441 protein-coding genes, 5 tRNA genes, 5 pseudogenes and 2 riboswitches (1 of these 453 only partly in view) are annotated in these 453,550 nt (G+C 72.2%); of the genes and pseudogenes, 182 read left to right on the forward strand and 269 right to left on the reverse strand.

Going from position 1 to position 453,550, the window contains the following annotated elements; genetic code table 11:
• Positions 1-2,456: the 5' portion of an AfsR/SARP family transcriptional regulator gene (locus tag SM450_RS04655; RefSeq protein WP_474618423.1), read on the reverse strand. The gene continues 439 nt to the left of window position 1, outside the view; only the first 2,456 of its 2,895 coding nucleotides appear in the window; it begins with the start codon at positions 2,454-2,456; the stop codon falls past the left edge of the window.
• A gap of 295 nt (positions 2,457-2,751) precedes the next feature.
• Between SM450_RS04655 and SM450_RS04660 the strand changes: the two genes are divergently transcribed.
• Positions 2,752-3,897 (forward strand): hypothetical protein, encoded by a 1,146-nt coding sequence (locus SM450_RS04660; protein ID WP_474618424.1) that lies wholly within the window; start codon positions 2,752-2,754, stop codon positions 3,895-3,897.
• A gap of 325 nt (positions 3,898-4,222) precedes the next feature.
• Here SM450_RS04660 and SM450_RS04665 read toward each other — a convergent pair whose 3' ends face one another.
• Entirely contained in the window at positions 4,223-6,187 is a 1,965-nt protein-coding gene (locus SM450_RS04665) for a tetratricopeptide repeat protein (protein ID WP_474618425.1), read from the reverse strand.
• A gap of 246 nt (positions 6,188-6,433) precedes the next feature.
• A complete protein-coding gene (locus SM450_RS04670) occupies positions 6,434-6,814 on the reverse strand; it encodes a hypothetical protein (RefSeq protein WP_474618426.1) in 381 nt (126 codons plus the stop codon).
• Between the two features lie 228 nt (positions 6,815-7,042).
• On the opposite strand from SM450_RS04670, the gene SM450_RS04675 reads away from it, so the two are divergent.
• Complete coding sequence (locus SM450_RS04675; protein WP_474618427.1) at positions 7,043-7,207, forward strand: hypothetical protein; 165 nt, start codon at positions 7,043-7,045, stop codon at positions 7,205-7,207.
• 109 nt (positions 7,208-7,316) lie between these two features.
• Here SM450_RS04675 and SM450_RS04680 read toward each other — a convergent pair whose 3' ends face one another.
• The 3 genes from SM450_RS04680 to SM450_RS04690 form a co-directional block, all read right to left on the reverse strand.
• Positions 7,317-7,751 (reverse strand): NUDIX hydrolase, encoded by a 435-nt coding sequence (locus tag SM450_RS04680; RefSeq protein WP_474618428.1) that lies wholly within the window; start codon positions 7,749-7,751, stop codon positions 7,317-7,319.
• 149 nt (positions 7,752-7,900) lie between these two features.
• Positions 7,901-9,142 (reverse strand): hypothetical protein, encoded by a 1,242-nt coding sequence (locus tag SM450_RS04685; RefSeq protein ID WP_474618429.1) that lies wholly within the window; start codon positions 9,140-9,142, stop codon positions 7,901-7,903.
• Complete coding sequence (locus SM450_RS04690; protein ID WP_474618430.1) at positions 9,129-9,662, reverse strand: SigE family RNA polymerase sigma factor; 534 nt, start codon at positions 9,660-9,662, stop codon at positions 9,129-9,131. Before SM450_RS04690 ends, SM450_RS04685 begins: the two co-directional genes overlap by 14 nt.
• Before the next feature lie 498 nt (positions 9,663-10,160).
• On the opposite strand from SM450_RS04690, the gene SM450_RS04695 reads away from it, so the two are divergent.
• Genes SM450_RS04695 through SM450_RS04710 form a run of 4 tightly spaced genes read left to right on the forward strand, consistent with a single transcriptional unit; the run spans position 10,161 to position 13,825 of the window.
• A complete protein-coding gene (locus SM450_RS04695; protein WP_474618431.1) occupies positions 10,161-12,476 on the forward strand; it encodes a sensor histidine kinase in 2,316 nt (771 codons plus the stop codon).
• Positions 12,473-12,904 carry a roadblock/LC7 domain-containing protein gene (locus SM450_RS04700; RefSeq protein ID WP_474618432.1) on the forward strand — a complete coding sequence of 144 codons (432 nt, stop codon included), beginning with the start codon at positions 12,473-12,475 and terminating at the stop codon, positions 12,902-12,904. The genes SM450_RS04695 and SM450_RS04700 overlap by 4 nt, the downstream gene beginning before the upstream one ends.
• Positions 12,897-13,256 (forward strand): DUF742 domain-containing protein, encoded by a 360-nt coding sequence (locus tag SM450_RS04705; protein WP_474618433.1) that lies wholly within the window; start codon positions 12,897-12,899, stop codon positions 13,254-13,256. The genes SM450_RS04700 and SM450_RS04705 overlap by 8 nt, the downstream gene beginning before the upstream one ends.
• A gap of 14 nt (positions 13,257-13,270) precedes the next feature.
• Complete coding sequence (locus SM450_RS04710) at positions 13,271-13,825, forward strand: GTP-binding protein (protein ID WP_474618434.1); 555 nt, start codon at positions 13,271-13,273, stop codon at positions 13,823-13,825.
• A 13-nt stretch (positions 13,826-13,838) separates the two neighbouring features.
• On the opposite strand, the gene SM450_RS04715 is transcribed toward SM450_RS04710, so the two are convergent.
• The 8 genes from SM450_RS04715 to SM450_RS04750 all read right to left on the reverse strand — a co-directional run bounded on the left by SM450_RS04715 (position 13,839) and on the right by SM450_RS04750 (position 21,783).
• Positions 13,839-15,221: an FAD-dependent oxidoreductase gene (locus SM450_RS04715; protein ID WP_474618435.1), complete on the reverse strand. Its 1,383-nt coding sequence runs from the start codon at positions 15,219-15,221 to the stop codon at positions 13,839-13,841.
• 87 nt (positions 15,222-15,308) lie between these two features.
• Positions 15,309-15,899, reverse strand: coding sequence for a hypothetical protein (locus SM450_RS04720; protein ID WP_474618436.1), 591 nt, complete (start codon positions 15,897-15,899; stop codon positions 15,309-15,311).
• Positions 15,896-17,233: a hypothetical protein gene (locus SM450_RS04725; RefSeq protein WP_474618437.1), complete on the reverse strand. Its 1,338-nt coding sequence runs from the start codon at positions 17,231-17,233 to the stop codon at positions 15,896-15,898. The genes SM450_RS04720 and SM450_RS04725 overlap by 4 nt, the downstream gene beginning before the upstream one ends.
• Entirely contained in the window at positions 17,230-18,030 is an 801-nt protein-coding gene (locus tag SM450_RS04730; RefSeq protein WP_474619012.1) for an ABC transporter ATP-binding protein, read from the reverse strand. Before SM450_RS04730 ends, SM450_RS04725 begins: the two co-directional genes overlap by 4 nt.
• Before the next feature lie 37 nt (positions 18,031-18,067).
• On the reverse strand, positions 18,068-18,871 hold the full coding sequence (locus SM450_RS04735; RefSeq protein ID WP_474618438.1) for a hypothetical protein: 804 nt from the start codon (positions 18,869-18,871) through the stop codon (positions 18,068-18,070).
• A complete protein-coding gene (locus tag SM450_RS04740) occupies positions 18,868-19,425 on the reverse strand; it encodes an RNA polymerase sigma factor (RefSeq protein ID WP_474619013.1) in 558 nt (185 codons plus the stop codon). The genes SM450_RS04735 and SM450_RS04740 overlap by 4 nt, the downstream gene beginning before the upstream one ends.
• A gap of 67 nt (positions 19,426-19,492) precedes the next feature.
• Complete coding sequence (locus tag SM450_RS04745; RefSeq protein ID WP_474618439.1) at positions 19,493-20,008, reverse strand: hypothetical protein; 516 nt, start codon at positions 20,006-20,008, stop codon at positions 19,493-19,495.
• Positions 20,005-21,783, reverse strand: a complete 1,779-nt coding sequence (locus SM450_RS04750) for a RyR domain-containing protein (RefSeq protein WP_474618440.1) — start codon at positions 21,781-21,783, stop codon at positions 20,005-20,007. The genes SM450_RS04745 and SM450_RS04750 overlap by 4 nt, the downstream gene beginning before the upstream one ends.
• Before the next feature lie 304 nt (positions 21,784-22,087).
• Between SM450_RS04750 and SM450_RS04755 the strand changes: the two genes are divergently transcribed.
• Positions 22,088-24,211: an AAA family ATPase gene (locus SM450_RS04755; RefSeq protein ID WP_474618441.1), complete on the forward strand. Its 2,124-nt coding sequence runs from the start codon at positions 22,088-22,090 to the stop codon at positions 24,209-24,211.
• 13 nt (positions 24,212-24,224) lie between these two features.
• On the opposite strand, the gene SM450_RS04760 is transcribed toward SM450_RS04755, so the two are convergent.
• From SM450_RS04760 to fxsA, 4 genes are read right to left on the reverse strand one after another with little or no spacing between them, the layout of a single operon-like run.
• On the reverse strand, positions 24,225-25,394 hold the full coding sequence (locus SM450_RS04760; RefSeq protein WP_474618442.1) for a hypothetical protein: 1,170 nt from the start codon (positions 25,392-25,394) through the stop codon (positions 24,225-24,227).
• A gap of 44 nt (positions 25,395-25,438) precedes the next feature.
• Complete coding sequence (locus SM450_RS04765) at positions 25,439-26,458, reverse strand: hypothetical protein (protein WP_474618443.1); 1,020 nt, start codon at positions 26,456-26,458, stop codon at positions 25,439-25,441.
• An 11-nt stretch (positions 26,459-26,469) separates the two neighbouring features.
• On the reverse strand, positions 26,470-30,297 hold the full coding sequence (gene fxsT / locus SM450_RS04770) for an FxSxx-COOH system tetratricopeptide repeat protein (RefSeq protein WP_474618444.1): 3,828 nt from the start codon (positions 30,295-30,297) through the stop codon (positions 26,470-26,472).
• Positions 30,284-30,466: an FxSxx-COOH cyclophane-containing RiPP peptide gene (gene fxsA / locus SM450_RS04775; RefSeq protein WP_474618445.1), complete on the reverse strand. Its 183-nt coding sequence runs from the start codon at positions 30,464-30,466 to the stop codon at positions 30,284-30,286. Before fxsA ends, fxsT begins: the two co-directional genes overlap by 14 nt.
• Before the next feature lie 255 nt (positions 30,467-30,721).
• Here fxsA and SM450_RS04780 point away from each other — a divergent pair, with 255 nt between their 5' ends.
• The 5 genes from SM450_RS04780 (at position 30,722) to SM450_RS04800 (ending at position 37,613) form a co-directional block, all read left to right on the forward strand.
• Complete coding sequence (locus tag SM450_RS04780) at positions 30,722-31,891, forward strand: FxsB family cyclophane-forming radical SAM/SPASM peptide maturase (RefSeq protein WP_474618446.1); 1,170 nt, start codon at positions 30,722-30,724, stop codon at positions 31,889-31,891.
• Positions 31,888-33,192: an HEXXH motif domain-containing protein gene (locus SM450_RS04785; protein WP_474618447.1), complete on the forward strand. Its 1,305-nt coding sequence runs from the start codon at positions 31,888-31,890 to the stop codon at positions 33,190-33,192. Before SM450_RS04780 ends, SM450_RS04785 begins: the two co-directional genes overlap by 4 nt.
• A gap of 34 nt (positions 33,193-33,226) precedes the next feature.
• The gene (locus SM450_RS04790) at positions 33,227-34,009 is read left to right on the forward strand and encodes a hypothetical protein (protein ID WP_474618448.1); all 783 of its coding nucleotides are present in this window, start codon (positions 33,227-33,229) and stop codon (positions 34,007-34,009) included.
• Positions 34,010-34,425: 416 nt separating this feature from the next.
• Entirely contained in the window at positions 34,426-35,544 is a 1,119-nt protein-coding gene (locus tag SM450_RS04795; protein WP_474618449.1) for a cellulose binding domain-containing protein, read from the forward strand.
• A gap of 20 nt (positions 35,545-35,564) precedes the next feature.
• Positions 35,565-37,613 carry a family 43 glycosylhydrolase gene (locus SM450_RS04800; RefSeq protein ID WP_474618450.1) on the forward strand — a complete coding sequence of 683 codons (2,049 nt, stop codon included), beginning with the start codon at positions 35,565-35,567 and terminating at the stop codon, positions 37,611-37,613.
• Between the two features lie 51 nt (positions 37,614-37,664).
• Here SM450_RS04800 and SM450_RS04805 read toward each other — a convergent pair whose 3' ends face one another.
• Positions 37,665-39,263, reverse strand: coding sequence for an alpha/beta hydrolase-fold protein (locus tag SM450_RS04805; protein ID WP_474618451.1), 1,599 nt, complete (start codon positions 39,261-39,263; stop codon positions 37,665-37,667).
• Positions 39,264-39,466: 203 nt separating this feature from the next.
• On the reverse strand, positions 39,467-39,613 hold the full coding sequence (locus tag SM450_RS04810) for a hypothetical protein (RefSeq protein WP_281585211.1): 147 nt from the start codon (positions 39,611-39,613) through the stop codon (positions 39,467-39,469).
• A 114-nt stretch (positions 39,614-39,727) separates the two neighbouring features.
• Here SM450_RS04810 and SM450_RS04815 point away from each other — a divergent pair, with 114 nt between their 5' ends.
• Positions 39,728-40,501: a L,D-transpeptidase family protein gene (locus SM450_RS04815; RefSeq protein ID WP_474618452.1), complete on the forward strand. Its 774-nt coding sequence runs from the start codon at positions 39,728-39,730 to the stop codon at positions 40,499-40,501.
• A gap of 76 nt (positions 40,502-40,577) precedes the next feature.
• On the opposite strand, the gene SM450_RS04820 is transcribed toward SM450_RS04815, so the two are convergent.
• The gene (locus SM450_RS04820) at positions 40,578-41,972 is read right to left on the reverse strand and encodes a glycoside hydrolase family 6 protein (RefSeq protein ID WP_474618453.1); all 1,395 of its coding nucleotides are present in this window, start codon (positions 41,970-41,972) and stop codon (positions 40,578-40,580) included.
• Between the two features lie 143 nt (positions 41,973-42,115).
• Here SM450_RS04820 and SM450_RS04825 point away from each other — a divergent pair, with 143 nt between their 5' ends.
• Positions 42,116-43,702 (forward strand): DUF4139 domain-containing protein, encoded by a 1,587-nt coding sequence (locus SM450_RS04825; RefSeq protein ID WP_474618454.1) that lies wholly within the window; start codon positions 42,116-42,118, stop codon positions 43,700-43,702.
• Positions 43,703-43,765: 63 nt separating this feature from the next.
• Here the strand turns inward: SM450_RS04825 and SM450_RS04830 are convergent, their stop codons facing one another.
• The 10 genes from SM450_RS04830 to SM450_RS04875 form a co-directional block, all read right to left on the reverse strand.
• Positions 43,766-44,035, reverse strand: a complete 270-nt coding sequence (locus SM450_RS04830) for a GlsB/YeaQ/YmgE family stress response membrane protein (protein ID WP_474618455.1) — start codon at positions 44,033-44,035, stop codon at positions 43,766-43,768.
• A gap of 119 nt (positions 44,036-44,154) precedes the next feature.
• Positions 44,155-45,105, reverse strand: coding sequence for an ion transporter (locus SM450_RS04835; RefSeq protein WP_474618456.1), 951 nt, complete (start codon positions 45,103-45,105; stop codon positions 44,155-44,157).
• A gap of 47 nt (positions 45,106-45,152) precedes the next feature.
• The gene (locus SM450_RS04840; RefSeq protein WP_474618457.1) at positions 45,153-46,271 is read right to left on the reverse strand and encodes a magnesium and cobalt transport protein CorA; all 1,119 of its coding nucleotides are present in this window, start codon (positions 46,269-46,271) and stop codon (positions 45,153-45,155) included.
• 57 nt (positions 46,272-46,328) lie between these two features.
• Complete coding sequence (locus SM450_RS04845) at positions 46,329-47,009, reverse strand: response regulator (protein WP_474618458.1); 681 nt, start codon at positions 47,007-47,009, stop codon at positions 46,329-46,331.
• Positions 47,006-49,552 (reverse strand): sensor histidine kinase, encoded by a 2,547-nt coding sequence (locus SM450_RS04850; protein WP_474618459.1) that lies wholly within the window; start codon positions 49,550-49,552, stop codon positions 47,006-47,008. The genes SM450_RS04845 and SM450_RS04850 overlap by 4 nt, the downstream gene beginning before the upstream one ends.
• A gap of 84 nt (positions 49,553-49,636) precedes the next feature.
• Positions 49,637-50,518, reverse strand: coding sequence for a potassium-transporting ATPase subunit C (locus SM450_RS04855; protein WP_474618460.1), 882 nt, complete (start codon positions 50,516-50,518; stop codon positions 49,637-49,639).
• Positions 50,518-52,692, reverse strand: a complete 2,175-nt coding sequence (gene kdpB, locus SM450_RS04860) for a potassium-transporting ATPase subunit KdpB (RefSeq protein WP_474618461.1) — start codon at positions 52,690-52,692, stop codon at positions 50,518-50,520. The genes SM450_RS04855 and kdpB overlap by 1 nt, the downstream gene beginning before the upstream one ends.
• Before the next feature lie 20 nt (positions 52,693-52,712).
• Positions 52,713-54,368 carry a potassium-transporting ATPase subunit KdpA gene (kdpA, locus tag SM450_RS04865; RefSeq protein ID WP_474618462.1) on the reverse strand — a complete coding sequence of 552 codons (1,656 nt, stop codon included), beginning with the start codon at positions 54,366-54,368 and terminating at the stop codon, positions 52,713-52,715.
• Positions 54,368-54,457 (reverse strand): K(+)-transporting ATPase subunit F, encoded by a 90-nt coding sequence (gene kdpF / locus SM450_RS04870; RefSeq protein ID WP_474618463.1) that lies wholly within the window; start codon positions 54,455-54,457, stop codon positions 54,368-54,370. The genes kdpA and kdpF overlap by 1 nt, the downstream gene beginning before the upstream one ends.
• A 387-nt stretch (positions 54,458-54,844) precedes the next feature.
• Positions 54,845-55,063, reverse strand: coding sequence for a hypothetical protein (locus SM450_RS04875; protein ID WP_281585223.1), 219 nt, complete (start codon positions 55,061-55,063; stop codon positions 54,845-54,847).
• A 188-nt stretch (positions 55,064-55,251) separates the two neighbouring features.
• On the opposite strand from SM450_RS04875, the gene SM450_RS04880 reads away from it, so the two are divergent.
• Both SM450_RS04880 and SM450_RS04885 read left to right on the forward strand, forming a co-directional pair.
• Positions 55,252-55,998 (forward strand): SAM-dependent methyltransferase, encoded by a 747-nt coding sequence (locus SM450_RS04880; protein ID WP_474618464.1) that lies wholly within the window; start codon positions 55,252-55,254, stop codon positions 55,996-55,998.
• Between the two features lie 80 nt (positions 55,999-56,078).
• Positions 56,079-56,504, forward strand: coding sequence for an ATP-binding protein (locus SM450_RS04885; protein ID WP_474618465.1), 426 nt, complete (start codon positions 56,079-56,081; stop codon positions 56,502-56,504).
• A 3-nt stretch (positions 56,505-56,507) separates the two neighbouring features.
• Here SM450_RS04885 and SM450_RS04890 read toward each other — a convergent pair whose 3' ends face one another.
• Both SM450_RS04890 and SM450_RS04895 read right to left on the reverse strand, forming a co-directional pair.
• Positions 56,508-57,485: an aldo/keto reductase gene (locus SM450_RS04890; RefSeq protein WP_474619014.1), complete on the reverse strand. Its 978-nt coding sequence runs from the start codon at positions 57,483-57,485 to the stop codon at positions 56,508-56,510.
• A gap of 45 nt (positions 57,486-57,530) precedes the next feature.
• Entirely contained in the window at positions 57,531-58,310 is a 780-nt protein-coding gene (locus tag SM450_RS04895; RefSeq protein WP_474618466.1) for a DUF3152 domain-containing protein, read from the reverse strand.
• A gap of 219 nt (positions 58,311-58,529) precedes the next feature.
• Between SM450_RS04895 and SM450_RS04900 the strand changes: the two genes are divergently transcribed.
• The 3 genes from SM450_RS04900 to SM450_RS04910 all read left to right on the forward strand — a co-directional run bounded on the left by SM450_RS04900 (position 58,530) and on the right by SM450_RS04910 (position 61,555).
• Positions 58,530-59,720 carry a DUF2786 domain-containing protein gene (locus SM450_RS04900; RefSeq protein ID WP_474618467.1) on the forward strand — a complete coding sequence of 397 codons (1,191 nt, stop codon included), beginning with the start codon at positions 58,530-58,532 and terminating at the stop codon, positions 59,718-59,720.
• A 225-nt stretch (positions 59,721-59,945) separates the two neighbouring features.
• The gene (locus SM450_RS04905) at positions 59,946-60,314 is read left to right on the forward strand and encodes a YciI family protein (RefSeq protein WP_474618468.1); all 369 of its coding nucleotides are present in this window, start codon (positions 59,946-59,948) and stop codon (positions 60,312-60,314) included.
• On the forward strand, positions 60,311-61,555 hold the full coding sequence (locus SM450_RS04910) for an RNA polymerase sigma factor (RefSeq protein WP_474618469.1): 1,245 nt from the start codon (positions 60,311-60,313) through the stop codon (positions 61,553-61,555). Before SM450_RS04905 ends, SM450_RS04910 begins: the two co-directional genes overlap by 4 nt.
• Before the next feature lie 89 nt (positions 61,556-61,644).
• Here the strand turns inward: SM450_RS04910 and SM450_RS04915 are convergent, their stop codons facing one another.
• The 9 genes from SM450_RS04915 to SM450_RS04955 form a co-directional block, all read right to left on the reverse strand.
• Complete coding sequence (locus SM450_RS04915; RefSeq protein ID WP_474618470.1) at positions 61,645-62,088, reverse strand: hypothetical protein; 444 nt, start codon at positions 62,086-62,088, stop codon at positions 61,645-61,647.
• A gap of 15 nt (positions 62,089-62,103) precedes the next feature.
• The gene (locus SM450_RS04920) at positions 62,104-62,613 is read right to left on the reverse strand and encodes an EndoU domain-containing protein (RefSeq protein ID WP_474618471.1); all 510 of its coding nucleotides are present in this window, start codon (positions 62,611-62,613) and stop codon (positions 62,104-62,106) included.
• A 6-nt stretch (positions 62,614-62,619) separates the two neighbouring features.
• On the reverse strand, positions 62,620-63,114 hold the full coding sequence (locus SM450_RS04925; protein ID WP_474618472.1) for a WXG100-like domain-containing protein: 495 nt from the start codon (positions 63,112-63,114) through the stop codon (positions 62,620-62,622).
• Positions 63,115-63,116: 2 nt separating this feature from the next.
• Entirely contained in the window at positions 63,117-63,440 is a 324-nt protein-coding gene (locus SM450_RS04930) for a hypothetical protein (protein ID WP_474618473.1), read from the reverse strand.
• Complete coding sequence (locus SM450_RS04935; RefSeq protein ID WP_474618474.1) at positions 63,440-63,865, reverse strand: YbaB/EbfC family nucleoid-associated protein; 426 nt, start codon at positions 63,863-63,865, stop codon at positions 63,440-63,442. The genes SM450_RS04930 and SM450_RS04935 overlap by 1 nt, the downstream gene beginning before the upstream one ends.
• Before the next feature lie 147 nt (positions 63,866-64,012).
• Complete coding sequence (locus SM450_RS04940; RefSeq protein WP_474618475.1) at positions 64,013-64,186, reverse strand: CsbD family protein; 174 nt, start codon at positions 64,184-64,186, stop codon at positions 64,013-64,015.
• A gap of 69 nt (positions 64,187-64,255) precedes the next feature.
• Entirely contained in the window at positions 64,256-66,505 is a 2,250-nt protein-coding gene (locus SM450_RS04945) for a heavy metal translocating P-type ATPase (protein ID WP_474618476.1), read from the reverse strand.
• A complete protein-coding gene (locus SM450_RS04950; RefSeq protein WP_474618477.1) occupies positions 66,502-67,398 on the reverse strand; it encodes a hypothetical protein in 897 nt (298 codons plus the stop codon). Before SM450_RS04950 ends, SM450_RS04945 begins: the two co-directional genes overlap by 4 nt.
• Positions 67,399-67,433: 35 nt before the next feature.
• On the reverse strand, positions 67,434-67,640 hold the full coding sequence (locus SM450_RS04955) for a heavy-metal-associated domain-containing protein (protein ID WP_474618478.1): 207 nt from the start codon (positions 67,638-67,640) through the stop codon (positions 67,434-67,436).
• 79 nt (positions 67,641-67,719) lie between these two features.
• Here SM450_RS04955 and SM450_RS04960 point away from each other — a divergent pair, with 79 nt between their 5' ends.
• From SM450_RS04960 to SM450_RS04970, 3 genes are all read left to right on the forward strand, one after another.
• Entirely contained in the window at positions 67,720-68,019 is a 300-nt protein-coding gene (locus SM450_RS04960) for a metal-sensitive transcriptional regulator (RefSeq protein ID WP_281585239.1), read from the forward strand.
• Positions 68,020-68,026: 7 nt separating this feature from the next.
• Positions 68,027-69,325, forward strand: a complete 1,299-nt coding sequence (locus SM450_RS04965) for a YibE/F family protein (protein WP_474618479.1) — start codon at positions 68,027-68,029, stop codon at positions 69,323-69,325.
• A gap of 154 nt (positions 69,326-69,479) precedes the next feature.
• Positions 69,480-69,610: riboswitch (cyclic di-AMP (ydaO/yuaA leader) on the forward strand.
• Positions 69,611-69,614: 4 nt separating this feature from the next.
• Positions 69,615-70,640: a coiled-coil domain-containing protein gene (locus SM450_RS04970; RefSeq protein ID WP_474618480.1), complete on the forward strand. Its 1,026-nt coding sequence runs from the start codon at positions 69,615-69,617 to the stop codon at positions 70,638-70,640.
• Between the two features lie 59 nt (positions 70,641-70,699).
• On the opposite strand, the gene SM450_RS04975 is transcribed toward SM450_RS04970, so the two are convergent.
• Positions 70,700-71,344 carry a carbonic anhydrase gene (locus SM450_RS04975; protein WP_474618481.1) on the reverse strand — a complete coding sequence of 215 codons (645 nt, stop codon included), beginning with the start codon at positions 71,342-71,344 and terminating at the stop codon, positions 70,700-70,702.
• Between the two features lie 167 nt (positions 71,345-71,511).
• On the opposite strand from SM450_RS04975, the gene SM450_RS04980 reads away from it, so the two are divergent.
• Both SM450_RS04980 and mycP (SM450_RS04985) read left to right on the forward strand, forming a co-directional pair.
• A complete protein-coding gene (locus SM450_RS04980) occupies positions 71,512-71,853 on the forward strand; it encodes a helix-turn-helix transcriptional regulator (RefSeq protein WP_474618482.1) in 342 nt (113 codons plus the stop codon).
• Positions 71,854-71,912: 59 nt separating this feature from the next.
• Positions 71,913-73,139 carry a type VII secretion-associated serine protease mycosin gene (gene mycP, locus SM450_RS04985; protein ID WP_474618483.1) on the forward strand — a complete coding sequence of 409 codons (1,227 nt, stop codon included), beginning with the start codon at positions 71,913-71,915 and terminating at the stop codon, positions 73,137-73,139.
• Positions 73,140-73,275: 136 nt separating this feature from the next.
• On the opposite strand, the gene SM450_RS04990 is transcribed toward mycP (SM450_RS04985), so the two are convergent.
• The 3 genes from SM450_RS04990 to eccCa all read right to left on the reverse strand — a co-directional run bounded on the left by SM450_RS04990 (position 73,276) and on the right by eccCa (position 78,074).
• A complete protein-coding gene (locus SM450_RS04990) occupies positions 73,276-73,557 on the reverse strand; it encodes a WXG100 family type VII secretion target (protein ID WP_091062555.1) in 282 nt (93 codons plus the stop codon).
• 28 nt (positions 73,558-73,585) lie between these two features.
• A complete protein-coding gene (locus SM450_RS04995) occupies positions 73,586-73,894 on the reverse strand; it encodes a WXG100 family type VII secretion target (RefSeq protein ID WP_474618484.1) in 309 nt (102 codons plus the stop codon).
• Between the two features lie 214 nt (positions 73,895-74,108).
• Complete coding sequence (gene eccCa / locus SM450_RS05000) at positions 74,109-78,074, reverse strand: type VII secretion protein EccCa (protein WP_474618485.1); 3,966 nt, start codon at positions 78,072-78,074, stop codon at positions 74,109-74,111.
• A 157-nt stretch (positions 78,075-78,231) separates the two neighbouring features.
• Here eccCa and eccD point away from each other — a divergent pair, with 157 nt between their 5' ends.
• Positions 78,232-79,629 (forward strand): type VII secretion integral membrane protein EccD, encoded by a 1,398-nt coding sequence (eccD, locus tag SM450_RS05005; protein ID WP_474618486.1) that lies wholly within the window; start codon positions 78,232-78,234, stop codon positions 79,627-79,629.
• Here eccD and SM450_RS05010 read toward each other — a convergent pair.
• Positions 79,613-80,788, reverse strand: coding sequence for a type VII secretion protein EccE (locus SM450_RS05010; RefSeq protein WP_474618487.1), 1,176 nt, complete (start codon positions 80,786-80,788; stop codon positions 79,613-79,615). The two genes, eccD and SM450_RS05010, sit on opposite strands and share 17 nt — an antisense overlap.
• 161 nt (positions 80,789-80,949) lie before the next feature.
• Between SM450_RS05010 and eccB the strand changes: the two genes are divergently transcribed.
• From eccB to SM450_RS05045, 7 genes are all read left to right on the forward strand, one after another.
• Positions 80,950-82,419, forward strand: coding sequence for a type VII secretion protein EccB (gene eccB / locus SM450_RS05015; protein ID WP_474618488.1), 1,470 nt, complete (start codon positions 80,950-80,952; stop codon positions 82,417-82,419).
• 114 nt (positions 82,420-82,533) lie between these two features.
• Positions 82,534-82,905, forward strand: a complete 372-nt coding sequence (locus SM450_RS05020) for a hypothetical protein (RefSeq protein WP_474618489.1) — start codon at positions 82,534-82,536, stop codon at positions 82,903-82,905.
• A complete protein-coding gene (locus SM450_RS05025) occupies positions 82,898-84,178 on the forward strand; it encodes a WXG100 family type VII secretion target (protein WP_474618490.1) in 1,281 nt (426 codons plus the stop codon). The genes SM450_RS05020 and SM450_RS05025 overlap by 8 nt, the downstream gene beginning before the upstream one ends.
• Before the next feature lie 154 nt (positions 84,179-84,332).
• Positions 84,333-84,716 (forward strand): hypothetical protein, encoded by a 384-nt coding sequence (locus SM450_RS05030; protein WP_474618491.1) that lies wholly within the window; start codon positions 84,333-84,335, stop codon positions 84,714-84,716.
• A gap of 141 nt (positions 84,717-84,857) precedes the next feature.
• Complete coding sequence (locus SM450_RS05035; protein WP_474618492.1) at positions 84,858-85,682, forward strand: hypothetical protein; 825 nt, start codon at positions 84,858-84,860, stop codon at positions 85,680-85,682.
• Positions 85,683-85,722: 40 nt separating this feature from the next.
• Positions 85,723-86,067, forward strand: coding sequence for a YkvA family protein (locus SM450_RS05040; RefSeq protein WP_474618493.1), 345 nt, complete (start codon positions 85,723-85,725; stop codon positions 86,065-86,067).
• A 43-nt stretch (positions 86,068-86,110) separates the two neighbouring features.
• Positions 86,111-86,524 (forward strand): pyridoxamine 5'-phosphate oxidase family protein, encoded by a 414-nt coding sequence (locus tag SM450_RS05045; RefSeq protein WP_474618494.1) that lies wholly within the window; start codon positions 86,111-86,113, stop codon positions 86,522-86,524.
• Positions 86,525-86,594: 70 nt separating this feature from the next.
• Here SM450_RS05045 and SM450_RS05050 read toward each other — a convergent pair whose 3' ends face one another.
• Positions 86,595-86,777, reverse strand: coding sequence for an antitoxin (locus SM450_RS05050; RefSeq protein ID WP_474618495.1), 183 nt, complete (start codon positions 86,775-86,777; stop codon positions 86,595-86,597).
• A gap of 141 nt (positions 86,778-86,918) precedes the next feature.
• On the opposite strand from SM450_RS05050, the gene SM450_RS05055 reads away from it, so the two are divergent.
• A complete protein-coding gene (locus SM450_RS05055; RefSeq protein ID WP_474618496.1) occupies positions 86,919-88,082 on the forward strand; it encodes an AI-2E family transporter in 1,164 nt (387 codons plus the stop codon).
• Positions 88,083-88,092: 10 nt separating this feature from the next.
• On the opposite strand, the gene SM450_RS05060 is transcribed toward SM450_RS05055, so the two are convergent.
• Positions 88,093-88,746: a dienelactone hydrolase family protein gene (locus SM450_RS05060; protein ID WP_474618497.1), complete on the reverse strand. Its 654-nt coding sequence runs from the start codon at positions 88,744-88,746 to the stop codon at positions 88,093-88,095.
• A 275-nt stretch (positions 88,747-89,021) separates the two neighbouring features.
• Between SM450_RS05060 and SM450_RS05065 the strand changes: the two genes are divergently transcribed.
• From SM450_RS05065 to SM450_RS05075, 3 genes are read left to right on the forward strand one after another with little or no spacing between them, the layout of a single operon-like run.
• Entirely contained in the window at positions 89,022-89,414 is a 393-nt protein-coding gene (locus tag SM450_RS05065) for a MerR family transcriptional regulator (RefSeq protein WP_474619015.1), read from the forward strand.
• Positions 89,384-89,731: a thioredoxin gene (gene trxA / locus SM450_RS05070; protein WP_474618498.1), complete on the forward strand. Its 348-nt coding sequence runs from the start codon at positions 89,384-89,386 to the stop codon at positions 89,729-89,731. The genes SM450_RS05065 and trxA overlap by 31 nt, the downstream gene beginning before the upstream one ends.
• Before the next feature lie 58 nt (positions 89,732-89,789).
• Positions 89,790-89,972, forward strand: a complete 183-nt coding sequence (locus SM450_RS05075; protein ID WP_474618499.1) for a hypothetical protein — start codon at positions 89,790-89,792, stop codon at positions 89,970-89,972.
• 57 nt (positions 89,973-90,029) lie between these two features.
• On the opposite strand, the gene SM450_RS05080 is transcribed toward SM450_RS05075, so the two are convergent.
• From SM450_RS05080 to SM450_RS05115, 8 genes are all read right to left on the reverse strand, one after another.
• Positions 90,030-92,402, reverse strand: coding sequence for a glycoside hydrolase family 65 protein (locus SM450_RS05080; protein WP_474618500.1), 2,373 nt, complete (start codon positions 92,400-92,402; stop codon positions 90,030-90,032).
• Entirely contained in the window at positions 92,399-93,151 is a 753-nt protein-coding gene (locus SM450_RS05085) for a beta-phosphoglucomutase family hydrolase (protein ID WP_474618501.1), read from the reverse strand. Before SM450_RS05085 ends, SM450_RS05080 begins: the two co-directional genes overlap by 4 nt.
• A gap of 48 nt (positions 93,152-93,199) precedes the next feature.
• Positions 93,200-93,667 (reverse strand): DUF4442 domain-containing protein, encoded by a 468-nt coding sequence (locus SM450_RS05090; protein ID WP_474618502.1) that lies wholly within the window; start codon positions 93,665-93,667, stop codon positions 93,200-93,202.
• 123 nt (positions 93,668-93,790) lie between these two features.
• Entirely contained in the window at positions 93,791-95,950 is a 2,160-nt protein-coding gene (locus SM450_RS05095) for a P-loop ATPase, Sll1717 family (RefSeq protein WP_474618503.1), read from the reverse strand.
• Positions 95,951-96,184: 234 nt separating this feature from the next.
• Positions 96,185-96,745 (reverse strand): RipA family octameric membrane protein, encoded by a 561-nt coding sequence (locus SM450_RS05100; protein ID WP_474618504.1) that lies wholly within the window; start codon positions 96,743-96,745, stop codon positions 96,185-96,187.
• A gap of 371 nt (positions 96,746-97,116) precedes the next feature.
• Positions 97,117-97,479 (reverse strand): PIN domain-containing protein, encoded by a 363-nt coding sequence (locus SM450_RS05105; protein WP_474619016.1) that lies wholly within the window; start codon positions 97,477-97,479, stop codon positions 97,117-97,119.
• A 13-nt stretch (positions 97,480-97,492) separates the two neighbouring features.
• Complete coding sequence (locus SM450_RS05110; protein ID WP_474618505.1) at positions 97,493-97,741, reverse strand: type II toxin-antitoxin system Phd/YefM family antitoxin; 249 nt, start codon at positions 97,739-97,741, stop codon at positions 97,493-97,495.
• Positions 97,742-98,012: 271 nt separating this feature from the next.
• Positions 98,013-98,702 carry a TetR/AcrR family transcriptional regulator gene (locus SM450_RS05115; protein WP_474618506.1) on the reverse strand — a complete coding sequence of 230 codons (690 nt, stop codon included), beginning with the start codon at positions 98,700-98,702 and terminating at the stop codon, positions 98,013-98,015.
• Between the two features lie 102 nt (positions 98,703-98,804).
• Here SM450_RS05115 and SM450_RS05120 point away from each other — a divergent pair, with 102 nt between their 5' ends.
• Positions 98,805-99,920, forward strand: coding sequence for an FAD-dependent oxidoreductase (locus tag SM450_RS05120; protein WP_474618507.1), 1,116 nt, complete (start codon positions 98,805-98,807; stop codon positions 99,918-99,920).
• Between the two features lie 153 nt (positions 99,921-100,073).
• Here SM450_RS05120 and SM450_RS05125 read toward each other — a convergent pair whose 3' ends face one another.
• Positions 100,074-100,262 (reverse strand): DUF397 domain-containing protein, encoded by a 189-nt coding sequence (locus SM450_RS05125; RefSeq protein WP_474618508.1) that lies wholly within the window; start codon positions 100,260-100,262, stop codon positions 100,074-100,076.
• A complete protein-coding gene (locus SM450_RS05130) occupies positions 100,253-101,053 on the reverse strand; it encodes a helix-turn-helix domain-containing protein (RefSeq protein WP_474618509.1) in 801 nt (266 codons plus the stop codon). The genes SM450_RS05125 and SM450_RS05130 overlap by 10 nt, the downstream gene beginning before the upstream one ends.
• Before the next feature lie 147 nt (positions 101,054-101,200).
• Here SM450_RS05130 and SM450_RS05135 point away from each other — a divergent pair, with 147 nt between their 5' ends.
• Positions 101,201-101,548, forward strand: a complete 348-nt coding sequence (locus SM450_RS05135; RefSeq protein WP_474618510.1) for a hypothetical protein — start codon at positions 101,201-101,203, stop codon at positions 101,546-101,548.
• Positions 101,549-101,595: 47 nt separating this feature from the next.
• Here SM450_RS05135 and SM450_RS05140 read toward each other — a convergent pair whose 3' ends face one another.
• The 6 genes from SM450_RS05140 to SM450_RS05165 form a co-directional block, all read right to left on the reverse strand.
• Complete coding sequence (locus tag SM450_RS05140) at positions 101,596-102,912, reverse strand: ABC transporter ATP-binding protein (protein ID WP_474618511.1); 1,317 nt, start codon at positions 102,910-102,912, stop codon at positions 101,596-101,598.
• A gap of 156 nt (positions 102,913-103,068) precedes the next feature.
• On the reverse strand, positions 103,069-105,240 hold the full coding sequence (locus tag SM450_RS05145) for a bifunctional glycosyltransferase/CDP-glycerol:glycerophosphate glycerophosphotransferase (protein WP_474618512.1): 2,172 nt from the start codon (positions 105,238-105,240) through the stop codon (positions 103,069-103,071).
• A gap of 16 nt (positions 105,241-105,256) precedes the next feature.
• The gene (locus tag SM450_RS05150) at positions 105,257-107,194 is read right to left on the reverse strand and encodes a DUF5941 domain-containing protein (RefSeq protein ID WP_474618513.1); all 1,938 of its coding nucleotides are present in this window, start codon (positions 107,192-107,194) and stop codon (positions 105,257-105,259) included.
• Positions 107,191-107,934 (reverse strand): ABC transporter ATP-binding protein, encoded by a 744-nt coding sequence (locus SM450_RS05155; RefSeq protein ID WP_474618514.1) that lies wholly within the window; start codon positions 107,932-107,934, stop codon positions 107,191-107,193. Before SM450_RS05155 ends, SM450_RS05150 begins: the two co-directional genes overlap by 4 nt.
• Positions 107,935-108,762, reverse strand: coding sequence for an ABC transporter permease (locus SM450_RS05160; protein WP_474618515.1), 828 nt, complete (start codon positions 108,760-108,762; stop codon positions 107,935-107,937). It lies immediately after the preceding gene.
• Between the two features lie 64 nt (positions 108,763-108,826).
• Positions 108,827-110,197 carry an L-serine ammonia-lyase gene (locus SM450_RS05165; RefSeq protein WP_474618516.1) on the reverse strand — a complete coding sequence of 457 codons (1,371 nt, stop codon included), beginning with the start codon at positions 110,195-110,197 and terminating at the stop codon, positions 108,827-108,829.
• 697 nt (positions 110,198-110,894) lie between these two features.
• Between SM450_RS05165 and SM450_RS05170 the strand changes: the two genes are divergently transcribed.
• Complete coding sequence (locus SM450_RS05170) at positions 110,895-111,098, forward strand: PspC domain-containing protein (RefSeq protein ID WP_474618517.1); 204 nt, start codon at positions 110,895-110,897, stop codon at positions 111,096-111,098.
• Between the two features lie 62 nt (positions 111,099-111,160).
• Here the strand turns inward: SM450_RS05170 and SM450_RS05175 are convergent, their stop codons facing one another.
• The 7 genes from SM450_RS05175 to pdxH all read right to left on the reverse strand — a co-directional run bounded on the left by SM450_RS05175 (position 111,161) and on the right by pdxH (position 117,019).
• Positions 111,161-111,928: a DUF4230 domain-containing protein gene (locus SM450_RS05175; protein ID WP_474618518.1), complete on the reverse strand. Its 768-nt coding sequence runs from the start codon at positions 111,926-111,928 to the stop codon at positions 111,161-111,163.
• A 100-nt stretch (positions 111,929-112,028) separates the two neighbouring features.
• Entirely contained in the window at positions 112,029-113,189 is a 1,161-nt protein-coding gene (locus SM450_RS05180; protein ID WP_474618519.1) for an acyl-CoA dehydrogenase family protein, read from the reverse strand.
• A gap of 4 nt (positions 113,190-113,193) precedes the next feature.
• Entirely contained in the window at positions 113,194-113,499 is a 306-nt protein-coding gene (locus SM450_RS05185; protein ID WP_358042387.1) for a type II toxin-antitoxin system VapB family antitoxin, read from the reverse strand.
• 54 nt (positions 113,500-113,553) lie between these two features.
• The gene (locus tag SM450_RS05190) at positions 113,554-114,156 is read right to left on the reverse strand and encodes a nitroreductase family protein (RefSeq protein ID WP_474618520.1); all 603 of its coding nucleotides are present in this window, start codon (positions 114,154-114,156) and stop codon (positions 113,554-113,556) included.
• A 2-nt stretch (positions 114,157-114,158) separates the two neighbouring features.
• Entirely contained in the window at positions 114,159-115,085 is a 927-nt protein-coding gene (locus SM450_RS05195; protein WP_474618521.1) for an aldose 1-epimerase family protein, read from the reverse strand.
• 15 nt (positions 115,086-115,100) lie between these two features.
• Positions 115,101-116,393, reverse strand: a complete 1,293-nt coding sequence (locus SM450_RS05200; RefSeq protein WP_474618522.1) for an MFS transporter — start codon at positions 116,391-116,393, stop codon at positions 115,101-115,103.
• Positions 116,390-117,019: a pyridoxamine 5'-phosphate oxidase gene (gene pdxH, locus SM450_RS05205; RefSeq protein ID WP_474619017.1), complete on the reverse strand. Its 630-nt coding sequence runs from the start codon at positions 117,017-117,019 to the stop codon at positions 116,390-116,392. Before pdxH ends, SM450_RS05200 begins: the two co-directional genes overlap by 4 nt.
• A 272-nt stretch (positions 117,020-117,291) precedes the next feature.
• Between pdxH and SM450_RS05210 the strand changes: the two genes are divergently transcribed.
• The 4 genes from SM450_RS05210 (at position 117,292) to SM450_RS05225 (ending at position 122,114) form a co-directional block, all read left to right on the forward strand.
• Positions 117,292-118,398, forward strand: a complete 1,107-nt coding sequence (locus SM450_RS05210) for a citrate synthase 2 (RefSeq protein ID WP_281585281.1) — start codon at positions 117,292-117,294, stop codon at positions 118,396-118,398.
• A 259-nt stretch (positions 118,399-118,657) separates the two neighbouring features.
• Positions 118,658-119,785, forward strand: a complete 1,128-nt coding sequence (gene serC, locus SM450_RS05215; protein ID WP_474618523.1) for a phosphoserine transaminase — start codon at positions 118,658-118,660, stop codon at positions 119,783-119,785.
• A gap of 190 nt (positions 119,786-119,975) precedes the next feature.
• A complete protein-coding gene (gene sepH / locus SM450_RS05220) occupies positions 119,976-121,061 on the forward strand; it encodes a septation protein SepH (RefSeq protein ID WP_474618524.1) in 1,086 nt (361 codons plus the stop codon).
• Between the two features lie 66 nt (positions 121,062-121,127).
• Complete coding sequence (locus SM450_RS05225) at positions 121,128-122,114, forward strand: aldo/keto reductase (RefSeq protein WP_474618525.1); 987 nt, start codon at positions 121,128-121,130, stop codon at positions 122,112-122,114.
• Between the two features lie 106 nt (positions 122,115-122,220).
• Here SM450_RS05225 and thpR read toward each other — a convergent pair whose 3' ends face one another.
• From thpR to SM450_RS05250, 5 genes are all read right to left on the reverse strand, one after another.
• A complete protein-coding gene (gene thpR, locus SM450_RS05230) occupies positions 122,221-122,799 on the reverse strand; it encodes an RNA 2',3'-cyclic phosphodiesterase (protein WP_474618526.1) in 579 nt (192 codons plus the stop codon).
• A 4-nt stretch (positions 122,800-122,803) separates the two neighbouring features.
• The gene (locus SM450_RS05235; RefSeq protein ID WP_474618527.1) at positions 122,804-123,313 is read right to left on the reverse strand and encodes a hypothetical protein; all 510 of its coding nucleotides are present in this window, start codon (positions 123,311-123,313) and stop codon (positions 122,804-122,806) included.
• A 49-nt stretch (positions 123,314-123,362) separates the two neighbouring features.
• Positions 123,363-124,649 (reverse strand): MFS transporter, encoded by a 1,287-nt coding sequence (locus tag SM450_RS05240; protein ID WP_474618528.1) that lies wholly within the window; start codon positions 124,647-124,649, stop codon positions 123,363-123,365.
• 69 nt (positions 124,650-124,718) lie between these two features.
• The gene (locus SM450_RS05245; RefSeq protein ID WP_474618529.1) at positions 124,719-125,168 is read right to left on the reverse strand and encodes a MarR family winged helix-turn-helix transcriptional regulator; all 450 of its coding nucleotides are present in this window, start codon (positions 125,166-125,168) and stop codon (positions 124,719-124,721) included.
• Positions 125,169-125,228: 60 nt separating this feature from the next.
• Entirely contained in the window at positions 125,229-126,710 is a 1,482-nt protein-coding gene (locus tag SM450_RS05250; protein WP_474618530.1) for an NCS2 family permease, read from the reverse strand.
• A gap of 137 nt (positions 126,711-126,847) precedes the next feature.
• On the opposite strand from SM450_RS05250, the gene SM450_RS05255 reads away from it, so the two are divergent.
• The gene (locus SM450_RS05255) at positions 126,848-127,063 is read left to right on the forward strand and encodes a DUF2530 domain-containing protein (protein ID WP_474619018.1); all 216 of its coding nucleotides are present in this window, start codon (positions 126,848-126,850) and stop codon (positions 127,061-127,063) included.
• Positions 127,064-127,067: 4 nt separating this feature from the next.
• Here the strand turns inward: SM450_RS05255 and SM450_RS05260 are convergent, their stop codons facing one another.
• On the reverse strand, positions 127,068-127,913 hold the full coding sequence (locus tag SM450_RS05260) for a DUF3027 domain-containing protein (protein WP_474618531.1): 846 nt from the start codon (positions 127,911-127,913) through the stop codon (positions 127,068-127,070).
• 65 nt (positions 127,914-127,978) lie between these two features.
• On the opposite strand from SM450_RS05260, the gene SM450_RS05265 reads away from it, so the two are divergent.
• Both SM450_RS05265 and SM450_RS05270 read left to right on the forward strand, forming a co-directional pair.
• The gene (locus tag SM450_RS05265) at positions 127,979-129,640 is read left to right on the forward strand and encodes an MFS transporter (RefSeq protein ID WP_474618532.1); all 1,662 of its coding nucleotides are present in this window, start codon (positions 127,979-127,981) and stop codon (positions 129,638-129,640) included.
• A complete protein-coding gene (locus tag SM450_RS05270) occupies positions 129,637-130,287 on the forward strand; it encodes a futalosine hydrolase (RefSeq protein ID WP_474618533.1) in 651 nt (216 codons plus the stop codon). Before SM450_RS05265 ends, SM450_RS05270 begins: the two co-directional genes overlap by 4 nt.
• On the opposite strand, the gene SM450_RS05275 is transcribed toward SM450_RS05270, so the two are convergent.
• The gene (locus tag SM450_RS05275) at positions 130,259-131,152 is read right to left on the reverse strand and encodes a GNAT family N-acetyltransferase (RefSeq protein WP_474618534.1); all 894 of its coding nucleotides are present in this window, start codon (positions 131,150-131,152) and stop codon (positions 130,259-130,261) included. The genes SM450_RS05270 and SM450_RS05275 overlap by 29 nt on opposite strands.
• A gap of 288 nt (positions 131,153-131,440) precedes the next feature.
• Here SM450_RS05275 and SM450_RS05280 point away from each other — a divergent pair, with 288 nt between their 5' ends.
• On the forward strand, positions 131,441-132,271 hold the full coding sequence (locus SM450_RS05280) for a 1,4-dihydroxy-6-naphthoate synthase (RefSeq protein ID WP_474618535.1): 831 nt from the start codon (positions 131,441-131,443) through the stop codon (positions 132,269-132,271).
• Here SM450_RS05280 and SM450_RS05285 read toward each other — a convergent pair.
• Both SM450_RS05285 and SM450_RS05290 read right to left on the reverse strand, forming a co-directional pair.
• Positions 132,232-132,618 (reverse strand): cold-shock protein, encoded by a 387-nt coding sequence (locus tag SM450_RS05285; RefSeq protein WP_073826071.1) that lies wholly within the window; start codon positions 132,616-132,618, stop codon positions 132,232-132,234. The two genes, SM450_RS05280 and SM450_RS05285, sit on opposite strands and share 40 nt — an antisense overlap.
• Positions 132,619-132,646: 28 nt before the next feature.
• Entirely contained in the window at positions 132,647-133,270 is a 624-nt protein-coding gene (locus tag SM450_RS05290) for an HAD family hydrolase (RefSeq protein WP_474618536.1), read from the reverse strand.
• A 37-nt stretch (positions 133,271-133,307) separates the two neighbouring features.
• Between SM450_RS05290 and SM450_RS05295 the strand changes: the two genes are divergently transcribed.
• On the forward strand, positions 133,308-135,770 hold the full coding sequence (locus SM450_RS05295) for a helicase-associated domain-containing protein (protein WP_474618537.1): 2,463 nt from the start codon (positions 133,308-133,310) through the stop codon (positions 135,768-135,770).
• A gap of 2 nt (positions 135,771-135,772) precedes the next feature.
• Here the strand turns inward: SM450_RS05295 and SM450_RS05300 are convergent, their stop codons facing one another.
• Together SM450_RS05300 and SM450_RS05305 are read right to left on the reverse strand one after the other, a co-directional pair.
• Positions 135,773-136,009: a hypothetical protein gene (locus tag SM450_RS05300; protein ID WP_474618538.1), complete on the reverse strand. Its 237-nt coding sequence runs from the start codon at positions 136,007-136,009 to the stop codon at positions 135,773-135,775.
• A 52-nt stretch (positions 136,010-136,061) separates the two neighbouring features.
• Positions 136,062-136,937: a L,D-transpeptidase family protein gene (locus SM450_RS05305; RefSeq protein WP_474618539.1), complete on the reverse strand. Its 876-nt coding sequence runs from the start codon at positions 136,935-136,937 to the stop codon at positions 136,062-136,064.
• 172 nt (positions 136,938-137,109) lie between these two features.
• Between SM450_RS05305 and SM450_RS05310 the strand changes: the two genes are divergently transcribed.
• Together SM450_RS05310 and SM450_RS05315 are read left to right on the forward strand one after the other, a co-directional pair.
• Positions 137,110-138,789, forward strand: coding sequence for a DNA repair helicase XPB (locus SM450_RS05310; protein ID WP_474618540.1), 1,680 nt, complete (start codon positions 137,110-137,112; stop codon positions 138,787-138,789).
• A gap of 77 nt (positions 138,790-138,866) precedes the next feature.
• Positions 138,867-139,160: a hypothetical protein gene (locus SM450_RS05315; RefSeq protein ID WP_474618541.1), complete on the forward strand. Its 294-nt coding sequence runs from the start codon at positions 138,867-138,869 to the stop codon at positions 139,158-139,160.
• Positions 139,161-139,322: 162 nt separating this feature from the next.
• Here SM450_RS05315 and SM450_RS05320 read toward each other — a convergent pair whose 3' ends face one another.
• The 8 genes from SM450_RS05320 to SM450_RS05355 form a co-directional block, all read right to left on the reverse strand.
• Positions 139,323-140,042, reverse strand: a complete 720-nt coding sequence (locus SM450_RS05320) for a PaeR7I family type II restriction endonuclease (RefSeq protein ID WP_474618542.1) — start codon at positions 140,040-140,042, stop codon at positions 139,323-139,325.
• Positions 140,008-141,738, reverse strand: a complete 1,731-nt coding sequence (locus tag SM450_RS05325) for an Eco57I restriction-modification methylase domain-containing protein (protein WP_474618543.1) — start codon at positions 141,736-141,738, stop codon at positions 140,008-140,010. The genes SM450_RS05320 and SM450_RS05325 overlap by 35 nt, the downstream gene beginning before the upstream one ends.
• An 83-nt stretch (positions 141,739-141,821) precedes the next feature.
• Positions 141,822-142,022, reverse strand: a complete 201-nt coding sequence (locus SM450_RS05330; RefSeq protein ID WP_474619019.1) for a GntR family transcriptional regulator — start codon at positions 142,020-142,022, stop codon at positions 141,822-141,824.
• Between the two features lie 112 nt (positions 142,023-142,134).
• Complete coding sequence (locus SM450_RS05335; RefSeq protein WP_474618544.1) at positions 142,135-142,788, reverse strand: hypothetical protein; 654 nt, start codon at positions 142,786-142,788, stop codon at positions 142,135-142,137.
• Positions 142,785-143,189 (reverse strand): YbaB/EbfC family nucleoid-associated protein, encoded by a 405-nt coding sequence (locus SM450_RS05340; RefSeq protein WP_474618545.1) that lies wholly within the window; start codon positions 143,187-143,189, stop codon positions 142,785-142,787. Before SM450_RS05340 ends, SM450_RS05335 begins: the two co-directional genes overlap by 4 nt.
• 20 nt (positions 143,190-143,209) lie before the next feature.
• Positions 143,210-144,262 (reverse strand): hypothetical protein, encoded by a 1,053-nt coding sequence (locus tag SM450_RS05345; protein ID WP_474618546.1) that lies wholly within the window; start codon positions 144,260-144,262, stop codon positions 143,210-143,212.
• A gap of 91 nt (positions 144,263-144,353) precedes the next feature.
• A complete protein-coding gene (locus tag SM450_RS05350; protein ID WP_474618547.1) occupies positions 144,354-145,091 on the reverse strand; it encodes a TIGR03089 family protein in 738 nt (245 codons plus the stop codon).
• A 27-nt stretch (positions 145,092-145,118) separates the two neighbouring features.
• Positions 145,119-145,697, reverse strand: a complete 579-nt coding sequence (locus tag SM450_RS05355; RefSeq protein WP_474618548.1) for a TetR/AcrR family transcriptional regulator — start codon at positions 145,695-145,697, stop codon at positions 145,119-145,121.
• 88 nt (positions 145,698-145,785) lie between these two features.
• Here SM450_RS05355 and SM450_RS05360 point away from each other — a divergent pair, with 88 nt between their 5' ends.
• A complete protein-coding gene (locus SM450_RS05360; RefSeq protein ID WP_474618549.1) occupies positions 145,786-146,160 on the forward strand; it encodes a DUF4267 domain-containing protein in 375 nt (124 codons plus the stop codon).
• A 99-nt stretch (positions 146,161-146,259) separates the two neighbouring features.
• Positions 146,260-147,300: a hypothetical protein gene (locus SM450_RS05365; protein ID WP_474618550.1), complete on the forward strand. Its 1,041-nt coding sequence runs from the start codon at positions 146,260-146,262 to the stop codon at positions 147,298-147,300.
• Here SM450_RS05365 and ligD (SM450_RS05370) read toward each other — a convergent pair.
• Together ligD (SM450_RS05370) and ligD (SM450_RS05375) are read right to left on the reverse strand one after the other, a co-directional pair.
• Positions 147,227-148,141: a non-homologous end-joining DNA ligase gene (gene ligD / locus SM450_RS05370; protein ID WP_474618551.1), complete on the reverse strand. Its 915-nt coding sequence runs from the start codon at positions 148,139-148,141 to the stop codon at positions 147,227-147,229. The genes SM450_RS05365 and ligD (SM450_RS05370) overlap by 74 nt on opposite strands.
• Positions 148,131-149,069: a non-homologous end-joining DNA ligase gene (gene ligD, locus SM450_RS05375; protein ID WP_474618552.1), complete on the reverse strand. Its 939-nt coding sequence runs from the start codon at positions 149,067-149,069 to the stop codon at positions 148,131-148,133. The genes ligD (SM450_RS05370) and ligD (SM450_RS05375) overlap by 11 nt, the downstream gene beginning before the upstream one ends.
• Before the next feature lie 87 nt (positions 149,070-149,156).
• Here ligD (SM450_RS05375) and ku point away from each other — a divergent pair, with 87 nt between their 5' ends.
• On the forward strand, positions 149,157-150,134 hold the full coding sequence (gene ku / locus SM450_RS05380) for a non-homologous end joining protein Ku (RefSeq protein WP_474618553.1): 978 nt from the start codon (positions 149,157-149,159) through the stop codon (positions 150,132-150,134).
• 55 nt (positions 150,135-150,189) lie between these two features.
• Here ku and SM450_RS05385 read toward each other — a convergent pair whose 3' ends face one another.
• The gene (locus SM450_RS05385; protein ID WP_474618554.1) at positions 150,190-150,582 is read right to left on the reverse strand and encodes a PPOX class F420-dependent oxidoreductase; all 393 of its coding nucleotides are present in this window, start codon (positions 150,580-150,582) and stop codon (positions 150,190-150,192) included.
• Positions 150,583-150,818: 236 nt separating this feature from the next.
• Here SM450_RS05385 and SM450_RS05390 point away from each other — a divergent pair, with 236 nt between their 5' ends.
• The 4 genes from SM450_RS05390 (at position 150,819) to SM450_RS05405 (ending at position 154,249) form a co-directional block, all read left to right on the forward strand.
• The gene (locus SM450_RS05390; protein ID WP_474618555.1) at positions 150,819-151,487 is read left to right on the forward strand and encodes an FKBP-type peptidyl-prolyl cis-trans isomerase; all 669 of its coding nucleotides are present in this window, start codon (positions 150,819-150,821) and stop codon (positions 151,485-151,487) included.
• Positions 151,488-151,625: 138 nt separating this feature from the next.
• On the forward strand, positions 151,626-152,474 hold the full coding sequence (locus tag SM450_RS05395) for an SCO6745 family protein (RefSeq protein WP_474619020.1): 849 nt from the start codon (positions 151,626-151,628) through the stop codon (positions 152,472-152,474).
• 32 nt (positions 152,475-152,506) lie between these two features.
• Entirely contained in the window at positions 152,507-153,163 is a 657-nt protein-coding gene (locus SM450_RS05400) for an HAD family hydrolase (protein ID WP_474619021.1), read from the forward strand.
• A 72-nt stretch (positions 153,164-153,235) separates the two neighbouring features.
• Positions 153,236-154,249 carry an NADPH:quinone reductase gene (locus SM450_RS05405; protein WP_474618556.1) on the forward strand — a complete coding sequence of 338 codons (1,014 nt, stop codon included), beginning with the start codon at positions 153,236-153,238 and terminating at the stop codon, positions 154,247-154,249.
• Between the two features lie 189 nt (positions 154,250-154,438).
• On the opposite strand, the gene SM450_RS05410 is transcribed toward SM450_RS05405, so the two are convergent.
• Positions 154,439-156,088 carry a fatty acid--CoA ligase gene (locus tag SM450_RS05410; protein ID WP_474618557.1) on the reverse strand — a complete coding sequence of 550 codons (1,650 nt, stop codon included), beginning with the start codon at positions 156,086-156,088 and terminating at the stop codon, positions 154,439-154,441.
• Between the two features lie 85 nt (positions 156,089-156,173).
• Here SM450_RS05410 and SM450_RS05415 point away from each other — a divergent pair, with 85 nt between their 5' ends.
• Positions 156,174-156,665, forward strand: a complete 492-nt coding sequence (locus tag SM450_RS05415) for an NUDIX domain-containing protein (protein ID WP_474618558.1) — start codon at positions 156,174-156,176, stop codon at positions 156,663-156,665.
• Positions 156,666-156,672: 7 nt separating this feature from the next.
• Here SM450_RS05415 and SM450_RS05420 read toward each other — a convergent pair whose 3' ends face one another.
• Both SM450_RS05420 and SM450_RS05425 read right to left on the reverse strand, forming a co-directional pair.
• Positions 156,673-158,346 carry an MDR family MFS transporter gene (locus SM450_RS05420; RefSeq protein ID WP_474618559.1) on the reverse strand — a complete coding sequence of 558 codons (1,674 nt, stop codon included), beginning with the start codon at positions 158,344-158,346 and terminating at the stop codon, positions 156,673-156,675.
• A gap of 55 nt (positions 158,347-158,401) precedes the next feature.
• Complete coding sequence (locus SM450_RS05425) at positions 158,402-158,959, reverse strand: type 1 glutamine amidotransferase domain-containing protein (RefSeq protein WP_474618560.1); 558 nt, start codon at positions 158,957-158,959, stop codon at positions 158,402-158,404.
• Positions 158,960-159,098: 139 nt separating this feature from the next.
• On the opposite strand from SM450_RS05425, the gene rfaE2 reads away from it, so the two are divergent.
• Both rfaE2 and SM450_RS05435 read left to right on the forward strand, forming a co-directional pair.
• Positions 159,099-160,892, forward strand: a complete 1,794-nt coding sequence (rfaE2, locus tag SM450_RS05430) for a D-glycero-beta-D-manno-heptose 1-phosphate adenylyltransferase (protein WP_474618561.1) — start codon at positions 159,099-159,101, stop codon at positions 160,890-160,892.
• A complete protein-coding gene (locus SM450_RS05435; RefSeq protein WP_474618562.1) occupies positions 160,889-161,761 on the forward strand; it encodes a glycosyltransferase family 2 protein in 873 nt (290 codons plus the stop codon). The genes rfaE2 and SM450_RS05435 overlap by 4 nt, the downstream gene beginning before the upstream one ends.
• Here the strand turns inward: SM450_RS05435 and SM450_RS05440 are convergent.
• The 3 genes from SM450_RS05440 to SM450_RS05450 are packed head-to-tail and all read right to left on the reverse strand — an operon-like array spanning position 161,736 to position 163,936.
• Positions 161,736-162,899 carry a glycosyltransferase family 9 protein gene (locus SM450_RS05440; RefSeq protein ID WP_474618563.1) on the reverse strand — a complete coding sequence of 388 codons (1,164 nt, stop codon included), beginning with the start codon at positions 162,897-162,899 and terminating at the stop codon, positions 161,736-161,738. The two genes, SM450_RS05435 and SM450_RS05440, sit on opposite strands and share 26 nt — an antisense overlap.
• A gap of 6 nt (positions 162,900-162,905) precedes the next feature.
• Complete coding sequence (locus SM450_RS05445; protein ID WP_474618564.1) at positions 162,906-163,433, reverse strand: Hsp20/alpha crystallin family protein; 528 nt, start codon at positions 163,431-163,433, stop codon at positions 162,906-162,908.
• Entirely contained in the window at positions 163,430-163,936 is a 507-nt protein-coding gene (locus tag SM450_RS05450; protein ID WP_474618565.1) for a DUF2231 domain-containing protein, read from the reverse strand. The genes SM450_RS05445 and SM450_RS05450 overlap by 4 nt, the downstream gene beginning before the upstream one ends.
• A 166-nt stretch (positions 163,937-164,102) precedes the next feature.
• On the opposite strand from SM450_RS05450, the gene SM450_RS05455 reads away from it, so the two are divergent.
• Together SM450_RS05455 and SM450_RS05460 are read left to right on the forward strand one after the other, a co-directional pair.
• Positions 164,103-164,723 carry a pyridoxamine 5'-phosphate oxidase family protein gene (locus SM450_RS05455; protein WP_474618566.1) on the forward strand — a complete coding sequence of 207 codons (621 nt, stop codon included), beginning with the start codon at positions 164,103-164,105 and terminating at the stop codon, positions 164,721-164,723.
• A gap of 71 nt (positions 164,724-164,794) precedes the next feature.
• Positions 164,795-165,241: pseudogene (locus tag SM450_RS05460) on the forward strand (SRPBCC family protein); the annotation flags it as partial.
• 295 nt (positions 165,242-165,536) lie between these two features.
• On the opposite strand, the gene SM450_RS05465 reads toward SM450_RS05460, so the two are convergent.
• The gene (locus tag SM450_RS05465) at positions 165,537-166,190 is read right to left on the reverse strand and encodes a winged helix-turn-helix transcriptional regulator (protein WP_474618567.1); all 654 of its coding nucleotides are present in this window, start codon (positions 166,188-166,190) and stop codon (positions 165,537-165,539) included.
• Positions 166,191-166,237: 47 nt separating this feature from the next.
• Here SM450_RS05465 and SM450_RS05470 point away from each other — a divergent pair, with 47 nt between their 5' ends.
• Positions 166,238-166,621 (forward strand): VOC family protein, encoded by a 384-nt coding sequence (locus SM450_RS05470; protein ID WP_474618568.1) that lies wholly within the window; start codon positions 166,238-166,240, stop codon positions 166,619-166,621.
• A gap of 63 nt (positions 166,622-166,684) precedes the next feature.
• Here the strand turns inward: SM450_RS05470 and SM450_RS05475 are convergent, their stop codons facing one another.
• Entirely contained in the window at positions 166,685-167,035 is a 351-nt protein-coding gene (locus tag SM450_RS05475) for a winged helix-turn-helix transcriptional regulator (protein WP_474619022.1), read from the reverse strand.
• Positions 167,036-167,101: 66 nt separating this feature from the next.
• Between SM450_RS05475 and SM450_RS05480 the strand changes: the two genes are divergently transcribed.
• The 3 genes from SM450_RS05480 to SM450_RS05490 are packed head-to-tail and all read left to right on the forward strand — an operon-like array spanning position 167,102 to position 169,151.
• Positions 167,102-167,536: a YybH family protein gene (locus tag SM450_RS05480; RefSeq protein ID WP_474618569.1), complete on the forward strand. Its 435-nt coding sequence runs from the start codon at positions 167,102-167,104 to the stop codon at positions 167,534-167,536.
• A gap of 21 nt (positions 167,537-167,557) precedes the next feature.
• Positions 167,558-168,247 carry a TetR/AcrR family transcriptional regulator gene (locus SM450_RS05485; protein ID WP_474618570.1) on the forward strand — a complete coding sequence of 230 codons (690 nt, stop codon included), beginning with the start codon at positions 167,558-167,560 and terminating at the stop codon, positions 168,245-168,247.
• A gap of 10 nt (positions 168,248-168,257) precedes the next feature.
• The gene (locus SM450_RS05490) at positions 168,258-169,151 is read left to right on the forward strand and encodes a haloalkane dehalogenase (protein WP_474618571.1); all 894 of its coding nucleotides are present in this window, start codon (positions 168,258-168,260) and stop codon (positions 169,149-169,151) included.
• A gap of 74 nt (positions 169,152-169,225) precedes the next feature.
• Here SM450_RS05490 and SM450_RS05495 read toward each other — a convergent pair whose 3' ends face one another.
• From SM450_RS05495 to SM450_RS05505, 3 genes and pseudogenes are all read right to left on the reverse strand, one after another.
• Positions 169,226-169,723 carry a hypothetical protein gene (locus SM450_RS05495; protein WP_474618572.1) on the reverse strand — a complete coding sequence of 166 codons (498 nt, stop codon included), beginning with the start codon at positions 169,721-169,723 and terminating at the stop codon, positions 169,226-169,228.
• A pseudogene (locus tag SM450_RS05500) lies at positions 169,723-169,905 on the reverse strand (sigma factor-like helix-turn-helix DNA-binding protein); the annotation flags it as partial. The gene SM450_RS05495 and the pseudogene SM450_RS05500, both read right to left, overlap by 1 nt.
• Before the next feature lie 160 nt (positions 169,906-170,065).
• Positions 170,066-171,493 (reverse strand): DHA2 family efflux MFS transporter permease subunit, encoded by a 1,428-nt coding sequence (locus SM450_RS05505; protein ID WP_474618573.1) that lies wholly within the window; start codon positions 171,491-171,493, stop codon positions 170,066-170,068.
• A 152-nt stretch (positions 171,494-171,645) separates the two neighbouring features.
• On the opposite strand from SM450_RS05505, the gene SM450_RS05510 reads away from it, so the two are divergent.
• From SM450_RS05510 to SM450_RS05530, 5 genes are all read left to right on the forward strand, one after another.
• Positions 171,646-172,293 (forward strand): TetR/AcrR family transcriptional regulator C-terminal domain-containing protein, encoded by a 648-nt coding sequence (locus SM450_RS05510; protein WP_474618574.1) that lies wholly within the window; start codon positions 171,646-171,648, stop codon positions 172,291-172,293.
• Between the two features lie 113 nt (positions 172,294-172,406).
• Complete coding sequence (locus SM450_RS05515) at positions 172,407-172,619, forward strand: hypothetical protein (protein ID WP_474618575.1); 213 nt, start codon at positions 172,407-172,409, stop codon at positions 172,617-172,619.
• 476 nt (positions 172,620-173,095) lie between these two features.
• Positions 173,096-173,815 (forward strand): Crp/Fnr family transcriptional regulator, encoded by a 720-nt coding sequence (locus SM450_RS05520; protein ID WP_474618576.1) that lies wholly within the window; start codon positions 173,096-173,098, stop codon positions 173,813-173,815.
• Positions 173,816-173,904: 89 nt separating this feature from the next.
• Entirely contained in the window at positions 173,905-174,153 is a 249-nt protein-coding gene (locus SM450_RS05525) for a hypothetical protein (RefSeq protein ID WP_474618577.1), read from the forward strand.
• Complete coding sequence (locus SM450_RS05530) at positions 174,153-174,833, forward strand: adenylate/guanylate cyclase domain-containing protein (RefSeq protein WP_474618578.1); 681 nt, start codon at positions 174,153-174,155, stop codon at positions 174,831-174,833. The genes SM450_RS05525 and SM450_RS05530 overlap by 1 nt, the downstream gene beginning before the upstream one ends.
• Before the next feature lie 859 nt (positions 174,834-175,692).
• On the opposite strand, the gene SM450_RS05535 is transcribed toward SM450_RS05530, so the two are convergent.
• Positions 175,693-175,766: transfer RNA gene (locus tag SM450_RS05535), tRNA-Thr, on the reverse strand.
• A 12-nt stretch (positions 175,767-175,778) separates the two neighbouring features.
• Between SM450_RS05535 and SM450_RS05540 the strand changes: the two genes are divergently transcribed.
• A complete protein-coding gene (locus tag SM450_RS05540) occupies positions 175,779-177,638 on the forward strand; it encodes a metallophosphoesterase family protein (protein WP_474618579.1) in 1,860 nt (619 codons plus the stop codon).
• A 134-nt stretch (positions 177,639-177,772) separates the two neighbouring features.
• Here the strand turns inward: SM450_RS05540 and SM450_RS05545 are convergent, their stop codons facing one another.
• The 6 genes from SM450_RS05545 to tmk all read right to left on the reverse strand — a co-directional run bounded on the left by SM450_RS05545 (position 177,773) and on the right by tmk (position 183,859).
• Positions 177,773-178,618: a PSP1 domain-containing protein gene (locus SM450_RS05545; protein ID WP_474618580.1), complete on the reverse strand. Its 846-nt coding sequence runs from the start codon at positions 178,616-178,618 to the stop codon at positions 177,773-177,775.
• Between the two features lie 261 nt (positions 178,619-178,879).
• The gene (locus SM450_RS05550) at positions 178,880-179,548 is read right to left on the reverse strand and encodes a hypothetical protein (protein WP_474618581.1); all 669 of its coding nucleotides are present in this window, start codon (positions 179,546-179,548) and stop codon (positions 178,880-178,882) included.
• The gene (locus SM450_RS05555) at positions 179,548-179,853 is read right to left on the reverse strand and encodes a hypothetical protein (protein WP_474618582.1); all 306 of its coding nucleotides are present in this window, start codon (positions 179,851-179,853) and stop codon (positions 179,548-179,550) included. Before SM450_RS05555 ends, SM450_RS05550 begins: the two co-directional genes overlap by 1 nt.
• A 1-nt stretch (position 179,854) precedes the next feature.
• Positions 179,855-180,184 carry a YbaB/EbfC family nucleoid-associated protein gene (locus tag SM450_RS05560; protein WP_474618583.1) on the reverse strand — a complete coding sequence of 110 codons (330 nt, stop codon included), beginning with the start codon at positions 180,182-180,184 and terminating at the stop codon, positions 179,855-179,857.
• A gap of 151 nt (positions 180,185-180,335) precedes the next feature.
• The gene (locus tag SM450_RS05565) at positions 180,336-181,634 is read right to left on the reverse strand and encodes a DNA polymerase III subunit delta' (RefSeq protein WP_474618584.1); all 1,299 of its coding nucleotides are present in this window, start codon (positions 181,632-181,634) and stop codon (positions 180,336-180,338) included.
• The gene (gene tmk, locus SM450_RS05570; protein ID WP_474618585.1) at positions 181,631-183,859 is read right to left on the reverse strand and encodes a dTMP kinase; all 2,229 of its coding nucleotides are present in this window, start codon (positions 183,857-183,859) and stop codon (positions 181,631-181,633) included. The genes SM450_RS05565 and tmk overlap by 4 nt, the downstream gene beginning before the upstream one ends.
• Before the next feature lie 146 nt (positions 183,860-184,005).
• Here tmk and SM450_RS05575 point away from each other — a divergent pair, with 146 nt between their 5' ends.
• Positions 184,006-185,214 carry an amino acid deaminase/aldolase gene (locus SM450_RS05575; protein WP_474618586.1) on the forward strand — a complete coding sequence of 403 codons (1,209 nt, stop codon included), beginning with the start codon at positions 184,006-184,008 and terminating at the stop codon, positions 185,212-185,214.
• Between the two features lie 53 nt (positions 185,215-185,267).
• Here SM450_RS05575 and SM450_RS05580 read toward each other — a convergent pair whose 3' ends face one another.
• The gene (locus SM450_RS05580) at positions 185,268-185,843 is read right to left on the reverse strand and encodes a TetR/AcrR family transcriptional regulator (protein WP_474619023.1); all 576 of its coding nucleotides are present in this window, start codon (positions 185,841-185,843) and stop codon (positions 185,268-185,270) included.
• 227 nt (positions 185,844-186,070) lie between these two features.
• Here SM450_RS05580 and SM450_RS05585 point away from each other — a divergent pair, with 227 nt between their 5' ends.
• Positions 186,071-187,378, forward strand: a complete 1,308-nt coding sequence (locus SM450_RS05585; protein ID WP_474618587.1) for a D-arabinono-1,4-lactone oxidase — start codon at positions 186,071-186,073, stop codon at positions 187,376-187,378.
• A 60-nt stretch (positions 187,379-187,438) separates the two neighbouring features.
• On the opposite strand, the gene SM450_RS05590 is transcribed toward SM450_RS05585, so the two are convergent.
• The 7 genes from SM450_RS05590 to SM450_RS05620 all read right to left on the reverse strand — a co-directional run bounded on the left by SM450_RS05590 (position 187,439) and on the right by SM450_RS05620 (position 196,274).
• Complete coding sequence (locus SM450_RS05590) at positions 187,439-188,023, reverse strand: endonuclease domain-containing protein (protein WP_474618588.1); 585 nt, start codon at positions 188,021-188,023, stop codon at positions 187,439-187,441.
• 473 nt (positions 188,024-188,496) lie between these two features.
• Positions 188,497-191,310: a type I DNA topoisomerase gene (gene topA, locus SM450_RS05595; RefSeq protein WP_474618589.1), complete on the reverse strand. Its 2,814-nt coding sequence runs from the start codon at positions 191,308-191,310 to the stop codon at positions 188,497-188,499.
• A 297-nt stretch (positions 191,311-191,607) separates the two neighbouring features.
• Positions 191,608-192,216, reverse strand: a complete 609-nt coding sequence (locus tag SM450_RS05600; RefSeq protein ID WP_474618590.1) for a hypothetical protein — start codon at positions 192,214-192,216, stop codon at positions 191,608-191,610.
• A complete protein-coding gene (locus SM450_RS05605; RefSeq protein ID WP_474618591.1) occupies positions 192,207-192,746 on the reverse strand; it encodes a hypothetical protein in 540 nt (179 codons plus the stop codon). Before SM450_RS05605 ends, SM450_RS05600 begins: the two co-directional genes overlap by 10 nt.
• Before the next feature lie 96 nt (positions 192,747-192,842).
• The gene (locus SM450_RS05610; protein ID WP_474618592.1) at positions 192,843-195,194 is read right to left on the reverse strand and encodes a sodium-translocating pyrophosphatase; all 2,352 of its coding nucleotides are present in this window, start codon (positions 195,192-195,194) and stop codon (positions 192,843-192,845) included.
• Between the two features lie 292 nt (positions 195,195-195,486).
• Positions 195,487-195,924, reverse strand: coding sequence for an ATP-binding protein (locus tag SM450_RS05615; RefSeq protein ID WP_282286213.1), 438 nt, complete (start codon positions 195,922-195,924; stop codon positions 195,487-195,489).
• Entirely contained in the window at positions 195,924-196,274 is a 351-nt protein-coding gene (locus SM450_RS05620) for an STAS domain-containing protein (protein ID WP_474618593.1), read from the reverse strand. The genes SM450_RS05615 and SM450_RS05620 overlap by 1 nt, the downstream gene beginning before the upstream one ends.
• Before the next feature lie 92 nt (positions 196,275-196,366).
• On the opposite strand from SM450_RS05620, the gene SM450_RS05625 reads away from it, so the two are divergent.
• The 3 genes from SM450_RS05625 to SM450_RS05635 all read left to right on the forward strand — a co-directional run bounded on the left by SM450_RS05625 (position 196,367) and on the right by SM450_RS05635 (position 200,054).
• Positions 196,367-198,877 carry a DEAD/DEAH box helicase gene (locus SM450_RS05625; RefSeq protein ID WP_474619024.1) on the forward strand — a complete coding sequence of 837 codons (2,511 nt, stop codon included), beginning with the start codon at positions 196,367-196,369 and terminating at the stop codon, positions 198,875-198,877.
• 197 nt (positions 198,878-199,074) lie between these two features.
• On the forward strand, positions 199,075-199,281 hold the full coding sequence (locus tag SM450_RS05630) for a hypothetical protein (RefSeq protein ID WP_474618594.1): 207 nt from the start codon (positions 199,075-199,077) through the stop codon (positions 199,279-199,281).
• Positions 199,282-199,475: 194 nt separating this feature from the next.
• Entirely contained in the window at positions 199,476-200,054 is a 579-nt protein-coding gene (locus SM450_RS05635) for an LURP-one-related family protein (protein ID WP_474618595.1), read from the forward strand.
• Positions 200,055-200,250: 196 nt separating this feature from the next.
• Here SM450_RS05635 and SM450_RS05640 read toward each other — a convergent pair whose 3' ends face one another.
• From SM450_RS05640 to ssd, 7 genes are all read right to left on the reverse strand, one after another.
• Positions 200,251-200,622: an Rv3654c family TadE-like protein gene (locus SM450_RS05640; protein ID WP_474618596.1), complete on the reverse strand. Its 372-nt coding sequence runs from the start codon at positions 200,620-200,622 to the stop codon at positions 200,251-200,253.
• Entirely contained in the window at positions 200,619-200,978 is a 360-nt protein-coding gene (locus SM450_RS05645; RefSeq protein WP_474619025.1) for a TadE family type IV pilus minor pilin, read from the reverse strand. The genes SM450_RS05640 and SM450_RS05645 overlap by 4 nt, the downstream gene beginning before the upstream one ends.
• Positions 200,979-201,058: 80 nt before the next feature.
• Positions 201,059-201,226 (reverse strand): DUF4244 domain-containing protein, encoded by a 168-nt coding sequence (locus tag SM450_RS05650; RefSeq protein ID WP_474618597.1) that lies wholly within the window; start codon positions 201,224-201,226, stop codon positions 201,059-201,061.
• 23 nt (positions 201,227-201,249) lie between these two features.
• Positions 201,250-201,978 (reverse strand): type II secretion system F family protein, encoded by a 729-nt coding sequence (locus SM450_RS05655; protein ID WP_474618598.1) that lies wholly within the window; start codon positions 201,976-201,978, stop codon positions 201,250-201,252.
• Positions 201,978-202,760: a type II secretion system F family protein gene (locus SM450_RS05660; protein WP_474618599.1), complete on the reverse strand. Its 783-nt coding sequence runs from the start codon at positions 202,758-202,760 to the stop codon at positions 201,978-201,980. The genes SM450_RS05655 and SM450_RS05660 overlap by 1 nt, the downstream gene beginning before the upstream one ends.
• Entirely contained in the window at positions 202,757-203,968 is a 1,212-nt protein-coding gene (locus SM450_RS05665; RefSeq protein WP_474618600.1) for a TadA family conjugal transfer-associated ATPase, read from the reverse strand. The genes SM450_RS05660 and SM450_RS05665 overlap by 4 nt, the downstream gene beginning before the upstream one ends.
• Entirely contained in the window at positions 203,965-205,068 is a 1,104-nt protein-coding gene (gene ssd, locus SM450_RS05670) for a septum site-determining protein Ssd (protein WP_474618601.1), read from the reverse strand. The genes SM450_RS05665 and ssd overlap by 4 nt, the downstream gene beginning before the upstream one ends.
• Before the next feature lie 336 nt (positions 205,069-205,404).
• Between ssd and SM450_RS05675 the strand changes: the two genes are divergently transcribed.
• From SM450_RS05675 to SM450_RS05685, 3 genes are all read left to right on the forward strand, one after another.
• Positions 205,405-206,091, forward strand: a complete 687-nt coding sequence (locus SM450_RS05675; protein ID WP_474618602.1) for a VHL beta domain-containing protein — start codon at positions 205,405-205,407, stop codon at positions 206,089-206,091.
• Between the two features lie 124 nt (positions 206,092-206,215).
• Positions 206,216-207,103 (forward strand): hypothetical protein, encoded by an 888-nt coding sequence (locus SM450_RS05680; protein WP_474618603.1) that lies wholly within the window; start codon positions 206,216-206,218, stop codon positions 207,101-207,103.
• Positions 207,104-207,473: 370 nt separating this feature from the next.
• Positions 207,474-208,280: an HAD family hydrolase gene (locus SM450_RS05685; RefSeq protein WP_474618604.1), complete on the forward strand. Its 807-nt coding sequence runs from the start codon at positions 207,474-207,476 to the stop codon at positions 208,278-208,280.
• A 35-nt stretch (positions 208,281-208,315) separates the two neighbouring features.
• Here SM450_RS05685 and SM450_RS05690 read toward each other — a convergent pair whose 3' ends face one another.
• On the reverse strand, positions 208,316-209,062 hold the full coding sequence (locus SM450_RS05690; protein WP_474618605.1) for a Fic family protein: 747 nt from the start codon (positions 209,060-209,062) through the stop codon (positions 208,316-208,318).
• 196 nt (positions 209,063-209,258) lie between these two features.
• On the opposite strand from SM450_RS05690, the gene acs reads away from it, so the two are divergent.
• The 5 genes from acs to SM450_RS05715 all read left to right on the forward strand — a co-directional run bounded on the left by acs (position 209,259) and on the right by SM450_RS05715 (position 218,619).
• Positions 209,259-211,247 carry an acetate--CoA ligase gene (gene acs / locus SM450_RS05695; RefSeq protein WP_474618606.1) on the forward strand — a complete coding sequence of 663 codons (1,989 nt, stop codon included), beginning with the start codon at positions 209,259-209,261 and terminating at the stop codon, positions 211,245-211,247.
• Between the two features lie 208 nt (positions 211,248-211,455).
• Complete coding sequence (locus SM450_RS05700) at positions 211,456-214,248, forward strand: immune inhibitor A domain-containing protein (RefSeq protein WP_474618607.1); 2,793 nt, start codon at positions 211,456-211,458, stop codon at positions 214,246-214,248.
• A 347-nt stretch (positions 214,249-214,595) separates the two neighbouring features.
• Entirely contained in the window at positions 214,596-216,998 is a 2,403-nt protein-coding gene (locus SM450_RS05705) for an immune inhibitor A domain-containing protein (RefSeq protein WP_474619026.1), read from the forward strand.
• Positions 216,999-217,105: 107 nt separating this feature from the next.
• The gene (locus tag SM450_RS05710) at positions 217,106-217,600 is read left to right on the forward strand and encodes a hypothetical protein (RefSeq protein ID WP_474618608.1); all 495 of its coding nucleotides are present in this window, start codon (positions 217,106-217,108) and stop codon (positions 217,598-217,600) included.
• An 86-nt stretch (positions 217,601-217,686) separates the two neighbouring features.
• Positions 217,687-218,619 carry an alpha/beta fold hydrolase gene (locus SM450_RS05715; RefSeq protein ID WP_474618609.1) on the forward strand — a complete coding sequence of 311 codons (933 nt, stop codon included), beginning with the start codon at positions 217,687-217,689 and terminating at the stop codon, positions 218,617-218,619.
• A gap of 1 nt (position 218,620) precedes the next feature.
• Here SM450_RS05715 and SM450_RS05720 read toward each other — a convergent pair whose 3' ends face one another.
• Together SM450_RS05720 and SM450_RS05725 are read right to left on the reverse strand one after the other, a co-directional pair.
• Positions 218,621-218,986 carry a hypothetical protein gene (locus SM450_RS05720; RefSeq protein WP_474618610.1) on the reverse strand — a complete coding sequence of 122 codons (366 nt, stop codon included), beginning with the start codon at positions 218,984-218,986 and terminating at the stop codon, positions 218,621-218,623.
• A complete protein-coding gene (locus tag SM450_RS05725) occupies positions 218,983-222,201 on the reverse strand; it encodes an SseB family protein (RefSeq protein WP_474618611.1) in 3,219 nt (1,072 codons plus the stop codon). Before SM450_RS05725 ends, SM450_RS05720 begins: the two co-directional genes overlap by 4 nt.
• Positions 222,202-222,353: 152 nt before the next feature.
• Between SM450_RS05725 and mycP (SM450_RS05730) the strand changes: the two genes are divergently transcribed.
• Positions 222,354-223,559, forward strand: a complete 1,206-nt coding sequence (mycP, locus tag SM450_RS05730; protein ID WP_474618612.1) for a type VII secretion-associated serine protease mycosin — start codon at positions 222,354-222,356, stop codon at positions 223,557-223,559.
• A gap of 53 nt (positions 223,560-223,612) precedes the next feature.
• On the opposite strand, the gene SM450_RS05735 is transcribed toward mycP (SM450_RS05730), so the two are convergent.
• A complete protein-coding gene (locus SM450_RS05735; RefSeq protein WP_474618613.1) occupies positions 223,613-223,906 on the reverse strand; it encodes a WXG100 family type VII secretion target in 294 nt (97 codons plus the stop codon).
• 21 nt (positions 223,907-223,927) lie between these two features.
• Positions 223,928-224,245 carry a WXG100 family type VII secretion target gene (locus SM450_RS05740; RefSeq protein ID WP_474619027.1) on the reverse strand — a complete coding sequence of 106 codons (318 nt, stop codon included), beginning with the start codon at positions 224,243-224,245 and terminating at the stop codon, positions 223,928-223,930.
• Between the two features lie 243 nt (positions 224,246-224,488).
• Between SM450_RS05740 and eccE the strand changes: the two genes are divergently transcribed.
• From eccE to rarD, 4 genes are all read left to right on the forward strand, one after another.
• A complete protein-coding gene (eccE, locus tag SM450_RS05745) occupies positions 224,489-226,294 on the forward strand; it encodes a type VII secretion protein EccE (protein WP_474618614.1) in 1,806 nt (601 codons plus the stop codon).
• Positions 226,295-226,340: 46 nt separating this feature from the next.
• Positions 226,341-226,727, forward strand: a complete 387-nt coding sequence (locus SM450_RS05750; protein ID WP_474618615.1) for a phage holin family protein — start codon at positions 226,341-226,343, stop codon at positions 226,725-226,727.
• Positions 226,728-226,845: 118 nt separating this feature from the next.
• On the forward strand, positions 226,846-227,277 hold the full coding sequence (locus SM450_RS05755) for a GNAT family N-acetyltransferase (protein WP_474618616.1): 432 nt from the start codon (positions 226,846-226,848) through the stop codon (positions 227,275-227,277).
• A 51-nt stretch (positions 227,278-227,328) separates the two neighbouring features.
• Positions 227,329-228,279, forward strand: coding sequence for an EamA family transporter RarD (rarD, locus tag SM450_RS05760; protein ID WP_474618617.1), 951 nt, complete (start codon positions 227,329-227,331; stop codon positions 228,277-228,279).
• Here rarD and SM450_RS05765 read toward each other — a convergent pair.
• Together SM450_RS05765 and SM450_RS05770 are read right to left on the reverse strand one after the other, a co-directional pair.
• Positions 228,264-228,953 (reverse strand): anti-sigma factor family protein, encoded by a 690-nt coding sequence (locus tag SM450_RS05765; protein ID WP_474618618.1) that lies wholly within the window; start codon positions 228,951-228,953, stop codon positions 228,264-228,266. The genes rarD and SM450_RS05765 overlap by 16 nt on opposite strands.
• On the reverse strand, positions 228,950-229,465 hold the full coding sequence (locus tag SM450_RS05770) for a sigma-70 family RNA polymerase sigma factor (protein ID WP_091583649.1): 516 nt from the start codon (positions 229,463-229,465) through the stop codon (positions 228,950-228,952). The genes SM450_RS05765 and SM450_RS05770 overlap by 4 nt, the downstream gene beginning before the upstream one ends.
• 242 nt (positions 229,466-229,707) lie before the next feature.
• On the opposite strand from SM450_RS05770, the gene SM450_RS05775 reads away from it, so the two are divergent.
• Entirely contained in the window at positions 229,708-231,831 is a 2,124-nt protein-coding gene (locus tag SM450_RS05775; RefSeq protein WP_474618619.1) for a PhoX family protein, read from the forward strand.
• Positions 231,832-231,885: 54 nt separating this feature from the next.
• On the opposite strand, the gene SM450_RS05780 is transcribed toward SM450_RS05775, so the two are convergent.
• Positions 231,886-232,668: an IclR family transcriptional regulator gene (locus tag SM450_RS05780; protein ID WP_474618620.1), complete on the reverse strand. Its 783-nt coding sequence runs from the start codon at positions 232,666-232,668 to the stop codon at positions 231,886-231,888.
• A 153-nt stretch (positions 232,669-232,821) separates the two neighbouring features.
• Between SM450_RS05780 and SM450_RS05785 the strand changes: the two genes are divergently transcribed.
• Positions 232,822-234,051, forward strand: a complete 1,230-nt coding sequence (locus tag SM450_RS05785; RefSeq protein ID WP_474618621.1) for an MFS transporter — start codon at positions 232,822-232,824, stop codon at positions 234,049-234,051.
• An 82-nt stretch (positions 234,052-234,133) separates the two neighbouring features.
• Here SM450_RS05785 and SM450_RS05790 read toward each other — a convergent pair whose 3' ends face one another.
• From SM450_RS05790 to SM450_RS05905, 24 genes are all read right to left on the reverse strand, one after another.
• Positions 234,134-235,174 (reverse strand): polyprenyl synthetase family protein, encoded by a 1,041-nt coding sequence (locus tag SM450_RS05790; RefSeq protein WP_474618622.1) that lies wholly within the window; start codon positions 235,172-235,174, stop codon positions 234,134-234,136.
• Positions 235,175-235,264: 90 nt separating this feature from the next.
• Positions 235,265-236,818 (reverse strand): NADH-quinone oxidoreductase subunit NuoN, encoded by a 1,554-nt coding sequence (nuoN, locus tag SM450_RS05795; protein WP_474618623.1) that lies wholly within the window; start codon positions 236,816-236,818, stop codon positions 235,265-235,267.
• Complete coding sequence (locus tag SM450_RS05800) at positions 236,815-238,347, reverse strand: NADH-quinone oxidoreductase subunit M (protein WP_474618624.1); 1,533 nt, start codon at positions 238,345-238,347, stop codon at positions 236,815-236,817. Before SM450_RS05800 ends, nuoN begins: the two co-directional genes overlap by 4 nt.
• A 64-nt stretch (positions 238,348-238,411) precedes the next feature.
• Positions 238,412-240,337 (reverse strand): NADH-quinone oxidoreductase subunit L, encoded by a 1,926-nt coding sequence (gene nuoL / locus SM450_RS05805; protein WP_474618625.1) that lies wholly within the window; start codon positions 240,335-240,337, stop codon positions 238,412-238,414.
• A gap of 10 nt (positions 240,338-240,347) precedes the next feature.
• Positions 240,348-240,647 (reverse strand): NADH-quinone oxidoreductase subunit NuoK, encoded by a 300-nt coding sequence (gene nuoK / locus SM450_RS05810; protein WP_089154544.1) that lies wholly within the window; start codon positions 240,645-240,647, stop codon positions 240,348-240,350.
• Entirely contained in the window at positions 240,644-241,414 is a 771-nt protein-coding gene (locus SM450_RS05815) for an NADH-quinone oxidoreductase subunit J (protein ID WP_474618626.1), read from the reverse strand. Before SM450_RS05815 ends, nuoK begins: the two co-directional genes overlap by 4 nt.
• Positions 241,411-242,049: an NADH-quinone oxidoreductase subunit NuoI gene (gene nuoI, locus SM450_RS05820; RefSeq protein WP_474618627.1), complete on the reverse strand. Its 639-nt coding sequence runs from the start codon at positions 242,047-242,049 to the stop codon at positions 241,411-241,413. The genes SM450_RS05815 and nuoI overlap by 4 nt, the downstream gene beginning before the upstream one ends.
• A gap of 1 nt (position 242,050) precedes the next feature.
• Positions 242,051-243,406, reverse strand: coding sequence for an NADH-quinone oxidoreductase subunit NuoH (gene nuoH / locus SM450_RS05825; protein ID WP_474618628.1), 1,356 nt, complete (start codon positions 243,404-243,406; stop codon positions 242,051-242,053).
• Entirely contained in the window at positions 243,403-245,886 is a 2,484-nt protein-coding gene (locus tag SM450_RS05830; protein WP_474618629.1) for an NADH-quinone oxidoreductase subunit G, read from the reverse strand. Before SM450_RS05830 ends, nuoH begins: the two co-directional genes overlap by 4 nt.
• Positions 245,886-247,202, reverse strand: coding sequence for an NADH-quinone oxidoreductase subunit NuoF (nuoF, locus tag SM450_RS05835; RefSeq protein ID WP_474618630.1), 1,317 nt, complete (start codon positions 247,200-247,202; stop codon positions 245,886-245,888). Before nuoF ends, SM450_RS05830 begins: the two co-directional genes overlap by 1 nt.
• The gene (gene nuoE, locus SM450_RS05840; protein ID WP_474618631.1) at positions 247,199-248,293 is read right to left on the reverse strand and encodes an NADH-quinone oxidoreductase subunit NuoE; all 1,095 of its coding nucleotides are present in this window, start codon (positions 248,291-248,293) and stop codon (positions 247,199-247,201) included. The genes nuoF and nuoE overlap by 4 nt, the downstream gene beginning before the upstream one ends.
• Complete coding sequence (locus tag SM450_RS05845; RefSeq protein ID WP_474618632.1) at positions 248,290-249,615, reverse strand: NADH-quinone oxidoreductase subunit D; 1,326 nt, start codon at positions 249,613-249,615, stop codon at positions 248,290-248,292. The genes nuoE and SM450_RS05845 overlap by 4 nt, the downstream gene beginning before the upstream one ends.
• A complete protein-coding gene (locus tag SM450_RS05850; RefSeq protein ID WP_474618633.1) occupies positions 249,612-250,349 on the reverse strand; it encodes an NADH-quinone oxidoreductase subunit C in 738 nt (245 codons plus the stop codon). The genes SM450_RS05845 and SM450_RS05850 overlap by 4 nt, the downstream gene beginning before the upstream one ends.
• On the reverse strand, positions 250,346-251,023 hold the full coding sequence (locus SM450_RS05855) for a NuoB/complex I 20 kDa subunit family protein (protein ID WP_091062855.1): 678 nt from the start codon (positions 251,021-251,023) through the stop codon (positions 250,346-250,348). The genes SM450_RS05850 and SM450_RS05855 overlap by 4 nt, the downstream gene beginning before the upstream one ends.
• 11 nt (positions 251,024-251,034) lie before the next feature.
• Positions 251,035-251,400: an NADH-quinone oxidoreductase subunit A gene (locus SM450_RS05860; protein ID WP_089154551.1), complete on the reverse strand. Its 366-nt coding sequence runs from the start codon at positions 251,398-251,400 to the stop codon at positions 251,035-251,037.
• Between the two features lie 131 nt (positions 251,401-251,531).
• Positions 251,532-252,806 (reverse strand): geranylgeranyl reductase family protein, encoded by a 1,275-nt coding sequence (locus SM450_RS05865; protein ID WP_474618634.1) that lies wholly within the window; start codon positions 252,804-252,806, stop codon positions 251,532-251,534.
• Between the two features lie 134 nt (positions 252,807-252,940).
• Positions 252,941-253,159 (reverse strand): hypothetical protein, encoded by a 219-nt coding sequence (locus SM450_RS05870; protein ID WP_474618635.1) that lies wholly within the window; start codon positions 253,157-253,159, stop codon positions 252,941-252,943.
• Positions 253,160-253,232: 73 nt separating this feature from the next.
• On the reverse strand, positions 253,233-253,946 hold the full coding sequence (locus tag SM450_RS05875; protein WP_474618636.1) for a demethylmenaquinone methyltransferase: 714 nt from the start codon (positions 253,944-253,946) through the stop codon (positions 253,233-253,235).
• A gap of 84 nt (positions 253,947-254,030) precedes the next feature.
• Positions 254,031-255,296 carry a cell wall anchor protein gene (locus SM450_RS05880; protein ID WP_474618637.1) on the reverse strand — a complete coding sequence of 422 codons (1,266 nt, stop codon included), beginning with the start codon at positions 255,294-255,296 and terminating at the stop codon, positions 254,031-254,033.
• 202 nt (positions 255,297-255,498) lie between these two features.
• A complete protein-coding gene (locus SM450_RS05885; protein WP_474618638.1) occupies positions 255,499-256,671 on the reverse strand; it encodes a hypothetical protein in 1,173 nt (390 codons plus the stop codon).
• Between the two features lie 268 nt (positions 256,672-256,939).
• Positions 256,940-258,130, reverse strand: coding sequence for a cyclic dehypoxanthinyl futalosine synthase (gene mqnC, locus SM450_RS05890; RefSeq protein WP_474618639.1), 1,191 nt, complete (start codon positions 258,128-258,130; stop codon positions 256,940-256,942).
• Positions 258,131-258,270: 140 nt separating this feature from the next.
• The gene (locus SM450_RS05895; RefSeq protein ID WP_474618640.1) at positions 258,271-260,079 is read right to left on the reverse strand and encodes an FG-GAP-like repeat-containing protein; all 1,809 of its coding nucleotides are present in this window, start codon (positions 260,077-260,079) and stop codon (positions 258,271-258,273) included.
• 648 nt (positions 260,080-260,727) lie between these two features.
• On the reverse strand, positions 260,728-260,922 hold the full coding sequence (locus SM450_RS05900) for a DUF397 domain-containing protein (protein WP_474618641.1): 195 nt from the start codon (positions 260,920-260,922) through the stop codon (positions 260,728-260,730).
• A 7-nt stretch (positions 260,923-260,929) separates the two neighbouring features.
• A complete protein-coding gene (locus SM450_RS05905; RefSeq protein ID WP_474618642.1) occupies positions 260,930-261,778 on the reverse strand; it encodes a helix-turn-helix domain-containing protein in 849 nt (282 codons plus the stop codon).
• A 141-nt stretch (positions 261,779-261,919) separates the two neighbouring features.
• Between SM450_RS05905 and SM450_RS05910 the strand changes: the two genes are divergently transcribed.
• Positions 261,920-262,321, forward strand: coding sequence for a hypothetical protein (locus tag SM450_RS05910; protein ID WP_474618643.1), 402 nt, complete (start codon positions 261,920-261,922; stop codon positions 262,319-262,321).
• On the opposite strand, the gene paaE is transcribed toward SM450_RS05910, so the two are convergent.
• From paaE to paaA, 5 genes are read right to left on the reverse strand one after another with little or no spacing between them, the layout of a single operon-like run.
• Positions 262,309-263,433 carry a 1,2-phenylacetyl-CoA epoxidase subunit PaaE gene (gene paaE, locus SM450_RS05915; RefSeq protein ID WP_474618644.1) on the reverse strand — a complete coding sequence of 375 codons (1,125 nt, stop codon included), beginning with the start codon at positions 263,431-263,433 and terminating at the stop codon, positions 262,309-262,311. The two genes, SM450_RS05910 and paaE, sit on opposite strands and share 13 nt — an antisense overlap.
• Entirely contained in the window at positions 263,430-263,906 is a 477-nt protein-coding gene (gene paaD, locus SM450_RS05920) for a 1,2-phenylacetyl-CoA epoxidase subunit PaaD (RefSeq protein WP_474618645.1), read from the reverse strand. The genes paaE and paaD overlap by 4 nt, the downstream gene beginning before the upstream one ends.
• Positions 263,903-264,625 (reverse strand): 1,2-phenylacetyl-CoA epoxidase subunit PaaC, encoded by a 723-nt coding sequence (gene paaC / locus SM450_RS05925; RefSeq protein WP_474618646.1) that lies wholly within the window; start codon positions 264,623-264,625, stop codon positions 263,903-263,905. Before paaC ends, paaD begins: the two co-directional genes overlap by 4 nt.
• Positions 264,622-264,966 carry a 1,2-phenylacetyl-CoA epoxidase subunit PaaB gene (gene paaB, locus SM450_RS05930; protein WP_474618647.1) on the reverse strand — a complete coding sequence of 115 codons (345 nt, stop codon included), beginning with the start codon at positions 264,964-264,966 and terminating at the stop codon, positions 264,622-264,624. The genes paaC and paaB overlap by 4 nt, the downstream gene beginning before the upstream one ends.
• On the reverse strand, positions 264,963-266,030 hold the full coding sequence (gene paaA / locus SM450_RS05935; RefSeq protein WP_474618648.1) for a 1,2-phenylacetyl-CoA epoxidase subunit PaaA: 1,068 nt from the start codon (positions 266,028-266,030) through the stop codon (positions 264,963-264,965). Before paaA ends, paaB begins: the two co-directional genes overlap by 4 nt.
• Positions 266,031-266,402: 372 nt before the next feature.
• Between paaA and SM450_RS05940 the strand changes: the two genes are divergently transcribed.
• Both SM450_RS05940 and SM450_RS05945 read left to right on the forward strand, forming a co-directional pair.
• Positions 266,403-267,395, forward strand: a complete 993-nt coding sequence (locus SM450_RS05940; RefSeq protein WP_474618649.1) for a hypothetical protein — start codon at positions 266,403-266,405, stop codon at positions 267,393-267,395.
• Entirely contained in the window at positions 267,395-268,330 is a 936-nt protein-coding gene (locus SM450_RS05945) for a hypothetical protein (protein ID WP_474618650.1), read from the forward strand. The genes SM450_RS05940 and SM450_RS05945 overlap by 1 nt, the downstream gene beginning before the upstream one ends.
• A 7-nt stretch (positions 268,331-268,337) precedes the next feature.
• Here the strand turns inward: SM450_RS05945 and SM450_RS05950 are convergent, their stop codons facing one another.
• The 5 genes from SM450_RS05950 to SM450_RS05970 all read right to left on the reverse strand — a co-directional run bounded on the left by SM450_RS05950 (position 268,338) and on the right by SM450_RS05970 (position 271,928).
• On the reverse strand, positions 268,338-269,189 hold the full coding sequence (locus SM450_RS05950; RefSeq protein ID WP_474618651.1) for a menaquinone biosynthetic enzyme MqnA/MqnD family protein: 852 nt from the start codon (positions 269,187-269,189) through the stop codon (positions 268,338-268,340).
• 121 nt (positions 269,190-269,310) lie between these two features.
• Positions 269,311-270,558 carry an MFS transporter gene (locus tag SM450_RS05955; protein ID WP_474618652.1) on the reverse strand — a complete coding sequence of 416 codons (1,248 nt, stop codon included), beginning with the start codon at positions 270,556-270,558 and terminating at the stop codon, positions 269,311-269,313.
• 43 nt (positions 270,559-270,601) lie between these two features.
• Positions 270,602-271,183, reverse strand: coding sequence for an ArsR/SmtB family transcription factor (locus SM450_RS05960; RefSeq protein ID WP_474618653.1), 582 nt, complete (start codon positions 271,181-271,183; stop codon positions 270,602-270,604).
• A 56-nt stretch (positions 271,184-271,239) separates the two neighbouring features.
• Positions 271,240-271,560 carry a helix-turn-helix domain-containing protein gene (locus tag SM450_RS05965; protein ID WP_474618654.1) on the reverse strand — a complete coding sequence of 107 codons (321 nt, stop codon included), beginning with the start codon at positions 271,558-271,560 and terminating at the stop codon, positions 271,240-271,242.
• On the reverse strand, positions 271,557-271,928 hold the full coding sequence (locus tag SM450_RS05970; protein WP_474618655.1) for a type II toxin-antitoxin system RelE/ParE family toxin: 372 nt from the start codon (positions 271,926-271,928) through the stop codon (positions 271,557-271,559). Before SM450_RS05970 ends, SM450_RS05965 begins: the two co-directional genes overlap by 4 nt.
• A gap of 217 nt (positions 271,929-272,145) precedes the next feature.
• On the opposite strand from SM450_RS05970, the gene SM450_RS05975 reads away from it, so the two are divergent.
• Positions 272,146-274,191, forward strand: a complete 2,046-nt coding sequence (locus tag SM450_RS05975) for a HelD family protein (protein ID WP_474618656.1) — start codon at positions 272,146-272,148, stop codon at positions 274,189-274,191.
• A gap of 49 nt (positions 274,192-274,240) precedes the next feature.
• On the opposite strand, the gene SM450_RS05980 is transcribed toward SM450_RS05975, so the two are convergent.
• Genes SM450_RS05980 through SM450_RS05995 form a run of 4 tightly spaced genes read right to left on the reverse strand, consistent with a single transcriptional unit; the run spans position 274,241 to position 276,464 of the window.
• The gene (locus tag SM450_RS05980; RefSeq protein ID WP_474618657.1) at positions 274,241-274,840 is read right to left on the reverse strand and encodes a hypothetical protein; all 600 of its coding nucleotides are present in this window, start codon (positions 274,838-274,840) and stop codon (positions 274,241-274,243) included.
• A gap of 4 nt (positions 274,841-274,844) precedes the next feature.
• A complete protein-coding gene (locus SM450_RS05985) occupies positions 274,845-275,198 on the reverse strand; it encodes a YbaB/EbfC family nucleoid-associated protein (RefSeq protein WP_474618658.1) in 354 nt (117 codons plus the stop codon).
• 9 nt (positions 275,199-275,207) lie between these two features.
• Entirely contained in the window at positions 275,208-276,134 is a 927-nt protein-coding gene (locus tag SM450_RS05990; RefSeq protein WP_474618659.1) for a WXG100 family type VII secretion target, read from the reverse strand.
• 9 nt (positions 276,135-276,143) lie between these two features.
• Positions 276,144-276,464 carry a type VII secretion target gene (locus SM450_RS05995; protein ID WP_474618660.1) on the reverse strand — a complete coding sequence of 107 codons (321 nt, stop codon included), beginning with the start codon at positions 276,462-276,464 and terminating at the stop codon, positions 276,144-276,146.
• A 311-nt stretch (positions 276,465-276,775) separates the two neighbouring features.
• On the opposite strand from SM450_RS05995, the gene SM450_RS06000 reads away from it, so the two are divergent.
• On the forward strand, positions 276,776-277,534 hold the full coding sequence (locus tag SM450_RS06000; protein WP_474618661.1) for a VOC family protein: 759 nt from the start codon (positions 276,776-276,778) through the stop codon (positions 277,532-277,534).
• Between the two features lie 85 nt (positions 277,535-277,619).
• Here SM450_RS06000 and SM450_RS06005 read toward each other — a convergent pair whose 3' ends face one another.
• From SM450_RS06005 to SM450_RS06020, 4 genes and pseudogenes are all read right to left on the reverse strand, one after another.
• Entirely contained in the window at positions 277,620-278,423 is an 804-nt protein-coding gene (locus SM450_RS06005) for an ABC transporter ATP-binding protein (protein ID WP_474618662.1), read from the reverse strand.
• Positions 278,420-279,571 (reverse strand): FecCD family ABC transporter permease, encoded by a 1,152-nt coding sequence (locus tag SM450_RS06010; protein WP_474618663.1) that lies wholly within the window; start codon positions 279,569-279,571, stop codon positions 278,420-278,422. Before SM450_RS06010 ends, SM450_RS06005 begins: the two co-directional genes overlap by 4 nt.
• A gap of 2 nt (positions 279,572-279,573) precedes the next feature.
• Complete coding sequence (locus SM450_RS06015) at positions 279,574-280,506, reverse strand: ABC transporter substrate-binding protein (protein ID WP_474618664.1); 933 nt, start codon at positions 280,504-280,506, stop codon at positions 279,574-279,576.
• A gap of 105 nt (positions 280,507-280,611) precedes the next feature.
• Positions 280,612-280,708: riboswitch (cobalamin riboswitch) on the reverse strand.
• 124 nt (positions 280,709-280,832) lie between these two features.
• A pseudogene (locus SM450_RS06020) lies at positions 280,833-282,146 on the reverse strand (M14 family metallopeptidase); the annotation flags it as partial.
• 204 nt (positions 282,147-282,350) lie between these two features.
• Between SM450_RS06020 and SM450_RS06025 the strand changes: the two are divergent.
• Positions 282,351-283,673 (forward strand): C39 family peptidase, encoded by a 1,323-nt coding sequence (locus SM450_RS06025; protein ID WP_474618665.1) that lies wholly within the window; start codon positions 282,351-282,353, stop codon positions 283,671-283,673.
• Between the two features lie 61 nt (positions 283,674-283,734).
• Here the strand turns inward: SM450_RS06025 and SM450_RS06030 are convergent, their stop codons facing one another.
• Genes SM450_RS06030 through mqnE form a run of 3 tightly spaced genes read right to left on the reverse strand, consistent with a single transcriptional unit; the run spans position 283,735 to position 285,639 of the window.
• Positions 283,735-284,007 (reverse strand): DUF4229 domain-containing protein, encoded by a 273-nt coding sequence (locus SM450_RS06030; protein ID WP_474618666.1) that lies wholly within the window; start codon positions 284,005-284,007, stop codon positions 283,735-283,737.
• 26 nt (positions 284,008-284,033) lie between these two features.
• Positions 284,034-284,462, reverse strand: coding sequence for a hypothetical protein (locus SM450_RS06035; protein ID WP_474618667.1), 429 nt, complete (start codon positions 284,460-284,462; stop codon positions 284,034-284,036).
• 7 nt (positions 284,463-284,469) lie between these two features.
• Positions 284,470-285,639: an aminofutalosine synthase MqnE gene (mqnE, locus tag SM450_RS06040; protein WP_474618668.1), complete on the reverse strand. Its 1,170-nt coding sequence runs from the start codon at positions 285,637-285,639 to the stop codon at positions 284,470-284,472.
• Positions 285,640-285,870: 231 nt separating this feature from the next.
• On the opposite strand from mqnE, the gene SM450_RS06045 reads away from it, so the two are divergent.
• The 4 genes from SM450_RS06045 to SM450_RS06060 all read left to right on the forward strand — a co-directional run bounded on the left by SM450_RS06045 (position 285,871) and on the right by SM450_RS06060 (position 291,878).
• Positions 285,871-287,511, forward strand: coding sequence for a C40 family peptidase (locus SM450_RS06045; RefSeq protein WP_474618669.1), 1,641 nt, complete (start codon positions 285,871-285,873; stop codon positions 287,509-287,511).
• A 110-nt stretch (positions 287,512-287,621) separates the two neighbouring features.
• Positions 287,622-289,109, forward strand: a complete 1,488-nt coding sequence (locus tag SM450_RS06050) for a hypothetical protein (RefSeq protein WP_474618670.1) — start codon at positions 287,622-287,624, stop codon at positions 289,107-289,109.
• Between the two features lie 193 nt (positions 289,110-289,302).
• Positions 289,303-291,147, forward strand: coding sequence for a DEAD/DEAH box helicase (locus SM450_RS06055; protein WP_474618671.1), 1,845 nt, complete (start codon positions 289,303-289,305; stop codon positions 291,145-291,147).
• A 110-nt stretch (positions 291,148-291,257) separates the two neighbouring features.
• Positions 291,258-291,878, forward strand: coding sequence for a putative glycolipid-binding domain-containing protein (locus SM450_RS06060; protein WP_474618672.1), 621 nt, complete (start codon positions 291,258-291,260; stop codon positions 291,876-291,878).
• 4 nt (positions 291,879-291,882) lie between these two features.
• On the opposite strand, the gene cds1 is transcribed toward SM450_RS06060, so the two are convergent.
• Genes cds1 through SM450_RS06075 form a run of 3 tightly spaced genes read right to left on the reverse strand, consistent with a single transcriptional unit; the run spans position 291,883 to position 294,332 of the window.
• A complete protein-coding gene (gene cds1, locus SM450_RS06065; protein ID WP_474618673.1) occupies positions 291,883-292,974 on the reverse strand; it encodes an L-cysteine desulfhydrase Cds1 in 1,092 nt (363 codons plus the stop codon).
• A 10-nt stretch (positions 292,975-292,984) separates the two neighbouring features.
• Positions 292,985-293,827, reverse strand: a complete 843-nt coding sequence (locus tag SM450_RS06070; RefSeq protein WP_474618674.1) for an SDR family oxidoreductase — start codon at positions 293,825-293,827, stop codon at positions 292,985-292,987.
• A gap of 46 nt (positions 293,828-293,873) precedes the next feature.
• Positions 293,874-294,332 (reverse strand): Lrp/AsnC family transcriptional regulator, encoded by a 459-nt coding sequence (locus SM450_RS06075; protein ID WP_281585480.1) that lies wholly within the window; start codon positions 294,330-294,332, stop codon positions 293,874-293,876.
• A 215-nt stretch (positions 294,333-294,547) separates the two neighbouring features.
• Here SM450_RS06075 and SM450_RS06080 point away from each other — a divergent pair, with 215 nt between their 5' ends.
• Positions 294,548-294,814, forward strand: a complete 267-nt coding sequence (locus tag SM450_RS06080; protein ID WP_091603534.1) for a BldC family transcriptional regulator — start codon at positions 294,548-294,550, stop codon at positions 294,812-294,814.
• Positions 294,815-294,863: 49 nt separating this feature from the next.
• On the opposite strand, the gene SM450_RS06085 is transcribed toward SM450_RS06080, so the two are convergent.
• Positions 294,864-295,508 carry a UbiX family flavin prenyltransferase gene (locus SM450_RS06085; RefSeq protein WP_474618675.1) on the reverse strand — a complete coding sequence of 215 codons (645 nt, stop codon included), beginning with the start codon at positions 295,506-295,508 and terminating at the stop codon, positions 294,864-294,866.
• A gap of 101 nt (positions 295,509-295,609) precedes the next feature.
• Here SM450_RS06085 and SM450_RS06090 point away from each other — a divergent pair, with 101 nt between their 5' ends.
• A complete protein-coding gene (locus SM450_RS06090) occupies positions 295,610-296,575 on the forward strand; it encodes a terpene synthase family protein (RefSeq protein WP_474618676.1) in 966 nt (321 codons plus the stop codon).
• A 46-nt stretch (positions 296,576-296,621) separates the two neighbouring features.
• Here SM450_RS06090 and mqnP read toward each other — a convergent pair whose 3' ends face one another.
• Both mqnP and SM450_RS06100 read right to left on the reverse strand, forming a co-directional pair.
• Positions 296,622-297,524, reverse strand: a complete 903-nt coding sequence (gene mqnP, locus SM450_RS06095) for a menaquinone biosynthesis prenyltransferase MqnP (protein ID WP_474618677.1) — start codon at positions 297,522-297,524, stop codon at positions 296,622-296,624.
• On the reverse strand, positions 297,521-298,978 hold the full coding sequence (locus SM450_RS06100; RefSeq protein WP_474618678.1) for a menaquinone biosynthesis decarboxylase: 1,458 nt from the start codon (positions 298,976-298,978) through the stop codon (positions 297,521-297,523). Before SM450_RS06100 ends, mqnP begins: the two co-directional genes overlap by 4 nt.
• Positions 298,979-299,103: 125 nt before the next feature.
• Between SM450_RS06100 and SM450_RS06105 the strand changes: the two genes are divergently transcribed.
• Positions 299,104-299,976 (forward strand): alpha/beta fold hydrolase, encoded by an 873-nt coding sequence (locus SM450_RS06105; protein WP_474618679.1) that lies wholly within the window; start codon positions 299,104-299,106, stop codon positions 299,974-299,976.
• Positions 299,977-299,990: 14 nt separating this feature from the next.
• Here the strand turns inward: SM450_RS06105 and SM450_RS06110 are convergent, their stop codons facing one another.
• Together SM450_RS06110 and SM450_RS06115 are read right to left on the reverse strand one after the other, a co-directional pair.
• Positions 299,991-300,182, reverse strand: a complete 192-nt coding sequence (locus tag SM450_RS06110; RefSeq protein ID WP_474618680.1) for a DUF397 domain-containing protein — start codon at positions 300,180-300,182, stop codon at positions 299,991-299,993.
• Positions 300,170-300,961: a helix-turn-helix domain-containing protein gene (locus SM450_RS06115; RefSeq protein ID WP_474618681.1), complete on the reverse strand. Its 792-nt coding sequence runs from the start codon at positions 300,959-300,961 to the stop codon at positions 300,170-300,172. The genes SM450_RS06110 and SM450_RS06115 overlap by 13 nt, the downstream gene beginning before the upstream one ends.
• 234 nt (positions 300,962-301,195) lie before the next feature.
• Between SM450_RS06115 and SM450_RS06120 the strand changes: the two genes are divergently transcribed.
• Positions 301,196-301,444: a hypothetical protein gene (locus tag SM450_RS06120; protein ID WP_474618682.1), complete on the forward strand. Its 249-nt coding sequence runs from the start codon at positions 301,196-301,198 to the stop codon at positions 301,442-301,444.
• A 59-nt stretch (positions 301,445-301,503) separates the two neighbouring features.
• Here the strand turns inward: SM450_RS06120 and SM450_RS06125 are convergent, their stop codons facing one another.
• Positions 301,504-302,064 carry a carboxymuconolactone decarboxylase family protein gene (locus tag SM450_RS06125; RefSeq protein ID WP_474618683.1) on the reverse strand — a complete coding sequence of 187 codons (561 nt, stop codon included), beginning with the start codon at positions 302,062-302,064 and terminating at the stop codon, positions 301,504-301,506.
• A gap of 63 nt (positions 302,065-302,127) precedes the next feature.
• Here SM450_RS06125 and SM450_RS06130 point away from each other — a divergent pair, with 63 nt between their 5' ends.
• Positions 302,128-302,598, forward strand: coding sequence for a MarR family winged helix-turn-helix transcriptional regulator (locus SM450_RS06130; protein WP_474618684.1), 471 nt, complete (start codon positions 302,128-302,130; stop codon positions 302,596-302,598).
• A 49-nt stretch (positions 302,599-302,647) separates the two neighbouring features.
• Here SM450_RS06130 and SM450_RS06135 read toward each other — a convergent pair whose 3' ends face one another.
• Together SM450_RS06135 and SM450_RS06140 are read right to left on the reverse strand one after the other, a co-directional pair.
• Entirely contained in the window at positions 302,648-303,847 is a 1,200-nt protein-coding gene (locus SM450_RS06135) for a pectate lyase (RefSeq protein ID WP_474618685.1), read from the reverse strand.
• Between the two features lie 87 nt (positions 303,848-303,934).
• Complete coding sequence (locus SM450_RS06140) at positions 303,935-305,410, reverse strand: AAA family ATPase (RefSeq protein WP_474618686.1); 1,476 nt, start codon at positions 305,408-305,410, stop codon at positions 303,935-303,937.
• A 77-nt stretch (positions 305,411-305,487) separates the two neighbouring features.
• Between SM450_RS06140 and SM450_RS06145 the strand changes: the two genes are divergently transcribed.
• Positions 305,488-305,682 carry a hypothetical protein gene (locus SM450_RS06145; protein WP_474618687.1) on the forward strand — a complete coding sequence of 65 codons (195 nt, stop codon included), beginning with the start codon at positions 305,488-305,490 and terminating at the stop codon, positions 305,680-305,682.
• On the opposite strand, the gene ccsB is transcribed toward SM450_RS06145, so the two are convergent.
• Genes ccsB through hemL form a run of 6 tightly spaced genes read right to left on the reverse strand, consistent with a single transcriptional unit; the run spans position 305,675 to position 311,707 of the window.
• Positions 305,675-306,649, reverse strand: coding sequence for a c-type cytochrome biogenesis protein CcsB (gene ccsB / locus SM450_RS06150; protein ID WP_474618688.1), 975 nt, complete (start codon positions 306,647-306,649; stop codon positions 305,675-305,677). The genes SM450_RS06145 and ccsB overlap by 8 nt on opposite strands.
• Positions 306,649-308,265, reverse strand: coding sequence for a cytochrome c biogenesis protein ResB (resB, locus tag SM450_RS06155; RefSeq protein WP_474618689.1), 1,617 nt, complete (start codon positions 308,263-308,265; stop codon positions 306,649-306,651). Before resB ends, ccsB begins: the two co-directional genes overlap by 1 nt.
• The gene (locus SM450_RS06160; protein WP_474618690.1) at positions 308,265-309,143 is read right to left on the reverse strand and encodes a cytochrome c biogenesis CcdA family protein; all 879 of its coding nucleotides are present in this window, start codon (positions 309,141-309,143) and stop codon (positions 308,265-308,267) included. Before SM450_RS06160 ends, resB begins: the two co-directional genes overlap by 1 nt.
• The gene (locus SM450_RS06165; protein ID WP_474618691.1) at positions 309,143-309,718 is read right to left on the reverse strand and encodes a TlpA family protein disulfide reductase; all 576 of its coding nucleotides are present in this window, start codon (positions 309,716-309,718) and stop codon (positions 309,143-309,145) included. Before SM450_RS06165 ends, SM450_RS06160 begins: the two co-directional genes overlap by 1 nt.
• On the reverse strand, positions 309,718-310,365 hold the full coding sequence (locus SM450_RS06170) for a histidine phosphatase family protein (RefSeq protein WP_474618692.1): 648 nt from the start codon (positions 310,363-310,365) through the stop codon (positions 309,718-309,720). The genes SM450_RS06165 and SM450_RS06170 overlap by 1 nt, the downstream gene beginning before the upstream one ends.
• A 4-nt stretch (positions 310,366-310,369) precedes the next feature.
• A complete protein-coding gene (hemL, locus tag SM450_RS06175) occupies positions 310,370-311,707 on the reverse strand; it encodes a glutamate-1-semialdehyde 2,1-aminomutase (protein ID WP_474618693.1) in 1,338 nt (445 codons plus the stop codon).
• A 210-nt stretch (positions 311,708-311,917) separates the two neighbouring features.
• On the opposite strand from hemL, the gene SM450_RS06180 reads away from it, so the two are divergent.
• A complete protein-coding gene (locus SM450_RS06180) occupies positions 311,918-312,250 on the forward strand; it encodes an STAS domain-containing protein (RefSeq protein ID WP_474618694.1) in 333 nt (110 codons plus the stop codon).
• A 112-nt stretch (positions 312,251-312,362) separates the two neighbouring features.
• Here the strand turns inward: SM450_RS06180 and SM450_RS06185 are convergent, their stop codons facing one another.
• Complete coding sequence (locus tag SM450_RS06185) at positions 312,363-313,955, reverse strand: ABC transporter permease (RefSeq protein WP_474618695.1); 1,593 nt, start codon at positions 313,953-313,955, stop codon at positions 312,363-312,365.
• Complete coding sequence (locus tag SM450_RS06190; protein ID WP_474618696.1) at positions 313,952-314,854, reverse strand: ABC transporter ATP-binding protein; 903 nt, start codon at positions 314,852-314,854, stop codon at positions 313,952-313,954. The genes SM450_RS06185 and SM450_RS06190 overlap by 4 nt, the downstream gene beginning before the upstream one ends.
• Before the next feature lie 53 nt (positions 314,855-314,907).
• Here SM450_RS06190 and SM450_RS06195 point away from each other — a divergent pair, with 53 nt between their 5' ends.
• Positions 314,908-315,429, forward strand: coding sequence for a GbsR/MarR family transcriptional regulator (locus SM450_RS06195; RefSeq protein ID WP_474618697.1), 522 nt, complete (start codon positions 314,908-314,910; stop codon positions 315,427-315,429).
• Positions 315,430-315,433: 4 nt separating this feature from the next.
• On the opposite strand, the gene SM450_RS06200 is transcribed toward SM450_RS06195, so the two are convergent.
• The gene (locus SM450_RS06200; RefSeq protein ID WP_474618698.1) at positions 315,434-315,991 is read right to left on the reverse strand and encodes a response regulator; all 558 of its coding nucleotides are present in this window, start codon (positions 315,989-315,991) and stop codon (positions 315,434-315,436) included.
• Positions 315,988-320,352 carry a HAMP domain-containing protein gene (locus SM450_RS06205; protein ID WP_474618699.1) on the reverse strand — a complete coding sequence of 1,455 codons (4,365 nt, stop codon included), beginning with the start codon at positions 320,350-320,352 and terminating at the stop codon, positions 315,988-315,990. The genes SM450_RS06200 and SM450_RS06205 overlap by 4 nt, the downstream gene beginning before the upstream one ends.
• 165 nt (positions 320,353-320,517) lie before the next feature.
• On the opposite strand from SM450_RS06205, the gene SM450_RS06210 reads away from it, so the two are divergent.
• On the forward strand, positions 320,518-322,593 hold the full coding sequence (locus tag SM450_RS06210; protein ID WP_474618700.1) for a SpoIIE family protein phosphatase: 2,076 nt from the start codon (positions 320,518-320,520) through the stop codon (positions 322,591-322,593).
• Positions 322,594-322,812: 219 nt separating this feature from the next.
• Here the strand turns inward: SM450_RS06210 and SM450_RS06215 are convergent, their stop codons facing one another.
• Both SM450_RS06215 and SM450_RS06220 read right to left on the reverse strand, forming a co-directional pair.
• Positions 322,813-324,366: an FAD-binding oxidoreductase gene (locus tag SM450_RS06215; protein WP_474618701.1), complete on the reverse strand. Its 1,554-nt coding sequence runs from the start codon at positions 324,364-324,366 to the stop codon at positions 322,813-322,815.
• An 82-nt stretch (positions 324,367-324,448) separates the two neighbouring features.
• Positions 324,449-325,084, reverse strand: a complete 636-nt coding sequence (locus tag SM450_RS06220) for a TetR/AcrR family transcriptional regulator (protein ID WP_474618702.1) — start codon at positions 325,082-325,084, stop codon at positions 324,449-324,451.
• Positions 325,085-325,178: 94 nt separating this feature from the next.
• On the opposite strand from SM450_RS06220, the gene SM450_RS06225 reads away from it, so the two are divergent.
• The 3 genes from SM450_RS06225 (at position 325,179) to SM450_RS06235 (ending at position 329,046) form a co-directional block, all read left to right on the forward strand.
• Positions 325,179-326,663 (forward strand): amidase, encoded by a 1,485-nt coding sequence (locus tag SM450_RS06225; RefSeq protein WP_474618703.1) that lies wholly within the window; start codon positions 325,179-325,181, stop codon positions 326,661-326,663.
• A gap of 9 nt (positions 326,664-326,672) precedes the next feature.
• On the forward strand, positions 326,673-328,766 hold the full coding sequence (locus tag SM450_RS06230; RefSeq protein ID WP_474618704.1) for a S9 family peptidase: 2,094 nt from the start codon (positions 326,673-326,675) through the stop codon (positions 328,764-328,766).
• A gap of 136 nt (positions 328,767-328,902) precedes the next feature.
• A complete protein-coding gene (locus SM450_RS06235) occupies positions 328,903-329,046 on the forward strand; it encodes a hypothetical protein (RefSeq protein ID WP_474618705.1) in 144 nt (47 codons plus the stop codon).
• Between the two features lie 33 nt (positions 329,047-329,079).
• Here SM450_RS06235 and SM450_RS06240 read toward each other — a convergent pair whose 3' ends face one another.
• Positions 329,080-329,646 (reverse strand): TIGR03086 family metal-binding protein, encoded by a 567-nt coding sequence (locus SM450_RS06240; RefSeq protein ID WP_474618706.1) that lies wholly within the window; start codon positions 329,644-329,646, stop codon positions 329,080-329,082.
• A 31-nt stretch (positions 329,647-329,677) separates the two neighbouring features.
• Between SM450_RS06240 and SM450_RS06245 the strand changes: the two genes are divergently transcribed.
• Positions 329,678-330,568: a DUF6597 domain-containing transcriptional factor gene (locus SM450_RS06245; RefSeq protein WP_474618707.1), complete on the forward strand. Its 891-nt coding sequence runs from the start codon at positions 329,678-329,680 to the stop codon at positions 330,566-330,568.
• 116 nt (positions 330,569-330,684) lie between these two features.
• Here the strand turns inward: SM450_RS06245 and SM450_RS06250 are convergent, their stop codons facing one another.
• The 6 genes from SM450_RS06250 to SM450_RS06275 form a co-directional block, all read right to left on the reverse strand.
• On the reverse strand, positions 330,685-332,223 hold the full coding sequence (locus SM450_RS06250) for a SpoIIE family protein phosphatase (RefSeq protein ID WP_474618708.1): 1,539 nt from the start codon (positions 332,221-332,223) through the stop codon (positions 330,685-330,687).
• 2 nt (positions 332,224-332,225) lie between these two features.
• The gene (locus tag SM450_RS06255; RefSeq protein ID WP_474619028.1) at positions 332,226-333,575 is read right to left on the reverse strand and encodes a sensor histidine kinase; all 1,350 of its coding nucleotides are present in this window, start codon (positions 333,573-333,575) and stop codon (positions 332,226-332,228) included.
• 110 nt (positions 333,576-333,685) lie between these two features.
• Positions 333,686-334,699 carry a SpoIIE family protein phosphatase gene (locus tag SM450_RS06260; RefSeq protein ID WP_474619029.1) on the reverse strand — a complete coding sequence of 338 codons (1,014 nt, stop codon included), beginning with the start codon at positions 334,697-334,699 and terminating at the stop codon, positions 333,686-333,688.
• Positions 334,696-335,115 (reverse strand): ATP-binding protein, encoded by a 420-nt coding sequence (locus SM450_RS06265; RefSeq protein WP_281585523.1) that lies wholly within the window; start codon positions 335,113-335,115, stop codon positions 334,696-334,698. Before SM450_RS06265 ends, SM450_RS06260 begins: the two co-directional genes overlap by 4 nt.
• Entirely contained in the window at positions 335,112-335,522 is a 411-nt protein-coding gene (locus tag SM450_RS06270; protein ID WP_474618709.1) for an STAS domain-containing protein, read from the reverse strand. The genes SM450_RS06265 and SM450_RS06270 overlap by 4 nt, the downstream gene beginning before the upstream one ends.
• Entirely contained in the window at positions 335,522-336,382 is an 861-nt protein-coding gene (locus tag SM450_RS06275; RefSeq protein WP_474618710.1) for an STAS domain-containing protein, read from the reverse strand. Before SM450_RS06275 ends, SM450_RS06270 begins: the two co-directional genes overlap by 1 nt.
• Before the next feature lie 159 nt (positions 336,383-336,541).
• Here SM450_RS06275 and SM450_RS06280 point away from each other — a divergent pair, with 159 nt between their 5' ends.
• Entirely contained in the window at positions 336,542-336,898 is a 357-nt protein-coding gene (locus SM450_RS06280) for an STAS domain-containing protein (RefSeq protein WP_474618711.1), read from the forward strand.
• 10 nt (positions 336,899-336,908) lie between these two features.
• On the opposite strand, the gene SM450_RS06285 is transcribed toward SM450_RS06280, so the two are convergent.
• Positions 336,909-338,213, reverse strand: a complete 1,305-nt coding sequence (locus SM450_RS06285) for an MFS transporter (protein WP_474618712.1) — start codon at positions 338,211-338,213, stop codon at positions 336,909-336,911.
• A 49-nt stretch (positions 338,214-338,262) separates the two neighbouring features.
• Here SM450_RS06285 and SM450_RS06290 point away from each other — a divergent pair, with 49 nt between their 5' ends.
• From SM450_RS06290 to SM450_RS06305, 4 genes are all read left to right on the forward strand, one after another.
• A complete protein-coding gene (locus SM450_RS06290) occupies positions 338,263-338,946 on the forward strand; it encodes a FadR/GntR family transcriptional regulator (protein ID WP_474618713.1) in 684 nt (227 codons plus the stop codon).
• Between the two features lie 39 nt (positions 338,947-338,985).
• On the forward strand, positions 338,986-339,456 hold the full coding sequence (mscL, locus tag SM450_RS06295) for a large conductance mechanosensitive channel protein MscL (protein ID WP_474618714.1): 471 nt from the start codon (positions 338,986-338,988) through the stop codon (positions 339,454-339,456).
• 78 nt (positions 339,457-339,534) lie between these two features.
• Complete coding sequence (locus tag SM450_RS06300) at positions 339,535-339,783, forward strand: hypothetical protein (RefSeq protein WP_474618715.1); 249 nt, start codon at positions 339,535-339,537, stop codon at positions 339,781-339,783.
• Between the two features lie 47 nt (positions 339,784-339,830).
• Positions 339,831-340,196, forward strand: coding sequence for a hypothetical protein (locus SM450_RS06305; RefSeq protein WP_474618716.1), 366 nt, complete (start codon positions 339,831-339,833; stop codon positions 340,194-340,196).
• Positions 340,197-340,479: 283 nt separating this feature from the next.
• Here the strand turns inward: SM450_RS06305 and SM450_RS06310 are convergent, their stop codons facing one another.
• On the reverse strand, positions 340,480-341,727 hold the full coding sequence (locus SM450_RS06310) for a benzoate/H(+) symporter BenE family transporter (protein WP_474618717.1): 1,248 nt from the start codon (positions 341,725-341,727) through the stop codon (positions 340,480-340,482).
• Between the two features lie 55 nt (positions 341,728-341,782).
• Between SM450_RS06310 and SM450_RS06315 the strand changes: the two genes are divergently transcribed.
• From SM450_RS06315 to SM450_RS06335, 5 genes are all read left to right on the forward strand, one after another.
• Positions 341,783-342,310: a helix-turn-helix domain-containing protein gene (locus SM450_RS06315; RefSeq protein WP_474618718.1), complete on the forward strand. Its 528-nt coding sequence runs from the start codon at positions 341,783-341,785 to the stop codon at positions 342,308-342,310.
• A 92-nt stretch (positions 342,311-342,402) separates the two neighbouring features.
• Entirely contained in the window at positions 342,403-343,122 is a 720-nt protein-coding gene (locus tag SM450_RS06320; RefSeq protein ID WP_474618719.1) for a PP2C family protein-serine/threonine phosphatase, read from the forward strand.
• 52 nt (positions 343,123-343,174) lie between these two features.
• Entirely contained in the window at positions 343,175-344,374 is a 1,200-nt protein-coding gene (locus SM450_RS06325; protein ID WP_474618720.1) for a GNAT family N-acetyltransferase, read from the forward strand.
• 39 nt (positions 344,375-344,413) lie between these two features.
• Positions 344,414-345,163 carry a ZIP family metal transporter gene (locus SM450_RS06330; RefSeq protein ID WP_474618721.1) on the forward strand — a complete coding sequence of 250 codons (750 nt, stop codon included), beginning with the start codon at positions 344,414-344,416 and terminating at the stop codon, positions 345,161-345,163.
• Between the two features lie 87 nt (positions 345,164-345,250).
• Entirely contained in the window at positions 345,251-346,423 is a 1,173-nt protein-coding gene (locus SM450_RS06335) for a hypothetical protein (RefSeq protein WP_474619030.1), read from the forward strand.
• A 185-nt stretch (positions 346,424-346,608) separates the two neighbouring features.
• On the opposite strand, the gene SM450_RS06340 is transcribed toward SM450_RS06335, so the two are convergent.
• Genes SM450_RS06340 through SM450_RS06365 form a run of 6 tightly spaced genes read right to left on the reverse strand, consistent with a single transcriptional unit; the run spans position 346,609 to position 353,880 of the window.
• The gene (locus SM450_RS06340) at positions 346,609-348,624 is read right to left on the reverse strand and encodes a hypothetical protein (protein ID WP_474618722.1); all 2,016 of its coding nucleotides are present in this window, start codon (positions 348,622-348,624) and stop codon (positions 346,609-346,611) included.
• A gap of 18 nt (positions 348,625-348,642) precedes the next feature.
• The gene (locus SM450_RS06345; protein ID WP_474618723.1) at positions 348,643-349,716 is read right to left on the reverse strand and encodes a glycoside hydrolase family 130 protein; all 1,074 of its coding nucleotides are present in this window, start codon (positions 349,714-349,716) and stop codon (positions 348,643-348,645) included.
• A gap of 1 nt (position 349,717) precedes the next feature.
• Entirely contained in the window at positions 349,718-350,563 is an 846-nt protein-coding gene (locus tag SM450_RS06350; protein WP_474618724.1) for a carbohydrate ABC transporter permease, read from the reverse strand.
• Position 350,564: 1 nt separating this feature from the next.
• On the reverse strand, positions 350,565-351,518 hold the full coding sequence (locus SM450_RS06355) for a carbohydrate ABC transporter permease (protein WP_474618725.1): 954 nt from the start codon (positions 351,516-351,518) through the stop codon (positions 350,565-350,567).
• A complete protein-coding gene (locus tag SM450_RS06360; protein ID WP_474618726.1) occupies positions 351,518-352,807 on the reverse strand; it encodes an ABC transporter substrate-binding protein in 1,290 nt (429 codons plus the stop codon). Before SM450_RS06360 ends, SM450_RS06355 begins: the two co-directional genes overlap by 1 nt.
• Entirely contained in the window at positions 352,804-353,880 is a 1,077-nt protein-coding gene (locus SM450_RS06365) for a LacI family DNA-binding transcriptional regulator (RefSeq protein WP_474618727.1), read from the reverse strand. The genes SM450_RS06360 and SM450_RS06365 overlap by 4 nt, the downstream gene beginning before the upstream one ends.
• 243 nt (positions 353,881-354,123) lie before the next feature.
• Between SM450_RS06365 and SM450_RS06370 the strand changes: the two genes are divergently transcribed.
• The 3 genes from SM450_RS06370 to SM450_RS06380 are packed head-to-tail and all read left to right on the forward strand — an operon-like array spanning position 354,124 to position 356,764.
• A complete protein-coding gene (locus tag SM450_RS06370; protein ID WP_474618728.1) occupies positions 354,124-354,960 on the forward strand; it encodes a lysostaphin resistance A-like protein in 837 nt (278 codons plus the stop codon).
• Positions 354,957-356,108 carry a sensor histidine kinase gene (locus tag SM450_RS06375; RefSeq protein WP_474618729.1) on the forward strand — a complete coding sequence of 384 codons (1,152 nt, stop codon included), beginning with the start codon at positions 354,957-354,959 and terminating at the stop codon, positions 356,106-356,108. The genes SM450_RS06370 and SM450_RS06375 overlap by 4 nt, the downstream gene beginning before the upstream one ends.
• The gene (locus SM450_RS06380) at positions 356,105-356,764 is read left to right on the forward strand and encodes a response regulator (RefSeq protein ID WP_474618730.1); all 660 of its coding nucleotides are present in this window, start codon (positions 356,105-356,107) and stop codon (positions 356,762-356,764) included. The genes SM450_RS06375 and SM450_RS06380 overlap by 4 nt, the downstream gene beginning before the upstream one ends.
• 130 nt (positions 356,765-356,894) lie before the next feature.
• On the opposite strand, the gene SM450_RS06385 is transcribed toward SM450_RS06380, so the two are convergent.
• The 4 genes from SM450_RS06385 to SM450_RS06400 all read right to left on the reverse strand — a co-directional run bounded on the left by SM450_RS06385 (position 356,895) and on the right by SM450_RS06400 (position 358,894).
• On the reverse strand, positions 356,895-357,209 hold the full coding sequence (locus SM450_RS06385) for a helix-turn-helix domain-containing protein (protein ID WP_474618731.1): 315 nt from the start codon (positions 357,207-357,209) through the stop codon (positions 356,895-356,897).
• On the reverse strand, positions 357,209-357,601 hold the full coding sequence (locus SM450_RS06390) for a type II toxin-antitoxin system RelE/ParE family toxin (protein WP_474618732.1): 393 nt from the start codon (positions 357,599-357,601) through the stop codon (positions 357,209-357,211). Before SM450_RS06390 ends, SM450_RS06385 begins: the two co-directional genes overlap by 1 nt.
• A 169-nt stretch (positions 357,602-357,770) precedes the next feature.
• Positions 357,771-358,295, reverse strand: coding sequence for an N-acetyltransferase family protein (locus tag SM450_RS06395; RefSeq protein ID WP_474618733.1), 525 nt, complete (start codon positions 358,293-358,295; stop codon positions 357,771-357,773).
• Between the two features lie 320 nt (positions 358,296-358,615).
• A complete protein-coding gene (locus tag SM450_RS06400) occupies positions 358,616-358,894 on the reverse strand; it encodes a GntR family transcriptional regulator (RefSeq protein WP_474618734.1) in 279 nt (92 codons plus the stop codon).
• Positions 358,895-359,092: 198 nt separating this feature from the next.
• Here SM450_RS06400 and SM450_RS06405 point away from each other — a divergent pair.
• Positions 359,093-359,365, forward strand: a pseudogene (locus SM450_RS06405) (hypothetical protein); the annotation flags it as partial.
• Positions 359,366-360,010: 645 nt separating this feature from the next.
• Here SM450_RS06405 and SM450_RS06410 read toward each other — a convergent pair.
• A tRNA-Lys gene (locus SM450_RS06410) sits at positions 360,011-360,086 on the reverse strand.
• Between the two features lie 188 nt (positions 360,087-360,274).
• On the opposite strand from SM450_RS06410, the gene SM450_RS06415 reads away from it, so the two are divergent.
• A complete protein-coding gene (locus SM450_RS06415) occupies positions 360,275-361,267 on the forward strand; it encodes a hypothetical protein (protein WP_474618735.1) in 993 nt (330 codons plus the stop codon).
• A gap of 149 nt (positions 361,268-361,416) precedes the next feature.
• Here SM450_RS06415 and SM450_RS06420 read toward each other — a convergent pair whose 3' ends face one another.
• Positions 361,417-362,901, reverse strand: coding sequence for an endo-1,4-beta-xylanase (locus SM450_RS06420; RefSeq protein WP_474618736.1), 1,485 nt, complete (start codon positions 362,899-362,901; stop codon positions 361,417-361,419).
• Between the two features lie 203 nt (positions 362,902-363,104).
• Positions 363,105-363,527, reverse strand: a complete 423-nt coding sequence (locus SM450_RS06425) for a winged helix-turn-helix transcriptional regulator (protein WP_474618737.1) — start codon at positions 363,525-363,527, stop codon at positions 363,105-363,107.
• Between the two features lie 116 nt (positions 363,528-363,643).
• Between SM450_RS06425 and SM450_RS06430 the strand changes: the two genes are divergently transcribed.
• Entirely contained in the window at positions 363,644-364,561 is a 918-nt protein-coding gene (locus SM450_RS06430) for an NADP-dependent oxidoreductase (RefSeq protein ID WP_474618738.1), read from the forward strand.
• 43 nt (positions 364,562-364,604) lie between these two features.
• Here SM450_RS06430 and SM450_RS06435 read toward each other — a convergent pair whose 3' ends face one another.
• The 7 genes from SM450_RS06435 to SM450_RS06465 form a co-directional block, all read right to left on the reverse strand.
• Positions 364,605-366,506, reverse strand: coding sequence for an EAL domain-containing protein (locus SM450_RS06435; protein ID WP_474618739.1), 1,902 nt, complete (start codon positions 366,504-366,506; stop codon positions 364,605-364,607).
• Positions 366,493-367,116, reverse strand: a complete 624-nt coding sequence (locus SM450_RS06440) for an RNA polymerase sigma factor (RefSeq protein WP_474618740.1) — start codon at positions 367,114-367,116, stop codon at positions 366,493-366,495. Before SM450_RS06440 ends, SM450_RS06435 begins: the two co-directional genes overlap by 14 nt.
• Positions 367,113-367,406 (reverse strand): hypothetical protein, encoded by a 294-nt coding sequence (locus SM450_RS06445; protein ID WP_474618741.1) that lies wholly within the window; start codon positions 367,404-367,406, stop codon positions 367,113-367,115. The genes SM450_RS06440 and SM450_RS06445 overlap by 4 nt, the downstream gene beginning before the upstream one ends.
• 188 nt (positions 367,407-367,594) lie before the next feature.
• Positions 367,595-370,786 (reverse strand): helicase HerA domain-containing protein, encoded by a 3,192-nt coding sequence (locus SM450_RS06450; RefSeq protein ID WP_474618742.1) that lies wholly within the window; start codon positions 370,784-370,786, stop codon positions 367,595-367,597.
• Positions 370,783-371,436, reverse strand: a complete 654-nt coding sequence (locus SM450_RS06455; protein ID WP_474618743.1) for a hypothetical protein — start codon at positions 371,434-371,436, stop codon at positions 370,783-370,785. Before SM450_RS06455 ends, SM450_RS06450 begins: the two co-directional genes overlap by 4 nt.
• A complete protein-coding gene (locus SM450_RS06460; protein ID WP_474618744.1) occupies positions 371,423-372,463 on the reverse strand; it encodes an endonuclease domain-containing protein in 1,041 nt (346 codons plus the stop codon). Before SM450_RS06460 ends, SM450_RS06455 begins: the two co-directional genes overlap by 14 nt.
• Before the next feature lie 116 nt (positions 372,464-372,579).
• On the reverse strand, positions 372,580-372,774 hold the full coding sequence (locus SM450_RS06465; protein WP_474618745.1) for a helix-turn-helix transcriptional regulator: 195 nt from the start codon (positions 372,772-372,774) through the stop codon (positions 372,580-372,582).
• Positions 372,775-372,873: 99 nt separating this feature from the next.
• On the opposite strand from SM450_RS06465, the gene SM450_RS06470 reads away from it, so the two are divergent.
• The gene (locus tag SM450_RS06470) at positions 372,874-373,284 is read left to right on the forward strand and encodes a hypothetical protein (RefSeq protein ID WP_474618746.1); all 411 of its coding nucleotides are present in this window, start codon (positions 372,874-372,876) and stop codon (positions 373,282-373,284) included.
• 75 nt (positions 373,285-373,359) lie between these two features.
• Here the strand turns inward: SM450_RS06470 and SM450_RS06475 are convergent, their stop codons facing one another.
• The gene (locus tag SM450_RS06475) at positions 373,360-373,821 is read right to left on the reverse strand and encodes a MarR family winged helix-turn-helix transcriptional regulator (RefSeq protein ID WP_474618747.1); all 462 of its coding nucleotides are present in this window, start codon (positions 373,819-373,821) and stop codon (positions 373,360-373,362) included.
• 91 nt (positions 373,822-373,912) lie between these two features.
• Here SM450_RS06475 and SM450_RS06480 point away from each other — a divergent pair.
• Positions 373,913-375,018: pseudogene (locus SM450_RS06480) on the forward strand (epoxide hydrolase family protein).
• Positions 375,019-375,064: 46 nt separating this feature from the next.
• Here the strand turns inward: SM450_RS06480 and SM450_RS06485 are convergent.
• Positions 375,065-375,550, reverse strand: a complete 486-nt coding sequence (locus SM450_RS06485) for a carboxymuconolactone decarboxylase family protein (RefSeq protein ID WP_474619031.1) — start codon at positions 375,548-375,550, stop codon at positions 375,065-375,067.
• Between the two features lie 232 nt (positions 375,551-375,782).
• On the opposite strand from SM450_RS06485, the gene SM450_RS06490 reads away from it, so the two are divergent.
• Positions 375,783-377,258: a discoidin domain-containing protein gene (locus tag SM450_RS06490; RefSeq protein WP_474618748.1), complete on the forward strand. Its 1,476-nt coding sequence runs from the start codon at positions 375,783-375,785 to the stop codon at positions 377,256-377,258.
• 84 nt (positions 377,259-377,342) lie between these two features.
• Here SM450_RS06490 and SM450_RS06495 read toward each other — a convergent pair whose 3' ends face one another.
• The gene (locus tag SM450_RS06495; protein ID WP_474618749.1) at positions 377,343-378,869 is read right to left on the reverse strand and encodes an amidohydrolase family protein; all 1,527 of its coding nucleotides are present in this window, start codon (positions 378,867-378,869) and stop codon (positions 377,343-377,345) included.
• A 189-nt stretch (positions 378,870-379,058) separates the two neighbouring features.
• Here SM450_RS06495 and SM450_RS06500 point away from each other — a divergent pair, with 189 nt between their 5' ends.
• Both SM450_RS06500 and SM450_RS06505 read left to right on the forward strand, forming a co-directional pair.
• Positions 379,059-379,955, forward strand: a complete 897-nt coding sequence (locus SM450_RS06500) for an RNA polymerase sigma-70 factor (protein WP_474618750.1) — start codon at positions 379,059-379,061, stop codon at positions 379,953-379,955.
• A complete protein-coding gene (locus SM450_RS06505; protein WP_474618751.1) occupies positions 379,955-380,248 on the forward strand; it encodes a hypothetical protein in 294 nt (97 codons plus the stop codon). Before SM450_RS06500 ends, SM450_RS06505 begins: the two co-directional genes overlap by 1 nt.
• Positions 380,249-380,251: 3 nt before the next feature.
• Here SM450_RS06505 and SM450_RS06510 read toward each other — a convergent pair whose 3' ends face one another.
• Both SM450_RS06510 and SM450_RS06515 read right to left on the reverse strand, forming a co-directional pair.
• Entirely contained in the window at positions 380,252-381,490 is a 1,239-nt protein-coding gene (locus tag SM450_RS06510) for an MFS transporter (RefSeq protein WP_474619032.1), read from the reverse strand.
• A gap of 129 nt (positions 381,491-381,619) precedes the next feature.
• Positions 381,620-382,396 carry an SAM-dependent methyltransferase gene (locus tag SM450_RS06515; protein WP_474618752.1) on the reverse strand — a complete coding sequence of 259 codons (777 nt, stop codon included), beginning with the start codon at positions 382,394-382,396 and terminating at the stop codon, positions 381,620-381,622.
• Positions 382,397-382,456: 60 nt separating this feature from the next.
• Here SM450_RS06515 and SM450_RS06520 point away from each other — a divergent pair, with 60 nt between their 5' ends.
• Positions 382,457-382,933: a hypothetical protein gene (locus SM450_RS06520; RefSeq protein ID WP_474618753.1), complete on the forward strand. Its 477-nt coding sequence runs from the start codon at positions 382,457-382,459 to the stop codon at positions 382,931-382,933.
• A gap of 53 nt (positions 382,934-382,986) precedes the next feature.
• Here the strand turns inward: SM450_RS06520 and SM450_RS06525 are convergent, their stop codons facing one another.
• Positions 382,987-383,700 (reverse strand): prepilin peptidase, encoded by a 714-nt coding sequence (locus SM450_RS06525; RefSeq protein ID WP_474619033.1) that lies wholly within the window; start codon positions 383,698-383,700, stop codon positions 382,987-382,989.
• A gap of 627 nt (positions 383,701-384,327) precedes the next feature.
• On the opposite strand from SM450_RS06525, the gene SM450_RS06530 reads away from it, so the two are divergent.
• From SM450_RS06530 to SM450_RS06585, 12 genes are all read left to right on the forward strand, one after another.
• The gene (locus SM450_RS06530; RefSeq protein ID WP_474618754.1) at positions 384,328-384,894 is read left to right on the forward strand and encodes a hypothetical protein; all 567 of its coding nucleotides are present in this window, start codon (positions 384,328-384,330) and stop codon (positions 384,892-384,894) included.
• The gene (locus SM450_RS06535) at positions 384,888-385,829 is read left to right on the forward strand and encodes a hypothetical protein (RefSeq protein ID WP_474618755.1); all 942 of its coding nucleotides are present in this window, start codon (positions 384,888-384,890) and stop codon (positions 385,827-385,829) included. Before SM450_RS06530 ends, SM450_RS06535 begins: the two co-directional genes overlap by 7 nt.
• Positions 385,826-386,488 (forward strand): SAF domain-containing protein, encoded by a 663-nt coding sequence (locus SM450_RS06540; RefSeq protein WP_474618756.1) that lies wholly within the window; start codon positions 385,826-385,828, stop codon positions 386,486-386,488. Before SM450_RS06535 ends, SM450_RS06540 begins: the two co-directional genes overlap by 4 nt.
• Positions 386,488-387,321, forward strand: a complete 834-nt coding sequence (locus SM450_RS06545) for a CpaE/TadZ family protein (RefSeq protein WP_474618757.1) — start codon at positions 386,488-386,490, stop codon at positions 387,319-387,321. Before SM450_RS06540 ends, SM450_RS06545 begins: the two co-directional genes overlap by 1 nt.
• Entirely contained in the window at positions 387,311-388,855 is a 1,545-nt protein-coding gene (locus SM450_RS06550) for a CpaF family protein (protein WP_474618758.1), read from the forward strand. Before SM450_RS06545 ends, SM450_RS06550 begins: the two co-directional genes overlap by 11 nt.
• Positions 388,852-389,754, forward strand: a complete 903-nt coding sequence (locus tag SM450_RS06555; RefSeq protein ID WP_474618759.1) for a type II secretion system F family protein — start codon at positions 388,852-388,854, stop codon at positions 389,752-389,754. Before SM450_RS06550 ends, SM450_RS06555 begins: the two co-directional genes overlap by 4 nt.
• Positions 389,754-390,614: a type II secretion system F family protein gene (locus SM450_RS06560; RefSeq protein WP_474619034.1), complete on the forward strand. Its 861-nt coding sequence runs from the start codon at positions 389,754-389,756 to the stop codon at positions 390,612-390,614. Before SM450_RS06555 ends, SM450_RS06560 begins: the two co-directional genes overlap by 1 nt.
• A gap of 27 nt (positions 390,615-390,641) precedes the next feature.
• Positions 390,642-390,857, forward strand: a complete 216-nt coding sequence (locus SM450_RS06565) for a hypothetical protein (protein ID WP_474618760.1) — start codon at positions 390,642-390,644, stop codon at positions 390,855-390,857.
• Between the two features lie 74 nt (positions 390,858-390,931).
• The gene (locus SM450_RS06570; protein WP_474619035.1) at positions 390,932-391,339 is read left to right on the forward strand and encodes a TadE family protein; all 408 of its coding nucleotides are present in this window, start codon (positions 390,932-390,934) and stop codon (positions 391,337-391,339) included.
• Positions 391,327-391,806 carry a TadE/TadG family type IV pilus assembly protein gene (locus SM450_RS06575; protein WP_474619036.1) on the forward strand — a complete coding sequence of 160 codons (480 nt, stop codon included), beginning with the start codon at positions 391,327-391,329 and terminating at the stop codon, positions 391,804-391,806. The genes SM450_RS06570 and SM450_RS06575 overlap by 13 nt, the downstream gene beginning before the upstream one ends.
• Positions 391,803-392,228 carry a hypothetical protein gene (locus tag SM450_RS06580; protein WP_474618761.1) on the forward strand — a complete coding sequence of 142 codons (426 nt, stop codon included), beginning with the start codon at positions 391,803-391,805 and terminating at the stop codon, positions 392,226-392,228. The genes SM450_RS06575 and SM450_RS06580 overlap by 4 nt, the downstream gene beginning before the upstream one ends.
• 14 nt (positions 392,229-392,242) lie before the next feature.
• On the forward strand, positions 392,243-393,271 hold the full coding sequence (locus tag SM450_RS06585; protein ID WP_474618762.1) for a LysM peptidoglycan-binding domain-containing protein: 1,029 nt from the start codon (positions 392,243-392,245) through the stop codon (positions 393,269-393,271).
• A 12-nt stretch (positions 393,272-393,283) separates the two neighbouring features.
• Here SM450_RS06585 and SM450_RS06590 read toward each other — a convergent pair whose 3' ends face one another.
• On the reverse strand, positions 393,284-394,135 hold the full coding sequence (locus tag SM450_RS06590; protein ID WP_474618763.1) for a Rieske (2Fe-2S) protein: 852 nt from the start codon (positions 394,133-394,135) through the stop codon (positions 393,284-393,286).
• On the opposite strand from SM450_RS06590, the gene SM450_RS06595 reads away from it, so the two are divergent.
• Both SM450_RS06595 and SM450_RS06600 read left to right on the forward strand, forming a co-directional pair.
• On the forward strand, positions 394,053-394,529 hold the full coding sequence (locus SM450_RS06595) for a PIN domain-containing protein (RefSeq protein WP_474618764.1): 477 nt from the start codon (positions 394,053-394,055) through the stop codon (positions 394,527-394,529). The genes SM450_RS06590 and SM450_RS06595 overlap by 83 nt on opposite strands.
• Positions 394,530-394,569: 40 nt before the next feature.
• On the forward strand, positions 394,570-395,334 hold the full coding sequence (locus tag SM450_RS06600) for a crotonase/enoyl-CoA hydratase family protein (RefSeq protein WP_474618765.1): 765 nt from the start codon (positions 394,570-394,572) through the stop codon (positions 395,332-395,334).
• Positions 395,335-395,338: 4 nt separating this feature from the next.
• Here the strand turns inward: SM450_RS06600 and SM450_RS06605 are convergent, their stop codons facing one another.
• On the reverse strand, positions 395,339-396,823 hold the full coding sequence (locus tag SM450_RS06605; protein ID WP_474618766.1) for a dihydrolipoyl dehydrogenase family protein: 1,485 nt from the start codon (positions 396,821-396,823) through the stop codon (positions 395,339-395,341).
• A 66-nt stretch (positions 396,824-396,889) separates the two neighbouring features.
• Between SM450_RS06605 and SM450_RS06610 the strand changes: the two genes are divergently transcribed.
• Positions 396,890-397,039 carry a hypothetical protein gene (locus SM450_RS06610; protein WP_474618767.1) on the forward strand — a complete coding sequence of 50 codons (150 nt, stop codon included), beginning with the start codon at positions 396,890-396,892 and terminating at the stop codon, positions 397,037-397,039.
• Between the two features lie 10 nt (positions 397,040-397,049).
• Here the strand turns inward: SM450_RS06610 and SM450_RS06615 are convergent, their stop codons facing one another.
• Positions 397,050-398,372 (reverse strand): cryptochrome/photolyase family protein, encoded by a 1,323-nt coding sequence (locus SM450_RS06615; protein WP_474618768.1) that lies wholly within the window; start codon positions 398,370-398,372, stop codon positions 397,050-397,052.
• Positions 398,369-399,295, reverse strand: coding sequence for a phytoene/squalene synthase family protein (locus SM450_RS06620; protein ID WP_474618769.1), 927 nt, complete (start codon positions 399,293-399,295; stop codon positions 398,369-398,371). Before SM450_RS06620 ends, SM450_RS06615 begins: the two co-directional genes overlap by 4 nt.
• Before the next feature lie 65 nt (positions 399,296-399,360).
• Between SM450_RS06620 and SM450_RS06625 the strand changes: the two genes are divergently transcribed.
• The 9 genes from SM450_RS06625 to SM450_RS06665 all read left to right on the forward strand — a co-directional run bounded on the left by SM450_RS06625 (position 399,361) and on the right by SM450_RS06665 (position 405,504).
• The gene (locus SM450_RS06625; protein WP_474618770.1) at positions 399,361-400,515 is read left to right on the forward strand and encodes a polyprenyl synthetase family protein; all 1,155 of its coding nucleotides are present in this window, start codon (positions 399,361-399,363) and stop codon (positions 400,513-400,515) included.
• A gap of 29 nt (positions 400,516-400,544) precedes the next feature.
• Positions 400,545-402,026 (forward strand): phytoene desaturase family protein, encoded by a 1,482-nt coding sequence (crtI, locus tag SM450_RS06630; RefSeq protein ID WP_474618771.1) that lies wholly within the window; start codon positions 400,545-400,547, stop codon positions 402,024-402,026.
• Positions 402,023-402,670: an isopentenyl-diphosphate Delta-isomerase gene (gene idi, locus SM450_RS06635; RefSeq protein WP_474618772.1), complete on the forward strand. Its 648-nt coding sequence runs from the start codon at positions 402,023-402,025 to the stop codon at positions 402,668-402,670. The genes crtI and idi overlap by 4 nt, the downstream gene beginning before the upstream one ends.
• Positions 402,660-403,607, forward strand: a complete 948-nt coding sequence (locus SM450_RS06640; RefSeq protein ID WP_474618773.1) for a MerR family transcriptional regulator — start codon at positions 402,660-402,662, stop codon at positions 403,605-403,607. The genes idi and SM450_RS06640 overlap by 11 nt, the downstream gene beginning before the upstream one ends.
• A gap of 75 nt (positions 403,608-403,682) precedes the next feature.
• A complete protein-coding gene (locus SM450_RS06645) occupies positions 403,683-404,474 on the forward strand; it encodes a polysaccharide deacetylase family protein (protein ID WP_474618774.1) in 792 nt (263 codons plus the stop codon).
• Between the two features lie 155 nt (positions 404,475-404,629).
• Positions 404,630-404,702, forward strand: a tRNA-Glu gene (locus SM450_RS06650).
• Between the two features lie 33 nt (positions 404,703-404,735).
• Positions 404,736-404,809: transfer RNA gene (locus SM450_RS06655), tRNA-Asp, on the forward strand.
• Between the two features lie 74 nt (positions 404,810-404,883).
• A tRNA-Phe gene (locus tag SM450_RS06660) sits at positions 404,884-404,957 on the forward strand.
• A 109-nt stretch (positions 404,958-405,066) separates the two neighbouring features.
• Complete coding sequence (locus SM450_RS06665) at positions 405,067-405,504, forward strand: VOC family protein (protein ID WP_474618775.1); 438 nt, start codon at positions 405,067-405,069, stop codon at positions 405,502-405,504.
• Between the two features lie 26 nt (positions 405,505-405,530).
• Here the strand turns inward: SM450_RS06665 and SM450_RS06670 are convergent, their stop codons facing one another.
• Entirely contained in the window at positions 405,531-405,737 is a 207-nt protein-coding gene (locus SM450_RS06670; RefSeq protein ID WP_474618776.1) for a hypothetical protein, read from the reverse strand.
• 219 nt (positions 405,738-405,956) lie between these two features.
• On the opposite strand from SM450_RS06670, the gene SM450_RS06675 reads away from it, so the two are divergent.
• Complete coding sequence (locus SM450_RS06675) at positions 405,957-406,472, forward strand: SRPBCC family protein (RefSeq protein WP_474618777.1); 516 nt, start codon at positions 405,957-405,959, stop codon at positions 406,470-406,472.
• A 5-nt stretch (positions 406,473-406,477) separates the two neighbouring features.
• Here SM450_RS06675 and SM450_RS06680 read toward each other — a convergent pair whose 3' ends face one another.
• Together SM450_RS06680 and SM450_RS06685 are read right to left on the reverse strand one after the other, a co-directional pair.
• A complete protein-coding gene (locus SM450_RS06680) occupies positions 406,478-407,182 on the reverse strand; it encodes a DUF2786 domain-containing protein (RefSeq protein WP_474618778.1) in 705 nt (234 codons plus the stop codon).
• Positions 407,183-407,215: 33 nt separating this feature from the next.
• Positions 407,216-407,605, reverse strand: coding sequence for a hypothetical protein (locus SM450_RS06685; protein WP_474618779.1), 390 nt, complete (start codon positions 407,603-407,605; stop codon positions 407,216-407,218).
• A gap of 167 nt (positions 407,606-407,772) precedes the next feature.
• Here SM450_RS06685 and SM450_RS06690 point away from each other — a divergent pair, with 167 nt between their 5' ends.
• Positions 407,773-409,110 (forward strand): ABC transporter substrate-binding protein, encoded by a 1,338-nt coding sequence (locus tag SM450_RS06690; RefSeq protein ID WP_474618780.1) that lies wholly within the window; start codon positions 407,773-407,775, stop codon positions 409,108-409,110.
• A gap of 64 nt (positions 409,111-409,174) precedes the next feature.
• Here the strand turns inward: SM450_RS06690 and SM450_RS06695 are convergent, their stop codons facing one another.
• Entirely contained in the window at positions 409,175-409,918 is a 744-nt protein-coding gene (locus SM450_RS06695) for an enoyl-CoA hydratase/isomerase family protein (RefSeq protein ID WP_474618781.1), read from the reverse strand.
• Positions 409,915-410,772: a 3-hydroxyacyl-CoA dehydrogenase family protein gene (locus SM450_RS06700; RefSeq protein WP_474618782.1), complete on the reverse strand. Its 858-nt coding sequence runs from the start codon at positions 410,770-410,772 to the stop codon at positions 409,915-409,917. The genes SM450_RS06695 and SM450_RS06700 overlap by 4 nt, the downstream gene beginning before the upstream one ends.
• Positions 410,773-410,934: 162 nt before the next feature.
• Between SM450_RS06700 and SM450_RS06705 the strand changes: the two genes are divergently transcribed.
• Complete coding sequence (locus SM450_RS06705; protein WP_474618783.1) at positions 410,935-411,222, forward strand: hypothetical protein; 288 nt, start codon at positions 410,935-410,937, stop codon at positions 411,220-411,222.
• A 51-nt stretch (positions 411,223-411,273) separates the two neighbouring features.
• Here SM450_RS06705 and SM450_RS06710 read toward each other — a convergent pair whose 3' ends face one another.
• Entirely contained in the window at positions 411,274-412,053 is a 780-nt protein-coding gene (locus SM450_RS06710) for a class I SAM-dependent methyltransferase (protein ID WP_474618784.1), read from the reverse strand.
• 53 nt (positions 412,054-412,106) lie between these two features.
• Here SM450_RS06710 and SM450_RS06715 point away from each other — a divergent pair, with 53 nt between their 5' ends.
• Positions 412,107-412,514 carry a PPOX class F420-dependent oxidoreductase gene (locus tag SM450_RS06715; RefSeq protein ID WP_474618785.1) on the forward strand — a complete coding sequence of 136 codons (408 nt, stop codon included), beginning with the start codon at positions 412,107-412,109 and terminating at the stop codon, positions 412,512-412,514.
• 61 nt (positions 412,515-412,575) lie between these two features.
• Here the strand turns inward: SM450_RS06715 and SM450_RS06720 are convergent, their stop codons facing one another.
• Both SM450_RS06720 and SM450_RS06725 read right to left on the reverse strand, forming a co-directional pair.
• Positions 412,576-412,785 carry a BldC family transcriptional regulator gene (locus SM450_RS06720; protein WP_007073996.1) on the reverse strand — a complete coding sequence of 70 codons (210 nt, stop codon included), beginning with the start codon at positions 412,783-412,785 and terminating at the stop codon, positions 412,576-412,578.
• Positions 412,786-413,041: 256 nt separating this feature from the next.
• Positions 413,042-413,881, reverse strand: coding sequence for a DUF8083 family protein (locus SM450_RS06725; protein ID WP_474619037.1), 840 nt, complete (start codon positions 413,879-413,881; stop codon positions 413,042-413,044).
• 175 nt (positions 413,882-414,056) lie between these two features.
• On the opposite strand from SM450_RS06725, the gene SM450_RS06730 reads away from it, so the two are divergent.
• Positions 414,057-415,139 (forward strand): Glu/Leu/Phe/Val family dehydrogenase, encoded by a 1,083-nt coding sequence (locus SM450_RS06730; RefSeq protein WP_474618786.1) that lies wholly within the window; start codon positions 414,057-414,059, stop codon positions 415,137-415,139.
• A 302-nt stretch (positions 415,140-415,441) separates the two neighbouring features.
• A complete protein-coding gene (locus tag SM450_RS06735) occupies positions 415,442-415,654 on the forward strand; it encodes a DUF3073 domain-containing protein (protein ID WP_091062223.1) in 213 nt (70 codons plus the stop codon).
• 148 nt (positions 415,655-415,802) lie between these two features.
• Here the strand turns inward: SM450_RS06735 and amcA are convergent, their stop codons facing one another.
• From amcA to SM450_RS06760, 5 genes are all read right to left on the reverse strand, one after another.
• A complete protein-coding gene (amcA, locus tag SM450_RS06740) occupies positions 415,803-416,015 on the reverse strand; it encodes a multiple cyclophane-containing RiPP AmcA (protein ID WP_474618787.1) in 213 nt (70 codons plus the stop codon).
• Positions 415,996-417,087: a cyclophane-forming radical SAM peptide maturase AmcB gene (amcB, locus tag SM450_RS06745; protein WP_474619038.1), complete on the reverse strand. Its 1,092-nt coding sequence runs from the start codon at positions 417,085-417,087 to the stop codon at positions 415,996-415,998. Before amcB ends, amcA begins: the two co-directional genes overlap by 20 nt.
• 130 nt (positions 417,088-417,217) lie before the next feature.
• Positions 417,218-418,372 carry a phosphoribosylformylglycinamidine cyclo-ligase gene (gene purM / locus SM450_RS06750; protein WP_474618788.1) on the reverse strand — a complete coding sequence of 385 codons (1,155 nt, stop codon included), beginning with the start codon at positions 418,370-418,372 and terminating at the stop codon, positions 417,218-417,220.
• Between the two features lie 55 nt (positions 418,373-418,427).
• Positions 418,428-419,945, reverse strand: a complete 1,518-nt coding sequence (purF, locus tag SM450_RS06755) for an amidophosphoribosyltransferase (RefSeq protein ID WP_474618789.1) — start codon at positions 419,943-419,945, stop codon at positions 418,428-418,430.
• Between the two features lie 168 nt (positions 419,946-420,113).
• Entirely contained in the window at positions 420,114-420,467 is a 354-nt protein-coding gene (locus tag SM450_RS06760; RefSeq protein ID WP_474618790.1) for a sterol carrier family protein, read from the reverse strand.
• Positions 420,468-420,627: 160 nt separating this feature from the next.
• On the opposite strand from SM450_RS06760, the gene SM450_RS06765 reads away from it, so the two are divergent.
• Entirely contained in the window at positions 420,628-423,009 is a 2,382-nt protein-coding gene (locus SM450_RS06765; protein WP_474619039.1) for a carboxypeptidase regulatory-like domain-containing protein, read from the forward strand.
• 52 nt (positions 423,010-423,061) lie between these two features.
• Here SM450_RS06765 and SM450_RS06770 read toward each other — a convergent pair whose 3' ends face one another.
• From SM450_RS06770 to purS, 6 genes are all read right to left on the reverse strand, one after another.
• Positions 423,062-423,616, reverse strand: coding sequence for an N-acetyltransferase family protein (locus tag SM450_RS06770; protein ID WP_474618791.1), 555 nt, complete (start codon positions 423,614-423,616; stop codon positions 423,062-423,064).
• The gene (locus SM450_RS06775) at positions 423,616-425,133 is read right to left on the reverse strand and encodes a helix-turn-helix domain-containing protein (protein WP_474618792.1); all 1,518 of its coding nucleotides are present in this window, start codon (positions 425,131-425,133) and stop codon (positions 423,616-423,618) included. Before SM450_RS06775 ends, SM450_RS06770 begins: the two co-directional genes overlap by 1 nt.
• A gap of 267 nt (positions 425,134-425,400) precedes the next feature.
• Positions 425,401-426,150: a 2-phosphosulfolactate phosphatase gene (locus SM450_RS06780; protein ID WP_474618793.1), complete on the reverse strand. Its 750-nt coding sequence runs from the start codon at positions 426,148-426,150 to the stop codon at positions 425,401-425,403.
• Positions 426,151-426,160: 10 nt separating this feature from the next.
• Positions 426,161-428,908: a phosphoribosylformylglycinamidine synthase subunit PurL gene (gene purL / locus SM450_RS06785; RefSeq protein WP_474618794.1), complete on the reverse strand. Its 2,748-nt coding sequence runs from the start codon at positions 428,906-428,908 to the stop codon at positions 426,161-426,163.
• A 64-nt stretch (positions 428,909-428,972) separates the two neighbouring features.
• The gene (gene purQ, locus SM450_RS06790; protein ID WP_474618795.1) at positions 428,973-429,656 is read right to left on the reverse strand and encodes a phosphoribosylformylglycinamidine synthase subunit PurQ; all 684 of its coding nucleotides are present in this window, start codon (positions 429,654-429,656) and stop codon (positions 428,973-428,975) included.
• On the reverse strand, positions 429,653-429,916 hold the full coding sequence (gene purS / locus SM450_RS06795; protein ID WP_474618796.1) for a phosphoribosylformylglycinamidine synthase subunit PurS: 264 nt from the start codon (positions 429,914-429,916) through the stop codon (positions 429,653-429,655). The genes purQ and purS overlap by 4 nt, the downstream gene beginning before the upstream one ends.
• 465 nt (positions 429,917-430,381) lie before the next feature.
• On the opposite strand from purS, the gene SM450_RS06800 reads away from it, so the two are divergent.
• Together SM450_RS06800 and SM450_RS06805 are read left to right on the forward strand one after the other, a co-directional pair.
• Positions 430,382-431,065, forward strand: a complete 684-nt coding sequence (locus tag SM450_RS06800; protein ID WP_474618797.1) for a S1 family peptidase — start codon at positions 430,382-430,384, stop codon at positions 431,063-431,065.
• 130 nt (positions 431,066-431,195) lie between these two features.
• Positions 431,196-431,654: a YbjQ family protein gene (locus tag SM450_RS06805; protein ID WP_474618798.1), complete on the forward strand. Its 459-nt coding sequence runs from the start codon at positions 431,196-431,198 to the stop codon at positions 431,652-431,654.
• A 95-nt stretch (positions 431,655-431,749) separates the two neighbouring features.
• On the opposite strand, the gene purB is transcribed toward SM450_RS06805, so the two are convergent.
• The 4 genes from purB to SM450_RS06825 form a co-directional block, all read right to left on the reverse strand.
• Entirely contained in the window at positions 431,750-433,174 is a 1,425-nt protein-coding gene (gene purB, locus SM450_RS06810; protein WP_474618799.1) for an adenylosuccinate lyase, read from the reverse strand.
• A gap of 87 nt (positions 433,175-433,261) precedes the next feature.
• Positions 433,262-434,017 carry a hypothetical protein gene (locus SM450_RS06815; protein WP_474618800.1) on the reverse strand — a complete coding sequence of 252 codons (756 nt, stop codon included), beginning with the start codon at positions 434,015-434,017 and terminating at the stop codon, positions 433,262-433,264.
• Positions 434,014-434,529: a SigE family RNA polymerase sigma factor gene (locus tag SM450_RS06820; protein ID WP_474618801.1), complete on the reverse strand. Its 516-nt coding sequence runs from the start codon at positions 434,527-434,529 to the stop codon at positions 434,014-434,016. The genes SM450_RS06815 and SM450_RS06820 overlap by 4 nt, the downstream gene beginning before the upstream one ends.
• Before the next feature lie 116 nt (positions 434,530-434,645).
• Positions 434,646-435,938: an acetyl-CoA C-acetyltransferase gene (locus SM450_RS06825; protein ID WP_474618802.1), complete on the reverse strand. Its 1,293-nt coding sequence runs from the start codon at positions 435,936-435,938 to the stop codon at positions 434,646-434,648.
• A gap of 55 nt (positions 435,939-435,993) precedes the next feature.
• Here SM450_RS06825 and SM450_RS06830 point away from each other — a divergent pair, with 55 nt between their 5' ends.
• The 7 genes from SM450_RS06830 to SM450_RS06860 all read left to right on the forward strand — a co-directional run bounded on the left by SM450_RS06830 (position 435,994) and on the right by SM450_RS06860 (position 442,901).
• Positions 435,994-437,349: a 3-oxoacyl-ACP reductase gene (locus SM450_RS06830; RefSeq protein ID WP_474618803.1), complete on the forward strand. Its 1,356-nt coding sequence runs from the start codon at positions 435,994-435,996 to the stop codon at positions 437,347-437,349.
• On the forward strand, positions 437,349-438,458 hold the full coding sequence (locus SM450_RS06835; RefSeq protein ID WP_474618804.1) for a MaoC/PaaZ C-terminal domain-containing protein: 1,110 nt from the start codon (positions 437,349-437,351) through the stop codon (positions 438,456-438,458). The genes SM450_RS06830 and SM450_RS06835 overlap by 1 nt, the downstream gene beginning before the upstream one ends.
• A gap of 79 nt (positions 438,459-438,537) precedes the next feature.
• On the forward strand, positions 438,538-439,272 hold the full coding sequence (locus tag SM450_RS06840) for an NUDIX hydrolase (RefSeq protein WP_474619040.1): 735 nt from the start codon (positions 438,538-438,540) through the stop codon (positions 439,270-439,272).
• Positions 439,273-439,373: 101 nt separating this feature from the next.
• Entirely contained in the window at positions 439,374-440,024 is a 651-nt protein-coding gene (locus SM450_RS06845; protein WP_474618805.1) for a BUD32 family EKC/KEOPS complex subunit, read from the forward strand.
• A 10-nt stretch (positions 440,025-440,034) separates the two neighbouring features.
• Complete coding sequence (locus SM450_RS06850; RefSeq protein WP_474618806.1) at positions 440,035-440,994, forward strand: hypothetical protein; 960 nt, start codon at positions 440,035-440,037, stop codon at positions 440,992-440,994.
• A complete protein-coding gene (locus SM450_RS06855; RefSeq protein WP_474618807.1) occupies positions 440,991-442,253 on the forward strand; it encodes an adenylosuccinate synthetase in 1,263 nt (420 codons plus the stop codon). The genes SM450_RS06850 and SM450_RS06855 overlap by 4 nt, the downstream gene beginning before the upstream one ends.
• 24 nt (positions 442,254-442,277) lie before the next feature.
• The gene (locus SM450_RS06860; RefSeq protein ID WP_474618808.1) at positions 442,278-442,901 is read left to right on the forward strand and encodes a DedA family protein; all 624 of its coding nucleotides are present in this window, start codon (positions 442,278-442,280) and stop codon (positions 442,899-442,901) included.
• Positions 442,902-442,946: 45 nt separating this feature from the next.
• On the opposite strand, the gene SM450_RS06865 is transcribed toward SM450_RS06860, so the two are convergent.
• Positions 442,947-443,585, reverse strand: a complete 639-nt coding sequence (locus SM450_RS06865) for a TetR/AcrR family transcriptional regulator (protein ID WP_474618809.1) — start codon at positions 443,583-443,585, stop codon at positions 442,947-442,949.
• A 67-nt stretch (positions 443,586-443,652) separates the two neighbouring features.
• On the opposite strand from SM450_RS06865, the gene SM450_RS06870 reads away from it, so the two are divergent.
• From SM450_RS06870 to SM450_RS06885, 4 genes are all read left to right on the forward strand, one after another.
• The gene (locus SM450_RS06870; RefSeq protein ID WP_474618810.1) at positions 443,653-444,105 is read left to right on the forward strand and encodes an SCP2 sterol-binding domain-containing protein; all 453 of its coding nucleotides are present in this window, start codon (positions 443,653-443,655) and stop codon (positions 444,103-444,105) included.
• Between the two features lie 2 nt (positions 444,106-444,107).
• Positions 444,108-445,322: an acyl-CoA dehydrogenase family protein gene (locus SM450_RS06875; protein WP_474618811.1), complete on the forward strand. Its 1,215-nt coding sequence runs from the start codon at positions 444,108-444,110 to the stop codon at positions 445,320-445,322.
• Between the two features lie 133 nt (positions 445,323-445,455).
• On the forward strand, positions 445,456-447,021 hold the full coding sequence (locus SM450_RS06880) for an AMP-binding protein (protein WP_474618812.1): 1,566 nt from the start codon (positions 445,456-445,458) through the stop codon (positions 447,019-447,021).
• A gap of 70 nt (positions 447,022-447,091) precedes the next feature.
• Positions 447,092-448,594, forward strand: a complete 1,503-nt coding sequence (locus SM450_RS06885) for a N,N-dimethylformamidase beta subunit family domain-containing protein (protein ID WP_474618813.1) — start codon at positions 447,092-447,094, stop codon at positions 448,592-448,594.
• A 33-nt stretch (positions 448,595-448,627) separates the two neighbouring features.
• On the opposite strand, the gene purD is transcribed toward SM450_RS06885, so the two are convergent.
• From purD to SM450_RS06900, 3 genes are all read right to left on the reverse strand, one after another.
• A complete protein-coding gene (purD, locus tag SM450_RS06890) occupies positions 448,628-449,875 on the reverse strand; it encodes a phosphoribosylamine--glycine ligase (protein ID WP_282290607.1) in 1,248 nt (415 codons plus the stop codon).
• Positions 449,876-449,957: 82 nt separating this feature from the next.
• Entirely contained in the window at positions 449,958-450,896 is a 939-nt protein-coding gene (locus SM450_RS06895) for a type IV toxin-antitoxin system AbiEi family antitoxin domain-containing protein (RefSeq protein ID WP_474618814.1), read from the reverse strand.
• A gap of 199 nt (positions 450,897-451,095) precedes the next feature.
• The gene (locus tag SM450_RS06900; RefSeq protein WP_474618815.1) at positions 451,096-452,385 is read right to left on the reverse strand and encodes an adenylosuccinate synthase; all 1,290 of its coding nucleotides are present in this window, start codon (positions 452,383-452,385) and stop codon (positions 451,096-451,098) included.
• 122 nt (positions 452,386-452,507) lie between these two features.
• Between SM450_RS06900 and SM450_RS06905 the strand changes: the two genes are divergently transcribed.
• Positions 452,508-453,515 (forward strand): diacylglycerol kinase family protein, encoded by a 1,008-nt coding sequence (locus tag SM450_RS06905; RefSeq protein WP_474618816.1) that lies wholly within the window; start codon positions 452,508-452,510, stop codon positions 453,513-453,515.
• Positions 453,516-453,550 lie beyond the last annotated feature (35 nt).

Consider the following 453,550-nt stretch of genomic DNA (forward strand, 5'->3'; position numbering starts at 1 on the left):
ATGGCGAGTGCCTGCTGGTAGAGGAGACGGGCCTGGTCGTACCGTCCGAGCTGGCGGTGGGCGTCACCGAGGTGGTAGAGCGTGTACGCCTCACCTGTCGCGTCCCCGGCCGCGCGACAGTCGGTCAGGACCTCCTCGAAGGTCTCGATCGCGGTGGTGGTCGCCCCGGTCCGCAGGTGCACGGAGGCGAGATTGTGCCGGCAGACCGTCTGCAACTCGGCGAAGCCGTTCTCCTCGGCGAGACGCAGAGCCTCGGCGAACAGGCTGCCGGCGCGGTGGTAGTCGTGGGCGGTGAAATAGGTCGCCCCGAGGTTCGCCAGGGTGCCCACCCGGCCCGGGTGGTGGCCGTCGGCAGTCGCGGCGTCGAGGGCGATGTGCAACATCTCCCGCATGTCCTCCTGGCTCCCGGAGCGGTCGAAGACCTCGTGGACCGTGTCGACGGTCTGCCAAACGTGCCTGTGGAAACCCTCCGCCGCCGCGCTGCGGACCAGGGTCAGCACGTTTGTCCGTTCCGTCTCGCACCAGCGCAGGGCGGCGCCGTCCGAGGTGAAGGTCATCGGTGTCACCGCGCCCGGTTCGGGCAGGTCGGGCACGGGTGTGCGGTCCGGCTCCAGGGCGGTGACGGCGTTGACCGCGGTGAGCAGATACCAGTCCAACAGCCGGCGCAGTGCCGCGCGTCGCTGCTCGGCGGGCTCCTCCGCCCGGGCCCGGTCGGCGGCGTACCGGCGCAGCAGGTCATGCATCCGATACCGGCGGACGGTGTCGTGGCTGACCAGGTGGGCGCGGGCGAGTCGGTCGAGGACCCGTTCGGCGACGGCGACGTCCACCGCCAGCATCGCCGCCGCGGCCTCGGCTCCGATGGTGCCGCCCGGAAAGAGACCGAGGCTCAGGAAGAGCCGGGCCGGCATCGGCGCGAGCGCGTTTACCGACCAGGCGAAGACGGTCCGGAGGGTCATCTCGTCGGTGTCGTCGCCCTCGATGTCGAGCAGCCGGCCGGCGAGTTCGTCGGCCAGGTCGCCGAGCCGCGCCTGGGGCCGGGAGACCACGTGCTCACCGATGACCCGCAACGCGAGCGGCAGCCCGCCCGACAGCCAGGCCAGCGTCTCCAGTGCCGCGGGCTCGGCGTCGGTGCGTCCGGATCCGATGATGCGGCCGAGCATGTGATGTCGTTCGGGGTGCGACAGCGGTGCGACGGTGAGGCTGCGGATGCCGTGCCGAACACTCAACCCGCGGAGCCGATTGCGGCTGATCACCACCGTGAGGCTGGTGTCGGAGCGGGGCAGGAGCTGCTGTGCCTGGTCGGAGTCGACGACGTTGTCAAGCACGACGAGCATCCTCCGCCCGTCCATCAGACGGTGGTACAGCTCGACGCGCCGATGGGCGTCGGCGGGCACCCGATCCGCCGGCACACCGAGGGCGACGAGGAAGCGGTGCAGCGCTTCCTGTGCGCCGACGGGGAGCACCGGGCCGTGTGCCTCCGCGTTGAGGTAGAGCTGCCCGTCGGGGAACCACCCCTGCCGGCGATGCCCCCAGTGCCCGGCGAGGGTGGTCTTGCCCACCCCGGGCATCCCGGTCAACACCACCACCTTCGAGGTGCCCTCGCCGGCGGCGAGGGCGTCCAGTTCGTCAAGTAGCCCGCTGTGCCCGGTGTAGTCGGGTACGTCGTTCGGCAACTGCCGGGGCACCGGCACCGCCGCGTCCTCGGCGGCGAGGTGGTTCCGGGCGGACGCGGTGGGCGGGAGATCCGCGATGTCGAGCACCGGATCGGTCCGCATCGCACGGCGGTAGCGGCGGCGATAGGCAGCGAGGAAGTCCCGCGCGTCGTAGGTGCGACCGGCCGCGTGCAGTGCGGTGATCCACAATCTCGCCAAGCCCTCGTCGAGTGGGTTATCGATCAGCAACGGTTCCAGCCGGGCCAGCACCCGGTTGTGCTGGCCGGTAGTCAACTCGCTTTCCGCCAGCATTTTCGCCGCGCCGAATTGCCTTTCGCGCATATCCCGCCGAAGGTGTTCGCACCGCGCCCCGCGCAGGTCCGCGAGCGGATCGCCCCGCCACATCTCGTCCGCTCTGGTGAGCAGGGCGACGCACCTGTCGTGCTGATCCCGGTCGACCGCCTGCCGCGCCTCGGCGGTCAACCGCAGGAAGCGGTGGTAATCGACCAGATCAGGATCGACGGCCAGCCGGTAGGCGCCGGTACCGGGCACCCGCACCAGGGCATCCTGCAGGTCGACCGCCCTCAGGGCGGCCCGCAGACGACTGGCAAGTGTGTAGAGCAGCGGGCGGCGAGCATCGACAGCCGAGTCCTGCCACAGAAATTCCACGATCGTCTCGACCCGTACCGGATTGTCGGCGTGATAGAGAAGGACGGCGAGTAGGCCGCGCTGCTTTGCCGTACCCAGCGGGATCGACCGCCCCTCGACCGTAAGCTTCGTGGGACCCAGAATCGCGAACTCCATCAGCTCCGCCCCCCATTCTTGATCGACACGTGCCTATTTTATTCTCGTTCCAGCGGTCAAGCGCTTCAAACCTTTCTCCACGGAATCAAAAATCAGACATCCCACTTCCCAGCCCTCTGCAAGCCCGCTGCAAGGCAACCGGCAAGCTGATCCGCAACCGGCCCCTCGACGCTGAATCCCGCCGACATTCAATGCTGGAGGGACATCAATGACGTCACCGGAATGGTCATCCACCCCCGTTGGCATCGACGCCCACCACTGGGCAAGCCGGTCAGGCTGCCGGACGGTGCTCGTCGTGGCGCACACCATCGCGAGCTGCCGGCGGCTCCTGGACGTGATCGAGTACGTCGAGAGCGACCCGAGGGTGCAACTGGTCTTCACGGTGGCGCCGGATGTCTTCAACCACCAGGTGAAGCGGTTCCTCGACCGGCTGGGCGCGCTCGTCCTCCCCTGGCACCAGGCCGTCCGGGAACGGTTCGACCTGGGTCTCGCCGCCGCCCACGGCGGACTCCACCAGGTGCACGCGCCCCTGCTCCTGATGGCACACGGGGCAGGGCACGGCAAACGGGTGCGCCCCGGGCCGTACGGCGGACCGGTGCTCGCGGACCCGCCGGTGTACGGCCTCGACGCGCAGCGACTGACCCATGGCGGGCGGGTTCTCCCGACGGCCCTCGCCCTCTCCCACGATCACGAGTTGGAGGTGCTGCGCCGGCAGTGTCCGGAGGCGGTCGAGGCCGCCGTGGTGGTCGGCGACCCCTGCGCCGATCGGCTCGTCGCCAGCCTCCCCCGGCGGCGGGACTACCGGCGGGGCCTGGGGTTGGGCGAGCGGCAGGAACTCGTCGTGGTCTCCTCCACCTGGGGCCGGGACGGCGTCTTCGGACGGTGGCCCGACCTGCTGCCGCAGTTGATGACGCAGCTTCCGGCGGGCCGGTACCGGATCGCCGCGCTGCTGCACCCGGCGGTCTGGGACGCGCACGGACACCGCCAGATCCGCGCCTGGCTGCGGGACTGCCTTGACGTCGGACTGCTGCTGCCCGACCCGACCGAGGACTGGTGCGGCCCGGTGGTCGCCGCCGACCACGTCATCGGTGACCACGGCTCCGTCACCGCGTACGCCGCCGCCATCGGACGCCCGACCCTGCTGCTACCCGCGCTGCGGTCGGTGCCCGCCGCCGGCACGCCCCAGCACCTGCTGGCCGCGAACGCCAACCGCCTGGATCCACGCCTACCGCTCCCGCCCCAGCTCTCCCACCCCACCGGAGTCGACAGACAGGCGGTGATGGCCGCGCTGACCAGCCGTCCAGGGGAGGCCGGCGTGTTGTTGCGACGCACCATGTACCGCCTGCTCCGGCTGACCGAGCCCGGCCGGCACCGGCAGTCGGGCCCCGTGCCGGTGCCCGGCCTCAGCCGTCGGGAGGTCCGGCATGACCTCGCCGGCTGAGCCCGTCGTCGTCGCGCTGTCGGCCTGCGGACAGGCACCGCGCCCGGTCCGATTGGCCGACGTCGTCGTGACCATCGTCAACGACGGCGACCCGGCCGAAATCGGCGCGGGCCTGCTGACGGCGTATCCCGGGCTGGCCCTCGCAGTCGTCGGCACCCCGGCGGAGGAGGTCGCCGTCGGGGTACGCGGCGGCCCGCCACTTCGCCTCGGCCGGTTGGCCGCACCCGGTCGGCTGACGATCGGGCTGCTCACCGTTGCGGCTCGACTGCTCCACGGTCGGTGGGTCACCGGCACCCTGTACCGCCGGCGCGCCAACGGGGACGTGCTATCGCTCGTCCGCGTCGCCGCCCAGCTCGTCCAGCCGACGGAGCACGTCGGGCAGCCGGGGCGCGGCGAGTGCGGCGAAGACGGCGGCGGCCTCCCGATAGTGCCGTCGTGCGGTCTCGTCGTCGCCGCGCCGGCGGGCGATGCGGCCGAGCAGGAACAGCGCCTCTGCCCGTTCGCTGTCGGCTCCGAGTTCGGCCATCCGGCGTACCGCCTCGGTTGCCGACTCCTCGGCGGCGTCCAGGTCGTCGGTGCCGAGGTGGGCATCGGCCAGGCCGATCAGCACCCGGGCGGCGTTGTAGGGGTCGACCTCGGACAGCTCGGCGAAGATCTGCCCGGCCTCCACCAACAGCGGTAGCGCCTCGGCCGGCCGGCCGGTCCGGGTCCGGAGCATGCCCAGGTTGAGACAGGACAGGCCCACACTCCGGACGTTCGGCAGGGTCCGCCTGCCGGCGAGGACCCGGGTGTACGCCTCCGCCGCCAGTTCCTCCCGGCCGGTATCGGCATAGAGGGTGGCCAACCCCTCCTCGGCGTCGATGACGCCCTGGGCGTCGCCCACCTGCCGATACCTGTCGACCGCCGCCCGACCATGTCGCTCGGCCGCCTCGTGGGCGCCGAGGCGGCTGTGCGCCCGACCCAGCCGTTTGAGCATGACCGCCTCGGCCCACACGTTGCCCCAGGCCTGGGCGGCCCGCACACCACGCTCGTCGATCTCCAGCCGGTCCTGGTAGCCCTTGAAGTAGAGGAGCAGTGGCCAGGCCACGTCGCTGAGGTGCCAGGCCAGCTCGTGCAGGCCCAGGTCGAAGGCGACCCGGCCGGCCTCCAGCAGGTTGCTCCGCTCCCGATCCAACCAGCCGAGGGCCGCAGCCCGGTCGGAGAACTCGGGTGGCCCGTCCAACGCCTGTTGGCAGGCGTACGGCAGCCGCCGTCGGTAGGGGGTCACCACGAGGTCCGCCCGACCGGCGGCGGCGAGGTAGAACTCCAGCATCGTGCGCACCGCCGCCTGTCGGGCGTCGGGCGGGTCTTCCTGCTCCGACATCTCACGCGCGTACAGCCGGAGCAGGTCGTGGTAGCGGAAGCGATCCTCGGCCACCTCCTCCAGCAGGTTCGCGTCCAGCAGCTCCCCCACCAGGATGCCCGCCCGGGCCGCGCCGGCCCCACCCGCTCCGGCCACCGCCGCGATCAGCTCCATCCCGAACTCCGGCCCCGGGTGCAGGGCCAGCCTCCGGTACAGCGTCGACGCCTCCGGCGCCAGGGCCTGGTACGAGAACTGGAACGTCGTCCTGATCGACAAACCGTCCACCACCGAGAGCCGGGTCAGCCGCTGCGCCTCGTCGGCCAGCTCGGCGACCATCCGACGAACCGTCAACTTGGGACGTGAGGCCAGCCGCGCCGCCGCCACGACGAGCGCGATGGGCAGACCGCCGCAGATTCGCGCCAACTCCTCGGCCGGCGCGGACTCGCGGAGAATCCGCTCCCGGCTGACGGCCCGCCCCAACAACTCCACCGCTTCCGGAGCCGGCAACGGACCCACCTCGACCAGGCGTGCGCCGTCGGGCAGCAACCCGGTCAGTCGCCGGCGGCTGGTCACCACGACCACCGCCGACGCCGACGCCGGTAGCAGCGTTCTGACCTGAGCTGCCGAGTACGCGTCGTCGAGGACCACAAGCAGGGAACTGTTCGCGGTCACCGTGCGGTAGAGGGTGACCTGTTCGGCCAGGTGCGGGGGAATCCGGTCCGGGGCCACCCCCAGGGCGCGGAGGAAGGCGGCGAGCGCCACGCCCGGGTCCAGGGGCTCGGCGCCGCTGAACCCCCGCAGGTCCGCATAGAGCTGCCCGTCCGCGAAACGGTCCATCCTGCCGTGCGCCCACTGCCTCGCCAGAGCCGACTTTCCCACGCCGCCCGGCCCGAACAGAACGGCGACGAGGTTTCCCCGCTCGGCGAGATACCCGTCCAGCGCGGACATCTCGCTCGTTCTGTTGGTGAAGTTCGGCGACGGCGCCGGTAGCTGCCGGGGGATCGGGGAACGGTCGACGCGAGCGCCACCGAAATGCACACCGCCGTGGATGACACCGGCCTGGACGCTCAATCCGGACACGTTCCCGGACTGCTCGTTCGACGTGCCGGACGGCACCGTTCGCTCGGTTCCGCAGGAATCCGTTCCCAATCGCCGCGCCCCAACCCGCCCGCCGCAACTCCGACCCGGTCGGACCTAGAAGATGATGTCCCCCTGCACGTCGCGCGCCTGCACGACGTTGCCTGCCGTCCCGCTGAAGTGGTTGACCACCTGGCCCTGAACGGTGACGACGCCCGCCCCGGCCAGCCTGCGCCATTCGTTGTCGAGAGCAGCGGTGAAGGCGGGGTCCTGCGCCATCACGTCTGCCAGAGCCGAGGCGAGCGCGGCATGCCGCCAACGCTCCTGCGGATGTGCGACCGCGGCGTCGAGCACCGCCGACTCCCGCGTCCCCGCCCCGAATCGGCCGCGGACCAGACTGAACAGCGAACCGATCGCGCTCCGGGCACCGACACCGAGCGCCTCCGCGCCCTTGGTCGCCAGTGCGGTCGCGACAGCAAGGACGATCTGATCCTCCATGCACGGCCTCCCACGGACCACGAATCACATAGACGCTTCGCATTGCCGTTACCGACGAGCCTAACGCCAGAAGGCACCCGGCAAGGGTCTTCCGCAATCGATACAGATCGCCAGAGTCAAGGCTCCGCCTCGCATGTCATTTAAAGACATCCTTAATGGTACATAAAGGATTCGTCCCAGGATGCGAAATTTCCTCGCGCGCAAGATCGGCCGTGGGTACCGTGCCTCATGCTCATGATCAGCTGGCTTCAGGGCGCCGTCGACATCGCCCCCTTGTTGCCCGTCCACCTCTTGGAACCGCTCGCCGGTTCCGCGCTTACGATGATCGATTCCTGCGTCACGGGTTGGGGTGACGCCGCGATGTGGACCCAGTGGGTGAAGTGGGTGGCCTGACGATCACCTAACGCACGGCTCGTCCACCGGTAACGCGCGCGCCGCCGGCCCCTGGTCGGCGGCGCGCTCTGTTGCCCACCGCCGCGTACGCCGCCACCGCGATTCCCGGTCAGTCGAACAACCGGCCCACCAGGGCGCCCTGGCCGGACTGCAGGACGTGCGCGGCCCGCAGCGGTATCCAGAAGCACTCGAACCGGGTGGGCTCCTGCTCGCCGTCGTGGTCCTCCCGGCTCGCCCACCGCTCGGGCGCCGGCCCGTGCAGCGCCAGCTCGAAGACGTGCCGGCGCTGGATCTCGAAGCGGTGCGGGCTGATGTCGTACTCGACCTCACCCAGCTTGCGCACGACGGTGAGGTCGGTCAGTCCGGTCTCTTCGCGGGCCTCGCGCAGCGCCGCGTCGGCCGGCTCCTCACCAGGGCGGACGCTGCCGCCGGGGACCTGGATGCCCACCTCCTCGAAGCTGACGTCGGTGTGCCGGAAGACGAGCAGCCGGCCTTCCCGCACCACGTAGCAGAGCACCTTCGTGGTCGTCACCTTCTCGGGCACGCCGCCACCTCCTGTCGATCCCGGTGCGGCTGATCGCGGCCCGGACACCCGAGTCGACCACAGGCGGGCGGTGCCGGCACCTGTCGAGGCGCCGGCACCGCCCGCGCCGTCTTCGCTCCGCTGGTGCGGGTGCCAGCCTCCGCTGCCCGCTACGGCCGCAGGGCGTCCGCGGCGGCGGTCCAGGTCGACTCGTCCCCGACGTCGGCGACCGTGATCCCCTTGGCGATCTTCTCCAGCTCGGTCCGCAGCAGCTTGTTGCCGAGGCCCGCGGCACTGACCTGGAGGACGACCTTGCCGTCGGCGCTCCAGATGTTGCAGAAGCCGCCGATCCCGGCGCCGCCGTCCCGGAGTCGGTGGTCGGACGCGGGGTAGCACTTCGTCACGCCCGGCTCGGGTGACTGGTTGGCGCTGGCGCTCGGCGTGACGAAGATGTGGAAGCCGTCCCTGATGGTGTCGTCGTCCTCGTCGTACGGCGCGGTCAGGCCCGAGGCGGGCAGGGCCGGCCTGGTGTACGTCGCGCCGCCGTAGTCACCGGCGCGGGCCGCGGCGATGCCGCTGAGGCCGGGCATGGCGTGCGTGCCGGTCTGGAGCGGCGCGTAGCCGTCCGGCACGTAACTCACCGTGAACGGCACCAGGGCCGGCGTCGGCGTGCCGGGCCGCAGACCGCCGACCAGACCGCCCAGGTCGTCGAAGCTCGGCGTGGCGTCGTCGCCGGAGACCGAGGTGACCGCCGCCCAGGCGTTTGGCGCGTACTCCCAGGCGAACAGCTTGTTGCCCGGGTCCAGCGGGTTGCTCGGGTCGAGGCCGACCGGCAGCGTCGCCCGCACGGCCTTGTGCCCGGCCACGGTGATCTTCCGACCGCCTCTGATCCCGTCCGGGTCGAAAACGCCAGGTCGGTAGACGGTCAGGTACGCCCACAGGGACGGCTTCCCGCCGGTGTCCTTCTTCGTCCGCCCGAAGACGTCGCCCCGTGCCTCGGCCTTGTCCGCCGTGACCGGCTTGTCGTTCGAGGTGTGGTTGTCGGAGTAGACGGAGGCGATCTGGTAACCGGTGGACGCCACCATCGGGTTCTGCACGTGCAGCGTGCCGGCGTCGTACCCGCGGAAGGTGAAGACGAACGGCGCGGCGTCGGGCCAGCCGGCGTCGGTGGCCTTGAGCGTCGCCGCGCCGGCCGGGGCCGGCGTGGCCGAGGTGTTCCGCTCGCCGACCAGGGACGGCAGCATGAACGCGCCGGTGACCGCAACCGCGACGAGGCCGGCCGCCCCGGCCGAGGCGAACCCGGCCCGGCGACACCGTTCGGCCCGCCGCCCGGCCGCGATGATGTCGTCAGCGGTACGGGTCATCGGCGGCTCGTCGTCCGTCACGGCGTCCACGAGATCACGCAACTGCATTTGTCCACTCCTCCATCGGCTTCCCGGTGAGATTGACGTGTTCGCCGCCGAGCGACTCGCGCAGCTTCGCCAGGCCACGGGAGACCTGACTCTTGGCCGTGCCCACCGTGCAGTCCAGGACGCGGGCGGTGTCCTCCAGGCTCAGATCCAGGTAGTGCCGGAGCACCACCGCGGCCCGTTGCCGGGCCGGCACGGCGTCGAGCGCCGCCCGTAGGCGCATCCGCTCGTCGGTCGTACCGGTCGCGTCCCGGAGCGCGACGTCGGGCATGGCGTCGCCGGCCGACCGCTCACGCCGCCAGGGGCGGCGGGTCTCGTCGACCGCGGCCCGGTAGACCATGGTTTTGGCGTACAGATCGGGCCGTTCCAGCTTTCGCCAGCGGGGATAGAGCTTGACCAGCGCGTTGGCCACGGCGTCCTCCGCCGTGTGCCAGTCCCCGCAGGTCATGTACGCCAGCTTCCGCAGCGACGCCATCTGTGACGTCACGAACTCGCGGAACGCTTGCTCGTCTTCGGCTCTCACGTCGACTGCCTCCTCGTGACGGAGATAGAACGGAGGAGGCCCGCCGGGAAGTTGCACGGCGTGGGAGGTAATCCGCTGAGGTTGTCCGCCGGCGGGCCCGGGTGCTCTCGGGTCAGCGCCAGTGCCCCACGTTGTTCTACGGTGGTTGACCGGGCCGGGGCGAGCGTGGCGAAAAGGTCAGCGGCCGGCAGTTCCGCTGTGACGCGGACCGCCGTTCACGGGTCATCCGGATCGCCCGAGTCACGCTAGCATCCATTGTGGACGGCCCGGGGCTGGGAAGAGCTGCCCGGTCTCGGCGCCAATCGTGGCGACTCACCCCGCCAGATTCATCGAATCCTCTGATTGGAATGAGAATTGCCGCCCTCATCGGCTGACCATGCCGTCGAACTGCCTCAATCGGCACCGGGAAACCCGTCCGGGGCACCGACGCAGCGCCCCGGACGCCCGACCTCCATCAGACGCCACATCATCCGCCTCGTCCTGGTTCCCAGTGTCGTCGTGGTCGTCCTGTGGCTCGTGGCGTCCAGCTACCTCGTCGTCCAGGGCGCCTACACCCGGCTGGTCGCCGACTCGGTGCGGAGCGTCTCGATCCCGGCGGTCTCAGCCCTGACCTCGATCATGCAGGAGCGGCGGCTCAGCGTCTCCTACCTGGCTCAGCGATCGGATGGCCTGCGGGGCCTCGCCGCCCAACGGGAAGTCACCGACAAGGAGTTGACGGCGCTGCGCGCCGTAGCGAGCGGGGCGCTCGGCAACGCCCCTGACTCCATCGTCTCGCGCTGGCAGACGCTGACGGAGCATCTGGACCGGCTGCCGGCCGTCCGCGGCACGGTCGACTCCCGGTCCATCGACGGCGAGAGCGCCTTCGGCTTCTACAACGACCTGCTCGACGCCGCGACCACCCTTTTCGACACGCAGGCCCGGGTGGTGCCCGACGTGACGGCGAGCCAGGGTGGCATCACCGCGACGATGGTGTTCCAGGCGAGTGACGAGATGTCGAGAGCGGCTTCGGTGATCGATGGCGCGTTCGGCACCCGCGCCCTCGGGCAGCAGCGCTACCTCGACTTCGTGAGCCTCGTGGGGTCCTATCACGCCAGCCTGGAAATGGTCACACCGCACCTGCTTCCCCGCGCGGCCGAACAACTCAGGGTCCTGACGACGAGCGAGTCGTGGCGCGAGCTGGTGAACGCCGAGCAGACGATCATCACGGGCGGCGTCTGGAGTGCGGGCGTCCCCCGTAGTCTTTCCGCCACGAAGTCGCAGTGGGACGCGCTTACCCGCCAGATCTCGGACCAACTGACCGACGCCACCGTGGCACAGGCGGATGAGACGTCGGCCCGGGCCGTACGGTCCAGCAACGACAAGCTGCTCGTCGCGTCCCTCGCGAGCCTGCTGGCGCTCTCGATCTCGGTGGCCGCCATCTGCTGGGCATGGCGGCAGTCACGCGAGATGCCGGTCCGCCTGACCAAGCTGGGTGAGGACGCCGCGGCCATGGTGGACCAGCGGCTTCCCGAGATCCTGGAACGGCTACGCCAGCATGAGGAGGTGGATCCGCAGAAGGAACTGTCGTTCGGCGGAGACTACGGAAACGACGAGATCGGCCGGTTGGCGGCCGTCATCAATCGGTCCCTGGGCGCCGCGGGCGCCGCCGCGGTCAATGAGGCGAAGACCCGTACCGCAGGTCTCGCGATGCTGATGGGCATCGCACGCCGACCTCAGCGCCCGCTGCAACGGGGCCTGAAAGTCATCGAGACCGCGCAGGACCGGGTCGGCGACGAGAAGCTCCTGAGTGAGCTGTTCGACATCAGCCACCAGATGACCCAGGCCCGACGGTTCCTGGAGAATCTCCTGATCCTCACCGGTGGGCAGATCGGCCGACGCTTCCAGAACCCGGTGCCGGTGCGGCGGGTGCTGCTTGCGGCGTCCGCCGAAGCGCAGCAGTACCAGCGGATCGCCCTTCGGTCCGCGCCGGACGTGGCAATCGTCGGCTCCGCGGTCGCCGGCACCATCCACCTGCTGGCGGAACTGCTGGACAATGCGTTGGCGTTCAGCTCGCCCACCAACCCGGTGCAGGTCACGGCAAACCGCGTCAGCCGGGGCGTCGTCGTGGAGATCGAGGACTCCGGGGTCGGCATGCGGCCGGAGGCGTTGGAGCAGGTCAACCACCTCCTCAAGACCGCCCCCGCACCCGACGTGACGACGCTCAAGGACGGCGCCCAGATCGGTCTGCACGTGGTCACCGAGTTGGCCAAGCGGTACGGCATCCAGGTGACCCTCCGCGAGTCGGCGTACGGCGGGTTGCTGGCGGTGGTGCTTCTGCCCCAGCGGCTGATCGTCGAGGAGAACGCCACCGCCGAGCAGCCCCTCGCGACCGTCGGGGCCTCGCGGGCGAACGCCGGGACGTGGGACGGGTTCCCGCCCGCCCCGGCGCCCCGGACCTCCCCGGCCATAGCGTCGCCGCACGCTTCGGCTCAGGCGATTCTCGCCGAGACCGAGGAGCTTCCACGGCCCGCCGCTCGGGAGGGCAGACCCGACCCCTCCCGACAACGACAGCCTTCCGGTCCCCGGGGAGCTGCCGGCGGTCCGGCCGCCGCCCGGCCGCCACTGCCGCGCAGGGCTCCGCAGCAACACCTCGCCGCCGGGCTGCGAGAGTCCCCGACCGCCCCCACACCGCCGGACTCGCCACGGGCTCTCCGGTCGCCCGAGGACGCACGGGACCGGTTCACGCGATACCAACAGGCCTGGGCCGCCGGGCAGCAGTCCGAAGACCAGGCGTCGTCAGATGGCACGCCAGCAGATCACTGGAGGGAACCGTGAGCAACTCGACCGAGCAGCGCGACCTGAGCTGGATGTTGAACGACCTGGTGAAGGTCACCGATGTCCTGCACGTCCTGGTGCTGTCGACCGACGGGTTGACCATCCAGCGGTCGAACGACCTGCCACGCGACCAGGCGGAGATCCTGGCCGCCGGCGCCTCGTCGTTGCACAGCGTCGCCGCCGGCATGGGACGGCACCTCCACAGCGGTACGGTCCAACAGGTCATCACGGAATATGGTGACCACACCCTGTTCGTCGCGTCCGCAGGCGCGAACGCCCGCCTGGCCGTGGTCTGCGACCAGCGTGTCGACATGGGCACCGTCGCCTACGAGATGAGCCGCCTGGTGAAGCGGATCGGCGACTATCTCGGCACCGACACGCGAATCCCGGCTACAGCGACCGGGCCGCTGGGTGCGGGCGATGGCTGACGGACGTGCGGACGATGGCCTGGGGGAGGAAGGGCTCGTCCCGCTGTACGTTCTGGTGGGCGGTCGGACCAGGCCACGTAACAGCAGCCTGGATCTGGCAACCCAGGTCATCGCCTTGCCGGCCGACCCCTCGCGCCTGGATCCGGAATACCGGCAGATCATCGACCGGTGCGAGAACTGGATGTCCATAGCCGAGATCGGCGCCTACCTGAATCGGCCACTCACCATCGTCAAGGTGGTTGTCGACGTGCTGGTGGAGGAGCGGTTCCTCCGGATCGGGTCTCCCGCGCAACAGCCGGTCGCCGATCGCCAACTGCTCGAGACAGTGCTTGCCGGCCTGCGCCGGCTCTAATCGAAGGATTCATCGTGAATCGCACATCGGTCAAGCTGGTGGTGGCGGGCGGGTTCGGCACCGGCAAGACCACCTTCGTCGGGTCGGTCAGCGAGATCGCGCCGCTGACCACGGAGGAAGTCCTCACCCAGGCGAGCATCGGCGTCGATGACGTCACAGGCGTCGACCACAAGAGTCAGACGACTGTCGCCCTGGACTTCGGACGCATCACCATCACGCCCGACGTCGTCCTCTACCTGTTCGGCACTCCCGGGCAGGACCGGTTCTGGTTCATGTGGGACGAACTGGCGGAGGGCGCCATCGGCGCCCTGGTGCTTGTGGACACCAGGAGGTTGGACCAGAGCTTCGCCGCCATCGACTACTTCGAACGGCGGGGCATTCCCTTCGTCGCCGCCGTCAATCGATTCTTCGGCGAATGCCTCTACACCGAGGAAGAGATCCGCTCCGCGTTGGAACTGCAGCCGGTCGTCCCGATCGTGTGGTGCGACGCGCGGGATCGCCACTCCACCAAGCAGGCGCTGATCCGGCTGGTCCAGCACGCCCTGTCCGCGCTGCCGGCCGGTGTCTGAGCGCGGCGGCGGATCACCGAGGGGCGCCCCCGGGCGCCCCTCGGTGCCGGAGCGGCGGTTGCGGCGCCGCCGGCACCGCACGACGAGCGCCGCGGATGACCCGGATGAGATGTCCGGGCGAGACGATGGTGGTCGCCGGCGCCGACATGTGCGCCACCTTCAGGAAGTCCGTGGCCAACCCCGCGTCGACGGTCGCGGCCAGCCGATAGCGGTCCAGGTAGCGGGCCAGCACCCGATCCGCCACGGTGCGGCGGCCCTCGATCTCGGGGAATCGCAGGTCGCCGCCGACCGCCAGGGTCCACGCCCCGTCGATGACGCGGGCGGCCCGCCGGTAGAACCGGTCTGGTAGCTTCTCCGCTCCCGCCACGGTCAGGTCGCGGAGGATCAACGCTTCCATCGCCGCGACGCTCATGCCCTGGCCGTACGTCGGGTTGAAGCTGCACAGCGCGTCACCGAACACGACGAAGCCGCCGACGTGCTGCCGTTGCCGCTCGAAGTGCCGGCGCACGCTTGACGGGTATCTCATTCTGACCGGCGCGTCGAGCGGCTCCGCCCGACGCAGAAGCTCGGCGAGGGCGGGCGACGGCAACGAGTCGGCGAACTCCAGGAAACCCGCCTCGTCGGACGGCGGGGCGTCGCCGGACATGCCGAAGAGCGCGACCGCCCACCTGTCACCCTCGACCCGCACCGCCGCACCACCCCGGGGGATGCCGGGCATCGGCACGATCAGCAGACCCTGCCGGCCACCGAGGTGGCCGGCCCGCCAACGGTAGGTGCGGGAGGCGTAGACGACGTCGACGTCGACACGTGAGCTGTCGGGTTCGGCGACCCCGAGGTCACGCAGCCACGGCAGCGCCCGCGAGCCTCGCCCCCCGGCGTCGACCACGAGGTCGGCGGCCAGCTCCGGGCTGTCGCCGCTCGTGGTCCGCACCCCGGTCACCGCCGTGCCGCCCCGCCCGCCGCGCAATCCCGTCACCTCGACACCCGATCGGATGGTGACGTTCGGGAGCCGTTCCACGCGCCGGCGGACAGTGTGCTCCACCACCGGCCGGCTCACCCCGAGCATGGTGAGGCCGGAAGGAGCCGCCACGACAGCCCGGCCGTCGAGCACATATGTGCTGTCCAACTGGGGGTCGAGCCGCAGAGCGCCCGCCGCGACCAGTTCGTCGTGGATGCCGTCGAAGAGTTCGGCCAGGATCTCGGCACCCCTGGCGAGTAGCACGTGGAGCTGACGGCTCTGCGGAACACCCCGACGTGGGACCGGCTGTGCCGGCAGGTTGTCCCGCTCGATCACGGTCACCTGCCCGTACGCCTCGCTCAGAGCCCGTGCGGCAAGCAACCCCGCCACGCTCGCACCGATCACGACGACATGTCTGCTGTTGTTCCGTCCGTCCACTTTAGAGATCGTGGCACACCACGTCTGCGCCGACGGTCCGTAACTGTGTGATCGGCGTCATGCCGGAGACGTGATGGCGGCCCCCGGCTACTCGGCCGGGTCCCTGCGTGCCGGGCCGGCGATCGAGTAGGCGACAAGCCCACCGACGGCGAGCACCACGGCCGTCAGCGTGGCGACCCGGCTGTCGGGTGGCTGGCCCTGCCACGTCGCGGTCGCTCCCCAGGTGCCGCCCTGCGGGTAGACGGCCGCGATGGTGGTCCAGGCAAGCGGCAGGATCCACGATCGGGCGGCGCCGAGCGCCGTCGCACCGAGCGCGGTCAGCCCGAGCAGGCCGGCGGCGTCCCGGACCACAAGCGTCGCCGGCCCGAACCGGGCGCCGGTGTGCAGCGTGGCGAGCAGGGGCAGAAGGACGACGAGCAGGCCGGCGAGCAGGTGCGCCGCGCGCCGCCAGGGCCAGCGCATCGAGGCGGTCCGGTCCAGGTTCTCGTCGGGTCCGGCGAGGGTGGGCGCGAGCGCCGCGACCATCAGCAGGACGGACATGACGACCACCATCGGTGCGGCGTCCCGCTCCTTGGCGAAGGCCAGCCGGAGCGTCCAGACCGTGACCGCGCCGCCGAGGGCCGTGGCCAGGGCCACGGGTACGCGTCGCGACCGCAGGTAGAGGAGCGTCCCGCTCACCCGGCACTCCGGGACAGCATTCCGCTTGGGTCCTGGCAGGCCCGCAGCGCGTCCCGGACCGCCGTGACCCGCGCCAGCGCCTCGCCGTCGGGCAGTTCACGCAACCCCTGCCACAGGGCGACCGCCTCGGGGTTGATCCCGGGATCCTCCTCGATCATCCCGGGCACCAGTCCGACGTCGGACCGCGGCTCGCGCCCCAGGAGCCAGGAGGCCGCCGCGCGTTCGACCACGTCGTCGCGGTTGCGGCACTGCCCGTCGTACCCGACTCCCAGCCCCCTGACCACCTCGTTGACCACGGCGGCCGGGTGGGCGAGCCCGCCACGCGCGTCGATCCGGATCTCGATCGTGACGACGTCGGTCCGGGGCGCGGGCCAGGCGTCGTCGTAGCCGATCGCGCGGGTGTCCTCGTGCACCGCGGTCGGCGCGTCCGGCAGTTTCGCAAGCGCCGCCAGGCCCTCCCGGGCCAGCGGGGTCAGGGGGTCGAGCACGTTGGCGTGGACCCGGCTGACGCAGACCGTCGGGGTGTCCTCGGTGCAGACAAGCTCCCGGGCGACCGGGTCGACGGGCCAGTTGAGCACGTCCGGATCGCGGGGTACGACCGCGGTCGCCGCGAGGAGCCCGAGCGCCACCGGCACCACCGCCGCCGCCCGGGCACGCCAGCCGCCGGCGACGAACAGCAGCAGGCCGGTGACGGCGAGCCCGGTCAACCAGATCGCGAGCGCGCCGCTGACCCGGTTGTCGATCGTCTGGTAGTCGTGGAACCGGCCCGAGCCGTGGACCGGGGAGATCGCCGCGGCCAGCCGATCCGGGGGCCCGACGGCGCTGAAGAAGACGAGCAGCACACCTGCCACCCCAAGCGCCGGGGCGGTCACCAGGGCGGGCAGCATCCGCCCGATCCCCAGCCCGAGCCACACCGCGGCGACCAGGGACAGCGCACCGACGCCGGTGGCGACGGCGAACGTCAGCAGGGGCCGGTACGAGGCGGTGGTGACGATCCCGACGATGCCCGCCGCGGTCACCAGCAGGTAGGCGAGCGCGAGGGTGAGGGCCATCGCGCCGAGAACCGGCAGCATCCGCGCGGCGCGGGGCCGGGCGGTGGTCGCGAACAGTTCGCCGACCTTCGCCCGGTGCTCCCGGCGGCCCTGCCAGGCCCCCGCGGCGAGGGCCAGCGGCCACATCAGGAGCAGGTATTCCCGGATGGTCAGGGTCAGCGACATCCAGCCACCCGACCACCGGCCGGTCGCCGTGTAGAGCGCGCCGACCCCGATCACCACCGTGATCAGCGCCGCGCCGAGCGCGGCGGAGCGGCGCAGTTCGAGTCTCAGGATGCTCATCGGGTGGCCTCCGCGCGGTGCCGGCGCAGGAGCGCGGAGTAGCCCCGCTCGGCCGGGCTGTCGCCGGCGTGACCCTGGTCGCCCTGCGCGCTCAGCGCCTCGGGCGTGCCCTGCCACACCAGGCGACCCTCGTGGACCAGGACGACGTCGGTGCACGCCGCTGCCACGTCCTCGACCAGGTGGGTGGAGACCAGCACGCAACTGTCGGTGCCGAGGTCACGCAGCAGCTCGCGGAATTCGAGGCGCTGTTCCGGGTCGAGGCCGACGGTCGGCTCGTCGAGCAGCAGGAGCCGGGGATCGTTGACGATGGCCTGGGCGATGCCGGCCCGGCGCAGCATGCCACCGGAGAGCGTCTTCAGCCGGGCGTCGGCCTTGGCGGTCAGCCCGACCCGGTCGATGGCCCGCTGCACCGCCGCCGGGACACCGGCCTTCGGCATCTCCTTCAGCCAGGCCATGTAGCCGACGAACTCGCGCACCGTGAACCGCGGGTAGTAGCCGAAGTGCTGCGGCAGGTAGCCCAGGTTGCGGCGGACCGCTCGCAGGTCGGCGCGGCCGTCGACTGGCTGCCCGAGCAGCGTCAACCGCCCGCCGGCCGGGGTCAGGACGGTGGCCAGGGCGCGCATCAGCGTGGTCTTTCCGGCGCCGTTCGGGCCGAGCAGGCCGTGCACGCCTGTGGTCAGGGCCAGATCGAGACCGTTGACGGCCAGATGTCGTCCGGCCCGGACCCGTAGCTCCTCCGCGTGGATCGCCCAGGGATGGGTGGTGGCGGTCGTCTCGACCGCGCTCACGGCGCGCATCGTCATGATCTCCTTCAGGGATCGCGATCTCGGGTGGTCAGTCGTGGTGGGCGAGGCGCCGGAATCCGTTGACCCGGAGGAGAGCCATGACGGTCAGCAGTGCCGTGGCAAGCGCCCAGACGCGCACGCTCTCCGCCGCCAGCACCACAGGCATCCGGGCGGCGGCCAGGCTGGGTGCGATCACCACGGCCGTCCAGGTCGCCATCAGGCCGATCGCGGCCCGGCGTACCCCGACGAGCGTGCCCAGCAGCAGCGCGGCGGCGGCGAACGCCAGGCCGGGCAGCAACATCAGGGCCAACGACACGCCGGCGCCGGCGCCGGCCAGGGCGAGCGCGGGAACGACGATGGCCAACACCGCAGCCGTACGCCGCAGCAGCATCGTCAGGCCGGCGGTGGGAGTGGCGGCGATCAGTTCCCAGGCCGGGTCGGCCCGACGATTCCATGCGACCACCACACCCGGCAGCGGAGCCAGCGGCGCGATCAGCAGCACCAGCGAGGGCAGCCCGGTCCAGAGCACGCCGAGCAGCGCGGCGCAGGCCAGTGCCGCGGCGGTCACGGCCAGCCACGGCAGGAGCGTGCCGACGAACCAGCGGTGCCGCAGCACCGGCCCAGACCAGCCGCGCGCGGCCGGAGCAGGCGCCGTCGCGATCTCCCGGTCCAGGACCGTCGCCACCCGCTCGATCAGGGCCCGGCTCTCCACGGTGGTGCTGCCGGCGAGCCGGGCCCGGCAGTCGGCGCAGTCCTCCAGGTGCACCTCGATCGCCCAGAGGCCCGGCTCGTCAAGGCCGGGATCGCCGGCGGCGTAGCGGTCGATCTGGGTCAGGCTGGGATGGGTGTTCATGACAGCGCCTCCCGTAGGGCGATCCGGGCTCGGCGTACGCGGGACTTGACGGTGTTCTCCGGCACGCCCAGCAGCACCGACGCCTCGCGCGGCGAGAGGCCGTCGAGGACCGTGGCCCGCAGGGCGGCCCGGACCTCGGGCGGCAGCACGAGCAGCGCCTGCTCCAGCTCCTGGCCGATCCGGGCCGCCATCACCTCGTCCTCCGCGGCCGGCGACGTGCTCGGCATGAGCGGCACCGGTGGCACCTGCGCCAGGCGCGCCCGACGGCGGAACGCGTCGACAAGGCGGTGGGCGGCGATGGTCCACAGCCAGCCCACCGCGCTGCCCTGTGCCCCGCCGCTGCCCCTGACCTGGGCGCCGGCGAAGCTGCCCGCCGCCCGCCATACCGCGAGGTAGGTGTCCTGCAACACCTCGGCGACCACATCGGGGTCGGTGCACCGGCGACGCAGGCGCACTTCCAGCCAGGGCGCGGTACGCCGGTAGAGCTCGTCGAACGCCCGTCGATCTCCACGGGCCACGCGACGGACGAGTTCACCCTCGTCGGCCGCCTCCATGCCGGTTCTCACACCGGGTAAGACGACGGGACCGTCGCGCCGGGGTCCCGCTCCGGTGTGACGACCGTCACTCCGGCTGACCCGCCCGGCGGCGCGCGCCGGGCGGCCACACCACGGTGACCGGGATACCGAGTTGCCGGGCCCAGCCGACGGTCCGGTCGGTAGACGCCCCGTGGCAGCCGGTCTCGCCGTCCCAGACCGCCACCAACCGCTGCACCCGGCGCAGCAGGTCCCGGTTGGCGGCGGCGTACGCCGAGGTGTCCGAGCGGACGTGGCCGGTGTGGAACACGTGCTCCGCGCGCGCCAGCAGGTCGTCGAAGTCGGCGCGCTTCTCCGGCGGGATCGTCGCGTCCCGGTAGTCGAGGGCGGGCAGGACCACGTCATAGGTGCCGCCGCCGGCGAGCACGGCCCAGGTGAAGAGCTGGTCGGCGCCGGGCGCCAGGCAGGTGACGCCGTGCACCGGCCGGGCGCTGATCCGGCGCAACTCGACCCGAAGCGCGTCGGCGACGAGCCGCTCGGTGGCGGCGGTCAGGTTGATGTGCCCGGTGACGCCGACCCGCACCGGTGGGCGGCCGGAGGTCACCGGCCGGGGCCCCGGGACTGGGTGGGCACGGTGGCGGTCAGCCGGATCAGCTCGAACCCGCTGTCGGAGAGCACGTCGGGCAGGGCCCGGATCTCCTGGCGGTTCTTCTCCTGCACGTCGGGGGTCAACTCGTCCCAGGGCCGCAGCGCGGGGTGCCGCCGTCGGGTGTCGTCACGGGGCTCACCGTACGCCCAGCCCTCACCCGCGCGTTCCCGGCACCAGCGCTCGTGTTCGAGCCGGGCCAGGACGTCGATCCGGTCCTCGATGGCCTGCTCGGCGGACGCGTCACCGGCGCCACCGCGCCGGGGCGCCACGACGCAGCCGAGGTTCAGCAGCTTGGCGGCGATGTCCTGGACGTGGGCGCGGTTGGCCCGCCGCAGGGACTCCGGCAGCCGGGCCCAGTCCACCATCGCGGCGGCCGGACCGGGCCGGGCTCCCGGGCCACGATGGGCCCGCAGATAGCGGTCGTGGATCTGCCGGGCCAGCCGTTCGGTGAGGTCCTCGGCGATCAGCCGGGCGTCGCAGGCGCGGGTCAGCACGGGATAGAGGCGGAGTTTGCCGTGCACCTCGTCGAGCAGGTCGTGCCGCGAGTCGCCGTGGAACGCGGCGGCGAGCGCCGCCTGGCGGTAGACGGGCACGAACACCTCGCCGCGCGCCGCCTGCCAGAGGGCGGGGGTGTCCAGGACGAACTGGAGCCCGACCCGCTCGTCCGGCGTACAGATGTAGATGCGGTCGTAGCCGTCGTCCAGGCGGCCCGACCCGGCCAGGCCGTCCAGGTCCAGGTCGTGCGCGACGACGTCGCAGGCGGCGCTCAGGAACGGGTAACGGGAGGCGGCGAGGGCGAGTTCGACGCCGGCGTCGGGGGCGACGAGGTCGACCCGCAGCGGCGCCGTGGCGCCACCGCGCGTACGCCAGTGTCGGGCGGTCTCCACAAGCAGGGCCCGGCGGAAGGCGCCGCCGCCGGCGATGAGGACCCGGGTCGGCCGGTCCGGCGCGGCGGGCAGGGGGTGATGGCGGTGCAGGGCGCGGGCGGCGACGTCGTCGACGTGGAAGTAGTCAAGCCGCAGCCGGCTGGACCCGGCCGCGCCGAGGCGCCTGGCCTGGAGGGACAGGCACATCTCCGGGTCGCGGACCTGGACGTAGACCCGGGGCGGCTGCCGGCGGTCCTGGATCAGCCGGCTGGCCGTGTTCGCGACGGCGTGGTTGCGGTCGTCGTCGTCGGTGCAGGCGTAGATGGTGTTCGCGCGGGGCAGGCCGGCGCCGCGGAGCACCTCGGGGCTGGTGGGGTCGCCGACCACCCCGAGATATCGGCGCTGCCGGTATTCCAGCGGCCCGAAGGGAACGGAGCGCACCACGACCACCCGTTCGCCGTCGGCGAAGAGCCGGTCGGCGAGCATCCGGGCGAACTGGGAGTCGCCGCAGACGAGGACGTGCTCGCGGGCCCGCCGGGCGCGGATGCGACGGATCTCGGCGGCCAGGAGCAGGCGGCCGGCCTCGGCGACGGCGAGCAGGGTGAACAGCGGGGCGACGAAGCGGGCGACCTGGAGTTGCCACGGGTAGGGGCCGGACTCCTGGAAGGGCTCCGCGCCGAGGACGAACAGTTGCAGGTCGTAGTAGATCACGTCGGTCAGGTCGTGTGCGGTTTCCGGCCGGTCCAGCAGCAGCCGTTCGAAGCCGAGGTAGCCGAGCACGAAGGCGACGACGCCGACGACCGCGAACACCGCTCGCAGCCACCAGCCGGTGGGGCGGGAGGAGCCCGCACCGGGCTCGGTCATGGAACGGCTCGCGGACCGGGCGGGCGGTGGCAGCGGACGAGGATCACGGTTCGGCGTCGCGGCCACCTGGTTGCCACCATGGGCCTTATCGTATTGGACGAAGTCGATCAGGCAGGGGTCCACCGCACCTGCCCGAACGGCTCTTTTCGCAGGTGAACCCGAACCGACGGGCGGCGAGGGTCCGCTGCGGTGGCTACGGACGGCTACCATTCGAAGACGGGCCGGAGGTGGCACACGCGCGGAGCCGGCCTCCGGTTACGGGATTATCTGGCGCCCAGACCGGAGCTACCGGAGGATCAGGAAGATGGACGCACACGCAAGTCCGCCTGCGGCTGGTGCGGTCAATCCGTTCTCCCCCACGGCCGTCGCCCGGGTCAGCGAGGACGGCGTGGCGGGCCCCACGGTGGTCACAGCGGCCATCCGGGACGCGGTCGGGCACCTGGAGAACTACCTCCGGACGGGTGCGAGCGCGACCATCGCCGTGCTCGGTGACTACGGCACCGGCAAGACGCATCTGGCGGTCGAACTGCTGGCCCGCACCCGGGCGGCCGGTGAGCCCGTCGGCGGTGCGATCTATCTCGACGCCCCGGCCGACACGTTCCGTGCGGTGAGCCGACAGTTCCTGGGCCGGCTGTCCCGGGAGGCCGTCCGCGACCTCGTCGCGCAGCGGCAGGCCGCCGACGGGGACGGGCCGGCGGCCGGTGCGCTCGCCGAGCGGTTACGCGCGGAGTTGGCCGACGTCACCGCGGATCCCTCGTTCGGCATCGTGCTGGCGATGCTGCTGGAGCCGGCCACCGAGGCGGCGGCGTGGGACTGGTTGACCGGCTACCCGCCGGGGCCGGCCCTGGTGGCGGCCGGGGTCACGACACGCACCGACGTGGAGGCCGCCGCGGTCGAGACGATGGCGGTGCTCGCGGTGCTGCACGCGCGGCGGCGAAGACGCTTCGTCCTGGTCCTCGACGAGTTGCACAACCTCCTGGCGGGTCGGCCCGGCGACGAGGCGATGGCCCGGTTGGCGGCGCTGATCGGCGCCTTCGCGTCGTCCGGGGCGTTGCTCGTGCTCTCCGGGCTGCCCGACCTGCTGCATCTGCTCACCCCCGAGGTGCGGCAACGGATCGGGCCGATCGTGCGGATGTCGGCGCTCAGCGTCGCCGATGTCGAGGAGTTCATCCGGCAGAGTCAGGCACGCACGTCCGGGCAGGCCCGCCTGGCGCCGTTCACCCCGGAGACCGTGGACTACCTGACGAACCTGGCCGACGGGGTGCCGCGTCGGGTGATCCGTCTCTGCTACGACCTCTACCAGCGGGCGGCGCAGGCGGGCACGCCTGTCACCCACGTCATGGTCCGCGAGGCGGTACGGGTCCAGTTCGACCTGGCCAGCCGGCAGGACGTGGCCGCCACCGTGCGACGGGTGCTGACCCAGGACGGCTGGTCATACCAGCGGGACCATCTGCTCGGATCGGTGCGGGACCTGCCTGTCGACTTCTGGATCCCACTCGACGAGCAGGACGCCGGGTGCGGGGTGCTGCTGTCCGAGTCGATCCTCAAGGCCGAGGAGGTCGACGAGCTGCACCGGCGGGTGGTGGCCATCCGAGCCACGGTGCCCGACAGCGAGGCGATCCTGGTCGTGGTCGGGCACCTGCCCGCCGAGCTGGCGGCGGAGCTCGCCGCGACGTTCAGCGTGGAGCCGATCGTCTACGACCCGCAGACGTTCGCCGAGGATCTCTCCGGCAGCGTCAAGGCGTCGATGCGCCGGTTGGAACAGGTGGTCGGCGCGGACGCGATGACGTCGGTGCGGCAGCGGGTCGAGCGCATCCACCGGCAGCAGAGCAACACCCAGCGCTCCATCGAGCAGCTTTCATACCAGTTGGACGAGCTGCGGGGCGAGTTGGGCGGGCCACGGGCGGTCGTGGGCGGGGTCGCACCGGGTCCGGCGGCGGCGCCGGGCGCGCCGGAGCTGCCCGGCCGGGTGGCCCAGGTGTTCGTGGAGGCGGTGGGGGCGCTGGACCAGCTCACCGGCGTCGACCGGCAGCTCAGCGACGCCTTCGCCCTGCGGCGCGGCGCGACCGCCGACGAGGGCGGGGCGTCGCTCCGGGCCCGGCTGCGGTCCCGGGACGTGCAGCGGGCGTTGGGCACGTCGATGATGCTGCGCCGGCTGGTCGAGGCGTTCCGCGACGGGGTCGCGCAGTGGTACGACAGTCACCGACGAGATCCGCAGGCGACCGATCCGGAGCGGTTGGACCGGCTCTGCGAGACCTACGACGGGCTCGCCGAGTTCCTGCCGTTGTTCCAGCTCGACGTGCTCGGCGACCTGGGCGAGGCGGACGGCGCGGCGGAGCCGCCGGACCGGTCGCCCCGATGGTCGGAGGCGCGGTCGCTGTTCGACGGGTTGAGCGGGCGGGTCCGGCACCTGATGGTGGCGCGCTGACGGCCCGCTTCCGTCACCGTTCCGGTTCGAGCGAGCCGGCGGCCGGGTCCTCCCGCATCCGGGGCAGCGTGACCGGGTCGGCGGGCGCCGGCTCCTCGGTGTCGGCGGCGGGCCGGGCGCGGTCGAGCATCACGGTGGCGAGGGCGTGCACCACGTTGATCACGACGATGGCGGTGGCGACGACGCCCACCGTGCCCGGGAAGTTGCGTTCCAGCACGAGGGCGAGGATCACCGCGGTCAGCCCGTTCTGCTGCCCCCAGGCCAGATACCGCCGGTCGGCGGTCGGCAGGTTGCGGGACAGCGGCAGCGACACGAGCAGGTGCGCGGCCACCGCGGCGAGGCCGAGCACCACCCCTTCGACCAGGTGGACCCCCCGCACGAGCAGCATGCCGAGCAGGAAGGTGGCGACGAGGTAGGCGGCCTGGGTGGACCGGCCGACGACGGGGCCCAGGCGCGGCCGGAAGAAGAGCCCGGCCAGCGCGAGGCCGAGCATGAGGAACTGCCCGGCGGCGACGAGCACGAGCACGATCAGCAGGCCGACCGCGGTCCACCGCAGCACGGCATGTCGGCGCGCGCTCACCGGCGCGTCCGGGCGGAGGCCGGCGGCCAGCAGGAGACGCCACAGGAGCCAGGCGACGGCGACGAACGCCAGATTGAGGACGAGACCGAGGACGAGGTCGAGCGGATCGTTGCCGAGCATGCCCGGTGCGGTGGCGGCGACATCGCCGCGCAACTCCAGCGCGACCGCGGAGACATAGATCGTGAGCAGCACCGTCACCGGGTCGTCGAAGGACGCCCAGACGGACAGGATGGCACGGGCGCGGGGGGACGTCCGGTCCGGGCGGCTCATGGCGGCGACCGCCAGCGGGTCGATCTGCGCGACGGCCACGCCGAGCACCAGCACCGCCGGATCGCGGAAGGCCAGGTACATCACGGCGGCGATGAGGGCCGCCTTGAGAACCACCCCGACGGTGACGGCGAGCAACACTGTGGACAGGTGCGCGCGCACGTCGGCGAGGCTGAGGTCGCGGGTGCTGCCGATCAGCCCGACACCCAGCAGGATCGCCGCGAGCATCAGGTAGGTCGGCGACTCTTCCAGCCCGCGGACGTGTCCGGCCCAGGCCAGCAGCAGGCCGGACAATCCGGCGGCCACCACGGCCGCCGATCGCGCCAGAGGTCTCACAGCCACCCTCCGGGCGGGTACGACGCCGAGTGGTCCATCGGAGCCTATCGGCCAGCCGGCCCGGCGGCGGGCTCGACGAGCCGGCGCCCCACCGTCCACAACGCGTGATCGGCCTGGCTGACCATGTCCTGGTCGAGGGTGACACCGAACAGGTAGTCGCCCGGGGTGAGGCGGCTGTAGTAGACGGCGCCCATCTCCACGTCGAGCACCAGGCGCGCGACGTCACCGTCGACGGCCCGGCGCAGGTCCCGGCTGATCTGCAACACCAGGAGGGACAGGTCGGCCGCGAGCCGCTGGTAGCGGCTGCGCCGGTCGGCCACGGTGACGCCCCGGTTGAAGAACGGTGCCAGCTCGGGGTGCGCCAGGATGTCGGCGGCGGCCACCTGCTCCCCGGCCCGGTGCTGGCTGAGGTAGTGCAGCCCGGCCGGCCGCAGGGCCGCGGCGAGCACACCGTCGGGGTCGGCGGAACCGGTCGCGCGGGGTTGGACTTGGCCGTCGGCGGCCTGCTGGCCCGGGCCTGTCGTGTCGGTGAGCCAGCCGCCGGGATTCTGGGAGCGTTGCCGCATCAGCCGACGCAGGTCGGTGGCGAGCCCGGACGCGGCGCGGTCGATCGCCTCGAACTGCGCCGGGTCGACAGGCGTGACGCCGGTGACGGCCGGGGCGACCGGCGCGGCGCCGAAGCCGACCACGTGTTCGCTGCCGACCACCGAGTTGCAGAAGACGAGGCCGGTGGCGGTCTGCGCGACAAGCCGGATCAGCGCCCCGGTCTGCAACTCCCACAGCCGCCGATTGAGTTCGGTCGCCCGGTATACCAGTTGCGCGCCGACCCGACGGTGGTTGTCGCGGCGCTCGGCCAGGTCGTCGCCGTCCTGCGGCGGGGCCGACCCGTGCGCCAGCCGGTCCAGGGCGAAGTCGAGGACGCCTGAGGTGTAGTGCGCGACGTGGTAGATGCCGGAGTCGGCGAGCAGCACCTCCCGACACAGGTCCCGCTTCTTGCGAAACCCGGGGACGTCCTGCTCGGCGGACTCCTCGTGCAGGGCGACGCGTGGCTCCGGAACGGTCACCTGGTCACTCCTCAGCTCTCCGGCACGTCGATGTCGGTGTCGGTCAGGGCGGACGGAGTGACGTCGCCGTCGCCGTCGCGCAGGCCGCGGATGGTGGCGGCGTTGGCGGCGGCGTCCAGGCTGCACGGGTGGCTGCGCCCGAGATAGTGCACGCTGTTCAGGTGTGCCTCGTCCTGGATGCGCACGGCCTCGTCCAGGTCGCCCCGCGCCGCCAGGTGGCCGGCCTGGGCGTTGATCGCCGTCAGGGTCCACGGGTGTACGTCACCGAGCCGCGTCCGCAGGGTGCGCAGGCCCCGCTCCCCGTCCCGGACCGCCTGGTCGTACTCGCCGGCGCCGCGCAGGAACAGCCCGACGTCGACCGAGCAGGCCGCGATGAAGGGGTGCCCGGGCTCCAGTTGCCGCTCGTAGCCGCGCAGGCAGCGGATGCCGTTCTCGACGGCGATGCCGAGGTCGCCGGCCCGGTAGTAGTCCACGGCCATGCTCAACAGGCTCGCCCGGGTCAGCGGGTGATCCTCGCCGAGGTGGCTGCGGTAGCCGCGGTAGGTCTCGGAGCTGCGGTTCTTGGCGGCGACGGTGGAGCCCAGGCGTCGTTCGGTGACGGCGAGGGTGCGGTTGACCCGCAGTTCCTCAAGCGGGCTGGCGGCCGGCAACTGGTGGATCCGCTCAAGCGCCTCGCGCAGGGTGGCAAGCGACAGGTCGTAGGCGCCGACCTCGCGCTCAAGCGTGCCCACCACGCAGGCCGCCCGCCAAACCCGGGAGTCCTCGGGCCCCAACAGGGCCATCCGGCGGTCGCGTTCCATGCGGGCCAGCCGCAGCGCCTCGCGGGCGTCGCCGGTGAGCAGGAAGGACAGGGCGAGGTTGTTGACCGCCATCCGGGTGTTCGGATGGTCGTCGCCGACGACCTTGTGGAACCCGGCGAAGGTGGCCTGGTCCTCGACGAGGGCGTCCTCGAAGCGGCCGAGCCCACGCAGGTCCCCGCCTCGGCCGCGACCGGCGATGAGCGTGCGGTAGTGCCGGAGCCCGTAGCGGCGGCGCTGCTCGCTGAGCACCTGCTCGTCGAGGCGCAGGGCGTCGGCGTACTGGCCGAGGGCACGGTGCAGGTTGGCGGTCTGCACGAGCAGGCGCATGGTCAGCTGGTCGGGCTGACCGTTGGCGGTCCATCGCTCACACAACGGCCGGGCCAGATGCAGGGCCGACTGCCAGATGTCGCTGTCGCTCGTCAGGTAGAGGTAGCGGATCTGCTTGACGACCCAGTGGCGGACCAACCGGTGGTCGGCCTCCAACGCGCCGGCGGGGACGAGGTGCCGTTGCAACTCCTCGAAGACGTCGAGGTAGCGGCGGTCGTCGGCCTCCGGGTCGGTCGGCGCGTACCCGGCGAGGCCGTGCAGCACCTGACGGTGGCGTTCCTGCCGGAGCGGGTCGGGGATGGCCTCGCGGAGCAGCACCTGGATGGCGCGGTGCATACGCAGCGCGGCGCCGCGTCCCCAGTCGACGTCGTAGAGGCCGAAGCGGGCGCCGACGGTCAGCACCAGGTCGATCTCGCCGGCGGTGAGCAGCAGCTCCTCGGCGTCGACGTCCGCGGCGGCGGCGAGCTGGGTCAGCATCGACGTCGAGCGCAGCAGCGGCAGCCCGATGCCCTCGGGTGAGAGGAACGCGGCGAGTTCGGCCAATCGCACCGCCAGCGGCCCGAACTCGATGTCGTCGAGCGTGCGCAGCGTGATGTCCAGGACCCGGGCCACAGTGGAGGTGTGCGAACCGGGGATCCGTTCGTCGTCCTCCTGGGCGCTGTGCCGGCGCAGCTCGTCGAGCAGCTCGGTCACGCTGCGGCTCACCGACTCCAGGTTGGGCAGGCCCTCGTTCTCGAAGGCGCGGGTGCGTTCCCGGATCCAGGCGGTGGCCAGTCGCAGGGCCAGCGGCAGGTGTTCAAGCGCGGCGGCGATGGTCCGCGCGTCGTCGGTGCTGATGCCGAGCACCCGACGGAGCATCGCGATGCTCTCGTCGCCGCTGAAGGCGGCGACCTCAAGCGGCGAGGGCAGGTCCGGTGAGCCGTCGTCCCGGGAGGTGATGAGCACGTGGCCGGTGCCGTCGCGGGGGCGCAGCCGCTGCACCACCTCGGCGTTGTCGGCGTTGTCGTAGATCAACAACCAGCGGGCGATGCCGCCGCGGGTGGACAGCGCGGTGAGCGCCGCCTCCGCCGCCCCGGTGCCGTCCACGGCGTTGATCTCGTCGGCCAGCTCGCCGAGGCTGGTCTGGACCGTGTCGCGGTCCTGCGCCGGGATCCACCAGACCACGTCGTAGTCGTAGGCGAACCGGTGGGCGAACTCGCGGGCCAACTCGCTCTTGCCGACGCCGGCGCCGCCGGTGAGCGTCACCGGGCTGCCGTCCGCGCCCAGCCGGTCGCGCAGCCGTTCCAGGTATTCCCCGCGGCCGACGAACGACGGGTTGCGGGGCGGCAGGTTGTGCCGCGGCCGGCGGTCCGGCTCGGCCGGGTAGCGCGGCGCGGTGCGCAGGTCGGCGGCGGGCGCGGCGGGGGCGATCAGGCCGAGCCGGCTCAGCAGCAGCGACTGCGCCCGGACCGGCTCGGCGTCACGCAGGTCGACGACCCGCAGTGGGTCGATCTTCTGGTCGGTCTCGTGGCCGGTGACCAGGACGGCGAGCATCTCGGCGTCGTCGGCCTGCGCGGGCAGGACGGACAGCGCGGTGCCGACCGCCCGCAGCACGTTCGGGGAGACGACGGCGAGCACTGTGGCGTCGCCCGGGTAGGCGGGCGCGGTGCCGGACCGCAGGGCGCGGGGGTGGACGGTGACGCTGGCCCGGCGTAGCTGCCCGCAGATCCAGTCCACCCAGGGCCGGTCGGCCGGGTCGTAGAGCACGACGATGTCGTCGGCGCTCTCCGCCCGTTCCAACAGGACACCCCGGCGGTAGCGGCGCCGGATCCGCTCCGGCACGGCCGCCGCCCGCGTCACCGTGCCCCCGCTGATCCACGCCGTCATCCGTTCGTAGGCCGACAGCAGGCTGCCGTCGGCGTCGGGCGGATCGGCAAGCACGGCAAGCACGTCGTCATAGGTGTCGTAGCCCTGCTCCGGCACCTCGACGATCTCCACCGAGCCGTCGGGCGACTCCGCGTCGGACTCGTCGAGCAGGCCGGCGAAGGCGCGGCGGGCGGTGTCGCGGGCCTCGCCGTACCACGGGTGGGTGACGTCACGCAGGGTCGGCGCGGCGAGGATCCGGATGCCGCCGGCGGCCTGCCGTCGCAGCTCCGCGGCGAGTTCGGCGGCCTGGTGCATGGCCTGCCGCCGGGGCGGCATGCTTACCACCGCGATGTCGCTGAGCACCGCGGCGTGGGTGATGCCGGGCAGGGTGAGGTCCACCGGGGTGTCGATGAGGACGTAGTCGTAGTCGGTCTGTCGCAGCAGTTGCCGGAGCCGCATCGGGTCGCCGTCGGGCCGGGTCACGGCGTCCGCGCCGACGCCTACCATCGCGAACCCGAAACTCGACCCGGGCATCGCGTAGCGGTAGAGGGTGCCCTGGTGCGGCGCGGCGGGGGCGATGAGCGCGGTGGCGCGGTGCGACGGCCCGTCCGGGTGCGGGCTGATCAGCGTCGCCAACTCGGGGCCGAGGGCGGCGACGGCCGACGCGGCGTCCACCTGGAACGAGCGCAGGTAGTCGTAGACCCGCGGGGTCCGGGCACACCAGTCCACCGCCAGGACACGCTTGCCGTTGCCGGCGAGGATCCAGGCGATGTTGGCGACCGCGCTGCTGCGCCCGGTGCCGCTCGCGGGCGAGACGAAGGACACGATGGTCCCGGCGGCGCCGGAGGTGTCGTCAGTCCTGGTCATCGAGTGCGCTTTCGAAACCCGCGTACTGGTCGCCCGGGTCCGCGCTGCGGCGTTCGAGGCGATGCAGCGCGGCCACGAGCACCGCACTGGGCACCGCGTCGAGCGCGGTCAGATCCACATCGGTGAGATCGATGAGATCGGAACGCAACATTTCCTCCTCCGCGTCCATCCCCCGATCACCGCCTGTCTTCGCATGTGGCTCCGGGTGGTGTCACCACGGATTCGGATATCGACCGGTGGTCAGATCCGCTGCGTGGGTTCATGATAACGGTGCGCTGCATCCATGGTGGCCTGCTTCCTCGGCGCAAGGGCAACCGGCGCGCCGAAACGGCTCCCACACGCGCCAAGCAAACGTCATACGTCGATGTATGCTCGATGTTCCCCGCAGCGGCCGAACGGCCCTCACCTCACGGCGGAGCGGCTGATGCCCGGACCCGATCACGGCCCACGGGCGCCGGCCGTCCCGTTCCGGCAGTTCGTGCTCAAGCTGCACAGCCGCTGCGACCTCGCCTGCGACCACTGCTACGTCTACACCAAGGCCGACCAGGGTTGGCGGTCCCAGCCCCGGACCATGCCGCCGGAGGTGCTGCACCGGACCGCCACGCGCATCGGCGAGCACGCCCGCGCCCACCGGCTCCGTCGGGTCGACGTCGTCCTGCACGGCGGGGAACCTCTGCTGGCCGGCCCCGCGCGCCTGCGCGCGGCGGTGACGACCCTCCGGCAGGCCGCCGCGCCCGTCCCGGTCCGCGTGACGGTGCAGACCAACGCGGTACGCCTGGACGAGACGTTCCTGCGCCTGTTCGACCGGCTCGACGTGCGGGTCAGCGTCAGCCTCGACGGCGACCGGGCCGGACACGACAGGCACCGGCGCGGCCCGGACGGCCGGGGCAGCCACACCCGCGTCGAGGCGGCCCTGCGTCGGCTGACCGCCGACTTTCCGCACCTGTTCAACGGTCTGCTCTGCACCGTCGACCTGAGCAACGACCCGGCCACCACCTACCACGCGCTGCTTGCGCACCGGCCGCCGGCGGTCGACTTCCTGCTGCCGCACGGCACCTGGGCCGCTCCCCCGCCCGGCCGCACCCCCGACCCCCGCCACGCCCCGTACGCGCGCTGGCTGGCCACCGTCTTCGACGAGTGGTACCACACGCCCGGGCAGCGCACCCGGGTCCGCCTCTTCGACGAGATCATCCAACTGCTGCTCGGTGGGACGTCCCGGCTCAGCGGGGTCGGCACCGGCCCGCTCGCCGTGGCGGTGGTGCAGAGCGACGGCGCGATCGAGCTGGACGACACGCTCGCCGCCGCGTACCCCGGCGCGGCCGGCACCGGGTTGCACGTGACCCGGCACTCCTTCGACACCGCGCTGCGGCTGCCGGCGATCCGGGCCCAGCAGTCCGGCGCCGCCGGGCTGTGCGCGACCTGCCGGGCCTGCGACAGGCACCGGGTGTGCGGCGGCGGGCTGCGCACCCACAGGTACCGGGCCGGCACCGGCTTCGACAACCCGTCGGTCTACTGCACCGACCTGTACGCCCTGATCGGACACATCCACCGGACGGTGCACCGGGACGTGACCGCGTTACGGGCGGCGTCGTGACCCTCGCCCACCACCTGCTGCCCGGAGGCGTCCTCGACGAACTCGCCGCCGGCCGGGGCGGGCCCGACGCCGTCACGCGGTTGCGCTCCGCGCAGCACAGCAAGACCCTGCTGCTGGTCCGGACGCTGACACTGCTGCTCGGCGAGGCGGCACACCCGGACCTGCCGGCGGTCGAGGCGGCGTACCAGGTGCTGGCCGGGTCCGGTCCACGGGCCCGCGCGGCGGCGCTGGGCCATCCGCCGGTCGCCGCCTGGGCGTTCGGCACCGCCTCGCTGCTGCGCCGCGGGCGGAGCGCCCCGTACCCCGGGCTTTTGGCGGCCGTGGCCGTGGTCGCGGCCGTACGCTCCGGCATGGACGCCGACCTCGACGTGCCGCTGCCGCCCGGCGTGCCGGGCCGGCTCGACCTGCCCGGGCTCGGCACCCTCGTCGTTCCCGCCGGTGCGACCCGCGCCTCGGTGCGGTGCGTCGGGGGACGGCTGCGGGTGCGCTGCGCGGGCGAGCGGGTCGAGGTCGACGACGTGCGGGTGGCCGGGGCCGGCTGGACCCCGGTGCCACGGATGGGGTTCCGCCGCCAGGGCCTGCCGCTGTCGCTCGTGGTGGACACTCCCGGTTGGCAGCACGTCCCCGGGATACGCCTCGACGAACCCCGGACCGACCACAGGTGGCGGCACCGCCTCGACGGAGCGTGGCGGCTCCTGGTCGACGGCCACCGGCCGGTCGCCGAGGAGGTGTCCGCCGCCATGCGGGTGCTGATACCCATCCGCGCGCCCCGGGCCGGCACCCGCAGCGGCACCTTCCACCACGCGTTCGGGTCGGTGGCGATGTCGCACCCGCTTGACGCGCGGACCGCGGCGGTCACCCTGGCGCACGAGATCCAGCACCTGAAACTGGCCGCGCTCGCCGACATGTTCGCGCTGCTCGAACCCGGCCCGGCCGAGCTGTTCTACGCGCCGTGGCGCTCCGACCCCCGCCCCCTTGAGGGACTGCTGCACGGCGCGTACGCCCACCTCGGGGTGGCCCGGTTCTGGCGCCGCCAGGCGGACGCCGCCCGCACCCGGGCGCAGCGGCACCACGCCCAGGTCGAGAGCATCAGGTGGAGCCGGGCGGTGGCCGACACCCTGCCGGCCCTGCGCGCACGGCACCGGCTCACCCCGGTCGGCCGGCGACTTGTCGACGGGATGGCCCGGGTGCTCGACGGATGGGCCGGTGAGCCGGTCGCCCCCGACGCGGCGGCCGAGGCCGGACGCCTGCTGGCGGCGCACCGCGCCCGCTGGGACCACCAGCACGCGCCGACCGGCTGACATCCGCCTTCCCGACCTCCACTACGCTGACTCCATGGGGGAGGGTAACGGTAACGCCACGCGCCGTGAGTGTTTCGTCATCGCGCCGATCGGTCCCGACGGTTCGGAGATCCGCCGGCGCAGTGACCAGATCCTCAACTACCTGATCCGACCGGTGGTTGAGGCACGGGGCTTCGTCGCCGTGCGCGGCGACGAGATCGAGCGGGCCGGGCTGATCACCTCGCAGGTGCTGGACCGGATCATTCAGAACGAGTTGGTCATCGCCGACCTCACCGACCAGAATGCCAACGTCTTCTACGAGTTGGCGGTGCGGCACGCGTTACGCCGACCGTTCGTGCAGTTGATGGCGAAGGACCAGCAGTTGCCCTTCGACGTGCAGGGCATGCGGACCATCCTGGTCGACCACACCGACCTCGACAGCGTGGAGTCCGCCAAGCAGCAGCTCGGCCGGGCGATCGACGCGATGAGCAGTGAGACCGACATCGTCACGCCGATGTCCGTCGCGCTCACCCTGCAGGACCTGCGCGGCTCGTCCAGCCCACGGGAGGCCGGGCTGTCCCAGATCATCGAGACGCTGCCGCAGATGATGGACATCCTCCAGGATGTGCACCGCCACCTGGGCATGGGTGGCGCGACCGGCGGCGGGTCGGACGACGAGGACCACAGGCGGCTGCGGAGCCTGTTGGAGTCGTTGGCGGCGCGCGGCGGGGTGACGGAGGACGATCTGTCCGGGCTGCTGGGTGGCGGCAGCAGCAAGTTCGAGCGGTGGGTGGAGGCCCTGATCCAGCGGGCCGGGCGGAACCACCACGCCGGCTGAGCACACCGCGGATGCGGCGCGGGCCCGGGTGACCCATCGACGTTCACCCATTGAAGATGTTAACGATAACATGTAATCTTTCCGGCGACGGAGCGAAGGGCACGCTCCAGATCGGATCGCCGAGCCGCGAGGGCAACCGGGACCAGCGACTTCCCGTGCCGTCCCGCCGGTGACCGTCCGGGCCAACCGCCGGCGCCACGCGCCGCAGCGGACGCCGGGCGTCGAGCCGCTGCGCACCCCCACCAGCACGTTCCCGCGCCCGGCCATCGCCCACGCCCCCACCCGCCTCGCCGGCAGTCGCGCAGAGCGCGCCCGCCGGCCGTCCCGTCCCAGAGGGAGCACCCCTTGCCAGAGACCAGACCTCCATCTCCCCGCCGGGCGGGGATCGCCGCCGGGCACCGGCAGAAGGGCTGACCATGCGTACACGGAGGAGATTCTTCGTCGCGGCGGCCCTCGCGGTCGCGACGGCCGCGATCGGCGCGGCGACGATCACCGGGCCGGCGGGCGCCGAGTCCAACGGCGGGGTACGCGTCATGCCGCTCGGTGACTCGATCACCGAGGGCACCCAGGTGCCGGGTGGTTACCGGATCGGCCTGTGGCAGCGGCTGAACAGCGCCGGCTACCGGGTCGACCTCGTCGGCTCGCAGTACAACGGGCCGGGGAACCTGGGCGACCACGACCACGAGGGGCACCCCGGCTGGCGGATCGACCAGATCGACGCCAACATCGTCGGCTGGCTGCGCACCACCACGCCACGGACGGTGCTGTTGCACATCGGCACCAACGACATCCTGCAGAACTACAACGTGTCGGGTGCGCCGAACCGGTTGTCGAGCCTGATCGACAAGATCACCGCGACGGCGCCCGATGCCGAGGTCTTCGTCGCGCAGCTCATCCCGCTGTCCAACTCGGGCCAGGAATCGGCGGTCCGCACCTTCAACGCCGCGATCCCCGGCATCGTGCAGGGCAAGGTGAACGCCGGGAAGCACGTCCACCTGGTCGACATGCACTCCGCGCTCAGCACGGGTGACCTGATCGACGGCATCCACCCGACCGCCAACGGCTACGACAAGATGGCCGCCGTCTGGTACAACGCGCTGCGCGCGGTGCCCGGCAGCATCGGCAACGTGGGCGGGTCGACCACGCCCCCGCCGACCACCCCGCCGCCGACGACCCCGCCCCCCACGACCCCACCCCCGACGACTCCGCCGCCGTCCACGCCGCCGCCGGGTGGCGGGGCCTGCACCGCCACGTACGCCCTGGCCGGGCAGTGGCAGGGCGGCTTCCAGGCCACGGTGACAGTCACCGCCGGCGGCGCGGCCATCTCCGGCTGGACCGTCACCTGGACCTGGGCCAACGGTCAGACCATCAGCCAGTCCTGGAACGCCACGGTCAGCAGCAGCGGCGCCGCCGTCACCGCCCGCAACGTGAGCTACAACGGCGCGTTGGGAGCCGGGGCCAGCACCCAGTTCGGCTTCCTCGGCTCCGTCAACGGCACCAACACCACCCCCACTCTGCGCTGCGCCGCAGCCTGACCACGCATCGGAGGAGAACTGTGCACCGCATCAGACGACTCTGGCTGGCCGGCCTGCTGGCCGCCCTGCTGACGACCACCGGAGCCGCGTTCGTCGCCTCGTCCGCCCAGGCCGCGAGCGGCTGCCGGGTGAACTACACGATCAGCAGTTCGTGGTCGGGTGGCTTCGGCGCCAACGTGGACATCACCAACCTGGGTGATCCGGTAAACGGCTGGCGGCTGACCTGGACCTGGGGCGCCGGACAGACCATCCAGCAACTGTGGAACGGCAGCTACACCCAGTCCGGGGCGAACGTCACCGTCACCAACGCCGCCTACAACGGCGCGATCGGCACGAACGCCAGCGTGTCGTTCGGCTTCAACGGCGGCTGGACCGGAAGCAACCCGGTGCCCACCAACTTCGCCCTCAACGGCGTCGCCTGCGGTGACGCCCCGCCGACGACCTCGCCGTCGCCGACCACCTCGCCGACCACCTCGCCGTCGCCCACGACGTCACCGTCGCCGACGGCCTCACCGACGCCCCCGCCGACGACCACCCCACCGCCCACCGACGGGCCGTGGCCGCCGTCGTCGACCTACACCAACCCGATCGTGTGGCAGGACTTCGCCGACGGCGACATCATCCGGGTCGGCGACGTCTACTACTACACGGCCTCCACCATGCACTACTCGCCAGGTGCGCCGATCCTGCGCTCGTACGACCTGGTGCACTGGGAGTACGCCGGGCACGCGGTGCCGAACCTCGACTTCGACTCGAACAACTACAACCTGACCGGGAGCCGGGCCTACATCAAGGGCATCTGGGCCTCGGCGTTCAACTATCGCAAGAGCAACAGCACCTACTACTGGCTCGGCTGCGTGGAGTTCAACCGGACGTACGTCTACACCGCGTCGGCCGTGGACGGCACCTGGCAGAAGAAGGCCCGGATCAACAACTGCTACTACGACGCCGGGCTGCTGATCGACGACAACGACACGATGTACGTGGCGTACGGCAACACCACCCTGAGCGTGGCCCAGTTGTCGGCGGACGGCACCAGCCAGGTCCGCGCCCAGCAGGTGTTCAGCACGCCGTCGAGCGTCGGCACGCTTGAGGGCTCCCGGTTCTACAAGCGGGGCAACTACTACTACATCTGGGTGACCCGGCCGGCCAACGGCCAGTACGTGCTGCGCTCGACCAGCCCGTGGGGGCCGTACGAGATGAAGCAGGTGCTGCTCAACATGCCGACCCCGGTCTCCGGCGCCGGCATCCCGCACCAGGGCGGCCTGGTGCAGACCCAGAACGGCGCCTGGTACTACATGGCGTTCGTCGACGCGTACCCCGGTGGCCGGATCCCGGTGATGGCGCCGATCAACTGGAGTTCGGACGGCTGGCCGAGCGTCCAGACCGTGAACGGCGGTTGGGGCGCCAGCTACCCGTTCCCGAACGTGCCGCGACCGCCACGCCAGGTCAAGTCGATGATCGGCCCGGACACCTTCCCCGGCCCGACGCTCGACCCGCGCTGGGAGTGGAACCACAACCCGGACACCACGAAGTACTCGCTCAACAACGGGCTGCGGTTGCAGACCGCCACGGTCACGAACGACCTGTACGCCGCGCGCAACACGTTGACCCACCGGATCCAGGGACCGACGTCGACCGCGACGATCCAACTGGACTACTCGACCATGCGCGACGGTGACCGGTCCGGCCTGGCGATGCTGAGACATCTGTCGGCCTGGGTCGGTGTCCGCCGCGACAACGGGCAGACCCGGGTCTCGATGGTCGACGGGCTCTCCATGGACAGCAACTGGAACACCACGAGCACCGGCACCGAACGAGCGAGCGCGGCGGTGTCCGGCGGCCGGATCTGGCTACGTGTCAACGCGGACGTCAGACCCGGCTCCGGCCGGCAGGCGAGGTTCTCCTACAGCACCGACGGAGTCAACTTCACCTCGCTCGGGCCGGCGTACACGCTCAACAACGACTGGCCGTTCTTCATGGGCTACCGGTACGGCATCTTCAACTACGCCACCTCGTCGCTCGGCGGTTCGGTCACCGTCAACCGTTTCGACCTCAGCACTCCGTGATCCGACGCGGTGGGCCGGCGACCCTCGGTCACCGGCCCACCGCGCCACCGGTCAGTGCCCTCGACCCGGTCGCGTCAGGGTGACCCGGACCGAGGCGGACTTGGTCGGGTCGACCACAGACGTCGCCACGACGGTGAGCGACCGCGCCTTCTCCGCAGCGGCGACGGAGAGCCGGCCGTCCGCGGAGACCGTGGTCCGCGCCGAGGTCGCTCCCCGGACCGACCAGGTCACCGCCGGGCTGACCCCGGGGTTGGTGGTCACCTTGGCGGTGAACTTCCGGTTGCCGCCCTTCTTCAGGTGGGTGGTCGCGGGCGTCACCGACACCGAGTCGACGCCCGACCACAGGTGGTCCCGGGCGAAGATGGTGAAGAGCTGGCTCGCGGTCATCCCGTCGTGCGCGCCGGGCACCTGGGTCGTCGCGGCGGAGTAGCCGCGGGCCCGGAAGTTGTCGGCGATGGCGTTCTGCGCGTTGAGGTTGCCCTCGAAGACGCCGTTGCCGAGGAACACGAAGAGGTCGTCGTCACCGACCGCCGCCGCGACGTTGTCGTAGTCCTGGGCGCTCAGGGCCGGGTTGCCGGAGAAGTGGCCGTAGAACGCGAACGTGGTCGGGTAGCCCCGGATGACGTGGGCGCCGGTCATGCCGCCGTAGGAGAAACCGGCGTAGGCGCGTCCCTCGCGCTCGGTCGAGACGTTGTACTTCTTCTCGATCAGCGGAAGGATCGTCTGGACCAGGTTGTTTGCGGCGTTGGTCTGGTTGTAGGAGGCGAAGCCGAGGCTGGTGCCGGTGAAGTGGTTGCCCATGGTGACCACCACCGTGGGCTCGATCTCGCCCTTTGCCGTCATGTTGTCCAGGATGTTCGGGACGTTCGCCGGGACCATGAAGTCGGTCTCGTCGCCGAAGATGCCGTGGGCGAGGTACGCGACCTTGTACGGCTGCTTGCGCTTGGCGTCGTAGCCGGCCGGCAGGTAGACGCCGAGGTAGTGACCGCTGTCCCCGAGGATCGTGGTGTAGGGGATGTACCGGACGGTGCCCCGCTTCGAGCGGTCCGCGATCGGCAGCTCGTACTCCGCCCGCTGCTTCAGCACCGGGTCGTTCTGCTTCTTGGCGTACGGCACGTACACGGCGTCGAGGACGTCGTTGTTGCGGACCCGGAACGAGGCGTCGCCCGGGGGGCGGGGCTTGGTGGAGGCCGGGTCCCAGATCCGCTTGTTCTCCCAGCCCTGGGTCGGGTCCCAGACCCGGTACCAGTAGCTGATCCCGCCTGCGTGCAGCGGGAGCGAGACCGACCAGTTTCCCTTGGCGTCCCGGGTCATGTCTCGGAGGAATTCGGTGCCCCCGGCGTGGTAGCGCCCCGGCTTCCATTCCTCCGGCTGGTACCGCGTGGTGCCGGTGTTCAGGTCGAGCAGTGTCAGGTCGCCGGCCAGGCGTACCTGGGTGGCGTTGGGGTTGCGGTAGACGAACGTGACGGTGTATCCGGTCGGTGACTTGTGGTCCGGCTTGACGGTCGCGCCCTGCGCGACCGCGGGCCGGTGCTTGCCGGCGAGGGCGGCCGGCGTGGAGACGGTGACGCCGGCGCCTGCGCCGAGTGCCATGAGCGCGAGCAACGAGACCCCGCGGCTGAGCCGGCGTCCTCCGTTTGCCTTCCTCATCTGAGCGTGCTCCTGTCTTTCTTCTGGTCCGCTCAGGACCCCGACGGGTCGTGTTCGGACACCGACGGCCGGGCGGTGGCTGACCCGGTTTGTGCGCGACAGGGCCCCCTCCCGGACCCTTGAAATGCCTAGCTAAATCGCTTTAGCAGGGGCAGTCTCACCGGGCGGGCCGCCCGGTGTCAAGGGTCCGCACGTCCCCGCGCCTAACCGGTGATCACCGGCCAGGCATAGGCCAGCAGGGCGCACGCCGCTCCCAGTAGGGCGAGCGACACGCCCCGGGTACGGACGGGCAACGCGGCGAGCGCGAGCAGGATGACCGCGACAAGATAGAGAAACGCTTGCACCGACATGGCTGTCTCCTCGGGATCGACTGATGGGCGATGTGCCCTCTACCCCCGCCGGCCCGGCCGGGAAACCCGCGCGCGGGACGCCGGAACGGCGCACCGGGTGGGAGGATCTGCCGCATGCGACGCAGATCCCTCATCCTCGGCGCGGCGGCCGGCATCGCCGCGCCCGTCGTCGCCTCCGGCGCGACGCCGGCAACGGCGGCCGTTCCCGACGCCACCACCGACCCGCCCCGCCCACGGCCGCGCACCTGGACGCCGAGCAACAGGGCCAGCGGCCTGACCACCCTGCCGGCCACCACACGGCAGGTCGTCGTGGTGACCGCGGCCAGTTGGAACACCAGCTACGCCACGCTTGAGACGTTCGCGAAGACCGACGGCCGCTGGACCCCGGTCTCGGCGGCGCTGTCCGCGCGGATCGGCTCCCAGTTCTTCAGCGACAACCACGTCGAGGGCGTCCCGACCACGCCCACGGGGGTCTACTCGTTCGGCCCGACGATGTACGGCATCGCCGCGGATCCGGGCGTGAAACACGCCTACCACCAGGTCGTCACCAACGACTGGTGGAACGAGAACCCGGCATCGTCGGCCTACAACACGTTCCAGCACACGGCCACCAACCCCGGCGGCTACAGCGAGGCGCTGTGGAAGGAGAAGCCGGCCTACACACACTTCGCGGTGATCACCTACAACATGGCGCCGAACGTGTCGAAGCCGGTGCCGAACGCGGGCAGCGGGATCTTCCTGCATGAGTTCAGCACGACGCCCTCCGGTCCCACCGCCGGCTGCGTCAGCCTGCCGCACGCCGACCTGGTCGGCGTGCTCCGGTGGCTCGACCCGGCGGCCCAGCCGCGCATCGTGATGTGCCCGCTGGACAGCCTCGGCCGCTACTGACCGGCCCGCACCTGACACGTGCCGCGGCCCGGCGCGGAGCGTCACGCTCCACGCCGGGCCGCGGCCTCGGGCGGGGTCAGCTGGCCGTGCAGCTGGCCGTCCCACCAGGGCCGCTGCCGTTGCCCTGGAAGCCGAAGTTCGTCGTCTGTCCGGCGCCGACGTGTCCGTTGTAGCCCACATTGGTGAACTTGACGGTCCCACTGGTGCCGCTGGCCTGCGCGCTCCAGACGCCGGTGATCGTGGCGCCGCTGGGCAGCGTGATGGTCACGGTCCAGCCGTTGATGTCCGCGGAGCCGGCGGTGACGTTCACGCTCGCGGTGAAGCCACCGGGCCACTGGTTGACCGAGAACGACGCGGAGCAGCCGTTACCGGTCGGCGGCGGCGTGGTGGGGGGAGCCGTGGTCGGCGGGGCCGTGGTCGGCGGCGCGGTGGTCGGCGGGGCCGTGGTCGGCGGGGCGGTCGTCGGCGGGGCCGTGGTCGGCGGGTTGGGCGCGCCGTTCGCCAGGCTGTAGGCCAGGTCCGGCTGGAACGAACCGGCCGTGTAGCGGCAGCCGTCCGCCTCGCCCGGCGGCTTCACCCAGAGGTACGCGTCGATGTTGCCGTCGCCGGTGTTCACCGTCGGGTACTGCCCGATGCGCCTGTCGGTGTTGTCGTCGGCGCACCAGTCCCCGCTGGCGCCCCCGTTGCGACTGGTGTCGATGACCTGACGCTTGCCCGAGATGCCCATGCCGTTGAGGGCGGAGATGACCCCGCGGCCGAAGTTCGCCTCACTTGAGGTGGGGTTGAAGTTCGACACGTTCGTGAAGAAGCCGTCGGCGTACTGCACGCCCGCGTTCCGGAGCCGGTTGGCCGTCTCGTTGGCGCTGTTCCACGTGGAGTGGCCACCGTCGAGGTACACCTTGGCGTTGGGGTTGCCCGACTTGATGGTCCGGGTGGCCGTCGAGATCGCCTGGTTGCGCGCGTTCAGCTCGGCGCTGCTCAGGCAGGTCAGCAGGGCGAGCGAGTCGGTCTCCAGGATGATGATCGCGGCCTGGTTGCCCAGACCTCGGGCGAAGTTGGACACCCACGTCTGGTACTGGTTGAGGTCCGGCGCCCCACCGGCGCTCGCTCCGCCGCAGTCCCGGTTGGTGATCTCGTAGACCGACAGCACCGGGATCTGCTGCGCCGCGTTGGCGGCGCCGATGAACCCGGAGACCTCGGACTGGATGGTCGACGGGTTGAAGTTGGCGAACCAGCGGGCCTGCGGCTGGCTCGCGATCTTGTCCCGGATGACTGCGGCACGCGAGTCGCCGGAGTTGGCGGCGGCCCAGCGGACGACCGCCGACGTCGGGTCGCGGTAGAGCGACCCGGACAGCGTGCCGGCGGACGCGCCGCCGACGGTGAGCCCGATGGCGGCGGCGGTGGCGCCCGCGACAGCCGCCATGCCGATGGCCGCCGATCTACGTCGGCGCAGCGGAGAGAGGATAGCCACGACGTGTTTCCTCCTGATCACATCGATGTATCTAAGTTCATGGGAGCGTTCCCATGGACGGTAGCGGAGCCGGACAGCGCTGCCAAGATGTGAAGCGCTTCGATAACGTTCGACGTGAGCACGGGTCGACTACCCTCGCCGCCGTGGACACCACCGAGATCGACGCGCCAGTCGTCAGCGTGACCGTCTATCCGGACCGGGCGCGCGTCACCCGCCGCGGCAGCCTCCGGCTCCCCGCCGGCGACCATCGGGTACGCGTCGCGCCGCTCCCGTCGGGCCTGCGGCGGGACTCGATCCGGGTCGGCGGACGGGGCGCGGCCACCGTGCTCGGCGTGGACGTGACCGCCCGGCGGCAGGCCCGCAGCACCGACGCGCAGGTGGTCGGCCTGGAGCAGCGGCGTCGCGAACTCGCCGACGAGCTGGCCGAGGTCGAGGACGCGGACGGGATCGAGGAGCAGCGCGGCGCGTTCCTCACCCGGTTGGCCGAGCGCGCCGGCGGCACGTACGCCCGGGCGCTCGCCGCCGGCGACGCGGCGCCGGCCGACGTCGCAGCCTTCACCGACTCGGTGGCCGCGCAGCTCACCGACGCCCGGTCCCGCCGGCGCGGGCTGACCCGGCGGCGTAACGAGCTGGCCGAGGAACTGGCCGCGGTCGATCGCGACCTCGACGCCGCGCGCGGCAAGCGGGAGCCGGACCGGCTGGCCGCCGACGTGACAGTCACGGTGGCGGACGACGACGCCGAGGTCGAGCTGGAACTGACCTACCTGGTGGACGGCGCCCGGTGGCAGCCCTCCTACGACCTGCGGCTTGTCGACGACACCATGACCGTCACCTGGTTCGCGCTCGTCAGCCAGGGCACCGGGGAGGACTGGCCGGAGTGCGAACTCCAGCTCTCCACCGCCCGGCCGGCGGCGACGGCAGGCGTACCCGAATTGTCGCCCTGGTATCTCGACCGGTTCCGGCCGGCGGCCCCGCGGGCCGCGGCGGCGGACCTGCCGATCGGGATGTCGCCACCCGCGGCGCCCGGCGCGGCGCCGGCCGGCGGCGGTTTCGCCAGGTCCGCGGCCCCCCGGGCACAGGTGCGGGAGAGCGTCGCCGAGGTGGAGCAGGGGGTCGGCGCGGCCACCTACCGACCGGCCCGGCCGGTGGCGGTGCCGGCCGACGGCAGCGCGCACCGGGCCACCATCGCGGTGCTGGAGCTGCCGGCCCGGCTGGACCACGTGACAGTGCCGGTCCGCGCCGCCGAGGCGCACCTGCGGGCGACGGTACGCAACACGTCGGCGCACACGCTGCTCCCCGGCCCGGCGGCGGTGTTCCACGGCGCCGACTTCGTCGCGGCCACCCGACTGCCGACGTGGGCGCCGGGCGAGGAGACCGATCTGGCCCTCGGCGTGGACGACCGGCTGCGGGTGGAGCGGAAACTGCACCGGCGCACCGAGACGAAGGCCACGCTCTCCTCGACCCGGCGGCGGGAGGTGGAGCACCGGATCACCGTCGCCAACCACACGCCCCGGGCCGCGACGGTCGAGGTACGCGACCAACTGCCGGTGTCCCGCGACGAGGCGGTGGTGGTGCGGGAGACGACGCTCGCGCCGCCGCCGGCGGAGCGTACCGAGCTGGGGGAACTGACCTGGCGGCTGTCGCTCGCGCCGGGCGACACCAGCGAGATCACCCTAGGCTTCCGGGTGGAGCTGCCCAAGGGGGTGGAGCTCACCGGTTGGCGCGAGTAGGGCGTTAGGAGGGGGCCCCTGTTAACGCATTCTGCATAACAGGGGCCCCCTCCTAACCAAGCGTCAGTGGCGACGACGTCCGTACGCGCCGGCGGCGAAGTACACGCCGACCGCGGCGAAGATGACCTGTAGCGCCAGCTCGATCCAGTCGATGCCGGCGGTGTCGTCGACGCCGAACAGGCCGGCGACGAGGGTGCCCAGGAGCGCGGCGACCACACCGATGACAAGCGTGAGCCAGATCGGGATGTCCTGCTTGCCCGGCACCACCAGACGACCGAGCGCGCCGATGATGAGACCGATGATGATCGCGATGAAGAAGCCGGTAACTTCCACGGGAGCCGTCCTGTTCTTCCGAGAGTTTGACGTTCCGTTCGATGCCCCGCTCGGCCCACGGCTCAAACGCGAGAAGGCTTTCTTCACGCAACTGTCATGGCCGGACCGGGCCGCACCGGTCAGCGGTCCGCGGGCTGCCGTCGCCGTGGCGCGCCGGGCGTGTCCTCCCGGTCGATCCGCAGCTCCCGCTCCAGCTCGGCGATCACCGTACGCAGGTCGTCCAGGCGTTGGCTGATCGCGATCCGGTCCAGCTCGTCCGGCACCCCGTCGCCGTCCGAGTCGTAGTCCGACGCCAGCCCCTCGGTCATCTCCAGCCGGCGCGCCTCCTCCATCGAGTTGACGATGACGGCGATGAGGATGTTCAGCAGCAGGTTGACCGCGATCATCACGAAGCTGACGTAGTAGAGCAGCGTCCACGACGAGACTTCGAGGCCCTGTTCGAGCAGGTCGGGCAGCGTTTCCAGGGACAGCAGCACGAACAGCGTGACAAGCGAGCGCCCGATGTCGCCGTACTGCTCCGGATAGCGGTCGCCGAAGATGAGCCAGCCGACCATCCCGTAGACGTAGAGGGTCACCCCGGCGAGCGCGAGGAAGGCCGCCACGCCGGGCAGGCTGCGCCACAGCGCCGTGACGATGGTGCGCAGGCCGGGCGAGAAGCGGACCAGCCGCAGCACCCGGGCCACCCGGACGAACCGCAGCACGGCCGGGTCGCCGTGCAGCCCCGGCACGAAGATCGCCACGGTCACCAGCAGGTCGAACACGTTCCAGCCGTGCCGGAAGAAGTCCTGCGGCCGGCGGCCGTACGCGAGCACCCGGATGGTGATCTCCACGACGAAGACCACCCGGAACATCAGCTCGGTCCAGCGCAGCGCCGTCGCGGTGGTCCCCGAGTGCGGGTACGTCTCGATGCCCAGCACCGCGCCGTTGGCCATGATCAGCACCACGATCGCGATCTCGAACGGCCGGGACGCGACAATCCGGGCACACCGGGTCACCACCGTCCCGGATTCCGCGCCGCCCGGACGGCGCGCCCCCCGTTGGGCCGGCACCTCACCTCGCCGGTCAACCATCCCGACACCCTATGGGGCGGCCCCGGGCCGGGACCGGGCGACCGCGCTCACAGCCAGCCGCGACGCTTGAACAGCAGATAGAGCGCGCCGCAGACGGCGAGCATCAGGGCGACCGCGAACAGGTAGCCGTACCGCCAGCCCAACTCCGGCATGTGGGTGAAGTTCATCCCGTAGACGGTGCCGATCAGGGTGGGCGCGAACAGGATCGCCGCCCAGGCGGAAACGCGCTTCACCTCCTCGTTCTGCTCGAAACTGGCGGCGGTCAGGCTGCGCATCTCCTCGTTCTGCGCCTGCGACACAAGCGTCGCGTTGACGGTGAGGATGCTCTGCAACAGGTGCCGGAACCCGTCCACCCGCTCCACCACCTGGGTGAGGTGGTCGGCCACGTCCCGAAGCCGGCGGCGCAGTTCCTCGTCCGTGCCGTAGCGGTCGAATCCGTCGGTGAGCGCCTCGACGACCTTCAGCAGCGGCCTCGCCGCGCGCTGGAACTGGATCACCTCGCGGCTCAACTGGTAGATGCGGCGGCTCGCGTTCGGGTCGCCGCCGAACACCTCGGTCTCGACCTCGTCGATGTCGTTCTCCAGCCCGGCCACCACCGGCGCGTAGCCGTCGACCACGCGGTCGAGCACCGCGTACAGGACCGCCTCGGGGCCGAGCCCGAGGACACCCGGGTCGGCCTCCAGCCGCCGCCGTACGGCGGCCAGGTCGGGCGCGCCGCCGTGCCGGACCGTGATCACGAACCCGGGTCCGAGGAAGAGGTGCAGCTCGGCGAACTCGACCGCCTCCCGCGCGTCGAGGTAGCGGGCGGCGCGCAGCACCACGAACAGGGTGTCGTCGTAGCGCTCCAGCTTCGGCCGCTGGTGGGCGTTGATCGCGTCCTCGACCGCCAGCTCGGGCAGCCGGAACTCGGCGGCGAGCGAGACGATCTGCTCCCGGCTCGGCCCGCGCAGGCCGATCCAGGCCATCGCGTCGTCGAGCTGCTGGAGACAGCGGTACGTGTCGGCGAGGCTGCCCGGCGAGGCGCGCCGTACGCCGTCGACGTAGACGCCGCTGTCGACAAGCCCGGCGGCCCGCTCCGGCTCCGCCGCGCCGGCGTCGACGGCGTGCTCGTCCAGACGCCTGCCGAACCCCTCCGGCGGCGGTGCCGCGAACCGGTCGTCCGCCATGCCCCTCCCCGCTGCTCGGCCGGCTCGCCGAGTCCCCCACGGCGGCCGGCGCAAACGTCAGGGCCGGTAGCGGTAACCCATGCCGGGCTCGGTGATCAGGTGCCGGGGCCGGGCCGGGTCGTCCTCCAGCTTGCGCCGCAACTGGGCCATGTACTGCCGCAGGTAGTTGGTTTCCTGGTCGTAGCCCGGGCCCCACACGTCGTGCAGCAGTTGCCGCTGGCTGACCAGCTTGCCGGGGTTGCGCAGCAGCTTCTCCAGCACGGCCCACTGGGTCGGGGTCAGCCTGACCTCCGCACCGTCGTCCCGGGTGACGGTCCGGTCGGTCAGGTCGACGGTGTGGCTGCCGACCCGCAGCGCGGGCACGCCGGGCGTGGCCGGGCCCAGCCGGCGGGTCACCGCGCGGATCCGGGCGAGCAACTCGTCCACCCCGAACGGCTTGGTCACGTAGTCGTCGGCGCCCGCGTCCAACGCGGCGACCTTGTCCTCGCTGCCGGCCCGGCCGGAGAGCACGATGATCGGCACGGCGGTCCAGCCGCGCAGCCCACGGATGACCTCGGTGCCGTCCAGGTCGGGCAGGCCGAGGTCGAGCACCACCAGGTCCGGCGGGTGGCCGGCGGCGGCCCTCAGCGCGGCGGCGCCGCTGTCGGCGACGTCGACGTCGTAGCCGCGGACCCGCAGGTTGATCCGCAGGGCGCGCAGGATCTGCGGCTCGTCGTCGACGACCAGGATGCGGGTCATTCCGGCGGCCCTCCCGACCCGGCGGCGGACGGCAGCCGCAGCACCATCGTGAGACCGCCGCCGGGCGTGGTCTCCGGGGTGATGCTGCCACCCATCGCCTCGACCAGACCCCGCGACAGCGCCAGCCCGAGCCCCACCCCGGTCTGGTTGTCCCGATCGCCGAGGCGCTGGAACGGCAGGAACACGTGCTCCCACTTGTCCTCCGGAATGCCCGGCCCGGTGTCGATCACCCGCAGCTCCACCCGGCCGGCGTGCGCGCTGCCGATGATCGTCGGCGGCCGGCCGGGCGGGCTGTGTCGCAGCGCGTTGGCGACGATGTTGACAAGCACCCGTTCCAGCAGGCCGGGGTCGGCCCGCGCCGCCGGCAGGTCCGGCGGGATGTCCGTGGTCACCTCGGCCGCCGCGGCGCCCAGCTCGTCCAGGGCCCGGGGTACGACGTCCTCCAGCCCGATCGCGGTCGCGGTGACGCCGAGCGCGCCGGCCTGCAACCGGCTCATGTCCAACAGGTTAGCCACCAGTCGGCCCAGCCGGTCCAGCGACTCGTCGGCGGTGGCCAGCAACTCCTCCCGGTCGTCCGCGTCGAACTCGACGTCGGGGCTGCGCAGGCTGCTCACCGCGGCCTTGGCCGAGGCGAGCGGCGTACGCAGGTCGTGGCTGACGGCGGCGAGCAGCGCGGTGCGCATCCGGTCGGCGGCGGCTAGCGGGCGGGCGGTGGCGGCCTCCTCGGCCAGCCGCTCCTGACGCAGCGCGACCGCGGCCTGGGCGGCGAACGCCTCGACCACCCGGCGGTCGGCGGCCTCCAGCCGCCGGCCGGCGAGCACCACGCTGAGCCGGTCGTCGACAGGCACCACGGTCTCCCCGGCGCTCGGACTGGCAGGTGGTCGCTCACCGACGCTCGCCACCACCCGCCAGGCGGCCTCGTCGGCGGATCGGGCCGGCCGGCCCTCGGCCCCGGCGCTCAGCTCCAGCACACTCACCGCGCGCACCCCGAACGTCTCCCGGAGCCGGTCCAGCAGCGCGGGCAGGGGGCGCGCCCCGCGCAGCACGCTGCCCGCGACGGTGGCCAGGGTCTGCGCGTCGGCGGACGCCCGGGCCGCCTCCCGGGTACGCCGGGCCGCCACGTCGACCACCCCGCTCACCGCGACCGCGACGCCGACGAACACGCCGAGCGCGAGGAGGTTGTCGGCCTCGGCGATGGTGAGCGTGTGGAACGGCGGGGTGAAGAACCAGTTGAGCAGCAGCGAACCGCCGAGCGCGGCGACCAGCGCCGGCCACAGCCCGCCGACGAGCGCCACCCCGACCACGCCGGCCAGGAAGAGCAGGATGTCGTTGGTCAGGGTGAGGTCGGGCAGCGTCCGCAGCAGCAGCGTGAGCAGCGGCATGCCGAGCACGGCGAGCGCGTACCCGAGCAGCCGGCGGCGGCGGGACAGCGCGGCCGGCGCCGCCCCGCCGCGACGGCCCCGCCCCGCCTCCCGGTGGGTGACCAGGTGCACGTCGATCGGGCCGGAGAGCGCGGTGGTGGTCACCCCGACGCCGCGGGCGAACACCTGGGCGAACCGCCCCCGCCGGCTGGCGCCGAGCACGAGTTGGGTGGCGTTGACGCCCCGCGCGAAGTCGAGCAGCGCCGCCGGGATGTCGGTGCCGAGCACCTCGTGGTACGTGCCACCGAGGCTCTCCACGAGCACCCGCTGCCGGGCCAGTTGGGCCGGGTCCGCGCCGGCCAGCCCGTCGCTGCGGGCCACGTGCACGGCGAGCAGGTCGGCACCCCTGCCGCGGGCGGCGACCCGGGCCGCCCGGCGGATCAGCGTCCCACCCTCGGGGCCGCCGGTGAGCGCGACGACCACCCGTTCCCGCGCCTCCCAGGTGTCGGAGATGCCGTGCTGTGCCCGGTATGCGTCGAGCTGCTCGTCGACCTTGTCGGCCAGCCAGAGCAGCGCCAGCTCGCGTAGCGCGGTGAGGTTGCCGACCCGGAAGTAGTTGCCGAGCGCCGCGTCGATCCGGTCGGGCCGGTAGATGTTGCCGTGGGCCATCCGGCGGCGCAGCGCCTCCGGCGTCATGTCCACCAGCTCGACCTGCTCGGCGGCGCGGACCACCTGGTCCGGCACGGTCTCCCGCTGGGTGACGCCGGTGATCTGCGCGACGACGTCGTTGAGCGACTCCAGGTGCTGCACGTTGACCGTGGACAGCACGCTGATCCCGGCGTCGAGCAGCTCCTGGACGTCCTGCCAGCGCCTGTCGTGCCGGGCGCCGGGGACGTTGGTGTGGGCCAGTTCGTCGACCACCACCACCTCGGGTCGGCGGGCCAGCACCGCGTCGAGGTCCATCTCGGTCAACTCGACGCACCGGTAGATCATCGTCCGGCGCGGCACCACCTCCAGGTCGCCGATCATCTCGGCGGTGTGCCGGCGCCCGTGCGTCTCGACCAGGCCGACCACCACGTCGGTGCCGCGCTCGGCCCGACGCCGCGCTTCTTCGAGCATGGCGTACGTCTTGCCCACACCGGGCGCCGCACCCAGGTAGATCCGCAGTTCCCCCTTACCCACCACCCCATCCTCCCCGAGTGAAAGGAAGGGGCCCCGCTTAACGCATTCGGTAGAGGCGGGGCCCCTTTTTAACACCTGCCGCCCTCAGCGCGGCGGGAACTCCCGGTCCAGTGCGAGGTTGAGGTCCAGCACGTTCACGGCGGGCCCGCCCAGGAAGCCGAGCGACCGGCCGGCGGTGTGCTCCCGGACCAGCCGGCGGATCACCCCGGGGTCCGCCCCACGCTCCCGCGCCACCCGGGCCACCTGGATCTCCGCGTACGCCGGGGAGATGTGCGGGTCGAGGCCGCTGCCGCCGGCGGTGACCGCGTCGGCCGGCACGGCCGGCTCCGCCGGCGCGTCCCCCCGGACCGGGGTGATCAGCCCGCCCTCGGCGACGTAGTCGTGGCCGGGCCGGGCCACCTCGACCGGCACGCCCTGCCACGTCGCGACGAACGGCGTCGCCGGCGCGACCTGGTTGACGCTCACCACCCGGGTGACCGTGCCGGTCAGGCCGCCGGCGCGGAACACGGCAAGCACCGCGCCCACCCCGTCCGGCGTGCAGTACGGGCGGCGCCCGTCCACGCCGTCCAGTTGGCCGACCGCCCGGCTGCGCGCGCAGACCTGGGTGAGCAGGCTCGGCGACGAGGTGCCCCGGTCGCCGGTGACGGTGTCCACCACGCTCTCCGGGCCGAGGTTGCCGGCGGCGGTGGCGGTCGGGTCGTAGCCGTCGCCGGCGGCGGACGGCCGGGACTGGAAGTAGCGCGGGACGGGGTTCCCGTCCGCGTCGGTGAACGACTGGCCGATCAGCGAGCTGCCGACGGTCCGGCCACCGACGGTGACGAGCGAACCGTCCGCCCGGCCGTCCAGGCCGGGGATCCGGCCGACCGCGACCAGAGCGAGCGGGTACGCGAACCCGAGCAGCACGGTGAGGACGAGCAGGGCGCGCAGGGCGGCGAGGTGTTGGGCGAGCCAACTGGGCAGACGCATCACGAGATCCCCGGGATGAACTGGACGAGCAGGTCGATGAGTTTGATGCCGACGAACGGCACCACGATGCCGCCGAGCCCGTACCGCAACAGGTTGCGGCCGAGCAGCTTGGAGGCGCTGGCCGGGCGGTAGCGCACGCCCCGCAGGGCCAGCGGGATGAGCGCGACGATGACTATCGCGTTGAAGACGACCGCGGACAGGATCGCCGACTCGGGGCTGGCCAGCCGCATCACGTTGAGCCGGTCCAGGGACGGGTAGATGCCGGCGAACATGGCCGGGATGATCGCGAAGTACTTCGCGATGTCGTTGGCGATGCTGAACGTCGTCAACGCGCCCCGCGTGATCAGCAACTGTTTGCCGATCTCCACGATCTCGATCAGCTTGGTCGGGTCCGAGTCGAGGTCGACCATGTTGCCGGCCTCCTTCGCGGCCGACGTGCCGGTGTTCATGGCCACCCCGACGTCCGCCTGGGCCAGCGCGGGTGCGTCGTTGGTGCCGTCGCCGGTCATCGCGACCAGCCGTCCACCCTCCTGCTCCTTGCGGATCAGGGCGAGCTTGTCCTCCGGTGTGGCCTCGGCGAGGAAGTCGTCCACGCCGGCCTCGTCGGCGATGGCCCTCGCGGTACGCGGGTTGTCCCCGGTGATCATCACGGTCCGGATGCCCATCCGGCGCATCTCGTCGAAGCGCTCCCGCATGCCGGCCTTGACCACGTCCTTGAGGTGGATGACGCCGAGCGCCCGGGCCGGTTCGCCGGCGACGTGCTCGGCGACCACGAGCGGGGTGCCGCCGGTACCGCTTATCGCGTCGACGAGCGCACCGATCTGGTCGGTCGGGTGGCCGCCGTGTTCGCGTACCCATGTCGTCACCGCGGCGGCGGCGCCCTTGCGGATCTGCCGGACGCCGTCGTCGGCGGTCAGGTCGACGCCGCTCATCCGGGTCTGCGCGGTGAACGGCACGAAGGTGGCGTGCGGGATGAGGCCGGGCTCGCGCTCGCGCAGCCCGAATCCGTTCTTGGCCAGCACCACCACCGAACGTCCCTCGGGTGTCTCGTCGGCCAGGCTGGAGAGCTGGGCCGCGTCCGCGACCGTGGCCGCGTCCACGCCGTCCACCGGCAGGAACTCGGCGGCCTGCCGATTGCCCAGGGTGATCGTGCCGGTCTTGTCCAGCAGCAGCGTGTTGACGTCGCCGGCCGCCTCAACCGCCCGGCCGCTCATGGCCAGCACGTTGCGCTGGACGAGGCGGTCCATGCCGGCGATGCCGATCGCGGAGAGCAGCGCGCCGATCGTGGTCGGAATGAGGCAGACCAGCAGCGAGACCAACACGACGCCGGTGACGCCGGAGTCGGTGATCGCCTGCGTGTCCGGCGCCGCGGCCTGCCAACCCTTGGCGAAGATCGCCATCGGCTGGAGCGTGACGACCGCGAGCAGGAAGATGACCGTCAGCGCGGCCAGCAGGATGTTCAACGCGATCTCGTTCGGCGTCTTCTGCCGGTCGGCGCCCTCGACCAGGGCGATCATCCGGTCGATGAAGCTCTCCCCCGGCTTCTGCGTGATCCGGACGACGATCCGGTCGGAGAGCACCCGGGTGCCGCCGGTGACCGCGCTGCGGTCGCCGCCGGACTCCCGGATCACCGGGGCGGACTCGCCGGTGATCGCCGACTCGTCGACGCTTGCGATGCCCTCGACCACGTCGCCGTCACCCGGGATGATCTGCCCGGCCTCGACCAGGACGATGTCGCCCTGCTTGAGCTGCGGCGCGGGCACCGCCTCGTCCCGGTACGCGTTGGCCGCCGCGCCCGGCGTCCAGCCGAGCAGCCGGGTGGCGATGGTGTCCTGCTTGGCCCGGCGCAGCGTGTCGGCCTGGGCCTTGCCCCGTCCCTCGGCGACCGCCTCGGCCAGGTTGGCGAAGAGCACGGTCAGCCACAGCCAGATCGTGATGGCCCAGGCGAACACCGACGGGTCGACGATCGCGAGGACGGTGGTGAACAGCGCGCCGATCTCGACGATCAGCATCACCGGGTTGCGCCACAGGGTGCGCGGATCCAGCTTGCGCAGCGCGTCCGGCAGGGACGCGAGCAGCTGGCGCGGGTCGAGCAGTCCGCCGCCGACCCGGTCGCCCTGGCGGGCCGGTGTGCCGAGGGTCGGCGCGTCGGCGGTGTCGAGAGGTGCCGTCATGTCCTTGTCTCTCATGGTGGTCACAGCCCTTCGGCCAGCGGGCCGAGCGCGAGCGCGGGCAGGAAGGTGAGCGCGACGAGGATCACCGTGACGCCGACGACCATGCCGACGAAGAGTGGCCGGTGGGTGGGCAGGGTGCCCTCGGACGCGGGCGTGGGCTGCTGGCGGGCCAGCGAGCCGGCAAGCGCGAGCACGAAGATGATCGGCAGGAACCTGCCGAGCAGCATGCACAGCCCCAGCGCGGTGTTCCACCAGGGCGTGTTCACGGTGATGCCGGCAAACGCCGAGCCGTTGTTGTTGCTCGCCGAGGTGAACGCGTAGAGCACCTCGGAGAGCCCGTGCGGGCCGGTGTTGAGCGCGGTCGAGGCGTTGCCGGTGGCGAACGCGGCGGCGGTGCCGGTGAGCACAAGCGCCGGTGTGATCAGGAAGTACATCGAGGCGAACTTGATCTCGCGCGACCCGATCTTCTTGCCCAGGTACTCAGGCGTGCGGCCGACCATCAGGCCGGCGACGAACACCGTGATCACCGCGAGGACCAGCAGCCCGTACAGGCCGGCGCCGACGCCGCCGGGGGCGACCTCGCCGAGCATCATGTTGCCGAGCGTCATCATCCCGCCCAACGCGGTGTACGAGTCGTGGAACGAGTTGACCGCGCCGGTGGAGGTGAGCGTGGTGGCCGCCGCGAAGGTGGCCGAGTTCGACACGTCGAACCGCACCTCCTTGCCCTCCATCGCCGCGCCGACCGCCTGCGGCACCGTGCCGTCACCGGTCAGCTCGAAGACGTTGGTCAGGGTGATGCTGGCGAGCGCGAGGATCGCCATCACGGCGACGATCGCGTGGCCCTGCCGCTTTTGCCCGACCATCCGGCCGAAGACCCGGGGCAGGCTGAACGGGATCACCAGGAGCAGGAAGATCTCCAGCCAGTTCGTCCACGCGGTGGGGTTCTCGAACGGGTGGGCGCTGTTGGCGTTGTAGAAGCCGCCGCCGTTCGTGCCGAGTTCCTTGATCACCTCCTGGCCGGCCACCGGCCCACCGGTGATCGTCTGACCCCCGCCGGTGAGCGTGGTCACGTCGGTGCCGCCGGACAGGTTCTGCACCACCCCGCCGAGCATCAGCACGACCGCGCCGACCACCGCGATCGGCAGCAGGATCCGCAGCGTGACGCGGATCAGGTCGACCCAGAAGTTGCCCAGCTCGCCGGTGCGGCTCCGGGCGAAACCCCGGACCAGCGCCACCGCGACGGCGATGCCGACCGCGGCGGAGACGAAGTTCTGCACCGCGAGGCCGGCCATCTGCACCAGGTGGCCCATGGTCGACTCACCCGGGTACCACTGCCAGTTGGTGTTGGTCACGAACGACACCGCCGTGTTCCAGGCGCCGTGCGGCACCACCGGGTCGAACCCCAGCGAGAGCCACAGGTGGTTCTGCAGGCGCTGGAACGCGTAGAGGAAGAGGATCGAGACGGCCGAGAAGGCGAGCACCGCGCGGACGTACACGCCCCAGGTCTGCTCGGCGGCCGGGTCGACCCCGACCAGTCGGTAGACGCCCCGTTCGACACGTGCCGACCGGGTGCCGGTGACCACCCGGTACATGTGGTCGCCGAACGGACGGTGCACGGCGACAAGCGCCACCACCAGCGACAGCACGAAGAGCACCCCGGCTGTGGTCGTGCTCATCAGAAACGCTCCGGGAACAGCAGGGCGGCGACCAGGAACACGCCCAGTCCGATCGCCAGCACCAGGCCGACGCTGTTGACGGCGTTCACAGCCTCTCCACGCCCCGCACCACGAGGGCGAGAGCCACGAACAGCCCCACCGTCAGCAACACGAACAGCACGTCAGACACGGCTGACCACTCCTTGCGAGTTGTCCGCGCGACCGCCTCCCGGCCGCCGGGCAATCACAACGCCGGGTCGGGCCGATGGACAGGGGTCATGACGCGACCATCACGCCGGAGGGCGCTTTCTTGACGCGCTTTTCACGCCGGAGCGTTGATCAAGCATGCCGAAGGCATCATCGCGGGCAAACGCGGATCCTCGGCCGAGGAGGTGTTCGCCATCCCGGGCCGGGTGTCGCGGGGCTCCAACCTCAAGCTGCGGGAGGTCGGCGAACCGCGCGGTGGACGGCGGCCGGAGCCGGCCGCCGTACCCGGTTCAGCGTGGCATCTCCCGCCAGCCGGTGCCGCTCGACCGCCAGGCCCCGGCGAGGATGCTCGCCGAACCACGGCTCGGGCACTGCTGGATCTTCGACCGACCGGCGGCGCCGCCGATCTGGGCCTGGACCTGCCAGCGCTGCCCGTCGGTGCAGATGTAGACGTCGCGACGCCCGCGCGGGATGCTGACGCCGTTCCACCAGTGTTCCTCGACGACCATTCCGTGACCGTACCGCAGGTGACCCGGTCCGGCCCAGACCTGGAAATCCCGTCGACCGTCGCCGGTGCGCGAGTTAGCGTACCGGCGACCGTCACTCCGAGACCGTGAAGAGGGTGTTTTGGTGCCCGTGCCGACCGCGCCGAACCGGATCGACCTGCCCACGACCCTCTTCCATCGGAGCGACCACATTGGATCTGCCACGTAACTTCACCATCCGCGAGGGCGACCTCCGCGTCCTGAACCCGTTCGACGAGGCCAAGCTGGCCACGCTGGGCCGGGCGATCAAGCTCGCACCCGGCGCCGAACTGCTGGACCTGTGCAGCGGCAAGGGCGAGCTGCTCTGCACCTGGGCCCGGGACCACGGGATCACCGGCACCGGGGTCGACATCAGCACCGTGTTCACCGCCGCCGCCCGGGACCGCGCCGTCGAGCTGGGCGTCGCCGACCGGGTCCGGCTCGTGCACGGTGACGCCGCCGCGTACGTTTCGGAGCGTCCGGTCGACGTGGCCGCATGCGTCGGCGCGACCTGGATCGGCGGCGGCGTCCCCGGCACCCTGGAGCTGCTCGACCGCGCGCTGCGGCCCGGCGGCATGGTGCTTGTCGGCGAGCCGTACTGGCGGCAGGACCCGCCGGACGCCGAGGCCGTGACCGCCTCGCACGCCAGGTCCCGGGACGACTTCCACGACCTGCCCGGCCTGGTCCGGCTCTTCGGCGAGTGCGGCTGGGACCTGGTCGAGATGGTCCTCGCCGACCAGGACAGCTGGGACCGGTACGCCGCCGCGCACTGGCTGAACCTGCGCCGCTGGCTGGATGCCAACCCGGACGACGAGCTGGCTCCGGAGCTGCGGCGGGAGCTGACCGAGGACCCGCTCAGCCACGTCCGTTTCCGGCGTGAGTATCTGGGTTGGGGAGTGTTCGCGCTGCTGCGTCGCTGATGCGGCGCCCGGCCGGCCGGTCGCATCCGGTGGTCGGCCGGCCGGGCTTAGCGGATGGCTACGCAGGGTAAAGGAAGATCATGGGACAGTTGCGCACGTCGCCGCCGCCGCCACAGGCCACTCAACTGGAGCGGTGGGTGCTCGACACCCCCGAGGAGCTTCGCGACGTGCGGGCGTCGCTGCGTGACGCGCTGAACCGGCACGGGCTGGTGCAGGGCGAGGATCTGGACGAGGTGCCGCACATGGTCCTGCTCGTCGCCACCGAGCTGTCCAGCAACGCGCTCCGGCACGGACGACCGCCCACCATCGTCACGCTGCTGGCCACCGACGACCGCTTCCTGCTCGACGTGGCCGACCACGACGTCAGCTCGGTGCCGGAGCTGTCCGACATCAGCCCGACGAACTCGGGCGGGCGCGGGCTGTTCCTGGCCCAGTCGATCTCGCTCGACGTCGGCTGGTACGCCACCGACACCACCAAGCACATCTGGGCCGCGTTCTCGCGGTAGGGCTCAGAAACCGGACACCGGGTGCGGAACGTAAGGCGCCTCCAACTCCGCCACCTCGGCGTCGGTGAGCGCCAGCTCCAGCCCGGCCACCGCGTCGGTCAGGTGGTGCGGTTTCGTCGCGCCCACGATCGGCGCGGTGACCGCCGGGTTGTGCGCCACCCAGGCCAGCGCCACCTGGGCGCGCGGCACACCACGCTGCTCGGCCACCCGGCCCACCGCGTCGACCACCGCCCGGTCGTGCTCCTCGGTGCGCGCGTAGAGGTTGCGGCCGAACTCGTCGGTCTCCGTCCGCGCGGTCCGCTCCCCCGCGTCGCGGGTCAGCAGGCCGCGGGCCAGCGGGCTCCACGGGATCACCGCGACGCCCTCGTCGCGGCAGAGCGGCAGCATCTCCCGCTCCTCCTCGCGGTAGAGCAGGTTGTAGTGGTTCTGCATGGAGACGAAGCGGGTCCAGCCGTGCCGCTCGGCGGCCCAGAGCGCCTTGGCGAACTGCCACGCGTACATCGACGAGGCGCCCAGGTAGCGGACCTTGCCGGCCCGCACCAGGTCGTGCAGCGCCTCAAGCGTCTCCTCGATCGGGGTGATCGGGTCGAGGCGGTGGATCTGGTAGAGGTCGACGTAGTCGGTGCCGAGCCGGCGCAGGCTCGCGTCGATCTCGCTCATGATGTGCTTGCGGGACAGCCCGCCGCGGTTCGGCCCCGGCCCCATCCGGCCGTGCACCTTGGTCGCGATCACCACGTCGTCGCGGTCGGCGAAGTCCTTCAGCGCCCGGCCGACGATCTCCTCGCTGGTGCCGTCGGAGTAGACGTTGGCGGTGTCGAAGAAGTTCACCCCCAACTCCAGCGCCTGCTTGATGAAGGGTCGAGCGTCGTCCTCCGGCAGTGACCAGGGGTGGGTGCCCCGACCCGGCTCGCCGTAACTCATGCAACCCAGGCAGAGCCTGGACACCTCCAGGCCGGTGGAACCGAACGTCACGTAATCCATGCCGTCCATCTCACCACCGGCCGGCGACGCGCGCAGTCCCGCGGGTCAGTGGTCCCCGGCCGGGATCGGGTCGTCGTACTGGCCGGACGGCCCGGCCAGCGGTTCGCCGCCCACGAGCGGCCACGCGTTCGCCGCGCAGCCGTGCAGGCCGAGCGTCTGCTGCACCATCACCGGGGCCGGGCCGCCGGCCCGGGGGCAGCGCTCGTGGCCCCGGCCCAGCCGGTGCCCCACCTCGTGGTTGAGCAGATACTGCCGGTAGAGGTCGAGGTCGGGCACGTGCGGCACCCCGTACACCCAGCGGGCCACGTTGATCACCACTCGGTCGCCGTTGCGGCAGGAGGTGTAGCGGTCGGTCCGGTCGCCGCAGAGATCGCCGCGGGTGACAGGCGTGGTGAGCAGCACGGTGAAGTCGGCCGGCCCGTCCCGGCCCACCCGTTGCAGCCGCCACCGGCCGTCGCCGGTCCAGCCGCGCGGGTCGGCGAGCGTCGCCGCGACCTCGCGGGCGAAGCGTTCGGTGTCCACGTTACGGATGCCGTCCTCGACCGCGACCCGGTAGCGCAGCAGCTCACCGGAGCGCCCGGCCACCGCGCCGACCGTGTCGGCGGTGCGGAAGCCGCCGCCACCCCGAAGCGGATAACTGATGCCCGGCGGCACCCGGCCGGCCGCCGGAACCGGCGGCGGGGCGGTCCTCGTCGGCCGGGCGGTCGCCGCCGACGGACGCGCGTCGGGCGCCGTCGCCGGCACCGTTCGCTCCACCCCGACCGAGGCCAGCAGCTCCGGGTGCCGCCGCACGGCGTACCACCCGCCGGCCGTGAGGCCGGTCACGACGACGACCGCAGCCAGGGCGCGGACGCCGGCCCGCGACCTCCGTCGCCGCCGGTGCACACCCCGGTCCTGCCCGCCCACGTCGCTCTCCGTCCGTCGCACCGCCCGCGCTCCGGAGGAGAGTACGGAAGACAGGGCCGGACGGTTGAACGGGTGAGCCGGGTACCGTCGGTGTCGGGGTGGACGACCGGCCGCCTGTCGGATCCCAGGGAGCCACCCGTGTCATCAGCCGAGCCGCTGCTCGCCGACGCCCTCGCGGCGGCGCGCGGCATCGACGTACGCGCCGCCGAGCGTACCCTCGACGCTCTGGTGGTGACCGACGGCGCGGCGGTGGACGCGGCCCTGCTCACCCGGCTGTCCCGGGCCGTGGGCCGGCTCTGGCCGCGCGGCTGGCAACCGCTCGACCTGGACCGGCTCGCCACCCGCCGGCTCACCCCGCGCGGCGCCCGGCTGCTGCGCGACGCGCTGGCCGCCCAGCGACGCGGGCTGCCCGCCCCGGTCCCGACCTGGTTCGACGAGCAGCTCGCCGAGCTGGGCGCGCGCTGGGACGCCGACGCGGGCTGGCTGGACCGCCGGGCCGGCGGCGACCGGATCACCGCGCTGCGGGACGCGGTCGACGCGCTCGTCCTGGTCGAGGGCCTGCCCCCGATCGCGCTGCTCCGGCCGCCGCCGGACGCGGCGGCCGTCCCGCTCGCCGCCGCGCCGGCCACCGGCTCCCGGATGCTCGACCGGGTACGCGCGCTGCTGGCCAAGGCCGAGTCGAGCGGCTACCCGGCCGAGGCGGAGGCGTTCACCGCCAAGGCGCAGGAGCTGATGGCCCGGCACAGCATCGACGCGGCGCTGCTCGACGCCACGGCCGAGCGGCCGGACCAACCGGGTGGGATGCGTCTCGGCACCGACGCCCCGTACGCGGCGGCGAAGGCGCTGCTGATCCAGGAGGTGGCGGCGGCGAACCGGTGCGAGTCGGTCTGGTCCGACGACCTGGGCTTCGCCACCGTGCTCGGCTTCCCGGCCGACCTGGCCGCGGTCGAGTTGCTGCACACGTCGCTACTGGTGCAGGCCACCGCCGCGATGCTGCGCGGGCGGAGCGGACGCGGCAAGGGCAGCGGGCGGCGCACCAAGGGCTACGACGAGTCGTTCCTGAACGCGTTCGCGCTGCGGATCGGGGAGCGGTTGCGGGCCGCAAGCGTCGCCGCGGCCGAGGAGCGGGACGACGAACGGTTGCTGCCGGTGCTCGCGGCCCGCTCGGACGCCGTCCGGAGCCGCGCCGACCAGCTCTTTCCCGGCACCACCCGGCACCGGCTCCAGGTGCGCGACAGCGAGGGGTGGTCCTCCGGCGCCACCGCCGCCGACCGCGCCTCATTAGACGCCAACCGCCCCGCCCCCCGCCCCGTGCACGGCCCTCGCTGACCTCCCGCCGGCGTCCCGGCGTTGATCAGTTGCGGCGTTGATCATGAAGTTAGCGACGGCAAAGCAGACAACACGAGCCGCCAACCTCATGATCGACGACAATCCAGGCGAGACCTTGGCGAGCGGCAGCGTTATCCCTAGGACACACCCTGTCGGATCGGGCCGGTCGGCTCCGACCCGTCTGCGAGGCACCACCGACGGTGGCCCGAACCCGAGGAGTGGACCATGAAGTACATGCTGCTGATCTGGAACCGGCCCGGCTTCGTCGAGGAGCTGTCCGAGGCGGAGCGCAACGCGATCTTCGGCGAGGTCGACGAGATCATGAAGGAGCTGACCGAGTCCGGCGAGCTGGTCGGCGGGGAGGCGCTGGCCCACCCCTCGCAGACCCGCACGGTACGGGCCACGGCCGGCGGCACGGAGATCACCGACGGGCCGTTCGTGGAGAGCAAGGAGCAGTTCGCCGGCTATCTGACGGTCGACTGCGAGACCCCCGAGCGGGCCGCCGAGATCGCCGCGAGCTGGCCGGACGTACGGCGCGGCTTCGGCGTGCTTGAGGTGCGCGCGGTGATGGAGCAGGCCGGGACGGAGATGTGACCTCCCGGGCGGTCGAGGACCTGCTGCGGACGCTCGCACCGCAGGTCCTCGGCGTGCTCGTACGCCGGCACGGCCAGTTCTACGCCTGCGAGGACGCCGTCCAAGAGGCGCTGCTCGCCGCCGCCACCCAGTGGCCGGCGCAGGGCGTGCCGGACCATCCCCGCGCCTGGCTGGTCACCGTGGCCACCCGCCGGCTCACCGACGAGTGGCGCAGCGAGCACGCCCGCCGGCAACGCGAGGTCGCGGTGGTCGTCCGTCAGCCGGCGTACGCGACGGTCGCCCCGCCGGCCGACGAGGAACCGCCGAGCGGGGACGACACGCTGAAGCTGCTCTTCCTCTGCTGCCATCCGGCGCTGCCGGCGGGCGCCCAGGTGGCGCTCACCCTGCGGGCGGTGGGCGGGTTGAGCACCGCCGAGATCGCCCGGGCGTACCTGGTGCCGGAGGCCACCATGAGCCAGCGGATCCGCCGGGCCAAGCAGCGGATCGAGGCGGCCGGGGCGCGCTTCACGCTGCCCTCGACGGCCGACCGGGACGAGCGGCTGGGCGCGGTGCTGCGGGTGCTCTATCTGATCTTCAACGAGGGCTACACCGCGTCGAGCGGGGACGAGTTGCACCGGGCCGAGCTGACCGGGGAGGCGATCCGGCTGGCCCGGGAACTGCGCCGGTCGCTGCCGGACCACGGCGAGGTGGCCGGGCTGTTGGCGCTGATGCTGCTCACCGACGCGCACCGGGCGGCGCGCACCGGCCCGGACGGGGAACTGGTGCCGCTGGCGGAGCAGGACCGGACCCGCTGGGACCGGGTCGCCGTGGCGGAGGGGATCGCGCTTGTGACGGAGGCGCTGACCTGGTCGGCGCCCGGCCCGTACCAGGTGCAGGCGGCCATCGCCGCAGTGCACGCGGAGGCACCCACCGCCGCGACGACGGACTGGCCGCAGATCGTCGCGCTCTACCGGGTGCTGGCCCGGCTCGCGCCCAACCCGATGGTCACGCTCAACCAGGCCGTCGCGGTGGCCATGGTGGACGGCCCCCGGGCCGGCCTGGCCCTGCTCGCGCCGCTGGACGCCGACGACCGGACCGCCGGCCACCACCGGCTGGCCGCCGTCCGCGCGCACCTGCTCGAACTCGCCGGCGACCGGGCGGACGCCCGGGCCGCGTACCTGGCCGCCGCCCGCGCCACCACCAGCCTGCCCGAGCGGCGTTACCTGGAGGTACGCGCCGCGCGACTGACCACCGACCACTGAATCGCGCAAGATCCACACCACCTCGGCGAGGTGGCGCTTTCATCGCGCCGGGATGCCGCCACCTCGCCGACCTGGTGCCGGCCAGGCTGTCAGAACAGCCGCCCCCGATACGGGTGCGGGCGGCCCCACCGCTCCTCCCACTGCACCAACTCCGCCTGCCAACGAGGCAGGTCGGGCCGGTACTCCCGGATCAGGTCGGGATTTTCCGGTCGGCTCACCAGGAACCGCCAATATGCCTCAACCGCCTCCCGCGCCTCGTCCAACGAGTAGCGGCCGTGCTCACCCTCGACCCACTCGTTGTCGAACTCAAGGCCGGCGGCGGTGAAAGTGACCTGGTATTTGTCGCTGTCCCACTCGTCCTCGATCGGCCGGCCGTGCGCCACGTCGTCGATCATTGCGAGCGCGTCCAGGCAGGCCGAGTGGTAGACGGAGATATCGGTGATCAGCCACGCGCCGAGTGCCCGGTAACGCTGATCGGTCACGTCGAACAGCGGCAGCCCGAACTCATCGACGGAGAAGCTGATGAACGTCAACGGAAGCCCTTCAGATCAGGGGATGACGACCGGCCATCCGTGGGTGAACCCACCCGAACCATTGTAGAAACCCTCGATGACAAGACCCTTGTGAGTGCCGCGCCAGGTGTTGGTCCCGGGCACCGGCCTCGCGTTCTGGAAAGCGCCGCTGATCGCGTTGTCCACCTGAGCCGGAGTCCAGTCGTCCGGAAAGAAGGAGCTTTCCCCGCCGTTACCCTTCTTCGGCTTCCAGGCCCCGTGCGGTGGGTTCATGGTCGGGTCGAAAAACTCGGGCTTGGCCGTGTAGGCCCCGGTCTTCGGGTCCTTGACCATGGTGCCCGGCTGTAGCCGCCGGCCGGGGAAGTCCTGGCCGCCGGGCCGGTAGTGGTAGCCCGACCCCTTGGGCATGCCAGGTTTGACGTGCCCGCCGAACACGTGCTCGGTGAAGTGCGGGTTCATCCGGCCGGGCCGGTTCCGGGTCCTGGTGCGCTTGAGAAAACGCAGCGCGGCTCGCATCAGCCTGCCGCCGGCCTTGCCCCCGCTCATGTCAGCTCACCCGTCGACGAGTTTCCAGAGGACTTCCTGGACGAGGTTGCCGACGATCGTGCGGGTCAACTGCTGGAAGACCGGGATCTCCAGCAACGAGGCGCCGAACGTGACCGCCGCGGTGGCGATGGCCTGGGCGATCTCGATGGCCAGGATGACCAGTTGCACGATGACGGCGACCTTGAGGGCGAGCACGATCGCCGCGCAGATGATCAGGCCGGTGCCGGTGAGCACCGCGGCCGTCACCCCGTCGCGGAGACTGTCGGCGGGGCTGTCCTCCCGGTTCCACCAGGTCTGGAACGCGGTGATGTCCTGGCCGGTGTGCTGCGTCCAGACCGCCGCCGCCCCGGTGTTCGCCTCGGCGACCACGCCGGAGAGCGTGCCGGAGAACCGGATCCAGGCGTTGCCCATCTCGAAGAGCTTGACCTCGTCCGCCTCCGGCCAGGTGTAGCCCAGGATGCCGAGCAGCGACCGCAGCTCGCCGGGCAGCTCCAAGCCCATGGTCAGCCTCCCAGTGACCGGCGCAGACCGTCGAAGCCCTGGGTGATCCTGGCTTCGATCTCGGCGTAGCGCGCGGCCATGTCACCGAGGTCGACGCCGGCTGCGGAGATCTCGTCGAGCGCGGTGTCGAAGCATTCGAAGGCGAACGCGGAGACCTCGTCGTGGGCGGCCCCGATCAGGGAGCCGATGTCGTCGGAGCCCCAGGGGCGGCCGAACCCGGCCAGCTCGGCCCGGAATGCGGTGAGCGCCTGGCCGAACCGGGTCGCCGCACCGCCAAGCGCCAGCCCGGAGGCGCCGAGTGCGTCCGGGTCGACCTCGACCGGCATCAGCGACCGTCCCGCTGGGAGAGCCGATCCTGCGCTTCGACGAGCGCGTCGGTGAACGCGTTGAACTGGCGGCCGGCGTCCTCCTGGATCCGGCGCAGTTGCTCGCCGAGCGATCCCAGGTCGACCTGGCCGGGCACGGCGGCGGTGGCCTGTTCCTGGAGGTCGGTGAGCGCGGCGTTGACCGCCGTCTCGATCTCCTCGGCAAGGGTTTCGCTCGGCATGCGCATGACTCGTGGATCGAGGGTCACGGCGGTGAGCCGGCCGGGCAGGCCGGCGGTGACCCGGATCAGACCGTCGGCGGCCTCTCCGACGCCTTCCGGCGGCGCGGGTGGCTCACCGGCGTCTGCGGCGTTGTGCCGCTGCAACGCGGCCATGGTCTCGGACAGCACCCGGCCGAGGCCGGACGGGTCGGCGGGTTGGGCCATCGCACAGCTCCTGGCGGAATCGAGGTCGCTTCGCATCCTATGCAGCGAACGCGAGCCGCGGTGGCCCCGGGTGAGCGACTGTGGACAGTCCCGGACAGCACGCCGGGCCGGCCCGAAGGCCGGCCCGGTGGTGGTGTGAGGCGTACGTCAGCTCTTGAAGGCGTCCTTGATCTTCTCGCCGGCCTGCTTGAGCTTGGCGCCGGCCTGGTCGCTGCGGCCCTCGGCCTCGAGGCGCTCGTTGTCGGTCGCCCGGCCGACGCCCTCCTTGACCTTGCCCGCGGTGTCCTGGGAAGCGTTGTCGATCTTGTCGTCGAGACCCATGGGAACCTCCAACTCAGCAGTTGCGTGACGACAACTGATTACCCCGACGGCCGCCGGCCCAATCCAACGTCACCCGATCGGGCGGAACCGCCGCAGCCGCAGGCTGTTCGCCACCACGAAGACCGACGAGAAGGCCATCGCCGCACCCGCCAGCATCGGGTTGAGCAGCCCGGCGGCGGCCAGCGGCAGCGCCGCCACGTTGTAGGCGAACGCCCAGAACAGGTTGCCCTTGATGATCGCCAGCGTGCGGCGGGAGAGCCGGATGGCGTCCGCCGCGGCCCGCAGGTCACCCCGAACCAGGGTGAGGTCGGCGGCCTCGATCGCCACGTCGGTGCCGGTGCCCATGGCCAGCCCGAGGTCGGCCCGGGCCAGCGCGGCGGCGTCGTTGACCCCGTCGCCGACCATGGCCACCACCCGGCCCTCGCCCTGGAGCCGCTCGACCACCGCCACCTTGTCGGCGGGCAGCACCTCCGCGATCACCTCGTCGATGCCCAACTCGGCGGCCACGGTGGCGGCCACGGTGGCGTTGTCGCCGGTGAGCAGCACCGGGGTGAGCCCCAGGCCGCGCAGCCGGTCAACCGCCGCCCGGCTGGTCGGCTTCACCGCGTCGGCCACCGCGAGCACCCCGCGGGCCCGCCCGTCCCAGCCGGCCAGGACCGCCGTGCGGCCGGCGGCCTCCGCGCCGGTCGCGGCCCGCGACACCTCCTCGGGTACGTCGAGACCGCGCTCCCGCAGCAGCCGGGGCCGCCCGACCACCACGCTCCGCCCGTCGACCGTGCCGGTCACCCCGAGCCCTTCGACGGTGGCGAAGTCGACCGCCACCGGCGCCCCGGCCCGCGCCGCCGCCTCGGCTACCGCCCGGGCGATCGGGTGCTCAGAGGCCGCCTCCAGCGCGCCGGCCAGCCGGAGCAGCTCGTCGGCGTCCTCGCCGGTCGCGGGCAGCACCTCGGCCAGCGCCATCCGGCCGGTGGTGACCGTGCCGGTCTTGTCCAGCACCACGGTGTCGACCCGTCGGGTGGACTCCAGCACCTCCGGTCCCTTGATCAGCACGCCGAGCTGCGCGCCGCGCCCGGTGCCGACAAGCAGCGCGGTCGGGGTGGCCAGGCCGAGCGCGCACGGGCAGGCGATGATGAGGACGGCCACGGCGGCGGTGAACGCGGCGGTCGGCCCGGCACCGGTGCCGAGCCACCAGCCGAGCGTGCCGGCGGCCAGGGCGATCACGATCGGCACGAAGACGCCGGAGATCCGGTCGGCGAGCCGCTGCACCGCGGCCTTGCCGGTCTGGGCCTGTTCCACCAGCCGCGCCATCTGGGCGAGCTGGGTGTCCCCGCCGATCCGGATGGCCCGGACGACAAGCCGGCCGCCCGCGTTGATCGTGGCGCCGACCACCGTGTCGCCGGGACCCACCTCGACCGGCACCGACTCGCCGGTGAGCATGCTGGCGTCGACCGCCGAGGTGCCCTCCTCGACCACGCCGTCGGTGGCGATCTTCTCTCCGGGGCGCACCACGAACCGGTCGCCGACCACGAGCTGGTCGACCGGGAGCCGGACCTCCTGCCCGCCGCGCCGCACCGCCACGTCCTTGGCGCCCAGTTCGAGCAGGGCCCGCAGGGCGGAGCCGGCGGTGCGCTTGGCGCGGGCCTCGAAGTATCGGCCGGCCAGGATGAAGACGGTCACCCCGGCGGCGGCCTCCAGATAGATGTTGCCGGCGCCGTCGCCCCGGGTGATGTCGAACCGGAACGGGTGGGTCATCCCGGGCATGCCGGCGTCGCCGAGGAAGAGCGCCCACAGCGACCAGCCGAACGCGGCGAGCGTGCCGAGCGAGACCAGGGTGTCCATGGTCGCCGCGCCGTGTCGCAGGTTGACGAGCGCGGCCCGGTGGAACGGCAGCCCACCCCAGACCACCACCGGCGCGGCGAGCGTGAGCGAGGCCCACTGCCAGTAGTCGAACTGCCAGGCCGGGACCATGGCCAGCACGATCACCGGCAGGGTCAGCGCCGCGGAGACCCACAACCGGGTACGCGGGCCGCGCAGCTCGTCCGCCGGCTCACCGGTCACGGTCTCCCGGGCCTGCGCGGGCGGCGGCACCACTGCCGTGTAGCCGGTCTTCTCCACGGTGGCGATCAGGTCGGCCGGGGCGACCTCGTCGGCGTACCTGACGGTGGCCTTCTCGGTGGCGTAGTTCACCGTCGCCTCGACGCCGTCCATCCGGTTGAGCTTCTTCTCGATCCGGGCGGCGCAGGACGCGCAGGTCATGCCGCCGATCGCGAGTTCGATCAGGTGCGGCGCGGTGGGTAGCGCCTTTCCCGTGGTGGTCATCGCGGCACCTCCCCGGTGGGGTCGCCGGCCACGACTGTGAATTCGGCGGTGTGCACCGCGTCGCCGTGCCGGAAGTCCAGATAGAGACGGTACGCCCCGGTCGAGGGCACCTCGGCCGCGAACGTGACCGCCGGCCCGGCCGGCGTCCGCCCGTCGCCTGGCGCGCCCTCCGGATGCACGTGCAGGTAGGCCAGGTCGCCCTGGCGCAGCGCCACCAGGTGCCCGTACGCCCCGAGGTAGGGCTGGAGGTCGGTGACCGGCCGGCCGTCGTGGCTGACCGAGAGCGTGAGCCGGCTGGTGTGGCCCGGCTCGGGCGTGCCGGTGAGCGTCACCGTGTAGCCGTCGACAGTGGTGCTTGTGGCCGGCGGCGGCAGCGGCCGGGCGGCCAGCGGGCCGGGGACGGTGACGTCGACGCCGAGGGTCAGCGGCTCCCCGCCGGCGGGGGTGAAGTCGGCGTACGCCCGCCACACGCCGGGACCGGCGAGCGGCGAGGCGACCCGCCAGGTGCCGTCGTCGGTCAGCTCCGGGTGCACGTGCCGGAAGCCGGACAGGTCGCGGCGGGCGACGATCAGGTGCATGCGCTTGTCGTGGGCCACCTCGTAGCGGGTGACCGGCTTCCCGTCCGGACCGGTGATCCGGAACGCGAACTGGCCGGTGGGGCCGGTGGTCGGCTGGAGCGTGTAGCCGCGTTCGGAGACGAGCAGCCCGCCGGGCAGGTGCGCGGCGTCGCCGCCCCCGTGGGTGTCCCCGCCGTGTCCGTCGGTGTCGGTGGGGTCGTGCCTGGTCTCGGCGGCCGGGGTGACGGGACCGGTCAGGTGACCGATGCCGTACGCCCCGCCGAACACCGCCGCCAGGCCGAGCGCGAAGCCGCTCAGCTTCGTCGCCGTGTTCATCGGTGCCTCCTCGGTTGCGCGGGTCCGTGGACCCGTCACGCCCCGGCGAGGTCGTAGCCGGCCTCGTCCACGGCGGCGCGTACGGCGTCCGCGTCAAGCGGGCTCCGACTGGTGACGGTGACCCGGCCGGTGGCCAGGTCGACCTGGACGTCGGTGACGCCCGGCAGCGCGGTCAGCTCGGTGCTCACCGCGTTGACGCAGTGGCCGCAGGTCATGCCGTTCACCTGGTAGGTGGTCTCCATCTCGCCCTCCGATCCGATACCCCCCAGGGGTACAAGTCGAACGTTAGCATACCCCCGAGGGGTACGCTATCCTCGGCGCATGACCACGCCGCCCACCCCGACCCGGGGCTACACCGCCAGCAAGGACCAGCTCCTCGCCCGGCTCCGTCGCGTCGAGGGCCAGGTCCGGGGCGTCGAGAAGATGGTCGAGGACGACCGTTACTGCATCGACGTGCTGACCCAGATCTCGGCCGTCCAGGCCGCGCTGGACAAGGTCGCCCTGGGCCTGCTCGACGGCCACGCCCGGCACTGCATGCACGAGGGCGCCGCCGAGGGCCGGGCCGACGAGATGGCGACCGAGATGATGGCCGCCGTGGGCCGCCTCATGAAGCGCGGCTGACCAGCCCGTGGGTGCCGGCCACAGCCGTACCGCCCCGGCGCCGCCGCGCGTACGCCGCCTTCTCGTCGCGACCGTGGCGCCGCTGTTCGTGCTCACCGTGATCGCGGCGCTGGCGCTGTGGCCCCGGCACGGGCCGGAACCGACGGCGGGCGCGAACCTGCCGCGCCACCATGGCACGGTGACCCGGGTGGTGACCGAGCCCTGCCCACCGACCCCGGAGGAGCCGGCGGGCGCCGCCGGGCGGTGTGGCACCGTGACCGTCGCCGCGGAGCAGGGCCCGGACGCCGGCCGGCAGGTCGAGACGCCGGTCCCCGACGGGCCGGGCGCGCCCCGGGTCGAGGTCGGCGACGAGGTGATCCTGGTCGAACTGACCGACCCGGCCGATCCGGCGGCGAAGAGCTACCACATCGCCGAGCACCAGCGCGGCACGCCGCTGATCTGGCTGGTGGCGCTCTTCGCCGCCGCGATCGTGGCGTTCGGCAGGTGGCGCGGGCTGGCCGCGCTGGGCGGCCTGGTGGCCAGCTTCGCCATCCTGCTCGGCTTCGTGCTGCCCGGGATCGGCGCCGGCCGGTCCCCGCTGCCGGTGGCGATCGTCGGCGCCGCCCTGATCATGTTCGTGGTGCTCTACCTGACCCACGGGTTCAGCGCGCAGACGTCGGTGGCCGTGCTCGGCACGCTCGGCAGCCTGGTGGTCACCGGAGTGCTCGGCACGCTCGCCACGGCCGCCACCCACCTGACCGGCTTCGGCAGCGAGGACGCCACCACGCTGTCGATGTTCCAGGGCGACGTCGACCTGCACGGACTGCTGCTGGCCGGCATCATCATCGGCTCACTCGGCGTGCTCGACGACGTCACGGTCACCCAGGCGGCCACCGTCACCGAGTTGGCCCACGCCAACCCGGGGCTGTCCCGGCGGGCGCTCTACCGGGCGGCCACCCGGGTCGGCCGGGCGCACATCGCGTCCACGGTCAACACCATCGTGCTGGCGTACGCGGGCGCCTCACTGCCGCTGCTGCTCCTGCTGGTCGCCGACTCCCGCCCGGTGAGCGAAATCCTCACAAGCGAGTTCCTGGCCCAGGAGATCGTCCGCAGCGCGGTGGCCACCATCGGCCTGATCGCCGCCGTACCACTGACCACCGCGCTCGCCGCGGTCGTCACCACCGCCGGGCGGCGCGGGCCGGACGACGGCCCGGCGCCGCCCGCCTCGCGGTCGCCGCGGGAGCGGGACGAGACGCTTGAGGCGCTCGGCGGGGCGCCCGCCGACAGGTGGCCCGGCGACCCGAGGAGTACGCAGGCCGCATGGTGAAACTCCGCAGCGTGACGGCCGGAATCAAACGCGATGCTGGTCACGCTGGGCAATGTCGAATTCTCGCTATTGGTCGGCTTCCGGACGTAGATCCCCGGTCGGGATGTCGGGTAACCTCGCTGCCGGTCACCGCCGAAGGCACTCACCGGTGCCTGCGGTGCCGCCGCCCAATCGCCTCCGGGCGAGCCGGGGAACCAGGTACATGGGGTGAATCCGCGCGAGCGGTAGGGGCCACTTCCGTCCCGAACCCGTCAGCTAACCCGGTCGGCGGCCGACGGAAGGGAACACTGTGACGGCACCCCTGCGCCGCTGGCTCACACCCGTGGTGGCCGTGCTCGCCTCATTCGCCGTGCTGGCCGGGCCGACCCCGGCGACAGCCGCCCCGCACGCCGCCGCCCCCAACCCCTCGGGGCACGCGGAGGACGACGACCCGCCGCTCATCACCGAGGCGATCGACTCCGCCAACCGGGCCTACCTCCAGGCCAAGACGAAGCTGGCGACCTCGCAGAACCGCCAGAAGCGGCTGGCCGCCGAGGTGAGCGCGGCGGAGGCCGAGCTGGAGGCGCTCAGCCCGCAGGTCAACCAGATCGCGGCGCAGTCCTATCGGACCGGTCGGATGGGCGCGATGGCGATGCTGCTGGAGAGCGACTCGCCCGACTCGTTCGTCAGGCGGGCCAGCGCCCTGGACGAACTCAACCTCTTCAACGCGCAGCGGCTCACCGCCATCAACTCCGCCAAGAACCGCGCCGAGCAGGCCAAGCTGGCCATCGACGCCGAGGTGCGCGAGCAGGAGAAGCAGACGAACGCGATGGCCCGGGAGCGGACCGAGGCGCAGAAGGCGCTGAAGCTCGTCGGCGGGCTGGGCTTCACCGGTGGCCTGGTCTCGGCCACCTCGCCGGTCGCCAAGGTCGGCCCCGGCCGCACCGCCGACGGCGGGTGGAAGTCGGAGTCGTGCAGCCAGAACGACCCGACCACCTCCGGCTGCGTCACGCCGCGCACGCTGCACGCCTACAAGGAGGTCAAGCGGGCCGGCTTCAACCGTTTCGTGGGCTGCTACCGCCCCGGCGGGCCGTGGGAGCACCCCAAGGGCAAGGCCTGCGACTGGTCGCTGCAGAAGAGCGGCTTCGCGCCCTGGCACAACAACGACACCCGCAGGTACGGCAACGAGGTGGCCGCGTTCCTCATCCGCAACGCGGACCGGCTGGGCATCTACTACGTGATCTGGAACCGGCAGATCTGGTTCCCGGCGACCGGCTGGAGCTCCTACAGCGGGCCGTCCAACCACACCGACCACGTGCACATGTCGATGCTCTGACGCCGCGCGCGCGAGAAGGGGCCGCCCGCGGGCGGCCCCTTCGTCACGTCCGGGTCCGATCAGCCGGTGAGCGCCCGGTCCGGCTGCGCGGGCAGCGGGGCCGGGGACTGTGCCACCGTCCGCACCTCGCCGCCGCTGAGCCGGTAGGACATGCCGACCACCGCGCACGCCCCGCCGGCCACCCGCCCGGCGAGGACCGTCGATCGGGCCAGCAGGGTCTCCACGGTCTGCGCGATGTGGACGTCGATGATGCCGTCGAGGTCCTCGACCTCCTGCCGGGCGGCCCGGAGCAGGCTGGGTGAGACGGCGTCCACCACCGCGCCCAGGTGCCCGGCCGGGGCGGAGCCGGTGCGGACCGCCTCCCGGGCCGCCTGGACCGCGCCGCACGAGTCGTGACCGAGCACCACCACGAGCGGGGTGCCGAGCACGGTGACCGCGTACTCCACGCTGCCGAGCACCTCGGGGCCGGCGGTGTGCCCGGCGGTGCGCACCACGAAGAGGTCGCCGAGACCGCGGTCGAAGATGATCTCGGCGGCGAGCCGGGAGTCGGAGCAGCCGACGATCACCGCGAACGGATGCTGGCCGTCGGCGACCGCGGCCCGGCGACCGGCGTCCTGGTTCGGGTGCTGCGGCACGCCTGTGACGAACCGGTGGTTACCGGCCCGCAGCTCGGCGATCGCCTCGTCAGGAGTGGTCAGGCTCATGCTGCTCACCTCGTGCTCGCGCGGAACGACCAGGCCGGCCGCGGTGTCGGCCCCGCGACCCACAGTCACACGCGGCCCGAAGGCACGTCAAGATTTCGTGATACGCGTTTCATACGTCTCCGTTCCGGCACGCACCACGGTCGGAGCGCCGGCCGGGAAGCCATACGATGACCACCATGGCGACCACACCAGGCGAGGACGGGAGCCGCCGGAACTGGACCTTCCTCACCAACCACGGGCACGTGCTGCTTGTCATCGCGCGCAAACCCACCGCGCGACTGCGGGACGTGGCCGCCGAGGTGGGCGTCACCGAGCGGGCGGCCCAGGCCATCGTCGCCGACCTGGAGGCCGGCGGCTACCTCCGCCGCACCCGGGTGGGCCGGCGCAACGAATACACGGTCAACCCGAATGGCCGCTTCCGGCACCCGGCCGAGGCCGACCAGCAGGTGGGTGCGCTGCTCGACCTCTTCGCCGCCGAGCCGGTCGCGGACGCCACCACCGAGCGGTGACCGCCGCCCGGCCGATGCCGGTGCCCGCGCGTGCCCGGCCCCGACGGTAATCTCACCGCGTGCGCGACAGCTTGCGGCCCGCCTGCCCACCCACCCGGCGCCGGACAACGTCAGTCCTCTCCGGAGCGGTGGTGGCGGCGCTGCTCGGCGGCGCGCTGGCGGCGCCCACGCCCGCCGTGGCCGCCCCGAAGTGCGGGCCCACCGGCGGTCCGGCCCCCAGCGAGGCGCCGTGGGCGCTGAGCCGCCTCGATCCGGCGGCGGCCTGGCGGGTCGGCAAGGGGCAGGGCGTCACGGTCGCGGTCATCGACTCCGGCGTCTCGCCGAGCCACCCGTTGCTGCGCGGCCGGGTGCTGCCCGGCGAGGACTTCAACCAGTTGGTCCACCTGCGCGGGCAGTGCGACCTGGTCGGCCACGGCACCATGGTCGCCGGCATCATCGCCGGTCGCGAGGGCAGCGGATCGCCATACACGGGCATCGCGCCGGAGGCCCGGATCCTGCCGCTGCGGGTCCTGGCGGAGAACAAGGAGAACTTCGACCCCGACGTGCCGGGTGAGATCGGGCGGGCGATCAACTGGGCGGTCGACCACGACGCCGACGTGATCAACCTGTCCCTGGTCACGCTCGACGACCCGGCACTGAAGTCGGCCGTCGACGCGGCCCTCCGCAAGGGCGTGGTGATAGTGGCCTCCGCCGGCAACCGGCAGGAGAACCGGGAGGACCGGCCGGCCTACCCGGCGGCGTACCCGGGCGTCATCGCCGTCGCCGGGATCGACGAGCAGGGCGGCCACGTCGGCAGCTCGGTAAGCGCGGACTACGTGGACATCGCCGGTCCCGGCCTGAACATCGTCGGCCCCGCCCCGCAGGGGTCCGGCTACCGGGCCGAACCGCAGGGCGGGACGAGCTTCGCCACCGCGTACGTCTCCGGGGCCGCCGCGCTTGTGCGCGCCGCGCACCCGGACATCAGCCCGGAGGAGGTGGCCTACCGGCTCACCCGCACCGCCGACAACCCGCCCGACGGGCACAACGCCCAGGTCGGCTACGGGATGGTCAACCCCTACCGGGCGGTGACGAGCCTGCTGGGCACCCGGAACGACGCGCCGCTGGGCGCGATGCCGCCACCCGCGCCGCACGCCGACCCGCTGGCCTGGCAACGCACCGTGGCGATCTGGGTCGCGGTCGTCGGCGCGCTGCTCGCCGGTGTCCTGCTGACGCTGAGGCCGATCCTGGTACGCGGCCGGCGGCGCGGCTGGCGTCCCGGCCGGCGCGACCTCCCGCGGGACGCCTGACCGGGTGGTCTCCCCGGCGCCGTCCGCCGGCCCGCGCTCCCGGAAGCACAGCGGCTCCGCCCGCCGGCCCGCGCCGGAAGCGTGGCGGCTCCGCCCAGCACGAGCCGGAGCGGAGCCGCGACGGACCGGTCGAGGGTCAGTTGCCCCAGACCTTGGAGTTGCTCATCTCCGTGGTCATGTAGTTCTCGCGGGCGATGCCCACCGCGCCGCCGATCTCGTTGAGGACCTTGTTGATGTCCCGCACGGCGGCGTCCCACTGGGCCTGGTGCTGCTGGTAGGCGACCCGGTCCTGGCCCTCCCACTCCAGCTTGGTCAGCATGGCCCGCAGCGTGTCCAGCTTCTCGTCGATGGTCCGCGAGATGGCCTGCATCTGCTGGTTGCTGCTCTCGAGAACGGCGTAGTCAACCTTGATGCTCATCGATTCCTCCTCTGCCTGTCTTCGCGGATCACGGGTTGAGCGCAGCGTGGAACTTGTCAAGCATCTGCTGCTGCTCTTCGTCGTTGACCTGGTGGGTCGTGCCGGACTTGTCAAGCAGGTCCGCGATGTTGTCCATCGCCGTGAGCAGCTTGGTCGTGTCCTCGTTCCAGCGGTTCATCAGGCTCTGGAAGCCCGTGGACGCCTGGCCCTTCCAGGCCATGGCCAGGTCGTCGACCACGTTCCACAGCTTCTTGAGCTCACCGTCGACATCGCTGCGCGTGGACCGCACGTCACTCGCGGCGGTGTGCAGAGAGGCTGCACTGACCTCGAACGCCATGCTTCACACCCTTCCGTCATCTTGTGGCGGCGGTTCCGCCGCGCCCTCCCCCGCGGCAAGGCGAACACACCCCACCGACGGACACTTCATCCGAACCGTAGCGGACGACGCCCAACCCGCGCAGCCCTGCCGTCCCATCGTCGAAAACCGACAGGCCAGGACCGACAAGGCGATCCGGTGCGGACCGTACGAGTTGGACGGTCCGCGCCGAAGGTCAGGCCGGTTCCGTCCAGGCGGTCTGGATCAGTTGCTGGCCGTCGCGGCGACGCACCAGGGTGCCCCGGCCCGGCGGCTGCGGACTGGGCCGCAGGTTGCCGAAGACCGCGCCCTCCTCCCGGCTGCCGGACATCAGCAGGCCCGGCGAGTCCAGCTCACGCAGGCGTTGCAGCACCGGCTCGTAGAGCGCCCGGGCCACCCCGCCCACCCGACGGGTGATGATCAGGTGCAGGCCGATGTCCCGCGCCTGCGGCAGCAGCTCGTGCAACGCGCTGAGCGGATTGTTGCCGCCGGAGGCGACCAGGTCGTAGTCGTCCACCAGGATATAGAGTTCCGGCCCCTTCCACCAGCTCCGGTCGCGGAGCTGCGCGGTGGTCACGTCCGGGCCCGGCAGCCGGTTCTGCAAAGCGCTGCGGATCGAGCCGAGGCCCTGGCTGAACACCTGGTTCGACGGCGCGTAGTCGAGCAGGTGGTCGCCCTCGACCGCACCCAGCAGCCCACGCCGGTAGTCGGCGATGACAAGTCGCGCCTGCGCCGGGGTGTACCGCTCGGCGATGCCCCGGGCGATCAGTCGCAGCAGGTTGGTCTTGCCGCACTCGGCGTCGCCGAAGACGGTCAGGTGCGGCTCGCCCGCCAGGTCCAGGTGGACCGGCGCCAACGCCGCCTCGTTCACGCCGATCGGGATGCCCGGGGCGGCCCGGTCCACCACCGTGGCCAGTTCGCCGACCGTGAGCCGGCGCGGCAGCAGCCGGACCTTCGGCGCCGGCGCACCCGGCCAGTTCGCCGCCACGTGCCCGGCCAGCGCGACAGACGCCTCGGTCAGGTCCTCGATGTCCCGCTTGCCGTCGATCCGCGAGACCGCGGTCAGGAAGTGCAGCTTGTCGCGGGTCAGGCCGCGGCCGGGCGCGCCCACCGGCACGTTCTGCGCGGCCCGCCTGTCGATCTCCGACTCGGACGGGTCGCCGAGCCGCAGCTCCAGCTTGGTGCCGAGCAGGTCCCGCATGTTGATCCGGATCTCCGCCCAGCGCACCGCCGTGATCACCACGTGCACGCCGAAACCCAGGCCCCGGTTGGCCAGGTTGGTGATGGTCTGTTCCAGCTCCTCGTACTCCTGACGCAGCGTGTTCCACCCGTCCACCACCAGGAAGACGTCACCGAACGGGTCGTCGGCGAACTCCCCGGCGGCCCGCCGCCGCCGGTAGCTGGCCACCGAGTCGATGCCGTGCTGGGTGAACCGGGTCTCCCGCTCGTCGATCACGGCGACCACCTCAGCCACGGTCCGCCGGACCGCCTCGACGTCCCGCCGGCCGGCGACCCCGGAGGTGTGCGGCAGCCCGCCCAGGCTGCGCAACGCGCCGCCGCCGAAGTCGAGGCAGAAGAACTGCACCTCGCGCGGCGTGTGGGTGAGCGCCAGCGCGGCAAGCATCGACCGCAGCATCGTGCTCTTGCCGCTCAGCGACGCACCCACGATCACCACGTTGCCGCCCGCGCCGGCGAGGTCGACCATCATCGGGTCCCGGCGCTGCTCGTACGGTCGGTCCACGATGCCCACCGGCACCGCCAGCCGGCCCCGGCCCGGCCAGTCGCCAGTGGTCAGGCCGAACGTCGGGTGCACGCCGAGCGCCGGCAGCAGCTCGGCCAGCCCGGACGGCTCGGCCAGCGGCGGCAGCCACACCTGGTGCGCCGGCCGGCCCCGGCCCTTGAGCCGCTCGATGAGCACGTCGAGCGTGGCCACCGCCTTGCCCTCGCCGCCCTGCTCCGGCTCCGGCGCGCTCTCCGCCGCGGCCGGCAACGCCGGCACCGGCACGTAGTCGACGCCGTACGGGACGATCCGGCGCTGCACCTGCGCCCGGGTGGAACGCTGCACCTGCCCCGGCGCCCGGTAGGGGCCGGAGACGTAGGCGGCGCGGAACCGCAGCATGGTGGCCGTGTCGGACTTCAGGTAGCCGTGGCCCGGCGCGCTCGGCAGCTCGTACGCGTCCGGCACGCCGAGCACGATCCGGCTCTCCACCGCCGAGAAGGTCCGCAGGCCGATCCGGTAGGACAGGTGGGTGTCCAGGCCCCGCAGCTTGCCCTCCTCCAGGCGCTGCGAGGCGAGAAGCAGGTGCACGCCGAGCGACCGGCCGAGCCGGCCGATCATCACGAACAGGTCGATGAAGTCCGGCTTGGCGGCCAGCAGCTCGGAGAACTCGTCGCAGATGATGAGCAGGCTCGGCATCGGCTCCAGCGGCTCGCCGGCGGCCCGCGCCTTCTCGTAGTCGTAGCGGGAGACGTAGTTGCCGGCCGCCCGCAGCACCTCCTGCCGGCGGTTCATCTCCCCCGCCAGCGCGTCGCGCATGCGGTCGACGAGCGGCAGCTCGTCCGACAGGTTGGTGATCACCGCACTGGTGTGCGGCAACGCGTCGAGCGAGGCGAAGGTGGCACCACCCTTGAAGTCGACCAGGACGAAGTTGAGTTCCTCCGAGGAGTGCGTCACGGCCAGCGCCCCGACCACCGTACGGAGCAGTTCGCTCTTGCCCGAGCCGGTCGCGCCGATGACCAGGCCGTGCGGCCCCATGCCCTCGTGCGCGGACTCCTTGAAGTCCAGCTCGACCACGTTGCCGTCCGGCCCCAGGCCGAGCGGGATGCGCAACCGGTCCCGGTGGCTGCGCGGACGCCAGGTCTGCCGGGTGTCCACGGTGGCCGCGTCACCGACGCCGAGCAGGTCGGGCAGCTCCATGCTGCGGGCCAGCGGCTCGTCGGTGCTGGCGCCCTGCTGCTGGGAGAGCCGGAACGGCGCGACCTGCCGGGCCAACCCCTCCGCCGCGGTCAGGGTCAGCCCGTCCGGCCGGCCGAGCCGGGACGTGGTGGCGCCGCGGACCAGGTCGAGCCCGGCGCCGTCGCCGGTGTCCAGGCAGAGCAGCCAGCGCCCGGCGTCACGCGGCACCGCGCCGGACAGGTCGAACACGGTCGTGCCGAGCAGGCCCGGCCCGGTCAGCGCGCAGGTCGCCGAGACCTCACCGCCGTCGAGCACCACCACCACGTGACAGGCGGTGGTGAGCGGCTTCGCCTCGGGCGTGAACCGGGGCCGGCCGCCCAGTTCGTTGGCGAGCGCCGACTCCGCCTCGCCGAGACTGGCGTAGACCATCCGGCGCGCGCCCGCCGCGTCCGTCCGCCCCGGGTGCTGGGCGTGCGGCAGCCACTTGATCCAGTCCCAGGCCGGCTGCCGGTCCGGCGCGGCCACCACGACCACGAGCAGGTCTTCCGGGGCGTGGAAGGTGACCAGTTGCCCCAGCGCGGCCCGGGTCAGGTCGAGCACCGGCTCCCGGTCGCCGCGCAGCGCGATCCGGCTGAACGCGCGCAGCGACAGCGCGGTGGGCAGGTCGGGCACGCTTGAGTGGGCCCGGACGAAGCGGCGCAGCGCGATGGCGCTCATCGGCTCCAGGTCCTCCACCGGCTTGGTCTCCGGCGGCACGATCTCCACCGCCAGCCGCTGCGGGCCCAGCGCGATCCGCACCTCGCCGAAGTCGTCCTCGGTGACCCGCCGCTCCCACAGCCGGCGCGAGGCGGCGATCGACCAGAGCGCGTCCGGCTCCGGGTGCCGCCAGGTCATCGCGGCGCGCTGCTGCTCGGCCGCGCGCCGGGTGCGCTTGCGCATCTGCGCCAGGTAGCGCATGTAGTCCCGCCGCTGGGCGTTCAGCTCGGCCTTGTCGTTGCCGCCGTTGCCGAGCGTGCCGAGCGCCATGCCCAACATGGACACGCCGAACAACCCGCCGGCCACGTACGTCATCATGCCGCCGCCCCGGCCGGCGTAGAGGAAGGCCATCGCGCCGACGCCGCAGAGCATCGGCAGGATCATCAGCACCTGGCCCATGCCCTTGGCCTGCGGCTCCGGCAACTCGGGTGGGGACTCCAGCAGCACCTCGCCGCGCGGCAGCGCCGGCCCCGGTTGACGCGGAAGTCGGCGGAACACCACCGTACTCACGGCTCTCCCCTCCCCAGAAGGTCTGCCACCGCCGGTGCGCGCGTCGGGTGGGCAACCTGTGCGACCGCCATCGTAGGTAATCTCCCGGGGGCGTCGTGGACCCGTGGGTGCGGCGTCGATGGCCGGGTGGATCGTAGGCGAGCACGAGGAGGCCACTGTGGCGACGAAGACGGCGACCGGCGGGCTGAGCCGGATCACCATCGTGGCGCCGCGTACCAGGATGGATCTGGCGTTGCCGTCCGACGTGCCGCTTGCCGACCTGCTGCCAACGCTGCTGCGCTACGCCGGCGAGGATCTCGCCGACGAGGGCGTGCGGCACGGCGGCTGGAGCCTGTCCCGGCTCGGCGGGCAGCCGCTCGACGGCGGGCGCACCGCCGCCCAGCTCGGCGTCCGCGACGGCGAGGTGCTCTACTTCAACCCCCGCGCCGCCACCGCCCCCGAGATCGTCTTCGACGACGTGGTGGACGCGGTCGCGACCTCCACCACCCAGCGCGCCGGGGCCTGGCAGGTGGGCACCACCCGGGCGTACGCGGTGCTCCTCGCCTCCTCGGCGCTTGCCGGCGGCGCGGTCGCGGCGCTGTTCACCGGTCCGCCGCAGCTACCCGGCGCGGTGGCCGCCCTGGTGGTCGCGGTCGCGCTGCTCGTCGGCGCCGCGGTGCTGTCCCGGGCGGCCGGCGACAGCCGCACCGGGGCGGTGCTGGCCCTGGTCGGGGTCGGCTACGCGGGGGTCGGCGGCCTGCTGGTGCTCGCCGGTGACCGCCCGCTCGGCGACCTGGCCAGCCCGCACGTGCTGCTCGCCGGCACCGCCGTGGTGCTCTTCGGCGCGGTCGCCGCGCTCGCGGTCGGGGACCGGTTGCCGCTCTTCCTCGGGGCCGTCGGCGTGGGCGCGGCGGTCGGCTTCGGCGCGGTGCTCAGCCTGGCCTTCGACATCGACGCGGCATCCGCGGCGGCGGTGGTGGCGGCCGTGGCGTTCGGCGCGTTGCCGGCGCTGCCGATGCTCGCCTACCGGCTGGCCCGGCTGCCGGTGCCGTCGATCCCGACCGGTCCGGAGGACCTGAAGACCGACACCGAGTCGGTGGACGGGCCGGCGGTGCTGCGCAACAGCGAACGGGCCGACGCCTTCCTCACCGGCCTGCTGTGGACCGTCTCCCTGCTGGTGCTCGGCGGTGAGGTGGTGCTCGCCGCCGACGGCCGGCTCCCGGCGGTCCTGCTCTGCCTGGTGCTGGCCCTGCTGTCGCTGCTGCGGGCCCGCCCGTTCCTCGGCCGGGGCCAGCGCACCCCGGTGCTGCTCGCCGGCACCCTCGGCCTGGGGCTGGTCGCCGCGGCGGTGTTCGGCGCCGGTTCGCTGCCGGTCCGGCTCGGGCTGATCCTGGGCGGCCTGGCCGTGGTGGCGGTGATCAGCCTGGTCTACGGGCTCACCGTGGCCGGCAAGCGGATCTCCCCGGTCTGGGGTCGCACCCTGGACATCGTCGAGATCCTGCTGATCGTCGCCCTGGTGCCGCTTGCCGTCTGGGTCTGCGGCATGTACGGCTGGATCGTCAACCTTCGACCGTGACGGTGCCCATCGCGGTGCCCACCGGCGCGGTGGCGTAGACGCCCGGGCCGTGCTGGCCGTCCAACGGGCGGGCCGGCACACCGGCGCGCCGGGCCATCTCCCGGACGACCTTCACCAGGGCGTCGGCGTGCCCGTCCATCGCCGCCACCCGCAGCAGCGGAGGCACCCGCCGGCCGCCGGGGAGCACCACGGCCGCGACCGTGTGCGAGGGGGCGGAGGTGGAGGTGACCGCGTCGACGAGCGCGCCGAGCGAGCCGTTGTGGCGCACCCGCAGCGCCAGGCAGCGCTGGGTCCAGCCGCCGCCGCGGACGCTGGTCCAGGTCTCGACCGGGGACTCCGGCGCGAGGTCGAGCCCGGCCCCGGAGACCACCGCGGCGTGCAGCTCGTCCCGGCCGAGCACGCGGTGGCCGAGGCCGGCGGCGTGGAGCGCCTTGCCCAGCCGGCCGACCCCGGCGGCCACCGTCCGGTGCACGCCGCGCAGGCCACCGCCGCGGGTCACCGTCTCGGTGCGGGCGTCGCCCACCGACAGGCGCAGCGCCACCCACACGGTGCGGTGTGCCGCGGGTGGCGCGCCGGGCGCCGGATACCAGACCAGGGTGTGCGAGACGACCTGGGTCTGGGTGACCGGCCCGGCGAAGTCGGCGAGCACCGCGAGCGCCCGGTCCACGACGGCCGCCTCGATCGATCCGGCGGGTGCGCCGGGCCGGCCGGTGAGCGCCACCGCGGCGAACCAGCCGCGGTCGTCCTGGCCGATGCCGAGCCGGGTGCCACGCTCGGTCAGCTCCACCACGGTCAGCTCGGGCGCGAGCGCGGCCAGCCTCGGGTCGCCGCCGGGCAGCGCGCCCCGGGCCCGGTCCCGGCGGCGACGCAGCCGGCGGCGGAGCATCAGGTCCTCGTACCACCAGCGCCCGCCGCGCCTGGCGAAGGCCGCCACCACGGCCAGCAGCGCCAGCGCCGCGACGGTGGCGAGCAGCCAGGCCGGGCCGGCGGTGGCGGACCAGACGGCGAGCGCGGCGCACTCCGCCACCACAAGCTGGCCCACGACGACCGGGCCGAGCCGCCCCCGCCGGCGCCTGTCCACCGGCGTGACCGGTTGGTCCGCCGCCGGCCCGGCCGGGGCGGTGGCCGTACGACCGGGTGGCGCCTGGAGCTGCGTCATCGGTGAGCGTCCCTTCTGGACATGCCGGGCATCGGCCGGCGGGGGTGTGCCGTCGGCGGCGGACGGGGTCCGGCGCACCCCCGACGGCCCCTTATCGTAGGGAAGCCCGCGGCGCTGTTCGGACCTGATCGTCGCGGACCCACCCCTGCCGGAGGTTAGTCATGCGGACCCGCCGCGATCAGGTGCAGGCGTACCGCTTCGTCACCCGCCGCATCGTCTCCGCGCTGCTCTCCGGTGATCCGGAGACCAACGACCTGCCGATGCGCCGGCTCGGCATGGCGGTGTTCGGCAGCGTCATCGCCGCGGCCGTGGTGCTCGGCGGTGTGGGCGCGTACGGGCAGCTCACAAGCAACTCCGCGCCGCTCGCGGCGAACACCGTGGTGATCGAGCGGGAGACCGGCGCGACCTACTGGTTCGGCGACGACCAGGTGCTGCACCCGACACTCAACTACGCCTCGGCGCGGCTTGTCGTCAACGACGCCTCGGCGGAGGTGCGCACCGTGTCGCAGGCGTCGATCCGGGACCGGCCGCGCGGCCGGATGGTCGGCATCGTGGGCGCGCCCGACGACCTGCCGGATCGCAGGTCGCTTGTCGGGCTGCCCTGGTCGGTCTGCGACGTGCCGGACCCGAACGACCCGCAGCGCTCGACCACCCGGTTGGTGATCGACCGGCCGCTGCCCGGCGGCACCCCGCTCACCGACCGGGCGGTGCTGGTCCGCACGAGCGACGCCCGCTACCTGCTGACCGGCGGCTCCCGGCTGCGTGTGGCCGGTGACGAGCAGGCGCTCGTCGCGTTGCGGATGGCCGGCGCGACGAACCTCACCGTCGGCCAGCAGTTGCTCAACGCGGTGCCGGTGGGCCCGGTGCTGCGCAAGCCCACGATCGACTCCGACGGCGGCCCGAGCGGGCTGACCGTGGCCGACCGGCCGGCCCGGATCGGCCAGGTCTACCAGGCCGCCGGCCAGTTCTACGTGCTCACCCGGCAGGGCCTGGCCGCGGTCGGCGAGGTCACCGCGCGGCTGCTGCTCGGCGGCGGTGGCGCGGTCACCGACATCACGCCGGACGAGGCCGGCCGGCTCCTCAGCGACCAGCGGCTGGAGCCCGAGGGGTTGCCGGCCCGGATGCCCACGCTGCACGACGTCCGGGCCGGGCGGACCGTGCTCTGCGCCACCTACCGGTCCGGCGCGGCCGGCCAGCCGCCGGCCACCACGCTCGAGGTGTTCGACTCCCCGCCGGCGGAGCTGACCGCGTCGACCGCGGTGCCGTCGCGGCAGGGCGACCGGGACCCGGTGCGCACCGCCGAGAGCGTGCTGCTACCCGGCGGCAAGGGCGTGCTGGTGCAGGCCACGGCCGGGGAGAGCGGCAAGCCGGCGGCCGGCGCGACGGTCTATCTGATCACCGCGCAGGGGATCCGCTACCCGCTCGGCACCGACGACGGCGACGCGAGGAGCGCGCTCGGCTACGGCGACGTACCTCCGGTGGCGGTGCCCGCCTCGTTGCTGGCGCTGGTGCCGACCGGGCCGACCCTGGCCCGCACGGACGCCCTGGCGTACTTCGACGCGGCGGCGGCGCCGCAGGGCACCGCGACGCCCTCGCCCGGGGGCGGGGCCGGCCAGGTCCAGGGCGGTTGACCGACCGGCGGTACGTCCGAAGTGGAGGTGGGCGGTCACGGGTCGCCCGCGATGGCCCGGTTCGACTAACCTGAGCATGGCCGACGGGCCATCGACGACAACGGGGATTGAGCCATGACCGGGCGCACGACAGTGGACGTACTGTCCTTGGAGGACTTCCACCTGCGGCTTGAGCGACGTCTGCACGAGGCGGAGTCGGTGTTGCGCAAGCTCAACACCGAGATGCAGTGCCGCCCGCCGGCGCTCGGCACGTTCACCGACGCGACGGACAACTCCCGTCGCTACGCGGAGACCCACCAGAGCTACGTCAACCACGTGGACCGCCTGCGCCGGGCGGTCCTGGCCGCCCGCGAGGCGACGCACTCGATCATGACGAACTACAAGACCGCCGAGGCCCGTAACGCCGCCGCCGCGGCCGACATCGCCGCCGCCCTCTCCGGGCTGGACGACGCGATGAAGCAGCCGGAGGAGGATCGACGTGTCTGAATACACCAGGCGCTACGAGCACGTCAGCCACGAGGAGCTTTACCAGGGCGTCCACTCCGGCGACCCGAAGCAGATCGAGGGGCTGAGCGCCCAGTGGACCTCCCTCAAGGGCACGCTCGACGACCTCGCCCGTGACCTGGGCGCCGACCTGGACGCGCTGACGAAGACCTGGACCGGTGACGCCGCCCGCGAGTTCCAGCGCCGGCTGACCATGGTGACCGGTTACTCGGGCAACCTGGCCGAGGGCATGACGGGCATCCGGCAGGCGCTGGACATGATGGCAAGCGACCTGCGCACGGCCCAGACCACATCGGAGAGCCCGGAGAAGACCGACGACAACGACAAGCTGCTCTCCGGCGCCGGCAAGGGTTTCCTGCTCGGCGGCGCCCCGGGCGCGCTGATCGGCGGCATCATCGGCCACCAGCAGGACGAGGCCGAGCAGGAGAAGGCGCACCAGCGGATGGTGCAGGTCGTGGCGAAGCTGGCCGAGGGCTACGACTTCTCCGCGTACGGCCGGATCGTCGTGCCGGAGCCACCCCCCACCGAGTTGCCCGGCCACCACGACCCGAACGACCCGACGCTGCACAACGGCCCGTCGGTGAAGACGCCGGCGTCGGGCCCGAGCCTGGGCAGCTTCGGTCCCGGGGCGAACGGCAGCGCGACCACGTCGGGCGTGCACCACACGGCCCCGACCAGCGGCACGCCGGGCGACGGCGCTGCGGGCGGCGGCAACCCGGGCAGCCACACCGGCGCGGGCGCACCGGGTTCGGTCACGACCGGCGGCACGGTCGACCCGACCGGCACCTCGCTTGCCGGCGCCGGCCCGCTCACCGGCGTCACCGGCGGCCCGACGGTCGGCGGCAACCCGGGCTTCGGTCCCGGCGGCGGCAACGCCCCGACCGTGACGACAGGCGGGGGCGGCGGGCTCCTCGGCGGCCCCGGCGTGCTGAGCACCGGCTCGCTCGCCGGCACCGGCCCGACCGCGGCGTCCGCCGGCCGGCTCGGCGGCACCCCCGGCGTGGACAGCCGTTCGGCGGCGGGGACCGGGCGGCTCACCTCCGGCCGCGGCCTGACCGTCGAGTCGGAGAGCAGGTCGACCGGCCGCACCAACGCCACCGGGCGGCCCGCGATGGCCGGTCGCAACGGGGTGCTTGGCGCGCGTGGCGGTCACGACGATGACGAGTCCGACGGCCGGCTGACCTGGCTCACCGAGGACGAAATGGTCTGGGGCGACGGCAAGGCCGCCCCGCCGCCGGTGCTCGGCGGCAACTGACCTCGGCACGACACGACGGCGCGGCGCCCACCCGGGCGTCGCGCCGTTCGTCGTCGCGAGATGCGCGACAGCTCACACCGAGCCGTGGGGTGGCTCACGTAACCGGCAAGATCGTCGAGCTGCGCGATCGGCCGTTGACCGATAGGTTGAGACGGTGCTGCCCGTAGCGTTCGCCTCATCCACCTGGATGGCGATGCTGCGTCGGATCGCCCGCACGGCCGTGACCACCCTGGCATTGGTCGCCGGCCTCCAGGGCGTCGCCGCCACGCCCGCCGACGCCGGCGACACGACGGCACGTCCCGCCGCCATCACCGTGACCGACGCCCGTTCGGCGTCGACCGTCGGCGGTGGGGCCACGGTGATTGCCGAAGCAGCGCCCGCAGCCGCCCCGTGGGCGGTCACCCACCCGACCACCGGCCCGGCCGTCGCCGACCCGACCGATGACGCGGTCGCCGCGCCGGTCGCCGTCGTCGAGGTCCCGGTCGCCGCCGACCCGGGCCGGGCGACAATCGCCCGCCGCGGGCCTCCGCGCGCCTGACGGGCCACCTTTCCGGTACGCCCCGGCGCGGCCCCACCCGGCCGCCCGCCCCGCGCAACCCGTCGCGCCCCGCCGCGCACACCGCCCGACGCCCGGGCCCCAGTCGTTGTTCGACATTCGTTCCACCATGAGGTGCCGTAGATGCAGACCGTCTTCTCCACCGTCCTGCCGGACGTTCCCGCCGCCGCCGTGATCTGGCTGGCCCTGCTCGCCCTGGCGGCGGTCGTGGTCGCCGCGCTCGTCGTCCGCCCGACCCGGTTCCGCTCGGTGTTCGGCGAACGGATCAGCGAGGCCGCCCGGCCGAGCAGCATCGACCTGGCCGAGCAGACCCGCGAGCAGGCCCGGGAAAGCCGCCGGTACGCGGACGAGGTCGCCGTGGCCGCGTCCCGCGCGACGGTCACCGCCGAGCGCAGCCGCACCGAATGGCTGTCCGCGCAGGACGAGGCCGAGGCGGCCTGGCTGGCCTACCAGGCGGCGGAGGAGGACGTCCGCCGGCTGGCCGCCGCCGCGGCGCTGCCGCTGCCCCGGACCGCCCGGACCCCGGCCGAGTACGCGGACCGGGAGCGCTGGCTGCACCGGGCGGCGCTTGACGCCCAGTGGCGCAAGGAGATCAGCGTGCAGCAGCTCAGCGACATCCTCGGCGGGCGCGGCTGGGACCCGAGCCGGCACCCGGTGGAGCAGGAACTGCTGCTGCGCCGGCTGGTGCGGGACAACCTCCAGGCCCGGCAGCACGCCGCGGTGCAGCGGGAGCAGGCCGCGTGGCGTGCCGCCGAGACGGCCGCGGCCTCGGCCCGGAGCCTGCGCGAGGAGGCGTTCGCGGCGCTGCACCCAGCGGTCGAGCCGCAGGCGGCGCTCTCCATCGTGGGCTTCACCGGCCCGGAGAGCACCCGGGAACTGCCCACTGGGGAGATCACCCGCGAGCTGGCTCCGGTGGCCCGGGGTCGGGCCGCCGTGGCGGCGTACTGATCGTCGGGCGGTGCTGGCCCGGCTCGGTTAGCGTGGTGCCGTGTCCCGTGAAGCCTGGTTTCTCGTCGCGCTCGGTGTCGTTGTCGCGGCGGCGACGCTTGTCGGGGCGGTGCTGCTCGCGATCCGGGTGGTCCGCACCCGCCGCATGTTGGGTGCGCTCGGCGCCGGCGGCAAGGTCGCGTTCTACGGCGCGCTGATCTACACAATCCTGCCGGTGGACCTGCTGCCCGACCCGATCTATCTGGACGACATGGGCGTGCTTGCCGGCGCGTTGTTCTACCTGGGCCGGCTGGCCGCCAAGCACCGGGCGGCGCAGCGCGTCACCCGGGACGCCCCGGCGCCGACCCTGCCCGCCGCCCCGCCGGGTGGCGTGCCGCGTCGGTGACCGGTCATCAGCTCGACAGCCACGCGGCGAGTGAGGAGACGGCATGTCCGGCGATCACCGGTTGGACCCGCACGACGGGCGGGTCGCCCGCTTCTTCGCCGACCGCCACCTGGCCACGCTCACCACGTTGCGCGCGGACGGCACCCCGCACGTCGTACCGGTGGGGGTGACCTTCGACCCGGACGCCGGGCTGGCGCGGGTGATCACCTCGGGCGGTTCGGCGAAGGCCCGGCACGTGGCCGCCGCCGGGCCGGCGGGCACGCCGGTCGCCGTGTGCCACGTCGACGGCCGTTGGTGGCTGACCGTGGAGGGCCGGGCGGTGGTGCGCCGCGACCCGGAGGCGGTGGCCGAGGCCGAGCGGCGGTACGCCGAGCGTTACCGCACCCCGCGTCCGAATCCGGAGCGGGTGGTCCTGGAGATCACCGTGAGCCGGCTGCTCGGCAGCCTGCCCGGCTGAGAGGTTCCGCGCCGGACACGACGGGTCCCGGGCAACCCCGTTTCGGGGCGGCCCGGGACCCGTCGAAGGGTCAGCGGCCGGTGTCGCCCTGGCCGGTGTGCTGCTGCGCCATGTCGACGCCCTTGTCGATCTGCTTGTCGTACTTGCCGCCGGTGCGCTGGTCCGCCGCGTCGCCGGCCTTGTCGAGGCCCTTGTCGACCTGCTCGTCATGCTTGTCGGCGAAGTCCTTCGCCTTGTCCATGAAGTCGCTCATCTCAAGATCTCCCTTCGGTACGGTGAAGGCCTTCCCTGGGGCCGGGTAGGCAAACACCGGGCGGGCGCCGGGCGGGCGATGACGCACCGGGTGTCGGATTCTCCCGCGTCGGGTATCAACGGCCTCGATCGAGGAGGCGACGTGGACGACGACGCTGGCACGCCCGAACCGGCACGCCCCGAACCGGCACGCCCCGAACCGGCACGAGCGGAGCCGGCCCAGCCGGCAGCCGCGCCGGCCGGGCCGAGGCAGACCTGGGCGGGGCTGCCCTGGCCGGTCCGGACGGCGGTCACCTGGAGCGCGTGCCTGCTCGTGGTGGCGGCCGGGCTGTGGCTGCTGAGCAAGGTCGCGGTGCTGCTGGCGCCGCTGGCCGTGGCGCTTGCCGGCACGCTCTTCCTGACCGCTCTGCTCGACCCGGTGCTGGTGCGGCTGCGCCGGCTCCGGGTGCCGGCCGCGCTCGCCGCGCTGCTCACCGTCCTGTTGCTGCTCGGCGTCCTGGTCGGGGCCGGTGTCCTGGTCTGGAACCTCACCGCGACTCAGTTCGGTGAGCTGAGCCAGCAGCTCGACGAGGGCCTGCAACGGAGCCGCGAGTTCGTCACCTCCACCCTGCCGGTCACCGACCAGCAGCTCGACCGGCTCGTCGAGCAGATCCGTGAGGGCCTGAGCGGCAGCGCCCCCGACCCGGTGGCAGGTGCGCGCAAGGCCGCCGAGGTGGCCGGCGCGATCCTGCTCGGTCTGGTGCTGCTCTTCTTCCTGCTCAAGGACGGCCGGTCGATGTGGCACTGGGTGCTGCGGCGGCTGACCGGGCCACGGCGGGAGGTGACCGCCGCGGCGGGGCGGGCCGGCTGGCGGACGCTCGGCGCGTACAGCCGGGGCACGATGATCATCGCGGCGATCGACGCCATCGGCATCGGCCTGGCCCTGGTCGTGTTGCGCGTCCCGCTGGCCCTGCCGCTGGCCCTGATCACGTTCCTCGGCGGGTTCGTGCCGATCATCGGCGCCACCGTCGCCGGCGCGGTCGCGGTGCTCGTCGCGCTGGCTGCCAACGGCCCCACCACCGCCCTGCTCACGCTGGCCGCGGTGATCGCCGTCCAGCAGATCGAGGGCAATCTGCTGGAGCCGCTGGTGATGCGCCGGCAGGTCCAGTTGCACCCGGCGGTCATCCTGGTCGTGGTCACCGCCGGCACGCTCGTCGCCGGGGTCGCCGGCGCGTTCGTCTCGGTGCCGATCGCCGCGGTGCTCTGGCGGGTGCTGGACACCGTGCAGCAACACCGGGCCGCCTCCCCCGTGGAGGCGGCCGGCTGATCCGCCCCGCTCAGGCCGGATGGGGTTGCCGCAGGTGGGTGACGAACCAGGTGCCGGCCTGGTCGGCCACCTGCTCCAACGTGCCGGGCTCCTCGAAGAGGTGGGTCGCGCCGGGCACGACGCGCAGCTCGGCCACCTCGCCCAGCTCGTCCCGCGCCTGCTCGTTGAGCACGATCACCTCTTCGTCCAGCCCGCCGACGAGCAGCAGCGTCGGTGCCCGTACCGCCGTCAGTGAGCTGCCGGCCAGGTCCGGCCGTCCGCCCCGGGAGACCACCGCGCCCACCCGGTCCGGCCGGGCCGCTGCGGCGACCAGGGCGGCGGCTGCGCCGGTGCTCGCGCCGAAGAGCCCGATCGGCAGGCGGCCCAGCTCCGGGTCGGCACCCATCCAGTCGACGATGCCGGCCAGCCGCTCGGCGAGCATCCCGATGTCGAAGCGCAGGTGGGCGGTCACCTCGTCCTGCGCCTCCTCGTCGATCGTCAGCAGGTCGACGAGCACCGTGCCCAGCCCGCGCGCGTTGAGGGCCTGCCCCACCGCCACGTTGCGCGGGCTGTGCCGCGAACTGCCGCTCCCGTGGGCGAACAACACGACTCCGCCGGCTCCCGAGGGAACGGAGACGTCCCCGACGAGCCCGCCCTCCACCACCGGCACCGAAATCTCCCGCACACCCTCACCCCCCGCTCCACCTCCCCCTTACCCCCCTCCCCGGCGATCATGAAGTTAGCGGGGCAGAGAGCGCTCCCCCATGCCGCCAACTTCATGATCGCCGGGGCCAGGCCGGGGCCAGGCCGGGGCCAGGCCGGGGCCAGGCCGGGGCCAGGCCGGGGCCAGGCCGGGGCCAGGCCGGGGCCAGGCCGGGGCAGGCGGGCCGGCGCGGGTTGCGTTGACGTCGGCGGCAAGGTTTAGCGTCTGCCGTGGGACAGATGGGGCGGGAGGCGCTGATGCGGATCGGGGAGCTGGCGGAGCGGGCCGGTACGAGCACCCGGACACTGCGCTACTACGAGACCCACGGGCTGGTCCGGCCACGCCGGTCCGCGAACGGTTACCGGATCTACGACGACGCGGAGCTGCGCGTCGTGCACGAGATCCGCTCCCTGCTGGCGATCGGCTTCGGGCTGGACGACATCCGCCCGTTCGTCGCCTGTCTCCGCGCCGGGCACGACTCCGGCGACGTCTGCCCCGACTCGGTGGCGGTGCTGCGGCGCAAGCTCGCCGAGGTGGACGACTACCTCGACCGGCTCGGCACGGTCCGCCGCCGGTTGCACGACCAGCTCGCCCGCGCGATCACCTATCGGGAGGAAACATGCCTCAGGACACGCAGACCGGCGGACTGACCGCGGTCACCGACGCTACGTTCGCGGAAACCGTGCTGGCCGCCGACCGCCCGGTCGTGATCGACTTCTGGGCCGAATGGTGCCCGCCGTGCCGGGTGGTGTCGAAGCACCTGGCCGAGCTGGCCGAGGAGTTCGGCGACGCGCTGCGGTTCGTCGCGCTGAACATCGACGAGAATCCCACCACCGCCCGGGCCTACCAGGTGATGTCCGCGCCGACCATGCTCGTCTTCCGCGACGGCCAGGTGGTCGGCTCGACAGTCGGTTCCCGGCCGAAGAACCACCTGCGGCAGAGCTTCGCCCGCCACCTGGACGGTTGAGCCACCGCCGGGTGGGAACGCGCGGGGTGACCACGGAACCCGACCGATCGCGAGGCTCATGATGGCGAAACAGGACAGGTCCCGGGAGCGGGAACCCAGCGACCAGAAGCGCCGCGAACAGGAGCTGGAAGGCTCGCCGGAGTGGGCCGACCGCGCCGCGTCGGCGCGTACCCCCGACGATCCGCGGGCCGTGGCGCCGCGGGACGCCGGCGGGCGTCCGTCGAACGGACGCCAGTTCTGAGATACGCACACCGAGCGGCCCCGTCGACGCGGGGCCGCTCGGTCCGGCGGGAACCGGTCAGCCGGCGTGTTCCGGCAGGTGCATCAGCGGCGCGCGGCCCGGGGGCTGCTCCGGCTGCGGCCCCGACTCGTGTTTCTGCGGCACCGGCACGGTGACCGGTTGGGCGCTCGTGACCCGCAACGGCTCGCCGTGGTGCAGCAGTTCCAGCACCGTGTCCGGCCCGCCGTTGCGCAGCGAGTATGTCGTCTGGTGCGGCCGGACGTCGACGCGCAGCCGCATCGACCGCCACTGCAACGAGAACTCCAGGCGGCTGAGCCGGCTGGAGAGCCGGGGTGCGAAGGAAAGCGTCCCGTCGTGGTCGCGCAACCCGCCGAAGCCGGCGACGAGCGCGATCCAGGAGCCGGCCAGCGAGGCCATGTGCACCCCGTCGCGGGTGTTCTCGTTCAGGTCGTGCAGGTCCATCAGCGCGGCCTCGCGCAGATAGCGGTGGGCCAGCTCGGGGAAGCCCACCTCGGCGGCGAGGACCGCCTGGGTGCAGGCGCTCAGCGACGAGTCGCGTACGGTGCGGCGCTCGTAGTAGGTGAAGTTGCGCAGCTTCTCGGCGGCGCTGAACGCGTCGCCCCGCCAGTGCATGGCCAGCACCAGGTCGGCCTGCTTGACCACCTGCTTGCGATACAGGTCGAAGTACGGGTAGTGCAGCAGCAGCGGGTACTTCTCCGGCGGCGTGTGCTCGAAGTCCCACTCCTGCAACCGGGTGAAGCCCTCCACCTGCTCGTGCACGTCAATCTCGGAGTCGTACGGGACGTGCATGTCCTGTGCGGCGTCCCGCCAGGCGGCGGCCTCCTCCTCGGTGACGCCGAGGTCGAGGGCCTGGTCCCGGTAGCGCATCGCGCAGTCGGCGGCGGTGAGCAGGTTCCGCTGGGCCATCAGGTTGGTGTAGACGTTGTCGTTCTTGACCGCGGTGTACTCGTCCGGGCCGGTCACCCCGTCGATGTGGAACCGGCCGGCGCGGTCGTGGTGACCGAGCGAGCGCCACAGCCGGGCCGTCTCGACAAGCAGTTCCAGCCCGATGTCCCGCTCCAGCGCCTCGTCGCCGGTGACGAGCACGTAGCGGCGCAGCGCGTCGGCGATGTCGGCGGCGATGTGGAACGCGGCGGTCCCGGCCGGCCAGTACGCCGACGACTCCGGGCCCTCGATGGTGCGCCACGGGAACGCGGCGCCCTGGAGGTTCAACGTGCGGGCCCGTTCCTGCGCCTGGGCCATGGTGTCGTAGCGCCACTGCAACGCGTCCTTCACCGCGCTCGGCTGCGTGTACGTCAGCACCGGCAGCACGAACATCTCGGTGTCCCAGAACGCGTGGCCGTCGTACCCGGGGCCGGTGAGGCCCTTGGCCGAGATGGGCCGCCGTTCCGCGCGGGCGCCGGCCTGGAGCACGTGGAAGAGGCCGAACCGGACCGCCTGCTGGACCTCCGGGTCGCCCTCGACGCGCACGTCGGCGGCGTCCCAGAACTCGTCGAGGTATTCCCGCTGCGCGCGGCGAAGCCCGTCCCAGCCGTCGAGCCGGGCGGAGGACAGGGCCGCGCCGACCTGGTCGCGAAGCGCCGGCAGGGACCGCCGGCTGGACCAGCCGTACGTCAGGTACTTGACCACCCGCAGTTTCTCGCCGGGTTTGAGCACGCAGCCGATTGTGGTGCGGACCCAGTCCTCGTACCCCTCGGTTTCGATTGTGGTGTGTTCCGGGCCGTGCACGTCGTGGCTCATGCCGGCGCTGACCCGCAGGCCGCTGACCTTGGTGCGGTGGATGAGCAGGCCGCCGTCGTCGGTGGTCAGCTCCTCCTCCGCCTGCAACGGTGACTCAAGCACGGCGGCCACGCGCGGGTCGCGGCTCTGCGGCGGCAGCGACTCGTTGGCCACCAGCTCGGACTGGAGGATCAGCCGCAGCGGCCCGTCGACCGCCTCCACCTCATAGTTGATCATCGCGACCGAGCGGTGGGTGAACGACACCAGCCGGGTGCTGCGGACCTTGACCTCGCGGCCGGCCGGGGAACGCCAGTGCAGCTCCCGCTGGAGCGTGCCGGCGCGCATGTCGAGGACCCGCTCGTGGGCGAGCAGCTCGCCGTAGCGGACATCGAGGGGCTCGTCGTCGACGAGCAGCCGGATGAGCTTGCCGTTCGTGACGTTGACGATGGTCTGCCCGGACTCGGGGAAGCCGAAGCCGGCCTCCGCGTACGGCAGCGGACGCAGCTCGAAGAACGAGTTCAGGTAGGTGCCGGGCAGGCCGTGCGGCTCACCCTCGTCGAGGTTGCCGCGCAGCCCGATGTGCCCGTTGGAGAGCGCGAAGACCGACTCGGACTGGGCCAGCACGTCCATGTCGAGCCGCACCTCGCGGATGTGCCAGGGCTCGACCGGGTAGGACCGTTCCCGGATCACGCGGCCGGCTCCGTGGCCAGCAGGTCGGCGAGGTCGGTGACAACCACGTCGGCGCCGTGCGCGCGCAGCTCGTCGGCCTGGCCGACCCGGTCGACGCCGATCACGTACCCGAAGCCGCCCGCCTTCCCGGCGGCCACGCCGGCGAGCGCGTCCTCGAAGACGGCGGCCTGCGCCGGCTCGACGCCGAGCATCCGCGCGCCTTCGACGAACGTGTCCGGGTGCGGCTTGCCCTGAAGCTTTTGTTGGCGGGCGACAACCCCGTCGACGCGGGCTTCGAGCCAGCGGTCCAACCCTGCGGCGTGCACCACGGCCTCGCAGTTGGCGCTCGCCGAGACGACCGCGCGGCGCAGCCCGGCCCGGGTCGCGGCCTCCAGGTAGCGCACCGAGCCGTCGTAGACCTCGACGCCGTCGTGTTCGATCCGTTGGAGCAGGACGACGTTCTTGCGGTTGCCGACGCCGTTGACGGTGTCCGCGTCCGGCGGGTCGTCGGGGGTGCCCTCCGGCAGCGTGATGCCGCGCGATTCCAGGAATGAGCGCACCCCGTCGGCGCGCGGTCTGCCGTCCACATACCGGTTGTAGTCCGGTCCGGGGTCGAACGGGCGGAACGGCTCGCCGGTCTCGTCCGACCGGCGCCGCAGGAACGCGTCGAACGTCTCCGCCCAGGCGGCGTTGTGCACCTTGGCGGTCTGCGTCAGCACACCGTCCAGATCGAAGAGACACGCGGTCACGTGCGCGGGTAGGCCCAGCATTGTTTGAATCTATCCAGGCGGCTCACCGGGCAAACACGATTCGGGGCGTCAGCGGCGCGGGCGTAGCGTCCACGTCACGGTAAGTGACGTGGTGACGGTGCCGTCCTCGGTGCCGATCTCCACTTCGACCGGGAACTCGGGCCGCCGCCCGGCGTCCAGCTCGGCCAGCACGTCGGCCGGCGGACGCCCGAGCCGAGCCGTGGCCAGCACCGGGCCCATCGCCACCTTGCGGTAGCCGATGGTCGCGTTCACGGCCAGGGGTGCGGCCCGGTCGAGCACCTGCCCGAAGGCGGCCATCACCACCGCGCCGGACGCGGTCTCACCGAGCGTGAACGTGGCGCCGGCGTGGGGGCCGCCCACGTGGTTGTGGTGCGCCGGGTCGTCGGGGAGCCGGACCACGGCCCGGACTCCGCCGTCGGCCTCGGGCGCGACCTCGACGATCTCGATTCCGAGGGTACGGGCGAACGGCACGGCTTCGAGGAGGGCCGCCGCCACCTGCCGCGAGTCGATGGACATGCCCGAACGCTACTCGCCAGTAACCATGCCGACAAGATGACCCACCTCCCAGATCCGGAACCGCCACCATTGAGCCACTTACTGCCGGGATACCGCGCTTAAACGGTCCGCAATACGAATTGATCATTCCTCAATCTCAAGGTACGCGCGATAGGCCGGATGAATCTGGTAGCGCTGGGGTTTGCGGTAGGCTTTGGTGAGCTTCCTTGAAAGCACATTAGCTTTACGCATTTCGCCTTCCGTTCCGCCGAAGTCGAAATACTTCTCACTCGTTTCAATTCCTAGAAACCCCAGTCGCCTCAACGTGGCGACTAGATATTCTATACTGCCGATATCTTTTACTTCCTTCAGAATTCGATTCAACCGCGCTTCGGTGACTATTGACTTTTCCCCAGCAAATTCGTAAAGCACCTGCTCTAAATCGATTTTGGCAGCAACGCCTTCGACTAGGAGCGCCAGGAAGGCAAAAGTGCTGTACTCCGCCTCAGCCTCAAGGATGTCTCTCTCTTCGACTTGTTCATGCTTCGCGTTACTGGCCCGAAGAAGCGCGGCATTTGCAAAGAAGACAAGGTCGCGTGGTCGGGGCTGGACGCGCGACAGCAGATACTCTCTGGTCGGCATGTTCTTGACGCGCGGAACGAAGGCATGCTCCCACAAGTCCTCTGCGGTGACGTTCGGCTTTGAGGCCATGAAGCGGTCTTCTAGCACACGCGCCAGAAGGTCCGTGTCACGCCACTCGATTTCAGCGGTGCTGATCTTATCGGGTTCCCGGGCGTGCTCGCGCACATACGCAAAGATGTCGCTCCGGAGGAAGACGGTGAGCGTGACGTTCAGCGCAGACTTTTTCGGGCTGTCCCTCTTGAACTCGTCTACTATTCTTCCGACAACAGTGAGGAGACCCAGTAGCAGACGCGAAAGGAGTTCCAGATCGGCGCCCCGCTGCCAGGCCTTATCAAGATTGTCGACCAAGACAGCGATACGGTTGCGATCACTTAGCGCTGCGCCTAGAAGGCCGCGAAGATTCCTCAGAGTGTTACTATAAAGTGCCGTATTGACTTTCTGGCGAGCAGATTCGACCTGACTCTCATCGATTCCTTCGTTCAGTACAAGTTCGAGCGATCTTACCAGCATGTCGAGGCGGACAGAGAAACTCGCATCAACGCCCCGATGCTGCTCTTCCATGTGGGTCCGCAACTGGTCCATGGCTGAGCCACTAGAAATCCCGGCGGGTCGCTTTTCAGCTTCGTCAACCGCCCGCGCCGCAACCTCGGTGTAGATTAGGTACTTCCACAATCCCTCGATAAGATAGTCACCCAAGTGACGAGAGCTAATGCGCCGCAGAACATCGAGAAGAGCTTCGAGCTCATAACTCGCGGGCTTTATCGCGCAGACCAAGTTTCTCGCATCCGATTTTAACAACTCAGCCGCTTGAAGCATGTTTGCGGTTTTCCCAGTCCCCTTCTTCCCTGTGAAGATAGTGGCGGCCGAGTCAACTACATCCCGAAAGTCTCTAGTCTCTACGAAGTACTGCTCCAAACCATCCTGGTCGCTCTCAGCGACATGGTTCCCGAAGCGAAGGGCAGACAATTCTACGCTGATATGCCTCCGCACCCTGCTGGCACCCATGGGGGTAGACGAGCGTAATGCCTCCATCCATACAATGGCCTGCTTCTCAAGGTCTACTGCGTTGCGGTAGTGGAGTGCCAGGTCGCGATAATCAATGGCGGGCCTTGCCGTATCCTCCATGACAATGACCACGTCTCGGCCAAGACCTCGAGCCATTCCTGCTAATAGGGAGGCCCTAGCATTTGACGTTTCCGAAAGAAACGCTCTTTCAGGCGTCATGTGGAATATCGCGCTTGCCGAGGTATATATCTGCTCCGCGAACCACGCCAACGGCGAGCCGCCGTACTCATCCATGTCGACCGTCGTGACCTCGAATCGATCATACGAGTCGAGAACTCTGGAAAGACGCTGGCTTGCATCGTCTTCCTTAAAGCTCGGCATGTAGAAGATTCTGCATGCATCAACCGGAGGGAGGGCTACTCCCCCTGTCAAGTCATCCCACAGAGGAGGCGTGTCCAGGTCGGTAAGATCAGAAATCTTGGTGACTAGATCTAAGACGTTTCGATAAGGCGTTATACCCGTGGTGGTCAGAAGGGCAAGGTCTCGGAGATTCTTGTTGGCACGTGCGTCCTGCGAGTCGAGAAGAATGCCGACGCGTTTGCGCTTGCCGATTGCCAGCCCTAGTTCAAAAAGTACATTGTCGCTAAGCGTGGACAACTCAAAGAGACCTAGAGTGCATTGGTTTATCGCACCCTCTACTTCGTTAATAATGAGTCGACCATCGACAACTAAATCTTCCCAGCTTACGGCGCGTATGGTAGCGGAACCATCGCTAAGTGCAGCAGCCGTTGTACGCATCGTTTCACTTAGAATCGCTGGACGAGCACTGTAGCCGAAAAAGAGCTCTTCCATAACATCTCCGGTGGTCGAATGTGATCGATGAACTCGCATTTAAGCCACTGCGACTGCCGTAGCAAATAGGGCGATATAGGCGCAGCCGAAGATGATAGGCACCCATTGCTCCAATCGAGTGAGCGGCCAATATATCGACATGTCCCTACCAGAGCCAACCGCTTTCCACTCTGCCGACCAGTAGGGCGAGGCTGGCAACCGCTCCTCCATCGCCCCTATTACACGGTACTTTGCAGAAGTTAACTGTCTGTAAGATCGAAGCACCCAGAACCATGCAACACATTGAAGAATAAGCACCAAAAGGGGAATGATTAGTGCGATCACTTCCCCTTCCTTAATCTTCGACATAAAAGCCGTGGCGACGACGACAATGCTTGTATTGGATGTCAAGAAGAATGTGTTGTGGAGTCCGCGACGTGCCGTAACCCTGTCGGCCATCTCGCAATACACCTTGTATTGTTCTAGAATCGCGGCCTGATACTTTTCTCCTGAGCCCCTATAGGCGGATTCGTCGAGGGGTGTCCAAAGCCCTTCCCGGATCTCTGCGAATGATGCTTGGCGGCGGCTAAATACCGCTCCGGCGCGCCTCGCCATGGTCATCAGGGCATGATGGCTGCCGCGGGGATCCTTCTCTACAGTTGGGTAAACATCTAGTCACTCTGCGCCGCGGGGTTGACTTCCCGTTCCGCATATGCCGAAGGGTTGCACGCTGCTGAGCCCGTCCAACATCTGCCCAAGGAATCCCCATCTGCGCCAAGAACGCGAACTCCGGCTGCGGCAGCTCGGACCGCTACTCGGGTTTCCCGACTCGACGGTGCACGCGATCCTGAACCAGCACCCTCCCGCACCGTCTGACCTGGCTCGACCGGCCTACCGGCCAGGTAGCTCGCCGCTCAGCACACGAAAGGCCTCTACGGCCCTTGCTGGATGCCGTCAGGGCAGGCTGCGAGGTCAGATGGCGCGGATCGTGATCAGTCTTCGAGCCCGGCGAGGTCGTCGGCGTTGCGGGTGTAAACGGCGGCATCGTGGGCGTGTGCGGTTGCGGCGATGAGCAGGTCCATCACCCTGGCGCGTGGCTGGCGGCCGTTCTCGACGACACGGGCGGCCAGGCGCGCATAGCTGTCGGCGATGGCTTCGTCAATGGGAAGCGGATCAAATCGACGCTGGATGGCGCTCAGCCGCGCCAACCGGAGCGCCCTCGCTTCGGCGTTCTTCGCGACCAGGACACCGAACTGGAGTTCGGCGATGCTGGCGACGCTGATGGCCAGTTCGCCGGGAATCGGGGTCACATCGGTGGCGATGAGGATGCTGGTGTCGAGGATGCCCCGGCTCACCGCTGGGCCCGGTTCACCGCTGTGACCACGGATCGGCGACGGCGCCGTCGAGCAGGTCCCGATCATCTGCCCACCCTGGATCCGTGGGTTGATCGAATATGCCGGCAAGGTCGTCCCACTCGCGCCAGGCTCGGGGACTGACGGGACCGAGCACGGCCGCGGGCCGCCCGGCTACGGTGATCGTCACACGTTCGCCAGCCTGCGCCCGGCGCACCAGGTCGCTGGCGTTCTGACGCATCTCCCGCAGCCCAATCTCATGCACGTGTCCCAGGGTAGCACTTGTGCTACAAACGTCTCCTAGGTTGCCCGCCCTCGCGGAGACCGATCGCCGGGCCACGCCCCGGATGTCTCATTGTCTCTTAATAAAAGACAATGATCTCCGCTGCACGTACAAATGTCTCTTATTAAGAGACAACAGGACATCAAGCGCGGAACCTATGAGCCAGCGGTGCTGACCCACAGATTCTCCTCTACGTACACCTTCCCACTCCGCGGCGGACCCTCGATGACCATCGACTTTGGGGCGAACGGGCTCATGACTCGGCGACGCCGTTCAGGATGGTGCTCAGGTTGTGGAGGAAGGTCTCCTCGGCGTCGAGGTGGGCGCCGTCGACGACGAGCCGGGCCATGGTGGGATAGCGGCCGGTGTCGAGCATGCGCCTCAGGTAGGGGCCGAGCGCGGACTGCCACGCGGACACGTCGGTGCCGGTGGCCCGCGCGGTGCGGCGCTCGGTGATCTCCCGGCGGAGCGCGCCGACGAGGAACGCGCCGAGGGCGCCCGAGGCCCGCTGAAGATCGCCGGTGTCGCGTACGCCGGGGGCCTGGCTGAGCGCGGCGGCGGTGGCCTCGCCGACGGCGAGCGCGTGTGGCCCCAGGTGTGGTCGCGCGCCGAGCAGGTCGACGAGCCATTCATGGTCGAGGGCGGCCTCGCGGGTCGCCCGGGCGATGGCCACCACCGTGTCGCGCCAGCCTTCGGCCTCGGGTAGCCGGCCGGACTCGGCGAGACCGGCGGCTTCGGCGATCCCGGCGGCCTTCGCGATCCGGGCGTAGACCGAGTCGACCATCAGGTCGAGCAGCTCGGACCGGTTGACCACGTAGTCGTAGAGCCGCATCGGGCCGACGCCCAACTCCTTGGCGAGCTTGCGTAGCGACAGCCCGTCGAGACCGTGCGCGTCGGCGAGTTGCATCGCCGTGGTGGCGATCTTCGCGCGGCTCAGCGCCACCGGTGCCGCTCGGGGCTGGGGCTCGGGCCTTTCCCAGACCGACAGAGGTACGTTACCGTACGGCGTATCCATGAAATACATCGTACGGCAAGGGAGATGACGATGCGAATCGCAATCGCCGGCGGCGGCATGGGCGGCTTGACGCTGGCCCGCATCCTGCACCGGCAGGGCATCGCCTCGGTGGTGTATGAACGGGAGCCGCACCGTGCCTCGCGGACGCAGGGCGGATCGCTCGACCTGCACCCGGAGTCCGGGCAGCACGCCCTGGCCGCGGCCGGTCTCGAAGCCCGCTTCCGGTCCGAGGCACGCCCGCAGGGCGAGGAGCACCGCATCCTCGACCCGGACGGCCGCGTCCTCCTGCACCACGAGCCACAGCCCGGCTCGTTCGACGGGCGTCCCGAGATCGACCGGACCGTGTTGCGTGACCTGCTGCTCGACTCGCTCCCCGAGGACACGGTGGTGTGGGGCCGCCGGCTCGTCGCGGCGGCGCCCCGGCCCGGCGGGGGGTTCGAGCTGACGTTCGACGGTGGCCACCGCGCCGGCTGTGACGTCCTCGTCGGCGCGGACGGCGCACGCTCGGTCGTCCGGCCGCTGCTGACCGACACCACCCTGTCCGCCGTCTCCGCCCATGTGGAACTCAACATCAGCGACATCGACAGGCGCCACCCGACGCTCGCCGAGATGATCGGGCCCGGCAACTTCTGGTGCATCGGCGTGCGCCAGGTCCTGTGCGCGCAGCGCCTCGGCGACGGCAGCGTCCGGGTCGGGATCTCCCTGCCGGCGGACGACCGCGACCTCGACGCCTACCGCGACAAGCGGGCCCTGCTGGACCTGTTCGACGGCTGGAATCCCCGCCTCACCGCCCTCATCGAAGCCGGCGACGGCGCCCCGATCCCGCGCCGGATCGAGGCGATGCCCGTCGGTGCGCGCTGGGACCATCGACCGGGCATCACCCTGATCGGCGACGCCGCGCACCTCATGCCGCCGGTCGGCGAGGGCGCCAACCAGGCGATGCTCGACGCCGCCGAGCTGGCCGCGGCGTTCGCCGCCGATCCCGCGTCGGCCATCCAGGTGTACGAGGAAGCGATGTTCGCCAGGATCCAGCCGATCGCGGAGATGTGCAGGCGGGTCCAGGCGATGATGCTGTCCGCCACCGCAGCCGCCGACATCGTCCGCTTCTTTTCGCGACGGGAGACCGAGCCGGCCGCCAGCGTTTGAGCATCATCGGCGGTGGCCGCACCACCTCGGCGAGGTGGCGGTAACCCGGCCGAGGCGTTTCGCCAGCTCGGCGAAGTGGCGGTGTCCCCGGCCGAGGCATACCGCCACTTCGCCGAACTGGAGTCGATCACGCCGCAGGCGCGGCGTCGGGGGTCAGGCGCGCCTGGTGTACGCGACGAACGCCGCCCAACTCGCCGGTGTGAACGTCAGCGCCGGCCCCCGCCGGTCCTTGCTGTCGCGGACCCCGACCACGCCGGGCAGGTTGTCCGCCACCTCCACGCAGTTGCCGGAGTTTCCGCTGCTGCGGGTGCTCTTACGCCAGGTCGCGCCGGTCAGCTCCATCGTTTCGCCGCCTCCGAGATCGCCGCCAGGGTCGCCCCGTGCGGCATCGCCTCCGCGCGGACCGACTCCCAGGTCTGCCGCAGCGATTTTACGTCCGTCGCACGCTCCACGATGGAGCCGTGCAACTGGTTGTCGAGGTAGCCCACGTCGTCGCCGTCCGCCGGGGTGGCGAGCACGAACGCGCCGTTGAGCCGGGGGTAGGACCCGACCGTCTCGGGCACCACGTGCAGGTGCACCCGCGGCCGGCGACCCATCTCGACCAGGTGCGCCAACTGCTCGCGCATCACCTTCGGTCCGCCCACCGGGCGGGCCAGCACCGAGTGGTCGAGCACGGCCACGAACTGCGGCGGCGCGGGCTTCTCCAGCACCGCCTGCCGAGCCATCCGTGCGGCCACCTGTTGTTCCAGCGCCTCCCCGACAAGCGGGCTCGCGCCCTCGTGCAACGCGCGGGCGTACTCCTCGGTCTGCAACAGGCCGGGGATCACCAGCGGTTGGAAGCTGCGGAGCGCAGTCGCCTCCTGCTCGATGCCCACCCACTCGCGGAACCACGGAAGCAGCGACTCCCGCACCAGCGCGGCCCGGATGCGGACCAGCAGGCCGCCGCCGTGCAGCACCTCGTCGCAGCGCTCGGTGAACTCGGCGCGCGGCGCGCGGCGGCACTGCTCCACGGCCGCCACAAGCGACGGCGAATAGCTCACCCGCTCGGCCAGCGCCTCCTGGGTCAGCTCGGCATCGGTGCGGAGCCGGCGCAGCTCACCGGCGAAGAGTTCCCACAACGACGCACGGCTCATCTGCACACCTCTGCACACGAAAGGACTGTCGGTCGGACAGCCGGTGATGTGGGGGTGGAACGCCTTCCGACCCTAGCGAGGCGGTGACGAGACTGTCACGCAGCGAAGCCGGATTCGTCCGGAACCCGCGAACGCGAGGAGCGCCACGTGATCAGTCACCAGCTCGGACAGCCGCCGGAAGGGCCGGCGGGGGACCGCCCTCGCGCGTACCCCGGGCACGCCACGCCGCACACGCCGCTGCGCCCGATGTGGTGCTGCCGGGCGTGCGGCCAGCCGTGGCCGTGCGCGACCGCCCGCCTGCTGCTCCGGAGCGAGTACGAGGACAACCAGATCGGCCTGTCGATCTATCTGTGCGGGCTGCTCTACGAGGCGACGCGCGACCTCTACCGACTCAACCCGGCGGACGCGCCCTCCCCCACCGACATGTTCGCCCGCTTCGTCGCCTGGGGCCCGCACCGCCGCCCGATCATCGCGCCGCCGCCCGACGGGTGTTAAGCGGGGCCCCCGCCTATACCAAATGCGTTAAGCGGGGCCCCCGCCTTTCACCTCCAGCCGATGTCGATGCGGTCGCCTCGCTCGTCGAAGAAGTGCAGCGCGTCCATCCGCACCTGCACCGCCAGCGGGTGCCCGGACGACACCTGCGGGTAGGGCGCGAGCCGCACCGCCAGCTCCGCCGGGCGGCGGTGGTGCCGGCCCGGGTCGGGCAGCACGCTCGTGCGGTTGCCGCCGCCCCCGCCGCTCGGGGCGGGCTCCGGCGGGGCGGGCTCCGCCGCCCGTCCGGTGAGCCGCTGCATCACCTGGCCGAACCGGCGCAGACTGCGCACCCCGGGCGCGCTCCGCTCGACCGGGGTGCCCATCTCGTCGACGACGATCGCGGTGGCGCCGATGTCGAGGAAGGCAAGCGACTCGTGGCCGTGGTGCTCCAGGTAGCGGATCCGGCCGTGCAGCACGTCGCCTGCGGTGTCGGGAGCCACCGGCGTCAGCGCCTCGGCGCGCAGGCCGACCACGATCCGCTCGCCGTGGTAGTGCGCCACGGCGCGGCTGCGGATGTCGTCCCAGGGCAGGTAGAGCGACTGCTCACCGAGATTCAGCGCGATGTACCGGTCGAGGTGGACATAGACCGACGCCTCCAGCAGGTTCATCCGGGGGCTGCCGAGGAACGCGGCGACGTAGAGCGTCGCCGGCCGCCCGTACACCTGGGTGGGGGTGCCCACGTCCTGGAGCACGCCCTTGCGCATGATGGCGACCCGGTCGGCCATGGTGAGCGCCTCGGCCTGGTCGTGGGTGACGTAGATGGTGGTGACGCCCAGCTCACGGGTGAGCCCGGAGATCTCCGCGCGCAGCTCGGCGCGCAGGCCGCTGTCGAGGTTGGACAGCGGCTCGTCCATCAGGAAGAGGCCGGGCCGGCGCACGATCGCGCGCCCCATGGCCACCCGCTGCCGCTGGCCGCCGGAGAGCTGGCTCGGCTTGCGCGCGAGCACGTCGCCGATGCCGAGAGCGCCTGCCACGTCCTGGATCCGCTCGCCGCGCGGTCCGGGCTCGACGCCGCTCAGGCGCAGCGGAAAGCCGATGTTGTCGCCGACGGTCATGTGCGGATAGAGCGCGAAGTCCTGGAAGACCATGGCGATCTTCCGGTCCCGCGGTGGTAGATCGTTTGCGAGTTCGCCGTCGAGCAGGACCGCGCCCGAGGTCGGATCCTCCAGCCCGGCCACCATCCGCAGCACGGTGGACTTGCCGCAGCCCGAGGGGCCGAGCAGGACCATGAACTCACCATCGTTGACGTCCAGATTTATGGTGTCGACCGCGATCGTGCCGTCCTGGAACACCTTCGTGACATCTTTGAGCGCGACGGTGCTCACCGTCACCTCCCCAGTCGCTCGCCCGAACCCGGGAATGACTGTGGCCAGGATCATGGTGTTCGCACATCGGGTAAACGTGCCATGTTCGGCTCGTGACAGTCCTATTACGGGGTAATCGTCGGGCTCCATCGTTAAGTGACCTGCGAGTAACCACTTTCAGACCGGTTCGTCAAGAAACACCCGGCGTACCACCCGCTCGGCGGCCCGCCCGTCGTCGAGCGCGCAGAACCGGGCCCGGAACGCCGCCCGGGCCCGCTCGGCCGTCCCGCCGCGCACCGCGCCGGAACGGAAGAGGTCAAGCAGCCCGGGGAAATCCGTGGCGACCGCGCCCGGCGGCTCGGCCAGCAGGTCGAAGTAGACGCCCCGGGCCACCCGGTACGCGTCCCAGTCCGGGGCGTAGACCACGATCGGCCGGTCCAGCACCGCGTAGTCGAACATCGCCGAGGAATAGTCTGTGACAAGCACGTCCGCCGCCAGATAGAGGTCCTCGACCCGATCGTGGGCGCTGACGTCGAGCACCCCGCCCGCCGCCGGCCCGCGCGGCCGTCGCTCCCGGTCGTGGAAGTAGTGGCTGCGCATCAACAGCCGCCCGGTCGGCCCGAGCACGTCGCGCATGAGGTCCGGGTCGAACGGTGGACGCCAGCCGGGCAGGTGCTCCCGGTGGGTGGGCGCGTAGAGCACCACGTACTCCTCCTCCCCGAGGCCGAGCGCGGCACGGACCTGGCGGCACTCCCCGGCGGTGGCGCGGGCCAGCCGGTCGTTGCGCGGATAGCCGACCTCAAGCGTGGTGTAGTCGGCCGGGTACGCCCGCTCCCACATCTGGGTGGAGAAGCTGTTCGAGGTGACGCTGTAGTCCCAGCGGTCCACCCGGCGCAGCAGGCCGGCGAAGTTCATGCCCATCGCGCCCACCGGGTAGCGCTGCTGGTCCAGGCCCATCACCTTCACCGGCGTGCCGTGGTGCGTCTGCACGTGCACCGAGCCGGGGCGCTTGCGGACGAAGTCCGGGAAGTTGACGTTGTTCACCAGCCAGCGGGCCCGCGCCAGCACCCGGTAACACTCCCGGGTGCCGGCGACGACGTACTCCACGCCCGCCGGCAGCGTGGCCACCCGGTCCCGCCGGACGATCCAGACGCCGCGCACCTGCGGGGCGAGCCGGCGTGCCGCCTCGTAGACGGCGGCCGGGTTGCACGAGTAACCCCGGTACCAGTACGCCGCGTACACCGCGAGTGTCGGGTCGATCGGCCGGTGCGTCTCGGCCCGGTAGTACTCACGCAAGGCGCTGTTCCGCGCCCGCCGCGCCACAGGCGTCAACCGCCGCCGGACCCGGCCGGCCGTCCGCCGGGCGGTCTCCCCGGTCTGGTGCGCCCCGCGCAACGCGCTGAACGTCCGCCACCGGCCGGCCGCCACCAGCCGGTGCTTCAGCCCTTCCACCCCGGGTGGCACCCGATAGCCCTCCGGCGGCCGGAACTGGAGGTAGTCGGCGTGCATCTGGGCGAAGAACGGCGCCCGCAGCTCGGGCGCGATCCGCGCGCCGTTGCCGAGCACGGTCAGGTAGTGCCAGATCATCCGCTCGAAGATCGCCGGCCGCAGCCCGTCCATCCCCCAGGTGTCGATGAGCGCGAACACCCGGTGCCACTGGGCGAAGACCTCGAAGTGCCGGTCACCCCGGGTGCGGGTGATCGCGCCGGTGCGCCGCTGCCGGTAGTTGAGACAGAGCCGGTCCAGCACCCCGATCCGGTCGGCGGCCATCAGCGCCGGGTAGCTGAACGACACGTCCTCGTACCAGCCCGGGGCGAAGCGGAGCCCGCGCTCGACCAGGAACTCCCGGCGGACCAGCCGGTTCCAGGCGGTGTGCAGCAGCCGCAGCGTCTCCGGCCGCTCCGGCAGCGCGAACGTCGCCGCGCCGGGCGGGGTGGGGAACACGTCCCGCATGGCGCTGCGGGTGCCGACGTTGTTCCAGTGCGCCCGGACATGGTCCACGATCAGCACGTCCGGGCGGGTGTCGAGGAGCCGGTCGGCGACGTGCGGCAGGCAGCCGGGCACCAGCCAGTCGTCCCCGTCGACGAACCACATGTAGTCGCCGGAGGCCCGGTCCAGCCCGACGTTACGGGCCGGACCGAGCCCGACGTTCTCGGCGAGCCGGACCGGGTGGACCCGGGGGTCGCGGTCCGCGTACTCGGCCAGGATTTCGCCGCTGTCGTCGGGTGAGGCGTCGTCCACCCCGATGACCTCGACGTCGCCGAACGGCTGCCCGAGGATCGAGTCCAGGCATTCCCGCAGGTAGCCCTGCACCTTGTAGGCCGGCACGACGAAGCTGATCAAGGTCATGCCGGCCCACCCTCCGTCAGCCCGGCGAGCGCGCACCCCCACGGGCGCGGGTCGGCAGGACCACCCAGGCGAGGACCACGCTCGCGACGAAAACCACGAAAAGGTACGCGCCGAGTGTAGCCAGAGCGATACTCGCAATTCCGGCGATCGACGCGATTGCCAGCACCACCGAACGCCCCTCCCACCCGAGCGTGGCACCGTGCAGCGGCGGGGCCGCCTGCCGCTTCTCCAGCCGGGCGGTCAGGTCGTAGTGGTGCAGCGTGAGCACAAGCACGTACCCGAAGATCAACCAGGCCGGCGCCCGCCCGACCACACCGACCGCGATGGCGAACAGATACTCGGCGGCCCGCAACGCGGCCGGCACCAGCCAGTCAAGCGCGCCGTCGTGCCGCGCCCGCGCGCCGAGCGCCGCGACCAGCAGCAGCACCAGGACGACGGCCACCGGCCAGGCCGGCGGCGTGCCGTCCCGCCGGGTCGCCCACAGCGCCCAGACCAGCAACGCCGCCGAGGCCAGCGCGCCAAGCACCGCCGACACCAGCGGCCGGCGTGCCACCGGCAGCACCCGGGCCAACGGGCCGTCGTCACGGTGCAGACCCGCGTCGACCGTGGTCAACACCGGCACCCGCATCCACCGCGCCCGCAAGGTTCGCAACCCCCCGGTGTACGCGAACGCCAGCGCGCCCCAGACCAGCACCGCGCAGAGCGCCACGAGCGGCCCGAACAGCGCGGCGGCCAACGCGATCAACGCCCACCGCTCACCGATCGGGAACACCACGGTCCGCTTCAGCCAGTACGACACCGAGCCGGTGTCCGCCTGCACCCGGGTCGACGCGGCGTTCAACTTCCCGCCGATGCCGCCCACGTCCCCGCCGACCACCTTCGGCCGGCGGGCCGCCTCGTCGTGCAACGCGCCGTACCAGGTGTCGGTCATGTGCCGCACCGTCTGCAACGTCATCGCGGCAATCGCCAACGCCCAGCCGTAGCGGAACCCGGCGTGCGTGGCCCCGAAGCCGAGCCCGGCGTAGACCACGTACTCCTTGAACCGGTCGGCCATCGTGTCCAGCCAGCCGCCCCAGGCACTGAAGTGCCGGGTGTAGCGGGCCAACTGCCCGTCCACGCAGTCCAGCACGAAACCCAGGTAGAGCAGGACCGCGCCGGCCACAAGCGCGGGCCGGCCACCAACGCCGAACAGCACCGCCGCCGCCACCGCGAACGCCACCGAGACCATCGTGACCCCGGTCGGCCCGATCCCGATCCGGGCCGCCGCCTTCGTGACGTACGGCGACCAGGTGCTGACGAAGAACGTGGTGAAGAAGTCGTCCCGCTCCTTCACCGACAGCCTCAACTCGGTCCGGTCCTCGTCGACCGCCGCCACCGCCGCCTCGGCGGCCACCCGTTCGGCCGCGTCGCCGACCCGGTGCGCCACGAGCAGGCGTACCCGGTGGGCGAAGATCAGCGAGCCCCGGGCCGCCAGTTCGGTCACGAGCCGGTCCACCGCGGCGAGCGGCCCACCGGTCACGGTCGCCGCGCGGGCGGCGTCGGCGAGCGCCGGCAGGTCGGCCGCGCCGACCCGCAGCGCGCCACCGAACACGCCCGTCGCGTCCGCGTCGCCGACCGCGACCACCTGGCCGCGCTCCTCACGCACCGTCGCCCGGCCGGCGGCCGGCGGATCGGTGAGCACGAGCGCCACCGTCGGCCCGACCGGGCTGGTCGCGAGATGCCTGAGTACGGCCGTGTGCGCCACCAGGTCGACGCCGCTGACCAGCACCGGGCCGGTCGCGCCGGCCACCAGGTCGGCCAGCTCGGACAGGTCGGCGGCCACCCGCACGTCGTCCGCGCCGGCCCGCCGCCACTGCGCGACCAGCGGGTTTTCGCCTACGGTGGCTCCGCCCGACGCCGGCACAGTTGCTCCGCTCGCCGCCGGCCCGGCGGCGAGCACGATCGCGAGCGTCACCGCTGCGCCGCGTCGGCGTAGGCCCGCAGCGCCTCGTCGATCGTCCCGTCGACGGTCAACCGTCCGGCGTCGAGGTAGAGCCCCCGGCTACAGAACCGGGTGAGGTCCTTGTCGTTGTGTGACACCAGCACCAGCGTGCGCCCTTCCGCGAGAAGTCGCTCGATGGTCGCATAACACTTGGCGCGGAACTCCGCGTCCCCGACCGCGGTCACCTCGTCGACCAACAGCACCGGATGCGGCAGGTGCGTGATCACCGCGAAGCCCAGCCGCACCTTCATCCCCGACGAGTAGTGCCGCACCGACGTGTCGATGGCGCGTTCCACCTGCTCACCGGCGAACGAGACGATCTCGTCGAAGTGCCGGCGCAGGTACGCCGGGGAGAGCCCGTGCAGCCCACCCACCAGGTAGAGGTTCTCCCGGCCGGTCAGGTCGCCGGAAAAACCGGCGGACAGCTCCAGCAGCGGCGCCACCCGGCCGTGCACCCGGACCGCGCCCTCGTCCGGGATCAGCACGCCGGCGATCAACCGCAGCAGCGTGCTCTTGCCGGTGCCGTTGCGCCCCACCACGCCCACCGTCTCACCCGGCTCGATCCGGAACGACAGGTCCCGCAACGGCCAGAACCGGCCGGCGTCCGGGTCGCGGGCCCCTCGGTGGATCAGCAGTTCCCGCAGCCGGAGCTGGCGGCGGCGGTTGCGGACGAACCGGATGCCGAGCCCGTCCGCCTCGATGATCGGCGCCACTCAGAGTTCCTTCAGCACGGCCGGTTCCAGGCGGCGGAACGCCCACCAGCCGAGCACGAACACCAGCACGCTTCCCGCCACGGTGACGGTGAGCAGCCGGGCGTCCGGGAACTCGTCCGGATACCAGACCGCGTGGTGTAGCTGGAAGATCCCGACCAGCGGGTTCAGCTCGTACCCGAGCTTGAGCCAGCCCGGCATGCCGGAGTCACGGACCAGGTTGAACGGGTAGATGATCGGAGTGGCGTAGAACAGCAGCCGGATGACCAGCCGCATGGTCCGCTCGATGTCGCGCATCAGCACGTTGCCCGCCGACAGCAGCAGGGCCAGGCCGACAAGCAGCACGAACTGCACGGTCACCGCCAGCGGCAGGGCGAGCAGGCTCCAACCCGGGTGGATCTTCCCCTGGGCCGCGTAGAGCGCCGCGATGGCGAGCAGGATCGGCAGGCCGGCAAGGTACTCGGCGAAGCGGCCGGCGACCCGACCGATCGGGAAGATCGGCCGGGGCAGGTTCATCGTGGTGATCAGCCGGGCCTGCCCGGTGAGCGCGTTCGCCGCCTCGGTCAACGCCGAGCTGGCCCACATCCAGGCGAAGATCCCGGTGATCAGGAACAGCGGGTACGAGCCGGCCGCCTCACCCAGGTGCCGCCGGGTCGCCCCGGAATAGAGCACACCGAAGACGAACCAGTAGATCAGGCCCATGCCTAGCGGTTCGATGAGCGACCAGAGGTAGCCCAGCACCGACTGCTGGTACTTCACCGCGAGATCCCGCCGGACCAGGATGCGCAGCGAGGTGCGGGCGGACCAGAGCGCCGCGACGCCTGACGTCACCGCACCATCGTCGCCCTTTTCCTGCTGGCGGGGCGGCCGTCAGCGGCTGGTCACCCCAACGGGGTCAGCACTCGATCACGTTCACCGCGAGCCCGCCCCGCGCCGTCTCCTTGTACTTGACCTTCATGTCCGCGCCGGTCTCCCGCATCGTCTTGATGACCTTGTCCAGCGACACGTGGTGCACCCCGTCGCCGCGCAACGCCAGCCGCGCCGCGGTGATCGCCTTGATGCTCGCCACCGCGTTCCGCTCGATGCACGGGATCTGCACCAGCCCGCCCACCGGGTCGCAGGTGAGCCCCAGGTTGTGCTCCATGCCGATCTCGGCGGCGTTCTCCACCTGCTCCGGCGTGCCGCCCATCGCCTCGGCCAGCCCGGCCGCCGCCATCGAGCACGCCGAACCGACCTCGCCCTGACAGCCGACCTCGGCCCCGGAGATCGACGCGTTCTCCTTGAACAGCACGCCGATCGCGCCGGCGGCCAGCAGGAACCGGACCACTCCGTCCTCGGAGGCCCCCGGTACGAACCGGGCGTAGTAGTGCAACACGGCCGGGATGATCCCGGCGGCGCCGTTCGTCGGCGCGGTGACCACCCGCCCGCCGGCCGCGTTCTCCTCGTTGACCGCGAGCGCGAACAACGTCACCCAGTCCATCGCGCGCAACGGGTCGCCCGCGCCGGTCTCCGCCTCCAGGCCGCGCCGCAACTCGGCGGCGCGGCGGCGGACCTTCAACCCCCCAGGGAGTACGCCGTCGCGGGTGCAGCCGTTCTCCACGCACTCCCGCATCACCCGCCAGATGTCCAGCAGCCCGGCGCGCACGTCCGCCTCGCCGCGCCAGGACAACTCGTTGGCGAGCATCACCTCGCTGATCGACAGGCCCGTCTCCGAGGTGACGTCGAGGAGTTCCGCCCCGGTCAGGAACGGATGCCGCACCCGCGTGCTGTCCGGCCTGATCCGGTCCGCCCCGGCCGCCGCCTCGTCCACCACGAACCCGCCGCCGACCGAGTAGTAGCTGCGCGCCCGCACCTCGTTCCCGTCCGCGTCGAAGGCCGCGAACGTCATCCCGTTCGGGTGGTACGGCAACGAGCGCCGGCGGTGCAGCACCAGATCCCGGTCCGGGTCGAAGTCGATCTCCTGACTGCCCAGCAGGCTGAGCCGCCGCTCGGCCCGGATCCGCGCCACCCGCGGCCCGACCCCGTCGGTGTCGACCGTCTCCGGCGACTCACCCTCCAGCCCGAGCAGCACCGCCCGGTCACTGCCGTGGCCGTGGCCGGTAGCGCCGAGCGACCCGAACAGCTCCGCCTGCACCCGGGCGACGTCGGCGAGCTGCCCGTCGGCCTTCAGGCCACCCACGAACGTACGGGCGGCCCGCATCGGCCCGACGGTGTGCGAGCTGGACGGCCCGATACCGACACTGAAGAGATCGAAAACACTGATCATGGCTGCACTTTCCTCGCCGTCGTCCCCGTTGTGCGGTTCCGAACCGGTGCGTGTGCCGCGCCCCCGCTTTGTCCGAGGTTCACGGCCAGCGCCCAGGGTGGGGGTGCCCGACCGGCGAGCCTACCCGCCCACCCAGCACCCCGCCCCCACCCCGCCCCACGCACCCGCCCCACGGCCCACGGCCCACGGCCCACGGCCCACGAGATCTTGGTAAGAAACGGCCCCCATAGGGGCATTTTTCTTCCAAGATCTACGAGGATCTCATCATTCGGAAGATCATTACCGGAATATGGGAGTCGTTGCGAGGGTCAGCCCTGAGAGAGGCTGCTCGACCCCACCCAGGGGCATTTGACATCGAGACCTGCGGCGCGAATGCACCCATGCTGTTCCACTCGCGGCCTGGATGAAGCGCGAGTGGAACAGCATGGGTGTGTGCGGCACGGCGGGACGCGGGGACGCGGGGACGCGGCTGCGGAAAATGCGCCGCTCGCGCTGCTGCACGTCTTGCCAGCTACGGACGACTGGCGAAGGTGCGGGACCCACCGCCGATGTCGGTGGGGGCGTCGGGAGGGGGGTGCCGGGGTAAGCACCTACGGGTGCCCGGGTCGCCGATCCTCCTCGGGGCCGAGGGCGTGGCGCGCACCCCTTTCTACCGTGGAATCAGCGCGGCGGATCGCCGCAGAAGTGGGAGACGACGATGAGTCGCAAACTGGTCCGGCCCCGCGAGGGGCGCATGATCGCCGGTGTCTGCGCCGGCCTGGGACAGCGGTTCGGCATGTCGACCGGCATGGTCCGGCTGCTGTTCCTGCTGTCGCTGCTGCTGCCCGGCACCCAGGTGATCATCTACCTGATCCTGTGGGTGCTGATGCCGAACGAGGACCGCTACCTCGCCACCCGCTGACCCGACACGCACCCGCCCCGGCCGAACAGGCCGGGGCGGGGCGGGGCAGATCGAAATCGAGATCAGGGTGCCGTGTAGGTGATGGTCACCTTCTCGTACCCGAGGGAGCGCAGCAGCCCCTCAAGCATCTTGCGGGTGTTCTCCTCGGCCCGGGCGGCGATGCCGCTGTCCCGGGCGGCCGAGGTGATCCGGTCCTCGGCCAGCTTGTAGACCTGCTGCTGCCGGTTGGGGTCGCCGCCCACCAGATCGTTGAGCCGGTTGATCAGACCGCGCTGCTCCTCGAAGACGTAGCTCTTGTCCATGTCCAGGTCGGTCTCGCCGAGCTGCGGCGCGGGCAGCTTGATCTCGACGGACTTGCCGTCCTCGGAGACCACCACGGCCCCGTCGCCGATCTTGGCGAAGTCGACGTATGCCTCGACGCGGCCCGCCCCGACGAAGAGCGTGCGCTCGTTGAGCAGGAAGTCGGGCACGTTGCGCCGGTCCTTCTGCACGTCGACCACCACCTGGAAGTTGCCTTCGGCGGCGACGTAGCGGCTCAGGTCACGGATCGACTTGAGCAGCGGCGGCTGGCTGCGGTCGGTCTGCTCCTTGGCGAACGGGTTGCGGAAGTCGGGCAGCAAATTCGTCGCCTGCACGCCGAGCAGCACCACCACCGCCAGCGCGGCCACGCCGAGCACCCAGAGCAGGCCGCGCGCGGGGCCGCCGACCGGTGGCGGCGGGGCGCCCGGTTCCGGGGCGGCCGGCGGCTCCGACCGGTCGTGCAGGGACTCGCTGGTGGGATATTCCGGGAACTCCCGGGTGGGCTGGTTGATGTCACCGTCGCGGGCCATCGCCCCTCACCGTCCTCGTCCGACACATCGACTGACAATGACGGTACGGGCACCGTGCGACACTCGCGCGCTGAGTGCCACGATCGGGGAGAGACGCAGGTCAGGAGAAGGCGGAAAGCCCGGTCAGCCGCTGCCCGATGACGAGCTGGTGGATTTCCGAGGTGCCCTCGTAGGTGAGCACGCTCTCCAGGTTGTTGGCGTGCCGCATCACCGGGTAGTCCCCCGAGACGCCGTTCGCGCCGAGGATGGTGCGGCACTGCCGGGCGATGTCGAGCGCCTCCCGCACGTTGTTCAGCTTGCCCACGCTCACCTGCTCGGGCCGCAGCGTCCCGGCGTCGGCGCGCCGGCCCAGGTGCAGCGCCAGCAGCAGCCCCTTGTTCCACTCCACCGCCATGTCGGCGAGCTTGGCCTGGGTGAGCTGGAAGCCCGCGAGCGGCCGACCGAACTGGGTGCGGGTGGTGGCGTACTCCAGGGCGGTTTCCAGGCAGTCGCGGGCCGCGCCGAGCGCGCCCCAGACGATGCCGTGCCGGGCTTCGGTCAGGCAGCTCAGCGGCGCCTTCAGCCCGACCGCCTCGGGCAGTTGCGCGTCCGCCGGCAGCCGCACGTCGTCGAGCGTGATCTCGCCGGTGAGGGACGCGCGCAGCGACATCTTCCGACGAATTTCTCGCGCGCCCACCCCGGGGGTTGCCATGGGTACGAGAAAACCGCGCACGCCGGAGTCGGTGCGGGCCCAGATCACGGCGACGTCGGCGATCGGCGCGTTGGTGATCCACATCTTGCCGCCGGTGAGGATCCAGTCGTCGCCGTCGCGGCGCGCCCGGGTGGCCATCGAGGCCGGGTCGGAGCCGTGGTCCGGCTCGGTCAGCCCGAAGCAGCCGATCGCGTCGCCGGTCGCCATGGCCGGCAGCCAGCGCTGCTTCTGCTCCTCGCTGCCGAAGCGCCAGATCGCGTACATGGCGAGCGAGCCCTGCACCGAGACCAGCGAGCGGACACCGGAGTCGCCGGCCTCCAGCTCCAGGCAGGCCAGCCCGTACGCGACGGCGGACGCGCCGGCGCAGCCGTACCCGGTGAGGTGCATGCCGAGCAGGCCGAGCTTGCCGAACTCGCGGGCCAGCTCGCGGGCCGGCACGTCGCCGTCCTCATACCAGCCGGCGACGTGCGGGCGTACCCGGTCGGTCACGAGCTGGCGCACGACGGCGCGGATCTGCCGCTCCTCCTCGCTCAGCGACGCGTCGACGTCGAGCAGGTCGAGAGCGGTCACGCCGTCACTCGCCCTGCTCGCCGAGCACGAGCACCCGGGCGTGGATCTGGTTGCGCTGCTGCAACGCCGCGCGCAACGCCCGGTGCAGGCCGTCCTCCAGGTAGAGGCCGCCGTTCCACTGCACCACGTGCGGGAAGAGGTCGCCGTAGAAGGTGGAGTCCTCCGCGAGCAGCTTGTCCAGCGCCAGTTCCCGCTTGGTGGTGATGAGCTGGTCCAGCCGCAGCGGACGCGGTGGGATCTCGGCCCACTGCTTCAGCGTGAAGTTGTGCTCCGGGTAGGGACGACCGTCCCGGACCGCCCTGAAGATCACGGCGCGCTCTCCTCCCCCAGGCCCGGCTGACGATGTGGATGCCAGCCTAGCCGCTCAGCTCCACCGCCCCCGCCGCACCACATCATCCACCGGACGCCGCCCCCGGCGAAGCGACGGTGACCGATGGTCGACAGCCCGGTAACCGATGGTGATGGCACCGATCGGGTGCAGTTCCGGCGGTACCCCGAACGCGGCCCGGTACGCCTCGATCCGCTGCGGCGGGATGCCGAAAAAGCAGGCGCCGAGCCCCTCGTCCACGGCGGTCAGCAGCATCAGCAGCGCGGCGAAACCGGTGTCCACGTACCAGTAGGGCACCGGCCAGCGCTCCTGCGCCCGGTCCGACCAGCCCTTGTCCGGCTCGGCGTACCTGTCGAGGTAGGCGTCGCGGTTGGCGTGCGGCACCACGACCAGCGGCGCCCGGCGCATCCCGGCCAGCCAGCGTTCCCGACCGCCGCCGTCCGGGGTGGTCGCCGCCCAGAACCGTTCCCGGTCCGCCGGCTCCTCAAGCACCAGGAAGCCCCAGCCCTGGGCGAACCCGGCCGACGGGGCCCGGACCGCGTGCGCCAGCAGACGATCCACCGTCTCCGGCGGCACCGGCCGGTCGGGGTCGTAGTTGCGTACCATCCGGCGACGCCGGACGACCTCGGCGAACTCCACGCTCAGACCGCCGGCCGGACGCCCCAGGCACCGCGCCACGTCTGCCCCGGGTCGAGCGTGATCAGGTCCTTGCCGGACCGGAACGCGTCCGGCGGGCACGTCATCGGCTCCACCGCGACCGAGCGGCGGTGCCGCTCACCGCCGAGCGTGTCCCCGGTGAACACCTGCCACCAGCCGAACTCGCGGTCCGCCCAGATCCGCAGCCCGGTCGTGCCGTCGGGCGCGCCGAGCGTCACCGCCGAGCCGCCGTCGGCGTCCCGCCGCACGTCACCGAAGGCCAGGTCGAGCACCAGGCCGCCGATCGGACGGGGCGTGGTGAAGTCGTATTCCGTCCCGGCCACCTCGGTCGCCGCCACCGGCAGCAGCCGGCTGTCCACAAGCACCCGCCGGCGCCCCGGCACGCTCAGCAGCAGGTCGTCCACGGCGACCTTGGGCAGGTGGAAGTAGGGGTGCACGGAGAAGCCGAACGGCGCCGCCTCGGCGGCCAGGTTCGTCACCTCGTGCGCGGCGCGCAGGCCGTCCGGGCCGACACTCCACCGGCTGCGCAGCCGCAGCGCCCACGGGTAGCCGGGGGTGGGTGGCAGGTCGTAGCCGATCGTCACGCTGTCCGGCGACTGCTCGATCAGCTCCCACCGGGCCCAGGCGACCAGGCCATGCAGGGCGTTGTGCCGGTCCGGCTCGGTCAGGTCGAGCTGGAACGAGCGGTCCCCGAACGTGTACGCGCCGTCCCGGATGCGGTTCGGCCAGGGCGCCAGCACGTGCCCGGCCGAGCCGGGGCTGAGCTCGTCCTCGGCGTACCCGTCGAGGTAGTCCACCCCGTCGTGGCGGTAGGCCCGCAGCCCGCCGCCGACCGCCACCACGACGGCCTCGTGGCCGTCGGCGGAAATGGTCCACTGTGCTCCGGACGGTGCCTGCGCGTCGATCCCCATTCGGCGACCCTACCGTCAGCGACGTTCCTCGGCGGGGGTGGTGGCCCGATAGCGCAGCAGCGCCGGGAACGCCACCACCAGCAGCGTCGCCAGCACGGCCGCGGCGATCCCACCACCGACCATGGCGAAGCCGGTGCCGAATCCGGCAGCCGTCGCGCCGGCCCGCAGGTCACCCAGGCGCGGGCCGCCGGCCACCACCACCGTGTTCACGCCCTGGAGCCGACCGCGCATCCGGTCCGGCGCGTAGACAAGCAGCATCGACTGCCGCAGGGTCGCGCTCACCAGGTCGGCGGCGCCGGCCACGCCGAGCAGCAGCACCGCCAGCCAGAGCCGGCCGGCCAGCCCGGCGAACGCGATCGCCACGCCCCAGCCGACCACCGCCACGGTGAGCGCCAGCCCCTGCCGGCGGACCCGGCCGATCCAGCCGGACGTGAGACCGCCGAGCATCGCGCCGATGGCGATGGAGCTGTAGAGCCAGCCGACCGCCGCGCCGCCGCCGAAGCGGTCCTGCGCCAGCTCCGGGAAGAGCGCCCGCGGCATGGCCAGGATCATCGCGATCAGGTCGATGGCGAAGGAGAGCAGCAGCACCGGCGTGGTGGCCAGGTAGCGGAAGCCGTCGACGATGCTGCCCAGCCCGGCCCGGCGGACGCCGCCGCCCGGCTCCGGCTCGGGCGGCATCGCCGGCAGCCGCAGCGTGGCCCAGAGCGAGACGGTGAACAGCAGCGCGTCCGACCCGTACGCGATGGGCAGCGCCGCGTCGACGCGCCAGGCGGCGAAGATCAGCCCGGCGGCCAGCGGGCCGAAGACGGCCGCGGCGGTGAACGTGGTGTAGTTCAGCGTCATGGCCGCCGGGACCAGTTCGGCCGGCACCAGCCGGGGCAGGATCGCGCTGCGGGCCGGCGAGGTGATCGCGAACGCCACCGCCTGCACGCCCACGAGCAGCAGAAGCAGCACCGGGCTGCGCGCCCCGGCCAGGGACTGCACAAGCAGCCCGAGCGTCGCGGCCCAGAGCAGGGTGCCGGCGGCGAGCAGCACCCGCCGCCGGTCCCGGGCGTCCGCGACCGCGCCGCCCCAGAGCCCGAAGACAAGCAGCGGTACGAAACCGGCGACGCCGAGCAGCCCGACCCAGAACGAGCCGCCGGTGAGGTCGAACATCTCCACCGGCACCGCGACCGCGGTGAACTGGAAGCCGAACATCGCCACCGTGCTGCCGAGCCACACCCGCCGGTATGCCGGCACGCCCAGCGGACGCAGGTCGATCGCCCAGCGACGCGGTCCACGCGGCCGGGTTTTGGTGATCTCCGTCATGGTGCGAGCCGCTCGACGACCCAGACCTCGTCTGCGGTACGCCGGAACCGCAGCCGGTCGTGCAGCCGGCCGGCCCGCCCCTGCCAGAACTCCACCGTCTCCGGGCGGACCCGGAAGCCACCCCAGTGCGGCGGCGCGGGCACCGGCTCGACGGCGGCGAACCGCTGCGTCGCCGCCTGGTACCCGGCGTCGAGCGCGGCCCGGTCCGGCACCACCGCGGACTGGGTGCTGGCCCACGCGCCGAGCTGCGAGCCGCGCGGCCGGCTGGCGAAGTAGGTCTCGGTCTCGGCCCGGTCCACCCGCTCCACCCGACCGGTGACGGTCACCTGCCGCTGCATCGGGAACCACGGGAAGACCAGGCTGGCCCAGGGGTTCGCGGTCAGCTCGGCGCCCTTGCGCGAGTGGTGGTTGGTGAAGAAGACGAAGCCCTCCGGGTCGTACCCCTTGAGCAGCACGGTGCGACCGCTGGGCCGGCCGCGGTCGTCGGCGGTACCGAGCACCATCGCGTTCGGCTCGGGCAACGGGTGCGCCACCGCGTCGGCGAACCAGCGGGCGAACTGGGTGGTCCAGTCCGAGGCCAGGTCCGCCTTGGTCAGGCCCAGGTCGGCGGCGTACTCGTTACGCATGCCGGCCGGGGTGGATGTGTCGCCTGTCACTCTCGCCGTCCCTCTCCCGGGCAAACCGGCGTCCCCCGACGCTGGCCAGGCCCCGACGAACAGTCTTCCCCCACCCGAACGGGTGTCCACCGGCGGGGATGTCGCGTGACGCACAGTGGCTGTGGGTCGCGGACCTGGTTACCCACCGGGCAAGATGTCACGAACCACATCCCTGAGGGTCGCCTGAGCTGCGGGGCTGGATCAGCCCGCCGGGCGCACCGCACCGGAAGCCTGGAGACGACATGTCCGATTTCAAACCGGGCCTGGAGGGCGTCGTAGCCTTCGAGACCCAGATCGCCGAACCCGACCGCGCGGGCGGATCGCTGCGCTACCGGGGCGTGGACATCGAGGATCTGATCGGCCAGGTCTCCTTCGGCAACGTCTGGGCGCTGCTGGTGGACGGCCGCTTCGGGCCGGGCCTGCCGCCGGCCGAGCCGTTCCCGGTGCCGGTGCACTCCGGCGACATCCGCGTCGACGTGCAGTCCGCGGTCGCCATGCTGGCCCCGTACTGGGGGCTCAGCCAACTCCTCGACATCTCCGACGTCCAGGCCCGCGAGGACCTGGCCCGGGTGTCGGTCACCGCGCTCTCCTTCGTCGCCCAGTCGGCGCGCGGGCTGGGCCTGCCGGCGGTGCCGCAGAAGGAGATCGACAAGGCGGAGACCATCGTCGAGCGGTTCATGAAGCGCTGGCGTGGCGAGCCCGACCCGAGGCACGTCAAGGCCGTCGACGCCTACTTCATCTCGGCCGCCGAGCACGGCCTGAACGCCTCCACCTTCACCGCCCGGATCGTCGCCTCCACCGGCGCAGACGCCGCGGCCTGCATCTCCTCCGGCATCGGCGCCCTCTCCGGCCCGCTGCACGGCGGCGCGCCGTCCCGGGTGCTCAGCATGCTTGAGGCGGTCGAGCGCGGCGGCGACGCCGAGGGCTACGTCAAGGGCGTGCTCGACCGCGGCGAGCGGCTGATGGGCTTCGGGCACCGGGTCTACCGGGCCGAGGACCCGCGCGCCCGCGTGCTCCGGCGCACCGCCAAGGAGCTGGGCGCGCCGCGCTTCGAGGTCGCCGAGGCGCTGGAGAAGGCCGCCCTGGCCGAGCTTCAGGCCCGCCGCCCGGACCGCGTCCTCGCCACGAACGTCGAGTTCTGGTCGGCCGTGGTGCTCGACTTCGCCGAGGTCCCGGCGCACATGTTCACCTCGATGTTCACCTGCGCCCGGATGGGCGGCTGGTCCGCGCACATTCTGGAGCAGAAGAAGCTCCAGCGGCTGGTCCGTCCGTCCGCCACCTACGTCGGCCCGGGCACCCGCAAGCCGCAGCAGGTCGAGGGCTGGGACGCCATCCCGCACAACGTCTGAGAGGTAAGGAGGGGGCCCCGCTTAACGCATTCTGCATAGGCGGGGCCCCTTCTTAACACCCGCTTTGTGTCGTACGCCTCAGGGCTGGGGGTGGGACGAGCGGCCGGTCACGGCCGGTCGGGTGCGAGGATGAAGGCCGGCAGCGCTGCCGGCCGGGTTCGGATCCCGGCCGTCCCGTGCGCCCGGCGCACGAGCCGGTCGGCGCTCCGCGCCCGCAGGAAGGCCCCGCCCTCGCCCATGCGGAAGGATCGAGACAACCGTGGCTGACGCACCGACCATCCGGATTCCCGACGACCTCAGGCCCGCCGACGGACGTTTCGGCTGCGGGCCGTCCAAGGTCCGCCCGGCGGCGGTCTCCGCGCTCGCCGACGTCGCCACCAGCTACCTGGGCACGTCGCACCGGCAGAAGACGGTCCGCGACCAGGTCGCCCGGCTGCGCCGCGGCCTGGCCGAGTTCTTCTCCCTGCCCGAGGGCTACGAGGTGATCATCGGCAACGGCGGCACCACCGCGTTCTGGGAGGTCGCCACGTTCGGCCTGGTCCGCGACCGGGCCCAGTTCGCCAGCTTCGGCGAGTTCGGCGCGAAGTTCGCCAAGTCGGTCTCCGACGCGCCGTTCCTGGGCGAGCCGACCGTCCGCAAGTCCGAGGCGGGCAGCGCCCCCACGCTTACCGCCGAGGCCGGCGTGGACGTCTACGCCACCCCGCACAACGAGACCTCCACCGGCGTGGCGGTGCCGATCGGCCGGGTGCCGGGCGCGGACGAGGGCTCGCTGCTGCTCGTCGACGCCACCTCCGGCGCCGGCGGCCTGGACGTCGACGTCGCCGAGACCGACGTCTACTACTTCGCCCCGCAGAAGTGCTTCGGCTCCGACGGCGGTCTCTGGCTGGCGCTGATGTCGCCGGCCGCGCTCGACCGGGCCACCGCGATCAAGTCCTCGGGCCGCTACATCCCGGCCTTCCTCGACCTGGTCACCGCGATCGACAACTCGCGGCTGGAGCAGACGTACAACACCCCGGCTCTGGCCACCATCTTCCTGGCCGCCGAGCAGACCGACTGGATGAACGGTCAGGGTGGGCTGGCCTGGGCGGCCAAGCGCACCGCCGAGAGCGCCGGCATCGTGTACGGCTGGGCCGAGCGCTCGGCGTTCGCCACCCCGTTCGTGTCGGACCCGGCGCTGCGCTCCAACGTGGTCGCCACCGTCGACTTCGCCGACGGGGTGGACGCGACCGCGATCGCCAAGGTGCTGCGCGCCAACGGCATCGTCGACACCGAGCCGTACCGCAAGCTCGGCCGCAACCAGCTACGGGTCGCGCTCTTCCCGGCGGTCGAGCCGGCCGATGTCGAGGCGCTCACCGCGTCCATCGACTACGTGGTGGAGCGACTCTGATCACCTCGTGACGCTGGGTGGTCGTCGGGGCTCCGGCGGCCACCCACCGTGATCATCGCCGCAGCTCAGTCGCGACATGCCGGGGTGTCGTTATCGCCACCGCTGGGAAGATGAGCGTACGGTGGTGCGAGGACGCCCGGGTGGCCGGCTCGTGGCGTGACGGCCATCGAAGCGGGACGGAGGCAAGCCCATGCGCCCAGTACGCTTCGTCGCCCTCTCCGAGGACGGCCAGGCCCTGGTGCTCACCGACGAGGTGGGCCGCCTGCTGGCCCTGCCCATCGACGAGCGCGTCGCCACGGCCCTGCATTCCGAGCCGGGCGGCGCCCCGCTCGCCGTGGTGCCCGCGTCCACCGACCCCACGCCGACCCTGTCCCCGCGGGACATCCAGGCCCGGATCCGCTCCGGCGAGTCCGCGGAAGACGTCGCCCGCATCGCCGGCGTCCCCGTCGACCGGGTGCTGCGCTACGCCGGCCCGGTGCTCCAGGAGCGGGCCATGCTCGCCCAGCACGCCCGCCGCACCCGGCTCAAGGGCGCCGAGAAGCCGACCCCGCTGGCCGAGGTGGTGAACGGCCGGCTGGCCCAGCACGGCATCGACACCGAGAAGATCTCGTGGGACGCCTACCGCCGCGACGACGGCACCTGGCGGATCATCGCCACCTGGCCGTCCGGCAAGGCCACCGCGCAGGCGGTGTGGGATCTCGACAAGTCCCGGCAGAACGTGGTCGCGCACGACGACATGGCGCAATACCTGTGCGCCGAGCGTCCCACGCCGATCCTCGGCCAGGAGCCGGCGCCGGAGCGGGGCGGCCACGCGCTGCCCGGCCCGTCGCGTGGCGAGCCGAGCCGGGGCGGGCACGGCCTGCCGTCCGGCGTCGAGCAGGCCCGACCGGGGCGGGACCCGATCCGCGCCGGCCGGGACGCGCTGCTCGCCTCGCTCGACCGGCCGCTCGGCGGCTCGTCCGGCCGTGGCCTCGACAGCCGCTCCCCGGCCGCGCTCGCCGGCTCCGACGCGCCCCGGCAAAGGGCGGTCGCCGGGGGCGCTGCCGCGCTGCTCGGCGGCGGTCAGGGCTCCGCGTTCGACGACGACTCGGACGCGCCGAAGGAGATCCCGGCCGTACCCTCGTTGGCCGTGCTGCGGCCCCGGCGCACCGGCGCCGCGCCGGCGTCCGGCTCGGGCAGCGACGCCGGCGAGGCCGGCGGCAAGCCGCGTAAGCGGCTGCCGAGCTGGGACGACGTCCTCTTCGGCAGCGGCCCGGCGGCCCGCGAATCCTCCTGATCCACAGGTCCACCCTGGGACGCTCGAAGTGAGGCACTCGAAGTGCCCGCGTGCCAGGGTGGACCCATGGAGTACACGAACCTGGGACGCACCGGCCTGTCGGTGAGCCGGCTCTGCCTCGGCACCATGAACTTCGGCCCGCAGACGGACGAGCCGGACAGCTTCGCCATCATGGACCGGGCGCTGGAACACGGGATCAACTTCTTCGACACGGCGAACGTCTACGGCTGGAAGCTCGGCGAAGGCATCACCGAGCAGATCGTCGGACGCTGGTTCGCCCAGGGCGACGGGCGGCGCGACAAGGTCGTGCTTGCCACGAAGGTCTACGGCAAGATGGGCGAGTGGCCCAACGACCAGGGCCTGAGCGCCCGGCACATCATCCGGGCCTGCGAGGACTCGCTGCGCCGGCTCCAGACCGACACCATCGACCTCTACCAGATGCACCACGTCTCCCGGACCACGCCGTGGGAGGAGATCTGGCAGGCGATGGAGACGCTCGTGGCGCAGGGCAAGGTGCTCTACGTCGGCTCGTCCAACTTCGCCGGCTGGCACATCGCGCAGGCGCAGGCCGCGGCCGGCAAGCGCAACTTCCTCGGCCTCGTCTCCGAGCAGTCCATCTACAACCTGCTCACCCGGCACGTCGAGTTGGAGGTCATCCCGGCCGCGCAGCACTACGGGCTGGGCATCATCCCCTGGTCGCCGCTGCACGGCGGGCTGCTCTCCGGGATCATCCGGAAGATGGCCGACGGCAGCGCCGCCCGTGGCACCACCGGCCGCTCGGCCGACGCGCTGGCCGAGCACCGGAACACCATCGAGGCGTACGAGAAGCTCTGCGCGGACCTCGGCCACGACCCGGCGGACGTGGCGCTGGCCTGGCTGCTCTCCCGGCCGGGCGTGACCGCCCCGATCGTCGGCCCGCGCACCATGGACCAGCTCGACCGCAACCTCGGCGCGCTCGACGTCCACCTGGACGAGCCGACGCTGACCCGCCTCGACGAGTTGTTCCCGCCGATCGGCAACGGCGGCCCCGCCCCCGAAGCCTGGGCCTGGTAGGTGCAAGGAGGGGGCCCCGCTTAACGCATTCGGTATAGGCGGGGGCCCCTATTAACCGCTGCCGGCGGCAGGCGCGCGGCGGCGGTGGGCGGTGGGCGCGCAGCGGTCAGAGGGGCCACGCGGCGAGGCGGGTGTAGCGGGGGCGGGAGCCGAGCCGGCTGCGAACCAGGACCAGTTCGGCAGCCGGCCACGGCGGGCCGGCGTACCCGTGCAGCGCCTCCCGGTCGGCCAGGACATCGGCGGGGTCCACCCGATCGCCGGGGCGGGCGATGGTCAGGTGCGCACGGAACGGCTTGTCGTCGTGCGGCAGCTCGGCCCGGCGCAGCCCGTCGCGGACCAGCCCGGCGAGCGCCTCCAGCGCGTCGGTGTCGCCGCGCAGGTCCACCCAGAGCACGGTGGAGCGGCCCTGCCCGAAGCTGCCCCCACCGCCGAGGCGCAGCCGCAGCGCGCTACCCCGATCGTCCCGAAAAGCCGCCACGGCCAGCCCGAGCGTGCTCTCGACGTCGACCAGCCGGTCGTCCGGCACCTCGCCGAGGAAGGCGAGCGTGACGTGGAGGTGGGCCGGGTCGGCGAGCCGGGCGTCGACGCCGCTCGCGGAGGCGAGGCCGACCCGCAGCCCGGCGACCCTCCCGATCAGGTCGTCGACGGCGGCCGGGGGTGGACAGATCGCCGCGAAGAGCCGCACCCGGTCAGCGGTGCCGCTGGTGGTGCGCCGCGCGGGCGGCCGGCAGGGTCAACCCGGCGGCGTGCAGCAGCCCTTCGACGCGTACCCGTTCGATCTCCCGGTCGACGCCGTCCAGCTCGGTGAGGTACTCGGCGATGCCCAGGGCGTGGCAGGCGGCGCGCAACCGCTCGTCGTACGCCTCGATGACCGCGCCGTGCCACACCACCGACCGGTCGGCGGCGGCGAGCCGGTGCCCGCCCAGCCGGCGCAGGTCGGTCGCGAGCTGTTCCAGGGAGCGGCGGCCCTCCCGCTCGAACTCGGTGAGGTCGATGTCGCGGGTCAGCGCCTCGGCCCCGACGGCCCGGTCGAGCCGGTCGATGGTGCGGCGCTCGCGTCGGCGCTCGCGCCACTCGGCCCAGCCGCAGGCGACCCGGTCGATGATCTCGTCGGCGCAGAAGATCAGCGCGAAGAGGGCAGGCAGGCAGCACACGGCGAGGATCGCCAGTGCCAGCAGCAGCCCCTGCCCCAATCCCACACATCGACGCTACGGCCTGCCGGACGCACCCGCCACCCGATTGCCGAAACTACTCCGCTCCTGGAGAAACCACGTAGAAGCGGGGCATCGGGAGCACCCGCAGCCGCAGCCGGGCGCCGGAGCGGCGCAGTTGCCAGGTGAGCGCCAGCAGTGCGGCGGCCAGTGAGATCAGGCCACCGATCCAGATGCTCGCCCCGGCGCCGAACCGCTCGGCCGTCCACCCGATGATCGGCGCGCCGACCGGGTTGGTGCCCAGGAACACCAGCACCCACAGCGCCATCACCCGGCCCCGGAAGGAGGCGTCGACGCCGAGTTGCACCCGCTGGTTGGCGGCCTGGGCGAAGAAGACCATGAAGAACCCGGTGGGCATCAGAAGCGCCACCACCATCCAGTACGCCGGGGCGAGCCCGACGAGCGTGCCGAAGCTGGCGCAGCCGATCGCGGCGCCGAGCACCAACCAGACCGAGGGGCGGCTGCGCCGGCCGGTGCCGGCGAGCGCGCCGACAAGCGCGCCTACCGCAAGCGCGGTGCTGAACAGGCCGAACGAGGCGGCGCCGGTGTGGAACACGGTCTTGGCCAGCGCGGCGAGGGTGAGCTGGAAGTTGAACAGACTCATCCCGATCACCGACATGACGACCATGGGCAGCAGGAGGTCGGGGCGACGGGAGACGTACCGCAGGCCGTCGATCACCCGGGCCCGGTCCCGTTCACCGGCCGGCGGCAGGTCCTTGCGGTGCAGTTCCGCGGGTCGCATCCGGATCACGTTGACGAGCGGGGCGATCGAGCTGAGCGCGGTGAACATGAAGACCGGGCCGACGTCGAAGGCGGCGATGGCCAGGCCGGCGACGGCGGGGCCGACGATCCGGGCGGAGTTGAACACGGCGGCGTTGAGCGAGAGCGCGTTCGGCAGCAGCGGCACTCCGACCAGTTCGGAGACGAACGACTGCCGTACCGGGGTCTCCACCGCGTTGCCGACGCCGAGCAGGGCGGCGAACGCGAAGACGTGCCAGAGCTGCACCAGGCCGGTGACGACGAGCAGGCTCATGCCGAGTGCCAGCACGGTCCAGAACGCGTTGGCGGCGAAGAGCAGCATCCGCTTGTCGTACCGGTCGGCGAGGCGGCCGGAGAGCAGGGTGAGCAGGAGTACGGGGGTGAACTGCAACGCGGTGACCACGCCGAGCGCGGTCGCGGAGTTGTCGCTGAGCTCGAGGACGAGCCAGTCCTGGGCGATGAACATCATCCAGACGCCGATCAGTTTGATCAGCTGTCCGGTGGCGAAGAGTCGATAGTTGCGGACTCGTAGGGACTGGAACATCGTGCTCAGCTTGGCCCGCACTCTTGGTGCGCCTCCTCGCGTCGGGTATGCCTCATCCAGAGCGGACGAAGCGAACCGCGCGACGCGGTGTCAGGCGCGTGCGATCCCCTGGAGGATGTCGGCGGCCCGCCGTAGCGTGTCGCGTTCCTCCTCGGTGAGCGCGGCCAGCCGGCCGGCCAGCCACTCGTTGCGGGCGCGCTCGAACTGGTCGAGCACGGCCCGTCCCCCCTCGGTCGCCGCCAGGATGACCTGCCGTCCGTCGGTCGGGTGGGGGGTGCGCTGCACGAGGCCGCGCTCCTCCAACTTCGCGACGATCTTCGTCATCGTGGGCGGCTGCACCCGTTCGACGTCGGCCAGTTCCCGTGGCGTGAGGGCGCCCGCCAGATTGAGGCTGGTGAGCGCCGACAGCTGGGTGACCGTGAGGTCGCCGACCGGCCGGGCCTGCCGGACCCGCCGGTTGAGTCGGGTTATCGCATCTCGCAGCTGGGGGGCCAGCTGCGCCGGTGGCACGCGTTTCGCCGTCACCGTCCGCTCCGTCACACTCGTTAGCTTAACTAATGAGCCTGGCTAACGACGTGCGTTATGACCAGGCTCACCAGCTCACAGCAACACGGATTCGATCGGCCCGCGCAGGAAGTAGAGGACGAAGAGCGCGGCCACCCCGTACAGCAGGGGGTGGACCTCCCGGGCCTTGCCCTTCGCCAGCTTCACCAGCACGTAGCTGATGATGCCGGCCCCGATTCCGTTCGAGATCGAGTAGGTGAACGGCATCAGCACGATGGTGAGGAACGCCGGGATCGCGATCTCGTAGTCCGTCCAGTCGATGGTCCGGACCGCCGTCATCATCAGGAAACCGACCACCACAAGCGCGGTCGACGCGGCCTCGAACGGCACGATCGCCGACAGCGGCGCGAGGAACATGGCCAGCAGGAACAGGACGCCGGTGACCAGGTTGGCCACCCCGGTCCGGGCACCCTCACCGACACCTGCCGCGCTCTCGATGTACGAGGTGTTGCTCGACACCGACGCCGCGCCACCCGCGGCGGCGGCGATCGAGTCGACCAGCAGGATCTCCTTGGCCCGCGGCGGGGTGCCCTGCTCGTCGAGCATGTCCCCCTCCTGGCCGATCGCGACCATCGTGCCCATGGTGTCGAAGAAGTCCGTGATCAGCAGCGTGAAGACGAACATCAGCGGGACCAGCCAGCCCACCCGGGTCCACGAGTCGAGCACGTTGAAGTTGCCGAGCAACGACAGGTCCGGCAGGTCCACCACCTGCTTCGGCAGCTCGGGCACGTTGAGCGCCCAGCCCTTCGGGTTCGCCTTGCCGTCGACGAAGGACGGGCCGATGTTGCCGATCGCCTCCACCACGATGGCCAGCGCTGTGGAGGAGAGGATGCCGATCAGGATCGCGCCACGGACCCGGCGTACCACGAGCACCACCGTGACCAGCAGGCCCACCACGAACACAAGCATCGGCCAACTGACGATCTTGCCGTTGATGCCCAGCCCGACCGGCACGGTGCTGTTCGCCGCGTCCGGCACCCGCCTGACGAATCCGGCGTCGACCAGGCCGATGATGGTCAGGAACAGACCGATGCCGACGCCGATCGCGGTCTTGAGCTGCGTCGGCACCGAGCGGAACACCGCGGTACGCAGCCCGGTGAGCACCAGGATGCCGATCAACACGCCCTCGATGACCACCAGACCCATCGCGTCCGCCCAGGTCATCTGCGGCGCGATCTCGAACGCGACGAGCGCGTTCACGCCCAGCCCGGCGGCCAACGCGATCGGGAACCGGGCCACCACGCCCATCAGGATGGTCATCAGGCCGGCCACGAGCGCGGTCGCCGCGGCCAGCGCCGGGATGGCAAGCGTGCGGCCGTCGGCGTCCTCCGCGCCGCCGAGGATCAGCGGATTCAACACCACGATGTACGCCATCGTGAAGAACGTGGCGAAACCACCGCGGATCTCCCGCCCCGTCGTCGACCGGCGGGCGGAGATCTCGAAGTAACGGTCGAAGGCGTTACGGGGGCGCGCGGGATCGGGCGGCGTGCCGTGGTCCGCCGGCGGGTCAATCGCCATCGGGGGTCCTCATCCTGTCGATCAAGCGGTCTCGTCGCGCGCATCGTGCCAGATCACCCGGCCGACAGGGAAGGACGATCACGTACGCTGGGCCGGTGCCCGAGGAGCAGCCGCGGCCGGAGCCGCTCGACCCGCCGATGGTGCCGTTCGCCGTTGCCGGGCTGATCGCCTGGGCGGTGGCCGGCCTGGTGTTGCTGATCTTCTTCCGCGGCTGGCTCACCGCACACGGGCATCAGAACTGGCTCTGGACCTGCCTCGCCGGTTTTCTGTGGGGCTTTCCCGGCCTGGCCACGATGATGCGGCACGACGCGAACAGGCGTCGCCGACTGGCGGCTGCCGAGCGTCAGCGCTGACCGGTCAGGGCTGCCCGTACGGCTCCGCCGACTCGGCCGCCTCCGCCGAGCTCAGGCCCGGGACCTGGCTGACCGGCATCGCCTCGACCTCGCTGTCGTCGTAGACGGTGGGCAGCTCGTCGACGGGCGTCTCGGGCACCCCGACAAGCGTCTCCGAGTGCGCGCCGCAGCCGTGGTCGGCGCTTACCACCCGGCCGTCGTCGGGAGCGAAGAAGTTGCCGCACGCCCCGAACGCCTGCCGCAGCGAGCCGGCCAGCGGCAGGTAGAAGCCGCAGGTGCCGCAGCGGGCGGCGGCCGGCGCGGCGGTGGAGATGGCGGCGTCCGGCCCGTGGTCGCCGTCGTACCAGCGCTGGGCGGTGTCGGCGCGCCCTTCCCGGGACAGCACCCGGGCCCGGCCGAGGCCCAGCTCCCAGGAGGTCTCCTCCACCGCCGGGTCGTCGGAGAGCAGGTAACCGGGGGCGAGCCGCTCGTCGTCGGCCGAGGTGGTGAGCAGGTCGCCCGGGCCCAGGTCGCCCGGCTGGAGCCGCTCCTGCCAGGGCAGCCAGCCCGGGGCGAGCAGCGCGTCGGGGCCGGGCAGCAGCACCGTCTCGCAGATCGTGACGTGCTTGCTGCGCGCCACCCGGGTCACCGTGACCGCCCAGCGCCAGCCGCGGTAGCCGGCCATCCGGCATTCGAAGTAGTGGGTGACGACCCGGTCGCCTTCGGCGACAGCCTGGAGGTGATCGCCGACGTCGGTCGGCTCGACCTCGGTGATGGCGTCGCGGGCCACCTCGACGGCGGCGGCGCAGACCTGGTCGAGCCGGGGAGCGCGGGCGGAGACGGGCCTGGTCACTCTTCCATTGTTCCCCATGCCCGTCGGCGGGTTCTCTCCGGGTGATGCGGCGCGCGGGGAGCGGATGGGCGAGGATGGGACACATGGCGCAGTCCACCCGCTCCGGCCGCTCCTTTCTCGGGCGGACCGTCGGCACCGGCATCCGCGCCACCCGGCTGCTGCTGCGGGGCTCGCTGCACGGCGGGCGGTGGATGACCCGCCGGGCCGGCACCGCCCGGGCCCGCAGCGCCGGCAACGAGGTGGGCATGGTCCGCCTGTTCGACCTGCACGCGGTCTCCTGCGCCGGGGACACGCTCATTGCCATCGGCCTGGCCGGGACGATCTTCTTCGACGTGCCGCTTGGCGAGGCCCGCAACAAGGTCGCGCTCTACCTGCTGGTGACCATGGTCCCGTTCGCCATGCTCGCCCCGGTGGTCGGCCCGCTGCTCGACCACTTCCGCCACGGTCGCCGGTACGCCCTGGCCACCACCATGCTCGGCCGGGCCTTCCTGGCCTGGCTGATCTCCGACTACATGGGCGGCCTCGGGCTCTATCCGGCGGCGTTCGGGGTGCTTGCCCTCTCCCGCGCCTACGGGGTGGCCCGGTCGGCGGCGGTGCCCCGGCTGCTCCCCGACGGGCTGGGACTGTCCCAGGTCGGGGCGCGGGCCAGCGTCTACGGCACGGTGGCCGGCGCGCTTGTCGCCCCGATCGGCTTGGCCGCGTTCTGGTTCGGGCCGCAGTGGCCGCTCCGGGTCGCTTCGGTGATCTTCCTGATCGGCATGGTGATCTCGCTCCGGTTGCCGCCGAAGGCCGACTCGGAGCCGCCGGAGCGGATGCCGCGCCCGCTGCGGGCGATGCGCCGCCGCGACGGCGAGCGCCCGCTGGGGCGGGGTCGCCCCGCCGGCCGCCTGGTGATCGCCACGCTGATCGGCGCCGCGGCGCTGCGCGGGCTCTACGGCTTCCTGCTGCTCTTCCTCGCGTTCGCCATCAAGGCCGGCGACCTGACCACCGACTTCTTCGGCCGCGAGCTGAGCGCCCAGGCCGCGCTGGGCCTGGTCGGTGGGGCGCTGGCGGTGGGCACCTTCCTGGCCACCGCGCTCGGCACCCGCCTGCGCATCCACCGGCCGACCGCGATCCAGTCCAGCGGCACGATCGTCGTTGCCGGTGTCGCGCTGCTCGCCGCGATCAAGTTCTCGCTGCCCATGGTGGCCCTGCTCTGCCTGGTGGCCGCGCTGATGAGTGGGATCGCCAAGCTGGCGGTGGACGCGTCGATCCAGGAGCGGATCCCGGAGCGGCTGCGGGCCAGTTCCTTCGCGCACTCGGAGACCGCGCTGATGCTCGCCTTCGTGGCCGGTGGCGGGCTCGGGCTGGTGCCGTTCACCGGCCTGATGGGGGTGGCGGTGGCCGCCGGCGTGGCCGCGCTGGTGGCCGTACGCGGCGTGCTCGTCGCCGGTCGGCTGCGCGGCGAGCACCTGGCCGGCCGGCCCCTGGGCGACGACGAGCTGACCAGCGGCCGGCCCTTGGGCGACGACGAGCTGCCGGCCGAGCCGACCGGCACCGCGCTTCACGAGCCCGCCGTCACCTCGTTCGACGACCCGGCGCCCACCTCGCCGGCGCCGCAGCGGGCCGACGCGGCGGTGCCGGCGCCGGACGACGACGGCCTGGCGCCGCCCGGCTTCCACATCTACCGCCCCTCCTCGTCGGTCGGCGGACCGGGCACGACCGAGGACGAGACCCGGCGCGATCCCCGGGGGCCGGTGGCGTGACCGGCCTGCTGGTGGTCACGGCGGTGCCCGCCGAGGCCGAGGCGGTCCGCGCCGGCCTCACCGACCCGAGCGTGACGGTGCGGCCGGTCGGCGTCGGCCCGGCGGTCGCCGGCGCCGCCACGGCCCGCCTGCTGGCGCTGGCCGAGGCGGCCGGCCGGCCGTACCGGGCGGTGGTCAGCGCCGGCATCGCCGGCGGCTTCGTCGGCCGGGTCGGGGTCGGCGCCACCGTGCTCGCCGACCGCAGCGTCGTCGCCGACCTCGGCGCCGAGTCGCCGAGCGGTTTCCTCCCGGTCGAGGAGCTGGGCATGGCCCCCGAGCTGCTGGGCGTCGGCCGCACTGTGCCCGCCGCCCCGGCCCTGCTGGACGCCCTGCGCGCCGCCCTCCCCACGGCCACCGTCGGCACGGTGCTGACGGTCAGCACGGTGACCGGCACCGCCGCGACCGCCGAGGCCCTCGCCGGCCGCCACCCGGACGCCGTGGCCGAGGCCATGGAGGGGTACGGCGTGGCCGTCGCCGCCGCCCTGGCCGACGTCCCCTTCGCCGAGCTGCGCACGGTCTCGAACCCGATCGGCCCGCGCGATCGCGACGCCTGGCGCATGCGCGAGGCGTTCGCCGCGCTCACCACCGCCGCGTCGGTTCTACGCTGAACGGCAGGTCGAACCGCATCTCCGCCGCTCTCATCGATTCGACCCGGAACCCGCAGACCCACAGGAAGCGCGTTGCACCGCCCGCGGCGAACCCGTGCGCCGACCGCACACCGCACCGGGCCATCTCGGCGGTCAGCGCACTCACCAATCGTCGGCCGATGCCGAGTCGCCGGTATGCCGGCACGACCAGGATCCCGTCCAACACGACCTGATCCCGCTCGGGCACTGGGTACCCGAACAGCAGCTCGTCGCTGCGCTCGTGCGCGCGCAGTTCGCCCACCAGCTCGCCGTCGGGCAACTCGGCGACGAACCGCCAGGACGTCGTCGGCAACTCCGGGGCGAGGTGCCGACGGACCCGGAAGCCGTGACGCACCTCCTCGCGGATCCGGTCGCGATCACGCAGCTCCCGGTCGAGGCGGTACGTCACCGCCGGCAGGGCGGACCAGTATCCGGCGGACAGGCTCGGCCAGTGCGCCCACCAGGCCCCCGGCCAGTCCTTCGGCTCGCGCACCTCCCGGGCGTCCAGGTGAGCCGGGCAGTGCCGCCCCGCCGCGTCCCGCAGTTCCTCCTGGGGCACCGCCGGCAGCCCTCCGCCGGGTGCCGCTGCCCCCACGACCGGCGGTCGCTCGCCTGGATGCTGGCCGTCGGTCGTCGGTGGCGAGACGGTGAGCCGCCCACCCGTGCCCGCCACCAGGCGCTCCACCGTGCGGAAGCTCGGACCGGCCGCCCGCCCGGACTCGATGCGCGCCAGCGTGGCCTGCGGCACCCCCGACCTCACCGACAACTCACGCTGGCTGAGATCGGCCGCCCGGCGTAGCGCCCGCAGCGTCGCCCCGAGGTCGATGGCCTGCTCGACGTAGCTCACCACGCCATGCTCGACCCTCGCCAGGCACACTCTCCACCCCGCTCGTCCACCTGTGGACAACCCTGTGGAAAAACCGCTTCGCTGGGGATGGGGAGATCACTCGCCACAGCCTAGAAACTTGATGACGTCAATGACTCAGCCCGCCGCCGATCCACCAGGCCGATCCACCCACGTCATCAAGTTTCTAGGCGGCCCCACAGCAACCTCCGCCCGAGAGCCGACGCGTGCCGGGCGGCACCGGGAGACGGGGGTGGCGGGTGGTGGAGCGGGCGGAGTTACGGTGGGGGCGTGACGCTCTCCCTGGCGATCTCCCCCTGCCCCAACGACACGTTCGTCTTCGACGCCCTGGTGCACGGGCGGGTGCCCGGCGCGCCGCCGGTCGAGGTGACCTACGCGGACGTGGACGTCACCAACACGGCCGCCGAGCGGGGCGCGTTCGACCTGGTGAAGGTCAGCTACGCGGCGCTGCCCTGGCTGCTCGACGACTACCACCTGCTGCCCTGCGGGGGCGCGCTGGGCCGGGGCTGCGGTCCGCTGGTGCTGACCCGGGGTGACCGGGCCGACCTGTCCGGCGCGACCGTGGCGGTGCCCGGCGAGCGGACCACGGCGTACCTGCTGTTCCGGCTCTGGGCTGCCGGGCAGGCGCCGAAGCGGTTCGAGGTGGTGCCGTTCCACGAGATCATGCCGGGCGTGGCCGCCGGCCGGTACGACGCCGGGCTGGTGATCCACGAGGCCCGCTTCACCTACCCGCGGCACGGGCTGACCGCCCTGGTCGACCTGGGCGAGTGGTGGGAGGGTGACACCGGGCTGCCGATTCCGCTCGGCGCGATCCTGGCCCGCCGCGGCGCGGTCGACCCGGCCGAGGCCGCCGCCTGGGTCCGGGAGTCGGTGCGGCAGGCCTGGGCCGACCCGGAGGCCAGCCGCGGGTATGTCCTGGCGCACGCGCAGGAGATGGAGCCCGACGTGGTGGACCGGCACATCGGCCTCTACGTCAACGAGTTCACCGCCGACCTGGGTGAGGCCGGCTTCGCCGCCGTGGAGGCGCTGCTGGGCCGGGCCGCCGACGCCGGGCTCGTCCCTCAGACCTCCAGCTCGCGCGCCACCGCGTGGACCAGCTGAGCGATCTTCTGCGCGGCCTTGCGATCGGGGAAGCGACCCCGGCGCAGGTCCGGCTGGACCTTCGCCTCCAGCACCTTGATCATGTCTTCGACCAGGCCGTGCAACTCCTCCGCCGGCCGGCGGCGCAACTCCGCCACCGACGGCGGCGCCTCCAGCAGCTTCACCCCCATGGCCTGGGCGCCCCGCCGGCTGTCCACCACGCTGAAATCGACCCGCTGGCCACCCTTCAGGTCGGCGACACCCGCCGGTAGCGCGCCCTTCGGCAGGAACACGTCGCCACCCTCGTCACTTGTGACGAACCCGTATCCCTTGGCCGCGTCGTACCACTTCACTCGACCCGTCGGCACCTGTCGAACCCCGCTCCACTCGAACCGTCTACCCCTCCAAGGCTAGCCCGATGATCCGGTCCACCGCCTTCGGGAATTCCACAAGATCATCCAGCACCGAGTACGCGCCGGCCGCGGTCAACTCGTCCACCGAGCAGGGGCCGGTCGCCACTCCCACGCCCGGGATGCCTGCCGCCCGCGCCGCGGCCATGTCGGCCACGTGGTCGCCCACGTAGAGCGTCGCACCGTGCTCCCGCAGCGCGGTCGCCTTCTGCTCGGCGAACAGGTCCCCGGCCAACTCGTCGACAGGCAGCCCGAGGTGGTCCAGGTGCAGCTTCGCCAGCCGCCCGATCTTGGAGGTCACCACCATCACCCGACCGCCGCGCTCGTGCACCGCGCGCACCGCGGCCTCCGCGCCCGGCATCGGCACCGTCGGCGTGATCGCGTACGCGGGATAGAGCTCCCGGTAGAGCGTCACCGCCTCCTCGATCCGCTCCGGCGGGAACCAGTGAGCCAGTTCGGTACGCAGCGGCGGGCCCAGCCGGGACACGGCCAGTTCCGCGTCCACCGGCACGCCCGTACGCTCGGTCAACGCCCGGTACGCGGCGGCGATGCCGGGGCGGGAGTCGACCAGGGTCATGTCAAGGTCGAAGCCGACCATCAGCGGAGACATGCCGAGAACCTACCCAGCGGGCTAGCGTGGTACGACGATGACCACCTCACTCGCCGACCACCTGCGGGCCCTCCCCGACGAGTCCCTGGCCGCCCTGCTCCAACTGCGGCCCGACCTCGTCGTGCCGGTGCCGGCCGATGTGTCCGCCCTCGCCCTGCGCGCCCAGTCCCGGGTCTCCGTGGCCCGGGCGCTCGACGGGCTGGACCAGTTCACCCTCCAGATCCTCGACGCCGCCCGGCTCACCCAGGGCACCGAGGGCAGCACCTCCACCGACCAGATCCTGGCCACGGCCACCGCCGGGCCGCACCCGCCCGCCCCGACCGCGGTCCGCGCCGCGGTGGACCGGCTGCGGGCGCGGTTCCTGCTCTACGGCCCCGAACACGACCTGCACGTGGTCGGGGGCGTCGACGAGGTCTCCCCGTACCCGGCGGGACTGGGCCGGCCGGCGGCGGAGCTGGACCCACGCGCGGCGGCCCTGTGCGCGGACCCGGCGAAGCTGCGGCGGACGCTGCTCGCCGCGCCGCCCTCGGCCCGGGCGGTCCTGGACCGGCTCGCCGCCGGCCCGCCGGTCGGCACCGTGGCGCCCGGCGCGCTCGACGCGCCCGCCACAGGCGTCGAGGACGTGCTCCCGCCCGACCTGGTCAACGGCGGCGCACCCACCGGCTCACCGATCCGCTGGCTGGTCGAGCACCGGCTGCTGGTGCGGATGTCCGGCGGCCCCAACGGCACCGTCGAGCTGCCCCGCGAGGTGGGGCTGGTGCTGCGCCGCGACGCCGGTCCCCTCGGCCCGCTGCGCACCAGCCCGCCGGAGGTCTCCGGCCCACCCCGGGAGATCAAGGCCGTCGACTCGGCCGGCGCCGGGCAGACCATGGAGGTGGTCCGGCACACCGAGGCGCTGCTGGAGGCGCTTGTCGCCGAACCGGCCCCGGTGCTGCGGTCCGGCGGCGTCGGGGTACGCGACCTGCGCCGGCTCGCCCGTGGCCTCGGACTTGACGAGCCGACCACCGCGTTGATCTTCGAGGTGGCGTACGCGGCGGGCCTGACCGGCGAGCTGGAGCTGACCGGTTCGGCCACCACCCGGTACGGCGGTGACCAGCAGATCCTGCCCACCGGGGGATACGAGGTGTGGCGCGCGGCCTCGCTCGCCCAGCGCTGGGAGCAGCTCGCTCGGGCGTGGCTGGCGATGACCCGCCAGGTGGGCCTGGTCGGCCAGCGGGACGACCGGGACCGCCCGATCTCGGTGCTCTCGCCGGAGGCGGAACGCGCCGCCGCGCCGGCCGCCCGCCGCGCCGTGCTCGCCGTGCTGGCCGACCTGCCGCAGGGCACCGCGCCGACCCCGGACGAGGTGCTGGACCTGCTCGACTGGCGGGCGCCGCGCCGGGCCCGGGGGCGGGAGACGGTCCACCGTGAGGTGCTGGCCGAGGCGGCTCGGCTCGGGGTGACCGGGCTCGGCGCGCTCACCACGTACGGGCGGCTGCTGCTGGCCGAGCTGACCGACGCCGACGAGCGCGGCGACGACCCGCTGGGGCTGCGCTCCGACGCCGAGTCGGGTGACCCGTCGACTGCGGTACGCGCGCTTGACGGGCTGCTGCCCGCCCCGGTCGACCACGTGCTCGTGCAGGCCGACCTCAGCGTGGTGGTGCCCGGCCCACCCGACCCGGCGCTCGCCGCCGAACTGGACGTGGTCGCCGAGCACGAGTCGGCGGGCGGGGCGAGCGTGCACCGGGTCACCACGGCGAGCATCCGGCGGGCCCTGGACGCCGGCTACACCGCCGACGACCTGCATACGCTGTTCCGCCGCCGGTCGCGTACGCCGGTCCCGCAGGGGCTGACCTACCTGGTCGACGACGTGGCCCGGAAACACGGCGGGCTGCGGGTCGGCTCCGCCGGTGGGTACGTGCGCAGCGACGACGAGGCGCTGCTCACGGAGGTGCAGGCGGACCGCCGACTGGAGTCGCTGGCGTTCCGCCGGCTCGCCCCGACGGTGCTTGTCACCCCGTACCAGGTCAACCGGATGCTGCTGGCGTTGCGCGACGCCGGGTACGCGCCGGTGCCCGAGGACGCAAGCGGGGCGACGGTGCTGGCCCGGCCGAAGACCCGGCGGGCGCCGGCCCGCACCCCGCTCACCGGCCGCGCGGTGGACCCGCTGGCCACCCCGAAGCTGCCGATGCCCCGCCTGCTCGGCGTGGTGGAGCAGATCCGCCGGGGCGACATGGCGGCCCGGGTGGCGCGGCGGGCGCCGGCGGTGGTCCGTGGCGCGGCGACCACCGGCCCGGCACCGGCGCACGGGCACGGCGAGGCGCTCGCCGTGCTCCAGCAGGCGGTACGGGACAAGGCGCTGGTCTGGGTGGGTTACGTCGACGCACACGGGGCGACCGCGTCGCGGCTGGTGCGGCCGGTGTCGATCGGCGCCGGCTATCTGCGCGCCGAGGACGACCGCACCGAGATGCTGCACACGTTCGCGCTGCACCGGATCACCGCCGCCGTGCTGGAGGAGTGACCCTATTCGCCGTTGCGCCGCAGCGTGCCGATCACCGAGATGGCCAGCAGCAGCGCGAACGCCGCGCCGGCCGACTCGCCGACCGAGTCGACGAAGCCCTGCCGCTGCACGAGCAGCCCGAACAGGAACCAGCCGAACACGCCCACGGCGGCCGTCGCGTAACCGACCATCACCGCCGTGGAGACCTGGTGCGGCGGCGTCCGCTCGTCCTCGGGAAGCACGTCCTGATCGACGGTCATGGCCAGTCCCTCCCCGCCCCGTGGTGGACCCGGCCTCCAGGTTACCGGCGGATCAGGTGCCGGGGCGTCGGCCGATCACCACCACGCGGGTGCCGATCGAACCCAACTCCCAGAGGCGTACCGCGTCGCGGTGCAGCAGGTTGACGCAGCCGTGCGAGCCGATCGCGCCGTTGTGCAGGTAGGTGGTGGTCTCGTGGAAGCCGATCCCGCCGTTGAACCGCTGCCAGTACGGCAGCCACACCTCGTACGGGTTGGACCACTCGCGCAGGTTCCGCCCGCCCACCGAGTAGGTGCCGGCCGGCGTGGCGTACCCGGACATGCCGGTGCGGGTGACGGTCGGGCCCAGCACGACCTTGCCGCCGCGCATCGCCCACACGGTCTGCTGGGTCAGGTCGACGCAGAAGGTGAGCCGGGAGCCGGCCCGGCAGCGCGACACGTCGGTGGCGGCCAGTCGCTTCGCCACGTCGTACGTGGTGGGGCCGGCGCGCCCGGAGGCGGGGCTGATGCCGTACCGGCTCTGGAACTTCTTGATCGCGGCGCAGTCGGCGGCGGACTGCGCACCGTCCACGCTCAGCGTCCCGAAGCCGCCCAGCCGACTCAGGTAGCTCTCCACGGCCCGCTGGTGCTCCCCCTGCGGGCACCCGGCGGGCCGGCTCGGCGTGGCCTTCGGCTTCGTGGTCGCGGTCGCCTTCGGTGACCGGGTGGGGTTCGGCGTGGCCGTCCGGCTCGGCTGCGCCGACGGGGACGTCGCCGACCGCTCGGGCGTGGGCGGCGCGCTCGCCCCCGATGCTCCCTCCGTCAGCCCGACCGGCGCGGGGGTGGTGCCCCCGGCGCCCTCCGCCTGCGGATCGAGCGCGCACGCGCCGACGCCGACCAGCACGACAACTGTCAGACCGACGACCCGGGCGAGAAACCGGACACGCTGCATGGGCCCTCCCTGGACAGTTGTCCCGCTTGCTAGACGTGTGGGGTGAGTATGACGTTGCCTGTCCAGCGAGACTTTTTTCCGACCCCGCCGGGCGTGCAACACTTGATGGTCCGCCTTCGGCAGGTCAGCGTCGTGCGGGCATGGATACCGGGCGATGCGAGGAGAACGCGGCGTGAGCGGTGGACCACTGATCGTGCAGTCGGACAAGACGCTGCTGCTGGAGATCGACCACCCGGACGCGCAGTCCTGCCGGATGGCCATCGCGCCCTTCGCGGAGCTGGAGCGCTCCCCCGAGCACGTGCACACCTACCGGCTCACCCCGTTGGGCCTGTGGAACGCGCGGGCCGCCGGCCATGACGCGGAGGGCGTGGTCGACACCCTGATCAAGTATTCGCGCTATCCGGTGCCGCACGGGCTGCTCGTCGACGTGGCCGAGACGATGGACCGGTACGGCCGGCTCCAGCTCGCCAACGACCCGGCGCACGGGCTGGTGCTGCGCGCCCTGGACCGGGTGGTGCTGATCGAGGTGGCGAAGAGCAAGAAGCTCGCCGGCATGCTCGGCGCGAAGCTCGACGACGACACCATCGCGGTGCACCCGTCCGAGCGGGGCCGGCTCAAGCAGGCGCTGCTGAAGCTGGGCTGGCCGGCGGAGGACCTGGCCGGATACGTCGACGGCGAGGCGCACCCGATCGAGCTGGCCGAGTCCGGCAAGGACGGGGGCAAGGCGTGGACGCTGCGCTCCTACCAACGGGAGGCGGTGGAGGCGTTCTGGGCCGGCGGCTCCGGCGTGGTGGTGCTGCCCTGCGGCGCCGGCAAGACGCTCGTCGGCGCGGCGGCGATGGCCGAGGCGAAGGCGACCACGCTGATCCTGGTGACGAACACGGTGGCCGGCCGGCAGTGGAAGCGTGAGCTGATCGCCCGCACGTCGCTGACCGAGGAGGAGATCGGCGAGTACTCGGGCGAGCGCAAGGAGATCCGCCCGGTCACCATCGCCACGTACCAGGTGCTCACCGCGCGGCGCGGCGGCGCGTTCACCCACCTGGACCTGTTCGGCGCCCGCGACTGGGGCCTGGTCGTCTACGACGAGGTGCACCTGCTGCCCGCGCCGATCTTCCGCTTCACCGCGGACCTCCAGGCCCGCCGCCGGCTCGGCCTCACCGCGACGCTTGTACGCGAGGACGGCCGGGAGGGCGACGTGTTCAGCCTGATCGGCCCGAAGCGGTACGACGCGCCGTGGAAGGACATCGAGCAGCAGGGCTGGATCGCGCCGGCGGAGTGCACCGAGGTACGGGTGACGCTCACCGACGCGGAGCGGCTGGCGTACGCGACGGCGGAGGCGGAGGAGCGCTACCGGATGGCGGCGAGCGCCCGCACCAAGCTGCCCGTGGTGCGGGCCCTGGTGGAGCGGCACCCTTCCGAGCAGGTGCTCGTCATCGGCGGTTTCCTCGACCAGTTGCACCAGCTCGGCGAATATCTGGACGCGCCGATCGTGCAGGGTTCCACCACGAACAAGGAACGCGAGCGGCTGTTCGACGCCTTCCGGGCCGGTTCGTTGCGAACCTTGGTGATCTCGAAGGTCGGCAATTTTTCCATCGACCTGCCGGAGGCGGCGGTGGCGATCCAGGTGTCCGGCACGTTCGGGTCGCGGCAGGAGGAGGCGCAGCGGCTGGGTCGGGTGCTCCGCCCGAAGGCCGACGGCCGGCAGGCGCACTTCTACACCGTGGTCTCCCGCGACACCATCGACACCGAGTACGCCGCGCACCGGCAGCGCTTCCTCGCCGAGCAGGGGTACGCGTACAGCATCGTGGACGCCGACGACGTGCTCGGCCCGCCGCTGCCCTCGGTCGAGTAGTCCTGCTTCCGGTTTTCCGGTGTCGATCCACAGTGGCAGAATCGGCAACCGTCATTGGAACACCAGAAGGGACCCGAGTGAACCGCCGAGTTCTCTCCGCACTGACGGTCGCCACCGTCGGCCTCGCCGGCGCGGGCGTGGCACCCACTTCGGCCTCGGCGAGCGACGCGCCCGGCTTCGTCTGCAACCTCACGCAGAACACCTGGCTGCGGGCAGCGCCGCACGGCATGGTGCTGCGCACCCTGACCGCCGGGCGCGGGTTCCGCGCACACGGGGGCTGGGCCGAGAACAACGACTCCTGGGTGTACGGCCACGGCGCCGAGGACCCGTCGCTGGACGGCTGGGTGCCGCAGGGCAACACCACCTGCTGAACCGGCGCAGCGGAGGGGACGGTCGCGGTGCGAGGCGACCGCCCCTCCGACTGTGTCAGCCGGTTCCGCCGGCGCGGAACGCCAGCCAGGCGTCGCTCATCCGGTCGGCTTGGCCCGGGGTGAACATGTTCATGCAGAAGTCCTGCGTGTAGTCCATGAAGTTCAGTTCCGCTTGGGCTGGAGGACGCCGAACTCCTCGGTGCGAGCCATGATGGCACCAACGAAGGCGGAGAAACCGATCTCCGAATCGGGCTGGCGAATGGGGGCATCGACCTCGCGGGAGGAGGTGACGAGGCAGGCGGCGTCATAGAGACCGGCGGTGCGCAGCCGCTTGCACAAAATGACGTAGCGATCGACATACGAGGTCTTGGTGAAGGCCGGGTCGATCGGGAAGGTGCTACTCCGGGGCCTGCCTGGGCGGATGGAGGTTGGTGCCTCCTCCACGAGCAACACATATCCGAGCCATGGTCGTAGCTGGCCGAGCAGACCGTGGTCGTAGGCGCGCCGCAGGTCGACTGCGCTGCCGATCGCCTCTTCGTTCCGGTTGTTGAAGTTGTTGCCGAATGACGGGCCGACGTGGGATTTCAGCTCGATGGCGGCGACCAGTTCGCCCTCGTGAAGCACCACCAGATCCCACTTCTTGGTGGGCCTGAAGTAGCCGGGTAGCTCGACCCTGGACCTGGAGCGCACGGCCTCGGGCGGAAAGCCGGCGTCACGGAACAACTGGGCGAGCAATTCCGTCAGCGCGTCGAGGTGGGCACCGCCGGTGACCGCACCGCGCCCTCCGGTATCGGTCTTGCCGCCCAGCAGCTTCTTCGCGGCTTGCGATTCCCGGACCGCCCAGGAGCTACGAACCGCCTCTTCCCACGAGTGCTGATCCATCGACCAGATCCCCCATCGCCTCGATCCCGTACACGCGAAGCGCAACCTTCGTCGCCGCTCGCGGGTTCCGTGCATCAAATGCGGCGGCAAGCGCAGCACGGTCGGTGGCCGAGATGGCCTCGGGCCTGGGTACGCGGATCCGACGCAGATACTGAGCCTGGAATCGAAGGGTGCCGCCACGCATCCTAACGGCGTAAGCCTCCACAAAGGCCTGTGCCACACCCGACAACAACAAGCCGCCCAGCACTCGCAGATCCCAAGCGTCTGAAACGATGTAGTAAAGGTTGTGGTGCGGATAGAAGCCACCCTCTTCCAGCACCGGGTGGATCGCGGTCTTCATGTCTGGAAAAAGCAGCTTCGGGCGATCGATCAGGCAGTGATCCACCTTGTCGATGGTCCGGTACCAGTGCGCCGGTCGTTTGACCGCCACGTGCCGGCCTCTAAGGGCCGCCGCGTGTCGCTGGTAGTAGGCACGCAGGCGCGGCAGCGAAGCTAGGTCGACGAGCGCGCCTTCCGCATCCCAGGGGTTGACCAGATAATGGCCCGACCAGGAGAAGGTACCCGAAGTGGTGTCCCTGACCATAGACAGTGGCAGCAGTCGCCGTGGTTCGACATCGGCGTGCGCCGTAACGAAGACCCGGTCGGCACCCGTCGCTACACCAATGCCGACCCGGGTTCCGGTGTCCTTGTCCTCCAGCGGCGGGAAACGGCCGTTCAGCGTCTCGATCAGCGCTAGCCTCGAGGGCGAGCCAGCCGGCCAGGACTCGCCACCGGTGAACCAGTGGGGTAATCGGGTCACCTCGAAGCTGCCGCTGGTCGCCGCCTTTGGCTCTTCGGCATGGATCAACTCCACCAGTTCCGGTGCGTCTTGCGGCCCGAAGCCTCGCCGAGTATCCGCGACAACGGCGGCATCCTGCTCGCCCCGGCGGATGATCGTGACGGCCGGATACGCCGACACCTGCTCCTCGAACGCGTCGACGTCATGCATGGCGACGGTGATGTCGACGCTGTAGCCAGCGGCGACGAACTCCCGCAACTGACGTCCGTACTGGTTACGCATCCACCGGTCCGCGCAGATGAACGCGAGGACTCCTCCTCTTCGGAGGCAGCGCAGCCCGCGTTCGTAGAAACCAACGTAGAGATCGGACCGGCCCGTCATGGTGACGCACGCGGCACGGTAGGCCCGCATACGGTCGGCGGGTACGTCCTCGAGGCGAACGTACGGCGGGTTGCCGACGACGAAGTCTGCATCCTTCGGAAGATTTGGATCGAGCAGAAAATCGCCCTGCCGAATCCACGCCGTCGCCACTTCGCGCGCTTCAGGAAGCGGCCAACCCTCGTCGACCAACACATTCCGCACGAGGCTCCTGCTGGCCGCCACACTCGGAGCAAGCAGGTCGAAGGCATGCAGCGCGGACTTGGCGTCGAGGAGCGGACGGTCATGCTTGCGACACGAGGCGCTGACGCGGGCAGCCATCGCCGCCAAGAAGGCGCCACTGCCGCACGCCGGCTCGACCGCCGCCATCGCGGCAAGATCCCGGTCGGCGGTGTAACCCGCAAGGTCGAGAATTAACTCGACGACCCAGCGGCGGGTGAACACCTCGCCGTGCTCGACCGACTTGGCCGGGATGGCGGTCAGCGGCAGCACTGCCTCGCCTGCCATAAGCTGCCGCGTCTCTGCTGCTACCGCCTTCACTCAATGAGCATAGGGCAGTGCGATCCCCGCAGCTCAGCCCAGCACGCCGCTGAAAAGAGTGCCGCAGCGGGACGCTTCAGCCGTCACCGCCGCTCGGACTCGGCGACGAAGACGCCTCGGCCGGGGCGGCCCACCAGCACGCCCTGCTCCCGCAACCTCGCCACTGCGCGGCTGATCGTCGACTGCGTCACGTCGTAGTCGTCCGCGAGCTTCCGTCCGGAAAGAAGCTGAGAACCCGGCGGATAGGTGCCGAACAGCTCCGGCCCGAGCGTGGCCGCCGCCATCGTCACGCCGTCCGGCGCGGCCACCTCGGGCGGCGCCGCGCCCCTCGTTATCGCCGGCCGCGCCGCTGGCGCCGCGGGAGCGTTAAGAGGGGCCCCTCCTATACCGGAGGCGTTAAGCGGGGGCCCCGCCTTGCACTGGGAGTGCGGCGAGCAGGGCGCGCAGGGCGCGTTCGCGGCGGAGGCGGCCGGCGTAGATGCCGACCTGCCAGGCGGCGGGACTGCCCACCCGGTCATGCCAGTGTCGGGCCAGCTTGCCGGTGTCCTCGCCGGCGAGCAGTGCCGCCGCCGCCTCGGGTGGCAGGTCGAGGACGAGGATCGGGCTGCCGGGGCGGTCGCGTTCCACCCGCACCCCGATGAGCGCGCCGGTCGGCAGTCGCAGATCCCACCAGGACGGATCGGCCGGGTCGGCGGCGGCGAGTTCGTCGGCCCACACGCCGCGCAGCCGGCCCCGGACCTCCCCGTCGACGACCGAGAGCATCGGATGTCCGGCGCCGTAGGCGTACCAGGTGGTGGCGGCGACGGTCAGGACCGGGTACGGCAGCGCGATCGCCGCCGCCACGACGAACGCGAGGACGTACGGCCACGCCGAGCCGCGCGGGCCCAGCGGCGCGGCGACGACGAGGAGCACGAACGCGACAGCGGCGAAGACGAGGAGCGCCAGCAGGGTCGCCGGGCGCATCCGGTAGCCGGCGTTGACCGGGCGCAGCGCGCCGAGCAGCCGCAGCAGGGGGCGGCGCAGGCGCAGTTCCGCGGACGCGGGGCTCATGACCGACCGAGGTCGCCGCGGAGCTGGTCGAACTTCTCCCGCTGCGCGTCGACGAGCCGCTGGTACTGCGCCACCTGTTCGCGGGCTCGGCGGACGGCGTCGCCGCCGTAGACGTCGGCGCTGCCGGTCATCTGCGCCACCACCTCGGCCAGCTTCGCGGCGGCCGAGTCGGCGGCCCGGCCGGTGGCGGCGAGGATCGCCTCGCGCAGCTCGTACGTCTGCATCCGTCGGGTCTCCGCGCCCAGTTCGATGTCGACGAGGCGGCCACCGGCGGCGCACGTCGCGCGCACCAGCCCCGCGTCGTCGCTGCCCTCGCCGGTGAGGTCCGACATGGTGGCGGCGAACCGGTTGGCCTGCTCCGCCATGCCCTCGATGCGGCGCCGGGCGTCCGGGTCGATCACGGCGTCTCCTCTCCCACCGCTCAGGCGAAGTTCTCGCCGACGCGGAACTCGGTCAGGTCCGGCGTGCCGGCCGCGCCGTCGTCCGGCAGCGTCATCAGCTTGAGGAAGTCCTTGGCGAGGCCGTTGATCAGCGCCAGGGCCAGCCCACCGAGCGCGCTCACCGCCGCCACCATGGTGGTGACCGAGCCGGCCACGACCGCCCCGGTCGCCTCGATGACCGGTTCGAGGACGACGGCGGCGCCGGGCACCAGCTCGGCGGCGCGCATGGCGATCAGCCAGGTCAGGAACGGCACGGTCATCGCGCCCAGGGCGATCCACAGGCCGCCGAGGGCGATCTCCAGGGAGTGCAGCGCCTCGCCGAGGACCCGGATGTACGCGCCGAGTTCGTCCAGGTGGGCCTTGAGCTTGGTGGCCATGATGACGAAGCTGTCCTTGCCCTCGCCCTTCCAGGTGCCGGTGGCCGCCGAGCAGATCTTGTCGAAGTTGGCGTTCAACGCCTTCTGGAGCTGGTCGCCGTGGCGCATCAGGTCGGCGCCGGCCTGGGCGATGCCTACCGGATTGGCCACGAAGAGCGCCGCGCCGGCCAGGCCGATGATGAACGTGGGGCAGAGCGCGGCGCAGGCCGCCATGCCGCCCATGATGCCGCCGATCTCGGCCAGCGTGATCGAGGCGCCGATGGTGGCGGCGGCGCCGAGCGTGGTCGGGTCGGTGACGAGTTGCGCCACACCCGTCCGGCCGTACGCGTCGCCGAAGCCGCCGGTGGGCGCGGGCGTGGCACCGAACCCGCCGACGTGCAGGTTCTCCGCGCGCTCGTACTGGTCGGCGACGACGCCGAGTTTCGCGCCGATCTGCCGGCACACGTCGGCCGCACCCCGCACGTCGCCGACCAGGAACTCGACGCGCTGGATGTAGAGCGCCTCGACCGGCGACAGGGCGATGCCGAACCCGGGTGGGTCGATGACGCTGTCCCGGGCGATCTCCTGCGCCTGCTGCGCGTAGTCCTCGGCGACGGTGCTGCCAAGCGTCCGCCCGTGGATACGGACGTCGTCCGGGTCCACGGTGAAATCGGCCATGCTGCCCTCCCGGTGCGCTCCCGGGCATCGTAGGCGAATCGGTGTGCCCCGGGTGGCCCCGATCAGCTCGGGTAGCGGCGGGCGGGCCGGCTCAGAGGACGCGGGTGGCCCGGTCGGCGGCGAGGTGGGCGTCCAGCCGGGCGCGGTCGAGGTTGGCGCGGACGATGACCGAGGCGCCGGCGGCGAGCGGGGCCAGCAGCCACTTCAGGGGCTGCTCGTGTTCGGCCGGGTCGACAAGCAGCCGGTCGCCGGCGCGCAGGTCGAGCTGGGTGGCGACCTCCGCGGCCAGCCGCCGCCACGCGCCGAAGCTGGTGCCGTCCGGGGTCGCCGGGCCGGCCGGGTCCACGGCGGTGTAGTCAGGCGGGTCGGCGGGGTGGCGCAGCACCTCGACCGACCAGTCCAGCCAGCCCGGCGGCACCTCGTCGAGCGGGCCCGGACCGGTGCCGACCAGGTAGCGGTGGGTCCCGTCCGGCACGTCCTCCAGCCAGTCGTCGTGGCGTTCCGGGGTCACGAACACCGCGTCGTACGGCCGGTCCGCGCCCGGCTCCAGCACCGGCAGCCCGGCCAGTGCCCGGGGCCGGAAGGAGACCGTCAGCCCGACCGACCAGGCTCCGAGCAGCACCGCCGCGGTGCGCCAGTGTGGCGGCAACAGCACTGCCGTCCGGTCGCCGGGGCGCAGCCCGCAGCCGTCGCGGAGCAACCCGGCACTGCGCGCGGCCCACGCCCCGAGTTGCCCCGCGTCGAGGTCGGTGCGCTCGCCTGTCACGTCGTCGCGGTAGCTGAACAGCGGCTCGCCGGTCGGCGCGGCGGTGGGTACGGGTGCGGCCATCGGGTGCCCTCCTCCCTGGCGGTCAGCTCACCCTAGCCGGGCGAACCGGTCGACCAGGAGGGCCAACCTCCGCTCGTGTTCGGCCCGCCGCAGCCGGCCGCCGCGCATCAGCGTGACCTGACCGTGCAGTCCGCTCCAGAACGTCTCGGTGAACGTCTCCAGGTCGTCGTCACCGGCGAACGGGCGCAGCGTCTCGGCCAGTTCGGCGAAGGCGCGGGCCAGCTCGACCGGCGTGTCCTGGCTGGCGAAGGAGAGTGCGACGGGGAGGGTGAAGATCGCGTCGTAGAGCGCGGGCCGGCGTTCGGCGAACCCGGCGTACGCCGTGGCGATGCCGGCCACCGCCTGCCGCGGGTCGGTCGCGGCGGCCCGGGCGGCGGCGAGTTCGGCGGCCAGATCGGCGCAGCCCTCCAGGGCGACCGCCGCCATGATGGCGTCCTTGCCCTTGAAGTGGCTGTAGAGGACGGGCTGGCTGTACTCGATCTCGGCGGCGAGCCGGCGGGTGGTGACCGCGTCCCAGCCCTCCGACTCGGCCAGTTCACGGGCCGTGGCGATGATCGCCCGCTCGCGTTCCGCCCGCTCCCGCTCCCGGCGCGTCTGAATCGACATGACCCGAATCCTAGCACCGCTAGTCAGACTGCCAATGCTCTGCTAGCGTCGCCTTCACATCTAGCAGCGCTAGCATTTGGAGTCGACCATGCTCAGCCCCCTCGCCTACGGGCTCGCCATCGTCCTCAGCCTCTTCATCGCCTTCATCGGCGTCCGCTTCCTGGTGGCGCCGCGAGCCTCCGCCGCCGGCTACGGCGTCCCGGCGGCACCGAGCGGAGGAGATCCCGCCTACCTGACGATCAAGGGCGTACGCGACCTCACCTACGGGCTGGTCGGCCTCGCCCTGATCGCCTTCACCAGCGCCGACGCGGTCGCCTGGTTCATGCTCGTCGTCGCACTGGCCCCGCTTGGCGACACCGTCATCGTGCTCCGGCACGGCGGCACCCGGGCCGCCGCCTTCGGCATCCACTTCGCCACCGCCGTGGTCGTGCTCCTCGACGCCGCCCTGCTGTTCGCCCTCTAGACCCGCCACCGCCCGGGTCCGCGACCGTCGACTTTGGTCGCGTACCCGGGCGGCCGATGGCCGTATCGGCGAGCCGGGCGGCTACGGCACGGTTCGGGCATGACGACCGAACCCCTGCGCCGCCGACTCCTCCCGGCGGTCGCGTTGCTGCTGCTCGCGCCCTGGACCGCGGAGTGCGTCTGGGGCGGCTTCACCCTCGCCGGCATGCCGTTCGTGGTGCTCGTGCTCGCCCCGATGTACGGCGGGGCCGCGCTGCTGATCCGGGAGACCGCCCGGCGCCTCGGGCTGGGCTGGCCGGGGATCGTCCTGCTCGCCGCCGCCTTCGGCGTGGTCCAGGCCGGCCTGGTCGACCAGTCCCTGTTCAACCCGGACTACCTCGACGACACCCAGTTCGCCGACACCCGCGCCGCCGCCGAGGCGACGCTGGTGCCCGGTCTCGGGTTCAGCGCCCGGCAGGCGGTCGACTACGTGGGCAACCACGTGGCGCTGACCATCTGCGCGGCGATCGCGCTCGTCGAGTCGTACCTCGGGGCGGGCCGCCGGTCGCGGCCCTGGCTGGGCCGTCCGGGGCTGGGCGTGACCGCGCTGCTCTGGCTCGGCGGCAGCCTGCTGGTCTTCGCCGACGACGGTGGCCGCAAGGGCTTCCTGGCCTCTCCGCTCCAGCTCGCGGTCGCGGCCGGCGTGGCACTGGCCCTGGTCGCCGCCGCCCTGCTGCGCCGCCGTGGCCGCGTCGACACCGGTGCCGCGACCGCGCCATGGCCGGTCTCGGCGGGGTTGCTGGTGGCGGTCACCTACGTGGGGGCGAGCATCGTGCCGGGCTGGCCGGGGATCGGGCTCGCACTCGCGCTCGCCGCGGTCACCACGGTCCTGCTCACCCGCTGGTCCCGCCGGGCCGGCTGGGGACAGTCCCACGTGCTCGCGGCCGGTTCGGCAAGCATGCTCGCCGCGGCCGTCTCCGCGTACGAGGTGCCGACCTACTCCCCGTCGAGCCCGGCGGCGGACCTGGCGGGAGACGTCGCGATCAGCGTGATCGTGGTGCTCCTGGTGGGCGGCGCGTGGTGGCGGGTCAGCGGGCGGGCAGCTCGGGACCGCCGTCGAGCAGCGGGGCCAGCAGGTCACCCTGCTCCGCCACCCGCGTGAGCACCTCGGCGGCGGTGTAGGGGCGGGTCGACGGCCGCTTCCCGGCCGCGCCCGCCTCGACCTCGTCCCAGGTCAACGGCGTGGACGCGGCCGGCACCGGCTGGGCGCGCAACGAGTACGGCGCCACAGTCGTCTTCGCCGCGTTGTTCTGGCTCCAGTCGATGAAGACCTTGCCGGGGCGCAGGTTCTTCGCCATCTTCGACACGATCAGCCTCGGGTGCGCCTGCTCCAGCTCCCGCGCGATCCCCCGGGCGTAGCCGGAGACGACCTCCGCGTCCTGCGTGCCGGCGATCGGGCAGCAGAGCTGCATGCCCTTCTTCCCGGACGTCTTCGGGTACGCCGCCACGCCGTCAAGAGCCAGCCGGTCGCGCATCAGCAACGCCACCTGGCAGCACTGCCGCAGCGCGGCCGGGGCGCCCGGATCCAGGTCGACCACCATCACGTCCGGGTGCGCGCCGATCTTCCACTGCGGCGTGTGCAGCTCCAACGCGGCCAGGTTCGCCAACCAGACCAGGGTGGGCAGGTCGTCGCAGACCACGTAGTCGATGGTTTCCCGCCCCTTGCTCGACCCGGGGGCGGGCAGGTTCTCCGTGCGTACCCAACCGGGGGTCGCGGCGGGTGCGTTCTTCTCGAAGAACGAGCCGCCGTCAACGCCGTTGGGGAAGCGGATCCGGGTGAGCGCGCGGTCGCGCAGGTGCGGCAGCAGCACCGGGGCGATCCGGGTGTAGTAGTCGACCACCTCGCCCTTGGTGAAGCCGGCCTTCGGGAAGAGCACCTTGTCCAGGTTCGACAGCTCCAGCGCGCGCCCCTCGACGTCGACCTTGAACCGGTCAGACGGCATCGTCGACCTCCTCGGGCGGCTTGTCCGGGCGCAGCCGCAGGATCCGCGGGAAGCGCAGCCGGCCGTCCGGGGTGCGCTGGCCGTACTTGACCTCCACCACGACCCGGGGTGATACCCAGATCGCGCCCCGGGCATCCTCGCGCGGCACCCCGGCGGCGAACGGCGAGCCGGTGGCGCGCAGCGGCTCCAGCTCGCGCAGCAGCTCCCGCTCGATCGCCGCGCCGATCCCGCCGCCGACCCGCCCCCGGTAGACCAGCCGCCCGTCCGGCCCGGGCACGCCGACGAGCAGCCCGCCGATCCGGCGTGCGCCGGGCCGCCAGCCGCCGACCACGAAGTCGCCGGTGACCTCCAGCTTGACCTTCACCCAGTCGGTCGAGCGCACCCCGGGCCGGTAGACCGAGTCGGCCCGCTTGGCCATCACCCCCTCCAGCCCGTGCTCGCCCGCTGCCGCGTAGGTGGCCGGGCCGTCCGTGAAGACCGGCGGCACCGCCCACCGGGCGGCGCCGAGCCCGAGCGACTCAAGCGCCGCCCGCCGCTCCCGCCAGGGCCGGGAGGTCAGGTCGACGCCGTCGAGCCGCAACAGGTCGAAGATCATGTACGTGACGGGTGCGGTCGCCGCCAGCCGCGCGGCCTTGGCCGGGTTACGCACGTGCATCCGCTCGGCCAGCGCGGTGAACGACGGCTGCCCGTCGGTGAAGAGCACCACCTCGCCGTCGAGCAGCGCGTCGTCGACCTGCTCGGCCAGGTTGAGCAGTTCCGGGTACGCGGTGGTGATCTCGACCCCGGACCGGGCGTAGAAGTGCCGGTCGCCGTGGGAGATGTCGGCGAGCGCGCGGATCCCGTCCCACTTGAACTCGTACGCCCACGCGGCACCGGCCGGGAGCTGCCCGGTCGTCGCGAGCATCGGCTTCAACGGCGCGCCGGGCACCTCCTGACTGTAGTTGCACGCCGAAGGGCGTGCGCCTCGTTCGATCGTTTGCGATTCTGGTCTTCAGCCGGGGAGAGGAGCGCGGGGATGCGGGCGATCTGGAAGGGAGCGGTGTCGTTCGGCCTGGTGTCGATCGGGGTGAAGGTCTACTCGGCCACCGAGGAGAAGGACATCCGGTTCCATCAGGTGCACCGCGAGGACGGCGGCCGTATCCGTTACAAGCGCACCTGCTCGGTCTGCGGCGAGGAGGTCACCTACGACGACATCGCCAAGGGGTACGACATCGGCGGCGGCGAGATGGTCATCCTGACCGACTCCGACTTCGCCGACCTGCCGTTGAGCACCTCACACGCGATCGACGTGCTGGAGTTCGTGCCGGCCGAGCAGGTCGACCCGATCCTCTACAACAAGGCCTACTTCCTGGAGCCGGAAGGCACCGCCACCAAGCCGTACGTGCTGCTGCGCGACGCGCTCACCGACTCGGAGCGGGTCGCGATCGTCAAGGTGGCGCTGCGCCAGCGGGAGCAGTTGGCCACGCTGCGGGTCCGCGAGGGCGTGCTGCTGCTCAACACCATGCTCTGGCCGGACGAGATCCGCCAGCCCGACTTCGGCTTCCTCGACGAGGACCTGAAGGTGCGCCCGCCGGAGCTGGCGATGGCCAGCTCGTTGATCGACTCGATGGCCGGCGAGTTCGAGCCGGACGCCTTCACCGACGACTACCGGGCCGCGTTGCAGGAGGTCATCGACGCGAAGGTCGAGGGCCGCGAGGTGGTGCAGCCGGCGGAGGAAGAGGCCGCGCCGGCCGCCGCGGTGGACCTGATGGCCGCGCTGAAGGCGTCGGTCGAGCGGGCCCGGGCGGCCCGGGGCGAGGCGCCGTCCGGCGGCGGCGCCGAGCCGACCCCGATCTCGTCGGCCCGCTCGGCGAAGAAGACCGCCGCGAAGAAGTCCGAGCCGGCGAAGAAGACGGCGGCGAAGAAAACCCCGGCCAAGAAGACCGCCGAGAAGAAGACCCCGGCCAGAAAGACCGCAGCGAAGAAGGCCCCCGCGAAGAAGAAAACCGCCTGAGGTGCAAGGAAGGGGCCCCGCTTAACGCTTCCGGTATAGGAGGGGCCCCCTCTTATCACCCGCGGCCGAGTTTCTCGGTCGGCGTGACGCGGACGATGACGCGTTCCTCGCCGGCGCGGCGCCACGGATAGGTGTCCTGGCCGAGATACTTCTTCGCCATCCGGTCGATGTGCTCGTCCGCGCCCTCGGTGACGAACTCGGCGGTGCCCTTGACCCAGAGGGTGCGGAAATCGTCCGCCTTGTCCACCACCGACACCGCGACCACCGGGTTGCGGGCCATGTTCAGGTATTTCTGCCGGCCCTTGGCCGTGTTGAACACGATGTGCTCGCCGTCGGTGTCGACCCAGACCGGAGTGACGTGCGGGGTGCCGTCGGACTCGATCGTGGCCACGTGCGCGAGCTGCGGCTCGCCGAGCAGGACCAGGTCTTCTTCGGTGAGGATCGCCATGGTCGAGACCGTACCTCGATCAGTTGTCGACCGTCCCGGAACCAGGATGGGTAGTGGCGCGGACGGCCGGGTCGCGAGGTTCGTTACCGATTTCACGCTCGCGCCCGCCGCGGGTTGAGCTGTTAAGAAGGGGCCCCGCCTATACCAAATGCGTTAAGAAGGGCCCCCGCCTTTACTCGCCGTGGGGGTGTGGGCGGGTACCGTGTGCGCGCACCCACCCACTGCAGGGAGTCGACGTGAGCGAGCGTGTGGAGAACCGGTCGGAGGAGCAGGCCGCCCCGGCCACCAAGGCAGGGCGGCGGCTGGCCGCCCAACTGGCCGAGAAGAAGGCCGCCGAGGCGCGACGGCGACGGCAGTCGATGCTTGGTGCCGCCGCCGGTGTGCTCGCCGTGGTGGCCCTGGTCGGCGGCCTGGTCTGGTTGAACAGCGGGGACGACGACAAGCCGGCCACCGCTTCCTCGGCGAGCCCCAGCGCTCCCGCCGATCAGGTCGAGCCCACCGCGCCGCCCGCACCGCAACTGCCCGCCGACATCGACCCGGCGCTGAAGACCAAGCCGACCGTCAAGGCCGGCTCGGGCGAGCTGAAGAAGCTGACCGTCACCACCCTGGTCAAGGGCAAGGGCGCGCCGGTGAAGTCCGGGCAGACGATCACCACGAACTACGTGGGCGTCTTCTACAAGGACGGCAAGCAGTTCGACGCGTCCTGGGACAACGGCCAGCCAGCCACCTTCCCGATCGGCGTCGGTCAGGTCATCAAGGGCTGGGACCAGGGCCTGGTCGGCGTGCCGGTGGGCAGCCGGGTGCAGTTGGACCTCCCGGCCGATCTGGCGTACGGCGACAAGGCCGAGGGCGGCCGTCCGGCCGGACCGCTGCGCTTCGTCGTCGACGTACTGGCTGCGCAGTAGATCACTCCAGGCTTCCGCCCGGTCACCCAGCGGCAGTAGGTTCATGGTCACCGTGGGCGCTCCACCGCCCGCGGTGACCTGTTCACCCACGCGGAGGTGCACGTGGCGGCGCTGGACGACAACGGAACGGCCCGGCAGATGTGGACGCTTTTCGAGCCGGTCCACGCGGTGACCTACTTCCACCCACGGGCCCGGGCCGCGTTCGAGGCGGTGGGGCTGCGCGGCTACTGGCGTGGCTACTTCGCCGGCCGGGCCGCGCCGCTCGGGCCGGTCGACGCGCCGACGGTGACTGCCGCGTTCTTCAGCTTCGCGCCGCCGATGGTGGCCCGGGCGCTGCCGTCGGTGTGGCGGCTGGCCTCGCCGGAGGAGGCGCTGCGGGCCCGACTCACCGGGGCGGTGCAGGCGCTCGCCGAGTTCACCTACGAGCTGCCCGAGGCGCACCTGGCCGAGGCCGCCGGCCTGTTGGAGGAGGCGGCCGACCGGGTGGACACCGCCGGGCGGGTCCTCGGCGCCGTCAACGCCGCCCTGCCGCGCGGCGAATACCCGCTGGCCCGGCTCTGGCAGGCCGCCGCCACGCTGCGCGAGCACCGGGGCGACGGGCACGTCGCGGCGCTCGTCGGCACCGGCCTGGACCCGGCCGAGGTGGTGGCCTGGCGGTGCCGGGTCGACCAGTCGCGCGAGTTCCACCAGCCGGCCCGGGGCTGGACCGACGAGGAGTGGTCCGCCGCCGAGGAACGGCTTGTCGACAAGGGGTGGCTGACCGACGACCGGAGCCCGACCGCGCACGCCACCACCACGTTCCGGGCCGTCGAGGAGGCCACCGACCGGGCCGCCTCGGGGCCGTGGCGGGGGCTGGGCGCGGAGCGTACCGGGCGGCTGCGGGAGCTGCTCGAACCGATCGCGACCCGCTGCCGCACCATCATCCCGCCGCTGGCCCCGATCGGCCTGCCGGCGCAGCGGTCCACCGGGGCCACGCTGCCGGGGTGAGCCGGGCCGCCGGCTGGGGCAGGATGGGCGGCATGGTGGACGCGGTGCTCTTCGACCTGGACGGCGTGATCGTGGACTCGGAACCGGTCTGGGAGGAGGTCCGGCGGGCCTACGTGGCCGCCCACGGTGGCACCTGGCAGCCCGACACGCAGCGCCGGTTGATGGGCATGAGCACCGGCGAGTGGGCCGACTACCTGAGCGGCGAACTGGGCGTCGACAGGTCGGCCGAGCAGGTCGCCGTCGAGGTGGTGGCCGAGATGACCCGGCGGTACGCGGAGCGCGTACCGCTGATCGACGGGGCCGACGCGGTGGTGCGCCGCGTGGCCGCGCGGTGGCCGCTGGGCCTGGCCAGTTCCTCGCCGACGCGGCTGATCGCGGCGGCGCTTGACGCGACGGGCCTGGCCGGCTCGTTCGGCGCGACGCTGTCGACGGAGGAGACCGCCCGGGGCAAGCCGGCGCCGGACGTCTGGTTGGCGGTGGCGGCGCGGCTGGGCGTCGACCCGGCGCGGTGCGTGGCGGTGGAGGACTCGTCGAACGGGGTGCGCTCGGCGGCGGCTGCCGGGTGCCGGGTGGTGGCGGTGCCGCACCTGTCGTACCCGCTGGATCCGGACGCCGAGGCTCTTACCGCCGTGTCGCTTCCCTCGATCGACGCCCTCACCCCCGAGTTGGTCGAGGGGTTGGGGTGTTAAGCGGGGCCCCTTTCTCTACCGGAGGCGTTAAGCGGGGGCCCCTCCTTAGGATGGGGGTAGGAGGGGACTGCGATGAAGGCGATCGTGTACGAGCGCAGCGGTGACGCTTCGGTGCTCCAGCTCGTGGAGCGGCCGGTGCCGGAGCCCGGCCCCGGCGAGGTGCTGGTGCGGATGGCCGTCTCCGGGGTGAACCCGACCGACTGGAAGGCCCGCCAGGCGTGGCCGCTGCCGGCCGGCTGGCAGATCCCGCACCAGGACGGCGCCGGGGTGGTCGAGGCGGTCGGCGAGGGTGTCGACCAGATCATGATCGGCGAACGGGTCTGGATCTGGGAGGCGGCCTGGCAGCGCCCCTGGGGCACGGCCGCCGAATACACGGTGGTCCCGGTCCGGCACGCGGTGTCGCTGGGCTCGGCCCCGTTCGACCTGGGCGCGGCGCTCGGCATCCCGTTCATGACCGCGCACCGCTGCCTGACCGCCGGCGAGTTCATGCCGGACAAGCTGCACGCCGGCGCGTTGAGCGACCACGTGGTGCTGGTGCAGGGCGGGGCGGGCGCGGTCGGCAACGCGGCGATCCAGCTCGCCCGCTGGGCCGACGCCTGCGTGATCACCACGGTGAGCACCCCGGAGAAGGCGCAACTCGCCGCCGCGGCCGGGGCCGACTTCGTGATCAACTACCGCGAGCAGGACGTGGTCGAGGAGGTCCGCAAGGTCGCGCCGGACGGGGTGCACACGATCGTCGAGGTGTCCGCCGCCCGCAACGCCGCCGCCGACGTGCGGATCCTGCGCGCCGGTGGCGCGGTGTGCGTCTACGCCGACGACGGCGGCGACGAGGTGACGCTGCCGATCCGGCCGCTCATGGGTCCGAACGCGCGCTGGCAGTTCGTGCTCGTCTACACCGCGCCGAAGGTGGCGAAGGCGCAGGCGGTGACCGACATCGCGGCGGCGGTGGAGCAGGGTGCGATCCGGGTCGGCGAGGAGGCCGGCCTGCCGTTGCACAGTCACCCGTTGGCGGAGACCGCGGCGGCGCAGCAGGCGGTGCGGGACGGCGCGGTGGGCAAGGTGCTTGTCACCACCGCCGACGAGTAGGAGCGCGAATCCGATTTTCCCGACATCGGGACAGAGGCGAACAAGTTTCGCAAGAATGGACGGAGCGGGGCCACCCCGTAACGGACGGGCGGCCCCGGCGCGGTGCGAACGCCGGGGCCGCCCTCTGGGAGGAATGTCCGTTCGGAAAACATGTTCCTACCCGTGTTGGCGACGGTACGCCGGAAAGTGTTACGGCGCGGTCAGTTCCCGCACCTCAAGCCCGCCGTCGGCGTACCGGGAGCGCACCACCTTCTTGTCGAACTTGCCGACGCTCGTCTTCGGCACCGCGTCGATGAACGCCCAGCGCTCCGGGAGCTGCCACCGCGCCACCGACCCGGCCAGGAAGTCCCGCAGCTCCTCCGCGGTCACCGAGGCGCCCTCCCGGACCACCACCGTGGCCAGCGGGCGCTCGTCCCACCGCTCGTCCGGTACGCCCACCACACACGCCTCAAGCACCGCCGGGTGCGCCATCAGCGCGTTCTCCAGCTCGACCGAGGAAATCCACTCCCCGCCCGACTTGATCACATCCTTGGCGCGGTCGGTGAGCGTGATGTACCCGTCCGGCGAGAGCGTGCCCACGTCACCGGTACGCAGCCAGCCGTCCCGGAACTTCTCCGGGTCCGGCGCCTCGTCCCCGACGTACCTGGCGGTCACCCACGGCCCGCGGACCTCCAGCTCGCCCACGGACGTCCCGTCGGCGGGCAGCGGCTCACCCAGCGGGCCGACGATCCGCGCGGCCACGCCCGCCGGGACGCGTCCCTGGGTGTAGCGGTAGCGCCAGGCGTCGTCGCCGGTGGCGCCGGCCGGGGCGCGGGACACCGAGCCGAGCGGCGACATCTCGGTCATTCCCCAGGCGTGGATGACCTCGATCCCGTGCCGGTCGTGGAACGCGTGCATAAGCGCCGGCGGGCAGGCCGAGCCGCCGACGATCACCTCGGTCAGCGAGGAGGTGTCCACGTCGTGGCCGTCCAGGTAGGCAAGCAGGTCGGTCCAGATGGTCGGCACCGCGCCGGCCAGGGTGGGTCGCTCGGCGGCGATCATCGCGGCGATCGGCTCGGCCTGGAGGAACCGGTCCGGCATGATCAGCGACGCGCCGGAGAGGAACGCCGCGTAGGGCAGGCCCCACGACATGGCGTGGAACATCGGCACGATGGCCAACTCCCGGTCCTTCGGGCCGAGGCCGAAGCCCTCCGGCATGCAGACCTGGAGCGAGTGCAGATAGATCGAGCGGTGCGAGTAGGCGACGCCCTTGGGGTGGCCTGTGGTCCCGGACGTGTAGCAGAGCGCCGCCGCGTCCCGTTCGTCCACCTCCGGCCAGTCGAAGTGGTCCGGCCGGTCGGCCAGCAGCGCGTCCCAGTGGTGCACGGTGATCCGGTCGCCGGCCGCCGCCACAAGCGGGGCCGGGTCGCCGCCGCCGACCACCACCACGTGCCGCACCGTGGCCAGCTCGCCGATCACGCGGGCGAGCAGCGGGATGAGCGTGCTGTCGACGAGCACCACCCGGTCCTGCGCGTGGTTGGCGATGTAGGCGACCTGGTCGGGGAAGAGCCGGAGGTTGAGGGTGTGCAGCACCGCGCCCATGCTCGGCACGGCGAAGTAGGCCACCAGGTGCTCGTTGTTGTTCCACATGAAGGTGGCGACCCGCTCGTCGCCTGTCACGCCGCACTCCTCGCGCAGCGCGTGGGCCAGCCGGGCGGCGGCGCGACCCACCTCCGCGTACGTCATCCGGCGGGGTTCGGCGCCGGTCCAGGTCACCACCTCCGCCGTGCCGTGCACGGTGGCGCCGTGTTCGAGGATCCGGGAGACCTGGAGTGGGGCGTCCATCATCGTGCTACGCATGGGTGACAACGTAGTGTCGCCGTTCACACGAACGGAACCCCCCGGAACGGCCGAGCCGGCCGGATTTGATGCGTAGATTGTCCGGGTGAGCATCTCGTGGGCGGACTCGTACGTCGGACAGCTCCGCGCCCTGGCCGGCGACCGGACCCTGATGTTCGTCGGCGCCCGCGCCGTGGTGCGCGACAACGCCGCCCGGGTGCTGCTGATCCGGCGCTCCGACAACGGCCAGTGGGCGTTGCCGGCCGGCGCGATGGAACTGGGCGAGTCGATCGCCGACTGCGCGGTTCGGGAGGTCCGCGAGGAGACCGGCCTACGCGCGCTGCGGGTGAGCGCGTTCGCGCTCTACACCGGCCCGGACCGCACCCACACCAACATGTACGGGCACACCTACCAGGTGTTCACCGCCGCGTTCCGGGTCGACGAGTGGGACGGCACGCTGTCCCGGTTCACCGACGAGACCACCGACGCCGGCTTCTTCCACCTGGCCGAGTTCCCCACCCCGCTCTCGTCGAGCGTGTCCGAGACGCTCGCCGACCTGGACGTCTTCGAGCAGACCAACCGCCTGATCCTGAAGTAGGCGAGGCTCAGAGCATCGTCTGCGACTTCGCCTCCATCTCGGCGGCGGCCTCGTCCTTCGACTCCTTGGGGAGCGGCTTCCCGCCCGGGGCGGCGGCCTGCCCGCCGAGCGGGTCGGCGCCGCCGATGGCGCCCCGCGGGCCGGCGCCCCGCAACTGGTGGTTCGGCATGGCCAGGGTGACGAGCACCGCCAGCACGGCGACCAGCCCGGTGGTCAGGAAGACCACGTGCAGCGCGTCGACGAACGACGCCTGGATCGCGGCGCGTACCGGGGCGGGCAGGGCGAGGATGGTCGCCGGGTCGTTGATCGAGATGTTCTCGGCGCCGCCGGCCGCCACCGCCGCCCGCTGCTGCGGCGGGAGCTGGGCGACTGCGCCGGGCAGCCGGTCGCCGAGCGCGGCGGAGAGCCGCGTCGACAGCACCGCGCCCAGGATCGCCACCCCGAACGACCCGCCGAGCGACCGGAAGAACGTGGCCGAGGAGGTGCCCGCGCCGAGGTCGCGGACGTCCACCGCGTTCTGCACGGCCAGGATGAGGGACTGCATGCACAGGCCCAGCCCGACGCCGATCACCACCATGTAGCCGAACGCCGCCCAGAGCGACGTGGTCACCTGAAGTTGCCGGAACAGCAGCATGCCTGCCACAAGCACGGCGGAGCCGGCCACCGGGAACCACTTGTACCTGCCGATCCGGCTCATCGCCCGGCCGGTGAGGATCGACGTGACGATGATGCCGGCCATCATCGGCAACATCAGCAGGCCGCTGCGGGTCGGCGAGGCGCCCTTGACGATCTGGAGGTAGAGCGGGATGAAGATGATCGACCCGAACATCACCAGGCCGAGCACGAAACCGGCGGAATTCGCGAGCGCGAACGTCCGGCTGCGGAACAGCCGCAGCGGCAGGATCGGCTCCCGGGTCCGGGCCTCCTGGAGCAGGAACGCCACGCCCAGCACCGCGCCGGCCACGAACAGCCCGACGATCACCCCCGAACCCCAGGCGTACGAGTTGCCGCCCCAGCTCAACGCCAGCAGCAGGCAGCTCACGCCGGCGACAAGCAGCGCCGCGCCGATCCAGTCGACCGTGTGCTCGCGGCGCTGGAACGGCACCAGCCGCATGACGTGCCAGCAGACCACGATGGCGAGGATCGCCAGCGGCACGTTGAGGTAGAAGATCCACCGCCAGTTGGTCTCCGCGAAGTAGCCACCGACGAGCGGGCCGGCCACCGACGACAGGCCGAACACGGCACCGAACAGGCCCTGGTAGCGGCCCCGCTCCCGGGGTGGCACCACGTCCGAGATGATGACGAACGCGAGCGTCATCAGGCCGCCCGCGCCGAGACCCTGCACACCCCGGGTGACGATGAGCTGGGTCATGTCCCGGGACAGCCCGGCCAGCAGCGAGCCGAGCAGGAACGCGCCGATGGAGAACAGGAACACCGGCCGGCGACCGTACAGGTCGGCCATCTTGCCGTAGAGCGGCGTCGAGGCGGTCGACGCCAGCAGGTACGCCGTGACGACCCAGGAGTAGTGGTCGATCCCGCCCAGCTCGCCGACGATGGTGGGCAGCGCGGTGCCGACGATGGTCTGGTCGAGCGCCGCCAGCAGCATGCCGGTCATCAGACCGAACATCAGCAGGCGGATCTGGCGGGCGGGCAACGAGGGGCGAGCGGCCTGGGCGGTCATCCCGCTTCCTATCCCACCGGGGGCGGATCATGCCCCCGGTGGGCGGACGAGTTTTCTAGCCGGCGGCGTGCCGGCCCTCGGCGAACTCCTCGACGATCTTGGCGCAGAACGCCGGCAGGTCGTCCGGCTTGCGGCTGCTGACCAGCCCGTTGTCGGTGACGACCTCCTGGTCCACCCAGTTCGCGCCGGCGTTCGTGAGGTCGGTGCGCAGGCTCGGCCAGGAGGTGATCGTGCGGCCACGCACCACGTCCGCCTCGACGAGCGTCCACGGGCCGTGGCAGATCACCCCGACCGGCTTGCCGGCGTCGAAGAACGACTTCACGAACCGGACCGCCTCCGGGTCGGTCCGCAGGAAGTCCGGGTTCGCCACACCGCCGGGCAACACCAGAGCGTCGTACGCCCCGGCGTCCGCTTCGGAGGTGGTCACGTCGACCTGGTACTGCTTGCCGTGGTCCAGGTGGTTGAACGCCTGGATCGAGCCGGACTCGATGGAGACCAGCTCCACCTGGGCACCGGCGTTCTCCACCGCCTCGCGCGGCTTGGTGTACTCGACCTCCTCGACGCCGTCGGCGGCCAGGAAGGCGATGCGCTTGCCCTGAAGTGTCGCTGCCATGCTGCTTCTCCTCTCCGGGGTGTGTCTGCACGGTTCCCCCGGCCGATGCCCCGAAACCGGGCACATCGGGTGGCCCGCGTCGCACCGGACCGCCGGGCGCCCAGGTTTGGCCGGTCGGTCCACGGGGACCCGGAGGGGCATGGCAGGAGCAGCGGCGGAAGAGCGCCGGCTGGCCACCGTCGTGGCGAGCTGGCAGGAACGTCCCGTGCTTGTCATCGGCGACGCCATGCTCGACGAGTGGCGGTTCGCCGAGTCGGAGCGACTCTGCCGGGAGGCGCCCGCGCCGGTCCTCACCCTGCGCCGCCGGATCTCCGCCGCCGGCGGCGCCGCGAACACCGCGGTCAACGTGGCCGCGCTCGGCGGTCGGGCCGCGCTCGTCGCCCCGGTCGGCGCCGACGTCGCCGGGGACGAGCTGCACGACTGCCTGGACCGGGCGAGTGTCTGGGACCGTACGGTGAGCCAGCCCGGCCGGCCCACCCCGGTCAAGCGACGGATGCTCGCCGGCAACCAGATCCTGCTCCGGGAGGACTCCGGCGGCCCGGAGGACACGCTCGACGAGGACGCGGTGACCCGCCTGCTGACCGCGTTGCACTGCGCCACCGAGGAGTTGCGCGCGGTGGCCGCCGGGCAGCCGCTCACGCTCGTGGTCTGCGACTACGGCCTGGGCGGGCTGCCCTCTACGGTCCGCGCCTGGCTGGTCGCCAACCGCGACAGGTACGGCACGGTGGCGCTCGACGCGCACGACCTGGCCGACTGGCGGGGGCTCAACCCGACCGTGGTGACCCCCAGTTTCGCCGAGGCGACCCGGCTACTGGCCCGCGCCGCGGCCGGTTTCGCCCACGCCGAGCGGAGCGCGGTCCCCACCGGCGGTGACCTGCACCTGGACCATGCGACGGAGGACGACGGCCCGTCCGAGCTTGTGGTCGGCGCGGCGCCCGGCGGAGCGGGCGAACGGGTGACGGCCTCCCCGTCCGGGCCGACCGGCGAACCGACGCGCGGCGAGGAGCGGGTGGCGCTGACCGGGAACGGGCTCAGTGTCACAGGCACCGGGGTGACCGTGAACGCGGCGGCCGGCGAGGGCGTGGACCGGGCCGTGCTTGCCGAGTCGCGCCTGTCCGAGCTGCGCGCCCACACCGGCGCGGAGGTGGTGGCGGTGACCCTGGACACCGAGGGCGCGGTGGTCGGCGGCGCCGACGGCTCACCCCGCCGCAGCCACAGCACCCCGGTCCCGGCCAGCCACGCCGTCGGCGCCGGGGACGCGTACCTGGCGGCCATGACGCTGGCGCTCGCCGCCGAGGCGGGCCTGCCGACCGCCGCGCAACTCGCCCAGCTCGCCGCCACCATCACGGTCGCCGACACCGGCACCTGCGTGTGCCGGCGGGAGGATCTGCTCGCCGCGCTCGGCACCGCCGGCGAGGAGGCCGGGCACCCGGCGCTCGTCGACGCCGAGGAGTTGGCCGCGATCGTCGCCGAGCACCGCGCGGCGGGCCGGTCGGTCGTGTTCACAAACGGCTGCTTCGACGTGCTGCACCCGGGGCACGTCCGCTACCTGACCCAGGCCCGCGCGCTCGGCGACCTGCTGATCGTGGCGGTCAACTCGGACGGCAGCGTTCGCCGGCTCAAGGGCCCGGACCGGCCGGTCAACCCGGTCGAGGACCGCACCGCCCTGCTGGCGGCGCTCGCCTGCGTCGACCACGTGGTGATCTTCGAGGAGGACTCGCCGGCCCGGCTGATCGAGGCGGTCCGCCCCGACGTCTACGTCAAGGGCGGCGACTACCCGCCGGAGATGGTGCCGGAGGCGCCGCTCGTGCGCCGCCTCGGCGGGCAGGTACGCACGCTCGGGTACGTGCCGGACCGCTCCACCTCGGCGATCATCGACCGGATCCGCGCCCAGGCGCACAACCCCGTGGTGGGCGAGAGCAGGCCGGCGTGACCCGACCGCTCGACCCGGGCACGCCCGAGCAGTTCCGCCGACCCCGGCGCGTCGACGTGCTGATCCCCACCCGCAACCGGCCCGCCGAGCTGGCGGTCACCCTCGCCGGGCTGGCCGCCCAGGAGGGCGTACCCGGTTTCGGGGTGGTGGTGAGCGACCAGTCCGACGGCGAGCCCGCGTACGCCCACCCGGCGGCGGCCACCATGGTCCGCGCCCTGCGCCACCTGGGGCACCAGGTGTTGCTGACCCGGCGGCTGCCCCGGCGCGGGCTGGCCGAGCACCGGTCCTACCTGCTGGCCCAGTCGGCGGCCGACGCGGTGCTCTGCCTCGACGACGACGTGTGGCTGGAACCGGGCAGCCTGTCCCGGCTGGTCACCGCGCTGGCCGAGCTGGGGTGCGGGTTCGTCGGCAACGCGGTGCACGGGCTGTCCTACGTCGACGACGTGCGCCCGGACACCCACCGGCACTACGAGGAGTGGCCGGGCCCACCGGAGCCCGAACGGATCCGCCCGGGCACGCCGGAGTGGCAGCGGGCGTCGATCCACCCGGCGGCGAACCTGCTGCACGTCACCGAGAAGCTTGACCTGCCGGCGGGCGCCTGGCGGGCGTACAAGGTGTCCTGGATCGGCGGCTGCGTGCTCTACGACCGGGCCAAGCTGGTCGACGCCGGCGGCTTCGACTTCTGGGACCGACTGCCCGAGCGGCACCAGGGCGAGGACGTCGCCGCGCAGCTCGCGGTGCTGGAGCGCCACGGCGGCGCCGGCGTGCTGCCCAGCGGCGCCTACCACCTGGAGTCGCCGACCACCGTCACCGAGCGGGACGTGGAGGCGTGGGAGGTCGTGCTCAACGAGCCGGCAGCGGAGGTGTGAGCAGGTCACGGGCCGCCTCGATCACCTCGACGGCCGGCACGTCAGCGACGAACGAGACCCGGTGCGGGCAGTTCCCGTCGCCCGGGCGGTGCGGATAGATCCCGGGCGTGCAGTCGACGCCGCAGACCGGGCAGCGGGTGGTCCAGGCGGCGATCGGGCGGTGCCGGCCCCGCAGCGGCGACGCCCCGTTGATCAGGTTGCCGATCCAGAAGATCCCGACCGTCGGTGCACCCACGGCGGCGGCCAGGTGCAGCGGCCCGGTGTCGTTGGAGACCACCAGCGCGCAGTCCGCGTAGGCGGCGGCGAGCGCGCCGAGCCCCAGCGTGCCGACCTGCGGACGCACCGGCACGCCGGCCGCCGCGACCACCGCGTCGACCGTCTCCCGCTCGGCCGGTGTGCCTGTGACAAGCACCTCGTACCCGTCCCCGGCAAGCGCCCGGGCGACCTCGGCGAAGCTCTCCGGCGGCCAGCGCCGCCGGGTGTCGGTGGCGCCCGGGTGCAGCGCCACCCGGGGTCGGGTCGGCGTGCCGAGCACCGCGGACGCCTCGGCCCGGTCGGCGGCGCTCACCGCCAGCACCGGGGTGATCGTGGTGGCCGGCGCCCCGACCAGGGCCGCCACCTCCAGGTAGCGGATCACCTCGTGCTGGTAGTAGACGTAACGCAGCCAGCGGTCGAGCGGCGGCGCGTCGTCGGCCCGCAGGCCGGCGGTGACCCGGGCGCCCAGCCGCGCCACGAACGGGTTGGAGTTGGCGCCGCCGCCGTGCACCTGCAATGCCAGATCGAACCGTTCGGCGCGGGCCGCGGCCAGGAAGTCCGCCGGCTCGACCGGCGACTCGTCCGGCCCGGGCTCCCGGATGCCCAACGCCGGCGGCACCACGAGCACCCGGTCCACCGGGCCGGGCCGGTCGCGCCAGAACGCCGCGTGCCACGGCGCGCCGAGCAGCACGATCTCCGCCGACGGGTACGCGGCCCGCACCGCGTCAAGCGCGGGGAGCAGGAAGATGAAGTCGCCGAGCGCGTTGGCCCGCAGCACGGCGATCCGTCCGACGTCCGGTACGCGCTCGCCGGTCGGACCGAGCGCGGACGACGGCTCCGGGTCGCGACGCGGCGAGTTGGAATCGTCGAGCGGGGTGGTCACCCGGACCTACTGCCGGTCGGTCTCGTCGAACGTGGTGTCCGGGTGGTGCAGCTCCCGGTCGGCGGCCGGGTCGGCCGCGGTCGGCGTACGGTCGGCGGCGGCGCGCGGGCCGGTGCGGCCGACGGTGATGGTGCGCGTGGCGGGCCGGACCGCCCGGGGCAGTCGCACCCGTAGCAGGCCGTGGTCCATGACCGCGTCGATCCGCTCCGGGTCGACGCGCGCCGGCAGGTCCACCCGGTATTCGAAGCCGCGGGTGGTGAACCCGCCCGGGATGCCCTGGTCGGCGTTGACCTCGGCCTCCGACCGGGCCCGTACGCACAGCTCCCGGTCGTCAAGCTCGACGGCCACCTCCTCCGGCGCCACGCCGGGCAGCCGGACCACCACCTCCCAGCCGTCGGCCACCTCGGTCATCTCCACGTCCGGGGTGCCGGACCGGCCGCTGACCAGCCGGCTCAGCTCGGCGCGCAGCGACTGCAACTCGCCCATCGGGTCCCAGCCCTGCTGGCGGTCCCACCAGCCCTTCGGGTCGGTCATCGCACGTCTCCGATCCGCTGGGCCGCCGGGGCGGGGCGCAGCGAGCTGGGGGCGTCGAGGTCGTGCTCCGGGTCGACGCCGACGCCCAGCCGGTCCACCAGCTCACCGCCGAGCCAGGCGCTGAGCCCGAGGATCGCCACGGCGACCACCTCGATGGCGATCAGGGCGCCTCCGGCCGCGCGTGAGTCGGCGTTGAGCCGGACCACCCAGACCGCGGCGAAGAGCAGGATCACCGCCACGTTGGCGCCGGCGTGGGTGAGCCCGACCCGCTTGGCGCGGGTGCCGGCCGGCAGAGCTAGCAGGTCGAAGGCGCCGGCCGCGGCGGCCAGCAGGCCGCCGATCAGGCCGACCGTGAGGTTCCAGTACGCGACCTCACCGAGGAAATCCGGCCCGCCCACGGTGTCGATCAGGTCGAAGATCACCGCGGTGACCAGCAGGCCCAGTGGGAACATCACGAGCATCGGGTGCACGGGATGGCCGAGTACCTTCAGTCGGCTCTCCATCTCGGTCTCCATCCGTCGACTCCGGACGCGCGGCGCGTTCCGGTCCCTGCCTGCCGGCGTCCGGGGGCAGACCCGGCGGCCGACACGCTCCTACACTCACGATGGCGGATCCCGACCCGCCCCGGGCCGGAACCGTCGTCGAGGTCAACGGACGGGGGAGGAAGACGTGACGAGGCAGGAGATCACCAACGCGGAGGAACTACGCGATCTGCTTGGCGCACCGATGCCGCGGGCGGTCGCGAAGGAGCGCCGCATACTGCACCAACGAGACCGGGAGTGGCTTGCCGCTTCGCCGTTCTGCCTGGTCGCCACCGCCGGGGCGGACGGCAGTTGCGACGTCTCCCCGAAGGGTGACCCGCCCGGCTTCGCGCTTGTGCTCGACGACACCACCGTGGCCATCCCGGAACGCCCCGGCAACCGGCGCGCCGACGGCTACCGCAACATCCTGGAGAACCCGCACGTGGGCCTGCTCTTCCTGATCCCCGGGCGCACCGACACGCTGCGGATCAACGGCCGGGCCCGGCTGCTCCGCGACGCGCCCTGGTTCGCCGACATGGAGGTCAAGGGCCACCGGCCGGTGCTCGCCGTCGAGGTGGCCGTCGAGCAGATCTTCTACCACTGCGCGAAGGCGTTCCTCCGCTCCGAGCTGTGGGCGCCGGAGACCTGGCAGCCGGACGTGCTGCCGTCCCGCCCCCGGCTCATCAAGGAGGTGGAGGCGCCGGCGGAGAGCCTGGCCGACCTGGAACGGCACTACGGCCCGGACTACGCGAAGAAGCTCTACGTCTGACCGGGGCCGGTTAGGCCGGAGCCACCTGGGTACCGATTCCGGTGCAGACGACGGGACGACAAGGAGTGGTCATGACCAGGAAGGTCGAGAAGTCCATCGACGTCGACGTGCCGGTCACCACCGCGTACAACCAGTGGACGCAGTTCGAGGACTTCCCCCGGTTCATGGGCGGCGTGCGGGAGGTGCGCCAGCTCGACGACAAACGGATGCACTGGGTGGCCGAGATCGCCGGTGTGCAACGCGAGTGGGACGCCACAATCGTCGAGCAGGTGCCGGACCGGACGGTGGCGTGGGCGGCGACCGGTGGCACGCCGAACGCCGGCATGGTCCGGTTCGCGCCGATCGACGCCGGCCGCACCCAGGTCCAGCTCCTGCTGGAGTACGAGCCGGAGGGCCTGGTCGAGCAGGCCGGCGACCGGTTGCACCTGGTGGACCGGCAGGCCGAGTCCGACCTGGAACGGTTCAAGGACTTCATCGAGAGCCGGCAGGTGGAGTCGGGCGGCTGGCGCGGGACCATCGCCCCAGGCGGCATCCCCGGCCCGTCCGACGGCGCCGACCCGGCGGCCCGGCACCGGGCGGACACCGACGAGGAGCCGCCACCGCCGGAGACCGAACCCGAGTACGCTCCGGAGCGGCCGGCGGGCATCCTTCCGCCGCAGTAGACCTTTCCCTGCACTGCCGGAGTGGGGCCCGGTGGACCGGCCGACGTGGCCGTTCCACCGCACGTCGATCGCGCGCCCGGCGACCGCCCACGGCACGATAGCCGACGCCGCCCTGGCCCGGCGGACCTTGTCCGCGGGGTGCGCGGCGGTCCTACGGGCGCGCGGCTGTCTCAGGATCGGCGGCGGTGAGGAGTCGGCGTAGCCCGGCCTCGTCGCCGCTGACGGTGGCCCTTCCGGCGGCGAGCGCGGTCGGGAGCGAACCGGAGCCGTCGAGCAGAGCGTTCAACGTGGCGGGATCGGTGCGCAGGCAGGCGTCCGCGTGCGCCGGCTCGCCCGGCTCGACGTGGATCCGGCTCGCGTGAAGGCGGACCGTCCACACGTGGTCGTCAAGCTCGAAGCGGTAGGTGGCCGGCGGCACGTCGGGGCGCCGGGAACCGCGCAGGAACAGGAGCACCGAGGCCGCGCTGAGCTGGACCGGAGCCGGTGGCGGCGGGAAGCGCAGGCCCCAGCCGCCGAGCGCGAGCAGGATCGGTTCCAACTCGCGCCCGGAGTCGGTCAGCTCGTACACCGTCGAGGCCGCCGGGGCCGGGAGCCGACGCCTGCGGATCACCTCGCGGTTCTCCAGCTCGCGCAGCCGGTCGGTGAGCATGTTCGAGCTGGCCCCGGGCAGCGCCCGGTGGAGGTCGGAGAAGCGCTGCGGCCCGAGGAGCAGCTCGCGGACGACGAGGAGCGCCCAGCGCTCGCCGACGACGTCGAGGGCGCGGGCGATGCCACAGGCGTCGCCGTAGGTGCGGCTTGTCGGCATGCTAAAACACTACCACTTGGTTGTTAATAACAAGTACGCTCATGGTCATGAGTCATCCAGTGGTGCACTTCGAAATCATCGGGACCGACCCGCAGCGGCTACGCGGTTACTACGGCACCCTGTTCGGGTGGGAATTCGACGTCGGCGGCCCGGTCGCGGAGCCGGTCTCCCGACCCGGTGAGTACGGGTTCACCGAGCCCGCCGGCAGCGGACAGCCCGGCATTCCGGGCGGCATCGGCGGTGGGACCGGCCACCGACCACACGTCGTCTTCTACGTCGGCGTCCCCGATGTGGAGGCCGCGCTCCGGCGCGCCGAGCAGTTGGGCGGCAGCCGCGCCATGGGCCCCGAACGGGCACCCGGGCGGGACCTGGTGGTCGCCCACTTCACCGACCCCGAGGGCAACCTCGTCGGCCTCGCCGGACCGGCATAGCCTGCGGCGCGCCCCCGCTCGTGACCCGCCGCCCTCGCCTCCCGCCGACGCGCGCGGCGGACGTCACCGCCCGTCCGCCCGCTCGCGCAGGAGCGCGTCCCCGGTGCGGTAAAGCTCGACGAGCAGTGGGCGCAACTCCGCGCCGGCCCGGGTGAGGCGGTAGCAGGTGGTCGGCGGGAAGGTGCGCGACCGGTCACGCTCGACCAGGCCCTGTCCGGTCAGCGCCGCCAGCCGCTCGCTGAGCACCTTGGCGCTCAGGTCGGGAAGCGCCGCCCGAAGACAGCCGAAGGATCGGGGGCCGTGCATCAACTCCCGCAGCACCAGGGTGGCCCACCGGCCGCTCACCGCGGCCAGGGCGACCTCGACGGGGCAACCGGGCTCCGGCTGCCGGGCGGCGCCGCGCCGGTCCGGCACCAGGTCACGATCCCAGCCGCCGCTCACCGTTTGGTTACCTGCGCGAACGCCGCCTTGACTGTCGGCATGTCTCACGATTTCCGCACCCACCCCACAAGTATCCCGCTCAGCGACAGCGCCGCCCAGCACCCGTCGGTGTTCGCCCACGCCTTCAACTCGGGGAGCGCCGCAGCGGTCGAGCAGGTCTACGAGCCCGGAGGCCTGCTCGTCACCGTTCCGGGCCAGCCCGTCACCGGCGCGGCCCGGATCGCGGCCAACCAGCGCTTCCTCGACCTCGGGCTCCCCATCGAGGTCCGACCCCGACACGTCTACGTGGCCGACGACATCGCCCTGCTCATCGTGGACTGGACCATTGACGGCACCGATCCCGGCGGCCGACCCGTACACATCGAAGGCACCGCCACCGACGTCGCCCGCCGCGGCCCCGACGGCCGCTGGCGGTACATCATCGACAACCCGTTCGGCACCGCCGAGCCGGAGGTTCCGCACGGTCAGGGGTAGAAAGTCCAGGTTCGGGGGTCCGTGGCCGGCCGGGTTCCGCACCGCGCCGGCATCTTGTGCGCCTCCGGCCTTGACATCGCCAATACGGTCGTACATATTGGTGGCGTGGCAAGACCATCAAACAAAGAACACCTGCTCCACGCGGGGCTCGAAGTCGTACGTCGACGGGGCCTGAACGCGGCAGGCGTACGCGACATCACCACTGCGGCAGGCGTGCCGCAGGGGTCGTTCACGAACCACTTCTCGTCAAAGGAGGCGTTTGCCCTCGAGATCCTCGACCGATACTTCGACGACGTGCGCAGCGTCATGGCACAGACGCTGCACGACAAGAGCCAACCGCCGCTGGAACGTCTCCGGGCCTACTTCACCGCGATCAGCGAACGGATGCGGTCCCGACAGTGGCACCACGGATGCCTCATCGGCAACCTGAGCATCGATTCCTCCGAAGAAAGCGAAGCCCTGCGCAACCGGCTCGCCGAAATCTACGACACCTGGCGCCAACCGTTCGCCGCATGCCTCGACGACGCCGCCAGGTCGGGCCACATCCGGCTCGACGTACCGGCGCTCGAGATGGCCGACTTCCTCATCACCTCCTGGCAGGGGGCCCTGCTGCGGATGAAGGTGACCCGAAACTCCGAACCACTCGACCGCTTCCTGACCATCGTCGACACCGCTGTCCTGCGACCCACCTCGTCCGGACCACGACCCTGAGGGCACCACCATGACTATCACCGAGACTCACCCGGTCACCGCGATCCCCGCCACCGATCCGCACCCGCGCAAGCGCGTGGAACTGCTCGGCACCCACCTGAGTTACATCGACATGGGCACCGGCGACCCGATCGTCTTCCTGCACGGCAACCCCACCTCGTCGTACCTCTGGCGCAACGTCATTCCCTCCGTCGCCGACCTCGGCCGCTGCCTCGCACCCGACCTGGTCGGTATGGGCGACTCCGGCCCCGCGGTCGACGGAAGCTACCGCTTCCTCGACCACGTCCGTCACCTCGACGCCTGGTTCGACGCGATGGACCTCGGTGACGCGATCACTCTCGTCCTGCACGACTGGGGATCGGCCCTCGGATTCCACTGGGCCGCACGGCACAGCAGCCGGATCAAGGCGATCGCCTACATGGAAGCCATCGTCCAACCTCGCCGCTGGTCCGACTTCCCCGCCGGCCGGGACACCCTGTTCCGGGCGATGCGCTCCCCCCAGGGCGAACAACTCGTCCTCGACGAGAACTTCTTCGTCGAGACGGTGCTGCCCAAGAGCGTGCTGCGACCGCTGACCGGCGAGGAGATGGACCGTTACCGCGCACCGTTCACCACCCGTGAGTCCCGGGTGCCGACGCTGGAGTTCCCTCGGGAGTTGCCGATCGACGGTCAACCCGCTGACGTCGCCCGGATCGTCGACGACTACGGCGTGTGGCTGGCCGGCAGCGGCGTGCCGAAACTGCTCGTGGCCGCCGAACCGGGTGCCCTGCTTGTCGGCCGGGCGCTGGAGTTCGCGCGTACCTTCCCGAACCAGCGAGAGGTCACGGTAGCCGGCAGTCACTACCTACAGGAGGATTCGCCGTACCAGATCGGCGCCGCACTGCGTGCCTTCCTGATCGACTGAACCAGACAAGACGCCCCCTGACCAGCGCTCCTGCTGGCCAGGGGGCGTCACTCCTGGAGCCGCCTGATCGAATGTCAGGGGGTGCAGAACGGCGCCGGCCGGGTGAGGCCGAGTTCCTTGCAGTCCCATTCGGTGCCCTGCTCGTAGTACCGCCAGCCCGTATCGGTCGTGTGATGGAACAGGTAGCGGACGTTGCCGCCGGCCGGGCGCCTCACGTCGGCTGCCGCCCAGGTCTCCGCGCACTGCACACCGGTGGACGCGAAGGACCAGTCCTGCGGCAGTTCGACCAGGTCCCCGAGGGTCTCGATCGACGGACAGCCGGGTTTCCCGGCTCCGGCGCCGCTGGGCGCGGCTGCGGGTGCAGCCGACCGGTCGGGCCAGTGGCCGGCGGCGAAGGAGACCGTGCCGCCGATGGCGAACACCACCGCCGCCGCAGCGGCGCCTGTGACGAGATTCGCCCGCCGCTGCGACTGCCGCGACCTGCGCAGGGACCGCTCGTACAGGTCGGCGCTGCCGCCGTGCTCGCTCAGATCGGACATGGCCTGACGGAGCGGCCCGAGGTCGTCGGTCATCAGGCCTCCTCCATCACGGCCGAGAGCAGCTCGGGCGCAATCTGCCGCATGCGGGCCAGCGCCTTGCTGGTCTGACTCTTGATCGTGCCGACGGAGCACTGCAACAGATTCGCGGCCTCGACCTCGCTGCGGTCCTCGAAGAAGCGGAGCACAAGCACCGCGCGCTGCCGCTGGGTGAGTTGACCGCCCGCAGGTTGCCGCCGGCCAGAGTTTTTCTCGAAGTCGGGGTTGAGCCATCCCCGCTTTGATAGGCACACCAATCCGCACGTCGGTGAGTACCCGGTGCGACCGGGCACGTCCGCACGGCGTCGGGACGTGCACCGTGCTGTCGTCGGTGCTGCCCTACCGGGCCGCCATAGGGTCTGCGCTGTCGGCCGGCCCCGCGAGGTTCCCGGTGTCGGCCGGGCGGCCGGGCAGCAGGCTGCTGCCCGCCAGGATCACCAGGACGCAGGTAACGATCCACCAGTACGCGAACCGGAACCCGCGCATCGGATCGGCGTCACCGGCGACGTCGACGATGAGCGCGACCACGGCGATGCCGATCGACGCACCGAGCTGGTTGAGCATGTACAGCACCGAACTACCCTGCGGCACCTGGTGGCTGGGCAGCGTCCGGTACAGGGAGCCCATGGTGGGCGCGCCCACGGCCCCGAGCCCCACGCCGATGACCAACGCGCACAGTGCCGACCACGCCCCGCTGGTCCCGGCGTCGACCCGGGTGAGCGCCAACGCGCCGAGAGTCGCTGTCGCGGCGCCGGTGAGGGCGGGACCCCGGGCCCCGACCGTGTCGCTGAGCCGACCGGCGACCGGCATGGCCAGGACGGAGCCCAACCCCAGCGGGGCGACGAGAAGACCGGCGGCCAGGGCGCCGTCGCCCTGCCCGTGCACCTGCTGGTAGTAGAGGGGCAGCACGAACAGGATCGAGTAGGTGGCGACCCCTACCAGACCCTGCACCGTAACGCTGACAGAGAAGCTCCGGCTGACGAACAGCCGCAGGTCGATCAGGGGTGGCACCCGTCGGGGACGCAGGGCGTGCGTGGCGTAGGCGGCCAGTGCGGCCACGCCGATCGCCAGGGGAACCGCCACCCGCCAAGCGGTCAGCGCACCCGCGGTGCCGACCTGGGACAGGGCAAGCACGACCGCGCCCACCCCGGGGCCGGCCAGGACGAGGCCCAGCACGTCCAGGCGGCTCCGGGGGTTGAGCGTTTCCGGCGTGTCGGTCGGCACGACCCGCAGCGCCAGCGCGAACGCCACGAGGCCGATGGGAATGTTGACCAGGAACATCCATCGCCAGGTGGCGGTGTCGAGAACAACACCGCCGATCACCGGGCCCAGCACCGGCCCCAGTGGCAGGACCGCACCCATCAGTCCCATCACCCTCCCCGCGCGGTGCGGTCCCGCCGCGCGGGCCAGCAGGGTCAGCACCAGGGGGTCGAGGATGCCGGCCCCCACGCCCTGGACGACACGGAACGCGATCAGGCTCGCCACGCTCCAGGCAAGGCCGGAAGCCAGCGATCCGACCATGAACAGCAGAAGGCCGAAGAGCCAGAGCCGTCTCGCGCCAAACCGGTCCACCGCCCAGGTCGTGATCGGGATGGTGGCGGTCAGGGCGAGCAGGTAACCGGTGGACGCCCAGCCGATGGCGCTGACCGAGGCATCGAAGTTGCTGGTGAGGGTATCCACGGCGACGACGACCATGGTGCCGTCGAGGATGCCCATGATCCCGCCCAGCAGCACGACGCTGACCAGCCTGATCAGCGCTGGATCCAATCTGTTGTCCGCCCCGGTCACAACACTCCCCCGCTCATCTGGATGAACTAGCGGGTTCAAATTACCGGTCTGACGGGATAACTTTCAACAAGAACCGTTCAATAAACTAAACCAGCCGGTTTAATTTGCTGGACGTAGGCTAGGGTGTCCTGATGGTGGACGTTGCGGAGCGTGAGGAGCAACGGCGCCGGGGCCACCGGGGGCGCATCGACAAGCGGCAGGCGATCCTCGACGCCGCGTTCGTCGTGTTCGCGCGCAAGGGCTATGCGCAGGCCTGCGTCAACGAGATCGCCGCCGAGGCCGGCGTCGCCAAGCCCACCGTCTACAACCACCTCAACGACAAGGTGAACCTCTTCCGTCACGCGATCGAGGCAGCCTCGGGCACCCTCATCGCGGAGAACCTGGCCATCATCGGCCGGCTCGCCGACCCCGGCGACGACCTCCGGTCCGCCCTGCTCACGGTAGGCGGCGAACTGGCCCGAGTCGCCTGCGACGAGCGGGCCCGAGCGCTGCGGCGGCTGCTCTACGCCGAAGCCACCCGTTTCCCCGAACTTCTCGACGCCGTCCCCGAGCGCGGGCCGGACAGGCTCACCGAGGCGTTGGCCGACCGCTTCGCCCGCCTTGCGCTGGGCGGCCGATTGCGGATCTCCGATCCGGCCCTGGCTGCCGAGCAGTTCCTCGCGCTGATCACCGGGCCCCTGGAGAGCCGGTCGCGCTACGGCGACCGCAGCGTCTCCGCGCAGGAACAGCAGGCCGTCACCGTCGCCGCCGTGGATACGTTCCTGCTGGCCTTCGGGTAGGCCACGCGCATCGACAGCACCACCGTCAGACGTGGCCAGGCCCGAATCTGACGCCGGAACGATCTTCCACACTGACGGTGCGGGCGACGCGACGCGCACGTACCATGTCGCTCATGATCGTGGCGCAACTGCAGGAGTGGTTGTCGCAGCAGAATCCCCACTCACCCGTCTCCATCATGGGCATCGCCGATTGCGGCGCGTCGGTGCAGGAGTGGGACATCAACCTCGGCACAGGGCAAGGGCCAAGCGCCGACATCGATGAAGTCGTCATCTCGTGGGTCCATACACCAGAGGCCGAAGCGCGCTACGAGACGCAGAAGCACTAAGCCGTACAGCCATGGACTGCGGCGTCCCGTCGCGTGCCCGATGGGGCGGACCCGAGGGGAAACGGCTGTCAGGTGCGCCGGACCTACGCATTACGAGTCGGTCCCGCAGGGCTGGTCCAGCGTTCGGTCCTCGTGCTCTACTCCCGGTCCGTGATCGTCCGCTAACGCTCGCTGGCTTGGCTGCTCGATTGGCTGCTTCAGCGGCCTGAGCCTTTACTCGACACCTGCACTTCTGTGCTGTGCGGCCACCCGGCCGAGCCGGAGCGCCAACCCCCGCCGGGGGATACGGAGCCAAGCTATCGAATGCCGCCAGCCGGTGGCGACTGACGTCATGGAAGCAGGTGTCGGCCATCATCGCTCGGCATTCAGGGTTACCCCGCATCAACATTCGAGCGGCCTTCTTGCTGCTTCCCGCTGGGACCTTGCAGCTAGGCTTGCCTCGACGTTGACCAGCAGATCTGAGCGGAGGGCTGAGCATGGAAGCCGGTAGTGCCGCCAGCGCTGACGCAGAGTTGCGTCCATGGCGTGCAGGGAGCTTCCTTCAGTCGCTCAGCCCGGCGTCCCGGGAGCGGCTCATCAAGGCTGGCGTCCCGAGAGCTTTTCGAGCTGGTCAGACCCTAGTACGGCATGGTGATCCATCCGACCACGTGTTCGTGATAACTAGTGGCGTAGTGAAGATCGAGGCCGTCACCCCAGACGGTCATGACGTAACTCTCGCTTGGCGCGGCCCCGGCGACGTTGTGGGCGAACTGTCCGCCATAACGGGGGAAGGGCGTTCCGCTACGGTAGAGGCGGTTCTCGACGTAAGGGTCTGCCTTATCCGAAATGAAGACTTTACGCAGCTACTCCTAGCCGATCCGCCGGTAGCGCTGGCGTTGACCAAGATGATCGCCCAGCGACTCACCTCCGCCAATCAGCGAAGACTCAGCTTCGCATCACAGTCCGTGACTGCGCGCCTCGCGGGCATCTTGGAGGTACTCGCCGACAGCTTTGGCCATCGCGAGGCCGGCGGCGCTGTGATCGACATTCCGATAACCCAGTCAGACCTGGCCTCAATGATTGGAGCCGCTGAGGTCACTGTCCAGAAATCCTTGCGGACCCTTCGGAGCGAAGGTGTCATCCGGGCCGGATACCGCAAGATTCTCATCACGGACCGTAGCGAGCTCAAGCGACTCGCACACCCCGAGGACGTCTAAACCCTTACAGATATGCCTTCGGAACACGTCCTGGTATGGTTTCTCCATCACGGGACCCGCCGTTGCTGTCGTCTTGAGGGGCGCGCACCATGAACTTGACCTTGGCCGTTGTTGGGGCCGTACTCGTGGCCATCACCATCCTGGGGGGAGGACTTCGCATCGGTGGCGTACAGATCGCCAACATCTCTCGGCCCCGCATCCTCCTACTTGCCGGCTTCGGCGTGGTCACCATGGCGCTAGGGCTCTACTTGGAGCTGTCCTCCGTACGGGCCATGGCCCCCGAACCTGCCAACAGCGGCGTTCATGTTCCGAGCGCCGCCCCGACCAGCGCCAAGTGATGCACCGGAAGATGATTTTGCCTAACAAGATGCGGCCTCCCGCAAACACGTCGAGAAAAGCTCTACCCACTCCCGCCGAGATGTGGTCATCTGACGTATCGGTCACCTTCTCTGCTACAAGCCTGTTCTTTGACATGCGGCGGTCAACCGACCTTCTTGTTCATGTCGGCGAAGTTGGCCTGGCGCGAATACTGCAAGTATTCATCCATCACGCAGTGCGGGCCGCCGAACGGGAAGGCGGCTCCATCCAGCACTTCAACGGCGACGGCGCCCTAGTTCTCTACACAGGAGAATACGCCACTGACTCCGCCCTGAGAACAGCGATTGACATAATGGACAGCGCACGCAATCGCGTAATGCAGCAAATTCCGGAATTTGCCGAAAAGGCTCGTGTCTTTCTCGGCAAGGATGGCCTCGACATCACGACAGGAATAGATCACAGCCCAATATTCGCAGTAGCGGTAGGGAGCGAGAAGAACCCGTTTACATCTTGGACTGGCATCGGAGTTCATACCGCGGCAAAACTCTCTCGACTTGCACCACCGGACAGCATTGCCATAACTGAGCAGGCAGTCAGCCAGTTAAGAGAAATCGCAGCTCCTGCCGGATTCCTGACCAGTTACACAATAGGTGGCACGGAGCGCATGGTGCACGTAACCGATCCCCGTACTCTTAGTTAGGAATCTGGGAGGGTACTGCCAGCTTGGGAAACGGATTGATCGACGTTTCAGGCCTGGTGCTAGCTGGCTGGCGAGCGGAGGGCGACGGCGACAAACTGTGGGACGAACTGCGGTTGACCGATGTTGCCCCTTTGCGTCGGGCACGGATCGGGCACGAGGCAGGTGGGCCGGTGGAAAGGCTAGCTCTGTCGAGCCCAGACGCTTTCCGCTAGGGCTGCGTGTAGGTCCTCTCCGCTGGGGACGCCAGGTACTTCTTCTCTTCGAGGATGCGCCTAGCCAGGCCGCTTTGTTGTCTGAAGGAACTTCAGGATGGAAGCCTTCGAGCTCTCCGACAGGCACCAGGAAAATGCCAAGGCTAAGCAGGTAGAAATCGATGCGGTCGAACGCTCCGATGGCTTGACCCCGCGACCAACTTCTGCCGACTTTCTTAAACGCCTTCCAACCTGTTGTCGGGCGAGGCCAGCTTTCGAATAGTGGCCAGGTCGCCCGAAGTTAGAAACTGATCTCGCCATGTAAGAGGTCGATATCGACAGCACATGCCACTGGAACCCTCGCTGAGTGCAGTGCGCCGACGCGACCGGCGTGCGATCCCCTACGCCGCGCGGGCTCGTGGAAGCGCGGCCCGGCCTGCTGCCGGCCCACCCCTCACCGGTCAACGCCCCTGTCGTTCTGCGGCGGTCCCTTGGGCTTCGCGCTTCCGCGCCAGCCGCAGGGCGTCTCGCGTGGCCGGAGTCGGAGCGCCAGCGGAGCGACGGACACGCGCCCACTGCTTCTTCGCATGGCTGCTCGGCCCTGCGATGGCAAGCAAAAGGCCCAGGTCATGATCGGCGATCAAGCCGGTGACCTGGGCCCTTCTGTGAGCCGCCTGACGGAATCGAACCGTCGACCTACGCATTACGAGTGCGTCGCTCTAGCCGACTGAGCTAAGGCGGCAACGATCGTAGAGTGTACGGCACGCCCGGCCGACAGCCGAACGGGATCCCCCACGTCCGGAACCGGACACCACGGCACGAGCAGCCCCACGCGGGAGAGACTTCCCGGCCGGTGCGGACTACCCTGCGGCGGGTGAACGACGATCACGTACCGCCGCCTCAGCAGCCGGATCCCGAAGCGCACCCGGGCGAGCGGGCCAGCCGTCGACCCCACCGCATCGACCCGCTGGAGCTGGGCTTCACCCCGCGCCGGCCGGTGCCCTGGCTCGCGCCGTTGCTGCTGATCACCACCGGCCTGCGGACGCTGCTGGCCATGCTGTTCGGGGCGTACCTGGACAAGCGCGAATTACAGAACGCCTTCGGTGACGACACGTTCCGGCAGGTCGGGCCGGACGGCGGGCTCTGGCTGGACTACGTGGCCGACCTGGGTGACGGCTTCGACGCCACATACTCGGTGGCGTACCTGCTCGCCCAGCCGGAGCTGACCGTGGACGGCCACCGGCTGCCCCGGGCGCAGACGCTTGTGATGGGCGGCGACCAGGTGTACCCGTCGGCCGGCTACGAGGCGTACGAGGACCGGTGCAAGGGGCCGTACCAGGCGGCGCTGCCGGTCGCACCGCCGGAGCGGCCGACGCTCTTCGCGGTGCCCGGCAACCACGACTGGTACGACGGGCTCACCGCGTTCCTGCGGCTGTTCGTGAGGTCCCGGGACCGGCACTTCGCCGGCTGGGGCACCGGCCAGTCCCGCTCGTACTTCGCGGTCGAACTGCCGGCCGGCTGGTGGTTGCTGGGCCTCGACGACCAGTCCGGGTCATACCTGGACGATCCGCAGCTCACCTACTTCGACGAGGTCGCCCGCAAGCTCACCCCACAGTCCAGGGTGATCCTGGCGGTGCCGGCTCCGACATGGGTCAAGGCCGCCGACCATCCCAACGCGTACGACTCGATCGACTACTTCATCCGTACCATCGTCGCGCCCACCGGGGCCCAGGTCCGGGTGCTGGTCTCCGGCGACCTGCACCACTACGCCCGGTACGCCGGCCCGGAGCGGCAGCTCATCACCTGCGGTGGCGGTGGCGCCTACCTCTACCCCACCCACCGGTTGCCGGAGCGGCTGGAGGTGCCGCCGCGGGACACGTTGACCCGGCGGGCCAGCCGCACCCGCGAGTACGAGCTGACCGCCCGCTACCCGGACGAGGCCCGTTCCCGCCGGTACGGCTGGGGCATCTTCGGCCGGCTGCCGTACCGCAATCCGGGCTTCGCCACGTTGCTCGGCACCCTGCACACGCTGCTGATGCTGGCCATGGCCGGGGTGGCGGCGCAGCGGGCCGACTCGACCGCGCAGCGGCTGTTCAGCGTCCCGTTGGTGGCGATGCTTGTGGTGACCATGCTGGGCGCGGTGTTCTTCGCCAAGCCGCCGAGCGCGGGCGGCAAGCGGCACGCCCGGCACTGGATCCTCGGGGTGGCGCACGGGGCGGCCCATGTGGCGTTGGCCGCCGGCGGGACCTGGCTCTGGCTGCACCTGCCGTTCTACGACTGGCCGTGGCCGTTGCCGGCGGTCGCGGCGGTGGTGCTCTACGGCCCGGCCAGCGGGCTTGTCGGCAGTCAGCTCGTGGCGCTCTATCTGCTGGTGGCGGGCGCGTTCGGGGTGAACCTGAACGAGCTCTTCGCCGGCCAGGGCATCGAGGACTCGAAGGTGTTCCTCCGGTTCCGCTTCGATCCCGACGGCACCCTGACGATCTATCCCATCGCCTTGGACAAGGTCTCCCACGCCTGGCAGCTCAACCCGGACGACTCCCCCACGGCCCCCTGGCTGACCCCGAAGACCCCCTTGACCCCCCGCCTGGCCGAACCCCCCATCACCCTCCACTGAAGCCCCCGCCCCCACCCTCGCTCACGCCCCGCCCCCGCTCTGGCTGATCATGAAGTTGGCGGCACCGAAAGAGATCAAATTCGCCGTCAACTTCATGATCACGCGGGGAGGGCGGGGTGGGGGTGGGGGTGGGATCAGGGGGTGGGGTTGTAGTGCTTGTCGTGGGACTGGCGGGGGGCGCAGACCGAGGCGCGGCTGCACTGGCAGCGGGAGCCGTCGGCGTCCAGGCGGACCGTCACCGCGTCGCGCGGGACGCTGTGGCCGACCACCTTCCCCTCGCCCTGGGGGGTCTCGACCCGGGTGCCGACCGCCGGGGCGGACTCCTGGAATTTCTGATACAGGGGATGTTCGTATTTCAGGCAACACATCAGTCGTCCGCACGCGCCGGAGATGCGCAGCGGGTTGAGCGGCAGGTCCTGGTCCTTCGCCATCCGGATCGTCACCGGCTCGAAGTCGGTGAGGAACGTGGCGCAGCACAGGTCACGCCCGCAGGAGCCGATGCCGCCCTGCACCCGTGCCGAGTCGCGGGCGGAGAGCTGCCGCAGCTCGACCCGGCAGTGCAGGGTCGCGCCCAGGTCGCGGACCAGCGAACGGAAGTCCACCCGGTGCGGCGCGGTGAAATAGATCGTGGTGCGGTCGCTGCCGGTCTCCGGCGTGCCGAGGAAATGGTCGACGGCGACCACCTTCATCGGCAGGCCGTGCTCGCGGATCAGCCGTTTGGCGGCCACCTTCGCGTCCGCCTTGCGCCGGCGCAGCGCCTCGTCGCGGCGCAGGTCGTCGTCGTCGGCGGGCCCGGCCAGCTTCGGGAAACCCGCGGTGTCCTCGTCCACCCACTGCGCGGCCCAGACGCACTCGGCCACCTCGGGGCCGTCGTCGGTCGGCACCAGCACCCGGTCGCCGACCTGCGGACGCAGCTCACCCGGGTCGAGGTAGTAGAGACGCCCGTACCGGTTGAAGCTGACCGCGCAGAGCATGCCCATGCGCCCTACCCTACGCGGCTCCGCTCGGCCGGACGGCTCGCCGGTCGCCGTCCGGTCACACCGTGCAGCGATCCATCCCGGTCTAACCGACCGAGCGGCCCCCATGCCTCGCCCGGACGGTTGAAACCTGGGCCGGTCCCGGGACAAACGCCGGCCGACCGCGTTGAGTGAAGGCATACCTGCGGGGGGTGCAGGGGAAGACCACGGCGTCGCATGCCGGTGCCCGGCCACGGCCGGGTCGGCGTGCGACGCCGTGAGTCGTCAGTAGCCGATCCGGGTGGTGCCGCCGTAGCGCGGCGGGGTGACGGCGCGGTCCCGCCAGGTCGTCTCGGCGAGGCTCGGCCCCCACTGACGCAGCAACGTCTCGGCCCCGTCGTAGGCCACTCCGAGCACACCAAGCACCCGGGTGGCGATCTCGGCCGCCGCCGACGCGCCGGCCGGGCCGGCCTCGACCCCCGGCCGGGCGGCGGCGTGCACGGTGACCGCCTCGGCCGAGCCGAGCACCTCGGCGAGTGCCCGCGCCAGCGCGGCCCGGCTGCTCTCCACCCAGGCGGCGAGCGCGTCCGCGTAGCCGGCGGTCGACTCCAGCCGCCCGACCAGGCTCTCCGGCCCCTCGTCGAGGTGGCGGAGCAGGGCGGTGCGCGCCTCGTCGTAGGCCGCGGCGGCCGACCCGGACCAGGCGACCGGGTCGGCGAGGACGGCGCAGGTGTCGTCGTACCCCCGGACGATCCGGCGCACGGCGTGGCCGGCGCCGGTAAGCGGCGCGGGGTGCAGTTCGAGGAATTCGCGCACCGCCACACCGGGAAGCACCTGCATCCGGCGCAGCAGCGGCCAGAGCCGGTGCCCCTCCGGCACGCCGGCGGCGAGCAGCGTGTCGACCCGGGTGAGCAGGTCGAGACCCGGCTCGGCGAGGCGCTCAAGCGCGTCCATCAGGCCTCCCGGGCCAGCCGGCCCGCGACCGCGTCGTCGGCCGCCGCGTAGCGCTCGGCGGCGCTGCGCAACGCCGCCGCGGCGGCGGCCAGCCGGTTGGCGGCGGCCTGCGCCTCGCGTGCCCGGTCGGCGGTGGCGGCGGTCCACTGCCGGTGCAGCGCGCGCCCCACCTCGCCTGGCCGGCCGGCGGCGTGGGCGCCGAACGCGGGGTGCGGCGGGTCGGCGGCGGTCACGGTGCGGGCCAGCGTGGCGAGGGTCGCACCGGCGTCGTCGAGGCGGGCGGCGAGCGCACGCAGCGATTCCATGTCAGGCTCCCGCCAGCGGCCGGTAGGCCGCGAAGGTCTCGTTGTGCAGTTTCTCCCGGGCCCACTGCGCCGCGTCGGCGGCGGCCGTCACCGCGGCCTGCACCGAGCCGGCCACGTCCCGCGGGCTGCGCTGGTGCAGGGGACCGAGGAAGCGCACGTCGGTGATCCGCCCGCCGGCCGTGACCACCACCTCGACCAGCCCGTCGGGTGAGCGGACGGTGACCTCCACGGTGGCGACCGCCTGGTCGAACTCGGCTTGCAGGGCCTCGATGCGGCGGTAGCGCCGCACCGCCTCCTCGATCCAGGCCTCGTCGATCTCCCCCCGCGCCATCGGCGGACTCCTCCCGGCCGTTCGGCGCCGCCGGCCCCACCTCCGACGTCACCTCACTGAGCGTGCCGCCCTCGTCACCACGGCATCACCGGACCGTACCGCACGTCAATTGCGCGTGTCGATGCCCTGTGGACAGCGCGGAACGAGCGCCTCAACCCCGCCAGAGGGAGAGCATCATCGCCTCGACCGCGATCCGCGGTTTGACGTTCGCCTCGATCGCCGCCCGGCACTCCAGCACGGCCTCCAGGCGGCGCAGCGAGCCCTCCGCGTCCCACTTCTGCGCGCCGGCCCCGGCAAGCGTCGCGGTGTCGGTGTGCACAGGCGCGACAGGCGCCCGCAGCGCCATGGTGAGCGCGTCCCGGTAGAAGCCGGCCAGGTCGACAAGCGCCCGGTCGAGCGCGTCCCGCTGGGCCCGGGTGGCCCGCGACTTCTGCCGTTTCTCCAGTTCCTTGAGCTGGCCGGCGGCACCCCGCATGGCGCCGGCCGCGCCCCGGCCGGTGCCGCCCGCGCCGAGCGCGGTCTGCAACGCCGACCGCTCCGCCTCGTCGACCTCCACGACCGAGGCGGCGGCCTCCGCCTCGGCGGCCTCGATCAGCGCCGAGGCCGCGTCGAACGCCGCGCCCACGCCGGTGAGCCGGCGCGGCACGGCGAGCACGGCGTCCCGCCGCTGCCGGGCCTCCGGGTCGCGGGCCAGCCGCCGGGCCCGGCCGACGTGCCCCTGCGCCGCCGCGGCGGCCCACTGCGCCGTGTCCGGGGCGATGCCGTCCCGGCGGACCAGCACCTCGGCCACCGCGCCGGCCGGCGGCTGGCGCAGCGGTACGACCCGGCAACGCGACCGGATGGTCACCGACACGTCGTCCGGGTGGGTGGACGGGGCGCAGAGCAGGAAGACGGTACGCGGCGGCGGCTCCTCGACGGCCTTGAGCAGCGCGTTGCCGGCGGCCTCGGTGAGCCGGTCGGCATCCTCGATGATGACGATCTGCCAGCGTCCGCCGGAGGGCGTGCTCGCCGCCCGCAGCACGAGCGTGCGCATCTCGCCGACGCCGATGGAGAGCCCGTCGGGCACCACGAGCCGCACGTCGGCGTGGGTGCCGGCGAGCGTGGTGTGGCAGCCGGGGCAGTGACCGCAGCCGGTGCCGTGCACGCACTGGAGCGCGGCGGCGAAGGCGCGGGCGGCCACCGACCGGCCGGAGCCGGGCGGGCCGGTGAAGATCCACGCGTGGGTCATTCCGGCACCGGGATCGGCGTCGGTCGCGGCACCGTCGGGCTCGCCGGGGTCGTCGAACTGCTCGGCGAGCGCGTCGAGGTCGTCGTACCCACCGGCTGGAACGCCCACGCGGGCCGCCACGGGCGTGCCCGCCCGCAGCAGCGCGGCGGCGGAGGCGGCGGCCCGCCGCAGCGTGACCACCGCCTCGTCCTGCCCGACCAGGTCGCCGAAGACGTCAGTCATCGTCGGCGTTGCTCCATCGTCACCAGCTCCGATTCGGATAACTCGGGCTGGACCGAGGTGTCCGGGCCCTGCGCCGGGCGCGGGTGCACGATCCCGGCCGGGTCGACGAGGAACTCGTCCACCCGGCGGGCGACCGCGTCGGCGATCTCCTCCACCGGGCGGGACGCGTCGAGCACCAGGTAGCGCTTCGGGTCACCGGAGGCCAGATCGAGGAAGGCGTACCGGACCCGCTCGTGGAACGCCATCGACTCGGCCTCCAGCCGGTCGGCGTCCTCGCTGCGGGCACTCACCCGACTCAGCCCGGTGTGCGGGTCGACGTCGAGCAGGACCACCAGGTCGGGCTTGAGCCCACCGGTGGCCCAGGAGGAGAGCCAGGAAACCTCGTCGACCGGCAGCGTCCGGCCGGCGCCCTGGTAGGCCAGGGACGAGTCGACGTACCTGTCGCTGATCACCACCGCGCCGCGGGTCAGCGCCGGGCGCACCACTGTCGCCACGTGGTGGGCCCGGTCGGCGGCGTAGAGCAACGCCTCGGCGCGCGGCGACGGCGCGTCGTCGGCGGCGGCGGGGTCAAGCACCAGCGAGCGGATCCGCGCACCGACGCCGGTGGCGCCCGGCTCGCGGGTGACCACCACCTCCCGGCCCCCGCCGCGCAGCCGCTCGGCGAGCGCGGCGAGCTGGGTGGACTTGCCGGCGCCCTCGCCGCCCTCGAAGACCACGAACAGGCCGGAGGAGACGAACGGCTCGGCTGGCATCAGCGGGCGACCCCGGATCGAGCCCCAGAGGTCGGCCAGGACCGGCACGCCCTTCTTGTCGTCCATCTGGCCAAACGCGCTGATCCCGGCGAAGATACCGGCCGCGCCGGCGGCGAGCAGCAGCAGCCGGGTCGAGGAGATGGAGATGCCCAGGTCGGCGATGTAGAGCTGGCGGGAGCCGCCGACACCGACCAGGAGACTGCTCAGCGCGATGGCCAGGATCAGCACCAGTCGGGTGCCGATCTGCACCACCGCGAAGACCCGGCCGCGCACCTCGTCTGCCACCTCGCCGCCGAGCAGCGTGGTGCCGGCCAGGAACGCCATGCCAGCGCCGGCGCCGACCAGGATCGCGCCGAGGATGGCCATGGACAGGTGGATGGCGAACGCCAGCACCAGCACGGAGGCGCTTGCGAGCACGATGCTCATGCCGAACCAGCGGCGCCGGGACAGATCCCGTACGAGGATCGGGCCGAGCCCGATGCCGAGCGCCAGGCCGACGAAGATCGCGCCGAAGAGCAGCGAGAACGCGGCGTCGCCGGCGCCGAGCGAGTTGGCGAAGAACTTGGCCGTGCCGACCACGATGCCGCCACCGGCGAACGCGCCGAAGATGCCGAGCACCAGGCCGCGCACCAGCGGCGTCTGCCCGATGAACTTCCAGCCGTCGGCGAACTGGCGGAACATGCTCTGCTCGGTGCGTTCCCCCTCGCCGCGCTGGGCCTCGCTGATCTCCCTGATCCCGAACGCCACCACGAGCGCGGTGGCCAACCGGGAGAAGGAGTTGAACCAGAGCGCGAGCTGGGCCGGCTCGGCCCAGCCGGGCAGGTCGCCGCCGACCGCGCCGCGTACGCCCCGGTCCAGCACGGCCAGGGCGATGGCGGCGGCCACCGGGGTCAGGCCGTACGTGGTGATCAGGGTGAGCTGATTGGCCGTCTCCAACCGGGTACGCGGGATCAGGTTGGGGACCGCCGCCTCCTTGGCCGGGATCCACATCAACGTGATCGACTCGATCAGGAAGGTGGCGATGAGCGCCCAGCCGACCACCAGGCCGCCCCCGGCGCCGGTGAGCGCGTAGAGCGGGATGGAGGCGAAGAGCACGAAGCGCAGCAGGTCACAGATGACCATCGTCCACCGGCGGTCGAACCGGTCGGCGAAGACGCCCGCCACCGGGCCGAGCACCAGCGCCGGCAGGAGCCGGATCGCGGTCACGCCGCCGAAGGCCGCGCCCTGGGCGGTGCTGCCGGACACCTGCGAGGCGGCGAAGAGCGCGGTGGCGAGCAGGCCGAGCCAGTCGCCGAACGAGGCCGCGCTGAGCACGATCCACAGCCTGCGGAACGGCCGGATGCGCAGCACCGAGCGGATCGCGGCGAGGCCGGACCGGTCGGCCTGTGTGCCGGGCGACGACACGCCGGACGACTCGCCGTTCTTCTGGCTTTCGATGGCCGTACCTCCACGTGCCGGCCCAGGTCTGGGCATCCCCGGTGGAACACTCTAGCCGCGCGGAGGGGGTCTCCTCCGGTGACATCGCCTGATCGTCGAGCCTAGGCCGCCGGGACCACCACCCGCAGCCGGACAGACGCGAGGGTATTTCGCATTGCCGTCCCGACAGTTAGCGTTCAGACGTGGCCATCGACCGTGCCGAACTTCGCGATCGTCTCGACCGGGCGACCGCCCACCTCGACCCGCCGTACGCGGTGGTCGACCTCTCCGCGTTCGACGCGAACGCCGACGCGCTGGCCGGGCGGGCCGGCGGCAAGCCGCTGCGGGTGGCGAGCAAGTCCGTGCGGGTCCGCGAACTGCTCACCCGCGTGCTCAAGCGACCCGGCTGGCACGGCGTGATGGCTTTCACCCTGCCCGAGGCGCTCTGGCTGGCCCGCGGCGGCGTCGCCGACGACGTGCTGGTCGCCTATCCGACCGCGCACCGGGGGGCGCTCGCCGAGCTGGCCGCCGACCCGGCGCTCGCCGACGCGGTCACCCTGATGATCGACGACGCCGGGCAGCTCGACCTGATCGACCGGGTGAGCCCGCCCGGGGGCCGGCCCGCGCTGCGGGTCTGCCTCGACCTGGACGCCTCCTGGCGGCCCCTGCGCGGTCGGGTGCACGTCGGAGTGCGCCGCTCGCCCGTGCACAGCGCGCGGGCCGCGGGCGCGCTCGCCGCCGCCGTCGCCGGCCGGCCGGGCTTCCGGCTGGTCGGCCTGATGTCGTACGAGGCACAGATCGCCGGCCTCGGTGACGCCCCGCCCGGGCAGGCGGTGCTCGGCGGCGCGATCCGGGTCGCCCAGCGCCGGTCGTACCGGGAACTGCTGGCTCGCCGGTCCGCCGCGGTCGCCGCCGTCCGCGAGCACGGCGACCTGGAGTTCGTCAACGGCGGCGGCACCGGCAGCGTGGCCGCCACCAGCGCCGACCCCGCGGTCACCGAGGTCACCGCCGGCTCCGGGCTCTACGGGCCCACGCTGTTCGACGCGTACCGCGCCTGGCGGCCGACCCCGGCGACGTTCTACGCCTGCGCGGTGGTCCGCCGGCCGGCGCCCGGGCTGGCCACCGTGCTCGGCGGCGGCTGGATCGCCTCCGGCCCGGCGGCGGAGAGCCGGCTGCCCCGGCCGTGGCTGCCGGCCGGGCTGACGCTCCTCGGCGCGGAGGGCGCGGGCGAGGTGCAGACCCCGCTCGCCGGCGACGCCGCGGACGGGCTGCGGGTCGGCGACCGGGTGTGGTTCCGTCACGCCAAGGCGGGCGAGGTGTGCGAGCACGTCAACGAGGTGCACCTGGTCGAGGGCGACACCGTGGTCGGGACCGTCCCCACCTACCGGGGTGAGGGCCGGGCGTTTCTCTGACGTGACAACGGCGGGCCCGGGCGCACGCTCCGAACCCGCCGTTCGCGTGTCGCTCAGCCCTGGTGGACGGCCTCGGTCGGTGCGTCGACCTGCCGGTGCAGGTATTCCCGGATGAGCGCCTTCGCCTCGACAAGCACCCGCTCGTCACCGTCGGCACGGCGGCGGAACGCCAGCTTGATCAGGGCGTCCGCGGCCTCCACCGCGACCTCCAGGTGGAACCGCAGGTCGGGCACGCCGGCCAGGCCGAAACGCTCGGTGAGCACGCGGGCGAGTTGCTCCGCGATGACCCCGTTGTTGTCCCGCGCGTCGTCAAGCAGGTGCAGGTCGACCACGTCACCGAAGTGCAGGGTACGGAAACCGGGGACGGTGCGGTGCATCGAGATGTACTCGTCGATCGCCGCGTCGACCCCGTCCCACCAGTGGGTCAGGTCGTCCGAGGCGAACCGTTCGTCGAGCCGCTGGAGGTAGGACTCCATGGTGCGCAGGGTCAGCGCCTGCACGATCGCCCGCTTGTCCGGGAAGAACTGATAGACCGACCCGATCGCCACCTCGGCGCGCTCGGCGAGCAGGGTGGTGGTCAAGCCCTCGTACCCCACCTCGTCGACGAGCTCGGCGCAGGCGTCCAGCATCCGCTGGACCCGCGCCACACTTCGACCCTGCACCGGTACCCGACGCAGCGGCCCGGTCGTGGCGGCTGGTGTGGACACTCGGCGCCACCCCCCTTCGACGGATGAACATATCTGCACGTCACGAGTCTGTGACTACCGGTACAACGAGCCGGGCTCGATTGCGGTATTTACCAGGCACAACGTTCCTGATATGAATTCAGTTCATATTCATGTCGAGGAGTGTCGCCATGGCCGGTCCCCCCGCCGCCTGGTCCAACTGGGCCGGTAACCAACACAGCACGGCGCTTCTCACCGTGCGCCCGCGTACCGTCTCCGAGGTCGCCGAGGCGGTCCGGCAGGCGGGCGCCGCCGGCCGGACGATCCGGGCGGTCGGCAGCGGCCACTCCTTCACCGCCACCGCCGTCGCGGACGGACACCGGCTCGACCTCGCCGACCTGGCCACCGACGTCACCGTCGACGTGGCGCGTCGCCTGGTCACCGTACCGGCCGGGATGACCCTGCACACGCTCAACGAGCTGCTCGCCCGGCACGGGCTGGCGATGCCCAACCTCGGCGACATCGACGCGCAGACCATCGCCGGGGCGCTCTCCACAGGCACCCACGGCACCGGCGCGAAACTCGGCTGCCTCTCCACCTTCGTCGCCGGGCTGACCCTCGTCACCGGCACCGGCGAGGTGCTGCGCTGCTCCGCCGACGAGCACCCCGACGTGTTCGACGCCGCGAGGGTCGGGCTCGGCGCGGTGGGCGTGCTCGTCGAGGTCACCCTGCGCTGCGTGGACGCCTTCGTGCTCCGCGCGCACGAACGCCCGGCCGCGCTCGCCGAGGTGCTCGACGACCTGCCCGGGTTGTGGGGGGCGCACGACCACGCCGAGTTCTACTGGTTCCCCTACACCGACCGGGTGCAGGTCAAGACCAACGACCGGGTGCCCGCCGACGACCGGCCGCTGCCCGGCTGGCGCGGTTGGCTCGACGACGACTTCCTCGCCAACACCGTCTTCGCCGGGGCCTGCCGCCTCGGCCGCGCGGTGCCCGCCCTCGCGCCCGGGATCAGCGCCGTCTCCGCCCGGGCGCTCACCGAACGCACCTACACGGGCCGCTCCGACCGGGTCTTCTGCACCCCGCGCCGGGTCCGCTTCGTGGAGATGGAGTACGGGCTGCCACGCGACGCGCTGCCCACCGCGCTGGCGGAGCTACGCCGCATCGTGGACCGGCTGCCGTTCAAGGTGCTCTTCCCGGTCGAGGTGCGATTCGCCGCCGCCGACGACATCTGGCTCTCCCACTCCTACGGGCGGGACTCCGCCTACATCGCGGTCCACCAGTACGTGGGGATGCCGTACGAGCCGTACTTCCGCGCGTTCGAGCAGGTGGCGACCGAGCTGGGCGGCCGGCCGCACTGGGGCAAGCTGCACTGGCGAGACGCGGAGTCGCTGGCCACCGCCTACCCGAAGTTCGCCGATTTCCAGTCCCTCCGCACCCGCGTGGACCCGAAGAACCTCTTCGGAAACCCCTATCTGCACCAGGTCCTAGGAAGTTGAGAGATCTTGGAAAACGATGGCCCCACCGGGGGCCATTTGCTTCCAAGATCTCGGCCTTCGTCATCCTCGCCAGCCGGCGGCCCGGAGAGCGGCACGGATCTGGGCGATGACCGCCTCCGGTTCCGTGCGAAGGGCCCAGGAGGGGAACCGGAGGATGCGGTCGCCCTCGACCCAGAGGTCGTTCTGCCGGCGCATGTCCGCCCACGCGTGCGCCGGGTCGAGATGCTGTCCGCCGTCCACCTCGACATGCACCCGCCACTCCTCGAAGTAGGCGTCGAGATAGCGCCGCCGCCCGGCGGAGTCACGCCGGAGCATCTGGCGGGTCGGATCGGGCAGGCCGGCACCGCGCACCAGACGGAGCAGATCAAGCTCGCCCAAGGAGTGCGCACCGCCGGCCGCATCGGTGGCGGTGGACAGGATCAGCCGCCGTCGGCGGACCCGCGGCATCCGGCCGAGCACCTCATGCAGGTCGTCACCGCCCACCAGCCGCTGCTGGAACGCCGCCGCCACGATGGCCCGAGCCTGCCCGTCGGAAGGTGCCCACTGGGCCGCGTCGACCACCGACCGCGCAGCCGCCGTGCGGGGCGGCTGCCCGACCGGCACCACATCCTCGTCGAGCAGGTGGGTCGTCCGGTGCGCTCGCACCCCGGCCGGCAGCGGAGCCCGACGGCAGGTGGCCGGCAGGAGCAGGTGGACGACGCGATCCGGGAACCCGCGTAGGCCACCCGCCTGGGCGGCTGTGATCCCGCTGAGCAAACGCGGTCGGCCCGGCTGCCAGCACCGCGATCCAGCGGAGCTGAGCGGGACCGACCGGACCGTTGTGTGCGACGAGAACGGCGCGGTGGGCCTGGCGCCAACGACCGGTGGCAACCCGCTGCCGGATCGTCTTACGGGTGAGGTGCGCCAGCGCCTGGCCGAGGCTCAGCACGTCGTCCTGCCGGAACAGCAGCCAGGTCAACTCGTCCGCGTCGTCCGACGGAAGCGCCCGCCGCATACCCGCCCACGAATCCCCCACCCGCCCAACCCTGCCCGCCCGGGTGCAGGCCGCGCCGTCCCTGTGGACAACCGCGAGATCTTGGAAGCTACCGGCCCCCCTGAGGGCCATTTGCTTCCAAGATTCACTCCTTCGGGGTTGAGGTCGCCTTCTTGGGAGCGGCCTTCTTCGCCGTCGCCTTTGTGGTCTTGGCGGCCGTGGTCTTCTTTGCGGCTGTGGTCTTCTTCGCGGGGGCGGCCTTCTTGGTGGCCTTCTTCTTCGGGGCCGGGCCCTTCGCGCGCTTCTCGGCGAGCATCTCGGACGCCTCCGCCAGCGTCAACTCCTCCGGCGTCTGCCCGCGCCGCAGCGACGCGTTGAACTCCCCGTCCGTCACGTACGGACCGAAGCGCCCATCCTTGATCACCAGCGGCTTCTCTGTCTGCGGGTCGGCGCCCATCTCCCGCAACGGCGGCGCGGCGGCCCGGCGCTGGCGGGTCTTCGGTGCGGCCAGCAGCGCCAGCGCCTCGTCAAGCGTGACGGTGAACATCTTGTCTTCCGAGTCCAGCGAGCGGAACTCGTCACCGCGCTTGACGTACGGGCCGTAGCGGCCGTTGTTGGCGAAGACCTCGCCGCCGTCCGGGGCCACGCCCACCAGCCGGGGCAGGCTGAGCAGCCGCAACGCCTGCTCCAGGGTGAGGCTGTCCGGTGACTGCGAGCGCAGCAGCGACGACTTCCGCTCGCCGCTTGCCACGTACGGGCCGAAGCGGCCGGACTTGAGCAGGATCGGCTCGCCTGTCGACGGGTCGTCGCCGAGCTTGCGCTCGCCGCCGCCACCGAGGAACAGCTCGTGCACCTTCTCCGGGGTCAGCTCGTCGGGCGCCAGGCCCTCGGGGATCGGCGCCCGGTCCCCCTGCGAGCCGCCTTCCTCACCCTCGCCGGAACCGGAACCGGAACCCGAGCCAGCCGGCGTCGGCTGCTGCTCGCCGGGCAGCGCCCGTTGCAGGTAGGGCCCGTACCGGCCGACCCGGACGACGACCTCGCGCCCCTCGTCGTCGGTGTGCAGCGGGATCGAGTTGACGCTGCGCGCGTCGATCTCGCTGAGGTTCTCGGTGACAAGCTTCTTCAGCCCGCCGGCGTGCGCGATGGCCTGGTCGCCGGTGCCGTTGGCGCTGCCGAAGTAGAAGGAGGTGAGGAAGTCGACCGCGGCGTGGTCACCGCCGGCGATCTCGTCCAGCTCGTTCTCCATGCTTGCGGTGAAGTCGTAGTCGATCAGGCGCGGGTAGTGCCGTTCCATCAGCCCGATCACGGCGAACGCCAGGAACGTCGGGATCATCGCCTGGCCGCGCTTGTTGACGTACCCGCGGTCCTGGATGGTCTGCATGATCGAGGCGTACGTGGACGGGCGGCCGATGCCCAACTCCTCAAGCGCCTTGACAAGCGACGCCTCGGTGTAGCGCGACGGCGGCTGGGTGTGGTGGCCCTGCGCGGCCAGCTCGTCGGCGGTCAGCGGCTGGTCCTTGACGAGCGTGGGCAGCCGCCGCTCGGCGTCCTCCGCCTCGGCGTTCTCGTCGTCGCTCGACTCGACGTACGCGCGCAGGAAGCCCGGATCGGTGATGGTCTTGCCGGTGGCGCCGAAGTCGGCTTCCTCCTGCGCGGAGGAGACCGCCCGGATGCGCACCGACACGCTGGAGCCGACCGCGTCGGTCATCTGCGAGGCGATGGTGCGCCGCCAGATCAGCTCGTAGAGCTTGTACTCGTCGCCGGACAGCTCCCGGACCACGTCGCCGGGGGTGCGGAAGTTGTCGCCGGCCGGGCGGATCGCCTCGTGCGCCTCCTGTGCGTTCTTCACCTTGCCGGTGTACCGGCGCGGCTCCGGCGGCACGCTGCGCTCACCGTACAGATCGACGATCTGCCGGCGGGCCGCCGCGATGGCGGTCTCCGACAGGTTCACCGAGTCGGTACGCATGTAGGTGATGTAGCCGTTCTCGTAGAGCCGCTGCGCGGTGCGCATCGTCTGCTGGGACGACAGGCGCAGTTTGCGGGCCGCCTCCTGCTGGAGCGTGGAGGTGATGAACGGCGCGTACGGGCGGCGGCGGTAGGGCTTCTCCTCGACCCGGGTGACCGTGAACGGCCGGTCCGCCAGGCGGGCCGCGAGCCCTCGGGCCCCGCCCTCGTCGAGGTGCACGACGCCCGCACCGGCGCGAACCCGACCCGTGGTCGGCTCGAAGTCCTTGCCGGTGGCGATCCGGTCGCCGTTCAGCGCGACGAGCGTGGCGTTGAACGTGCGCGGGCCCTCGCCCGGCTTCGCCACCGCCAGGGTGGCCAGGATGTCCCAGTATTCGGCGGTGCGGAACGCCATCCGCTGGCGTTCCCGCTCGACCACGATCCGGGTCGCCACGGACTGCACCCGGCCCGCCGAGAGCTTCGGCATGACCTTCTTCCACAGCACCGGGGAGACCTCGTAGCCGTAGAGCCGGTCCAGGATGCGGCGGGCCTCCTGGGCGTCGACGAGGTCGCGGTCGATCTCCCGGGGGTTGGCGACCGCGGCCTGGATGGCCGGCTTGGTGATCTCGTGGAAGACCATCCGCTTGACCGGCACCTTGGGCTTGAGCGTCTCCACCAGGTGCCAGGCGATGGCCTCGCCCTCGCGGTCCTCATCCGTGGCCAGGAAGATCTCGTCGACCTCCTTGGCCAGCTTCACCAGCTTGCTGATCTGCTGACGGCGGTCGGCGGAGACCACATAGAGCGCCTGGAAGCCGTTGTCGACGTCGACGCCGAGCCGCGCCCACGGCTCGCCCTTGTACTTCGCCGGCACGTCGGCGGCGTTGCGGGGCAGATCCCGGACGTGGCCGAAGCTGGCCTCCACGACGTACCCCGGGCCGAGGTAGCCCGAGATCGTCTTGGCCTTCGCCGGTGACTCGACGATGACCAGACGGGTGGTTCCAGCGTTGCTCGGCACGTCTCTCCCCGACCTCACTCCTACGCCATGCCCGCTTCGGGCCGTGCTGCACCGTCCGGACCGCCGGTGGCCCGGACGTCCAACGTAACGCGCCGCCCGCGTTCCGGGTTTCGTGGGCGGCAGACCGGCCGCCTTCCGGGCGACAGTCGGCCTAACCCTGCCGGACGGCGCCACCGTACACCGTGGGTAGGGCACCAGGCGGGTCACTGTGACGATCACGCGCCCCCGGCGGCTGTGACGCCCGTCGTTTTCCTGCGCAAACCACGCCCGGCCGGTCCGCGATCGGACAGTTGGCGGTCAACCGTGCGGACCCGGCCAGGTCGCGGCCGGCGCGGCCGGGGGCCGCTCCCCGACCAGCTCCGCGAGCCGGGTCATCCGCCGCCCACCGATCCGGTACGCGGGCCCGCCGTCCTCGGGCTCCACGAACGCGGCCGGCAGCCCCACCGCGGCCAGCGCGGCGCGCACCGCCGGCCAGCACTGCTCGTCGGCCGGGCCGAGCCGAAGCCGGAACCCGGCCGGCTCGGCGGCCCCGGCGGCGGCGACCCAGAGCCGCAGCCGCCGCCCGTCGAGGTGGAACCGGGCCGGTGGCCGCTTCGCCGTGCCACGCAGCCAGGCCCGGGCGAGCGGGGCCAGCGTGGTCGCGTACGCGGTGCGTACCCGGTGCCGGCCGTCCTCGGTCGGCTCCCAGCTCGCCGGCACGCCCCGGGCGGCCAGCTCGGCCACCAGCACGTGCACCCGCCAGGCGGCGTCCACCATCACGGAGAGCCGGGCCGTGCCGCCCATCCGCACCATCTCCCCCGGCCCGGCGAGCAGGCCGGCGAGGTCCGCCAGCGAGGGATCGGCCGCCTCGGTGGAGAACAGCGAGGGCTGGCGGGCCGGGTTCGGTGTGGGAGGGGTCAGCGACACTCCGGGACCTCGTCGAAGGCCTCTTTGAGTTCGGGTGAGTTGAGCTTGCTGGTGTCCAGCGCGCTCGCGTCGTACTCCTTGTTCAGCGTGTCCACGGCGGCGCGCACGCCGTCGTAGAACGGGCCGGCCTGGGCGGTGTCGAGCCCGTCGATGGTGGTCCGGGCCCGCCCGTAGGCGTCGCGCATCTTGCCGAGCGAACCCTGGAACCCGGCGGACACGTCGGTGCCGCGCTCGACCTCGGGCACGCCCGCCTCCTCGACCTTGCGCCGGGCCGTCTCGCTTGCCTGCTCGGCGCCGGAGAAGAGCCGCACCAGGTTCTCCTTGGCCTGCGCCGGGGTGGTCTGCGCGGTCATCTGCTGCTGGGTGCTGCTGGTCAGCTTGGAGATCTCCGCGCGCCACGGCGTGAGCGCCTGGCAGACCGAGGCGGCCCAGGCCCGCGGGCTGGGGCCGCCGCACCCGGCGACGACGAGGACCAGCGTGGCCAGGACCACCGTGAGCTTTCCGGCGGTTGCCGCCCGGCACGTACGCATGCGTTGCAGCGTACGACCTCCGGGTGGAACCGCCACCGGTTAGGTTTCGTGCGGTTCCCGGCCGGCCCGTGGGCCGGCCGGGAACTGTCACGTCGATCAGGCGCCGACCGTCTCCGGGTGCTGGTCCGGGGTGCCCGCGCCGGTGTCGTCCGAGTCGGACATGGCCACGCCCTTGCGCTTGCTGAACACCACCGCCGCCGCGATGATCAGCGCGGCCACCACGGCAATCGTGATCCGCAGCGGGTTGTTCCGGTCGTCGCCCACGCTCCAGGCCACCACGGCCGGCGCGATCAGCAGCGAGACCAGGTTCATCACCTTGATCAGCGGGTTGATCGCCGGGCCGGCGGTGTCCTTGAACGGGTCGCCGACGGTGTCGCCGATGACCGTCGCGGCGTGCGCGTCGGAGCCCTTGCCGCCGTACGCGCCGTCCTCGACAAGCTTCTTGCCGTTGTCCCAGGCGCCGCCGGAGTTGGCCAGGAAGACCGCCATCAGCGTGCCCGCGCCGATCGCGCCGGCCAGGTAGGAGGCGAGCGCGCCCGGCCCGAGGCCGAAGCCGACCGCGATCGGGGCCAGGATGGCCAGCAGGCCGGGGGTCATCAGCTCGCGCTGCGCGTCCCGGGTGCAGATGTCCACGACCTTGCCGTACTCGGGCCGCTGGGTGCCGTCCATGATGCCTGGCAGCTCGCGGAACTGCCGGCGTACCTCCATCACCACGGCCCCGGCGGAGCGGGAGACCGCGTTGATGGCCAGGCCGGAGAAGAGGAAGACCACCGCCGCGCCGATGATCAGGCCGACCAGGTTGCGCGGGTTGGCCACGTTGAGCGCGTTGAGGATCTCGGTGCCGACGTCGCCCACGCCCGCGTCCTCGTACGAGGACCGCAGCGTGTCGGTGTACGAGCCGAACAGCGCGGTCGCGGCCAGCACTGCGGTGGCGATCGCGATGCCCTTGGTGATCGCCTTGGTGGTGTTGCCTACCGCGTCCAGCTCGGTGAGCGTCCGCGCGCCGTGCTCGTCGATGTCGCCGGACATCTCGGCCACGCCCTGCGCGTTGTCGGAGATCGGGCCGAACGTGTCCATCGCGACGATGACGCCGACGGTGGTGAGCAGGCCGGTGCCGGCCAGCGCGACTGCGAACAGCGACAGCGTGATCGAGCTGCCGCCGAGCAGGAACGCGCCGAACACACCGGCGCCGATCAGCAGCGCCGAGTAGACCGCCGACTCCAGGCCGATGCTGATGCCGGCCAGGATGACGGTGGCGGCGCCGGTCTGCGAGCTCTTGCCGATGTCCTGCACCGGGCGCCTGTTGGTCTCGGTGAAGTAGCCGGTGAGCGCCTGGATCGCGGCGGCCAGCACGATGCCGATCACGACCGCGCCGATGGCCACCAGCCGCGGGTTGCGGTCGACGTCGGTCAGCCCACCCTCCAGCTCGCCGAAGGTCGCCGGCAGGTAGGCGAAGGCGGCGATCGCCACAAGCACCGCGGAGATCACCGCGGAGAGGTAGAAGGCCCGGTTGATCGCGGTCAGGCCGTTGCGGTCGCTTGTCCGCAGCCGGGTGATGAAGACGCCGACGATCGCGACAAGCACACCGATGGTGGAGATGATCAGCGGGAAGACCAGGCCGTCCTCGCCGAACGCGGCCCGGCCCAGGATCAGCGCCGCGACGAGCGTGACCGCGTACGACTCGAAGAGGTCGGCGGCCATGCCGGCGCAGTCGCCGACGTTGTCGCCCACGTTGTCGGCGATGGTGGCGGCGTTACGCGGGTCGTCCTCCGGGATGCCCTGCTCGACCTTGCCGACCAGGTCGGCGCCGACGTCGGCGGCCTTGGTGAAGATGCCGCCGCCGACCCGCATGAACATGGCGAGCAGCGCGGCGCCGAAGCCGAAGCCCTCAAGCACGGTCGGCGCGTCACCCCGGAACAGGATGACGACGAGCGCCGCGCCGAACAGGCCGAGGCCGACGGTGAGGAAGCCGACCACGCCGCCGGTCCGGAAGGCGATCTTCATGGCGGCCTCGCGCCCGCCTTCACGCTCCCGGGCGGCGGCGGCGACCCGCAGGTTGGCGCGGGTGGCCAGCCACATGCCGGCGCCGCCGATGAACGCGCTGAACAGCGCGCCCACGACGAAGAACGCCGAGCGGCCGATCTTCACAAGCGTCTGGTTGCCGTCGGTGTCGTGCACCGGCAGCAGGAACAGCAGCACGACGGCGATCACCACGAAGATCGCCAGGGTGCGGAACTGCCGCAGCAGGTACGCCGAGGCGCCCTCCTGCACCGCCCCGGAGATCTCCTGCATGTTTGTGGTTCCCGTACCGGCTGCCAGTACCGCCTTGGTCAAGGCGGCGGCGAAGACGAGCGCCACCAGCGCGATGACCGCGGCGATGACGACGTACGTCACGTTGGCTCCGGTAAGGGACAGTGCGCCGCCGTCGGCGGCCAAGGTCCCGGACATCTGTGTCCTCCTGTACCGAACACTCGCGTCGGCTCGTGGAGACGCACGGCCGACGCCTGGATGCGAACTCGCCAGCGTGCGCCATCCACCCGTTCCCGCTGGCTGCGGGGAGCGATCACTTGCTGACAACCCGGGTACTGTAGCCCTCTGGCGTGGTGAGGGTCACATCGAGGGGGCACCCGCCGCCGATGATCTTCATAACTGTGTTAGACGAGGAAATCTGATATATGGGCCGGTCAACACGACGAGGCCGCGCCCCCCGAGCGGGGAACGCGGCCTGCGGAAAGAACGGTCAGAGGCGGCCGGCCGGCCAGGCCATCCGGACCTCGGTGCCGACGCCCTCCTCGACCGGGCGGACCTGAAGATCCTCCACGAAACCGGCGAGCAGGGCGAAACCCACGCCTGTGGTGAGCGCGTCCTCGCTCAGCGACTCCTTGGCCAACTCGTCCGGGCCGAGCGCGGCCAGCCCCAGACCCGCCTCGATCGGCGCCCGGTCCACCACCCGCACCGTGTACGGCCCGCCGTCGGACATCTCCACGTACACCGGCTCCGCCAGCCCGTACTGCCGGTGCAGCGCGACCGCCCGGGTGCACGCCTCACCGATGGCCAGGCGCACCTCGTCGAGCAGGTCCTCGCGTACCCCGGCCCGGCGGGCCACCGCGACACCGACCAGACGGGCGGTGCGCACATGGACCGGCGCCGGAGAGAAGGAAAGCTTGACGGTGGCCATCACGCGCCGGTGGAGTCGGCGGCGATAGCCGCGTCGACCGTCGGGTGCAGCGGGAAGACCTGATCCAGGGCGGTGATCCGGAAAATCTTGAGCAGTGGCTCCTTGTCGCAGACCAGGCCGAACGATCCGCCGGCCGCGCGGAGCCGCTTCAGCGCGCCGACAAGCACACCGAGCCCGGTCGAATCGAGGAAGTCCACCCGGCCCAGGTCCACCACCACGTGGCGGGCCCCGCCGTCAATCAGCTCGATGAGCCGTTCCCGCAGGCGGGGGGCGGTGTAGACATCCACCTCACCGCCGACCTCAAGCACCGTGTGCTCTCCCACGGCGCTGGTCGCCAGCGACAGCTCCATCGACTCCTCCTCGGTAAACTCTCCTGGGCATCTAACCATCCCCCCGTGCGACCACTTCGGGTCACCGGCCCGGCCCTCCCCATACCCCCACCCTGCGGTTCCCAAATACGAACACCAGTGCGAGAGTGCAGGACGTGACCGACGACAGGCCCGGCCCCAGGCGCACGCCGGCCGAGCTGCTACGCCGGCTGCGGCTGCGCCACGCCACCGACCCGGTCACCCACGTCGAGCGGGTGCCGGCCCGCGCGGGCGAACCCGCGGCGTGGCCCGGCTGGGCGCCGGCGGACCTGCGGGCGGCGTTCGCGCGACGCGGCGTGGTCGCGCCGTGGCGGCACCAGACCGAGGCCGCCGAGCTGGCGTACGCGGGACAGCACGTCGTGGTGGCCACCGGCACCGCGTCCGGCAAGTCACTGGCATACCAACTCCCGGCACTGAGCACCCTGCTCACCGACCCGCGCGCCACAGTGCTCTACCTGGCCCCGACCAAGGCGCTCGCCGCCGACCAGCTCCGCGCCGTCGCCGGCCTGGAACTGGACGGGGTACGCCCCGCCACGTACGACGGGGACACGCCACGCGCCGAACGGGAGTGGATCCGCCGGCACGCCCACTTCGTGCTCACCAACCCGGACATGCTGCACCACGGCATCCTCCCCGGGCACGCGCACTGGTCCGGCTTCCTGCGCCGGCTCGCGTACGTGGTGGTCGACGAGTGCCACACCTACCGGGGCGTGTTCGGCTCACACGTCGCCCACGTGCTGCGACGGTTGCGCCGGCAGTGCGCACGCTTCGGTCGTACCCCCGTGTTTCTGCTGGCCTCGGCCACGTCGGGCGACCCGGCGACGGCGGCCGGGCGGCTCACCGGCCTGCCCGTCACCGCCGTCACCGAGGACACCTCCCCGCGCGGCGGCGTGACGTTCGCGCTCTGGGAGCCGCCGCTGCTGCCCCCCTCTTCGGAGGGCGAGGTCGCCGACCTCGTGCCGGTCCGGCGCTCCGCGCTGCGGGAGACCGCCGACCTGCTCACCGACAGTGTCGTCGAGGGGGTACGCACGCTCGCGTTCGTCAGGTCCCGCCGGGGCGCCGAGGTGGTCGCCGCGAACGCCAGGCGGGCGCTCGACGAGGCGGTGCCCGGGCTGGGCGGCCGGGTGGCCGCCTACCGGGCCGGCTACCTGCGCGAGGAACGCCGCGACCTGGAACGGGCGCTGCTGCGCGGCGACCTGCTCGGGCTCGCCTCCACCAACGCGCTCGAACTCGGCGTCGACCTGGTCGGGCTGGACGCGGTGCTGATCTGCGGCTGGCCCGGCACCCGCGCCTCGCTGTGGCAGCAGGCCGGACGGGCCGGGCGCGGCGGGGACGAGGCCCTGGCGGTGCTTGTGGCCCGCGACGACCCGCTCGACACCTACCTCGTGCACCACCCGGAGGCGCTGTTCGGGCGTCCCGTCGAGGCCACCGTGCTCGACCCGGCCAACCCCTACGTCCTCGCGCCGCAACTCGCCTGCGCCGCGCACGAGGCCCCGCTCACCCCGGCCGACCTGGACCTCTTCGGCGAAGGCACGAAGGAAGCGGTGGACTCCCTCGTCGAGGCGGGTGCGCTGCGACAGCGGCCCACCGGCTGGTACTGGCGGCACCGGGAACGCCCCGAGGTCGACCTGCGCGGCGAAGGCGGCGCCCCGGTCTGCGTGGTGGAGGAGTCCACCGGGCGGCTGCTCGGCACCGTCGACGGCGGCTCCGCCCACTTCCTGCTCCACACCGGCGCGGTCTACCTGCACCAGGGCGTCTCCTACCTGGTCGACGCGCTCGACCTGGCCGACGGGTGCGCGCTCGTGCACGCCGAGGAACCGGACTGGTCCACCCACGCCCGCGACGTCACCTCGCTCTCCGTGGTCTCCGTCCGCTCGTACACCGACGCCGGCCCGGTCGGGCTCTTCCTCGGCGAGGTGGACGTGACCAGCCAGGTCGTGTCGTACCAGCGGCGGCGCATCGCCACCGGCGAGGTGATCGACACCCGTCCGCTGGACCTGCCGGCGCGGGAACTACGCACCGTCGCCGTCTGGTTCACGCTCTCCCCGGAGTCGCTGGCCCGCGCAGGCGTCGACGCCGCGGACGTCCCCGGGGCGCTGCACGCCGCCGAACACGCCGCGATCGGCCTGCTGCCGCTGATCGCGACCTGCGACAGGTGGGACATCGGCGGACTGTCCACCGCCCTGCACCCCGACACCGAGGCGCCGACCGTCTTCGTCTACGACGGTCACCCCGGCGGGGCGGGCTTTGCCGAGCGGGCGTACGGGACGGCCAGCGCCTGGCTGCGCGCCACCCGGGACGCGATCGTCGAGTGCGGGTGCGAGACCGGGTGCCCGTCCTGCGTCCAGTCCCCGAAGTGCGGAAACGGCAACAACCCGCTGGCCAAGCCGGAAGCGGTGCAGGTCCTCGACGTGGTGCTGGCCAACCTCGCCGGCGTTGTGCCCGACGCCCCGGAGGTCGGCGGGACGCCTGACGGCCCCGGCGAGGGCGGTGGGGTTGCGGCGGGTTCGGGGCGCGGCGGGGTGCTGCCGCGGCAGGACGACCGGACGGCGCGACGGTCGGCGGCCGGCGGCCCGACGGACTGACCGACCGGACCCCGCCACCGCGCCGAGCTGGCGTGCCTTGAGCGCTGGTCGAGGCTCGATCGATGGGCGTCGGCGTCTGGTGGGTGGGACGAGTGCATGAGGTCGGCGGCATCGGGGCATTGATGCATGGGAGCGCTTCCATGCATCATTCCGGTAGCGCAGACGCGACCCGAGACCCGTCCGCCGGAGGTGCCGCCGTGGCCGACACGATCGCCGAGACCGTCGAGCTGCTCTATGCCATCGACCAGGAGAACCTCACCGCGGACCAGCAGATCGCACTGGGCACCGCGCTGGCGAACCTGGCCCAGGCGGAGCGGCTGGAGCAGATCAACGAACGCCTGCGCGGCATCCACCAGGTGCTCAACACCTGGGCGATGAAGGCCACTGTCGACGGCGGACGCTGACCGGCGCACCGTCGCCCGCCCGAGCCACCGGACCGGATCTCGCTCGGGCCGCCGGTTTGCCTGCCCGGCCACCGGCGATGGGCTACCGGGCTTCCTGCGGGTGGGGCGACGTCGGAGCTGCACGGAAGCGCTGTGCGGGCGCGCGACGGTGGCGCCGCTGTGCAAGACTCCGGCGACCCCTCGAAGGAGATCAGATGTCGCTCGACAACCTACAGGCTCAGCACCGGTTCATCGTCCGGCAACGGATTCGGATGATGGTCAACCAGTACGAGGTGCACGCCGTGGCACCGGACGGCTCCGAGGGTGGGCTGCTCGCGTTCGCGCAGCAGAAGCGGCTCGCCTTCAAGGAGCAGGTCACGATCTACACCGATGACACCAAGCAGTACCCCCTCCTCGGCTTCAAGGCCCGCCAGCGGCTCGACCTCGGCGCCACCTACGACGTGACCGACCACGCGGGCAACCCGATCGGCCTGTTCCGCAAGGACTTCGCCCAGTCGCTGCTGCGTTCGACCTGGCACGTCGAGCAGCCCGGCCTGCCGCCGGCGGTCGGGCAGGAGCGCAGCATGCCGGTGGCGCTGCTGCGGCGCTTCGTCGACTCGCTCTCCTGGTTGCCGTACCACTTCGACTTCGTGGCCGGCGGCCAGCCGGTGTTCACCGTCGACAAGAAGTGGGGACTGCGCGACCGGTACGTCGTCGACATCCAGCACCCGCACATCGACCGTCGGTTGGTCATCGCCATGGCGGTGGGCCTGGACGCCCTCCAGTCCCGCTGACCGCAAGGCCGGCCGGCCACGCGACGACCTGACTGCGGTCCGTACTCGCCGCACCCGGTCCGCACACTGCTGCGAGCCGCCCGGTGGGTGACGTCATCACGCGTGACCGATGGGTTTGGGTGCGGTTGTGGTCACTGGGGCGACAACAACCGCACCCAAAGCCGGCCGGTGGGCGACCGCCTGCGACACGCTGACCTCAGGGGTCGCTGATGCGGGCCGGGCCGGCGCGCGATGTCGCGGTGGCGACGCGGGCCAGCCCCGGCAACGGCGCGACCCGCACCTGCGCCGTGACGATCAGGTCGAGGCCGTCGACCCGGCAACCGGTCAGTCGACCGCCATTTGCCGACACCAGCGCGGCGGCGGACTGGCATGCGGCATCGGCCCCGTCGAGCACCCGGCCCGCGCCGGCCAGCGCGCCGAAGTCGGCCGCGACCCGGGCCTGATGGCGCGCGCGCCGGGCGGCCCCGACCCCGGCGCCGAACAGCCCGACCAGCACGAACACCAGGCCGATCGCGAGCAGGCACACCGTCGCGCCACCCCGCTCGGCCGCCGACCTGCCCGGCGTCACGGCACCGGGCCGGGAGCGCCGGGTTCCACGGCGGCCACCGCTACGCCCGACACGGTCGACCGGGGCAGCCGCGCACCGACCGTCCGGAGCGGCGCCCGGACGGTCGCGGTCACCCGGTCGCCGGCCACGGTCACCGTCACCTCCGCGCCCGCCGGGGCGTACCGGGCGCCGGCAGCCGGGCCGGGCTCGCCCCGGGCGGCGGCGAGTGCCGCCTCCCGCGCCGCGTCGACGCAGCCCGCCCGCGTGGTCACCGCGTCGACGGCGGTGAGCCCGGCGACGAGGAGGAGCATCAACGCCGGCAGGCCGGCCGCCATCTCGGCCGTGAAGCTTCCCCGCTCCCACGGGCGCCGCCGCACGACGCCGTGCGGGTGGACCGCGCCGCCGGCTCCCGGGGCCGGGTAGAGGCGGATCCACCGGCCGGCCCACCGGCGCCCGGTCACTTCAGGGCCCGGTCGATGACAGCGGTCAACGCGGCCTGCACGTTCCCGGACGTGAGCACCTTCAGCAGAATCCCGGCGAAGGCGACCGCCGCGAGGGTGCCCACCGCGTACTCCGCCGTGTTCATGCCGGCGTCGCCGCGGAGGCGGGCGAGGAGCTTGCGCATGTCGTACGTCCCTTCTCGATGGTTCACAGGACGTCGCCGAGAACGGCGACGATCACCGGCACCAGACCGGCGAGAATGAAAGCGGGCAGGAAGCACAGCCCGAGCGGCAGCACGATGAGCACGCCCGCGCGTCGGGCGGTGGCCTCGGCCGCCGTCGAGCGTTCGGCCCGCAGGTCGTCGGCGAGCCGGGTGAGCGCGCCCGCCAACGCGGCTCCGCTGTTCGACGAGCGGACCGCGGCGGTGACCAGGCTCCCCGCCCCGGGCACGGGTCGGAGGTGCTCCCATGCCTCGATCGCCGTACCGCCGAGGCCCAGCGTGCGGCCCACCCGGCCGAGCCGATCCGCGAGGGGCCCGCCGAGCGCCTCCGCGACCGCGAGCGCCGAGCGGTCGACAGGCGCGCCGGCCCGGAGCGCCGCGGCCAGCAGGTCCGCGGCGAGCGGCAGGTCGGCGGTCTCGCGCAACCGCCGGTCGCGCACGGTACGGGGCTCGATCCGGCGGAGCAGCCGGTCGGCGGCCACGCCGGCAAGCGGCCCGGCGACCAGGCCGGCCCACCCACCGACGACCACAGTCACGGCCACTCCGGCCAGGCCCGCGCCCAACCGGACCCGGTCCGGCCACCAGATGGGACGGCCACGCCGAGGGGTGGACGCGAGCCGGCGCAGCCGCCGGACCGGGCGGACGACCGGGCCGGCGACGGCGAGGAGCGACGCTGCGGCGCCGAGACAGGCGGCGGCCATCGCCTGGCGGGACATCAGGCCGCCCGCCCCGGCCCCGCACCGAGCCGCTCCGCCCAGAGCAACCCGGCGAGCTGCAGGACGACGGCCGACAGGGCGCTACCGCCGCCGACCGGCGTGTGCAGGAGCACCGCCACCGGGTCGACCCCGATGGCGTAGCCGAGGCCGATCCCACCGAGCGGCAGGGCGGCGAGCAGCCAGGCGGTCGCCCGGGCGCCGGCGGCCTGGGCAGCGGCAGCGGCGAGACCCCGATCGGCCGCACGTGCGTCGGCCTCGATCCGTTCGAGCAGTTCGGCCAGGGGCGCCCCGGTCCGGTCGGCCAGCCGCATCGCGGCCCTGGCCAGCCGGGCGATCCGGCCGGTGCCGGCATCGAACACCCCGTCGACGGGTAGGCCGGCCCGCAGGTCGGCGGCGGCGGCGCCGAGCCGGTCGAGGTCGCGGCGGTGAGCCAGGTCAGCCGCCCGACGGGTACGCCGACGCAGCGCGGCACGGGCCGCGAGCGTCCCGTAGGCGGCCAGCGCCAGCGCGGCCACCGGACCACCGAGGAGTCCCCCGGCCCCACCGCCGAGCAGCGCGGCCGTCGGCAGGGCACGCCACGCGGGCAGCGTCGGGCGTGCGTCGCCCCGGCCACCCGTGGAAGCTTGACCACCACGCTCGCGCCACCGGCCGAGCCGAGCGCCGAGGTCGCGCCCCGGGTCGAGGACCGAGCGGCGTCGGGCGTGGCCGGCGCGTACCGGCCAGGCGACCGCCACCGCGGCGCCGGTCAGGAGCACGACGACAAGCCAGTGTTGACCGGTCACGACGGGCCCGCCGAGCCCGGCCAAACCACGCGGAGGATCGGCGGCACGGGCACCCCACGCTCGCGCAGCAGGTTGCCGAGGGGCCGGGCGGCCAGGCCGAGACCACGGCCGCGTATCCAGGCCGGAACGACTGTCACCAGCCGGTCGGTCCCGTCCGGCAGGAGCAGGCCGATCGAGTCGAGCACCCGTCCCTCGCCGGTCCGGCGGACCTGGAGGACGACCTGCAACGCGGCGGCGACCTGGGCGTGCAGCGCGACCCGTGGCAGCCCGCCCAGCATGCCCAGCGCCTCCAGCCGGGCGGGCACGTCCGTCGGCGCGTTGGCGTGCAGCGTCCCCGCCCCGCCGTCGTGGCCGGTGTTGAGCGCGGCCAGCAGGTCGACCACCTCGGCGCCCCGGCACTCGCCCACCACCAGCCGGTCCGGTCGCATCCGCAGCGCCTGCCGGACCAGGTCGCCGAGCCCGACCACGCCGACGCCCTCGACGTTCGCGGTACGCGCCTGCAACCCGATCACGTGGGGGTGCACCGGGCGCAACTCCGCGGCATCCTCCACAAGCACGATCCGCTCGGTGCCGGGCACCAGGCCGAGCAACGTGTTGAGCAGCGTCGTCTTGCCCGACCCGGTCCCGCCGGTGACCAGGTACGCCAGCCGGGCGGTCACCACCGCGTCGAGCAGCGGGGCGATCGGTCGGGGCACGGTGCCGTGATCGACAAGCTCGTCCAGGGTGAACGGCCGCTGCCGGAAGGTACGCAGTGACAGGTAGGGGCCGTCGGTCGCCACCGGCGGCAGCACGGCGTGCAGCCGGGTGCCGTCGGGCAGTCGCGCGTCGGCGTAGGGCGAGGCGTCGTCCAGCCGGCGACCGGCGGCGGCGGTCAGCCGCTGCGCCAGCCGGCGTACGTCGTCGACCGTGCCGAACGGCACGGCCACCTGGTGCAGCCCCCGCCCCCGGTCGACCCAGACCCGGACGCCGTTCACGAGCACGTCGGTGACCTCCGGGTCGGCCAGTAGGGGCGCGAGCGGACCGGCGCCGACGAGGTCGTCGTGCACCCGGTCGGCGATCCGCAGCAGGGTGGTGTCGCCGAGCACGCCGGCGGCCGGCTCGGCGCGTACCGCGGAGACGACCGCGGCGGAGGTGACCGGGGTGGCGTCGGCGGCGAACCGGTGCCGGACCCGGACGGCCAGCTCCCCCGGGCTCGCCGGCCCGCTCACGCCGCACCCGCCGCGGACCGGCCGGTCAGCTCGTCCACGAGCCGCTGGCACAGCACGGCGAGCGGGCCCTTGCCGGTGGCGCCCGGCGCCTCGCCGCGTTCCAGCCCCCGACACAGGCCGGGCTCGGGACGGAGCGTGCCGGCGAGCGGAAGGCCGAGCGCGCGGGACACCTCGGCGGCCCGGAGCCGGCCGGGAGCCGGACCGCGCACGATCACCGACAGGTCTTCGCAGTGCGGGGCCACCACGGCGGCCACCCGGGCCGCGGCGGCGGTGGCCCGCAACTCCGCGGGCACCACGAGGAACGCCCGGTCGGCGGCCTGGAGAGCGATCACGGCCGCGTCGTCGAGGTGGCGGGGCAGGTCGAGCACGACCAGGTCGCGACCTCGCCGGCCGGCGTCGACCGTGGCGGCCATCGCCTCGGCCGGCAGGTGCCGCAGGTCGCCCCGGTCCCACGAGAGCACGACCAGGTCACCCCGGCTGGGCAGGGCGCGGACAAGCGACGGCGGGTCGACGCGACCGTCGGCCCCGGCCAGCTCCGGCCAGCGCAGCCCGTCGAGCTGCTCCCAGCCGAGCACCAGGTCGAGGCCGCCGCCGAGCGGGTCGGCGTCGACGAGCAGCGTACGCAGGCGGGCTCGGGCCGCGCTGACGGCGAGCCCGCCGGCGAGCACGCTGGCCCCGGCGCCGCCGCGCCCGCCGAGCACCGCCACGATCCGCCCCGGACCCGCGTCGACCGGACCGGCCGCGCACTCGCCGAAGCGGTCGATCAGCCAGGGTTCCGCCGCGGGCAGGGTGGCCACGTGCTCGGCGCCGATCAGGTCGGCCAGCTCCGTACCCGGATCAAGCTGGCCGGAGCGTCCGACCAGGACCGTGCGGGGACGGCGGGGGAGGCGCGCCCGCAGGCAGGCCGCCGCCTGGTCGGCGCCGACAAGCACAAGCGGCGCCGGCCCCCAGCGGGCGCGGGCGGCGGCCGGGTCGGCAGCCAGCTCGACCTCGACGCCGCCGGCCGCGGCGAGGCGCAACAGCTCGTCGAGCAGGTCGCCGTCGGACGTGACGAGCAGGGGCAGTCGAGGGTACGGCGGGAGCGGGGTGCGGGGCGGCATGCGGCCTCCAACGGTCGGACTCGGACGTGCCGCGATGGAGCCTGCCCATTTCGCCGGCCGCAGGGGGAGCCGCCGGCGCTCGCCTGTGGACAACGGAGGGGTTGTGGACAGACCTCGGCGATCGAACCGATCTGCTATGCGGCCGAGCGGCCGGGAAAGGCGGCAACCACGCGGCCCTGACGACCGTCCGGAGCGGCTGACCAGGCGGTTGACCCGTCGGGGCCCACCGGTTCGAATCGGTTGGACCGCCAGCCATTGACGAAGGGGATCATTCATCCCGCATAATCGGATCCTCTTGCCGCGAAACGGACGGCACCGGCTCGTGAAATCGAGGCCATGACCGAGTCATCAGGCACCGGAACGCCGCCCGTCCGACGTCATACCCGCACCGGTTCGCCTGACGACCAGGTCCTGCTGCGCGACCCGTCACCGGCCACGCTCGCCTCGGTGGCGCTCGGGATCGTGATCGTGGTGCTGGTCGGCACGCTCAGCTTCTTCGCCATGCCCCGCCGCCCCGACCTGCCGCCGCCGGTCGGCAGCGAGGCGATCCTGGCCTCCCCGGCATACGCCTCGCCGACCGCGGAGGTGTCGGACGAGTCGTACTCCCCGGCGCCCGTGTCGCTCTCCGCCCGCGCCACGCCGCGTACCCGTCCGCCCGCGCCGCCGCGTCGCACCACGCCGGCCGCCCGGCCCAGCCCGGAGCCGACGGCCAGCAGGACGAAGCGGCCCGCGCCCCGGACCGACGAACTCAGCCCGCTTCCGGCGTCCTGGGAGTGGCGGTTGCGGTCCGGCGGCGGCGGGCCGTCGACCTTCATCGACTTCGTCAACGCCCGGACCAGGCCGGTGGTCGTCTACTGGTTGGACTACCATGGCCGCCGCCAGCGGTACGCGGTGCTCCAGGCGGGCCAGTCCCATCGGCAGCAGACGTACGTGGGCCACCCGTGGGTGGTGACCGACGAGCGCGGCCGGGCGCTTGTCTGCTTCCGGCCCGAACCGCGCACCATGCGCGCGGTGATCCGCTGACAACCGTCCTTTATGGACGGCTCTGTCAGCACGGCCGAATAGTGTCAGACCTCTGTGCGGTAATTGACCGACGGCGATCTTCGGGCGCGGAAGCGCCCAGCCGTCTCAGCAGAGAGGAGCGGGGATGCACAAGTCCTGGCGGAGGGCGGCCCTGGCGGCCGGCCTGACGCTCACGGGGGCGCTCGGCGGGCTGGTCGCCGCCGCGCCGGCACAGGCGCAACCGGTGGCGTCCGGATCGGTCACCTTCGGCGGCGACCCGGGCGACTACATCACCGGCGGCCGGTCGTACGCCTACTCGGTCGCCGACGGCGACCAGCTCACCACCGCAGCGTCGGCCGACACGAGCCACGTGTCGGTAGGCGTCAACGGCTACCAGGGCGACTGGTGGTCCTTGGACTTCGACGCCCCGGGCAGCACGCCGCTGGCCCCGGGCACCTACCAGAACGCGACGCGCTACCCGTTCAACGGCGCCGGTCCGGGCCTCAGCCTGGACGGGAACGGGCGCGGCTGCAACGAGCTGACCGGCACGTTCACGGTGCTCAACGCCGTCTTCGGGCCGAACGGCTACGTCCAGACGTTCGACGCCACCTTCGAGCAGCACTGCGAGGGCGGCACCGCGGCGGCCCGCGGTGAGGTGCACATCGCCAACCCGCCGCCGCCCGCGCCGCTGGACCTGGCGCTCGCCGTGGCCACCGACGGCACGGCCAGCTCGGTGAGCGGCAAGGCGGTCGTGCACGGCACCGTGACCTGCAACCAGCCGACCTCCGTGTCGCTCAACGGCACGGTCACGGAGATCGTCAAGAAGACCATCGTCCGGGGCGACTTCAGCACCCGGGTGAACTGCGTTCCGGGTACGCCGGCGGCCTGGACCGCCACCGCCGTACCGATCGGCACCGTGCCGTTCGTCAAGGGCAAGGTCGAGGTCGACACCAGGGCCCAGGGGTACGACAGCGAGTACGACAAGTACGTCGAGGTCAACGACACCACGATCGTCAAGCTGGTCAAGTCCTGACCCGCTGATGGGAGCGGCCGGCCCGGCGACGGGTCGGCCGCTCCGCCGTGTCGGGTGCCGGAAAGGGACGACCCCCGTCGGGGGGAGACGGGGGTCGTCGTGTGGTTCGGCTCCGGGGGGGTCGAGCCGAACCGACTCAGCGGTCACGGGGGGTGCAACCGCCGAGGGTCTGAGCAGCGACCGAAGGCGAACTCCCGTCGCGAGGACAAGCATGCCGCAGCCGACCCTTATACGTCGAGTGTTGTTCACTCCACGCAAAGCTAATTTCTCGCACTGCGATGTGACCGCCGTCACTCCGGCGGGTGCACTGCGGCTTCCGGACCCCGGGGTGGGCGGCCGTTGGCGGTCCGTCCGGCTAGACTTTCGCGCCGTGGGCCGTGGTGCCGCTTTCTTCGATCTCGACAAGACCGTCATCGCCAAGTCGAGCGCCCTGGCGTTCGGTCGGCCGTTCTACCGGGACGGGCTGATCACCCGGCGTGACGTGGTCAAGTCGGCGTACGCGCAGCTGATGTTCCGGCTGGGCGGCACCGACGAGCAGACCATGGCCCGCACCCGGGACTATCTGGCCGCGCTCTGCAAGGGCTGGCCGGTGGAACAGGTCCGCCAGATCGTCGCGGAAACGCTCCACGAGCTGATCAACCCTTATGTGTACGCCGAGGCAGCCGCCCTGATCGAGGAGCACCAGGCCGCCGGGCGGGACGTGGTGCTGGTTTCCGCGTCGGGCGACGAGATGGTCCGGCCGATCGGCGAGCTGCTCGGGGTGACCGACGTGATCGCGACCCGGATGTCTGTCGTCGACGGGCGGTACAGCGGCGAGGTCGAGTTCTACGCGGCCGGGCCGAGCAAGGTCGACGGCGTGGGCGAGCTGGCCCGGGAGCGTGGCTACGACCTGGCCGACTCGTACGCGTACTCCGATTCCTACAGTGATCGGCCGCTGCTGGAGTGCGTGGGGCACCCGAGTGTGGTCAACCCGGATCGGGCGCTGCGCAAGCTGGCGGTGGAGAACGGCTGGCCGGTGTTGGAGTTCCGGCATCCGATTCCGCTGGGGCGCCGGCTGCGCGAGCGGCCGGCGGTGCCGGTCGCGGCGGCGGCGCTCGGCGTGGGCGTCGGGGTCGCCATCGGCATCGCCTGGTACGGGCGGCACCGGCGCACCCGGGCCGCCGCACCCACCGCCTGACGGCCGGGCGGCCAACGGCCAGGGGACGGCTGGGCTCAGGACGCGGCGAGGATCTCGTCGCCGATGAGCGTGATCTGCTCCGCGCCGACCTCCACCGCGCTCATGTAGTGCCGTAGCCAGGAGCGCAGGCCGTCCGGGGTGCCGGTGGCGAAGGCGCCGGCCGCGCCGACGTACTCCGGTTCCCGCTCCTGGTGCCCGACGTCCACGGCGACCAACCCGCGGGGGTCGAGCCCGGTGGAGATCAGCACCAGCCGCGCGGCGGCCCGGGCCACCACGCCGGAGGGGCCGGGGAACGGGCGCAGGTTCAGCAGTTCGCCGTGCACCACGGCGGCCAGCACCAGCGGTGGCACCTTCGTGCCGCCGGCCACCAGGCCGGACAGGCTGTCGAGGCGGGCCGCCACCACCGGGTCGGTCACCGGCCGGCCCAGTTCCTCCTCGGTGACCACGTCGCGGGCGGCGAGCACGTGCAGCCGGGCGAGCACCTGTCGGGGCGCCTTCGGCCAGAGGTCGCTCAGCCCGGGCAGCGCGCCGGCCACCCGCAGCGCGCCCTGGAGCACCGGGTCGGTGACCGTGCCGGCGCGTACCTCCTCGCGGTCGTGGTTCCGGCCTTCGAGCGTGGCGCTGGCCACGGCCGAGCGGAGGCTGACCTCGGCGGCGAGCTGGCCGCCGTGGCGGCGCAGCGCCCGGTGCCGGTGGGCCTGGTCGACCAGGTCGCGGGCCCGCTCGGCGGCGGGCGCGACGTCGGCGAGGGCGAGCAGCGGCGCGAGCGGATCGGCGGTCACCCTGACACGGTACGGGGTGTTAAGCGGGGCCCCTTCCTCTACCGGATGCGTTAAGCGGGGCCCCCTCCTTACACCTCAGCGCGGTGGGGGCGCCGCTGGGCGCGGCGGGGCGGCGGCGCGGTCGCGGGTGGGGTGCGGCGCGGCTAACCTTCCCCGGAGTAGGGAGACGCAGGTCACGCGACGAAGGAGTCACCGTATGAGCGAGGCATTGGCCAACTTGCTGAACGAGACGCGCCAGTTCCCGCCACCGGCCGAACTCGCCGCCAACGCCAACGTGACCGCGGCGGCGTACGACGAGGCGGCCGGTGACCGGCTCGCCTTCTGGGAGCGCCAGGCCGGCCGGCTGGCCTGGGCCCAGCCGTGGGAGCAGGTGCTCGACTGGTCGAACGCGCCGTTCGCGAAGTGGTTCACCGGCGGCCGGCTCAACGTGGCGTACAACTGCCTGGACCGGCATGTGGAGGCGGGCCACGGGGACAAGGTGGCGATCCACTGGGAGGGCGAGCCGGGTGACACCCGCACGGTCACCTACGCGGACCTGCACCGGCTCACCTGCCAGGCGGCGAACGCGCTGACCGAGTTGGGCGTGACGGCGGGCGACCGGGTGGCGATCTACCTGCCGATGATCCCGGAGGCGGCGGTGGCGATGCTCGCCTGCGCCCGGATCGGCGCCACCCACAGCGTGGTGTTCGGCGGCTTCTCCGCGGACGCGTTGACCAACCGGATCCAGGACGCCAGCGCCAAGGTGGTGATCACCGCGGACGGCGGATTCCGGCGGGGTAAGCCGTCCGCGCTCAAGCCGACCGTGGACGAGGCGGTGGCGAACTGCCCGTCGGTGGAGCACGTGCTCGTGGTCCGCCGCACCGGCGAGGAGGTCGGCTGGTCGGCGAAGGACCACTGGTGGCACGAGGCGGTGGAGGCGGCGTCGCCGGAGCACGAGGCGCAGCCGTTCGACGCCGAGCACCCGCTGTTCATCCTCTACACCAGCGGCACCACCGCCCGCCCGAAGGGCATCCTGCACACCACCGGCGGCTACCTGACCCAGGCGTCGTACACCACGCACGCGGTCTTCGACCTGAAGCCGGAGACGGACGTCTACTGGTGCACGGCCGACATCGGCTGGGTGACCGGGCACTCCTACATCGTCTACGGCCCGCTGTCGAACGGCGCCACCCAGGTCATGTACGAGGGCACCCCGGACACGCCGCACAAGGGCCGGTTCTGGGAGATCGTCGACAAGTACCAGGTGAGCATCCTCTACACCGCGCCGACGCTGATCCGCACCATGATGAAGTGGGGCGAGGACGTCCCGGCCGGGTACGACCTGTCGTCGCTGCGCCTGCTCGGCAGCGTCGGGGAGCCGATCAACCCGGAGGCGTGGATCTGGTACCGGCAGTACGTGGGCCGTGGTGAGCTGCCGGTCGTGGACACGTGGTGGCAGACCGAGACCGGGGCGATGATGATCTCGCCGTTGCCGGGTGTGACCGAGGCGAAGCCCGGTTCGGCGATGGCTCCGCTGCCGGGCATCGTCGCCGACGTGGTCGACGACCAGGGCCAGTCGGTGCCGAACGGCGGCGGTGGCTACCTGGTGCTCACCGAGCCGTGGCCGTCGATGCTCCGCACCATCTGGGGCGACGACAACCGGTTCCTGGAGACGTACTGGTCGCGGTTCGGCGCGGGCGCCAACACCGGCGACAAGTGGGTCTACTTCGCCGGCGACGGCGCCAAGAAGGACGACGACGGGCACATCTGGCTGCTCGGCCGGGTCGACGACGTGATGCTGGTGTCCGGGCACAACATCTCCACCACGGAGGTGGAGTCGGCGCTTGTCAGCCACCCGGCGGTGGCCGAGGCGGCGGTGGTCGGCGCGACCGACCCGACGACCGGGCAGGCGATCGTGGCGTTCGCCATCCCGCGTGGCAGCGCGGAGATCTCCGGGGACGCGGGCGAGCAGCTCATCGCGGAGCTGCGCAACCACGTGGCGAAGACGCTCGGCCCGATCGCCAAGCCGCGGCAGATCATGCTGGTGCCGGAGCTGCCGAAGACCCGCTCCGGCAAGATCATGCGCCGGTTGCTGCGGGACGTGGCGGAGAACCGGTCGCTCGGCGACGTGACCACGTTGCAGGACTCCTCGGTGATGGAGTTGATCTCCTCGGGGATGAGTGGCGGCAAGTCCGACGAGGACTGACCGCATCGGAACGGAGGGGGCGGGTCGCGCGGCGGCCCGCCCCCTTCGGCGTACGCGGGGATCATGCCGGTCGATCGGCGGAGGAGGCACTAACCAGACACCCCTGTCGATGGCGCGCCCGGTCGGCTACGTTCAGCCGGAACCGGCGGATTTCGACAAGCGTCACTGAGACGGCCGGCCCTTCACCATTCCCTACGAACGGAGTGGCATGCTCCCCGTTTCGCAGTCCAGGGCGCGCCGACGCCTACTCGTCGCGCTGCCCGCCATCGCCCTCGCCGCCTCGTCACTGACCGTGACAGGCAGCGCGTCGGCCCAACCGTCCCGGCCCGCGTCGGCCACGATCGGGGCGGACGAGTACTACATCAACTATGCCGAGCCCGAGGTGCAGCCGGACACCGGCGGCAAGGAGACCAAGGGTAAGGACGGGGTCTTCTCGTCACCTGCGGACGAGGCGCGCGCCTACGACCGCAAGTACGCCGCGGGCAACCCGATCGCGGCCCGGGAACTGGCCAAGCTGGAGGCGAAGTCCATCCGGACCGGCCAGAGCCCCCGCAAGATCAAGAAGGCCAAGAGCACCCAGACGGCCAAGCTGCTGACGCTGCTCGTCGAGTTCAACGACAACGCCAACGACGACTTCACGAACGTGATGGTCCCGAAGACGGTGTTCGAGGACCGCACCTGCGTGCCCGGCACGGTGCAGAACGGGCCACGGCACAACACCATCCCCAACCCGGCCAAGCTGCCGCACAAGGACAACAACTCGATGTGGGTGCCGGACTTCTCGCCGGCCCACTACGACAAGATGCTCTACACCAAGAAGGGCATCACCGAGCGGGTCCGCAAGGACCTCAAGGGGCCGGACGGCAAGCCGGGCGTCAGCCTGGCCGGGCGGACCATGCACAACATGTACCTGGAGATGTCCAAGGGCGCGTACACCGTGGACGGGCAGGCCAGCCCGTGGATCACGGTGCCGCACTCGGAGGGCTGGTACGCGGCGTCGCGCTGCTTCCAGGACGAGACCGGCGCCTGGGTCGCCGGGCGTGAGCAGTCGATGAACGGCCACCCGGACAACCCGCAGGGCGCGGGCCGGCTCGCCACCGACGCGATCGACGCGCTTGCCGCCGCCGACCCGAACTTCCCGTGGGCCGACTACGACGTCGAGGACCAGAGCGACCGCGACGGCGACGGCAACGTCAACGAGCCGGACGGCGTGATCGACCACCTGGTGCTTGTGCACGCCAACCAGGGCAAGTCCCGCGGCGGCGGCGACGTCGGCGTCTACTCGGTCTGGGCGCACTCCTCCACGGTGGCCGGTGGCTACACCATCCCCGGCACGAACCTGAAGGTGTCGAACTACATCGTGCAGCCGGAGGACGCCGGCGTCGGCGTCTTCGCCCACGAGTTCGGGCACGACCTCGGCCTGCCCGACCTCTACGACACCTCGGGCAACGCCGACTCCGACGTGGACTTCTGGGACCTGATGGCGTCCGGCTCGCACTCCGGCGAGATCTTCCAGGCGCTCCCCACCCACATGGGCATCTGGGACAAGTGGGTGCTCGGCTGGGCCGAGCCGAAGACCTTCGGGCCGGGCGACCGGGCCAAGCTGGTCAAGCTCGGGCAGACCTCACGTACGCCGGTCGGCACCGAGGACGGCATCAAGATCGACCTGCCGGACAAGGTGATCGCGCTGGCCGAGCCGCACAGCGGCGGGAACATGTGGTACTCCGGCGCCGACCAGAACTGGGCGGACGTCAAGCTGAGCCGCACGGTCCAGGTCCCGAACGCCACCGACGCGAAGTTCTGGATGTGGAACGACTACGTCATCGAGGAGGACTGGGACTACGGCTTCGTCGAGGTCTCCACCGACGGCGGCGCCACCTGGACCGAGCGCAAGGTCTACGACGAGTCCGGCGCGCTGGTGTCGACCGACGACGGCTACAACGACCCGAACGGGCGGATGGTCGACTTCGGCAACAAGAAGTACGGCCTGACCGGCAGCACCGACGGCTGGCGGCACGACTACGTCGACCTGTCGCCGTACGCCGGGCAGACCGTGCAGGTGCGGCTGCGGTACGCCACCGACGAGGCGTTCGTGGAGCGCGGCTGGTTCGCCGACGACTTCTCGGTCACCGGCGGCGGCGCCACCACGTGGAGCGACGACGTCGAGGGCGGCACGGCCGGCTGGACGCAGACCGGTGGCACGTTCACCGACACCAGCGGCGCGGGTTGGCACGTCGACTCGGGCACCCAGGTCAAGTCGCACTACTACCTGGCCGAGTGGCGTAACTTCGACGGCTTCGACAAGGGCCTGAAGTACGCCTACGACACGGTCTACTCGCACGAGGCGTGGAAGGTCGACCGGATCGCGTACAACGCGCCAGGCATGCTTGTGTGGTACCGGGACACCCAGCTCGGCGACGTCAACCACGTCACCGGGCAGATGACCGCGCTACCAAGCTACGGCGCCAAGGGCGGGCTGCTGATCGTCGACTCGCACAACGACCCGCTGCGCCGCAAGGGCACCGCGGCGGAGAAGGACCCGTCGGTGCTCGACAACCTGCCCAGCCGCCCGCAGTCGTCGAACGCCGCCTTCGGGCTGAAGTCGACGTACCCGTTCAAGGAGTGCCTGGAGGCGGCCGACGAGCCGTACAGCGAGTACTGCACGAAGTTCAAGGCCCAGGCTCCGGTGAAGGGCTTCACCGACAGCAAGGGTTGGTACCCGGGCATCGAGATCCGCGACGGCTCGCCGTACGCGCGGGACAACGACGCCTCGGTGGTGGTCCCGTCGAAGGGTAACCAGCAATACACCACCCGGGTGGTGAACCCGGACGGCACCCCGGCGACCGACTACTACGGCACCGAGCTGGGTGGCGGCGCGATCGTGCTGGGCACCGGCAACCCGCGGGACGCGGGTGTCGCGTACGGCACCTCGATCGTGATCAAGTGGGCCGCCCGGGACAACGCGTACGCCACGGTGTACGTGGTCCCGCCGAGGAGCTGATCGACCGCGCGAAACCGGAACCGGAATGACCGGAAAATGGGCTGAAGGGACCGGATGAGGTAAGGGTCGGGAGCCGCCGCGCTCCCGACCCTTACGCATATCCATCGATGTCGCCACCTTCGGGTACGCGCACGTCCTCGCTGTTCAGCGACGCACTGACGGTGCGAGGTGTGACGGGGAAAGACCTGCCCAACAAAAAGTTGCAACAAATCGACGCGCACATCTTCACACCAGTCCCAGCAGTGTCTATGTTCACCAAGGGTCCCACTTGTGGGACGTTCCACCGGCCCGTACCCCCAATGGGGCCGGTTCCCTAACACCGGAGGTACCACGTGCGCAAAGTCGCAGTGGGTCTGCTCGGGCTTTCGCTGACCGCGACGGGGCTGATGGCAGGTACGTCCGCCAGCGCCGCGCCGACGCCGAAGCTGCCGACCACCGCTCCGTCGGTGGCCGAGCCTGCGCAGGCTGATCACGACCTGCCCAACCCGCTCGAGGACAAGCGGCGCGCACTGCGTCAGGAAGGCCTCAGCGAGGTCCTGTCCGGCAGGGCGAAGGCCCAGAAGATCAACGGCAGCACGGTCGTCAAGGTTGGCGAGACGGCTGCCGCCGGTGCCGCGGCGGGCAAGTCCGCCAAGAGCACCAAGGCCGGCAAGGGTCCGACCAAGGACCAGTACGTCGAACTCTCCCGCGAGCGGACCGACAAGATCTTCGTCATCCTCGCGGAGTTCGGCGACGAGCGTCACCCGAACTACCCGGACCAGGACACCGACCCGGACACCCCGGGTCCGACCCGGTTCGACGGTCCGCGCGTCAACCAGATCCCCCAGCCCAACCGGGCCGTGGACAACTCCACGATCTGGCAGAAGGACTTCAGCGCCGATCACTTCCGGCAGATGTACTTCGGCACCAACCCGGGTGACGAGTCGCTGAAGCAGTACTACGAGGCCCAGTCCTCCGGTCGGTACAGCGTCGAGGGCGAGGTCACCAACTGGGTGAAGGTGAAGTACAACGAGGCGCGCTACGGCCGTTCCGACGGCTACCCGTGCGCCTCGAACGTCTGCACCAACACCTGGAACCTGGTCCGTGACGCCGCCAACCAGTGGGTCGCCGACCAGAAGGCGCAGGGTCGCTCCGACGCGGAGATCGCCGCCGACGTCAAGTCGATGGACGAGTACGACCGTTACGACTACGACGGCGACGGCAACTTCAACGAGCCGGACGGCTACATCGACCACTTCCAGATCGTCCACGCCGGCGGCGACCAGGCCGACGGTGACCCGATCCAGGGTGAGGACGCCATCTGGAGCCACCGCTGGTACGCGTTCGCCAGCGACCAGGGCAGCACCGGCCCGTCCACCTTCCCGGGTGGCGGCACCGAGATCGGCAACACCGGGGTCTGGATCGGCGACTACACGATCCAGCCGGAGAACGGTGGCCGGAGCGTCTTCTACCACGAGTACGGCCACGACCTCGGTCTGCCGGACGATTACAACGTGGTCAGTGGTGGGGACAACAACAACGAGCACTGGACCTTGATGGCCCAGAGCCGGCTCGGCGCCAAGAACGACGCCGGCATCGGCGACCGCGGTGGCGACCTGGGCGCCTGGAACAAGCTCCAGCTCGGCTGGCTCGACTACGAGGTGGTCGTCGCCGGTCAGAAGCGCACGCTGGAGCTGGGCCCGCAGGAGTACAACTCCCCCAAGGCCCAGGGCGCCGTGGTGGTGCTGCCGCAGCGGGAGTACTCGTTCCAGAACGGCAAGCCGTTCGAGGGGACGAAGCAGTTCTTCTCGGGTAACGAGGACGACCTGAACACCACGATGACGCGGGCCATCGACCTCACGGGGAAGAGCAGCGCCGCGGTGTCGATGAAGGGTCGTTACAGCATCGAGGAGGACTACGACTACCTCTTCTTCGAGGCTTCCACCGACGGTGGCCAGAGCTGGGTCTCGCTCCCCGGCACGGCCAACGGCAAGGCGCTCAAGGAGATCTCGCCCGGGCGTTACGCCCTGGACGGCTCCAGCGGCGACAAGTGGGTCGACGTCAACGTCTCGCTGGACTCGGTGGTCGGCAAGGCCGTGCAGTTCCGGCTCCGCTACCAGACCGACGGTGGCGTCTCCGAGGGCGGCTTCTACGGTGACGCCATCACCGTGACCGCCGACGGTCAGACGCTGCTCACCGATGGCGCCGAGGCCGGCGCCGCCGGCTGGACGCTCAGCGGCTGGAGCATCGTCGAGGAGACCTACAAGCGCAAGTTCGACAACTACTACATCGCCGGCAACCGGTCGTACACCTCGTACGACAAGTACCTCAAGACCGGCCCGTACTACTTCGGCTACGCGAACACCCGCCCGGACTACGTGGACCACTACGCGTACCAGGAGGGTCTGCTGATCTCCTACTGGAACCTCCGGTGGGCGGACAACGACACGTTCGCGCACCCGGGCGAGGGTCGTAACATGATCATCGACGCTCACCCGCGGCCGATCTACAACCTGACCGGCCAGCCCTGGCGGGCCCGCGTCCAGGTCTACGACGCGCCGTTCAGCCTGAAGAAGGCGGACTCGTTCACGCTGCACATCAACAGCCAGCCGCAGTACGTCCGCGGTCAGGCCGCGCAGCCGCTGTTCGACGACACCAAGCAGTACTGGTACCCGGAGCTGCCGAACCACGGCGTCAAGCTGCCGGCCTCCGGTGCCAAGATCAAGGTCCTGGAGCAGAACGGCACCTCGATGAAGGTCCGTTTCTCCTGAACCGCTGATCCATGCGACACCACGACGAGGCCCGGGCAGGTCACCTGCCCGGGCCTCGCCCGTGTTCCAGGTGGGAACCGTCGCGGCCCGCGGCGCGTCTGAGACGGGTGACCACAAGCCTCGACCGCCGCCTGGCCGCGATCCTCGTGCTGGCCCTGGCCCTGTCCGGCTGCGCGAGTCCAAAGAAGGAAGCCGCCGTGCCCGACCCCACCGGATCCACCGGGTCCGCGCCGGAGCCCGCCCCGGCCACACCGAGCCCGGTCACACCGAGCCCGGCCACGCCGAGTCCGGCCGCCTCCTCCGGCCGGCCCCCGCTCTCCACCACCGACCTGCCGACGCTCCGACCGCCGACCGGGCCGCCGCGGCACCCGACCGACATGCGGAAGCCGAACATCCTCGCCGGCCGGATCAGCCAGGGCGGCGACGGCCCCTGCTACACGCTTGTCACCGACGACGGTCAGGAACACGCCCTGTACGGCCCGGACAAGGGCACCTGGCCCGCCGGCACCTGGGTCCGGGCCACGGTCGGCCCGGCGCCGGAGGGCGTCGCATGCGGACCGGGCCGGCCGGTCGGTCTGCTGCGCATCGAGCGCGTGGCCTGACCGGCACCCCGACCCCTCCCGGAGAAACCCCTGATCCTGCCCACCTGCGGGGCCGGTGGGCAGCCGCCGGCCCTAGGCTGTGCCTCATGACCGACCAGCGCGGCGGGCCCGCCGACGAGTCCTGCGTCCTGGCCGAGGGGCCGTGGACGCACCGGTTCGTCGGCGCCAACGGCAGCCGGTTCCACGTCGTCGAGGCGGGCACCGGCCCGATGGTGCTCTTCCTGCACGGCTTCCCGGAATACTGGTACGCCTGGCGGGAGATGCTGCCCGCCGTCGCCGACGCCGGCTTCCGCGCGGTCGCCGTCGACCTGCGCGGTTACGGCGCGAGCGACAAGCCACCCCGGGGGTACGACGGTTACACGCTCGCCGCCGACGTGGCCGGCCTGATCCGGGCGTTGGGCGAACGGTCGACCACTGTGGTCGGCACCGGCGCGGGCGGGCTGATCGGCTGGACCGCCGCGTCGTTCCACCCCACCCTGGTCCGCCGGCTCGTGGTGCTCGGCGCGCCGCACCCGCTCCGGCTGCGGGCCGCCATCGTCGCCGACCCGCGCGGCCAGTTCGCCTCGGCCACCGCGACGCTGAAGTTCCAGCTCCCCCGCTACGAGCACGTGTTGACCCGGGACGACGCCGCCGAGGTGGAGGAGATGCTGCGCCGCTGGGGCGGACCGAGCTGGGTGGACGGCCCCGACTTCGCCGACTACGCCAGGTGCTGCCGGGTGGCGATGCAGATCCCGCAGGCCGCCTTCTGCGCCTTGGAGGGCTACCGCTGGGCGTTCCGCTCGGCGCTGCGGCTGCACGGATACCGGTTCGTCAAACTGATGCAGAAGCCGCTTGTCACGCCGACCCTGCAACTGCACGGCGCGCTGGACCGGGCGTCCCTCCCCCGCACCGCGCAGGGCTCCGGCCGCTACGTCAGCGCGCCGTACGAGTGGCGACTGCTCGACGGGGTGGGCCACTTCCCGCACGTGGAGGCCCGGGACGTGGTGCTCGGCGAGATCCTGCGGTGGGCGAAGTCCTGACTCAGACCCGCTGCTCGCCCAGCCCGACCACCTCGGTCGTGGGCGCCCAGCCCTGGTAGACGCCGAAGTCGAACGCCTCCAGACCCATCGCCTCCGCCACCGGCCAACGGCCACCTGTGTACTCGACCCGCAGCCAGCCCTCGTGCTCGGCCAGCACGATGAACGGCTGCCCCTGCCAGGTGCAGGTGGTCCGCACGTACGCCAGATCGTCGACCTCGGCCGCCGGCACCACCCGGACGTACCGGCCGGGGCGTGCCTCGGTGAAACCCTCGTCCGGGTCGGGCTGATAGAGGCGGATGTCGTCGCCGTCCGGGCTGGCCTGGTATTCCCGGCCCCGCCAGCGCGCCACATAGCCGTCGCGGGTCATGCCTGGTCCGCCTTCTGCCAGCGCAGCGCGTCGGTGTCGAGCGTCGCGACGAGCCGGGCGTCGCCGTCGGCGCCGATGCGCCACAGCTGAGCGCCGTGCGGCAGCCGGGCACTGTCCACCTTGAACTCGGCGATCACGTCGCTGTTCTCGCTCGGCGCGAAGCCGTTGCCGCGGAACGGCGGACGCTCGATCACCCAGCCCTCCATCGCCCGCATGGCGGCCTCGTTCTGCCCGCCGTACGGAATCCGGTAGAGGCTCGGCCGGTAGGCCGGCCAGCGCAGCAGGTAAAGCTCCTCGTCGTCGCGGGAGAACGGGGAACCGGGATGGCCGAGACCGAGCGCGTCGTACAGCTCCGCGGGGGTACGCAGGTGGGCCAGCTCGCCGGCCCGGTGCACGAAGCCGGAGACCCGGTCGTAGCCGCGCTCCAGGTAGTAGGCGAGTTGGCTCGCCGCGACCGCCTTCTGCATGGTCACCGGCGGAGCCGGGGGCGTCGCCGCCGCGTTCCGCCGGGGCCCGGCGGCGGGCGCCGGCCCGGTGGCGGACGGCTCCGGCTCGGTCTCCGGGTCGTCGCCGAGCCCCACCTCGGCGGCCCAGTTCGCAAGCGCCAGCACCTGCTCCCCCGGGTACGCCGCGCCGACCGGGCTGCCCGGGTTGACCAGGAACGACCAGTTCACGTCCGGCCAGCGCCGGATGAGCTGGACGAACTTGACCCGGATCGTGTCGACGGGCCCCTCGGCGTGTTCGGCGAGCCGCTCCGGCGAGGTGTAGACCGCCACGTATCGCACGCCGTCGACCGTCTCGGTGCGCCAGGCGAAGCCCGGGTCACCGGGACGGCTGCCCGGCGCCGAGTCGTACGCGACCGGCAGCATCACCCGGGCCAGCAGCAGCGTGGTGAGGAACCCGTCCGTGTTCCCGCCGCCGGTCGCCGCCAGCAACTCCTCCTCCACGGTGTTCGCCGGTACGAAGTCCGGCTCCTCCGGTGCGGCTGGGGAGCCTCCGGTCGCCGGCTGGTCGGCGGTCCGCGCCGCGCCGCTGGGAGCGTAGGGCGACTCCTCCGCCTCCCCCGGCACGGCTGGTTCCGCCGACGGCGCGGGCGCGAACAGCGACGTGGTCGGCTCATCCGACGGCGCCGCCGGCGTGAAGAGCGACGTGGTCGGCTCATCCGACGGCGCGGGCGCGAAGAGTGCGGTGGTCGGCTCGTCCGACGGCCCCGGCGCGAACAGCGACGTGGTCCGCTCGTCCGACGGCCCCGGCACGAACAGCGACGTGGTCGGCTCATCGGCCGACGCGGGCGTGAACAGCGCGGTGGTCGGTTCGGCCGGGGACGCCGGCGCGAACAGAGACACCGTCGGCTCGTCCGACGGCGCGGGCGCGAACAGCGATGTGGTGGGTTCTTCGGCGACTGACGCCGTCGGGGCCGACTCGGCCGGGCCCGGCTCGGGCAGCGGGGTGGTCGGCTGGAACAGCGACACAGTCGGCCCGTCGGAGGACCCGGGCGGCCCGCTGAGCGGCCCGGTCAGGTCGCCCGGCTCGGCCGCCGCCCAGCCCGACCCGGGCGACGGGTCCGGCCAGTCGGAAGTCGCCGTCGCCGCCGGAGAGGGTACAGGACCGAAGGGCTCGGCCCGGTTCGGCTCGGCGGTCGGGCGGTTGTCGATCCGGGCGGGCTCGTCGCGGTCGACCGCGTCGACCGGGGACGCGATCGGTGGATCGGTGGGCAGGGGCACGGTCGGCCCGGTGGAGGTCGCCCAGGGCGCGGCGGGGCCGGCAGCGTACCCGTCGGCGGCCGGCGGCGGGGACCAGCTCTGGCCGGGGACGGTCAGGTCACGGGCCTCGATGACGGTGCCCTCGATGACTATCGGGGTGAAGTCACGACGGGACGCGGGCGGGGCGGACACCGGCTCGGCGATCGACGGCGGCAGCTCCTCCGCTTCGGTGGGAGCATCGAGGGATGCCCAGCGGTCCGCGAGGGTGGGAGCCCACCCGTCCGGCGGCTCGGAGGCGGCCGGGGCGGGCTGCCGGCGGGGCAGCGTCCCGGTGGTGTCCTCGGCGGGGTGGGCCGGGCGGAACGACGGCGCCGGCTCGGCCGGCCGGGGCAGCGGCGTCGGCTCGTCCGCCCCCATCGGGAACGCCCGGTTCGCGTCCTCGGGCACCGGCTCGTTCAGCGGCCGGCGTCGGGGGAACGGCTGACCGCCGGCGAACCGGGAGGGCGGCGTCGCGCGCTCGGCGGACCGGCGGGGCGCGTCAAGCGGGGAGGGCCGCCGGGACGAACGGCCGGAGGTGGGTTCGAAGAAGGACCGGGCCGGCGGCGGTGCCGCCACTGTCGGCGTCTCGTCGACCGCCGCGGCCCGGCCGGCGGCGAACGGGTCCGGCTCGTCCGGGCGGTGGCGCAGGTCGGTGAGCCAGCCGTCAAGCGCGTCCGGGTCGGCGCCGTCACGGACCCCGGCCCGGCCACCGTCGCCGGCCGCCGGCCGCGGACGGCGGGGCGGTACGGTCGGCATGCGGCGGCCCAGCCCGGGAGCGGTGCGCATCGGCACGGTGGCGGGCTCGTCGGGCTCCGCCACCCACCCGCCGCGGCCCGGCGGCACCGACGGCGGCGGGACCAACGGCGGCGGCACCAAGGGCGGCGGGACCGACGGCGGCGGCACCAAGGGCGGCGGAATCGACGGTGGCGGGACCGAGGGCGGCGGGACCGAGGGCGGCGGGACCGGAGCGGCGGGAACGGAAGCGGCGGGAAACCGGACGGACGGCGCTCCGGGGGCGGGCTCGGGCGTGCCGTTGCGGGCGGCCCGGGTGGCGCTCTCCACCCGCTCCAGCCGGGCCCGGGCGCCCATGGTCCGACCGGGCAGCCGGACGTCACCCCGGGAGAGCTGCGCGACATACCAGGCGGGTAGGTAGCCCTCGATCGGCAGGCCCGGGTTGACCGCCAGCCACCACTCCTGGTCGGGCCAGCCGGCGGCCAGGTCGGCATACGGCACCCGGCGGGTGGCGCCGGCGTTCTCGCCCAGGCTGGCCCGCAGCGCGGCGACGGAGGTGAACGCCAACACGTGCGTGCGGCCCCCGGAGGTCCAGGTGCCCCACCCCGCGGTCGACCCACCGGCGACCGGCAGCACCAGATCGACGTGGGCCAGGACGCGGAAGTATTGCTGCTGGTCCTGTGCGTGCAGCGCGTCCCGCATCGCCACCTCGGCCTCGGTGGCCGGCTCCCATCCGGTCACGGCCACCTCTCCTTCCGTGCACAGGCCACAGGTATCGCCTACAACCTACAAGGTGGTAACAAGATCACAATCCCTGGCCATCGACGGTCGGCCCCGGCCTCGGCGAGGCGCTAACATCGCGTTCCGGAGTCGACATGTTACGGAGGTCGTCGATGCCTCGGCCCTTCGCCCGCCGGACCGTGGCCGCTCTGGCGACCCTCCTCGTCATCGGCCTGCCCGCGGCACCGGCGGCGGCCCGCGCGCCGTCCGGCTGCGCCACACCGCCCGCGCCGGCCCGCCCGGTGGCCGATCAGCCGTGGCCCCAGCAACGGTACGCGCCGGACCGGCTCGCCCCGCTCGCGACCGGCGCCGGCGTGGTGGTGGCGGTGGTGGACTCGGGGGTGGACCGGTCGCACCCGCAGCTCGCCGGCCGGGTGCTGGCGGGCGCCGACTTCCTCGACCCGGGCGGGGACGGCACCCGCGACTGCGCCGGCCACGGCACCGGCGTGGCGAGCATCATCGCCGCCACGCCTCGGCCGGGCGTCGCGTTCCGCGGGCTCGCGCCGGGCGCGCTCATCCTGCCGGTACGGGTGAGCGAGCAGCAGGTGGTGGAGGGGCGGGAGTCGGGGCGTACGGTCGACGCGGCCGACTTCGCCCGGGCCGTGCGCTGGGCCGTGGACCACGACGCCGACGTGCTCAACCTCTCGGTCGTGCTGTACGCGGACGACCCGGCCGTGCGCGCCGCGGTCGCCTACGCGGTGCGGCGGGACGTGGTGGTGGTCGCCGCCGCCGGCAACCTGCACGACAACGGCGATCCCCGGCCCTACCCGGCGGCGTACGACGGGGTGCTCGGCGTCGGCGCGATCGGGCGGGACGGGATGCGCGCCGCGTTCTCCCAGACCGGCCCGTACGTCGATCTGGTCGCCCCCGGCAGCGAGGTGCTGATGGCCGCGCCCCGGCAGGGCCACCACCGGGCCGAGGGGACCAGCTATGCCACCCCGTTCGTGGCCGGCACGGCGGCGTTGCTGCGCCAGTATCGCCCCGGGTTGAGCGCGACCGAGGTCGCCGCACGGATCGTCGGCGGCACCGACCCGGCGCCGGGGCGAGGCGCGGGCTACGGCGGCGGCGTGCTCAACCCGTACCGCGCGGTGACCGAGTCGCCAGGTGGGGCGGACGCCGGTCGCAGGGGTGGCGTCGCGCTCCCGGCCGCCCGGCCCGATCCGGCGGCGCTCGACCGTCGTGCCCGCCGCGCCACGGCCCGGGACCGGGCGCTGCTGGTGGCCGGCGTGACCGGCGGCGTTGCGACGCTGGTGGCGCTGCTGGCCGTGGTGCTGCCCCGGGGGGCACGCCGGCGCTGGCGCCCAGCCGAGCCGGTCTGACCTGCCGGACCGCCGGGTCGTGGCCCGAGCGGGGCGCCCGGGCCACACCGGAGTCAGTGGAACAGGTTGGCGTTGCGCTTTTCGGTGTCGAGGTAGTCGGAGGCGGAGTCCTCGACGGCGAGCTTGATGTCGCGCAGCATCGCCTGGAGGTCCTGCGAGGCGGCGCGCCACCGGGACTGTCGCTGCTCGTACGCCTCGCGGGCCGCACCGTTCCAGCTCGCCACAAGTGGCGCCGCGTCCCGTTCGAGCTGCCCGAGCTGGCTCTCCAGGGTGGTGAGCGCCCGTTGGATGTCGGCGCCGGCCTGCTGCAGGGCGGCGAAGTTGACGACCAGCACACCATGCTCCATGGGTTCGTTCCTTCCGGAGGTCTAGAGCGGCAGCTGGATGCCGCGGTTGGTGCCCGCCACCCGGCCGGCGGCCTCGGTGTCGGAGGCGTCGTACTGCCGGCCGGCGGTGCGGATCGCGGTGGCGGTCTCGCGCAGCGCCCGCTGCAGGGCCGCCTGGTCCTGCGCCCACTGCTGCTTGACCTGCTCGAACGAACGCCCGCCGGCGCCTCGCCAAGCCTGCTGCAACACCTCCAGCTCGGTCATCAGGCCGCTGAGCATGGTCTGGAGCGACTGGTCGGCCTGCTCGAACTTCGCGGCGGTCTGATGCATCACCGCGGCTTCTGCCTGGGTCTGGGACATCCCGGACGTCACCTCGTCTCCTCGGTCGTGGCTGGCCACCGTGTGACCACCGTGGACTCGTCGCGCGGCGCTCGCGGCCGCCGGAAGGGGAGGGAGACGGCGGGCGCACGCGTCGACGGTTTTCGTCGCTGACGGTAGCCGCATCAGTCCGGTTCTGCTACCCCCCAGCCCTCCCCTGTGGACAACGAGCCCACTACGATGAGCCACGGCGACGTCACCCGGACGGCCGGGCGAGGAGGTGCGGTGACCGCGACCACGGCGGGCCGGCCCCCGACCGCATCCGTCCCGGCGCCACAGTGGAGACGCCGCTCCCCCACCCGGGTCCGCGCCGGCCAGGTCGTGGCGACGCAGGTCGCTGCCGCCGTGCTCGTGGCGTCCGCCGGGCGGGGCGTCGTGCTCACCGCCGTCGCGCTGCTGTCGGCGACGCTGCTCCTCCCTGCCGCGTGGGTCCGCGTCCGGGGCCGTTGGCTGCACGAATGGCTCACCGTCGGGGTGGCACACCTCGGCCGTCGCCGTGCCCTGCCGGCAGGGGCCGATCCGGCGGCGTTGCTGGAGTTGGTCGGGCCGGGCACGGTGGCGCACCCGGCGGAGCTGGCCGGCGGCCCGGCCGCCGTGCTGCACGACGCCGACGGGCTGACCGCGCTGCTGGAGATCGGCGACCCGGACGACCTGCTCGGTGACCGTCCGCAGGCGCTGCCGGCGCCGCTCGACCTGCTTCCCGCCGTCGGCCCGGAGAGCCCGCCGGTCCGGCTCCAGTTGCTTTTCTCGGCGTCACCCGCACCCGCGCCGGCCGTCGCGGCCGGTCCGGCCGGGACGTCGTACCGTCAGCTCACCGACGGCCGGCTTGCCGGGCGCGCCCGGGTGGTGCTGGCCCTGCGGGTGCTTCGGGCCGACGGCTGGTCGGACGAGGAACTGCTACGGGCGCTCTCCGGCACGGTCCGGCGGACGGTCCGCCGGCTCGGTCCGCTCACCGGCACGCCGCTCGGCGTACCGGCGGCACTGCGGGTGATCGCCGAGCTGGCCCACCACGAGGCCGGCGCTCCGGCCCGGGAGACCTGGCCGCTGCTCACCGTGGGTGGGCTGGCGCAGGCGACCTGGCGGCTGCGCCGGTGGCCGGACCCGCGCGGGGAGGCCGCCCGAGGGCTGATTCCCCGGCTGCTGGCCGTGCCGGCCACCGCCACCACCGTCGCGCTCCGTGTCGGCCCCCGAGCCGACTCCGTGCCGGTCCCGGCGGAGCTGACGGTCCGGGTGGCCGCCGCGAGCGCGGCGGAGCTGACGGTGGCCGAGCGGGCGTTGAATCGGGTGGCCGGTGACGCGGGCGGCGAGCTGTGTCGCCTCGACGGCGAGCACCTGGCGGGGCTGGCCGCCACCCTGCCGCTGGCGACCGCCGGGCCGGGTGCACCCCCGGCCGGGCAACCGCCGGCGGCACCGGACCTGCCGGTCGGCGGGTCCGGCCTGATGGTGGGTGCCGACCGGCGGGGCGGCCCGCTCACCGTCCGCCTGTTCCGGCCGGCGACGACCCGGGTGCTGCTTGTCGGCGGCGTGCCCGCCGCGCAACTGCTCGTGTTGCGGGCGCTGGCGCTCGGCGCCCGGGTCGCGGTGCAGACCGCCCGGCCCCGGGCCTGGGAGGCGTTCGTCCGCGGGGCCGGCGGGCCGGGCGGTGTGATGCCGCTGCTGCCGCCGGGGCGGCCGGTCGGTGGCGCACCTGGTTCGCCGCTGCGACCGCTGCTGCTCGTGGTCGACGCCGGCCCGGTGCCGCCGGAGGTCGGCCCGGCGGCGGCCTGGCAGTCGGTGCTCGTGGTCCGCGACGAGCTGACCCCGGCGGACGCGCCCGCGCTGGCCCGCGCGGACCTGGCTGTCATCCAGCCTCTCGACCCGGCCGAGGCGGCGCTCGCCGGCACGGCGCTCGGTCTCGGCGCCTCCGCCGACTGGCTCACCCGGATCCGCGACGACATGGTGGCGGTGGTCAACCGCCGGGCGCTGCGGTGGGCGCTACTCTCGCCGACCCCGGTCGAGTCGCAACTGGTCGGTCACCCGGTCCGCCGCTGAGGCGGCAGGGTTCCGCCTGTGGAACTGGCGTGGCACGATCCCGGCCATGGATTTCCTGAAGGGCCTTCTGATCCGGGTGGGCACGACGGCGGTGGCGTTCTGGCTCGCCACGCTCCTCATCCCGGGCATCACACTCGACTCGGACTCGGCCACCGACACGGTGATCACCCTGGTGCTCGTCGCGGTGATCTTCGGCGTGGTCAACGCGGTGCTCCAGCCGATCATCAAGACCGTGGGGTGCGGCTTCTACCTGCTCACCCTCGGCCTGATCGCGCTCGTGGTGAACGGCCTGCTCTTCCTGCTGACCAGTTGGATCGCCGGAGAGGCCGGGCTGCCGTTCCACGTCGACGGGTTCTGGCCGGCGGCGGTGCTGGGCGCGCTCTTCGTCGGCATCGTCACCTGGATCCTCGGCGCCGTCCTCGACCGCGACTGACGATCCCGGCCGTCGCCGGTCGCCGGGCCCCGGCGACCGGCCGGTCCGGCGCGCTCGCGGTCCAGCACCCGGGAATTGGCAGGTGCCCGGCGCGGGGAGCGACACTACCCTCGGTCCGGTGTTCACCCTGACCCGCACCGACGGCTACCAACTCAGCACCGACCCGAGCCGGCTCGACCTCGGCCGGGTGCACACCTGGCTCGCCGAGGACGCCTACTGGGCGCTCGGGCGGGACCGCGAGACGGTCGAGCGCGCCTTCGCCGGCTCGATCGGCTTCGGCGTCTACCGGCCGGTCGACGACCGGCAGGTGGCGGTCGCCCGGGTGCTCACCGACGGGGCCACGTTCGCCTGGCTCTGCGACGTCTACGTGGATCGGGCCGAGCGGGGTCGCGGGTTGGGCACCTGGCTGGCGGCCGGCGTCCGCGACCACGTGGCCGAGCTGGGCGTACCCCGGATCCTGCTGGCGACGCTCGACGCGCACGGGGTGTACGGCAAGCTCGGCTTCCAACCCGTCGCGGCGGATCGCTACATGGAGCTGGACCAGCGGTGATGCCGATCACCGGAAAGGACCAGTGACGCATCGACCGCTTACGGTAGGCGGGTGAACCAGCTTCGCCTCGGCTACCTGTACGGCATCGGCGCGTACCTGCTCTGGGGCTTCTTCCCGCTCTACCTGAAGCTGCTCCGCCCGGCCGGGCCGGTGGAGATCCTCGCGCACCGGATCATCTGGTCGGTGGCGTTCGTGGCGCTGCTGCTCGCCGCCATGCGGCACGTCGGCTTCCTGCGGACGCTGGCCCGACGCCCCTGGGCGCTTGCCGGCATCACGCTCGCCGCCGCCCTGATCGCGGTCAACTGGGGCACCTACATCTACGGCGTCAACTCCGACCGGGTGGTGGAGACCGCGCTCGGGTACTTCATCAACCCGCTGGTGTCGGTGCTGTTCGGCGTCGTCGCGCTGCGGGAACGGCTGCGCCCGGCGCAGTGGGGGGCGCTCGGCGTCGGCGCGCTCGCGGTGGCGGTGCTCACCGTCGACTACGGGCGGCTGCCCTGGCTGGCGCTCACCCTCGCGTTCAGCTTCGCCGGCTACGGCCTGGTCAAGAAGCGGCTCGGCCTCCCCGCCGTCGAGGGGCTCTTCGTCGAGTCGGCGGTGCTGGCGCTGCCCGCCCTGGCCTACCTGGCCTGGCTGTCGGCGCGCGGCGACTCGACGTTCGGCCACGTCTCGGCCGGGCACACGGCGCTGCTGGTGCTGGCCGGCGCCGCCACCGCGATCCCGCTGCTGCTCTTCGCCGGCGCGGCGAACCGGCTGCCGCTGTCCACCGTCGGCATGCTGCAATACCTGGCGCCGATCCTCCAGCTCGGCTGCGGCGTGCTGATCTTCCACGAGCCGATGCCCCCGGCCCGGCTGGCCGGTTTCGCGCTGGTGTGGCTCGCCCTGCTGGTCTTCACCGTGGACGCGCTCCACCACTCCCGCCGCCACTCCCGCGCCACCCCCCGCCCCTCGCCGCTCCCACGACAGGGGGTGAGTGAGGGGGACAGTCAGCGGAGGTCGTAGGAGAGGATCGGGGCGTCGTCGCCGCGCATCAGGTCCAGGCGGACCAGCTCGCCTTTCGTGAACCGGGTGACGCCGGAGAACCGCAGGTCGTCGCCGGGGGCGGCCAGCCAGGAGCCGATCTGCTCGGTCGCGCCGTCCGGGCCGTGCGCCACCAGCCGGAAGGTGTACGCCTCGCGGTGCCCGGCCCGCCTGTCGTAGCCGCAGTGCATGGTGACCTCGGTGCCCCACGGCGTCTCGGTCAGGCCCACCTCGGCGTGCACCGGCGCCGTCCCGGCCACCGGCCGCATCGAGGTGAGCGCCACCGGTCGGATGACCGGCTCGGCGGGCGGCCGGAACACGGTCACGCCCACGCCTGCGAGCACCGCGAGCGCGGCGGCGGCGAGCGCGGTGAGCGCGTACCGCCGTCGGGAGCGGGACCGGTCGCGGCGCCGCCGCTCCCGCGCCTCGTCGAGCAGCGCGGGCACCCGTGAGGTTTCCGGCCCGACCTCCAGGAACTGCTCCAGCCCGGCCGGGTCGAGGCGGCCCAGCAGGCCGGGAAGTACGGCGATCTCGGCCACCGCCTCCCGGCACGCGGCGCAGCCGGACAGGTGCCGTTCGTAGGCGACCCGGTCGGCCGGGGCGAGGGCGCCCAGCACGTACGCCCCGTCGTCGTGCGCGAACTCGCAGCGGGTCATCCGGTCACCCCCATCTCGGCCAGCACCAACCGTAGTGAGCGCAGCGCGTAGTGGGTGCGCGACTTCACCGTGCCCGGCGGCACGCCCAGCCGGGCTGCCGCCTCCGCCACCGACCGTCCCTGGTAGAAGCACTCGACGAGCACCTCGCGGTGGGTCGGGCTGAGCCGGTTGAGCGCCTCGGCCACCGTCCACGCCTCCACCGCGCGCTCCGTCTCGTCGACCGTCTCGGCGGTTTCGGGCAGTTCGTCGGTGTAGACCTCGCCGACCCGGGCGGAGCGGCGACGCCACGCGTCGATGGCCAGGTTCCGGGCGGTGGTGAAGAGCCAGGCGCGGACCGAGCCACGTCGCGGATCAAGTGACTCGGGATGCCGCCAGGCCCGCAGCAGCGTCTCCTGCACCAGGTCCTCGGCCCGCGGCCGATCGCCGTTGACAAGCCTCAGGGCGTGCGCGAACAGCGCGTCGGCGTGTTCGTCGTGCAGCGCGCGCAGCAGTTGGGCGTCGTGGTCACTGATGGCGGTACCTCGCTTCCGGCGGCGGGAGACCGGCGTTACGTCCGCCCTTCCAGGCGTTGCGTTCGCCCTTCCATACGTGCCGTGACGCCGAACGGTTCAGCCGCAGGTCAAGCCGGAGCTGTTCACGTCCGGTTCACGTTCGGGCCGACGCCCGCTCACCGCGCCCTGGCACCGTCCGGCGGGTATGCGACCGGGCCGACCGCCCGGGCGCCTTCCGACGTCCGATCCGGAGGCTCCACCTCATGAGCGACAGTCCTCGCCTGCTCCCGCTGCTTGGTGGCACCCGCCACGGCAGCCGCGACGCGATGACCTGCCTGTACCGGTGCGGCAACGCCTGCGACCACCCGGTGCCCAACCCTTCCGACAACCCGTACTTCGGGGACCTGGTCGAGGCCGAGGTCTCCCGGCGCGGCGTGGTCCGGGCCGGCGCGGTCGGCGCGCTCGTGCTCGGCTTCGGCGGCGCCGCCGCGGGCGCGCTCGCCGGCGCCGCGCCGGCCGCCGCCGCGCCCGCCACCCCGGCCGCGCCCGGCGCGGAGCCGGCCGCCGCCGGCACCGCCCGCCCGGGCAGCGGCGCGCTGACGTTCAAGCCGATCCCGCCGAACCGGCTGGACTCGCTTGTCGTGCCGAACGGCTACGACCACGCCGTGGTCATCAAGTGGGGCGACGAGGTGGTCCCGGGCGCGCCCGCGTTCGACGTACGCCGCCAGAGCGCCGCCGCCCAGGCCAAGCAGTTCGGCTACAACAACGACTTCGTCGGCGTGCTGCCGATCGACCGCAGGCGGGCGCTGCTCGTGGTGAACCACGAGTACACGAACGAGGACCTGATGTTCCCCGGCTTCACCGGCCAGGACGCGCTGACCGTGGAGCAGTTGCGGGTGGCGATGGCCGCGCACGGCATGTCCGTGGTGGAGCTGGAGCGGGTGGAGAGCACCGGGCAGTGGCGGCCGGCGCGTCGCGGCCGGCGGGAGTACAACCGCCGGGTCACGGCGCTTGCCACGAAGTTCGAGCTGACCGGCCCGGCCGCCGGCTCGGCCTGGCTGCGGACCGCCGCCGACCCGAAGGGCCGGACGGTCGTCGGCACGCTCAACAACTGCGCCGGCGGGGTCACCCCGTGGGGCACCGTGCTCTCCGGCGAGGAGAACTTCAACCAGTACTTCGTCGGCGGCGACGGCGCGCCGGAGGAGCTGAAGCCGAAGCTGGCCCGCTACGGCATCCCGACCGACGTGCGGTACCCCAGTGGCAGCCGCAAGTGGGACCGCGCCGACGAGCGCTTCGACCTGGCCAAACACCCCCACGAGGCGCACCGGTTCGGCTGGGTCGTCGAGATCGACCCGTTCGACCCGGAGTCCCGGCCGCGCAAGCACACCGCGCTGGGCCGGGTGAAGCACGAGGGCGCGAACGTCATCGTGGCCCGCAGCGGTCACGTGGTCGCCTACATGGGCGACGACGAGCGTTTCGACTACCTCTACAAGTTCGTCTCGGACAAGAAGTTCATGCCGGGCAACTCCCGGGTCGCCCGCAAGCACAACCTGACGCTGCTGGAGTCCGGCACGCTCTACGTCGCCGCGTTGACCGGGGACAGCCCGGCCGGTGAGATCGACGGCACCGGCACGCTCCCCGCCGACGGCGGTTTCGGCGGCCGGGGCCGGTGGATCAAGCTGGTCAGCGGGAACCGCTCGTACGTGGACGGCATGACCGCCGCCGACGTGCTCACCTTCACCCGGCTGGCCGGGGACAAGGTCGGCGCGACCAAGATGGACCGGCCCGAGGACGTTGAGCCGAGCCTGCGCACCGGCAAGGTCTACGTGGCGCTGACGAACAACACCGACCGGGGCAAGGCCGGCAAGGCTCCGGCCGACGAGGCGAACCCGCGCAACGCCAACAAGCACGGGCAGATCCTGGAGCTGGTCGAGGAGCGCGGCGACAACACCGCCGAGACGTTCACCTGGTCGCTGCCGATCGTCTGCGGCGACCCCACCGACGCCTCGACCTGGTTCGCCGGCTACGACAAGACCAGGGTCTCCCCGATCTCCTGCCCGGACAACGTCGCCTTCGACGCCACCGGCAACCTCTGGATCTCGACCGACGGCAACGCGCTTGGCAGCAACGACGGCCTGTTCGCCACCGCCGTCGAGGGCCCGGAGCGAGGGCACCTGAAGCAGTTCCTCACCGTGCCGTACGGCGCGGAGACCTGCGGCCCGTTCATCACCACGGACAACCGGTCGGTGTTCGTGGCCGTGCAGCACCCGGGTGAGATCACCGGCGCGTCGGTGGAGAACCCGGCGTCCACCTGGCCGGACGGCGACTTCGCCAAGCCGGGCGTGGTCGTGACCTGGCGCCTGGACGGCGGCGCGATCGGGAGCTGAGCCGTTCCCACCCGCCCGCGCGAGGGCCACCATCCAGCCAGGGTGGTGGCCCTTCTAGTGCTCGGTGGCGATTCCGTCGGCGATCGCCCGGGCGGCGGTGAGGAGTTTCGCCCGGACCACCCGGGCCGAGGTCATCATCTCGCTGGCTGGCAGCGCGCAGGCAAGCACCACCCGGCGCTCGATGTCCTTGTCCGGGGCGACGAGCACCGCCGCGCATGCCACGCCCTGCCGGAACTGGCCCAGCTCCAACTGCATGCCACGCCGGTCGCCGGCGGCCAGGTCGGCCTCGAACGCCTCGACCGAGGTGAGGGTGGCGGTGGTGAACTGGCGCATCCCGTATTCGCGCAGGTAGCGGAAGCGTTGCTCGGCGGTGAGCGTGGCGAGCAGGCTCTTGCCGAGCGCGGTGGCGTGTGCGCCCTCGTCGAAGCCCGGCACCATCTCTTCCAGGTAGGGCGAGCGCGGCCCCTCGGCGCAGGCGGTCACCGCCACCTGCCCGCCCACGAAGCGGCCGAGGTAGTGGCTCCAGCCGGTGTCCGCCGCGGCCCGGCGCAGCGCCTCACCGACGGCGGGCGGACCCCGGAACGCGGTGACCAGCTCGCGGTAGCGGTCGGCGATCTCCAGCCCGACGATGTAGGTGCCGTCCTCGCGTCGGATCACGTAACCCTCGTACGCCAGCGTCCGCACCAGGTGGTAGGTGGTGGCGACGGTCAGCTCGCAGCGGCGGGCGATCTGCTTCACGGTCAGGCCCCTCGGCGCACGGCCGACCGACTCGAGCACTCGAAGCGCCCGAGAGACGCTGCGGATCAGATCCGAAGGTTCCGCCAAGGGGTCGCGCACAACCACCTCCGCCGCCGGGGACTTACACCATATGAAAAAGACGCCGAGCGCGAAATGCCTGTTCGGGTGGAGGATGCCAGATCACCGGGCACAGAACGTACTCCGACAGACACGATCAGCAGCGAAAACTCTGCCGGCGTAGGTTTGCCGACGATGACCGAAACAATCTCACGATCCGCCCCTCCGGGGCCGGGACGCGCCGTCCGGGTCGGCGCCGGAGCCACCGCCACCACGATCGCCTGCGTCCTGCCGGTCTTCCTGGTCGGCGGCCTGGCCGTGCAACTCGGCGACGAACTCGGCTTCAGCCCGACCGGGCTGGGCCTGGCCGTCTCGGTCTACTTCGGCATCAGCGCGCTCGCCTCGGTGCCCTCCGGCGCCCTGGTCGAGCGGTACGGACCGGCACCGATCGCCCGCGCCGCCATCGTGCTCTCCGCCGGCTCGCTGCTTGCCGTGGCGGGCCTCGCCAGGTCGTACCCGGTGCTTGTGGCGCTGCTGGCGCTCAGCGCCGCGGCAAACGCCCTCGGCCAGCTCGCCAGCAACGCCGCGCTCGCCGAACACGTGCCCGCCCACCGGCAGGGGCTCTCCTTCGGCGTGAAGCAGGCCGCCATCCCGGTCTCCACGCTGCTGGCCGGCGCGGCGGTGCCCACCGTCGCGCTGACCGCCGGCTGGCGCTGGGCGTTCGTGGCCGCCGCCGGGGCCGCGCTCGCCGCGCTGCCGGCCGTACCCCGGTCCGGCCGGGACCGGCGCACCCGCACCGCCTCCGCCGGCCGGGGCGGCGGCACGGTCGCGCTCGTGGTGGTCGGGTTGGCCGCGACGCTGGCGGCCGGCGCGGCGAACGCGCTCGGCACCTTCCTGGTCGACTCGTCGGCCGGGCGGGGGCTCTCCCCCGGGCTGGCCGGCCTGACCCTGACGCTCGGCAGCGCGGTCTGCGTGGCGGCGCGGGTGGGCGTCGGCTGGCTCGCCGACCGGCGGGCCGGCGGGCACGTCGGGGTGGTCGCCGGGCTGCTGGTGGCGGGCTCGGTGGGGCTGGTCCTGCTCGCCGTGGCCGGCACCGCGCCGCTTGTGGCGGGCGTGGTGCTCGGCTTCGGCCTGGGCTGGTCGTGGCCCGGGCTGCTGAACTTCGCGGTGGTCCGGCTGCACCCGCGGGCCCCGGCCGCCGCCACCTCGATCACCCAGACCGGGGTGTACGCGGGCGGCTGCGTCGGGCCGCTCGGCCTGGGCGCGCTTGCCGGCGCGGCGGGCTATCCGACCATGTGGCTGACGGCCGCCGTAGCCATGCTCCTGGCCGCCCTGCTCATGCTCCTGGCCGCCCGCCGCATGTCCCGCCCGACCCCGCCGACCCCGCCGACCCCGCCGACCCCGCCGACCCCGAGTCGATCATGAAGTTAGCGGCGCGACACGCCGAGCCCGAGACCGCCAACTTCATGATCGCCGGAGCCGGAGCCGGGAGGTGGGGTGGGGTGGGTCAGCTGGTGCGGTCGGCGATGTAGTCGCAGAGGGACTCGAGGGCGCGGCGCGCGGGAGTGTCGGGGAGCGGGGCCAGGCGGGCGCGGGCGTCCTCGGCATAGCTGCGGACCGTCTCCCGGGCCCGCTTGAGCGCCGGGGACTCGCGGAGCAGGGTGAGTGCCTCGGCGTGCAGCGCGTCGTCGACGAGCGGGCCGGTGGCCAGGATCTCCCGCAGGCGCACGCTCGCGGCGTCCGCGTCGTCGCTCGCCAGCGCGTAGAGCACCGGCAGGGTGGGCACGCCCTCCCGCAGGTCCGTGCCGGGCGTCTTGCCGGACTGCTCCGAATCGCTGGCGATGTCCAGCAGGTCGTCGGAGAGCTGGAAGGCGACGCCGATGATCTCGCCATAGCCGGCCAGGGCCTCGACGTACGCGGCGGGCGCACCGCCGAACATGCCGCCGAAGCGGGCCGAGGTGGCGATCAGCGACCCCGTCTTCTCGGCGATCACGTGCAGATAGTGGGCGACCGGATCGGTGTCACGCGGGCCGACCGTCTCGGCGATCTGGCCGTGCACCAGGCGGGCGAAGGTGCGCGCCTGGAGTCGTACCGCCTCCGGGCCCAGGTCGGCCGCGATGTCCGCGGCCCGGGCGAAGAGATAGTCACCGACCAGGATCGCCACCGAGTTGGTCCAGCGGGAGTTGGCGCTCGGGGCGCCCCGCCGCACGGCCGCCTCGTCCATCACGTCGTCGTGGTAGAGCGTCGCCAGGTGGGTGAGTTCCATCACCACGGCCGCCGGCACGACCGGAGCGGCGTCCGGGTCGCCGAACTGGGCGCACAACGCCACCAGAAGCGGGCGGAACCGCTTGCCGCCGGCCTCGAGCAGGTGCCGGGCCGCGTCGGTCACCAACGGGTCCGCGCTTGCCACGCTGGCCCGCAGGTCCGTCTCGACCCGGTCGAGCACGCCCAGCACGGAGGCTTCGACGCGCGGGTCGGCGAGGTGCAGGCCGAGCGCGCCGAACTGACCTGAATGCTCGCCAGCCGGGTTCACCACGTCTTCAACCATGCCACACCCGTTCGACAGCCCTGGTGAGGGGGATGCGGACCGGGGGCCGGCACGCCACCGCGTGCCGGCCCCCGGGTGGAACCGCCGCTGTCATCTGACGAATTCGGCCGCGCCGGTGGTGAGGTCGAGCAGCGGGCCGGGGACCACGCCGAGGACAAGCGTGGCGAGCACGCCGATGACGAGCGCCGCCGAGGTGAGCGCGCCCGGCACGGTCACCGTCGGGGTCGCCTCACCCGGCTCGGAGAGCCACATCATCACCACGACCCGCAGGTACGGGAAGGCCAGCACCATGCTGGTCAGCACGCCCGCGATCACCAGCCAGGTCTGGTTCGCCTCCAGGGCCGGGCCGAAGACCGCGAACTTGCTGGTGAACCCGCTGGTGAGCGGGATGCCGGCGAAGGCCAGCAGGATGAACGTGAAGATCGCCGCGAAGAACGGCGAGCGGCGGCCCAGCCCGGCCCAACGGGACAGGTGGGTGGCCTCGCCGTCGGCGTCCCGCACCAGCGTCACCACGGCGAACGCGGCGAGCACCGAGAAGCCGTACGCGGCCAGGTAGAACATGGTGCCGGAGAGCCCCTCCTTGCTCGGGGCCAGCACGCCCACCAGCAGATAGCCGGCGTTCGCGATCGACGAGTACGCGAGCAGCCGCTTGATGTCCGTCTGGGTCACCGCGAGCACGGCGCCGACAAGCATGGTCAGCACCGCCACCACGCCGATCACCGGGGTGAAGTCCCAGGAGGCACCGGCGAACGCGACGTGGAACACGCGCAGCAGCGCGCCGAACGCGGCGACCTTGGTGCAGGCGGCCATGAAGCCGGTCACCGGCGTCGGCGCGCCCTGGTAGACGTCGGGCGTCCAGACGTGGAACGGCGCGGCGGCGGCCTTGAAGAGCAGGCCGATGGAGAGCAGCGCCATGCCGGCGAAGAGCAGCACCTGGCTGGACGAGGACTCACCGACCGCGGCGTGCACGGTGGCGAAGTCGACGCCCGCGCCGCGACCCGGGATCCCGGCGGTGAAGCCGTAGATCAGGGCGACACCGAACAGGAAGAACGCCGAGGCGTACGCGCCGAGCAGGAAGTACTTCATCGCCGCCTCCTGGCTCAGCAGCCGCCGGCGACGGGCGAGCGCGCAGAGCAGGTAGAGCGGCAGCGAGAAGACCTCGAGCGAGATGAACATGGTCAGCAGGTCGTTCGCCGCCACGAAGATCAGCATGCCGCCGATCGCGAACGTCATGAGCGGGTAGACCTCGGTGGCCCCGCCGACGCCCTCGGCCTGCTTGCGGTCCTCGGGCGACTCGGCGGTGACCGCGGCGTGCGCCACGAACGCGCCGCCCCGCTCCACCGTGCGCTCACCGACAAGAAGCAGCGCCATCGCGGCCAGGACCAGGATGACGCCCTGGAGGAAGAGCGTCGGCCCGTCCACCGCGAGCGCGCCACCGGCGGTGATCAGCCGGGCGTCGGCGTTCAGGATCAGCATGGTGATCGCGCCGAGCACCGCCACCAGCGCGAGTACGAGCTGCACCGCGTTGCGCAGGCGACGCGGCACGAACGCCTCGACCAGGACGCCCAGCAGGGCGGCCCCCAGCATGATCAGAATGGGAGCGAGCGCCGCGTAGTCGATCGACGGCAGCTTGAGCTCGGTCATTTTGCGGCCTCCTGGACGCTGCCGACCTCAGGGGCGGGATCGGACTTGCCGACGTCCTGCATGGTCGCCTGGACGGCGGGGTTGATGACATCGGTGACCGGCTTGGGATAGAAGCCGAGCAGCACGATCAGCGCGATCAACGGCGCGACGACGACCTTCTCGCGCAGGCTGAGGTCCCGGCGCATGCCCTCGGACTCGGCAAGCGCCGGATTCAGCGTGCCCTGGGTGGTGCGCTGCACCATCCACAGCACGTACGCCGCCGCCAGGATGATGCCGACCGTGGCGATCACCGCGACCGGCTTGTTGACGGTGAACGTGCCGATCAGCACCAGGAACTCGGACACGAACGGCGCGGTGCCGGGCAGCGCCAGCGAGGCGAGACCGGCGAAGAAGAGCACGCCGGCAAGCACCGGCACCAGCTTGCCCGCGCCGCCGAAGTCGCTGATCAGCGACGAGCCGCGCCGGGCGATGAGCATGCCGACCACCAGAAAGAGCAGGCCGGTGGCGAGACCGTGGTTGAGCATGTAGAGCACCGCGCCCGTGCCGGCCTGGGTGGTGAAGGCGAAGATGCCCACGCCGATGAACCCGAAGTGCGCGATCGAGGTGTACGACACCAGCCGCTTCAGGTCGTTCTGCCCGACCGCCAGCAACGCGGCGTAGATGATGCCGATCACGCCGAGCGCCAGCGCCCACGGCGCGAACCAGCGCGACGCCTCCGGGAACAGCGGCAGGCAGTAGCGCAGGATCCCGAACGTGCCGACCTTGTCCAGCACGCCGACGAGCAGCGCGGCGGCCCCGGCCGGGGCGGCGCCACCGGCGTCCGGCAGCCAGGTGTGGAACGGGAAGAACGGCGCCTTGATCGCGAAGGCGAGGAAGAAGCCGAGGAACAGCCACCGGGCCGTGTTGGTGGCGAACTCCGCCTGGCTCAGCGCCTGCCAGTCGAAGGTCTTCCCGCCGACCACCCAGAGCCCGATCACCGCGGCGAGCATGAACAGACCGCCGACGAGCGAGTAGAGGAAGAACTTCACCGCCGCGTACTGCCGCTGGTGGCCGCCGTAGCTGCCGATCAGGAAGTACATCGGGACCAGCATGACCTCGAAGAACACGTAGAACAGGAAGACGTCGGCGGCGGCGAAGACGCCGATCATCGTGCATTCGAGGACGAGCAGCAGCGCGAAGTAGACGGGCACCGAACGCTTCGACGACTCGGCGTCGTGCCACGACGCGAGGATCACGAGCGGCACCAGGATCGCGATCAGCATCAACATCACAAGCGCGATGCCGTCGACCTCGAAGGTGAACCGCACGCCCCAGTTCGGGATCCACGCGTAGGACTCGCGGAACTGGAACCGGTCGCCGTCGGCGGAGAAGGCGAACCACATCACCACCGAGAGCACAAGCACCAGCAGCGACCAGCCGAACGCCACAAGCTTGGCCAGGTCCGGCCGCTTACGTGGCAGCAGGGCCACCACCAGGGCGCCGACCAGCGGCGCCACGGTCAGCACCGAGAGGAACGGGAAGTTGGACATTATTCGGCCTTACCTCCGTCGTGACTGCGTGGCCCGCCGGTGGGGGCGGCCGCGTTGAGGTCGATCACGCCAGCCACCCCGCCTGCACCGCCAGGAAGGCCGCCACCACGAGCAGCGCGCCGGTCAGGATCGAGGTCGCGTACGACCGCACGAAGCCGGTCTGGAGCCGCCGGAGCCGGCCCGAGCCCCCGCCCACCGCGGCGGCGAGGCCGTTGACCAGCCCGTCGACGCCCCGGTTGTCGAGGAACACGAGCGCCCGGGTGAGGAAGATGCCCGGCTTCTCGAAGACCGCCTCGTTGAAGGCGTCCGTGTAGAGGTTGCGGCGCGCGGCGGTGACCGCCACGCCGGCCGGCTGCGGCTCGGTGGCCGTGCCGTTGCGGAACAGGAACCAGGCCAGCCCGGCGCCGAGCACCGTCACCAGGAGCGAGAGCGCGGTGATGAGCCAGTGCGCGAGGACCGCCTCGTGGCCCTCCTCCTGGCCACCCAGACCGGCGGTCGCCGCCAGCCAGTCCGGCACGGACGTGGCGAGCAGGAAGCCCGCGCCGACCGAGCCGATCGCCAGCAGGATCAGCGGGACCGTCATCAGCTTCGGCGACTCGTGCGGGTGCTCGATGTCCTCGGTCCAGCGGGCCGGCCCGTGGAACGTGAGCACGAACAGCCGGGTCATGTAGAACGCGGTGAGCCCGGCGCCGATCAGCGCGGCCATGCCGAACAGCCAGGCCGTCCAGCCCTCCCGCTCGAAGGCGGCCACGATGATCGGTTCCTTGGAGAAGAAGCCGGAGAAGGGGAACATGCCGATGATGGCCAGCCAGCCCATCATGAACGTCAGCCAGGTGACCTTCATGTATTTCGACAGGTTGCCGAAGCGGCGGATGTCCACCTGGTCGTTCATGCCGTGCATGACCGAGCCGGCGCCGAGGAACATGTTGGCCTTGAAGAAGCCGTGCGCCAGCAGGTGCACGATGGCGAGCGCGTACGCCGCGCCGCCGAGCCCGACGCCGAGGAACATGTAGCCGATCTGGCTGACGGTGGACCAGGCCAGCACCCGCTTGATGTCGTCCTTGGCGGCGCCGATGACGCAGCCCATCAGCAGGGTGAGCGCGCCGACGCTGACCACCACGAGCTGGAGCGTCTCGTTGGCCGAGAAGATCGGGTTGGAGCGGGCGATCAGGTAGACGCCAGCGGTGACCATGGTGGCCGCGTGGATGAGCGCGGAGACCGGGGTCGGGCCCTCCATCGCGTCCGGCAGCCACGCCTGGAGCGGGAACTGGCCGGACTTGCCGGCGGCGCCCAGGAGCAGCAGCAGGCCGAGCACCAGGACCGTGGTCGAGGTCAGCGAGCCGACCCCGTTGAACACCTCGTCGTATTGAGTCGTGCCGAGCATGGCGAACATGACGAAGATGCCGATGGCCAGGCCGGCGTCGCCGACCCGGTTCATCAGGAACGCCTTCTTACCGGCGGTGGCGGCGCTCGGCCGCCCGTACCAGAAGGAGATCAGCAGGTACGACGCCAGGCCGACGCCCTCCCAGCCGAAGTAGAGCATCACGTAGTTGTTGCCGAGCACCAGCAGCAGCATCGCGGCGACGAACAGGTTGAAGTATCCGAAGAACCGTCGCCGGCCCTCGTCGTGCGCCATGTACTCCACGGCGTAGAGGTGGATCAGGAAACCCACCCCGGTGATCAGCAGGACGAACACCGCGGCCAGCGGGTCGAAGAGCAGACCGAAGTCCACCTTCAGGTCGCCGACCGTGATGAACTGCCAGAGGCTGGACTGGACCTGCTTGTTCTCCAGGCCGCGAAGCTGGAAGAAGTAGGTAAGCCCGAGCACGAAGGCGGCGCCGATGGCGCCCACGCCCAGCCAGTGGCCCCAGCGGTCCGCCCGCCTGCCGAGCAGCAGCAGGACCGCCGCGCTTACCAGCGGGATCGCCACCAGCAGCCATACGCTGCCCAGCAGGCCATCCGCAGTAGCGAATTCCACAGTCTGTTCCACCGCAGACCCCTCAGTACTTCAGCAGGTTGGCGTCGTCGACGCTGGCCGAGCGCCGGGTCCGGAAGATCGCCATGATGATCGCCAGCCCGACCACGACCTCGGCCGCCGCCACCACCATCACGAAGAACGCCATGATCTGGCCGTTCAGGTCACCGTTGATCCGGCTGAACGTGACCAGGGTCAGGTTGGCCGCGTTGAGCATCAACTCGACGCACATGAACAGCACGATCGCGTTGCGCCGGACCAGCACGCCGACGGCGCCGATGGTGAACAGCACCGCCGCGAGGATCAGGTAGTAGTCCGGCGTCATTTGTCCGTACCCTTCAGTGCGGTCTCCTCGGCCGTCATCTCGCGCACCGGCATGATCTCCGAGATGCCGCGGTCGGTCAGCCGGCCGTCCGGCAGGCGGGCCGGCGTGGCCACCGAGGAGGAGGTGGCGAAGACGCCCGGGCCCGGCTTCGGGCCGGGGTAGTTGCCGGGACGGAACCGCGCCTTCATGGTGGCGACCTGGTCCATCCGGTCCTCCTTGCGCCGCTCCACGTGCGCCAGCACCATCGCGCCCACCGCGGCCGTGATCAGCAGCGCCGAGGTCAGCTCGAAGGCGAAGACGTACTTGGTGAAGAGCAGCCGGGCGATGCCCTGCACGTTGCCCTCGGCGTTGGCCTGGTCGAGCCCGGCCGCCCGCACGCCGTTGAGGGCGCGGTAGAGCCCGGTGCCGACCAGGCCGGCGAAGCCGAGCCCGAGCACCACCGCGGCGACCCGCTGGCCGCGCAGCGTCTCGATCAGCGAGTCGGACGCGTCCCGGCCGACGAGCATCAGCACGAACAGGAAGAGCATCATGATCGCGCCGGTGTAGACGATGATCTGCACCATGCCGATGAACGGCCCGGCCTGGAGCACGTAGAACACGCCCAGGCAGAGCATGGTCAGCACCAGCCAGAGCGCGGAGTGCACCGCGTTGCGGGCCCACACCATGCCGAGCGCCCCGATCAGGGCCAGCGGGGCGAGGATCCAGAAGGTGACCTCCTCGCCGCCGGACACCTCGCCCGCCGCGGCGAGCACAGTCTGCGTGGTCATACCCCTGCTCCCTTGCCCGCCTCGGACCGCTGCGCGGCCTGCTCGGCGCCGGGGAAGGTCACGCCGGGGTGCTCCTCCACCGGATACCGGCCGCCCGCCGGCGACTGCTCGGCGCCGGCCGAGGTGCCCGGGTTGGTGAGCGCGCCGACGTAGTAGTCCTTCTCGCTGTCACCCAGCCGCATCGGGTGCGGCGGCTGCTCCATGCCTTCGAGCAGCGGCGCGAGCAACTGCTCCTTCGTGAAGATCAGGTCCTGCCGGTTGTCCCGGGCCAGCTCGTACTCGTTGCTCATGGTCAGCGAACGGGTCGGGCAGGCCTCGATGCAGAGCCCGCAGAAGATGCACCGGGCGTAGTTGATCTGGTAGTTGCTCGCGTACCGCTCACCCGGGGAGAAGCGCTCCTCCTCGGTGTTGTCGCCGCCCTCCACGTAGATCGCGTCGGCCGGGCAGGCCCAGGCGCACAGCTCGCACCCGATGCACTTCTCCAGCCCGTCCGGGTGCCGGTTGAGGATGTGCCGCCCGTGGTAGCGCGGCGCCGAGACCGGCGGCTTGAACGGGTAGTCGGTGGTGACGACCTTCTTGAACATGTGCGAGAAGGTGACCCCGAAGCCCTTGAACGTTCCGGTGATCGCGCCCACGTCACACCTCCCTGGATTCGGAGCCGGCGACGACGTTCGCCGGCTCCCGCTCGGCGACCACACGCTTGGTGCGCGGGCTCGGCGGAACCTGAAGATCCATCGGCGGCAGCGGGAAGCTGCCGTACGGCCGGCTGTCCGCCTGCTCCTGCGGCGACGGCTTCGGCTGCTTCTTCCGGCTCGGCCAGAAGAGCGTGGCCAGCAGCAGCACACCCGCGCCGATGGCGGTGACGAGCAGCCGGTCCTTCGTCTGCCAGTCCTCGATCGAGCGGAGCCCGGCGAGCACCAGGATCCAGACCAGGTTGATCGGCAGCAGCACCTTCCAACCGAAGCGCATGAACTGGTCGTACCGGAGTCGGGGCAGCGTGCCGCGCAACCAGACGAACACGAAGACCAGCAGGATCACCTTGCCGAAGAACCACAGCATCGGCCACCAACCGTCGTTGGCACCCGCCCACAGCGTGATCGGCCAGGGGGCCCGCCAGCCGCCGAGGAACAGCGTGGTGGTGACCGCGGACATGCTCACCATGGCCACGTACTCGGAGAGCATGAAGAGCGCGAACTTCAGCGAGCTGTATTCCGTCATGAAGCCGGCGACCAGCTCCGACTCCGCCTCCGGCAGGTCGAACGGCGCCCGGTTGGTCTCGCCGACCATGGAGATGAAGAAGATGATGAAGCTGGGCAGCAGCAGGATCGCGTACCAGCCCGGGGTGGGCAGCTCGAACCCGCCGAGGCTCAGCCGGGTGCCGTCACCCTGCGCGGCGACGATCCCGCTCGTCGACATCGTGCCGGCGGTCATGAACACGGCCACGATGCTGAGCCCCATGGCGACCTCGTAGGAGATCATCTGGGCGGTGGAGCGGAGGCCGCCGAGCAGCGGGTACGTCGAGCCGGAGGCCCAGCCGCCGAGCACGACGCCGTAGACGCCCATCGAGGAGCAGGCCAGGATCACCAGCACCGCCACCGGCACGTCGGTGACCTGGAGCGGCGTCCAGTGGCCGAAGATGCTCACGCTCGGGCCGAACGGGATCACCGACAGCGCGGTGACCGCGGAGATCACCGAGATGGTCGGCGCGAAGAAGAAGACCACCTTGTCGGCGGCGCGCGGGAGGATGTCCTCCTTGAACGCCATCTTCAGGCCGTCGGCGAGCGTCTGGAGCAGGCCGAACGGGCCGACCTGGTTCGGGCCGGGGCGGACCGCCATCCGGCCGACCACCCGCCGCTCGAACCAGACGCCGAGCAGCGTGGCAAGCAGGCCGAAGGCGAACGCGAAGACGATCTTCCCGAGGACCAGCCACCAGGGGTCCTTGCCGAAGTCCGCAAGCGTCGGGTCCTGCGCCGCGAGATAGGCCGCGTTCACTGGTTTGCACCCCCTGCGTTGAGGAGCGGACCCGGCCGCGCGGCGGCGTCCGCGGCGACGGGCGCCGCGGTCACCGTCACGACGTGACCGGACGTCGCGCCGAGGCTGCGCCGCACGGTCGAGCCGGGTGAGTTGGTCGGCAACCAGACGACGCCGTCCGGCATCTCGGTGATCGCCGCCGGCAGGGTGACCGCGCCGCGGTCGGTGCCGACGGTGACCGGGTCGCCGTCGGCCACCCCGAGCGCCTCGGCGGTGCCCTTGCCCAGCCGCACCACAGGCGGGCGGGCGGTGCCGGCGAGGTGCTCGTCGCCGTCGGTGAGGCTGCCCAGGTCGACGAGCTGGTGCCAGGTCGCCAGCACGGCCTCGCCCGGGCCGGGCTGCGGCACGGCGGCCGGCTCGACCGAGGGCGCGGACGGCCGCTCCATCCGGGTACGCGGCAACGCGCCCAGCTCCCGGCGCACGCTCGTCACGTCACCGGCGCCGAGCCGCACGTCGAGCTGCGCGGCGATCGCGTCGAGCACCCGGCCGTCGGTCATCGCGCCGGTCTCCAGCACCCGCTCGAAGGTGCGCAGCCGGCCCTCCCAGTCCAGGAAGCTGCCGGCCTTCTCGACCACCGGGGCGACCGGGAAGACCACGTCGGCCCGGCGGGCCACCGCGCTCATCCGCAGCTCCAGGCTGACCAGGAACGGCACCGCGTCCAGGGCCGCCTCGGCCCGGCGCGGGTCGGCCAGGTCGGCCGGGTCCACCCCGGCCACCACCAGGGCGCCGAGCTGACCGTCGACCGCCGCGGCCAGGATGCCGTCGGTGTCGCGGCCGGCCTGGCTCGGGATCACCCCGGCCGGCAGGTCCCACGCCTCGCCCAGCTCCGCGCGGGCGGCCGGCTCGGTGACCACCCGGCCGCCGGGAAGCAGGTTGGGCAGGCAGCCCGCGTCGACCGCGCCGCGGTCACCCGCGCGCCGCGGCACCCAGGCCAGGCGGGCACCGGTACGCCGGGCCACGTCCGCCGCGGCGGACAGGCCGCCGGGCACCGCGCCCAGCCGCTCGCCGACGATCAGGATCGCGCCGGGCTGACCCAGCGCCTCGGCGACGGTGGCGTGCTCGGCAAGCACGCTCGCCTCCTCGCCCGGCACCACCCGGGCGAGCTTCGCCCCGAGCTTCTCCAGGCCGCGGGTGGCGAACGGCGCGATCGCGTACACCGTGAGCTTCTTCTTCAGGTACGCCTTGCGCAGCCGCAGGAAGAGGATCGGGCACTCCTCCTCCGGCTCAAGGCCGACGAGCACCACCGCGGGCGCGTCCTCCACGTCCGCGTAGGTCACGTCGGTGACCCCGGCGACGCTGCTGGCCAGGAAGTCGGCCTCCTCGCGGGAGACCGGGCGGGCCCGGAAGTCGATGTCGTTCGTGTGCAGCGCGACCCGGGCGAACTTCGCGTACGCGTAGGCGTCCTCGACGGTGAGCCGGCCGCCGGTGAGCACCGCCGTGCCGGTCGCGCCGTCGCGAGCCGCGCGCAGCCCCTCGGCGGCCCTGGTGAACGCCTCGCTCCAGGACGCCTCGCGCAGCTCACCGGTCTTCTCGTCCCGCACCAGCGGGGTGGTGAGCCGGTCGAACGCGCGAGCGTACTGGAAGCCCCAGCGGCCCTTGTCGCAGTTCCACTCCTCGTTCACCGCCGGGTCGTCGCCGGCCAGCCGGCGCAGCACCTTGCCGCGCCGCCAGTCGGTGCGCTGGGCGCAACCGGCCGAGCAGTGCTCGCAGACGCTCGGCGAGGAGACCAGGTCGAACGGGCGGGAGCGGAACCGGTACTGGGAGCCGGTGAGCGCGCCGACCGGGCAGATCTGCACGGTGTTGCCGGAGAAGTACGAGTTGAACGGAACGTCTCCCTCGTCGCCCTCCTCCCCGTACGCGTCGTCCCGGTAGATGTTGATCTCCTCGTGCGAGGAGCGTCCCATCAGGTCGATGAACTTGTCGCCGGCGATCTCCTCGGAGAACCGGGTGCACCGCTGGCAGAGCACGCACCGCTCGCGGTCGAGCAGCACCTGGGTGCTGATCGGCAGCGGCTTCGGGTACTCCCGCTTGTGCTCGTGGAACCGCGAGTCCGTCCGGCCGGTGGACATCGCCTGGTTCTGGAGCGGGCACTCGCCGCCCTTGTCGCACATCGGGCAGTCCAGGGGGTGATTGAGGAGCAGCAGCTCCATCACCCCCTCCTGGGCCTTCTTCGCGACCGGCGAGGTGAGCTGGGTCCGCACCACCATGCCGTCGGCGACGGTCTGGGTGCAGGAGGCGACCGGCTTGCGCTGCCCCTCCACCTCCACCAGGCACTGCCGGCACGCGCCGGCCGGGGCCAGCAGCGGGTGGTCGCAGAAACGCGGGATCTCGGTGCCCATCTGCTCGGCGACCCGGATCAGCAGCGTTCCCTTGGGCGCGGTGACCTCGACCCCGTCGATGGTCAGCGTGACGGTCTCGGTCTGCTTGGCTACGTCCGTCATCAGTGGGCTCCAACCAGAGACTTGTCGGAGAGCTTCGGTGCGGTACGTCCCTCGATGTAGTCGAGGTAGTCCTGCTTGAAGTACTTCAGCGACGAGGTCACCGAGCTGGTCGCACCGTCACCCAGACCGCAGAACGAGCGGCCGAGGATGTTGTCACAGGTGTCGAGCAGGGTGTCCAGGTCCTCGTGGGTGCCCTGGCCGGCGAGGATGCGCCGGTAGACCCGGACCATCCAGTAGTTGCCCTCCCGGCACGGGGTGCACTTGCCGCACGACTCGTGGTGATAGAACTCCAGCCACCGGTAGGTCGCGTACACCGGGCAGTCCTGGTCGGAGAAGATCTGGGTGGCCGTGGTGCCCAGGATCGAGCCGGCCGCCGCCACCCCCTCGAAGTCGAGCGGCACGTCCAGGTGCTCGGCGGTGAGCAGCGGAGTCGACGAGCCGCCCGGGGTCCAGAACTTCAGCTCGTGCCCGGGCTTCATGCCGCCGGCCAGCTCGATCAGCTCGCGCAGCGTGATGCCCATCGACGCCTCGTACTGGCCCGGCTCGGCGATCCGGCCGGACAGCGAGTAGATCATCGGGCCGGACGACTTCTCCGTGCCCATGGTCTTCCACCAGTCCGCGCCGCCGAGCACGATGTACGGCACGCTGGCGATGGTGCCGACGTTGTTCACCACGGTCGGGCTGGCGTACAGGCCGTGGGTCGCCGGGAACGGCGGGCGCAGCCGGGGCTGACCCCGGAAGCCCTCGAGCGAGTCCAGCAGCGCGGTCTCCTCGCCGCAGATGTACGCGCCGGCGCCGGAGTGCACCACCAGCTCCAGGTCGAACTTCGAGCCGAGGATGTTCCGGCCGAGGTAGCCCTTGGCGTACGCCTCGGCGACCGCGCTGCGAAGCCGGCGGGCCGCGTGCACGGCCTCACCGCGGATGTAGATGTAGGCCCGGTTGGCGCGGATCGCGTACGAGGCGATGATGACGCCCTCGACGAGCGAGTGCGGATCGTGGGTCATCAGCGGCAGGTCCTTGCAGGTGCCCGGCTCGCCCTCGTCGGCGTTCACCACCAGGTAGTGCGGCTTCCCGTCGCCCTGCGGGATGAAGCCCCACTTCAGGCCGGTGGGGAAGCCCGCGCCACCCCGGCCGCGCAGCCCCGAGTCCTTGATGAGCTGGATCAGGTCGTCCGGGTGCGCCTTGATCGCCTTGCGCAGGGCGGCGTAGCCGTCCAGCTTCTCGTAGGTGCCGAGCCGCCAGGCGTCCGGCGACAGCCAGCGCTTGGTCAGCACCGGCGTGAGCTTGGCCAGCGTCTCCGGCCGAGGCGTGGTCACTTCCGGACCCCCGTTCCGTTCGCGTCCGCCGGGTCGGCGCCGTCGGCGTCCGTACCGGCCTCCGCGTCCTTGAGGTTGCGCTCCTGCGCGCCGGCGTCATCGCCGGCGGGCTTGCCGTCACCGGCCGGCGGGTTAGCCGCCACGCCTGCCGCCTGCGCCGCCCGCGCGTCGCGGGGCGCCGGCGCGGGGCCGTCCACCGGAAGCTTGGTGCCCGGCGCGTCCGCCACCGCGGTCCGCGCGTCCGGCTGCCGGGTCTCGGCGGTACGCACCTGCGGCGACTTGTCGTCAGGCGCCTTCACGTCCGGCGCGGTGCTGCCGCTTGCGGCGGCGGGCGTGGCCGGCTCGGCCGCGGGGGCCGGCTTCTCGGCCTCGGCCTTCGCCTTCGCCTCGGCGGCGGCCCGGTCGGCCTCGGCCTTGCTGCGGATCGGCGTCTTCGGGTCGAAGCCCGCCACCGCGATGCCGTGCTGCTCGGCCAGGCGCAGGCCGCGCAGGCTCGGCTCGCCCGGCCCGCCGTCGGCGACCGCGTCGTCCCGCTCGTCGGCGAACCCGGCGAGCTGGACCGCCATCTCCTTGAGCGTGCAGAGCCGGGCGCCCCGGGTCGGCATCGGCCGGCCGCCGGCCTGCAACTCCCGCACCACGCCGAGCGCGCCCTGCGGCTCGACGTTGTCGAAGAAGTCGTAGTTGACGGTCATCACCGGGCCGTAGTCGCACGCCGCCAGGCACTCGGCGTGCTCCAGGGTGATCTTCCCGTCGGCGGTGGTCTCCTCGTGCCCGACGCCCAGGTGCTCGGCGAGCGTGTCGTAGACCACCTGCCCACCCAGCACGTCGCACATCGTGTTGGTGCAGACGCTCACCAGGTAGTCGCCGGTGGGCTTGCGCTTGTACATGGTGTAGAAGGTGGCGACCGCGCCGACCTGCGCCTTGTTCAGCCCGAGCACCTCGGCGCAGAACTCGACCCCGGCCGGGGAGACGTAACCCTCCTCGGACTGGACCAGGTGCAGCAGCGGCAGCAGCGCCGAGCGGGACCGGTCCGCCGGATACCGGGCGATGATCTCCCGCGCCCGGGTGCGAGTCGTTTCGGAAAAGCTCATCGGTCACAACCACCCATCACGGGGTCCAGCGAGGCGCCGCCGGCGATCACGTCGGCGATCAGGCCACCCTCGGCCATCGCCGGCAGGGCCTGGAGGTTGACGAAGCTCGGCTCCCGGTAGTGCACCCGGTAGGGCCGGGTGCCGCCGTCGGACACCGCGTGCACGCCCAGCTCGCCACGGGGCGACTCGATGCCGACGTACACCTGGCCGGGCGGGACCCGGAAACCCTCGGTGACGAGCTTGAAGTGGTGGATCAGCGACTCCATCGACTGACCCATGATCTTGGCGACGTGCTCGAGCGAGTTGCCCATGCCGTCGACGCCGATGGCGAGCTGCGCCGGCCAGGCGATCTTCTTGTCGGAGACCATCACCGGCCCCGGCTTCAACCGGTCCAGCGCCTGCTCGACAAGCTTCAGCGACTCGCGCATCTCGGCCAGCCGGACCAGGTAGCGGCCCCACACGTCACCGTCGGTGTGGGTCGGCACGTCGAACTCGTACGTCTCGTACCCGCAGTACGGCATGGTCTTGCGCAGGTCCCAGGCGAGCCCGGCCGAGCGGAGCACCGGGCCGGTGATGCCGAGCGCCACGCAGGCGGTGGTGTCGAGCACCGCCACGTTCGTGGTGCGTTCGATCCAGATCGGCTGGCCGGAGAGCAGGTTCTCGTACTCCTTGAGCCTTTTCGGCATCAGCGCGAGGAAGTCGCGGATCTTGCGGATCGCGTCGTCCGGCACGTCCTGCGCCACGCCGCCCGGCCGCACGTACGCGTGGTTCATCCGCAGGCCGGTGATGGTCTCGAAGATGTCGAGGATGTACTCCCGCTCGCGGAAGCCGTACAACATCATGTTGATCGCGCCCAGCTCCATGCCGGTGGTAGCCAACCAGACCAGGTGCGAGGAGATCCGGTTGAGCTCCATCATCAGCACGCGGATGGTGGTGGCCCGCTCGGTCACGTCGTCGGTGACGCCGAGCAGCTTCTCCACCGCGAGCGCGTACGCCGTCTCGTTGAAGATCGGCGAGAGGTAGTCCATCCGGGTCACGAACGTCGAGCCCTGGACCCAGTTGCGGTATTCCAGGTTCTTCTCGATGCCGGTGTGCAGGTAGCCGATGACCGAGCGGGCCTCGCGGACCGTCTCGCCCTCCAGCTCCAGGATCAGCCGGAGCACGCCGTGCGTGGACGGGTGCTGCGGACCCATGTTGACGACGATCCGCTCGTCGTTGATCGGGTCGGTGCCGGAGACGACCTGGTCCCAGTCGCCACCGGTGACGGTGAAGACCTTGCCCTCGGTGGTCTCGCGCTCGGTCGCGTAGTTCGACGTGGTCACTGGTACGACCTCCTCCGGTCCGGCGGCGGGATCTCGGCGCCCTTGTACTCCACCGGGACGCCGCCGAGCGGGTAGTCCTTGCGCTGCGGGTGCCCCTCCCAGTCGTCCGGCATGAGGATCCGGGTCAGGTTGGGGTGGCCGTCGAAGACGATGCCGAACATGTCGTACGTCTCCCGCTCCTGCCAGTCGGCGGTCGGGTAGACGGCGGTGACGCTCGGCAGGTGCGGGTCCTCGGCGGAGACCGCGGCCTCCAGCCGGACCAGCCGCCGGTAGGTCATCGAGGTGAGCTGGTAGACCACGTGCAGCCGGCGACCGTCGGCGCCCAGGTAGTCCACCCCGGACACGGACGAGCACAGCTCGAAGCGCAGCGACAGGTCGTCGCGCATCACCTGGCAGACCTCGGCGATCCGCTCCGGCCGCACGTGCAGGGTCAGCTCGCCCCGGTCGACCACGACCTTCTCGATCGCGTCACCGAACTGCGGGTACGCCTCCTCCAGCGCGTCCCGCACCTCGTCGAAGTAGCTCCCGTACGGGCGGGCGGCCTCCTCGATCGGCCGGCGCGGACGGACCAGGCCGCCGTAGCCGGAGACGTCGCCGGTGCCCTGGTTGCCGAACATCCCGCGCCCGGCGGGGCTGGCCGGCGGGTATTCCGCGGGCGCGGTGCCGCTGGCGCCGACCGGGGTGGTGGGTACCGGGATCCCGCCGTCGTTGTTCCGGTCGTTCGGCGAGGTCATTTCGGTCCCCCCTGCGTCTGGAGGTGGTTCTGCGCCTTCATCCAGTTCTCAATCCGCAGTTGCTCCTCGCGCCCCTCGCGGACGGCCTTCGTCCACTCGGCGCGCCGGGCCTTGTCGTTGCGGTACGACGAGGGCATCGAGCCGTACGGCACGACTGGCACGTCACCGCGCTCCTTGCGGGCTTCGAGCATCTTGCGACCGTTGGGGCCCAGCGGCTCGTACATGATCTTCTCGCGGAGCTTGAGCACCGCGTCGATGAGCATCTCCGGCCGGGGCGGGCAGCCGGGGAGGTACATGTCGACCGGGACGACGTGGTCCACGCCCTGCACGATGGCGTAGTTGTTGAACATGCCGCCGCTGCTGGCGCAGACGCCCATCGAGATGACCCAGCGGGGCTCGGCCATCTGGTCGTAGATCTGCCGCAGCACCGGGGCCATCTTCTGGCTGACCCGGCCGGCCACGATCATCAGGTCCGCCTGCCGGGGGGAGGCGCGGAAGACCTCCATGCCCCAGCGGCCCATGTCGTAGTGCGGGCCACCCGCGGCCATCATCTCGATGGCGCAGCAGGCCAGGCCGAAGGTGGCGCCCCAGACGGACGACTTCCGCGACCAGTTGACCAGCTTCTCGACGCTTGTGAGCAGGACGCCGGAGGGAAGCTTCTCCTCGATGCCCATCTGCTACCTCCTCAGTCCCAGTCCAGGCCGCCGCGCCGCCACACGTAGGCGTAGGCGACGAAGACCGCGACGATGAACATGACCATCTCCACGAAGCCGAAGATCGGCAGGGCGTCGAAGGAGACCGCCCAGGGGTAGAGGAAGATGATCTCGATGTCGAAGACGATGAAGAGCATCGCCGTCAGGTAGAACTTGATCGGGAACCGGCCGCCGCCGACCGGCTGCGGGCTCGGCTCGATGCCACACTCGTACGCCTCGAGCTTGGCCTTGTTCAGACGCCGGGGTCCGGCGAATCGGGCGGCGGCCACGGAGAACAGCGCGAACCCCGCGGCGAGGGCGAACAGCCCGATGATGGGTGCATAAGGAGAGAGCGTCATCGTTATCCCCTGCTCGTCCTTCCCTGACCTCGGTGGTTGGCCAAAATCACACTATTCACGTCCCTGACGACCGCGGTCGGCGGGGTCGATCTCCGTCATCCCGTGGGCCGGCGGCCCAGGTCGGTGGTCTCCTACACGGCCGGCGCCACCCTGGTCATGGCGTTGATGACCCGGTCCATCGCGTCCCCGCCGCGCGGGTCGGTCAGGTTCGCCAGCAGCTTGAGCACGAAGCGCATGAGCATCGGGTGCGGCATGCCGTGCTTCGTGGCCATCCGCATCACCTCGGGCCGGCCGATCAGCTTCACGAAGATCCCGCCGAGCCGGTAGTAGCCGCCGAAGCGGGCCTTCAGCTCCTGCGGGTACGCCATCAGCGCCCGCTCCCGCTCGGCGCCGGCCGGGCGGGCGAGCGCCTGCACGGCGACCTCCGCGGCCAGCTCGCCGGACTCCATCGCGTACGCGATGCCCTCGCCGTTGAACGGGTTGACCATGCCGCCGGAGTCGCCGACGAGCAGCACTCCCCGGCTGTAGTGCGGGACCCGGTTGAAGCCCATCGGCAGCGCGGCGCCGAGGATCGGCCCCTCCGCGTTCGACTCGTCGGTCATCCCCCAGTCCTCCGGGGTGTTTGCCAGCCAGTCGGTGAGCAGTCGCCGGTAGTTGGTCTTGCCGAAGGCGGACGAGGAGTTGAGGACGCCCAGGCCGACGTTCACCCGGCCGTCACCGAGGCCGAAGATCCAGCCGTAGCCGGGCAGCAGCGCCTCGTTACCCTTGGCCCGCAGCTCGAGCCACGATTCCAGGTAGTCGTCGTCGTGCTTGGCGGGCGAACGGTAGTAGCGGCGGACCGCCACGCCGATCGGCCGGTCCTCCCGCTTGGCCATGCCGAGGGCGAGCGGGAAGCGGCCGGAGACGCCGTCCGCGGCGACCACGAGCGGCGCGTGGAAGGTGGCCGGCTCCTTGTCGGGGCCGACCTCGGCCTGCACGCCTGTCACCCGGTCGTCGGCGTCGAGCACCGGGCCGAGCACGTTGACGCCGGTGCGCAGCGTCGCCCCCGCGTCGACGGCCCGCCGGGCGAGCAGGTCGTCGAAGTCGAGCCGGGTGCGGACCAGGCCGTAGTTGGGGAAGCTGGCCAGGTCGGGCCAGTCCAGCTCCAGACGGATCCCGCCGCCGATCACCCGCAGGCCCTTGTTGTGCAGCCAGCCGGCCTCGGGCGAGGTGTCCACGCCCATCCGGATGAGCTGCCGCACGGCGCGGGGCGTGAGCCCGTCGCCGCAGACCTTCTCCCGGGGGAACTCCGTCTTCTCCAGCAGCAGCACGCGTACGCCGTGCCGCGCCAGGTGGTAAGCCGTGGCCGATCCTCCGGGACCGGCGCCCACGACGATGACGTCGGCGTCGTTCTCCACCGCGGTCATCCGCGCCTCCTCCCGCATGCTCGTGAAATGCTTCACAAGCCGATCGGGTTGGAGTCTATGACCGGCGTTACACCAGTACGCGCTGAGGGGGTCCTAACTTCCCGGAAACCGGCCGGTAAGCGGGTGGAGATCGGTCACGGACGGGCCGGCGCGGCCGGTCCGAGGCCGGCGTCGAGCCGGATCGTCTCGGGCAGGTGGTCGCGCAGCGCGCCGCCGGCCGCGCGGTCGAGCGCGGCCAGCACCTCGGCGACCACCTGGCGCACCTCCACCGGATCCGCGCCGGCCAACTCCGTCAACTGCGCGATCAGCTCGGCGGCGTCGTCGTCGGTGGTGGCGTGGTCGGATCGCGTCATGGCCGCGAGCCTACGGCGACACTCACGGCGAAGTCCGACATTCACGAAATGGAAGGCGGACGCGGCCGAACGATCAGTTCCGGACGGCGCGGTGCAGGGCGACGACGCCGCCGGTCAGGTTGCGCCACCCCACCCGGCCCCAGCCGGCCGCGCCGACCCGCGCCGCCAGAGCGGCCTGGTCCGGCCAGGCCCGGATCGACTCGGCGAGATAGACGTAGGCGTCGGGGTTGCTCGACACGGCGCGAGCCACCGCCGGCAACGACCGCATCAGGTACGACAGGTAGACCGTGCGGAACGCCGGGTTGACCGGGGTGCTGAACTCGCACACCACGAGCCGCCCGCCCGGCCTGGTGACCCGGGCCAGCTCGCGCAGCGCGGCATCGGTGTCGTTCACGTTGCGCAGCGCGAAGGAGATGGTCACCGCGTCGAAGCTGGCGTCCGCGAACGGCAGCCGCAGCGCGTCCCCGGCCAGCAGCGGCACCGCCGGGCGGGTGCGCTTGCCGGCGTACAGCATGCCGAGCGACAGGTCGGCGCCGACCGCGTACGCCCCGGAGTGGGCCAACTCCTCGGTCGAGACGCCGGTGCCGGCGCCGACGTCGAGCACCCGCTCGCCGGGGCGGAGCCCGAGCGCCGCCCGGGTGGCCCGCCGCCAGGACCGGTCCTGCCCGAAGGAGAGCACGGTGTTGGTCAGGTCGTAGCGGGCCGCCACCCCGTCGAACATGGCGGCGACCTCGTGCGGCTGCTTCTCCAGGCTGGCGCGCCGGCCCTGCGGGGAACGACTACTCACCCCTCCACTCTGCCAGCCACGCCACCCGGGTACGCGCGGGGGCGGGGTGGTCGCCCACCCCGCCCCCGCCGTGCGGTTCTCCGGTCAGTCCTCGGTGCGCTCCTCGTTCGGCGCGACCAGGACGACCTTGCGACGCCGGGACAGCATCAGCAGCGCCGCGCCGGCGGCGAGCACCACTGCGCCGATCCCACCGATCAGGCCCACCTGCATACCTGTCACCGGCAGTCCGCCGTCACCGGAGCCACCGCCGTTGCCACCACCCGTGGTCGGGGTCGGGACCGGGGTCGCGCTGCCGCTCGGGGTCGGCTCGGCGGTCGGGGTCGGCTCGGCGGTCGGGGTGACGCTCGGGCTCGGGCTCGGCTCCGCGCTCGGGTCGACGAAGACGTCGAACTGGGCGGTGTTGTCGCCGTCGTCGACCTCGGAGAAGGCGCGACGCTGGGCGGAGCTGGCGACGCGCGGGGCCTCCTCGGGCGCACCGGCGGCGGAGTCCAACCCGGAGGCGAAGATGAAGCCCGGGCGGAGCAGCTTCTCGGTGACGTCCGCGCCGACCTTCACCCGCACCCCGGCGGTGTAGAACTGGCCGGGCTTCAGCACCGCGCCCCGGTCCACGCAGTACGCCTGCGCGATGCCGCCCAGTTCCTGCTCCTCGCAGCCCTCGGGCAGTTCGGCGAAGGTGACGCCGGCCGGCAGCGTGATCCCGTACCCGACGCCTGTGGCCTTCTTGCTGCCGTCGTTGAAGACGGCCCAGTCCAGCGGCGCGGTCTCGCCCGGCCGGACCGGACGGAGGTCCGCCTCCCCCGCCTCGTCGCCGTCCACGTCCACGTCGGCGTACACGTCCTGCACCCAGGTGGTGAGGTCGTAGCCGGGCGCGGTGACGGTGATGTCGTGGTCGACCGAGTTGTTCTCCAGGTCCGGGTCGGCGGTGGCCGCGCTGATCGAGACCGTGAGCGTGCCTGCCGCCCCCTTGCCGCCGGTGGAGAAGACCGGGATGCCGAAGTCCTCGGTGGTGCCGGCGGCCAGGTCACCGAGCAGGCAGGTGAAGGCCGTGCCCTGCGTCTCGCAGCCCGCCGGCTTCAGCACGCCGACCTTGCCGGCCTTGAGGCCCTTCGTCTCCACCGTGACCCGGACGCCCTTGGCGTCGACGGTGCCGGTGGTGTTGTCCACCTGGAACTTGAACGGCTTGGCCTTCGCCTCGTCGACGCCCTTGGCCAGCTTGTAGCTGAGCGGGATGAGACTGAGGTCGGCCTCACCGGCGGCGTGCGCCGGGCCGGTGACCGCGCCGAGGCCGGCGGTGGAGAACAGAGCCACCACACCGGCACGCGCCAGTGTGGAGCGGTAACGGAAAGGCATGGTTCCCCCGGGGGGGGTAGGTAAGCGCAGATCACGCACGGAACGAACGGACGGTACCGGAGCGACGCGGCGGCGCGCCAGCCGATCCGCGGGTGGAAATTCCCACCTACCTCGACCGACAGCAAGGGCGGGATGGTCACCCATCCCGCCCTTGCCGCGGTGCGTTATATGAACGGCCCTCATGGGCCGATGGAGGACAACGTCAGACGGTCGGCTTCTCGTCACCCGGGGTTACCAGGACGACCCGGCGACGACGAGCGGTCATGAACAGCGCGCCGCCGACGGCAAGCACGGCCACGCCGACGCCACCGAGCAGGCCGGCCTGCGGACCGGTCACCGGCAGGCCGCCGTCGTCGTCACCCGAGCCGCCACCGGAACCGCCCTGGACGGCGGCGACGCGGACAGCGTACGCGTCGGTGTTGTCGCTGTCGTCGACCTCGACGGGCGCGGCGGCCTCGGCGTTCGCCGGCAGGGCGGTGCGGCCCGCGGTACGGGCGGTGAGGGACTGGGTGCCGAGCGCCTCGACGGTGACCTTGCCACCGGTCAGGCTGCCGGCCTTGACGTTCTTGCCGACGGTGAGCAGGTGGTAGAAGCGGCCACCGGCGACCTGGTCGCCACCCGGCTTCTCCTTCGACACCGGGATCAGGTCGAGGCCCTCGTAGGTGCAGACCCGGGAGGCCTTGGCGGCGTCGTCCACGCAGCCCGGCTCGGCCTCGGCGAAGGTCACGCCCTTGGGCAGCTTGACGCCGATCTTCAGGCCGGCTGCGGTGGCGTCGCCCTGGTTCCACGTGGTGTAGATGAGCTGGGCGGTCTCACCGGCGTGCAGGTCACCGACCACGGCGATCTTGTTGCCCTGGACCTTGACGGCCTTGTCCACGTCGGAGGCGACGACGGTGAGGTCCGGGCCGGTGCCCTCGACCTTGACCTTGACGGTCACCTCGTTGTTGGACTCGTCCGGGTCCGTACCGCCGTGCAGGATGATGGCGCTGATCTCGCCGGCGTCGCCGACCCCGGCGCCCTTGCGCTTCAGCGGGAAGCCCCAGTCGACGTCCGCGCCGGCCTTCAGGGTGTCGCCCTGGATGCCGCAGAGGATGATGCCGTCCTCGCGGGTGTTGCAACCGGACTCGTCGATGTCCACCTTGGTGGTGTCGAGCTTGCTGATGTCCAGCCCAACCAGGATGCCCTTGGCGTCCACCTTGCTCTTGTTGAGCAGGGAGACGCTCGCGGTCTTGCCGGGCGCACCCACGGCGATTGTGGTGCCGGTGGCCTCGATGGCGAGGTCGGCCGCGTTGGGCTCGGCCATCGCCGGCGCGGCGAAGAGACCGGCGGCGAGGACGCCTGCCGCACCGGCGAGCGCGCGACTACGGATGATCATGGAAGTGGTTCCCCCGTGTGGTGCAGGAAAGCGTACGGACGGGGACATTAGCGGTCCGCGATCTTCCTCGCTGCCCCGGCGGCGCACGCCCCATCACCTGCGCAGCTAAGGATCACTTAAGGATCGCCCGAATTGTTCGCTCTTGCTCCCGTACGCCCCTGCCTGGGTCGGTCGAACGGTCCGCCGGAAAGATCCTTTCGCTCAGCAACCATCGGCCGTTCGGCCGAACGGCGGCCGTCACCCACGGTGCGGAGACACGCGCGAGCGGTCAGTTCACCTCGACAAGCGGCAGCGACTTCCCGACCCCGCCGCCCGGCAGGGCGATCGACGAGAAGTGCGAGACCACGCGGTCGTCGCTCGGGTCGTCGGCCGGCGTGCGGTGCACCGCGAGCCGGCGGTAGAGCGTGTCCCGCTGGGCCGGGATCCGGTCGGCCGACCGGATCATGCCGATCAGCTCGTGCAGGTTGGACCGGTGCCGGGCGCCGGCCGAGGAGATGACGTTCTCCTCCAGCATGATCGAGCCGAGGTCGTCCACACCCATGTGCAGCGCGAGCTGCCCGGCGTCCTTCCCCGTGGTCAACCAGGACGCCTGGAGGTGCGGCACCGTCTCGAAGAAGAGGCGGGCGACCGCGACCAGGCGCAGGTATTCCAGCGTGGTGGCCTGGGTGCGACCCTTCAGGTGGTTGTTCTCCGGCTGGTACGTCCACGGGATGAACGCCCGGAAACCGCCGGTGCGGTCCTGCACGTCGCGGATCATCCGCAGGTGCTCGATCCGCTCGGCGTTCGTCTCGCCGGTGCCCATCATCATGGTGGCGGTCGACTCCAGGCCCTGCCGGTGTGCCAGCTCCATCACCTCGAGCCAGCGCGCGCCGGACTCCTTCAGCGGGGCGATCGCCTTGCGCGGCCGGTCCGGCAGCATCTCCGCGCCGGCGCCCGCGATCGAGTCCAGGCCGGCGGCCTTGATCCGGGCAATGGCCTCGTCCAGGCTCACCCCGGAGACCTTCGCCATGTGCAGGATCTCGCTCGGGCCGATCGAGTGGATGGCGAGCTGCGGGTAGGCCGTCTTGACCGAGGAGAACAACTCCTCGTAGTAGTCCACGCCGTAGTCCGGGTGGTGCCCACCCTGAAGCATGACCTGGGTGGCGCCCAACTCGACCGCCTCGCCGCAGCGGCGCAGGATCTCCTCGGTCGGGTGGGTCCAACCCTCGGCGTGCTTGGGGGCCCGGTAGAACGCGCAGAACTTGCACGCCGTCACGCAGACGTTCGTGTAGTTGATGTTGCGGTCGATCAGGTAGGTGACGATGTTGTCCGGGTAGCGGCGCCGCCGTGCCGCGTCGGCCGCCTCGCCCAGCGCGTGGAAGGGCGCCTCGGTGTAGAGCAGCAGGGCCTCCTCGGGCGTGATCCGCCCGCCGTCCGCGCCGCGTTGCAGGATGTCGTCGATCTCCCGGCTCACCGTCACGCCATCGAGCGTACGCCCCGGGCGCGGCGACCATCCCGGGGGCGCTGACCCGGCCCCGAAGGGCAGTGGCGCAGGTCACCCCGGATGCCGGCGGCCCCGCCCCGGGTGACCGGGACGGTGCCGCCGCCCATCGAGCCGTCCTAGAAGATGCGCGGGATCGACGTCGCTCCCCAGCCGGTTCCGACCGGGTTCTCGCTCGTGAGGTAGAGCTTGAAGTCGGCGGAGAGGTCACCGGTGGCCCGGAAGCCGAGCAGCTTCCCGTCCGCCTGCTGCCCGACCAGGTCGGTCCGGCCGTCCCCGGAGAGGTCACCGACCAGGATCCGGGGCCGGTTCCCCGCCGCCCAGTTCGTGCCCACGCTCAGGTACGGGCCCGGGAACATCAGGGCGCTGCCGGTCAGGTCACCTGACGAGCGGTAGACCCGCAGCGTGCCGTCGGCCAACTGGGCCACCAGGTCGGCGATGGTGTCGCCGTCCACGTCCCCGACCAGGACGCGCGGGATCGAACTGCTCTTCCAGCCGCTGCCGACCACCTTCGCCTGCGCGGTCGACGGGAACAGCTTCCCGTCGGCGGAAAGGTCGCCGCTGGACGGGAAGCCCTTCATGCTGCCGTCCGCGTACTGGGCGATCAGGTCCGTGCGGCCGTCGCCGTCGAAGTCACCGGTCAGGATCCGCGGCACCGCCGACGTGGTGAAACCGTCGCCGACCACCCGCGCCGGCGCCGAGAACAGGCGGGCGTCGGCGGAGAGGTCGCCGCTGGAGACCCACACCTTCAGCGTGCCGTTGAGCAGTTGGCCGAGCAGGTCGGTCCGCCCGTCCCCGTCGAAGTCACCGACGTAGAGGCGCGGGATCGACCCGGTCGTGAAGGCGGTGCCGACCTTGACCGCGGTGGGGAAGAGCCGGCCGTCGGCGGAGACGTCACCTGTCGACGCCCACCCGGTGAGCGTGCCGTCGGACGTCCCCCCGATGAGGTCGGAGCGACCGTCACCGTTGAAGTCGCCGACAAGCACCCGGGGGCGGTTCGACGCCGACCAGTTCGTGCCGACGTACGGGTACGGCCCGGGGAACAACGGCGCCGTGCCCGACAGGTCGCCGCTCGACGGGTAGAGACGCAGCCGGTTGTCGGCCGTCTGCGCGAGCACGTCGGCGCGGCAGTCGCCGGTCCAGTCGCCCAGGATCGCCAGGCTCGGCTGATCCCCCGGCACCACCGTGCCGCCGCCCGCGTTGCAGGTGGAGACGCTGTTCGCCCGGATCCAGGTGGCCAGGTCGTCGGTGCGCACCTCGACCGCGTCGCGGCGCGTCTGCGTCTCGGCCAGGCAGCCGCCCTGCCAGGACGTGTCGTGCAGGGCGACCAGTTGCGGAACACCTGCGGCCACCCGGACGGTCGGCCCACCGGCGTCACCCTTGCAGGTCGTCGGGCCACCGCTGTCCGGGTTGGTGATGTCGACAGCGGTGGCGGTCACCGCCGCCGCAGTCACGCCCACCCCGTGCAGCTTGTCGGGCGCCCACTCGGTGGCCGTCCGGCCGAAGCCGAGCGCCTGGAACTGCTCACCCTGCGCCGGAGCGGCGGTGCCGAGCGCCACCGGGGCGACTCCGACCGCCGGGACGGCCAGCCGCAGCAGCGCCACGTTCCGGCCGGGGTGGGGAACCACCCAGGAGACCCGCCGGACGTGACCCCCGGTGGCGGCCAGGTCGAGGCGGCCCACGGTCACCGTGGTCGGCCGGCTCGGCGCACCGGTCGCCGGGGCCGACGCGCCGTCGGTCACGCAGGACCGGGTGGTGAGCACCCACTGCGGCGCCACAAGCGCCCCCGAGCAGCCGTGCACGTCGCCGAAGACCACCTTGGCCGCGAACGCGTACGCCGGGTCGGTGACCGGCGTGCCGCCGCTCACGGCCCGCGCCGGTGCGCCCGCGACCAGCCCGGCGCCGGCCAGCGTCACGACCCCGGCCAACAGTGCACGGCGGCGCTGTCGTCGCCGATGATGTCCCGTCATGCTGATCCCCCGTCCGATGTGGCGCTCCGGGCGAACCACTTGCCCGATGCGCGAAACGCCCGCCGCCAGGGCGCGCGACGAACGCGACGCTCCGGCAACGGGCGGTGACGGTTGGCAATATAGAGGATCGACTCTTGCTCCACTGTCCCCCGTGGAGCCGCCGTGCCGGGCTGTGGGTGCGGGCCGGCACGACGCGGCTCAGAACAACCGAGGCAGCGCAGCTCGGATGGCCGCGCGCGCCACGCCGAACCTGACCCGCACCACGCCCGCATCGGCTCGACATCCGGCGGCGATCATGAAGTTGGCAGCACTCCAGGAGATCGACTTCGCAGCCAACTTCATGATCGCCGGTGCTTGGTGGGCGGAGAGGCGCGGCCGGGTTCGACCGCTTCGTCGATCATGGACCTGCGGTGCCTTGAATGCCGAAATTGCCCCGATATTGGGGGTGCCACAACTCCTTGATCGACGCCGTCGGCCGAGATCTTGGAAGGGAATGGCCCCTGGAGGGGCCCTTTGCTTCCAAGATCCCTCCTGCTCCCGACATACGGGATGGCTTGCCCGCTAATTGGGAGCAGTGCTGCGGGTGGAACGTCGCGGGTTCGGGCGTCAGGGGCGGTTCGGCGGGCCGGCGACGAAGGCGGCCCAGGCCATCCGGTCGAAGGCGAGCACCGGACCGGCCGGGTCCTTCGAATCGCGTACGCCGACCGCCCGCGCAACCGTCGCGACCTCCACGCAGTTGGCGTTGGAGCCGCTGCGGGTGGACTTGCGCCAGGTCGCGCCGGACAGCTCAGGGGTGGTCATCCTCGGCTCACTCTCGCTCGTGCTCCGCCGCATACCGCGCGACGAGCGCCATCGAATCGACGGGGCTCAAAGCCGCATCGGTCAGCCTATCCGCCTCCCGCCGGAAGTGCGCCACCTGCGCGGCCTCCTCCAGGAACAACCCGGTCAGCTTGTGGTCGAGATAGACCACCGACCGGTTGCGCGGGAAGTCGAAGAGCGCGAACGAGCCGTCCAGGCCCGTGTGCGCGCCGTCCGCCAACGGCACCACCCGCAGCGTGACCGCCGGCCGCTCGGCCGCCTCGATCAGATGCCGGAGCTGGCGGGCCATCACCTGGGGACCGCCGATCGCCCGGCGCAGCACGGCCTCGTCGAGCAGCGCGTGCAGTGCGGGCGGGGTGGCGCCGCTCAGGATCGCCTGCCGGCCCAGCCGGGCGGCCACCCGCCCCTGCGCCTCGTCGGGCGGCACTCCGCAGCCGACCATCACCGCCTGGGCGTAGTCCGGCGTCTGCAACAGGCCCGGCACCAGCAGCGGCTCCCAGTTCACGATGCCGGCCGCCTCGGCCTCCAGCCGGATCAGCGTGCGCGACTCGTCGGACAGCCCGCCGATCGCCTCCCACCATCCGGTTTCGGCCGAGCGTTCGGCCATCGAGAGCAAGCGTCGGCGTTCCTCCCCGGTGACGCCATAGATCACCAGCAGGGACGCGACATCGGCGGCCTGGATGCCCTGGACGCCGGTCTCCATCCGGGACAGCTTGGACGGCTGCCAGTCCAGCCGGATCGCCACCCGTCGCAGCGCGAGCCCTCGCGCCCTCCGCAGTTCGCGCAGCTCTCCGCCGAGCCCGCGCCCGACCACAGTGGGCAGATTCGCCTTCGCCATGCCGCACCTTCCACTCGACCGTCGCTCGTCACGCTGACGACACGTGTCGTGGCGTTGAGTATTGACTCTCCGCCCATCGGAAGGCAACCATGGCAAGCAACGTTGCGACACACCGTCGCACCTGGCCTCTTGGGAGTCTCGATGCAGACCTGCCAGCCCACCTGGCTCCGGCCACACGACCCGGCGGACTCGCCCGGCCCGATCCCGTCCGTGATCGACAGGTTCGGCCGGCACCGGCGTGCCGATCGGCCGTCACTCACCGAGGCGGAGCGCGAGGCGGCCCGATACACAGTCGTGCTGGTGTCGCCGGAGGCGGCCGAGGCGCTCGGCGACGACCGGGGCGAGGTCGGGCTGCACCTGTTCCTGGACGACGACTGGGACCACCAACCGGCGCACCTCGACGACGCGGTCAAGATGATCGAGGAAGCTTGCGGTGAGCGAGTCACCCTCACCGAGCACCACTCCGACCTCACCTACTGGACCGCCCACGTGCGGCACGAACGAGAGGCCGCCGGCGCGAGCCCATCGGGCTATGCGTCGTAGTCGACCGTCAGCGTGTCGGTGGTCGGGCTGGACTGGCAGGTCAACACGTATCCGGCGGCCACCTCGTCCGGCTCCAGCGCATAGTTGCGCGCCATCGTCACCGCACCGGAGGTGACCCGCGCCCGGCAGGTGGAGCAGACCCCACCCTTGCACGCGTACGGCAGCTCGCCCCGCACCCGCAGCGCCGCGTCAAGCACCCGCTCGTCCCGGCCCATGGTGAAGCTCGACGAACGCCCGTCCAGCACGATCGTCACCTCGGCACCGGCCTCGCCGGCGTCGGCGGTGGGCCGGCGTACCGGCTCCGGCGGGGCGTCCACGTGGAACAGTTCGGTGTGCACCGCCGCGTCCGGCACCCCGCGCCCGGCAAGCACCGCCTTGGCGTCCACCACCATCCCGTACGGGCCGCAGAGGAACCACTCCTCGATCTCGTCACCGGGAACGACGGTGTCGAGCAGCCCGGTCAGCCGGTCGGCGTCGATCCGCCCGGAGAGCAGCGCCGACTCACCCATCTCGCGGGACAACACGTGCACCAGGTGGAGTCGGCTCGGATAGCGGTCCTTCAGGTCGGCCAACTCCTCGGCGAACATGACCGTGTTCGCCGTGCGGTTGCCGTACACCAGGGTGAAGGTGCTGTCGGGCTCGACCGCAAGCGCGGTCGCGGCCAGCCCGAGCACCGGCGTGATGCCGGAGCCGGCCACCACCGCGCCGTACCGTCTGACCCGGCCCGGGGTGAACGCGGAGGTGAACTGCCCCAGCGGCGGCAGCACCTCGACGGTGTCGCCGTCGCGCAGCGCGCCGCAGGCGTACGCGGAGAAGGCCCCGCCCGGAACCTCGCGCACCCCGATCCGCAACCGGCCGTGCCGGGCCAGCTCGTCCGGGGTGGAGCAGATCGAGTACGACCGCCGCGCCTCCCCCTGCTCCGGATCGTCCGCGACGGCCGGGCGGCGGACCGTGAGGTGCTGCCCGGCGGAGAACGTGAACGTCTCGCGCAGCTCGTCGGGCACCGCGAAGGTGATCGACACCGAGTCGTCGGTGAGCCGGTCGACGGCGGCGACGGGAAGCGGGTGGAAGACCGGCCGGCGGCGGACCGGTCGGGTGATGGTGACAGTCACAGCGCCTTCAGGTGGTCGAAGGGTTCGGAGCAGGAGCGGCAGCGCCACAGCGCCTTGCAGGCGGTCGACCCGAACCGGCTGACCTGCGTGGTCTCCGGGGATCCGCAGTGCGGGCAGCGGACCGCCAGGGTCAGCGGCACCGCCCTGTCGCCGCCGCGCGGGGCGGGTGGGGCGATGCCGGCGGCGGCCAGCTTGGCCCGGCCCGGCGCGGAGATCCAGTCGGTGCTCCAGGCCGGCGCGTAGACCGTGCGGACCTCGGCGTCCGGATGCCCGGCGGCGGCGAGTGCGCGGCGGATGTCCGCGCGGATCACGTCCATGGCCGGGCAGCCGGTGTACGTGGGGGTGATGGTGACGACGACCCGGCCGGTGTCCGGCTCTTCCTCCACCGCGCGCAGGATGCCCAGCTCGTCGATGGTGATCACCCGGATCTCCGGGTCCACCACCGCCGCCACGGCATCCCTCGGATCATTCACCAGAGCGCTCCGGGGTGGGCGCGGTGCAGCACCTGCATCTCGGCCAGCAGGTAGGAAAGGTGCTCGGTGTGCAGGCCGTCCCGACCGCCGCCCGGCGCCCAACCCGTCTCCGGACGGGTGAGCGTGGCCTCGTCCAGCACGGCGGCCACGGTGGTGTCGAAGTCGGCCCGCAGGGTGGCCGGGTCGACCGGCGCGGTCGGGTCCGCCACGAACAGCTCGTGGACGTACGGCCACACCTGGTCGACCGCGTCCTGCATGCGGCGGTGCGACTCGTCGGTGCCGTCGCCGAGCCGCCTCACCCAGAGCGAGGCGTGGTCCAGGTGGTAGGCCGACTCCTTGCGCGCCTTCGCGCCGACCGCCGCGAGCCGGTCGTCGGCGCAGCCCGCAAGCGCGGTGTAGAGCGGCACCTGCCAGGCGGCGAGGAGGAACAGCTTCGCCACGGTCATGCCGAAGTCGCCGTTGGGCAGCTCGACAAGCAGGCAGTTGCGGAACTCCCGGTCGTCGCGGAGATAGGCCAGGGCGTCCTCGTCGCGACCGGCGCCCTCCAGCTCGCCCGCGTACGTGAGCAGCAGCCGGGCCGCGCCGAGCTGGTCGAGGGCGATGTTGGCGAGCGCGACGTCCTCCTCCATCTCCGGCGCGCGGGTGGCCCACTCACCGAGCCGCTGCGCCGCGATCAACGCGTCGTCCCCGAGGCCGAGCGTGAAGTCGAACAGTGTCATAGGTGGGCCACCCCGTCCGGCACCTCGTAGAACGTCGGGTGGCGGTAGACCTTGTCGGCCGCCGGGTCGAAGAAGGCGTCCTTCTCGTCCGGGCTGGACGCGGTGATCGCGCCGGCCGGCACCACCCAGATGGAGACCCCCTCCTGGCGGCGGGTGTAGAGGTCGCGGGCGTTGCGCAGCGCCAGCTCGGCGTCGGCGGCGTGCAGGCTGCCGACGTGGGTGTGGGACAGGCCGCGCCGGGCCCGCACGAAAACCTCCCACAGGGGTGAGGACTGCCCGCTCATGCCGCGCTGGCCGGGCATGCCCTCACGGCCCTCGCTCCGCTCGGTGCGTTCGCTCATGCCGCCACCGCCTCCTTCCGCTCCGCCCGCTTCGCGGCGTACGCGGTAGCGGCCTCCCGCACCCAGGCACCGTCGGCGTGGGCCCGCTGGCGATGCGCCATCCGCTCCCGGTTGCACGGGCCGTCGCCCTTGATCACGCGCATCAGCTCGGCGTAGTCGGGCTGGGTGTAGTCGTACGCCTGGCGCTCGTCGTTCCAGCGCAGGTCCGGGTCGGGGATGGTCAGGCCGAGCACCTCCGCCTGGCCGACGCACATGTCGACGAAACGCTGGCGCAGCTCGTCGTTGGAGAAGCGCTTGATCTTCCAGGCCATGGACTGCGCGCTGTGCGTGGAGTCGCCGTCCGGCGGGCCGAACATGGCAAGCGACGGATACCACCAGCGGTCGATCGCGTCCTGGGCCATCGCCTTCTGGCCGGGGGTGCCGTGTGCGAGCGTGTGCAGGATCTCGTAGCCCTGGCGCTGGTGGAACGACTCCTCCTTGCAGACCCGGATCATGGCCCGGGCGTACGGGCCGTAGGAGCAGCGGCACAGCGGCACCTGGTTGACGATCGCCGCCCCGTCCACAAGCCAGCCGATGGCGCCGACGTCGGCCCAGGTCAGGGTCGGGTAGTTGAAGATCGAGCTGTATTTCTGCCGGCCGTTGAGCAGCAGTTCCACAAGCTCGTCCCGGGTGATGCCGAGCGTCTCGGCCGCCGCGTAGAGATAGAGGCCGTGGCCGGCCTCGTCCTGCACCTTGGCCAGCAGGATGGCCTTGCGCTTGAGGGAGGGGGCCCGGCTGATCCAGTTCCCCTCCGGCTGCATGCCGATGATCTCGGAGTGGGCGTGCTGGGCGATCTGCCGGATCAGCGTCTTCCGGTACGCCTCCGGCATCCAGTCCCGGGGTTCGATCTTCTGATCGGCGTCGATGACGTCGGCGAAGTAGGCCTCGAAGTCCTGGTCCGGCACCGGACCGCCCCGCCGGGCCCGCGCCGCCGCCTCACGCAGCGCCGCCTCCGCGGCTTCCACCTCGCCGAGCAGGCCACCACCCGGAGCGTCCTCGGGCGGGGCGAAGTCGTTGCCATACATGAATCCAGTGTTACAGCTCGCGACTGATGACACCAGAGGGTGTAACAGGATTCCGGAGCCACCTTGCGTGACCGACCAGACGCCCACTGTGAACCCGTCTGAGCTGGGAAAACGGCTGTGACCTCGACCACTTGTCAAAGATGAAAGCCCCCAAGAGCGGCATAGTGGTTCAATATCCCGCTCACCCGGCGAGTCGCCGAGTGTCGGGATCTGACGGATGGCCAGTCCGGAAGTAGACTTCCCCCGGCACACCGATCGGCTGCCGTTGATCGCCACCGCCCAGGCCACCGTCCCCCGGCCTTGTGGTGATCGGGCCCGAAGACATGCGCAAGCGCCGGTCCCCCCGGCCATACATCTGGAGTCCACCCACTCATGCGACCTCGCGTGACTTTGGTGCTCGCCGTCGTGGCGATCCTCGTCGGCGGCGGCATGCTGGTGCCCGCCGCATACGCGAAGCTCTCCGACGGAGCCGGCCTGAGCAGCCCCGGTGGCGCCGGCGGCGGCACCGAACAGGTGCCCGCGCCCGCCCCGAGCGCGCCGCCGCCCCCGACACTCGCCAACGCCCCGGTCTCGGTGGATTTCCGGGGCGACTTCTTCTCCTGGGCCCTGATGGACCGCACGACCGGTGCCATCACCGGCGCGAAGAACATGAGCAAGACCAGCTCGACCGAGTCGATGCTCAAGACCTGGATCGTCTCCGACTACCTGCGCCAGCTCGGCGACAAGGAGCCCACCGCCGAACTCAAGAAGGCGGCGAGCGTGGCCATCCGGGACAGCAACGACGACGGCGCGAACAGGGTCTACCGGGCGGCCGGCGGCTCCTACCAGAAGCAGCCGGGCAACAAGCTGAACCCGGTGCTCCAGCGGGCCGTCAAGATCTGCGGCCTGACCGACACCAAGGCCGGCACCGTGCCCGCGTACCTGGGTTGGTGGAGCTTCACCGAGATGTCCCCCCGGGACGCGGTCCGGCTCGGCGACTGCATCGCCGACGGCAAGGCCGCCGGCCCGAAGTGGACGAAGTGGGTCCTCAACGAGATGGCCAACGTCCGGGGCAGCATCAAGAACCAGCAGGCGAAGTCCGGCGGCGGCAAGTGGGGCATCATCGACGGCCTGCCGGCCTCGATCAAGGCCCAGGGCCCGGTGAGCATCAAGAACGGCTGGACCCGGCTCGCCTACGACGGCAACTGGCACGTCAACTGCCTGGCGGTCACCGACACGTGGACCCTCGCGGTGATGATGCGCTATCCGGGCGCCGTCGGCCTGTGGTACGGGTCGGAGATGTGTGCGAGCGTCGCCACGCAGCTCGTCACCCCGCAGCCCGGCGCCGCGCTCAAGGTGCCGCAGCAGCCGATCGGAAAGCTCTGATGGCAGGCGCCCGACGACGGCCCGGCAGCCATCACCGCCCGCTGGCGTTCACCGCGGTGGCCGTGGCCCTGGTCGGCCTGCTTGTCCTCTCACTCCGGCTGGTCCCCGGCTCACCGCTGCGAACGACCGCCGCGTCCCATCCCGACCCGGCCGGCGAACGGTCCACCACGCAGCCCACCGATCGCAACGCCCGGCCCCGACCCGCGCCGTCGCCGTCGCTGGAGCCGCTGCCGTTCGAGGCGAAAAACCTCGACTCCCTCAACCTCAAGGGCTGGTACGCCTGGTCGGTGCTGGACAAGCGCACCGGGAAGATCATCGGCTCGAAGAACATGGGTGAGACCAGCACCACCGCGTCCCTGATCAAGTCCTGGGTGGTCGCCGACTACCTGCGCCGCAGCGCCGAGGCCGGCAAGACACCGAGCGACGCGAAGCTCGCCGACGCCACGCGGATCATCCGCGACAGCGACAACACCCGCGCCCAGCAGTTCTACGAGAGCGTCGGCAGCGCGGCCTCGATCAAGCGGCTGATCTCGATCTGCGAGCTGACCGACAGCAAGGTCGCCGCCGACGGCGGCTGGAGCCGGACGCTGCTGTCGCCGCGCGACACCGCACGGCTCGGCCGCTGCATCGACGACGGCCGGGCCGCCGGCCCGAAGTGGACGAAGTGGCTGCTCAACGAGATGCGCCTGGTCCGCGGCGTCGGCGACTTCGGCATCCGCAAGGCGTTCCCGGCCGCCGAGCAGAAGAAGATCGCCATCAAGAACGGCTGGATCGACCGGCAGAAGGAAAAGGAATACCACGTCAACTGCCTGGCCGTCGGCGACACCTGGACGATGGGCGTGATGGTCCGCAGCCCGTTCAGCGTCGGCAGTTGGGACTACGGCATGAAGGCCTGCGAGCAGATCACCGAGGCGTTGCTGCGCCCGGCGAACTGATCCACGCTCAGCCCTGGAAGAACGCCGGTCCGTCCGACGGCAGGGCCGGCACCTCCCCGTACGCCGCCGCCCGGCGGGCGAACTCGCGCAGCCCGGCCACCTGCCGCTCACCGAGCGAGAAGTCGAGTGTGCGGAAATAGGTGGCCAGGGTGGCCGCGTCGAACGGCTCCCAGCGGGCCGTCGCCTCGGCCACCTGGTCCAGCTCGGCCAGGCACAGGTCACGCGAGCGCAGGAACGCCTCGTGCACCTCCTTCACCAGCCCCGGGTGGGCGGCGGCGAAGTCCCGGCGTACCGCCCAGACGGCGAACACCATCGGCAACCCGGTCCAGTCGTGCCAGGCCTGCCCGAGGTCGGTCACCGCGAGGCCCTTGCCGGGCGCCTCGTAGAGCGCGCGCAACGCCACGTCGCCGATCAGCACCCCGGCGTCGGCCTCCAGCAGCATCTGGGTCAGGTCCGGCGGGCAGCGGAAGTATTCCGGGCGTACCCCGTACCGCTCGGCGAGCAGCAGCTCGGCCAGCAGCACCCCGGTGCGCGAGGTGGAACCAAGCGCGACCTTCGCGCCGTCCAGCTCGGCCAGCGGCCGGGTCGAGACCATGTTGACCGAGAGCACCGGGCCGTCGCTGCCGACCGCGAGGTCGGGCAGGAGCAGCAGCTCGTCGGCGTGCTTCAGGAACTCCACGAGCGTGATCGGGCCGATGTCGAGGTCACCGCGGACCAGGTCGGCGCTCAGCCGGTCCGGCGAGTCCTTGTGCAGGTCGACGTCGAGCAGCGCGCCGGATCGCATCAGGCCCCAGTAGATGGGCAGGCAGTTGAGGAACTGGATGTGCCCTACGCGGGGACGGGCGATGCGGTCGGCCATGACCCGACCGTATCCCCGCCACCCCCACGCCGCCCCACGGGCCGGGCGGAAGTGGTCCATCCCGCACCGGATGCAAGGAGGGGGCCCTTATTAACGCATTCGGTAGAGGAGGGGCCCCCGCTTAACTACTCACCCGCACCAGCGGCACGGCGGCGGGGGTGGCGGCGGCGCGCTCGGCGCGTACCGCGCGGCGGACGGGCCAGGCCAGCGCCGCCACCACAAGCAGGCCGACCACCCCACAGCCGGCGACCAGCGGTCGGGGCTCGGCCACCTCCAGCAGCAGTCCGCCGACCAGGTAGCCGCCCATCCCGGCGCCCTGCACCGCCGCGCCGAAGGCCGCGAACGCCCGCCCCCGGGCTACCTCCGGCACCCGACGGGCAAGCAGCAACTGGTCGAAGACGTTGTTGCCGCCGTTGCCCACGCCACCCAGCAGCCAGATCGGCACCAGCAGCCACGCCGACGGCACCGCCGCCGAGGCGAGCACCGCCAGGCAGCAGCCGCCGAGCAGCACCAGCCCGGCCCCGAGCAGCGCGCCGTCGTCGGCGAGCCGGCGGGCGACCCGGGCGAACAGCCAGGCGCCGAGCACGATGCCGAGCGTCCAGGAGCCGGTGACCAGGCCGTACACGGTGGTGGAGCTGTCCAGGGTCTCCCGGATGAAGAAGACCTCGATCACGTTGATCGCCCCGACCGCGCCGACCACCGCGGCCACGCTGCCGACCATGACCAGCAGCAGCGGGTCGCGCCGCAACCGCCACCCGGGCGTGGCCGCTGCGACGCCGCCGGCCGCCAACCCACGGCCACCCCGGCGGGTACGGATGAGCAGCGCGGCCACCACCAACGCCAGGTAGCTGACCGCGTCGACGAGCAGCGGCACCCGGGTGCCGAAATGCCCGACGAGCAGCCCGGCCAGCGCGGGCCCGGCGAGCGCGCCCAGGGTGCCGGCGGTCTGGTTGAGCGCGCCGGCCCGGGGCAGGTCCTCGGCCCGGACCATCACCGGCACCAGCGCCGCGAGCACCGGCTGGGTGACCGCGAGCCCGGTCGCGAGCAGCGCCACGAGCGCGACGACCAGGACCGGATCCTTCGCGTACGCCAGAGCCACGCAGATCGCGGCCTGGACGAGGCCGGCGGTGACCAGCAGGACGCGGCTGTCCACCCGGTCGGCGAGGCGGCCGGTGAGCGGGGCGAGCGCGACAAGCGGCAGTGTCGCGGCGAGCAGCAGCCCGGAGACGGCGAGGCCACCGGCCCCGGCGGACTGGAGCGCGAGGGTCAGAGCGGTGGCGGCGAGGAAGTCTCCGCAACTGGAGATGCCCCGGGCGGTGGTGGCGAACCAGACGTCCGCCCAGCGCGACGACCCAGATGTGAAGGACATACTTCGAAAATAATCCTTCACACCTGGGTCGCGCAACCCCGCCTCAGTCGATCGGCATCGCCCGGTACTGCACCGCCACCTTCCGCGCCCCGGCCGGCGGGTCCGTCCGGTTCCGCTGCCGGTACGGCGACGTCAGCGCCCGGACCGCCTCGTTCAGCTCGGCCAACTCCTCGGCGGTCAGCAGCAGCACGCTGTCGCTGAACCACGTCGCCTCGTACCATTCCGGCGCCTCGTCCGGCACGCGGCGCAGCCAGTCCCGGACCCGCTGCGCGTCCCGGACCAGGTGCGCCTCCACAAGCGCCGCCTCGGCGGCGTGCGTCTCCGGGTCGGCGTCCGGCCCCGCCTCGACGGAGTACGACGGGTTCACCGCCTCCCACACCCGCTCCCGCGCGTCACCCCGACCCGCCGCCTGCCGCACCAGACCGAACTTCGCCAGCTCGCGCAGGTGGTAGCTGGTCGCGCTCGGCGAGAGGCCGGCGATCTCGGCGCACTCGGTGGCGGTCGCGCCACTCTCTCCCGCGCTGAGATGTTCCATGATCGCCATCCGGGCGGGATGGGCGAGCGCCCGCATCACCTGCGGATCAGTGATCGTCACCCGGTGCTGTTCGGGACGCGCCTCGGTCATGCCCCCATGATCCCGCGTCGACCGGCGACTGACACCCGAGGCGGCGCCGTGGCGGCTCAGGCCACCTTGAGTTGCTCGTCGCCGAAGTCCGCGATCACCTTGAGCGTGCCGCCGAGCGCCGCGATGTAGCGCGCCAACACTTCCTGGGTCGCCACGTTGCCCCCCTCAATCTGCGACACCCGGGCCACCGACACGCCCATCCGTGACGCGACCTGCTCCTGGGTCATCTCGCGGCGCTTACGCAACTCGGCGAGACGCCAACCGCGAGCATGGTCGAGCATCTCGCCGACCTCAGCCTCGAACGCACGCTCGCCGCCGGCCGTGTCCACCGCGCGCTCCAAGTGTGTGGTGTCGCGCCAACGCTTCACCCCGCTCATCGGCCCTCCTCCTGCCGTTCCTTGAGGTACGTCTCGTAGAGCTGCTCCGCCTCAGGTATCGCTTCCCGATACCACCGCTTCCACTGGCCGGACTTGTCGCCGGCCACCAGAAGGACCGCCGATCGCCATGGATCGAAGACGAAGAGGAGCCTAATCTCCGTACGCCCCGCGGACGGGGGTCTCAACTCCTTCAGGTTGCTGAGACGAGAGGCCGAGATGCTGTCGACCAGGGGTCTCCCTTCGGCGGGCCCGTTGCGCTCCAGCACCAGGATGGCTTGGTTGACGAGACGATGCGACTCACGATCGACAGCGTAGAGATCCTCAAGGAACTCCTCGACCTGCCCCGTCATCAGGATCTCCCAGTCCATCCACCCACCTCCGACTTAAGAATATTGTTAAGTTCGGTACCCTTCCAGGCGACGCGCCAAGTTAATTCGGTGGCGGCGCCGATCGGCGCCTCCGTATAGTGGTTGACCGCCCGACGGCCGCGGTGAGCATGCACCGCAGCGGACGTCCCCGCGCCGGGAGCAGGCCAACCGCCCCGGACACGCGAGCGAGCATCATGTTGAGCCTTGGGAGTTCACAGTGCCCGCAACAGAACTCGAACCCGCCACCACCCTCGACGCCGAACTGGTCGCCGAGCGCACCCACCTGGACACCTCCCGGGCCGCGCTGCGCCGGATGCGGGAGCGCGCCGAGTCGCTCTTCGCCACCGGCGACAAGGTGGCCGGCGACGCGTACACCGCCGAGCAGCTCGGCCGGCACATGGCCCGGCGGGTCAAGGAGCTGGCCGACGACCCGACCACACCGCTCTTCTTCGGCCGGCTGGACTTCGGGCCGGACGACCCGGACCACGCCGGGCGGGACTACCACGTCGGGCGGCGGCACGTCACCGACGAGCGGGGCGAGCCGCTGGTGCTGGACTGGCGGGCCCCGGTCTCCCGGTCGTTCTACCGGGCCAGCGCCCGCGACCCGCAGGGCGTCGCGGTGCGCCGCCGGTTCGGGTTCAACAGCGGCGTCCTGACCAGCTTCGAGGACGAGCACCTCGACCGGGGCGAGGAACTCGGCACGGCCAGCCGGATCCTCACCGCCGAGATCGAGCGCCCCCGCGTCGGCCCGATGCGGGACATCGTCGCCACCATTCAGCCCGAGCAGGACGAGCTGGTCCGGGCCGACCTGGCCGACTCGATCTGCGTCCAGGGCGCACCGGGCACCGGCAAGACGGCGGTCGGGCTGCACCGCGCCGCGTACCTGCTCTACCTGCACCGGGAGCGGCTGCGCCGCTCCGGCGTGCTGATCGTCGGGCCGAACCGGGCGTTCCTGTCCTACATCGCGGCCGTGCTGCCCGCGCTCGGCGAGGTCGAGGTCGAGCAGGCCACCGTCGAGGACCTGGTCGCCCGGGTGCCGGTCCGCGCGGTCGACGAGCCGGCCGCCGCCGCGCTCAAGCACGACATCCGGATGGCCGAGGTGCTACGCCGCGCCGTCGAGGCCCACATCGGTACGCCGACCGAGCCGATCATGGTGTCGGACGGCTCGTTCCGCTGGCGGATCGGGCTCGACCCGCTGCACCGCCTGGTCACCGAGACCCGCGCGGAGGGCCTACCGTACGCCACCGGCCGGGAGCGGGTCCGGGCCCGGCTGGTGGGGCTGCTGCAACGCCAGGCCGAGGCCCGCCGGGCCGAGTCGCCCTCGGACGCCTGGCTGCGCCGGATGAGCCGCAGCAAACCGGTCACCGACCTGCTCGACGCCGTATGGCCGGCCCTCACCCCGGACGGCCTGCTGCACCGGCTGCGCATCGACGCCGATGCGCTCACCGCCGCCGCCGAGGGGCTGCTCACCGCCGAGGAGCAGGACCTGTTCCGTGCCGGCAAGGTCGGACGCACCGCGAAGGCGACCCGGTGGACCGCCGCCGACGCGGTGCTCCTCGACGAGGTGGCCGGGCTGCTGGAACGGCCCGCCGGCTTCGGCCACGTGGTGGTCGACGAGGCACAGGACCTCTCCCCGATGCAGTGCCGGGCCATCGCCCGCCGCAGCGAGCACGGCTCGATCACGCTCCTCGGCGACCTGGCCCAGGGCACCGCGCCCTGGGCCGCGACCGACTGGCGGGAGTCCCTGGCCCACCTGGGCAAGCCGGACGCCGCGGTGGTGCCGCTGAGCGTCGGCTTCCGGGTGCCCGCCGCCGTGGTGGCGTTCGCCAACCGGCTGCTGCCCGTACTCGCCGTCGACGTACCCCCGGCCCGGTCACTGCGGAACGACGGCGCGCTCGACGTGCGTACCGCCGAGGACCTGACGGCCGCGACGGTGGCCGAGGTGCGGGCGGCGCTGGCGCACGACGGCTCGGTCGGTGTGATCGCGGCCGACGACATGGTGGACCGGCTCCGCGCGGCCCTCGCCGGGGCGGGCGTCGAGACCGCGACCGCCGACGACGTCGAGGCCGCGGCGCGCGTCACGGTGGTCCCGGCGACGCTTGTCAAGGGCCTGGAGTACGACCATGTGGTGGTCGTCGAGCCGGCCGCGATCGTGGCCGCCGAGCCGCGTGGCCTGAACCGCCTCTACGTGGCGTTGACCCGTGCGGTCTCCGGGCTGGCGGTGCTGCACCGGGAGCCGCTGCCCGCGCCGCTGGCCGGCTGACCCGCCGGTGCGGTCGACGAGCCGTCAGGCACGGCGAGACCGACGCCGCTCAGCCGGCGAGGGCGGCGGCGATCGCCCGCAGTGGGGCGCCCGACTCGGCGATCGGGACGGTGAAGGCGAGCCAGGAGCCGTCGGCGAAGTCGAACCGCAGGCGCTTGGGGTTGAGTCGGTGCCAGCCCACCCGGGCGGAGGCGACCTCGGCCCGCGCCGCCGACCAGACCACCTCGGTCGCGGTCAGCGCCCGCTCCTCGTCCTCCCGCCCGGCGAGAAGCTTGACCGGGCCGGTGCGGCAGACCAGCAGCCGCCGGTCGGTGGCCGCCAACAGGGTTTCCCGGACCGCGCCGTCCGGCCGGGGCGGATTGATGGCCCGGTGCAGCCGGGACGCGGCCGAACCGGGAGCGCCACGGCCGGCGATCCCCCAGCCGACCAGGTCGACCAGGCGGTCGCCGCGGTCCCAGGTGGCAAGCGGCAGGAGCACGTTGAGCAGCACCGATCCGACAGTCCGCCGGCCCGGCGCGGCGGTCGGCGACGGCTCGGGCGGCGGTGGCGGGGTGAGACCGCCGCCGACGTCCGCCTTGGCCTGGGCCAGCACGCGCTCACCCGGCTCGACGAGCCGGCCGATCGCCTCGCGGTATCTGGTCTCGTCCATCGGCTCAGTATCGGTCGTGGCCGTAGCCGTCGTCGGCGCGGCGCTCCGCGGCCGGGGCGGTGCCCATCACCTCGCCGACGATCTCCCGCACCCGGGTGGCGGCGGCCTCCTGCGCCCGGTTCGCCGCGGCGGTGAACTCCTCGGCAAGCGTGTAGGAGTCGAACCGCATCGCCCGCGCGTTGATGTCGGCGGAGAGGATCCGGCCGTCGGCGGCGGCCACGACGGTGACCAGGCCGGAGTCGCTCGCGCCCTCGGCGCTGCTCTGCTCCAGCTCGGCCATCCGCGCGCCGAGCTCACGCTGCCACCCGTCCAGGTTGCGGGCCAGCGCCTCGATCCGGTCCAGGGCCGGGAACGTCATGGCTGCCTCTCAGTTCACGATCGAGTCGAACACGTTCTGCACGCCCTTGGTGTACGGGCCCAGATCCTCGCGGTAGGTGCCGTCCACCAGGTAGTTGCGGTCCTTGTGACCGTCGGAGACGTCGTACAGGCCCACCCCGGTGTCGAGCAGGGCCCCGCCGATGCCCGGGATGTTCACCGGAGACGCCTGGTTGATGGCGAACTTGCCCGGGAACAGGATGGCGGCGCGTTTCATCTTGAACGCGAACGCCTCCTTCGTGTAGCCGGACTTGTTCCACGCCTTGTACGCCTTCTTGGCCTTACGCAGCTCCATCACCAGCTTGCGGTAGCGGGTGAGCAGCTCGGCGACCTTCTCCAGCTTGGTGACAAGCTTGGTGAGGATCTCCGCGAACCGGGCCACAATCTTGACCATGCGGCCGACCGTGGTGGCCAGCCGCGCCAACACCCGCACCACTGTCGCGGCGAGCGTCACGCCGGCGCTGAGCGCCGCCGCCACCGCCGCGATGATCACCTCGGTCAGGAACCAGAGCAGGAACTCCAGGATCAGCTCGACCAGCAGGTTGAACGCCTCGACCGCCGCGTTCGCGGCGTCGACAAGCACCTCCTTGGTGCCGTCCAGCCCCTTGGCCAGCTCCTCGACCGCCTCCTCGACGGACTCCATCGAGGCGTGGAACTTCTCCGCCGCGTCGCCGTCCCAGGCGCCACGCAGCCGGGCCCGGTCGGCGACCTGGTCGCCGGCGATCTGCCGCACGGCCTCGCCTGTGGTAAGCGCGAGCTGGGCGGCCTGCATCAGGTCGTCCGGCTCACCGGCGACCAGCTCCAGCAACTGCTCGAACGGCCACAACACGGCGTTGGAGAGCGGCTTGAACGGGTCGGGCGTGCCGGACACGATCTGCTCGAAGTAGGTCTTGTTGCGCTGAAGCGCCTCGGTGCTCATCCCGCCCCCTCAGGCGCCCGGCGTGAACATGTCGGTGGTTGCCACGTCCGTGCCGGTGTAGGCGTCGGCGGTGTCGGCAAGCCCCTCGGCGATGTCGGCCATCACCTCGGCGCCCTCCTCCAGCCCTTGCAGGCATGCCTCGAACTGCTCCGCGTACGCAGCGGCGAGGCTGAACGACGCGGGCATCACGCCGAAGGAGTGCCGGGCCACGTGCCCGTCGCGGAACGCCCGGTGCAGCTCACGGAACCGGGTGGCCCGGTCCCGGGAGGCGGCGGCGAACGCCGTCAACGCCTCCGGCTGGACGTCGAGATTCCTGCTCGGACTGGTCACGGACCCTCCCCAGTGTCCGGTCGGAAATATCGCCGCCGTCGACGGCGCCCCCAGACTAGGTGATGCACACCCCTCCACAGGGGGCGGTGCGGGTGCCGCCGGCAGGATGCACGCCCCGCCCACCATGATCCTGGCCCGCGCCGACCAGGTCACCCACCGCTGCGGCGAGGTGCTGGCCCTGGTCGCCGGTCGGGCCCACCGGCGGGACGAGGACCGACCTTTTGTCCCGTTCCGGCCCGGCAGCCGAGCCTGCGGTGCCACGATGCCGGCAGGGCGGGCCAGCAGGGCCGCTCCCGGCGAGAGGGGTCACCGTGAACGGCGTCGAGCCCGGCACACCCTGCTGGACCGACCTGGCCACGCCCGGCCTGGAGGACGCGAGACGGTTCTATCCGCAGTTGTTCGGCTGGACCGGGCGGATCTCCACCGTGCCGGACGCGGAGGGCTACACCGTGTTCCTCAAGGACGGCAAGGCCGTCGCCGGCGCAGGCCCACCGGCCACGCCGGACCAGGTGCCGATCTGGTCGACGTACGTGGCGACCGACGACGCCGACCTGGTCGCCATCCGGGTGGAGGCCGCCGGCGGGCAGGTGCTGGTGTCGCCGTTCGACGTCAGCGGGCAGGGGCGGATGGCGGTGCTCGCCGACCCGGCCGGCGCGGTGTTCAGCGTATGGCAACCGATGGCGATGCGCGGCGCCGAACTGTTCAACGCACCAGGCGCGATGTGCTGGAACGAGCTGGTCACCCCGGACCCGGACGGGGCCAGGGAGTTCTACGCGCTGGTCTTCGGCTGGCATGCCGAGGAACGACCGGCCGGGCCGATCCCCTACGTCGGGTGGCGCTGCGGCGCCCGCATCGTCGCCGGCATGCTGCCGCCGGCCGAGCCCCTGCCCGCGGACCTGCCGGCGTACTGGACGGTCTACTTCGCGGTGCAGGACACCGACGCGACCGCGGCTCGGGCCGCCGAGCTTGGCGGCACCATCCTCGTCCCGCCCCGGGACAATCCGGCCGGCCGCGCCGCCGCCCTGCGCGACCCCCAGGGCGCACTCTTCTCCATCTCCACCCTCCGCTGACGTGTAAGGCGGGGGCCCCTTTTAACGCATTCGGTAGAGGAGGGGGACCCTCTTAACACCACCTGTTAAAAGGGGGCCCCTCCTTTCACCTCCGGCGGAGGGGGACCACGTGGGGGCCGTGAGGGCCGGGGATCACCCGGACGTGGGCGCGGTAGTGGCGGGCCAGGAGCTGCTCGGTGAGCACCTCCGACGGTGGGCCGGCGGCGGCCACCCGGCCGTCGGCGAGCAGCACCAGGCGGTCGGCGTACTCGCCGGCGATGGAGAGGTCGTGCATGGTGGCGAGCACGGTCAGGTCGTGCTCGCGGCGGAGCTGGTCGACCAGGTCCAGCACCTCCTGCTGGTGCCCGATGTCGAGCGCGCTCGTCGGCTCGTCGAGCAGCAGCAGCGTGGCGCCCTGGGCCAGCGCCCGGGCCAGGAACACCCGCTGCCGCTCCCCGCCGGAGAGCGTGGCCAGCTCGCGGCGGCCGAACCCGCCCAGGTCGAGTCGGTCCAGCACCTCGTGCACGGCGGCCAGGTCGGCGGCGGACTCCCGGCCCAGCGGCGGCATGTACGGGGTACGCCCCAGCAGGACGTAGTCGAAGACCGCCATGCCGGCCGGCACCACCGGGGACTGCGTCACGGTGGCCACCACCCGGGCCCGGTCGCGGCGGCGCAGCGCGCGGATCGGCGTACCGAAGAGGGTGACGGCGTCCGGCGCGGGCAGCAGGCCGCCGACGGCGCGCAGCAGGGTCGACTTGCCGGCGCCGTTCGGCCCGATGACGGTGACCCACTCGCCGACCGCGACGGTCAGGTCGACCCCGGCCAGGACCGGGGTGCCACCCAGCTCGATCCGCAGGTCCCGGACCTCAAGCGCCGCGGCTCGCAAACCCGGCTCACTCCTCGTGCTCATTGGCCGACCCGGCGGGAGGTGCGCAGGATCAGGACGAAGAACGGGCCGCCGAGGAGCGCGGTGACCACGCCGATCGGGATCTCGGCGGGGGCGGCGGCGGTCCGGGCGACCACGTCGGTCAATGCCAGGAACGCGCCGCCGAAGAGCATCGACAGCGGCAGGATCACCCGGTGGCTGGCGCCGGCGAGCAGCCGTACGGTGTGCGGCACGATGATGCCGACGAAGCCGATCAGGCCGGACGCGGAGACCGCGGCGGCGGTGCCAAGCGAGGCGGCGACGATCAGCAGGTAGCGGGAGCGCTGCGGATGCAGCCCGAGGCTTGTGGCCTCGTCGTCGCCGACCGAGAGCACGTCCAGCTCGCGCCGGTGTGCCAGCACCACCACGGCGGTGAACACGAAGTAGGGCAGGACCAGCCACACGTCGTGCCAACCGGCGGTGGCCAGCCGGCCGAGCAGCCAGGAGTAGACCTGCTGGATGTTGTCGGAGTGCTGTTGCAGCAGGTAGGTCTGCCCGGCGGAGAAGAACGCCGAGACCGCCACCCCGGCCAGGATCAGCACGGCCGGGGAGCGGTCCCGCCCGCCGGCGACGCCGAGCAGGTACGTCATCGCGACCGCGCCGAGCGAGCCGACGAACGCGGCGAGCGGGATGGTGACCGGCAGCCCGGTCAGCGCCCCGCCGGCCCCGGCGCCGAGCACGATCGCCACGGTGACCGCGAACCCGGCTCCGGCGGCCACCCCGAGCAGGTACGGGTCGGCCAGCGGGTTGCGGAAGACGCCCTGGTAGCAGCCGCCGGCCAGGGCGAGCAGCGCGCCGACGAGGAGGCCGAGCACGACCCGGGGCAGCCGCAGCTCGGTGACGATGGCGATCTCCCGCTCGGTGAGCCCGCTGTCCAGGTGCACCCCGGGCAGCAGGTTGAGCAGTTCGGCGGCGACGCTGCCGGGCGGCAGGCTGACCGGGCCGAACGAGACGCCGGCCACAAGCGCGACAAGCACCGCCACCAGGCCGGCGAGCAGCCAGCGTTTGCGCAGCCCGGTCGGCCGGGCCGGGACGTCGGCCCGGGCTGCGCGACGTGGGCGGGGAAGCCGGCCGGCCGGCCGGGGCCCATCGGGCGTCCCGGCCGGCACGGGGTCCACCGGTCGTACGGCCACGGTCAGGCCGGGACCTTGGCGGTGGCGTCGACGATCGTCCGGAGCAGGTCGACGACGCGCGGACCCCAGCGGGAGGCGATGTCGTCGTCGAGCGCCACGATCTGGTTGTTCTTCACCGCGGTGACGCCGCCCCAGCCGCTGCGCGCCTTGACCGTGTCCGCGCTCTGCTGGCAGCACTTGGTGTCGGCCAGGAAGACGAAGTCGGGGTTGGCCTTGACGATGACCTCCTGGGAGAGCTGCGGGTAGCCGCCGCTCTTGCCGCCGGCGTCGGCCGGGTCGGCGATGTTCGTAAGCCCCGCGAGCGCGTAGATGGTGCCGATGAAGGTCTTGCTCGTCGCGCTGTACAGCTCCGGGCCCAGCTCGTGGTAGTAGGTCAGCTTCTCGGCGCGCTTGGGCAGGTCCTTGGTGAGCGCGGTGATGTCGTCCTTCATCTTCCGCGTCACGGCGTCCGCCTCGGCCGGGTGGCCGGTGAGCTTGCCCAGGTCGGTGAGCTGCCGGTAGGTGTCGTCGAGCGTGGTCGCGGCCGGCGCGAGCAGGACCGGGATCTTGAGCGCCACGAGCTGACTGACGATCTTGTTGGTGTCGTTCGCGAGCACCACCAGGTCGGGGCTCTTCGCCGCGATCGCCTCGGCGTTCGGCTGGTAGCCGGAGAGGTCGGTCTTCGGCGCTTCGGCCGGGTGGTTCGACTGGTCGTCGACGGCGGTGACCTGCTTGCCGGCGCCGATGGCGAAGAGCATCTCGGTCGAGGTCGGCGACAGCGAGACGATCTTCTCGGGCCGCTTCTCCAGCGTCAGGTTGCCGACGCTGACGGGGAAGGCGCCGCCGGACGCGCCGGCGGCGGGGGTGTCGGTCGAGGTCTTCTCGGCACAGCCGGCGAGCAGCACCGCGCCGGCCGCGAGCGCGGCGGCGAAGAGCTGAGGGGTACGTCGGGTCATGGTCCTCCTGTCGGTCGAGGAGCGTGGTGCTTCGCCGACAGGTGGAGGACCCGTCCGCGAGGCGCCCTTCCTCGAAGGCGCGTGTCGCGACCGGGCCACAGGCGACCTGGCTCGTCCCACGTTCGTCGGCGTCGGCGGTGGAGGGCCGACGCCGCGCGTACGGGGCATCACAGTTGCGGGACAGCGCCGGTTTCGCACCGGCTTCGCTGTCGCACGGTCGGTGCCACGGTAGCGCATGACCAGCGGAGATCGCCCGGACGGGAGGGGGTGGGTGGGGACCCCGGCGGGGGTGGAACCGGGGTCCCCACCTCAGGTGGTGAGGTCTAGCAGTACTGGCTCTGCTTGCCGATCGCCCGGTACGGGCAGTCGGCGTACTCGGACAGCATCAGCACGGCGTCCCGGTTGCGCGCGGTCTGCGCCGGGATCACCTCGTCGGGCGGGTAGAAGCCGCCGCCGGAGGCCGAGCCGGGGTACATCTCGAAGGTGTACGCCCAGATCTTGTGGCTGCCCCACATCCAGTCGATGCTTGTGCCGTCGGCGATGTAGAGGTCGCTCGACTGTTCCGGCGTGTAGCCGTTCGTCGCGGCCATCTGCTGGCCGATGGTGGCGAAGGTGTTGTACTGGTCGGCGGTCATCCCGGTGGCGGTGTTGCTGTACGTGTAGCCGTACGGCCAGAGCACCAGCTGGGAATAGGTGTGGAAGTCGATGTTCGCTTTGATCTGCTGCACCCCGCCGACGACCCGGCTGTTGACGAAGTTGCGCAGCGCGGTGGTCTCCGGGGCGGAGAAGGCGGACGGGCCGCGGTAGGTCTCCGACGACTTCGTGCTGGACGAGCCGCCGCAGCAGCCCCACTGGTAGCCCCAGTTGCGGTTCAGGTCGGTGCCGACGTACGAGGAGCCGCTGTTGGGTTGCCGGTTCTTGCGCCAGGAGCGGTAGGAGCCGGTGGCGATGTCGTACTCGCTGCCGTCGGGGTTGACGGTGGGCACGATCCAGATCTCCCGGGAGTTGACGATGTTGGTGATCCGGGAGTCGCTGCCGTAGTTGTCGGTGAAGAGGTCGAGCAGGTAGATCGCCATCTCGACGGTCAGGTGCTCGCGGGCGTGCTGCTGCGCGTTGAACAGGATCTCCGGCTCGTTCTCGTCGGTGCCGACGTTGTCGGAGATCTTCACCGCCATCAGGTCCCGGCCCTGGTAGGACGTACCGATGCTGAGCTTGCGGGCGATCGTCGGGTGGTCGGCGACCACCTTGTTCACCACGGTGGTCAGCTCGGCGTAGTCGTGGTAGTTCGAGTCGGCGGGCGGGAAGGCGTACGTGGTCGCGCCGCCGGCGGGGGCCGGGGTGACCTCTTTCTCCAGCCGGAAGCCGAGCCGGGTGATCGCGGCGGCCTCGGTGGTGGTCGCCGTGACGTGCAGCACACCGTGTTCGGAGTAGTCGATCGCGGCACCGGTGCGGGCGACCGCGGTGCGGTCGGCGACGGTCCGTGGGCCGAGCACCCGGTAGGCGACGGCGGCCGGCTGCTCACCGGTCCGTTCCGGGGCCGGGCGGGCGGCTGCCGGTCCGGCGGCGGCGGTGACGAGGGTCAGGCCGACGGCGGCGACGAGCGCCAGCCGGCGGCGGAGCGGAAGCGCGTGGAAGGCCATCGACAACCTCCTCGGGGTACGGGAGTCCCGTTGTCCGCACACTTCACCAGCAGTTACATGGTCATATCAATATTCATCTCTATCTAGATCCATCCCGACCGGATCCTCACATCGGCAATGATTTTCCATAGCCGAACATCTGGCGAAACTTCCCGCCACGCGCGACAGTGAACGGCGACGATGCCACCTCCGAGTGGAGCTGCCATGTTCGGAAGATCCCTGCGCACGGTCGCCCTCGCCGGCCTGACCGCGCTCACCCTCCTCGGCACCACCGCACCCGCCCACGCGCACGGCCACCGGCCGGGCGTCACCCACGACGAGCAGATCACCTTCCAGGAGTTCTCCCGCTATCCCGACTGGCGGGGCGGCTCGCACCGGGGCACCCGCGCCCTGCCGGGCCGGGACCCCGCGCTCACCATCGGCCGCGCCGCCGGCACCACCGAGTTCACCGACGAGCACACCGGGACCACCCGCACCTGGGAGTACGCCACCTGGACCTCGCCCGAGCGGCGGATCGGGTTCGACGCCACCGAGCTGGTCGCGTCGTGGAACGCCAGCACCCCCGCCGGCACCTGGATCCAGGTCGAGCTGCACGGCACCTACACCACCGGGGAACACACCCCGTGGTACGTCATGGGTCGCTGGGCCTCCGGCGACCAGGACATCAAGCGGTCCACGCTTGACGGCCAGGGCGACCCCTGGTCGAGCATCTGGACCGACACGTTCGCCATCGACGACGCCGCGGCCGGGGTGCTGCTGCGGTCGTACCAACTCCGGCTGACGCTCTACCGCGCGCCCGGCCAGGCCGCCGCGCCGCGGGTCCGGATGCTCGGCGCGATGGCCTCGAACGTGCCGGACCGGTTCACCGTCACGCCGAGCCGGGGCGGCATCGCCTGGGGCACCGAACTGGCCGTGCCCCGCTACTCGCAGAACGTCCACGTCGGCGAGTACCCGGAGTACGACGGCGGCGGCGAGGCATGGTGCTCCCCCACCTCCACCGAGATGGTGGTCGAGTACTGGGGGCGCAAACCCTCGGCCGAGGACACCGCCTGGGTCGACCCGGCCTACGCCGACCCGACCGTCGACCACGCCGCCCGGATGACCTACGACTACGAGTACGAGGGCGCCGGCAACTGGCCCTTCAACACCGCGTACGCGGCCGGTTTCCCCGGCCTGGAGGCCCGGGTCACCCGGCTGCACTCGCTCGACGAGGCGGAACGGTTCATCAAGGCGGGCATCCCGGTCGTCACCTCGCAGTCGTTCCTCGCCCGCGAGCTGGACGGCGCCAACTACGGCACCTCCGGGCACCTGTTCGTGATCGTCGGCTTCACCGCCGACGGTGACGTCATCGTCAACGATCCCGCGTCGTCGTCGAACGAGGCGGTCCGCAACGTCTACAAGCGGGAGCAGTTCGAACAGATCTGGCTGCGCACCAAGCGCTACCGGGACAACGGGACGGTGGCCTCCGGCTCCGGCGGCATCGCGTACCTCATCAAACCCACCACCCGCCCCTGGCCGCACCTGTGAAAGGAGGGGGCCCCGGTTAACGCCTGGCGTATAGAAGGGGCCCCTTCTCACCACCTCGCCGCTAGTGCTGGCGACTGTCCGGCTCGGCCTGGTCGTCACCGGCGAGCGCGGAGCGCAGCCGGTCCTTCTCCGTGCGACGACGCTCCGACGCCTCCGCCATCTCCCCGGCCATCTCGTCCCGCCACCCCTTGAGCAGGAAGAACGACAGCGCGGCGGAGAACACGAGCGCCAGCATCAGCCGGAGGAAGATGTTCATGTCGATGAACCAGAGGGCCGCCAGCACGGCGACGAACAGCCCGATCCGGCCCAGCGTGTATTTGACGGCCGCGCTCATGCCAGCGTTCCCACTCTCTCCGCGCCTCAGCCCGTCCGCCGGGCCAGCCAGTGCACGCCATGAAACCAGATGACCGCGTAGACCACGGTGAACACCGCCGCGGCCAGCGCGCCGGTGAACAACGCCGGCAGCCCCGCGACCAGCCCGGCCGCCAGTAGCCCGGCGAGGACGCCGACCGCGATCCCGACAAGCGCGGCCAGCACCCGGGCGGCCCCGAACTCCCAGGCCCGGAAGTCGTCCCAGAACAACCAGAGCGGCAGGATCACCGCCAGCCAGCCATTGGTCCGCCCGAACCCGCCGGCGCCCACGGCGGCGAACGCCCATTCGAAGAGCAGCAGCGCCAGCACCCCGATCACCAGGCCGGCGAGCGTGACACCGAGCAGGTCACCGAGGGTGAGGATGCGTCCCTCGGCGTCGCGCCGGGGAAACGCGCGCTGCTGCTCGCCGGTGCTCATCGCCGGGTCAGGCCCAGACCTGCTGCGGTTCGGAGCGGCGCTCGGCCATCGACGGCGCGGCATCGTACTCACGGACGGTGTCGTAGCGGGTGTTCCGCTCCACCGGGCGGAAGCCGGCGTCCCAGATTAGGTGGAGCAGGTCGTCCCGGTGCATGGTGTTCGGCGTGCCGTACGAGTCGGCGTCGTGGGTGATCTTGTATTCCACGACCGAGCCGTCCAGGTCGTCCACGCCGAAGTTCAGCGAGAGCTGCGCCACCGAGAGCCCGTGCATGACCCAGAAGCACTTCACGTGCGGGACGTTGTCGAACAGCAGCCGGGAGACCGCGAACGTCTTGAGCGACTCGGCCGGCGAGGCCATCGTGGTGCGGGCCTGGATCCGGTTGCGGACCTTGCCGTCCGCCGAGTCGACGAAGTCGTGCTGGTAGCGCAGCGGGATGAAGACCTGGAAGCCGCCGGTCTCGTCCTGCAGCTCACGCAGCCGCAACACGTGGTCGACCCGGTGCCGGGGCTCCTCGATGTGGCCGTAGAGCATTGTCGACGGCGTCTTCATGCCCTTCTGGTGGGCCAGCCGGTGGATCCGCGACCAGTCCTCCCAGTGGCAGGCGTGGTCGACGATGTGCTGCCGGACCTCCCAGTCGAAGATTTCCGCGCCGCCGCCGGTGAGCGACTCCAGCCCGGCGTCCATCAGCTCGTCGAGGATCTCGTCGGCGGTGAGCCCGCTGATCTTCTCGAACCACTGCACCTCGGTCGCGGTGAACGCCTTGAGGTTGACCTTCGGCAGCGCCGCCTTCAGCTCGCGCAGCACCTTCGGGTAGTAGCGCCACGGCAGCGTCGGGTGCAGGCCGTTGACGATGTGCAGCTCGGTGAGCTGCTCGTCCTCCATCTCCTTGGCCTTGCGGACCGCCTCGTCGATCCGCATCGTGTAAGCGTCCTTCTCGCCCGGCTTGCGCTGGAACGAGCAGTAGGCACACGACGCGGAGCAGACGTTCGTCAGGTTGAGGTGCCGGTTGACGTTGAACATCACCCGGTCGCCGTTCAGCTCGGTGCGCCTGTGGTGGGCCAGCCGGCCCAACCAGGTCAGGTCGTCGCTGTCATAGAGGGCGATGCCGTCTTCGCGGGTCAGCCGCTCCCCCGCGTAGACCTTCGCTTCGAGCTCGCGCTTGAGTCCGGCGTCCATCCGACAGCCACGTCCTTCCACCTGGGGTCCGGATCGAGCGTACGTCGCGGGTCGGACGTACCGCCGACGCGGTCGGCCGCAGCGACGCAGTTCACCGTTCGTCACCCTCCGCACATCGACATCGCTGCGCCGGTGAGGTAAGACAAGGGTGGGGCGGAACACACCACCAGTGCCGTCCTGTCCCATCACGCCCACGACGCGTGGCGCGCACCAGACCGGACGGGGAGCGGAATGGTCGACAGCACCAAGGCCCGACGGCGACGGCGACGGGCCCCGGTGATCTCACCGGTGCTCCGCCCGGCGCTCTGGTCCGCCCTGCTCGGGGCGGTCGCGGCCACGGTGCTCGCCACACCCGCCTGGGCCGACCCACTTCCCGACACCGTTCCCAGCACCGGCTCCCGGCCGCAGGTCACCGGCCCCCTCCAGTTGCCGGCCGCGCCGGGCGTCGTCGCCGGCCGCCCCGGCGCCGTCCCGGGCCTGCCCGGCGCCACCGTCCCCGGCCTCACCGGCGCCGGAGCCGTGCCGGGCGCCAGCGTCGTGAACCCGGCCGACGGGCCGCTGATCGCGCAGATCAACCAGGTCGACGCCCGGGTCGCGCAGCTCGGCGACGACCTCCTGCGGATCAAGGGCGAGCGGGACGCGGCCCAGGCCGAGCTGGTCGTCGCCGCCGGCCGGCTCAAGGAGGCCCAGGACGCGCTCGCCCGAGCCCAGGAGGGCGCCAAGAGCGCCGCCGCCGACGCGGTCAAGGCCGACGCCGCGCTGCCGACCGGCGAGTTCGGGACCAGCCTGCGCGAGTTCGCCGACCTGCAACGGATCACCCGGGGCGACAAGGCCGAGCGGGCCACCACATCCGTGACCGGTGAGCTGCTCCGCGCCACCACCGACGAGCGGGTCGCCCGTGAGGCGCACGCCTCGGTGCAGCGGCGGGTCACCGAGAAGACCGCGGAGTTCACCCGTGTCGAGGCGGATCTGCACAAGCAGGAAGCCGCGCTACTCAAGCTGCGCCGGGACAATGCCGCCAAGCTGCTCGACATCGAGCGCCGGGAGGACGCCGCCGAGCAGCGGCTCGGCAACCCGTACGTCGTCAACCAGAGCATCAACGGCCTGGTCGCCGATCCGATGGCGCTCGACGCCGTGCGCTACGCCCTGGCCCAGCTCGGTGATCCCTACCTCTGGGCGGCGGAGGGTCCGGACCGGTTCGACTGCTCGGGCCTGATGCTCGCCTCCTATCAGGCGGCCGGCTACCGGGGCCTGCCGCGGGTTTCCCGCGACCAATACTTCGCGACCCGCTCCCGCAGCGTCAGCCCCAACGCCCTGCTCCCGGGCGACCTGCTCTTCTTCGCGTCGAGCAGCAGCTGGACCAGCATCCACCACGTGGCGATGTACATCGGCAACGGCAAGATGGTCGAGGCGCCGCGGACCGGCGACGTCGTGAAGATCTCCGTGGTCCGCTGGTCCCGGCTCTACGCCGCGACCCGGGTGGTCGGTGCCGTCCCCGCACCGGCCACGCCCGTGCCGGCGCCGACCGTGCCGACCAACCCGCCGAAGCCCAAGCCGACGCCGACGAAGACCGCGACGCCGAAGCCCTCGGGTACGCCGAAGCCGACGCCGACCACGTCGAGCCCGTCGCCCACCCCGTCGACGAGCACCACGCCGACGCCGAGCCCGTCCGACACGCCGAGCCCGTCACCGAGCCGCACCGCCACCCCCGCGCCGACCACCAGCTCGGCGAAGCCGACCGAGAGCGCCGCCGCACCGTCGAGCAGCGCCGCCAAGCCGACCGAGAGCGCCGCCAAGCCGACCGAGAGCGCCGCCAAGCCGACCGGCAGCGCGGCCGGCAGCAACTCCGCGAGCCCGAGCAGCGGCGACTGACCGAACCGTCCGCTCCGGCTGTGTTCCCGGGCCGGAATGTGGCACGGTGAGATCCAGGCACTTCCGGCCGGCGGCACGGTCGGGGGCGAGCGTGGGTGCGGAGGGGCGAGATGGGCGAGCACGAGGTTCCGGCGGAGACGGTCCACCCGGGACCCACGCCCGACCCCGCCGGTGACGCCGACGAGCAGCCGGCGCAGGTGGCCGTCGCGCGGGCTCGGGTGAGCGTGGCCGGCTCGGCGGTGCCGCCGCCGTCCGGCGGGGAACAACCCGGTCCGCCGGCCACCGCCACCACCTACCGGGCGGGTGCTCCGGCGGCGAGCGTGCCGCCGCTGGATCGGCGTCGTCCCGGTGCGACGGTTCCGCCCGCCAGTTGGTCCGCCTTCGCGGCGGCCGAGCGTCCCGCCACCGTGACCCCGCCCGACAACGGTGACGCCGGTCACCCGGCAGCCACCTCGAGCCAGGCCGCCCCGACCCCCGAATGGCCGGTCCCCGCCGCCCCGGCGTCCGCGTCCGCGGAGGCTCCGGCACCCACCCCCGACGACGCCGAAAGCCCGGTGTCCGCCCCCGGCAACGCCGCGGCGGGTACGGCCGGTGGCGTCGCCGCGGCGGGCACCGCTGGTCGCGTCACCGCGGCGGCACCCCGGGTCTCCGGTTCCGTCCAGGTGCCCGCGCCGCGCACGGGTGCCGAGACATCGCCTGCCCGGGCCAGCGCCTCGGTGCCCGGCCTGAGCCGGGTGTCCGCCGAGGAGGTCGCCGCCTCGGTGGCAGCCGCTCCCGCCGCCGCGAAGATCTACCGGGCCGGCCCGGTCAATCCGGAGCCGCCGGAGCCCGCCCAGCCGCCGGAGCCGGCGCAGCCGCCGACGCCGCACGGCCCGGAGCCCGAGCCGGCGCCGACCCCCGTCCCGGGCCCGACGCCCCCGTCGCCAGCACCCGAGCCGGAGCCCCCGCTGCGCCCGACGCCCCCGCAGCCCGGCCCGCCGGCGCCCACGCCGGCGCCGAATCCGCCCGGACCGGTCCCGCCGGCGCCGAATCCGCCCGGTCCGGTCCCGCCGGTGCCCGGGCCGCCCACGCCGCCACCCGGGCCGCTTGTGCCTCCGGGGCCGCCGCCACCCGGCCCGATGCCCGCGCCGCCGTTCCCGCCGCCACCGGCGATGGCCGGCGCGCCCGGAGCGCAGCCGGCCTGGGTCGCCACGTACACGTCGGCTCCGCCGCCACCCGCCGCGCCCCCGCCGCCGGTGGTGCCGGCACCGGCGCTGCCGACCTGGCCGCCGCCGGCCGCCCCCGCCCGGGAGGTCGAGGCGGCCCGTCCGGTACGCCCGCAGCCGGGCGCTCAGGATCTGGCCGGAACCGCGTACGGCGGCACCGAGGGTCCCGGCTTCGCCACGATCTCGTTCCCGCAGGGCAGCCCGTCGGAGAACTCCGGTTCGCTGACCGGGCACATCCTGGCCCAGGGCTGGTCGGAGGACGCGCCGACCGCTCGGGCCAGCAACACCAAGGTCATCATCGTGCTGGCCGCGGCGCTTGCCGTGTTGATCGCGATCAGCCTGCTCGTGGTCTTCCTGGCCAACGACGTGTTGAGCGGGCTGACCGGCGGCTGACGGGGTGAGCCCGCCCACTACCGCCGCGCGGTGCGGTGGCAGTGTCGGCGGATCGCCGTACACTTGTCGGGATCACTGACCCGGCGCGCCGACTGTGCGCGCCCATGGGCGATCTTGCGGGCGATTCGGCGGCGTGACGGTGCCGCGGCGGGCCATCGCGAAGATGCGCCCCCGCTCGCTCGAAAGGCATTTCTTGACCACGTTCGCCGCCTCCGGCACGTCCCCGTCCACCGACCCGGCCATCGAGATGGCCGCCGACACTCCTGACTTCGCCTCGCTGGGCCTGCCCCGGCCGCTGGTCGAGGCGCTCGCCCGGCAGGGCATCACCACTCCGTTCGAGATCCAGCGGGCCACCGTCCCGGACGCGCTCGCCGGCCGTGACGTGCTCGGCCGGGGTCAGACCGGCTCGGGCAAGACGCTCGCCTTCGGCCTGCCGGTGATCGCCCGGCTCGCCGAGCGCAACCGGGCCCGGTCGCTGCACCCGCGCGCCCTGATCCTGGTCCCCACCCGCGAGCTGGCCATGCAGGTCAACGACGCGCTGGTGCCGCTCGGCAAGTCGATCGGCATCTTCCTGAAGACCGCGGTCGGCGGCGTGCCGTACGACCGGCAGATCGACGCGCTGCGGCGCGGCGTGGAGATCGTGGTGGCCACGCCGGGGCGGCTCGGCGACCTGATCGCGCGTGGCGTCTGCCGGCTCGACGACGTCGAGGTCACGGTGCTTGACGAGGCCGACCAGATGGCCGACATGGGCTTCCTGCCCGAGGTCACCGAGCTGCTGGCGAAGACGCCCGCGAACGCCCAACGGCTGCTCTTCTCGGCCACTCTGGACAATGACGTCGACACGCTCGTCAAGCGGTTCATGACCGACCCGGTCACCCACTCGACCGCGCCGGCGACCGCCGCCGTGTCCACCATGGACCACCACATGCTGCTGATCCCGCCGCACGACAAGTTCGCGGTCACCGCGTCCATCGCCGCCCGGGACGGCCGCACCATGGTCTTCGCCCGTACGCAGCTCGGCGTCGACCGGCTTGTCGACCAGCTCACCGCGGTCGGCGTACGGGCCGGTGGCCTGCACGGCGGCAAGACCCAGCGGATGCGCACCAAGACGCTCGCCGAGTTCCGCGAGGGCCGGATGAACGTGCTTGTCGCCACCGACGTGGCGGCCCGGGGCATCCACGTGGACGGGGTGTCGCTCGTGCTGCACGTGGACCCGCCGAAGGACCCGAAGGACTACCTGCACCGGGCCGGCCGCACCGCCCGGGCCGGCGAGTCCGGCGCGGTGGCGACCCTGGTCCTGCCGAAGCAGCGCCGGACCACGCTCGCCATGTTGGAGAAGGCGGGTGTCGATCCGGCCCAGGCGCGGGTACGGGCCGGCGACGAGGCGCTTGCCGAGTTGACAGGTGCGCGCGAGCCCAGCGGCGTGCCGGTCCGCGAGGAGCCGGAGCCCCGCCGCGGCGGGCGCGGCTACGGCGACCGGGACGGACGCGGCTACGACCGTGGTGGCCGCGGTTACGCCGACCGGGGCGCGCGCGGCTTCGACCGGGGCGGACGTGGCTACGGCGACCGCCCCGCCGGCGAACGGCGCTTCGGCGACCGACCCACAGGTGAGCGACACTTCGGCGACCGGCCGTCGGGCGACAGGCGCTTCGGCGACCGACCCACAGGTGAGCGACGCTTCGGCGACCGGCCCGCGGGCGAGCGCGGCTTCCGCGAGCGTCCGGCCGGCGAGCGGTTCGGCAACGACAGGCGCGACGACAGGCGCTTCGGCGACCAGCCGGCCCGGGACGACCGGCGGCACGACGCCCGGCCCACCGGCGGGCGCGGCTTCGGTGAGCGCCGCCACGACGACCGCCCGCAGGGCGAGCGGCGCTTCGGCGACCGGGACAGCAGCACCGAGCGGCGCTTCGGGGACCGGGGTGACTTCCGGCCGGCTGAGCGTCGGGATGGGTTCCGCTCCGAGGGGCGGGGCCGGGACGACCGGCCGCGCGACGAGCGGCGCGGTTTCGGCGGGCGTCCGCCGGCGCGTACCCACTGATCCGGGCGGTCGGGAGACCGCGAAGCGAAACGCCGCCGCCGAGCATCCGCTCGGCGGCGGCGTTCGCGCATCCGCTGCCGGTGCCGGCCGGGTCGCGTAACGTCCGGTCCATGCCGAAGTCGCTCTTCTGGACCCGGACCGACACCGCCGGCTCGGAGCACGTGGTGCTCGACGACCACCAGGGGTTGACCGCGCAGGGTGTGGCGCTGGCCGTGGACCCGATCCCCTACACCTGCCGCTACCGCCTGACGATCGCCCGGGACTGGTCGACCACCCGGGTCGAGGTCGACGCGGACGGTGCCGGCTGGGCGCGGAGCGTACGCCTGGAGCGGGGCCGGGACGGGTGGCGCGTGCGTACCGGCGAGGAGGGTGACCTGGACGCGGCGCTGCGCGCGGCCGGGCAGCCACTTGCGGGCCTGCCAGGCACGGACGACCCGGGCCGGCTGGCCGACGCGCTCGACGTCGACCTGGGCGGTTCGCCGCTCACCAACACGCTGCCCATCCGGCGGATCGGGCTGGGCCGGCTCCCCGCCGACCTCGCCACGAGTGTGACGGTCGCCTGGGTGCTGCTGCCCGGCCTGGCCGTGGTGCCGGCCGAGCAGGTCTACACCTCGCTCGGTCCGGGCCGGGTCCGGTACGCCAGCGGCACGTTCACCACAGACCTTGAGGTCGACCCGGACGGCTTCGTGGTGCGCTATCCGGGGCTCGCGGAGCGGGTCGACCCGCGCTGACCGGTCAGGCCGGCCACGTGCCGTCGGTCAGGAACCGGTCGACGACGGCCAGGTGCGGGGCGAGGTCGAGGCCCTGCGCGGCCACCCACCCGTCGTCGTAGTAGGTGTCGCCGTAGCGGTCGCCCGGGTCGCAGATCAGCGTGACCACCGAGCCGGTCCGGCCGGCGGCGCGCATCTCCGCGATCAGCCCGAACGCGCCCCACAGGTTGGTGCCGGTGGAGCCGCCCACCCGGCGGCCGAGCACGGCGGAGCCGGCCCGCATCGCGGCGAGCGACGCGGCATCCGGCACCTGGACCATCCGGTCCACCACGCTTGGCACGAAGGACGGCTCGACGCCGGGCCTGCCGATGCCCTCGATCCGGGAGCCGCGGCCGGTGCGCAGCGACCAGTCGCCGGCCTGCCAGGCCGGATAGAATGCGGAGTTCTCCGGGTCCACCACGCACAGCTTGGTGGGCAGCCGGCGGTAGCGGGCGTACCGGCCGATGGTGGCGCTGGTGCCGCCGGTGCCGGCGCCCACCACGATCCAGGCGGGTATCGGGTGCCGTTCCAGCGCGAGCTGCGCGTAGATCGACTCGGCGATGTTGTTGTTGCCCCGCCAGTCGGTGGCCCGCTCGGCGTAGGTGAACTGGTCCATGTAGTGGCCGCCGGTGTCCTCGGCCAGCCAGCGCGCCTCGATCACCACCTTGGCCGGGTCCTGGACCAGGTGGCAGCGCCCGCCCTGGAACTCGATCTGGGCGATCTTCTCCGGGGAGGTGGAGGCGGGCATGACCGCGATGAACGGCAGCCCGAGCATGCGCGCGAAGTAGGCCTCGGAGACCGCTGTCGACCCGGAGGACGCCTCGACGACCGTGGTGTCGCGGCCGATCCAGCCGTTGCACAGCCCGTAGAGGAACAGCGAGCGGGCCAGCCGGTGCTTGAGCGAGCCGGTCGGGTGCACCGACTCGTCCTTGAGATAGAGGTCGATCCCCCACGCCCGGGGGAGCGGGAAGGGCAGCAGGTGGGTGTCGGCGGAGCGGTTGGCGTCCGCCTCGACCGCGGCGATGGCCTCGGTCAACCAGCGCCGGCCGGCCTCGTCGCAGCGGTCGAGATGAGTCACGCCGGCAACGTTACAAGCGAGGTGGGCTCGGATCCGCCCGGACCCGGCGCGCCTGCCGGCGCTGCCCGGCCCGGCCGGCGGCCCGCACCACCGGGGTCAGGGCCAGGGCGAGCCGGGGGTACGCGTCGAGCAGCCGCACCTGCGCGCCACGCCAACGGGGCAGGCTGACCACCGGGCGGGGCCGGCGGGCCAGCCGTACCGCCCGCGCGGCCACCCGCTCCGGCGTCAGCAACGTCCCGGTGAAGGAGGCGAGCGCCCCGGGGTCGTCGAGCTTGTCGTGCAGCATCGGCGTCCAGATGCCGTCCGGGCACAGGCACGACACGTGTACGCCCCGGACGCCCGCCATCCGCAGGTCGCTCAGGGTGCCGAGGCTGAACGCCAGCAGGGCGTGCTTGCTCGCGGCGTAGACGGTCTCCCCGGGCGCCGCGATCAGCCCGGCCAGCGACACCACGTTGAGCACGTGCCCGTGGCCCTGTTCGCGCATGACCGCGAGCGCGGCAAGCGTGCCGTTCATCGCGCCGAGCGCGTTGACCTCCACCACCCGGCGTCGGGTCTGCGCGTCGTGCCCCCAGGAGGGGCCGGTGACCAGGATGCCGGCGTTGTTCACCCACAGCCCGAGCCCGCCCGGCGCGCCGGCCGCCGCGGCGGCGACCGCGGCGCACGCCTGCTCGTCGCGGACGTCGAGGGGGTGGGACCAGCCGCCGAGCGGCCCGGCGGTGACGGCCGCCGCCTCGGCGTCGACGTCTGTCACAAGCACCCGCCAGCCGTCGGCGTGCAGCGCTGCGGCGAGCGCGCGGCCGAGCCCGCCGGCCGCTCCGGTCACCACGGCGGCGCCCCGCTCCGAGGTCGTCATCGCCGCACGCTAACCGCCCGCCCCGCCCGCCGGCCAGGCCCGGTGGTCAGGGGGTGGGGGGTACGAGCGGTTGGGGGCGGTTCTCCCACTTCGTCGACAGGGCGATGCCGGTGCGGGTGGAGGCGACGCCGGGCGTGCGGTTCAGCCGGACGATCAGCTGTTCCAACTCGGCGATGGTGCCCACCCGAGCCTTGAGCAGGAACGATTCCACGCCTGCCATGAAGTAGCAGGACTCGATCTCGGGGATCTGGCGGAACGCCTCAAGCACGTCGTCGGTGTCCGCGTCGGAGTTCTCCACGATGCCGATCAGCGCGGTGACCCCGAGGCCGACGGATTCCGGCTCGACCTCGGCCCGGTAGGCGCGGATCACGCCGCCGGATTCCAGCTTGCCGACCCGTTCGTGCACGGCCGGGGCGGAGAGGCCGACCTGCCGGGCCAGTTCGGCGTACGACAGGCGGGCGTTACCGCGCAGCAGCTCCACGAGGCTCAGGTCGATCGCGTCCACGGAGAGTGACCCTATCCATTCACAAACGCCCGCTCACAGGGGGTCTACGCCAGTACCATTTACTAACTTTCGGACTGTGTGCGTTTTTCGCGTTTGGCGGACACGCCCGGTCGCTGGTGCTGTAATTGCCGTACGTCCCTCATGACGGCTCTGGGCTCGCACCGGCCGGGGGCAGTGTGTTCAGCCGGGGGCTTCGTCGACGCGAGGAGGGGGCTGTGGACACTGGAGATCGCCTGCTGACACCGGGTGAGGTCGCTGCGCTGTTTCGGGTTGACCCGAAGACCGTGACCAGATGGGCAGCGGCCGGCCGGATCGGCAGCATCCGGACTCCAGGCGGGCATCGCCGGTTTCGGGAATCCGAGGTGCGGGCTCTGCTGGAGGGGGAGGGCATGCTGGACGAGGCGGAAGACATGGGCAAGCCACGCAATGTGGGCCCGACCGCCTCGACCGGCCCCGGCCCGGCGAACGCCGGCATGTACTGAAGCGAGCGGGGCGCGGTCCGACCGGTGAGGCGGGCCGCGTCCCGACCGGTCAGGCCGGGTCCGCGTCCCGCCGAGCGGCGGCCAGCTCCCCGGACCAGCGCCGGAACAACGTGTGCGGGACGCCGAGCGCGTCGAGCACCTTGCCGGCCACGAAGTCGACCAACTGCTGGGCGGAGGCCGACGCCCCGGCGCCGTAGAAGCCCGGGCTGGCCGGCAGCACCACGGCGCCGGCGTCGTGCAACGCGATGAGGTGCTCCAGGTGGCTGCGGGTCACCGGCGTCTCCCGGGGCACCACCACGACCGGCCGCCGTTCCTTGAGGTTCACCTCGGCGGCGCGCTGGAGCAGATCCTTGGACAGCCCGATCGCGATGCCGGCGCAGGCGGCGGTGCTGGCCGGCACCACGGCCATGCCGCGTACCCGGTAGGAGCCGCTGCTCGGCCCGGCCGCCAGGTCGCCGGCGGGCCAGTGCCGCAGGTCCGCCCCGGCGAGGTCGCGGTCGAGCCAGCCGGCCAGGTCGTCGGCCCAGTGCGCGTCCCGGAACGGCCGGCCGGTCTCGTCGAGGACGGTCAGCCGCGCGGCCCGGGAGACGATCAGGTCCACCGCCTGGCCGGCGTCGAGCAGGCCCCGGAGGACCGCCGCCGCGTACGGTGTGCCGGAGGCGCCGGAGACGCCCACCACCCATGGTTCGCGCATGCCGTCAAGCCTGCCAGGCCGGACGTCAACCGGCTCGACGGGGCTTCCCGTGGCGTGGGATTCTCTGACCGGCAATCCACCCCTCATGGGAAGGCCCGGTGATGACGGCTGCGGTGCTGCGGGCGCTGCGCTCCGACTGTCCCGTTCCGCCGCGGCTCTCCCCGTACGCCGACGAGGTGCAGAGCTGGCTGGCCACCCGGCTGGACCAGCTCGGCCTGCCGCTCGACCCGGCCACCCGGCGGCGGCTCGGCCGGGCCGGCTTCGCCAGGTACGCCGGCCGGCTCTACCCGGACGCCAGCGAGGCCGACCTGCGCGTGCTGACCGCGCTGTTCACCTGGTTCTTCCTGGTCGACGACGCCTGCGACGGCCCGGACCGGCTGAACCCGGCGCGGATCCGCGCGCTGCGCGACGGCACGCTCGCGCTGCTCCGCGACGGTCCCCGGGCCCGCCACTCCGGCTTCGCCGGCCCGCTGCGCCGGCTGCTGGTGCAGGCGTGGCGGGAACCGCGCCGCCGGATGCCGGCGCGGTGGCGGCTGCGGTTCGCCGACGCCGTCGCCGACCACCTCGACGGCGTCTCACGGGAGGCGGCGGCCACCTCGACCGGCCGCCCGCCGGGCGTCGCCGAGTACATCCGGCTGCGCCGGGCCACCTCGGCGGCGTACGTGTCGTACCCGCTGATCGAGTTCGCGTCCCGGCGCCCGCTGCCCGACGCGGTCTACCACCATCCCGTGCTGCGCCGCCACGCCGACCTCGGCAACGACCTGCTCTCCTGGTTCAACGACATCGCCTCGCTCGAACGCGACCGGGCCGTCGGCGGCGGGCACAACCTGGTGCTCGCGGTGGCCGGCGAGCGGGGCGTGCCGGTGCCGGCCGCGGTCGACCTGGTGGCCGGGCACTGGCGGGCCGAGATGAACCGCTTCATGGTGTTGCGCGAGGCGGTGCCGTCGTTCGGCCCGGCGCTTGACGAGGCGGTCACCGCCCACCTCGACGGGGTGGCCGCCGCCGTCCGGGGCACTGTCGACTGGACGCTGGAGAGCGCCCGCTACCCGGTGGCCGCAGCACCCTGACCCGACCCGACCCGGCCGGCCCGACCCGACCCGGCCCGCTGCCCGCTCAGGGGCGCAGGTCGAGCCGGATCACCAGGTCGAGCAGGGCGAACACGAACAACGCGATGCCGACGAACCCGTTGGCGGTGAAGAACGCCCGGTTGACCTTGCTCAGGTCGGTGGGGCTGACCACCAGGTGCTGGTAGCCGAACGCGACCGCGGTGAGCGCCAGCCCGATCCACCACAGCCAGCCGAAACCGATGAGCGCGCCGAACCAGATGAACAGCGCGAACGTCACCACGTGCGCGACGGTGGAGGCGTGCAGCGCGAAGCGGCGGCCGTACCGGGCCGGCACGCTGTGCACGCCGATCTCCCGGTCGATCTCCGAGTCCTGGCAGGCGTAGATCAGGTCGAAGCCGCCGATCCACAGCCCGACCGCCGCGCCCAGCAGCCAGGCCGGGCCGGACCCGTCCAGGGTGCCGGTGACCGCCAGCCAGGCGCCGACCGGGCCGACCGCCTGGGCCAGCGCGAGGATGGCGTGCGGCCAGTTGGTGAACCGCTTGCCGTACGGGTAGACCACGAGCGGCACCGCGGCCAGCGGCGCGAGCACCAGGCAGAGCGGGTTGAGCAGGGCGGCGGCGCCCAGGAAGACCACGAGCGCGACGACCGCGCCGGTCCAGGCCGTGCGCACGCTCACCGCGCCGGTGACCAGCTCCCGGTTGGCGGTACGCGGATTCCGCGCGTCGATCCGCCGGTCGAGGATCCGGTTGGCGGCCATCGCGAACGTCCGCGCGCCGACCATCGCCACGGTGATCAGCAGCAGGTCGAGCCAGCGCACCCGCCCGCCGTTGACCTGCATGGCGGTCAGCGCGGACAGGTACGCGAACGGCAACGCGAACACGGAGTGCTCGATCGCGACGAGCTTGAGGAAGGACGTGACCCGGCCGGGCCGCTCCAGCACCGCCGTCATCGGATCCCGTACTCCTTCCACCGCTTGTCGACGAGCGCGACCACCTCGGGCGACATGGTCATCTCCTCGGGCCAGCCCCGGGTGTAGCCCTCGGTGGGCAGCTTGCGGGTCGCGTCGAGGCCCGCCTTGCCACCCCAGAACTGCTGGTAAGAGGCGTGGTCCAGGTGGTCGACAGGCCCTTCGGTGACCATCAGGTCGCGGGCGTAGTCGACGTTGCCGAAGGCGCGGAACGCGACCTCGTGGTAGTCGTGCACGTCGCAGTCCTCGTCGACGATCACGATCAGCTTGGTGAGGGACATGAGGTGGGCGCCCCAGATCGCGTTCATCACCTTCTGCGCGTGCTTCGGGTAGCGCTTGCGGATCGACACGATCGCGCAGTTGTGGAAGACCCCGGCGGCCGGCAGGTCGTAGTCGACGATGTCCGGGATCATCAGCTTGAGCAGCGGCAGGAAGATCCGCTCGGTGGCCTTGCCGAGGCCGTGGTCCTCCTGCGGCGGCTTCGACGTGATGATCGAGTGGTAGACCGGGTCGCGCCGCATGGTCATGGTCTCGACGTGCAGCACCGGGAACGGCTCGACAGGCGTGTAGAAGCCGGTGTGGTCGCCGAACGGGCCCTCCGGCAGCCGCTCGCCCGGCTCCAGATAGCCCTCCAGCACCACCTGGGCGTGCGCCGGCACCTGCAATGGCACGGTCAGGCAGTCGACCATCTCCACCCGCTCGCCGCGCAGGAAGCCGGCGAACAGGTATTCGTCGATGTCACCTGGTAGCGGCGCGGTGGCCGCGTACGAGACGACGGGGTCGCAGCCGATGGCGATGGCGACCGGGAGCCGCTGGCCGAGCCGCTCGGCCACGGCGTGGTGCGCGGTCGAGTCCTTGTGGATCTGCCAGTGCATGCCGAGCGTGTTGCGCCCGTGCTGCTGGAGCCGGTAGAGGCCCAGGTTGCGCTTGCCGGTCTCCGGGTGCTTGGTGTGGGTAAGCCCGAAGTTGTGGAAGATCCCGCCGTCACCCGGCCACACCTGGAGCCCGGGCAGCCGGTCGAGGTCGACGTCGTCGCCGGAGTAGACCACCTGCTGGCAGGGCGCGGTCTTGACCTTGCGGGGCGGCACGGACTTGAGCTGCATGACCTTGCCGAGGCCCTCACGGATGCCGGACCAGCCGACCGGCAGCTCCGGCTTGACAAGCGCGCCGATCCGGGCGCCGATCTCGTCGAGCGTCTCGACGCCGAGCGCCATGGCCATCCGCTTCTCGGTGCCGAACAGGTTGACCGCGACCGGCATCTCGCCCCGGGTGGGCCGCTCGAAGAGCAGCGCCGGCCCGCCGTCGCGGACGGTCCGGGTGACCACCTCGCTCATCTCCAGCGTGGGGTCGACCGGGACGGTGACCCGCCGCAGTTCCCCGGCGCGCTCCAGGGCCGCTAGGAAGTCGTTGAGATCGTCGTACGGGAACCCACGCATCACCCCATCCTCCCCCACCCCTCCGGGGTGTAAGGAGGGGGCCCTTGTTAACGCATTTGGTAGAGGAGGGGGCCCCTATTAACACGTCCACCGCATGGACCGAGGTCAACCGGGTAGTCGCCGGCATGGGTGACGGGCGGGTGCCGGCGGGGTTCAGCGAGCAGCGGGCCCAGGTGGGCGACGTGGAGATCAACTATGTCCGGGGCGGCCGGGGACCGACCCTCGTGCTGCTCCACGGCTACCCGCAGTGCTGGCGGATGTGGCGGCACGTGCTGCCCGAACTGGCGCAGTCGTACCAGGTGATCGCCCCCGATCTGCGCGGCTTCGGCGACAGCGACGCCCCGCCCGGCGGGTACGACAAGAAGACCGTCGCCGCCGACCTGCACGGGCTGCTCACCGGGCTCGACCTGGCCGGGGACATCCGGCTGGTCGGTCACGACCTGGGCACCATGGTCGCGTACGCCTACGCCGCCGCCCATCCCGACTCCGTCACCCGGCTGGTGCTCACCGAGGCGCCGATCCCCGACGAGAGCATCTACACGATCCCGGCGCTCACCGCCGCCGGCCCGGCGGTGTGGAACTTCGGTTTCTTCAACGTCCCCAACGGCCTGCCCGAGCAGCTCGTCGCCGGCCGGGAGGCGCTCTGGGTCGACAGGTTCACCGACTCCATCATGGTCAACAAGGGCAGTCTCGGCCCGGACGAGATCGAGGAGTACGCCGGCCACCTGCGCGACGAGGCGCACCTGCGGGCCAGCTTCGCCTACTTCCGCGCGTTCGGGCAGGACATCGCGGACAACACGGCGTACCGGGGCACGAAGCTGCCGATGCCGGTGCTCGCCGTCGGCGCGGAGGCCAGCCTCGGCGGACAGGTGGCCGAGCAGGTGCGCCAATATGCCGACACGGTCACCGGCGAGGTGGTCGCGGACTGCGGCCACTGGCTCTTCGAGGAGCGGCCGGCACAGCTCGCCGCACTGCTGTTGCCGTTCCTGAAGGGCTGACGAGCGGGGGCGGCTCAGAGCCGCCGGGTCGACTCCACGAACGCGCGCCAGGCGGCCGGCCGGAAGGTCAGCAGCGCGCCGTCACGGTCCTTGCTGTCGCGTACGCCGACCACGCCGGCAACGTTGTCGGCCACCTCGACGCAGTCCCCGCCGTTGGTGCTGCTCCGGGTGCTGGTGCGCCACCGGGCGCCGCTCAGGTCCGCCATGTCTCCGCCACCTCCGTCAACAACTCCATCGACTGCCGGGGCGGCAGCGCCTCGCCCTCGATCGACTCCCAGGACGACCGGACCGCGAGCACGTCCTCGGTGCGCTCGATCACCTGCCCCTTGAGCTGATCGTCGAGATAGACGACGTCCTCCCCGGTGGGCAGCGTAGCCAGCACGAAGGCCCCGGCGAAACCCGGATACGCGCCGGCCGAGGCGGGCACCACCTGGATGCGTACCCGAGGATTTTCGTCGGCCACCTTGACCAGCCGCAACACCTGCTCGCGCATCACCAGCGGGCCGCCGACCGGGCGGCGCAGCACGTGCTCGTCCAGCATGGCGACGAGCTGCGGTGGCTTCTCCCCGATCAGCACCGCCTGACGGGCGAGCCGGGCCTCCACCCGCCGCTCCACCTCCGGCTCGTCGAACAGGTTGACGCTGCGGAACAACGCGCGGGCGTAGGCCGACGTCTGCAACAACCCCGGCACCACCATGTTCTGGTACGACCGGAGCACGGTCGCCTGCCGCTCGTTGGCCTCCCACTCCCGCATCCACTGCGGCGACCCGAGCCGGGTCAGCATCCGGCCGAACACGCCACAGGTGTCGAGCGCCACGTCCACCCGGTCCCAGAAGTCCGGCGGCGGCCTACGCGCGCCGGTCTCGACCATCGCCACCGTCGACGGCGAATAGCTGATCGCCTTCGCCAGATCCTCCTGGGTCATCCTCCGAGCCGCCCGCATGTGCCGCAGCTCCTCGATCAACACCTGCAAGCGCTCGTCCACCCGCACGCCTCCTCACGGTTGCGCCCCGCGTGTCTCACCGACCTCACCGACCACTCGGCCCCACACACAGGGTGACCATACGCCTTCCGGTAGTGGTCCCGCCGTCCCGAAACTGTGCACAACGGAATCGTCCGGATCCGCCCCGAAAGGACGGACGAAACCGTGGAGGGGCCGTGCGGTACGTCGGCGGCGGACGGCCCCTCCTTCCAGTCCGGCGACCGAGGAGGAACGGCGATGATGCGACGCCACGACCCGCACCGGCCACTGTGGCTCTGCCGGGCCTGCGGCGGCCCGTGGCCGTGCGGCACAGCCCGGCTGACGCTCTTGGCCGAGTACGGGGACCGCATCGCCCTGTGCATCTATCTCGCCGGGATGCTCTACACCGCCGTCGAGGATCTGCACCGGCTCGATCCGCGCAACGCGCCGAAGCCGACCGCGCTGCACGAGCGCTTCCTCGGCTGGGCCGCCCCACGCCGCGGTTAAGGCGGGGCCCCCGCTTAACGCATTCGGTAGAGGCGGGGCCCCTTATTAACAGCGCCGAGTCAGGCGGCGGGCGTCCAGGCGTACTCGTGCAGGGGTTCGTCGAGCGGCGCGGCGGTGAGCCGGTTCGCGAAGGTCGAGATGGTGTACGTCCCGACGCCGAGCACGACGTCGAGCGCGTGGCGCGGCTGCCAGCCGGCCGCGAGGAGCGCGTCCATCTCGGCGTCGGGGACCGCGCCCCGGTGGTCGAGCACGGCGACGGTGAACCGGCGTAGCGCCTCCAGCCGGGGTTCGGGCAGCGTCCCGCCGGCACGCAGCGCGCCGATCAGCTCCGGCGCGGCGCTCAAGCGGGTGAGCGTCGCGGTGTGCATCGCCACGCAGAGGTGGCAGGCGTTGCGGGTGGCGACCGTCAGCACGACCACCTCCCGCGCGATCGGATCGAGGTCGGTGGCCTCGAAGGCGGCGTTCGCGGCGAGGAAGCCCTTGAGCAGTTCGGGTGAGCCGGCCATCAGGCCGACGGCGGCGGGCAGGTGGCCCAGCTTGCGGTGGACGCCGGCCATGACCGGGCGGGCGGCGGCCGGTGCGGTGCCGGCCGTGTGGACGGGGAAGGTCGATCGGGGCATGGCAGCCTCCCGGGGGTACGGTAGTCAACGTGGTTGACGAAATAGTAAACGTGGTTGTCGAACATGGCAACGCCTGACCGCCCCGGCTTCGCGCTGCCGCTGCTCCTGCTGGCCGGCTTCCGTACGCTCATCGACGACCTGCACGCCGAGCTGGCCCGGCACGGGCACACCGAGCTGCGCCCGGCGCACGGCTTCGTGCTCCAGGCTGTGGGTCCGGCCGGCACCACCGCCTCCGACCTCGGGCACCGCCTCGGCGTCTCCAAGCAGGCCGCCGGCAAGACGGTGGACCGACTGGTCGCGCTCGGCTACCTGGAACGGGTGGACGACCCCGCCGACGCGCGCCGGAAGCTGGTCCGGATGACCGCCCGGGGCCACGACGGGCTGCACCGCTCGGCGGTAGTCTTCGACGAACTGCGCGACCGCTGGGTGGCCGCACTCGGCGCCGACCGGGTCGCCGCGATCGAGGACGACCTGCGCCGGATGGTTCCCGCCGACGTGTTCCGCCTCGACGTGCCGGGCTGGTTCGGCGGGTGAGGGACACGAAAGGGGCACCCGACCGGACGGCGGGTGCCCCCTCGAAAAACTACCGGAAGACGACGTCACTCCTGTTGACCTTGCAGTTGGCATCGTTCCAGCCCTCACCGAGGTAGCTGGGTTCGCTTCCCTTGGCCACACCCTTGTACTTGCCGCAGATGGTGGCCGAGCCGATCACGACCACGCGAGTGATCGTCGCGGTGTCGTTCCAGTTGCTGTTGATGCCGGCGAGCATGTCGATGTCGTCGACGAGGACGTTGTCGATACGCACGTGACGGGTGTACGAGGTGGAGCAGTTGCCGCAGGCGCGGTACAGCTTGCCGGTCCCCTTCAGGTAGAAGCCGGAGATGTTGACCGTGCCGTTGCCGTTGTGCTGGAAGGTCTTGTCGCTGCCGCTGCGCGCGCCGCCACCGATGATGTAGGACGTCCCGCCGTTTGTCTGCTTGAAGGTGGCGGCGTCCTCACCGATGTCGTTCCACCACACGTTGCGCAGCGTGCAGGTGCCCTCGCAGTGCACGCCGTCACCGGCGGGCGAACCGAGGATGACGTTCTGCAGCGTGCCACCGTTGGCGACCTTGAAGATCGGGTCCTGCGACTCGCCCTGTCCACCGTCGCCCATGCAGCAGTAGGTCTTCATGCCGCCGTCGAAGGTGCCGGAGACGTTTACCGTACTCGAAATGTTCACCGAGCCGGCCGACGACGGCCACGCGCCGGTCGGCGTGCCCGGGTTGCCGGTCGGGCCGGACGTCGGACCGCTTGTGGGGCCGCTGGTCGGGTTCGACCCGCCGCTGGCGTACGTCTCGAACTCGGCGATCCGCGGGGTGCCGGACGCGCTCGTGATGACGAAGGAGATTTTCTTCAGCGACGTCGAGGAGAAGTTGATGGTGCTCGGGGCGCTGCCGCCGCTGGCCAGGATGGAGCCCGTGTCGTAGTTCTTGAGCTGCCAGCCGCTGATCGAGCCGCCGCCCGAGGCCTGCACGATGACGGCCGAGGACACCGTGGTGGCGCTGCCCCACTTGACCGAGACCGTGCCGGTGGAGCCGCTCGGCGACCAGTAGGTGCTGGTGCTGCCGTCGATGACGTTGCCGTAGCTGGTACCACTGGCCTTGCTGGAGCCGTCGGCGCCGGCGCCGAGGCTCAGGTTCGTGGCGGCCGAGGCATTGGGAACCTGCAACGCCAGCGCGACGACGGCACCTACGACCGCAGTGGTGCCGCCGGTCAGCCACCGCGTGGCGACTTTACGTCTCATCTGGTTTCACCTTTCGAGCGTGCGTACCCTGGGTAAAAGAAAGCGCTTTCAGGTAACCATAGAGAAACATCGATGTCTAGGCAAGGCTCAGTGCCCGTAGACGCGGGCCGGGTCGACCAGAACGACGTCCGGTCGGGTCGCGGCGCTGTCGGTCAGGTCTTCGGTGAAGCCCTGACCGCTGGCCAGTAGAAGCCGGGTGCCGGTCGCGTCGTACCCGGGCCGCCGTACGAGCAGGGCGCGGATCCGCTCCAGGCGGTCCAGATCACCCCGACCCAACCGGCGGCCCCACTTCACCTCGCCGATCGCCAGCAGGGGACGGGGGCCGTCACCGAGCGGCGGCTCGCCGATCGCGACCAGATCGAGTTCGTGACTCGTCCGCGTGGACGGGTCGGTCAGGGTGGCAGCACTCGCCTCCGCCACATGACCACCCAGCATCTCGGGGTCGGCGAAGCGCAGCGACCACTGCCGCACGATCTCTTCGAAACGTGGCCCGAGGACCGCGCTCGCGAAACGACGTTGCGAGCGTCGCCACACGTCGGCTCCCCGGCGTTGCTCCAACGCCGTCCACGCCGGACGCATGATCGCCTGATAGAAGGTGATCAACGGCTCGGTGATCCGGTAGCTGCTGCGACCGCTTCGGAGCGGATCCGGCTCACGGAGCAGCAGGCCGGCGTCCTCCAGCACGGTCAGCGCGTGCTGGAGGTCGGTCGCCTTCCGCCCGATGTAGCCGGCGATGCCACCCCGGCTGGCGTTCCCCTCCGCGACGGCGGCGAGCACCGAGTGGTACAGCGCCGTGTCCCGCAGATCCGGATCCTCGGCGAGCAGGTAGCGGGCCTCCCGGAACAGGGGCCGAGCCGGGTTCAGGACCGTACGCACGACCCAGTCGTCGAAGTCGTCCGGCCCCGCCGGCGTGTCGTCCTGGACGTACTCCCGCCGGTAGGCAGGTGTCCCTCCGACCACGGCGAAGACGCGCACCGCCAGCAGTGGGTCGTCGATCCCCCAGAACTCAGCCGCCGCACGGTAGTCCAAGGGCGGCACCGGCAACTCCAGCCCGGCCCGCCCGCGAAGGGGAGCCGACCCCGCGAGAAGCCCGCCCATGAAGGACAGCGCGGAACCGCACAGCAGCAGACGGGTGCGGGACTCCGTGCGTTCCGGTCGCCCCGGGGTCAAGGCGTGCTGGATGATCGACGGTAGGTCGCGCGCAGCGCGCACCAGGTAGGGGAATTCGTCGAGCACGACGGTCGTGGGACGGTCTCGCCCGAGTGCGAGCAGCGCGTCCACCGCAGCGCCCCAGTCGGGCAGATGCAGCGGACCGGGCGCCCCCGTGTAGGCGCCCAGAGCCTGCCCCAGCCGGCGCAGCGACTCGGTCGACGTCGCCTCGGTCGCACCGAAGTAGAACCCATCACCTACCTGTGCCAGTTGATAGAGCAGCAAGGTCTTGCCCTGACGGCGGCGCCCACTGACCACACCGATGGTTGCGCCAGGCCGATCGTCCGCCACGAAGCGGGCCAGGTCTCCCCACTCGGCGTCGCGGTCGAAAATCTCGGCGGGCTTGCTCAACATCGCCATACCGCACCACACTTCTTATAACTACAGTTCTTAGAAGTGTACTCCTAAGGACTGTATGCCAGGATGGGCGGATGGACGACGCGTACGTGATGGGCGACCCCGACGGCCTCAGCCCGCTCCAGACCGAGATCCGGGACACGGTGGCGCGTGAACTGCACGCCCAGTTCGCGCTACGGTCGGACCGCCTCGACCTCGCCGACCTGCCCGAGGTGGCCTACCAGATCACCCGACGGATCGACGAGGTGCTGACTCGCCGCGTCAGTTGACGCCGGCGTACGAGTGCAGGCCGGTGAAGAAGAAGTTGACCCCGAACAGGTTCATCAGCATGGTCAGGAAGCCCACGACCGCGATCCAGGTGGCCACGTTGCGCCGCACGCTCGGCGTGGCCCGGGCGTGCAGATAGCCCGCGTAGACCACCCAGGAGATGAACGCCCAGGTCTCCTTCGGGTCCCAGCCCCACGCGCGACCCCACGCCGCCTCGGCCCAGATCGCCCCGGCGATCACCGCGAAGGTGAAGATCGGGAACGCGAAGGCGTGCAGCGTGAAGGTCAACCGCTCCAGGCCGGCCGCCGCCGGCAGCCGCCGGGCCAGGGTGAACGGGAAGCTGCGCTTCCCCTGTTCCCAGCCGGCCCGCATCAGGTACGCGGCGGCGGGCACCACGCCCAGCAGGAAGATGCCCGAGGCGAAGATGATCGTCGACACGTGGATGATGAACCAGTACGACTGGAGCGCCGGCATCAGCGGCACCACCTGGACATAGAGCTTCAGCTCGGCGAACGCCAGCAGCAGCACCATCACCAGGGTCAGGAACAGCCCCAGCCGGCGCAGCGACGGCTGCTTCCAGAGCACCACGAGCCACGCCGCCACCCCGATCCAGGTGACCGTGAGCACGAACTCGTACATGTTGCCCCAGGGCATCCGCTCGGCGGCGAGCCCCCGGGTCACCACGGCGCCCAAATGCAGCGCGGCGGCGAGCGCGGTGAGCCCGGCGGCGATCCGCCCGGCCAGCACGGCCCGGTCGGCGGAGCGGTCCGGACGGGTCACGGCCGAGACGACCGGCGGGTCGAGCGGGCCACCCGGGCCGCCGACGCCCGCACCGACCAGCTCCCGGGCCGGGGCCGCCACGGCCACCTTCCGGGCGTTGCCGAGCGCGAACTCCACGGCGTGGCTGATCATCGCGACCAGGTACGCCAGGATCGCGAACGTGACCAACTGATCGGAGAGTGCGGACATCACTCGTCTCCTTCTCGCGCCCGCCGATGGTCCGGCCCGTCGCCGCCGACAGCGGCGACGAGCTGCGCGAACTCGTCGGCGAACCCTGGGTGCTCGGTACGCGGAAGCCCACCGGCCTCCACCAAGCTACTACCGCCCGTCGGAGATCCACCCTCGGGGGGCGACACCCGGAACCAGACCCGGCGGCGGCGGGCGAACAGCGAACCCATCAGGCCGAGCAGCAGCGTGCCGCTGGCCACCAGCAGCAGCGTCTGCCCGGGCGCGTGCCGCACGGCGAGCGTGACGTACGGCTTGGTGCCGACGAACTCAAGCGTGCTCCCGTCGTCCAGGGTCCACGTCTCGCCGGGCCGCAGCAGCTTGTTGCCGACCTGCTTGAGCTTGCCGTTTGCCACCTGCCGCTGGTCGAGCTGGTAGACCGAGCCGGGGATGCCGGCGTCCAGCCCGAGGTTGCCCCGATAGGCGGTCAGGTTCACCACCGGGTCCCGCTCGGCCGGAAACCGCGACGCGACGAACGGCGCGCGGTCGGGCGCGGTGGGCAGGTAGAGCCCGTCGAAGGCGACCTGCTGGTCCGGATCCCGCTTGCCGGTCTTCGGGTCCACGTTCGCGTCCGGGAAGAGCGCCACGCCCTCCTCGGTCGCGTTCGGGTCACCGGTCCGCAGGAACGGATCGTCGCTTGTCTGACTCTTGCCGTACCTGTCGGTGTATTTCAGGATTGGCGCGTAGCCGTTGCCGAGCAGGTAGACGTTTGCCGGGCCGAGCCGCAGCGGCGAGTTGACCGAGAAGCCTGCGGTGCGGGGCCCGCCGTCCGGGGAGTCCACGCTGACCGTGGCCCAGAACCGGGACGCCTGCCCGGAGTCGAGGTAGTCGGCCTCGAACTTCTCCAGCGTGAGGCAGAACGGCGGCAGGTCGGCACTGTCCACCCGCGGCCCGAGCGACGCCTCGGCGTACTGCTGGCGGGTGTTGCAGAACTCGTTGTCCGCGCCCGCGACCAGGATGCGGTTGCCGTGCCACCCGTACCACGAACCGACCGCGACCCCGAGCAGGACGGCGATCAGCGACGTGTGGAACAGCAGGTTGCCGGTCTCCTTGAGGTAACCCTTCTCGGCGGAGACCTCGTTGCCCCGGACGGTGACCCGCCACCGGCGGCGGCGCAGCACCGCCGCGATCGCCTCCGGATCGGCGGCGGCCGGGGCCTCCAGCACGGTGTGCTGGGGCAGCCGCTCCAGCCGCTTCGGCGCGGCCGGCGGTCGCATCCGCAACGCGCGCACGTGATCGCGGGTGCGGGGCAGGATGCAGCCGATCAGCGAGGTGAACAGCAGCACGTAGATCGCGGAGAACCAGACCGAGCCGAAGACGCCGAACGCGCCGATCTGGTCCAGTCGGGGCGCCAGATCGGGGTGGTCGACGAACCACTTGTTGACGTTCTCCGGGTTGACCCCCCGCTGCGGCAGCACCGAACCGGGAATGGCAGCGACCGCGAGCAGGAACAGCAAAATCAACGCGGTACGCATGCTGGTGAGCTGCCGCCACGAGTTGCGCAGCAGGGCCAGCACCGGGTTGACCCGCCGGGGCGCCTCGGCCGGCGGGGTGGCCGGTCGGTCGTCCACGGTCGTCATCAGATGCTCACCTCACCCACGCCCACGTGCGTCTGCAACCAGATCACCACGTTCTGCCAGCCGCCAGTGACGAGCGCCAGGCCAATCACGATCAGCAGGGCGCCGCCGACGCGGGTGACCCAGCGGCTGTTGCGCCGGACGGCGCGGAACACCCCGAGCAGGCGTTGGAAGCCCAGCCCGAAGACGATGAACGGTATCCCCAGCCCGAGGCAGTACGCCACGGCGAGCACCACGGCCCGGTCGGCGCTTCCCTCGGTGGCGGCCAGGCCGAGCACCGCGCCGAGCGTCGGCCCGGTGCAGGGCAGCCAACTCAGCGCGAAGACCGCGCCGAGGACCGGCGCGCCGAGCAGGCCGGCGGCGGGCAGGGCGCGGATGCGGAACTCGCGTTGCAGGCCGGGGATCACGCCGAGGTAGCCGAGCCCGAGCACCACCACGAGCACGCCGATGACGATCTCCAGCGTGCGCTCGTACCGGAAGAAGAGCTTGCCGACGCCGGAGAAGAGGATGGCGGTGGCGACGAACACGGCGGTGAAGCCGGCGATGAACAGCAGCGTGCCGGCGAGCACCCGCCCCTTCACGGCGGCGGCGCTCCGCTGCGGCGCCGCCCGCTCCGCCACGCGCACGCCAGCGCCGCCAGCGGTGCCGCCGCTGGCGGTGCCGGTGTTAAGCGGGGGCCCCGCCTCTACCGAATCCGTTAAGCGGGGCCCCCGCCTTACCTCCAGGTCGGCGCCGGCCAGGCCGGTGACGTAGGAGAGGTAGCCGGGCATCAGCGGGAGCACGCAGGGGGAGAGGAAGCTCACCAGGCCGGCGAGGGCCGCCGCGCCCACCGCCAGCAGCAACGGGCCGGACGAGGCGAGGTGGGCGAACGTCTCGCCCATCAGCGGGATCCGTTCGGCGCCGGCTGCTCGGCGGCGATTCTCTCCACGATCGGCCGCAGCTCGTCCTGGGTGACCGCGCGGCGGATCACCACCGCGATCCGTCCGTCCCGGTCGAGGACCACGGTGGCCGGGGTGGTGTTCGGCGGGATGTCGAAGTTGAGCGCCTGCCGGCTGGACGGGTCGAAGAGGCTCGGATAGGTGACCCGGCCCTCCTCGAAGGCGATCGCCTTGTCCTTGCTGTCCTGCACGTTGATGCCGAGGAACGTCACGCCGGCGGCCTTGGTCGCCTGGTAGGTGCCCTCCAGGTCGTCCGCCTCGGCGCGGCAGGGCGCACACCAGGAGCCCCAGAAGTTGACCACCACGACCTGCCCACGGTCGCGGGCGATGTCGTAGCTCCCGCCGGTGAGCAGCTCGCCGCTCACCTTGGGGGTCTTGGAACGCTGGTCCGGGGCGCAGCTCACGGTGAGCCCGTCGGCGGCGCACCGGCTCTCCTCGCTGCCGGAGGTGCAGCCGGCCAGCGCCGTGCCGGCGGTGACGGCGGCGAGCAGGGCGGCGGCGAGCCTCCGGGTGAGCATCAGGCCCCCTTGGCCGTCCGGGCGGTCGGCGAGATCGCGATCAGGTGGGCCGCCGGCTCGGAGTAGCCGATGCCGGCGATCCTGGCCCCGTCGAAGTGGAACGAGGTGAGGCTGGCCAAGCCGCACTGCCGGCGGCGGGGGTCGTGCCAGAGCCGCTTGCGCTCGACGTGCCGGCGCAGCGTCCAGATCGGGAGCTGGTGCGAGACGAGCACCGCCTCGCGGCCCTCGGCGGCGACCCGGGCGGCGTGCAGCGCGGCGAACATCCGCTCCGCGATCACCTGGTACGCCTCGCCCCAGGACGGGGTGACCGGGTCACGCAGCACCCACCAGTTGCGCGGGTCGCGGAACCCGCCGTCGCCGGGTGAGACCTTCTTGCCCTCGAACCAGTTCGCGCTCTCGATCAGCCGCTCGTCGACGCCGACGGAGAGGCCGAACTGCGCCGCGATCGGCTCGGCGGTCTGCTGGGCGCGTTCCAGCGGGCTGGCCACCACGTGCACCACGGTCCGCTCGGCGAGCGCCTGGGCGGCTGCCTTGGCCATCTGCACGCCCAGCTCGGAGAGGCGGAATCCGGGCAGTCGGCCGTAGAGGATGCCGTCCGGGTTGTGGACCTCGCCGTGCCGCAGCACGTGCACCACCGTCTCCGCCATCTGGTTACCCCCGTGTCCCGGCCGCTGCCGCCGCCCGCGCCGCCTCCGGCAGGGCGGCGGCGATCTGCTCCCACGCGGCGTCGTCGATCGCCGTCGAGACGAACCACGACTCGAACGCGCTCGGCGGCAGGTAGACGCCGGCGGCGAGCATCGCGTGGAAGAACGCCTTGAACGCCGGCACCTGCTGGGTGCGGGCACTGTCGTAGTCGCGCACGTCGGCGTCGGTGAAGAAGATCGAGAACATGTTGCCCGCGGTGGAGAGGCGGTGCGGCACGCCGGCCGTGGACAACGCCTCGGTGACGAGCTTGCCCAGCGCGGCGGACGTCTCGTCGAGACGGTGGTAGAGCGCGTCGTCGGCAAGCCGCAGCGTGGCCAGCCCGGCCGCGCACGCGAGCGGGTTCCCCGACAGCGTGCCGGCCTGGTAGACCGGGCCGGCCGGGGCCAGTCTCGCCATGATCTCCGCGCGCCCGCCGAACGCCGCGGCGGGCAGGCCACCACCCATGACCTTGCCGTACGTCCACAGGTCGGCGTCGGAGGCGTCGAGGCCGTGCCAGCCGGCGCGGGAGACCCGGAACCCGGTCATCACCTCGTCGACGATGAGCAGCGCGCCGTGCGCGTGCGCGATCCGGGCCAGCTCGGCGTTGAAGCCGTCCCGGGGGGCGATCACGCCCATGTTGCCGGCCGCGGCCTCGGTGATGATCGCCGCGATGTGCTGTCCCTGGGCCGCGAAGGCGTCTTCGACCGCGCGCCTGTCGTTGTAGGGCAGCACGATGGTGTCACCGGCCGCCGCCCCGGTCACGCCGGGCGAGTCGGGCAGGCCGAACGTGGCCACGCCGGAGCCGGCGGCGGCGAGCAGCCCGTCCGAGTGGCCGTGATAGCAGCCGGCGAACTTAATGATCTTGGAGCGGCCGGTGAAGCCGCGGGCCAGCCGGATCGCCGACATGGTCGCCTCGGTGCCGGAGTTGACCAGGCGTACCTGCTCCACCGGGGTCCGCGCGACGATCTCCTCGGCCAGGTCGACCTCGCCGGGCGTGGGCGTGCCGAAGCTGGCGCCGAGCGCGGCGGCCTCGCGCAGCGCCTCCACCACGGCCGGGTGGGCGTGGCCGAGGATCAGGGGGCCCCAGGAGCAGACGAGGTCGACGTAGCGACGGCCGTCCGCGTCGAACAGCCACGGCCCCTCCCCCCGGACCATGAAGCGCGGGGTGCCGCCGACTGCGCCGAACGCGCGCACGGGTGAGTTGACCCCGCCGGGCACGACGGCCTGGGCGCGATCGAACAGGGCCTCGGAGGCCGGAGCGTCAGCCGGGTAGCGGCCGGATCCGGCGGAAAGGGTCTCGGTCACGATGCCGCCATTGTGTCAGCGCCGCACCCCCCGCCGGCAGCCACCCCACAACACCGTTACCCGCCTCACCCCCCGCGCCCCATCCGCCCTCTTTCTCGGAAAGAGTGGCCATTTCGCGCTCCATAGCCACTCTTTCCGAGAAAGAGCGGTGACGGGCGGGGTGGGGGCGCTCGACAGGCCCGTTCGTCGAGATCGCGATAGGCTGACCGGGTGGATCGTGCCGAACTGTCCATCGCCGTACATCGGACCGGTGACGAAGCCGTGCTTCGCCTGGCCGGTGAGATCGACATGCTCACGGCCGCCCAGCTCTCGACGGTGGTCAACGAGATACTGGCGGATCCGCCCCCGCGCATCGTGCTCGACCTGGGCGGCGTCACGTTCTGCGACTCCCAGGGCCTCGGCACGCTCGTGGTGCTCAGCCGCAAGGCCAGCCACATGCAGTGCGTGCTGATGCTGAGCAACGTCGGCGACTTCCTGATCCGAGTCCTGGACATCACCGGCCTGCGCAGCGCCCTGATGATCCGCAACGAATCCGCCCCCTGACCCCCGCTCCCCTGCCCCGGCGATCATGAAGTTGGCGGCAGCCAGGGAGATCCACAAGGCCGCCAACTTCATGATCAACCCGGGCGGGGTGGGTGGGGTGGGGTGGGGTGGGTTAGGTGATGGGGAGGTCGCGGCGGCGGAAGGTTAGCAGGCCGGTCACGGCCAGGGCTGCGGCCAGGGCGGTCAGCAGGTAGAGCGGGGTGGGGCTCCACGTGGCGCGCAGCACCTGCGGGGTGTGCGTGAACGGGGACAGGTCCAGCAGCCACCGGTCCAGGCGCAACACGGCGCCGAGCTGGCCGAGGAGCACGCAGACCGCCAGCACCACCCACGCGGCCGAGGCGAGTCGGGGCAGCAGCCCGTACAGCAGCACGGCGAGCCCGGCCAGCACCCAGGCGGCCGGCGCCTGGGCCAGGGCCGCGCCCACCATCCGGCCCACCTGCCGGGGCACGTCGCCCACGCTCAAGCCGTAGGTCAGACCGGTGGTCAGGCCGGTCGCCGCGAGCACCACGACCGGCCCGAGCAGCGCGAACACGACGTGTGAGAGCAGCCAGGTCGAGCGGCGGGTGCCGGTGGCGAGCACCGGTTCGGCCCGGCCGGCGGACTCCTCCGCGCGCATCCGCAGCGCGGCCTGGATGCCGTACCCGGCCGCGGCCAGCCCGGTCACGCTCAGCGTGGCGCCCAGGTAGGCGTCGGCCAGCCCGGCGGCCCCGCCGAGCCGGGACATGATCTCCTCCAGTTGCGCGTTGCCCGCCACCGACTGGCCGGCCGCCTCGGCGGCGCCGCCGAGGATCAGCCCGAGCAGGCCGAACCCGACCGACCACCAGAGGATCTGCCCCCGGTGCAGCCGCCAGGCCAGGCCGAACGGCCCGGACAGCGCGCCGCCGGCGGTGGCCGGCCCGAGCCGGGGCGGCAGCACGCCCGCGCCCAGGTCACGGCGGACCGAGACCGGGTACGCGAGCGCCGCGAGCAGCGCCGTGGCAGCAAGCGGCAGCAGCGGCACCCACCACCGCTCCCCCTCGTACGCGCGGACCCGGGCCGCCCAGCCCAGTGGGGAGAGCCAGCTCGGCCAGTCGTTGCCGGCGGTGTCCCCGACCAGACGCAGCCCGAACGCGACGCCGAGGCCGGCGATGCCGATGCCCCGTGCCCCGCCCGCGGTCTCGGTGAGCTGCGCGGCCAGCCCGCCGAGCGTGGCGAACACCATCCCGGTGAGCGCGGCGACCAGGCCGTACGCGTACGAGCCGGCGGCGGGCAGCCCGGTCGAGGCGAGCCCGGCGGCGGTGAGCAGGCCGAGCAGCAGGTCGGCCGCGTACGTGACGAGCAGCGCGGCGGTCAGCCCGGCGTGCCGGCCGAGCACGCTGCCGCCGAGCAGCTCCCGCCGGCCGGCCTCCTCCTCGGTGCGGGTGTGCCGGATCACGGTGAGCAGGCTGGCCAGCGCGACGATCACCAGCAGGAAGCCGCTGCGCTGGGCGGTCAACGCGCCGACGCTGTCGCCGTAGACCGGGCCGAGGAGCGCGACGACGGACGGGTTGCGCGCGGTGCCCTCGGCGTAGGCGGCCCGCTCGGCGGCGGTCGGGAACAGCTCGAGGAAGCTGGCCGCGTACGACACCGGCAGGGCGGCGAGGACCAGCACCCAGAGCGGCAGCAGCAGCCGGTCGCGGCGCAGGATCAGCCGGACCAGGTGTCGGGTCCCGGTGAGCGTGCTCATCGGGACGCCTCTTCCGGTGCGGTCTCGTAGTGCCGCAGGAACAGCTCCTCAAGCGTCGGCGGCGTGCTGACCAGGCTGCGTACGCCCAGCTCGGTGAGGCGGCGCAGGGCGGCGTCGAGCGCGGCGGTGTCCACGTCGAAGCGCACCCGACGCCCGTCCACCCGCAGGTCGTGCACGCCTGGCAGGTCGGCCAGCCCGTCGAGCGGGGCGGCGACCTCGGCGTCGATCGCGGTGCGGTGCAGGTGGCGCAGGTCGCCGAGGGTGCCGGACTCCACCGCCCGGCCGGCGCGGATGATCGTCACCCGGTCGCAGAGCGCCTCCACCTCGGCCAGGATGTGGCTGGAGAGCAGCACGGTGCGGCCGTCGTGGCGGGCCCGGCGGACCCAGTGCTGGAAGACCTCCTCCATCAGCGGGTCGAGCCCGGAGGTCGGCTCGTCGAGGATGAGCAGGTCGACGTCGGAGGCGAGCGCGGCCACCAGGCCGACCTTCTGCCGGTTGCCCTTGGAGTAGGTGCGGCCCTTCTTGCGCGGGTCCAGTTCGAACGACTCCAGCAGCTCGGCGCGGCGCTTCGGGTCGAGCCCACCGCGCAGCCGACCGAGCAGGTCGATCACCTCGCCGCCGCTGAGGTTGGGCCAGAGCGTGACGTCGCCTGGCACGTACGCGAGGCGACGGTGCAGGGCGACGGCGTCCCGCCACGGGTCGCCGCCGAGCAGTCGGACGGCCCCCGCGTCCGCCCGCAGCAGGCCGAGCAGCACCCGGATGGTGGTCGACTTGCCGGAGCCGTTCGGGCCGAGGAAGCCGTGCACCTCCCCGGTGCGGACGGTCAGGTCGAGGCCGTCGAGCGCTCGGGTGCGGCCGAATGTCTTCACCAGGCCGGACACCTCGATTGAAGTTTCCATACTTCGGAAGCTACGCTCGTTTCAGAAACTTGTGAAGACTGTAGGGTCACGGGGTGAGTGTCGAGGAGCCGACCATGAACGAGCCGAGCCACCGCGACGAGGAGGAGGTCCACCTCTTCGTCGAACGGATGGCGATGGCCTTCGCCGAGGTGGGCTTCCCCCGGATGGCCGCCCGGGTCCTGTTCGCCGTGATGAGCGCCGACGAGCCGCTGACGGCGGGCGAGATCGGCGAGCGGCTGGGCGTCAGCGCGGCGGCCGTCTCTGGCGCGGTGCGCTACCTGACGCAGTTCGCCATACTGGTCCGCGAACCGGTCAAGGGCTCCCGGCGCGACCGCTACCGGATGCCGGACAACCCCTGGTACGAGGCGACCATCACCAAGACCACGCTCTACAAGAACTTCATCGACATCGCCGCCGGCGGCGTCGAGGCGCTGCACGGGCGGAGCACCCCGGCCGGCGAGCGGGTCGCCGAGATGCGGGACTTCTTCCTCTTCGTACAGGAAGAGTTGGAGTCGCTCGGCGACCGCTGGCGGGCCCGGCGGGCCGCGACCGGGCACGCTCGCCCGGCCGACTGAGCCGTCAGCGGGTGTTGCCCCAGCGGGCCTGCTCCAACACGTCCGCCGCCCGCTCCCGGGTCGCCGGGTCGTCGTCGGCGCGCAGCAGCGCGGTCGCGGAGTCCACCGCCTCGGCGAGGCGCCGCCACTGCACGTCCCGTTCCCGCACCAGATCCGACTGGGCGGCGAGCTGCCGGGTCTTCACCCACAGCTCGACGAAGACCGTCACCTTGGCCCGCAGCACCCACGGGTCGAACGGCTTGGTCAGGTAGTCGACCGCACCCACCTGATAGCCGCGCAGCGCGAGCTGGGCATCCTTGTCCGCCGCGGTGAGGAAGATGATCGGCACGTGCCGGGTCCGCTCCCGCCGCTTGATGTGGGTGGCGGTCTCGAAGCCGTCCATGTCCGGCATCTGGGCGTCCAGCAGGATCACCGCGAAGTCGTCCACAAGCAACTGCTTGAGCGCGGCCTCACCGCTCTCCACCGCGACCGACTGCACCGGAAGGCCCTGGAGGATCGCCTCCAACGCCATCAGGTTCTCCCGCCGGTCGTCCACCAGCAGAGCCTTGGCCGTCTGCGTCACGCGGTCTCCTCGCCTTTGCTCCGGCCGATCCAGGACGCCATCAGCCCGATCAGCTCGTCCAGGTCCACCGGCTTGGTGATGTAGTCGCTGCCGCCGGCCGCCAGCGCCGACTCCCGGTCGCCGGGCATCGCCTTGGCGGTCAGGAACACGATCGGCAGGTCCGCGAAGCGGTGGTTGCGACGGATCTGCGCGGTCGTCTCGTACCCGTCCTGGTCCGGCATCATGGCGTCCATCAGGACAATGTCCACCTCCGGGTGCTCGGCGAGCTGGCGCACGCCGTCCACCCCGTTGTCCGAGTACAACACGGTCATCCCGTGCAGTTCCAACGCGGACGTCAATGCGAACACGTTCCGCACGTCGTCGTCGATGATCAGGACGGTCACGCCGTCCAGCCGGCGGGCGGCCGGCGTCTCCTGCGGCGTAGGCAGCTCCATCGGCATGAGCAGCGACGACGGCAGGCCCGCGCGGCTCGGCGACGGCGGCGCCGGCGCCACCACCGCGTCCGGCGCCAGCACATCCGGTACGAAGAGCGTGAACGTCGAACCCTGCCCGGGCGCGGACGACACGGTGATCGTGCCGCCGAGCAGGCGGGCCAGATCCCGGCTGATCGACAGGCCGAGCCCGGTGCCGCCGTAACGCCGACTGGTCGTGCCGTCGGCCTGCTGGAACGCCTCGAAGATCAGCGAGAGCTTGTCGTCCGACACGCCGATCCCGGTGTCGATCACCGTGAACGCGATCACCCGCTGGGCGTTCGTGAGCGCCGGCACGTCGAAGACGGCGTTCTCGGCGGCCGGACCGATCCGCAGCGTCACCGCGCCGTTGTCGGTGAACTTCACCGCGTTGGAGAGCAGGTTGCGCAGGATCTGCTGCAACCGCTGGGCGTCGGTGACCAGGGCCGGCGGCAGCTCCCGGCTCACCCGGACCTGGAAGTCCAGCCCCTTCTCCTCGGCCTGCGGCGCGAACGCCTGCTCGACGTAGCCGCGGATCTCGGCGAACTGGATCTCGGTGGGCTCCACGTCCATCCGGCCCGCCTCGATCTTCGACAGGTCGAGGATGTCGTCGATGAGCGAGAGCAGGTCCGAGCCGGCGCCGTGGATGGTCCGGGCGAACTCGATCTGCTTCGCGCTCAGGTTCCGCTCCGGGTTCTCGGCGAGCAGCCGCGCCAGCAGGAGCAGCGAGTTCAGCGGCGTACGCAGCTCGTGGCTCATGTTGGCCAGGAACTCCGACTTGTACGCCGACGCCCGGGTGAGCTGCTGCGCCTTCTCCTCCAGGCCCAACCGGGCCAGCTCGATCTCCCGGTTCTGCGTCTCGATGTTTGCCTTCTGCTCCGACAGCAGCTTCGCCTTGTCCTCCAGCTCGGCGTTCGTACGCTGCAACTCCGCCGACTGGTCCTGCATCTCGTGCGCCAGCCGCTGCGACTGCGCCAGCAGCTCCTCCGTACGCCGGTTGGCCTGGATGGTGTTGACCGCGACGCCGATGGTGAGCACCAGCCGCTCCAGGAACGCCAGGTGCAGGTCGGAGAAGGTGGTCACGCCGGCGAACTCGATCACGCCGAGCAGTTCCCCCTCGAACAGCACCGGGAGCACCACCAGATCGGCCGGGGGCGTGTCGGCCAGCCCGGACCGGACCACCAGCCGCCCGTCCGGCTGCGCCTTGACCCGGATGGTCCGGCGGGACAACGCGGCCTGGCCGACCAGGCCCTCGCCGGGGCCGAACGTCACGTCGTGCCCGCGGGCCACGTATCCGTAGGAGGCGGTGAGCCGCAGTCGCATGCTGCCCTCGGAGCTGTCCGCCAGGAAGAACGCGCCGAGCTGCGCGTCGACGAGCGGGGTCACCTCCATCATGATCATGCGGCAGACCTCGCCCAGGTCCCGCTGGCCCTGGAGCAGGCCGCCGATGCGGGCCAGGTTGGAGTCGAGCCAACCCTGCTCGGCGTTCTTCTTGGTCGTCTCCCGGAGGGTGACGATCATCTGGTTGATGTTGTCCTTCAGCTCGGCGACCTCGCCCTGGGCCTTGACGTTGATCCGCTGGGTCAGGTCGCCCCGGGTCACCGACGTGGAGACCTGCGCGATGGCGCGCAACTGCGTGGTGAGCGTCGACGCGAGCTGGTTGACGTTCTCGGTGAGGTCGCGCCAGGTGCCGGAGACGCCCTTCACCTGCGCCTGCCCGCCCAACTTGCCCTCGGTGCCCACCTCACGGGCCACCCGGGTCACCTCGTCGGCGAACGAGGAGAGCTGGTCCACCATCGTGTTGACGGTGTTCTTCAGCTCCAGGATCTCGCCCTGCGCGTCCACCGTGATCTTCTGACCCAGGTCACCCCGCGCCACCGCCGTCGTGACCGACGCGATGTTGCGAACCTGGCTGGTCAGGTTCGACCCCATCGAGTTCACGTTGTCGGTCAGGTCACGCCAGGTGCCGGAGACGCCCTTCACCTGCGCCTGCCCGCCCAACTTGCCCTCGGTGCCCACCTCACGGGCCACCCGCGTCACCTCGTCCGCGAACGACGACAACTGGTCCACCATCGTGTTCACCGTCGACTTCAGCTCCAGGATCTCGCCCTGCGCGTCCACCGTGATCTTCTGCGACAGGTCGCCCTTCGCCACCGCCGTCGACACCTGGGCGATGTTGCGGACCTGGGCGGTGAGGTTCGACGCCATCGAGTTCACGTTGTCGGTGAGGTCGCGCCAGGTGCCGGCGACGCCACGGACCTGCGCCTGCCCGCCCAGCTTGCCCTCGGTGCCCACCTCACGGGCCACCCGCGTCACCTCGTCCGCGAACGACGACAACTGGTCCACCATCGTGTTCACCGTCGACTTCAGCTCCAGGATCTCGCCCCGGGCGTCCACCGTGATCTTCTGTCCCAGGTCACCCCGCGCCACCGCCGTGGTCACCGACGCGATGTTGCGGACCTGGCTGGTCAGGTTCGACGCCATCGAGTTCACGTTGTCGGTCAGGTCCCGCCACGTACCCGAAACGCCCTTGACCTGGGCCTGCCCGCCCAGCTTGCCCTCGGTGCCCACCTCGCGCGCGACGCGCGTCACCTCGTCGGCGAACGACGAGAGCTGGTCCACCATCGTGTTGACGGTGTTCTTCAGCTCCAGGATCTCGCCCTGCGCGTCCACCGTGATCTTCTGCCCCAGGTCACCCTTCGCCACCGCCGTGGACACCTGGGAGATGTTGCGGACCTGGCTGGTCAGGTTGCCGGCGAGCTGGTTGACGTTCTCGGTGAGGTCGCGCCAGGTGCCGGAGACGCCCCGGACCTGGGCCTGGCCGCCCAGCTTGCCCTCGATGCCCACCTCACGGGCCACCCGCGTCACCTCGTCGGCGAACGACGAAAGCTGGTCCACCATCGTGTTGACGGTGTCCTTCAGCTCCAGGATCTCGCCCTGCGCCGCCACCGTGATCTTCTGCGACAGGTCGCCCTTCGCCACCGCCGTGGACACCTGGGCGATGTTGCGGACCTGGCTGGTCAGGTTCGACGCCATCGAGTTGACGTTGTCGGTCAGGTCCTTCCACGTGCCGGCCACACCCGGCACCTGCGCCTGACCGCCCAGCTTCCCCTCCGTGCCCACCTCGCGGGCCACCCGCGTCACCTGCTCGGCGAAGAGGCGCAGCGTGTCGGTGAGCGAGTTCATCGTGTCGGCCAGCTCGGCCACCTCGCCGCGCGCCCCGACCGTGATCTTCTGCGACAGGTCGCCCTTCGCCACCGCGGTCGCCACCTGCGAGATCGACCGCACCTGGCCGGTCAGGTTCGACGCCATGGTGTTCACCGAGTCGGTGAGGTCCTTCCAGGTGCCGGCCACGCCCCGCACGTCCGCCTGGCCACCCAACTTGCCCTCGGTGCCCACCTCCCGGGCCACCCGCGTCACCTCGTCGGCGAACGACGAGAGCTGGTCCACCATCGTGTTCACGGTCCGGCCGATGCGCAGGTACTCCCCCCGCAGCGGGCGCCCGTCGATCTCCAGCGCCATGTGCTGGGAAAGGTCGCCGTCGGCCACCGCCACGATGACCCGGGCGATCTCGGTGGCCGGCCGGCCCAGGTCGTCGATGAGCGAGTTGACCGCCCGCTGCCCCTCCGCCCAGGAACCTTCCAGGCCCTCGTCGTCCAGGCGCTCGGTCAGCCGCCCGTCCCGACCCACGATCCGGCTGATCCGGCGCAGGTCCAGGTGCTGCCGTTCCTGGAGCGACACCACGCCGTTGAAGGCGTCGGCGACCTCGCCGGAGAGCCCCGCCCGTCGCGGCAGGCGGACCCGGAGGTCACCGCGAGCCACCCGTTCCAGCGCCTCGACCAGCTCGCCGAGGAGCACCTCGTGGTCGGTCACGGACGGATCCGCGGTCACCGACTGTTTCGCCGTGGTCATCATTCCTCGCTCAGCTCGGGGCCCACCGGCTCGCGCCGACACGCGGCCATCCCATCATTGTGCCGCGCCATCCGTCGAGGTCACCGGTGGCTGATGGCGTGCCACGCACCGTATCCACCCGGTTCGCCGGTTCGGGCGAGGCGCTTGGCACCCGGGGTCGCGGCGATGGAGGATGTGAAGGTGTCAGCGGAGGTGGAGCCGCCAAACAGTGGCGGCACGGACGAGCAGGTCCGACGAGTCCGCCTTCCCGCCGACCGGCGCACCCCGGCCGCGGCCCGGGCGCTCGTGCGCGCCACGCTCCTCGAAGTCGGCCTGCCCGAGTTGCTCAACGAGGCGCTGCTGCTCACCACCGAGCTGACCACGAACGCGGTCGAGCACGCCCGCACCGAACTGGACATCGAGGTCGAAGCCGACCCGGCCGGATTCACCGTCACGGTCACCGACTTCGCCTCCGGCCCGGTCGACGAACTCACCGTCGGCGTCCGCAACACCACCTCCGACATCACCGAGGTGGCCGCGCGCGGGCGTGGCCTGCTGCTCGTCGACCACTTCGCCAGCCGCTGGGGCACCACCTACCTACCCACCGGCAAGGGCGTCTGGTTCCGCCTCGACCGTCCCGGCCTGCCCGGAGCCGCCCGCCCGTCCGCCCCGCCGGCCCGGGCCGCGGCGCAACCGGTGGAAGACGGCACCCCGAGCGCCGCGGCGATGAGCGAGCTGATGCAGACCGCCCCCGACCCGTACGCCGACGAGCCGCTGCCCGACTTCGCCGCCGGGCTGCTGACCCGGGTCGCCGACATGGTGGGCGCCGCCGGTGGCACGGTCCGGCTGGACCGGGGTGACGGGCTGGGCACCCAGGTGTTCGCCCGCTACGGCCGACAGCCCCGCGAAGGCAACGAGCTGCTGCGTGTCCCGCTCGCCGTGCACCGCCCGTACGCCGGCGAGCTGGAACTGGACGCGTCGCCCTCGACGTACGCCCGGCCGCTCGCGGTGCTCGCCGCCGAGCGGCTCTCCCTGCACCTGGAGAACGACCGGCTGCGCCGGGCCGACGTACGCCGCTCCGCCTGGCTGACCTTCCTCGCCGAGGCGAGCGAACTGCTCGCCCAGTCACTCGACGTCGAGCTGACGATGGCGCTCGTCCCGCAGCTCGTGGTCCCCCGGCTCGGCCAGTGGTGCGCGGTGCACACCACCGACGAGTGGGGGCGGCTGCGCCTCGCCGCGTGCAGCCACGCCGACGAGTCGATGCTGCCCCAGCTGCACCGGTTCCTCGCCGAGACCGGCCCGGACTCGGTCCAGACCCGGCTCCGCGAGGCGACCCGCAGTCAGACGCAGGTGCCGCTGGGCGGGCCGATGGAAGGCTTCGCCGTCCCGTTGATCGCCCGCGGGCAACGGCTCGGCACCCTGGCCGTGGGCCGGCACCAGCGGCACCGGCACGACCCGGACGAGGTCTCGGTGCTGGAGGACGTGGCCCGGCGGGCCGCGCTCGCCATCGAGAACGCCCGCATCCACGCCGAGCGCCGCCGGGTCGCGCAGGCCCTCCAGAAGTCGCTGCTGCCACCGGCGCTCCCGGTGGTCGAAGGCATCGGCTTCGCCGCCGAATACGTCCCGACCGGCGACGACGCCGAAGTCGGCGGCGACTTCTACGACGTGCTGCCGCTGCCGGACAACCGCTGGCTGGTGGTGGTCGGTGACGTCTCCGGCAAGGGCGTGCAGGCGGCCACCGTGACCGGCCTGGTGCGGGACGTGATCCGGGTGCTGGTGGGTGACGGCAAACCACTGCCGGAGGTGCTCGGCCGGCTCAACGAGACGCTCGTCGAGCGCGGCGGCGGGCGCTACTGCACACTCGCGCTGGCCTCGGTCGCGCCCGGCGACGGAGACCAGCTCGACGTGTCCCTGCACCTGGCCGGCCACGACCGGCCGGTGCTGCTGCACGGCGGTGGCGGCGCGACGTTCGTCGGCGCCAGCGGCACCGCGCTCGGCCTGCTCGACACGATCACCACTCCGACGGCGGAGGTGGCGCTCAAGCCCGGCGACGCGCTGATCTTCTACACGGACGGGGTGACCGAGCGGCGGCGCGGCCGGGAGCTGTTCGGCACCGAGCGGCTGCGCGAGTCAGCGGCTCCGCTGGCCGGCTACTCGGCCGACGTGGTCGCCGCGCGGCTGCGCGCCGCCACCATCGCCTTCTCCCCCGAGCCCCCACGCGACGACATCGCCGTCCTGGTCCTCCGCAACGAAACCCCCTAACCCGCCGCTCCCCGAGCCCCCCGAGCCCCCCGAGCCCCCCGAGCTCCCCGAGCTCCCCGAGCTCCCCGAGCTCCCCGGGGCGATCATGAAGTCGGCGGCCCGTTTCGTCACGTTCGCCTCCGCTAACCTCATGATCACCCCCGCCCGCCCTCGGACAGGTCACAGTGGGCGCCTATCTGGGCGTGATCAAGGAGTTAGCGTCGGATTTCGAGGTCGAGGTCAGAGGCCACCGGGGAGGCGGCCGGGGGCCAGCCGGCGGTGCGGATCCAGGTGCGCCTTGGCGCTGCGCAACCGCGGCAACGCCGGCAACTCACCCCAGAGGTCGACGGCGCGCCGCACCGGAGCCGGCGCCGCCACCACCACGCACCTGCCCTGCCGGGCGATCAGCACGCTGCGGACCGCGGTGAGGATCGAGTCGACCCGTTCGGGTGACAGCCCGCCGGGCAGGGCGGCGTACGCGGTGCCGACGCCGGCCGACCCGCGTACCGGCATCGGGGCGCCGGCGGCGTCGCGCAGCGCGTAGACCGCGGCGTGCAGGTCGTCGACCGGCACCTCGATGCGCAACGCGGTGTCGCCGGGGGCGAACGGGTAGCGCCCCCACCACTCGGGCGGGTGGCGGTTGACCACTGACTCACCGCCGAGCACCGCGGTCAGCCGCTCGGCCCGCTCCGTCACGTCGGACGGGCCGCCCTCCAGCAGCACCACCAGGCTGCCCACCGCCGGCCGCCCGGTCACCGCCGGATGGTCGGGACGGCCGGCCACCGAGGGGTGGCTCGCCGGGATCCGGCGGCGCGGCAGGGGCACCGGCACCGGCAGGTCCAGCTCGACCGCGGCCGGCTCGACATCGGCGGCGAGGACCGCTCGGACCAGGTCGTGCACCTCCAGCGGCGTCCAGACCGGACGGGACACCCAGACCCGACCGGCCGGTACGGCCTGCACCCGCATGGTGGCCGAGACCAGCACCCCGAGCCCGCCCTGCGAGCCGCAGAGCAGCCGGGCCACGTCCAGCCCCGGCAGGTCGCCGCGACCGAGCACCGCGCCGCCACCTCCCGGCGGCCCGCCACGGTCGAACTCCGCCGCGCCACCGTCACCGCCCCGGCCGAACTCGGCAGCGCCACCGTCACCGCCCGGACCGCCCATGCCGGCACCGTGCTCATCGGTCGCGAACAGGCCGGCGACGTCGGAGCAGCTCGCCGGGGCCGCTCGTCCGAGCCGCGCCGTGCCGGACTCGCCAACGCTTACCAGCTCGCCGTCGGCGTCGAGGTAGCGCACGCCGACGAGTTGCGTACACGGGCTGCCGTGCCGGTGGAGCAAGGGGCCGGCCTCGTCGGCGGCCAGCACCCCGCCCAGCGTCGCCCCGGGCGAGGGCGCGTCGACCGGGAGGCGCCGGCCGGTGCGGCCCAGCGTGGCCTGGACGGCGCGCAGCGGCGTGCCGGCGCCGATCTCGACCACCTCGGCGGCCCGCGGCTCGTGCCACACCCCGGCCAGCCGGCCGGTGTCGAGCATGATGTCGACCTGGGCCGGGGCGGCGCCCCAGTCGATCTTCGTGCCGGCGCCGCGCGGCACCACGGTCAGGTCGTGCGCCGCGGCCAGCCGAAGCACCTCGGCGGCGGCGCGTGGACCGCCCGGCACCGCCACCCAACGGGCGGTGCGACCGGCCACCTCGTCGGCCGGGCCGGCGAAACGGGCGAACGGCGGACCGCAGATCTCGGCCAGCTTCCGGTTGATCTCAAGGGCTCCGGGTCGGTCGGTGGAACGCGCAGCAGCCGCCATGACATTTATCGTACACATGTTCTAATGACTGAAGGTGCGAATCGGCGGCATGCGTGATCTTCGGGATTGTGTGGGCGGGCGGTCAGGGCCGCATGCGTCCCGAGGCCCGGTTGAGCACCGGAGGCTGGCCTTCCCCGAGGCCGACCACATGCGCGTGCAGCACCTCCGCAGCCTCCTCGGCGGTCAGGTGGCCGATGAGTACGTGGCTGGTGAGGCCATCGGCGAGGGCGAGCAGGGTGCGAGCCTCGCGCCGCGGGTCGGGCGGCGCAGCGCCCTCGCTGACCGGGACGCTCTCGGCAACCTTCGCGATGAGGCGGGCAAGGAGGTCCTGGAGGGCCGCGTAGCTGGTCCTCAGCGGTCCGGCGAGCGGCTCGCTGACGGCCGCCTGGGCGACGAAGGCGAGCCAGATCCGCGCTTCGGCGCGGTGCTCTTCGCGAAGCAGGGCGATCTCGGTGGCCACGTGACTCAGGGTGGCGTTGGCCGACTCAGCCTCGCGGTGGGCCAGGCGGTCCCGCATGCGCTCGCCGACATGGCCGACGGCGAACAGGAGCATCTCGTCCTTGCTGCGGAAGCAACGCTGAACGGCGCCGAGGGAGACCTGCGCGCGGGCGGCGACGTCCCGCATGGTCACTCCCTCCGGTCCGTGTTCGTCGACGAGGAGGCAGACGGCCTCGGCAATCTGGCGGCGCCTGCTTCCGTAGTCCACCTGCTTGGGCATGCTCGGTCATCTCCTTATTCTGATACGAGCGTATCGCTTCTGGGGTACGGTTTCGCGGCGAGCACGTCGACATAAGAACGGGAGTGCGAGGATCATGCAGGACGCCGTGTGGAGACTGTCGGCCGTCGCCCAGGCCGAGGCGGTCCGAGGCGGAGACATTTCGGCGGTCGAACTCATCGACAGCCACCTGGAACGCATCACCGAGGTCAACCCGCGGGTCAACGCGGTCACGCAACTGTTGGGCGAGCGCGCCCGGGAGGCCGCCGCGCGGACGGACCGGCGCCGCGCGGCGGGCGAAGATCTCGGGCCGCTGGCCGGCGTGCCGTTCACGGTGAAGGAATGCATCCCTGTCGAAGGCGTGCCGACCACATTCGGAACGCCGCGCTTCCGTGACCTGGTAGCGCCGGCAGACGCGCTTCCGGTGGCGCGACTGCGTGCGGCCGGAGCCATACCGATCGGGCACAGCAACATGCCCACCCTGGTCCTGGCCGGCATGCACTCTCGCAGCGAACTGTTCGGCGACACCGTCAACCCGTGGGACCCGAGCCGGACCCCAGGGGGCTCCAGCGGCGGCGACGGGGTGGCCGTGGCCACCGGCATGGCCGCGCTCGGGCTCGGCAACGACTCGGGTGGATCAGTGCGGATCCCGGCCTCGTTCTGCGGGGTGGCCGGGCTGAAGCCGACCGCCGGGAGGTTCCCCGCCGACCAGCGCGTCCTCGGTTCCGACGACCCGGGACCGGCCTCACAGATGCTTGTCACCGATGGGCCCCTGGCCCGCACGGTCGCCGACCTGCGACTGGCATACGAGGCGCTGGCCGGGGCCGACCGACGGGATCCGCGCGCCGTTCCGGTGCCCGTCCACGGCGAGCCGCTGCCGGGCCGGATGAAGGTCGCGGTCGTTGCCGACCCCGGGGGACACGGCGTCCACCCCACGGTCCGCAAGGCTGTCACGGCCGCGGCCGACGCGCTGCGAGACGCCGGGTACGAGGTACGGGAGATAGCGGATGTTCCGCGGCTGGACGAGGCGCTCGAGGCGTACGGCCGGATCACCGTGACCGAGTTCGCCGAGACCTGGCCCGTGGTGCGGACACTGCTCGGCAAGGGCGGAGATCGCTACATCGCGATGGCGATGGCGAAGACTCCGCCCGCGACAACCGGTGAGTTCATGAAGCTGATGGGGACCTGGCTGGGCATCCGCCGTTCCTGGGCGGAGTTCCTCGACGAGTACCCGCTGCTGCTCGGGCCGGTGTTCACCGAGCCGCCTGTCGAGCCGGGGCTGGAGTCGCGCGACAGAGCGGGCCGGGACCGGGTCGGCACGGGCATGCGCCTGTGCACGGTGACAAGCTTCGTGGGCGTGCCCGGGGTCGCCGTGCCGACCGGGGTGATCGACGGGCTGCCGTCCGGCGTACAGATCATCGGGCGTGCGTTCCGGGAGGACCTGTGCCTGGCCGCTGCCCAGGAGGTGGAGGATCGCCTCGGTGTGCTCGCACCGATCGACCCGCGCCCCGGCCGTTCCGCTCACCACCGGGGCACCGATTCGCGCGGCGAGGACTCCGGGCGGCGGCCCGCCGACCGGTAACGTGGCGCCGTGACCACGACCCCACAGCCCACGGCGAAGCGCGTTCCGGCCGAGCGGATCCACCACGGTGACACCGTCGTCGACGAGTACGCCTGGCTCGCCACCAAGGACGACCCGGAGACGATCGCCTACCTGGAGGCCGAGAACGCCTACACCGAGGCGCGCACCGCGCACCTGGCCGGGCTGCGGGCGGAGCTGTTCGAGGAGACGCGCCGGCGCACCCAGGAGACCGACCTGTCGGTGCCGACCCGCAAGGACGGCCACTGGTACTACACCCGGACCGTCGAGGGGCAGCAGTACGGCGTGCACTGCCGGCGCGCCGTGCGGCCGGACGAGACCACGCCCCCGATCAGCGCGGACGGCGCCCCGCTCGACGGCGAGGAGGTGCTGCTCGACGGCAACCAGCTCGCCGAGGGCCACGACTTCTTCTCCCTCGGCGCGTTCGACGTCAGCCCGGACGGGCGCTGGCTGGCCTACTCCACCGACTTCTCCGGCGACGAGCGGTTCACCCTGCGGATCAAGGACCTGTCGACCGGCGAGCTGCTGCCCGACGAGGTGCCCGACACGTTCTACGGCACGGCGTGGTCGAGTGACGCCTCCACGCTGTTCTACGTCACCGTGGACGACGCCTGGCGGCCGAACCGGGTGTGGCGGCACGCCGTGGGCACCGGATCGGGCGAGGACGTGGTGGTGCATCAGGAGGACGACGAGCGGTTCTGGGTGGGCGTCGAGCTGACCCGCTCCGAGCGCTTCGTGGTGATCGACATCCACAGCAAGGTCACCAGCGAGGTACGGGTGATCCCGGCCGCCAACCCGACCGGCGAGCCGGCGATCGTGGCCCCCCGCCGGCAGGGCGTCGAGTACGCGGTCGAGCACCACGGCCACCGCTTCCTGATCCTGCACAACGACGGCGCGGAGGACTTCGCGCTCGCGTACACCTCGGCGGACGCGCCGGGCGACTGGACGCCGCTGATCCCGCACACCCCGGGCACCCGGCTGGAGGCCGTCGACGCGTTCGAGAACCACCTGGTGGTCTCGCTGCGCGGCAACGGGCTGACCGGGCTGCGAGTGCTGCCGGTCGGCAGCGACGACAGCTGGGACATCGACTTCCCCGAGCCGATCTACAGCGTTGGGCTGGACGCGAACCCGGAATACCGCACCGGCGCGGTCCGGCTGCGCTACACCTCGCTCGTCACCCCCGACTCCGTCTACGACTACGACCTGACCAGCCGGGAACTGACGCTGCTCCGGCGCAAGCCGGTGCGGCCCGGCCCGGACGGACGGGCGTACGACCCGGCCGACTACGAGCAGCACCGCGACTGGGCGCTGGCCGACGACGGCACCCGGGTGCCGATCTCGCTGGTCTGCCGCCGGGACACCCCGCGCGACGGTTCCGCGCCCGCGGTCATCTACGGCTACGGGTCGTACGAGGCCAGCATGGATCCGTGGTTCTCGATCGCCCGGCTGAGCCTGCTCGACCGGGGCGTCATCTTCGCGGTCGCGCACATCCGCGGCGGCGGCGAGCTGGGCCGGCGCTGGTACGACGAGGGCAAGTTGCTGGCCAAGAAGAACACGTTCACCGACTTCGTGGCCTGCGCCCGGCACCTGGTCAAGGCCGGCTGGACGGCGAGCGACAGGCTGGTCGCCCGGGGCGCCTCGGCCGGCGGCCTGTTGATGGGCGCGGTGGCCAACCTCGCGCCGGACGCGTTCGCCGGGATCGTCGCGCAGGTGCCGTTCGTGGACGCGCTCACCTCGATCCTCGACCCGTCGCTGCCGCTGACGGTCACCGAGTGGGAGGAGTGGGGCAACCCGCTCGACGACCCCGAGGTCTACGCGTACATGAAGTCGTACACGCCGTACGAGAACGTGGCGCCTGCCGACTACCCGGCGATCCTGGCGGTGACCAGCCTCAACGACACCCGGGTGCTCTACCACGAGCCGGCCAAGTGGATCGCCCGGCTGCGCGCGCTCGCCCCGCAGGGCGACTACCTGCTCAAGACCGAGATGGGCGCGGGCCACGGCGGCCCGAGCGGCAGGTACGACGCCTGGCGCGAGGAGGCGTTCGTCAACGCCTGGACGCTGGACCGCCTCGGCCGGGCGTGAGCGCGCGGCCGAGCACGTGTTAGGAGGGGGCCCTTGTTAACAGACGTCTGTTAACAAGGGCCCCCTCCTAACACGCCGATCGTCGATCGAGATCAGCTCCATCGCACCATCATCCTGCCCGCCTTAGACTGCCGAGGTGACCGAGGAGGAGCGGGCGGCGGCGCGGCGCGGGCCGACCTGGCTGATCCTCGTGGCAGTCGCCGCCGTGCTCGCGATCTGCTGCTGCTCGTCCGTGATCGGCCTGGCGGTCGCCGGGTCCACCGGCCTGCTCGGTCGCTGACCCGCCGGCCAGGTGGCGCGCGGGCCGGCCGGTTCAGCGCGTCCAGGCCGGATCGCGCCCGGTCCGGCCGAGCAGCGCCTCCAGGGTGCCGGGCGCCGCGTCGGTCGGCACCGGCACGCCGAACGCACCCATCCGCTGGCCCATGTCGCCCATCCGGTCCATGAACTCGTGCCCGGCGGCCAGCACCGACGGGTCCACTGCGAACTCCTGGGCGGTGGCCCGAGCGAGGTCCCAGCCGTGCACGGTGAGGTCGATCAGCCCCATCAGGCCGACCGTCTCCTGGGGCAGCCCCATGCCCGGCGAGACGCCCTCCAACGCGGCCGGGTCCGACCACGCCTCGGTCAGCCGCGCCGTCTCGCTCGCGAACCGGCCCCGCCAGCCGTCGGTCAGGTGGTCGGCCTTGCCCGACCAGTCGACCTCCTCGCGCCGGGCCATCACCTGGAAGTTGACCACCACCTCGAACAGGTGGTTGAGCAGGTGGCGCACCGTGTAGTCGGGGCACGGGGTGGGTCGGTCGAGCTGGTCGTCGGCGATGCCGCGCACCACGGCCACGGTGCCCGGCGCGGCCACGGCCAGCAGCTCACTAGTCTTCGTGGTCATAGGGCCAGGGTATGAGGACGGTCTTGAAGAAATGCGACACGAACCGCGGTGGGACAGCCGGGGGATCCTCGATCCCGGCCGGCTGCTGCGGCAGGTCCGGTTCCGGCGCCGGCTGCCCGTTCCGGCGCTGCGTGCCTGGGTTGAGCACTACTGGTTGATCGACTGGGACCTGGCCGAACCGTTCGTCCAGCGGGTCGTGCCGCACCCGGCCGTCAACGTGGTGTTCCAGGCGCAGGCCGGCGCGGCCGAACACGGCGAGATCGCCGGCGTCGGCGCCGGCCTGTTCACGGTCACGTTGCGCGGCACCGGGCGGGTCACCGGCGTGCAGTTCCGCCCGGGCGGCTTCCGCCCGTTCTGGCGACGCCCGGTGGCCGAGCTGACCGGCCGTCGCATCCCACTCGGCGCATCCCGGCCCGCCGCGCCCGACCCGCCCGACCCGTCCGCCCCGCCCGACCCGTCCGCCCCGCCGGACCCGTCCGCCCCGCCCGACCTGTCCGCCCCGCTCGGGCCGGTCTGTCCGGGCGGCGACGACCAGCGGTGCCGCCGACTGGACGAACTGCTGACCGCCTGGACGCCGGTGCCGGACCAGGCCGCCGCCGACGCCACCGCGCTGGCCGAGGAGATCCGCACCGATCGGAGCGTGCTCCGGGTGGCCGACTTCGCCCGGCGGCACGCCCTCTCCACCCGCCGGCTCCAGCGACTCTTCCTGGATCACGTCGGGGTCGGTCCGAAGTGGGTGATCCGGCGGTACCGGCTCCAGGAGGCGATCGAGCAGGCCACCGTCGGCCCGCTGGACTGGTCGCGGGTCGCCGCCGACCTGGGGTACGCCGACCAGGCGCACCTGGTCCGCGAGTTCACCGCCGTCGCCGGCGTCTCGCCCGCCGCGTACGCACGCTCGCTTGCCGTCTCCCGCGGCGCCTGACCCACGCACTCCTCCACCCAGTCGATCATGAGGTTGGCGGCACCCAGAGAGATCAACACCGCCGTCAACCTCATGATCACCCGGCCCTTGGCCGTCGTACGCCAGGTGTTCCGCCGTCAGCGGCGGCGGACCGCGACCACGGCGACGTCGTCGTTGATCTCCGGCGGGGCCAACTCGGTCAGCAGCCGCTGGCAGAACTGGTCGAGGTCGTCGTCCACCCGGTTGGCCACCATGCCGAGCGCCGCCATGCCGTCGTCGATGGTGGCGTCCCGCCGCTCGATCAGCCCGTCGGTGTAGAGGACGAGCGTGGCCCCGGCCGGCAACACGAACTCCAGGTCGGTCGGGCGGGGCGCGCGCACGCCGAGCAGCGGCGCCGACTGGGTCACGAACTCGACCCGCCCGTCCCGGCTGAGCAACGCCGGCAGGTGCCCGGCGCTTGCCAACCGGATCAGCCCGGTGCCCGGATGGAGCAGCAGCACGCAGATGGTGGCCAGCTCGTTCGGCAGCAGCGTACGCATCAGCTCGTTGACCCGGTCCAGGATCACGCCGGGTTGGTGCCCCTCGACCGCGTACGCCCGCACCGCGTGCCGCAGTTCGGCCATCACGGTGGCGGCGTGCAGCGAGTGCCCGGCCACGTCGCCGATCGCCACCAGCAGGTGCCCGTCGAGCATCACCAGCTCGTAGAAGTCCCCGCCCACCTCGGTCTGCGCGCTCGCCGGCTCATAGCGGACGGCCAGGTCCAGGCCGGCGACCTCGGGCAGCCGCCGGGGCAGCAGGCTGCGCTGGAGCGTCACCGCGATCCGGTGCTCCTCGTCGAAGGAGCGCTGCGCCTCCACCGCCGAGGCGACGGCCTGGGCGAGCTGCACCAGCACCGGCGTACGCACCGTCTGGGTCGACGTGGGCACCACCACGTAGAGCGGCGCCCGGTCCTCGCGTAGGCGGGAGGCGGCCACGGTCACCGTGTCGCCCGCCGGCCAGTCGGTAAGCGGCCAGTTGTCCGCCTGGTCCACCCACACCCGGGTGCCGATCGGCACGCCGGTGTCGTCCACCACCCACGGCACGATCCCGGCCGGCGTGTGCGGGTCGGCGGCCACTCCGGCCAGGCAGTCCCCGTCGAACGTCTCGGCGACCACCGCCGCCGGCCCCCGAAAAATCCGCGCCGCGCCGGACGCGGCGGCCTCCAACAGCCGGACGAAATTCGGCGACGCGTGCATCTCCACCGTCGCGTCGGCGAGCGCGGCCAACCGTTCGGCGAGCTGCTCGGCCCGCCGCCGGGCCTGGTAGTAGCGCAGCACCGCGTGCGCGGTGGCGACCAGTTCCTCCGGCTCGATCGGCTCGGTCAGATAGGCGTCCGCGCCCCGGGTCAGCCCCTGCGTCCGGTCGACCACGTCCACCGCGTGCGCGGAAACGTGGATGACCGGGGTGGACGGCGACGTCGCCTTGATCCGCTCGCACACCTCGAAGCCGCTCATGTCCGGCAGCCGGACATCGAGCACCACCAGGTCGACCGGTTCGCCGGCCACCCGCTCCAGCGCCGCGGTGCCGTTCTCCGCCTCCACGGTCGTGAACCCGGCCCGGTTGAGCCAGTTCACCAGCAGGTATCGCTTCGGGCCGCTGTCGTCGACCACCAGCACCGTCGCCGGCCCGCCGTCCACCGTCACGCTCCGCCCACGGGTAGGACCACAGTGAACGTGCTGCCCCGGCCCGGTGCGCTTGTCAGCTCCAGCGTCCCGCCCAGCAGCGTGACCAGCCGTCGCGCGTACGGCAGGCCGAGGCCGGTGCCACCGACCCGGGTGGTGCCCGGCACCTGGTAGAACTCCTCGAAGATCCGTTCGTGCAACTCCGGCGGGATGCCCACCCCGGTGTCGGTGACCGTGAGCGACCACGCCTCGTCGCGGCGTTCGGCGCGCAACCGCACCTCACCCCGTTCGGTGAACTTCAGGCCGTTGTGCAGCAGATTCCGTAGCACCTGGGCGAGCAGCACCTCGTCCGAGCGGAGGGTGGCCGGTGTGGACGGCTCCTCGACCACCAGCTCCACCTCCGGCCGGGTGGCCAACGCCCGCAGCGTGCCGCGGAGCTGCCCGAACACCGCGCGCAGGTCGACCTCGGACCAGTCCGGCTCGATCCGGCCCGACTCGGCCTTGGCCAGGTCGAGCAGCTCGTTCACCAGGTTCAGCAGGTCACCGGCGGAGGATCGGATCAGCCCCACCTGGCGGGCCTGCTCACCGGTGAGCGGGTCGGAGGCGGAGTCGGCCAGCAGCCGCCCCAAGCCGATGATCGCGGTGACCGGGGCCCGCAGCTCGTGGCTGACGTTGGCCAGGAACCGGCTCTTCGACTCGCTGGCGGCCCGCAGCTGGGCCGACTTCTCATCCAGCTCGGCGTAGAGCGCCACCACGCCGCGGTTGGTTTCCTCCAACTCCTCGGTGAGCTGGTTGTAGAGCGCCATCACGCCCCGGTTGGTTTCCTGAAGCTCGGAGTTGAGCACCGCCAACTCGTCCCGCTGGGTGCGCACCTCGTCGAGCGCGCCGATGAGCTGGGCGTTCTGTGCGGCCAACTCGTCCAGCGCGGAACCCGGAGCGCGCTCGGCCAGCTCCGCACGGAGCTGGGCGGCGCGTTCCGGCGTCAGCTCGGCGGCGTGGTCCGGTACTCGTCGGGACATCCTCACGACGGTATCGCCCTCGACCGGAATCACCTGCAACGAGTCCACCAGACGCGCGACCGCGCCGGACTGCGGCTCGTACCGGCCGCCGGGGAGTGGGCGGACCGGCGACAGGTCCACGCGGAGCCGGAGCCGGCCGGCGGTGACGTCCCGGTCGAGGGCGAACGTGATGTCCGCGCCGCCGACCCCGCGCAGCAACTCCCGGGCCACCTCGCTGAGCGCGGTGGCGATCCGGACCTGATCCTGGTGCTCAAGCCCGACGGCGGCGGCGACCTCCCGGCCGCGCTGGCGGACCAGGAAGATGTCCTGCTCCACCCGGAGCGCCAGGTGCAGCAGCGGCTCACTCATGCCGTGCTGACCGGGCATGCCCTCACGGCCCTCGCTCCGCTCGGTGCGTTCACTCATGCCGTGCTGACCGGGCATGCCCTCACGGCCCTCGCTCCGCTCGGTGCGTTCACTCATGCCGGCACCTGGGCGACCAGGACGCAAGCGTCGTCACGGCGGGTGCCGGCGTCCCGGAGCAGGGTCGCGGCGGCCAGCAACGGTGGACGGCCGACCAACCCGGGATAGTCGTCCAGGTTCCAGCGGTCCACCACGCCGTCGCTGTGCATCACAAGCGTCGCGCCGGACGGGAACGGATAGTCGTACCCGCGGATGGCCGGACGCTGGTGCCCGGCGATGCCGGGCAGCGAGACCAGGCCGCGCCGCCGCTCGCCGGTGGCCACGATCATGGCGGCGATGTTGCCGAGGCCGGCGTAGTGGAGCATGCCGCTCCCGGGATCGGGCTCGGCCACCGCGAGCGCCGCCCCGCGGGTGTGCGAGATGGCCGCGTGCAGGTGTCGCACCACGACCTCCGGCGGGCCGGCCGGCGCCGAGCGGAACGCGGCGACCGCGGCCCCGGTGGCGGCGGCGGCCAGCGGCCCGTGCCCCAGCCCGTCGCAGACCAGCACCTGCCGCCGGTCGTCGGCCACCCGGACCGCGTACCCGTCGCCGCTGTCCTGCTCGCCGGTGATCGGCCGGGCCAGCCCGCCGGCCCAGTCCGGCTCCGGTGGCGGCCCGTCCCAGACCTGGACGGTGAGGACCGTGCCGCGACCGGGACGCGAGTAGGCGTCGAAACGGCTCGCCTGCCGGGCGATCGCGCCGAGGCCGATGCCGAGCGTGCCGACCGTGGAGTGCCCGTCGGTCGACGAGAGCGTGAGGTCCGCCATGCCCGGTCCGGCGTCGATGGCCACCAGCTCCACCCCGGCCCGCCCGTCCCGGCGCGCGGGACGCATCAGCAGGGCGCCCTCCCGCGCGTGCTTGACCAGGTTGCTGGTGATCTCGGCGGTGACGATGGCCAGGTCCGCGACGCGCGGCGCGCTCAGTTCGAGCTGCCGACCGAGCCGCTCGGCCGCCCGGCGTACGCCACCGGCGGTCGCGCCGTTGTCGACCCGGAACCACACGCCGTGGTCGGGGACCACGTCGGAGATCATCGCGACCACTTGGTGACGGTTATCGCCGTACCCTCGCCGACGGCGGTCTTGATGTCGAAGTCGTCGACGAGCCGGCGGGCGCCGCTGAGCCCGAGGCCCAGCCCACCGCCTGTGGTGTAGCCGTCGGTGAGGGCCAGGTCCAGGTCGGGAATGCCCGGCCCCTGGTCGGCGAAGACGATGCGTACGCCGCGGCGGCGGCCGTCGGAGACGGTGGTGACCTCGGCGCTGCCCCCGCCGCCGTAGATGAGCGTGTTGCGGGCCAGCTCGCTGGCGGCGGTGACCAGCTTGGTCTGGTCGACCAGGGAGAGCCGGACCGCCACGGCGGTGGTACGCACAAGCTGCCGGACCCGCACCACGTCCTCGTCGCTACGGATCGCCTGCGTCGCCGGCACCCCCAGGTCGAGGCCGGTGGTCATGGCGTCGCCGTCGTCTCGTCGTCCTCGTCGTCGAGCGCCACGTCCCCGTCGTCGGCACGGGTCGCCGCGATCAGCTCCATGCCCCGCTCGACGTTCAGCGCGGTGCGGATGCCGTTGAGCGACAGCCCCAGCTCGACCAGGGTGATGGCGACGGCGGGACGCATCCCGACCACCACTGTCTCGGCGTCCAGCACCTTGGAGATGGACGCGATGGTGGAGAGCATCCGGCCGACGAAGGAGTCGACGATGTCAAGCGCCGTGATGTCGATGATGACGCCGTGGCAACCGGTGGCCACGATCCGCTCGGCCAGGTCCTCCTGGAGCTGGACCGCCGTCTGGTCGGACATGTCGACCTGGATGGAGACCAGCAGGATGTCGCCGATCTTGAGGATCGGCACCCGCTCCATCACGCCTCCCGGCGGGCGCGGCGGGAGGTGGTCTCGACGCCGTTCAGGCGCAGCACGTGGCGCAGGGCGTCGGCCAGGCTCGCCTTGGTGGCGATGTCGCCGAACTCGATGCCGAGGGCGACGATCGTCTGGGCGATCTGCGGCCGGATGCCGGAGATGATGCAGTCGGCGCCCATCAGCCGGGCGGCCACCACGGTCTTGAGGATGTGCTGGGCGACCTGGGTGTCCACCGCCGGCACGCCGGTGATGTCGATGATCGCGTACGGCGAGCCGGTGTCGACCAGGGTCTGGAGCAGCCGCTCCATCACCACCTGGGCGCGGGCCGAGTCGAGCGTGCCGACGAGCGGGACGGCGACCACGCCCTCCCACAGCTTGACCACGGGCGTGGAGAGCTCCAGGAGCTGCTCCGCCTGGTCGGCGATGAGGCTCTCCCGGGCCCGGACGAACGTCTCGAACGTGAACAGCCCCATCTGGTCGATGAGCGCGGAGTAGGCGACGAAATCCCGCAGGACGCTGTCGCTCTTGTCCTCCTCCATCAGCTCCAGCAGGGCGTCCTTGAGCGCGAACACGCTGATCGCGGTCTCGGTGGCGCTGAACCCCTGGCGGGCCCGGCTGGTGGAGATCTCCGCGAGCACGGCCCGCAGCTCGCCGCCGTGCTCGTCGGCCAGGTCGCCGAGGCCCTGCCGGCCGGCGTCGGTCACGACGCGGTGCAGTTCCTGCACCTGGCGGGCCAGCTCGCCCCGACTCAGCCGGCCGCGCAACGAACTGGCGATGATTTCGATCCAACGGTTGGTCAACCGGTCTGCGTGCTGACTCAGCAGGTCGGCGAGCCGACCACCCTGTTCCCCGCCCAACGCCATGCTGACCTCCCAGATCTGGACGGGCGGACTCTATCACCGGGGGTTGTGGCACTACTTGCCACGGGACAAAGAAATGATCGGCGGCACCTGTGCCGGCTCCCGTTCTGCACGGCGCGGTCATCGTGGGATACCGTTCCACCGAACACAGGAGGTCGACGAATGTCCCTGACGGTGCACACGGAACAGCGCGGCGACGTGGTCGTGGTGTCGGTCGCGGGCGAGCTGGACATGGCCACCGCACCGCAGCTCCAGGACCAGATCACGGACCTGCTGGACAAGGGGCGCAACCGCCTCGTGTTCGACCTGGCCGAGGTGTCGTTCTGCGACTCGACCGGGCTGTCGGTGTTCGTCCGCGCCAAGAACAGCTGCGACGAGGCCGGCGGCGTGGTCCGGCTGGCCGCCCCGCAACGCGGAGTGCTGCGCATCCTCGAGGTCAGTGGCCTGGTCGAGGTGCTGCACACCTACCCGACGGTGGAGGAAGCCGTCGCGGGCGAACCCACCCCGGCCTCTTCCTGACCGACCCCGCTCAGCGCTCGTCCTCGATGTAGCGGGGACGGGCGATCACCATGCCCGCGGTCGTCTGCACGGCGAGCGCCACCAGCAGGAAGCCGATCGGGGCGGTCCAGCCGCCGGTCGCCCCGTAGAGGATGCCGACAAGCAGCGGGCCGAGCGCGGCGATGACGTACCCGGTGCTCTGCGCGAAGGCGGAGAGCGCCACGGTGCCCTCGGCGGTCCGGGCCCGCAGCCCGATGGTGGTCAGGATGAGCGGGAACGCGCCCTGCCCGAGCGCGAGCAGCAGCACCCACAGCGGCGCCAGGCCGCGCGGCGCGAGCGCCAGCCCGACGTACGCGGCGGTGGAGAATGCGGTCAGCCCGAGCACCAACGGACGCAGCGTGGCCATCCGGCCGGCCAGGGTGGGCATCATCAGCGCCACCGGCACGCCCAGCGCGGTCACGCCGGCGAGCAACAGGCCGGCCGCCTCGGGCCGGTAGCCGGCGTCCCGGAAGAGCTGGGCCAGCCAGCCCATGATCGCGTACCCGCTGAGCGACTGGGCGCCGAAGTAGACCGCCATGGCCCAGCCGAGCCGGGTTCGCTCCGGCCGTACCCGGGCCGGCCCGACGGCCACCGCCGTCGGCACCGCGGACCGGCTCGCGGCCCGCCGCGCGGCGCGCGCCCGCAGCGCCAGCGGCACCCACGGGATGAGGGCCAGCGCGGCCAGCCCGGCCCAGACGCCGAGCCCGGCCCGCCAGGAGCCGAAGGCGTGGGCCACCGGCACGGCGGAGGCGGCGGCCACCGTCGTGCCCACCGTCAGGGCCATCGTGTACGCGCCGGTGACCAGCCCGGTGCGCTGCGGGAAGTGCTGCTTGACAAGCATCGGCAGCAGGATGTTCGCCACCGCGATGCCGGCCAGCGCGAGCGCGCTTGTGAGCACGAAGACCGCGGCCGAGCCGGTGACCGCGCGCAGCACCTGCCCCACGGTGAGCGCGACCATGGCCACCACCAGCACCCGGGGCGCCGCCCAGCGGCGGACCAGCCACGGGGTGAGCGCGCCCAGCCCGGCGAACGCGACCGTGGGCAGCGTGGTGACCACGCCGGCCATGGCGCCGGAGAGGCCCAACCCGACGCGGATCTCGTCGAGCAGCGCGCCCAGGCTGGTCACCGCGGCGCGCAGGTTCACGGCGACCAGCAGCATCCCGACCAGCACCAGCAGGCCGCCCCGCGCCGGGCCGAGGGCCGGGTTCGGGGTGGTCGCCGGGGCCGCACCGGCCGCCGGCCCGGGGGCGACGTCGGCGGTGGGCGCGGTCGCGGTGGGTGCGGTTGGCGGCGTCATGAGCTTCAACCTACAATCATGGGATGAATTTGGGCAGCAGGTGTAACCGGTGACACCCGCCGTGGATTCCGTCGCCGTGCCACCGCGCGGCCACCGGGTCCGGCAGACCATCGAGCAGCTCCGCGCCCGGATCCTTGGCGGTGAGTGGCAGGTGGGCGGGCGCATCCCCACCGAACCGCAGCTCGTCGCCGCGCTCGGGGTGGGACGGAACACGGTCCGCGAGGCGGTCCGCGCGCTCGTGCACGCCGGCGTGCTGGAGTGCCGGCAGGGCTCCGGCACCTACGTGGTGTCGACCGACGAACTGGCGCCTGTGGTGGCCCGCCGGCTCACCGACGACCGGACGACCGAGGTGATCGAGGTCCGGCGCGCGTTCGAGGTGGAGGCCGCCCGGCTCGCCGCGCTGCGGCGTACCCCCGAGGACCTGGCGGCGCTCGACGGCGCGCTCGCCACCCGGGAGGCCGCGTGGCGCTCCGGCCGGGTGGACGAGTTCGTGGAGGCGGACGCCGCGCTGCACACGGTGGTGGTGGCCGCCGCGCACAACCCCATGCTCGCCGAGCTGTACGCGTCGGTCGGCGCCGCGCTGCGCCGCACGGTCGCCCAGGCCATGGGCCCGGAGCTGACCCCCGAGCGGTACGTCGACCACGGTCGACTCGTCGCGGCGATCCGGGCCGCCGATCCGGCGCGGGCGGCGATCGAAGCGGGTGCTTTTCTTGAGGGGCCGTCCGGGGCATAGGGTCTGCCGGACCGAGACTCGGACAGCACGGGAGTGCGAATGCTCAAGGGCTTCAAAGACTTCATCATGCGCGGCAACGTCGTCGACCTGGCGGTCGGTGTCGTCATCGGTGCCGCGTTCACGGGCGTGGTCACGCAACTGACCAAGTCGTTCCTGGAACCGCTGGTGCGGGTGGTCATCGTGTTGATCACCGGGAACGAGGACGGGCTCACCGGATCGACGCCCAGCTTCCGGGGAGTCGACTTCGACTGGGTGGCCTTCGTCAACGCGGTGATCACGTTCGTGCTCACCGCGGCGGCGCTCTACTTCCTGGTCGTCTACCCGATGAACCGGCTCGCCGAGCGGCGTAAGCGCGGTGAGGAGCCGCCGCCCTCGGCCCCGAGCGAGGAGGTGAAGCTGCTCACCGAGATCCGTGACGCGCTCGTCGCCGGCGGCCAGGGCACGCCCGCCCAGCGTGGCGCGCTCGACGACGTGCTCGGCCGCCGGCAGGAGCCGCCGGCCCCCCGCTGACGCCCATAGCTGATCGGCCCCCGTGGAGATTCCGCGGGGGCCGCCGCGAATCGAACACATGTTCGATAGAGTCCGGCCATGGAGCAGCGCAAACACTTGTGGAACGGGAAATGGGGGCGGCTCGCCCGGCGGGATGTCTTCCTCCGGGTGGACGGCGACCGCTGGCACGTGGAGCAGCGCGCCGGCGGCGCCGAGGGGATTTCCCGCTTCTACGAGCACGCAAGCGTCGACGAGGCCGAGGAGACGATCCGGGCGCTGCTCGACGGGCCGGACACCTGGCGCGAGCTGTCGCCCCGCCCGCCGGGCGGCTGGACTCCGTCCGTTTAGCGCCTGCGGTCCGTTTAGCGCCCGTGCGCCCCGGGAACCGCTTCGGCATGAGCCAGCAGCAGGACACCGTCTCCCGGGTCACCACAGGCATGCGGGTGGTCGACTCCACAGGCGTCGAGGTTGGCACCGTCGACCTCGTCAAGCGGGGCGACACGGCCGCCGTGACCGTGGAGGCGCCCACCCCGGTCGACCCGGGCAGCAGCCTCGACGAGCTGATCGAGTCGGCCGCCGTCGAGGAGCCGGACGTACCGGCCGACCTGGCCGCCCGGCTGCTGCGCGAGGGCTACCTGAAGGTCTCCACCGAGCTGGCCGCCACCGGCGCGGTCTACGTGCTGGCCGCCCGGATCGCCACGGTCACCGACGGCGCGGTACGCCTCACCGTCCCGGTCGCGGAGCTGCCCGCCGAGGAGTGACCACGAGGAGTGACCACCATGCCCGACGCTCGGTGGGGGCGTTCCCGGTCAGCGCGCCTCAACCCCGGCCGGCGGCCAGGGGCATGATGGCACGGCCCCTACAAACTTGATGTCGTAGATGCATCACGGCCAGCGAGTCGTTCACGTCATCAAGTTTGTAGGCCGTTCGGGCCCCTGCTGCCACCGCTGAGCACAGGGGCGAGCGGCCGAGGGCCGACGCCGGAAACGCCGGCTCGGAGGCAGTCCCTGAGGCGAACCAGCGGAGACCCGAGGGCCGGCAATCTCAGGACGGCCGGGAGGCCGCCAGATCGGCGCCCACCCCGGGCCCGTCGTTAGTGCCGGCCGGCGTCGGTGCGGCCGGCGTCGGTGCGGCCGGCGTCGGTGCGGCCGGGCGGCGGAAGAGCAGCAGCATCAGCCAGCCGGCGACCAGGCCCCAGAACGCGCCCCCGATGCCGAGCAGGGTGACCCCGGACGCGGTGACCACGAGCGTGACCACTGCGGCCTCCCGCGCGTCCGGCTGGGCGACCGCCGCCGACACCGCGCCGGCCAGCGCCGCGATCAGGGCGAGCCCGGCCACCGCCTCGACGAGCACCGGCGGGGAGAGCAGCACCAGGGCGGTGGCCGCACCGGCGCCGAGGCCGAGCAGGGCCAGGCCGATCCCGGCGGTGACCGAGGCGATCCAGCGCCGGTCCGGGTCGGGGTGGGCGTCCGGCCCGGCGGCGAGCGCGGCGGTGATCGCGGCCAGGTTCACCGCGTGCGCGCCGGCCGGCGCGCCGAGCGCGGTGGCGAGGCCGGTGACCCGCAGGGCCGAGCCCAGCGGCGCCCGGTAGCCGTAGCCGGCGAGCACGGCGGTGCCTGGCACGTTCTGCGCGGCCATGGTGACCAGGAACAGCGGCAACGCGAGCCCGACGATCGCGGGCAGCGTCCAGGCCGGCGTGGTAAGCGCGACGGCCGGGGCGGCGTCCAGCCGGGCCGGGCCGGAGGTGGTCAGCGCGATCGCCACCACGGCCACGGCGAGCGCGCCGGGCACCGCCCAACGGCGGGCGAACCGGTGCAGCAGCACCCAGACGAGCACCACCGGCCCGGCCAGCCGGGGCACCTCCACCAGGGCGTGTACCGGCGCGGTGCAGAGCGGCAGCAGCACCCCGGCGAGCATGGCGGAGGCGAGCGGGGTGGGGATCGCGGCGACCGCGCGACCGAGCGCGGGGATCAGCCCGGCGGCGACGATGAGCAGGCCGGTGAGCAGGAACGCCCCGACCGCGGCGGGCCAGCCGCCGGGGACCGGGCCGGTGGCCACGAGCAGCGCCGCGCCCGGCGTGGACCAGGCGGTGGCGAGCGGCATCCGGTGCCGCAGGCCGAGCCATACCGCGCAGGCGCCGCTTGCCACGCAGAGCGTGAGCAGGCCGGAGGCGGCCTGGGCCGGGTCGGCGCCGACCGCGCGCAGCCCGGCCAGGACGACCGTGAACGAGCTGGCGAAGCCGACCAGGGCGGTCACCACGCCGGCCAGCACGGGTTGGAGTCGACCGGCCATGCTTCCCCCTCGGGTGTTCCGTTTACGGAACGACGTCGTGTAGCACGATAGCCCCATGGACGTCGGCCCACGGATCCGCGCCCTCCGGGTGGAACGGGGGATCTCCCTGTCCGAGCTGGCCCGGCTGGCCGGCGTCGGGAAGGCCACGCTCTCCGGCCTGGAGAACGGCGTCCGCAACCCCACGCTGGAGACGCTGTACGCGATCACCGCGCAGCTCGGCGTGCCGCTCACGGCCGTCCTGTCCGCACCCGAGGAGACACCCACCGTACGCGGCGCCGCGGTCGGCGCCACGCTGCTGGAGGTGTTCCACGACCGCGACGCGACCTACGAGCTGTACCGGATGCGGGTCAGCCCGGGGCCGACGCAGCTCTCCCCCGCCCACCAGGCCGGCGTCACCGAACACGTGACCGTCTTCTCCGGCGTGCTCCGCGCCGGGCCGGTGGACGCCCCGCTCACCGCCGGCCCGGGCGAATACCTGCGCTGGACCTCCGACGTGCCGCACGGCTACGCCGCGGTGGGCGACGAGCAGGTACGGGCCAGCCTGCTGCTGCGCTATCCGCGACCGTCCGGTAAGGACAATTGACACATACCCGGGATGTAAGCGGATGACATTTCTTTCCCCCGACCCGGCAGCGTGTAGAGACGCGGAGCCGTTCTTCTTGGCAAGCTTGTCCCATGACGCTCATCCTCCGCTCGGCGATCCTCAACGACGTCGGCCTCGTCCGGACCAACAACGAGGATTCCGCCCTCGCCGGTGACCGCCTGGTAGCGGTGGCCGACGGCATGGGCGGCCTCCCGGCCGGCGAGGTGGCCAGCGAGATCGTCATCCGGATCCTGGACGAGCTGACCCCGCCCACCGGCGCCGACGAGGCGGCCGACGCGCTGCGCGCCGTGGTCAGCACCGCGAACCAGCGCATCCGCGCGGCCATCACGGTGGACCCGACCCGCGACGGCATGGGTACGACGCTTACCGCCGCCCTGCTGGCCGGCGACACCCTGGTCCTCGCCCAGGTCGGCGACTCCCGCTGCTATCTGCTGCGCGACCACGAGCTGACCCAGCTCACCCGGGACGACACGTTCGTGCAGGCGCTCGTCGACCAGGGTGCGCTCTCCCGCGACCAGGCCCGGCACCACCCGCAGCGCTCGCTTGTGACCCGCGCGGTGCAGGGCTCCGACGCGCCGCCGGCGGTCGGGGCGCTCGCCGTCTTCCCCGGCGACCGTCTGCTGCTGTGCAGCGACGGCCTCTCCGACTACGTGGAGGACGCCGCCATCGCCGCGGCGCTCGCCACCTACGGCGACCGACAGCAGTGCGGCGAGCAACTGGTGAAGCTGGCCCACCAGGCCGGCGCGCCGGACAACGTCACGGTGGTCATCTCCGACGTCACCGAGGCCTGATCCCGGCCCGATTCGGGTTGCGGCCCCCGCCCGGGCGCGTTGGGATGAACAAATGCACATTCGCCGGCTGGCCTCCGAGGACCGCCTGACCGCCAGCTTCCCGCTGCAGGCGTACGCGTTCGAGGCCACGCCGCTGACGGCGTCCCGGACCGACGAGTTCCGGGCGTACCTGCCGTACAACGCGGGGAACACGACGCTCGTGGTCGAGGAGGACGGCGTCACCACGGCGGCCGTGTCGGCGATCCCGATGCGGCAGAACCTGCGCGGCGCGGTGCTGCCGATGGCAGGCGTCGCCGGGGTGGCCACCCATCCGCTGGCCCGCCGGCGCGGGCACGTCCGGACGCTGATGCGCCAGGTCCTCGACGGGATGCGCGACGAGGGGCACCAGCTCAGCGCGCTGCACCCGTTCCGCGCCTCGTTCTACGAGCGCTTCGGCTACGCCGGGCTGCCCCGGCGGCGTACCGCGGTGTTCACCCCGGCGGACCTGGCGCCGCTGCTGCGCGCCGAGTTGCCCGACGAGCTGGTCTGGGAGCGGATCGGCGAGGGCTATCCGCGGTGGCGCGCCTACACCGACAGGTGCCTGCGCGAGCGGCACGGCTTCGCGGTCTTCCCCGACTTCCGCGCCGTGGGCCTGCGCGAGCGGGACGACCGCTGGCTGCTCAGCGTGGTGCGCGGCGGCGAGACGGTCGGCGCGGTCACCTACCGGATCGACGACCACGCCGGCACGCTGATCGCCGACGACCTGCTCTTCGACGACCCGTACGCCCGCGCTTCGCTGTTGCGGTTCTTCGCCCGGCACGTCGACCAGGTGGCCCGGGTCAGCGTCCAGTTGCCGCCCGGGGAACTGCCCGAGCTGTGGCTCACCGACCTGGACGTGCACGTCGAGGCGCGGGTGGCCCGACCCGACCCGACCGCGCCGATGGCCCGGCTGCTCAGCCTGGAGGCGCTCGCCGACCAGCCGGTCGGGGTCGGCCGGCTGCTCGTCGAACTGATCGGCGACCGCTGGCTCGCCGGCCGCCACCTGCTCGACGGCACCACCGGCAAGCTGGCGGTGCTGCCTGCCGACAACGCCGCCGAGGGCAGCCTGCCGTGCGCGCGGCTCACCGCCGCCGGGCTCTCCGCCCTGGCGTACGGGGTGCTCGACCCGGCCGAGGTGGCCGTGCGCGGGCTGGGCGAGGTGCCGGTCGAGGCGGCCACCGAGCTGCGCCGGCTCTTCCCCCGTGAGCTGCCCTATTTGTTCGCCGACTTCTGATCGGGTTGGCGGCGCCGGGCCGGGGGTAGGGTCCTGCGCGTGCCGGAGTGGTTGGAAGCGGGACTCTGGGGTCTGCTCGCCGGGTCCGCCCTGTTGATCGGGGCGGCCGTCGGGTTCTTCGCGCGCGTGCCGCGCCGGGCGACCGCCTCGGTGATGGCGTTCGGGGCCGGCGTGCTGCTCTCCGCCGTCTCGTTCGAGCTGATCGACGAGGCACACAAACAGGGCGGCCTGCTGCCGGTGGCGATCGGCGCGGCGGCCGGCGCGCTCGCGTACACCGGGGCGAACGTGCTGCTGGCCCGGCACGGCGCCCGGCACCGCAAGCGCTCCGGCGACGAGCAGCCCTCCGAGCAGGAACAGCCCGGCTCGGGCAACGCGATCGCGGTCGGCGCGCTGCTCGACGGCGTACCGGAATCGGTGGTGATCGGCACGAGCCTGCTGGCCGGCGGCCCGGTCAGCTTCGTCACGGTGATCGCGGTCTTCCTCAGCAACGTGCCGGAGGGGCTGTCAAGCGCGGCCGGCATGCGGCAGGCGGGGCGGACCCGGCGGTACGTCTTCGGGCTCTGGATCGCCATCGCGTTGATCTCCGGCGCCGCGTCGCTGGCCGGGTATACGCTGCTCGGCGGCGCCCCGCCGGAGGTGCTGGCCACCATCACCGCGCTCGCCGCCGGCGCGATCCTGGCGATGATCACCGACACCATGGTCCCGGAGGCGTTCGAGGACGCGCACCTGCTCGTCGGTCTGATCACCGTGCTCGGCTTCCTCGTCGCGTTCGCCCTGTCCCACACCTGACTCCTGGTGGGCGGCTTAGCGGCGGGTTAAGGATCGTCGGCGGGGTCGTCGGCGGGCGGCGCGTCCTCCTAGCATCGGGCGGTGCGCCTGAAGTCCGCTGTCTCGCTGCTCGCCCTCGCCCTGGTCACCGCCACGCTGCCCGCGTGCGGCGGCGACGACCCGGCCGACCCGGTCGCCGCAACCGGCACGCCGTCTGCCCCGGCCGCCGATACCCCGGCCGCCTCGCCGAGTGCCCGCGCCGGCCTGGGCAGCGCCAAGCCGAGCCCCCGCGCCGCGCCGGCCGCGCTCCGCGCCGGCAACCCGGACGGGAAGGCCGCCGTGCCGGCCGAGGCGCGGGCGGTCGACACGTCACGCCCGACCCGTACCGTCGGCAGCGGCACGCCGGCGAGCTGCACCTCGGCGGCGGTGGTGAAGGCGGTGGCGGCCGGCGGCGTCATCACGTTCGACTGCGGCCCGGCGCCGGTGACCATCGCCATGACGGCCACCGCGAAGGTGGTGAACGCACACGGCCCGCGCATCGTGCTCGACGGCGGCGGCAAGGTCACGCTGAGCGGCGGCGGCAGCCGGCGGATCCTCTACATGAACACCTGCGACCAGGCCCAGGGCTTCACCACCTCACACTGCCAGAACCAGGACCACCCGCAGCTCACCGTGCAGAACCTGACGTTCACCGACGGCAACTCGACGGGCGAGAAGGCCGAGGGCGGCGGGGGCGGCGCGATCCTCGTCCGGGGCGGGCGGGTCAAGGTGGTCAACTCACGGTTCGTCGACAACCGCTGCGACCGCACCGGCCCGGATCTGGGGGGCGCGGCGCTGCGGGTGCTGAGCCAGTTCGAGAACAAGCCGGTGTACGTGGTGGGCAGCACCTTCACCGGCGGGGTGTGCGCCAACGGGGCGGCGTTGAGCAGCATCGGCGTCTCGTGGACGGTGTTGAACAGCGTCTTCCGTGACAACCGGGCGGTCGGCAGCGGCGCGAACCCGGCCCGGGGCGGCACGCCCGGCGGCGGCAGCGGGGGCGCGATCTACTGCGACGGCAACGAGTTCACGGTGAAGCTCGCCGGCACGGTCATCGAGAACAACAGCGCCAACGAGGGCGGCGGCGCCATCTTCTTCGTCAGCAACAACCGCACCGGCACCATGACGATCTCCAGTTCGACCCTGCGGAAGAACCCGAGCAGGGGCTTCGAGACGAAGGGCTTCCCCGGCATCTTCTTCCTGGGCACCCGCCCCCCGTCGGTCAGTTCCTCCCACCTCTCCTGACGCCTCACCCGGCCGGAGGGTGTGAGAAGGGGCCCCTTCTCTACCGAAGGCGTTAAGAAGGGCCCCCGCCTTACTCAGGAGGGTGGGATCGGTTGCCGGTGGCCCCCACGATTACGATGCGCATACCGGTGCGGTACCCGCTGAACCGGCCCACAACCGCCGGGATTCGCCCCTACGCGCTCCCGTCACCGCCGAACGAGGGTGAAGCCGCCCGGCAGCACCACCGCCGGCACCGCGCCACCCCGGGCCTGCGCCCGGCTTCGTCGGACACCCTGCGCGTCGTACGTCTCGACGGTCGCCGCCCCCGAGCCCGGCACGGTGACGGTCCTCGGTGTGCGGGCGGCACTGCGCAGCAGCGCTGTGGTCGACCCGGCGCCGGCGATCACATACCTGGAGACGAGCGGTTCGAGCAGGACCGCGTCGATCACGGCGTCGCCGCCGGTCGAGACGGCGACCAGGTCGGCGGCGCCGGCCGGCACCTGCGCCGGGCCGCTCGGCGTGACCGGAAGCAACGCGCCGGGTGCCGGCGACACGCCCTGCGCGCCGACCCGCCCGTGCCGGACGGTGCCCACGGTCCGCTCCCGGCCGGCCGCCGAGGTGGACCACCTGGTGACGGCCCGACTGCCCGGCCGCAGCTCGACCACCGGGAGCACCAGCCGGGGCTGGTCCGCGGCCGGCAACCGCCAGCGGGCGGTGGCGCCGGCCGGCAGCAGGGCGTACCCGCCGCTGTACGCGGACTCGCCGGTCCACGTCGATTCGGGGGTGACCACGCTCGCGTCACCGGTCAGCGTGGCCTGCTCGGCCTCCACGGTGGTGCCGCCGACGCGCGTCACGACCCGGCCCTGCCGGGCCAGCGCGGCCACGTCGGGGTGGGCGTCCAACGCCAGCATGCTGAGCAGGCCGTGGATGGTGGACTCCGCGCCGGCGTTGCGGTTGACCGTCCCGTCGCCGGCGATGCCGTCGACGGTGCGCCCGGTCGCCGGGTCGTACCCGGGCACGCCTGCCGCGTTGGCGCCGAAGTACCAGGCGGCCGTCATGCCGGCGAGCTGCCGGAACCCGGCGCGCCCGGTGGCGTCGGCGACGGCGAGCAGCGACTGCACCCGCGAGTCCACGCCGTAGGAGATCTGCGACCGGTCCGTCGGGGTCGGCTGCCGCCCGTTGTCCGGGCCGCCGGAGGTGAGCAGCCACGGCGTGAAGACCGCCGAGTCGGCCACCGCCGCCGGCAGCAGCCGCCGGTCGCCGAGCACCCGTGCGGCGTGGGCGAGCGCGGCGGGCATCTGCGATCCCCAGGCGTGCCACACCGACCGGGACAGCGCCCAGGGGCGTACCGCACCGAACGGCCATTCGCGGACGCCGCCGTCGGACAGCGCGGCGATGCCCTCGGCGAACCGGCTCAGTGCCCGCCGGGCGCGGGCGCCACCACCGGCCCGCACGTACGCGGCAAGCCCCAGGACGGCCTCCGCGGTGGCGTCCGCGCCGTCCGCGATCAGCCACGCGGGCGTCCGCTCGCCGTCGACGACCTGCCAGGTGCCGTACCGGACGAGCACCTGACGCTCCACCGCGCCGACCGCGAGGTCGAGCCGCTCCCGCAGGAACGACGCGAAACCGGGGTCGGCGGCACGCCACGCGGCGTACCCCTCGCCAAGCGCCCAGACGGTGCGGGCCAGCCAGTACGACGGCCCGCTGTCGGACGGGTCGGGCAGTTCGACCGGCTCGGCGCTCGGATTCAGCGTGCCGTCCGGCTGCATCCAGAGCACCACGTTCCCGGCGTTCGGTCCGGTGGCGGTCTGTAGGTAGGTCAGCCCCCGCAGCAGGGCGTACGAGGCGTCCCGGCTGGTGGTGGCGCCGGTGGACCGCCAGTGCCGCAGGTAGACCACGGCGGCGCGGGCGATGTCGTCGGCGTTGTACGCGCCCTGCCCCCAGGTGTCCGTGTCCGGGTCGTACGCCCCACCGCCGACCCGGCGGAAGGGGCCGTCCGGGGTCGGCTCGGCGTACGTCCACAGCACCCCGACCGCCGGCGCGTCGGCGAGCCGGTAGGTGGTGTGCCCGGCCTGCCCGGGCGGGCTGACCCGGTCGCCCAGGTAGTCCAGGTGGGACAGGTTCGTCACCGGAGCGCTGGTGGCGGCCCGGGCCGGAGCCGCCCCCAGCAGGGGCGCGCCGAGGGCGAGGCTGCTGCCCAGCAGGAGTGATCGGCGTTTCATGGTGGTCTCCTCGGTGGCTCAGGGGGTGTGGTCGAGCCGGGCGACGCCGATCTTGGTGTCCGCCATCCCGTAGAACACGAAGCGCACGCCGTCGACCTCCTCGATCGCCGTGGGGAAGACGACGTTGGGCACCGTGCCGGCCCGCTCGTCCTCGGTGTCGGGCGCGAGGATGGGCTCGGCGGTGCGGGCCAGCACCCGCGCCGGGTCGGCCGGGTCCAGCAGCATCGCCCCGGCCGCGTACTCGACCCGTTGGGTGGTCGGGTCCCAGCCGCTGGGGGCCTGACCTGTCACCCCGTGGTGGATGAGCAGCCACCCCTCCGGCACCCGGAGCGGCGGCGGGCCGGCGCCGATCTTCAGCTCCTCGTAGGGGAACTCGGACAGGGCCACCACCCGGTGGTCCCGGGGGCGGGCCAGCGCGGCGAGGTCGGCGTGCACCTCGTCCGCCGGCACGTACGAGATCCAGATGCCGGGCCGCTCGTCGGTGGTCCCGGCCGGCAGGTGCACCCCCTCGCCCGGACGGAACCAGCCCAGGTCCCACATCGGCCGGTGCAGCATGGCGTAGCAGGGCCGGCCGTCCGGGCCGGGCACCGGCTCGGGGAAGAACACCGCGTCCTTGTTGGGGAACAGGTTGAGGTCGGTGTCCAGGTCGGGCTGGTAGGCGAACTGCACCGGCCCCAGCCGCCGCCAGGAACGCAGGTCGGTGGAGGTGGCGAGCGCGAGGCGGGGGCCGAGCGGCCCGTACGCAACGTAGGTCATCAGGTGCTGGCCGAGTTCCGGCACCCAGGTGGTGCGCGGGTCCTCCACCCCGGCGTTGTGCAGGCCGCGCTCCCAGCCCTCGTCGGGTGCCAGCATGACGCCGTGCCGGCGCACGCCGACAGGTACGCCGTCGCGGAGTTCGACCTCGGCGAGCCCGACCCGGGAGACGTTGCCGTCGGCGACCAGCCGGGGCAGCAGGTGCAGCCGGCCGTCCGGGGTGCGCCCGCTCGCCGGGTTGAGCACCCCGGCGGCCTCGAACGGCTCGGCCGGGTCGGGCGCCATCAGCACGCCCAACCGGGTCAGCGTGTACGGGACAGTCGTCTCAAGGGATGGCATGTCAACCTTTCACACCGGAACCGATGTCGGTGGAGATGAAGTGTCGTTGGAAGGCCACGAAGAGGCCGACGGCCGGGGCGGCCAGCACGCAGGCGCCGGCCAGGACGGCCCCGTACGGGTTCGCGGCGCGGGCCGCCACGTTGCTGATGTAGTTGGCCAGGGAGACGGCAAGCGGCTGCATGTCCGCCTGCTTGGTGATCAGGAAAGGCCAGAGGAACTCGTTCCACGGCCCGATGAAGGTGAGCAGCACCGCGGTCAGCAGCGCCGGGCGCACAAGTGGCAGCGCCACCGACCAGAGCAGCCGCAGTTCCCCGGCGCCGTCGATCCGGGCGGCGGCGAACAGCTCGTCCGGCAGTTGCAGGAAGAACTGCCGGAAGACGAAGACCGCGGTGGTGTTGATCGCGAACGGCAGGATCATCCCGAGGTAGGAGTCGGCAAGCCCGTACCCGCGCACGATCAGCACGTAGAGCGGGATCAACAGGAGCTGGAAGGGGATCACCTGGACCAGCAGCACCAGGGCGAACAGCGTGCCCCGGCCGCGGAACCGCAGCCGGGCCAGGGCATAGCCGGCGAGCACCCCGAAGACCACCGTGCCGAGGATGACCCCGCCGGTGAAGACGCCGGAGTTGACGAGCGAGCCGAGCAGGTCGACCCGGGAGTTGATGTCCCGGTAGTTGTCCAGGGTGAGGTCGCCGGTGGGGAACGCCCCGGCGACCGAGGTGTCCGGTTCGGCCTGAAGGCTGCCGATCAGCATGTAGTAGAAGGGGAAGAGGAACAGCAGGGCTCCGGCGAACAGCGCGACGTAGCGGAGCAGTCCGGGCCACCGGGCGGCGGAGTTCGGTGTCACGTCAGTCCCTCTCGATCAGCCTGCGGTTGACCAACGAGATGATCAGCACCCCGATCACCAGCAGCACGCCGATGGCGGCGGCCACGTCCGGCTGGCCCTGCTGGATGCCGCGCTGGTACATCACCAGCACCGGCGAGGCGGACGCCCCGTTCGGGCCGCCCCCGCCGGTGAGCAGGTAGGGCTCGGTGAACAGGTTGGCGCCGGTGATGGTGGCCAGGATGACCACCAGGGCGGTCGCCGGGCGTACCGCCGGCACGGTCACCGACCGGAACCGCCGCCACCACCCCGCGCCGTCGACCGACGCCGACTCGTACAGCTCCTTCGGCACGTTCTGCAGCGCGGCCAGGTAGAGCAGGATGAAGAAGCCGAGCTGCTTCCAGACCACGAACACCGCGATGACGGGCATCGCCAGTCCCTCGTTCACCAGCCAGGACGGGTCGGGCGCCAGCGGGCCGAGCACGGAGTTGACAAGCCCTCCGGCGTTGAACAGGAACAGCCAAACGCCTACCACCGCCACGCTCGCGGTCACGTACGGCACGTAGAACGCGACCCGCAGGAACGCCCGGGCGTGCACCACCCGGTTCAGCGCGACGGCCAGCAGCAGGGCCAGCGCCATGGTCAGCGGCACGTTGATGACCAGGAAGATCCCGATGTTGCCGAACGACTGGCGGACCGCCGGGTCGGCGAGCACCGCGCGGTAGTTGTCAAGCCCGACGAAGGGCCGGTCCACCACCGCGCCCGGCGCGGCGAAGAAGTAGTCGTGGAAGCTCATCCAGACCGCGAAGCCGAGCGGGTAGGCGAACACCACGGCGATGAACACGGCGTAGGGCGCGGCCAGCACCATGCCCACCGGGTGGCGGCCCAGCACGGCCGCCACCCGGCCCCGGCCCGCCGGTCGCGGGCTCCGTGCGGCGGTCCCGGTGGCCGGGACCGCCGCGGTGTCGGCGGCCGACATCAGGAGCCGGCGGCGAGCTGGTCGACCTTCTCCGCGGCGGCGGCGAGGGCGTCGGGCACCGGCTTCTTGCCGAAGACCACAGACTCGGAGTACGCGTCGCGGAACGCCTGCCATACGGCCACCGAGTTCGGCACGTTCGGCACCTCGACCGTCCGTGCCGCCTGGTCGGCGAAGGCCTGGTAGGACGGGTTCTTGGCGAAGTGGTCCGGGTAGGCGGTCGCCAGGTCGGCGCGCAGCGGCATCTGGCCGGTCTTGGCCAGCAGCGCGCCGTCCTGCTCCTTGCTCGTGGCGAAGCGCATCACGTCCCAGGCGGTGGCGCGGTTCTGGCAGGCCGAGTACATCGCGACGTTCTTCGCGTCGCTGAAGGTGCGGATCTGGTCGGCCGGCTTGCCGGTGGACGTCGGCACCGGCACCGCGCCCCACTTCACCTTGCTGCCGTACACCGAGATCGCCCAGGGGCCGACGATCGCCATGGCGGCCTTGCCGTCGGCGAACGAGTCGCCGTTGTACTTCTCCTTCGGGGCGAGGCCCTCCGCGTAGAGGGTCTTCCAGAACTCCGCGACCCGCTGGCCCTCCGGCGAGTCGAACTGGGCCTTGCCCTGGCCGACCAGTTGCTTGCCGCCGGTCTCCGCCGCGAACAGCGGATAGAAGTCGAACCAGGACTGGAAGAACTCACTTGTGGGCGCCGGGTAGATGGCGGCCTGGGCGGCGCCCGACGACTTGATCTTCCGGGCGGCGGCGAGGAACTGGTCGTACGTCGCCAGCGAGGGCCGCTCCGGGTCGAGGCCGGCCCGGGCGAAGATCTCCTTGTTGTAGAAGATCATCACCGGGTTGGACTTCCAGGGCAGTTGGTAGAACTTGCCGTCCGGCGACTTGTACTGTTCCGCCGTCTCGCCGGTGCGCTCGGCGACGTAGGCGGCGCCGCCGTCGAACGAGTCCAGGGCGACCAGGCCACCCTGCTTCTGGAACTGCGGCACGGCCGCCGGCGCGGTGTTGAAGATCAGGCAGGGCGCGTTGCCGGCGGTGATGGCGGCTCCGATCACCTCCTCCGAGCTGGTGCCCGCCGGGATCTCCTGGGCGTTGATCTTCTGGTCGGCGTGCTGCGTGTTCCACGCCTCGACCATCGCCTTGCCCCAGGCCAGCTCCTCCTGGTTGTTGGAGAGCCAGATGTCGATCGGCCCACGGGCGGCGTTCGCCTCGGTGGCGTCGCCGCCACCGCCGCTGCCGTCGCAGCCCGCGGTGACGGCGAGCGCGGCGGTCAGCAGCAGGGCCGGGAGGGTGCGTTTCATGTCTGCTCCGATCGGGACGGTGAGGGCGGACGGCGCCGCTGGGCGGGCGGCGCCGGTGGTGGTGGTGCGGTGGAGGCGCGGAGAACGAGCTGCGCGGGCGGCGTGGACACGTCGGTCACGGGTTCGCCGTCGATGAGCGCGAGCAGGGCGTGCGCGGCTGCCCGCCCCCACTCGAACGGGTCGGTTCGCACGGTGGTCAGCGGCGGGCTGACGTAGCCGGCCAGCTCCGCGTCGTCGAACCCGGTCACCGACAGGTGTCCGGGCACGTCGACGCCGAGTTCCCGGGCCACCGCGAGCCCGGCGATGGCCATCAGGTCGTTGGCGTACACGATCGCGGTCGGCCGCTCGGCCCGGTCGAGCATGGCGCGGGTGGCGTGCGCGCCGCCGGCCGCCGAGAAGTCCGACGCGACGCAGAGGTCGGCGGGCAGGCCGGCGTCCGCGAGCGCCCGCTCCCAGGCCAGCCGGCGGACCCGCCCGTGCAGGAAGTGGTCCGGCCCGGCGATGTGCCCGATCCGGCGGTGCCCCAGCTCGACCAGGTGGGCGACCGCCGCGGCGACACCCGGCCGGTCGTCGATCAGCAGAGCCGGCCAGCGACTGGGCGCCATCGGCCTGGCGATCGTCACCGCCGGCAGCCCGAGCTGTTCCAGCAGGGCGAGCCGGGGGTCGTCCACCCGCAGGTCGAGCAGGAAGACCCCGTCCACCCGCCCGTCGGCGGCCAGCCGTCGGTAGCCGGACTCCTCGGCCGACTCGGGCACCACCTGGAGGACCAGGGCCTGGCCCCGGTCGGACAGGGTCCGCTCCACCCCGGCGATGAAGGCGGGGAAGAACGGGTCGGCGCCGAGCAACTCGGGTGGGCGGGCGATCACCAGGCCGACCGCGAAGGCCCGCGACGCGGACAGGGCACGGGCCCGATGGCTCGGCTCCCACCCCAGGGCGCGGGCCGCGGTGAGGATCCGCTCCCGCGTCTCCTCGGCCACGCCGGGCCGGCCGTTGAGCGCGAAGGACACCAGACCCTTCGAGACGCCTGCCGCGCGGGCGACATCGCGGATCGTCGGTCGACCTGGCCGGGTCACCGGCACCTCCTCGCGTTACTAAACCGGTTTAAGCCACGGACGTTAGACCCGTTCCACCAACTCCACAACCGGTAGCGGCCGATCAATGTGCGGCGGTTCGGGGCAGGTCAGGGCGGTGAGACGGCTGTCCCCCGCGCGAGCTACCGGCAGGTGTCCACCGTGCGGTGACGATTTGCGGCCGGTTGATCCATAACGTTCGACGTAGCCGCGGCGCCCACGCCGCGGACCTCTGGAGGAGACGTCATGCGGTTGGTGAAACAGCTCGGAACCCTTGTGGTGGTGTCGTTCGCCGGCAGCCAGGCGGTCGCGGCGACGCGGGGGAACGTGTGGCTGACGCTGATCCTCGGCGTCGCGACCGCCGTGCTGGCGCTGCTCGCGTACGCCTGGGTGGTGCGGCGCACGGAGCGCCGCTCGCCCACGGAGGTGGCCCGGGCCGGGGCCGGCGCCGCCCTGGGTCGTGGGATGCTGATCGGCGCCGGTATGTTCGGCGCGGTCATCGCGCTGCTCGCCGCGTTCGGCAGCTACCGGGTGACCGGGTGGGGCTCGGCGGCCGGCCCGGTGGGACTGTTCGGCCTGATGGCCGCCGCCGCCGTCAGTGAAGAGCTGATGTTCCGTGGCGTGCTGTTCCGGATCGTCGAGGAGCGCCTCGGCACCTGGGGCGCGCTCCTGTCGACAGGTCTCCTGTTCGGCCTGATGCACCTGCTCAACCCGCACGCCAGCCTGTGGGGGGCACTCGCCATCGGGATCGAGGCCGGCGGAATGCTTGCCGCCGCGTACGCGGCAACCCGCACGCTCTGGCTGCCGATCGGTCTGCACTTCGCGTGGAACTTCGCCGGCGCCGCCATCTTCGGCACCGACATCTCCGGAAAAACCGGAGCGGAGGGGATGCTTGACGGTGAGACGTCCGGGCCGGCGGTGCTGAGCGGCGGCGCGTTCGGGCCGGAGGCGAGCGTGGTGACGGTGCTCGCGGGCGCGTTGCTGACGATCCTGTTCATGCGACTGGCCCGGCGGCGGGGGAATCTCGTTCCCCGTCGCCGACGTACCGCCGCGGTCGAGCCCGCCGCTACGCTCTCCCGGTGATCGGCCTCCGGCGTGTCCCGGACCGGTGGCGGCGCTCCGCTGTCACGGTCCGGGATCTCCCGCTCGCGCTGGCACTCGTCGCCGCGTCGCTGTTGCCGCCGCTCGACGGTCACGGAACGCAGGTCGGAAACCTGCCGGACCGGCCCTTCGACGTGCTGGCCGGGGCGGTGATCGTCCTCGAGTCCCTGCCGCTGATCGTCCGCCGGCGGTGGCCGGCCGCGTGCCTGGCCCTGGTGTCGCTCGGCTTCGCCCTCGACCAGGTCCGCGCGTACCACACCGCGGCGGGCGTCGCCCTGCCGATCGCCCTGCTCAGCGCGGCGGCCCATCTGGACCGGCACCGACGCGCCGCCGTAGCCCTGGTCACCGCCTGGTTCGTCGCGCTTGCCGTCGCCCTGGACCGGTCCGGATCGACCGAAGGGGTGACCGGGTTCGTCACCTTCTACCTGGCCATGGCCATCTTCTGGGCCGTCGGGGCATGGCTGCGGTCGTCCCGCACCGCCGAGGCGGAACGCCGCCGGCTCGTCGCCGAGGCGACCCGGACGGCCGAACGCACCCGCATCGCCCGTGAACTCCACGACGTCGTGACCCACCACGTGACAGCGATGGTCGTGCAGGCCGAGGCGGCCCGCTACCTGACCGCCGCCCCGGAGTCCCTCGACCGCTCGCTGACCGCCATCACCGACACCGGCCGGCAGGCCGTCAGCGACCTGCGGCACCTGCTCGACCTGCTCAACCCCGACCACGGCGCAGAGCCGCGCACCCAAACGGCCGGCGGGCTGCGAGACCTGGTCGAGCAGACCCGGCGGGCCGGCCAGGCGGTGAACCTCACCGAGGACGGCGGACCGGCCGAACCGACCGGCAGCGCCGAGAGCACCGCCTACCGGGTCGTCCGGGAGGCGCTCACGAACGCCCTCAAGCACGACCACGGCGGCCACACCACCGTGCATGTGCGACGCAGCGAAGGAGAGATCATCGTGCGGGTCGGCACCGATGGATCCGGTACGGGTGCCGGATCGCCAGGCGGGAGCGGACGCGGCCTGACCGGACTCCGCGAACGGGTCGACATCCTCGGCGGGGAGTTCAGCGCGGGCCGGCGCGAGGACGGTGGCTTCGAGGTGACGGCACGCATCCCGAGGACCACCTCGTGACCGCGCCGATCCGGGTCCTGGTCTGCGACGACCAGGCGCTGATCCGTACCGGGTTCGCCACGATCATCGGCGCCCAGCCGGATCTGGAGGTGGTCGGCGAGTGCGCCGACGGACGCGCCGCGGTCGACCTCGCCGGCCGGCTGCACCCGGACGTCGTGGTCATGGACGTGCGGATGCCTGTGCTCGACGGCATCGAGGCCACCCGCCTGCTGGCCGGCGCCGGGGTCGCCGACCCGGTCAAGGTCCTGGTGGTGACCACGTTCAACCTGGACGAGTACGTGTACTCGGCGTTGCGTGCGGGGGCCAGCGGATTCCTGCTCAAGGACGCGCCACCGGCACAACTGCTGCACGGCATCCGCACCGTCGCCAGCGGTGCCGCGCTGTTGGACCCCGAGGTCACCCGACAACTCGTCGGCCGGTACGCCGCCCGGATCCGGCCCGTCCACGACACACCCGACCACGTCGGGCTGACCCCCCGGGAACTGGAAGTGCTGCGGCTGATCGCCAGCGGCCTGTCCAACAGCGAGATCGCCGCGACGCTGGTGATCAGTCAGGAAACCGTCAAGACGTACGTGTCCCGGATCCTCACCAAGCTCGACCTGCGGGACCGCGTCCAGGCCGTGGTGTACGCCTACCGCCAGGGACTGGTGTCCTGAACCAGGGCAGGGCACGCGAAGTGGTGGGCCGGAGGCACCACCATACGAATCAACCGGCGACCATCGCCGGTGACCCGTTGCCGCTGCGAATGAGCAGCTCAGGAGCGCAGCTCGGCGCCCAGGTGCAGGATCAGGCGATCTGACGGAGATCGCTGCCGTAGTCGAAAATGATCCGCATCCGGGCGCCCAGCGCTCGGGCGTACCGGCTCAGGGTCGCGACCTCGTTGGCCTCCAGATCGCCGTTCTCGATCTGGCTGACCCGGCCGGGCGTGACCCCCATCAACTCGGCAACTTCCCGCTGGGTGAGCCCGAGCCGCTTACGCTCCTCGGCCAGGTGGAACGCGCTGATCCATGCCTCGGTGCGGGCACGCTCCACATCGAGTGCGTCGTCGTCCCCGTCGTGCAACTCGGCTCGGACGTCGTCCCAGTCATGGAAGTCGCTCATCAGCCCTCCCTCCGCTTCCTCTCAAAGGCGAGCCAGCCCTCGTACGCGACCTCGGCGACCGGGATCGCTTCCTCGTACCATCGAGACCAGTCTCCGGCCTTGTTGCCAGCCACCAACAGCACCGCCTGTGACCAGGGATCAAAGACGAAAAGAACCCGGATCGCGACGTCCCGCCCAGACCTCGGTCGCAGCTCCTTGAGGTTGCCGATGCTCGACCCTCTGAGTGTGTCGACCAACGGACGTCCCAGGCCCGGTCCGGTCTCCGCGAGCATATCGATCGCTACGTTGACCGACCGGTACGTCGCCGGATCGGTTTGGCGGAGCGAGCGCAACCAGTCGCGGACATCGCTGGTCGTTCTGATCGCCCAGCGACGGGCGGGGCCGTGAGGCATGAACCAACTATAGCTGGGCCTATACCTTGAGGCAGCATGCGAACCGAGAAGTGCAGGTCGAGCACCGCCCACGCACTGACCGACACCGCCTTCCGGTATCGCCCGCATCCACAACATCATCCTCACCGGATGACACCCAGCACCGTTACCCGGCAACGCCTCCACCGAGTTACGAGACACCCTTTAGGCGATCTTGGACAGGACGCCTGCGTCCAGTCGTCCCACCAAGAAGATCAGCCGGCCGCGCACCAAAGTTTTCCTGACCGACGACGTGGAAGCCGCACCGCTTAAAGAACATGATCCTGGCCGCCGGATCCGATGAGACGTCGATCGTGCCCGCGACGAAAGTGCAGCCCCGCTCGGCCGCTTCTGTCGCGTACGCCGCGATCAAGGCACCGCCGACACCCGCATGCCGCACCGCCGAGTGCACATGAATCCGATCAAGGAAGGCGTGCGGTGCGACTGGCAACTCGTACGACTCGAACGCCCCACTCTCAGCGACGTTGGAATCGAACGATCCGGTCAGCATCCCCTCGATCGCGTCACCTCGGACTGCCACGAACGTCGTGTAGAGGCTGCTCGGACGCCTGTAGCGCAACAGCACGTCGAGCGCTACATCGCCAGAGTCCTCGATCATCCGACACATCGCCCGGCGATCGGCTTCCCTCAGGAACTCGACGCGAAGGGTCTCCACCCTCCCATCCAACACGACGCGGCGCTCGCCGCGCGGCCCCGGGTCAGGACAGTTGCGTCGCAGCCAATATCCGGCACCATGGATTCACTGTGCCCAATTCGGCTGGTACGCCTACCATGCGAACCGCAAACGCGCAGTTCGGCAGCATGATCGCGTTCGGTGGTGGGCCGCCTGGGGCTCGAACCCATAGTGTCGGACAGCGTCGACGGATCAGCATTAACTGGACAGATCCGCCCTGTGAGCAGGGCAGCGGCCTTCAACGCCTAATAGCGTTTTACAGGGGTTTCCGGCCTCAGTTGTGCCGGATCTGTGCCCGATGATCATGCGTCGGAGGTCGAAGGCTGCTGATCCTCCGGCTTGACGAACGTCCCGCGTTGCGGCACCACGAACAACACGCCTTGGTCGACCAGTACGGCGATAGCGCGTCGCACGGTCGCCCGAGCAACGCCGTACTCCTGGACGAGCTGAGATTCGGACGGGATAGCTCTGTTGGGCTGCCAGTCACCCCGACGGATCCGGGCCACGAGGATTCCGGCCAGTTGGCGATAGGGCGGCAGCGGCGCGCCGTGGTCGATCTCAGCGTCCGGGTCGGGCTCCATGTTGCTGACGCTAGAAGTCCCGACATGAGCGGCATCAACCTTCTACGTACCTAGACGTAGGTGGACCACACTTGGTACGGTGCGGCTATCCCGCTGTGCTGGTCGTGGAGACCCGAACTCGCCCCGGTGCGGCGGTACCCCTGCCCGGCCGGGCTCCTCCGACCCCGGTCGGGCAGGGCCACCGCAGGGAGGAAGAGCATGTCTCCTGACGCACGGGGCCTTCCCCATATCCAGCCCCTGACGCCGGGTGAGGAACTGCTGATCAGTCGGGAAGCGTCGGTGCAGTTTGCGAGAGAGCCGGCCTTCATGTTCCGGGTGATCTCGGTCTGCCCTCGGCCCACGTATGACGGCTGGGCGTGGGTGACCGGCTACCAGCTCGACGGCCAGGGCCAGGCCGTCAGCAAGCGGGAGATCTTCGTACGGCTGGCGGGCCTCAAGCGGGTCCGTCGTTCTGATGGGCGCCTGAAGTCGGGCTCGGCTTTCGTGTCGCGACCGAACACCCGGTGGACACCGCCACAGCAGCGCCCTTGACCTGACCGGGACCAACCGCGGACTCGACCCCCGGGCGACCGCCCGGCCCCCGACGACCCCTACCCCCTTCCCAGGTGCGGGTTTGACCTGACCTGGACTCCGGTGGGAGTGGGCACGGGGGGTCACCCGCCCGACCTCGACGGACACCGCCCCCATGCTTGGGGCTTGCCGTCCCTGCCTTGCGCGTCATTCTCGGAGCCAAGCTCCGGCGGCGGCCCGTTCTAGCGCCGGGCTACACGAGGGTTGTCGGTCGACTCGAACGCCGTGCGCGCCCCGGCAACCCGGCGCGCGTCCGGCCGCCTGGCGGCTGCGGCTGTCGCTCGCTCCTCTTGCTGCGCCGTGCGCCGGGGCGTGACCGGCCGCCAGGCCGCACGCGCGCCCCGGCGCGAACACGGCGGCGGGCCGCAGGCCCGCCCTTGACTGGTTACCCAAGAAGGACCGGCCGCGCGGCCTGGTCGGTGGTCTCTTGCTGGACGCGGGCAGTGGTCGGCGGGATCTCCGTGCAGACCAGGATCGGGGCTGAGTTGTGCCCTGGTTGTGCCCGATGATCTTCGTCAGGCGTTTCCGCAGCTCAGCGGTGGTTGCTGGTGGGCCGCCTGGGACTCGAACCCAGAACCTAAGGATTAAAAGTCCTCAGCTCTGCCAATTGAGCTAACGGCCCGTCGGGCCATCAGGCTACCCGATCACCCGACCTGGGGTTGAGGTCCGCCTGGGCTGCGACGGATGGCTGAGCTTCGTCCACGCAGCCAGCAGGCCGACCGCACATGCGGGCCCACAGCGTATCGGCCGAGCGGTAGCATCGCGCGTCGGAGCATGCTGATGCGATGACTGAGGGGGCGGCGGTCGGTCATGTCCTTCGTGCCCCCACCGCCGAAGAGCCGGCACTGGACCGTCACCGCCGTCGCCACCGCGGTCGCCACACCGGCGTTGGTGTGGGGCGTCGATCGGTCGTACCGGTCCACGGAGCGATGCCTGCGGGCTCATGGATCATCGATCGGCGATTCAGACGCCGATCTTCCGGACGCGTGCTCGGAGGTCAGTGCACTCCTGGGCCTGCTGGTACTGATCGCTGGCGCATACGTCGCGGCGACGGCGATCACCGGGCTGTGTGTGGGGATCGTGGAGGGACGCCACCGGCGCGGTTTCGGCCATCGACGCTGGCTCACCGTGACCGTCGTCGGCGTCGCCGCCCCGTGGGCGCTGGCCGCCTACGCGGCCGGCTACGGCATCGGCCGGCTGCTGCGGCCCCCTGCCGTCGACACCTCGTGGGCGGACGGTCGTGACGCCGCGCGTCGTACCCTCGAATTCCTCGCCCAGGGCGGACAGTCCGGAGCCGTGCCCGCTCCGGGGTTCCTCATCGAGGAACCGGTCCACCTGGACGCCCGACTGCACTACGCGCGGCACTACGGCACAGTGGTCACGTACCAGCAGACCTCCGCGGCGGCGTTCGGGTCGCCGGCCTTCGTCACCGGCGCCCTGCTCGCCAACGCCGTCGGCAACAGCAACGCCCGCTCCCGAGCCGCGCGCCTGGCCCGCCCACAGTGGCGCGACCACCAACTCACCCGGGTCGTGCTCACCCCCACCCGAACCTGGTGCTACTCCTTCGGACGGTGGCTGTCGTTCGACCACGCCGCCGTCATGGAATACCACCTCGACCCACATGGCGTGGTACTCGTCTTCGCCGACAGCGAGCCACTACGCCTGACCGGACCAGCCGCCTGGCTACACGCGGTCCTCTTCGCGTACTTCCGCTTCGGCGCCCCGGCACTGACCACCGCAACCTTTCTCCTGCCGATCCGCGCCACACAGTCCGCACCGGCTCAAGCCGCATCCCATGACTGACTGCCGCTGACCACAACAGCGCCCAGACTTTGCCGGCGTGCCGCCGGCCGTGCCTACCGCCCCGGTCGAGCCGCAGGCTCCCGGGGCAGGGCCGGAGCCCACGGTGGCCCACCGCCGAAACGATGGGCCACCGCCTGTCGACCTGTCGACTAGCTCGTGACGAGCCGGAACTGCTGGTTGGACTGCCCGTTGCAGTCGTAGAGCTGGACCTGCTGCCCGTTTCCGGTGCCCCAGACGTCGAGGCAGCGGCCGGACTGGACGCCCGTGATGGTGCCGTTGGAGTTGAGGTTCCACTGCTGGTTGGCCTGGCCGTTGCAGCTGTAGATCTGCACCGCCGCGCCGTTGCCGGAGCCGGCGGCGTCCAGGCAGCGGCTACCGCCGTACACAGTCAGTTGCCTACTGCTGGTGGAGGTCCACTGCTGGTTGGTCTGACCGTGGCAGTCGTAGAGTTGCACCCGGGTGCCGTTGTTCTGCGACGAGTTCGGCACGTCGATGCACCGGCCCGACTGGCTGCCGACGATCCGGCCGGCGCCACCGGACGGCGGCGGCGTGGTCGGCGTCGCGGTCGGCGAGGTGGTCGGCGTCGCCGTCGGCGAGGTGGTGGGCGAGGTGGTCGGCCCGGGGCCGGCGGCGTTCAGGGCGTTGAGGACCGAGGTGTACGCGGCCTTCTTGTTGCCGCCGCCGTCGAACAGCAGCGGGCTCTCGTTGGAGCGCCACGAGTCGCTGTCGCGGACGCCCCAGACGGTGATGCCGATGCAGCGAGGGACGTTCAGGCACGCCTGGGTCAGCCCGGCGTACTGCGAGGTGGACGAGTTGGTGACGTCCACCTCGGTCAGCGCCACGTCCACACCGAGGGCGGCGAAGCTGGACAGCGTGGTCTGGAAGTTGCTCGGCAGCGAACTGCCACCGGTGAAGTGGGTCTGCAGGCCCACGCAGTCGATCGGCACGCCCCGGGACTTGAAGTCCTGGATCATCCGGTAGACGCCCTGCGTCTTGCCGTACGACCAGTTCTCGATGTTGTAGTCGTTGTAGCAGAGCTTCACGTTCGGGTCGGCCGCCCGCGCGGTCCGGAACGCCACCTCGATCCAGTCGTTGCCGGTGCCCTGGAGGTTGGAGTTACGGCGACTGCCGTCCTCGTTGAACGCCTCGTTCACCACGTCCCACGCGGCGAGCTTGCCCTTGTAGTGGGCCATCACACCGTTGATGTGGTTGATCATCGCGTTACGCAGCGTGCTGCCCTGCATGTTCTGCATCCAGCCGGGCTGCTGGGCGTGCCAGGCCAGGGTGTGCCCGCGGACCTTCAGGCCACGCTGGGTGGCCCAGTTGTAGATCTGGTCGCCGGAGTTGAAGTTGAACTGGTTCTGGTTCGGCTCCGTGGCGTCCGGCTTCATCTCGTTCTCAGCCGTGATCATGTTGAACTCGCGCGCCGCGATGGTGCTGTACGTCGAGTCGTTCAACCTGCTCGCCGCGATGGCGGTGCCGAAGTATCGGCCCGACTGCGCGGCGGCGGCGCCCAGGGTGGAGGCCGCCTGGGCCGGACCGGGCACCAGCAGCCCGGCGCCGGCCAACGCCAGCGAGCCGGCGGCTGCGGCCACCGCCATGCGATAGCGACCACGCCTCAGTACACGTTCCATGACACTCCTCTGCATATCGGACGGTGATGTGCAAGGTGGTGGCGGGCGTGGAAGCCCACGCCCCTACCGTCAGCTCCGAAACTTTTCGGAAAACTACCGGTAACTTCACGGAACATACTCGGCAGTCCGCGATCGGTCAATGTCGATGACTTCCCCAGAACGCACCTCCGGCAGGCCGGAAACTTCCGAGCGATCGTCGTGGGTCAGCGCGCGTCGTACCGTTCGCGCGCGAGGTTCACCTCGTCCATGTGCGCCTCCGCCCACACCTTTATGCCGTAGGTCAGCCGGTGCAGTGACAGGCCCAGGTCGGTCAGCTCGTACGTGACGGTCACCGGCACGGTAGGCGTCACCGTCCGGATGATCAGGCCGTCGCGTTCCAGGGAACGCAGCGTCTGGGTGAGCATCTTCTGGCTGACCCCGGCCAGCCGGCGGGACAACTCCGAGTAGCGCATCACCTGCGGGCCGGCGTCGCCGTCCGGACCGTCGCGACCGAGGGCGGCCAGGATCAGCGCCACCCACTTGTCGGAGATCCGGGCGAGCAACTGACGGCTGGGGCACACGGCCAGGAACGCGTCGTACTCCGCCCGCGCCTGGGCCCGCCTCTCGGTCGCCGTTCGCGTCGACATCGGCTGCTCCTTCCCACCCGAGGGTGCCCTACGCACTCTCAAGTGCGTTCTTCCCGTTGGAGAGTTACCCCTCCATCGTGGTGTGGGAGAGCCGTCAAGGACAAGGAGCACCACAGATGAGTACGCGCACCTTCCGCACCGCAGTCGTCCGCACCTCGGGCAAACCCGGCAGCATCGAGATCATCGACGTTCCGCTGCGCGAGCCGGGGCCCGGCGAGGTGCGGGTGGAGGTGGCCGCCGCAGCCGTCAACCCCGTCGACCTCGGCGTCGCCAGTGGCTTCTTCCACGGCCTGGGCATGATCAATCAACCGCACCACACCGGCCTGGGCTGGGACTTCGCCGGCACCGTCGTCGCCACCGGCGCTGGCGTCGACCTGACCGCCGGCACCCGGGTCGCCGGCCTGGTGGTCGGATTCGACCGCGACTACGGCACGTACGCCGAGCAGCTCGTCGTGCCGGCCGCCGACCTGGCCGTCGTACCCGACGGGCTGGACCTGGTGGCGGCGGCGACGGTGCCGCTGAACGGGCTGGCCGCGGCGCAGGTCGTCGATCTGCTCGGCGACGCGCCGGCCGGGGCCGACCGGCTGCTGGTCACCGGCGCGGCCGGCGCGGTCGGCGCGTACGTCCTCTCGCTCGCCCCGGACCGGGGCTGGCGGGTGACCGGCCTGGCCCGCGCGGAGGACGAGGATTTCGTGCGGGGCCTCGGCGCCGGTTTCACCGCGCGGGCCGAGCCGGACTTCGACGCGGTGGCCGACGCCGCCAACCTCCAGGAGCAGGCGTTCGCCCTGATCCGGGACGGCGGCGCGTTCGTCGGGGTCCGGCCGAACATCCGGCCGGCCCCGGCCCGCGGCGTCAGCGTCGCGGCCGTGGACACGCATGCGGACGGCCGGCAGCTCGCCGGCCTGCTCGCCCGCACCGCGTCCGGCGAACTGCCGGCCCGGGTGCACGCCGTGCTGCCGCTCGACCGGGCGGCGGACGCCCACCGGGCGGTCGCCAAGGGCGGGGTACGCGGCCGTTACGTGCTCCGGCCCTGACCGCTGCCCGCGCACCGCGCTCGTCGGGTGGCCGGACGGGGCCTCAGCCGAGCGCGGTGTGCTGCGGCGGAAACCGCAGTTCAAGCTCCACCGACTGCACCTCCTTCCGGCCCACCGTGATCGGCTCGGGTCGTCCGGTCCGGTAGCCCTGGGCGAAGTCGACGCCGCAGTCCCGCAGCAGCTCGATGGTCTCCTCGTCCTGGACGTACTCGGCGGCGACCCGGATGCCGAGCGTGTGGCACAGCTCGACGAGCGTCGACACGACCGCCTGGCTCGCCGGGGACCGGCGGAGGTCGACGATGAACGTCCCATCGATCTTGACGAGATCGACCGGGAGCTGTTTCAGGTGGGTGAGGGTGCTGTATCCGGTGCCGAAGTCGTCGAGCGCCAGGTGGCATCCCACCTCTCTGATCCCCGTGGCGAAGGCCATGGCCTCGTTCCGGTTCTCGATGAGGGCGGTCTCGGTGATCTCGAACGTCAGGCACTCCGGCTTGACCCCGTGCCTGTCGATCGCGTCGGTCACGAAGGCGAGCAGCCCCGGGTCGGCGAGCGACCGGCCAGAGATGTTCACCTGGTAGTGGGAGGTCTGGGCGCCCCGGCCGATCAGTTCCAGGGCGTGGTCGACCACCCACTTGTCCACCGTGAGGATCTCCCCGACCCGCTCGGCCATGTCGAGGAACGCCCAGGGAGCGACCGGCTCACCGGTGTCGCTGCGCACGCGCAGCAGGATCTCGTGCCGGGTGACCTGGTTGAGTTGGAGATCGACGATGGGCTGCGCGTAGAGGGCGAACCTGTTGGCCTTGACCACGCGCCGGATCCGGTCACGGCATCGGTCCGTCCGCTCCCTCTCCTCGACCGGCCGGTCGAGGACGGTGACGGCGGTGCCGTTCCGGCGCGCGTCGCGGGCTGCGTTCTCGCCGTCGATGAGCAGGTCGAACCCGGTGGCGGGCACGCCGCTGCCGAAGTGCACCACGCCGGCCGAGATGGTGAACCGCAACGGCATCTGCCGCACGCTGAAGAGGTGGTTCCGGAACGTCTCGACGATCTTGACCGCCAGGCTTTCCGCGGTTTCCGGGTACTCGTCGGCCGGGGTGAGGAGCACCCCCCACGAGCCGGAGCCCACCAGCCCACCCGTCACGTTCTCCCCGACGACCGTGCGGAGGACCCGGGCGACCTCCGCCGTCACCCGGTCGCGGTCCTCGTCGGTGAGCGCGTCGGGCAGCCGGTTGGCGGGCTCGGTCGCCACGACCACGAGCGCTCCGCCGGTGCGGCGACGCGCCCGGTCGACCTCGTCGATCACGTACGCGCGGGTCGGCAGCCCGGTGAGGACGTCAGGTACGGCCAGGTCGGCGCTGAGCATCCGGCGGCGGACGGCGAGCCGGCGGCGTTCCTGCCGGGCCAGTTCGAACGCGGTGACGTCCTCCCCGGTCGCGATGATCCCCGACGGGCCGTCCTCGGTGGTGAGTATTTCGAGGTGGCAGTGCACGTGGCGGATGCGGCCCCCCGGCTGGACCACCCGGAAGCGGACCTCGTCGGGCCGACGCCGCTCCCACGCGGCCCGGACGACCGCGCGGACCCGTTCGGCGTCCCCCGGATGGACGAGGTCGAGGACGGTCTCGGTCGTGAGCCGCCGCGTTCCCGGCGCGTGCCCGAAGATCATCGCCATCTCGTCCGACCAGGAGAGCCGGCCGAGGCACCCGGCTCCGCCGGGCATCCAGGTGATCGTGCCCAGCTTCGACAACTGCGCGGCGCGCGCCACCCTGGTCGCCTCATCCGCCGTCCAGGTCACCGGGTCGACGAGGTCGGCATCGACCATGATCTCGTAGCCTTCGGCGAGCGAGAGGTCGTACCGGCTCTGCACCGTGCGCGCGACGCGGCGGGCGCGGGCCAGTTCCAGCGGGCTGGGCCTGGTCTCGGCCAACGCCAGAAGGTCATCGAGATCCACGGCTTCCTCCCTGACGTCGGCGGCCGGGCGAACGGGTGAAGCCGGCCTCCTCGGCCAGCTCACCGAGACCCCGCTTGGCGGCGGCCTTGTAGCAGCGGACGCTGTTCTCGGTCAGCCCGAGGATGCGGGAGATCTCCTGGTTGGAGAAGCCCTCCCGGGACATCTGGAACACCTCGGCGTGCCGGGCCGGAAGCTGACGCAGCCAGGCCCGCAACGTCTCCTGCGCCTCCCACACGTCCGCGATGTCGGAGTGCGGCGCCGGCGGCAGGTCCTCCGGCGCCACCGCGGCTTCCCGCTGACGCCGGTCCCGGTCCTTCAGGAGATTGAACCGGGCCGTACGCACGATCCAGCCGATCGGCCGGACATGGTCCCGGAGTTCGGGCCACTTGACCCGCCCGTGCAGGTACGCCTCGTGCAGCGCGTCCGCCACCACCTCGCGGTCCCACCACACGGACCGGAGAATCCGCTCCACGGTGTGGTAGGAGCCCTCGACGAAGGTGGCGAACTCCCGGTCGTGGTCGGTCTTCACGCGGGCGGCCTCCGCCCTGCGCGCGTCCTCGTCGGCGGCCGGATCCGGGGTCCGGGCGGCGGTGCCCTCGACGTCGCTCACGCCGCCTCCCCTGTCGTCCGGGCCTTCGGCATGTCACGGCCGCCCAACTCCACCTCGCGATGCCCGTCGCGATCACGCTCCACGATCCGCACCACGTCGTGGTCGGCCTCGGTGAGCCGGATCAGCCAGGTCACCCGGGCTGTCGTACGTGTCGTGGCCTCGCGTTCCGCATGTATCCGCGCCCGGTGTGCCACGCAGGCCCGCACCAAGCCCCCCGCCACTCCGGCGACGGCTACGGCCACGGCCATCACCTGGTAGCCGGTGAGCGGTTCCGCCAGTGCTTCGTTCATCGTTCCCCCTCGGCCCCTTCGGTTCGCCAATTACTATCCGTGGCAGGGCGGCAATGTAGACAGCTCATCGTCCACAATGTTCGGGGAGATCGACGATCATTGTCTTGACCTCGACACAAATCAGAAAGTCACGCTCGCGAGACCCTGCGCGAACACCTCATCGCCGGTAACCCTCAGTGACGCTCGCTTCACTGTGGACCGCGGGCCCGGTCCAGCACCTCCTCGACGGTGAGCGGGCTGCGCGGATGGTGGGTGAGCGACAGCGGCGTCCGGATCTTCCGCGGCGCCGCGCCCTCGGCGGCGAGATAGAACTCGCCCACGGTCAGCCGGGAGATGTCCGGCACGTCGCCACCCTTGGCCCGGGCCATCTCGCGCGCCGCCTCGATCTGGATCGGGCTGTTCATCAGGCCGTACAACTGGGTGGCCGCGTTGCCGGGGATGCGGTTGTGCAGCCCCTTCGGCGCCTGGGTCGCGAAGATCAGCCCGAGCCCGTACTTCCGGGCCTGGGCCGCGAGCGCCAGCGTGCTCTGGGTGCACGCGGTCATCGCCCCGGACGGGGCGAACGTCTGCGCCTCGTCCATGATCAGCAACCCCAGCAGCGGCCGGTCGCCGGCCGGGTTCTTCTTGATCCAGGCGAAGAGCGCCATCTGGAGCTGGTTGACGAAACTCTGGCGTACGTCGTCCGACGGCAACCCCACCAGGCTGACGACAGACACCCGGGCCCGCTTGCCCGCAGCGGGGGTGAGCAGCACACCGGGGTCCATCGGTGTGCCCTCGCCACCGAAGAGCGGGTCGTTCACCATGGCGGCGGTGAGCGTCTGGGCCAGGCTGAGGCCGATCTTCTCGGCGTCCTCCAGGTCGATGATCCCGTCCGGCAGGTCGGCCAGGGTGTCGACGAGGCCCTTCAGCCGGGAGCCGCCGCGCCGGCCGTAGTGCTCGACGGCCTTGCGCAGCACCGCCAGGCCCAGGTGTGCCCGGGTGGCCCGGCCGGTGACCATGGCGCGTGGTGCCAGCGCCGCGACGGCTGCCTCGACCGCTTCGCCGAACTCGTCCGGGTCGTCCCGCACGCTCGTGAAGTCGGGCAGCGGCTGGAAGCTCAGCGGGCGACCCGAGCTGCGGCGCGGCGTCCAGATCACCACGTCGGTGTGCGCCAGGTAGTCGGCGGCCCGGTCCGCGTCGCCCGGCCGCCACCCCGGGGGCGACTCGGGCCACGCCTCGCCGAGGCGGGCGAGGTCGTTGTTTGGGTCGAGCACGATGGCGGAGACCCCGGCGAGCGCGCACTCCTCGACGATGCGACGGATCAGCACGGTCTTTCCCGAGCCCGAGCCGGCGAAGATCGTGGTGTGCTTCCGCAGCGCCTCCAGAGCCAGCGGAACCGGCGTGCCGTCGTCGTACCCGTACCCGACGACGAACGACGGCTCGGCGGCCGACACGGGCCTGGTCGCGGGCTCGGGCCTGGTCGCGGGCTCGGCCGCCGGAGCCGTCCCAGCGGGCGGCGCGGGCAGCGGCGAGGGCGGCCCGGCGTCCGCCGTCCAGCGGTCCACGTCCGCCAGCGCGTGCTTGAGGAACGTCAGCTCCCGGGTCGGCCGGCGTTCGACAAGCCAGCCCTGAAGGTCCATGGTGGCCTCGGCGAGGAGGACTCGCAGCGCCGAGAGGACGCGCAGGTCCTTCTCGTCCAGGCCGATGGTCTGCCCGCCCGCCTCGGTGAACGCCCCGACCGCCTTCCGGGTGGCCGCGCTCGCCGACCACTCGCGGTTGCGCAACAGGAACAGCTTGCGTTTGGCCATGCCGGTGTCGAGGGCCGACGCCACGCACGCCTTGCGCAGCCGGGCCAGCGCCGCGTTGCCGTGGTGGTCGTCGCTTATCGCCCGGAAGCACCAGTGCACCTGGTCCTCGGTGCGTTCGTCGAGCGTCAGGCGCAGCCGGGCGTGCAGCGGCGGGTCGGTGCTCGGCGGCGGGTCGACGCTGAACGCCTCCCCGGCGTCGCCCCGTTCCAGGATCCAGGCGGTGAGCCCGGCGGCGAGCAGCGCCGGCATCACCGCGTCCTCGGACATCCGTTCGCGTGGCGCGCCGACGTCGGCGGCGGCTTTCAGCTCGGCGAAGCGGGCGTCGTAGCGGTCCATCTCCTCGCCGCCGGCGGGGGCGGGAGCGGGCCGGGGTTCCCGGGGCTCCGCCGTGGGCGGCTCGCCGAGGCTTGTCATCTCCCGCACCTCGTCGGCGGTGAGGCAGGCCCGGATGTGCCCGTCGATCTCGATCAGGAGCTGGCGCGGGGTGAACGCCCCCGCCTCGGCGAAGGCGCGCGGGGACACCGGCCACGAGGGGTACGGCGGGGCGAACCCGACGTCCCGGTAGCGGAGGGTGAACCGCTTCTCGATGATCGCCCGGGCGAGGTCGGCGTCGTCGATCCGGCGCAGCGTCGGCGTCTCCCGGAACCGGTCGGCCACCGTGTCGGCGGCGGTGGACCGGATGATGGTCCACGAGTTCGGGATGCAGGCGAGGACGGTGAGCGTGCGTCGCGTCGTCTGCCGTAGCGACATCAGGCCGTCCGCCATCCGAGCCAGCATCAGCGCCTGCTCCGGGCTCATCGCGGCGGCGCCCACGAGCGACGGGTCGCTCTGGATCGCCAACTGGGCGATCAACGTGTCGATCTGGTCGATCGCCACGACCGACGGCCCGGTGAGCGCCAGCAACCAGGACAGGTCCTGCACGATCTGCTGGGCCGGCCGGGGCATCCGGCGCATCCCCCACGCCGCGCGTTCGCCCGCGACCACCTCCTCGCCGGAGAGGAAGTAGTTCTCCGCCAGGTCACGGTGGGAGATGTCCTCGGAAGCGCTCAAGGCGAGCGCCCGCGCGGTCTCCTGGCACGTCCGGGCCGCGTGCCTGTCGAAGTCGCCGAGCCCGTCCAGGAACGCGTCGAGCGCCGCGCGGGTCAACTCGGTGTCGCCCATCACCGCCCGGCGTGCCGTCCGGGGCGCGCCGACAAGCGCCGACAAGCGCCGCAGCAGCAACTTGAGCTGGGTCTCCGGACTGCCGGGCACCGGCCGGGCCAGGCCGTCAAGCATCGCGGCCAGCACACCGTCCCAGAAGTTCTCCGCGTCGAGCAGGCCGACCAGGAAGAAGTAGCCGCCCCGCTCCTGCACCTGCTGGCGGATCACACCGAGCAGGTGCGTCTTGCCGGACCCCCGCTGGCCCTGGACGACCAGACCGAGTGGGCTGCCGTGCGGGTTCGCCTCGGCCTCCGCCACGCCGGCGAGCACGTCCCGGACGGCCGGGACGTGCAGCCCGTCGACGTGGAAGGGAAGCGGTCGCCACACGTCGTCGGGAACCGGTGCCCAGTCGAACCGCAGGGCCGCCAGCGCGGTCCGTTCCGCCTCGTTCATTCCCCGCCGATCGCCAGCAGGTGGTTCTCCTGCCCGCCGAGGCGCAGCGCCGCCCTGATGTCCGCCTCGGTGAGCGTCTTCTGATTCGACTCCGGCGCGATCGTCACGCCGGGCTCCCGGCTGAGCCGGCGCAACGCCTCGTCCAGGTCGTCGCGGGACACGTCGGCGAAGAACGGCCGGAGCCGGCGCAGGCTCACCCAGGCGCCCGGCTCGTCGGCGAGCGCCCGACAGGCGCTGACGACGCGCGCGGTAAGCGCCCCGGCCGGGTCGGCCGGAGCCGGGGCTGACGCCCGCACGTCGGTGAGCGCGAACAGCTCGGCAAGCGTCGCGCAGCCGCTGCGCGCCAGCACGCGATCCCGCAGGTTGGCCTGGAGGGCGGTGAGCGCCGCGCCGAGCGCGGACGCGCCGCGCAGCGTGAAGTCGAGGTCGCCCTGCATCCGCACCCAGCCCTTGTCGTCAAGTTGGAGGGCGTACGTCGATCCGCTCTTGCGACTGGCGACGTAGTGCAGGCGGGTGAGCTTGTCCCGCTGCGGCTTGCGTACGTCCAGGTTGTAGCGGTCGCGAAGCTCGGTGTTCAACACCTCCCGCGCCTCGGCCATGAGCACGACGAGGATCGCGCTCTCGGATGCCGTCAGGTCATCGCCGGCCATGCTGCCGTCCTTCCGCAATGTCCCGGCGACGGGCCCGCAGATACGTACCGATCTGCTGGACCACGGCGCCGACGTCGTGATTTACCCGGGCGTTTGTGAAGCGCAGGACGGCGTAGCCGGCCAGTTGCAGGTGCACGTCGCGCTGCCGGTCGGCCTCGAAGTGGACCGGCCGGCAGTGCTCCGGTCCGTCGATCTCGACCACGCACCGCTCGTCGGGCCACAGGAGATCGAGCCGGACCGGCGCGGCCAGGCGGGGGGACCGCCAGGTCTGGTTCCACTGCCGCCCGGCCGCCCAGCTCTCGGCGGCGAGCGCCGCCTCCAGCCGCTTCTCCGCGTCGCTTGCCGGATGCGGCTTGCCCACCACCGCCTCGTCGCGCGAGGGCAGGTCGGGTGGGGGCGCGACCCGGAACTCCGGCAGCCCGTCCAGCCCGGCCGCGCCGGCGCCGAGCAACCAGACCGCCGGGCCGCCGTGCTGCACGAGCCAGCCGGCCCCGGCCGCGACCACCGCGCCGTCGCCGCCCGCCGGTTCGACGAGCAGCACCACCCGCCGCCGCCCGAACGCGGCGGCGACGAGGCGCGCCAGCGCGGCGGCCCGGGTACGCGCCGGAAGCGTCGTGGTGGTGGCCCGCCGGCCGGTCACCGCGAAGACGGCCAGATCCGGCAGGAAGGACCCGGGAAAACGGTCGCGGCGTGCCCGTGCGGTGGCCGCGATCCGGATCGCCGCGAGCCCGGCCGTGTCCGGACGCACCCCGTCCGCGACCTCGGGCAACCATGCCGGCAGCAGCTCGACGGCGACCTGTTCGAGCCGGTCCAGCGCGGCGTGCACGACATCCGCCGGCATCGTGTGCCGGGTGGCCGGGCGGTGGACCACGGCGGCCAGGTCCGGATGGTCGCGGGCGATCAGCATCGCCAGGACGCCAGTGTCCGCGTCGGGCAGGGCGACGACGCGATCGGACGGTACGTCGGCGAGGCTCCGGTTCGACAGCAGCGCGAACCCCTCCCACCGTCGACCCGGAACGTGCCGCACCAGAGTACGAATCAGTTTCCGGCAGCACCAGACCGCGTGCGGGCGGCGGGAGTTGACTCTGGGTGCGTTTGTGGTTGCCGGAGCGACAACAAACGCACCCGAAGGTCGGAGGTTCGTTACTCCTGCTCGTCGAGGTGCGGCCGGTGCTCGCGAATCCAGGCTTCGATGTCCTCGGTGCGCCACACGCGGCCCGTCGCAAGAGACTCGTACGGCGCCGGCCAGTCGGGGCGCTTCATCAACTGCTCCACCCGCTGACGACTGACGCCCAGCCGGGTACGAATCTCGTACGCACCCATCAGACGGCGGCCCATATTCGGGACGCTAGACAGTCCCTTACTAGGGTACGCCCTAGTTGGGCAACACCCTACTAGGGTCTTGACTAGGGGGTAGGGTTCGGACACCCTGAGGTGATGACCGGTCAGAACACCTCCCACGTGCACGGCCGCAGCCGGAGGGTTATCCGTCCGCACGCACCCACACGGCCGCTCTGGCTGTGCCGCGTGTGCGCGGCCCCATGGCCGTGCCAGCCGGCCCGCCTACTGCTGCTGCTGGAACACCGGCGCGACCGGGTAGCTCTGTCGGTATACATGGCCACCTGCCTGTTCGACGCCACCGCGGACCTGATGAAACTCAGCGACAACCCCGGCCCGTCACCGGCTGAGCTGTTCGAGAGGTTCCTCGCGTGGACTCGGCGTAGCCAGCGCGAACTGAGCACGGAGGAGGTGGTGAAGGAAACCGAGCACCACCTCTGCAACCCGGGTGGTGCCGCCGCTCCGCGCCGGTCGATCGGCGAGGCGAAGCAGGGCGACGGTGCGGAGTGAGAGCGCACCTCGCTGACCCGGGGCGCTCTCCTTCACGAACACACCGGCGCCCGGCAGTGACTCGTGTTCCTCTCCTCAGCCGGGCCGGCGGGTGTGGTGGGCGAGCACCCGGCCCAGGAGCCCGACGAGTTGGTCGCGCTCGTCGGATGACAAGGGCGCGAGCAGTTCGTCCTGTACGGCGGCGAGCTGTTTCTCCAGTCGCCGGAGTTGCCGGCGCCCGGCCGTGGTGATGGTGACGACGTTGCGCCGCCGGTCGGCCGGGTCGGGGGCGCGGTTGACGAAGTCACGGTCGGCGAGTTCGTTGAGCGCCGCGACCACGTCGCTGACGTGGATGCCGCTGCGACGGCCGAGCGTGGCCTGACTTGCCGGCCCGAACTCGTCAAGCGTCGCGAGCAGCCGAAAGTGGTAGCCCCGCGCGTCGATCGCCGCGAGCCCGTCGGCGACCAGCCGGCCGGCGCGTACGGCGGTCTGGGTGATCAGCCAGCTCGGCAGGCCGGTCAGGCGGGCCGGTACGACGTCCGGGTCCGGAGCTTCCACGTGACAAGCCTAACAAGTTCGTTGGCCACACCAACGAAACGGCGTTAACGTAGGTGCGGCAAACGTTAGGGCAACCAACGAAAGGCCCGTCATGATCAAGCCGTTCCGGGTGCAGGTTCCACAGGCCGACCTCGACGACCTGGCCGACCGCCTGGCGCGTACCCGCTGGCCCGACGAGCTACCCGACGCCGGATGGGACTACGGCATCCCCCTGGCTCGGGTACGCGAGCTGGCCGAACACTGGCGCACCACCTACGACTGGCGCGGGCACGAGGCCGAACTCAACAGGTACCCCCAGTTCACCACCGAGATCGACGGACAGAACGTCCACTTCCTGCACGTACGCTGCGCCGACCCGGACGCGCTGCCGCTCATCCTCACCCACGGCTGGCCCGGCTCGGTGGTGGAGTTCCTCGACGTGCTCGCCCCCTGTCCGAGCAGTTCCACCTGGTCGTCCCGTCGATACCGGGGTTCGGTTTCTCCGGTCCGACCCGCGAACGCGGCTGGGACATCGACCGGGTCGCCCGAGCCTGGGCCGAGCTGATGCGCCGGCTCGGCTACCGGCGATACGGCGCCCAGGGCGGCGACTGGGGTACGGGAATCTCCATCCGGCTGGGCGGAATGGCCCCGGAGCAGGTCGTCGGCGTACACGTCAACTACCTGCCCACGCCCCCGCCGCCCGGCTGGGCCGGAGAGGCCGACCTGTCCGCACCGGACCTGGCCCGGCTGGCGCGGATCAGGCAGCTCATGGCGCAGCGGCACCCGCACCAGATCCTCTACGCCACCCGCCCGCAGACCGTGTCGTACGCGCTGAACGACTCACCCGCCGGCCAGCTCGCGTGGATCGCCGAGAAGTTCACCGAGTGGGCCGACCCGCGATCCGCCGTCCCCACCGACCGCATCCTCACCGATGTCGCGCTCTACTGGCTCACCCGCACCACCGCCTCCTCGGCGCGGCTCATCCGGGAGAGCGGGTTGGCCGGGCCGCCGCCGCCCTGCCCGTCGCCCATCGGCGTGGCCGTCTTCGCCCACGACATCACCCTGCCCATCCGGTCGTTCGCCGAGCGGACGTATCCGATCCGACACTGGAGCGAGTTCGACCGGGGCGGCCACTTCGCCGCGCTGGAGGTGCCCGACCTGTTCACCGCCGACGTCCGCGCGTTCTTCGGTCAATTGGTCAACGACGGCGACCGGTAGCGGCCCGACCCGGATGGTCCCGGGGCCGGGCCGCTCCCCCAGTTCGTCAGCGCAGGGCGGCGGCGAGCATCCCCGCCTCGTACGAGCCGCCCTGCTGGTGCGCGATCACCGCGAACCGGTTCGCCGCGTTGATCAGCCCGACCAGGCAGATCAACGTCGCGATCTGGTCGTCGTCGTAGTGCTTGCGCACCTGCGCCCAGGTCTCGTCGGACACCCCCTGGTAGGCGTCGGCCATCCGGGTGCCCTCCTCGGCGAACGCCAGCGCGGCGCGCTCCGCCTCGGTGAACACGCTCGACTCGCGCCAGGCGGCGACCAGGTGCAGCCGGACCGCGCTCTCCCCGGCGGCGGCAGCCTCCTTGGTGTGCATGTCGATGCACCAGCCGCAGCCGTTGATCTGGCTGGCCCGCAGCGACACCAGCTCCTGGGTCGAGTACGGCAGCGGCGACTGGTGGAGGACCGTGCTGGCGTTGGCGAACCGCTTCATGAACTTCGCGGCGATCGGGTTCTCGAACAGGTTGATCCGGGTCTCCATGGTGGCGTCCCCTCCGGTGGCGTGTCGTTCGGACAACCACGAGATGCCGGCGGCGAGCACGTCGTGACACCGTCACCAGGTGACGACCGCCACAGCGGCGAGGTGAGCGCGGGCCGGCGCCGTTGCAAGATCGTTATCTCGATTTGATCCCGCATGTCGAAGGATTGCTTCGGCGAACCATCCGCCCTAGATCACCAGAAGGAGCATCATGACAATCCACGGGGGACCAACTGTGAGCAGAGCGCCCGCGCGACGGCGCCTGCGACTGACCTCCGCGTTACTGGCGCTGCTGGGCACGACCGGGTTATCGGCGGTGGTGGCGGGACCGGCGCAGGCGGCCGACGCTCTCGTCTCCGCCGGCCGTCCCGTCGTCGCCAGCAGCACCGAGAGCGGGTACGCGGCAAGCAACGTCACAGACGGCAACGCCGCCACCCGATGGGCAAGCGTCACTCTCGTCGACCCGCAGTGGATCCAGGTGGACCTCGGCAAGACGTTCCAGGTCAGTCGGGTGAAGCTCGACTGGGAACGGGCGTACGCCGCCAAGTATCGGGTCGAAGCCAGCCTGGACGGGACGACCTGGACCTCGATCTGGTCGACCAGCTCGGGGGACGGCGGCACCGACGACATCACCGGGCTCTCCGGCACCGGCCGGTACATCCGGATGTACGGGACCGCTCGGGGATGCACCGGGTGCACCCAGAACTGGGGCTACTCGTTGTGGGAGTTCCAGGTGTTCGGCACCGCGCTGCCCACGGTCCGGGGCGGCTACTACAACCCCGGCAACGGCGACATCACCGCGGACACGGTGGGCCGCGGAATGAACCTGGGGTCGCTCACCACCTACCGCAGCCTGTACGACCGCAACGTCTTCCCCGGATACAACGCCCAGTGGATCAACTCGTTGATGACGAATCGCGGGGTGGAGCCCAACTTCGTCATCGAGCTGAAGCAGTACGGCGGCCCGGCGGGTAGCTCGATCACCTGTGGTGGGCGGACCTACAGCATCCCGGCCGGCAACATGACCGCCGGCTTCACCGGATCGACAGTGAAGTACTACGGCTACGACCAGGTCACGTCAGGTGCGCTCGACGGCCTGCTGTGCAACGCCGTAAGCCAGCTCGACGCGATGCCCGCCGGCCCCGTCAACATCCAGTTCGCGTCCGAGCGGGACACCACCCACCAGAACGGCATCACCCAGAACGGGATCGCCTACACGTGGGCCCAGGCCGACGCGATGGCCATCCCCGCCATGCAGTATCTGATCCGCTACTTCCGACAGCACAGCGCGCGGACTCCGAAGGCCACCTACACCGCCGGCATGGGCGGCTGGGACGAGGCGAGCTTCCTGCGCTCGTACGTCGGCGGGACGGACGGCGTGGACTATCTCCAGTGGAACCCGTACAACCACGCGGCACCCTCGCGCACGCCGTACCAGGTGTTCAGCCGCACCTACGCATGGTTGCCCAAGCTGCCGGCCGAGGCGGCGAACAAGCAGGTGATCATCGCCGAGTACGGCACCAACTACACCTTCGCCTCGCCGACGCAGGCGGAATGGATCCGGGGGGTGCCGGCCGCCGTCGCACAACTGCCCCGGATCCGGATGACGAACTATTTCAACAGCGACGCCGACTGGGGCACGCTCAACCCGAAGCCGGCCGGCCTGGACGCGCTGACGTACGCGTACGCCCAGGCGCCGTACGCCCGGTAGCGCATCGCCCGACCCCGCCGTTCGTCACGGCGGGGTCGGGCACCACGGGCGGGCCCGTGGGTGGTGATGGCGATCGACAGATCGTCACCCGCCGTGGCACGCGCAGGCGGGCCTGGCGTTGACGCCACTCGGAAGGGGCTGCTGCGCCGCGGCACTGATGTCGCGCAGCATGCGCTCACGTTGGTGCGACGTGATGAGCGTTCCGTTCACCACCACCGAGTTGATCCGCGTGGTGTTGCGGATGTCCCGCAGCGGATCGGCGTCGAGGAGAACGAGGTCGGCGACCTTGCCGACCGCGACCGTGCCGCGGTCGTGGTGGCCGAGAAGGCTCGCCGGCTCCGCGGTCGCGGCGATCAGGGCCCGCATCGGGCTCAGGCCCGCGCGTACCAGTAACTGAAGTTCGTCGTGCAGGCTGAAGCCCGGCAGGATGTAGGACGCGCCGACATCGGTCCCGGCCAGGAGGCGTACGCCGGCCTCCGCCATCTCGGCGACCAGTTCCAGCCGGCGCTGGAAGAGTTCGCGCTTCTCGGCGTCGACGGTCGGGGTCCGGTCCTTCATGTAGATCTCACGTCGGCTCCACTCCCAGCTCGCCAGCAGGTCAGCCGGGACATAGCGGAAGCGCGGGTCGTCGAGGTCGACGTCCTGTGGCATGTCACTGAGCTGGTGGACGGAGAGCGTGGGGGTGACCCGGGTTCCGTTGCGGGCGAGGTGCTGGAAGACGCGCCTCGCCTTCCGCCGGTCGTGACTGCGCGCCGCCGCGTACTCAAGCGGATGCATCTTCGCGTACCAACCGCCGTACTCGCCCGGACCGATCGGCACCGCCTCGACCTGACGTCTGATGACCGCCTCACGGTTCGACGTGTCGTACCAGATCTGGAACAGGTGCTCCACAGTCTTGATTCCGGCGTCGCTCGCCTCGGTGAACGGCACGAAGTCCGGCACGTGCCCGAGGAACGGAATCCGCTGACGACGAGCCTCGTCGGCGAGGGCGAGGAAGGACTCCCGGGACAACCGCGTGTAGGTCTTGATGAAGTCGGCGCCCTTCGCCTTCTCCTGACGCACCACGGCCCGGGCCTCCGCCGCATTCGCGGCCTTGAGATAGGGCACGCCGATGCCCTCCCAGAGCGAGGGCGAACCGTCGACGATGTCACTTCCGATCGTCCAGAGCGGTCCGATCCGCGTGCCGGCCTCAACCTCCCGCCGCCACTGGCTCACCAGCGGGTTGGCGCCCATCTCCCGGACGGTGGTGACGCCGTTGACGATGTACAGCGGCGGGAAGATGTCCGGCAGCGGGCTTGAGTGCACGTGCAGATCGGCGAGCCCGGGAATGAGAAACTTCCCGGTGCCATTCACCACTGTGGCGCCCCTCGGCACCTTGACGGATGCACGCGGACCGATCGCGGCGATCCGGCGGCCACGCAGCAGGACCCGCTGGTTGTGCTTCGGACGGGTACCCGTCCCGTCGATCACTGTGACATCGTCGATCACCACGTCGTGGGACCGGGTCGATGGTTCCGCACCCATCGCGGGCGACGAGGACAGCGCCGCTCCGGCCAACACCCCGGCGGAGCCGGCGAGAACAGTGCGTCGACTGACATGTGACTTGTTCATGCATGATCCCCTCACGCTTTCGACCTCATCCAGCGTGTCGCCGCGGGAGGGTGCCGGCAATGTGGGTAAACCGCCCTGTTGGGGTAGGGATTTCCCTACCCGGTGACGACCACCACAACGGCGAGGTGTCACACCGGTCCGGCGGCCGGCGTCTGGTGGGAACGCAGCCGAACGGACAGGGAGCACGCCATGGCGGACCGGGCCACCGAGGACTTCCTCACCCACCGGAACCTGCTCTTCACCGTCGCGTACGAGCTGCTCGGCTCGGCGGCCGACGCGGAGGACGTGCTCCAGGAGACCTGGTTGCGATGGGCCGGTGTCGACCTCGACCAGGTCCGGGACCATCGCGCCTACCTGGTGCGGATCACCACCCGCCAGGCGCTCACCCGGCTGCGGACGCTGGGTCGGCGCAAGGAGTCGTACGTCGGGTCGTGGCTGCCCGAGCCGCTGCTCACCACGCCCGACGTGGCCGACGACGTGGCGCTTGCCGACAGCGTCTCGATGGCCATGATGCTGGTGCTGGAGACGCTCGCGCCGACCGAGCGGGCCGTCTTCGTGCTGCGTGAGGTGTTCGACGTCGGATACGACGAGATCGCCGAGACGGTCGAGAAGAGCCCGGCCACGGTGCGCCAGATCGCGCACCGCGCCCGCGCCCACGTGGCGGCGCGACGCCCCCGCCGTACCGTCTCCCCGGCCGAGACCCGGGACGCGCTCGACGCGTTCCGGCGGGCGGTCGAGACGGGTGACCTGCGGTCGCTGCTGGCCGTGCTCGCCGCGGACGTGGTGCTTGTGGGCGACGGCGGCGGGATCAAGCAGGCGATCCCGCGCCCGGTCACCGGCGCCGACAAGGTGGCCCGCCTGGTGACCGGCGGGTGGAGCCGGGTCGCCGCCGTGGCGTCGATGGAGCCGACTGAGGTGAACGGCTATCCGGCGCTCGTCGTCCGGCTCGACGGCGAGCTGGACACGGTCATGGCGGTACGCCTCGACGACGGCCGGATCAGCGGCCTCTACGCGGTGCGCAACCCGGAGAAGCTGTCCCACATGACCCGGGAGACGACGCTGAGCCGCCGTGCGACGATGCCCTGATGAGCACCGACGCCCCGCCCGACGTCAACGCCCTCGCCATCAACGTGGCCGTCCCGGAGGCGTTGCGCTGGACCGACACCCGGCGCGACGAGGAGTTCACCCTGACCACGCTCAACATCCGGCTGCTGCCGGACGGGCGCCTCGCCGCCAAGGCGTACGGCCGGCCCACGGCGGGTGGGCGCGGCGCGTACGTGTCGTTCCGGGTGCCGGACCGGCCGGAGCTGGCGGCGTTGGTGGCGACCGCGGCCGACCGGGCCGGCGCGCTCTGGGCCGCCCACCGCGGCCTGGGTTGAGCGTCACGCCTGGCGGTTCCGCTCCGCCCAGCGCACCACCCCCGGCGTCACCAGCCCCACCAGCAGGAAGATCCCACCGAGCAGCAGCCAACCCGGCACGCCCCAGGCGATGCAGAACAGCGCCAGCACGGTCGGCGCCACCACGTTCGCCAGGCCGGTGCCGAACCCGAACAGGCCCATGTACTGGCCCTGCGCGTGGGCCGGGGCGAGGCTGAAGCGCAGCTCCATCGAGCCGGCGGTGTGCCACAACTCGCCGACGGTGTGCACGCAGATGCCGACCCCGATGCCGGCGACCGCGAGCCAGGTGGGCAGCCCGGACGCGACGGCGACGACTGCCATGCCGGCGAGGAAGGCGACGCCGGCCCGGCGTACCGCCCGGCCCGCCGCGTCGCTGCTGTCCACGCCCCGGCTCGCCGGGACCTGGAGCAGCACCACAAGCGCGGTGTTGACCAGGGCCGAAGCGCCGACCAGCCAGCGCGGCGCGTCGGTGTGCCCGACGATCCACAGCGGCAGGGCGAAGAGCAGCACCTGGTGGTGGATCGACATGATGCCGTCGAGGACGGTGACTGCCACGTACCCCCGGTCGCGCACCGCCGCCCAGCGACCGGCGCTCGGCGGTGCGGGCACCGGCGGCAGCGCCGGCAGGGCCGCGACCACCGCCGCGCTCGCGACGAAGCTGAGCGCGTTCGCCGACACCAGCGCCAGATAGGCCGGCCGGGTGTCGAACTGCACGGCGAATCCGGTCGCGACCGCCGCGAAACTGCCGGCCAGATTGGCGACCGAACGCAGATACGCGCGATATCTCGCCAGATCCGCGCCGCCGATGGAACGGACGAGTGGACCGCGCGCCGCGCCCCCGGCGGAACGGGCCATCTCACTCACGCAGAGCGCCACCAGAACCAGCCAGAAACTGCGGACGAACAGCAGCGCGCCCATCGCCGCGCCCTGGGCCACGAGCATCCAGAGATAGACCTCCCGCGGCCCGCGCCGATCGGCGAGGTGCCCCACCGGTACGCCCGCGAGCAGGCCGGTTCCGGCGGCGATGCCCATCCCGAGACCGACCTGGGCCAGCGGCAGACCGACGACGCGGGTGAAGAAGAGCGCGGCGGTGACCATGAAGACACCGCTGCCGATCATGTTGATGAAAGTGGCGATCGCGAGGATCCGCTGTGGACGTGTTTCCGGAACGAGCCCACGCCGGACAAGCGGCTGGGAAATGGGTTTCTCGTCGATTTTGGGCACGGTGGACAATGGCGACCTCCCCGTCGGATCAGCTCGGCGAATCTAACGGGGATTTCCGCCTGCGGTGATCGGCCCGTCGACCGATACCGCACATGCCCGGGGCTTGCTAGGTTTGTTTACGTCGAGAGGTCACCGGCGCACACCCACCCCGCCGTAGCCGTGCGACACCGCCGCCCGCGGCTCACCGTCCGGCCGCCAGTCGGCCAGCCGGACCAGACCGGGTTCCACCAGGTCGTACCCGTCGAGGAAGCGGGCGACGTCGGCGTGGGTGCGGGGCGCCAGCGGCGCACTGCTGCGCCGGTAGATCTCGGTGCCCGCCCGCGCGGGCAGCGGCGGCGCGCCGTCCAGGGTCAGGTGCGAGACGGCGAGCAGGCTGCCCGGGGCGGTGGCGTCACGCAGCCGGGCCACGGCCGCCCACGGGTCCTCCGAGTCGGGCACGAAGTGCAGCACCGCGACCAGCAGCAGCGCCACCGGCTCGGTCAGGTCGAGCGTGGCCCGCACGACCGGGTCGGCAAGCAGCTCGTCGGGCCGCCGCAGGTCACCCCGGACCACCACGGTGCGACCGCCGTCGGTGGGCAGCAGCCGCCGGGCGTACGCGACGGCCACCTCGTCGTGGTCGACGTAGACCACCCGGGCGTCGGGGTGCACCGCACGGACCACCTCGTGCACGTTGCCCTGGGTGGGCAGCCCGGCCCCGACGTCGAGGAACTGGCGTACGCCCTGCTCGGCCGCCCAGCGCACCGCCCGGCGCAGGAAGGCGCGGTTGGTCTGGGCCGCCACCCCGGTGTCCGGGAAGATCTTGAGAACCTCCTCGGCGGCGGCCCGGTCGGCGGCGAAGTTGTGGCAGCCGCCCAGGTAGTAGTCGTACATCCGGGCCACGTTCGGTCGCGTTTCAGCCTCCGTCACGCCCTGATGTGTAGCACTCTGGGCGACACACCGCTGACCCGCCGTTGCGAGGAGGTACCGATGACAGATGGACGGCAGACCGTGGAGGTCGACCCGACCCTGTTCCGCGCCGTCTACGACTCGCCCGCCTCGCTGCCGGGGCGGCACCGGTGGACCACCCCGGACGCGGACGTACGCCGGCTGGAGCGGCTGCTGGAGATTCCGGCGCACAGCATCGGCGCGCCGCTGTGGGTGAGCGGCGACGAGCCGGACTGCCCCAAGTGCGCGCGTCGGGTGACCTGGTACGACATCGTCTCGTCCGCGCTGCACGGGGTGCACGACAAGACGATGATCGCCCGGGTCGTGCTCGGCGAGCGCAAGTACGTGAACACCGAGGTGCCGGACGCGGTGCCGGGCGTCCACTGTGCCGACTGCCGGACTCCGATCGCCGGCCTGCGCAGCTTCAAGTGCCACAACTGGGCGTACGCGTTCGAGGCGCTGGAGAAGATCGTCGAGCAGATGTCGGGCGTGCCGGCCCAGCCGCCCGCCGCCTCCTGAGGGTGTGAGAAGGGGCCCCTTCTATACCGGAGGCGTTAATAAGGGCCCCCTCCTTACATCAGCACCAGGGTGGCGGCGGTGCCCACGATGAGGAACGGTCCGAACGGGAGGTGGCTGGACCAGCGGAGCCGCCGGGTGGCGAGCAGCGCCAGCGCGGCCACCGCGGCGACTGTGAACGCGAGCACCAGCCCGGCCACCAGCACCGGCCAGCCGTACCAGCCGAGCAGCGCGCCGACGCCCAGGGCCAGTTTGGCGTCGCCGAGGCCGAACCCTCGGCTGCCGAACAGCACTGTGGTCGCCGCGAAGCCGGCGCCGAGCGCCAGCCCGGCCGCGGTGGCCCGTAGCCAGGGCGACGGGCCGGGCCCGGCCAGCGCGGCCACCCCGAGCAGCGCCCAGGTGCCGGCCGCGGCGGGCCACGTCAGTTTGTCGGGCAGCCGGTGCGCCGCGGCGTCCACGAGCGCCATCGGCACCGCCCAGGCGAGCCACCAGGCAAGCGCCAGGCGCACGCCGAGCGGCCCGCCGGCAAGCGCCAGCACCGCCACCGCGACGAGCAGCGCCACCTCCGCCACGGCGGGTGGCGCGCCGACCCGGGCACGGCAGGCCGGGCAGCGGGCCGCCGGCCCGAGCGCCGGCAGTGGACGGTCCAGCCCGATCGGCGCGCCGCAGGCGTCGCACCCCGTGCGGTCGGGACGATCCGGCGGTACGGCGTAGCGGGCCACCGCCAGCCGGACCGGCGGCCCGACCGCGAGGGTGGCCAGCAGCCGCACGACCGGGTGGCGGCCGGTGGCCGGCGGGGCGGGGTGGTGGACCCGTTCGGCGGTCACGCCGACTCCTCCGTTCGGATGCCGGCGCTTGCATCCTGCAACACGCAGCGTGACAGGCCACTGATCGCCGTGTTGCGGATGGCGCGGAAAGGGGCGTTCCGGCGGCCGGTTCGAGCGGGGCGGGCCGGGTGCGCCAGATCAGCGGAACGGATCGGACGACCCGGATGGTCCCCACCCATACCGGTGGCCCCGCACCGGGCCGCCGGGGGCGGGCGGAGGGGTGCGGGCGGGCACACGCCTGCGCTCGGCCGGGCCACGGGCGACCTGTTCGTCACCGTCCGGACATCCACCGGCCGCCACCGCCCGTCTTCACTCACCGTGTTCACGTGAATTGCCTCTGTTGCATCGGCGCACGTCAGCCTATGCTCGCCCCTTGGGTACGACGCAACCCCCGATCAATTGGCGTCGGAGGCCGACCGGAGACACCAGTTCCACATTCCCTACTGATCAGCACAGGTAAATGCAAGCGGTGGCGGCCGAGGCCCGGCCGGGCAGATCCGGGCGCGCTTCCGCATGCCCGGAGCGCGTCGACAACGACCGTACCGGGCCGGCACCGAGGAGGGCTCGGCGTTGCGCACATGGCAATCCCGTCGATGGGAAAGCTGCCTGCTCAGCCTGGCGCTTGTGGCCGGTGCGGTCGGGTGCGGCACCGAGCCCGAGGTGGCCGCCCGTCCACTGACCGGCGGCGGCACCGCACCGGCCGCCCATTCCGCCGCCGAGGAGAAGGCGGCCGAAAAATCGGCACTCGCCGCCTATTCCGGCTATCTCGCCGCGTCCCGGGCGGCAAGCGCCCGCAGCGATCCCCGCCATCCCGCACTTGACCGCTTTCTGGCCGATCCGCTGCTGACCCAGGTTCGGTTGGCAATTCGTGACGCGAAGGAGCACGGCGCGATGCGTACCGGAAAACTGGTTTCCACCCCCACCGTCGTCTCGGTCGACCTGGCCGCCCAGCCGCCCACCGTCGAGATCCAGGACTGCCTGGACTCGACCGGCTACCGGCTCGTCTACGCCAAGGACCGCAAGACGGTGCCCGGCAGCCGCGGCGGGCGCTACCTCGCCACCGCGACCGCCGCCCGCTTTCCGGACGGCCGCTGGCTGGTCAAGACCGGCGCCGCGCACCGGGACCAGCCGTGCTGACCTGGGGAGGCGAGGGCGTCCCGGCGCACCGGGCCGGGACGCCCCGCCGGTGGTTCACCGTCGGCCTGGTCGCGCTGCTGACGCTTACCGGCGCGCCCGCGCGGGCCGCCGACCCGGGCGGCTCCTGCACCCCCGACCAGGTTGACTGCGACGTCTGGGACGACGACCCGTCCGTCCCGGGTGGGCCCGGCGGACCGGGCGGCGGGCACGACGGCGGCGGGGACGGCAACGACGGCGGCACCGCGAAGTGCCAGTGGAACGGCCGGGTCGTCCCCTGCTACGACGACATCCTCGGCTGGTTCAACAACGGCGACGGCTGCTACTACAAGCTCGCCTCGCCGCAGGAACCCGCACCCGAGGGCCAGCAGTGGTATACGGCCAGTTGCAACGGTGGCCTCGGCGCCCAGGTGAACGTCCTGCTCGCCGCCCCGCCGCCCGGCTACGGCACGCCCCCCGACCCGGAGGAGCTGGCCCGCCGCGCCCTGGCCTCGATCTCGCTGCTGCCGCCGCGGACGGCGGTCGCGCCCCGGCGCAGCAAGGGACCCGGGCTGGTCGGCCTGCCGGTGTGGATGTGGGCCAGCCCCGGCGCCTCCTACTTCGGGCCGCTGCACGCCTCGGCCTCGGAACGGGGACTCACCGTGGAGATCACCGCGAAGGTGAACCGGATCGTTTGGCACATGGCCGACGGCCTCGACGTCACCTGCCACGGGCCGGGCACGCCCTACCAGGCGGACGGGCCGCGGGCCGGGTCCGCCTCACCCGACTGCGGCCTGCCCAACGGCTACCCGCAGGCGGACACCTACCGGGTCTACGCCACCGCCTACTGGACGGTCGAGTGGTCGTCGAGTGGCGGCGAGAGCGGCGAGATCGCCCAGACCCGGATCAGCGGTGTGGTCCCGGTGCAGATCAACGAACTCCAGGTGGTGACCCGATGAGCATGGTGGCGTCCCGGAACGGGACCCCGGTGGAGGCGCCTGTGGCGCCGCCCAAGGTGGTCCGGCAGCGGCGGATCCGACCCGGCCTGCTCGGCCTGGCGATCCTGCTGATCGCGGTCGGCGGGCTGGGCGCGGCGTTCGCGGTCACCTCGGTGCGGTCCACCGGCAGCTACCTGGCGGTGGCCCGCCCGGTCGAGGTGGGGCAGCAGATCACCGCCGACGACCTGGTGCCGGTCCAGCTCTCCGGCGGACGCGAGCTGCGGCCGGTGCCGGCCGACCGGATGAAGGACCTGCTCGGCCTGCGGGCCGCCGTCCGGCTCACCCCCGGCACGCTGCTCACCACGACCCAGCTCACCGACGCCCCCCTGCTCGGCCCCGGCCAGCAGCAGATCGCGCTGGGGTTGGCCGCCGACCAGGTGCCGGCCCGCAAACTGCACCCCGGCGACAAGGTGCTGCTTGTCAGCACGCCGGACACCGGCACCAGCGGCGCCGAGGCGACGCGCGGCGGCACCCGGTTCGAGGCCACCGTGATCGACACCGCCACGCCGGAGAGCAGTGACGTGGTGATCTACCTGGCGCTTGCCGTCCGGGACGTGCCGGCGGTGGTGGTGCTGGCCGCGGACGACCGGGTCGCGCTCGTGCTTGTCGAGGCGGCCTGATGGCGATCATCGCCCTGGTGTCGGCGAAGGGCTCGCCGGGAGTCACCACCACCGCGCTGGCCGCGGCGCTGAGCTGGCACCGCCGGCTCGTGCTGGCCGAGTGCGATCCCGCGGGCGGCTCGATCCTCGCCGGCTACCTGGGCGGCACGCTCGACGGCCCGCGCGGCATCGGTGAGCTGGCCGTCGGTGAGCTGCGCGACGGCAGCCTGGAGACCGCGTTCTGGTCGCAACTCGTCGACCTGGACGCGCCGCGCCGCGAACGGCTGCTCCTGCCCGGCGTGGTCGACCCGGCGCAGGCCGGCAGCGTGGTGCCGCTCTGGCAGCGCTTCGCCGACTACTTCACCGGACTCGACCGGGGCGTACCCCCCTACGACGTGCTCGTCGACTGTGGCCGGCTGGCGGTCGACGGCCCACCGTGGCCGCTGCTGCGGGCCGCCGCGGTGGTGCTGCTCGTCACCCGCGCGCACCTGCCCGACCTCTCCGCCACCCGGGCCACCGTCCGGGCGATCGAACGGGACCTCACCGAACACCGCGTCCCACCCGGCAACCTGCGGCTGCTCGTGGTTGGGGACGGGCACGGCACCAGCGAGATCAGCAAGGCGCTGCGGCTGCCGGTGATCGCCCGGCTGCCGCACGACCCGCGCACCGCCGAGGTGCTCGGCCACGGCGGCACCGTACGCGCCGGTCGGCCGCTCATGCGCGCGGCCGGCGCGCTCGAGGTGCCGGTCCGGGCGCTGCTGGACCGTCGTCGGGCCCGGCTGGCCTGGCCCGGCGCGACCCCCGCCCGCGCGGTGGGCGCGCCGCTCGCCCCGGAGGTGCCGGGTGCGGTTTGAGCCGGTCTCGCACGACCCGCGCGGGCAGCAGCCCGGGGTCGTCTCCACGGTCCCGCCGCTGGCCCCGCCGAACGCCCGGCACCACGTCGCCGGCCCGGCCCTCCCCGCCGCGCCGCCCGCGTCGCCGCCCCGCCCCCGGGTCGACTTCGCGGTGGTCCGCGAGCTGCGCCGGGAGCTGAGCGAGCGGCTCACCCAGTGGCAGCGCGGGCGGGAGTTCGACGCCGACGCCGAGGAGACCGAGCGGGCCCGGCTGGCTGTCGCGGTGGTTTCCGCGTACGCCGACTCGGTGCGTCGGGCCGGCACGCCGATGCCCGCCGACGCGGAGCGGCTGCTGCTCGACCAGGTGACCGCCGAACTGGTCGGGCTGGGCCGGCTCCAGACGCTGCTCGTCGACGAGACCATCGAGGAGGTGCACATCCTCGGCTGCGACCAGGTACGCATCACCAGGCACGGCGGCGGCGTCGACTGGGCCGAACCGATCGCCGACAGCGACGACGAGCTGGTGGAGATCCTCCAGGCCGCGGCCCGCCGGGCCGGCGCCACCGAGCGGTCGCTCTCCACCTCCAAGCCCACGCTCGACCTGCAACTGCCCGACGGCAGCCGGCTCGCCGCGGTCTTCCTGGTCAGCCACCGTCCCTACGCGGTGATCCGCAAGCACAACACGCTCGACGTGAGCCTGGAGGACATCGCCGGCGGCCGGCCCGACCTGGACGAGATGATCGACCCACTGCTGCGCGACTTCCTCCGCGCGTCCATGCGGGCCGGGCTGAACATCATGGTCGCCGGGCTGGCCGGAGCGGGGAAGACCACTGTCATCCGGGCGCTGATGGACGACATCCCGGCCGACGAGCCGTACGTGCTGCTTGAGGAGAGCCGGGAACTGCTGCCGGCCCGGCGCGGACACAAGCACCGGGCGGTGATGAGCTTCGAGTCCCGGGAGGGGCACGGCGAGCGCGGCGCGGACGGGCGACCCGCAGGTGAGGTGAGCATCGCCGACCTGATCCCGGTGTCGCTGCGGATGGGCGTGCTGCGGATCATCGTCGGCGAGGTGCGGTCCCGGGAGATCGTGCCGATGCTCCAGGCGATGACCACCAGCCGCGGGTCGATGTGCACCATCCACGCCCGTACCCCGGCCGGGGTGAGCGAACGGATCATCGAGCTGGCGCTGTCCCACGGCCGGGAGATGACCGTCGACCAGGCCCGCCGGATGGCGGGCAACGCGCTCGACCTGATCGTCTACGTGACGGTCGAGGACGAGACCGCGATCGGCGGTCGCAAGCACCGCTTCGTCTCGCACGTCGAGGAGGTCATCGGCGTCGGCGAGGGCAACCGGATCACCACCACCACCGTCTTCGGCCCGGGGCCGGACGGCCGGGCGGTCCCCCGTCACCTGCCCGAACGGATCCGAGACCAACTGCTGCGCGTCGGCTACGACGCCCGGCTGCTCACCCGGTTCGTCGAGGCCGGCGTCGGCGCCTGGCGGCGGCCCCGCCACACCCGCCTCGGGCGGCGGCCGAGCGGGGGTCAGGCGTGACGCAGATCGAGCTGATCGCGCTTGTGTCCGGCGCCGCCTGCGTGGCCGGGCTGGTGCTCGCCGTGGTCGCGCTTGTCGGCACCCGCCGGCCGCCCAGGTCGACGCCGGGCGACGCCGGGCCGGGCCTGAGCCGGCTCTGGACCGGTTCCGGGGCCGGCCGCGCCGAACAGCGACGCCACCAACTCCTGCTCGGCGGCGCCGTGGCCGCCGGGGCACTGGCGTTCCTGATCACCGGGCTGCCGGTGGTGGGCCTGCTGGTGGCGCTCGCGGTGCCCGGCGTGCCGTGGCTGTTCGCGGTCGGCCGGGCCGAGCAGCGGGCCATCGCCCGGGTCGAGGCGGTCGGCGAGTGGACCCGTCGGCTCAAGGACATCTCCGGCACCGGGCAGGGGCTCCAGCAGGCCATCGTCGGCACCATCACCACCGCACCGGAGGAGATCCAGGAGGAGGTACGCACGCTCGCCGCCCGCCTCCAGGCCGGCTGGCTGGCGAAATCCGCGCTGCTCGCGTTCGCCGACGAGATCGCCGACCCAGTGGCAGACCAGGTGGTGGCCGCGCTGATCCTGCACCTGACCGACCGGGGCGAGCGCCTCGGTGACGTGCTCGGCTCGATCGCCGGCGCCGCCTCCGCCGAGGTGGCCACCCGGCGCGAGGTCGAGGCCAAGCGGACCCAACCCCGGTTCGCGGTCCGCTTCCTCACCGGGATGACCCTGGCCACGCTTGCGTACGGGCTTGTGAACAACGACTACATCCGTCCCTACGGGACCTTCACCGGGCAGCTCGTGATGGCGGTGCTCGGCGCGGCCTTCATCGGGCTGCTGGTCTGGGTGCGGTCGATGAGCCAGCCGCCGCGCCCCGCGCGTTTCCTGCCGGCCCCCGACCCGGAGGAGGCGATCGCATGATCATGAATTGGCAGCTCGTGATGGCCGTGGTCGGTGGGGCGGCGGTCGGGCTCGGCCTGTTCCTCGTGGTCCGCGAGGCGCTGCCGGCCACCCCGGCGCTCGGCCCGGCCCTGCGCCGGCTGCACCAGCCGCCCGGCCAGGCCCCGGTGGCCGGCGCCGGGCCGGACTGGCTCGGCGGCTTCGCCCGCTGGCTGCGCCCGCCGACCCGGCAGCTCGCCCTGCTCGACCGGACCCCCGAGCAGTACGCCCTGTCGGTGCTGCTCTCCGCGCTCGTCGGCTTCGCCACCCCGGCGGTCGTCTCGGCCGTGCTCTTCCTGGGCGGGGTGTCCGTGCCGGTGGTCGTACCGGTGCTGGCAAGCCTCGGGATGGCGCTGCTCGCCGGTCTGATCGCGCACCGCTCGGTGCTGACCAAGGCGGACGCCGCGCGGGACGAGTTCCGGCAGGCCGTCTGCACCTACCTCGACCTGGTGGCGTTGCAGCTCGCCGCCGCGCACGGCCCGGTGCAGTCGCTGGAGCGCGCGGCGACGGTCTGCGACGGCTGGGTCTTCGACCGGATCCGGGAGGCGTTGCGGCTCGCCCAGCTCCAGATGCACTCGCCGTGGGACGAGTTGCAGGAGCTGGCCGACCGGATCGGCATCCCGGAGCTGGGCGACGTGGGCGCCATCATGCGGTCCTCCGGCAGCGAGGGCGCCCAGGTGCACGAGACGTTGCGCGCCCGCGCCGACTCGCTGCGCGACCAGATCCGCACCGACAACCTGACCCGCGCCGAGGGGGTGACCAGCAAGTTGGACATCCCCGGTTCGCTGCTGGTCTTCGTCCTGCTCGGCTTCGCCGTCTATCCGTTCCTCGCCCGCCTGTGACACCCACCCCCGAGAAGGAGCAAGGCCATGCAACTCCTCAGCACCTACGTCTACGCGGCGGTCCGGAGCCGCGTCGCCGAGCTGCGTGACCGCGCCGAGCGCGGCGACAGCCCGGTGCCGACCGCTGTCATCATCTTCGGCCTGGTCGCGGTGGCGGTCATCGTCACCGGAATCGCCCTGACCAAGGCGCGGGACTGGATGACGAGCATCCCCGACCACAAGGACCCGGTGGAGACCAAGTGACGTCCCGCCCGGCCCGTACGGCCCGGAACCGGCCGGCTCGCGCCGGCCGGTCCGGTCCGCGCGGCCCGGGGCGGATCGTCGCCGCGCTGCGCGCCCGCCTCGCCGCGGGCGGGCGCGAGCGGGGCGCCAACCCGGTCGAGCTGGCCGTGATGATGCCGGCGATCATGGTGCTGCTCTTCGGCTCGATCCAGGTCGCCGTCTGGTTCGTCGCCCGGTCCACCGCGCTGAACGCGGCGCAGACCGGGGTGAACGCCCAACGCACGTACGACGCCGCGCCGGACGCCGGGCGGGAGCAGGCGCGCACCTTCCTGCGCCGATCCGGTGACTGGCTCGTCGGCTGGGACAAGACCGAACCGACCTGCGTGCGGACCGACGCCGACGTCACCTGCACGGTGCGCGGGCGGTCCCTGTCGGTCGTTCCCGGCGTCGACTTCGAGGTCGTGCAGACCGCGCACGGCCCCACCGAACGCTGGACGGGGTGAGGCCGGTGCCACGGGACCGGGGTTCCGTCTCGATCGAGGTGGCGGTGCTCGCCCCCGCCTTCATCGGGCTGATGGTGCTGGCCGGGGTGGTCGGCCGGACCGCCGTCGCCGACGAGGCGGTGGAGTCCGCCGCGCACGACGCCGCTCGGGCCGCCTCGCTCGCCCGGACCGCCGCAGACGGCCGGAAGGCGGCCGAGAAGGCGGCCCGGGACCAGCTCAACTGGTCCGGGCTGCGCTGCACCGCCCCGCCGACGCTGGGCCTGACCGGGTCGGTGGCCGGCAAGCCGACGAGCTTCAACCGGGCGTACCGGAGCGCGGCAGGCGTGCCGGCGACCGTCACGGTGTCGGTGACCTGCACCGTCTCCTTCGAGGACATGCGCGCGCCCGGGCTGCCCGGGGTGCCGGGCGGCAAGACCGTCTCGGCGCGCTTCACCTCTCCGCTCGACACCTACCGGAGCCGGGGATGACGCGGCGCGGCCCGGAGAGCGGCCGGGTGAGCCTCTTCCTGGCGGTGGCGATGACGGGCGTGCTGGCGATCGTCAGCCTCGCCTACGACGGCGCCGGGCAACTGCGCACGCTGCAACGCGCCGACAACCTGGCCGCCGAGGCGGCCCGCAGCGGCGGCCAGATGATCGACCGTGCGAGCGCCATCGACGGCGGCCCGAAGCGGATCGACCAGGTCGCCGCCCGCACGGCCGTCGCCGACTACCTGAAGACCGCCGGCGGCGTGGCCGACCACGAGGTGGACTTCCCCGTGGTCGGCGTCGAGACCCAGATCCGGGTACGCGTCCGGATCACCTACCGCCGGGACCTGCTCGGTCTCTTCGGCGTGCAGAAGACCGCCACCGTCACCGGTGAGGCCACCGCTCGGGGGCTCACCGGACCGTAGGAAGGAAGGTCGCCATGGGTGCACCGGGACGCTCCGCCGTCCGCCGCGCCGGGCAGGTCCTCACCGGGCTCGGCGCACTCGTCGTACTCGTCGGGGTGCTGGCCGGCGGGCCGATCGCGTTGCTGGCCTTCGCCGGCAACCCGCTCCCCGACCACCTGCCCACGCTCGCCGAGGTGGGCACGGCGTTGACAAGCCGCGACGACGGGCAGCTCTTCCTGCGGGCGCTTGCCGTAGTGGGCTGGTTCGGTTGGGCCACGTTCGCGTTCTCGGTGGTGGTGGAGCTGCTGGCGTCGGCGGTGCGCCGGCCCGCGCCGAAGCTGCCCGGGATGCGCCGCCAGCAGCGGGCCGCCGCCGCGCTCGTCGGTTCGGTGGCGCTGATCCTGGCGGCCAGCCCGGCCGCGGCGAGCGCCGCCGCGCTCACCGCCCCGCAGCCGGCGGTCGCCGCCCCCGCCGTCAGCACGGCGTACGCGGCACCGCACGTCGCCGCGCCGGCGCGGGCCGCGCCGGACGCCACCGGCCCGGCCGTGTACCGGGTGGCGAAGGGTGACTACCTGGGTGAGGTGGCCGACCGTTACCTGGACGACTTCGACCGCTACCGGGAGCTGGCCCGGATGAACCGGCTCGCCGACCCGGACCGGATCCGCCCCGGCCAGCTCATCGAGCTGCCCGGCGGCGCGGTCGACGACGGCGCCCGGCGGCACGCCACCGGCCGGCTTGTGGTGCGGCCGGTCCGGCCCGCACCGGTGAAGCCCGCCGAGGGCGGGGCGTCCTCGACCGCGCCGCAGCCCGCGCCGCAGCCCGCGCCGGACACGTCCGCGCAGGACACCACGCCGACCGTGGAGGCGCCGGAGGGCCAGCCGCCGGCCATGGCGGCGGGCGCGTCCCGGCCCACGGCCGAGGAGGGCATCAACCGTCCACTTGCCATCTCGGCGGTGCTGGCGGTGGCAAGCATCGTGGGCGCGCAGATCGGCGCCGTCCTCGGGCTGCGGCGCCGGCCGGTGCCGGCGCGTGCGCTCGGCAACGGGCGGCACCGCCGGGACTGAGGGCCGCCCCGATCAGGGCAGGCGGGCCTCGACCCGGCCGGCGACCACGCGGGTGGGGAGCACGACCTGGTCGTTGGCGGCCGGGCCGCGCGCCACCTGGCCGCTGTCGAGCCGGAACGCGCTGCCGTGCCATGGGCAGACCACGCAGGCGTGACCGTCGATCTGCTGCACCTCGCCCTCCCCGAGCGGGCCGCTCTGGTGCGGGCAACGCTCAAGCATCACGGTGACGTCGTCGCCGTGCCGGTAGAGGAGCACCGAGACGTCGTCGATCTTCCGGGTGACCGGCTGGCGTTGCGGCAGGTCGCCCAGGTCGCCCACCGAATGCCAGCCGCCGCCGATCAGGTGCAGCTCGGAGATGCTCTGGCTGACCTGGGCCCCCTGCTTGTACGCGAGGTGCCCACCCAGGTACGCGCCGCCGCTCGCCGCGGACAGCCCCAGGTAGGCGAGGGCCCGGCCGAGCCCGTGCCGCCCGTTGAGCCGGGCCGCGAGCGAGCCGGCGTAGAGGGTCAGGCCGACGATGTTGGCCCCGGCGTGCACCAGCCCGACCCGGCGCTGGTCACGGGAGAGCGCCGCCCAGTCGTTCCAGCCGGCGACCGCGGCCGGCAGCGCGCTCACCGTGCCGAGCCCGACCAGGGCGGTGGCGGCCCGGCGCTGGCCGGGCAGCAGGTCCACCACGGCGGCGGAGATCCACGCGCCGACCGGCACCTGCACCATCGCGGGGTGCAGCGGATGGCCCAACCAGACGCCGTGCAGCGCGTCCCGGACCCGTTGCGAACGCAGCGTGCCCTGGACGGCACGCTGCAACCGGTCACCCACCCGGTCGAGACCGGAGGCCTGTTCGAGTTTCGTCAGTAGTTCGCGCACCTTGTGCGACTTCCCGGCCGGAGAGGACCCAAACCGGACGCCGGGGAAAAACCCGCCCAACCGTGCGCCCGTCGCGAATCGAACCCTCGTCGAACTGGAATTTCTCTACACCGCCCGGTCCGTCGCCGACCGCGCACAACTTGACGAGCGGCTCCGGGCGGTCTTCGGGTGGGTGGCGATGCCCGACCGGATCTACGAACGGGCCGCCGAGACGCAGCACGAGTTGACCGCCCAGGGCACACATCGGTCAGCCGGCGCCGTCGACCTGCTCATCGCCGCCACCGCCGAATACCACTGCCTCTCGTTGCTGCACTACGACCGGGACTTCGATCAGGTCGGCGCCGTCACAGGTCAGCCGATGCGCTGGCTGGCCCCACCCGGCGCGATCAAGTAGGCGGTGGCGCGGTGTGCGGCGGGGCGGGCATGCTTGGGGGATGGGGGTTCGCGTCGAGCGTGCGGGTGACGTGACCACTGTGATCCTGGACCGGCCGGAGGCCCGCAACGCGGTGGACGGGCCGACCGCCCGGGCGCTTGCCGACGCGTTCCGCGCGTTCGACGCCGACCCGGACGCGGCGGTCGCCGTGCTCTGGGGCGCGGGCGGCACGTTCTGCTCCGGCGCCGACCTCACGGCGATCGGCACGCCGCGCGGCAACCGGGTCGAGGCCGAGGGCGACGGCCCGATGGGCCCCACCCGGATGTCGCTGTCCAAGCCGGTCGTCGCCGCGATCTCCGGGTACGCGGTGGCCGGCGGGCTGGAGCTGGCGCTCTGGTGCGACCTGCGGGTCGCCGAGTCGGACGCCACGCTCGGGGTGTTCTGCCGGCGGTGGGGCGTACCACTCATCGACGGTGGGACGGTGCGGCTGCCCCGGCTGATCGGGGAGAGCCGGGCGATGGACCTCATCCTCACCGGGCGTCCGGTGCCGGCCGACGAGGCGTACGCGATGGGTCTGGTCAACCGGCTGGTCGCGCCCGGTGCGGCCCGGGCGGAGGCCGAGCGGCTGGCCGCCGAGATCGCCCGGCACCCGCAGACCTGCCTGCGCAACGACCGGGCGGCGCTGCTCGGCGGCGCCGGCCGGCCCGAGCCGGAGGCGCTCGCGGTGGAGTTGGCCCACGGCATGGAGTCGCTGGCCGTGGACGGGGTACGCGGCGCCGGCCGGTTCGCCGCCGGCGCCGGCCGGCACGGCGCACCGGCCGGCTGACCGCTCACCTCAGGTTGCGCAGCGCGTCCTCGATCGCCCGGTGGAACGTCGGGTACGCGTAGATCATGTGCCGGAGCTGGCTGATCGGCACCGCCGCGTGCACGGCCACCACAAGCGCGGAGAGCACCTCGCCGCCGGCCGGGCCGGCCGAGGTGGCGCCGACGAGCACGCCCTGGTCCGCGTCGGCGACCAGCTTGATGAAGCCGGCGTTGCCGGTCTTGTGGATCCAGCCCCGGGTCGACGAGGTCAGGTCGGTGTGGCCGACCTGGACGTTGATGCCCCGGTCGCGGGCCTGCTGCTCGGTCAGGCCGACCGCGCCCACCTCGGGGTCGGTGAACGTGACCCGCGGCAACGCCCGGTAGTCGGCGACCGGTACGCTGCCCGGCGCGACACTCGACCCGCCCGCGCTCATCGCGCCGCCGACGGAGCTGACCACGCCGGCCGCGCCGCCGACGACGCTCGCGGTGCCGCTGGCGTCCGGGCCGCCGTTGGTACGCCGCATGTGGTCGAGCACGTCGGCCACCACGATGCCGGCCTGGTACATGGCGATGTGGGTGAACGCGCCCTCGCCGGTGAGGTCACCGACCGCCCAGATGCCCTCGGTGACGTGCATCCGGTCGTTGACCGGCAGGTAGCGCTGCCGGGCGTCCACGCCGACGGTGTCCAGCCCCAACTCCTCCAGGTGCGCCCGGCGGCCGGTCACCACGAGCAGCTTCTCGCCGGTGAACGTGGCGCCGTCGCCGTGGATGGTGAAGGTGCCGTCGTCGTGGCTGACCCGGCCGGCCTTGACCCCGGTGTGGATCTCCACCCCGTCGGCGCGCAGCGCCTCGGCGGCGAGCGCGGACGCCTCCGGCTCCTCGACGGCGAGCACCCGGTCGGCGGCCTCGACCACGGTGACCCGGACGCCGAACCGGGCGAACACCTGGGCCAGCTCCAGGCCGATCGCGCCGCCACCGAGCACCAGCAGCGTGCCGGGCAGCTCCTCGACCTCGATGGCCTGGTGGTTGGTCCAGTAGGGCGTGTCGGTCAGCCCGTCCACAGGCGGGACCGAGGGCCGGGTGCCGGTGCCGAGGACCACTCCGAAGCGGGCCTCGAAGACCTGGTCGCCGACGCGTACCCGGTTCGGGCCGTCGAGCCGGCCGCTGCCGCGCACGAACCGGCCGCCCCTGCCGGTGAAGCGGTCCACCGCCGCCCGGTCGTCCCAGGTGTCGGTGGCCTCCTCGCGGATCCGCTTCGCCACCGGCGCCCAGTCGGGTCGCACCTCGGCGGACCCGGCCAGCTCGTTGACCCGGTGCGCCTCGGCCAGCGCGTTGGCCGCCCGGATCATCATCTTGCTCGGCACACACCCCCAGTAGGGGCACTCGCCGCCGACCAGGTCCCGTTCGATGCCGACCACGCTCAGGCCGGCATCGGCGAGCCGGCCGGCCACCTCCTCGCCGCCGACGCCGAGCCCGACCACGACCACGTCCACCAGTTCCGGCTCTGCCATCCCGCAAGCATTCCGCACCGCCGGGGTGGACGGCCACCGGACCCGACCGGAATTCCCCCGCCGGTAATGAGTGCGAGCTGGGGCATGGGCGGGATCGGCGGCAGCAGCGCCTGGGCCGACCCGGAGCGCGGCTACACCTTCGCGTACGTGACGGCCCGGCTGGCAGAGCACGACCGGGTGGACGAGCTGGCCGAGGCCTTGCACTCCTGCCTGTGACCGGGTGCGGTCAGCGCATCCAGACCGGGTCGCTGCCGGGAACGTCGAGCGGCGGCGGGTAGTCGAGCGTGCGGCGTATCCCGTCGGGCAGCCGCCACGGCTGGTGCGCCGCCTTGCCCGCCACCGACTCCAGCTCCGGCACCCACCGCCGCACGTACGCGCCGTCCGGGTCGTAGCGCTCGGCCTGGCGCACCGGGTTGAAGCCCCGGTAGGGGCGGCTGTCGTTGCCGGTGCCGGCCACCCACTGCCAGTTGCCGGAGTTGTTGACCCGGTCGCCGTCGAGCAGCCAGCGGAAGAAGACCTCAAGCCCGGACCGCCAGTCCAGCCCGAGGTGCTTGGTCAGGTAGCCGGCGGTGATCAGCCGGGCGCGGTTGTGCATCCAACCCTCGGTACGCAGTTGCCGCATGCCGGCGTCCACGATCGGCATCCCGGTGCGCCCCTCGGTCCAGGCCGCCAGCGCGGCCGGGTCGTCCCGCCATACCTCCCGGGCGCCCCGCCGGTACGCAGTCGTGCTCAGGTCCGGGAAACCGGCGACGACCTGGTGGTAGAAGTCGCGCCAGCAGAGCTGCCGGACGAACGGCCCGTCGCGGTCGCCGGCCCGGTTCGCCACCGCGAGCGGGGAGACGCAACCCCACCGCAGGTACGGGCTGAGTCGCGAGGTGTCGTCGCCGGCCATGTCGTCGTGGATGTCGTCGTACCTGTCGAGGGTGGGCAGCCACGCGGTGAGCCGGCGCCTGGCGACGCTCTCCCCGCCGGTGGCGGCGTCCAGGCTGTCGCCCTTCGGCGGCTCCGGCAGCCGGCCCGGGTCGACGCCCTCGGGCAGCCGGATCCGCTTCGGCGCGGCGAGTTCCGCGCGGAGCTTCACCCCCTGCCAGGCGCGGAAGTAGGGGCTGAAAACCCGGTAGTGGTCGCCGCCGCTGGGCCGGAGCGCGCCCGGGTCGACGATCGTCAGCCCGGGGAAGAGCCGCAGGAACATCCGGTGCCGCTCGCACTCGGCGCGCAGGCGGCGTTCCCGGCGGTGGGCGTGGCGGCTCACGTCGGCGGAGAGCCCGATGCCCTCGGCGCCCACCTCGCGGGCCAGCTTCACCGTCTCGGCCACCGGGTCGCCGCGCCGGACCACCAGGTCGCCGCCGCGCCGGCGGAGCGCCTCGCGCAGCTCGGCCAGGCTATGGTGGAGGAAGCGGGTGCGGTTCGGCGAGAGCTTCCCCAGCGTCGGGTCGAGCACGTACAGCGGCACCACCCGGTCGAACGCCGACGCCGCCGCGGCAAGCGCCGGGTGGTCGTGCACCCGCAGGTCGCGGGTGAACAGCACGACCGCCGTACGCTCGGTCATCCGGCCACGGCCGACGCCGGCGCCGGACCGGGCACCCGCACCGGCGTGCCGGCGGGCGTGAGCAGCGCCCGCGCGGCCACCGCCATCCGCCGCCGCTGCGGGACCAGGGCACGGCGGACGAAGACGTCGAAGCCCTGCCCGGCCACCTCGTCGAGGATCCCGCCGTAGAGCGCGTACGCGGTGCGCATGCAGGCCTGTGAGGCGGGGTTGAGCAGCGGGATGCCCGGCGCGGCGGCGAGGTAGTGGGCCTGCGCGCGGGTCACCTCGTACTCGGTCAGCTCGCGGATCGCCGGCGTGGCGCGGCCGGCGGCCTGGGCGGCGAGCAGGTCGTCGCGGGTCACGTCGAACTTGGCCAGGTCCTCGTCGGGCAGGTAGGTCCGGCCCCGGTCGAGGTCCTCGGCGACGTCCCGGATGAAGTTGGTGAGTTGGAACGCGAACCCGAGCTGCCGGGCCGGCTCCCGGGCGGCGGCCGGGTCGGAGCTGCCCAGGATCGGCAGCATCATGGTGCCGATGACGGCGGCCGAGCCCTCCATGTAGTCGAGCAGGTCGTCGTAGGTCGGGTACGACGTGACCGTCAGGTCCATCGCCATGCTGCGCAGAAACGACGCGAAATCGTCGCGGTCCAGGTCGAACACGGCGATGGTGTGCAGCACCGCGGGGAGCAGCGGGTCGTCGACCGACGCACCGTGCAGGCCGGCGACGAAGCGGTCGGACCACTCGCGCAGCCGAGCGGCGCGCTCGGCGGGCGGCAGGTCCTCGGTGCGGTCGACGATCTCGTCCGCGTAGCGGGTGAACCCGTACAGCGCGTGCACATGCCGTCGTTTCCATGCGGGGAGCAGCCGGGTGGCGAGATAGTAGGTGCGGCCGTGCCGCCGATGCAGCTCGCGGCAGCGGTCATAGGCAGCGGTGAGATCGGTGTCCACCGGACCCCTCCTCGTTTCGACGCAGAAATCGACGCAACTCGTGAGCCTAGGGTACGCTCCTCCGCATGGCCAACGACGCAGTTGCGGATAACGCGCTCCGCGTCGCGCCGGCACAGCCGGAAGCGACTGACGATCCGGTCCACGGCGTACTGGCCGCGTTCACGAAAGACCTGGTCACGGGCGTCGACGACACCCTGACCGCGTTCCTGGCCACCGAGGTCGAATCGCTCACCGAGATCGACGCGGCGATGGGTGGTTTCGCCGCATCGGCCCGCGATTCCGTGCTGGCCGGCGGCAAGCGGGTGCGCCCCACGTTCGCCTACTGGGGCTGGCGGGGCGTGCTCGGCGTCGACGGATCGCTGCCCTCGGTGCTGCCCGCCCTCGCCGCGCTGGAACTGCTGCACACGTTCGCGCTCGTGCACGACGACGTGATGGACGCCTCCGACGTCCGGCGCGGCCGGCCCACCGCGCACCGGGCCGCCGCCGCCCGGCACCGGGCCGCCGGTCACACCGGCGACCCCGACCGGTACGGCGAGGCGGTCGCCGTGCTCATCGGCGACCTCTGCATGGTCTGGGCCGACCGGCTCATGGGGCGGGCCGCCGTGCCGGCGGACCGGCTGCTCGACGTGCGCCGCTGCTACGACCAGATGCGGGTGGAGACAGTCGCCGGGCAGTTCCTGGACGTGCTCGGCGAGAACGACGCGGCGAACTGGTCGGTCGACCGGGCGCTGCGGGTGGCCCGCTACAAGACCGCCAGCTACACCGTCCAGCGCCCACTGCTCTTCGGCGCCGGGCTCGCCGGCGCCGACGCGGACGGCCCGCTTACCGCCGCGTACACCCGCTACGGGCTGGCCGTCGGCGAGGCGTTCCAGCTCCGCGACGACCTGCTCGGCGTCTTCGGCGACCCGGCGACCACCGGCAAGCCGGCCGGGGATGACCTGCGCACCGGCAAACCCACCCCCCTGCTCATGCTGGCCCGGCAGCTCGCCGACCCGGCACAGCGCCGCGCCCTGGACCGGGCCGGCGCGGTAAGCGGCACGCGCGAGCTGGCCCGGCTTGCCGATGTGGTCCGGGACACCGGCGCGGCGGCCCGGGTGGAACGGATGATCTCCGAACGGGTGGCTGAGGCGCTGTCCGCGCTCGACACCGCACCCATCGACGAGACGGCGCGCACGGCGCTCACCGGTCTCGCCACCGCCGCCACCGAACGGCGGTCCTGATGAGGAACCTCGCGAACAAGGGAGCCGGAATGCGCACCGTCAACGGACGGACCGACCGCGTGGTCGTGGTCGGCGCCGGGCTGGGTGGGCTGGCCTGCGCGCTGCACCTGGCGGGCAGCGGCCGGCAGGTGACCGTGCTGGAACGCGAGCCGGTGCCGGGTGGGCGCGCCGGTCGGCTCAGCGTCGACGGGTACGAGTTCGACACCGGTCCGACCGTCCTCACCATGCCCGACCTGATCGCCGAGGCGCTCGGCGCGGTGGGCGAGGAGCTGACCGACTGGCTCGACCTGACCCCGCTCGACCCGGCGTACCGCGCCTACTACCCGGACGGGTCGACGCTCGACGTCATCACCGACACCACCCGGATGGCCGCCGAGATCTCCCGGGTGTGCGGACCCCGCGAGGCGGACGGCTATCTGCGCTTCGTCGACTACGCCCGCGACCTCTGGCGGTGGGAACGGGCCGACTTCATCGAACGCAACCTCGACGCGCCGACCGACCTGCTCACCGGCAACCTGCTGAAGCTGTTCGCCAACGGCGCGTTCCGGCGACTCCAGACGAAGATCAACCAGTTCTTCCGCGACCCGCGTACCCAGCGGATCTTCTCCTTCCAGGCGATGTACGCGGGCCTGTCACCGCACGACGCGCTGGCGATCTACACCGTCATCGCGTACCTCGACTCGGTGGCCGGGGTGAGCTTCCCGCGCGGCGGCATCCACGCGGTCTCCCGCGGCATGGCCGGCGCGGCCGAGAAGCACGGCGTGCAGATCCGGTACGGGACCACGGTGACCCGGGTCGAAACCGCCCACGGCCGGGCCACCGGCGTGATCACCTCCGACGGCGAGGTCGTTCCGGCCGACGTGGTGGTGCTCAACCCCGACCTGCCGGTCGCCTACCAGGAGTTGCTGCCGGAGAGCCGCCAGCGGCGGCTCACCTACTCGCCTTCCTGCGTGGTGCTGCACGTCGGATCCACGCAGGGCTATGGCAAGATCGCCCACCACAACATCCACTTCGGACGCTCCTGGAAGGGCACGTTCGACGAGGTGATCCGCCGAGGCGAGCTGATGACCGACCCGTCGCTGCTTGTGACGAACCCGAGCCGCACCGACCCGTCGGTGGCACCGGCCGGCAAGCACACCTACTACGTGCTGGCCCCGGTGCCGAACCTCGACCGGGCGCCGTTCCACTGGCCCGGCGACCTCACCGACCGCTACGCCGACCAGCTCGTGCGCACGCTTGAGGAACGCGGCTACGTCGGCTTCGGCGACGGCATCGAGGTGCTGCGCGCCGTCACCCCGGCCGACTGGGCGGCGCAGGGCATGGCCGCCGGCACGCCGTTCGCCGCCGCGCACAGCCTCTTCCAGACCGGCCCGTTCCGCCCGTCGAACCTGCACCGGACACTCGGCAACGTGGTCTTCGTCGGCTCCGGCACCCAACCCGGCGTGGGCGTGCCGATGGTGCTGATCAGCGGCAAGCTCGCCGCCGCCCGGATCACCGGGGAGGGTTCGTGACCGCGCGGGAGGACCACCTGGTCGAGCTGGTCGACGACGGCGGCCGGGTCGTCGGCGAGACAAGCGTGGCCACCGCCCACCAGCCGCCCGGCCGGCTGCACCGGGCCTTCTCGGTGCTCCTGGTCGACCCCGCCGGGCGGGTGCTGCTCCAGCGGCGGGCCGCGGTGAAGACCCGGTTCCCGCTGCGCTGGGCCAACTCCTGCTGCGGTCATCCGCTGCCCGGTCAGTCGCTGACCGAGGCCGCCAACCGCCGCCTCGCCGAGGAACTCGGCCTCGGACCGCTCGACCTCACCGAGGTGGGGATCTACCTCTACTACGCCGAGGACCCGGCCACCGGTCGGGTCGAGTTCGAGTACGACCACGTGCTGCGCGCCGACGTGCCCGCCGACCTGCCCACCCGGCCCGACCCGGACGAGGTGGCCGAGCTGCGCTGGGTCGATCCGGAGACGGTGGCGGCCGATCTCGACGCGGACCCCCGCGCGTACGCCCCCTGGCTGGGCGGCGTGGTGAACCGGCTGCTGCACCCGGCCGACCCGGCCCGGTCCGAGGTCACGGCCGACCCCGCCCGGTCCGCTGCGCCGGCCGACCCGATCCGGTCCGGCGCGCCGGCCGCCGAGGCACCGGAGCGGTCGGGTGGCCGATGAGGCGCTGAGCGCGGGGGTCGTCGCGCGCCGGCTCGGCGTGGCCGTCACCACGCTGCGGACCTGGCACCAGCGCTACGGCCTCGGTCCCAGCGAGCACGTGCCGGGCCACCACCGGCGCTACACGCCCGCCGACCTCGCTCGACTGGAGATCATGCGGCGGCTCACCGCCGAAGGGGTCGCGCCCGCCGAGGCGGCTCGCTGGGCCCGGCAGGCGCCGACCGTACTCCCGCCGGAACGGCTCGGGCTGAAGGCCGGCCACCTGACGGTCCGCGACGGCGGTGGCGCCACCATCCCGGTCGGCCGCGCCGGGCCGGTCGCACGTGGCCTGGCCCGGGCCGCCATGCGGCTGGACTCGGTGACGATCGCCCGCACCATCGCCGACGCCGTCACCGCGGACGGGGTGGTGGCGACCTGGGAGGGACTGCTCCGGCCGGTGCTCGCCGGCATCGGGGAACGACACGCGGCCACCGCCGGGCTGATCGAGGTGGAGCATCTCGTGTCCCGGTGCGTCTCCGAGGCGTTCGCCGCGGTGGCCCGAACACACCCGACCGCCGGGCCGCCCCGGATCCTGCTCTCCTGCGCCGACGAGGAACAGCACTCCCTGCCGTTGGAGGCGCTGGCCGCCGCGCTCGCCGAGACCGGTGTGAGCTATCGCATGCTCGGTGCCCGGATGCCCGTGGCCGCCCTGGTCGAGGCGGTCAACCGGACCGGGCCGGCGGCCGTGGTGCTCTGGTCGCACACCCGCGCCACCGCCGACCCGCGCCAGCTCGCCGCGCTGCTGGCCGTCCCCCGCCGGCCGCTGCTGGTGCTCGCCGCCGGGCCGGGCTGGCGGGCGGACTCGCTGCCGGCCGGGGTGGTCCGCCCGGTCGACCTGGCCGAGGCGCTCTCGCTGGCCGTGGCCGTACGGGATTCGCTCGACCAGTCGGCGGCCGGCTGACGCCCCCTCTCCCACTCGGGGGTGGCGTCCACTACGGTCGGAAAGTCCATCTGACCCGACCCCCGGGAGCGACAGATGCGTCCACGCGCCTTCCTGGCGTTCGCCCTCGGCCTGGTGCTTCTCCTCGCCGGCTGCGGCGGTTCGGGCAAGACCCCTGAGAAGGTCGCCGCCCAGCCCTCCGCCACGTCCACGCCGAGCCCGACTCCCAGTCCGAAACCGCAGCCGACGCGCACCACCCCACCGCCGAAGCCGAAGCTGCGACCGCTGCCCAAGAAGCTCCCGGCCGGCCTGCACCGGCGCAGCGGCAGCCCGGGGGTGGCGCTCACCTTCGACGACGGGCCGGACCCCCGCTACACCCCGCAGATCCTGGCCCAGCTCCGGGCGGCCCACGTCACCGCGACGTTCTGCCTGGTCGGCAAGCAGGTCAAACATCATCCGGAACTGGTGGCCCAGATCGTCCGGGAGGGCCACCAGCTCTGCAACCACAGTTGGCGGCACGACATCGACCTCGGCCGGCGCCCGGTCGCGGAGATCCGGGCCGACCTCGAACGGACGAACCGGGTCATCCGCGAGGCGGCCCCGAAGGCGCAGATCACCTGGTTCCGCCAGCCCGGCGGCCGGTGGACCGCCGAGGAACTCACCGTCGCCAAGCAACTGGGTCTGCGCCCGTTGCACTGGAGCGTCGACCCGCAGGACTGGGACCACCCACCGGCGAAGAAGATCATCAAGCGGGTGGAGTCCGCCACCCACCACGGTTCGGTCGTGTTGATGCACGACGCGGGCGGCGACCGGACTCAGACGATGGCCGCCTGCCGGCACCTGATTCCGGACCTGAAGCGGCGGTACGGGATCGCCCGGCTGCGGTGACACCGTCACTGAGCTGCGGCTTTGCCCGGTGATGTGCCTGCGACCATACCGGTTTGGCCGTCGGAGGAGGCATGACATATGCTCTTCATGCCTCCGGCGGGGCCGGATGGGAGCAAGTCCGCTTGAAGTTGCGAGTGTGCAATGATGGCGGGGCCGCCCTCATCGTCTAGCGGCCCAGGACGCCGCCCTTTCAAGGCGGTAGCACGGGTTCGAATCCCGTTGGGGGCACGATCCGGCTCGCGCCGGAGGCAACACCAGCCAGGTCCTGTGGAGCAGTTGGAGTGCTCGCCGCCCTGTCAAGGCGGAGGTCGCGGGTTCAAGTCCCGTCAGGACCGCAAGCGCTGACGCCGCGCACATCATGCGCGGCGTTCTGCGTATCGGCCGTGCGATAGCATGTGCCGAGCACCACGGCCAGGTAGCTCAGTTGGTACGAGCGTCCGACTGAAAATCGGAAGGTCGGCGGTTCGACCCCGCCCCTGGCCACATAGCCTTTCGCCGGGCTACAGGAGCGCCGACCAGCGGAAACGCCGGTCGGCGTTCTGCTTTTCCGCCCCGGCCCTCGGCGAGACCTCGGAGGGTCTACGGTGTGGCGATGTCCGAGCAGTGGTCGTTGACCGTCGACTGCGCGAGTCCGCGCGATCTGGCGGCGTTCTGGTGCCTCGCGCTGGGTTACGTCCCGGCCGCCCCGCCGGCCGGGTTCGCCACCTGGGAGGCGTGGCAGGCCCACTTCAAGATCCCCGAGGACGAGTGGGACGACGGCGCCTTCATCGAGGACCCGGACGGCGTCCGGCCCGGTGTGTCGTTCCTCAGGGTGCCGGAGCCGAAGGTGGTCAAGAACCGCATGCACTTCGACGTCCACGTCGGCGGCGGCCGGCAGGAGCCGTTCGAGGTCCGCTGGCCGCGGGTCCAGGCGGCGGTCGACAAGCTGGTGGCGGCGGGCGGGACCGTGCTCCGGGTGGACGAACCCGACGGGACGCCTGACCACGTGACGATGGCCGACCCCGAGGGCAACGAGTTCGACGTTCTCTAGGCCGGCACCCTGCGCGTCGTTGACGCCTACTGCGAGTTCTGGCCGTTCCGCCACACGTTGCCCTGCATGCCGTGGCGCTCCGCCGCGTGTCGCTCCTGCTGGGCCCGCGCCTCGCGGGCCGCGGCCGAGTCCTCCGGGGAGGACAGCCGTTGCCGGTCCCGCCTGCCCACGACGACGAACGCGGCGATCATCAGTGCGGCGATCACCAGAACCAACAGCACCAACGCCCTCATGAGCCAACGGCTCCGCTGTCACTCATACTCCTAGTCCTCCATCGGCCGGTCCGGGTCAGCGGCGGTTACCCGCTTTCCGGTACGGCATCCACCGGCCGACGTCTCCCGTCGGGGGCCGCCGCCGCGCGGTCGGACTGTCGGGAACCGGGATTCCCGCTGTCCGAAAGCGGGCGAAACCGAAGCTGCACAGCGAGACATCAGCCGGTATGGTCCGGGCTTATGGGAAAGGAGATGGCCGATCCGGATGAGGTCCGGCAGGAATCCGACCGCTTCTCCCTCCGCAGCAGGCTCCTCGTCCCGGCGCCCCCCGAGCAGGCGTACGCCGTCTTCACCGGCGCGCTGGCCGACTGGTGGGTACGTGAATACACCTGGTCCGGGCCGGAGGCCCTGGCCGCGCTCGGGATGGAGCCACGGGCCGGCGGGATGCTCTACGAGATCGGCCCGTACAGCTTCCGCAACGACTGGGGTCGCGTACTGACCTGGGATCCGCCCCGGCGACTGGTCTTCACCTGGCAGATCGGGCCGGACCGGGTGCCGGTGCCGGATCCGGCCCGGGCCAGTGAGGTGGAGGTGCTCTTCCACCCCGAGGACTCCGGGTCGACCCGGGTGGACGTCGAGCACCGCTACTTCGACAGGCACGGCACGGCCGCCGAGGGCTATCGGGAGGCGCTCACCGCCGGCTGGCACGAGTTGCTCTGCCGCTACCTGGCGACTGTCACCCGCACCACCGTCTGACCCGGTCAGCCGGCTATCTCGGGGCTCACACCGGCGCCGGTCAGCCCGGTGTCGCCCAGGTCGGCGCGGCGGCCGGCGGCGGCGCCGGGCGCGAAGCCGCCTCCGGCGAGCCGGCGGCGCGGGGCGGTACGCAGTCGCGGGTACACCTCGGCGAGCCGGCGCTGGACACGGTCGGTGCGGTCGGCAAGCACCAGCGCCACCGAGGGCGCGCCGGCCTCGGCGACCGCCCCGGCCTCGGCGGCGTGCAGCCGCTCGGCGACGACCTGGGCGAAGCCGGCGAGCCAGCTACGCCGGAACGCGCCCAGATGCTCCCCGACCGGCACCGCCGCCCCGGCCAGCCCGTGCGCCGCCTGCACAAGCAGCGAGGTGAAGAGCAGCTCGACCCGCTCCAGGTCGCTGGCGAAGCCGAACAGGTGCATCACGTACGCGTCACCCTGCCGGCGGCGTACGCAGCGGCAGCGCAGCGGGTCCGCGACGGCGGCGAGCAGGCCGGCCTTGTCCCGCGCGTACGGGGCGACCACCTCGACCGTGCGGTCCCCGATCGGATCGGCGGCCGGCTCGCGGGCGGCGAGCAGCGCGCGGTCGACGCCGTACCGGGCGATCAACTCGGTCGCCTTGGCCATGAAGGCCGCCGACTCGGCGGGCGTGCAGGCCGGGTCCTCGGCCTGGGCGAGCAGCTTGCGCACCTTGCCGAGCATCGCCTGGGACATCAGTCAGAGGTATCACAACTGGGGAGCGCGGTGTCAGCCCTCCCGGCTGCGCAGCGTGGCGATGGTCGAGCCGGCGAGCGTGAGCAGGCAGTCGGGCAGCAGCCCGTCGGCAGCCGCCGCGCCGAACAGCGCCTCGCCGGTGTCGGCGTCGTCGTTGGCGTACGCGCTGACGAAGCGGGCCACCCAGCGGGTGTCGTAGTCGGCCTGGTCGATGCCGGGAAAGTCGAGCGCGGCGGCGCCCCCGGGGGCGTCGTCGCCGAGCATGGTGGCGGCCAGGCACCAGGCCACCCCGTACGCCCCGGCCAGCCCGGCGCGATCGACCACCGCGTCGAAGGCGCCGACCACGCCGGCGCCGTCGCCGGCAAGCGCCGAACGGAGCACGGCGGTCGCGTCGTCAAGCGTCTGCTGTGCGTCGTCGGTCACCTGCGGAACAGTAACGCCGGAGGTCAAACCGGTGACCCGGAACCGAGTTGGCAATCACCCGGAGTAATTACCGCAGTCGGGGTGCCGACGGAGCCAGGTCCACGGTCCCGCGTCCTGCGCGGGCACGCTAATGTGCGCAGCGGACCTTCGCCGGAGGAAGGACGACCATGCTTGGAAATCGCACGTCGCGCGCGGCCCTGTCCATGGCTTGCGCGGCGCTCCTGCTCGCTACCAGCGCCTGCGGGAGTGACGAGCCGAAGGACGCGGCCACCACCCAGGTCAGCCTCTACGGCGCCGACGGCAACATGCTCAACTCCTTCGCCGCGGAACTCAAGGACCGGGCGATTCTCCTCAACGGGATGAAGGGCACCACCCCCCTGACGCCGCTGCCGGAGAGCTTCAAGGAACGACTACGCAACGTCGATCCGAAGTTGACCGACTACCTCTACTCCGCCGAGTCCTACGACGCCGTGGTGATCAGCGCGCTGGCCGCCCAGATGGCCGGGACCACCGCGCCGGCCGAGATCGCCAAGCAGATCGTCGGGGTGACCACGGGCGGCCAGATCTGCGACACCGCGAAGTCCTGCCTCCAGCTCGCCCGCGCCGGCCAGAACCTGGAATACCGGGGCGTGTCGCTGAACCGGGCCGGCTTCACCGACACCGGCGAGCCGGCCACCGCGAGTTACGCCACGGTGCACTTCGGGAACGAGAAGATCGACGACGCGAAGACCGAGTTCGTCGGCGCCGGCGACGAGTCGGGCGCAAGCACCAAGGCTCCGCCGCAGGGCCGCAAGCCCCGCGCCGGAAAGGCGAAGGACGCGCCGCTGATCATCGGCGGCCTGCTGCCGAAGACGGGTGACCTGGCGCTGGCGTACCCGCCGATGGCCGCCGGGGTCACGCTCGCGATCAACGAGGTCAACGCCGCCGGCGGAGTGCTCGGCGAGCCGGTGAGGTTCATCGCGGGCGACGACGGCACCAACCCGGCGGTGGCGAAGGCGACGGTGGCCTCGCACGTCAGCCAGGACGTCTCGGTGATCATCGGCGCCGGAGCGTCAGGCATCTCCCGGGAGGTGCTGCCGGACGTGGTGGCCGCCGGGCGGATCCTCTTCTCCCCGTCGAACACCGACGCCGGGTTGAGCGCCATGGAGGACAAGGGCCTCTACTTCCGCACCGCGCCCCCGGACAGCCTCCAGGGTCGGGCACTCGCCGACGTGATGCTGCGGGACGGGCCGCGCAAGATCGTGCTCCTGGCCCGCAAGGACTCCTACGGCGAGGGCCTCCAGGAGAACGTCCGGGCCGAGCTGGAGAAGGCCGGGGTGGGCGCGGACCGGCTCAAGCTGCTGACCTACGCGCCGCCGGCCGACCCGAACACGCCCGTCGACTTCACCGGCATCGCCCAGGACATCAAGAGTTTCGGGCCGGAGGCGGTGCTGGTGATCGGGTTCGGCGAGTCGGCGCGGGCGATCACCGCGCTGGCCGACGCCGGGGTCCAGATCCGGGGCTGAGCGGTCGAAACAGGGCGGGCCGCACCGGGAGAACCCGGTGCGGCCCGCGCCGCCCGGCAAGGGGTCAGCGCGCCCGGCGTCGCTCCAGGAAGTCCGTCATCCGCCGGTGCTTCTCCTCGTCCTCGAAGAGCACCGCCTGGCTCAGCAGGTCGAGCTGCGGGTGCGCGGCCGGCGGCGCGTCCACCGCCAGCTTGGTCAGCCGCAGGGCCAACGCGGAGCCCTTGGCCATCTCGTCGAGCAGGCCGTGCGCGGTGGGCAGCAGCTCCGCCGGTTCGGCCACCACCCGGTTCGCCAGGCCGATCCGCAGCGCCTCGTCGGCGTCCACCCGCCGGCAGGTGAAGAGCAGTTCCTTGGCCCGGGCCTCGCCGATCAGCGCCGGCAGCCGATAGGTCGCGCCGGCGCCGGCCAGGATGCCCAGTCGCACCTCGGGCTGGCCGAAGACCGCACGCCCCGTGCACACCCGGAGATCGCAGGCGTACGCCAGCTCGGCGCCACCGCCGAGCGCCGGGCCGTCGACCGCCGCCACGGTGGGCAACGGCAACGCCCGGATCCGGGCGAAGACGCCCTGGTTGATGGCGGCAAGCGCGTCCAGCCGGCCGCGTTCGCGGAGTTGCGCGATGTCGGCGCCACCGGCGAAGACGCCGTCCGTCCCGCCGGTGAGCAGCATCAGCCGGGGGTGGGCCTCCAGTTCGGCGCAGACGTCGTGCAGCTCGCCGACCAGGTCGGCGTCGATCGCGTTGCGCTTCTCCGGCCGGTCGAGCGTGACCACGAGCCGGTCCGGCAGTTCCTCGATCCGCAGCCCGCTCACCGCTTCAGGCCGCCTTCCCAGGTGTAGAAGCCCTGCCCGGACTTCTTGCCCAGCCTGCCGGCGGCGACCATCTCGACCAGCAGCGGCGGCGGGGCGAACCGGTCACCGTACGCGGCCTGGAGGGTGCGGGCGATGTCCAGCCGGACGTCCAGCCCGACCAGGTCGGTCAGCTCCAGCGGGCCGACCGGGTGCCGGTAGCCGAGCACCATCGCCTTGTCGATGTCGGCCGGTTCGGCCACCCCGTCGGCCACCATCCGGATCGCCTCCAGGCCGAGCGTGACTCCGAGCCGGGAGGTGGCGAAGCCGGGCATGTCGCGTACCACGACGGGGTCCTTGCCCAGCCGGGCCGCGAGCGCGACGGCCGCCCCGGTGGTCTCCGGCGCGGTGGCCGGGCCGACCACGACTTCGAGCAGCGCCATCGCCCAGACCGGGTTGAAGAAGTGCAGCCCGAGGAAGTCCGCCGGGCGTTCCAGCCCGTCGGCCAGCTCGGCGATCGGGATGCTCGACGTGTTGCTGCCCAGCAGCGCCGGCCGGCGGCCCTCGGCCTCCCGGAGCACCGCCCGCTTGAGGTCGAGCCGCTCGGGCACCGCCTCGACGATCACGTCCGGCCCGTCGGCCACCTCGGCCAGGCCGGTCCGCGGCGTCACCCGCACCCGGTTGGCGGTGGCCGCCTCGGCGGTCAGCTTCCCGCGCTTGACGGCGCGGTCCCACAGCTCGCCGAGCCGCCGGACGGCGTCGGCTCCCCGCTGCGGGTCGACCTCGACCAACTCGACCGCGTACCCGGCGCCGGCCGCCGCGTAGGCGATGCCGAGGCCCATGGTGCCGGCCCCGACGACCACAAAACGACCACTCATCGTGTCCCCTCGTCGCGGCGGTGGCGCACGGGGTCTCCGCCGCCCGGCCGGCCGCTCATTCGATCCTGGATGCGACCCTATGCGTCGGCGGGACCGCCGGGCATGCGTGGGGGGCGGGCGGACGGGGTAAAGACCGCCGTCAACGCCGAAGGAAGGATCGAGATGAGCCAGGCACCGGAGAGCGCGGAGAGCACCGAGACGGTCGAGACGCGCGGTGACGAGCGGGTGGACCTGCTTCGCGCGGACACCAACAACGACGGCAAGACCGACGTCTGGGTGGTGGACACCGACGGCGACGGCAAGGCCGACCTGTTCCAGTTCGACACCGACGGCGACGGCAAGGTGGACATCACCATGGTCGACATCGACGAGGACGGCACCCCGGACGAGGTGGTCGACGGCGACGGCGGTCTCCCGCCCGAGGAGACCGCGCCCACCGTCCAGGTGTAGGTGTAAGGCGGGGGCCCTTCTTATCGCCTAGGCGATAAGAAGGGCCCCTTCCTAACCTCTCAGCGCGAGCGTGGCGAGATAGTAGGGGTGATCGGTGGCGTCCACGTCGGCCAGTCGCCACGGGCTGTCCTGGACCAGCTCCGCGAATTCCGCGGGTGAGCAGACCAGGTAGTCGAACCAGTCGGTGCCGAGCTGCCGGTACCGCAACCGCAACCGCAGTTGTCCGCCCAGCCGGCCCCGCCGCCGGTTCGCCTCGTGGTAGCCGGTGTGCACCGGGTCGGTGGTGCCGTACGGGTCGGTGCCGTGCGCGATCACCCGCGCCCCGGGTCGGGCCAGCGCGGCGAGCGCGGCCAGCAGCACCGGGGCGCGCTCGCGGCCCTCGAACAGGCCGAGGTTGTTGCCGAGCAGCAGGAACGTGTCGTAGCGCCGGCCGCTGACGACGTGCTCGTCGACTGTGGCGTGCACCAGCTCGCGTACGCCCCGGTGGCGGCTGACCCGCAGCGCGCCGAGCGAGGTGTCCAGCCCGGTGACCGGCACCCCGCGCTCCTGGAGGTGCAACGCGATCCGACCGCCGCCCACGCCGACGTCGAGCACGTGCCCGTGGACCCGGTCCACCGCCCGGTGGTCGTGCGGCTGCCACCGCTGCGGCGGGTCCAGGTAGTGCTCGGCGGGCGCGCCGTTGACAAGCCCGTCGTCCCGCTCGATGATCTCGATGACCGGGCGCGGCAGGCGTCCGCCGGCCATCGGCCGGGGGCCGACCCCGGTGGCCACGGCGTACGCGTCGCGGATCATCTCGCCGAACACGTCGCCGATCGTGGGTTCGGGGGTCATGCGAGCACGCTATCCGGGCTCGGCAGCGCTGTCGCAGCCGTATCCTGGGCGTCGTGACCGACCTGGACCGCCTGGCCGCGGAGAAGTACGTGCTGCTCACCACGTTCCGCAAGGACGGGCGGGTGGTGTCGACGCCGGTGTGGGCGGTGCGCGACGGCGACGCGCTGGCGGTGTGGACGGTGTCCGACTCCGGCAAGGTGAAGCGGATCCGGCGTGACGGCCGGGTCACGGTGGCCCCGTGCGACGTGCGCGGCAACCCGCGCGGTGAGGCGGTGCCGGGGCACGCGACGATCGACGACCCGGAGCACACCCGCCGGGTGCGGGGGCTGCTCAAGCAGAAGTACCGGGTGATCGGGCGGATGACGTTGCTTGGTAGCCGGCTCCGCCGGGGCGAGGGCGGCACGGTGGGGTTGCGGATCGTGCTTGACGGCGCGACCTCCGGACACGATCAGGGGCGGTGATCGCCGCTGGTGCGACGGTCGACCGCCCCTGATCGGAACGCCTGAGAGAACGTCCGGGTCGTCAGTCCCCCTGCCGCTGCTGGGGGATCTGACCCTGAAGCAGGGCCCGAACCTCCGACTCGCGGTATCGGCGGTGGCCGCCCAGGGTCCGGATGGCGCTGAGCTTGCCAGCCTTGGCCCACCGGGTCACCGTCTTCGGGTCGACACGGAACATCGACGCCACCTCGGCCGGTGTGAGTAGCGGCTCTGGTTCGTGCGTTCGCGATGCCATCGGGGTCACTCCTCCACATGTATAGACATCGGCCGGGGTCCCGCCGGCCGACGCGTCTCCCATGGTCCGGCTAGTCCCCGATGTCCGACATGGGCCGAACGGCTGAAGGTCCCTAGACGGACGGATGAAGCATGCCCGATTTTTACTACTTTTATGCGGCAGAACCTACCTTATTCGGACTCATGATCACGGTTCGTGATGCGTCAACTACGAGGTAACTTCGGAACCGACGCCATAAAGGGGGATCAACCGGGCGTCAGTTGCAGCGCTCCAGAAGTTGCACCGCCCGCCAGCGGGCCACAAGCTTGTCGTACGCCGCAGAAGCCTCCTCGGCCTCGCCCCGGGACAGCCCGGCCAGGCCCGCCGCGACCAGCTCGGTCGAGTCGTCCGCCGCAAGCGTCTCATCCGGCAGCAACTGCACCAGACCGCCGTAGTCCAGCTCCACCACCGACCTCGGGTGGAACTCCTCCAGCCAGCGGGCGGCCTCCTCGACCGCCTCGGTGATCGGCGCCTCCCCGACCGACTTGCGCAGCACGGACAGCGCCCGGGACGAACGACGGCGGGCCTTGGAGATCTCGGTGCGGTAGCGCAACGCGCGTCGCCCCGCGTCGGTGACCAGGTGCCGTTCCCCGGCCTCGAAGAGCACGAACCAGCGCAGCGGCACCCCCCAGGTGGCGACCTGCTCGTGCACCCGCGGCACGCCGTGCTCCAGCACCCGCGCCCCGCTGCGCCAGTCTTCCACCACGGCCTTGGCCTGCCCGGCCAGCACCGGCGGCACGAACGCGTCGGCGAGCACCGAGGGCACGCCGTCGCGGGCGCTGAGCGCCGCCTCGGCGACCCGGATCCGCAGGTTCCACGGGCAGACCAGCAGCGTGTCGTCGGCCTCCAGGACGTACGCCTCCTCCGGCAGCTCGGGCAGCCGGGTCCAGCCCGCGCCGAGCGCCTCGATCACCGAGGTCCGCTGCCGACCCGGCCCCTCCAGCGGCGCGATCGCCCGACCTTCGGTGGCGTACCGGCGCCAGTATGACTGGCGGTCCCGGTCGAAGGCGGTCAGCGGCTCGTACACGCGCAGGTATGAAGCGAAGAGCGACGGCACGGCGCGATCCTCCCACGAGACGGGACCGCCCGTCGCCACCGTCACACCGGCACCGTGACGTGGGCGACAGTACGGTCCCGGCCGATATTAGGCTCAACGACACCGGCGTCATCCCGCCGGCCGCGCCACCCAGGTCCGCGCCCCACGAGGGCGCACACCGACACAGGAGTCAGCCATGGGCGTATTTGCCAGCACCGACGACCCCGCATCCACAGGTCACGAACAGGTTGTGTTCTGCCAGGACAAGCAGTCCGGCCTGAAGGCGATCATCGGGATCTACTCCACCGCGCTGGGCCCCGCGCTCGGTGGTACCCGGTTCTACCCGTACGCCAGCGAGGCCGACGCCCTCGCCGACGTGCTCGACCTGTCGCGCGGCATGGCGTATAAGAACGCCCTGGCCAACCTCGACCTCGGCGGCGGCAAGGCGGTCATCTGGGGCGACCCGGAGCAGCTCAAGAGCGAGGCCCTGCTGCGCGCGTACGGCCGCTTCGTGGAGTCGCTCAACGGCCGCTACTACACCGCCTGCGACGTCGGCACCTACGTCCCCGACATGGACGTGATCGCCCGCGAGACCCGCTTCGTGACCGGCCGCAGCGTGGAGCACGGCGGCGCCGGCGACTCGTCGATCCTCACCGCCTGGGGCGTCTACCAGGGCATGCGGGCCGCCGCCGAGCACGTCTGGGGCAGCCCGACGCTTGCCGGCCGGCGGGTCGGCGTAGCCGGCCTGGGCAAGGTCGGCAAATATCTGACCGGGCACCTGCTCGACGACGGCGCCGAGGTCGTCGCGACCGACGTCAACCCTCGCGCCCGGGAGTGGGTCCGCACCACCCACCCGCAGGTCATCCTGGTCGACGACACCGCGGCGCTCGTCGCGTCCGACATCGACGTGTACGCCCCGTGCGCGCTCGGCGGCGCGCTCGACGACGACACCGTGCCGGTGCTGCGGGCCAAGGTGGTCGCCGGCGCGGCGAACAACCAGCTCGCCCACGCCGGCATCGAGAAAATCCTCGCCGACCGGGGCATCCTCTACGCCCCGGACTACGTGGTGAACGCCGGTGGCGTGATCCAGGTCGCCGACGAGATCGAGGGCTTCAACTTCGAGCGGGCCAAGCTGCGCGCCACCCGGATCTTCGACACCACCCGCGAGATCCTGCGACTCGCCGACGACGAGGGTGTCCCGCCGGCGGTCGCCGCGGACCGGCTCGCCGAGCGGCGGATGGCCGAGGTCGGCCGGCTGCGCAGCATCCACCTCCGGTGACCGGCGCCCGGGGGCGGGCCCATCGACTCCCGCCCTCGGGCGTCACGCCGCCGGTCGGGGCGTTAGGCTGGGCGTCGGTGACTTCGTGTCGATTTGCCCGCTGTCACGGCCGACCTCGGCAATCACCCCTTACCAGGTACACTTTGTGACGGTCGGAACACTGCGACGCGCAGGGCCGGTCGACGGTGACCCGAGGTGCCGAACGGTGGCATCCCCATGTACCGTAAGAGCCACGAGAGATGCCTGACGTCATCGGGGCCCGCCTTCGGGCTGCCCCGCATTCTGTGCGAGGGGGTCGAGCCATGGGGCGCGGCCGTGCTAAGGCCAAGCAGACAAAGGTGGCCCGGGAGTTGAAGTACCACTCCCCGAACACCGACCTAACCGCCTTGCAGCGTGAACTGGCGGGTAGTGGTAAGTCTGAGCACAACTTCGACGACGACAAGAACTTTGTCGACGACGATGACGAGGACCACGCGGACGACGACCCTGACCCCTGGGCCCGTCCGACCCGCTGACCTCCGGTCACATCTGAGCACGCGGGAACACCCGCGTGCTCACGCATGTGCTCACCCCGGAGGCGGCGTACGACCGACGATCAGGGACCTGCCGCACCGGGTGCCTCCCCGGCTGCGCTGGCAGGTCCCTTGATCGCCGAACCGGCTCTCAGCGTGGGCGGTTGTTCCAGTTGTAGAACGTCGGGATGTTCTCGAAGTGGTTCCACGCGCACACCGCGTTGGCGCCGTCGCCGCCCGACACCTCCGCCCGCAGCAGGCGTGCCGCCTCGGCCTCGTGGAGCAGCGCGGTCAGCCCCACGGCGGCATCCCGCACCCGGTCGGCGACCGCGTCCCGGTCGGTGTCACTGGTGATCTCGGGCATGCTCCAACACTCCCTCCAGTAGGCGGATCTTGCTGTTACGGCAGTGCTCGGTCTCCGTACCGTCGAACCGCCCCTGCTCGAAGTAGCGGTTGGCGGCGTGGCCGCCACCGCAGAAGCCGAAATAGGCGCAGGATGCCCGGCACGCCTCCACCCCGGCGAGGAACTCGTCCACCCAGGGCGTCCGCCCCGCGTCGGCGAGAATCGCGCCAAGCGGCGTGGCAAGCACGTTCCCGCTGCCGAAGTCGCCGTACCTGGGGTCGGTGAAGCCGGCCAGCTCGGGCGAGAGCACCACCACCGAACCGTCGTGGGCGACAGTCGGAATCGGGTCGAGCCGACGGGGCAGCAGGTCGTCGGCGGCACCGGTCAGCACCGCGCCGGCGTACCGCAGCGACCACTCCACCTCACGCAGGTGGATCCGGGGATCCCGGCGCCAGGCGGTCACCAGCTCGGCCCAGAACCCGGTCACCGCGACCGCGTCCCGGGCGTTCGACCTGATGTTCACCCCCTCGGTCTCCTCGATGTTGACGCCGAGCACCTCGCAACCCAGGTCGAGGAAGTAGTCGTACAGCTCCGCCGCCAGCCCCGGCTCCGGCCGGGAGACCACCGCCAGCGCCGAGAACGGCAACCCGTGCCGGCGCAGCGCCGCCACCCCGGCCACGATCCGGTCGTACGCCGGCCGGCCACCCCGGGTGACCCGCTCACCGTTGCGCTCCCGCGGGCCGTCCACGCTCACGCTGACCCGAACCCGGTGCTCGGCGAAGAACGCGCACCAGGCGTCGTCGATGAGCGTGGCGTTCGTCTGCACGTGGTGCTCCACCTCCGGCCCGAACGGGGCCAGCAGCGCGGCCAGGTGCTCCCGGCCCGCCGCGAGCGGCTCACCGCCGTGCCACACCACCGAGCACCGGCCCTCGGCCGCCCAGGGGTTCACCGACGCCGCCACCGCCTCGGCGACCGCCACCGGCATCCGCCGGTCCGCCGCGCGCAGCGGCAGATAGCAGTAGGCGCAGTCGAGGTTGCACAGCGTCGTCGGCTGCATCACCACGTACGAGGGGACGGCGGCGATGCCCCGCATCCCCTCCGAGGTGCGCGCAGCCATCGACCCCTCCCCCGCGTACCTGTGAAAACCCGAACCTTCAGGCTAGGCCGCGGCGGCCACTCGGGTGAACCCCCGGTCAGGTGCCCGGATGATCAACACACTGTGATCATCCGCGGGTGTGCTGGCCGACCATCTGCACGTTCCCAGTGCCCTCGATGATCTCGCCGGCCTGCCAGGCGTCGACGCCGCGGCCGGTCAGGGTGGCGAGCGCGCGGTCGGCGTCCTCGGCGGAGACGATGGCGAACATGCCCACGCCCATGTTGAAGGTCGCCTCCATCTCCGGGTCCTCGATCCGGCCCTTCGACTGGATCAGGTCGAAGATCGGCTGCGGCTTCCAGGTGGAACGGTTGACCACCGCGTCGACGTGCTCGGGCAGCACCCGGACCAGGTTGCCCGGGATGCCGCCACCTGTCACGTGGGCAAGCGCCCGCACCTCCGCCTCGGCGATCAGCTTGAGGCAGTCCTTCGCGTAGATCTTGGTCGGGGTGAGCAGCTCCTCGCCAAGCGTGCGCTGGCGGCCGAAGTCCTCGATCACCACGTCCAGCCGCATCCGGCCGGCGCCCAGCAGCACGTGCCGCACCAGGGAATAGCCGTTGGAGTGCAGGCCCGAGGAGCGCATGGCGATCACCACGTCGCCCACCTCGACCCGCTCCGGCCGGAGGATCTCGTTCTCCTCCACCACGCCCACACCGGTGGCGGAGATGTCGTACTCGTCCGGGCGCAGCACGCCTGGGTGCTCGGCGGTCTCACCGCCCAGCAGCGCGCAGCCGGCGTACCGGCAGCCGTCGGCGATGCCGGCGCCGATCTCGGCGACCTTGTCCGGCACGACCTCGCCGGTCGCGATGTAGTCGAGCAGGAACAGCGGCTCGGCGCCGCAGGCGACCAGATCGTCGACCACCATGGCGACCAGGTCGATGCCGACCGTGTCGTGGATGTCGAGCTGCTGGGCGATCACCAGCTTGGTGCCCACGCCGTCGGTGGAGGACGCCAGGATCGGGTTCTTGTATTTCTTGGTGTCCAGCCGGAACAGGCCGGCGAAGCCGCCCAGGTCACCCATGACCTCCGGCCGCCGGGTCTCCTTGACCTTGGACTTGAGCAGCTCGACCGCGCGGTCGCCCGCCTCGATCGACACCCCGGCGTCGGCGTACGAGACCGAGCGTTTGCGCTGCGTCCGGCTGGAGCCCGCCGACCAGGGCTGGCGGTCGCCGCCGGCACCCGACGGGCTGGATCCTGCGCCGCTGCGCTCGGACACGTGCGTCACGGTTCTCCCCTTTGTGGTTCCGCGGGGCCGAGGCGCCGGACCCGCGTCGGTGGTGCTACGGGTGATGGGTGGGTGTGGCGACGAGAGGGATCGTGGACTCGGCCGCCTCGGCGACGATCCGGCGGCCCACGCCCTCGAGCACGTGCTTGCCGATCAGGTTCCCGGCCGGCAGTTCGATCGGGTACTCCCCATCGAAGCACGCCCGGCAGAGCCGGGTCTTCGGCTGCTCGGTCGCCGCGATGAGACCGGGCAGCGATACGTAACCAAGCGTGTCGGCGCCGATCGACCGCCGGATGCCCTCGTTGTCCAGCCCGTTGGCCAGCAGCTCCGCCCGGGTGGCGAAGTCGATGCCGTAGAAACAGGGCCAGCTGACCGGCGGCGACGAGATCCGGACGTGGACCTCCAGCGCACCCGCCTCACGCAGCAGCCGGACGATGGCCCGCTGGGTGGTGCCCCGGACGATCGAGTCGTCCACCACCACCAGGCGCTTGCCGCGGACGTTCTGCCGCAGCGGGTTCAGCTTGAGCCGGACGCCGAGCGCACGCAGCGTCTGCGAGGGCTGGATGAAGGTGCGCCCCACGTACGGGTTCTTCATCAGCCCCTGGCCGTAGGTGATGCCGGACTCCTCGGCGTAGCCGATCGCCGCCGGGGTGCCGGACTCCGGCACCGGGATCACCAGGTCGGCCTCGACCGGGTGTTCCTTGGCGAGCTGGCGGCCGATCTGCACCCGGGCGGCGTGCACGTTCCGGCCGGCGATGGTGGCGTCCGGCCGGGCGATGTAGACGTATTCGAAGAGGCAACCCTTGGGCTCCGGGGCGGCGAACCGGCTGGAACGCAGGCCGTCCTCGTCGACGGCGATCAGCTCACCCGGCTCGACCTCGCGGACCACGCTCGCGCCGACGATGTCGAGCGCCGCGGTCTCGCTCGCCACCACCCAGCCACGCTCCAGCCGGCCGAGCACAAGCGGGCGTACGCCGTGCGGGTCGCGCGCCGCGTAGAGCGTCGACTCGTCCATGAAGACGAAGCTGAACGCGCCGCGCAACTGCGGCAGCACCTCGAGCGCCGCCGCCTCGACCGACAGGTCGGGGCGGCTGGCCAGCAGCATGGTGACGAGCGAGGTGTCGTTGCTCGACCCGTCGGAGTCCAACCCGCGGGCGGACACCTCACGCTGCAGGTCGGAGGTGTTGACCAGGTTGCCGTTGTGGGCCAGGGCGATCGTGGTGCCGGCACTCGTGGCGCGGATCGTCGGCTGGGCGTTCTCCCAGGTCGAACCGCCGGTGGTCGAGTAGCGCGCGTGCCCGATCGCCACGTGCCCGCGCAGGCTGGCCAGGGTCGGCTCGTCGAACACCTGGGCGACCAGGCCGAGGTCCTTGTAGACCACGACGCCGGAGCCGTCGCTGACCGCGATACCGGCAGCCTCCTGGCCGCGGTGCTGGAGGGCGTAGAGCCCGAAGTAGGTCAGATTGGCGACTTCCTCCCCCGGGGCCCAGACACCGAAGACGCCGCACGCGTCCTGGGGGCCGGGTCGCTGGGGGTCAAGGTCGTGGCTCAGCCGGCCATCGCCTCGGGGCACCTGCCGCTCCCTCATGCTGGGGGTCTGGACTGGCCTGGCGGAGTCGGGGGGCAGCTCCGCACCGTGGGCCGGGACCGTCATCGGGCACCAGTGTACGCGAACAGATGTCGACACCGACAGTCACGAAGCATCCGCCGAACGTCACCAGGTCCGACCGGGTCGGCCCGGTTAAATCGGGAGGTACGCGGAAAGGTCGGCCCGGATTCCGGAGACCCGTACGCGACCCTCGGTGACCGCGTCCGCCCAGCCGAGGCGTCCGGTGGCGAGCGCCAGCCACGTCGCCGGGTCCATCTCCACCACGTTCGGTGGGGTGCCACGGGTGTGTCGCGGCCCGGGCACGCACTGCACCGCGCCGTAAGGTGGGACGCGCACCTCAACCGATCGGCCGGGAGCGCGCTCCGTGAGGGCGGCCAGAAGCGACCGGACCGCCTCCCGGAGCACCGGCCGTTCGGGCGTACGGCCCTCATCAAGCGCCGTCACGGCGGTGAGCACCGACTCGGAATAAGCGTGCGGAGAGGACACGACGGGACGATACGACCCGGCAGAAGACCGCCCGACGCCGGCCCTGGGTAGAGATGATCCGGTCAGACAAGGCATAGTTGCCGACGGCGTAATTCGTACCGTGAGTGATCAACCCGGCCGGACCGGCCAGTGGGGAGATCAGACCCGGAAGGCGGTGGACGTGTCCACACACCGACGTGCCTGGAAGCATCGGGCCGGTGTGGTCGTAGCGTTGGTCTTCGGCGCCCTGCTCACCGTCCCCGCCACACCCGCCCTCGCGGCAAGCGTCAGCGTCTCGCCCGGGTCCGCCACGGTCAACGCCGGCAGTGATGCCACGGTCACCGTCACGGTCAACCCCGAGGGCGGCGATGCAAACGGCGACATCAGCCTGAGCGGCCTGCCAGCCGGAGTCAGTTGCTCCAGCGGTTGCGGCGGTATCGAGTTCAATCCGCCGGGCTCGCCAAAGGTTCAGATCCTCACCCTGCGCGCGAACGACAACGCGGGTGACGCCAACTCCTCTGTCACGGTTCGGATTCAAGGAGTTGGCCGGCCGGCCACCGCCAACTTCAACCTGACCGTCAAGGGCAAGCCTGCTCCGCCGTCCCCGCAGCAGCCGGAGACCGTCAAGACGATCTCCGGCAAGGTGGTCACCGCCGAGGGTGAGCCGATCTCCGGCGCGCTTGTGATGCTGCGCGACAGCGCCAACAAGCAGCGCTCGACGGAGACGAACGGCAGCGGCAACTTCAGCTTCAGCGGCTCCGCGTCCCAACCGATCGCGCCGGGGCGGATCGACCTCGGCGCCTCCAAGGGGCAGGCCGAGCCCGGCACCAAGTCGATCAACGCCGCGGCCGGCCAGTCCGTCACCGGCATCCGCCTCAGTGTGGCGGTCAAGGCGTCGGCGAGCCCGAGCGCGACCCCGTCGGCAAGCGAGTCGGCCCTGCCGTCCGAGGAGGTGACCGAGGACGACGCGGCGAGCGACACCCCCGCCTCCGACGCAGCCGCCGCACAGGAGCCGACCTCCAACGAGGACTCCGGCGGTTTCGGCTCCTGGCTGCTGATCCTGCTCGGCGGGCTCTTCGTCGCCGTCGGCGTGGGCACCATCGTGCTGCTCTACATGCGCCGTAAGAACGAGGACGGCGACGGCGACGGCCCGGGCGGGCCGGTCGGTCCGGGTGGCCCGGGCGGGGCCGCCGCGGCCGGCGCGATCCCTGCGGCCCGTGGTGCCTACCGGGGTGCGGACGACCAGACCCGGGTGGTCAACGGGATGGGCACCGGCCCGACCCCGACGATGGTCGGCGGCGCCGCGATGAGCGACGCCCCGACCATGCTGCAGCGGCCGGTCGTGGACGACGTGCCGCCGGACCCGTACGGCGCGCCGCCCGGTGCCAGCTACGGCGTCGGTGCGGGGCAGGCCGGTTACGGCTACGGCGACGCGCCCTCCTCGGGCAGCGGCTACGGCAACGCTCCGTCCTCCGGCAGCGGCTACGGCAATGCTCCGTCCTCGGGCAGCGGCTACGGCAACGGCCCGTCCTCCGGCGCCGGCTACGGCAGCCCGGGCTACGCGGCCGGGGCGGGCGGTTACGCGCCGGCCCAGGGCGCCGGGTACGGCAACGAGCGCTTCGACGAGCCGACCGGCCGCTACACCGGTGACAGCAACAGCACCCAGTACGCGCCGGCCGCCGACCCCTACCCGACCAGCACCTACCAGCCGGAGCAGGACCGGGGTTACGGCCAGGCCGGCCCTGGTCAGTACGGTCGGGGCCCGGAGCAGGGCGACGGTTACGGCGCGGCCGGTGGCTACGGCGCCGCCCCGACGGGCGGTTACGACGCCAAACCCAGCGGCGGCTACGACGGCGGCCGGCAGCAGGCGGGCTACGGCGACGCGCCGACGGGCGGCTATGACGCCAACCCGGGCGGCGGCTACGGCACCCCTCCAGCCGGCGGCTACGACGCCAAACCGGCCGGCGGTTACGACGCCAGCCCGACCGGTGGTTACGACTCCAGCCCGACCGGTGGCTACGACGCCAACCCGACCGGCGGCTACGGCACCGCCCCGGCGGGCGGCTACGAGGCCAACCCGAGCGGTGGCTACGGCACCGCCCCGGCGGCGGGCGGATACGGCGACGGCCCGCGCTACGGCGACAGTCGAGCGGGCGGCGGCTACGACAACGCGCCGGCGGGTGGCTTCGACAACGCCGGCGGCGGTTACGACGCCGGCCGGCAGCAGGGTGCCTACGGCGACGCGCCGGCCGGCGGCTACGACGCCAACCCGGCGGGTGGCTACGACGGTCGCCAGCAGGGCGCTTACGACGGCGGTCAGGCCGGCGGCTACGGCGGTTACGACGGCGGTCAGCAGTCCGGCGGCTACGACCAGCGTGGCGGCTACGGCGACGGCTACGGTCAGTCGCCGCAGGGCGGATACGGCCAGGAGCCGCCGCAGCAGCGCGGTGCTGGCTACGACAACCAGGCCGGCTATTCCAACGACCCGGCCCAGGCTGGTCGCGCCCGCCCGGAGAGTCAGTCCGACCGGGGCGGGCGGCGTCTCGACTGGCTTGACGACTGACCCTCATTTTCACGACGGTGGCCGCCCCGCTATCGCGGGGCGGCCACCGTCTTCAGGTCCCCGGTTCGGCGTGAGCGGGCTGCCTGACCAGGACCATGAACCTTGGCGCGTCATCCCAGGCCGGCGTCAGATGAGTGACGTGCCGCCACCCCCAGGAGTCGTAGGCGCGTCGAGCGACGCTGTTCTCCGGGTCCACCAGAAGGGTGGCGCGATCCTCCGCGCGGCGGCCCAGAAGTTGGTCGTGCAGCGCTCGCGCCACACCTTGACGCCGCCACTGCGGTTGCACGAGCAGTTCGCTGACGGCGAAGGTGCGTCGTCCCGTCTCCGCGACGAACTCGGGCGGAGTGGGTTGCTCGATTCCCGCCCACCACCCGGTCTCGGCGGGCAGGGGAAAGCCGTAGATGTACCCGGCCAGTTCCCCGCCGGCCGTGGCGGTGACCAGGCTCCACCCGTCGCGGGACATGTGGGCGGCGAGCTGGCGCCGGTAACGGTCCTCGCTGTGGAACTCGCCGCCCCCCACGTACACCTGGAGGTAGAGGGCGACGAGGTCGTCGACGAGCGGAGCCGCCTCGACCGCGGTGTGGTGACGCAGATCCAGTCCCCGCACTACCGGCTCACCACCTGGTCGTAGGCGTCGATGAACCCGCGGCTCGTGGCGGTCGGTCGCTGGGCCTGCCCCAGGCTCGACCTGACCTGGGCGAGGTGGCGCGAAACCCGCCCGGAACTCACCTGGCCCAGCTCGGGCAGGACATCCATCGCCGTACGCGCGGCCTCGTTGACGTCGCCGAGCCGGCACTGCGCATCGGCGAGTTGGACCGTGTAGTAGATCCGGTTCCGGCGCAACGCCGGTGGGATGTTCTCAGTGATCGCGCGGAACGCGTCCGCGGCACGATCAGCCCGGCCCATCGCGAGGTACGACAGCCCTTCGATGCCCTGGACCTCCTGTGCCGTGACGAAGTGGAGGAATGGCATGTCGTCCTCGCTGGCGCCGCGCTCGAACTCGCGGCGAGCCTTGGTCATCGCCCGGCTGAAGCCGCCCACATCCCCCAATGCCGCGTTCGTATGCGCGGTGCGCAGGTGGAGCAAGGTCGCCAACCTCGGCGTGCCCCACCCGGCCGAGGCACGCACTGCGGCTTCCGCGCTGTGCAACGACTCGCCGGGGTGGTCGTCCCGAACGAGCAGCGCGAGCTGAGCGAAGGCGCGGACCTCCATGCGCGGATCGTCGGCGATGCGGGCCCGGGTGATCGCCTCGTTGAGGTACGGCCGTGCCAGCGGCCGACGGTCGGAGTCGATGGCCAGCCAGGCGGTCTCTATCGCCAGGTCGGCCAACGCGGTCTGCAGGGCGTCGCCGACCTCCCGGCTGTACGTGGCTTTTGTCGCCCACGACGACAGGCGTGAATGGACCCGAACGGCGATGTCGTAGAGCTGATCGGCGCCCGCGACCGCGTCGGCCTGGCGGAGTTGCTCCACCAACGAGCCGGCGTAGCGCACCTGTTCCATGCCGACGCTCCGAGGTGCGTCGACCGGGCCGGAAAACAGGTCGTGGAAGCCCGTCGCGGCGATGCCGGCAAGTGCGGCCAGGGCGTGAAACTGTCGGCGGTCCGTGGTGCCACCTCCTCGCTCCGATGCCGGTGTCGCGGCATCCGCCGGGATCGGCGGGTTCGCCGTCCCGGCTGTCTCCAGGGCCGCGACCGGCTCGTGGTCCGGTCGCTCGGCATCCGAGCTTTGCATGGCGGGCGGCTGGTCGGGCAGGCTGAACCACAGGTACGGCGATGGAATCCGGAGCAGCCGCGCCCAGTGGATGAGGCGATCCAGGTGAATGATCGGCGGTCCGTTCTCCACCCGGCTCAACTGCGCCTGCGTGATCCCCAGCCAACCCGCCACCACGCTCTGTGGCAGTGGGCTCCTCCCCTGGTAGGGGTGATTCCGATACGCGCGAATCGCCCGGCCGAGATGCCGTCCGGCCAGCGCCGCCCGTACCGGCTCGTGCTCCCAGAACGACGCCGGCACCACCGGCGGGGCGTTCAGCCGGTCCCGTTCGGCGGCCTGACAGGGCGCGCAGCGTCCACTGTCGTTGTCGCGAGCCAGGCGTCCGCCGCAGCGGGGGCAGTTGGCGTGTGTCACCGGCGACCTCGCTCCTGGCGGTAGCTGGGTCAAAATCGAGCCTACCCATTCAAGCCGCTCAACGGCGTTACGGTATGCATTCCACGCATACCCGCATTTCCGCTGTCGCCCCTTCCCGCCGACCTTGGAGTTGTGGCACCTCCGATATCAGCACGAGCCCGACATTTCTTGGCACCACAAGTCCAAGATCGACGCCGCTGCCCGCAACTCGACGAAGCTCGGGCGGGGCGGGGCGGGGCGGGGCGGGGCGGGGCGGGGCGGGGCGGCTCAGGCGGCGGTGAAGTAGCCCTGGCGGAGCACCGGCACCACGCCGGAGACGTCTACCTCGACGGCGACCTCGACGTCGGAGACGAATCCGCCCTCGGCGAGTTCCCGGCCGGAGACGCAGCCCCGGACCGCCGCCGGCACGTCGGGTGTGCTTGCCAACGCGGCAAGCGCCATGGCCGCCTCCACCGAGAGCCCACCGGGCACCCCGGCCAGCGCGTCAAGCACACAGGCCGCGCCGAGTTGATCCTCCACGCAGGGACGCAGCGACCCGTCGGGCCAGCGCTCCCCGGCGGCCACCACGCCCACCGGTGCGTCGTTCGTGCCGTACCCCTGGTTGCGCAGCCATCGCCCGACGGAGCGTGCGTTGCGCAGGCACGCCGCGACCACGGGCGTTCCGGTGGCGCTCGCCGCGGCGCTGATCGCCGAGCCGTTGGGCGACGGCAGCACCAGGTCGGGGGCCACCGGCGCGGCTCGCAGGGCCGCCGGGGAGAGCGACCACGGGTGCTCCGGCGTCGTCTTCCGACGCCCCACGGCGGCGACGGCCCCGACCCGACGGGCGTATTCCGCGGCCTGTTCACCCCAGGGGAACGGGTGCACCCGTGAACCGCGGCCCACCGCCACCTCCACGGCGGTGGTGAACGAGAGCACGTCCACCACCACCAGGGCGGCGCAGACCCGGCCGAGTTCCGCCGCCCCGGTCAGCCCCCAGTCGAACCGGGCGCCGGCACCGGGTTGGGCGAAGACGGCCATGGCCTGGGCCTTAGCGCTGGTCCGGCTCACCGGAAGCGGTGCGGTCGGCGTCCGGGGTGGACTCCGCGTCGGCCGTACCCGCGTCCCCGGTCGTGCCGGAATCAACCTCAGCCGGACCGGAGCCGTCCGTCACGGCCTCGGTCCCCGCCGGAGCGGATCCACCGGTCGCCATCTCGGCCTGGGTGTGAGCCGGCCCGCCGGGCCCGTCCGCGGCCTCCGCCGGGGTCGGTACGCCAGGCGCTCCGGCCTCCGGCCCGGTCCGGGCGATCGGCTCCGCGTCGACCTGGGCCGGGTCCACACCGACCGGCTGCTCGGCGGTCGCCGGCAGCACGGTGGCGGTGCCGGTACGGGTCGCCGCCACCTCCACCCGCGCCGCCTCGGCGTCGCCGAAGAGACGCGGCAGCGTCGCGCCGTGCACCTCCCGCAGCTCGTTCAGGTCGATCCGGAACTGGCCACGCACCTCCAGCGCCCCGCCGGTCGGGTCGGTGACGCCGATGAGCTCCCACGGCACCCCCCGCTCGGCGCAGAGGGCGGTGAACGCCTTCTCGTGCCCGCGCGGCACCGACACCAGGACCCGGCCGGCGGACTCGCTGAACAGGAAGACGAACGGCATCGAGCCCTCGGCGAAGTGCTCCGGCAGCGCGATCTGGGCGCCGACGCCGCGGCGCAGGGTGGACTCGACCAGGCTCTGCGCCAGCCCACCGTCGGAGAGGTCGTGCGCCGAGCTGAGGTGCCCGACCCGGGCCGCCTCGGCCAGCAGCTCGGCGAGCTGCCGCTCCCGGGCCAGGTCCACCTGCGGCGGGATGCCGCCCAGGTGCTCGTGGGTCACCCACGCCCACTCGGAACCGGAAAGCTCGACGTGCGTCTCGCCCAGCAGGAAGAGCTGGTCGTGGTCGCCGGCCGGCCGGGGCACGAAGCCCATCGGCACCCGCTCGGCGACGTCGTCGAGCACGCCCAGCACGCCCACCACCGGGGTCGGGTGGATGGCCGCGGCGCCGGTCTGGTTGTAGAAGCTGACGTTGCCGCCGGTGACCGGGATGCCCAGCTCCAGGCAGCCGTCCGCCAGGCCGCGCACGGCCTCGGCGAACTGCCACATCACGCCCGGGTCCTCCGGGGAGCCGAAGTTGAGGCAGTTGGTCACGGCGATCGGCTTCGCGCCGGTCACCGCCACGTTCCGGTACGCCTCGGCAAGCGCCAGCTTCGTCCCGTGGTACGGGTCGAGGCGGGCGTACCTGCCGTTGCCGTCGACGGAGAGGGCGACACCCAGGCCGGTCCGCTCGTCGATCCGGATCACGCCGGAGTCCTCCGGCTGGGCGAGCACGGTGTTGCCGAGCACGTAGCGGTCGTACTGCTCGGTGACCCAGGTCTTGTCGGCCAGGTTCGGCGAGGCGATCATGCGGAGCACGGTCTCCCGGAGCGCGTCCGGGGTGCCCGGCCGGGGCAGCGTCTCGGCCCGGTCGGCCTGGAGCAGGATCAGGTCGGCCGGCTCACGCATCGGTCGGGCGTAGACCGGGCCGTCGTCGACGAGCGAACCCGGCGGTACGTCGACCACGAGCTGGTCGCGCCAGGTGATGACAAGCCGACCCGGCCGGCCGTCCGGCGACGGCGCGGTGACCTCACCGATGGCGGTGGCCCAGACGCCCCACTTCTCGGCGGTCTTGAGCACCGCCTCCAGCTTCTCCGGCGTGACCACGAGCAGCATCCGCTCCTGGGACTCGCTGGCGAGGATCTCGTGCGGCTCCATCGACGGCTCGCGCAGCGGCACCCGCTCCAACCAGACCCGCATGCCGGTGCCGGCAGAGGCGGCGGTCTCGGTGAGGGCGCAGGTCAGGCCGGCGCCGCCGAGGTCCTGGATGCCGACCACGAGCTCGGCGTCGTACAGCTCCAGGCACGCCTCGATGAGCAGCTTCTCCATGAACGGGTCGCCCACCTGCACGGACGGGCGGCGCTGCTCGCTGCCCTCGTCGAAGGTGGCGCTCGCAAGCACCGACACGCCGCCGATGCCGTCCCGGCCGGTCTTGGCGCCCATCAGCACCACGACGTTGCCGGGGCCGGTGGCGTCCTTCTTCTGGAGCCGGTCGACCGGCAGCACGCCCAGGCAGAGCGCGTTGACCAACGGGTTGCCCTGGTAGCAGGGGTCGAAGACCACCTCACCGCCGATGTTGGGCAGGCCGAGGCAGTTGCCGTAGCCGCCGACGCCGGCCACCACGCCGGGCAGCACGCGGGCGGTGTCCGGGTGGTCGGCCGCGCCGAAGCGCAGCGGGTCCATCACGGCCACCGGGCGGGCGCCCATGGCGAGGATGTCACGGACGATGCCGCCGACGCCTGTCGCCGCGCCCTGGTAGGGCTCGACGAAGCTCGGGTGGTTGTGCGACTCGACCTTGAAGGTCACCGCCAGCTCGTCGGAGACCCGGACCACGCCGGCGTTCTCGCCGATGCCGGCGAGCAGCCGGTCGCTCGGCGGCGCCTTCTCGCCGAACTGGCGCAGGTGCACCTTGCTCGACTTGTAGGAGCAGTGCTCGCTCCACATGATCGAATACATGGCCAGCTCGGCCTGGGTGGGCCGGCGGCCGAGGATGTGCCGGATCCGGTCGTACTCGTCGTCGCGGAGGCCCAGCTCGGCGTACGGCTGAAGCTCTTCCGGCGTGCCGCCGGCCCGCTGCACGGTGTCCACGCCCGGCGCCCAGTCGTCGGTCGGGCCGGCCTGCGGCACCACGCCCTGCGCCTGGGGCAGGGTCGGATCCGGGTGGGTGGTCATGACGTCTCCTTGCTGCGCTCGCCGCCGCGACGGCGGGTGAGCCGACCGATGGTGCCGGTCATCATCACGCGGGGGCTCCCACCAGGTGCTTGAGCACCGAGGTGAAGAAGCCGAGGCCGTCCAGGGAGGGGCCGGTGAGCGCCTCCACCGCGTGCTCGGGATGCGGCATGATGCCGACGACGTTGCCGGCCTCATTGGTGATCGCGGCGATGTCGCGCTGCGATCCGTTCGGGTTGCCGCCGAGGTATCGGGCGACGACGCGGCCCTCGGCCTCCAGCCGGTCCAGCGTCGCGGCGTCGGCGACGTAGCAGCCCTCGCCGTTCTTGACCGGGACGAGCACCTCCTGGCCCGGCTGGAACGCATTGGTCCAGGCGGTGCCGGTGGCCTCGATCCGGAGGACCTGGTCCCGGTTGCGGAAGTGCAGGTGCTGGTTGCGGGTGAGCGCCCCGGGCAACAGATGCGCCTCGCAGAGGATCTGGAAGCCGTTGCAGATGCCGAGCACCGGCAGGCCACCGCGGGCGGCCTCGACGACCGTCTCCATCACCGGCGCGAACCGGGCGATGGCCCCGCAGCGCAGGTAGTCGCCGTAGGAGAAGCCGCCGGGCAGGACGACGGCGTCCACCCCGTGCAGGTCCGGGTCGCCGTGCCACAGCCGGACCGGCTCGCCACCGGCGATCCGGACGGCCCGGGCCGCGTCCCCGTCGTCGAGCGAGCCGGGGAAGGTCACCACACCGACCCGGGCGGTCACGAGTGCGCGCCCGCGGTCTCGTCGGAGGTGACCACGCGGACGGTGAAGTCCTCGATGACCGGGTTGGCGAGCAACTTGTCGGCGATCTCACGGGCCCGGTCAAGGTCCGGTTCGCCGGTGAACTCGATCTCGATCCGCCTGCCGATCCGAACCGAGGCGACGTCGCTGACGCCGAGCCGGGGCAGCGCGTTCGCGACGGCCTGGCCCTGCGGATCGAGGATCTCGGGCTTGAGCATGACGTCGACTACGACGCGAGGCACGGGGCACTCCTGACTGTGTACGCAGTTGGGTGCCGGCCCACAAACGGCCGAGCGCAGCCAGCCTACCTGGCAGATACCGTCCCGCCCGCACCGGCCGCCGCCAGATCGGGCGGTGACGGGCAGGACTGTCGGCGCGGACCGGGGACCGTTGCGCGTTCGTTGCGGCGTCGATACGTATTCGTTGCGGGGCAGGGCGCACCCCTGCCGCACACAACGCCTCTCACCAGGCATCTTGCCCTGCACCGCCGCGCGGCGGGACCAGTTTCCGACAGCACCCCGTCCCACCCCGCGGCACACCTCACACGATCGGTATCTATCAATTGGTATCTGGCGACCCGGCCCGGCACGCCCATAGCATGCATCGCCAGATGTCGATGTCATTGATCGACGTCCCCGCCGGTCCACCCCGCCCGGCGGGCCCGATCACCCGGCGACCCCGGGTGTCCGCGCAGAAGGAGCCCCGACATGCGCCTCCGTTCCCTGCTCGCCGTGCTGACCACCGCCCTTGCCGGCGTCTGGGCCACCGCATCCGGCGCCGGCGCCGCGCCGGCCGGCCCGCAGCCGATCATCGGCGGCGGCACCGTCTCGTCCGCGCCGTGGGCCGCGGCCGTCTTCAGCAACGGCTCGTTCACCTGCTCCGGCAGCGTGATCGCGTCCCAGTGGGTACTCACCGCCCGGCACTGCGTCAGCGGCACGATGTCGGTCCGGGTCGGCAGCGTCTACTACGCCTCGGGCGGCGTCACCCGCACCGTGAGCGCCTCCTACACCCGCAACGACCTGGCCCTGCTCCGGCTCTCCAGCACGGTCAGCACCTCCACCGTCTCGCTGGCGAGCAGCAACCCGCCGGTCGGCTCCACCAACTCGATCTACGGCTGGGGCATGACCTGCTACAGCGGCTGCGGCGCGTCGCCCCAACTCAAGACCGCCAACGTCCGGGTGACGAGCACAAGCGTCACCGACGCGTACGGCGGCCAGGCGATCCGGAGCACCCGGGTCAACGGCAACGCCTGGCGAGGCGACTCGGGCGGCCCGGAGTTCTACAACGGCCAGCAGGTCGGGGTGGCCTCCACCGCCGACGGCTCCAGCATCCAGAACTACGGCAGTGTCGCGTACAACAGGTCCTGGATCACCTCGGTGGCCGGTGTCTGACGGTTTCCACCGTGGCGGCGCGGATGGGTCGGGAGTCGCCCGACCGTCCGCGCCGCGCCGTTTTGCAGCATCCGATCAGGTGCACACGGCACCCGAACCACCTCCGGTGGCTACTGACAGCATCGGAACCGTGCTGGTCGTGACGACGGATCAACTACCCGGCTACGAGATCCGCCAGATCCTCGGTGAGGTGGTCTCCTCGATGGCGCGGACCCGCAACCCGTACCGCGAGGGGGTCAAGAATCTGCGTGGTGGCGCCTACGACCCGATGGCGCCGGACAACCTCACCCGCTGGCGCACCGACTCGGTGGCCCGGCTCGGCGAGGAGGCGCAGCGTCTCGGCGCGAACGCGGTGATCGGCATGCGCTTCGACAGCCGCGACTGCGGCGAGATGTGGATGGAGATCTGCGCGTACGGCACGGCGGTGATCGTGGTGCCGAGGACGCCCGACATCATGCCGCCGGACCAGCCGATGATCGCCGCCGAGACCGCCCACGAGCCGGAGATCACCACCGCCCCCGGCGGCATCGCCGAGCCGGCAAGCGCCCCCAACCTGAGTTCGGCGGCCGAAACCCCCACCGGCCCCTGACCGGCGCTGCCTGCCGCGTCGATCATGAAGTTGACGGCAGGAATGATCTCCTCGCGTGCCGCCAACTTCATGATCGACCAGAAGAGCAGGGGCCGTCAGAGGATGGGGGGTGGGGAGTAGGTGGCGGCTTCGGGGTGGGACTGGACGATCCTGGTGATTCGCACGTTGACCCGGGTCACCTGGTCGTTGGCGGCGCCTACGAAGGTGCTGCGGTCGGCGACCAGGGTGTCGATCTCGGGGCGGGTCAGGTTCAGGCGGCCGTCGGCGGCCAGGCGGTCGAACAGGTCGTTCTCGGGCGCGCCCTTCTCCCGCATGGCCAGCGCCACGGCCACCGCGTGCTCCTTGATCACCTCGTGCGCGACCTCCCGGCCGACGCCCCGGCGCACGGCGGCGACCAGGATCTTCGTGGTGGCCAGGAACGGCAGGAAGCGCTCCAGCTCCCGGTTGATCACCGCCGGGTACGGGCCGAACTCGTCGAGCACGGTGAGGAACGTCTGGAACAGGCCGTCGGCGGCGAAGAACGCGTCCGGCAGCGCCACCCGGCGCACCACCGAGCAGGACACGTCGCCCTCGTTCCACTGGTCGCCGGCCAGCTCGCCGACCATCGACAGGTAACCCCGGATGATCACCGCGAAGCCGTTCACCCGCTCCGAGGAACGGGTGTTCATCTTGTGCGGCATCGCGCTGGACCCGACCTGCCCCGGCTTGAAGCCCTCGGTGACCAGCTCCTGGCCCACCATCAGCCGGATCGTGGTCGCAAGTGACGACGGCGCGGCGGCCACCTGCGCCAGCGCGGCGAGCACGTCGAAGTCGAGCGAGCGCGGATAGACCTGGCCGACGCTGTCCAGCACCCGGGCGAAGCCCAGGTGCCCGGCCACCCGACGCTCCAGCTCGGCGACCTTGCCGGCGTCGCCGTCGAAGAGGTCGAGCTGGTCGGCCGCGGTGCCCATCGGCCCCTTGATCCCGCGCAGCGGGTAGCGGCCGATCAGGTCCTCCAGCCGCTCGTACGCGATCAGCAGCTCCTCCGCGGCGGACGCGAAGCGCTTGCCGAGCGTGGTGGCCTGGGCCGCGACGTTGTGCGACCGGCCGGTCATCACCAGCGGGGAGTATTCGCCCGCGTGCCAGGCGAGCCGGGCCAGGGTGGCGACCACCCGGTCCCGGATCAGCTCCAGCGACGCGCGGATCTGGAGCTGCTCGACGTTCTCGGTGAGGTCGCGGGAGGTCATCCCCTTGTGCACGTGCTCGTGCCCGGCGAGCGCGCTGAACTCCTCGATCCGGGCCTTCACGTCATGCCGGGTGACCCGCTCGCGCGCCGCGATCGAGGCCAGGTCGACGTCGTCGACCACCCGCTCGTACGCCTCGACCACCCCGTCCGGCACCGGCACGCCGAGGTCACGTTGGGCCCGGAGCACCGCCAGCCAGAGCCGGCGCTCCATCCGGATCTTCTCCTCCGGCGACCAGAGCGCGACCAGTTCCGGCGAGGCGTAGCGGTTGGCGAGCACGTTCGGGATCGTCGTCACGTACCTCAGTCTTTCACGAGCCGACCCGGGCGCCGGCGAGCCCGGTCCGGCCCGCACGCACGGGCCGGACCGGGGGTGAGCATGCGGTCAGCTCACCCGGATCGCGGGATCCAGCGCGACCCCGACCATTTCTTCCGCCGTCAGCAGGTGCCGGTCGGTGGACGAGACCGTCTGGACGTTCACCCAGGTCCCGTCGGTTCGCATGACGGTCACGAACCGGGAGACGATCCGGGCGGCGGGCTGAGGAACGGTGCGCAGGCCCTCGAAGTCCACCGTGACCACCCGCTCGCCGTTCGGGCCGGTGAAGGATCGACAGTTCTTCGAGCGGCCGGTGCAGCGCCCGGGATCGGCGGTCTGGCCGGGACGTGGTTGGCCCACGATGACGGCCAGGTAGGACCGGCGGTCGCCACGGGCTGCCACGCCCACCCCCGACCAACCGGTCAAGGAGACCCACCGGTACGAGTCCATCGACCACTGGGGTGTGTCGGTAAGCGGGCCACCCCAGGTTGCCTGGTCGGTGACCGGATCGGCACCGAGCACCCAGCGTAGGTCCGGCGCCTCTCGGTCGAGCGCGGCGAGCATCGCCGAGCGGAGGCGCTCCGCGTGACCCACCGGGGTGGCGGAGGCCGCCGAGTAGGCCGGTGCCGGCTCGGCGGCCGAACGCGGTCCGATCACCATGCCGGCACTGAGCGCCAGCGCCAGCACCGCGGTCGCCGCGGAGGCCGCGTACGTCCCGAACCGCCGTCGCCGGCGCCGGCCCTCCCGCGCCAACAGGCTGTCGATGTCCACAGCCGTCGGCGGCGCCGCGCCGATCGCCTCGTCAAAGATCTGCCGATACGTCATCTCTGCCTCCCGCTCTCCATTGCCGAGTCCTGCGAGGCGAGCAGGCGGAGCGTCTCCAACGCACGGGCCGCCTGGCTCTTCACGGTCCCGCTACTGATCGCGAGCACCTGAGCGGTCTCCTCCACCGAGAGGTCGCAGTAGAAACGGAGCACCACCACGGCGCGTCGTCGTGGCGCGAGCCGCCCCAGCAGATCGAGCAGCGCCTCCCGCTCGCCGACGTCCGGCTCAACGGCGGCCAGGTCCGCCCGGTCCGGCACGTCGTCGGTGCTGCGCTCGCGCCGCCACGGCCGTCGCTGCTCGTCCAGCCAGGTATTGGTGAGCATCCCCCGGACGTACGCGTCCAGGTTGTCCGCGGCACGCGCCCGTTGCCAGTTGCGGTAGAGCTTGCTGAACGTGATCGAGACCAGGTCGTCCGCCGTGTGCCAGTCCCGGCACAGCAGATACGCGGTACGACGCAGCGGCTCCAGCCGGGCCGACATGTAGTCGCGGAACTCGTCGTCGCGCCCCGTCACGGAACAGCTTCCGTCGCTCGCCTCATACCCAGGGGACGGAAGCGGGCACCGTTCGGGTTGCCCGCTTCACGAACGCATCACGAACGCCTCACGAACGCGGGCGGGCGTCGCCCGTCTCAGCGTTCCAGGATCGCGGTCACGCCCTGCCCGCCGGCCGCGCAGATGGAGATCAGCCCGCGTCCGCTGCCCTTGCGGTCGAGCAGCTTGGCAAGCGTGGCGACGATCCGGCCGCCGGTGGCGGCGAACGGGTGCCCGGCGGCGAGCGACGATCCGTTGACGTTGAGCCGGTCCCGGTCGATCGAGCCGAGCGGCGCGTCCAGGCCCAGCCGTTCCGCGCAGAACTCCGGCGACTCCCAGGCCGCCAGCGTGGCCAGCACCTGCGAGGCGAACGCCTCGTGGATCTCGTAGTAGTCGAAGTCCGGAAGCTTGAGCCCGGCCCGGGCCAGCATCCGGGGCACCGCGTACGCGGGGGCCATCAGCAGCCCCTCGTCGCCGTGCACGAAGTCGACGGCGGCCGTCTCGGACCAGGAGAACCAGGCGAGCACGGGCAGGTTGTGCGCCCGCGCCCACTCTTCGGAGGCGAGCAGCACGGTGGACGCGCCGTCGGTGAGCGGCGAGGAGTTGCCGGCGGTCATGGTGGCCCGTTCGGCGTCCGGGCCCCTGGTGCCGAAGACCGGCTTGAGCAAGCCGAGCTTCTCCAGGGTGGTGTCCGGCCGGAGGTTCTGGTCGCGGGTCAGCCCCAGGTAGGGGGTCATCAGGTCGTCGAAGAACCCCTGCTCGTACGCGGCGGCGAGCCGCTGGTGCGAGCGGAGCGCCAGTTCGTCCTGGGCGGCCCGGTCGATGTTCCAGCGCAGCGCGGTGACCGCGGCGTGGTCACCCATCGACAGCCCGGTACGCGGCTCGGCGTTGCGCGGGATCTCCGGCTTGAACGGCTGGTGCGGGCGCAGCTTCGCGGCCAGCCGGAGCCGCTCGCCGAGGGTGCGGGCCGAGTTGAGCTGGATCAACGTGCGGCGCATGTCCTCGTTGACGGCGAGCGGCGCGTCGGAGGTGGTGTCGACGCCACCGGCGACGCCGGCGTCGATCTGCCCGAGGGCGATCTTGTTGGCGACTCCGATGGCGGCCTCCAGCCCGGTGCCGCATGCCTGCTGGACGTCGTACGCCGGGGTGTGCGGGTCGAGCCGCGAGCCGAGCACCACCTCGCGGGTGAGGTTGAAGTCCCGGGAGTGCTTGAGCACCGCGCCGGCCACCACCTCGCCGAGCCGCTCGCCGGCGAGCCCGAACCGGGCGACCAGCCCGTCGAGGGCCGCGCCGAGCATGTCGGCGTTGGACGCGTGCGCGTAACGCGAGTTGGACCGGGCAAAGGGGATGCGGTTGCCGCCGATCACCGCGACCCGCCTGACACTCTGCACGATCGGCCTCCTCGAAGCTGTTTGCCCAAACCCTACTCGCCAGTAGGCTACGCCTATGACCGACAGGTACGCGAGCTTCGTCCAGACGGGGGCCGGTCGTGCGCTGGTCAAGCGCCTCGGGCTGCCCGACCCGCCCCGACTGCGCCGGCACACGCCTGGCGACCCGCTCGTCCCCGGGCCGGTCCTGCTCGGCGCCGCCACCGGCGGTCGGCTCGCCGAGCCGGCCGGCAAGGTCCTGACCGCCGCCGGGGTCGAGCTGGCCGACCCGGCCGCCGTCACCGCCGACAGCCGGTTCGCCGCCCTGGTGTACGACGCCAGCGGCGTCACCGACTCCAGCGGGCTGCGCCAGCTCTACGACTTCTTCCACCCGCACGCCCGGTCGTTGCTGCCCAGCGGTCGGGTGATCGTGCTCGGCACGCCGCCGGCCGAGTGCGGCTCGCCCCGGGAGGCCACCGTTCAGCGCGCGTGCGAGGGGCTGACCCGCAGCATCGGGAAGGAGTTCGGCCGTGGCGTCACCGCCCAACTGGTCCACGTCACCCGCGACGGGGACGCCGGCACGCCGGTGAGCCTGGAGTCCACCCTGCGTTTCCTGCTCTCCGGCCGCTCCGCGTACGTCTCGGGCCAGGTCGTCCGGGTCGGCGCCGGCACCGCCGTCGCGCCGGCCGACTGGAATCGGCCGCTCGACGGTCAGGTCGTGCTTGTCACAGGCGCGGCCCGGGGGATCGGCGCGGCGCTGGCCACGGTGCTCGCCCGCGACGGCGCGCAGGTGGTGGCGCTTGACGTCCCGGCGGCGGGGGACGAACTGGCCACGGTCGCCAACGCGGTCGGCGGCAGCGCGGTGCAGCTCGACCTGACCGCGCCGGACGCGCCGGCCCGGCTGGCCGAGCACCTGGCGTCGCGGCACGGCCGGGTCGACGTGGTGGTGCACAACGCCGGCATCACCCGGGACAAGACGCTCGGCCGGATGGACGCCGACCGGTGGGACTCGGTGATCGACGTGAACCTGTCCAGCCAGGAGCGGATCAACGACGTGCTGCTGGAGCGCGACCTGATCCCGGCCGGCGGTCGGATCGTCTCGGTCTCCTCGATCGCCGGGATCGCCGGCAACCGGGGGCAGACCAACTACGCGACGAGCAAGGCCGGCGTGATCGGTCTGGTCGACTCGCTCAGCCCGGTGCTGCGCGAGCGCGGGATCAGCCTGAACGCGGTCGCGCCCGGGTTCATCGAGACCCGGCTGACCGCGCGTATCCCGTTGACCATCCGCGAGGCGGGCCGGCGGATGAACAGCATGGCCCAGGGCGGCCTGCCGGTGGACGTGGCCGAGACGATCGGCTGGCTCTCCTGGCCGGCGACCGGCGCGGTGAGCGGCAACGTGGTCCGCGTCTGCGGCCAGAGCCTGCTGGGGGCGTGATGGCACGGCGCAAGCAGCGGCCGGAGGAGCCGGCCGAGGAGCTGTCGTTGCACGACCTGATCGAGGGCCGCACCCAGGACCTCACCTCCGCCCGCGCCGCTGCGCTGGCCGCCCAGGCCACCCCGACCCAGGATCTGTCCGCGCTCGCCCCGACCCGCCCCGTCGATCATGAAGTTGACGGCACTTCTGGAGATCAACAAGACCGCCAACTTCATGATCGACGCGGTGAGACGCCGGGTGGGCGGGAGCTTGTGGAGTTGGACGGGTTGCCCTCCGCGGGGGGGCTCTATCGGCGGGCCCTGCTGGGGGCGGTGCCCGGTGGGGGGCGGGGGCGGGGGCGGGGGCGGGGGCGGGGGCTTCCCGGCGTGGAGCTGGGGGTTGCCGGGGTTCGGGTGGATCCGGGGCATCTGGCCGACTACGACCGGGTGTGCGGGTTCAGGCTGGCCGACCGGCTGCCGGCGACCTACCTGCACGTGCTCGGGTTCCCGCTGTCGCTGCGGCTGATGACCGCCGCCGACTTCCCGATCCCGCTTACCGGCGTGGTGCACGTGGCCAACCGGATCACCGTGCGCCGGCCGGTGCGGGCCGACGAGGTCGTCGACTTCCGGACGTACTCGGAGAACCTGCGCCCGCACGAGCGGGGCCGGCAGCTCGACGTGGTGCTCGTCGGCTCGGTCGGCGGCGAGGAGGTGTGGCGGGGCGTGTCGACGTACCTCGGGAAGGAGCGCGCGGCCGGCGGTCCGCGGCGCGACCGGGGTGACCGCCCCGCGCCGCCGGCCTCCTCGGCGCAGTGGCGGGTGATGCCACGGGTGGGTACGGACTACGCCCGGGTGTCCGGCGACCGCAACCCGATCCACACCTCGAAGCTCGGCGCGCGGCTGTTCGGCTTCCCGCGCCCGATCGCGCACGGCATGTGGAGCAAGGCCCGCTGCCTGGCCGCGCTTGATGCCCGGCTACCTGACGCGTACACCGTGGACGTGGCGTTCAAGCTGCCGGTGCCGCTGCCGTCCACGGTGGCCTTCAGCGCGTCGCGCACCGGTGAGGGCTGGGACTTCGGGCTGCACGGCGCCCGGGACGGGCGACCCCACCTGGTCGGCACCGTCCGCTGACGTGAGAGGGGGCCTTGCGGTCCCCTCTCTCGTGCGTTAGGTTGTTCTCAGATTGAGTTGTTCTCAAGCTGAGAAGGAAATCGTCGTGAACGAGCAGGACTTCCTCGACGGGTACGACCCCCGGGACTACCCGGCGGTCGCGGTCACCGTCGACGTGGTCGCCCTGACCATCCGCGAGGGCGCGCTCCACCTGCTGCTGATCCGCCGGGGCGCACCTCCCTACGAAGGGCACTGGGCGCTGCCCGGCGGCTTCGTCCGCCCGGCGGAGGACCTCGCCGAAGGCGCCCGGCGCGAACTGGCCGAGGAGACCGGGCTCGGCGGCGAGCGGCTACGCCGGGTGCACCTGGAACAGCTCGGCAGCTACGGCACGCCCGACCGCGACCCGCGCATGCGTGTGGTCTCCATCGCCCACCTGGCGTTCGCCCCCGACCTGCCCGACCCGGTCGCCGACACCGACGCCGCCGACGCGGCCTGGCTGCCGGTGACAGCGCTGGCCAGCCGGCAGCTCGCCTTCGACCACGGCCGGATCATCGACGACGGGCTGGAGCGGGCCCGGTCCAAGCTGGAATACACGGCGCTCGCCACCCGCTTCCTCGCACCCGAGTTCACCATCACCGAGCTGCGGGCGGTCTACGAGACGGTCTGGGGTCAGCCGCTGCACGCCGGCAACTTCCACCGCAAGGTGCTCTCCGTGCCCGGCTTCGTCGAGCCGACCGGCGCCAGCACCGAACGCGGCGGCGCGCGGGGCGGCCCCCGCGCCAAGCTCTACCGCCCCGGCGCCGCCCACCTCCTACACCCCGCCCTCCTCCGATGAAGTGCAAGGAGGGGGCCCCGCTTAACGCCTCCGGTATAGGCGGGGGCCCCGCTTATCACCGGCAACTCAAGGCACCGCGGCACCCGAGCGACAACGATCTGATGCGCCGGGAGGCGCGGGCGCTGCGGCGAATCGCCGAGCGCGGGGACCCGCGGCACCTCGCGTACGTGCCGCGGTTGGTCGACTCCTATCCGGTGCGCGACCCGGCTACCGGCGCGGAACTGCTCGTCAATGTGCTGGAGACGGTGCCGGGGCTGCACAGCCTGGAGGACGTGCGCCGGGCGTACCCCGACGGGGTGGACCCGCGCGACGCGGCCTGGATGTGGCGGCGGTTGCTTGTCGCGCTCGGCCTGGCCCACCGGGCCGGGGTGGTGCACGGCGCGGTGCTCCCCCGGAACGTGCTGATCGAGCCGGACGCGCACGGCCTGGTGCTTGTCGACTGGTGCTTCTCCACCGAGCCGGGCGGGCTGGTGCCGGCGCTCGTGACCGGCATGGCCGACTGGTATCCGCCCGAGGTCACCGGAAAGCGGCCCTGCGGCCCGGGCACCGACATCGCGCTCGCCGCCCGCTGCCTGGCCTGGCTGATGGCCGACCGCGCGCCGCGCGAGCTGCGCGCCTTCGCCGCCGGCTGCCAGCAGCCCGCGCTGTCCGCCCGGCCGGACGACGCCTGGCGGCTGCTCCGCGAACTCGACGAGGTGCTGGACCGGCTCTACGGGCCACGCACCTTCCGACCCTTCACCCTCAACCCCTAGGGAGGCTGCCATGGGCAGCGGAATCTGGTCCACCGACGTGTACGACGCGGCCGACAGCTACCGGCGCAAGACCGGCCGGAGCGCTTTCTCCTACAGCGACAGCGGGGCGCGGACCGTGCACCCCGCGCTCGACCCGCGCGACGCGACGCGGGAGAGCCGCGACTCCGCCGAACACCCGCAGTCGACACCGATCGCGGTGCTCTTCGACGTCACCGGCTCGATGGGGCACGTGCCCCGGGTGCTCCAGGGCAAGCTGCCGCAACTGCTCGGCCTGCTGCTCCGCCAGGGGTACGCCCGCGACCCGCAGGTCATGTTCGGCGCGATCGGCGACGCCACCTGCGACCGGGTGCCGTTGCAGATCGGGCAGTTCGAATCCGACAACCGGATGGACGACGACCTCGGCCGGATCGTGCTGGAAGGCGGCGGGGGCGGCCAGATGATGGAGTCGTACGAGCTGGCGCTGTACTTCATGGCCCGGCACACCGTCACCGACAGCTGGGAGAAGCGGGGCCGGCGCGGCTACCTGTTCGTCATCGGCGACGAGCTGGCCTACCCCCGGGTGAAGGCGCGGGAGGTGGCCAAGCTGATCGGCGACCGCCGGGCCGAGGACCTGCCGATCCGGCAGATCGTCGACGAGGTGACCGCGCGCTGGGACACCTACCACCTGCTCCCCGCGGGCGCCGCCCACGCCGGCAACCGCAAGGTGCTCGACTTCTGGCGCGGCCTGCTCGGGCAGAACGCGGTCGAGCTGGACGACCTGGACGCGGTCTGCGAGACCATCGCGCTCATCGTCGGCCTCGGCGAGCAGGCCATCGACCTGGACACCGGCCTGGACGACCTGGACCGCACCGGCTCGACCGCCACCCGTACCGTCTCCCGGGCGCTCGCCCGCCTCGGCGGCGACCGGCGCGCGGTGGCGGCGCTGCCGTTCACCCCGACCGACGGCGAAGGCGGGGTCACCCGGCTGTGAACCACGTGATGGTGGTCGACCTCGGCTACGGCGACGCCGGCAAGGGCACGGTCGTCGACTGGCTCTGCGCCACCCGGCCGGTGCACACAGTCGTCAGGTTCAACGGGGGCGCGCAGGCGGCGCACAACGTCGTGCTGCGCGACGGGCGGGCGCACACGTTCGCCCAGTTCGGGGCCGGGACGTTCCGCCCCGGCGTGCGGACGCACCTGGCCCGGCACGTGGTGGTGGACCCGCTGGCGCTGGCCGCCGAGGCCGACCACCTCGCGGCGGTCGGGGTGCCCGACGCGCTCGACCGGTTGACCGTGGACGGGGAGGCGCTGCTGGCCACCCCGTACCACCGGGCCGCCAACCGGGCCCGGGAGATCGCCCGGGGGGCCGACCGGCACGGCTCCTGCGGGCTGGGGGTGGGCGAGGCCGTGGCATACGGCCTCGCCCACCCCGACGAGGCGCCCCGGGTGGCCGACTGCCGCGAGCCGGCGGTGCTGCGCCGCCGGCTCGCCGCGCTGCGCGACCGGCTCACCGCCGAGCTGGGACCGCTTGACGCGCCGCCGGTCGCCGACTGCCTGCCCGCGTACGCGGCCTTCGCCGACCGGGTGGCGATCGTCGACCGGACCTGGCTGGCCGGGGCCCTGCACGCCGGCACCTGCGTCTTCGAAGGGGCGCAGGGGGTGCTGCTCGACGAGTGGCACGGCTTCCACCCGTACACGACGTGGAGCACCACGACGTTCGCCAACGCCGAGACGCTGCTGGCCGAGGCCGGGATGGCCGGCACCGCCCAGCGGCTCGGGGTGCTGCGGGTGACCACCACCCGGCACGGCCCCGGGCCGCTTGTCACCGAGGACCCGGCGCTGCCGTTCACCGACCCGCGCAACCCGACGAACGCCTGGCAGGGCCGGTTCCGGTTCGGGCACTTCGACGCCGTCGCCCACAGGTACGCGCTCGAGGTGGCCGGCGGCGTGGACGGGTTGGCCCTGACCCACCTCGACCTGGCCGGCCCGGTCCTGCGGATCTGCCGCCGCTACGCCGACGGCCTCGACCGGCTCGTCCCCGGCCGCCCCGGTGACCTGGACCGGCAGGCCGCGCTCACCGACCGGCTGATGCGGGCGCGGCCGGTGCTGGATCCGGCGCCGGCTGACTGGCCGGCGACGGTCGAGGAGGCGCTCGGCGCCCCCGTGCTCCTGACGTCACACGGCCCCACCGCTGAAGCGAAGGCGGGGGCCCTTGTTAACGCCTTTTGTATAGGAAGGGCCCCCGCTTAACACCCCACCGTCGAGCATGAGGGCATGGGGGATGCGCTCGACCTGCTGCACCACACGGTGACCTCACCGTGGGTATACCTGGTGATCGTCGCGGTCACCGCGGTCGACGCGTTCTTCCCGGCGGTGCCGGGCGAGACCATCGTGATCACCGCCGGCGTCTTCGCGGCCGGCGGCGAGCCGAACCTGGTCGCGGTGATCGTGACCGCCGCGCTCGGCGCACTGATCGGCGACCACGTCTCGTACGCCATCGGGCGCGGCGGCGGCGCGCACCGGCTGGCCCGCCTACCGGCGGACAGCCGGCGGCGGGCGAGTTCCGACTGGGCCCGCCGGGCGGTCGACAGGCGCGGCGGGATGATTCTGACCACCGCCCGGTACGTGCCAGGTGGCCGGACCGCGGTCACGCTCACCATGGGCGCGGTGCGCTACCCGCCGCGCTCGTTCCTGGTCTACGACGCGCTGGCCTGCGGCACCTGGGGAATCTACTGCGGGCTGCTCGGCTATTTCGGCGGGCTGGCCTTCGCGCACAACCCGGTCACCGGGCTGCTCGCCGGCGTCGGCATCTCGCTGGCGGTCACCGGGCTGTTCGAGGCCGCCCGCTGGGTCCGCCGCCGGGCGCGCGCCCGGGCCACGGCTCGGCGCGGGTGTTAAGCGGGGGCCCCGCCTATACCGGAGGCGTTAACAAGGGCCCCCTCCTTACCCCCGAGCGGGGTGATAGGTGACGCCGCGCAGGAGTTGGTCGGCGCCGAGCCAGGCGACGTTCATCATCCGGGTGGCGGTCTTCTCCGCGTCGGCCTCCGGGTGGTCGGCCAGCCAGTCGGCGAGCGACTCGCTGGCGCCGACGAGCGCGTACGCGACCACTTCCAGGTCGGTCGCGCCGACCTCGCGGCCGGAGGCGCGCAGCGCGTGGTCGAGCATTCCGGCGACCACCTCGACCAGCCGGCCGCGCATGGTGGCGAGTTCGCCGGCGAACGGCTGGGAGCCGCGGGCCTGCCGGTAGAGCACCGCCCAGCCGTCCCGGTGCTCGCCGACGAAGCCGAAGAACGCGCGCAGCCCGCGCCAGAGCCGTTCGTCGGCGGGCAGGTCGGGGGCGGCGGCCCCGGCGATGGCCTCCATCATCCGGGTGCCCTCGCGGTGCAGGCAGGCGACGAAGAGTTCTTCCTTGGTGCCGAGGTAGGCGTAGACCATCGGTTTGGAGATGCCGGCGTCGTCGGCGATCTCGTCCATGCTGGCGGCGTGGAAGCCCCGGCGGGAGAAGACCTTGACCGCCGCGTCGAGCATCTGCTGCTCGCGTACGGCGCGGGGCAGGCGCTTGAACGCCGGTGTGCTGGACACCCTTGCAAGCATACCTACTCGTGCGTAGGGTTACGCCGGAGTAACCAAGTCGAGAGGTGCCTTTCCCATGACTGACTTCGACCCGGCCACCTTCGCGAACGTCGGCCCGAAGGAGTTCGCGCAGCTGGTCAAGTCCACGCCGGACGACAAGATCGCCGAGATCATGTCCGGCGAGGCGCGCGGCAAGATCCTCAGCGAGGTCTTCGGCCGGATGCCCACGCTGTTCCGCGCCGACCGCGCCGGCGCCACGAACGCGGTCATCCACTGGAACATCACCGGCCGTCCGGACGGTGGCACCGACACCTACGAGATCATCATCGAGAACGGCACCTGCACCGTTCTGGAGACCCCGACCCGCGACCCGAAGCTCAGCCTCACCATGGGTCCGGTCGAGTTCCTGAAGATCGTCACCGGCGGCGCCAACCCGGTGATGATGTTCATGACCGGCAAGCTGAAGGCCAAGGGCGACCTGGGCCTGGCCGCCAACATCGCCAACCTGTTCGACATGCCCAAGGCCTGACCATGGCCGAGTTCTCGCTTGACCTGAACGAGGAACAGCGGGACCTTCGCGACTGGGTGCACGGCTTCGCCGCCGAGGTCGTGCGCCCGGCCGCAGCCGAGTGGGACGCCCGGGAGGAGACTCCCTGGCCGGTCATCCAGGAGGCGGCGAAGGTCGGCCTGTACGGGTTCGAGTTCCTCGCCACCTGCTGGGCCGACCCCACCGGCCTCTCCCTGCCGATCGCCAGCGAGGAACTCTTCTGGGGTGACGCCGGCATCGGCCTGAGCATCTTCGGCACCGCCCTCGCGGTGGCCGGGATCTACGGCGCCGGCACCCCGGACCAGCTCGTCGAGTGGGTGCCGCAGTGCTTCGGCGACGCCGACTCCCCGGCCGTCGCCGCGTTCTGCACCACCGAGCCGGAGGCCGGCTCCGACGTCGGGTCGATGCGGACCCGGGCCGTCTACGACCAGGCCACCGACGAGTGGGTGCTCAACGGGCAGAAGGCGTACGCCACCAACGGCGGCATCGCCGGGGTGCACGTGGTCACCGCCTCGATCGAGCCCGAGCTGGGTTCGCGCGGGCAGGCCGCGTTCGTCGTACCGCCGGGCACCCCCGGCCTCGCCGCCACCCGCAAGCTGCGCAAGCTCGGGCTGCGTGCCTCGCACACCGCCGACGTCTTCCTCGACGACGTCCGGGTGCCGGGCCGCTGCCTGCTCGGGGGCAAGGACGCCCTCGACGAGCGGCTGGCCCGGGCCCGCACCGGCAGGCGCGCCTCCGGGCAGGCGGCGATGCGCACGTTCGAGCTGTCCCGCCCGACGGTCGGCGCGCAGGCGCTCGGCGTGGCCCGCGCCGCCTACGAGTACGCGCTCGACTACGCCAAGGAGCGGGTGCAGTTCGGGCGGCCGATCATCGAGAACCAGGCGGTCGCGTTCGCGCTCGCCGACATGAAGATGGAGATCGACGCCGCCCGGCTGCTGGTCTGGAGGGCCTCCTGGATGGGCCGCAACAACCGGCCGTTCACCGCCGGCGAGGGCTCGATGTCGAAGCTGAAGGCGGGCGAGGTGGCCGTCTCGGTGACCGACCGGGCGGTCCAGCTCCTCGGCGGCGCGGGCTTCCTGCGCGACCACCCGGTCGAGCGGTGGTACCGGGACGCCAAGATCTACACCATCTTCGAGGGCACCTCCGAGATCCAGCGGCTGGTCATCTCCCGGGCCATCTCCGGGATGCAGATCCGCTGATCGCCGCCGGACCCCGACCCGCGACGGCACGCCGTGCCGGGCATCACCGTCGCGGGCCGGGCCCGTCCGGCCGCGCCCGCCGGACGAGCCGGACGCATGATCGGGAGACCACGAACGTGAAGGAGGTTGCGCCTTGGACCTGCCGTTCATCGCCGCCACGCTTACCCGACGCGGGCTGCTCACCCCGGGCCGCCCGATCCGGGTGGCCTCGCAACTGAACGCGCTGCGCCGGTGGGGCTGGAGCCTCGCCGGGGAACTGCGCCAGGCCGCCGCCCGTGACCCCGGCCGCGTCGCGGTGGTGGACGAGCACGGCGCCGCGCTGACGTACCAGGAACTGCTCGACCGGTCGGAGCGGCTGGCCCGTTCGCTGCGGGCCGCCCTCGGCGTACGGGCCGGCGACAAGGTGGGCCTGCTCTGCCGCAACCACCACGGGCTGATCGAGGCGATCGTCGCGTCGATGCTGCTCGGCGCGGACGCCGTCCTGGTCAACACCGGCCTCTCCGCGGCGCAGTTGGTCACCGTCGCGCAGGAGCAGGACCTGCGGGTGCTCGTGCACGACGCCGAGTTCGCGGACCGCGTCCTCGGCCTCCCGGCCGGCCTGCACCGGGTCGACGAACGGCGGCAGGAGGAGCTGATCGCCGGCGCGGTGCCCGGCGAACGGCTCCAACCGCCGGAGCGGGACGGCCGGACCATCGTGCTGACCTCCGGCACCACAGGCACACCCAAGGGCGCCCGCCGCCCGACCCCGCACGGCTTCGGTCCGCTGGTGTCCATCATCGACCGGATTCCGCTGCACGCGCGGGACTCCGTGATGATCGCCGCGCCCGTCTTCCACACCTGGGGGTACGCCGCCCTCCAGGTCTCGTTCGCGTTGCGCGCCACAGTCGTCCTGCACCGCCGTTTCGACCCGGCCGCCACGCTCGCCGCGCTTGCCGGGCAGCCGTGCGACGCGCTCTTCGCCGTACCGGTGATGCTGCAACGGCTGATGGAGGTCGCGCCGCCGCAGCCCCGGCCACCGCTCAAGGTGGTCGCGGTCAGCGGCTCGGCCCTGCCCGGCGACCTGGCGACGGCCTTCATGGACCGCTACGGCGACGTGCTCTACAACCTCTACGGCTCGACCGAGGTCTCCTGGGCGTCCATCGCCGGGCCGGTCGAGCTGCGCGCCGCGCCCACCACAGCCGGCCGGCCGCCGCACGGCACCCGGCTGGCGATCGTGGACGAGACGGGCCAGCCGGTCCGGGACGGCCGGGTGGGGCGAATCTTCGTGGGCAACGAGATGCTCTTCGAGGGCTACACGTCTGGTGCCGGCCGGGAGAGCCGCGACGGCCTGCTGGACACCGGCGACCTCGGTCGGCGCAACCCCGACGGCCTGCTCTTCGTGGACGGGCGGGCGGACGACATGATCGTCTCCGGCGGGGAGAACTTCTTCCCGTCCGAAGTGGAGGATCTGATCGCGCGGTTGCCGCAGGTCCGCGAGGTGGCCGTGATCGGCGTGCCCGACCCGGAGTATGGGCAGCGGCTCGCCGCGTTCGTGGCGCTGCGCCCCGGCGAGACGCTCGACCCGGAGGCGGTCCGCGAATACGTCCGGCGCTACCTGGCCCGTTTCTCGGTGCCGCGCGACGTGATCTTCGTCAAGTACCTGCCGCGCAACGCCACCGGCAAGGTGCTGAGTCGCGAATTGCACCGATACTTCGGCTGATCGGCGGACCACAGAGGACGGACGCCGCTGTTAGTTTCCCCCTGGTTCATGGGAACGGGGGAACGACGAAGTGATCCGACTCCGCCGGCGTACCGCGCTCGGCCTCCTCCTCGGCGGCGCGTCCGTCGCCGCGGTCAGCCCGATCGACCCGGTGCTCGGCGAGCACCGGGAGGTCCGGCCGGCGCGGCGGCACGTCCCGCCCGTCGAGGTGGAGAACCGCGCGGCCGGCCAGCCCTGGTGGCCCTCGCAGGGCGGCCGGGCCGCCGACGACAGGCGGCGCCAGATCCAGGGGTACGCCTCGACGACGAGCGTCGCCCCCGGCGAGTCGATCGACTTCCACGTCGCGGTCAACCCGGCCGGCCGGTTCCGCGTCACCGTGCACCGCGTCGGCTGGTACGCCGGCGCCGGCGCCCGCACGCTGCTCTCCAGTCCCGACCTGGACGGCGTGCCGCAGCCGGTGCCCCCGGCCGACCCGGCCACCGGCGCGCTCGACTGCCGGTGGCCGGTGTCCTGGCGCCTGCGCGTGCCCGAGAGCTGGGTCTCCGGCCTCTACGTGGCGGTCTTCACCTCGGCCGCCGGCTGGCGGGCGTGCACCCCCTTCGTGGTGCGGGACGACCGGCGCGCCGCCGCGCTCTGCGTGGTGCTGCCGGTGACCACCTGGCAGGCCTACAACCAGTGGCCCCGCGACCGGCGCTCGGGCACGAGCCTCTACAACGGCTACACCCCCGACGGGCGGCGCGACCCGGCGCTGAGGGCACGCGCGGTCTCCTTCGACCGCCCGTACGCCGACGCCGGCCTGCCCATCCACTTCGACCGCGACCAGGACGCGATCCAGTGGCTGGAGCGCAACCACTACGACGTCAGCTACGCCACCAGCTTCGACCTGCACTCCGGTCGGCTCGACCCGTCCCGGCACCGTGGCCTGGTGTTCTGCGGGCACGACGAATACTGGTCGGCGGAGATGCGCCGGGCGACGGAGGCCGCCCGGGCCGACGGCACCAGCCTCGCGTTCCTCGGCGCCAACAGCGTCTACTGGCACGCCCGCATGCCGCACACCCCGGATGGCCGCGCCGAACGCCTCGTCGCCTGCGCCAAGGACTGGTCCGACCCGGCCGAGGTCACCACCGGCCCGACCGTGCGGTGGCGTGATCTCGACCGGCCCGAACAGGCGCTCATCGGCGTGCAGTTCAACGGCATCGTGCTGACCCCGCAGCCGCTCGTGGTGCGCGCGGCCAACCACTGGGTGTGGGCCGGCACCGGCCTGGCCGACGGCGACCGGATTCCCCGGGTGGTGGCCGGCGAGGCGGACGGCCTCAACCGGCGGCTCGAACCGTCGGCCCACGTGGAGGACGTCCTGCTCAGCGCCTCGCCGTATCCGATACGGCAGAACGGCCGGCGGGTGCAGGGCACCCACCTGTACGAGACGCCCAGCGGCGCGGTCGTGTTCGCCACCGGCACGCTCGGCTGGACCATGGCGCTGAACCGGCGCGGGCACCGCGACCCGCGGATCGAGCGGGCCACCGCGAACGTGCTCGACCGGATGATCGGCCGGGACGGGACCGCTCCGGAGTAGCCCGGGCCTCAGCCTGGGCCGCCGGCCGTCCGGTCAGCCCGGGATCGTGATCCGGCCGTCCACCGCCGCCGCCGCGATGTCGGTGCGGTGGTGGGCGCCGTCCAGCTCGACGCCGCGTACCAACTCGTAGGCGGCGTCGCGCGCGGCGGCCAGGTCCGGGCCGGTCGCCGTACCGCAGAGGACCCGGCCGCCCGCGGAGCGCAAGGTGCCGTCGGCATCCCGGCGGGTGCCGGCGTGGATGATCCCCGCGCGGTCCGCGCCGGTGATCACATCACCGGTACGCGGGCGCTCCGGATAGCCCTCGGCCGCCACCACGACGGTGACCGCCGCGCCGTCGCGCCAGCGCAGCGGCGGGTGCGCGCCGAGCGTGCCGGTGGCGGCGGCGTGCAGCAGCCCGGCCAGCGGCGTCTCCAGCAGGGCCAGCACGACCTGGGTCTCCGGGTCGCCGAAGCGGGCGTTGAACTCGATCACGCGCGGGCCGGACGGGGTGATCGCCAGGCCCACGTAGAGCAGGCCGACGAACGGCGTGCCCCGGCGGCGCAGCTCGGCAAGCGTCGGGTGCACCACGTCCCGCATCACGTCGTCGACCAGGCCCGGCGGGGCCCAGGGCAGCGGCGTGTACGCGCCCATGCCGCCGGTGTTGGGCCCGGCGTCGCCGTCCCCGACCCGCTTGAAGTCCTGCGCCGGCAGCAGCGGCAGCGCCGCCTCGCCGTCGGTCACCACGAAGAGCGACACCTCGGGGCCGGACAGGTATTCCTCGATCACCACCCGGCCGCACTCGGCCGCGTGCCGCTCGGCGGTCGCCCGGTCCTCGGTGACGACCACGCCCTTGCCGGCGGCGAGCCCGTCGTCCTTGACCACGTAGGGCACGCCGAACTCGTCGAGCGCCCGCGCCACGGCCGCCGCGTCGGTGCAGGTGTACGCGCGCGCGGTCGGCACACCGGCCGCCGTCATCACGTCCTTCGCGAACGTCTTCGAGCCCTCCAGGCGGGCGGCTTCCGCGCCGGGGCCGAACACGGCAATGCCCTTGGCGCGTACCGCGTCGGCGACGCCGGCCACCAGTGGCGCCTCGGGACCGATGATCACCAGATCCGCCGCCGTTTCCACGGCGAGCGCCGCCACCGCAGCCGGATCGGTCGGGTTCACCTCCCGCAGCGAGGCAACCCGGCCGATCCCCGGATTCCCAGGAGCCGCGACAACCCCCGACACGGCCGGATCAGCAACCACCCCGAGCGCGAGAGCGTGCTCCCGCCCACCACCACCCACAAGAAGAACCCGCACGCCCGCATCCTACTGACCCCCACCCCCACCCCGTCGATCATGAAGTTGACGGCAACATGTGAGATCGACTTCGCCGCCGACCTCATGATCGAAGCCGGGTACGGGTGCGAAGTGCTTCGCGGACGACCTGGGGGATGTAGTCGGGGCGGAGGGTGTCGGGCCATGTGAACCGGAGCACGGTCCACCCGGCGTTGGCGAGGCGATTCTGCCGCTGCCGATCCTCGAAGAGCGCCGTGGGAGCGGTGTGCGGATCCCGGCCGTCCGCCTCGGCGATCACCTGGGCACTTCGCCAGCCCATGTCGCCCACACCGAGGAGGTGCCCGTCGGCGTCACGCACCTCCACCTGGAGGATGTCCGGCGGCACTCCACCATCGACACAACGGAGCCGGGTCCGGGTCTCGAGCGGCGACTGCGCCGCGCCATTCGCCTCCCCCAGGTGACTGCGAGCCGCCACCGCGCCCCGCCGGCCTGCGATCAGTGCAGGCATGGCCCGCAGGTCGTCCTCGCTGACCTTCCCACGGTTCAGCGCCGAGTCGAGCAGCGCGACGGCCGGATATCGGCGCTCCCGGAGAACAAGATCCGCGAGGGTACGCACCGGAACCGTCACCGGAATGCCGTCGACCGTCGTCAGCTCGCCGTCAGGATGGTCGAACTGATGCGGGACCACGGCGGGATCCCCGATCCGGGCCGGTCGGGCCGCACGGCCAGGCAACGCGACATGAATCGCCGCCGTCCTCGGAAGGCCGGCGATCCCGTGCAGCTCGGCGGCGGTCCCCAGGACGGCGTGCGCCTCCGGCCCGAGAGAAAGCAGCGCAGCTCGGATCCGGCGACGTCGTTCGGCCAGGTCGGACCCGGACGACGGCTCGACGACGTACGTCGCCCGAGCAAGCCGCCGCCATCGACCGGCCCTGAGCAGGTTGTCGATCTCAAATCGACTGAAGCCGGCCCGCAACGCCTGGTCACGGGTGACAACCCCACCCTGTTCCCTGGCGATCTGCTTGACCACCCAAACGCGCTCCACCCACCGAGCCTCCCGGCAGGCCCAGCCCGAACCAACCCCCTGTGGATAACCGCCCCCACCCTGTGGACAACCGCCCCCTACCCCACCCCGGCCCGACCCGGTTGATCATGAAGTTAACGGCGATGTCGATCTACGCAACTGCCGCCAACTTCATGATCAACAGGGTGAGACGGGGTGGGACGGGGTGAGACGGGGGCTGTTAGGGGAGGAGGGGGTGGCGGAGGACGTTTTCTTCTCGGCCTGGGCCTACGCCTACCACGCTTACGCGGGTGTTGGTCAGTTCCTCGATTCTGGCGATGTAGCGTCTCGCGTTCTCGGGGAGCTCTTCCTCGGTCCTGGCCTTGGTGATGTCCTCCCACCAGCCGTCCAGCTCTTCGTAGATCGGCGTGGCGTGGTGGAAGTCGGTCTGCGTCATCGGCATGTCGTCGAAACGCTCGCCGTTGATCTCGTAGCCGACGCAGATCGGCACCTTGGGCAGGCCGGTCAGCACGTCCAGCTTCGTGACGACCAGGTCGGTCACGCCGTTCAGGCGGCACGCGTACCGGGCCACGACGGCGTCGAACCAGCCGGCGCGGCGTTCCCGGCCGGTGGTGGTGCCGTACTCGTGGCCGATCTTGACCAGGTGGCGGCCGTTGTCGTCGAACAGCTCGGTGGGGAACGGGCCCGCGCCCACCCGGGTGGTGTACGCCTTGCTCACCGCGATCACCTTGGTGATGGCGGTCGGCGGGATGCCCGCGCCCACGCACGCCCCACCGGCGGTGGGATTCGACGAGGTGACGAACGGATACGTGCCGTGGTCCATGTCGAGCATGGTGGCCTGGGCGCCCTCCAGCAGCACGGTCTCACCGCGGTCCAGGGCGTCCCAGAGCATCACCCGGGTCTCGGCGATGTACGGCCGCAGCCGCTCGGCGTACTGGAGGTATTCCTCGACGGTCTCGTCGACGTCGATCGCCTTGCGGTTGTAGATCTTGAACAGGAGCTGGTTCTTCTCCCGGAGCGCCAGCTCCAGCTTCTTCCGCAGGATGCCCGGGTCGAGCAGGTCCTGAAGCCGGATGCCCATCCGGGCGACCTTGTCGCCGTACGCCGGGCCGATGCCCCGACCGGTGGTGCCGATGCGGGCGCTGCCCAGGTAGCGCTCGACCACCCGGTCGATCCCCCGGTGGTGCGGCATGATCAGGTGCGCGTCGCCGGAGATGCGCAGCCGGGAGACGTCCACGCCGCGCTCGGCGAGCCCGTCGATCTCCTGCAACAGCACCTTCGGGTCGACCACCACACCGTTGCCGATGACGATCATCGCGTTCGGGGAGAGCGCACCCGACGGCATCAGGTGCAGCGCGTACTTCTGGCCGTCCGGGGTGATCACCGTGTGGCCGGCGTTGTTGCCGCCGGAGTAGCGCACGACGTAGTCGACCCGCTCACCCAGCAGGTCGGTAACCTTGCCCTTGCCCTCGTCGCCCCACTGGGCGCCGAGGAGCACGATCGCTGGCATCTTTTCCGCCTCCAGAAGGCTCGGGTGCCAGGTGGCGACCGGTCGGCGAGCCCGGGGTGTCAGGCTAACAAGTAGTGACGACGGGACCGGCAGGGGTTCGTCGAGAAGCAGGAGGCTCCTTCGTGTACGACGTGGTGCTGCTCACGCTCGGCTCGGAGCGGGACGCTCCAGGCGGGGGCTGCGGCGGTGGGGGAGCCTGCTGCGGAGGCGCGGACGGCGCGGACGACACCGCCGCCACGCCCGACGCCGAACGCTGCGAGACGCCGCGCGTACCGGTGCTGGCCTGCGCGGACGCCCTGACCACCAGGGGCGCCCGGGTGTCCACGGTCACCGCCCGGTCGGACGCGGAGATCGACGAGGTGCTGGCCCGGTTCGACGGCCCACCCCGCGCCGACGGCCTGGCCTGGCCGGACTCCGACGGCAAGACCCGGCTGATCGTCGCTACGGCAAGTGACGGTCAGTTGCGCGCCGTGCTGCGCCGGCTGGTCCGCCGGTACGCTCCGCCGCCCAGCCGTCGACCGGCCGACCTGCCCGAGAACCGGACGCTTCCCGATCTGCCGCCGGTCGGCGTACTCCCGTTGGATCCGGCCCGGGCCGGATCGGCGCGGGACCTGGCCGCGCAGCTCGGGCTGCCGCGCGATCCGGCGGCGGTGGCCGCGGCGGTGTTGGACGGTACGCCGCGCCGGCTGGACCTGCTGCGTAACGACGGCGGCTCGGTGACGCTTGACGGCGCGCTGCTCGGCGCGGCCGACGACGCCGGCCGCCCGCTGCACTGGCGGGCCCGCGTCGAGGTGGACGGCGCGGTGCTGAGCGACGGCACCGAGCCGATCTCGGCCTGCGCGATCGGCAACGCCGGTGGGTACGCGCGTCTCGGTGAGGTGGCCCTGCTCGCCGACCCGGATCCGGCCGACGGCCGGTTGGCGGTGGGCGTGGCCGTGCCCGTGGTGACCCGATCCGCGTTGGGCCGGAAGAAGGTCCGGCTCGAGGTACGCCGGGCCCGGGGCCGGGCGGTGGCGGTCGTGCCCCGCGACGGGAAGGTGCCCTTCCTCGACGACGGCGTCGAGGGCGAGTTGAGCCGGAAGCGCTCCTGGTGGACCGAGCCGGGGGCCTGGGCGGTCTGGACGGGCTGACCGCGATCGATCCGCACCCGGATCGCCGGGCTGGC

This window comes from Micromonospora marincola (genome assembly GCF_056150385.1).

Coding starts and splice junctions, on each gene's coding strand:
- SM450_RS06260 (WP_474619029.1), bottom strand. CDS start 334,699: ATGATCTCCGACGTGGTCCCCGACCACGGCGTGTGGTTCCGGGTCGAC.
- SM450_RS05360 (WP_474618549.1), top strand. CDS start 145,786: ATGCTCAGCCCCCTCGCCTACGGGCTCGCCATCGTCCTCAGCCTCTTC.
- SM450_RS05790 (WP_474618622.1), bottom strand. CDS start 235,174: ATGGTTGAAGACGTGGTGAACCCGGCTGGCGAGCATTCAGGTCAGTTC.
- SM450_RS05305 (WP_474618539.1), bottom strand. CDS start 136,937: ATGCAGCGTGTCCGGTTTCTCGCCCGGGTCGTCGGTCTGACAGTTGTC.
- SM450_RS05130 (WP_474618509.1), bottom strand. CDS start 101,053: ATGAGCCGTGCGTCGTTGTGGGAACTCTTCGCCGGTGAGCTGCGCCGG.
- SM450_RS06090 (WP_474618676.1), top strand. CDS start 295,610: ATGACGGCTGCGGTGCTGCGGGCGCTGCGCTCCGACTGTCCCGTTCCG.
- SM450_RS06225 (WP_474618703.1), top strand. CDS start 325,179: ATGCAGGACGCCGTGTGGAGACTGTCGGCCGTCGCCCAGGCCGAGGCG.
- SM450_RS05860 (WP_089154551.1), bottom strand. CDS start 251,400: ATGACGCTCTCTCCTTATGCACCCATCATCGGGCTGTTCGCCCTCGCC.
- SM450_RS05490 (WP_474618571.1), top strand. CDS start 168,258: ATGACTATCACCGAGACTCACCCGGTCACCGCGATCCCCGCCACCGAT.
- SM450_RS06625 (WP_474618770.1), top strand. CDS start 399,361: ATGGCCAACGACGCAGTTGCGGATAACGCGCTCCGCGTCGCGCCGGCA.
- SM450_RS04975 (WP_474618481.1), bottom strand. CDS start 71,344: ATGAGCCTGACCACTCCTGACGAGGCGATCGCCGAGCTGCGGGCCGGT.
- SM450_RS06270 (WP_474618709.1), bottom strand. CDS start 335,522: ATGGAGCGGGTGCCGATCCTCAAGATCGGCGACATCCTGCTGGTCTCC.
- SM450_RS05330 (WP_474619019.1), bottom strand. CDS start 142,022: ATGGCGGCGGCCACGCTCGGGCCGGAGCTGTTCGGCACCTATCCGCCG.
- SM450_RS05750 (WP_474618615.1), top strand. CDS start 226,341: ATGGATTTCCTGAAGGGCCTTCTGATCCGGGTGGGCACGACGGCGGTG.
- SM450_RS05520 (WP_474618576.1), top strand. CDS start 173,096: ATGGAAGCCGGTAGTGCCGCCAGCGCTGACGCAGAGTTGCGTCCATGG.
- SM450_RS06385 (WP_474618731.1), bottom strand. CDS start 357,209: ATGAGCGACTTCCATGACTGGGACGACGTCCGAGCCGAGTTGCACGAC.
- kdpA (WP_474618462.1), bottom strand. CDS start 54,368: ATGAGCACGACCACAGCCGGGGTGCTCTTCGTGCTGTCGCTGGTGGTG.
- fxsA (WP_474618445.1), bottom strand. CDS start 30,466: ATGGACGCGGAGGAGGAAATGTTGCGTTCCGATCTCATCGATCTCACC.
- SM450_RS04735 (WP_474618438.1), bottom strand. CDS start 18,871: ATGAACACCCATCCCAGCCTGACCCAGATCGACCGCTACGCCGCCGGC.
- SM450_RS06170 (WP_474618692.1), bottom strand. CDS start 310,365: ATGGCGGAGACGGTGGTGCACGTGCTGCGGCACGGCGAGGTCCACAAC.
- SM450_RS06565 (WP_474618760.1), top strand. CDS start 390,642: ATGCAACTCCTCAGCACCTACGTCTACGCGGCGGTCCGGAGCCGCGTC.
- SM450_RS05545 (WP_474618580.1), bottom strand. CDS start 178,618: ATGGGCATGCTCTGCGCGGTCAGCTTCAACCGGTACGGGCGTCTCTAC.
- SM450_RS04905 (WP_474618468.1), top strand. CDS start 59,946: ATGAAGTACATGCTGCTGATCTGGAACCGGCCCGGCTTCGTCGAGGAG.
- SM450_RS04875 (WP_281585223.1), bottom strand. CDS start 55,063: ATGGTCGTCGAGGAACACTGGTGGAACGGCGTCAGCATCCCGCGCGGG.
- SM450_RS05385 (WP_474618554.1), bottom strand. CDS start 150,582: ATGGCGATCCTCACCGAAGAAGACCTGGTCCTGCTCGGCGAGCCGCAG.
- SM450_RS04665 (WP_474618425.1), bottom strand. CDS start 6,187: ATGTCCGCGCTGGACGGGTATCTCGCCGAGCGGGGAAACCTCGTCGCC.
- SM450_RS05565 (WP_474618584.1), bottom strand. CDS start 181,634: ATGACTGACGTCTTCGGCGACCTGGTCGGGCAGGACGAGGCGGTGGTC.
- SM450_RS05580 (WP_474619023.1), bottom strand. CDS start 185,843: ATGCTGGACGCCTGCGCCGAGCTCGTCGACGAGGTGGGGTACGAGGGC.
- SM450_RS06470 (WP_474618746.1), top strand. CDS start 372,874: ATGACCGGTCAGAACACCTCCCACGTGCACGGCCGCAGCCGGAGGGTT.
- SM450_RS06160 (WP_474618690.1), bottom strand. CDS start 309,143: ATGGGCGAGACGTTCGCCCACCTCGCCTCGTCCGGCCCGTTGCTGCTG.
- SM450_RS05950 (WP_474618651.1), bottom strand. CDS start 269,189: ATGGCCGACCGCATCGCCCGTCCCCGCGTAGGGCACATCCAGTTCCTC.
- resB (WP_474618689.1), bottom strand. CDS start 308,265: ATGACGACCGTGGACGACCGACCGGCCACCCCGCCGGCCGAGGCGCCC.
- SM450_RS05680 (WP_474618603.1), top strand. CDS start 206,216: ATGCACAAGTCCTGGCGGAGGGCGGCCCTGGCGGCCGGCCTGACGCTC.
- SM450_RS05125 (WP_474618508.1), bottom strand. CDS start 100,262: ATGGAGCTGACCGGCGCGACCTGGCGTAAGAGCACCCGCAGCAGCGGA.
- nuoN (WP_474618623.1), bottom strand. CDS start 236,818: ATGACCGAGCTCAAGCTGCCGTCGATCGACTACGCGGCGCTCGCTCCC.
- SM450_RS06370 (WP_474618728.1), top strand. CDS start 354,124: ATGCGGTTGGTGAAACAGCTCGGAACCCTTGTGGTGGTGTCGTTCGCC.
- SM450_RS05405 (WP_474618556.1), top strand. CDS start 153,236: ATGAAGGCGATCGTGTACGAGCGCAGCGGTGACGCTTCGGTGCTCCAG.
- SM450_RS05945 (WP_474618650.1), top strand. CDS start 267,395: ATGGCAGGCGCCCGACGACGGCCCGGCAGCCATCACCGCCCGCTGGCG.
- SM450_RS05855 (WP_091062855.1), bottom strand. CDS start 251,023: ATGGGCATCGAGGAGAAGCTTCCCTCCGGCGTCCTGCTCACAAGCGTC.
- SM450_RS04920 (WP_474618471.1), bottom strand. CDS start 62,613: ATGAGCGGGGGCAAGGCCGGCGGCAGGCTGATGCGAGCCGCGCTGCGT.
- SM450_RS06455 (WP_474618743.1), bottom strand. CDS start 371,436: ATGGCCGGCGATGACCTGACGGCATCCGAGAGCGCGATCCTCGTCGTG.
- SM450_RS06130 (WP_474618684.1), top strand. CDS start 302,128: ATGGCAACGCCTGACCGCCCCGGCTTCGCGCTGCCGCTGCTCCTGCTG.
- rfaE2 (WP_474618561.1), top strand. CDS start 159,099: ATGGCAGGAGCAGCGGCGGAAGAGCGCCGGCTGGCCACCGTCGTGGCG.
- SM450_RS05830 (WP_474618629.1), bottom strand. CDS start 245,886: ATGACGGACGTAGCCAAGCAGACCGAGACCGTCACGCTGACCATCGAC.
- SM450_RS05010 (WP_474618487.1), bottom strand. CDS start 80,788: ATGACGCAGCTCCAGGCGCCACCCGGTCGTACGGCCACCGCCCCGGCC.
- SM450_RS05175 (WP_474618518.1), bottom strand. CDS start 111,928: ATGGCCCGCGACGGTGACATCAACCAGCCCACCCGGGAGTTCCCGGAA.
- SM450_RS06845 (WP_474618805.1), top strand. CDS start 439,374: ATGCGCCGGGAGGCGCGGGCGCTGCGGCGAATCGCCGAGCGCGGGGAC.
- SM450_RS06190 (WP_474618696.1), bottom strand. CDS start 314,854: ATGGAAACTTCAATCGAGGTGTCCGGCCTGGTGAAGACATTCGGCCGC.
- SM450_RS05320 (WP_474618542.1), bottom strand. CDS start 140,042: ATGGATCAGCACTCGTGGGAAGAGGCGGTTCGTAGCTCCTGGGCGGTC.
- SM450_RS05615 (WP_282286213.1), bottom strand. CDS start 195,924: ATGGCCACCGTCAAGCTTTCCTTCTCTCCGGCGCCGGTCCATGTGCGC.
- SM450_RS05765 (WP_474618618.1), bottom strand. CDS start 228,953: ATGACCCGCTGCGAGTTCGCGCACGACGACGGGGCGTACGTGCTGGGC.
- mscL (WP_474618714.1), top strand. CDS start 338,986: ATGCTCAAGGGCTTCAAAGACTTCATCATGCGCGGCAACGTCGTCGAC.
- SM450_RS05735 (WP_474618613.1), bottom strand. CDS start 223,906: ATGGAGCATGGTGTGCTGGTCGTCAACTTCGCCGCCCTGCAGCAGGCC.
- SM450_RS06835 (WP_474618804.1), top strand. CDS start 437,349: ATGGCACGGCGCAAGCAGCGGCCGGAGGAGCCGGCCGAGGAGCTGTCG.
- SM450_RS05515 (WP_474618575.1), top strand. CDS start 172,407: ATGATCGTGGCGCAACTGCAGGAGTGGTTGTCGCAGCAGAATCCCCAC.
- tmk (WP_474618585.1), bottom strand. CDS start 183,859: ATGCCCAGACCTGGGCCGGCACGTGGAGGTACGGCCATCGAAAGCCAG.
- SM450_RS06690 (WP_474618780.1), top strand. CDS start 407,773: ATGCTTGGAAATCGCACGTCGCGCGCGGCCCTGTCCATGGCTTGCGCG.
- SM450_RS06675 (WP_474618777.1), top strand. CDS start 405,957: ATGGGAAAGGAGATGGCCGATCCGGATGAGGTCCGGCAGGAATCCGAC.
- SM450_RS06710 (WP_474618784.1), bottom strand. CDS start 412,053: ATGACCCCCGAACCCACGATCGGCGACGTGTTCGGCGAGATGATCCGC.
- SM450_RS05675 (WP_474618602.1), top strand. CDS start 205,405: ATGACCGAGTCATCAGGCACCGGAACGCCGCCCGTCCGACGTCATACC.
- SM450_RS06645 (WP_474618774.1), top strand. CDS start 403,683: ATGCGTCCACGCGCCTTCCTGGCGTTCGCCCTCGGCCTGGTGCTTCTC.
- SM450_RS06135 (WP_474618685.1), bottom strand. CDS start 303,847: ATGAGACGTAAAGTCGCCACGCGGTGGCTGACCGGCGGCACCACTGCG.
- SM450_RS04845 (WP_474618458.1), bottom strand. CDS start 47,009: ATGACCCGCATCCTGGTCGTCGACGACGAGCCGCAGATCCTGCGCGCC.
- SM450_RS05910 (WP_474618643.1), top strand. CDS start 261,920: ATGCAGACCTGCCAGCCCACCTGGCTCCGGCCACACGACCCGGCGGAC.
- SM450_RS06030 (WP_474618666.1), bottom strand. CDS start 284,007: ATGAGCGCGGCCGTCAAATACACGCTGGGCCGGATCGGGCTGTTCGTC.
- SM450_RS05200 (WP_474618522.1), bottom strand. CDS start 116,393: ATGACGGAGATCACCAAAACCCGGCCGCGTGGACCGCGTCGCTGGGCG.
- SM450_RS05655 (WP_474618598.1), bottom strand. CDS start 201,978: ATGTCCCGCCAGGCGATGGCCGCCGCCTGTCTCGGCGCCGCAGCGTCG.
- SM450_RS06255 (WP_474619028.1), bottom strand. CDS start 333,575: ATGAGTGAGCCGCTGCTGCACCTGGCGCTCCGGGTGGAGCAGGACATC.
- SM450_RS05170 (WP_474618517.1), top strand. CDS start 110,895: ATGAGTCGCAAACTGGTCCGGCCCCGCGAGGGGCGCATGATCGCCGGT.
- SM450_RS06025 (WP_474618665.1), top strand. CDS start 282,351: ATGTTCGGAAGATCCCTGCGCACGGTCGCCCTCGCCGGCCTGACCGCG.
- SM450_RS05210 (WP_281585281.1), top strand. CDS start 117,292: ATGTCCGATTTCAAACCGGGCCTGGAGGGCGTCGTAGCCTTCGAGACC.
- SM450_RS05120 (WP_474618507.1), top strand. CDS start 98,805: ATGCGAATCGCAATCGCCGGCGGCGGCATGGGCGGCTTGACGCTGGCC.
- SM450_RS06420 (WP_474618736.1), bottom strand. CDS start 362,901: ATGGAACGTGTACTGAGGCGTGGTCGCTATCGCATGGCGGTGGCCGCA.
- SM450_RS04955 (WP_474618478.1), bottom strand. CDS start 67,640: ATGGAGACCACCTACCAGGTGAACGGCATGACCTGCGGCCACTGCGTC.
- SM450_RS06085 (WP_474618675.1), bottom strand. CDS start 295,508: ATGCGCGAACCATGGGTGGTGGGCGTCTCCGGCGCCTCCGGCACACCG.
- SM450_RS06875 (WP_474618811.1), top strand. CDS start 444,108: ATGGCCGAGTTCTCGCTTGACCTGAACGAGGAACAGCGGGACCTTCGC.
- SM450_RS06280 (WP_474618711.1), top strand. CDS start 336,542: ATGTCCCTGACGGTGCACACGGAACAGCGCGGCGACGTGGTCGTGGTG.
- SM450_RS05445 (WP_474618564.1), bottom strand. CDS start 163,433: ATGACCGACCCGAAGGGCTGGTGGGACCGCCAGCAGGGCTGGGACCCG.
- SM450_RS05940 (WP_474618649.1), top strand. CDS start 266,403: ATGCGACCTCGCGTGACTTTGGTGCTCGCCGTCGTGGCGATCCTCGTC.
- SM450_RS04930 (WP_474618473.1), bottom strand. CDS start 63,440: ATGCCGGTCGAGGTCGACCCGGACGCACTCGGCGCCTCCGGGCTGGCG.
- SM450_RS05525 (WP_474618577.1), top strand. CDS start 173,905: ATGAACTTGACCTTGGCCGTTGTTGGGGCCGTACTCGTGGCCATCACC.
- SM450_RS05905 (WP_474618642.1), bottom strand. CDS start 261,778: ATGGCGAAGGCGAATCTGCCCACTGTGGTCGGGCGCGGGCTCGGCGGA.
- SM450_RS06360 (WP_474618726.1), bottom strand. CDS start 352,807: ATGAAACGCACCCTCCCGGCCCTGCTGCTGACCGCCGCGCTCGCCGTC.
- SM450_RS06520 (WP_474618753.1), top strand. CDS start 382,457: ATGACAGATGGACGGCAGACCGTGGAGGTCGACCCGACCCTGTTCCGC.
- SM450_RS06315 (WP_474618718.1), top strand. CDS start 341,783: ATGGACGTCGGCCCACGGATCCGCGCCCTCCGGGTGGAACGGGGGATC.
- SM450_RS06035 (WP_474618667.1), bottom strand. CDS start 284,462: ATGAGCACCGGCGAGCAGCAGCGCGCGTTTCCCCGGCGCGACGCCGAG.
- SM450_RS05495 (WP_474618572.1), bottom strand. CDS start 169,723: ATGACCGACGACCTCGGGCCGCTCCGTCAGGCCATGTCCGATCTGAGC.
- SM450_RS06465 (WP_474618745.1), bottom strand. CDS start 372,774: ATGGGCCGCCGTCTGATGGGTGCGTACGAGATTCGTACCCGGCTGGGC.
- SM450_RS06815 (WP_474618800.1), bottom strand. CDS start 434,017: ATGACGTATCGGCAGATCTTTGACGAGGCGATCGGCGCGGCGCCGCCG.
- SM450_RS05800 (WP_474618624.1), bottom strand. CDS start 238,347: ATGTCCAACTTCCCGTTCCTCTCGGTGCTGACCGTGGCGCCGCTGGTC.
- SM450_RS06210 (WP_474618700.1), top strand. CDS start 320,518: ATGGAGGATGTGAAGGTGTCAGCGGAGGTGGAGCCGCCAAACAGTGGC.
- sepH (WP_474618524.1), top strand. CDS start 119,976: ATGCGCCCAGTACGCTTCGTCGCCCTCTCCGAGGACGGCCAGGCCCTG.
- SM450_RS05035 (WP_474618492.1), top strand. CDS start 84,858: ATGCAGACCGTCTTCTCCACCGTCCTGCCGGACGTTCCCGCCGCCGCC.
- SM450_RS06340 (WP_474618722.1), bottom strand. CDS start 348,624: ATGAAACGCCGATCACTCCTGCTGGGCAGCAGCCTCGCCCTCGGCGCG.
- SM450_RS05290 (WP_474618536.1), bottom strand. CDS start 133,270: ATGTCTCCGCTGATGGTCGGCTTCGACCTTGACATGACCCTGGTCGAC.
- SM450_RS06495 (WP_474618749.1), bottom strand. CDS start 378,869: ATGAACAAGTCACATGTCAGTCGACGCACTGTTCTCGCCGGCTCCGCC.
- SM450_RS05465 (WP_474618567.1), bottom strand. CDS start 166,190: ATGCCGACAAGCCGCACCTACGGCGACGCCTGTGGCATCGCCCGCGCC.
- SM450_RS06580 (WP_474618761.1), top strand. CDS start 391,803: ATGACGCGGCGCGGCCCGGAGAGCGGCCGGGTGAGCCTCTTCCTGGCG.
- SM450_RS06830 (WP_474618803.1), top strand. CDS start 435,994: ATGACCGACAGGTACGCGAGCTTCGTCCAGACGGGGGCCGGTCGTGCG.
- SM450_RS04960 (WP_281585239.1), top strand. CDS start 67,720: ATGACCACGCCGCCCACCCCGACCCGGGGCTACACCGCCAGCAAGGAC.
- SM450_RS05775 (WP_474618619.1), top strand. CDS start 229,708: ATGAGCGACAGTCCTCGCCTGCTCCCGCTGCTTGGTGGCACCCGCCAC.
- SM450_RS05345 (WP_474618546.1), bottom strand. CDS start 144,262: ATGGCCGATTTCACCGTGGACCCGGACGACGTCCGTATCCACGGGCGG.
- SM450_RS04950 (WP_474618477.1), bottom strand. CDS start 67,398: ATGAACACGGCGACGAAGCTGAGCGGCTTCGCGCTCGGCCTGGCGGCG.
- trxA (WP_474618498.1), top strand. CDS start 89,384: ATGCCTCAGGACACGCAGACCGGCGGACTGACCGCGGTCACCGACGCT.
- SM450_RS06345 (WP_474618723.1), bottom strand. CDS start 349,716: ATGCCATCCCTTGAGACGACTGTCCCGTACACGCTGACCCGGTTGGGC.
- SM450_RS05530 (WP_474618578.1), top strand. CDS start 174,153: ATGCACCGGAAGATGATTTTGCCTAACAAGATGCGGCCTCCCGCAAAC.
- SM450_RS05885 (WP_474618638.1), bottom strand. CDS start 256,671: ATGATCATCCGTAGTCGCGCGCTCGCCGGTGCGGCAGGCGTCCTCGCC.
- SM450_RS06070 (WP_474618674.1), bottom strand. CDS start 293,827: ATGACGACCTCGGAGCGGGGCGCCGCCGTGGTGACCGGAGCGGCCGGC.
- SM450_RS05715 (WP_474618609.1), top strand. CDS start 217,687: ATGACCGACCAGCGCGGCGGGCCCGCCGACGAGTCCTGCGTCCTGGCC.
- SM450_RS06110 (WP_474618680.1), bottom strand. CDS start 300,182: ATGGCGGACCTGAGCGGCGCCCGGTGGCGCACCAGCACCCGGAGCAGC.
- SM450_RS06505 (WP_474618751.1), top strand. CDS start 379,955: ATGAGCACCGACGCCCCGCCCGACGTCAACGCCCTCGCCATCAACGTG.
- SM450_RS05255 (WP_474619018.1), top strand. CDS start 126,848: ATGGTGCCGTTCGCCGTTGCCGGGCTGATCGCCTGGGCGGTGGCCGGC.
- SM450_RS06485 (WP_474619031.1), bottom strand. CDS start 375,550: ATGGAGACCCGGATCAACCTGTTCGAGAACCCGATCGCCGCGAAGTTC.
- SM450_RS05425 (WP_474618560.1), bottom strand. CDS start 158,959: ATGGCAGCGACACTTCAGGGCAAGCGCATCGCCTTCCTGGCCGCCGAC.
- SM450_RS04810 (WP_281585211.1), bottom strand. CDS start 39,613: ATGTCGGTGCAAGCGTTTCTCTATCTTGTCGCGGTCATCCTGCTCGCG.
- purL (WP_474618794.1), bottom strand. CDS start 428,908: ATGACCACCCACCCGGATCCGACCCTGCCCCAGGCGCAGGGCGTGGTG.
- SM450_RS06300 (WP_474618715.1), top strand. CDS start 339,535: ATGGAGCAGCGCAAACACTTGTGGAACGGGAAATGGGGGCGGCTCGCC.
- SM450_RS05605 (WP_474618591.1), bottom strand. CDS start 192,746: ATGCGTACGTGCCGGGCGGCAACCGCCGGAAAGCTCACGGTGGTCCTG.
- SM450_RS06735 (WP_091062223.1), top strand. CDS start 415,442: ATGGGGCGCGGCCGTGCTAAGGCCAAGCAGACAAAGGTGGCCCGGGAG.
- SM450_RS06390 (WP_474618732.1), bottom strand. CDS start 357,601: ATGCCTCACGGCCCCGCCCGTCGCTGGGCGATCAGAACGACCAGCGAT.
- SM450_RS06050 (WP_474618670.1), top strand. CDS start 287,622: ATGGGCGAGCACGAGGTTCCGGCGGAGACGGTCCACCCGGGACCCACG.
- SM450_RS04945 (WP_474618476.1), bottom strand. CDS start 66,505: ATGACCACCACGGGAAAGGCGCTACCCACCGCGCCGCACCTGATCGAA.
- eccB (WP_474618488.1), top strand. CDS start 80,950: ATGCGGACCCGCCGCGATCAGGTGCAGGCGTACCGCTTCGTCACCCGC.
- SM450_RS05740 (WP_474619027.1), bottom strand. CDS start 224,245: ATGTCCCAGACCCAGGCAGAAGCCGCGGTGATGCATCAGACCGCCGCG.
- SM450_RS05965 (WP_474618654.1), bottom strand. CDS start 271,560: ATGAGCGGGGTGAAGCGTTGGCGCGACACCACACACTTGGAGCGCGCG.
- SM450_RS04990 (WP_091062555.1), bottom strand. CDS start 73,557: ATGAGCATCAAGGTTGACTACGCCGTTCTCGAGAGCAGCAACCAGCAG.
- SM450_RS04740 (WP_474619013.1), bottom strand. CDS start 19,425: ATGGAGGCGGCCGACGAGGGTGAACTCGTCCGTCGCGTGGCCCGTGGA.
- SM450_RS05980 (WP_474618657.1), bottom strand. CDS start 274,840: ATGGACGAGACCAGATACCGCGAGGCGATCGGCCGGCTCGTCGAGCCG.
- SM450_RS05195 (WP_474618521.1), bottom strand. CDS start 115,085: ATGGGGATCGACGCGCAGGCACCGTCCGGAGCACAGTGGACCATTTCC.
- SM450_RS05650 (WP_474618597.1), bottom strand. CDS start 201,226: ATGCGCAAGCTCCTCGCCCGCCTCCGCGGCGACGCCGGCATGAACACG.
- SM450_RS05260 (WP_474618531.1), bottom strand. CDS start 127,913: ATGGGGAACAATGGAAGAGTGACCAGGCCCGTCTCCGCCCGCGCTCCC.
- SM450_RS05960 (WP_474618653.1), bottom strand. CDS start 271,183: ATGACCGAGGCGCGTCCCGAACAGCACCGGGTGACGATCACTGATCCG.
- SM450_RS06310 (WP_474618717.1), bottom strand. CDS start 341,727: ATGGCCGGTCGACTCCAACCCGTGCTGGCCGGCGTGGTGACCGCCCTG.
- SM450_RS04675 (WP_474618427.1), top strand. CDS start 7,043: ATGCTCATGATCAGCTGGCTTCAGGGCGCCGTCGACATCGCCCCCTTG.
- paaA (WP_474618648.1), bottom strand. CDS start 266,030: ATGTATGGCAACGACTTCGCCCCGCCCGAGGACGCTCCGGGTGGTGGC.
- SM450_RS06325 (WP_474618720.1), top strand. CDS start 343,175: ATGCACATTCGCCGGCTGGCCTCCGAGGACCGCCTGACCGCCAGCTTC.
- ccsB (WP_474618688.1), bottom strand. CDS start 306,649: ATGTCCGCACTCTCCGATCAGTTGGTCACGTTCGCGATCCTGGCGTAC.
- SM450_RS06860 (WP_474618808.1), top strand. CDS start 442,278: ATGGGGGATGCGCTCGACCTGCTGCACCACACGGTGACCTCACCGTGG.
- SM450_RS05050 (WP_474618495.1), bottom strand. CDS start 86,777: ATGAGCGACTTCATGGACAAGGCGAAGGACTTCGCCGACAAGCATGAC.
- SM450_RS04815 (WP_474618452.1), top strand. CDS start 39,728: ATGCGACGCAGATCCCTCATCCTCGGCGCGGCGGCCGGCATCGCCGCG.
- SM450_RS05620 (WP_474618593.1), bottom strand. CDS start 196,274: ATGGAGCTGTCGCTGGCGACCAGCGCCGTGGGAGAGCACACGGTGCTT.
- SM450_RS05090 (WP_474618502.1), bottom strand. CDS start 93,667: ATGTCCATCGACTCGCGGCAGGTGGCGGCGGCCCTCCTCGAAGCCGTG.
- mqnP (WP_474618677.1), bottom strand. CDS start 297,524: ATGACGGCGGTGCTGGAGCGGCCCGGCCGGGTCACGTCCTTCCTCAAG.
- SM450_RS05420 (WP_474618559.1), bottom strand. CDS start 158,346: ATGACCGCCCAGGCCGCTCGCCCCTCGTTGCCCGCCCGCCAGATCCGC.
- SM450_RS05250 (WP_474618530.1), bottom strand. CDS start 126,710: ATGGCGATTGACCCGCCGGCGGACCACGGCACGCCGCCCGATCCCGCG.
- SM450_RS06005 (WP_474618662.1), bottom strand. CDS start 278,423: ATGAGCACGAGGAGTGAGCCGGGTTTGCGAGCCGCGGCGCTTGAGGTC.
- SM450_RS05870 (WP_474618635.1), bottom strand. CDS start 253,159: ATGACGCGATCCGACCACGCCACCACCGACGACGACGCCGCCGAGCTG.
- SM450_RS04755 (WP_474618441.1), top strand. CDS start 22,088: ATGGACGCACACGCAAGTCCGCCTGCGGCTGGTGCGGTCAATCCGTTC.
- SM450_RS06665 (WP_474618775.1), top strand. CDS start 405,067: ATGTCCGAGCAGTGGTCGTTGACCGTCGACTGCGCGAGTCCGCGCGAT.
- SM450_RS05365 (WP_474618550.1), top strand. CDS start 146,260: ATGACGACCGAACCCCTGCGCCGCCGACTCCTCCCGGCGGTCGCGTTG.
- SM450_RS04995 (WP_474618484.1), bottom strand. CDS start 73,894: ATGGCGTTCGAGGTCAGTGCAGCCTCTCTGCACACCGCCGCGAGTGAC.
- SM450_RS05085 (WP_474618501.1), bottom strand. CDS start 93,151: ATGCTGGGCCTACCCGCGCACGTGACCGCGTGTCTCTTCGATCTGGAC.
- SM450_RS06205 (WP_474618699.1), bottom strand. CDS start 320,352: ATGACCACGGCGAAACAGTCGGTGACCGCGGATCCGTCCGTGACCGAC.
- SM450_RS06120 (WP_474618682.1), top strand. CDS start 301,196: ATGATGCGACGCCACGACCCGCACCGGCCACTGTGGCTCTGCCGGGCC.
- mycP (WP_474618612.1), top strand. CDS start 222,354: ATGCCTCGGCCCTTCGCCCGCCGGACCGTGGCCGCTCTGGCGACCCTC.
- SM450_RS04805 (WP_474618451.1), bottom strand. CDS start 39,263: ATGAGGAAGGCAAACGGAGGACGCCGGCTCAGCCGCGGGGTCTCGTTG.
- SM450_RS06245 (WP_474618707.1), top strand. CDS start 329,678: ATGCGACACGAACCGCGGTGGGACAGCCGGGGGATCCTCGATCCCGGC.
- SM450_RS05065 (WP_474619015.1), top strand. CDS start 89,022: ATGCGGATCGGGGAGCTGGCGGAGCGGGCCGGTACGAGCACCCGGACA.
- SM450_RS06800 (WP_474618797.1), top strand. CDS start 430,382: ATGCGCCTCCGTTCCCTGCTCGCCGTGCTGACCACCGCCCTTGCCGGC.
- SM450_RS04790 (WP_474618448.1), top strand. CDS start 33,227: ATGGGGGAGGGTAACGGTAACGCCACGCGCCGTGAGTGTTTCGTCATC.
- SM450_RS04730 (WP_474619012.1), bottom strand. CDS start 18,030: ATGCGCGCCGTGAGCGCGGTCGAGACGACCGCCACCACCCATCCCTGG.
- nuoE (WP_474618631.1), bottom strand. CDS start 248,293: ATGAGCTTTTCCGAAACGACTCGCACCCGGGCGCGGGAGATCATCGCC.
- SM450_RS04725 (WP_474618437.1), bottom strand. CDS start 17,233: ATGAGCATCCTGAGACTCGAACTGCGCCGCTCCGCCGCGCTCGGCGCG.
- SM450_RS05045 (WP_474618494.1), top strand. CDS start 86,111: ATGTCCGGCGATCACCGGTTGGACCCGCACGACGGGCGGGTCGCCCGC.
- SM450_RS05020 (WP_474618489.1), top strand. CDS start 82,534: ATGACCGGGCGCACGACAGTGGACGTACTGTCCTTGGAGGACTTCCAC.
- SM450_RS06600 (WP_474618765.1), top strand. CDS start 394,570: ATGGGGGTTCGCGTCGAGCGTGCGGGTGACGTGACCACTGTGATCCTG.
- SM450_RS06500 (WP_474618750.1), top strand. CDS start 379,059: ATGGCGGACCGGGCCACCGAGGACTTCCTCACCCACCGGAACCTGCTC.
- SM450_RS06355 (WP_474618725.1), bottom strand. CDS start 351,518: ATGTCGGCCGCCGACACCGCGGCGGTCCCGGCCACCGGGACCGCCGCA.
- SM450_RS06605 (WP_474618766.1), bottom strand. CDS start 396,823: ATGGCAGAGCCGGAACTGGTGGACGTGGTCGTGGTCGGGCTCGGCGTC.
- SM450_RS06720 (WP_007073996.1), bottom strand. CDS start 412,785: ATGGCATCGCGAACGCACGAACCAGAGCCGCTACTCACACCGGCCGAG.
- SM450_RS06780 (WP_474618793.1), bottom strand. CDS start 426,150: ATGGCCGTCTTCGCCCAACCCGGTGCCGGCGCCCGGTTCGACTGGGGG.
- SM450_RS06060 (WP_474618672.1), top strand. CDS start 291,258: ATGCCGAAGTCGCTCTTCTGGACCCGGACCGACACCGCCGGCTCGGAG.
- SM450_RS05450 (WP_474618565.1), bottom strand. CDS start 163,936: ATGGAGAGCCGACTGAAGGTACTCGGCCATCCCGTGCACCCGATGCTC.
- SM450_RS05610 (WP_474618592.1), bottom strand. CDS start 195,194: ATGTCCGGGACCTTGGCCGCCGACGGCGGCGCACTGTCCCTTACCGGA.
- kdpB (WP_474618461.1), bottom strand. CDS start 52,692: ATGACGGCACCTCTCGACACCGCCGACGCGCCGACCCTCGGCACACCG.
- SM450_RS05145 (WP_474618512.1), bottom strand. CDS start 105,240: ATGACCTTGATCAGCTTCGTCGTGCCGGCCTACAAGGTGCAGGGCTAC.
- SM450_RS06100 (WP_474618678.1), bottom strand. CDS start 298,978: ATGCGTGGGTTCCCGTACGACGATCTCAACGACTTCCTAGCGGCCCTG.
- SM450_RS06700 (WP_474618782.1), bottom strand. CDS start 410,772: ATGAGTGGTCGTTTTGTGGTCGTCGGGGCCGGCACCATGGGCCTCGGC.
- ligD (WP_474618551.1), bottom strand. CDS start 148,141: ATGCCGTCTGACCGGTTCAAGGTCGACGTCGAGGGGCGCGCGCTGGAG.
- SM450_RS05410 (WP_474618557.1), bottom strand. CDS start 156,088: ATGCGTAGCACGATGATGGACGCCCCACTCCAGGTCTCCCGGATCCTC.
- SM450_RS06215 (WP_474618701.1), bottom strand. CDS start 324,366: ATGGCGGCTGCTGCGCGTTCCACCGACCGACCCGGAGCCCTTGAGATC.
- amcB (WP_474619038.1), bottom strand. CDS start 417,087: ATGCGGGGCATCGCCGCCGTCCCCTCGTACGTGGTGATGCAGCCGACG.
- paaC (WP_474618646.1), bottom strand. CDS start 264,625: ATGACACTGTTCGACTTCACGCTCGGCCTCGGGGACGACGCGTTGATC.
- SM450_RS04685 (WP_474618429.1), bottom strand. CDS start 9,142: ATGCAGTTGCGTGATCTCGTGGACGCCGTGACGGACGACGAGCCGCCG.
- SM450_RS05355 (WP_474618548.1), bottom strand. CDS start 145,697: ATGTCGATTCAGACGCGCCGGGAGCGGGAGCGGGCGGAACGCGAGCGG.
- SM450_RS06015 (WP_474618664.1), bottom strand. CDS start 280,506: ATGACCCGACGTACCCCTCAGCTCTTCGCCGCCGCGCTCGCGGCCGGC.
- fxsT (WP_474618444.1), bottom strand. CDS start 30,297: ATGACCAGGACTGACGACACCTCCGGCGCCGCCGGGACCATCGTGTCC.
- SM450_RS06450 (WP_474618742.1), bottom strand. CDS start 370,786: ATGAACGAGGCGGAACGGACCGCGCTGGCGGCCCTGCGGTTCGACTGG.
- SM450_RS06425 (WP_474618737.1), bottom strand. CDS start 363,527: ATGTCGACGCGAACGGCGACCGAGAGGCGGGCCCAGGCGCGGGCGGAG.
- SM450_RS05480 (WP_474618569.1), top strand. CDS start 167,102: ATGTCTCACGATTTCCGCACCCACCCCACAAGTATCCCGCTCAGCGAC.
- SM450_RS05785 (WP_474618621.1), top strand. CDS start 232,822: ATGACCGAAACAATCTCACGATCCGCCCCTCCGGGGCCGGGACGCGCC.
- SM450_RS05865 (WP_474618634.1), bottom strand. CDS start 252,806: ATGACCGCGGTGGAGAACGACGCCGACGTCATCGTCGTGGGCGCCGGT.
- SM450_RS06870 (WP_474618810.1), top strand. CDS start 443,653: ATGACTGACTTCGACCCGGCCACCTTCGCGAACGTCGGCCCGAAGGAG.
- SM450_RS06305 (WP_474618716.1), top strand. CDS start 339,831: ATGAGCCAGCAGCAGGACACCGTCTCCCGGGTCACCACAGGCATGCGG.
- SM450_RS06680 (WP_474618778.1), bottom strand. CDS start 407,182: ATGTCCCAGGCGATGCTCGGCAAGGTGCGCAAGCTGCTCGCCCAGGCC.
- SM450_RS06285 (WP_474618712.1), bottom strand. CDS start 338,213: ATGACGCCGCCAACCGCACCCACCGCGACCGCGCCCACCGCCGACGTC.
- SM450_RS04670 (WP_474618426.1), bottom strand. CDS start 6,814: ATGGAGGATCAGATCGTCCTTGCTGTCGCGACCGCACTGGCGACCAAG.
- SM450_RS05550 (WP_474618581.1), bottom strand. CDS start 179,548: ATGGACGCGCTTGAGCGCCTCGCCGAGCCGGGTCTCGACCTGCTCACC.
- SM450_RS04840 (WP_474618457.1), bottom strand. CDS start 46,271: ATGGCGGACGACCGGTTCGCGGCACCGCCGCCGGAGGGGTTCGGCAGG.
- SM450_RS06900 (WP_474618815.1), bottom strand. CDS start 452,385: ATGCCAGCGATCGTGCTCCTCGGCGCCCAGTGGGGCGACGAGGGCAAG.
- SM450_RS06045 (WP_474618669.1), top strand. CDS start 285,871: ATGGTCGACAGCACCAAGGCCCGACGGCGACGGCGACGGGCCCCGGTG.
- SM450_RS06445 (WP_474618741.1), bottom strand. CDS start 367,406: ATGAACGAAGCACTGGCGGAACCGCTCACCGGCTACCAGGTGATGGCC.
- SM450_RS06165 (WP_474618691.1), bottom strand. CDS start 309,718: ATGCTCACCCGGAGGCTCGCCGCCGCCCTGCTCGCCGCCGTCACCGCC.
- SM450_RS05470 (WP_474618568.1), top strand. CDS start 166,238: ATGAGTCATCCAGTGGTGCACTTCGAAATCATCGGGACCGACCCGCAG.
- SM450_RS06400 (WP_474618734.1), bottom strand. CDS start 358,894: ATGGAGCCCGACCCGGACGCTGAGATCGACCACGGCGCGCCGCTGCCG.
- SM450_RS05350 (WP_474618547.1), bottom strand. CDS start 145,091: ATGGCCGCACCCGTACCCACCGCCGCGCCGACCGGCGAGCCGCTGTTC.
- ssd (WP_474618601.1), bottom strand. CDS start 205,068: ATGCCGCCCCGCACCCCGCTCCCGCCGTACCCTCGACTGCCCCTGCTC.
- SM450_RS06540 (WP_474618756.1), top strand. CDS start 385,826: ATGAGCATGGTGGCGTCCCGGAACGGGACCCCGGTGGAGGCGCCTGTG.
- SM450_RS06585 (WP_474618762.1), top strand. CDS start 392,243: ATGGGTGCACCGGGACGCTCCGCCGTCCGCCGCGCCGGGCAGGTCCTC.
- SM450_RS05720 (WP_474618610.1), bottom strand. CDS start 218,986: ATGACCCGCGACGGCTATGTGGCGCGCTGGCGGGGCCGGGAATACCAG.
- SM450_RS06615 (WP_474618768.1), bottom strand. CDS start 398,372: ATGACCGAGCGTACGGCGGTCGTGCTGTTCACCCGCGACCTGCGGGTG.
- SM450_RS04890 (WP_474619014.1), bottom strand. CDS start 57,485: ATGGATTACGTGACGTTCGGTTCCACCGGCCTGGAGGTGTCCAGGCTC.
- SM450_RS06705 (WP_474618783.1), top strand. CDS start 410,935: ATGAGCCAGGCACCGGAGAGCGCGGAGAGCACCGAGACGGTCGAGACG.
- SM450_RS05395 (WP_474619020.1), top strand. CDS start 151,626: ATGTGGACGCTTTTCGAGCCGGTCCACGCGGTGACCTACTTCCACCCA.
- SM450_RS06145 (WP_474618687.1), top strand. CDS start 305,488: ATGGACGACGCGTACGTGATGGGCGACCCCGACGGCCTCAGCCCGCTC.
- SM450_RS06320 (WP_474618719.1), top strand. CDS start 342,403: ATGACGCTCATCCTCCGCTCGGCGATCCTCAACGACGTCGGCCTCGTC.
- SM450_RS06185 (WP_474618695.1), bottom strand. CDS start 313,955: ATGAGCACGCTCACCGGGACCCGACACCTGGTCCGGCTGATCCTGCGC.
- SM450_RS05990 (WP_474618659.1), bottom strand. CDS start 276,134: ATGAGCACCGAGGCGCTTCAGCGCAACAAGACCTACTTCGAGCAGATC.
- SM450_RS04705 (WP_474618433.1), top strand. CDS start 12,897: ATGGCTGACGGACGTGCGGACGATGGCCTGGGGGAGGAAGGGCTCGTC.
- SM450_RS05400 (WP_474619021.1), top strand. CDS start 152,507: ATGGTGGACGCGGTGCTCTTCGACCTGGACGGCGTGATCGTGGACTCG.
- SM450_RS05265 (WP_474618532.1), top strand. CDS start 127,979: ATGGCGCAGTCCACCCGCTCCGGCCGCTCCTTTCTCGGGCGGACCGTC.
- SM450_RS04885 (WP_474618465.1), top strand. CDS start 56,079: ATGGGACAGTTGCGCACGTCGCCGCCGCCGCCACAGGCCACTCAACTG.
- SM450_RS06850 (WP_474618806.1), top strand. CDS start 440,035: ATGGGCAGCGGAATCTGGTCCACCGACGTGTACGACGCGGCCGACAGC.
- SM450_RS06730 (WP_474618786.1), top strand. CDS start 414,057: ATGGGCGTATTTGCCAGCACCGACGACCCCGCATCCACAGGTCACGAA.
- SM450_RS04795 (WP_474618449.1), top strand. CDS start 34,426: ATGCGTACACGGAGGAGATTCTTCGTCGCGGCGGCCCTCGCGGTCGCG.
- pdxH (WP_474619017.1), bottom strand. CDS start 117,019: ATGCGTAACGAGTACGCCGCCGACCTGGGCCTGACCAAGGCGGACCTG.
- nuoK (WP_089154544.1), bottom strand. CDS start 240,647: ATGACGCCGGACTACTACCTGATCCTCGCGGCGGTGCTGTTCACCATC.
- SM450_RS05880 (WP_474618637.1), bottom strand. CDS start 255,296: ATGCCTTTCCGTTACCGCTCCACACTGGCGCGTGCCGGTGTGGTGGCT.
- ku (WP_474618553.1), top strand. CDS start 149,157: ATGCGGGCGATCTGGAAGGGAGCGGTGTCGTTCGGCCTGGTGTCGATC.
- SM450_RS06545 (WP_474618757.1), top strand. CDS start 386,488: ATGGCGATCATCGCCCTGGTGTCGGCGAAGGGCTCGCCGGGAGTCACC.
- SM450_RS04855 (WP_474618460.1), bottom strand. CDS start 50,518: ATGCGTCTGCCCAGTTGGCTCGCCCAACACCTCGCCGCCCTGCGCGCC.
- SM450_RS05560 (WP_474618583.1), bottom strand. CDS start 180,184: ATGGCGCGGGGGGAGATCGACGAGGCCTGGATCGAGGAGGCGGTGCGG.
- SM450_RS06125 (WP_474618683.1), bottom strand. CDS start 302,064: ATGCCCCGATCGACCTTCCCCGTCCACACGGCCGGCACCGCACCGGCC.
- SM450_RS04980 (WP_474618482.1), top strand. CDS start 71,512: ATGACCACCATGGCGACCACACCAGGCGAGGACGGGAGCCGCCGGAAC.
- SM450_RS05850 (WP_474618633.1), bottom strand. CDS start 250,349: ATGACCTCGCCGAACGACCGGAACAACGACGGCGGGATCCCGGTACCC.
- SM450_RS05335 (WP_474618544.1), bottom strand. CDS start 142,788: ATGAGCCCCGCGTCCGCGGAACTGCGCCTGCGCCGCCCCCTGCTGCGG.
- SM450_RS05700 (WP_474618607.1), top strand. CDS start 211,456: ATGCTCCCCGTTTCGCAGTCCAGGGCGCGCCGACGCCTACTCGTCGCG.
- SM450_RS04925 (WP_474618472.1), bottom strand. CDS start 63,114: ATGGGCTTGGAGCTGCCCGGCGAGCTGCGGTCGCTGCTCGGCATCCTG.
- SM450_RS05900 (WP_474618641.1), bottom strand. CDS start 260,922: ATGACCACCCCTGAGCTGTCCGGCGCGACCTGGCGCAAGTCCACCCGC.
- SM450_RS05300 (WP_474618538.1), bottom strand. CDS start 136,009: ATGACCGTCGATCAGGACGTGCTTCCCGAGGACGAGCGGACGCCGCCG.
- SM450_RS06430 (WP_474618738.1), top strand. CDS start 363,644: ATGAGTACGCGCACCTTCCGCACCGCAGTCGTCCGCACCTCGGGCAAA.
- SM450_RS05815 (WP_474618626.1), bottom strand. CDS start 241,414: ATGACCACGCAGACTGTGCTCGCCGCGGCGGGCGAGGTGTCCGGCGGC.
- SM450_RS06275 (WP_474618710.1), bottom strand. CDS start 336,382: ATGGCGTTGGGCGGGGAACAGGGTGGTCGGCTCGCCGACCTGCTGAGT.
- SM450_RS06140 (WP_474618686.1), bottom strand. CDS start 305,410: ATGTTGAGCAAGCCCGCCGAGATTTTCGACCGCGACGCCGAGTGGGGA.
- SM450_RS05165 (WP_474618516.1), bottom strand. CDS start 110,197: ATGATCAGTGTTTTCGATCTCTTCAGTGTCGGTATCGGGCCGTCCAGC.
- SM450_RS05955 (WP_474618652.1), bottom strand. CDS start 270,558: ATGTCCTTCACATCTGGGTCGTCGCGCTGGGCGGACGTCTGGTTCGCC.
- SM450_RS05510 (WP_474618574.1), top strand. CDS start 171,646: ATGGTGGACGTTGCGGAGCGTGAGGAGCAACGGCGCCGGGGCCACCGG.
- SM450_RS06105 (WP_474618679.1), top strand. CDS start 299,104: ATGGGTGACGGGCGGGTGCCGGCGGGGTTCAGCGAGCAGCGGGCCCAG.
- SM450_RS05970 (WP_474618655.1), bottom strand. CDS start 271,928: ATGGACTGGGAGATCCTGATGACGGGGCAGGTCGAGGAGTTCCTTGAG.
- amcA (WP_474618787.1), bottom strand. CDS start 416,015: ATGCCCGAGATCACCAGTGACACCGACCGGGACGCGGTCGCCGACCGG.
- SM450_RS04780 (WP_474618446.1), top strand. CDS start 30,722: ATGCCCGGACCCGATCACGGCCCACGGGCGCCGGCCGTCCCGTTCCGG.
- SM450_RS04940 (WP_474618475.1), bottom strand. CDS start 64,186: ATGGGTCTCGACGACAAGATCGACAACGCTTCCCAGGACACCGCGGGC.
- crtI (WP_474618771.1), top strand. CDS start 400,545: ATGCGCACCGTCAACGGACGGACCGACCGCGTGGTCGTGGTCGGCGCC.
- SM450_RS06415 (WP_474618735.1), top strand. CDS start 360,275: ATGTCCTTCGTGCCCCCACCGCCGAAGAGCCGGCACTGGACCGTCACC.
- SM450_RS06670 (WP_474618776.1), bottom strand. CDS start 405,737: ATGAGGGCGTTGGTGCTGTTGGTTCTGGTGATCGCCGCACTGATGATC.
- SM450_RS06610 (WP_474618767.1), top strand. CDS start 396,890: ATGAGTGCGAGCTGGGGCATGGGCGGGATCGGCGGCAGCAGCGCCTGG.
- SM450_RS04750 (WP_474618440.1), bottom strand. CDS start 21,783: ATGACCGAGCCCGGTGCGGGCTCCTCCCGCCCCACCGGCTGGTGGCTG.
- SM450_RS05295 (WP_474618537.1), top strand. CDS start 133,308: ATGACCACCTCACTCGCCGACCACCTGCGGGCCCTCCCCGACGAGTCC.
- mqnE (WP_474618668.1), bottom strand. CDS start 285,639: ATGGACGCCGGACTCAAGCGCGAGCTCGAAGCGAAGGTCTACGCGGGG.
- paaB (WP_474618647.1), bottom strand. CDS start 264,966: ATGAGCGAACGCACCGAGCGGAGCGAGGGCCGTGAGGGCATGCCCGGC.
- SM450_RS05225 (WP_474618525.1), top strand. CDS start 121,128: ATGGAGTACACGAACCTGGGACGCACCGGCCTGTCGGTGAGCCGGCTC.
- SM450_RS05585 (WP_474618587.1), top strand. CDS start 186,071: ATGGCCGGTCCCCCCGCCGCCTGGTCCAACTGGGCCGGTAACCAACAC.
- SM450_RS05635 (WP_474618595.1), top strand. CDS start 199,476: ATGTCGCTCGACAACCTACAGGCTCAGCACCGGTTCATCGTCCGGCAA.
- SM450_RS06220 (WP_474618702.1), bottom strand. CDS start 325,084: ATGCCCAAGCAGGTGGACTACGGAAGCAGGCGCCGCCAGATTGCCGAG.
- acs (WP_474618606.1), top strand. CDS start 209,259: ATGAGCGAGGCATTGGCCAACTTGCTGAACGAGACGCGCCAGTTCCCG.
- SM450_RS05075 (WP_474618499.1), top strand. CDS start 89,790: ATGATGGCGAAACAGGACAGGTCCCGGGAGCGGGAACCCAGCGACCAG.
- SM450_RS05555 (WP_474618582.1), bottom strand. CDS start 179,853: ATGGAATCGCTGCGTGCGCTCGCCGCCCGCCTCGACGACGCCGGTGCG.
- SM450_RS05985 (WP_474618658.1), bottom strand. CDS start 275,198: ATGACGTTCCCGGCCCTGGACCGGATCGAGGCGCTGGCCCGCAACCTG.
- SM450_RS06240 (WP_474618706.1), bottom strand. CDS start 329,646: ATGACCACGAAGACTAGTGAGCTGCTGGCCGTGGCCGCGCCGGGCACC.
- SM450_RS05100 (WP_474618504.1), bottom strand. CDS start 96,745: ATGACCATGGCGAGGCGCGCCGGAGCGGTATTTAGCCGCCGCCAAGCA.
- SM450_RS06265 (WP_281585523.1), bottom strand. CDS start 335,115: ATGACCACCGGCCTCGACCTGGGGGTGCCGGCGACGCAGGCGATCCGT.
- SM450_RS04835 (WP_474618456.1), bottom strand. CDS start 45,105: ATGGTTGACCGGCGAGGTGAGGTGCCGGCCCAACGGGGGGCGCGCCGT.
- SM450_RS04935 (WP_474618474.1), bottom strand. CDS start 63,865: ATGGCCCAACCCGCCGACCCGTCCGGCCTCGGCCGGGTGCTGTCCGAG.